416 protein-coding genes, 2 tRNA genes, 1 other RNA gene and 7 pseudogenes (1 of these 426 only partly in view) are annotated in these 461,373 nt (G+C 60.0%); 192 read left to right on the top strand and 234 right to left on the bottom strand.

Annotated elements, in window-relative coordinates; translation table 11 throughout:
- Positions 1 to 355 precede the first annotated feature (355 nt).
- The 4 genes from CAF90_RS11855 to CAF90_RS11870 all read left to right on the top strand — a co-directional run bounded on the left by CAF90_RS11855 (position 356) and on the right by CAF90_RS11870 (position 3,234).
- Complete coding sequence (locus CAF90_RS11855; protein ID WP_085607011.1) at positions 356 to 886, top strand: Bro-N domain-containing protein; 531 nt, start codon at positions 356 to 358, stop codon at positions 884 to 886.
- A gap of 114 nt (positions 887 to 1,000) precedes the next feature.
- The gene (locus CAF90_RS11860) at positions 1,001 to 1,714 is read left to right on the top strand and encodes an HNH endonuclease signature motif containing protein (protein ID WP_085606476.1); all 714 of its coding nucleotides are present in this window, start codon (positions 1,001 to 1,003) and stop codon (positions 1,712 to 1,714) included.
- Positions 1,715 to 1,866: 152 nt separating this feature from the next.
- The gene (locus CAF90_RS11865; RefSeq protein WP_085607013.1) at positions 1,867 to 2,190 is read left to right on the top strand and encodes a hypothetical protein; all 324 of its coding nucleotides are present in this window, start codon (positions 1,867 to 1,869) and stop codon (positions 2,188 to 2,190) included.
- A 57-nt stretch (positions 2,191 to 2,247) separates the two neighbouring features.
- Positions 2,248 to 3,234: a hypothetical protein gene (locus CAF90_RS11870; RefSeq protein WP_085606478.1), complete on the top strand. Its 987-nt coding sequence runs from the start codon at positions 2,248 to 2,250 to the stop codon at positions 3,232 to 3,234.
- Between the two features lie 3 nt (positions 3,235 to 3,237).
- Here CAF90_RS11870 and CAF90_RS11875 read toward each other — a convergent pair whose 3' ends face one another.
- The gene (locus CAF90_RS11875) at positions 3,238 to 4,434 is read right to left on the bottom strand and encodes a hypothetical protein (RefSeq protein WP_085606480.1); all 1,197 of its coding nucleotides are present in this window, start codon (positions 4,432 to 4,434) and stop codon (positions 3,238 to 3,240) included.
- A gap of 63 nt (positions 4,435 to 4,497) precedes the next feature.
- Complete coding sequence (locus tag CAF90_RS11880) at positions 4,498 to 5,313, bottom strand: sulfite exporter TauE/SafE family protein (RefSeq protein ID WP_085606482.1); 816 nt, start codon at positions 5,311 to 5,313, stop codon at positions 4,498 to 4,500.
- A 112-nt stretch (positions 5,314 to 5,425) separates the two neighbouring features.
- On the opposite strand from CAF90_RS11880, the gene CAF90_RS11885 reads away from it, so the two are divergent.
- From CAF90_RS11885 to CAF90_RS11895, 3 genes are all read left to right on the top strand, one after another.
- Positions 5,426 to 6,193, top strand: coding sequence for a helix-turn-helix transcriptional regulator (locus CAF90_RS11885; RefSeq protein WP_085606484.1), 768 nt, complete (start codon positions 5,426 to 5,428; stop codon positions 6,191 to 6,193).
- 93 nt (positions 6,194 to 6,286) lie between these two features.
- On the top strand, positions 6,287 to 6,604 hold the full coding sequence (locus CAF90_RS11890) for a hypothetical protein (RefSeq protein ID WP_085606486.1): 318 nt from the start codon (positions 6,287 to 6,289) through the stop codon (positions 6,602 to 6,604).
- Between the two features lie 43 nt (positions 6,605 to 6,647).
- A complete protein-coding gene (locus tag CAF90_RS11895; RefSeq protein ID WP_085606488.1) occupies positions 6,648 to 6,968 on the top strand; it encodes a helix-turn-helix domain-containing protein in 321 nt (106 codons plus the stop codon).
- Between the two features lie 49 nt (positions 6,969 to 7,017).
- Here CAF90_RS11895 and CAF90_RS11900 read toward each other — a convergent pair whose 3' ends face one another.
- Together CAF90_RS11900 and CAF90_RS11905 are read right to left on the bottom strand one after the other, a co-directional pair.
- Positions 7,018 to 8,535 carry an amidase family protein gene (locus tag CAF90_RS11900; protein ID WP_085606490.1) on the bottom strand — a complete coding sequence of 506 codons (1,518 nt, stop codon included), beginning with the start codon at positions 8,533 to 8,535 and terminating at the stop codon, positions 7,018 to 7,020.
- A 112-nt stretch (positions 8,536 to 8,647) separates the two neighbouring features.
- Positions 8,648 to 9,721 (bottom strand): MBL fold metallo-hydrolase, encoded by a 1,074-nt coding sequence (locus tag CAF90_RS11905; protein WP_085606492.1) that lies wholly within the window; start codon positions 9,719 to 9,721, stop codon positions 8,648 to 8,650.
- Between the two features lie 214 nt (positions 9,722 to 9,935).
- On the opposite strand from CAF90_RS11905, the gene CAF90_RS11910 reads away from it, so the two are divergent.
- The 4 genes and pseudogenes from CAF90_RS11910 to CAF90_RS29855 all read left to right on the top strand — a co-directional run.
- The gene (locus tag CAF90_RS11910) at positions 9,936 to 10,544 is read left to right on the top strand and encodes a TetR/AcrR family transcriptional regulator (RefSeq protein WP_085606493.1); all 609 of its coding nucleotides are present in this window, start codon (positions 9,936 to 9,938) and stop codon (positions 10,542 to 10,544) included.
- A 146-nt stretch (positions 10,545 to 10,690) separates the two neighbouring features.
- On the top strand, positions 10,691 to 11,743 hold the full coding sequence (locus CAF90_RS11915) for a diguanylate cyclase (RefSeq protein ID WP_085607015.1): 1,053 nt from the start codon (positions 10,691 to 10,693) through the stop codon (positions 11,741 to 11,743).
- Between the two features lie 265 nt (positions 11,744 to 12,008).
- A pseudogene (locus CAF90_RS29850) lies at positions 12,009 to 12,692 on the top strand (PAS domain-containing protein); the annotation flags it as partial.
- Between the two features lie 108 nt (positions 12,693 to 12,800).
- Positions 12,801 to 13,238, top strand: a pseudogene (locus CAF90_RS29855) (methyl-accepting chemotaxis protein); the annotation flags it as partial.
- Positions 13,239 to 13,244: 6 nt separating this feature from the next.
- Here CAF90_RS29855 and CAF90_RS11925 read toward each other — a convergent pair.
- Positions 13,245 to 14,186, bottom strand: a complete 942-nt coding sequence (locus CAF90_RS11925; RefSeq protein WP_085606495.1) for a LysR family transcriptional regulator — start codon at positions 14,184 to 14,186, stop codon at positions 13,245 to 13,247.
- A 15-nt stretch (positions 14,187 to 14,201) separates the two neighbouring features.
- Between CAF90_RS11925 and CAF90_RS11930 the strand changes: the two genes are divergently transcribed.
- Together CAF90_RS11930 and CAF90_RS11935 are read left to right on the top strand one after the other, a co-directional pair.
- A complete protein-coding gene (locus CAF90_RS11930; protein WP_085606497.1) occupies positions 14,202 to 14,909 on the top strand; it encodes a CTP synthase in 708 nt (235 codons plus the stop codon).
- Entirely contained in the window at positions 14,906 to 15,220 is a 315-nt protein-coding gene (locus CAF90_RS11935; protein WP_085606499.1) for an antibiotic biosynthesis monooxygenase, read from the top strand. Before CAF90_RS11930 ends, CAF90_RS11935 begins: the two co-directional genes overlap by 4 nt.
- A 147-nt stretch (positions 15,221 to 15,367) precedes the next feature.
- Here CAF90_RS11935 and CAF90_RS11940 read toward each other — a convergent pair whose 3' ends face one another.
- The gene (locus tag CAF90_RS11940) at positions 15,368 to 15,694 is read right to left on the bottom strand and encodes a DUF2025 family protein (RefSeq protein WP_085606501.1); all 327 of its coding nucleotides are present in this window, start codon (positions 15,692 to 15,694) and stop codon (positions 15,368 to 15,370) included.
- Positions 15,695 to 15,911: 217 nt separating this feature from the next.
- On the opposite strand from CAF90_RS11940, the gene CAF90_RS11945 reads away from it, so the two are divergent.
- A complete protein-coding gene (locus CAF90_RS11945; RefSeq protein ID WP_085606503.1) occupies positions 15,912 to 17,039 on the top strand; it encodes a glycerophosphodiester phosphodiesterase in 1,128 nt (375 codons plus the stop codon).
- Positions 17,039 to 17,722 carry a helix-turn-helix domain-containing protein gene (locus CAF90_RS11950; RefSeq protein WP_085606505.1) on the top strand — a complete coding sequence of 228 codons (684 nt, stop codon included), beginning with the start codon at positions 17,039 to 17,041 and terminating at the stop codon, positions 17,720 to 17,722. Before CAF90_RS11945 ends, CAF90_RS11950 begins: the two co-directional genes overlap by 1 nt.
- 1 nt (position 17,723) lies before the next feature.
- On the opposite strand, the gene CAF90_RS11955 is transcribed toward CAF90_RS11950, so the two are convergent.
- Positions 17,724 to 18,602, bottom strand: a complete 879-nt coding sequence (locus CAF90_RS11955; RefSeq protein ID WP_085606507.1) for a sterol desaturase family protein — start codon at positions 18,600 to 18,602, stop codon at positions 17,724 to 17,726.
- Between the two features lie 152 nt (positions 18,603 to 18,754).
- Here CAF90_RS11955 and CAF90_RS11960 point away from each other — a divergent pair, with 152 nt between their 5' ends.
- Positions 18,755 to 19,060: a PepSY domain-containing protein gene (locus tag CAF90_RS11960; RefSeq protein ID WP_011335562.1), complete on the top strand. Its 306-nt coding sequence runs from the start codon at positions 18,755 to 18,757 to the stop codon at positions 19,058 to 19,060.
- A gap of 60 nt (positions 19,061 to 19,120) precedes the next feature.
- On the opposite strand, the gene CAF90_RS11965 is transcribed toward CAF90_RS11960, so the two are convergent.
- Positions 19,121 to 19,564 carry a hypothetical protein gene (locus CAF90_RS11965; protein WP_085606509.1) on the bottom strand — a complete coding sequence of 148 codons (444 nt, stop codon included), beginning with the start codon at positions 19,562 to 19,564 and terminating at the stop codon, positions 19,121 to 19,123.
- A 222-nt stretch (positions 19,565 to 19,786) separates the two neighbouring features.
- Between CAF90_RS11965 and CAF90_RS11970 the strand changes: the two genes are divergently transcribed.
- Complete coding sequence (locus CAF90_RS11970) at positions 19,787 to 20,809, top strand: transporter (protein WP_085606510.1); 1,023 nt, start codon at positions 19,787 to 19,789, stop codon at positions 20,807 to 20,809.
- Between the two features lie 249 nt (positions 20,810 to 21,058).
- A complete protein-coding gene (locus CAF90_RS11975; protein WP_007951093.1) occupies positions 21,059 to 22,672 on the top strand; it encodes an inorganic phosphate transporter in 1,614 nt (537 codons plus the stop codon).
- Positions 22,673 to 22,725: 53 nt separating this feature from the next.
- Here CAF90_RS11975 and CAF90_RS11980 read toward each other — a convergent pair whose 3' ends face one another.
- Positions 22,726 to 23,622, bottom strand: coding sequence for a LysR family transcriptional regulator (locus CAF90_RS11980; RefSeq protein WP_085606512.1), 897 nt, complete (start codon positions 23,620 to 23,622; stop codon positions 22,726 to 22,728).
- A gap of 120 nt (positions 23,623 to 23,742) precedes the next feature.
- Between CAF90_RS11980 and CAF90_RS11985 the strand changes: the two genes are divergently transcribed.
- Positions 23,743 to 24,498, top strand: coding sequence for an SDR family NAD(P)-dependent oxidoreductase (locus CAF90_RS11985; RefSeq protein WP_085606514.1), 756 nt, complete (start codon positions 23,743 to 23,745; stop codon positions 24,496 to 24,498).
- 60 nt (positions 24,499 to 24,558) lie between these two features.
- Here the strand turns inward: CAF90_RS11985 and CAF90_RS11990 are convergent, their stop codons facing one another.
- A complete protein-coding gene (locus CAF90_RS11990) occupies positions 24,559 to 24,996 on the bottom strand; it encodes a multidrug/biocide efflux PACE transporter (RefSeq protein WP_085606516.1) in 438 nt (145 codons plus the stop codon).
- An 88-nt stretch (positions 24,997 to 25,084) separates the two neighbouring features.
- On the opposite strand from CAF90_RS11990, the gene CAF90_RS11995 reads away from it, so the two are divergent.
- Positions 25,085 to 25,939 carry a LysR family transcriptional regulator gene (locus CAF90_RS11995; protein WP_085606517.1) on the top strand — a complete coding sequence of 285 codons (855 nt, stop codon included), beginning with the start codon at positions 25,085 to 25,087 and terminating at the stop codon, positions 25,937 to 25,939.
- Between the two features lies 1 nt (position 25,940).
- On the opposite strand, the gene CAF90_RS12000 is transcribed toward CAF90_RS11995, so the two are convergent.
- Positions 25,941 to 26,777: a LysR family transcriptional regulator gene (locus CAF90_RS12000; RefSeq protein WP_085606519.1), complete on the bottom strand. Its 837-nt coding sequence runs from the start codon at positions 26,775 to 26,777 to the stop codon at positions 25,941 to 25,943.
- A gap of 111 nt (positions 26,778 to 26,888) precedes the next feature.
- Here CAF90_RS12000 and CAF90_RS12005 point away from each other — a divergent pair, with 111 nt between their 5' ends.
- Positions 26,889 to 27,614 carry an SDR family oxidoreductase gene (locus tag CAF90_RS12005; protein ID WP_085606521.1) on the top strand — a complete coding sequence of 242 codons (726 nt, stop codon included), beginning with the start codon at positions 26,889 to 26,891 and terminating at the stop codon, positions 27,612 to 27,614.
- Positions 27,615 to 27,736: 122 nt separating this feature from the next.
- Here the strand turns inward: CAF90_RS12005 and CAF90_RS12010 are convergent, their stop codons facing one another.
- The 3 genes from CAF90_RS12010 to CAF90_RS12020 are packed head-to-tail and all read right to left on the bottom strand — an operon-like array spanning position 27,737 to position 29,769.
- Positions 27,737 to 28,966 (bottom strand): RNA polymerase sigma factor, encoded by a 1,230-nt coding sequence (locus CAF90_RS12010; protein ID WP_085606523.1) that lies wholly within the window; start codon positions 28,964 to 28,966, stop codon positions 27,737 to 27,739.
- Entirely contained in the window at positions 28,959 to 29,303 is a 345-nt protein-coding gene (locus CAF90_RS12015) for a YciI family protein (protein WP_007951101.1), read from the bottom strand. The genes CAF90_RS12010 and CAF90_RS12015 overlap by 8 nt, the downstream gene beginning before the upstream one ends.
- 40 nt (positions 29,304 to 29,343) lie before the next feature.
- A complete protein-coding gene (locus CAF90_RS12020) occupies positions 29,344 to 29,769 on the bottom strand; it encodes a nuclear transport factor 2 family protein (protein ID WP_085606525.1) in 426 nt (141 codons plus the stop codon).
- A gap of 142 nt (positions 29,770 to 29,911) precedes the next feature.
- On the opposite strand from CAF90_RS12020, the gene CAF90_RS12025 reads away from it, so the two are divergent.
- Positions 29,912 to 30,397, top strand: a complete 486-nt coding sequence (locus tag CAF90_RS12025) for an N-acetyltransferase (protein WP_085606527.1) — start codon at positions 29,912 to 29,914, stop codon at positions 30,395 to 30,397.
- Positions 30,398 to 30,414: 17 nt separating this feature from the next.
- The gene (locus CAF90_RS12030; protein WP_085606529.1) at positions 30,415 to 31,020 is read left to right on the top strand and encodes a pyridoxamine 5'-phosphate oxidase family protein; all 606 of its coding nucleotides are present in this window, start codon (positions 30,415 to 30,417) and stop codon (positions 31,018 to 31,020) included.
- Between the two features lie 153 nt (positions 31,021 to 31,173).
- Here the strand turns inward: CAF90_RS12030 and CAF90_RS12035 are convergent, their stop codons facing one another.
- The 3 genes from CAF90_RS12035 to CAF90_RS12045 form a co-directional block, all read right to left on the bottom strand.
- Complete coding sequence (locus tag CAF90_RS12035) at positions 31,174 to 31,662, bottom strand: GNAT family N-acetyltransferase (RefSeq protein WP_085606531.1); 489 nt, start codon at positions 31,660 to 31,662, stop codon at positions 31,174 to 31,176.
- Positions 31,663 to 31,979: 317 nt separating this feature from the next.
- On the bottom strand, positions 31,980 to 32,474 hold the full coding sequence (locus tag CAF90_RS12040) for a GyrI-like domain-containing protein (RefSeq protein WP_085606533.1): 495 nt from the start codon (positions 32,472 to 32,474) through the stop codon (positions 31,980 to 31,982).
- Positions 32,475 to 32,542: 68 nt separating this feature from the next.
- On the bottom strand, positions 32,543 to 33,205 hold the full coding sequence (locus CAF90_RS12045; RefSeq protein WP_039766147.1) for a LysE family translocator: 663 nt from the start codon (positions 33,203 to 33,205) through the stop codon (positions 32,543 to 32,545).
- A gap of 139 nt (positions 33,206 to 33,344) precedes the next feature.
- On the opposite strand from CAF90_RS12045, the gene alaC reads away from it, so the two are divergent.
- The gene (gene alaC / locus CAF90_RS12050) at positions 33,345 to 34,556 is read left to right on the top strand and encodes an alanine transaminase (RefSeq protein WP_085606535.1); all 1,212 of its coding nucleotides are present in this window, start codon (positions 33,345 to 33,347) and stop codon (positions 34,554 to 34,556) included.
- Between the two features lie 163 nt (positions 34,557 to 34,719).
- On the opposite strand, the gene CAF90_RS12055 is transcribed toward alaC, so the two are convergent.
- Both CAF90_RS12055 and CAF90_RS12060 read right to left on the bottom strand, forming a co-directional pair.
- Positions 34,720 to 36,072 (bottom strand): GntP family permease, encoded by a 1,353-nt coding sequence (locus tag CAF90_RS12055; RefSeq protein WP_007951120.1) that lies wholly within the window; start codon positions 36,070 to 36,072, stop codon positions 34,720 to 34,722.
- Positions 36,073 to 36,154: 82 nt separating this feature from the next.
- Entirely contained in the window at positions 36,155 to 36,688 is a 534-nt protein-coding gene (locus CAF90_RS12060) for a gluconokinase (protein ID WP_007951121.1), read from the bottom strand.
- Between the two features lie 216 nt (positions 36,689 to 36,904).
- On the opposite strand from CAF90_RS12060, the gene CAF90_RS12065 reads away from it, so the two are divergent.
- Positions 36,905 to 37,936 carry a LacI family DNA-binding transcriptional regulator gene (locus CAF90_RS12065; RefSeq protein WP_007951123.1) on the top strand — a complete coding sequence of 344 codons (1,032 nt, stop codon included), beginning with the start codon at positions 36,905 to 36,907 and terminating at the stop codon, positions 37,934 to 37,936.
- A 142-nt stretch (positions 37,937 to 38,078) separates the two neighbouring features.
- On the opposite strand, the gene CAF90_RS12070 is transcribed toward CAF90_RS12065, so the two are convergent.
- Positions 38,079 to 38,951: a LysR family transcriptional regulator gene (locus tag CAF90_RS12070; protein WP_085606537.1), complete on the bottom strand. Its 873-nt coding sequence runs from the start codon at positions 38,949 to 38,951 to the stop codon at positions 38,079 to 38,081.
- 121 nt (positions 38,952 to 39,072) lie between these two features.
- Here CAF90_RS12070 and CAF90_RS12075 point away from each other — a divergent pair, with 121 nt between their 5' ends.
- The 3 genes from CAF90_RS12075 to CAF90_RS12085 all read left to right on the top strand — a co-directional run bounded on the left by CAF90_RS12075 (position 39,073) and on the right by CAF90_RS12085 (position 41,778).
- Positions 39,073 to 39,513 carry a PACE efflux transporter gene (locus CAF90_RS12075; protein WP_064598890.1) on the top strand — a complete coding sequence of 147 codons (441 nt, stop codon included), beginning with the start codon at positions 39,073 to 39,075 and terminating at the stop codon, positions 39,511 to 39,513.
- Positions 39,514 to 39,638: 125 nt separating this feature from the next.
- Positions 39,639 to 41,060 carry an MFS transporter gene (locus tag CAF90_RS12080; RefSeq protein WP_085606539.1) on the top strand — a complete coding sequence of 474 codons (1,422 nt, stop codon included), beginning with the start codon at positions 39,639 to 39,641 and terminating at the stop codon, positions 41,058 to 41,060.
- Between the two features lie 151 nt (positions 41,061 to 41,211).
- The gene (locus CAF90_RS12085) at positions 41,212 to 41,778 is read left to right on the top strand and encodes a hypothetical protein (protein WP_085606541.1); all 567 of its coding nucleotides are present in this window, start codon (positions 41,212 to 41,214) and stop codon (positions 41,776 to 41,778) included.
- 72 nt (positions 41,779 to 41,850) lie between these two features.
- On the opposite strand, the gene CAF90_RS29860 is transcribed toward CAF90_RS12085, so the two are convergent.
- From CAF90_RS29860 to CAF90_RS12110, 6 genes and pseudogenes are all read right to left on the bottom strand, one after another.
- On the bottom strand, positions 41,851 to 42,390 hold the full coding sequence (locus CAF90_RS29860; protein ID WP_371915930.1) for a methyl-accepting chemotaxis protein: 540 nt from the start codon (positions 42,388 to 42,390) through the stop codon (positions 41,851 to 41,853).
- Positions 42,391 to 42,399: 9 nt separating this feature from the next.
- A pseudogene (locus CAF90_RS29865) lies at positions 42,400 to 43,170 on the bottom strand (PAS domain-containing protein); the annotation flags it as partial.
- A 585-nt stretch (positions 43,171 to 43,755) separates the two neighbouring features.
- Entirely contained in the window at positions 43,756 to 44,769 is a 1,014-nt protein-coding gene (locus tag CAF90_RS12095) for an ABC transporter substrate-binding protein (protein ID WP_085606545.1), read from the bottom strand.
- Complete coding sequence (locus tag CAF90_RS12100; RefSeq protein ID WP_085606547.1) at positions 44,766 to 45,311, bottom strand: sigma-70 family RNA polymerase sigma factor; 546 nt, start codon at positions 45,309 to 45,311, stop codon at positions 44,766 to 44,768. The genes CAF90_RS12095 and CAF90_RS12100 overlap by 4 nt, the downstream gene beginning before the upstream one ends.
- A 127-nt stretch (positions 45,312 to 45,438) precedes the next feature.
- Positions 45,439 to 46,230 (bottom strand): phosphate/phosphite/phosphonate ABC transporter substrate-binding protein, encoded by a 792-nt coding sequence (locus CAF90_RS12105; RefSeq protein ID WP_085606549.1) that lies wholly within the window; start codon positions 46,228 to 46,230, stop codon positions 45,439 to 45,441.
- 7 nt (positions 46,231 to 46,237) lie between these two features.
- Complete coding sequence (locus CAF90_RS12110) at positions 46,238 to 47,179, bottom strand: fatty acid desaturase (RefSeq protein ID WP_085606552.1); 942 nt, start codon at positions 47,177 to 47,179, stop codon at positions 46,238 to 46,240.
- A gap of 324 nt (positions 47,180 to 47,503) precedes the next feature.
- Between CAF90_RS12110 and CAF90_RS12115 the strand changes: the two genes are divergently transcribed.
- The gene (locus CAF90_RS12115) at positions 47,504 to 47,914 is read left to right on the top strand and encodes a GNAT family N-acetyltransferase (RefSeq protein WP_085606554.1); all 411 of its coding nucleotides are present in this window, start codon (positions 47,504 to 47,506) and stop codon (positions 47,912 to 47,914) included.
- 120 nt (positions 47,915 to 48,034) lie between these two features.
- Here CAF90_RS12115 and def read toward each other — a convergent pair whose 3' ends face one another.
- The 3 genes from def to CAF90_RS12130 all read right to left on the bottom strand — a co-directional run bounded on the left by def (position 48,035) and on the right by CAF90_RS12130 (position 49,896).
- Positions 48,035 to 48,574 carry a peptide deformylase gene (gene def, locus CAF90_RS12120; protein WP_007951144.1) on the bottom strand — a complete coding sequence of 180 codons (540 nt, stop codon included), beginning with the start codon at positions 48,572 to 48,574 and terminating at the stop codon, positions 48,035 to 48,037.
- A gap of 2 nt (positions 48,575 to 48,576) precedes the next feature.
- The gene (locus tag CAF90_RS12125; protein WP_085606556.1) at positions 48,577 to 49,527 is read right to left on the bottom strand and encodes a YihY/virulence factor BrkB family protein; all 951 of its coding nucleotides are present in this window, start codon (positions 49,525 to 49,527) and stop codon (positions 48,577 to 48,579) included.
- A 177-nt stretch (positions 49,528 to 49,704) separates the two neighbouring features.
- Positions 49,705 to 49,896 (bottom strand): CsbD family protein, encoded by a 192-nt coding sequence (locus CAF90_RS12130; RefSeq protein ID WP_007951148.1) that lies wholly within the window; start codon positions 49,894 to 49,896, stop codon positions 49,705 to 49,707.
- 198 nt (positions 49,897 to 50,094) lie between these two features.
- Between CAF90_RS12130 and CAF90_RS12135 the strand changes: the two genes are divergently transcribed.
- The gene (locus tag CAF90_RS12135; RefSeq protein WP_007951149.1) at positions 50,095 to 50,472 is read left to right on the top strand and encodes a hypothetical protein; all 378 of its coding nucleotides are present in this window, start codon (positions 50,095 to 50,097) and stop codon (positions 50,470 to 50,472) included.
- A gap of 168 nt (positions 50,473 to 50,640) precedes the next feature.
- On the opposite strand, the gene fadD1 is transcribed toward CAF90_RS12135, so the two are convergent.
- Both fadD1 and fadD2 read right to left on the bottom strand, forming a co-directional pair.
- Positions 50,641 to 52,338: a long-chain-fatty-acid--CoA ligase FadD1 gene (gene fadD1, locus CAF90_RS12140; protein ID WP_085606558.1), complete on the bottom strand. Its 1,698-nt coding sequence runs from the start codon at positions 52,336 to 52,338 to the stop codon at positions 50,641 to 50,643.
- A 346-nt stretch (positions 52,339 to 52,684) separates the two neighbouring features.
- On the bottom strand, positions 52,685 to 54,373 hold the full coding sequence (gene fadD2, locus CAF90_RS12145) for a long-chain-fatty-acid--CoA ligase FadD2 (protein WP_007951151.1): 1,689 nt from the start codon (positions 54,371 to 54,373) through the stop codon (positions 52,685 to 52,687).
- Positions 54,374 to 54,620: 247 nt separating this feature from the next.
- On the opposite strand from fadD2, the gene CAF90_RS12150 reads away from it, so the two are divergent.
- Both CAF90_RS12150 and CAF90_RS12155 read left to right on the top strand, forming a co-directional pair.
- Positions 54,621 to 55,565, top strand: a complete 945-nt coding sequence (locus tag CAF90_RS12150; RefSeq protein ID WP_085606561.1) for an alpha/beta hydrolase — start codon at positions 54,621 to 54,623, stop codon at positions 55,563 to 55,565.
- A gap of 42 nt (positions 55,566 to 55,607) precedes the next feature.
- Complete coding sequence (locus CAF90_RS12155; RefSeq protein ID WP_003227420.1) at positions 55,608 to 56,078, top strand: MaoC family dehydratase; 471 nt, start codon at positions 55,608 to 55,610, stop codon at positions 56,076 to 56,078.
- A gap of 70 nt (positions 56,079 to 56,148) precedes the next feature.
- Here CAF90_RS12155 and CAF90_RS12160 read toward each other — a convergent pair whose 3' ends face one another.
- Positions 56,149 to 56,616 carry a PA2169 family four-helix-bundle protein gene (locus CAF90_RS12160; protein ID WP_007951153.1) on the bottom strand — a complete coding sequence of 156 codons (468 nt, stop codon included), beginning with the start codon at positions 56,614 to 56,616 and terminating at the stop codon, positions 56,149 to 56,151.
- Between the two features lie 205 nt (positions 56,617 to 56,821).
- On the opposite strand from CAF90_RS12160, the gene CAF90_RS12165 reads away from it, so the two are divergent.
- Entirely contained in the window at positions 56,822 to 57,058 is a 237-nt protein-coding gene (locus tag CAF90_RS12165) for a DUF3820 family protein (RefSeq protein ID WP_003213031.1), read from the top strand.
- 30 nt (positions 57,059 to 57,088) lie between these two features.
- Positions 57,089 to 58,270: an aminotransferase class V-fold PLP-dependent enzyme gene (locus CAF90_RS12170; protein WP_085606563.1), complete on the top strand. Its 1,182-nt coding sequence runs from the start codon at positions 57,089 to 57,091 to the stop codon at positions 58,268 to 58,270.
- Here CAF90_RS12170 and CAF90_RS12175 read toward each other — a convergent pair.
- From CAF90_RS12175 to zwf, 4 genes are all read right to left on the bottom strand, one after another.
- Positions 58,267 to 58,983: an intradiol ring-cleavage dioxygenase gene (locus tag CAF90_RS12175; protein ID WP_085606566.1), complete on the bottom strand. Its 717-nt coding sequence runs from the start codon at positions 58,981 to 58,983 to the stop codon at positions 58,267 to 58,269. The two genes, CAF90_RS12170 and CAF90_RS12175, sit on opposite strands and share 4 nt — an antisense overlap.
- A 169-nt stretch (positions 58,984 to 59,152) precedes the next feature.
- Complete coding sequence (locus CAF90_RS12180; RefSeq protein WP_064383724.1) at positions 59,153 to 59,818, bottom strand: bifunctional 4-hydroxy-2-oxoglutarate aldolase/2-dehydro-3-deoxy-phosphogluconate aldolase; 666 nt, start codon at positions 59,816 to 59,818, stop codon at positions 59,153 to 59,155.
- A gap of 17 nt (positions 59,819 to 59,835) precedes the next feature.
- Entirely contained in the window at positions 59,836 to 60,549 is a 714-nt protein-coding gene (gene pgl / locus CAF90_RS12185; RefSeq protein ID WP_085606568.1) for a 6-phosphogluconolactonase, read from the bottom strand.
- Positions 60,536 to 62,002, bottom strand: coding sequence for a glucose-6-phosphate dehydrogenase (gene zwf, locus CAF90_RS12190; protein ID WP_011335604.1), 1,467 nt, complete (start codon positions 62,000 to 62,002; stop codon positions 60,536 to 60,538). Before zwf ends, pgl begins: the two co-directional genes overlap by 14 nt.
- Before the next feature lie 226 nt (positions 62,003 to 62,228).
- Here zwf and CAF90_RS12195 point away from each other — a divergent pair, with 226 nt between their 5' ends.
- Positions 62,229 to 63,089 carry a MurR/RpiR family transcriptional regulator gene (locus CAF90_RS12195; RefSeq protein WP_169842436.1) on the top strand — a complete coding sequence of 287 codons (861 nt, stop codon included), beginning with the start codon at positions 62,229 to 62,231 and terminating at the stop codon, positions 63,087 to 63,089.
- A gap of 137 nt (positions 63,090 to 63,226) precedes the next feature.
- On the opposite strand, the gene CAF90_RS12200 is transcribed toward CAF90_RS12195, so the two are convergent.
- The 11 genes from CAF90_RS12200 to edd form a co-directional block, all read right to left on the bottom strand.
- Positions 63,227 to 64,081: a D-hexose-6-phosphate mutarotase gene (locus CAF90_RS12200; RefSeq protein ID WP_007951160.1), complete on the bottom strand. Its 855-nt coding sequence runs from the start codon at positions 64,079 to 64,081 to the stop codon at positions 63,227 to 63,229.
- Between the two features lie 116 nt (positions 64,082 to 64,197).
- Positions 64,198 to 65,544 carry a carbohydrate porin gene (locus CAF90_RS12205; RefSeq protein WP_085606570.1) on the bottom strand — a complete coding sequence of 449 codons (1,347 nt, stop codon included), beginning with the start codon at positions 65,542 to 65,544 and terminating at the stop codon, positions 64,198 to 64,200.
- Positions 65,545 to 65,676: 132 nt separating this feature from the next.
- Entirely contained in the window at positions 65,677 to 66,837 is a 1,161-nt protein-coding gene (locus tag CAF90_RS12210; protein ID WP_085606573.1) for an ABC transporter ATP-binding protein, read from the bottom strand.
- Positions 66,838 to 66,839: 2 nt separating this feature from the next.
- Positions 66,840 to 67,685 carry a carbohydrate ABC transporter permease gene (locus CAF90_RS12215; RefSeq protein ID WP_007951164.1) on the bottom strand — a complete coding sequence of 282 codons (846 nt, stop codon included), beginning with the start codon at positions 67,683 to 67,685 and terminating at the stop codon, positions 66,840 to 66,842.
- Positions 67,678 to 68,586 carry a carbohydrate ABC transporter permease gene (locus CAF90_RS12220; RefSeq protein WP_007951166.1) on the bottom strand — a complete coding sequence of 303 codons (909 nt, stop codon included), beginning with the start codon at positions 68,584 to 68,586 and terminating at the stop codon, positions 67,678 to 67,680. Before CAF90_RS12220 ends, CAF90_RS12215 begins: the two co-directional genes overlap by 8 nt.
- 93 nt (positions 68,587 to 68,679) lie before the next feature.
- A complete protein-coding gene (locus CAF90_RS12225; protein WP_007951167.1) occupies positions 68,680 to 69,981 on the bottom strand; it encodes an ABC transporter substrate-binding protein in 1,302 nt (433 codons plus the stop codon).
- A 118-nt stretch (positions 69,982 to 70,099) separates the two neighbouring features.
- Positions 70,100 to 71,359 (bottom strand): AGE family epimerase/isomerase, encoded by a 1,260-nt coding sequence (locus CAF90_RS12230; protein WP_085606575.1) that lies wholly within the window; start codon positions 71,357 to 71,359, stop codon positions 70,100 to 70,102.
- Positions 71,360 to 71,463: 104 nt separating this feature from the next.
- The gene (locus tag CAF90_RS12235; RefSeq protein ID WP_170929387.1) at positions 71,464 to 72,891 is read right to left on the bottom strand and encodes an ATP-binding protein; all 1,428 of its coding nucleotides are present in this window, start codon (positions 72,889 to 72,891) and stop codon (positions 71,464 to 71,466) included.
- Between the two features lie 31 nt (positions 72,892 to 72,922).
- The gene (locus tag CAF90_RS12240; RefSeq protein ID WP_007951171.1) at positions 72,923 to 73,654 is read right to left on the bottom strand and encodes a response regulator; all 732 of its coding nucleotides are present in this window, start codon (positions 73,652 to 73,654) and stop codon (positions 72,923 to 72,925) included.
- 79 nt (positions 73,655 to 73,733) lie between these two features.
- The gene (locus CAF90_RS12245; RefSeq protein WP_085606579.1) at positions 73,734 to 74,690 is read right to left on the bottom strand and encodes a glucokinase; all 957 of its coding nucleotides are present in this window, start codon (positions 74,688 to 74,690) and stop codon (positions 73,734 to 73,736) included.
- On the bottom strand, positions 74,687 to 76,513 hold the full coding sequence (edd, locus tag CAF90_RS12250) for a phosphogluconate dehydratase (protein WP_085606582.1): 1,827 nt from the start codon (positions 76,511 to 76,513) through the stop codon (positions 74,687 to 74,689). Before edd ends, CAF90_RS12245 begins: the two co-directional genes overlap by 4 nt.
- A 220-nt stretch (positions 76,514 to 76,733) precedes the next feature.
- Between edd and gap the strand changes: the two genes are divergently transcribed.
- From gap to CAF90_RS12290, 9 genes and pseudogenes are all read left to right on the top strand, one after another.
- Entirely contained in the window at positions 76,734 to 77,735 is a 1,002-nt protein-coding gene (gene gap / locus CAF90_RS12255; protein ID WP_007951174.1) for a type I glyceraldehyde-3-phosphate dehydrogenase, read from the top strand.
- A gap of 119 nt (positions 77,736 to 77,854) precedes the next feature.
- Complete coding sequence (locus CAF90_RS12260; RefSeq protein ID WP_007951175.1) at positions 77,855 to 78,373, top strand: RNA polymerase sigma factor; 519 nt, start codon at positions 77,855 to 77,857, stop codon at positions 78,371 to 78,373.
- Between the two features lie 123 nt (positions 78,374 to 78,496).
- Positions 78,497 to 79,462: a FecR domain-containing protein gene (locus tag CAF90_RS12265; protein ID WP_085606584.1), complete on the top strand. Its 966-nt coding sequence runs from the start codon at positions 78,497 to 78,499 to the stop codon at positions 79,460 to 79,462.
- Positions 79,463 to 79,584: 122 nt separating this feature from the next.
- The gene (locus CAF90_RS12270) at positions 79,585 to 82,170 is read left to right on the top strand and encodes a TonB-dependent receptor (RefSeq protein WP_085606586.1); all 2,586 of its coding nucleotides are present in this window, start codon (positions 79,585 to 79,587) and stop codon (positions 82,168 to 82,170) included.
- A 111-nt stretch (positions 82,171 to 82,281) separates the two neighbouring features.
- Positions 82,282 to 82,878: a biliverdin-producing heme oxygenase gene (locus CAF90_RS12275; protein WP_007951178.1), complete on the top strand. Its 597-nt coding sequence runs from the start codon at positions 82,282 to 82,284 to the stop codon at positions 82,876 to 82,878.
- 162 nt (positions 82,879 to 83,040) lie between these two features.
- Positions 83,041 to 83,436, top strand: a complete 396-nt coding sequence (locus CAF90_RS12280) for a YbaN family protein (RefSeq protein WP_085606588.1) — start codon at positions 83,041 to 83,043, stop codon at positions 83,434 to 83,436.
- Between the two features lie 453 nt (positions 83,437 to 83,889).
- Positions 83,890 to 84,897: pseudogene (locus CAF90_RS29870) on the top strand (HAMP domain-containing protein); the annotation flags it as partial.
- A gap of 102 nt (positions 84,898 to 84,999) precedes the next feature.
- A complete protein-coding gene (locus CAF90_RS29875) occupies positions 85,000 to 85,755 on the top strand; it encodes a methyl-accepting chemotaxis protein (RefSeq protein WP_371320921.1) in 756 nt (251 codons plus the stop codon).
- 197 nt (positions 85,756 to 85,952) lie between these two features.
- Positions 85,953 to 87,302 (top strand): CoA transferase, encoded by a 1,350-nt coding sequence (locus tag CAF90_RS12290; RefSeq protein ID WP_085606590.1) that lies wholly within the window; start codon positions 85,953 to 85,955, stop codon positions 87,300 to 87,302.
- 13 nt (positions 87,303 to 87,315) lie between these two features.
- On the opposite strand, the gene CAF90_RS12295 is transcribed toward CAF90_RS12290, so the two are convergent.
- Together CAF90_RS12295 and arcD (CAF90_RS12300) are read right to left on the bottom strand one after the other, a co-directional pair.
- Entirely contained in the window at positions 87,316 to 88,167 is an 852-nt protein-coding gene (locus CAF90_RS12295; protein WP_085606591.1) for a DNA-3-methyladenine glycosylase, read from the bottom strand.
- Positions 88,164 to 89,591: an arginine-ornithine antiporter gene (gene arcD / locus CAF90_RS12300; protein ID WP_085606593.1), complete on the bottom strand. Its 1,428-nt coding sequence runs from the start codon at positions 89,589 to 89,591 to the stop codon at positions 88,164 to 88,166. Before arcD (CAF90_RS12300) ends, CAF90_RS12295 begins: the two co-directional genes overlap by 4 nt.
- Before the next feature lie 450 nt (positions 89,592 to 90,041).
- On the opposite strand from arcD (CAF90_RS12300), the gene arcD (CAF90_RS12305) reads away from it, so the two are divergent.
- From arcD (CAF90_RS12305) to CAF90_RS12360, 12 genes are all read left to right on the top strand, one after another.
- A complete protein-coding gene (arcD, locus tag CAF90_RS12305) occupies positions 90,042 to 91,469 on the top strand; it encodes an arginine-ornithine antiporter (RefSeq protein ID WP_085606595.1) in 1,428 nt (475 codons plus the stop codon).
- Between the two features lie 34 nt (positions 91,470 to 91,503).
- Entirely contained in the window at positions 91,504 to 92,760 is a 1,257-nt protein-coding gene (arcA, locus tag CAF90_RS12310; protein WP_085606597.1) for an arginine deiminase, read from the top strand.
- Between the two features lie 69 nt (positions 92,761 to 92,829).
- The gene (locus CAF90_RS12315; protein WP_085606598.1) at positions 92,830 to 93,840 is read left to right on the top strand and encodes an ornithine carbamoyltransferase; all 1,011 of its coding nucleotides are present in this window, start codon (positions 92,830 to 92,832) and stop codon (positions 93,838 to 93,840) included.
- A 142-nt stretch (positions 93,841 to 93,982) separates the two neighbouring features.
- Positions 93,983 to 94,912, top strand: coding sequence for a carbamate kinase (gene arcC, locus CAF90_RS12320; protein ID WP_007951187.1), 930 nt, complete (start codon positions 93,983 to 93,985; stop codon positions 94,910 to 94,912).
- A 62-nt stretch (positions 94,913 to 94,974) separates the two neighbouring features.
- On the top strand, positions 94,975 to 95,337 hold the full coding sequence (locus tag CAF90_RS12325) for a DUF5064 family protein (protein ID WP_085606600.1): 363 nt from the start codon (positions 94,975 to 94,977) through the stop codon (positions 95,335 to 95,337).
- 198 nt (positions 95,338 to 95,535) lie between these two features.
- A complete protein-coding gene (locus CAF90_RS12330) occupies positions 95,536 to 97,044 on the top strand; it encodes a sigma-54-dependent transcriptional regulator (RefSeq protein WP_085606603.1) in 1,509 nt (502 codons plus the stop codon).
- 433 nt (positions 97,045 to 97,477) lie between these two features.
- Positions 97,478 to 97,861 (top strand): glycine cleavage system protein GcvH, encoded by a 384-nt coding sequence (gene gcvH, locus CAF90_RS12335; RefSeq protein WP_007951190.1) that lies wholly within the window; start codon positions 97,478 to 97,480, stop codon positions 97,859 to 97,861.
- Positions 97,862 to 97,871: 10 nt separating this feature from the next.
- Entirely contained in the window at positions 97,872 to 100,724 is a 2,853-nt protein-coding gene (gene gcvP, locus CAF90_RS12340; RefSeq protein WP_085606605.1) for an aminomethyl-transferring glycine dehydrogenase, read from the top strand.
- Between the two features lie 191 nt (positions 100,725 to 100,915).
- Positions 100,916 to 102,292, top strand: a complete 1,377-nt coding sequence (locus CAF90_RS12345; RefSeq protein ID WP_085606607.1) for an L-serine ammonia-lyase — start codon at positions 100,916 to 100,918, stop codon at positions 102,290 to 102,292.
- Between the two features lie 92 nt (positions 102,293 to 102,384).
- Positions 102,385 to 103,509 (top strand): glycine cleavage system aminomethyltransferase GcvT, encoded by a 1,125-nt coding sequence (gene gcvT, locus CAF90_RS12350; RefSeq protein WP_085606610.1) that lies wholly within the window; start codon positions 102,385 to 102,387, stop codon positions 103,507 to 103,509.
- A gap of 404 nt (positions 103,510 to 103,913) precedes the next feature.
- Positions 103,914 to 104,126: a cold-shock protein gene (locus CAF90_RS12355; RefSeq protein ID WP_007951194.1), complete on the top strand. Its 213-nt coding sequence runs from the start codon at positions 103,914 to 103,916 to the stop codon at positions 104,124 to 104,126.
- A 96-nt stretch (positions 104,127 to 104,222) separates the two neighbouring features.
- A complete protein-coding gene (locus CAF90_RS12360) occupies positions 104,223 to 104,711 on the top strand; it encodes an RDD family protein (RefSeq protein ID WP_085606612.1) in 489 nt (162 codons plus the stop codon).
- Between the two features lie 58 nt (positions 104,712 to 104,769).
- Here the strand turns inward: CAF90_RS12360 and nadA are convergent, their stop codons facing one another.
- The 19 genes from nadA to CAF90_RS12455 all read right to left on the bottom strand — a co-directional run bounded on the left by nadA (position 104,770) and on the right by CAF90_RS12455 (position 119,839).
- Positions 104,770 to 105,828: a quinolinate synthase NadA gene (nadA, locus tag CAF90_RS12365; RefSeq protein WP_039766022.1), complete on the bottom strand. Its 1,059-nt coding sequence runs from the start codon at positions 105,826 to 105,828 to the stop codon at positions 104,770 to 104,772.
- Positions 105,829 to 106,099: 271 nt separating this feature from the next.
- Positions 106,100 to 106,175, bottom strand: a tRNA-Lys gene (locus CAF90_RS12370).
- 63 nt (positions 106,176 to 106,238) lie between these two features.
- The gene (gene queC / locus CAF90_RS12375) at positions 106,239 to 106,931 is read right to left on the bottom strand and encodes a 7-cyano-7-deazaguanine synthase QueC (RefSeq protein WP_007951197.1); all 693 of its coding nucleotides are present in this window, start codon (positions 106,929 to 106,931) and stop codon (positions 106,239 to 106,241) included.
- Between the two features lies 1 nt (position 106,932).
- Positions 106,933 to 107,580 (bottom strand): 7-carboxy-7-deazaguanine synthase QueE, encoded by a 648-nt coding sequence (queE, locus tag CAF90_RS12380; protein ID WP_007951198.1) that lies wholly within the window; start codon positions 107,578 to 107,580, stop codon positions 106,933 to 106,935.
- A 164-nt stretch (positions 107,581 to 107,744) separates the two neighbouring features.
- A complete protein-coding gene (gene ybgF / locus CAF90_RS12385; RefSeq protein WP_007951199.1) occupies positions 107,745 to 108,584 on the bottom strand; it encodes a tol-pal system protein YbgF in 840 nt (279 codons plus the stop codon).
- A gap of 6 nt (positions 108,585 to 108,590) precedes the next feature.
- Positions 108,591 to 109,088, bottom strand: coding sequence for a peptidoglycan-associated lipoprotein Pal (gene pal, locus CAF90_RS12390; RefSeq protein WP_003178634.1), 498 nt, complete (start codon positions 109,086 to 109,088; stop codon positions 108,591 to 108,593).
- Positions 109,089 to 109,140: 52 nt separating this feature from the next.
- Entirely contained in the window at positions 109,141 to 110,421 is a 1,281-nt protein-coding gene (tolB, locus tag CAF90_RS12395) for a Tol-Pal system beta propeller repeat protein TolB (protein WP_162831782.1), read from the bottom strand.
- 17 nt (positions 110,422 to 110,438) lie between these two features.
- Positions 110,439 to 111,518 (bottom strand): cell envelope integrity protein TolA, encoded by a 1,080-nt coding sequence (gene tolA / locus CAF90_RS12400; RefSeq protein ID WP_085606614.1) that lies wholly within the window; start codon positions 111,516 to 111,518, stop codon positions 110,439 to 110,441.
- On the bottom strand, positions 111,518 to 111,970 hold the full coding sequence (tolR, locus tag CAF90_RS12405; protein WP_162130475.1) for a protein TolR: 453 nt from the start codon (positions 111,968 to 111,970) through the stop codon (positions 111,518 to 111,520). The genes tolA and tolR overlap by 1 nt, the downstream gene beginning before the upstream one ends.
- 23 nt (positions 111,971 to 111,993) lie before the next feature.
- Positions 111,994 to 112,689: a protein TolQ gene (tolQ, locus tag CAF90_RS12410; protein WP_007912733.1), complete on the bottom strand. Its 696-nt coding sequence runs from the start codon at positions 112,687 to 112,689 to the stop codon at positions 111,994 to 111,996.
- Entirely contained in the window at positions 112,679 to 113,146 is a 468-nt protein-coding gene (gene ybgC, locus CAF90_RS12415) for a tol-pal system-associated acyl-CoA thioesterase (protein ID WP_007951203.1), read from the bottom strand. Before ybgC ends, tolQ begins: the two co-directional genes overlap by 11 nt.
- Before the next feature lie 127 nt (positions 113,147 to 113,273).
- Positions 113,274 to 114,335, bottom strand: a complete 1,062-nt coding sequence (gene ruvB / locus CAF90_RS12420) for a Holliday junction branch migration DNA helicase RuvB (protein WP_085606616.1) — start codon at positions 114,333 to 114,335, stop codon at positions 113,274 to 113,276.
- Positions 114,336 to 114,944 carry a Holliday junction branch migration protein RuvA gene (gene ruvA / locus CAF90_RS12425; RefSeq protein ID WP_007951205.1) on the bottom strand — a complete coding sequence of 203 codons (609 nt, stop codon included), beginning with the start codon at positions 114,942 to 114,944 and terminating at the stop codon, positions 114,336 to 114,338.
- A gap of 114 nt (positions 114,945 to 115,058) precedes the next feature.
- Positions 115,059 to 115,586 carry a crossover junction endodeoxyribonuclease RuvC gene (ruvC, locus tag CAF90_RS12430; protein ID WP_007951206.1) on the bottom strand — a complete coding sequence of 176 codons (528 nt, stop codon included), beginning with the start codon at positions 115,584 to 115,586 and terminating at the stop codon, positions 115,059 to 115,061.
- A gap of 101 nt (positions 115,587 to 115,687) precedes the next feature.
- Positions 115,688 to 116,434 (bottom strand): YebC/PmpR family DNA-binding transcriptional regulator, encoded by a 747-nt coding sequence (locus CAF90_RS12435; protein ID WP_003227527.1) that lies wholly within the window; start codon positions 116,432 to 116,434, stop codon positions 115,688 to 115,690.
- Between the two features lie 124 nt (positions 116,435 to 116,558).
- Positions 116,559 to 118,334 carry an aspartate--tRNA ligase gene (gene aspS / locus CAF90_RS12440; RefSeq protein ID WP_007951209.1) on the bottom strand — a complete coding sequence of 592 codons (1,776 nt, stop codon included), beginning with the start codon at positions 118,332 to 118,334 and terminating at the stop codon, positions 116,559 to 116,561.
- A gap of 108 nt (positions 118,335 to 118,442) precedes the next feature.
- Entirely contained in the window at positions 118,443 to 118,664 is a 222-nt protein-coding gene (locus CAF90_RS12445; RefSeq protein ID WP_007951210.1) for an FmdB family zinc ribbon protein, read from the bottom strand.
- Positions 118,665 to 118,777: 113 nt separating this feature from the next.
- Positions 118,778 to 119,125 carry a ribbon-helix-helix domain-containing protein gene (locus CAF90_RS12450; protein WP_007951211.1) on the bottom strand — a complete coding sequence of 116 codons (348 nt, stop codon included), beginning with the start codon at positions 119,123 to 119,125 and terminating at the stop codon, positions 118,778 to 118,780.
- A gap of 243 nt (positions 119,126 to 119,368) precedes the next feature.
- Positions 119,369 to 119,839, bottom strand: coding sequence for a Dps family protein (locus tag CAF90_RS12455; RefSeq protein ID WP_007951212.1), 471 nt, complete (start codon positions 119,837 to 119,839; stop codon positions 119,369 to 119,371).
- Between the two features lie 309 nt (positions 119,840 to 120,148).
- On the opposite strand from CAF90_RS12455, the gene CAF90_RS29810 reads away from it, so the two are divergent.
- Positions 120,149 to 120,751: a cold-shock protein gene (locus CAF90_RS29810; protein ID WP_007951213.1), complete on the top strand. Its 603-nt coding sequence runs from the start codon at positions 120,149 to 120,151 to the stop codon at positions 120,749 to 120,751.
- A 94-nt stretch (positions 120,752 to 120,845) separates the two neighbouring features.
- Here CAF90_RS29810 and CAF90_RS12465 read toward each other — a convergent pair whose 3' ends face one another.
- The 3 genes from CAF90_RS12465 to CAF90_RS29220 all read right to left on the bottom strand — a co-directional run bounded on the left by CAF90_RS12465 (position 120,846) and on the right by CAF90_RS29220 (position 122,304).
- Positions 120,846 to 121,052 carry a SlyX family protein gene (locus CAF90_RS12465; protein ID WP_007951214.1) on the bottom strand — a complete coding sequence of 69 codons (207 nt, stop codon included), beginning with the start codon at positions 121,050 to 121,052 and terminating at the stop codon, positions 120,846 to 120,848.
- 2 nt (positions 121,053 to 121,054) lie between these two features.
- Positions 121,055 to 121,480: an HIT domain-containing protein gene (locus tag CAF90_RS12470; RefSeq protein ID WP_085606618.1), complete on the bottom strand. Its 426-nt coding sequence runs from the start codon at positions 121,478 to 121,480 to the stop codon at positions 121,055 to 121,057.
- 470 nt (positions 121,481 to 121,950) lie between these two features.
- The gene (locus CAF90_RS29220) at positions 121,951 to 122,304 is read right to left on the bottom strand and encodes a hypothetical protein (RefSeq protein WP_139834488.1); all 354 of its coding nucleotides are present in this window, start codon (positions 122,302 to 122,304) and stop codon (positions 121,951 to 121,953) included.
- Positions 122,305 to 122,379: 75 nt separating this feature from the next.
- On the opposite strand from CAF90_RS29220, the gene CAF90_RS12475 reads away from it, so the two are divergent.
- Positions 122,380 to 123,726 (top strand): OprD family porin, encoded by a 1,347-nt coding sequence (locus tag CAF90_RS12475; RefSeq protein WP_085606620.1) that lies wholly within the window; start codon positions 122,380 to 122,382, stop codon positions 123,724 to 123,726.
- A 124-nt stretch (positions 123,727 to 123,850) separates the two neighbouring features.
- Here the strand turns inward: CAF90_RS12475 and CAF90_RS12480 are convergent, their stop codons facing one another.
- Positions 123,851 to 124,690 carry a mechanosensitive ion channel family protein gene (locus CAF90_RS12480; RefSeq protein WP_064599011.1) on the bottom strand — a complete coding sequence of 280 codons (840 nt, stop codon included), beginning with the start codon at positions 124,688 to 124,690 and terminating at the stop codon, positions 123,851 to 123,853.
- 138 nt (positions 124,691 to 124,828) lie between these two features.
- Entirely contained in the window at positions 124,829 to 125,314 is a 486-nt protein-coding gene (locus tag CAF90_RS12485) for a YajQ family cyclic di-GMP-binding protein (RefSeq protein ID WP_007951218.1), read from the bottom strand.
- Positions 125,315 to 125,454: 140 nt separating this feature from the next.
- Between CAF90_RS12485 and CAF90_RS12490 the strand changes: the two genes are divergently transcribed.
- Genes CAF90_RS12490 through CAF90_RS12500 form a run of 3 tightly spaced genes read left to right on the top strand, consistent with a single transcriptional unit; the run spans position 125,455 to position 129,042 of the window.
- A complete protein-coding gene (locus CAF90_RS12490; protein WP_085606622.1) occupies positions 125,455 to 126,372 on the top strand; it encodes a putative 2-dehydropantoate 2-reductase in 918 nt (305 codons plus the stop codon).
- A 45-nt stretch (positions 126,373 to 126,417) separates the two neighbouring features.
- Positions 126,418 to 128,454, top strand: coding sequence for a HAMP domain-containing sensor histidine kinase (locus CAF90_RS12495; RefSeq protein ID WP_085606624.1), 2,037 nt, complete (start codon positions 126,418 to 126,420; stop codon positions 128,452 to 128,454).
- Positions 128,455 to 128,457: 3 nt separating this feature from the next.
- The gene (locus tag CAF90_RS12500; RefSeq protein ID WP_085606626.1) at positions 128,458 to 129,042 is read left to right on the top strand and encodes a cob(I)yrinic acid a,c-diamide adenosyltransferase; all 585 of its coding nucleotides are present in this window, start codon (positions 128,458 to 128,460) and stop codon (positions 129,040 to 129,042) included.
- A 137-nt stretch (positions 129,043 to 129,179) separates the two neighbouring features.
- Here CAF90_RS12500 and CAF90_RS12505 read toward each other — a convergent pair whose 3' ends face one another.
- The 4 genes from CAF90_RS12505 to secA form a co-directional block, all read right to left on the bottom strand.
- The gene (locus CAF90_RS12505) at positions 129,180 to 130,124 is read right to left on the bottom strand and encodes a Nudix family hydrolase (RefSeq protein WP_085606627.1); all 945 of its coding nucleotides are present in this window, start codon (positions 130,122 to 130,124) and stop codon (positions 129,180 to 129,182) included.
- Entirely contained in the window at positions 130,121 to 130,753 is a 633-nt protein-coding gene (locus tag CAF90_RS12510; RefSeq protein WP_085606629.1) for a glutathione S-transferase family protein, read from the bottom strand. The genes CAF90_RS12505 and CAF90_RS12510 overlap by 4 nt, the downstream gene beginning before the upstream one ends.
- Before the next feature lie 62 nt (positions 130,754 to 130,815).
- Positions 130,816 to 132,033 (bottom strand): bifunctional glutamate N-acetyltransferase/amino-acid acetyltransferase ArgJ, encoded by a 1,218-nt coding sequence (gene argJ, locus CAF90_RS12515; protein WP_085606632.1) that lies wholly within the window; start codon positions 132,031 to 132,033, stop codon positions 130,816 to 130,818.
- 122 nt (positions 132,034 to 132,155) lie between these two features.
- On the bottom strand, positions 132,156 to 134,894 hold the full coding sequence (secA, locus tag CAF90_RS12520) for a preprotein translocase subunit SecA (protein WP_085606634.1): 2,739 nt from the start codon (positions 134,892 to 134,894) through the stop codon (positions 132,156 to 132,158).
- A 307-nt stretch (positions 134,895 to 135,201) separates the two neighbouring features.
- Between secA and CAF90_RS12525 the strand changes: the two genes are divergently transcribed.
- On the top strand, positions 135,202 to 135,657 hold the full coding sequence (locus tag CAF90_RS12525; protein ID WP_007951226.1) for a DUF721 domain-containing protein: 456 nt from the start codon (positions 135,202 to 135,204) through the stop codon (positions 135,655 to 135,657).
- Positions 135,658 to 135,667: 10 nt separating this feature from the next.
- Here CAF90_RS12525 and CAF90_RS12530 read toward each other — a convergent pair whose 3' ends face one another.
- Complete coding sequence (locus CAF90_RS12530) at positions 135,668 to 137,155, bottom strand: helicase HerA-like domain-containing protein (RefSeq protein WP_085607021.1); 1,488 nt, start codon at positions 137,153 to 137,155, stop codon at positions 135,668 to 135,670.
- A gap of 188 nt (positions 137,156 to 137,343) precedes the next feature.
- On the opposite strand from CAF90_RS12530, the pseudogene CAF90_RS29880 reads away from it, so the two are divergent.
- The 5 genes and pseudogenes from CAF90_RS29880 to CAF90_RS12550 form a co-directional block, all read left to right on the top strand.
- Positions 137,344 to 138,375 (top strand): annotated as a pseudogene (locus CAF90_RS29880) (cache domain-containing protein); the annotation flags it as partial.
- A gap of 93 nt (positions 138,376 to 138,468) precedes the next feature.
- Positions 138,469 to 139,233: a methyl-accepting chemotaxis protein gene (locus CAF90_RS29885; protein ID WP_371915861.1), complete on the top strand. Its 765-nt coding sequence runs from the start codon at positions 138,469 to 138,471 to the stop codon at positions 139,231 to 139,233.
- A 159-nt stretch (positions 139,234 to 139,392) separates the two neighbouring features.
- Positions 139,393 to 140,505, top strand: coding sequence for a glycosyltransferase family 1 protein (locus tag CAF90_RS12540; protein WP_085606638.1), 1,113 nt, complete (start codon positions 139,393 to 139,395; stop codon positions 140,503 to 140,505).
- Entirely contained in the window at positions 140,498 to 141,274 is a 777-nt protein-coding gene (locus CAF90_RS12545) for a DUF2334 domain-containing protein (protein ID WP_085606640.1), read from the top strand. Before CAF90_RS12540 ends, CAF90_RS12545 begins: the two co-directional genes overlap by 8 nt.
- Positions 141,271 to 142,269: a lysylphosphatidylglycerol synthase transmembrane domain-containing protein gene (locus tag CAF90_RS12550; RefSeq protein WP_085606642.1), complete on the top strand. Its 999-nt coding sequence runs from the start codon at positions 141,271 to 141,273 to the stop codon at positions 142,267 to 142,269. Before CAF90_RS12545 ends, CAF90_RS12550 begins: the two co-directional genes overlap by 4 nt.
- On the opposite strand, the gene CAF90_RS29560 is transcribed toward CAF90_RS12550, so the two are convergent.
- Complete coding sequence (locus CAF90_RS29560) at positions 142,253 to 142,429, bottom strand: hypothetical protein (protein ID WP_007951232.1); 177 nt, start codon at positions 142,427 to 142,429, stop codon at positions 142,253 to 142,255. The genes CAF90_RS12550 and CAF90_RS29560 overlap by 17 nt on opposite strands.
- A gap of 133 nt (positions 142,430 to 142,562) precedes the next feature.
- Positions 142,563 to 143,411, bottom strand: coding sequence for a formyltetrahydrofolate deformylase (gene purU / locus CAF90_RS12555; protein WP_007951233.1), 849 nt, complete (start codon positions 143,409 to 143,411; stop codon positions 142,563 to 142,565).
- A gap of 339 nt (positions 143,412 to 143,750) precedes the next feature.
- On the opposite strand from purU, the gene mvaT reads away from it, so the two are divergent.
- Positions 143,751 to 144,128 (top strand): histone-like nucleoid-structuring protein MvaT, encoded by a 378-nt coding sequence (gene mvaT / locus CAF90_RS12560; protein WP_007951234.1) that lies wholly within the window; start codon positions 143,751 to 143,753, stop codon positions 144,126 to 144,128.
- Between the two features lie 101 nt (positions 144,129 to 144,229).
- Here mvaT and sbcB read toward each other — a convergent pair whose 3' ends face one another.
- Positions 144,230 to 145,660 carry an exodeoxyribonuclease I gene (gene sbcB, locus CAF90_RS12565; protein ID WP_074688370.1) on the bottom strand — a complete coding sequence of 477 codons (1,431 nt, stop codon included), beginning with the start codon at positions 145,658 to 145,660 and terminating at the stop codon, positions 144,230 to 144,232.
- 180 nt (positions 145,661 to 145,840) lie between these two features.
- Between sbcB and CAF90_RS12570 the strand changes: the two genes are divergently transcribed.
- The 6 genes from CAF90_RS12570 to CAF90_RS12595 are packed head-to-tail and all read left to right on the top strand — an operon-like array spanning position 145,841 to position 152,560.
- The gene (locus CAF90_RS12570; protein ID WP_085606644.1) at positions 145,841 to 146,566 is read left to right on the top strand and encodes an RDD family protein; all 726 of its coding nucleotides are present in this window, start codon (positions 145,841 to 145,843) and stop codon (positions 146,564 to 146,566) included.
- Positions 146,563 to 147,540: a stage II sporulation protein M gene (locus CAF90_RS12575; protein WP_085607023.1), complete on the top strand. Its 978-nt coding sequence runs from the start codon at positions 146,563 to 146,565 to the stop codon at positions 147,538 to 147,540. Before CAF90_RS12570 ends, CAF90_RS12575 begins: the two co-directional genes overlap by 4 nt.
- Positions 147,527 to 149,071 carry a DUF4129 domain-containing protein gene (locus CAF90_RS12580; RefSeq protein ID WP_085606646.1) on the top strand — a complete coding sequence of 515 codons (1,545 nt, stop codon included), beginning with the start codon at positions 147,527 to 147,529 and terminating at the stop codon, positions 149,069 to 149,071. The genes CAF90_RS12575 and CAF90_RS12580 overlap by 14 nt, the downstream gene beginning before the upstream one ends.
- A complete protein-coding gene (locus CAF90_RS12585; RefSeq protein WP_085606648.1) occupies positions 149,068 to 150,234 on the top strand; it encodes a DUF4350 domain-containing protein in 1,167 nt (388 codons plus the stop codon). Before CAF90_RS12580 ends, CAF90_RS12585 begins: the two co-directional genes overlap by 4 nt.
- Positions 150,231 to 151,232: a MoxR family ATPase gene (locus CAF90_RS12590; RefSeq protein WP_085606649.1), complete on the top strand. Its 1,002-nt coding sequence runs from the start codon at positions 150,231 to 150,233 to the stop codon at positions 151,230 to 151,232. Before CAF90_RS12585 ends, CAF90_RS12590 begins: the two co-directional genes overlap by 4 nt.
- On the top strand, positions 151,229 to 152,560 hold the full coding sequence (locus CAF90_RS12595) for a DUF58 domain-containing protein (protein WP_085606651.1): 1,332 nt from the start codon (positions 151,229 to 151,231) through the stop codon (positions 152,558 to 152,560). Before CAF90_RS12590 ends, CAF90_RS12595 begins: the two co-directional genes overlap by 4 nt.
- Here the strand turns inward: CAF90_RS12595 and CAF90_RS29565 are convergent.
- From CAF90_RS29565 to CAF90_RS12620, 5 genes are all read right to left on the bottom strand, one after another.
- Positions 152,557 to 153,267: a hypothetical protein gene (locus CAF90_RS29565; RefSeq protein ID WP_170929380.1), complete on the bottom strand. Its 711-nt coding sequence runs from the start codon at positions 153,265 to 153,267 to the stop codon at positions 152,557 to 152,559. The two genes, CAF90_RS12595 and CAF90_RS29565, sit on opposite strands and share 4 nt — an antisense overlap.
- Before the next feature lie 3 nt (positions 153,268 to 153,270).
- Positions 153,271 to 156,057 carry a hypothetical protein gene (locus CAF90_RS12605; protein ID WP_085606653.1) on the bottom strand — a complete coding sequence of 929 codons (2,787 nt, stop codon included), beginning with the start codon at positions 156,055 to 156,057 and terminating at the stop codon, positions 153,271 to 153,273.
- Positions 156,054 to 160,541 carry a neuraminidase-like domain-containing protein gene (locus tag CAF90_RS12610; RefSeq protein WP_085606655.1) on the bottom strand — a complete coding sequence of 1,496 codons (4,488 nt, stop codon included), beginning with the start codon at positions 160,539 to 160,541 and terminating at the stop codon, positions 156,054 to 156,056. Before CAF90_RS12610 ends, CAF90_RS12605 begins: the two co-directional genes overlap by 4 nt.
- 62 nt (positions 160,542 to 160,603) lie before the next feature.
- A complete protein-coding gene (locus CAF90_RS12615; protein ID WP_085606657.1) occupies positions 160,604 to 165,277 on the bottom strand; it encodes an Ig-like domain-containing protein in 4,674 nt (1,557 codons plus the stop codon).
- 208 nt (positions 165,278 to 165,485) lie between these two features.
- Positions 165,486 to 169,541: a hypothetical protein gene (locus CAF90_RS12620; RefSeq protein WP_139834490.1), complete on the bottom strand. Its 4,056-nt coding sequence runs from the start codon at positions 169,539 to 169,541 to the stop codon at positions 165,486 to 165,488.
- Positions 169,542 to 170,014: 473 nt separating this feature from the next.
- On the opposite strand from CAF90_RS12620, the gene CAF90_RS12625 reads away from it, so the two are divergent.
- Complete coding sequence (locus tag CAF90_RS12625; protein ID WP_085606661.1) at positions 170,015 to 170,416, top strand: DUF6124 family protein; 402 nt, start codon at positions 170,015 to 170,017, stop codon at positions 170,414 to 170,416.
- Positions 170,417 to 170,530: 114 nt separating this feature from the next.
- Here the strand turns inward: CAF90_RS12625 and CAF90_RS12630 are convergent, their stop codons facing one another.
- Both CAF90_RS12630 and CAF90_RS12635 read right to left on the bottom strand, forming a co-directional pair.
- The gene (locus CAF90_RS12630; RefSeq protein WP_085606663.1) at positions 170,531 to 170,890 is read right to left on the bottom strand and encodes a PilZ domain-containing protein; all 360 of its coding nucleotides are present in this window, start codon (positions 170,888 to 170,890) and stop codon (positions 170,531 to 170,533) included.
- Positions 170,891 to 171,108: 218 nt separating this feature from the next.
- Positions 171,109 to 171,495 (bottom strand): tol-pal system YbgF family protein, encoded by a 387-nt coding sequence (locus CAF90_RS12635; protein WP_011335675.1) that lies wholly within the window; start codon positions 171,493 to 171,495, stop codon positions 171,109 to 171,111.
- A 172-nt stretch (positions 171,496 to 171,667) separates the two neighbouring features.
- Between CAF90_RS12635 and pyk the strand changes: the two genes are divergently transcribed.
- Positions 171,668 to 173,119 (top strand): pyruvate kinase, encoded by a 1,452-nt coding sequence (pyk, locus tag CAF90_RS12640; RefSeq protein ID WP_007951250.1) that lies wholly within the window; start codon positions 171,668 to 171,670, stop codon positions 173,117 to 173,119.
- Positions 173,120 to 173,357: 238 nt separating this feature from the next.
- Here the strand turns inward: pyk and CAF90_RS12645 are convergent, their stop codons facing one another.
- From CAF90_RS12645 to CAF90_RS12655, 3 genes are read right to left on the bottom strand one after another with little or no spacing between them, the layout of a single operon-like run.
- Complete coding sequence (locus CAF90_RS12645) at positions 173,358 to 174,107, bottom strand: enoyl-CoA hydratase-related protein (protein WP_085606665.1); 750 nt, start codon at positions 174,105 to 174,107, stop codon at positions 173,358 to 173,360.
- 29 nt (positions 174,108 to 174,136) lie between these two features.
- Positions 174,137 to 175,072, bottom strand: coding sequence for an iron-sulfur-binding ferredoxin reductase (locus CAF90_RS12650; protein WP_085606667.1), 936 nt, complete (start codon positions 175,070 to 175,072; stop codon positions 174,137 to 174,139).
- On the bottom strand, positions 175,065 to 176,171 hold the full coding sequence (locus CAF90_RS12655; protein WP_085606669.1) for a diguanylate cyclase: 1,107 nt from the start codon (positions 176,169 to 176,171) through the stop codon (positions 175,065 to 175,067). The genes CAF90_RS12650 and CAF90_RS12655 overlap by 8 nt, the downstream gene beginning before the upstream one ends.
- Before the next feature lie 311 nt (positions 176,172 to 176,482).
- On the opposite strand from CAF90_RS12655, the gene CAF90_RS12660 reads away from it, so the two are divergent.
- From CAF90_RS12660 to CAF90_RS12680, 5 genes are all read left to right on the top strand, one after another.
- The gene (locus tag CAF90_RS12660) at positions 176,483 to 178,006 is read left to right on the top strand and encodes a fumarate hydratase (protein ID WP_007960181.1); all 1,524 of its coding nucleotides are present in this window, start codon (positions 176,483 to 176,485) and stop codon (positions 178,004 to 178,006) included.
- Positions 178,007 to 178,169: 163 nt separating this feature from the next.
- Positions 178,170 to 182,624 (top strand): SpvB/TcaC N-terminal domain-containing protein, encoded by a 4,455-nt coding sequence (locus tag CAF90_RS12665; protein WP_085606671.1) that lies wholly within the window; start codon positions 178,170 to 178,172, stop codon positions 182,622 to 182,624.
- A gap of 211 nt (positions 182,625 to 182,835) precedes the next feature.
- A complete protein-coding gene (locus CAF90_RS12670; RefSeq protein ID WP_085606673.1) occupies positions 182,836 to 184,596 on the top strand; it encodes an ATP-binding protein in 1,761 nt (586 codons plus the stop codon).
- Positions 184,596 to 185,924: a sigma-54 dependent transcriptional regulator gene (locus CAF90_RS12675; protein ID WP_085606675.1), complete on the top strand. Its 1,329-nt coding sequence runs from the start codon at positions 184,596 to 184,598 to the stop codon at positions 185,922 to 185,924. Before CAF90_RS12670 ends, CAF90_RS12675 begins: the two co-directional genes overlap by 1 nt.
- Before the next feature lie 302 nt (positions 185,925 to 186,226).
- On the top strand, positions 186,227 to 187,546 hold the full coding sequence (locus CAF90_RS12680) for an MFS transporter (protein WP_007960177.1): 1,320 nt from the start codon (positions 186,227 to 186,229) through the stop codon (positions 187,544 to 187,546).
- 129 nt (positions 187,547 to 187,675) lie between these two features.
- On the opposite strand, the gene CAF90_RS12685 is transcribed toward CAF90_RS12680, so the two are convergent.
- On the bottom strand, positions 187,676 to 188,434 hold the full coding sequence (locus CAF90_RS12685) for a hypothetical protein (RefSeq protein ID WP_085606676.1): 759 nt from the start codon (positions 188,432 to 188,434) through the stop codon (positions 187,676 to 187,678).
- A gap of 348 nt (positions 188,435 to 188,782) precedes the next feature.
- Between CAF90_RS12685 and CAF90_RS12690 the strand changes: the two genes are divergently transcribed.
- Positions 188,783 to 189,100 (top strand): hypothetical protein, encoded by a 318-nt coding sequence (locus CAF90_RS12690; protein WP_085606678.1) that lies wholly within the window; start codon positions 188,783 to 188,785, stop codon positions 189,098 to 189,100.
- Between the two features lie 275 nt (positions 189,101 to 189,375).
- Positions 189,376 to 190,005: a flavin reductase family protein gene (locus CAF90_RS12695; RefSeq protein ID WP_085606680.1), complete on the top strand. Its 630-nt coding sequence runs from the start codon at positions 189,376 to 189,378 to the stop codon at positions 190,003 to 190,005.
- A 4-nt stretch (positions 190,006 to 190,009) separates the two neighbouring features.
- Here the strand turns inward: CAF90_RS12695 and CAF90_RS12700 are convergent, their stop codons facing one another.
- Entirely contained in the window at positions 190,010 to 190,252 is a 243-nt protein-coding gene (locus CAF90_RS12700; protein WP_007960172.1) for a hypothetical protein, read from the bottom strand.
- 43 nt (positions 190,253 to 190,295) lie between these two features.
- Complete coding sequence (locus CAF90_RS12705) at positions 190,296 to 190,649, bottom strand: putative quinol monooxygenase (protein WP_007960171.1); 354 nt, start codon at positions 190,647 to 190,649, stop codon at positions 190,296 to 190,298.
- A gap of 335 nt (positions 190,650 to 190,984) precedes the next feature.
- On the opposite strand from CAF90_RS12705, the gene CAF90_RS12710 reads away from it, so the two are divergent.
- Positions 190,985 to 191,914, top strand: a complete 930-nt coding sequence (locus tag CAF90_RS12710; RefSeq protein ID WP_085606682.1) for an AraC family transcriptional regulator — start codon at positions 190,985 to 190,987, stop codon at positions 191,912 to 191,914.
- Here CAF90_RS12710 and CAF90_RS12715 read toward each other — a convergent pair whose 3' ends face one another.
- The 6 genes from CAF90_RS12715 to CAF90_RS12740 all read right to left on the bottom strand — a co-directional run bounded on the left by CAF90_RS12715 (position 191,915) and on the right by CAF90_RS12740 (position 199,331).
- The gene (locus CAF90_RS12715) at positions 191,915 to 192,970 is read right to left on the bottom strand and encodes an ABC transporter ATP-binding protein (RefSeq protein WP_007960168.1); all 1,056 of its coding nucleotides are present in this window, start codon (positions 192,968 to 192,970) and stop codon (positions 191,915 to 191,917) included.
- A gap of 17 nt (positions 192,971 to 192,987) precedes the next feature.
- Positions 192,988 to 193,836 carry an ABC transporter permease gene (locus CAF90_RS12720; protein WP_085606684.1) on the bottom strand — a complete coding sequence of 283 codons (849 nt, stop codon included), beginning with the start codon at positions 193,834 to 193,836 and terminating at the stop codon, positions 192,988 to 192,990.
- Positions 193,833 to 194,741, bottom strand: a complete 909-nt coding sequence (locus tag CAF90_RS12725; protein WP_085606686.1) for an ABC transporter permease — start codon at positions 194,739 to 194,741, stop codon at positions 193,833 to 193,835. The genes CAF90_RS12720 and CAF90_RS12725 overlap by 4 nt, the downstream gene beginning before the upstream one ends.
- A 183-nt stretch (positions 194,742 to 194,924) precedes the next feature.
- On the bottom strand, positions 194,925 to 196,028 hold the full coding sequence (locus tag CAF90_RS12730; protein WP_085606688.1) for an ABC transporter substrate-binding protein: 1,104 nt from the start codon (positions 196,026 to 196,028) through the stop codon (positions 194,925 to 194,927).
- Positions 196,029 to 196,245: 217 nt separating this feature from the next.
- Positions 196,246 to 197,697, bottom strand: a complete 1,452-nt coding sequence (locus tag CAF90_RS12735) for an aldehyde dehydrogenase family protein (RefSeq protein ID WP_085606690.1) — start codon at positions 197,695 to 197,697, stop codon at positions 196,246 to 196,248.
- The gene (locus tag CAF90_RS12740) at positions 197,694 to 199,331 is read right to left on the bottom strand and encodes a 5-guanidino-2-oxopentanoate decarboxylase (RefSeq protein ID WP_085606692.1); all 1,638 of its coding nucleotides are present in this window, start codon (positions 199,329 to 199,331) and stop codon (positions 197,694 to 197,696) included. Before CAF90_RS12740 ends, CAF90_RS12735 begins: the two co-directional genes overlap by 4 nt.
- 138 nt (positions 199,332 to 199,469) lie before the next feature.
- Here CAF90_RS12740 and CAF90_RS12745 point away from each other — a divergent pair, with 138 nt between their 5' ends.
- Positions 199,470 to 200,348 carry a LysR substrate-binding domain-containing protein gene (locus tag CAF90_RS12745; RefSeq protein WP_074688417.1) on the top strand — a complete coding sequence of 293 codons (879 nt, stop codon included), beginning with the start codon at positions 199,470 to 199,472 and terminating at the stop codon, positions 200,346 to 200,348.
- 175 nt (positions 200,349 to 200,523) lie between these two features.
- On the opposite strand, the gene CAF90_RS12750 is transcribed toward CAF90_RS12745, so the two are convergent.
- A complete protein-coding gene (locus tag CAF90_RS12750) occupies positions 200,524 to 201,138 on the bottom strand; it encodes an NAD(P)-dependent oxidoreductase (RefSeq protein WP_085606694.1) in 615 nt (204 codons plus the stop codon).
- Between the two features lie 46 nt (positions 201,139 to 201,184).
- Positions 201,185 to 202,063, bottom strand: coding sequence for an MBL fold metallo-hydrolase (locus tag CAF90_RS12755; RefSeq protein WP_085606696.1), 879 nt, complete (start codon positions 202,061 to 202,063; stop codon positions 201,185 to 201,187).
- A gap of 115 nt (positions 202,064 to 202,178) precedes the next feature.
- Between CAF90_RS12755 and CAF90_RS12760 the strand changes: the two genes are divergently transcribed.
- Positions 202,179 to 203,084: a LysR family transcriptional regulator gene (locus CAF90_RS12760; RefSeq protein WP_205350829.1), complete on the top strand. Its 906-nt coding sequence runs from the start codon at positions 202,179 to 202,181 to the stop codon at positions 203,082 to 203,084.
- Positions 203,085 to 203,170: 86 nt separating this feature from the next.
- Positions 203,171 to 203,347, top strand: coding sequence for a hypothetical protein (locus CAF90_RS29570; protein WP_007953274.1), 177 nt, complete (start codon positions 203,171 to 203,173; stop codon positions 203,345 to 203,347).
- An 8-nt stretch (positions 203,348 to 203,355) separates the two neighbouring features.
- Here CAF90_RS29570 and CAF90_RS12770 read toward each other — a convergent pair whose 3' ends face one another.
- Complete coding sequence (locus CAF90_RS12770; protein ID WP_085606700.1) at positions 203,356 to 204,252, bottom strand: helix-turn-helix domain-containing protein; 897 nt, start codon at positions 204,250 to 204,252, stop codon at positions 203,356 to 203,358.
- A 187-nt stretch (positions 204,253 to 204,439) separates the two neighbouring features.
- Between CAF90_RS12770 and pobA the strand changes: the two genes are divergently transcribed.
- The gene (gene pobA, locus CAF90_RS12775; RefSeq protein ID WP_371915860.1) at positions 204,440 to 205,624 is read left to right on the top strand and encodes a 4-hydroxybenzoate 3-monooxygenase; all 1,185 of its coding nucleotides are present in this window, start codon (positions 204,440 to 204,442) and stop codon (positions 205,622 to 205,624) included.
- Between the two features lie 79 nt (positions 205,625 to 205,703).
- Positions 205,704 to 207,221: an MDR family MFS transporter gene (locus CAF90_RS12780; protein WP_085606704.1), complete on the top strand. Its 1,518-nt coding sequence runs from the start codon at positions 205,704 to 205,706 to the stop codon at positions 207,219 to 207,221.
- A 41-nt stretch (positions 207,222 to 207,262) separates the two neighbouring features.
- Here the strand turns inward: CAF90_RS12780 and CAF90_RS12785 are convergent, their stop codons facing one another.
- From CAF90_RS12785 to CAF90_RS12800, 4 genes are all read right to left on the bottom strand, one after another.
- Positions 207,263 to 208,111: a cache domain-containing protein gene (locus tag CAF90_RS12785; RefSeq protein ID WP_085606706.1), complete on the bottom strand. Its 849-nt coding sequence runs from the start codon at positions 208,109 to 208,111 to the stop codon at positions 207,263 to 207,265.
- Between the two features lie 124 nt (positions 208,112 to 208,235).
- Positions 208,236 to 209,111: an ATPase gene (locus CAF90_RS12790; RefSeq protein ID WP_085606708.1), complete on the bottom strand. Its 876-nt coding sequence runs from the start codon at positions 209,109 to 209,111 to the stop codon at positions 208,236 to 208,238.
- 116 nt (positions 209,112 to 209,227) lie between these two features.
- Positions 209,228 to 210,220, bottom strand: coding sequence for an NAD(P)-dependent oxidoreductase (locus CAF90_RS12795; protein WP_085606710.1), 993 nt, complete (start codon positions 210,218 to 210,220; stop codon positions 209,228 to 209,230).
- Positions 210,221 to 210,274: 54 nt separating this feature from the next.
- Positions 210,275 to 211,168 (bottom strand): LysR family transcriptional regulator ArgP, encoded by an 894-nt coding sequence (locus tag CAF90_RS12800; RefSeq protein ID WP_085606712.1) that lies wholly within the window; start codon positions 211,166 to 211,168, stop codon positions 210,275 to 210,277.
- Positions 211,169 to 211,264: 96 nt separating this feature from the next.
- Between CAF90_RS12800 and CAF90_RS12805 the strand changes: the two genes are divergently transcribed.
- The 10 genes from CAF90_RS12805 (at position 211,265) to CAF90_RS12850 (ending at position 225,126) form a co-directional block, all read left to right on the top strand.
- Positions 211,265 to 211,666 carry an ACT domain-containing protein gene (locus tag CAF90_RS12805; protein ID WP_007953258.1) on the top strand — a complete coding sequence of 134 codons (402 nt, stop codon included), beginning with the start codon at positions 211,265 to 211,267 and terminating at the stop codon, positions 211,664 to 211,666.
- Positions 211,667 to 211,671: 5 nt separating this feature from the next.
- A complete protein-coding gene (locus CAF90_RS12810; RefSeq protein WP_085606714.1) occupies positions 211,672 to 212,274 on the top strand; it encodes a LysE/ArgO family amino acid transporter in 603 nt (200 codons plus the stop codon).
- Between the two features lie 176 nt (positions 212,275 to 212,450).
- Complete coding sequence (locus CAF90_RS12815) at positions 212,451 to 213,047, top strand: superoxide dismutase (protein WP_003227660.1); 597 nt, start codon at positions 212,451 to 212,453, stop codon at positions 213,045 to 213,047.
- A gap of 356 nt (positions 213,048 to 213,403) precedes the next feature.
- Positions 213,404 to 215,455: a bifunctional diguanylate cyclase/phosphodiesterase gene (locus tag CAF90_RS12820; protein ID WP_007953246.1), complete on the top strand. Its 2,052-nt coding sequence runs from the start codon at positions 213,404 to 213,406 to the stop codon at positions 215,453 to 215,455.
- A gap of 196 nt (positions 215,456 to 215,651) precedes the next feature.
- A complete protein-coding gene (locus CAF90_RS12825) occupies positions 215,652 to 216,998 on the top strand; it encodes an imelysin family protein (RefSeq protein ID WP_085606716.1) in 1,347 nt (448 codons plus the stop codon).
- A 155-nt stretch (positions 216,999 to 217,153) separates the two neighbouring features.
- Positions 217,154 to 218,581, top strand: coding sequence for a di-heme oxidoredictase family protein (locus tag CAF90_RS12830; protein ID WP_085606718.1), 1,428 nt, complete (start codon positions 217,154 to 217,156; stop codon positions 218,579 to 218,581).
- 26 nt (positions 218,582 to 218,607) lie between these two features.
- Positions 218,608 to 219,672 carry an imelysin family protein gene (locus tag CAF90_RS12835; protein WP_007953243.1) on the top strand — a complete coding sequence of 355 codons (1,065 nt, stop codon included), beginning with the start codon at positions 218,608 to 218,610 and terminating at the stop codon, positions 219,670 to 219,672.
- 14 nt (positions 219,673 to 219,686) lie between these two features.
- A complete protein-coding gene (locus tag CAF90_RS12840) occupies positions 219,687 to 220,787 on the top strand; it encodes a DUF1513 domain-containing protein (protein ID WP_085606720.1) in 1,101 nt (366 codons plus the stop codon).
- A 147-nt stretch (positions 220,788 to 220,934) separates the two neighbouring features.
- Positions 220,935 to 222,083 carry an efflux RND transporter periplasmic adaptor subunit gene (locus tag CAF90_RS12845; RefSeq protein ID WP_085606722.1) on the top strand — a complete coding sequence of 383 codons (1,149 nt, stop codon included), beginning with the start codon at positions 220,935 to 220,937 and terminating at the stop codon, positions 222,081 to 222,083.
- Between the two features lie 13 nt (positions 222,084 to 222,096).
- Complete coding sequence (locus tag CAF90_RS12850; protein WP_085606724.1) at positions 222,097 to 225,126, top strand: multidrug efflux RND transporter permease subunit; 3,030 nt, start codon at positions 222,097 to 222,099, stop codon at positions 225,124 to 225,126.
- Between the two features lie 84 nt (positions 225,127 to 225,210).
- On the opposite strand, the gene CAF90_RS12855 is transcribed toward CAF90_RS12850, so the two are convergent.
- The 5 genes from CAF90_RS12855 to colR all read right to left on the bottom strand — a co-directional run bounded on the left by CAF90_RS12855 (position 225,211) and on the right by colR (position 228,937).
- Positions 225,211 to 225,438 (bottom strand): hypothetical protein, encoded by a 228-nt coding sequence (locus CAF90_RS12855; RefSeq protein ID WP_011335717.1) that lies wholly within the window; start codon positions 225,436 to 225,438, stop codon positions 225,211 to 225,213.
- A 2-nt stretch (positions 225,439 to 225,440) separates the two neighbouring features.
- Positions 225,441 to 226,154 carry a lipopolysaccharide kinase InaA family protein gene (locus CAF90_RS12860; RefSeq protein WP_085606726.1) on the bottom strand — a complete coding sequence of 238 codons (714 nt, stop codon included), beginning with the start codon at positions 226,152 to 226,154 and terminating at the stop codon, positions 225,441 to 225,443.
- Between the two features lie 4 nt (positions 226,155 to 226,158).
- On the bottom strand, positions 226,159 to 226,827 hold the full coding sequence (locus CAF90_RS12865; RefSeq protein ID WP_007953228.1) for a class I SAM-dependent methyltransferase: 669 nt from the start codon (positions 226,825 to 226,827) through the stop codon (positions 226,159 to 226,161).
- Positions 226,828 to 226,989: 162 nt separating this feature from the next.
- Positions 226,990 to 228,264, bottom strand: coding sequence for a HAMP domain-containing sensor histidine kinase (locus CAF90_RS12870; RefSeq protein ID WP_085606728.1), 1,275 nt, complete (start codon positions 228,262 to 228,264; stop codon positions 226,990 to 226,992).
- Positions 228,254 to 228,937 carry a two-component system response regulator ColR gene (gene colR / locus CAF90_RS12875; protein ID WP_007953224.1) on the bottom strand — a complete coding sequence of 228 codons (684 nt, stop codon included), beginning with the start codon at positions 228,935 to 228,937 and terminating at the stop codon, positions 228,254 to 228,256. The genes CAF90_RS12870 and colR overlap by 11 nt, the downstream gene beginning before the upstream one ends.
- A 203-nt stretch (positions 228,938 to 229,140) precedes the next feature.
- Here colR and CAF90_RS12880 point away from each other — a divergent pair, with 203 nt between their 5' ends.
- Complete coding sequence (locus tag CAF90_RS12880) at positions 229,141 to 231,090, top strand: LTA synthase family protein (RefSeq protein ID WP_085606730.1); 1,950 nt, start codon at positions 229,141 to 229,143, stop codon at positions 231,088 to 231,090.
- Positions 231,091 to 231,141: 51 nt separating this feature from the next.
- Positions 231,142 to 231,885, top strand: a complete 744-nt coding sequence (locus CAF90_RS12885; RefSeq protein ID WP_085606732.1) for a phosphatase PAP2 family protein — start codon at positions 231,142 to 231,144, stop codon at positions 231,883 to 231,885.
- A gap of 74 nt (positions 231,886 to 231,959) precedes the next feature.
- Here CAF90_RS12885 and groL read toward each other — a convergent pair whose 3' ends face one another.
- The 4 genes from groL to CAF90_RS12905 all read right to left on the bottom strand — a co-directional run bounded on the left by groL (position 231,960) and on the right by CAF90_RS12905 (position 235,482).
- On the bottom strand, positions 231,960 to 233,606 hold the full coding sequence (groL, locus tag CAF90_RS12890; RefSeq protein ID WP_007953220.1) for a chaperonin GroEL: 1,647 nt from the start codon (positions 233,604 to 233,606) through the stop codon (positions 231,960 to 231,962).
- 49 nt (positions 233,607 to 233,655) lie between these two features.
- Positions 233,656 to 233,949: a co-chaperone GroES gene (locus CAF90_RS12895; protein WP_085606734.1), complete on the bottom strand. Its 294-nt coding sequence runs from the start codon at positions 233,947 to 233,949 to the stop codon at positions 233,656 to 233,658.
- Positions 233,950 to 234,208: 259 nt separating this feature from the next.
- Positions 234,209 to 234,685 (bottom strand): FxsA family protein, encoded by a 477-nt coding sequence (locus CAF90_RS12900; RefSeq protein WP_007953217.1) that lies wholly within the window; start codon positions 234,683 to 234,685, stop codon positions 234,209 to 234,211.
- Between the two features lie 65 nt (positions 234,686 to 234,750).
- On the bottom strand, positions 234,751 to 235,482 hold the full coding sequence (locus tag CAF90_RS12905) for a HugZ family protein (RefSeq protein WP_007953216.1): 732 nt from the start codon (positions 235,480 to 235,482) through the stop codon (positions 234,751 to 234,753).
- Positions 235,483 to 235,642: 160 nt separating this feature from the next.
- Between CAF90_RS12905 and CAF90_RS12910 the strand changes: the two genes are divergently transcribed.
- On the top strand, positions 235,643 to 236,401 hold the full coding sequence (locus tag CAF90_RS12910; protein ID WP_011335726.1) for an SDR family oxidoreductase: 759 nt from the start codon (positions 235,643 to 235,645) through the stop codon (positions 236,399 to 236,401).
- A 68-nt stretch (positions 236,402 to 236,469) separates the two neighbouring features.
- On the opposite strand, the gene apbC is transcribed toward CAF90_RS12910, so the two are convergent.
- A complete protein-coding gene (gene apbC, locus CAF90_RS12915) occupies positions 236,470 to 237,564 on the bottom strand; it encodes an iron-sulfur cluster carrier protein ApbC (protein ID WP_085606736.1) in 1,095 nt (364 codons plus the stop codon).
- A 155-nt stretch (positions 237,565 to 237,719) separates the two neighbouring features.
- On the opposite strand from apbC, the gene metG reads away from it, so the two are divergent.
- From metG to CAF90_RS12955, 8 genes are all read left to right on the top strand, one after another.
- The gene (gene metG, locus CAF90_RS12920; RefSeq protein ID WP_085606738.1) at positions 237,720 to 239,771 is read left to right on the top strand and encodes a methionine--tRNA ligase; all 2,052 of its coding nucleotides are present in this window, start codon (positions 237,720 to 237,722) and stop codon (positions 239,769 to 239,771) included.
- A gap of 131 nt (positions 239,772 to 239,902) precedes the next feature.
- Positions 239,903 to 240,472: an electron transport complex protein RnfA gene (locus CAF90_RS12925; protein ID WP_085606740.1), complete on the top strand. Its 570-nt coding sequence runs from the start codon at positions 239,903 to 239,905 to the stop codon at positions 240,470 to 240,472.
- A complete protein-coding gene (gene rsxB / locus CAF90_RS12930) occupies positions 240,469 to 241,683 on the top strand; it encodes an electron transport complex subunit RsxB (protein ID WP_085606742.1) in 1,215 nt (404 codons plus the stop codon). Before CAF90_RS12925 ends, rsxB begins: the two co-directional genes overlap by 4 nt.
- Positions 241,670 to 242,653 carry an RnfABCDGE type electron transport complex subunit D gene (locus tag CAF90_RS12935; RefSeq protein WP_085606744.1) on the top strand — a complete coding sequence of 328 codons (984 nt, stop codon included), beginning with the start codon at positions 241,670 to 241,672 and terminating at the stop codon, positions 242,651 to 242,653. The genes rsxB and CAF90_RS12935 overlap by 14 nt, the downstream gene beginning before the upstream one ends.
- Positions 242,650 to 243,255: an RnfABCDGE type electron transport complex subunit G gene (locus tag CAF90_RS12940; RefSeq protein ID WP_085606746.1), complete on the top strand. Its 606-nt coding sequence runs from the start codon at positions 242,650 to 242,652 to the stop codon at positions 243,253 to 243,255. The genes CAF90_RS12935 and CAF90_RS12940 overlap by 4 nt, the downstream gene beginning before the upstream one ends.
- A complete protein-coding gene (locus CAF90_RS12945; protein WP_085606748.1) occupies positions 243,252 to 243,833 on the top strand; it encodes an Rnf-Nqr domain containing protein in 582 nt (193 codons plus the stop codon). The genes CAF90_RS12940 and CAF90_RS12945 overlap by 4 nt, the downstream gene beginning before the upstream one ends.
- Entirely contained in the window at positions 243,830 to 244,468 is a 639-nt protein-coding gene (nth, locus tag CAF90_RS12950; protein ID WP_007953205.1) for an endonuclease III, read from the top strand. The genes CAF90_RS12945 and nth overlap by 4 nt, the downstream gene beginning before the upstream one ends.
- Before the next feature lie 107 nt (positions 244,469 to 244,575).
- Positions 244,576 to 244,755, top strand: coding sequence for a PA3496 family putative envelope integrity protein (locus tag CAF90_RS12955; RefSeq protein ID WP_007953204.1), 180 nt, complete (start codon positions 244,576 to 244,578; stop codon positions 244,753 to 244,755).
- Positions 244,756 to 244,843: 88 nt separating this feature from the next.
- Here CAF90_RS12955 and CAF90_RS12960 read toward each other — a convergent pair whose 3' ends face one another.
- Positions 244,844 to 245,470 (bottom strand): response regulator transcription factor, encoded by a 627-nt coding sequence (locus CAF90_RS12960; protein ID WP_007953203.1) that lies wholly within the window; start codon positions 245,468 to 245,470, stop codon positions 244,844 to 244,846.
- Positions 245,471 to 245,874: 404 nt separating this feature from the next.
- On the opposite strand from CAF90_RS12960, the gene CAF90_RS12965 reads away from it, so the two are divergent.
- Entirely contained in the window at positions 245,875 to 246,459 is a 585-nt protein-coding gene (locus CAF90_RS12965; RefSeq protein WP_085606750.1) for a hypothetical protein, read from the top strand.
- 161 nt (positions 246,460 to 246,620) lie between these two features.
- Here CAF90_RS12965 and CAF90_RS12970 read toward each other — a convergent pair whose 3' ends face one another.
- Together CAF90_RS12970 and CAF90_RS12975 are read right to left on the bottom strand one after the other, a co-directional pair.
- A complete protein-coding gene (locus CAF90_RS12970) occupies positions 246,621 to 247,838 on the bottom strand; it encodes an argininosuccinate synthase (RefSeq protein WP_007953201.1) in 1,218 nt (405 codons plus the stop codon).
- Between the two features lie 129 nt (positions 247,839 to 247,967).
- A complete protein-coding gene (locus tag CAF90_RS12975; RefSeq protein ID WP_085606752.1) occupies positions 247,968 to 248,876 on the bottom strand; it encodes an OmpA family protein in 909 nt (302 codons plus the stop codon).
- 160 nt (positions 248,877 to 249,036) lie between these two features.
- Here CAF90_RS12975 and pyrC point away from each other — a divergent pair, with 160 nt between their 5' ends.
- On the top strand, positions 249,037 to 250,083 hold the full coding sequence (gene pyrC / locus CAF90_RS12980; RefSeq protein WP_039765844.1) for a dihydroorotase: 1,047 nt from the start codon (positions 249,037 to 249,039) through the stop codon (positions 250,081 to 250,083).
- A complete protein-coding gene (rnt, locus tag CAF90_RS12985; RefSeq protein WP_007953196.1) occupies positions 250,080 to 250,754 on the top strand; it encodes a ribonuclease T in 675 nt (224 codons plus the stop codon). Before pyrC ends, rnt begins: the two co-directional genes overlap by 4 nt.
- Before the next feature lie 74 nt (positions 250,755 to 250,828).
- Here the strand turns inward: rnt and CAF90_RS12990 are convergent, their stop codons facing one another.
- A complete protein-coding gene (locus CAF90_RS12990; protein ID WP_007953195.1) occupies positions 250,829 to 251,431 on the bottom strand; it encodes a peroxiredoxin in 603 nt (200 codons plus the stop codon).
- 291 nt (positions 251,432 to 251,722) lie between these two features.
- On the opposite strand from CAF90_RS12990, the gene CAF90_RS12995 reads away from it, so the two are divergent.
- Together CAF90_RS12995 and bfr are read left to right on the top strand one after the other, a co-directional pair.
- On the top strand, positions 251,723 to 251,941 hold the full coding sequence (locus CAF90_RS12995) for a bacterioferritin-associated ferredoxin (protein WP_007953193.1): 219 nt from the start codon (positions 251,723 to 251,725) through the stop codon (positions 251,939 to 251,941).
- Positions 251,942 to 252,140: 199 nt separating this feature from the next.
- Entirely contained in the window at positions 252,141 to 252,617 is a 477-nt protein-coding gene (bfr, locus tag CAF90_RS13000; protein WP_085606754.1) for a bacterioferritin, read from the top strand.
- Between the two features lie 106 nt (positions 252,618 to 252,723).
- On the opposite strand, the gene grxD is transcribed toward bfr, so the two are convergent.
- The 3 genes from grxD to CAF90_RS13015 form a co-directional block, all read right to left on the bottom strand.
- Entirely contained in the window at positions 252,724 to 253,065 is a 342-nt protein-coding gene (grxD, locus tag CAF90_RS13005; protein ID WP_003227729.1) for a Grx4 family monothiol glutaredoxin, read from the bottom strand.
- Positions 253,066 to 253,162: 97 nt separating this feature from the next.
- Positions 253,163 to 255,268: a molybdopterin oxidoreductase family protein gene (locus CAF90_RS13010; protein ID WP_085606756.1), complete on the bottom strand. Its 2,106-nt coding sequence runs from the start codon at positions 255,266 to 255,268 to the stop codon at positions 253,163 to 253,165.
- Positions 255,269 to 255,397: 129 nt separating this feature from the next.
- Complete coding sequence (locus CAF90_RS13015) at positions 255,398 to 255,688, bottom strand: hypothetical protein (protein ID WP_007953190.1); 291 nt, start codon at positions 255,686 to 255,688, stop codon at positions 255,398 to 255,400.
- Positions 255,689 to 256,094: 406 nt separating this feature from the next.
- Between CAF90_RS13015 and argF the strand changes: the two genes are divergently transcribed.
- Positions 256,095 to 257,015 carry an ornithine carbamoyltransferase gene (gene argF, locus CAF90_RS13020; RefSeq protein ID WP_045121707.1) on the top strand — a complete coding sequence of 307 codons (921 nt, stop codon included), beginning with the start codon at positions 256,095 to 256,097 and terminating at the stop codon, positions 257,013 to 257,015.
- A complete protein-coding gene (locus tag CAF90_RS13025) occupies positions 257,012 to 258,121 on the top strand; it encodes an ABC transporter ATP-binding protein (RefSeq protein WP_085606758.1) in 1,110 nt (369 codons plus the stop codon). Before argF ends, CAF90_RS13025 begins: the two co-directional genes overlap by 4 nt.
- 49 nt (positions 258,122 to 258,170) lie before the next feature.
- Here CAF90_RS13025 and CAF90_RS13030 read toward each other — a convergent pair whose 3' ends face one another.
- Together CAF90_RS13030 and ybaK are read right to left on the bottom strand one after the other, a co-directional pair.
- Positions 258,171 to 258,953 (bottom strand): PhzF family phenazine biosynthesis protein, encoded by a 783-nt coding sequence (locus tag CAF90_RS13030; RefSeq protein ID WP_085606760.1) that lies wholly within the window; start codon positions 258,951 to 258,953, stop codon positions 258,171 to 258,173.
- Between the two features lie 89 nt (positions 258,954 to 259,042).
- On the bottom strand, positions 259,043 to 259,513 hold the full coding sequence (ybaK, locus tag CAF90_RS13035; protein WP_085606762.1) for a Cys-tRNA(Pro) deacylase: 471 nt from the start codon (positions 259,511 to 259,513) through the stop codon (positions 259,043 to 259,045).
- A 360-nt stretch (positions 259,514 to 259,873) separates the two neighbouring features.
- Between ybaK and CAF90_RS13040 the strand changes: the two genes are divergently transcribed.
- From CAF90_RS13040 to CAF90_RS13090, 11 genes are all read left to right on the top strand, one after another.
- Positions 259,874 to 260,725, top strand: a complete 852-nt coding sequence (locus tag CAF90_RS13040; protein WP_085606764.1) for an MIP/aquaporin family protein — start codon at positions 259,874 to 259,876, stop codon at positions 260,723 to 260,725.
- Positions 260,726 to 260,802: 77 nt separating this feature from the next.
- The gene (gene glpK, locus CAF90_RS13045) at positions 260,803 to 262,305 is read left to right on the top strand and encodes a glycerol kinase GlpK (RefSeq protein ID WP_039765827.1); all 1,503 of its coding nucleotides are present in this window, start codon (positions 260,803 to 260,805) and stop codon (positions 262,303 to 262,305) included.
- Positions 262,306 to 262,545: 240 nt separating this feature from the next.
- On the top strand, positions 262,546 to 263,301 hold the full coding sequence (locus CAF90_RS13050; RefSeq protein ID WP_007953179.1) for a DeoR/GlpR family transcriptional regulator: 756 nt from the start codon (positions 262,546 to 262,548) through the stop codon (positions 263,299 to 263,301).
- A 198-nt stretch (positions 263,302 to 263,499) separates the two neighbouring features.
- A complete protein-coding gene (glpD, locus tag CAF90_RS13055; RefSeq protein ID WP_085606766.1) occupies positions 263,500 to 265,038 on the top strand; it encodes a glycerol-3-phosphate dehydrogenase in 1,539 nt (512 codons plus the stop codon).
- A gap of 339 nt (positions 265,039 to 265,377) precedes the next feature.
- Positions 265,378 to 266,292, top strand: coding sequence for a glutamate/aspartate ABC transporter substrate-binding protein (locus tag CAF90_RS13060; protein ID WP_011335750.1), 915 nt, complete (start codon positions 265,378 to 265,380; stop codon positions 266,290 to 266,292).
- 194 nt (positions 266,293 to 266,486) lie between these two features.
- The gene (locus CAF90_RS13065; RefSeq protein ID WP_007953174.1) at positions 266,487 to 267,233 is read left to right on the top strand and encodes an amino acid ABC transporter permease; all 747 of its coding nucleotides are present in this window, start codon (positions 266,487 to 266,489) and stop codon (positions 267,231 to 267,233) included.
- Entirely contained in the window at positions 267,233 to 267,904 is a 672-nt protein-coding gene (locus CAF90_RS13070; protein ID WP_007953172.1) for an amino acid ABC transporter permease, read from the top strand. Before CAF90_RS13065 ends, CAF90_RS13070 begins: the two co-directional genes overlap by 1 nt.
- Entirely contained in the window at positions 267,901 to 268,635 is a 735-nt protein-coding gene (locus tag CAF90_RS13075) for an amino acid ABC transporter ATP-binding protein (protein WP_007953170.1), read from the top strand. Before CAF90_RS13070 ends, CAF90_RS13075 begins: the two co-directional genes overlap by 4 nt.
- 64 nt (positions 268,636 to 268,699) lie before the next feature.
- Positions 268,700 to 270,613, top strand: coding sequence for a sensor histidine kinase (locus CAF90_RS13080; protein ID WP_085606768.1), 1,914 nt, complete (start codon positions 268,700 to 268,702; stop codon positions 270,611 to 270,613).
- Positions 270,610 to 271,938 carry a sigma-54 dependent transcriptional regulator gene (locus CAF90_RS13085; protein ID WP_085606770.1) on the top strand — a complete coding sequence of 443 codons (1,329 nt, stop codon included), beginning with the start codon at positions 270,610 to 270,612 and terminating at the stop codon, positions 271,936 to 271,938. The genes CAF90_RS13080 and CAF90_RS13085 overlap by 4 nt, the downstream gene beginning before the upstream one ends.
- 20 nt (positions 271,939 to 271,958) lie before the next feature.
- Positions 271,959 to 272,288 (top strand): GlpM family protein, encoded by a 330-nt coding sequence (locus tag CAF90_RS13090; protein WP_162831789.1) that lies wholly within the window; start codon positions 271,959 to 271,961, stop codon positions 272,286 to 272,288.
- A 1-nt stretch (position 272,289) separates the two neighbouring features.
- Here the strand turns inward: CAF90_RS13090 and CAF90_RS13095 are convergent, their stop codons facing one another.
- On the bottom strand, positions 272,290 to 273,324 hold the full coding sequence (locus tag CAF90_RS13095; RefSeq protein WP_085606772.1) for an alpha/beta fold hydrolase: 1,035 nt from the start codon (positions 273,322 to 273,324) through the stop codon (positions 272,290 to 272,292).
- A gap of 246 nt (positions 273,325 to 273,570) precedes the next feature.
- Between CAF90_RS13095 and CAF90_RS13100 the strand changes: the two genes are divergently transcribed.
- Positions 273,571 to 274,071: a hypothetical protein gene (locus tag CAF90_RS13100; RefSeq protein WP_085606774.1), complete on the top strand. Its 501-nt coding sequence runs from the start codon at positions 273,571 to 273,573 to the stop codon at positions 274,069 to 274,071.
- 64 nt (positions 274,072 to 274,135) lie between these two features.
- Here the strand turns inward: CAF90_RS13100 and metE are convergent, their stop codons facing one another.
- Positions 274,136 to 276,448 carry a 5-methyltetrahydropteroyltriglutamate--homocysteine S-methyltransferase gene (gene metE / locus CAF90_RS13105; protein WP_085606776.1) on the bottom strand — a complete coding sequence of 771 codons (2,313 nt, stop codon included), beginning with the start codon at positions 276,446 to 276,448 and terminating at the stop codon, positions 274,136 to 274,138.
- Positions 276,449 to 276,559: 111 nt separating this feature from the next.
- On the opposite strand from metE, the gene metR reads away from it, so the two are divergent.
- Positions 276,560 to 277,477 carry a transcriptional regulator MetR gene (gene metR / locus CAF90_RS13110; protein ID WP_007953158.1) on the top strand — a complete coding sequence of 306 codons (918 nt, stop codon included), beginning with the start codon at positions 276,560 to 276,562 and terminating at the stop codon, positions 277,475 to 277,477.
- On the opposite strand, the gene CAF90_RS13115 is transcribed toward metR, so the two are convergent.
- From CAF90_RS13115 to CAF90_RS13140, 5 genes are all read right to left on the bottom strand, one after another.
- Entirely contained in the window at positions 277,461 to 277,991 is a 531-nt protein-coding gene (locus tag CAF90_RS13115; RefSeq protein WP_085606778.1) for a GNAT family N-acetyltransferase, read from the bottom strand. The genes metR and CAF90_RS13115 overlap by 17 nt on opposite strands.
- Position 277,992: 1 nt before the next feature.
- Positions 277,993 to 278,631 carry a LysE family translocator gene (locus tag CAF90_RS13120; RefSeq protein WP_007953155.1) on the bottom strand — a complete coding sequence of 213 codons (639 nt, stop codon included), beginning with the start codon at positions 278,629 to 278,631 and terminating at the stop codon, positions 277,993 to 277,995.
- 23 nt (positions 278,632 to 278,654) lie between these two features.
- Positions 278,655 to 279,080 carry an NUDIX domain-containing protein gene (locus tag CAF90_RS13125; RefSeq protein WP_085606780.1) on the bottom strand — a complete coding sequence of 142 codons (426 nt, stop codon included), beginning with the start codon at positions 279,078 to 279,080 and terminating at the stop codon, positions 278,655 to 278,657.
- A 76-nt stretch (positions 279,081 to 279,156) separates the two neighbouring features.
- The gene (locus CAF90_RS13130) at positions 279,157 to 280,482 is read right to left on the bottom strand and encodes an APC family permease (protein ID WP_085606782.1); all 1,326 of its coding nucleotides are present in this window, start codon (positions 280,480 to 280,482) and stop codon (positions 279,157 to 279,159) included.
- A 204-nt stretch (positions 280,483 to 280,686) separates the two neighbouring features.
- Positions 280,687 to 281,502, bottom strand: coding sequence for a carbon-nitrogen hydrolase family protein (locus tag CAF90_RS13140; protein WP_085606784.1), 816 nt, complete (start codon positions 281,500 to 281,502; stop codon positions 280,687 to 280,689).
- 125 nt (positions 281,503 to 281,627) lie between these two features.
- On the opposite strand from CAF90_RS13140, the gene CAF90_RS13145 reads away from it, so the two are divergent.
- Positions 281,628 to 282,428, top strand: coding sequence for a LuxR C-terminal-related transcriptional regulator (locus CAF90_RS13145; protein WP_011335770.1), 801 nt, complete (start codon positions 281,628 to 281,630; stop codon positions 282,426 to 282,428).
- A 36-nt stretch (positions 282,429 to 282,464) separates the two neighbouring features.
- On the top strand, positions 282,465 to 284,084 hold the full coding sequence (locus CAF90_RS13150) for an FMN-binding glutamate synthase family protein (protein ID WP_085606786.1): 1,620 nt from the start codon (positions 282,465 to 282,467) through the stop codon (positions 284,082 to 284,084).
- Between the two features lie 11 nt (positions 284,085 to 284,095).
- Here the strand turns inward: CAF90_RS13150 and CAF90_RS13155 are convergent, their stop codons facing one another.
- Positions 284,096 to 285,601, bottom strand: a complete 1,506-nt coding sequence (locus CAF90_RS13155) for a glucosyltransferase domain-containing protein (protein WP_085606788.1) — start codon at positions 285,599 to 285,601, stop codon at positions 284,096 to 284,098.
- 170 nt (positions 285,602 to 285,771) lie between these two features.
- The gene (locus CAF90_RS13160; protein ID WP_085606790.1) at positions 285,772 to 287,193 is read right to left on the bottom strand and encodes an amino acid permease; all 1,422 of its coding nucleotides are present in this window, start codon (positions 287,191 to 287,193) and stop codon (positions 285,772 to 285,774) included.
- Positions 287,194 to 287,691: 498 nt separating this feature from the next.
- Here CAF90_RS13160 and CAF90_RS13165 point away from each other — a divergent pair, with 498 nt between their 5' ends.
- Positions 287,692 to 290,817 (top strand): transglycosylase domain-containing protein, encoded by a 3,126-nt coding sequence (locus CAF90_RS13165; protein WP_085606792.1) that lies wholly within the window; start codon positions 287,692 to 287,694, stop codon positions 290,815 to 290,817.
- Between the two features lie 226 nt (positions 290,818 to 291,043).
- The gene (locus tag CAF90_RS13170; RefSeq protein ID WP_371915858.1) at positions 291,044 to 296,020 is read left to right on the top strand and encodes an NEL-type E3 ubiquitin ligase domain-containing protein; all 4,977 of its coding nucleotides are present in this window, start codon (positions 291,044 to 291,046) and stop codon (positions 296,018 to 296,020) included.
- Positions 296,021 to 296,082: 62 nt separating this feature from the next.
- On the opposite strand, the gene CAF90_RS13175 is transcribed toward CAF90_RS13170, so the two are convergent.
- The 7 genes from CAF90_RS13175 to CAF90_RS13205 all read right to left on the bottom strand — a co-directional run bounded on the left by CAF90_RS13175 (position 296,083) and on the right by CAF90_RS13205 (position 303,588).
- On the bottom strand, positions 296,083 to 297,333 hold the full coding sequence (locus CAF90_RS13175; protein ID WP_085606796.1) for a hypothetical protein: 1,251 nt from the start codon (positions 297,331 to 297,333) through the stop codon (positions 296,083 to 296,085).
- 51 nt (positions 297,334 to 297,384) lie between these two features.
- Positions 297,385 to 297,888 carry a CS1 type fimbrial major subunit gene (locus tag CAF90_RS13180; RefSeq protein WP_085606798.1) on the bottom strand — a complete coding sequence of 168 codons (504 nt, stop codon included), beginning with the start codon at positions 297,886 to 297,888 and terminating at the stop codon, positions 297,385 to 297,387.
- Positions 297,889 to 297,920: 32 nt separating this feature from the next.
- The gene (locus CAF90_RS13185) at positions 297,921 to 298,421 is read right to left on the bottom strand and encodes a CS1 type fimbrial major subunit (RefSeq protein WP_085606800.1); all 501 of its coding nucleotides are present in this window, start codon (positions 298,419 to 298,421) and stop codon (positions 297,921 to 297,923) included.
- A gap of 32 nt (positions 298,422 to 298,453) precedes the next feature.
- Positions 298,454 to 299,197 (bottom strand): pilus assembly protein, encoded by a 744-nt coding sequence (locus tag CAF90_RS13190; protein WP_085606802.1) that lies wholly within the window; start codon positions 299,195 to 299,197, stop codon positions 298,454 to 298,456.
- 44 nt (positions 299,198 to 299,241) lie between these two features.
- Positions 299,242 to 300,459: a hypothetical protein gene (locus tag CAF90_RS13195; RefSeq protein ID WP_309475625.1), complete on the bottom strand. Its 1,218-nt coding sequence runs from the start codon at positions 300,457 to 300,459 to the stop codon at positions 299,242 to 299,244.
- A 2-nt stretch (positions 300,460 to 300,461) separates the two neighbouring features.
- Positions 300,462 to 302,984 (bottom strand): CS1-pili formation C-terminal domain-containing protein, encoded by a 2,523-nt coding sequence (locus CAF90_RS13200; RefSeq protein ID WP_085606806.1) that lies wholly within the window; start codon positions 302,982 to 302,984, stop codon positions 300,462 to 300,464.
- A 109-nt stretch (positions 302,985 to 303,093) separates the two neighbouring features.
- On the bottom strand, positions 303,094 to 303,588 hold the full coding sequence (locus CAF90_RS13205; RefSeq protein WP_085606808.1) for a CS1 type fimbrial major subunit: 495 nt from the start codon (positions 303,586 to 303,588) through the stop codon (positions 303,094 to 303,096).
- A gap of 492 nt (positions 303,589 to 304,080) precedes the next feature.
- Between CAF90_RS13205 and CAF90_RS13210 the strand changes: the two genes are divergently transcribed.
- Together CAF90_RS13210 and CAF90_RS13215 are read left to right on the top strand one after the other, a co-directional pair.
- On the top strand, positions 304,081 to 304,656 hold the full coding sequence (locus tag CAF90_RS13210) for a PadR family transcriptional regulator (protein WP_011335784.1): 576 nt from the start codon (positions 304,081 to 304,083) through the stop codon (positions 304,654 to 304,656).
- Positions 304,653 to 305,437 (top strand): annotated as a pseudogene (locus tag CAF90_RS13215) (siderophore-interacting protein). Before CAF90_RS13210 ends, CAF90_RS13215 begins: the two are co-directional and overlap by 4 nt.
- Before the next feature lie 17 nt (positions 305,438 to 305,454).
- Here the strand turns inward: CAF90_RS13215 and CAF90_RS13220 are convergent.
- The gene (locus CAF90_RS13220; RefSeq protein ID WP_085606810.1) at positions 305,455 to 306,093 is read right to left on the bottom strand and encodes a Pr6Pr family membrane protein; all 639 of its coding nucleotides are present in this window, start codon (positions 306,091 to 306,093) and stop codon (positions 305,455 to 305,457) included.
- A 1-nt stretch (position 306,094) separates the two neighbouring features.
- Positions 306,095 to 306,325 carry a VF530 family DNA-binding protein gene (locus tag CAF90_RS13225; RefSeq protein WP_007956650.1) on the bottom strand — a complete coding sequence of 77 codons (231 nt, stop codon included), beginning with the start codon at positions 306,323 to 306,325 and terminating at the stop codon, positions 306,095 to 306,097.
- A 300-nt stretch (positions 306,326 to 306,625) separates the two neighbouring features.
- Here CAF90_RS13225 and CAF90_RS13230 point away from each other — a divergent pair, with 300 nt between their 5' ends.
- From CAF90_RS13230 to cmoB, 9 genes are all read left to right on the top strand, one after another.
- Entirely contained in the window at positions 306,626 to 307,987 is a 1,362-nt protein-coding gene (locus tag CAF90_RS13230) for a carbohydrate porin (RefSeq protein ID WP_085606812.1), read from the top strand.
- 136 nt (positions 307,988 to 308,123) lie between these two features.
- Positions 308,124 to 310,535, top strand: a complete 2,412-nt coding sequence (locus CAF90_RS13235) for a glucose/quinate/shikimate family membrane-bound PQQ-dependent dehydrogenase (protein WP_085606814.1) — start codon at positions 308,124 to 308,126, stop codon at positions 310,533 to 310,535.
- A gap of 417 nt (positions 310,536 to 310,952) precedes the next feature.
- Complete coding sequence (locus CAF90_RS13240) at positions 310,953 to 311,327, top strand: DUF6124 family protein (RefSeq protein ID WP_085607027.1); 375 nt, start codon at positions 310,953 to 310,955, stop codon at positions 311,325 to 311,327.
- An 887-nt stretch (positions 311,328 to 312,214) separates the two neighbouring features.
- Positions 312,215 to 314,638, top strand: a complete 2,424-nt coding sequence (lon, locus tag CAF90_RS13245; RefSeq protein WP_085606816.1) for an endopeptidase La — start codon at positions 312,215 to 312,217, stop codon at positions 314,636 to 314,638.
- A 220-nt stretch (positions 314,639 to 314,858) separates the two neighbouring features.
- A complete protein-coding gene (locus CAF90_RS13250; protein WP_085606818.1) occupies positions 314,859 to 315,251 on the top strand; it encodes a protease inhibitor I42 family protein in 393 nt (130 codons plus the stop codon).
- 2 nt (positions 315,252 to 315,253) lie between these two features.
- On the top strand, positions 315,254 to 315,901 hold the full coding sequence (locus CAF90_RS13255; protein WP_170929379.1) for a lysoplasmalogenase: 648 nt from the start codon (positions 315,254 to 315,256) through the stop codon (positions 315,899 to 315,901).
- Between the two features lie 131 nt (positions 315,902 to 316,032).
- Positions 316,033 to 316,440 carry a hypothetical protein gene (locus CAF90_RS13260; RefSeq protein ID WP_085606822.1) on the top strand — a complete coding sequence of 136 codons (408 nt, stop codon included), beginning with the start codon at positions 316,033 to 316,035 and terminating at the stop codon, positions 316,438 to 316,440.
- Between the two features lie 127 nt (positions 316,441 to 316,567).
- On the top strand, positions 316,568 to 317,275 hold the full coding sequence (cmoA, locus tag CAF90_RS13265; protein ID WP_219737186.1) for a carboxy-S-adenosyl-L-methionine synthase CmoA: 708 nt from the start codon (positions 316,568 to 316,570) through the stop codon (positions 317,273 to 317,275).
- Positions 317,272 to 318,228: a tRNA 5-methoxyuridine(34)/uridine 5-oxyacetic acid(34) synthase CmoB gene (gene cmoB / locus CAF90_RS13270; protein WP_085606824.1), complete on the top strand. Its 957-nt coding sequence runs from the start codon at positions 317,272 to 317,274 to the stop codon at positions 318,226 to 318,228. Before cmoA ends, cmoB begins: the two co-directional genes overlap by 4 nt.
- 122 nt (positions 318,229 to 318,350) lie before the next feature.
- Here the strand turns inward: cmoB and tadA are convergent, their stop codons facing one another.
- The 6 genes from tadA to CAF90_RS13300 all read right to left on the bottom strand — a co-directional run bounded on the left by tadA (position 318,351) and on the right by CAF90_RS13300 (position 325,180).
- Positions 318,351 to 318,848, bottom strand: a complete 498-nt coding sequence (tadA, locus tag CAF90_RS13275; protein WP_085606826.1) for a tRNA adenosine(34) deaminase TadA — start codon at positions 318,846 to 318,848, stop codon at positions 318,351 to 318,353.
- Positions 318,848 to 320,224, bottom strand: a complete 1,377-nt coding sequence (locus tag CAF90_RS13280) for a multicopper oxidase family protein (RefSeq protein ID WP_085606828.1) — start codon at positions 320,222 to 320,224, stop codon at positions 318,848 to 318,850. The genes tadA and CAF90_RS13280 overlap by 1 nt, the downstream gene beginning before the upstream one ends.
- A gap of 213 nt (positions 320,225 to 320,437) precedes the next feature.
- A complete protein-coding gene (gene guaA, locus CAF90_RS13285) occupies positions 320,438 to 322,015 on the bottom strand; it encodes a glutamine-hydrolyzing GMP synthase (protein ID WP_085606830.1) in 1,578 nt (525 codons plus the stop codon).
- 100 nt (positions 322,016 to 322,115) lie between these two features.
- Positions 322,116 to 323,585, bottom strand: a complete 1,470-nt coding sequence (guaB, locus tag CAF90_RS13290; protein WP_011335798.1) for an IMP dehydrogenase — start codon at positions 323,583 to 323,585, stop codon at positions 322,116 to 322,118.
- 115 nt (positions 323,586 to 323,700) lie between these two features.
- On the bottom strand, positions 323,701 to 324,249 hold the full coding sequence (locus tag CAF90_RS13295) for a sugar ABC transporter ATPase (protein WP_085606832.1): 549 nt from the start codon (positions 324,247 to 324,249) through the stop codon (positions 323,701 to 323,703).
- A gap of 163 nt (positions 324,250 to 324,412) precedes the next feature.
- Positions 324,413 to 325,180 carry a sulfite exporter TauE/SafE family protein gene (locus tag CAF90_RS13300; RefSeq protein WP_074691031.1) on the bottom strand — a complete coding sequence of 256 codons (768 nt, stop codon included), beginning with the start codon at positions 325,178 to 325,180 and terminating at the stop codon, positions 324,413 to 324,415.
- A 100-nt stretch (positions 325,181 to 325,280) separates the two neighbouring features.
- On the opposite strand from CAF90_RS13300, the gene CAF90_RS13305 reads away from it, so the two are divergent.
- From CAF90_RS13305 to leuA, 4 genes are all read left to right on the top strand, one after another.
- Positions 325,281 to 326,168: a LysR family transcriptional regulator gene (locus CAF90_RS13305; protein ID WP_085606834.1), complete on the top strand. Its 888-nt coding sequence runs from the start codon at positions 325,281 to 325,283 to the stop codon at positions 326,166 to 326,168.
- 10 nt (positions 326,169 to 326,178) lie between these two features.
- A complete protein-coding gene (xseA, locus tag CAF90_RS13310) occupies positions 326,179 to 327,558 on the top strand; it encodes an exodeoxyribonuclease VII large subunit (protein ID WP_007956669.1) in 1,380 nt (459 codons plus the stop codon).
- A 3-nt stretch (positions 327,559 to 327,561) separates the two neighbouring features.
- On the top strand, positions 327,562 to 328,383 hold the full coding sequence (locus tag CAF90_RS13315) for a peptidoglycan DD-metalloendopeptidase family protein (RefSeq protein ID WP_039765736.1): 822 nt from the start codon (positions 327,562 to 327,564) through the stop codon (positions 328,381 to 328,383).
- Positions 328,384 to 328,750: 367 nt separating this feature from the next.
- Complete coding sequence (leuA, locus tag CAF90_RS13325) at positions 328,751 to 330,430, top strand: 2-isopropylmalate synthase (protein ID WP_007956672.1); 1,680 nt, start codon at positions 328,751 to 328,753, stop codon at positions 330,428 to 330,430.
- Positions 330,431 to 330,608: 178 nt separating this feature from the next.
- Here leuA and CAF90_RS13330 read toward each other — a convergent pair whose 3' ends face one another.
- The 21 genes from CAF90_RS13330 to trmJ all read right to left on the bottom strand — a co-directional run bounded on the left by CAF90_RS13330 (position 330,609) and on the right by trmJ (position 349,357).
- Complete coding sequence (locus CAF90_RS13330) at positions 330,609 to 331,403, bottom strand: amidohydrolase (protein ID WP_085606836.1); 795 nt, start codon at positions 331,401 to 331,403, stop codon at positions 330,609 to 330,611.
- Positions 331,391 to 332,539: a pyridoxal phosphate-dependent aminotransferase gene (locus CAF90_RS13335; protein ID WP_074691028.1), complete on the bottom strand. Its 1,149-nt coding sequence runs from the start codon at positions 332,537 to 332,539 to the stop codon at positions 331,391 to 331,393. Before CAF90_RS13335 ends, CAF90_RS13330 begins: the two co-directional genes overlap by 13 nt.
- Before the next feature lie 119 nt (positions 332,540 to 332,658).
- Complete coding sequence (gene der / locus CAF90_RS13340; protein ID WP_007956675.1) at positions 332,659 to 334,131, bottom strand: ribosome biogenesis GTPase Der; 1,473 nt, start codon at positions 334,129 to 334,131, stop codon at positions 332,659 to 332,661.
- A 136-nt stretch (positions 334,132 to 334,267) separates the two neighbouring features.
- Positions 334,268 to 335,419 carry an outer membrane protein assembly factor BamB gene (gene bamB, locus CAF90_RS13345; protein WP_039765728.1) on the bottom strand — a complete coding sequence of 384 codons (1,152 nt, stop codon included), beginning with the start codon at positions 335,417 to 335,419 and terminating at the stop codon, positions 334,268 to 334,270.
- On the bottom strand, positions 335,412 to 336,053 hold the full coding sequence (locus CAF90_RS13350) for a tetratricopeptide repeat protein (protein ID WP_007956678.1): 642 nt from the start codon (positions 336,051 to 336,053) through the stop codon (positions 335,412 to 335,414). The genes bamB and CAF90_RS13350 overlap by 8 nt, the downstream gene beginning before the upstream one ends.
- Positions 336,054 to 336,094: 41 nt before the next feature.
- Positions 336,095 to 337,384 (bottom strand): histidine--tRNA ligase, encoded by a 1,290-nt coding sequence (gene hisS, locus CAF90_RS13355; protein ID WP_085606838.1) that lies wholly within the window; start codon positions 337,382 to 337,384, stop codon positions 336,095 to 336,097.
- A 22-nt stretch (positions 337,385 to 337,406) separates the two neighbouring features.
- A complete protein-coding gene (gene ispG / locus CAF90_RS13360; protein WP_007956680.1) occupies positions 337,407 to 338,516 on the bottom strand; it encodes a flavodoxin-dependent (E)-4-hydroxy-3-methylbut-2-enyl-diphosphate synthase in 1,110 nt (369 codons plus the stop codon).
- Positions 338,517 to 338,519: 3 nt separating this feature from the next.
- Positions 338,520 to 339,578: a RodZ domain-containing protein gene (locus CAF90_RS13365; RefSeq protein ID WP_085606840.1), complete on the bottom strand. Its 1,059-nt coding sequence runs from the start codon at positions 339,576 to 339,578 to the stop codon at positions 338,520 to 338,522.
- Positions 339,578 to 340,336 (bottom strand): type IV pilus biogenesis/stability protein PilW, encoded by a 759-nt coding sequence (gene pilW, locus CAF90_RS13370; RefSeq protein ID WP_007956682.1) that lies wholly within the window; start codon positions 340,334 to 340,336, stop codon positions 339,578 to 339,580. The genes CAF90_RS13365 and pilW overlap by 1 nt, the downstream gene beginning before the upstream one ends.
- Before the next feature lie 12 nt (positions 340,337 to 340,348).
- Positions 340,349 to 341,497: a 23S rRNA (adenine(2503)-C(2))-methyltransferase RlmN gene (gene rlmN / locus CAF90_RS13375; RefSeq protein WP_007956683.1), complete on the bottom strand. Its 1,149-nt coding sequence runs from the start codon at positions 341,495 to 341,497 to the stop codon at positions 340,349 to 340,351.
- 28 nt (positions 341,498 to 341,525) lie between these two features.
- Entirely contained in the window at positions 341,526 to 341,951 is a 426-nt protein-coding gene (gene ndk, locus CAF90_RS13380; RefSeq protein ID WP_007916882.1) for a nucleoside-diphosphate kinase, read from the bottom strand.
- An 88-nt stretch (positions 341,952 to 342,039) separates the two neighbouring features.
- The gene (gene iscX, locus CAF90_RS13385; RefSeq protein WP_027619659.1) at positions 342,040 to 342,240 is read right to left on the bottom strand and encodes a Fe-S cluster assembly protein IscX; all 201 of its coding nucleotides are present in this window, start codon (positions 342,238 to 342,240) and stop codon (positions 342,040 to 342,042) included.
- Between the two features lie 14 nt (positions 342,241 to 342,254).
- Positions 342,255 to 342,596, bottom strand: coding sequence for an ISC system 2Fe-2S type ferredoxin (gene fdx, locus CAF90_RS13390; RefSeq protein ID WP_007956685.1), 342 nt, complete (start codon positions 342,594 to 342,596; stop codon positions 342,255 to 342,257).
- Positions 342,596 to 344,461 (bottom strand): Fe-S protein assembly chaperone HscA, encoded by a 1,866-nt coding sequence (gene hscA / locus CAF90_RS13395; RefSeq protein ID WP_085606842.1) that lies wholly within the window; start codon positions 344,459 to 344,461, stop codon positions 342,596 to 342,598. Before hscA ends, fdx begins: the two co-directional genes overlap by 1 nt.
- 51 nt (positions 344,462 to 344,512) lie before the next feature.
- Positions 344,513 to 345,034, bottom strand: coding sequence for a co-chaperone HscB (gene hscB, locus CAF90_RS13400; protein ID WP_007956687.1), 522 nt, complete (start codon positions 345,032 to 345,034; stop codon positions 344,513 to 344,515).
- An 8-nt stretch (positions 345,035 to 345,042) separates the two neighbouring features.
- The gene (iscA, locus tag CAF90_RS13405; protein ID WP_003227904.1) at positions 345,043 to 345,366 is read right to left on the bottom strand and encodes an iron-sulfur cluster assembly protein IscA; all 324 of its coding nucleotides are present in this window, start codon (positions 345,364 to 345,366) and stop codon (positions 345,043 to 345,045) included.
- 28 nt (positions 345,367 to 345,394) lie between these two features.
- The gene (iscU, locus tag CAF90_RS13410) at positions 345,395 to 345,781 is read right to left on the bottom strand and encodes a Fe-S cluster assembly scaffold IscU (RefSeq protein ID WP_003227907.1); all 387 of its coding nucleotides are present in this window, start codon (positions 345,779 to 345,781) and stop codon (positions 345,395 to 345,397) included.
- Positions 345,782 to 345,882: 101 nt separating this feature from the next.
- A complete protein-coding gene (locus CAF90_RS13415) occupies positions 345,883 to 347,097 on the bottom strand; it encodes an IscS subfamily cysteine desulfurase (protein WP_007956689.1) in 1,215 nt (404 codons plus the stop codon).
- A 50-nt stretch (positions 347,098 to 347,147) separates the two neighbouring features.
- Complete coding sequence (iscR, locus tag CAF90_RS13420; protein ID WP_007956690.1) at positions 347,148 to 347,639, bottom strand: Fe-S cluster assembly transcriptional regulator IscR; 492 nt, start codon at positions 347,637 to 347,639, stop codon at positions 347,148 to 347,150.
- 168 nt (positions 347,640 to 347,807) lie between these two features.
- Complete coding sequence (cysE, locus tag CAF90_RS13425; protein WP_007956691.1) at positions 347,808 to 348,584, bottom strand: serine O-acetyltransferase; 777 nt, start codon at positions 348,582 to 348,584, stop codon at positions 347,808 to 347,810.
- Between the two features lie 2 nt (positions 348,585 to 348,586).
- The gene (gene trmJ / locus CAF90_RS13430; protein WP_007956692.1) at positions 348,587 to 349,357 is read right to left on the bottom strand and encodes a tRNA (cytosine(32)/uridine(32)-2'-O)-methyltransferase TrmJ; all 771 of its coding nucleotides are present in this window, start codon (positions 349,355 to 349,357) and stop codon (positions 348,587 to 348,589) included.
- Between the two features lie 145 nt (positions 349,358 to 349,502).
- Here trmJ and suhB point away from each other — a divergent pair, with 145 nt between their 5' ends.
- Positions 349,503 to 350,321 carry an inositol-phosphate phosphatase gene (gene suhB / locus CAF90_RS13435; protein WP_007941397.1) on the top strand — a complete coding sequence of 273 codons (819 nt, stop codon included), beginning with the start codon at positions 349,503 to 349,505 and terminating at the stop codon, positions 350,319 to 350,321.
- A gap of 96 nt (positions 350,322 to 350,417) precedes the next feature.
- Here suhB and CAF90_RS13440 read toward each other — a convergent pair whose 3' ends face one another.
- From CAF90_RS13440 to queA, 6 genes are all read right to left on the bottom strand, one after another.
- Positions 350,418 to 350,966 (bottom strand): glycine zipper 2TM domain-containing protein, encoded by a 549-nt coding sequence (locus tag CAF90_RS13440; protein WP_007956693.1) that lies wholly within the window; start codon positions 350,964 to 350,966, stop codon positions 350,418 to 350,420.
- Positions 350,967 to 351,086: 120 nt separating this feature from the next.
- Positions 351,087 to 352,001, bottom strand: coding sequence for a protein translocase subunit SecF (secF, locus tag CAF90_RS13445; RefSeq protein ID WP_085606844.1), 915 nt, complete (start codon positions 351,999 to 352,001; stop codon positions 351,087 to 351,089).
- A 9-nt stretch (positions 352,002 to 352,010) separates the two neighbouring features.
- The gene (gene secD, locus CAF90_RS13450; RefSeq protein ID WP_007956695.1) at positions 352,011 to 353,879 is read right to left on the bottom strand and encodes a protein translocase subunit SecD; all 1,869 of its coding nucleotides are present in this window, start codon (positions 353,877 to 353,879) and stop codon (positions 352,011 to 352,013) included.
- A 64-nt stretch (positions 353,880 to 353,943) separates the two neighbouring features.
- Entirely contained in the window at positions 353,944 to 354,279 is a 336-nt protein-coding gene (gene yajC / locus CAF90_RS13455; protein ID WP_007956696.1) for a preprotein translocase subunit YajC, read from the bottom strand.
- Between the two features lie 43 nt (positions 354,280 to 354,322).
- Positions 354,323 to 355,438 (bottom strand): tRNA guanosine(34) transglycosylase Tgt, encoded by a 1,116-nt coding sequence (gene tgt / locus CAF90_RS13460; protein ID WP_170929384.1) that lies wholly within the window; start codon positions 355,436 to 355,438, stop codon positions 354,323 to 354,325.
- A 14-nt stretch (positions 355,439 to 355,452) separates the two neighbouring features.
- On the bottom strand, positions 355,453 to 356,502 hold the full coding sequence (gene queA / locus CAF90_RS13465) for a tRNA preQ1(34) S-adenosylmethionine ribosyltransferase-isomerase QueA (protein ID WP_007956699.1): 1,050 nt from the start codon (positions 356,500 to 356,502) through the stop codon (positions 355,453 to 355,455).
- Between the two features lie 108 nt (positions 356,503 to 356,610).
- Here queA and CAF90_RS13470 point away from each other — a divergent pair.
- From CAF90_RS13470 to CAF90_RS13525, 11 genes are all read left to right on the top strand, one after another.
- Positions 356,611 to 356,695, top strand: a tRNA-Leu gene (locus CAF90_RS13470).
- A 164-nt stretch (positions 356,696 to 356,859) separates the two neighbouring features.
- Positions 356,860 to 358,101: a tyrosine-type recombinase/integrase gene (locus tag CAF90_RS13475; RefSeq protein WP_085606848.1), complete on the top strand. Its 1,242-nt coding sequence runs from the start codon at positions 356,860 to 356,862 to the stop codon at positions 358,099 to 358,101.
- 279 nt (positions 358,102 to 358,380) lie between these two features.
- Complete coding sequence (locus CAF90_RS29735; RefSeq protein WP_234206557.1) at positions 358,381 to 359,220, top strand: hypothetical protein; 840 nt, start codon at positions 358,381 to 358,383, stop codon at positions 359,218 to 359,220.
- Positions 359,221 to 359,320: 100 nt separating this feature from the next.
- The gene (locus CAF90_RS13485) at positions 359,321 to 359,602 is read left to right on the top strand and encodes an AlpA family transcriptional regulator (RefSeq protein WP_085606850.1); all 282 of its coding nucleotides are present in this window, start codon (positions 359,321 to 359,323) and stop codon (positions 359,600 to 359,602) included.
- Positions 359,599 to 359,904 (top strand): hypothetical protein, encoded by a 306-nt coding sequence (locus tag CAF90_RS13490; protein ID WP_085606852.1) that lies wholly within the window; start codon positions 359,599 to 359,601, stop codon positions 359,902 to 359,904. Before CAF90_RS13485 ends, CAF90_RS13490 begins: the two co-directional genes overlap by 4 nt.
- 528 nt (positions 359,905 to 360,432) lie before the next feature.
- The gene (locus CAF90_RS13495) at positions 360,433 to 360,717 is read left to right on the top strand and encodes a hypothetical protein (RefSeq protein ID WP_085606853.1); all 285 of its coding nucleotides are present in this window, start codon (positions 360,433 to 360,435) and stop codon (positions 360,715 to 360,717) included.
- Positions 360,714 to 360,986, top strand: coding sequence for a DUF3077 domain-containing protein (locus CAF90_RS13500; RefSeq protein ID WP_085606855.1), 273 nt, complete (start codon positions 360,714 to 360,716; stop codon positions 360,984 to 360,986). The genes CAF90_RS13495 and CAF90_RS13500 overlap by 4 nt, the downstream gene beginning before the upstream one ends.
- Positions 360,983 to 363,901 (top strand): DUF927 domain-containing protein, encoded by a 2,919-nt coding sequence (locus CAF90_RS13505; RefSeq protein WP_085606858.1) that lies wholly within the window; start codon positions 360,983 to 360,985, stop codon positions 363,899 to 363,901. The genes CAF90_RS13500 and CAF90_RS13505 overlap by 4 nt, the downstream gene beginning before the upstream one ends.
- A gap of 226 nt (positions 363,902 to 364,127) precedes the next feature.
- A complete protein-coding gene (locus tag CAF90_RS13510) occupies positions 364,128 to 364,970 on the top strand; it encodes a chromosome segregation protein SMC (protein WP_085607031.1) in 843 nt (280 codons plus the stop codon).
- Positions 364,971 to 365,283: 313 nt separating this feature from the next.
- Positions 365,284 to 365,649, top strand: a complete 366-nt coding sequence (locus tag CAF90_RS13520; RefSeq protein ID WP_085606863.1) for a histone-like nucleoid-structuring protein, MvaT/MvaU family — start codon at positions 365,284 to 365,286, stop codon at positions 365,647 to 365,649.
- 645 nt (positions 365,650 to 366,294) lie between these two features.
- Positions 366,295 to 367,425, top strand: a complete 1,131-nt coding sequence (locus CAF90_RS13525) for a hypothetical protein (RefSeq protein WP_085606865.1) — start codon at positions 366,295 to 366,297, stop codon at positions 367,423 to 367,425.
- Positions 367,426 to 367,685: 260 nt separating this feature from the next.
- Here CAF90_RS13525 and CAF90_RS13530 read toward each other — a convergent pair whose 3' ends face one another.
- The 3 genes from CAF90_RS13530 to CAF90_RS13540 form a co-directional block, all read right to left on the bottom strand.
- Positions 367,686 to 368,300 carry a hypothetical protein gene (locus CAF90_RS13530; RefSeq protein WP_085606867.1) on the bottom strand — a complete coding sequence of 205 codons (615 nt, stop codon included), beginning with the start codon at positions 368,298 to 368,300 and terminating at the stop codon, positions 367,686 to 367,688.
- A 309-nt stretch (positions 368,301 to 368,609) separates the two neighbouring features.
- The gene (locus CAF90_RS13535; protein WP_085606869.1) at positions 368,610 to 369,551 is read right to left on the bottom strand and encodes a DUF4435 domain-containing protein; all 942 of its coding nucleotides are present in this window, start codon (positions 369,549 to 369,551) and stop codon (positions 368,610 to 368,612) included.
- Between the two features lies 1 nt (position 369,552).
- Entirely contained in the window at positions 369,553 to 370,854 is a 1,302-nt protein-coding gene (locus tag CAF90_RS13540; RefSeq protein WP_085606871.1) for an AAA family ATPase, read from the bottom strand.
- Between the two features lie 268 nt (positions 370,855 to 371,122).
- Between CAF90_RS13540 and CAF90_RS13545 the strand changes: the two genes are divergently transcribed.
- On the top strand, positions 371,123 to 371,404 hold the full coding sequence (locus tag CAF90_RS13545; protein ID WP_085607033.1) for a hypothetical protein: 282 nt from the start codon (positions 371,123 to 371,125) through the stop codon (positions 371,402 to 371,404).
- Positions 371,405 to 371,675: 271 nt separating this feature from the next.
- Here the strand turns inward: CAF90_RS13545 and CAF90_RS13550 are convergent, their stop codons facing one another.
- Entirely contained in the window at positions 371,676 to 371,894 is a 219-nt protein-coding gene (locus tag CAF90_RS13550; RefSeq protein ID WP_085606873.1) for a hypothetical protein, read from the bottom strand.
- 1,324 nt (positions 371,895 to 373,218) lie between these two features.
- Positions 373,219 to 374,433, bottom strand: coding sequence for a hypothetical protein (locus CAF90_RS29230; protein WP_139834491.1), 1,215 nt, complete (start codon positions 374,431 to 374,433; stop codon positions 373,219 to 373,221).
- A 337-nt stretch (positions 374,434 to 374,770) separates the two neighbouring features.
- On the opposite strand from CAF90_RS29230, the gene CAF90_RS13560 reads away from it, so the two are divergent.
- Positions 374,771 to 375,100: a hypothetical protein gene (locus tag CAF90_RS13560; RefSeq protein ID WP_007956700.1), complete on the top strand. Its 330-nt coding sequence runs from the start codon at positions 374,771 to 374,773 to the stop codon at positions 375,098 to 375,100.
- Between the two features lie 110 nt (positions 375,101 to 375,210).
- Positions 375,211 to 375,576, top strand: a complete 366-nt coding sequence (locus CAF90_RS13565) for a hypothetical protein (RefSeq protein WP_085606877.1) — start codon at positions 375,211 to 375,213, stop codon at positions 375,574 to 375,576.
- A 24-nt stretch (positions 375,577 to 375,600) separates the two neighbouring features.
- On the opposite strand, the gene CAF90_RS13570 is transcribed toward CAF90_RS13565, so the two are convergent.
- Positions 375,601 to 376,347: a hypothetical protein gene (locus CAF90_RS13570; protein WP_085606879.1), complete on the bottom strand. Its 747-nt coding sequence runs from the start codon at positions 376,345 to 376,347 to the stop codon at positions 375,601 to 375,603.
- A 119-nt stretch (positions 376,348 to 376,466) separates the two neighbouring features.
- On the opposite strand from CAF90_RS13570, the gene CAF90_RS13575 reads away from it, so the two are divergent.
- From CAF90_RS13575 to CAF90_RS13585, 3 genes are all read left to right on the top strand, one after another.
- Positions 376,467 to 376,820 carry a hypothetical protein gene (locus CAF90_RS13575; protein WP_085606881.1) on the top strand — a complete coding sequence of 118 codons (354 nt, stop codon included), beginning with the start codon at positions 376,467 to 376,469 and terminating at the stop codon, positions 376,818 to 376,820.
- Positions 376,821 to 376,940: 120 nt separating this feature from the next.
- On the top strand, positions 376,941 to 377,687 hold the full coding sequence (locus CAF90_RS13580; protein WP_085606883.1) for a hypothetical protein: 747 nt from the start codon (positions 376,941 to 376,943) through the stop codon (positions 377,685 to 377,687).
- A 71-nt stretch (positions 377,688 to 377,758) separates the two neighbouring features.
- Positions 377,759 to 379,678: an alkaline phosphatase D family protein gene (locus CAF90_RS13585; protein WP_085606885.1), complete on the top strand. Its 1,920-nt coding sequence runs from the start codon at positions 377,759 to 377,761 to the stop codon at positions 379,676 to 379,678.
- A 52-nt stretch (positions 379,679 to 379,730) separates the two neighbouring features.
- Here CAF90_RS13585 and CAF90_RS13590 read toward each other — a convergent pair whose 3' ends face one another.
- Positions 379,731 to 380,903 (bottom strand): aspartate aminotransferase family protein, encoded by a 1,173-nt coding sequence (locus CAF90_RS13590; protein WP_085606887.1) that lies wholly within the window; start codon positions 380,901 to 380,903, stop codon positions 379,731 to 379,733.
- A gap of 100 nt (positions 380,904 to 381,003) precedes the next feature.
- On the opposite strand from CAF90_RS13590, the gene CAF90_RS13595 reads away from it, so the two are divergent.
- From CAF90_RS13595 to CAF90_RS13610, 4 genes are all read left to right on the top strand, one after another.
- On the top strand, positions 381,004 to 381,909 hold the full coding sequence (locus tag CAF90_RS13595) for a LysR family transcriptional regulator (protein WP_007956710.1): 906 nt from the start codon (positions 381,004 to 381,006) through the stop codon (positions 381,907 to 381,909).
- 45 nt (positions 381,910 to 381,954) lie between these two features.
- Positions 381,955 to 382,359 (top strand): GNAT family N-acetyltransferase, encoded by a 405-nt coding sequence (locus tag CAF90_RS13600; protein WP_085606889.1) that lies wholly within the window; start codon positions 381,955 to 381,957, stop codon positions 382,357 to 382,359.
- A gap of 64 nt (positions 382,360 to 382,423) precedes the next feature.
- Positions 382,424 to 382,948: a DUF6622 family protein gene (locus CAF90_RS13605; protein ID WP_085606891.1), complete on the top strand. Its 525-nt coding sequence runs from the start codon at positions 382,424 to 382,426 to the stop codon at positions 382,946 to 382,948.
- Between the two features lie 172 nt (positions 382,949 to 383,120).
- The gene (locus CAF90_RS13610; protein WP_085606893.1) at positions 383,121 to 383,825 is read left to right on the top strand and encodes a hypothetical protein; all 705 of its coding nucleotides are present in this window, start codon (positions 383,121 to 383,123) and stop codon (positions 383,823 to 383,825) included.
- Between the two features lie 69 nt (positions 383,826 to 383,894).
- On the opposite strand, the gene CAF90_RS13615 is transcribed toward CAF90_RS13610, so the two are convergent.
- The 11 genes from CAF90_RS13615 to hmpA form a co-directional block, all read right to left on the bottom strand.
- Positions 383,895 to 384,386 carry a RidA family protein gene (locus CAF90_RS13615; protein WP_011335841.1) on the bottom strand — a complete coding sequence of 164 codons (492 nt, stop codon included), beginning with the start codon at positions 384,384 to 384,386 and terminating at the stop codon, positions 383,895 to 383,897.
- A gap of 198 nt (positions 384,387 to 384,584) precedes the next feature.
- On the bottom strand, positions 384,585 to 384,899 hold the full coding sequence (locus tag CAF90_RS13620) for a DNA-binding transcriptional regulator (protein WP_007956715.1): 315 nt from the start codon (positions 384,897 to 384,899) through the stop codon (positions 384,585 to 384,587).
- Complete coding sequence (locus tag CAF90_RS13625) at positions 384,896 to 385,240, bottom strand: toxin (protein WP_065261338.1); 345 nt, start codon at positions 385,238 to 385,240, stop codon at positions 384,896 to 384,898. The genes CAF90_RS13620 and CAF90_RS13625 overlap by 4 nt, the downstream gene beginning before the upstream one ends.
- 125 nt (positions 385,241 to 385,365) lie before the next feature.
- On the bottom strand, positions 385,366 to 386,253 hold the full coding sequence (gene cyoE, locus CAF90_RS13630) for a heme o synthase (protein WP_007956716.1): 888 nt from the start codon (positions 386,251 to 386,253) through the stop codon (positions 385,366 to 385,368).
- A 10-nt stretch (positions 386,254 to 386,263) separates the two neighbouring features.
- A complete protein-coding gene (cyoD, locus tag CAF90_RS13635) occupies positions 386,264 to 386,599 on the bottom strand; it encodes a cytochrome o ubiquinol oxidase subunit IV (protein WP_007956718.1) in 336 nt (111 codons plus the stop codon).
- Positions 386,599 to 387,225, bottom strand: a complete 627-nt coding sequence (locus tag CAF90_RS13640; protein WP_007956720.1) for a cytochrome o ubiquinol oxidase subunit III — start codon at positions 387,223 to 387,225, stop codon at positions 386,599 to 386,601. The genes cyoD and CAF90_RS13640 overlap by 1 nt, the downstream gene beginning before the upstream one ends.
- Before the next feature lie 3 nt (positions 387,226 to 387,228).
- Positions 387,229 to 389,259: a cytochrome o ubiquinol oxidase subunit I gene (gene cyoB, locus CAF90_RS13645; RefSeq protein WP_007956721.1), complete on the bottom strand. Its 2,031-nt coding sequence runs from the start codon at positions 389,257 to 389,259 to the stop codon at positions 387,229 to 387,231.
- Between the two features lie 3 nt (positions 389,260 to 389,262).
- Entirely contained in the window at positions 389,263 to 390,204 is a 942-nt protein-coding gene (gene cyoA / locus CAF90_RS13650) for a ubiquinol oxidase subunit II (protein ID WP_085606895.1), read from the bottom strand.
- 824 nt (positions 390,205 to 391,028) lie between these two features.
- A complete protein-coding gene (locus CAF90_RS13660; RefSeq protein ID WP_085606897.1) occupies positions 391,029 to 391,538 on the bottom strand; it encodes a disulfide bond formation protein B in 510 nt (169 codons plus the stop codon).
- Between the two features lie 25 nt (positions 391,539 to 391,563).
- On the bottom strand, positions 391,564 to 392,124 hold the full coding sequence (locus CAF90_RS13665) for an ester cyclase (protein WP_011335845.1): 561 nt from the start codon (positions 392,122 to 392,124) through the stop codon (positions 391,564 to 391,566).
- Positions 392,125 to 392,343: 219 nt separating this feature from the next.
- Positions 392,344 to 393,525, bottom strand: coding sequence for an NO-inducible flavohemoprotein (gene hmpA, locus CAF90_RS13670; protein ID WP_085606899.1), 1,182 nt, complete (start codon positions 393,523 to 393,525; stop codon positions 392,344 to 392,346).
- Between the two features lie 163 nt (positions 393,526 to 393,688).
- Here hmpA and norR point away from each other — a divergent pair, with 163 nt between their 5' ends.
- The 5 genes from norR to CAF90_RS13695 all read left to right on the top strand — a co-directional run bounded on the left by norR (position 393,689) and on the right by CAF90_RS13695 (position 397,972).
- Positions 393,689 to 395,242: a nitric oxide reductase transcriptional regulator NorR gene (gene norR / locus CAF90_RS13675; RefSeq protein WP_085606901.1), complete on the top strand. Its 1,554-nt coding sequence runs from the start codon at positions 393,689 to 393,691 to the stop codon at positions 395,240 to 395,242.
- 124 nt (positions 395,243 to 395,366) lie between these two features.
- The gene (locus CAF90_RS13680) at positions 395,367 to 396,269 is read left to right on the top strand and encodes a chemotaxis protein CheV (RefSeq protein WP_007956731.1); all 903 of its coding nucleotides are present in this window, start codon (positions 395,367 to 395,369) and stop codon (positions 396,267 to 396,269) included.
- Between the two features lie 27 nt (positions 396,270 to 396,296).
- Positions 396,297 to 396,755 (top strand): GNAT family N-acetyltransferase, encoded by a 459-nt coding sequence (locus tag CAF90_RS13685; protein ID WP_085606903.1) that lies wholly within the window; start codon positions 396,297 to 396,299, stop codon positions 396,753 to 396,755.
- 62 nt (positions 396,756 to 396,817) lie between these two features.
- Positions 396,818 to 397,135: a hypothetical protein gene (locus CAF90_RS13690; protein ID WP_039765638.1), complete on the top strand. Its 318-nt coding sequence runs from the start codon at positions 396,818 to 396,820 to the stop codon at positions 397,133 to 397,135.
- Between the two features lie 87 nt (positions 397,136 to 397,222).
- The gene (locus CAF90_RS13695) at positions 397,223 to 397,972 is read left to right on the top strand and encodes a YkgJ family cysteine cluster protein (RefSeq protein ID WP_085606905.1); all 750 of its coding nucleotides are present in this window, start codon (positions 397,223 to 397,225) and stop codon (positions 397,970 to 397,972) included.
- Here the strand turns inward: CAF90_RS13695 and CAF90_RS13700 are convergent.
- The 3 genes and pseudogenes from CAF90_RS13700 to CAF90_RS13705 form a co-directional block, all read right to left on the bottom strand.
- A complete protein-coding gene (locus tag CAF90_RS13700; protein ID WP_371915859.1) occupies positions 397,969 to 399,033 on the bottom strand; it encodes a methyl-accepting chemotaxis protein in 1,065 nt (354 codons plus the stop codon). The genes CAF90_RS13695 and CAF90_RS13700 overlap by 4 nt on opposite strands.
- 243 nt (positions 399,034 to 399,276) lie before the next feature.
- Positions 399,277 to 399,558 (bottom strand): annotated as a pseudogene (locus CAF90_RS29890) (PAS domain-containing protein); the annotation flags it as partial.
- 147 nt (positions 399,559 to 399,705) lie between these two features.
- On the bottom strand, positions 399,706 to 399,933 hold the full coding sequence (locus CAF90_RS13705) for a hypothetical protein (RefSeq protein ID WP_039765632.1): 228 nt from the start codon (positions 399,931 to 399,933) through the stop codon (positions 399,706 to 399,708).
- Positions 399,934 to 400,714: 781 nt separating this feature from the next.
- On the opposite strand from CAF90_RS13705, the gene CAF90_RS13710 reads away from it, so the two are divergent.
- The 8 genes from CAF90_RS13710 (at position 400,715) to CAF90_RS13745 (ending at position 411,177) form a co-directional block, all read left to right on the top strand.
- Positions 400,715 to 401,875 (top strand): efflux RND transporter periplasmic adaptor subunit, encoded by a 1,161-nt coding sequence (locus CAF90_RS13710; protein ID WP_085606909.1) that lies wholly within the window; start codon positions 400,715 to 400,717, stop codon positions 401,873 to 401,875.
- The gene (locus CAF90_RS13715; protein WP_085606911.1) at positions 401,872 to 404,973 is read left to right on the top strand and encodes a multidrug efflux RND transporter permease subunit; all 3,102 of its coding nucleotides are present in this window, start codon (positions 401,872 to 401,874) and stop codon (positions 404,971 to 404,973) included. Before CAF90_RS13710 ends, CAF90_RS13715 begins: the two co-directional genes overlap by 4 nt.
- Before the next feature lie 8 nt (positions 404,974 to 404,981).
- Complete coding sequence (locus CAF90_RS13720) at positions 404,982 to 405,659, top strand: heavy metal response regulator transcription factor (RefSeq protein WP_053123617.1); 678 nt, start codon at positions 404,982 to 404,984, stop codon at positions 405,657 to 405,659.
- A complete protein-coding gene (locus CAF90_RS13725; protein WP_007956745.1) occupies positions 405,649 to 407,013 on the top strand; it encodes a heavy metal sensor histidine kinase in 1,365 nt (454 codons plus the stop codon). Before CAF90_RS13720 ends, CAF90_RS13725 begins: the two co-directional genes overlap by 11 nt.
- A 158-nt stretch (positions 407,014 to 407,171) precedes the next feature.
- Positions 407,172 to 407,642: a hypothetical protein gene (locus CAF90_RS13730; RefSeq protein WP_085606913.1), complete on the top strand. Its 471-nt coding sequence runs from the start codon at positions 407,172 to 407,174 to the stop codon at positions 407,640 to 407,642.
- A gap of 185 nt (positions 407,643 to 407,827) precedes the next feature.
- Positions 407,828 to 408,049, top strand: coding sequence for a hypothetical protein (locus CAF90_RS13735; RefSeq protein ID WP_085607035.1), 222 nt, complete (start codon positions 407,828 to 407,830; stop codon positions 408,047 to 408,049).
- A 197-nt stretch (positions 408,050 to 408,246) separates the two neighbouring features.
- Entirely contained in the window at positions 408,247 to 409,563 is a 1,317-nt protein-coding gene (locus CAF90_RS13740) for an OprD family porin (RefSeq protein ID WP_085606915.1), read from the top strand.
- Positions 409,564 to 409,671: 108 nt separating this feature from the next.
- Positions 409,672 to 411,177, top strand: a complete 1,506-nt coding sequence (locus CAF90_RS13745; protein WP_085606917.1) for a sensor domain-containing diguanylate cyclase — start codon at positions 409,672 to 409,674, stop codon at positions 411,175 to 411,177.
- 61 nt (positions 411,178 to 411,238) lie between these two features.
- Here the strand turns inward: CAF90_RS13745 and lpxC are convergent, their stop codons facing one another.
- The 18 genes from lpxC to rsmI all read right to left on the bottom strand — a co-directional run bounded on the left by lpxC (position 411,239) and on the right by rsmI (position 430,792).
- Positions 411,239 to 412,150, bottom strand: a complete 912-nt coding sequence (gene lpxC, locus CAF90_RS13750; protein ID WP_007956752.1) for a UDP-3-O-acyl-N-acetylglucosamine deacetylase — start codon at positions 412,148 to 412,150, stop codon at positions 411,239 to 411,241.
- Positions 412,151 to 412,262: 112 nt separating this feature from the next.
- Entirely contained in the window at positions 412,263 to 413,459 is a 1,197-nt protein-coding gene (gene ftsZ / locus CAF90_RS13755; RefSeq protein WP_085606919.1) for a cell division protein FtsZ, read from the bottom strand.
- 67 nt (positions 413,460 to 413,526) lie between these two features.
- Positions 413,527 to 414,786 (bottom strand): cell division protein FtsA, encoded by a 1,260-nt coding sequence (gene ftsA / locus CAF90_RS13760; RefSeq protein ID WP_007956755.1) that lies wholly within the window; start codon positions 414,784 to 414,786, stop codon positions 413,527 to 413,529.
- A gap of 15 nt (positions 414,787 to 414,801) precedes the next feature.
- Positions 414,802 to 415,668: a cell division protein FtsQ/DivIB gene (locus tag CAF90_RS13765; RefSeq protein WP_007956757.1), complete on the bottom strand. Its 867-nt coding sequence runs from the start codon at positions 415,666 to 415,668 to the stop codon at positions 414,802 to 414,804.
- Between the two features lie 4 nt (positions 415,669 to 415,672).
- Positions 415,673 to 416,647 carry a D-alanine--D-alanine ligase gene (locus CAF90_RS13770; RefSeq protein ID WP_007956758.1) on the bottom strand — a complete coding sequence of 325 codons (975 nt, stop codon included), beginning with the start codon at positions 416,645 to 416,647 and terminating at the stop codon, positions 415,673 to 415,675.
- On the bottom strand, positions 416,644 to 418,104 hold the full coding sequence (gene murC / locus CAF90_RS13775) for a UDP-N-acetylmuramate--L-alanine ligase (protein ID WP_085606920.1): 1,461 nt from the start codon (positions 418,102 to 418,104) through the stop codon (positions 416,644 to 416,646). The genes CAF90_RS13770 and murC overlap by 4 nt, the downstream gene beginning before the upstream one ends.
- Positions 418,097 to 419,167 (bottom strand): undecaprenyldiphospho-muramoylpentapeptide beta-N-acetylglucosaminyltransferase, encoded by a 1,071-nt coding sequence (gene murG / locus CAF90_RS13780; protein ID WP_011335863.1) that lies wholly within the window; start codon positions 419,165 to 419,167, stop codon positions 418,097 to 418,099. The genes murC and murG overlap by 8 nt, the downstream gene beginning before the upstream one ends.
- Positions 419,157 to 420,374, bottom strand: coding sequence for a putative lipid II flippase FtsW (ftsW, locus tag CAF90_RS13785; RefSeq protein ID WP_007956765.1), 1,218 nt, complete (start codon positions 420,372 to 420,374; stop codon positions 419,157 to 419,159). Before ftsW ends, murG begins: the two co-directional genes overlap by 11 nt.
- Positions 420,371 to 421,717, bottom strand: a complete 1,347-nt coding sequence (murD, locus tag CAF90_RS13790) for a UDP-N-acetylmuramoyl-L-alanine--D-glutamate ligase (RefSeq protein WP_039766248.1) — start codon at positions 421,715 to 421,717, stop codon at positions 420,371 to 420,373. Before murD ends, ftsW begins: the two co-directional genes overlap by 4 nt.
- Before the next feature lie 5 nt (positions 421,718 to 421,722).
- Positions 421,723 to 422,805 carry a phospho-N-acetylmuramoyl-pentapeptide-transferase gene (mraY, locus tag CAF90_RS13795; RefSeq protein ID WP_007956769.1) on the bottom strand — a complete coding sequence of 361 codons (1,083 nt, stop codon included), beginning with the start codon at positions 422,803 to 422,805 and terminating at the stop codon, positions 421,723 to 421,725.
- Entirely contained in the window at positions 422,805 to 424,172 is a 1,368-nt protein-coding gene (gene murF / locus CAF90_RS13800; RefSeq protein WP_007956771.1) for a UDP-N-acetylmuramoyl-tripeptide--D-alanyl-D-alanine ligase, read from the bottom strand. Before murF ends, mraY begins: the two co-directional genes overlap by 1 nt.
- Entirely contained in the window at positions 424,165 to 425,628 is a 1,464-nt protein-coding gene (locus CAF90_RS13805) for a UDP-N-acetylmuramoyl-L-alanyl-D-glutamate--2,6-diaminopimelate ligase (protein WP_085606922.1), read from the bottom strand. The genes murF and CAF90_RS13805 overlap by 8 nt, the downstream gene beginning before the upstream one ends.
- Positions 425,628 to 427,367 carry a penicillin-binding protein 2 gene (locus tag CAF90_RS13810; RefSeq protein ID WP_170929382.1) on the bottom strand — a complete coding sequence of 580 codons (1,740 nt, stop codon included), beginning with the start codon at positions 427,365 to 427,367 and terminating at the stop codon, positions 425,628 to 425,630. The genes CAF90_RS13805 and CAF90_RS13810 overlap by 1 nt, the downstream gene beginning before the upstream one ends.
- Positions 427,367 to 427,660 carry a cell division protein FtsL gene (gene ftsL / locus CAF90_RS13815; RefSeq protein WP_007956777.1) on the bottom strand — a complete coding sequence of 98 codons (294 nt, stop codon included), beginning with the start codon at positions 427,658 to 427,660 and terminating at the stop codon, positions 427,367 to 427,369. Before ftsL ends, CAF90_RS13810 begins: the two co-directional genes overlap by 1 nt.
- Positions 427,657 to 428,604, bottom strand: a complete 948-nt coding sequence (rsmH, locus tag CAF90_RS13820; protein ID WP_039766256.1) for a 16S rRNA (cytosine(1402)-N(4))-methyltransferase RsmH — start codon at positions 428,602 to 428,604, stop codon at positions 427,657 to 427,659. Before rsmH ends, ftsL begins: the two co-directional genes overlap by 4 nt.
- Positions 428,601 to 429,056 (bottom strand): division/cell wall cluster transcriptional repressor MraZ, encoded by a 456-nt coding sequence (gene mraZ, locus CAF90_RS13825; protein ID WP_007917012.1) that lies wholly within the window; start codon positions 429,054 to 429,056, stop codon positions 428,601 to 428,603. Before mraZ ends, rsmH begins: the two co-directional genes overlap by 4 nt.
- A 403-nt stretch (positions 429,057 to 429,459) precedes the next feature.
- Positions 429,460 to 429,813: RNase P RNA component class A (gene rnpB, locus CAF90_RS13830), an RNA gene on the bottom strand.
- A 73-nt stretch (positions 429,814 to 429,886) separates the two neighbouring features.
- On the bottom strand, positions 429,887 to 430,792 hold the full coding sequence (gene rsmI / locus CAF90_RS13835) for a 16S rRNA (cytidine(1402)-2'-O)-methyltransferase (RefSeq protein WP_074690999.1): 906 nt from the start codon (positions 430,790 to 430,792) through the stop codon (positions 429,887 to 429,889).
- Between the two features lie 177 nt (positions 430,793 to 430,969).
- Between rsmI and CAF90_RS13840 the strand changes: the two genes are divergently transcribed.
- The 4 genes from CAF90_RS13840 to CAF90_RS13855 all read left to right on the top strand — a co-directional run bounded on the left by CAF90_RS13840 (position 430,970) and on the right by CAF90_RS13855 (position 434,414).
- The gene (locus tag CAF90_RS13840; RefSeq protein ID WP_064599306.1) at positions 430,970 to 432,781 is read left to right on the top strand and encodes a penicillin-binding protein activator; all 1,812 of its coding nucleotides are present in this window, start codon (positions 430,970 to 430,972) and stop codon (positions 432,779 to 432,781) included.
- Entirely contained in the window at positions 432,781 to 433,143 is a 363-nt protein-coding gene (locus CAF90_RS13845) for a YraN family protein (RefSeq protein WP_007956783.1), read from the top strand. Before CAF90_RS13840 ends, CAF90_RS13845 begins: the two co-directional genes overlap by 1 nt.
- 102 nt (positions 433,144 to 433,245) lie before the next feature.
- Positions 433,246 to 433,839 (top strand): phosphoheptose isomerase, encoded by a 594-nt coding sequence (locus CAF90_RS13850; RefSeq protein WP_007928463.1) that lies wholly within the window; start codon positions 433,246 to 433,248, stop codon positions 433,837 to 433,839.
- Positions 433,836 to 434,414, top strand: a complete 579-nt coding sequence (locus tag CAF90_RS13855) for a BON domain-containing protein (protein ID WP_085606924.1) — start codon at positions 433,836 to 433,838, stop codon at positions 434,412 to 434,414. Before CAF90_RS13850 ends, CAF90_RS13855 begins: the two co-directional genes overlap by 4 nt.
- A 51-nt stretch (positions 434,415 to 434,465) precedes the next feature.
- On the opposite strand, the gene CAF90_RS13860 is transcribed toward CAF90_RS13855, so the two are convergent.
- The 7 genes from CAF90_RS13860 to rplM all read right to left on the bottom strand — a co-directional run bounded on the left by CAF90_RS13860 (position 434,466) and on the right by rplM (position 439,352).
- Complete coding sequence (locus CAF90_RS13860; RefSeq protein WP_007956787.1) at positions 434,466 to 434,879, bottom strand: ClpXP protease specificity-enhancing factor; 414 nt, start codon at positions 434,877 to 434,879, stop codon at positions 434,466 to 434,468.
- Between the two features lie 16 nt (positions 434,880 to 434,895).
- On the bottom strand, positions 434,896 to 435,513 hold the full coding sequence (locus CAF90_RS13865) for a glutathione S-transferase N-terminal domain-containing protein (RefSeq protein WP_085606926.1): 618 nt from the start codon (positions 435,511 to 435,513) through the stop codon (positions 434,896 to 434,898).
- Between the two features lie 148 nt (positions 435,514 to 435,661).
- Entirely contained in the window at positions 435,662 to 436,444 is a 783-nt protein-coding gene (locus CAF90_RS13870) for a cytochrome c1 (RefSeq protein WP_007956790.1), read from the bottom strand.
- On the bottom strand, positions 436,444 to 437,655 hold the full coding sequence (locus CAF90_RS13875; RefSeq protein ID WP_007956792.1) for a cytochrome bc complex cytochrome b subunit: 1,212 nt from the start codon (positions 437,653 to 437,655) through the stop codon (positions 436,444 to 436,446). The genes CAF90_RS13870 and CAF90_RS13875 overlap by 1 nt, the downstream gene beginning before the upstream one ends.
- Positions 437,655 to 438,248: a ubiquinol-cytochrome c reductase iron-sulfur subunit gene (gene petA, locus CAF90_RS13880; RefSeq protein ID WP_007917031.1), complete on the bottom strand. Its 594-nt coding sequence runs from the start codon at positions 438,246 to 438,248 to the stop codon at positions 437,655 to 437,657. The genes CAF90_RS13875 and petA overlap by 1 nt, the downstream gene beginning before the upstream one ends.
- A gap of 268 nt (positions 438,249 to 438,516) precedes the next feature.
- Complete coding sequence (gene rpsI / locus CAF90_RS13885; protein WP_007956794.1) at positions 438,517 to 438,909, bottom strand: 30S ribosomal protein S9; 393 nt, start codon at positions 438,907 to 438,909, stop codon at positions 438,517 to 438,519.
- Positions 438,910 to 438,923: 14 nt separating this feature from the next.
- Positions 438,924 to 439,352 carry a 50S ribosomal protein L13 gene (gene rplM / locus CAF90_RS13890; protein ID WP_003228062.1) on the bottom strand — a complete coding sequence of 143 codons (429 nt, stop codon included), beginning with the start codon at positions 439,350 to 439,352 and terminating at the stop codon, positions 438,924 to 438,926.
- Positions 439,353 to 439,596: 244 nt separating this feature from the next.
- Between rplM and CAF90_RS13895 the strand changes: the two genes are divergently transcribed.
- Entirely contained in the window at positions 439,597 to 440,637 is a 1,041-nt protein-coding gene (locus CAF90_RS13895; protein WP_085606928.1) for an NADP(H)-dependent aldo-keto reductase, read from the top strand.
- Positions 440,638 to 440,759: 122 nt separating this feature from the next.
- On the opposite strand, the gene CAF90_RS13900 is transcribed toward CAF90_RS13895, so the two are convergent.
- A complete protein-coding gene (locus tag CAF90_RS13900) occupies positions 440,760 to 441,896 on the bottom strand; it encodes an acyl-CoA dehydrogenase family protein (protein ID WP_085606930.1) in 1,137 nt (378 codons plus the stop codon).
- 246 nt (positions 441,897 to 442,142) lie between these two features.
- On the opposite strand from CAF90_RS13900, the gene CAF90_RS13905 reads away from it, so the two are divergent.
- On the top strand, positions 442,143 to 443,039 hold the full coding sequence (locus CAF90_RS13905) for a GlxA family transcriptional regulator (protein ID WP_170929381.1): 897 nt from the start codon (positions 442,143 to 442,145) through the stop codon (positions 443,037 to 443,039).
- Between the two features lie 62 nt (positions 443,040 to 443,101).
- On the opposite strand, the gene zapE is transcribed toward CAF90_RS13905, so the two are convergent.
- From zapE to CAF90_RS13920, 3 genes are all read right to left on the bottom strand, one after another.
- Complete coding sequence (zapE, locus tag CAF90_RS13910; RefSeq protein WP_085606932.1) at positions 443,102 to 444,196, bottom strand: cell division protein ZapE; 1,095 nt, start codon at positions 444,194 to 444,196, stop codon at positions 443,102 to 443,104.
- Between the two features lie 90 nt (positions 444,197 to 444,286).
- Positions 444,287 to 445,642, bottom strand: coding sequence for a tryptophan--tRNA ligase (locus CAF90_RS13915; RefSeq protein ID WP_085606934.1), 1,356 nt, complete (start codon positions 445,640 to 445,642; stop codon positions 444,287 to 444,289).
- 24 nt (positions 445,643 to 445,666) lie between these two features.
- Positions 445,667 to 446,296, bottom strand: coding sequence for an alpha/beta hydrolase (locus CAF90_RS13920; protein WP_085607037.1), 630 nt, complete (start codon positions 446,294 to 446,296; stop codon positions 445,667 to 445,669).
- A 144-nt stretch (positions 446,297 to 446,440) separates the two neighbouring features.
- Between CAF90_RS13920 and CAF90_RS13925 the strand changes: the two genes are divergently transcribed.
- Positions 446,441 to 446,875 (top strand): YhcB family protein, encoded by a 435-nt coding sequence (locus CAF90_RS13925; protein WP_007956803.1) that lies wholly within the window; start codon positions 446,441 to 446,443, stop codon positions 446,873 to 446,875.
- A gap of 67 nt (positions 446,876 to 446,942) precedes the next feature.
- Here CAF90_RS13925 and CAF90_RS13930 read toward each other — a convergent pair whose 3' ends face one another.
- Both CAF90_RS13930 and CAF90_RS13935 read right to left on the bottom strand, forming a co-directional pair.
- On the bottom strand, positions 446,943 to 447,674 hold the full coding sequence (locus CAF90_RS13930) for an OmpA family lipoprotein (protein ID WP_007956806.1): 732 nt from the start codon (positions 447,672 to 447,674) through the stop codon (positions 446,943 to 446,945).
- Positions 447,675 to 447,788: 114 nt separating this feature from the next.
- Entirely contained in the window at positions 447,789 to 448,430 is a 642-nt protein-coding gene (locus CAF90_RS13935) for an MBL fold metallo-hydrolase (RefSeq protein WP_085606936.1), read from the bottom strand.
- Between the two features lie 314 nt (positions 448,431 to 448,744).
- On the opposite strand from CAF90_RS13935, the gene CAF90_RS13940 reads away from it, so the two are divergent.
- Complete coding sequence (locus CAF90_RS13940) at positions 448,745 to 452,443, top strand: M10 family metallopeptidase C-terminal domain-containing protein (protein WP_256578888.1); 3,699 nt, start codon at positions 448,745 to 448,747, stop codon at positions 452,441 to 452,443.
- 107 nt (positions 452,444 to 452,550) lie between these two features.
- On the opposite strand, the gene CAF90_RS13945 is transcribed toward CAF90_RS13940, so the two are convergent.
- The 5 genes from CAF90_RS13945 to CAF90_RS13965 all read right to left on the bottom strand — a co-directional run.
- A complete protein-coding gene (locus tag CAF90_RS13945) occupies positions 452,551 to 455,286 on the bottom strand; it encodes a LuxR C-terminal-related transcriptional regulator (protein WP_085606940.1) in 2,736 nt (911 codons plus the stop codon).
- A 187-nt stretch (positions 455,287 to 455,473) separates the two neighbouring features.
- Positions 455,474 to 456,838 carry a DUF1329 domain-containing protein gene (locus CAF90_RS13950; protein ID WP_085606942.1) on the bottom strand — a complete coding sequence of 455 codons (1,365 nt, stop codon included), beginning with the start codon at positions 456,836 to 456,838 and terminating at the stop codon, positions 455,474 to 455,476.
- A gap of 28 nt (positions 456,839 to 456,866) precedes the next feature.
- Entirely contained in the window at positions 456,867 to 458,756 is a 1,890-nt protein-coding gene (locus tag CAF90_RS13955; RefSeq protein WP_085606945.1) for a DUF1302 domain-containing protein, read from the bottom strand.
- Between the two features lie 336 nt (positions 458,757 to 459,092).
- Positions 459,093 to 460,775, bottom strand: a complete 1,683-nt coding sequence (locus CAF90_RS13960; protein WP_085606947.1) for a fatty acid--CoA ligase — start codon at positions 460,773 to 460,775, stop codon at positions 459,093 to 459,095.
- 147 nt (positions 460,776 to 460,922) lie between these two features.
- Positions 460,923 to 461,373, bottom strand: partial view of an MFS transporter gene (locus tag CAF90_RS13965; protein WP_085607039.1) — the end only. 734 nt of this gene lie beyond the right edge of the window; only the last 451 of its 1,185 coding nucleotides appear in the window; the start codon falls outside the window, past its right edge; the stop codon is at positions 460,923 to 460,925.

Raw genomic sequence — 461,373 nt, forward strand, 5'->3', positions numbered from 1 at the left:
ACCAGGAGCGCCCGCACCTGTCCTTAAAATACAAAACGCCCGATGCGGTGCATCGGGCGTTAGGGTGAAACAGGTGTAAACCTATTTCAGGACTAGACACGGCTGTTTGTACTTTTCCGTCCCTACATTACAGCGCTCAATCTCCTACAGCACTTACAGCCGCTTCGCATTGAAGCCAACTGCAAGCACCTCTAAGATCAATTGCAGGTGCCTAAGAAACACCCAACGTAGAAAGCTTGATCAGTCACACAGACGCATATGCCGTCAGTGGAGCTGCCTCGCTCGTTGGGATTTCTTAAGCCCACTCTACGTTGGGGTCAGGCCCTCCAAAAATCTAAACGTAGAGGTAATGGATATGCCCGATCCTTTTTCTGTAACTGTCTTCTCGCGTCACAACCTCGCTCTACATGCCCTTCTGCTCGAAAACCAAACGTGGTTCTGCGCCCGCGATGTCGGCCGCTTGATGGGGTTCCATCTGTGCGAACGCATGGTCAACAAGCTAGATAAGGATCAACGTCGCGTTTTGTGGATTGAGTATTTTCGGCAACCCGAAAAGCAGCTGATGCTCAGTGAGTCCGGTGTGTATGCGCTGCTGGTGTATCACTACGTCCCGGGGAACCGGTTGTTGCGGGAGTGGTTGACTCTGCAGGTGGTGCCGGCCTTGCGTGATGCAGAACACTCGGGACATTCAGATCGGCCGATGTTGAGTTTGTTGGATTGGCCGGAGATGTCGTTGAGCCTGCTGCATTGGCAGGATGAAGGCTGGATTCGGCTGCGGGATATGCCTTATCTGCTGAACGATCAGACGCAACGACGGACACCGGAGAAGCCTTGGTGGAGAAAGGTTGCGCAGGTGTTTCAGTCTTCGAGGCATTCCATGGGCTAGTGATGGTGGCTGTAGGACTTCGCGAGATCCGTCGTTATTTTCTGTAGGAATTTTCGTAGACATCTGTGATGGCCACTCAGTATCGTCCGAGGGTTTTCAACCCTCGGCGATTGTATGGACACGGAAAAAAGTAATAGCGATTGGAGTGACGTAGAGATTCAGGCTGCGGTCGATGCCTACCTCAAAATGCTGGCACGCGAGCAGAGCGGCCAGAAATTCGTCAAGACTGAGGAAAATCGCATTCTGCGTGAAGGCCCACTAGCCGGTCGGACGAAGGGCTCTGTCGAATTTCGGATGCAGAACATTTCTACCGTATTGGTAGAGCTGGGTCGAAAGCGTATTGAAGGCTACAAACCTGCCAAGAATGTTGGTGCGAATGTAGCGCGTAGCATCCGTAAGGCACTTGATGCTTCCACCGTTCTGACGCTTGAAGACTCTGATCCAACTGCGGACGAGGCATTGCTGGAACAACGCGCGGCTAAATTTCAGCGAAAGCAATTTGATTACGTCCCCAAAGGGATTAAGACACCTCTCCAAACGACGTCTACCAGAAAGGTTTACTTTCGTGATCCCGAATTAAGGGGCTGGGTTCGTCAGGAAGCCAATGGGAAGTGCGAAGGTTGTGGCGAAGAATCGCCATTTAAGAAGGATGGGGAACCGTTTCTGGAAGTGCATCACGTTAAGCATATGTCGCAAGAAGGATCGGACCAGCCTTCGAATGTCGTGGCGCTGTGTCCCAACTGTCACCAACGTTGCCACCATTCGGATGACAGAGAGGCTTTCACTGCTTGGCTGTATGACAACGTTGGAAGACTAGAAAAGGAATAATTGCGGCTTGCTTCACTAACCGCATTTGCTGGTTTTGGAGCGGCATCGCAGCCCAGCGGGAGCATGCTCCCTCGCCACAATTTTTGTGTGCTGCTGAACAAGGATTACCGTGACCGAGAGCCCCCTCGACCACACATATGGACGAACATCACATGCAGAAACCATCCACGGAATCGACCACCCCGGGTCAATCCCGACTCCTGACCGCCTCATTTCTAATCGCCTTTTTCGGCCTTCTGCTTATGGCCTTACGCATCGTTCAAAAGAACGAAATCATGGCTGTCGGAGCAGTCTGGTTCGCAAATGCGATAACCATGGTGCTGCATGTTATTTATTGGAAGCGTTATGGCCTGTCCGTTGGCTTCAAAATCGCGGTTGTGATTCAAATCGTCATTACGATTCTGCCCTTCCTGTTTGGCAATCTCGGTTTTATAGCTGTTCTCCTGATGCTGGGTGGCGAGATCCATTACTGGTAACCAACCCCACCACCCGCTATTAATACCCCTCCCCCACTCAAGGACCCGAGCCCCACCATGAAATTCGACCTCGCCTACTGCCTCAGCCTCGACGACAAACTGTCGATCTATGACGTTCGCGATCTCAATTTCGATGAGACGGTGGCGTTCGATTCTGCGAAGGAACACTTCCAGTGCCCCAACGATGCCTGTCGTTCGGCGTTCAATGCTTCCAACGAGTTGGGTACGTTCAACGCCAAGAACGTGAATTACGTGCGCACGCCGCACTTCAAGAATCTGCCCGGTACGCAGCATGTGGCGGGTTGTCCGTATGTGAGTTTGAAGACGTCGGCGTCGGGGGTTGAGGCGGCGGATGGGGAAGCGGATGACGGGCGGGAGGAACATTTCCCGTCGGAGTTGTTGCTGACGCGTCGTGAGTATGTGCGCAAGCCTGCTGCGCCAGCGGGGGCGGCGGATGTGTTGCGGGATGATCCGGTGCGGGTGGCGACTACCCCCTCAAAAGAATCGCCGAGTCGTGAGACGGCGCCGGACAAGACCAGTGTCTTTGCTCATCCCGTGGAGTGTTTTGTGTCGAACTTCGCGGACAAGGATTTGCTCAAGCGCATGCCGTTGAAGATTGGCGAGCATACGGCGTCGTACAGTTCGTTCTTCAAGAAGATCGAGTATTTGATGGACAACAAGGGGCTGATTTACTGGGGCCGGATCAAGAAGATCGAGGACTTCCACAGCGCCAGTTTCCGGATCGATTTCGAGGATAAGGTCTGGTTCAAGAAGCCGGATGACAGCAAGAAGAAGCCTTATCCGGTCAGTGTTTATCTCAACAAGAAGCTGATCGACAACTACCGCAAGCGCAAGGCGTTTCTGGAAGAGATCAAGCACGCCATTGATAGCGACAAAGAGCTGTTCTGTTTCTTTTATGGTGTGACGCCGGAGTTGAAGCAGGTGCCGGGCAAGAAGAACCCCGAAAAGCCTTTCGAGGTCTTCAATGCCAATATCGAGAACCTGGATCACTTCATCATTCGTGAAGCACCGGGGCTGGCGTGAAGGTTAGCCCTGGGGCAGTTGTAGTTTGACGGCGCCGGGGTGTTGTTTGATGAGCGAGTACGGCAGGACTGACCAGTCCGGCGCATCGCAGGCGCGGGCGACGCGAGCGAAGTAGGCGCCCAGGTACAGACCTTTCGGGGTGAAGTGCCAGGACGGATAACCCCAGATGCTTTCATCGGTGTAGTCGCAACTGTCCTCATCGCCCTCCGGCGGTTTCTTCATTTCCTCGGGGTACAGCGCGGTGAGTTGTTTGATCAGCCACGGCACCAGCACTTCGCGCTGATAAGTCGAGCGCGCTGCACTTTCTTTTTCGTTCAGCGGCTGATCGCCCAGGCTGTCGCGCTCGGCGTGCAGCAAAGGTTTGCCCTCACCTACCCACAACACATCTTCCAGCGACAACGGATGGCCGGTGTTCACGTCGATGTTGAGCGGCGAATCGCCGAAGTCCGGATGTGCGCCGCCGCAGTAATAACTGGTCGAGATGTTCAGGCTGACTACAGCCGGCGAGATCAATTGCGGTTCTGCCTGCTGCATGAACTCGACGTTCTCCCCGCCCTGCAACTGGCAGCCGTGATAGCTGATGACTTCGCTCCACAAGCGCCCGAGCAACTGTTGGTTGACCCGTTGCAGGTCATCTTTCGGCAGGCCGGACTCCACGGTAAACAACGCAATCTTCGACTCGGGCTCCGTCCACCATTGCAGGGTGTAGCCCATGAAATCTTCTTTCTTCGTGGCTTTGAGTTTGAGCCCCTGTAGCCGCAGATATTCGTACGGTTCGCTGGCGGGCAGCGTGGCGATGAAGGGCAACGTGGTGGAGGTCGGCGCTGCGAGTTTGGCCTCGGAGAGTTGTACCGCAAGTTTTTTTCCCTGAGGGCTTTGCCATTCACCCTGCCAGCCGTCGGCGGTTTCCTCCAGCTTGAGGGTCGGCAGCGGCTTGTCATCGCCGTAGCGATTGTTGCCCTCGACCAACGTCAGCGTGCTGTCCTGCAACGCGCCACTGAGGGGCAGATCACGGTGATACTTCTCGTAGAAGTAACGACCGGTCACTTCGTCCTGCTGCTGGGTATTGAGCTCAACCACAATCGGCGTCTTGCCCAGCGTGCCGGTAAACACACGTCTTCCGTCATCAGCCTGAGCGGTGGAAAGCAGTGAAAACAGCACGGCGGTGTATGGCGCCAGGCGCAACAGTCCCTTGAGCATGGATCGATCCCTGAGTGAATAAGGCTGCGGAGTATGCAGAGGATGCGCGCAGGAATCGAGGTGCTACTTCAGTGTCATGCCCAGCATCACGACGATGAGTAGCGCGATATACACCCACGCATGCACCCGATCCGGTATCCGTCCGATCCATGGCGTGGCCAGTCGAATCCCCAGCATCGAGCCCAGCGTCAGCACCGCAAACGCCAGCAGATCCACATATCCGACAAACCATGGCCCGAGGTCTGTCTCGCTAAACCCCGCAATCAACATGTACGTCAGCGTTCCCGCCAGTGCCACCGGCACGCTCAACGGATTGGCCATCGACGTCGCCTGCGACATGCTCAACCCGCAACGCCGCAATAACGGCACGGTCATGACGCTTCCTCCTACACCGAGAAAGGTCGCGATGGCGCCAATGCCTACACCGCCGCCAGACGTTTCCAGTGTTCCCAATCGCCGTGGGATGGCGCCTTCGGACTGCGTAAGAAATCCGCGTCGCAACAGGCAATCGACAATCGTCACGCCGAGGTAGGCGATGAAGGCATAACGAATGACTTCGCCGCTGACCCACACCGCTGCGATTGCACCGACGACCGCGCCCAATCCGATGAACCCGCCCAAGGGCCACAGGTAATCACGGATGAGGTTGCCGGCGCGGCGATGTTTACCGGTGGCGACCAGTGCGTTGACGATCATCACGCAGGTCGAGGTGGCGACGGCGATGTGCATGGCGGACTGGCTGATCGGGTCGTCGGCGCCGTGGTTCGCGGTGAGCATGCGGTACAGCAGAGGCACGACGACGAAGCCGCCGCCGAAGCCGAAGAGCACGGCGGTGACGCCGGTCAGGCAGCCGAAGAGTGTCAGCAGGAGGTAGAACATGGCGCGTCGTCCGTTGTTTGGGAGCGGTCGACGATAGAGCGGCGGCGCTTGGCCTGCTTCAGCAAGTCAGCCAATAATGTTTGCGTTTACGCCAACTGCTGGGTGCCGCTCGATGCGCAATGTTTCGATCAATCTGCTGGATGACACGCCGCGCCCGGTGGTGGCGATCGGTACGGATTATTCCCACGGCTATCTGTTGCCACGTCATACGCATCGGCGGGCGCAATTGTTGTACGGCGCGACCGGGGTGATGCGGGTCAGTACGCATGACGGTAACTGGGTGGTGCCGCCGCAGCGGGCGGTGTGGATTCCGCCGGGGGTAGCGCATGAGGTGTTGATGTTGGGGGTCAGCACTCGCAGTTTGTATATCGAGCCGGAGGCCGTGGATCTGGGTGAGCGTTGTCAGGTGATCAGTGTGTCGCCGCTAGTGCGGCACTTGTTGATGGAAGCCGTGGAGCTACCGCTGACCTATGACCTGGCCGGGCGTGACGGCGTGCTGATCGACTTGTTGCTGCATGAATTGGTGCGCAGTGCTCCATTGCCGTTGCATATCCCGCTGCCGCCTGACGGAAGACTGCTCGAACTGTGTCAGACCTTTCTGCATCAGCCGAATGCCCACCAATCACCCCAGCATTGGGCCGATCGGCTGCACGTAAGCTTACGCACCTTCAACAGACTGTTTCGTCAGCAGACCGGCCTGAGTTTCAGTCAATGGCGCCAGCGCGCCTGCGTGGTATTGGCGCTGGCACGTCTGGCGGCGGGTGAAGCGGTGACGCGAATTGCCCTGGATTTCGGCTATGACAGCCCGGCGGCGTTCTCGACGATGTTCCGCCGGATCCTCGGTCAGGCACCGTCCGTCTGGTTGGAGGCGGCGAACTAGGGCAAATCAAAAAATGCGTTTGATCCCGGCCGAAAACAACTGTACAAAAACACAGTACATTTTCCATCAGCACTCTCGAGCCCGGAGCACACCATGGCCTCTTCAGCGATGAACCTCATCCTCGAACGTATCGCCCTTTTCCAGTTCACCCCGACCCATTGCGCCCAGGCCCGAGGGATGTTGGGCTGGAGCGTTGAACAGTTGTCGCGAGAGGCCAGGGTTTCAGTAGGCGACATTCAGCGATTCGAAGCGCAGCAGGACGTGGCGGATGAGGTGCGGCTGGCGTTGACCTATCGGTTTGAGGCGCAGGGGTTGGTGTTCTTTCCGGGGTTTGCGCCGGGGCGTGGGGGGAATGTCAGAGGTGCGATGCCCACGTCGGTTGATCACGAAACTTATGCAATGGCTGATTAAAAAGACCCGTTGAGGTCGGCCCACACGCGGAAGGAACTCGAAATTGATTGGAATCGAAGAAAGCAGCGGGAACATCTACGAGGATCTAGAGATACCAAACGCCAATGAGATGAGGATCAAGTCACAGCTTTCCGCAAAGATCGGTGAAATCATCAAAGCGCGTCATCTCACTCAATCTCAAGCTTCTGAAATTTTGGGGCTGTCACAACCCAAGCTGTCCGAAATGCTGAGAGGAAAATTCCGCGGAATCAGTGAAGCCAAGATGATGGAATGCCTTTCCCACCTCGGCCGAGATGTGCAGATTGTGGTCAAACCGGCCCCCCGCTCTCGCAAAGAGGGCCGAATTGAGGTGGTGTTCGCTTGATACGGCAGTGCTTCAAATATTCGAAGACAACACAGTGCCAGCAAGGAGTTTAATCCTTGAACCCCGGATGACGCAGTTCCATCGAAGCCTGTTCGTAGCTGTACGCCATGGCAAACAACTGTGGCTCGCTCCACTGCTGGCCGTAAAAGAACACGGAGGTCGGCGTGTCGTCATCGCTCATGCCCGAGGGCAAGGTGATTGCCGGGTAGCCTGCGGTGGCGGCGGAGAACTGGGAAAAGCCGTCCGATTCGGCGAACAGGGCATCCAGATTGTGCTCACGCACCTGCTCATCGATAGCGTCTTTGAAGTTCTGGCTGATGGTGGTAATCAGTGCGGTCGCCTCCTGATGGGAAAGCGCCGATGCGTTGATGGCCTCCAGCGTCTGCTGGCCGTGTTGCTCCTCACCGGGGTTGGCCTGGTTGAAGTCGATCAGCGTCTGTAATGAATTGATCGGCAGTCCCTGGCGGCTGGCGAGATATTCGGGCAGTTCGTGCTTCATGCCACCCATCAGGCCGTTAACGTAGTTATCGATGTCCGGCAGACGCACAGTCAGCGGGACCAGCGTAGCGCCCTGCTCTTCCAGGGTGGCCATGGCGGCAAGCATCTCCAGACTCGGCTTCAGTACCGTATCGTGGGACCCGGTGTACGCAATCGGATAACCGATCCGTTTGCCTTTCAAGGCTTCACTGGAAAGCAGTGCGGTGTAGTCAACGCCAGTTGGGGCATCGGCAGTCGCGCTGTCCGAGGTGTCAATGCCTTGCATGACATTGAACAGCAGCGCGGCATCCCGCACGGTGCGGGTCAGCGTGCCCGGCGTGTCTTGCAAGCGGGTGATCGGCACGATGCCGGAACGACTGAATAATCCCAGCGTCGGTTTGACGCCAACCACACCGGTGGCCGACGCCGGGCAACTGATCGAACCATTGGTTTCAGTCCCCAACGCCAGCGGAGTGAAACCGGCGGCGACCGCTGCCGCCGGGCCGGAACTGGAACCACAGGTGCTTTCACTCAGCACATGAGGATTTTTCCCCTGGCCGCCGCGCCCGCTCCACCCCAAGGGCACGGCCATATCACGCATCCCTGACCACTCGCTCATGTTGGCCTTGCCCAAAAGAATGGCGCCGGCATCGCGCAGTTGTTTAACCGTAAATGCATCTTGAGCTGCCGGTTGCCCGACCATGGCCAACGAGCCGGCACTGGTTTGCATGCTGTCGGCAGTATCGAAGTTGTCCTTCAACAGAACAGGAATGCCATGCAGCGGACCACGGAGTTTGCCTTGCGCACGCTCTTCATCCATCGCGGTCGCGATGTCGAGAGCCTGAGGGTTCATTTCGATGATGGCGTTGAGTGTCGGGCCTTGCTTGTCCAGATCCGCAATGCGCGTGATCAGATGTTGAACCAGTGCGACCGAGGTCAGTTCGTTGCTGACCATCATTGCACTCAGCTCGCTGGCGCTGGCGTATTCAAGTGTTGCACTGGAGGGCGCCGCGAAAGCGGCGCTGCTGGTCAGCGAAAGCAGGATGGCCTGCGCCAGCGTGTTCGCGCTGCGTTTAAAGCGAATTTTCATTTTCTAGTCCTTGTTTAAGCCAATCACGAGTGAGTCATTTCACTCGCGACCAAGCCTACCGAAGCCGCAGGAAACGGCTGTCAGCAACAAGAACCAGTGCTGGTAGGAAAACTCACCCAGCCTTGTAGCCGCTACAAGCAACGCGCCCTTTTTCTGACATCTCCTGTTCCATTTCCAACCACCACGCGTCCCCACGTTGCGGTTCCATCAGGTTGAATGCCTCGCCCATTTTCGGCGTGGTGATCGACACGCTGCGCTCCCAGGCCAAAGCAAGAATGCGGTCGAAGGGCTCATGCCAGGCGTGCATTGCCAGGTCGAACGTGCCGTTGTGGATCGGGAACAGCCAGCGGCCCTTGAGGTCGATGTGGGCCTGCAGCGTTTCTTCCGGTTGCATGTGCACGTAAGGCCATTCGACGTTGTAGGCACCGGTCTCCATCAGGGTCAGATCGAACGGGCCGTACTGTTCGCCGATGCGTTTAAAACCGTCGAAGTAACCACTGTCACCGCTGAAGAAAATCCGCGTGTCGCCGTCGATGATCACCCACGAAGCCCACAGGGTCTGGTTGCCATCGAACAGGCCACGTCCGGAGAAGTGCTGCGACGGGGTGGCGATGAAACGGATGCCGGCGACTTCTGTGCCCTGCCACCAGTCGAACTGGCGAATCTTGTCGGCATCGATGCCCCACTTGATAAGGGTGTCGCCGACGCCCAGCGGGGTCAGGAACACGTTGACCTTGTCCGCCAGTTTCAGCACCGCTTCATAGTCGAGGTGGTCGTAGTGGTTGTGCGACAGGATCACCGCTTCGATCGGCGGCAATTCATCGATGCTGATCGGCGGCTGATGGAAGCGTTTCGGCCCGGCCCATTGCACCGGCGACGCACGCTCGGCGAACACCGGGTCGGTGATCCAGAACTTGTCCTGCAGTTTGAGCAGCAAGGTCGAGTGACCGAGGCGATAGACGCTGTGGTTGGGCGCCGCGATCAGATCCGCGCGGGTCAGTGGCTGCACCGGAATGGCCGCCGCCGGCCGGGTATTGCGCGGTTTATGGAAGATCATGTTCCACATGATCCGCAGCATCTTGCGCACACCTTCGCGCTGCACCGGCGCGTGGTTGCGGAATACGCCTTCGGCCTGACGCGAAGGTTCAGGGGTTTGACTGCCCGCAGAAGCAATGGATTTGGCCATGATTGAATGACTCCGGAAACACCGCGCAATTCACGGTTTTCCACGGTGGGACGATAAATGGCCAAGGCACGCACGCATCAGCCGGACATCTGGTTTTAGGGTGCACCGATTAACGCAACATTACACTGATCGGTGTAGTTTCTAGGTTGCATCAAACCTGATGACAAGTAAACTGCCGAGTGTAATTTCACCCTTTTCCTGCCGAATCGAATTTATGACAGCTCCCCAGCGCCTCACCGACCGTAAACGCGAAGCCATCATCCAGGCCGCGATCACCGAATTCCGTACTAACGGTTTCGAGGTCACCAGCATGGACAAGATTGCGGCCACGGCCGGGGTATCCAAGCGCACGGTGTACAACCACTTTCCGAGCAAGGAAGAGCTGTTCGCCGAAATTCTCAACCAGTTGTGGGCACGGATCAGCACCGAGCAAGCCGTGTCGTATCAGCCTGATCAGCCCTTGCGCGATCAATTGCGAACGATGCTGCTGGCCAAACTGCAGATGATGGCGGACGACAACTTCATGAATCTGGCGCGCGTCGCCATCGCGGCCGCGATCCACTCGCCGGAGCGTGCGCAGAACATGGTGGCGCGCATGGGCGAACGTGAGGAAAGCGTGACCGTGTGGATTCGCGCAGCCCAGGCGGACGGTCGGCTGAAACCGGTCGATCCGGAGTTCGCCGCGCATCAGGTGCAGGGATTGCTGAAGACCTTTGCCTTCTGGCCGCAGATCTCCATGGGCCAGCCCTCCCTCGACAGCACAGCGCAAAATGCCGTGGTCGACTCTGCTCTGGACATGTTCCTGGCCTGCTATCAGCTCTAGACAAGGCCTGCGCCACGGTAAATGGCTCACAAGGACACTGAATTTTCCCGCTGGAATAAATGACAATGTCTGTCATTGGCCGATGAACGGTCTGTCTGAAGTATTACACTGCAAAGTGTTTCAGAATGAATCTGGCGCAGAACATCATGGAAAACCAACGCGGCAAAGGCTTGTCATTCGCCAGGCGCATTTATTTGCCACGGGCCATCGGATTAGGCATCGGTTTTTTCAGTGTCGGTGCCGCGCTGTATCCGTTGAACATGCCGGGCTGGCTCTGGGCGTTGTTGCTGTTCAACGGTTTTCTCTGGCCGCACGTGGCCTATCAATGCTCGACCCGCTCGGCTTTTCCCTATCGCGCCGAACGCCGCAACCTGCTCTATGACTCGGTGTGCGGTGGTTTCTGGACCGCGTGTTTCCAGTTCAATCCGCTGACCACCGTGACCATCCTGTCGATGATGACCATGAACAACGTGGCCGCCGGCGGCCAGCGTCTGTTCCTGCTCGGCGCCCTCGCCCAGGTGATCGGCGTGCTGCTGGGCTGGTCAGTGTTCGGCGTCCATTTCACCCTGACGGCCACGCAGACTCAGGTCTGGGCCTGCCTGCCGATGCTGACGCTTTATCCGCTGGCGCTGGGCATGGTCTGTTACCGGTTGGCGATCAAACTCGCCGAGCACAAACGCAGCTTGAGCGCCCTGAGCCGCACCGACAGCCTGACCGGCCTGCTCAACCACGGCGCCTGGAAAGACCTGCTACACCTCAAGTTCCAGCAATGTCGGCAGCACAATTCCCAAGCCATTCTGGCGCTGATCGACATCGATCATTTCAAGTCGATCAACGACAGTTACGGACACATCGTCGGCGATGCGGTGCTGCGGCAATTGAGCCGCGAGCTGAAATTCGTGCTCGATGAAAGCGAGCTGGCCGGGCGGTATGGCGGCGACGAATTCTGCGTGATCCTGCCCAACCTGCCGCTGAACAAAGCCGAAGCGCTGATGGAGCGACTGCGTCAGGGAATGGATCGTTACCGCCATTGCGACGTCCCCGAGCTGCGCGTCAGCCTGAGCATCGGCCTCGCCCGTTATCAAGCTTCTTACGCCGACGCCCTTGAGTGGTTCGACGATTCCGACAAGGCGCTATACGCGGCCAAGCACACGGGACGTAACACAATCAGCGTAGCGTTGAGTCGATCCAACGCTTGAAAAAACTTGTACAAAATTGAGAAAAATCGATTTCTTGTACAAGTTTATAAAGTTTTGTATAAGTGAATTCGCCAGCCGGGATGCTGGCACACTGCTTCCAGCCATTGATATATCTGGCTGGCTGACGCGGAAACAGGGAACCCACCTCCAGCCCTATTTCCAGAGTGCCATGAGCATGATTTTCAACCGTCACAAGACTGCCCTCGTCGATCTCCAAGACACCATCAACCAACAAGCCGGCCTGCTGGAGGCGATCAACCGCTCCATGGCAGTGATCGAATTCGACGTCGACGGTGTGGTTCTGCGCGCCAACGACAACTTCCTGAAAACCATGGGTTACACCCGCGAACAGGTGATCGGCCAGGCCCATCGCCACTTCTGCTCGCCAGAGTTTGCCCGTGGCAATCAGTACACCGAGTTGTGGTCGCGATTGAAAAGTGGCCAGTTCCAGTCTGGCACCTTTGAACGCATCGACAGCCAGGGCCGTCCGATCTGGCTCGAGGCCAGCTATAACCCGATCAAGGATGACTCGGGTCGCGTGGTCAAAGTGGTCAAGTACGCCATGGATGTCACCGCCAAAGTGCAGCAGGAAAGCGAAGCCAATGCGAAATTGCAGGCGATCGACCGCGCCATGGCGGTGATCGAATTCGATCTCGACGGCAATATCCTCACCGCCAATCAGAATTTTCTGACGCGCATGGGCTACACCCTTGCCGAACTCAAAGGCAAACATCACCGTTTGTTCTGCCCCGCGCAACTGGTCAACAGCAGCGCCTATCAGGATTTCTGGCGCCGGTTGAATCAGGGCGAACTGTTTCAGGGCCAGTTCGAACGCATCGACAAACGCGGTCAGACCGTGTGGCTCGAAGCCAACTACAACCCTGTCTATGACGCCGCTGGCCGATTGTGCAAAGTGGTGAAGTTCGCCTCGGACGTCACCGCCCGCGTCGAGCAGCACGAGCAGGATGCACGCAGCGCCAGCGCCGCCTATCACATCTCCGTCGCCACCCGAAAAGTCGCCGAGCAAGGTACGCAAGTGATCCAGCAAGCGGCCAGTGAAATGCGCGACATCGCCGACGACATTGCCGAATCCTCGACCTTGATCGCGCAACTGGGCGAGCGCTCCGAACAGATCACCGCCATCGTCAACACTATTCGCGCGATTGCCGATCAGACCAACCTGCTGGCCCTGAATGCCGCCATCGAAGCCGCCCGTGCCGGCGAGCAGGGTCGTGGCTTTGCCGTGGTGGCGGATGAAGTGCGGCAGCTGGCGGCGCGCACCAGCGGCTCGACAGCGGAAATTTCCAACATGATCGGCCTGATCCAGAGCGAAACTCGTCAGGCGATCAAGAGCATGGAGGGCACCCAAGGTCGCGCGGCGCAAGGTGTCGAACTGGCGAATCAGGCCGGCACAGTGATTCTGCAGATTCGTGACGGCGCCAGCGAAGCCGTGGAGGCCGTGAGCATGTTCGCCAATGACCGGGCGCCGGGTTAAACACGATCACGGCAAACGCAGCGCCCGCCCCAGTTCATCGAACAGCGTGACCACCGAGCGCAACGCGCGGCAGTCCGGGCGGGTCAGCAGCCACAGCGCGGTGTCGTAACCGTGCAAGGGTTCGCTCAGGGCTTGCAGCCCTTCATTGATGAGAAAGTCCGGCAACGCCGCCACGCCAAGCCCCGCGCGGACCAGTTCGGTCACGGACAGCATGCTGTTGCAGCGATAGCTCGGTGTCACACCCGGCAACTGCTGACGACGCCAGGCGACGGTCGGGTGATCGGGCAGAAAGTCGTCCGGGGCGATCCACGTCAGCGCTGCCAGATCGGCCGCTTCAACATTTTGTAGATAACGCTGACTGGCGCAGACCCGGTAGGAAATCTTCGCCAGCTCCCGTCCGACCAGATGCTCCGGCGGTGTACGCGTCAGGCGCAGGGCGATGTCGGCATCGCGGCGGCTGAGGTTGGCGAAATCATTGGAAGTGCTCAGCTCGATGGTCAGCGCCGGATAGTTCGGCATGAACTGCGCCAGCGCCGGTAGCAGCAGACCTTGCAACACCGAATCGGTACAGGTCAGGCGCACCGTGCCGCTGACTACTTCGCCGCCCTGCTCCACACCAATACGCGCAGCTTCGAGTGCCTGCTCGGCACGTTCGGCCTGCTCGGCCAGGGTCTGCGCGAGGCTGGTGGGCAGATAACCGGCGCGGCTTTTTTCGAACAGTTGCTGGCCGAGTGATGCTTCCAGTCGGCGCACGGCGCGAAACACCGTCGATACATCGACCTTCAACAGCTGCGCGGCCCGGGCCAGAGAGCCTCCGCGCACTAAAGCGAGGATCAGGGCCAGATCCGGGAAATCAAGTTGGTATTGCGTGGCTGCATTGATCACTTGGGCAAACGCCAATTTAGAGTGCGTGAACGCCAATCTATAGTGAGCGTCATCCCTCAACAAGCACAGCGAGTACTCATGGAATCCAGAGCCCTGCGCATCGCCCTGATCGGTGATTTCGATCCGCAAGTCACTGCCCACCAGGCCATCCCGATAGCCCTAGGACTGGCGGCGGAACACCTTCGCCGTCCGGTCGAATTCGAATGGTTGGCCACCGACCGAATCCTGCCCGAGACGCCGCTGGAACATTTCGACGGCTTCTGGTGTGTCCCGGCCAGCCCCTACAAAAGCGAAGTCGGTGCCCTGCGGGCCATCCGCTTTGCCCGCGAGCAGCAGCGCCCTTTCCTCGGCACCTGCGGCGGTTTTCAGCATGCCGTGCTGGAGTTTTCCCGCAACGTGCTGGGCTGGGCCGATGCCGAGCATGGCGAAACCTCACCTGACTCCAGCCGTGCGGTGCTCACACCGCTGACCTGCTCGCTGGTGGAAGCCGTGGACAGCATCCATCTGGTGCCCGGTTCGTTGATCGCCATGGCGTACGAAACGTCGGAGATTCACGAAGGCTATCGCTGCCGCTACGGTGTGAATCCGCAGTTCGAACGGGAGTTGCTGACCCATGAACTACACGCCGTGGGGCACGATTCGGCAGGCGATCTGCGCGCCATCGAACTGAAAAACCATGTGTTCTTTGTCGCCACACTGTTCCAGCCGGAACGTGCAGCGCTCAAAGGGCAATTGCCACCACTGGTGCGGGCGTTTGTTGAAGCCTGCTCGGAGCAATGTCGATGAAACCGAACACTGAGTGTTTCGCCGTGATCTTCACTTCGACCCGCACCGAAGGTGACAACGGCTATGCCGAGGCTTCCGAGCACATGATGCAGTTGGTTGCCGAGCAACCGGGGTTTCTCGGTATCGATTCGATCCGTGGGGCAGACGGAGTGGGGATTACGGTTTCGTACTGGGAGAGTGAGGCGGCGATTCTGGCCTGGCGCGAGCATCCGGAGCACCGGGTGATTCAGGCGCGCGGGCGGGCTGAATGGTATTCGGCGTTTCAGACGCGAGTGTGTCGGGTGGAGCGGGAGTATCGGTTCGGCCAGTGAGTATTGAGGTGTACTCACTGGCCCTTTCGCGGGCAAGCCCGCTCCCACAGGGTACTGCGCTGTTCTCAAGATCACGCGGTACCTGTGGGAGCGGGCTTGCCCCGGGCGGCGTTCCGACGAAGAGGCCGCAACAGTCGCAACAGAACCTCAGCCCTTCACCAGACTGCGCACCGCCTCAATCTCCGGCACTTCGCGTTTACTCATGTAAACGCGCAACGGCTCGGTGATGTTGATCCGGTCATCGATGTTCTGATTCAGCAATAACTGGATCAGCTCACGCTTGAGAGTCATGGTCTGTTCGGTGGCCGGTGCCCAGACGAATTCGCTGCACGGAATGATGCCGTCATCGGCCACGTCCATGCCGAACGAGTCCTCACTGAAGCGCACGATGTACTGGCCGGTCTTGCGGTTGAGGCCGACAAAGCCTTTGAGGTCGTCGGCAGCCTGGCAGATGAGTTGCGATGTGATACGCATGGTAAACCTCACGAAAAGGATCGATGGTCTACACGCAGGGCAATGAGTGGCGCGCCCTCTGCCGGTGCGGTTGCCGTGGCCAAGCGTACTGCAAACAAACGCACAAAAGTGCGGAAATTTTCGCTTTCAGTACGTTTATGTCGGTCTTGCGATAGCACGTTTTCGTTTGAGTTGCTAAAAGGGACATCTTCGAAAATACCTGCGAAAGGACCTCGACATGCCCGCCACGTTTACCAAAAGCGCTCTGCTGCTGAGCCTGATGCTCGGCCTCGGCCAGGCCCACGCTGCCGCCCAGCCAAGCCCTGTTGCGCTCGCTGCCTCCGAGGGCATTCCGCACCCGGCGGTGATCGCCCACCGTGGCGCGTCCTTCGATGCCCCGGAATCCACCGCCGCGTCCTACAAACTGGCGCGCGACCTGGGCGCCGATTACCTGGAAATGGACTTGCAGCGCAGCAAGGACGGCGTGCTGTTCGCCCTGCACGACGACAACCTGCAGCGCACCACCGACGTCGCCACCAAGTTCCCGGAGCGCAAGGACAGCCCGGCCAATGCCTTCACCATGGCCGAACTGAAAACCCTCGACGCCGGCAGCTGGTACAACGCCAAGTACCCGGATCGCGCGCGTCCGTCCTACGTCGGTCTGAAGATTCTGACCCTCGACGAAATCATCGACATCGCCCAGGCCAATCCGAAGCACAAGCCGGGTCTGTACATCGAAACCAAGGAGCCGAAGCTGTTCCCGGGGATCGAGCATGACCTGAAGGAAAAACTCCAGGCCCGCGGCTGGCTGATCCCGGCCGGCGCAAAACCGGCTAAAAACGTCGCCAGCGTCGGCGAGAGCAACGGCAAGGTGATCCTGCAGACCTTCGAGAAGAGCAGCCTTGAAATGCTGCAAAAGGAAATGCCGCAGGTGCCGAAGATCCTGTTGCTGTGGGTCGGCGAAGGCAGCATCGAGCCGAAATCCAAAGTGACCTTTGCCGAATCCGGCGAGAAGGACAAGAACGCGTTCTACGGCAAGCAGGAGCCGAAATCCGAAGCCGAGTTCAAGCAATGGATCGACTACGCCAAGGCCCAGGGCGCAATCGGCACCGGCCCTTCGGCGAAGCTGACCCACGGCGGCGATCAGAGCTATTCGGATCTGGTGCAGCCATGGATGAACAAGTACACCCACGACAAGGGTCTGCTGGTGCACGTCTACACCGTGGATGAGCCGGTGGACTTCGAAAAAGTCATGGCCTCTGGTGTCGACGGCATCTTCACCAACCGCGCCAGCGAGCTGCTGAAATTCTACAAACGCCCTGCCGCCGCCAGTGTGGATCAGGTGTTGAAGAACAACGGCTTCTGATGCAACCGGACACCCCTTGGACAGGCCGCCTCTGGCTGGGGCACGACCATGGCCTGATCCACGGGATGTCGGGGCGCACTGCGCCCCACTCCCACTATGCCCACCAACTGATTCTTGCCCCTGACCGCCCGGTGACTGTGCTGGTCGAGGACAACCCCGTCACCACTTCCCGCCTGCTGATTGCCTCGCAGACCCGGCATGCGATTGTCGAAGCGCCGGATCCTGTGTTCACCGTTTACGCCGAACCGTTGCGGTTTGATGCCGATACATTGCGCGATGCGCTGTTCGACATCGAGTGGTCGCTGCCGGCGCTGGATCTCGCCATTGGCCAATGCCCGCGTCGCCCACTGAATGACCCGCGAATCGAACGGGCCCTCGCCACCGTCGACGCCTTACTGTCGAGCAAAGTCCCCGCCAGCGCCGTGGCCGATTCCGCCCATGTGTCGCTGAGCCAGTTGCAGCGGTTGTTCGTCAGTCAGGTCGGTTTGCCGGTACGGAGACTGGTCTTGTGGCGGCGGTTGCGGCTGGCGATGGCGGCGATTCTGGCGGGCAGCCCGGTGACCGATGCTGCTCACGCTGCCGGATTTGCCGATTCGGCGCACTTCTCCCGCAGCCTGAAAAAACTCTTCGGCGTGACGGCGCGTCAGGCGTTGCAGCACATCGAATTGCGCTTGCTGGATTGACTCAACGTCGCAAGCCCTCCGGCACTTTCGGTTCGTTGCCCAACGCTGCCGGCTCGAACGGATCGAGCAACTGCGCCACGTAGTCACGGGGAAAATCCGGACGACTGCCGATGCCCAGATCGCCCTCGCCGATCCGGTAATCCTTAGTGCAAAACCCAGTGCCCAACAGCCAGTCCCACAGGGTAAAGAACAGCCCGAAATTGACGTCACCGGCGCGCCCGTACTTCATGTGATGAAATCGGTGCAGAGGCGCCCAGGCGAAAATCCAGCGCAACGGGCCAATACGCATGTCGACGTTCGAATGCTGCAACAACAGCTGGATCGCAATGGCAAATGCCAGCAACACCGCCACCTCGGACGGAATGCCCAACACCAGCAACGGCAACAACCCCGCCGTCGCCTCCAGCAGTTGATGCAGCGGATGCTTCATCAAACCGTTGAACCCGTAGAGCCGCTCGACGCTGTGATGAATCGCGTGCAGCCGCCACATCCACGGCACGCGATGGCTGGCGTAATGCATCAGGCTCACGCCCGCATCGGCAATGAAAATCGCCAGCGCCACTTGCAGCCACAACGGCCAGTTCGACGGCCACGCACCGTCAATCGCCAGCAGCGCCACCAGCCCCGGCAATGCCAACAGGCCGAGGGCATTCAGCGCTTCGTTGACCAGCGCGTGCAGCATGTCGCGACGACGATCACCGATGGGACGGTTCCAGTTCACTTCATAAGGCAACAGCCATTCGCCCGCGAACGAGACCGCCAGCGCTAAAACAAAAAGCGCCAATAGCCACAGCAGCGAATACCCCGCCAACCCTATTGCACCGCTAATAAATCCAACCCAGAACAACGGCGCGTACAGCCACGAAAAGATGCGTTTCATGTCCACCTCCATTTATCGAAGGCTGAGCATGAAAGTTTGCGCAGAACCGCAATTGAACAAACGACGCAAACCGGTCGGGTGTTTTTAAGGGTGAGTTAAGTTGCGGCGATTAACCTGAACTCACTTAAACGAATCACCCAAAGGAATAACCGATGAAAACCCTGACTGCCCTGTTTACCGCTGCCGCCCTGACCCTCACCGCTGGCCTGGCCCAGGCTGACGTTCGCGTTGACCAGATCCCGCAACTGGTCAAGGAAGGCAAGATCAAGTCGCTGGAGTCGATGAACGAACAAGCGCTGAAACTGCATCCGGGTGCGACCATTACTGACACGGATCTGGATAACCACTTCAATGGTTATGAGTACGAAGTTGAGTTGCGTACTGCGGATGGCAAGGAGTTTGATGTGGACTTCGATGCGACCACCGGCAAGGTGCTGAGCGACAAGCAAGACACTTGATTGGCTGATAAAACAAAGCCGCACGACTTTTGGGTTGTGCGGATTTTTTGTGTCTGCAATTTATGCGGAGGTACTGACCAGCGAGCCAGACGTACTCGAATCCGAATCCTGCAAAGCCGCCAACAACGCCGCCGTCGCCGTCTGCAACGAAGCCGAGGTCGTAGCAATCTGCGACTGCGCAGCCGCAACATCCGCCGCCTTGGCATCCTGGCTTTCCTGCTTCGCCTGAGCCGCTTGCAGCGCCTTTTGCTCTTCCTGCAACTGCTTCTGCAACTCGGCAATCTGCTTGCGCAGTTCTTTCACGGTATCCGACTCATCGCTGCTGGAACTGCTGTCCCCCGCCGGCGCCGCCCCGCCGCCCGCCGCGACTTTGCTGGTGTCGGCTTTCACACCGGTGCTGGCCGCCGCGGTGGTCGAGGTGTCGTCACCGGTGTCGGCAATCGAGGTTTTGCTGGTGGGCGTGGTAACGGTCTGATTGATCGAAACAGACGTGATGCTGACCATGGGAAATCTCCAATGCCGGTTATAGATAACCGGGCATCGGCGGCGGTCTGCACGAATTGAGATCGACTGTGTACCGACTCGGTACCCGAACCGGTACACAGTCACTGGCCGGTCGGATTTCACGTCACCCTGCCGTCACACAACCGTCATGTGACATTGCGATGCTGCGGCTCAGGTGAATCTGCAAATCCCGCGACAGACGCCTCCTCGCAGCGAGCCTTCATGAACCACAGCCTCGATATCAGTCATCGTGATCCTGACCTGTTCGGCCTGCTTTACGGCTTTCGTTTTCGCCCCGGCGAACGTGGGCGCGAGGTGGATTCGGCGACCGCCCTGCGCTGCCTGCAGGACGACAGCGAGGGCGATGAATTTCTCTGGCTGCACCTGAACCTGGCCCACGCCGCGTGCGAGCGCTGGATGAAAAGCCATCTGCAATTGCCCGAAGAGTTTTTCGAAGCGCTGCACGAAGGTTCGCGCTCGACCCGCATCGAGCATGTCGATTCGGCGTTGCTGGCGGTGGTCAACGATGTGGTGTTCAACCTCAGCAGCATGGTGTCGTCGGACGTGTCGACGCTGTGGGTCTGTGTGCGCAGCAAACTGATCGTCAGTGCGCGTCTGCAACCGCTGCACTCGGTGGACAAGTTGCGTTCGTCGGTGAAGTCCGGCGAGTGCTTTCGTTCGCCGCTCGAACTGCTGGTGCACTTGCTGCGCGATCAGGGCGAAGTGCTGACCCAGATCGTGCGCAAGACCAGCATGAGCGTCGATCAGGTCGAGGACGAATTGCTCTCCTCGCGACTGTCGACCAACCGCGCCGAACTCGGTGCCAACCGACGAGTGCTGGTGCGCCTGCAACGGCTGCTGGCGCTGGAACCGGGATCGCTGCTGCGCCTGCTCAACCGGCCGCCGCCGTGGTTGCAGAAGGAAGACGTGAAGGAGTTGCGCAAATCCACCGAGGAGTTCGCGCTGATCATCAACGACCTCACGGCCCTCGGCGAGCGGATCAAGCTGCTGCAGGAAGAGATCGCCGCCAACCTCAACGAACAGAGCAACCGCACGCTGTTCACCCTGACCGTGGTCACGGTGCTGGCACTGCCGATTAACATCATTGCCGGTTTCTTCGGCATGAACGTCGGCGGCGTGCCGCTGGCCACCGATCCGGAAGGGTTCTGGATTCTGGTGGCGCTGGTGGCGACGTTCACCGTGATTGCCGGGCGCTGGGCGTTTCGCAAGCGGCGGGATTACTGACCTTTATTCAGCGCCGCTACAGTCGCACGCTCGTTCCCACGCTCTGCGTGGGAATGCCGCCCGGGACGCTCCGCGTCCCTGTGACGCAGAGCGTCACCTTATGCATTCCCACGCGGAGCGTGGGAACGATCACCGCCTTCAGATCAGCGGTGAAGCTAAAAACCCAAACACTGATCTGTCGCAGCCTCTCTGTAATATTTAGCAACGATCATGGGCGACACTCCTTCCCCCGCTCAGGATTGTCCTCCCATGGCTACTCCCTCCCTGACCGCCAGCCCGGCCCCCGCTGCCAGTGGCAGGCCGGCCCTCGACAAGAAAACCGGCCCGTTCACCTACGTGGTGTTTTTCGCGGTGCTGGCGATGGGGCTGCTGTTCACCGCCTACAGCCTGATGCACGACATGCACGAACTCGGCACGGTGGTCACCACCTGGACACCGTTCCTGCTGCTCGGCGTGGCGCTGTTGATTGCGCTGGGCTTCGAGTTCGTCAACGGTTTCCACGACACCGCCAACGCCGTCGCCACGGTGATCTACACCCATTCGCTGCCGCCACATTTCGCGGTGGTCTGGTCGGGTTTCTTCAACTTCCTCGGCGTGCTGCTGTCGAGCGGCGCGGTGGCGTTCGGCATCATCGCCCTGCTGCCGGTGGAGCTGATTCTGCAAGTCGGTTCGTCCGCCGGTTTCGCGATGATCTTCGCCCTGTTGATCGCGGCGATCCTGTGGAACCTCGGCACCTGGTGGCTGGGCCTGCCGGCCTCGTCGTCGCACACGCTGATCGGTTCGATCATCGGCGTCGGCGTGGCCAACGCGCTGATGCATGGCCGCGACGGCACCAGCGGTGTGGACTGGGCCCAGGCGACCAAGATCGGTTATGCGCTGCTGCTGTCGCCGCTGGTGGGTTTCGGTTGTGCGGCGCTGTTGCTGCTGGCGCTGCGTGCGTTCGTGAAGAACCGCTCGCTGTACAAAGCACCGGAAGGCAACACCCCGCCGCCGTGGTGGATTCGCGGTTTGCTGATTTTGACCTGTACCGGCGTGTCCTTCGCTCACGGTTCCAACGACGGCCAGAAAGGCATGGGCCTGATCATGCTGATTCTGGTCGGCACCCTGCCGATGGCTTATGCGCTGAACCGCACCATGCCGGAAGAACAGTCGCTGCAATTCGCCGCCGTCGCCCAAGTGACCCAGCAAGCACTTGTGAAAAGTGCGCCACTGCCGGCTCCGGCCGATCCGCGCGCAGTGCTCTCCGACTACGTGCGCAGCAAGGAAGCCACGCCGCAGCTGATCCCGGCCCTCGCCTCTCTGACCGGACACATCGGTGAAGAAGTCAAAGGCTACGGCTCGCTGGCGAAAGTCCCGGCCGAGGCCATGGGCAACGTGCGCAACGACATGTACCTGGCCAGCGAAACCATTCGCCTGATGGACAAGAACAAGGTCGGCACCTTCGACGCCGACACCAGCGGCAAGCTGCAACTGTTCAAGCAACAGATCGACAACGCCACCCGGTTCATTCCGCTGTGGGTGAAGATCGCGGTGGCGATTGCCTTGGGGCTGGGCACCATGGTTGGCTGGAAGCGGATCGTGGTCACGGTCGGCGAGAAAATCGGCAAGACCCACCTGACCTACGCCCAAGGCGCTTCGGCTGAAACCGTGGCGATGCTGACCATCGGCGCCGCCGACATGTTCGGCCTGCCGGTGTCGACCACTCATGTGCTGTCCTCGGGCGTGGCCGGGACCATGGTCGCCAACGGTGGCGGTTTGCAGATGAAGACCATCCGCAATCTGCTGATGGCGTGGGTGCTGACGTTGCCGGCGGCGATTCTGCTGTCGGGCAGTCTGTATTGGCTGTTTACCCAGATCTTCTGATCCAGCCGAATCCCTGTGAGAGCCTTTACTCCCACAGGGATTTGCGGCAGAAATCAGAGCGTCGAACGAATCAAATCCCCCAGCCAGTCCATGAACACCCGCACCCGCAACGGCAGATGACGCTGCCTCGCGTACAACAGTGAAATGCCCATCGCCGGCGCGGTGTATTGCGGCAGCACCGTCACCACCTCGCCGGTATCCAGATAGGTGTTCATGCCGGTTCGCGGCACCTGGATCAGACCGAATCCCCCAAGGCACGCCGACTCGTACGCATCGGTGCTGTTGACCGTCACGCTCCCGGCCATCGGTACGCGGTGCACTTGCCCGTCCTGCTCGTAGACAAACCCTTCCGAACGCGAACCCAGCACACCGACGTAGTGCACCAGCCGATGCTGCGCCAGATCGTCCAAGGTCTGCGGCACGCCGTAGCGTTCGAGATACGCGGGGCTGGCGCAGTTGATCATGCTGAAGTCCCCCAGGTGCCGCGCCACCACCGATTGATCGGGCTGCGCGCCGATGCGCACCACGCAATCGAAGCCTTCGGCGAGCAGGTCGACCCGGCGATCGGTGCTGCTGATTTCCAGCTCCAGGTTCGGATGGCGGGCCGTGAATTCCGGCAGCTTCGGCATGATCAGCCGCCGCGACAGAATGTTCGGCATATCGACCCGGATCCGCCCGGTCAGCGACGCTTCGTCCTGGCGAAACAGGTTCTCGATTTCGTCCATGTGCGACAGCAGATCCTTGCTTCGCTCGTATAGCGCAAGGCCGTCCTGAGTCGCCTGGACCTTGCGCGTGGTGCGTTGCAGCAGGCGCGTGCCGAGCAGGCTCTCCAGCGCTTGCACCTGTTCGGACACCGTCGAGCGCGGCAGCCCGAGACTCTCCCCCGCCATCGTGAAACTCGACAATTCGCTGACCCGGACAAAGGTGTGCAGCAGTTCCAGTTTGTTCATGGGCCACCCATTGATTGTTCGGACAATCCGACCAGTGATTCCGGTTTCAGTCTGTTTATCACCTCATAGCGGATAAATAAACTGAGCTCCATCAACCGTCACTGCCTTCGAGGAAGACCCATGAACCGCAAAATCGCATTGATCACCGGTGCCAGCCGTGGCCTCGGCAAGAACGCCGCCCTGCACCTCGCCGCGCAAGGCGTGGACATCATCGGCACCTACAACAGCCGCGCCGATGAAGCCCAGGCGCTGGTGCAGGAACTGGAAACCCTCGGCGCCAAAGCCGTGATGCTGCAACTGGATGTCGGGCGCAGCGAAGGTTTTGCCGATTTCGCCGTGCGGGTCGGGCAAGCGCTGCAACAGCTGGAGCGTCCGCGCTTCGATTTCCTGATCAACAACGCCGGCATTGGCGTGCATGCGTCCTTCGCCGACACCACGCCTGAGCAGTTCGATCTGCTGATGAACGTGCAGTTGAAAGGGCCGTTCTTTCTGACTCAGCAATTGCTGCCGCTGATCAACGATGGCGGGCGGATCATCAACATCTCCAGCGGTCTGGCCCGCTTCACCCTGCCGGGTTATGCCGCTTACGCGGCGATGAAAGGCGCGATGGAAGTGCTGACCCGTTATCAGGCCAAGGAGCTGGGTGCGCGGCAGATTGCCGTGAATATCCTGGCACCGGGCGCCATCGAAACCGACTTCGGCGGCGGCGCGGTGCGCGACAATTCGGCGCTGAATGCAATGGTCGCCAGCAACACCGCGCTGGGCCGGGCCGGGCAGCCGGATGACATTGGCGGTGCGCTGGCGCTGCTCCTGTCGCCGGGGGCGCAGTGGATCAACGGTCAGCGGATTGAAGCGTCGGGCGGGATGTTTCTCTAAACCCTGCAAGAGTCCCGGACAAAAAAAATCGCCGCCCTCACAGGCGGCGATTTTTTGTTTTCAGCTCTGGCAGACGCTGCGCATCACCAGCCGCTCGCGCACCACGTCATAACCCCAGTGGTAGACGTAAGTGTACGGCAGGAAGAACAGCAGCACGCCGATGTCGAGCAGGAACGCCTGCCACAGGCTGACCGACAGCCACCAGGCAATCAGCGGCACGCCCATCACGATCAACCCGCCCTCGAACAGCAGCGCGTGCGCCACCCGCACCCAGGCGTTGTGGGCGATGTTCCAGCGTTTGAGCAGGCGGTCGAAGAAGCCGTTGAACACCACGTTCCAGCCCAGGGCCAGCATCGCGATGGCGATAGTGACGGCGCCCATTTCGACCAGCGGTTTACCCATGATCCACGCCAGTAACGGGGTACAGATCAGGATCGCCAGCAGTTCGAAACCGATGGCCTGGAAGATACGTTCAGTGATGGATTTGTTGGCAGTCATGGCCGAAGTCCTCTGTGAAGATGGTTGCCATGATCCAGCACCGAACCGATACTTCATAATCAATAACCATCGATCAAGGCGATAGTTCATGGCTTCTCAGGAAGTGTTGCTCGCGTTTGTCCAGGCAGCGACTCAAGGCTCTTTTTCAGCGGCGGCGCGCAAACTCGGGCGCAGTCAGTCGACGGTGAGTGCGGCGGTGGCCAGTCTTGAGATTGATCTGGATTTGATCCTGTTCGACCGCAGCAGCCGCAAACCGACGCTGACTCCGGCGGGGCACGTGATGCTGCAACGGGCCGAGGCGATTCTGTCCGCCACCAGCCGTCTGGAAATGACCGCCCGGCAGTTGGCTCAGGGCGTCGAGCCGAAACTCACGGTGGCGATTTCCGACACTTATCAGTCCGACCGTTTCGAAGCGGCACTGGTGGGCTTCGAGCAGCGTTATCCGGATCTGGAGCTGGAATGCCTGATCGCCGAATGCGATGACCTGGTCGAACTGGTGCAGCGCGGTCGGGCGCATCTGGCGTTCGCCGAGATGCAGGACAACTACCCGCCGGACCTGGCGACCGCGACCGTCGCCGAGCGCACTGAAATCGCCTTGTTTGTCGGTCGCAACCATCCGTTGGCGACTCAGGAATCCATCGATCAAACAATCCTTGAACAACATCGCGAGCTGCGCCTGGCCACCATCGTCAATCCCTATGACAGTCGCGGCAAAGGTCGGGTGTGGTCGGCGCCGAGTTATCTGATGTTGCTGGAGATGGCCGAGAAAGGTTTCGGCTGGGCGCCGCTGCCGCGCTGGCTGGTGGAGCGTTTCGGCAATGACTTGCTGGTGGAACTGAAGGTGCGCGGCTGGCCGAAACCGGTGTTCGTCGATGCGCTGTGGTCGCGGCTGTACCCGCCGGGGCCGGCGGGGAGCTGGTTGCTGAGCAAGATGCTGGAATAGCTCATGCCGCCTCGATGGCTGCCGGGCGATTCACCTGAAAATATTCGTGCAACCCGCGCATCGTCGGCAGTTCCAGCGCCTGCGCCGCGTAACACAATCCCACCCGCCGGGTCGGCGCCGGCAGGTGCAGCGCGCGCACGACGATGCGCTCATGCCCGCTCACCAACGACTGCGGCAACATCGCCACACCGACACCCGCCGCCACCATATGCAACGCCTGTTGCAGTGAACCGGCATGCCCCGCCACCGCTTCCGGTGAGCGCCCGTACAGCGCCATCAACCGCTGATGCGAAGGATGTTGCGGGCAGGTGATCCAGTCCTCGATCGGCGCCCAGCCGGCCTGCGCGTTGGCCATCGGGTGATCGAGGGGCAGCGCCATCACATAGGACTCTTCCCACAGCGGCAGGAACAGTTCGTCCTCGCAGCACATTTCCTCGACCGCCAATCGCCCATCGCCGTGACAGCCTTCCTCGAGGGTCAGCAGCAGATTGGGCAACGCCTGATGGGCCATGCGCACAAAGGCTTCGATGTGGCTGGCGGCGATATCGCCCTCGATGCCGAGGGTCAGTGGCGCGCGATTTTCGCGGCCGCGAAACATCCGACTCAGCGCCTCGGACTCGGCCACCATCCGCCGTGCCTGCGGGTACAGAAGACGCGCTTCGTCGCTGACTTCCACACCACGGGGCTGACGCACGAACAACGTCGCGCCGAGCTCTTCTTCCAACTGTTTGATGGTCACCGACAACGTGGGCTGACTGATGAACAGCCGTTGCGCGGCAGCGGTGATATTGCGTTCCTCGAACACGGCGAGGAAAGCTTTGAGATGGCGGATATCCATAGGAGATTCCGATAACAGACAGAGGAATAAGGCATTTTTCAGCCTCCAGCGGGCTAAATATACTGCGTCACGAATCTGGTTATTTGTTTTTCTTATCTCAGGAGTTCAACCATGAGCAAGCCATTGATCATCATCACCGGCACCAGCTCGGGCATCGGCGAAGCGACCGCCCGCCGCTTGAGCGCTGCTGGCCACCCGCTGCTGTTGCTGGCCCGGCGCATCGAACGCCTTGAAGCACTGGCCCTGCCGAACACTCTCAGCCGCCGCGTCGACATCACCGACCGCGCCGCGTTGCTGGCCGCTGTGGCCGAGGCGGAAGCGCAGTTCGGCCCGGCCGATGCGCTGATCAACAACGCCGGGGTGATGCTGCTGGGCGAGATGAGCAAACAGGACCCGGCGCAGTGGGACCAGATGCTCGATGTCAACGTGAAGGGTCTGCTCAACGGCGTGCACGCGGTGGTCGCCGGGATGATCGAGCGCAAGCACGGCACGATCATCAACGTCAGCTCGGTGGCCGGGCGCAAGACCTTCCCGAACCATGTGGCGTATGTCGGCACCAAGTTTGCGGTGCATGGGTTGTCGGAGAATCTGCGTGAAGAGTTGTCGCCGCATAACGTGCGGGTGACCACGATTGCGCCGGGGGCGGTGGAGACCGAGTTGCTGAGCCACACCACGGATGAGGCGATCAAGACCGGGTATCAGGCCTGGAAACAGGATATGGGTGGGACGGTGTTGAGTGCCGAGGATGTGGCGACGGCGATTGCTTATGCGTATGGGCAGCCGCAGGGGGTTTGTATTCGGGAGATTGTGATGGCTGCTACGCGCCAGCAGGCCTGATCCATTGTTACAGACCTTAACGGCCTCTTCGCGGGCAAGCCCGCTCCCACATTTGATCGCATTCCAATTGTGGGAGCGGGCTTGCCCGCGAAGAGGCCAATATTGCCAACGATCCTTTCGGATCAGTCCAATGCCCTAAGCCGCCCTTCAATAAACCGTCGCTCCGGCTCCTGCCGCGTCAACTCCAGCGCCCGCGAATAAGCCGCCCTAGCATCCTCCACCCGCCCCAACTGCCGACAAAATTCCGCCCGCGCCGAATGCGCCAAGTGGTAATCCTGCAAATCCCCGCGCCCCAGAATCCCTTCAACCAGGGTCAACCCCGCCAACGCCCCATCACGTTTGGCCACCGCCACCGCCCGGTTCAACTCGATCACCGGCGACGGCACCGCCCGCAGCAACACGTCATACAGCCCGACGATCTGCGCCCAGTCCGTCTCCCCTGCCGTGGGCGCCTCGGCGTGCACCGCCGCAATCGCCGCTTGCAGGCAGTAAGGCCCGAAGCGTCCCGTGGTCAGCGCTTTTTCCACCAGATCGCAGCCTTCGGCAATCAGCTCGGCATTCCACAATCCGCGATCCTGATCATCCAGCAGAATCAATTCCCCATCAGACGTCGACCGCGCCGAGCGCCGCGATTCATGCAACAACATCAACGCCAGCAAGCCCATGACTTCCGGATCCGGCAACAACTCCAGCAACAATCGCCCGAGACGAATCGCCTCGCGGGTCAAGTCTTCGCGGGTCACCTGAGCGCCGCCAGATGCTGAATAGCCTTCGTTGAACACCAGATAGATCACCCGCAACACGCTGTCGAGGCGCTCGGGCAATTCGCTCAGGCTCGGGACTTGATAAGGGATTTTCGCGTCGCGGATCTTCGCCTTGGCGCGCACGATGCGCTGGGCAATCGCCGCCGGGGCCGAGAGGAATGCCCGGGCGATTTCCTCGGTGGTGAGATCGCAGACTTCACGCAACGTCAGCGGCACTTGCGCGTCCGCCGCCAGTGCCGGGTGGCAGCAGGTGAAGATCAGGCGCAGGCGATCGTCTTCCACGTCTTCGGCGTCCCATTCGGACTGTTCCAGTTCTTCCAGTTGCGCCAGCAATAACGGCTGCGAGGCCTTGAACCGCGCGCGGCGACGCAACACGTCGATCGCCTTGAAGCGCCCGGTGGACACCAGCCAGGTCCGCGGATTGTCCGGCACGCCGTCGCGCTGCCAGCGCTCGACCGCGACGAAGAACGCCTCGTGCAAGGCTTCTTCGGCGAGGTCGAAATCGCCGAGCAGGCGAATCAGGGTCGCGAGGATCCGCCGCGAGTCTTCGCGATAGACCTGCTCGACCCGCGTCCTGACCTCAGACATTCAACTGGCGCACGGGACGCACTTCGACGCTGCCGACCCGGGCCGCCGGAATGTTGCCGGCGACCTGGATCGCTTCGTTGAGGTCCCGCGCGTCGATCAGGTAGAAACCGGCCAGCTGTTCCTTGGTCTCGGCGAACGGGCCGTCGGTGATCGACAGCTTGCCGTTGCGCATGCGCACCGTGGTGGCGGTCTGCACCGACTCCAGCGCTTCGGCGGCGACCATCCGGCCGCTGCCCTGGATCGACTCGGCGTAGGCCCAGCACTCGGCATCTTCCGGGCTGTCGGGCGACGAATGCAGCAGGCGCTCATCGCTGTAGACCAGGCATAAATACTTCATGGCGTTCTCCTGAATCGGACGGATCAACTATGGCTGAAGATCAGGGTTTCACATCGAACAGGGTCGCGCCGCTCATCGGGTCGAACGGTGCCGACCAGTGTTCGTGGGCGATCTTCCACGCCCCGCCGACCTGCCGGTAGCAGGCGGTGACGCGCATCCAGCAACTCTGGGTTTCGCCCTTTTCATTGGTACCGCCGCAGTTGGCGACCCAGTGGGCGAAAGCGATGTTGTCGGCGGTCTCGATGGCGATTTCGTGGAATTCGAAGATGTGCGGGCCAGGGCACATTTCCATGCAATCCACCCAGTGCGCGCGGTAGGCCGGTTTGCCCTTGAATTGCAGGGCCTTGATCGCATCGAAGGAAACGATGTCGTCGGCATACAGGGCCATGACTTTTTCCACGTCCTTGGTCATCACCGCCTCGCGGTAGGTGTCGATCAGGCTTTGAATCTGCGCTTGCGTACTCATGGGGTTTCTCCCTGGTTTTTGTTGTAAAGACACCCTTAGTCGTTCGGCGATTTACCGGATCGACAGTTGAAACAAAAAAATTCCGGAGAAGACAAAATCGCTAGAATCCGAAGCTCATCTTTGTAGGAAAAAGGAAATTCCCGTGTCAGCCCGACTTGTGCCTTACGAAAGCCTGAACGCCACCCAACGCCAACAGGTCGAGGCCATTGAAATCCACGCCGAGCAGATCAAGTTCTCCGGCGACATCCACGGCGCCCTGCACACGCTGCTGTCGAAACCCGGCCCCGGCGTGAAAGGTTTTGCGCTGCTGGCCGAAGACGTGCCGGTGGCCTTCCTGCTGCTCAAGCGCCCGCCGGTGTTGCCGGAATGGGCCGATGAACACAGCGCCACCCTGCATGCGTTGCAGGTCGATCACCGCGCCCAGGGCAAGGGTTACGGCAGGGCCTGCCTGCTGGCGTTGCCGGACGTTGCGCGCCAGGCCTGGCCGGAAATCAAAGGGCTGGAACTGTCGGTGGACGCCGACAACGACGCCGCGATTGCGCTGTACGCCAAGTACGGCTTCGTCGACAGCGGCGAAGCATACAAGGGCCGCATCGGCTACGAGCGGCGCATGGGGCTGTTCTTCTAATCGTCGAGGGAGCAACGATGATCGATTCAATCGAGGCGCTGGAAGCCATTTACGGATTTCCCCACGAACGGGCGGTGCGCAAGCAGATCGGCTTTCTCAACGAGGACTATCAGGCGATGGTCCGGGTCTCGCCGCTGGTGATTGTCAGCTCGGTGGGTGCCGACGGCATCGACGGTTCACCGCGCGGCGACGCGCCGGGGTTTGTGCGGATCATTGACGAACGCACCCTGGCCCTGCCGGATCGGCCGGGCAACAACCGCATCGATACCTTGCGCAACGTGCTGCACGATCCGCGGGTGTCGCTGCTGTTCATCATTCCGGGGATTGGCGAGACGTTGCGGGTCAACGGCACGGCAACCATCAGCGCTGATCCCGACTTGCTGGAAAGCTTTGCGGTCAACGGCAAACCGGCGCGCACGGTGCTGCTGGTGACGGTGGAGGCGGCGTTCTTTCATTGCTCGAAAGCGTTTGTGCGTTCGGATGCGTGGAACCCTGAAACCCACTTGCCGCGCTCGGCGCTGCCGACGGCGGGCGCGTTTCACAAGCGTCTGAACGAAGGTCAGTTCGATGCCGAGGCCTATGATCGCGAGGCCCCTGCGCGAGTGCGTGACACCCTTTACTGACACCGCCCACCGATCGTTCCCACGCTCTGCGTGGGAATGCAGACTTTGACGCTCTGCGTCACGACGGTGCCAGGCGTTGCATCAGTGGTGCGGCAGGAACGCAGAGCGTCCCGGGCTGCATTCCCACGCGGAGCGTGGGAACGATCAACGCGGTTACAGCGTCAGGATCATCTCGTGCCACGCCATGCCGCCGTGGTCGGACTCCGAGGGTTTGATGTAGGCGAAGCCAAACCCGGCATACAGCGGAATATGTTTTTCCTTGCACATCAAATGAATCGTCGCCTTGTCCATCCCGCGCATGCGTTCGATGAATTCGGCCATCAAGCGTTTCGCCAGGCCCTGCCCCTGATAATCCGGGTGCACCACTACCGACATGATCACCACGTTCGGCCCGGCAGGGTCGTGGCCGATCAGTTCCTTGAACGCCTCGTCGGACATCTGCACGTCAAACGCCGCACCGGAGTTGATGAACCCGGCCACCTGCCCGTCCACCTCGGCGACGATGAAACCGTCCGGCCAGGTGGCAATGCGCGTGGCGATCTTTTCGCGGGTCGCGGCCTCGTCGCCCTCATAGGCGAGGGTTTCGATGGCGTAGCAGCGATCCAGGTCGGCGGCGGTAACGTGGCGGATGAAGGTGTTCATGGCAGCTCGAAATCAGTGGAAACAAGGCCGCCAAGGATAAAGGAATAAGGTGTTCATATCGATCCGCACGGGCGGCGTAAAGCCTGCGTATAAGCGCTTTTCTTCGGATTCGGGACGGTCTATTTCTGACGCCTGTCTCTGATCACCCGAGGGGGGAACCGTTTATGAGCAGCGTTGAGATCGGTTTGTTGATGGTGTTGGGCATCAGCTTCTTCGGCTTCATTACCCTGGGCATCGACCTGTTGCGGGCACGACGAATCAAGGGCAAGTAAAGTTCGACCGGCAGCGCGAAGCAGGTTCGCGCTGCCGGTTGCCAATCAGGTTTTCTTTTCGACCGGGACGCAGATTTCCAGCTTGCCGGTATTGAGCTTCGGGTTGAAATCCGCGCTGTAGCGTTCCAGCTCCGGGGCGTTGAGCCCTTTGTAGTCGGACGCCGGCAGCCAGGTGTTGTAGATGTAATCGATGGTCTGCGGCAATTGATCCAGCGAACCCTTGTGTTCGAACACCGCGTACTGGCGCGGCAGGACTTCGATCCACGGATACTTTTCCTGCGGGAAGTCATCCAGCTTGCGGATTTCGACCCCGGCCATGTAATCGAAACCGCCGTTGCCGTCGAAATTGCTGCAAACGCCGTAGGTCACTTCGCCCTTCTGCCCCGGAATATTTCCGATGTGCGGGATCAGTTTTTCCCACAGCGCAGGGATGTCCTGAACGGTCTCTTTAGTGAAGCGATCGCGAAAACCTGCAATCAGCAGGAAGTGTCCATGTTCGAAGCGAGGTTCAGCCACTTCGACGCGTTTTTGCTCATCCATGACTCGACTCCTTGAACGAAAAAAGTGGGTTCGGCTGGGAGTATAGAAGCCAAACCCGATTCGCACATTTACAGCGTATGCAGGGCCTCGGCGGCGCCCGAACCGACGAACTCGTTATAACCGGATACGATCACGTATACCGCGAAATAGCAGAAGATCGCTGCAGATGCCATGTAGGAATAGCGCAGCAGTTTGTCGCCCAGCAACTTGCCGCCATGGCTCGCGGCGAAGCACAGCCCCGCCGACCACAACAGCCCGGCGCACAGGAAGCCACCGAGGAACAGCGCCGAGCTCAAAGGACCGCCGCCACCGGAACGGGCGATCAACGTGCCGCCCACTGCCGCGAACCAGAGAATGGCGCTCGGCGACGACATGGCGAGAAAAATCCCACGGAAGAATTCCTTGCGATGGGAGTTCTGACCGACCTCGGCGGTCGCCGCCAATTGCGCCTCGTGGTGAATCGCCGAATAGATCATCTTCGCCGCGAAGTAGATCAACAGCGCCGAACCACCAATCCACAGCACCCAGCGCACGGTTTCGTATTGCAGCAGAACGGTCATCCCGGCCAGCGCCAGCACCGCGTAAATCAGGTCGCCAACGCAGGTGCCGAGGCCCAGCGCGAAGCCCTGAAAATAGCCGCGCTGCATGGCCAGGGTGATCATCGCGATGTTGGCCACGCCGATGTCCAGGCACAGCGAAAGGCTCAGCAAGAAGCCGCTGGTGAATTCCATTAACCGTTTTCCTTGGGAAAAAATTGTTGTCGTGCACGCTGGACAGTCTGCCATCGCTGCCCTTATCTTCCGCCACAGGTCACCGCAGTGACCAGCGTCGCTCGGACGGTTCCGGGCGCTTACGTTATCCGAGGCAACAATGGCTGAACAAGGTTCGCCGCGCCGCTTTGCGCGCATAGATCGACTCCCCCCTTACGTTTTCAACATCACTGCCGAGCTGAAGATGGCCGCCCGACGTCGTGGCGAAGACATCATCGACTTGAGCATGGGCAACCCCGACGGCGCCACGCCGCCGCACATCGTTGAAAAACTGGTGCAGGTTGCACAACGCGAAGACACCCACGGTTACTCCACGTCCAAAGGCATTCCGCGCCTGCGCCGGGCGATTTCCAACTGGTACAAGGAACGCTACGAGGTCGAGATCGACCCGGAAAGCGAAGCCATCGTCACCATCGGTTCCAAGGAAGGCCTGGCGCACCTGATGCTGGCGACCCTGGATCAGGGCGACACCGTGCTGGTGCCGAACCCGAGCTACCCGATTCACATCTACGGTGCCGTGATTGCCGGCGCCCAGGTGCGGTCGGTGCCGCTGGTGCCGGGCGTGGACTTCTTCGCCGAGCTGGAACGGGCGATTCGCGGCTCGATCCCGAAACCGAAGATGATGATCCTCGGCTTCCCGTCCAACCCGACCGCGCAGTGCGTGGAGCTGGATTTCTTCGAGCGGGTGATCGCCCTCGCCAAACAGTACGACGTACTGGTGGTGCACGATCTGGCCTACGCCGACATCGTCTACGACGGCTGGAAAGCCCCGTCGATCATGCAGGTGCCGGGCGCCAAGGACATTGCGGTGGAGTTTTTCACCCTGTCCAAGAGCTATAACATGGCGGGCTGGCGGATCGGTTTCATGGTCGGCAATCCGGAACTGGTCAGCGCTTTGGCGCGGATCAAGAGCTACCACGACTACGGCACGTTCACCCCGCTGCAGGTGGCCGCGATTGCTGCGCTGGAAGGTGATCAGCAATGCGTGCGCGACATCGCCGAGCAATATCGCCAACGCCGCAACGTGCTGGTCAAAGGGCTGCATGAACTGGGCTGGATGGTCGAAAATCCGAAAGCCTCGATGTACGTCTGGGCGAAGATTCCCGAAGCCTATGCGCATCTGGGTTCGCTGGAATTCGCCAAGAAACTGCTGGCGGAGGCCAAGGTCTGCGTCTCGCCGGGTGTCGGCTTTGGTGAATACGGCGACGATCATGTGCGCTTCGCGCTGATCGAGAACCAGGACCGGATTCGTCAGGCAGTACGCGGGATTCGCGGGATGTTCCGGGCGGATGGCCTCGTGACCAAATCCTGAGGTGATGATCGTTCCCACGCTCTGCGTGGGAATGCCTCAATGGACGCTCCGCGTCCGCTTTGGGACGCAGAGCGTCCCGGGCTGCATTCTCACGCGGAGCGTGGGAACGATCTAGGCACAAAAAAACCGCATCGCTGCGGTTTTTTTGTGTCTTGCGTTCGGGTTAAACGAACAGCGACAACAACAGAATAAAGCCCAGACCCACCACCGACAGGATGGTTTCCATCGCTGTCCAGGTCTTGAAGGTCTCGGCCACGGTCATGTTGAAGTACTGCTTCACCAGCCAGAAACCGGCGTCGTTGACGTGGGACAGGATCAGGGAACCGGCACCGGTGGCCAGCACCAGCAGCTCACGATTCACGCCCGGGATCATCCCGACCACCGGCACCACAATGCCCGCGCCCGTGATGGTCGCCACGGTGGCCGAACCGGTCGCGATACGGATCACCGCCGCCACCAGCCACGCCAGCAGGATCGGCGAGATTTGCGCGCTGACCGCCATGTGGCCGATCACGTCGCCCACGCCGCTGGTTACCAGCATCTGCTTGAAGCCACCGCCGGCACCGATGATCAGGATGATTGCGGCAGTCGGCGCCAGGCTCGCGTCGAGCCATTTGAGCATCTGCTGAGAACCGATGCCCTGCTTGTAGCCGAAGGTGTACAGCGACAGCAGCAATGCCAGCAGCAGCGCCGAGATCGGGTGACCGATCATGTCCATCCATGTGCGGAAGAAATGACCGTCCGGCAGCGCCACGTCAGCGAAGGTTTTCAGTAGCATCAGGAACACCGGCAGCAGCACGGTGACCAGAGTGATGCCGAAGCTTGGCAGCTCCTGCGAGTCCGACTCACGGGCCAGTTGATCCACCAGCTCCTGATTCGGCGTACCGGGAATGTGCTTGGCGATGAACGTACCGAAGATCGGGCCGGCGATGATGGCGGTCGGCAGCGCGACGATCAGACCGTAGAGGATGGTCTTGCCGATGTCGGCACCGAACACGCCGATGGCCAGCAGTGGGCCCGGGTGCGGCGGCACCAGGCCGTGCACGGCGGACAGGCCGGCGAGCAGCGGGATACCGATCTTGATGATCGACACACCGGTGCGGCGAGCGACGATGAACACCAGCGGAATCAGCAGCACGAAGCCGATTTCGAAGAACAGCGGAATGCCCACCAGGAACGCGGCGAACATCATCGCCCACTGAACCTTGTCCTTGCCGAAGGCGCGGATCAGGGTCTGGGCGATCTGATCGGCACCGCCGGATTCGGCCATCATCTTGCCGAGCATCGTACCCAGCGCGAGGATGATGCCGACGAAACCGAGCACGCCACCGAAACCGTCCTGGAACGCCTTGATGATGGTGCCGATCGGCATGCCGGACGTCAGGCCGAGGAACGCGGCGGCGATGGTCAGGGCAATGAAGGGATGAATCTTGAATTTGGTGATCAGGACGATGAGTCCGATCACCGTGACCACTGCATCGAGCAGCAGATAGGCGTCATGGGACATGCCAAACATTGGGGGTGTCTCCTGGTTTGTTGTTGTTATTAAAGCGGGTTAATCAGAAGTCGAAAGGACAGCGCTATCTTCGCAATCACACTCATACCGCCTGTTTCAGGCCATGGGCCTGCCACCAGACGTGAGCTTGCGATGCGAGTTCTTCCACGCTGTGGATCGAAGCATTCAGGGCCAGGGTCAACGGCTCGCCCTTGGGCGATTCGAGGGTGGCGAACTGGCTTTCGATCAAGGTCGCCGGCATGAAATGGCCCGGACGGTGGGACACGCGTTCGGCGGCAACTTCCGGCGTTAGTTCGAGAAACACGAAGCCCAGGCCCGGCAAGGCGCTGCGCAGACGTTCACGATAAATGTGCTTGAGGGCCGAGCAGGTCAGCACCGGGCGTTCGCCCAGGGCATCGACGCGACGAAGTTCGTCGCACAGGCTGTCGAGCCAGCCGGCACGGTCTTCGTCGTTCAGGGGGATCCCCGCGCTCATCTTTTCGATGTTCGCGGCCGGATGGAAAGTATCGCCTTCAATGGCAGTGGCGCCGCTCAATTGGCACAGGGCCTCGCTGACGCACGTCTTGCCGCAACCGGCAACGCCCATGATGACCAGGGCGGTGATGGGATGATTCATGTAACACCTCAGCGCGCAGACAGCGCTACCTTTGCTAGCTATGACTCTAGTGCACAGGCAGAAGTTGCCGACGCCTTCTTGTCGTTTTTTTGGGTTGCAGCAGGTTTGTTCCCGACGCCAAAAAGCGAGGATCAGGCAGGACCTCGCTCACGCATTTGCAGCTGCATAAGGACAGCGCTACCTTAGTGCCTTGATTTTTGTTTGGCAAGCCGCCCGATGACCACCCCTAAAAACGATAAAAACACCCGCACCACCGGCCGTCCCACCCTTAATGAAGTCGCCCGTCTGGCCGGCGTCAGCCCGATTACCGCCTCCCGCGCCCTGCGTGGGGTCAGCACGGTTGCCACTGAATTGGTGGAAAAAGTCCAGAAAGCCGCGCTGGAACTCAACTATGTGGTCAACCCCGCCGCCCGCGCCCTGGCCTCGGCCCAGAGCCATTCAGTGGTGGTTCTGGTGCCTTCGCTGTCCAACCTTTTGTTCATCGACACCCTGGAAGCCATTCATCGGGTGCTCACGCCCAAAGGCTTCGAAGTGCTGATCGGCAACTTCCACTATTCCCGCGATGAAGAAGAAAACCTGCTGCGCAACTACATGGCCTATCAGCCACGCGGTTTGCTGCTGACCGGTTTCGACCGTACTGAAAGTTCGCGGCGGATGATCGAGGCCAGCAACATTCCCTGCGTGTACATGATGGAGCTGGACAGCGCCGCCGGGGTGAACTGCGTCGGCTTCTCGCAGCTCAGCGCCGGCGAAACGGCTGCCGAGCACTTGCTGTCCCGTGGCCGCAAGCGTCTGGCGTACATCGGCGCGCAGCTCGATCAGCGCACCCTGCTGCGCGGTGAAGGCTTTCGCAAAGCGTTGCAGAAGGCCGGCCGTTACGACCCGGATCTGGAAGTGTTGACCCCGCGTTCATCGTCCGTGGGCCTGGGCGGCGAGTTGTTCCTGCAATTGCTGGCGGCGCATCCGGATGTCGATGCGATCTTCTTCGGCAATGACGACCTGGCCCAGGGCGCCCTGCTCGAAGCGCTGCGCAACGGGATCAAGATCCCCGAGCAAGTGGCGATCCTCGGCTTCAACGACCTGCCGATGTCGGAACACATGGTGCCGCGCCTGAGCAGCATCAACACGCCCCGCGAAGCGATCGGCAAACGTGCGGCGGAGCAGATGCTGACGCTGATGGCCGGCAACAGCGTGGCGCGTCCGGTCGAGGACATGGGCTTCGAACTGAAGATTCGCGAGAGCACCTGACCCCTGAGCCCCCTGTTTGATCGTTCCCACGCTCTGCGTGGGAATGCCTCAACGGACGCTCCGCGTTCGGCTCTGGAAGGGACGCGGAGCGTCCCGGGCTGCATTCCCACGCGGAGCGTGGGAACGATCAACCGCCTAATGATCACTTCCCAAGCAACTCCACTAGCGCAAGCGCCCCCTTCTGCAGCGGCTGGCTCTTGAGCCACACTGCGTGCACCGGCAGCACCAGGCCGTTTTCGATATTGCGGAAGTTCAGGCGTTTCAGCCGTCCGCTATCGAGCCACGGCTGCACCACCGACAGCGGAAAATTGCCCCAGCCCAATCCCGCCTCGACCATTTCCAGCGCTGTTTCCAGGTTATCGGTGCGCCAGTGGGACTCGGCCACCAGCGGCCGGGTTTCGCTGATCGGCAAGTCGCGACTGCCGACCACGATCTGCCGCACATGCACCAGATCCTCGAGAAACAAATCCTGCCCCTGCAACAACGGGCTGTCCGCCGCCAGCGTGGCGATCATCCTTTCGCTGCCGACGAACTGAAAACGCTCCAGCACATTCACGCTCAACCCGGCGAACGCCAGGCACACGCTGATCCGACCACTGTGGAGCATCGCCAGCACATCATCCTGCGGCGCAGTCAGCACTTCGATGTCGAGCAGCGGATGGCGCTCGCTGAGGTCCTTGATCGCCGTCAGCAACCGTCGGCGATCGATATCCGCCGCTACACCAATCGACAACTTGCTCTCCAGCCCCAGCGACAACTGCACCGCATGCACCTGCAATTGCTTGAGCTGATCGGCGATCAACCGCGCATGGGGCACCAGCGACAATGCCATCGCCGTGGGTTGGGGTTCGCGATGGCTGCGATCAAACAGCGAGTAACCGAGATCGGCCTCGAGATTGCCGATGGCCATGCTCACCGCCGACGGGACTTTGCCCAATGCCCTGGCCGCGGCAGAAAACGAGCCGCGTTCGATCACCGCGAGAAACAGCTCGATGCTTTCGCTGTTGAAATTCACTTCTCACACCTATCAATAAAACTGAAAGCTACTGACTTTTTCTGTCACCTCTATTGAAGCTATCTTTCGTCGCCTTCGCCAGCCCCACTGGCCAAAAGTCGCAAGAAAGAGGCAATTCCCCATGCAAGGCGTCAAACGCAAACTGGTCTATGTGTCGCTCTATGAAGTGATCGGCATGACCTTCTCGGCCCTCGGCCTGGCCCTGTTGTCCGGCACTTCGCCCGGCAGCACCGGCCCGCTGGCGGTGATCATCACCACCATCGCCGTGACCTGGAACTTCATTTACACCTCGCTGTTCGAGCGCTGGGAAAGCCGCCAGGTGTCGCGAACCCGCACGGTGAAACGGCGTATCGCCCACGCCGTCGGGTTCCAGCTGACGCTGATCGTGTTCCTGATTCCACTGATCGCGTGGTGGATGAACATCAGTCTGGTGCAGGCCTTTTTGCTGGATCTGGCGCTGATCGTGTTCATCCCTTGCTACACCTTCGCGTTCAACTGGCTGTTCGATAAGGTGTTCGGCCTTCCGGCCTCGGCATTGCCGGATCCGCAGCCCGCGACATAAATCGTTAATTGGTAAGCGGATATTGCAAGAAATCGGCGGTTTTCCCGCGCCAACCGCCGATATAAACAATCCTTGATTTCCGATAGCAGGCTAAGCTTTTCCATCAATAAAAAATGGATCAGCCCATGACTGCACACGCCCCCGCCGCGCAACGCGACGGCATCGACCCGATACGCGCCGCCGAGATTTCCGCCCGCATCGACCGCCTCCCGGCAGTCGCCACGATCTGGCGGCTGGTGGCGCTGCTGTCGATCGGTGGTTTCTTCGAACTGTACGACCTGTTCCAGACCGCCTACATCAGCCCCGGCCTGATCCGCGACGGCATTTTCGCCACCGGCAATCAGGGCGTTTTCGGTTTCTCCGATCAGGCCGCGTTCGCCTCGGCAACGTTCCTCGGTTTGTTTCTCGGCGCCAGCCTGCTGAGCCCGATGGCGGATCGGTTCGGGCGGCGAGCGATCTTCACCTTCGCGCTGGTCTGGTACACCGTGGCCACGGTGCTGATGGGCGTGCAGAGTTCGGCGCTGGGGATCATCTGCATGCGTTTTCTGGTGGGCATCGGCCTCGGCATCGAGCTGGTGACCATCGACGCCTACCTCTCGGAACTGGTGCCCAAACGCATGCGCAGTTCGGCGTTTGCCTTCGCGTTTTTCGTGCAGTTCCTGTCGGTGCCGGCGGTGGCGCTGATGTCCTGGTGGCTGGTGCCGCAGGCGCCGTTCGGGGTGTCCGGCTGGCGTTGGGTGGTGTTGGCGAGCGCGGTGTTTGCGCTGTTCATCTGGTGGCTGCGCAAACGTCTGCCGGAGTCGCCGCGCTGGCTGGCCCAGCATGGCCGTTTCGATGAGGCAAACCGGATTCTCGATAACATCGAGGCGCGCTGCGAAAAAGATCACCGCCAGCCACTGGACGCACCGGAAGCGGTAGCCGTCGACGTCGAAGGCAAGGGCCGTTTCGCCGATATCTGGCAACCGCCGTACCGCCGCCGCGCGTTGATGCTGATTGTCTTCCACATCTTCCAGGCCATCGGATTCTTCGGCTTCGGTAACTGGTTGCCGGCGTTGCTCTCCGGTCAAGGCGTCAGCGTCACTCACAGCCTGATGTACGCGTTCATCATCACCCTCGCCTACCCGCTCGGGCCGTTGCTGTTCGTCAAATTCGCCAACCGCTTCGAGAACAAGTGGCAGATCGTCGGCTCGGCCCTCGGCGCCATGACTTTCGGCACCTTGTTCGCGTTGCAGACCAGCGCCTTCGGCCTGATTTTCTGCGGTGTGATGATCACCTTCTGCAACGCCTGGCTGAGCTTCAGTTATCACTCCTATCAGAGCGAACTGTTCCCCACCAACATCCGCGCCCGGGCGGTGGGGTTCTGCTATTCGTTCAGTCGTTTGTCGACGGTGTTCAGCAGCCTGTTGATCGGTCTGTTCCTTGATCACTTCGGCACACCGGGCGTGTTGGCGTTCATCGTCGCCAGCATGCTGATCGTGATGCTGACCATCGGCTACTTCGGCCCCCGCACCCGAAACCTGGCGCTGGAAAACATTGCCCATCGCTGACGGACAACGGTCATCCCCTGCCGCCCACCGGCAAGGGATGACCGCTTTGGCCGTTCACTTAAAAACAAACCATTGAAATAAAAGGACTTATTCGATAGGCACGGTAATTGCTGCCCAGGGCTGACAGTCATTACCTACAGGTTCATTCATCATGTTGGTCAGTGCAAAACAACAGCAAATCATCCACCTGCCCAAGCAGCTGAATGACGATGCAACCGCCACGGCCGCGGCCGGTCTGCAAGGCGGACTGCACGGCGCAATGCTGCAGACCCTGCAAAACCAGGCCCAGGCGCAAACCGCCGAAGCCACCGCCAAAGTGCAGGAATCGGCCACCCAACTGGCGACCCAGCAAGTCAGCGAAGCCACGCGCATCAGTGACAACGTCGACGAAGCGTTCGCCAAGACCCGCGTCGCCCTGCAAACCTCCGACACTTCGTCGACCAAATCCACAGGCTCATCGGCCCTGGACGAGTTCAAGGACTACATGAGCAAAACGCCGGAACAGCGTTTGCGCGACAGTATCCTCAAGGAAATGGGCCTGACTGAAGACGACATCAAAGCCATGCCGCCGGCTCAACAACTGGCCATCGGCAAAGAGATCGCCGAGCGCCTGCAGGACAAGATGAAGCTGGCCGAAGCCGAGAAGCAGAACAAGCAAGACGCCAACTCGACGAAGATCAGCGACGAGTCGGCAGACAAGTTCCTCGCTTCGCTCTGATTCGCCTCGATCTGAAAAGTGGCGCAATAAAAAAGGATCCCCACGGGGATCCTTTTTTCAGCCGTGAAATTGTCAATTCAACTGCAACGTCTCGTTGAACTGACTGATCGCATCCACCACATGCCGCGAGCCCTGCTGAATCTCCCGGATCGCATCCCCCGCCTCGTTCGCCAGTTCCACCCCGAGCCCGGTGCGGCTCAGGCTCGACTGCATGCTCGACACCGCACTCAACGACAACTCGTGGTTCCTGCGCACCACATCGACGATCTCAAGGGTTGCCTGACTGGTCCGCGCCGCGAGGCTGCGCACCTCGTCCGCCACCACCGCAAAACCGCGCCCGTGCTCACCCGCCCGCGCCGCTTCGATCGCCGCGTTGAGCGCCAGCAGGTTGGTCTGGTCGGCAATTCCGCGAATGGTCTGGACGATGGTGCCGATGATGTCCGACTGCTTGCTGACCGCATCGATACTCAGCGCCGCTTCGTTGAGGTCGCGGGAAATGTCCTGAATGATCTGCACCGTTTGCTGCACGACCTGTGAGCCTTTTTGCGCGCAGGCGTCGTTTTGTACCGAAGTGCTGTGGGCCGATTCCGCAGCGGTCTGCAAGGTGGTCATCTGGTGGGTGATGTCGCTGGCGAACTTCACCACTTTGTACAACCGACCCTTGGCGTCGAACAGCGGGTTGTAAGAGGCTTCGAGGTAAACGGTCTGCCCGGACTTGTTCTTGCGCTCGAAACGGTGCGAGTGATATTCGCCGCGATTGAGCGAGGCCCAGAACGCCTTGTATTGCGCGGATTCGGCTTCGACCCGGTGACAGAACAGACTGTGGTGATGGCCGACGATTTCGTTGAGCGAGTACTGCATGGTCTTGAGGAAGTTGTCGTTGGCCGTGATCACATTGCCTTCCGGGGTGAACTCGATCACTGCCATCGACCGGCCGATCGCCGCCAGCATGCTTTCTTCTTCCTTTTCCTTGTTCACTCGCGCGGTGATGTCCGCCGCCACTTTGATCACACTGCGGACCTGTTTGTCCGCGCCATACACCGGCATGTAGCTGGCTTCGAGCCAGATCTCCCGACCGCTTTTGTTCAAGCGCAGGAAAGTACCGCTGATGGGTTCGCCCCGGGCCAGGTCACGCCACAACTTGGCGTATTCCTCGCTGCGATAAAACTCCTCTTCACAAAAGACCCGGTGATGTTTGCCACGCACTTCTTCGGCGCTGTAGCCCATGGTCTTGCAGAAGTTGTCATTGGCATCCAGAACGATGCCCTCGGGGGTGAATTCGATCATTGCCATCGAACGGCTGATCGCCGCCAACTTGGCGTTGGCTTCGGTCAGGGCACAACTGAAGCGTTCGATTTCCTGCAGGTCAGCCTTGTGATGTAGGTTGAACATGTCTCTATCACCTTCCGCGCGGTTCTTTGATTTGATGAAAGTTCAGGTCTTTCAGAATCCACCACTACGTTCCACAGAACAGGCACACGCATTCCTCCACAGGAGGAAGTTGTCAGGTGATAAACGATGATTAATCAAAGAGTCCATGCAGCGACGCTCTAATCAAGACATCCTTCTCTTGATAGCCCGCGGGCGGGCCATTCCTAACATGCAGAAGAACTTCCATTTAAAAACAGCTCCTTGTCGGTCAAGTGTCGGTGCCTTGGATTGCGCACTCTGGCAGCTATGAGATCGGTAACCGCTAGCGGTCGGAGCCCATTGGATGGCGTTCGACATAGTTAGTTATGAATGAGCATAGACAGCGCAAAGCCTTGCGCAAGGCCACTAGTCGGCCAGTAATGCGGGAGTTCGGACAGGAAGCGGACGAGAAACGGTTCAGCGAATTTGTTTTGTTTGATCTACCGCTTTCGCGAGCAAGCTCGCTCCTACAGAGTCCTGCGCATGTTAAGACAAGCGCAACACCTGTGGGAGCGAGCTTGCTCGCGAAGACGGAGTAACAGCCGCTACAGAAATATCGGAAACGAACTACAGACTCCCACTCACCTTGTTCGCCACATCAACCGGCACCCAAGGCTTCCACACTTGTGGCTGATCGCGCAGGAACGCTTCGGCGACCTGGCGTGGTTGCTGGCGCTTCTCGCTCATCCCGGCCAGGGTCTGGTTCAGCAGATCGATCGGCAAATCGACTTTCTCAAAGAACGTCACCAGCTCCGGGTACTGCGCCTTGAACGGCGCCGACACGCCAATCGCCAGGCTCGCCGGCATCGAGCGGGTGCCTTTCGGGTTGGGGTTGTTGGCATCGGCCAGGGTTTTCCAGGCTTCGGCATCGAACGGCGGCTCCTCCAGTTTCACCAGTTTGAAGCGACCGAGCAGCGGCGTCGGCGACCAGTAGTAGAACAGCACCGGTTTGCCGCGCTTGATCGACGACGCCACCTCGGCATCCAGCGCCGCGCCGGAGCCGGTGCGGAAGTTGACGAAGCTGTCGTTCAGCGCATAGGCCTTGAGCTTCTGGCTGTTGACGATTTCCGAAGTCCAGCCGGTCGGGCTGTTGAGGAACCGCCCGCGGCTCGGGTCTTCCGGGTCCTTGAACACATCCTTGTAGCGCGGCAGGTCGGCCACCGATTTCAGCTCCGGCGCCAGCGCTTTGATGCCGCGCTCGGGGTCGCCCTTGATCACGTATTCCGGCACCCACCAGCCTTCGGTCGCGCCCTTCACCGTGTCGCCGAGGCCGAACACTTTGCCCTCGGCGGCAGCCTTGACCCACGCCGGACTGCGCCCGGCCCACTCTTCGCCGATCACCTGAATATCGTTTTTCGCCAGCGCTGCTTCCAGGCTGACGGTGCTACCCGGCAGCGTATCGGTCGGGTAACCGTAGCCTTTTTCGACGATCAGACGCAGCACTTCGGTGATGAAACTGCCGCTTTCCCAGGTGATGTCGCCGAAGTGGATCGGCGCGGCTTTTTCCGCTGCCACAACGTGGCCGGCAGTCAGGGTCAGGGCCAGCAGCGAACTGCCGAGCAGGGTTTTGATCGATCTCATGCGGACCTCTTGTTCTGGGAGGAAATCAGGGTTTGGTTGGCGCTATGGCGGTTGCACAGGGCCTGGGAACGGGTCATGTACATGCTCACCGAACGCTGGGAGATGCCCAGTTCGGCAGCGATTTGCGGGTAGGTCAGGCCGTCGAGGCGCGCCAGCAGAAAGGTCGAGCGCACCTTGCCCGGCAGGCGCTGGAGTGTCCGGTCCAAATGCTTGAGGCTCTGCGACAGGTCAGCGAGTTCTTCGGGAGACGGCGCGTGATCGAGGTCGCCTTGTTGCAGTTGATTCAGATGCCGACGCTCCAGATCGCCCCGCCGCCAGCGCTCATACAGCAAGCGTTGGGCAATGGTGGTGAGCAAGGCGCGAGGTTCGCGGATGGCGGTCAGGCCCGGCGCTTCGAGCAGTTGCGCGAAGGTTTCGGCGGCGATGTCTTCGGCGGCGGCCGCATCATTCGATTGCCGACGCAGACGTGTGCACAACCACTGGTAGTGGTCGCGAAACAACGTCTTCACATGATTGCGATGGGATGAGTCGGCGCCGGACATGGGGGCTCCTTGGTAAAGGGTCGCTGAATGTCCGGTCGTCCGGTGGCGCGATCCTAGCAAGGTGCCTTATGCGTTAAAAATACTTAAAAAGAATTTTTATATTCCATTAGTGAATTACTAGAAACCACTAACGTAAGCGGCCATAACCCAGCTCTTCGGCCTCACGCTGATAATCCAGCAGGACGAGGTAATCGCTTTCGCTGACGGGCAGGACCTCGGGCAAACCGAGGATGCGGGCCACGTCCGGCAAGTCTTGAAGGCTGCGGTTCATGGCCCGGCGCAGGTGTTCAATCTGCTCGTCCGTCGTGCCGGCTGCGGTGATAAAGGGCAAGGTCGGGCTGAACGCACTGCGCGCCACAACCCGCAACCCGCTGACCTCTACGGCGGCGTACTGCGCCAGGTACGCAAAGGTCACGCTGTCGACGGCCGCCAGATCGGCGCGGTCTTCGCGCAACCAGCGCAGGCTCTCGCGGTGACCGCCACTGATGCCGACCGAAGCGAAAAACTGACCGTCCCGGTGCAATGGGGCCAGACGCTGACGAAACAGGTTCATGCCGCTGTTGGAATCTTCGCTGTTGATCACCCCGTGGCTGTCGAAGAACTCCGCCAGACTGCGGCGCGGATCATCGGCGCGGGCAAGGATCAGGCTGCAATGGTTACCGGCGCTGGCGTCGGGCAATTCGTAGCGCGGACGGCCGACAATCCTCACCTGCCCACGCAGCGCGGTCATCAACGGATAGCCGCAGGTCTGGGTCAGCAGCAACTCAGGCGAACGCCAGAGTTCGAGCAGCGACAGGCCGTCGGCATCGAGCCGCGAACGGCCGAGGTGTTCGAGGATCCGCGCCAGCCACTGCTCGTTCGCCGCGCGGATCGGCTCGGGGGCGATGTACATCAACAGCTCTGCGTAACCTGACGTCACGGTGGCCTCAAATAAACGGATGCTGCGGGCTGTCGATCGGCTTGATGCCGTGCTGGCGCCACAATTGCCCATAACCTTGCACCAGAAATCCGCCGCTGCGCGCCACCCATTGCTCCCGGCGCATGCGGTAGGCCTCGGGCAAGTCGTACCACGAAAGCTTCGGCAAATCGTGATGCACCAGATGGAAATTCAGGTTCAGGAACAACCAGCGCCACGGCCATCCGGCCTCGTTGAGCACCGTGCGCTGCTCCGGTTGCGTGTGCGGCCGGTGTTCATAGTAGGAGCGAACCATCGCAATCGACAGCGCCGGCACGCTGATCGAAAACAGGTAATGCCAGACCGGCAACACGCTGTAGCGGGCGATGAAAAACAGCATCAGCACGGTCAGGGCGCCGTGGGTCAGCCACATCAGCCAGGCTTGGCGCTCGCCGTTTTTCAGACGTTGCAATTCTTCACCGGCCAGCGCCAGCAACGCCAGCGGCGCGCCAAGAATGAATCGGCCCAATACGGTTTTGTTCAGCCAGTGCAGGCTGCGTTCGAACAGCGAACTGCCCTGCCAGCGTTCGGCACTCAGGTAACGGCTTTCGGGATCGATACCGGGAATCGTCAGGTCTTCGTCGCGATGGTGCTGCAAATGGCTGTCGCGATAGAGCGTGTACGGATACCACACCGCGAATGGCGCGTAGCCGAGGATTTTGTTGACGAAGGTCCAGCGCGTCGGATGACCGTGGAGCAATTCGTGCTGCACCGACAGCCACAGCACCAGCAACGGAATCAGCAGCAGCGTGCTCCACCAGACGCCGAGCCGTTCGCTGCCCAGCACAATCGCGAACCAGCCGCCGTAGACGCCGATCAGCAGCAGCCAGGTCGGCCACTCGGTGCGGGCGGTGAAGCGCTGGCGCAGGGTTTCGATTTGCTGACGATGCTGATCGTCAAAGTAATGGGCCATGGCGTTGCTCGGAAAAGGAGTCCATTCCTTCTGTGCAACGACAACGGAAATTCTTGCAGATTATTTTTTAGGAGGTAGCGGGAGCCCGATTCCGAGCTCCCGAACGGCGTGATCAATGGCCAAAAATATCGACTTTCTTCGCCCTTTTCTCGTGGCGCTTCTCGATGGCGGTCTTGGCCGGTTTCTTCTTCGCGGCTTTCTTCGAATCCATACCTTTGGACATGATGCGTACTCCACTCAGAGGGGATGTGAGATCAGGTATACACCTATCCCGGCGGGCACGTTGTTTTATAATCCGCAGCTTTTGCACCGGCAGTCCGATTCATGACCGACATCCGTTTCAGCCAGCTCGACGACCTGTCCTGGCCCTTGATGAACAAGTTCTACCGCCAGCATCAATCGTCAATGAAAGCGGTGCGCGAGGCGCAATTGTGGGTGGCGCGGCGGGAGGAAATCGTGGCGGCGCTGTGTCTGCGGCCGGTGTTTGGCGGGCATTGGCTGACCGGGCTGTTTGTTGATCCGGCGTGCCGAGAGCAAGGCATCGCTGCGCAGTTGATTGCCGAAGCGGTGCAGAGCGTCGAGGCGCCGGTGTGGCTGTTCTGCCACCCGGACCTGCGCGGTTTCTACGAGCGGCGCGGCTTCACCTTCGACCCCGCCCTGCCCCAGGCGATGGCCGAGCGCTTGAGCCGTTATGCGCGGAGCAAACCGATGATTGCCATGGAGCTGGCACCGTAAAGATCAAATGTGGGAGCGGGCTTGCTCGCGAAGGCGTTGTGTCAGTCGCTGCATCGGTTGATTGACTCGACGCCTTCGCGAGCAAGCCCGCTCCCACAAAGATTGGCGATGTTCGGAAGATCAGTCGTCAGCGTTGGGATCGAGGTCCGGAAACATCACCTCAGTGAAACCGAACTTGCTGAAATCGGTAATGCGCGACGGGTACAGGCGCCCGATCAGGTGATCGCATTCATGCTGCACCACCCGCGCATGGAAGCCCGAAGCCACACGCACAATCGGCTCGCCCTTCGGATCGACGCCTTCGTAACGAATCTGCTGGTAACGATCCACCGCGCCCCGCAGGCCCGGCACTGACAGGCAGCCTTCAAAACCCTCTTCCATCAACGGGCTGAGCGGCGTGATCAGCGGATTGATCAGGATCGTCTGCGGCACCGCTTCGGCGTCCGGGTAGCGTTCGCTGTGCTCGAAACCAAAGATCACCAGTTGCAGATCAACGCCGATCTGCGGCGCGGCCAGGCCGACCCCGCCGACGCTTTCCATGGTCTGGAACATGTCGTCGATCAGTTGCCACAGTTCCGGACTGTCGAGCATTTCGGCGGGCACTGGCGGGGCGATGCGCAGCAGGCGCTCGTCGCCCATCTTCAGGATTTCACGGATCATGATCAGGCTTCGTCAGTGTTCGGCTTGAGCGAGTGATCGCGCCCAAGGCCGGAAACGTGTTGTTTGGGATGTTCATCGAGTTCGCCGGGGACTTTCTCGCCCGGATCCTTGCCCTCGCTGGACATGTGTTCGATCACCGCATTCATCTCTGCGCCGAGCAACAACACGGCGGCGGAAATGTAGAAATACAGCAACAGCACGATGATCGCACCGATGCTGCCATACATGGCGTTGTAGTTGGCGAAGGTCTTGACGTAGAACGCGAAACCCAATGACGCGATGATCCACACCACCACCGCCAGCACCGAACCAGGCGTGATGAAGCGGAATTCCTGTTTGACGTCGGGCATCACGTAGTAGATCAACGCCACGGCCACCATCATCAGGATCACGATCACCGGCCAGCGGGCGATGGTCCACAAGGTGACGATGACTTCTTCCAGCCCGACCTGCGCGGCGATCCAGCCCATCACCTGCGGGCCGAGCACCATCAGCGCCGCGGCCACCAGCAACATGCCAGCGATGCCGACGGTGTAGATGATCGACAGCGGGAAGCGCTTCCACAGGGGCCGGCCCTCGACCACGTCGTAGGCGGCGTTCATCGCGCTCATCATCAGGCGCACACCGGCGGACGCGGTGTACAGGGCGATGACGATACCCACCGAAAGCAGGCCGCCCTTGGACTGCTGCAGTTGATCGATCACCGGGTTGACCTGTTCCAGCGCCTGGGGCGGCAGGACCAGTTCCGATTGCAGGCGCAGCCAGGAGAAGAAGTCCGGCAGGTGCAGGAAACCGATCAGGGCAATCAGAAACAGAATGAACGGGAACAGCGAGAACAGCATCTGGTAGGCCAGTGCCGAGGCATAGGTCGACATCTCGTCGTCGACGAATTCAGTGACCGTGCGCACCATCACCCGGTGCAGGGGCAGACCTTTCATGTCCGGAAAAATCATTCGCGTCTCCTTTCGCCGCAAAACAGGTTGAAGTCGTGGCGACTCAGGGGCCGTTTTTCTCTCATCAAAGTAGCTTACTTGGCGACTTTGAAACACTGTGATCCGTGACCGCATATGAACGGGACACGAAAACGGCCATCCTTGGATGGCCGCTTCGTTGTTTCGTTCAAGGCTCGATCAAGCCTTGTCGACGCCTTTCTTGATCGCGTCCTTGGCTTTGCCCACCGCTTGCTGGGCCTCGCCTTTCTTCTCTTGCAGTTTGCCTTCGGCTTGCAGCTTCTGGTTGTCGGTGGCTTTGCCGACACCTTGCTTGACGTTGCCGACCGCTTCGTTGGCCATGCCTTTTACTTTATCGCCTGTGCTACTCATGGTGTTTCTCCTTGGTGCATTGAAGGGGAAAAGTCAGTACGTAACGATTGACTGGCCCGGTTTGCGCCAAGTTTCATTTATTTTCAGGGCTTCATTTCGTCGCGGCGTGCAGGTTGGGCTTTATGTTTGCGAGCGTTCCCCCGAGAATGCCCACCATAAGGGCGCCACGCGCCACAGAACCGATCCCGCAGGAATGTTATGAAACTCGATAAAAAGCAGGCCATCGCCCGTCGCAACCAGGAACTGGGCGGTGCCGTGCTCGGCACCAACAATTGCCACTTCGCCGAACTGAACCGCAACCGCAACATCTGGTGGTTCGACTTGCCGGTGTCACGCCTGGCGATCGGTCAGTACGAGTGGATTCACCTGTTGATGCACACCCCGGCCACCGACGAACTGCTGCACCTGAAAGTGCCGACCGTGTTCCTGCGCGAAAAACTCGAAGGCCTGGTGATCCGTAACGAAGGCAAGCGCAAGGCTGCCCTGAGCCTGGAACTGAGCGCCGACAAGGACTCGTACCTGCAGGACATGCGCCCGGCGGGCACCAATGTGAACTTCGCGCCGTTCCGCCAATAAGACACTCACGCTGATCGTTCCCACGCTCTGCGTGGGAATGCCGCCCCGGACGCTCCGCGTCCAGCACGGCAGGGACGCAGAGCGTCCCGGGATGCGTTACCACGCAGAGCGTGGGAACGATCAAGCGGTAAACCAACAAAAAGCCCCGCATCTGCGGGGCTTTTTGTTTTATGCGGCGCTCTTCGCCTTGATCTTCTTCAGCTCTTCGTCGCGCAGTTCGCGGCGCAGGATCTTGCCGACGTTGGTGGTCGGCAGCGCATCGCGGAACTCCACCGAACGCGGCACCTTGTAGCCGGTGACGTTGGCGCGCATGTGCTCCATCACCTGTTCCTTGGTCAGGGTGACGCCCGGTTTGGCGACGATGAAGATCTTGATCGCCTCGCCGGATTTCTCGTCCGGAATGCCGATGGCCGCGCACTGCAACACGCCCGGCAGGGCCGCCAGCACGTCTTCCAGTTCGTTCGGGTAGACGTTGAAACCGGAGACCAGGATCATGTCTTTCTTGCGATCGACGATGCGCATGTAGCCGTCCGGCTGGATCAGCGCGATGTCACCGGTCTTCAGCCAGCCTTCGCTGTCGAGCATTTCATCGGTGGCTTCCTGACGCTGCCAGTAGCCCTTCATCACTTGCGGGCCCTTGACGCACAGCTCGCCGATTTCGCCCAGCGGCTGCTCGACACCGGCGTCGTCGATGACTTTGCACAGGGTCGACGGTACCGGAATGCCGATGGTGCCGATCTGGATGTTCTGGATCGGGTTGACCGTGGCCACCGGACTGGTTTCGGTCATGCCGTAACCTTCGCAGATCGGGCAACCGGTGACCGCTTTCCAGCGCTCGGCTGCTGCCAGTTGCAGGGCCATGCCGCCGGACAGGGTGACTTTCAGCGCCGAGAAATCCAGCTTGCGGAAACCTTCGTTGTTGCACAGGGCCACGAACAGCGTGTTGAGGCCGACGAAGCCGCTGAACTTCCACTTCGACAGTTCCTTGACCATCGCCGGCAGGTCGCGCGGGTTGCTGATCAGGATGTTGTGGTTGCCGATCAGCATCATCGCCATGCAATGAAAGGTGAACGCATAGATGTGGTACAGCGGCAGCGGGGTGATCAGGATCTCGCAACCTTCATTGAGGTTGGAACCCATCAGCGCCTTGCACTGCAGCATGTTGGCAACGAGGTTGCGATGGGTGAGCATCGCGCCCTTGGCTACGCCGGTGGTGCCGCCGGTGTATTGCAGCACCGCAACATCGCCGCTGTCCGGGTTGGCTTCGGCGACCGGCTGACCCTGGCCCTTGCTCAGCACGTCGTTGAACTTGACGGCTTTTGGCAGGTGATAGGCCGGAACCATTTTTTTCACGTACTTGATGACGCTGTTGATCAGCAGGCGCTTGATCGGCGGCAGCAGGTCGGCGACTTCGGTGACGATGACGTGTTTGACGCCGGTTTTCGGCACCACGGCTTCGGCCAGGTGCGCCATGTTCGCCAGGCACACCAGCGCCTTGGCACCGGAGTCGTTGAATTGGTGTTCCATTTCCCGCGCGGTGTACAGCGGGTTGGTGTTGACCACGATCAGCCCGGCGCGAATGGCACCGAAGACGGCGACCGGGTACTGCAACACGTTGGGCAGTTGCACGGCGATTCGATCACCGGGCTGCAAATCGGTATGCTGTTGCAGATAAGCGGCAAACGCACCGGACAATTCGTACAGTTCACCGTAAGTGATGGTCTTGCCCAGGTTGCTGAACGCCGGTTTGTCGGCGAAGCGTTGGCAGGATTGCTTCAACACTGCCTGAATATTCGGGTACTCGTCTGGATTGATGTCGGCAGCAATTCCAGCGGGGTACTTATCCTTCCAAAAGTCTTCGATCATGGAAGCCCACTCCTCAGCAACGCGAATTCAGCACCGCATTTGATGCGATTATTATTGGTGTTTGTTTATTGGTGAGTCTGGCTTTTTACAAGGCCGAGAAGTCACAAAGCGCGCCGAGAGTAGCAGCTTTGCCAAGGGTCGACTAGAGCCAAAAGCGGCCCCTACAGTCATTTTCATGACTCAAGAACTACTGGCAGTCATTTTAGAGCAAAAATCCTATAACACCTTGAAAGTCCCGGTTTTCAGGGTCTGTAAACAAAAAATCGCGAGCAGGCTCGCTCCCACAGAATCATCGATGACCCTGTGGGAGCGAGCCTGCTCGCGATTGTGCGAAGCGCAGTTCCTTTTAGGCGATATCGCGCAACTCTCTGCGCAGGATTTTCCCGACAGGCGTCATCGGCAACGACTCACGCAGCACGATGTGTTTCGGCACCTTGTACGCCGTGAAATTCTCTTTGCAGTAAGCCTTCAGCTCTTCCAAGCTCACGCCGGTTTCCCGCGCCACCACAAACAGCTTCACCGCTTCCCCGGAACGCTCGTCCGGCACACCGATCACCGCGCAGTTGGCGACTTTCGGGTGAGCCATCACCACGTCTTCGATCTCGTTCGGATACACGTTGAAACCCGAGACGATGATCATGTCCTTCTTGCGGTCGACGATGCGCACGAACCCGTCCGGGTCGATCACCGCGATGTCGCCGGACTTGAACCAGCCCTCGGCATCCAGCACTTCGGCGGTGGCCTCGGGTTTCTGCCAGTAGCCTTTCATGATCTGCGGGCCCTTGATGCACAGCTCGCCGCGCTCGCCCAGAGGTTGCTCGACGCCGTCGTCATTGATGACTTTCAAGCGGGTGCCCGGCACCGGCAGGCCGACCGTGCCGATCCGCGACAGCTCGCCGTACGGGTTGGTGCAGGCCACCGGCGAGGTTTCGGTCAGACCGTAACCTTCGGTAATCCGGCAACCGGTGATCTGCTCCCAACGCTCGGCGGTGGCCTTGACCAGCGCGGTGCCGCCGGAGTTGGTGAGCTTGAGCGTGGAGAAATCCAGGGTCTTGAAGTCCGGATGATCCATCAACGCGACAAACAGCGTGTTGAGCCCCAGCAGCGCCGAGAACTTCCAGTTCTTCAGCTCCTTGATGAAGCCGCCGATGTCACGCGGGTTGGTGATCAATACGTTGTGGTTGCCCGACACCATCATGCACATGCAATTCGCGGTGAAGGCATAGATGTGGTACAGCGGCAGCGGCGCGATCATCACCTCCTGCCCTTCGCGCAACAACGGCTGGCCGTCGCTGCCGAACTGACCGAGACAGGCGCGCACCTGCTGCATGTTCGCCACCAGATTGCCGTGGGTCAGCATCGCGCCCTTGGCCAGGCCGGTGGTGCCGCCGGTGTATTGCAGGACGGCGATGTCGTCCAGGCCGACCTTCAACGGCTTGATGCCCAGGCCCCGGCCCATGCGCAGCGCACTCTTGAAGGAAATCGCCTGGGGCAGCGAATACGCCGGCACCATTTTCTTCACTTTGCTGACCACGGTGTTGACCAGCCAGCCTTTGGCGGTGGGCATCAGATCGCCCATCTTCGCTTCGATCAGGTACTGGATGTCGGTGTCCGGCAGCACTTCCTGAACCTTCTGGCCGAACATGTTCAGGTACACCAGCGCCCGGGCGCCGGAGTCCTTGAACTGGTGACGCATCTCCCGCGCGGTGTACAGCGGGTTGGTGTTGACCACGATCAACCCGGCACGCAGGGCGCCGAACACGGCAATCGGATAATGCAGGACATTGGGCATCTGCACCGCGATGCGATCCCCCGGCACCAGATCGGTGTGGGCTTGCAGATAACCGGCGAACGCGGCGCTCTGGCGCTCCAGCTCGGCGTAGGTCAGGGTCACGCCCATGTTGCTGAACGCCGGGCGATCAGCGAATTTCTTGCAGGAACGCTCGAACACCTCGATCACCGACTTGAATTCACCCGCGTCGATGTCCAGGGGTACGCCCGCCGGGCGTTTGTCATTCCAGAAATCAGGTTGCATTGTTCTTGTCCTCTTTACCTGAGCCGATCCGGGGCCGCTTCGCTGTCATTTCTTTCTGTCCCTGAAAAAGCCGAGAGCAAAAAGCGGGGCTTCACGGACACTAGCAGCTATGGTCAATCAGGCAAATATGGGCAAGGTCGTCATTGATCGTGTGAATCTTCCTGCCGTGGCGTGAGCTGATCGGACGCGCTATACAATGCAACCTCTGCAAGACGCTTCAGCAAAACAGGCCGCAAAAGGAATCGCCATGATCCACGACACCTTCTGGCTGGACGCGAGTGACCGCAGCCGCCTCTTCGTCAACCTGTGGCTGCCGAACGCGCCGCTGAAGGCGGTGATTCTGCTGGCCCACGGCATGGCAGAACACAGCGCCCGCTACGCACGGCTGGCAGAGGCGTTCTGCGCCGAAGGCTACGGTGTGTACGCGCTTGATCAGCGCGGCCATGGCAAAACTGCCGATCATGGGACGCTCGGGCATTTCGCCGATGATGATGGCTGGTGCAAGGTGGTTGGAGATATCGCGAGCCTCAACCAGTTCCTCGGCCAGCGTCATCCGGAGGTGCCGATCGTGCTGCTCGGGCACAGCATGGGCAGCTACATTGCCCAGGCTTATTTACTGCATCACAGCGCCAGCCTGCACGGCGCTATTCTCAGTGGCTCGAATTTCCAGCCGGTTGCGCTGTATCGCGCGGCCCGGCAGATCGCCCGGTTTGAAAAGCTGCGCCAGGGCGCCAAGGGTCGCAGCGCACTGATCGAGTGGCTGTCGTTCGGCTCGTTCAACAATAAATTCAAACCGGCGCGCACCGCGTTTGACTGGCTGAGTCGCGACCCGGCCGAGGTCGACAAGTACGCCACCGACCCGCTGTGTGGCTTTCGCTGCACCAATCAACTGTGGATCGACCTGCTCGGCGGGTTGCAGCAAATCAGCAAAGCGTCCAATCTCGCCCAGATCGATCCGGGCCTGCCGCTGCTGGTGATCGGCGGCGAATGTGATCCGGTGAGCGAAGGCAAGCGTCTGACTGATCTGGCCAACGCCTTGCGCGCGGCCGGCAGCCAGAACCTGCAACTGAAGATCTACCCGCAGGCGCGGCACGAATTGTTCAACGAGAGCAACCGCGACGAAGTGACCGCCGATGTGCTGGTCTGGATCGACCAGGCCCTGAGCCATCGCCGGCCGCACCGCAGCGAATAATTTTTTGTGGATTCATTTCATCCGTCACAGGAATTCAGACCCATGACCCAGGTTACCAACATCCCTTACGAAGCCCTCGAAGTGGGCCAGACCGCGAGCTACAGCAAGACCGTCGAAGAACGCGACATTCAGCTGTTCGCCGCGATGTCCGGTGACCACAACCCGGTGCACCTGGACGCCGAGTTCGCCGCCGCCAGCATGTTCAAGGAACGCATCGCCCACGGCATGTTCAGCGGTGCGCTGATCAGTGCCGCAGTGGCTTGCGAGCTGCCTGGGCCGGGCACCATTTATATCGGCCAGCAGATGAGCTTCCAGAAGCCGGTGAAGATCGGCGACACCTTGACCGTGCGCCTGGAAATCCTCGAGAAACTGCCGAAATTCCGCGTGCGTATTGCCACTCGCGTATTCAATCAGCGCGATGAGCTGGTGGTGGACGGCGAGGCCGAAATCCTCGCTCCACGTAAGCAACAGACCGTTACCCTGCCGACGTTGCCGGCCATCAGCATCGGCTGATCGTCCTCGGTTAAATCCGGACACAAAAAAACGCCAGACCAGCTGGCGTTTTTTTGTGGGCTTCGAACGCTTACGAGCGTGCGCGAGCCTGGTTACGCAGCGCTTTCACCTGATCGTGATTGCGTTGCACGCCGTGGTACTGGCGCTCGACCAGATCACGGATGCCGACCAGGTTGTGCTTGTTGATCTTCTCGATCGCTTCACGATAAGCCTTCAGGGCGTGATCTTCACCGCGCTCGGCTTCGTTGAGCACCGCTTCTTCGTCCTTGCCGGTGAACATCGCTTTGACGTCGACCCAGCGACGGTGCAGATCACCGCTGACACTGGTCGAGGTTTCCGGATCGCCACCCATCGAACGCACGGCAGCTTGCAGCTCGGCCGCAGCGGTTGCGCAATCGGCGGAGCGTTTCACGAACAGGGTTTTCAGCTCTGGATGCTTGATGTCTTCAGCGCAGGTCTTGAACCCTTCCTGACCGTCCTTGCTGGTTTCGATCAGGTCGTTGAGGACGGAGATGGCTTCTTTATTCATGTCAGTCATTTTTCAATTCCTTGCGTGGGTGAAAGATGCAAGGAGTGTTGCAGTGGTCGTGCCAGCTTCCCTTAAAGAATTTAATTTTTAATTTTCAATAACTTACAAATAAAACGAAAAACTGTATGCCTGTTATTTGCATGATCTGTCATTTGGCCTGCATGCAGAATGCCTGTATTTTCCGAAGTGTTTTCAAAGCCAGACGATTCCAACGATGAACCCTGAAAAGCTCGAACTACTGATCACCCGCGAAATGCCCTTCGGCAAGTACAAGGGCCGGATCATTGCCGACCTGCCGGGCCCCTACCTGAACTGGTTTGCCCGGGAAGGATTTCCCCATGGCGAACTGGGCGGCCTGTTGGCCCTGATGCAGGAAATCGATCACAACGGCCTGTCGGAACTGCTCGAACCGTTGCGCGCCAAACATGGCAAACCTGCCCCGCGCCACTGAGGCGTCACCCTGATCCGAGTCGAGTCGACCATGCCCGATAACACCCGCCGCGCCCGAGACGAAGCCTTCTGGCAAACCTTCGCCGACCGTTACGACCGCCACCCCGGCCCCGTGAATCTGGAGAACGGTTACTTCGGTCGCATGTCGCGCACCGTGGTCGAGGAGTACCAGCGCAACATCGAGCTGATCAACAACAGCAACTCGATTTACGTGCGCCAGCGTTTCGAACAGCACGACAGCCTCGACATCCGCGCGCAACTGACCGAGCTGATCGGCGTCCGCGCACAAAGCGTGGCCTTCACTCATAACGCCACTGCCGGCCTGCAATCGCTGATCCGCAACTACAACCGCTTGCAGCCGGGCGATCAGGTGCTGATCTGCGATCTGGAGTACGACACGGTCAAGGGCGCCATGCGCTGGCTGGCAAAGCATCGCGGCGTCGAGGTGATCGAGATCGAGCACGCCCACCCCGCCACCTTCGACAGCCTGCTGGCCACTTACCGCGAAGCCTTCATCCGCTATCCGAAGCTCAAGCTGATGGCCCTGACCCACGTCACCCATCGCACAGGTCTGGTGATGCCGGTGCAGGCCATTGCCGCGCTGGCCAAGGAACACGGCGTCGATATCATCCTTGATGGCGCCCATGCCCTTGGCCAGATCGAGTTCGACCTGGAAGCGCTCGGCATCGCCTTCGCCGGGTACAACCTGCACAAGTGGATCGGCTCGCCGCTGACCCTCGGCTTTATCTACATCGCTCCACAGCGCCTGGCCGACATCGATCCGGACATGGGCGAGATGCATTTTTCGGCTGGCGACATCCGTTCGCGCACGCCTTACAGCACGCCGAACATTCCGGCGTTGATGACCCTGCCGTTGGTGTTAGAGGAACACCGCTCACTGGGTGGCGCTGCCGCCAAAGGCGCGCGGGTGAATTATCTGCGCAACCTGTGGGTGAGCGCCGTGCGCAATCTGCCGGGCATCGAAGTCACGACCCCGGACGATCCGCGCCTGTATTGCGGCATCACCTCCCTGCGCTTTACCCGTCATGCCGACCAGCAGGCGATGGTCGAACGCCTGCTCAACGACTACAACCTGTTCACCGTGGTGCGCAACGGCGCGGCTTGTGGGCCGTGCATCCGTATCACGCCGTCGCTGACCACCACGGCGACGGAGATTCAGCAGCTGATTCTGGCGCTGAACGAACTGCGTTAAACCGTGTACTTGTCGAAGTCCTCGGGCTTGATCTGCGACGACACCGCAAAGGTGTCGATGCCGATCGTGAGGTGGCCGAAGTAACCGTCCTCGTGTGAATCGCGGCCGATCGGCCACACCGTCAGGGTCGACTCTTCGCCGCCCATGTTGGCGTAGTAGGCATCGTCGGCGTTGCACACCGGCAGCGAACTGCGCCCGCGATAGGCCTTGGCATTGAGCACGCCGCGAGAAACAACCTCCGGAAAATACAGCTGCCCGACCCAGGCCACATTGCGCTCCTCCAGGTACTCGTTGCCGGCGACGATGCGCACCGCCACGTGAACATGCAGAGCACGCCCGGCATAGAAACCCGGGTAGATCGTGGTGAAGCGCACCCTGCCCTTGTGGTCGCTGAACTGGCCGCCGCGCAGGTAGGTGTCGTCGTCGGTTCGCGGGATCGAGCCGATGTCCTCGACGTCGACTTCCACGTCCGGATTGATCCGGCTCCAGCCGGAATACGCGCCACGTGCGTTGCAGTGCCAGATATCCACCAGCGCACCGCTGACCGGCTCGGCGGTCATGGCATCGACGATGGTCAGGCGCAGCAGCAGCGGCAGGCCTTCGGCACCTTCGCTGATATTGCGCCGCAGCAGTTTGGGATTGCGAAAATAAGGCCCGGCGACTTGCTCGGGGGCCAGTTGATAAACCGATGGAGCTGAAGGCTGGTTATCCATGACGCGTTCTCTCTTCCATAAGATGAACGCAGGTTAACGCCACGCGCGCAGCCAGGTGCGGTAACTATGTATCTCAAGATAACGAAATTTTTCGGACAAAAAAAAAACGGTGCACCGACCAAGCGCACCGTAAAGCCGTAGAACACACAACGAAGTGTAAGGTTGAAGATCAGTCCAGCAGCGCCAACGCCTCGGCGGTGCATTCCTGAATGCGGGCCCAGTCGCCGTTCTTGATCCACTCAGGATCGAGCATCCAGCTACCGCCCACGCACATGACGTTTTTCAGCGCCATGTAGCTCTTGATGTTGGCAGGACCCACGCCGCCAGTCGGGCAGAATTTCACTTCGCCGAACGGGCCGCCAAGGGCCTTGATTGCCGCCACGCCACCGCTGACTTCAGCCGGGAACAGCTTGAAGCGGCGATAACCCAGGCCATAGCCCTCCATGATGCCGGAGGCATTGCTGATACCCGGCAGCAGCGGGATCGGGCTTTCGACGCTGGCTTCCAGCAGGTCGCGGGTGATGCCCGGAGTGACGATGAATTGCGAACCGGCGGCTTCGGCCGCGGCCAGCATGTTGCGGTCGAGTACGGTGCCGGCACCGGTCACCAGTTCCGGGCGCTGTTCGCGCAGGATCTGGATCGCCTTGAGGCCGAACTGCGAACGCAGGGTCACTTCCAGCGCGGTCAGACCACCGGCGGCCAGGGCGTCGGCCAGCGGCAGCACGTCCTGTTCGCGGGCGATGGTGATCACCGGCAGGATCCGCGCCTTGGCGCAGAGGCTGTCGATCAGGGCAACTTTGTCCGCCATGGAAACGGTCGGGGATGGGGTTTTCATAGCGGCTGTTCCTTGGCTCATGGGCACCAGTAAATCTCTAACGTAGGTTGCAGAAACGCGCGAACCGGCATGGCGGCGACGTCGTTGGATGCCAGTGCGGCATTCAGGGTGGTCAGTTTCGACTGACCGGAAATCGACAGAATCTTGTGCCGGGCCGAGGCCAGCAGTGCGCGGCTCATGGTCAGGCGCTGACGCGGCACGCTTGGCGCGAGCATCGGCCAGCAGCGACGGGTGCCGTCGGCTTGCAGGGCTTCGGCCAGGTTCGGGCTGTCCGGGAACAGCGACGCGGTGTGACCGTCATCGCCCATGCCCAGCACCAGCACGTCGATGGGCGGCAACTCGGCGAGCAAACGATCGGCCTGCTCCGCAGCCTGCTCGACGTTGGCCGCCGCGCTGTAAAGGCTGAGGAACTGCGCCTTGGCCGCCGGGCCCTTGAGCAGATATTGCTTGAGCAGACCGGCGTTGCTGTCGGCGTGTTCGACCGGTACCCAGCGCTCGTCGGCCAGGGTCACGACGACCTTCGACCAGTCCAGTTCCTGCTTGGCCAGGTGCTGGAAAAACGCCACCGGGCTACGACCGCCGGACACCACCAGCACCGCATTGCCACGTGCCGCCAGCGCTTCGCTCAATTGCTTGGCGACATTCAGCGCCAGGCCTTCGGCGAGCAGCACCGGGCTCTTGAATTCGCGGGCATTCACGCCCTCGGGCAGTTTCACATCAGATATCGCCATACCACGACCTCCCGTCCCGCGTGATCAATGCAATGGAGCTCATCGGCCCCCACGACCCGGCCGCATACGGCTTGGGCGCGTCACCGGATTTTTTCCACCCGGCGATCAGCTGGTCACACCATTTCCACGCGGCTTCGATTTCATCTTTACGGACAAACAGGTTCTGATTGCCGTTCATCACTTCCAGCAACAACCGCTCGTAGGCATCGGGGATCCGAGCGCTGCGCCAGGTGTCGGAAAAATTCAGTTGCAGCGGGCCGCTGCGCAGTTGCATGCCCTTGTCCAGGCCTTGCTCCTTGGTCATCACGCGCAAGGAAATGCCTTCGTCCGGTTGCAGGCGGATGATCAGTTTGTTGCTGATCTGCAGGCGCTGCTCGGGGGCGAAGATGTAGTGAGACGGTTCCTTGAAGTGGATGACGATCTGCGACAGTTTCTGCGGCATGCGCTTGCCGGTACGCAGGTAGAACGGCACGCCGGCCCAGCGCCAGTTGCGGATGTCGGCACGCAGGGCAACGAAGGTTTCGGTGTCGCTCTGGGCGTTGGAATTCGGCTCTTCGAGGTAGCCTGGCACGGACTTGCCTTCGCTGTGCCCGGCGATGTACTGGCCGCGCACCACTTGCGTGGTCAGGCCTTCCGGGCTGATCGGCGCCAGGGCCTTGAGCACCTTGACCTTCTCGTCGCGGATGCTGTCAGCAGACAGGTCGGCCGGCGGGTCCATGGCGATCAGGCAGAGCAGTTGCAGCAGGTGGTTCTGGATCATGTCCCGCAGCTGACCGGCCTTGTCGAAGTAACCCCAGCGGCCTTCGATACCGACTTTCTCGGCCACGGTGATTTCCACGTGGGAGATGTAGTTCTGGTTCCACTGGGTTTCGAACAGGCTGTTGGCGAAACGCAGGGCGATCAGGTTCTGAACGGTTTCTTTGCCCAGGTAGTGGTCGATGCGGTAGGTGCGGTTCTCCGGGAAGAACTGCGCCACGGCGTCGTTGACCTTGCGCGAGGATTCGAGATCCGAGCCGATCGGCTTTTCCAGCACCACGCGGGTGTTTTCCGCCAGACCGACGTTCGCCAGGTTCTCGCAGATCGCGCCGTACACCGCCGCCGGGGTGGCGAAGTAGGCAATCATGCGTTGCGTGCTGCCGGCCAGTTCGGCCAGCGCCACATAATCTTCAGCCTTGAGGAAGTCGACGTGCAGGTAGGTCAGACGCGCCAGAAAGCGCTCGGCCACGGCCTCGTCCAGTTCCTTGCCCACGTAACGACGCAGCTCGGCGGCGATGAACGCCAGGTGCTGCTGCTCGGTGCCCGCCTCACGGGCCAGTGCGATAATGCGCGTGTCCTCGTGCAGCAGGCCGGCGCCATCAAGGTGATAAAGGGCAGGAAACAGCTTGCGCAGGGCCAGATCGCCCAAGGCGCCGAACAAGGCGAAGGTGCACGGTTCAACCGTAATCGAAGGCATGATGTTTGTTCTTTTATCAAGTTAAGCTACAAATACCTTTTTTCAAGGCATCACTCAAGGGAAAATGTAGTAATAACCACAACATTTTCGCAAAATACAGATTCCGAGTGGTGGTCGATCGGAGCCATCAGTAGGATAGGCCACCGTCACGGGCCACATCAAAGGCCCAATTTGCATAGCCGCGCGCTTATCGGCGCCGGTGAATCTAGGAATTCTTATGGACCGCGTGCGAAATTTACTGGAACAGATCCAGAGTCGCCTTGAAGAGCTGAACAAGGCCGAACGCAAAGTCGCCGAAGTGATCCTGCTCAACCCACAGCAGGCCACCCGCTTCAGCATCGCCGCCCTCGCCCAGGCGGCGTCGGTCAGTGAACCGACGGTCAACCGTTTCTGCCGTTCATTCGGCGTCAGCGGCTACCCCGAACTCAAGCTGCAACTGGCCCAGAGCCTGGCCAGCGGCGCGGCGTATGTCAGCCGCGCAGTGGAAGCTGACGACAATCCCGAGGCTTACACGCAGAAGATTTTCGGCAGTGCGATCGCATCCTTGGACAGCGCTTGCCAGGCGCTGGACCCGAACCTGATCAGCCGCGCCGTCGACCTGTTGATCCAGGCCCGGCAAATCCACTTCTTCGGCTTGGGTGCTTCGGCTCCGGTGGCTTTGGATGCGCAGCACAAGTTCTTCCGTTTCAACCTCGCGGTCACCGCCCACGCCGATGTGCTGATGCAACGGATGATTGCTTCGGTGGCGCACACCGGCGAGCTGTTCGTGATCATTTCCTACACGGGCCGCACCCGCGAACTGGTGGAAGTGGCGCGCATCGCCCGCGAGAACGGCGCTTCGGTGCTGGGCCTGACGGCAGAGAATTCGCCGCTGGCCAAGGCCAGTACGCTGAGCCTGAATATTCCGCTGCCGGAAGACACCGACATCTATATGCCGATGACTTCGCGGATCATTCAGTTGACCGTGCTGGATGTACTGGCGACGGGGATGACATTGCGTCGCGGAGTGGATTTCCAGCCGCATTTGCGCAAGATCAAAGAGAGCTTGAATGCTAGCCGGTATCCGGTGGGTGACGAGTTCAACTGATCCGAATTTTGGGCTGTATTGTCCGGCCTCTTCGCGAGCAAGCCCGCTCCCACATTCGACTGTATTTCTCCAGATGGAATACAGTCACCTGTGGGAGCGGGCTTGCTCGCGAAGGCGTCAGCCAACTCACCGCAAATCTAGGCCGCAGCCCACGCCTGCAAACTCAAATGCGCCTTCTCCCCCGGCGCCAGATGCAGGCTGTCAGTCCCGCCCGCCGCCGCTTCAACACAGACAAATTCCGAAATCTCATCCCAGCTCACGCCCAGTAACGGCCGCGCACCCGGATGCCACACCACGGTGTCCGCGCTGTCACCGGTATCGATGCACAACTCGCGCTGCCAGGCGTGATCCTTGAGCTGCAATTCGCCGTCGTGCTGGAACACGCGCTGACAGCCACCATCGACCCGCAACTCGCCTTCCTGCTGGCAAATCTCACGGTTCAACTGGTCGTAACCCTGCGCCCCTTCGAGCCCAGACAGCGCTATCTCACTCACGTCGCCAATACGCCAGTAAGCGTGCAAAGCCTGGCTCAACTGGCACGGCATGTCGTCCTGATGCTCGGTGCTCAGGCGCAATTCCATGCGTTCACCGAGGTGCGCGTGCAGGTCCACCTGCCAGTCGCACAACTGCAATTGCCAATGCAGGCGCACGCCGTCATCGCCGGTGCTGCTGTCGAGCAGTTTCCAGTCCAGCAGGCGCGCCCAGCCATGGGACGGCCACGCGTTTTCGCTCGGGTGACGGCCATACCACGGCCAGCACACCGGCACGCCGCCGCGAATCGCGCCGACATGCGGCCATTTCGCCGCGCACCACAACCACGGTTTCTGCCCCCGCGGCTGAAAGTGCAGCAATTGCGCCCCCTGACGACTGAACACCGCCTGGCACAGCGGATGATCGATCACCAGCACATCGCGCATCTGATAGCGCTCCCAGGCGAACACCGGTCGTTCGCGCAGGGATTTGAAGAAGCGTTGCAGCGGATGCTCATGCATGGGCCACGGTTCCAGATTCAACTTTCATGGGCTGCGACACCCCTTTCCAAAAAAAAGCGGACAGCCTGGGCTGTCCGCAAATATGCGCACATAGAGAGGAGCTTATCGCAGACGCGTTAGAACGTAGACTGAATTTTCAGGCCAGCGACCAAAGCGTTATCCACTTCATCCACACCGCCCGGATGAGTGATGTATTGCAGGTTCGGGCGTACGGTCAGCCAGTTGGTCACGTGGAAGCCGTAGTTGATCTCGTAGTTGTATTCGGTTTCACGAATCGGCGAGAACACCGGATTGTCATAGTCCGAAACACCGTTGGCGACGTTGAGCAGCTCGGCGTTTTTCTTCACGTCATTGTTGACGTGAATACGTGCCGCACCGATACCGACGTCATCTTTCGGACGTGCGTCGAACGGGCCTTTGTACACAAACATCACGGACTGGTAGTTGTCGATGAAGTTGGTGTCCTTGTCGTGGAACGTGGCGTTGGCGGCAATGTTCAGACCACGGCTCTTGTCACCGTTGTGGCTGGTGAGTTGCTGCTGCGCAACGAACCAGTAACCGTGCTTGCTGCTGTGGGTGCGGTAGGCGTCACCGGTGGTTGCCGCGTCAAAACCGTTGACGTCTTCGCGAACGTCGTCGGCATCGGCCGTGCTTTTGTAGTAACCGACACGGTATTCGCCCGGCAGGCCGTTCGGGTTAGGCAACCAGACCAGCTCCACTGGCAACACGGTGCCTTTGGTACCGCTGCCGCTCAGCTTGAAGCCGTTGCCGTGTTCCAGTTGCGACGGGTTCTGGTTGTACGCACCGATCTGCGCGTAGAGCTCGTCGTTGATGTTGTACTTGACGCGAATGGCCGCCTGGCTGACCGGCCAGTTGTACCAGATGTTGGTCGCCCAGTTACCCACTTGCGAACCGCAGAACGCCAGGTTCTGGAACTCGCACGGGAAGGTGTTGAAGTCTTCGCCTTCGCCGAAGTAACCGGCCTTGATGTCGAGCTTGTTGTCGAAGAACTGGTGTTTGATCCACAACTGGGTCAGACGCACCATGTGGCCACGACCGTAGACTTCCTGCGAGGAGCTCAGGGTGCCGGCACGCGGATCGCCAACACGGTCGTTGGAAATGTTGTAGCCGTTACGGTTGGTGAACTGGATCTTGGCCTGAGTGTTGTCCCAGCCCCACAGTTTTTGCAGATCCAGCGCCACGCCCAGACCGAACTGGTCGGCGTAACGCGCAGTCTTGTCGTCGTTGAAACCGCCGTGAAGGTTGCCGCCCACTTCACCGACGTAGTCCATCTTGATGTCGATACCCTGCTCGATCAGCTTGGTACGTTCGCCACCCCAGTCCCCGGTCATCCACTCCGAATCGGAGCTGAACGCGTCAGCCGCGTGGACGCTACCGGCCAGCATCATTGCCGCAATCGCCGACAACTGACCGATACGCTGAGCGTTGTTGTTCTTCTTCATCCCTACATCCTCGTTTTATTGTTATTAACTGTTCTTCTTATCTAACGCGGTTTACATCTGATGCGGCGCGCGACAGGCCACGCACCGCGTGCTCCCTGCGGAAACGGGCGAGCCCGCTCCCGCATTTGTAGATCAGCGACCCTTGAACTGGGCCACGTTGGCGCTGTGCGACTCGGTTTTCGGCAGGCCTGCAACCCCCAGGCGCTCACCGGACTTGGCGTCGAACAGCAGCACTTTCGACGGATCGAATTGCAGGGTCAGGGTTTCGCCCACCTGCGGCGCCACGTCCGGTGCCAGACGGCAGCAGACCTTGGTGTCGTTGAGATTGACGAACACCAGGGTGTCCGGACCGGTCGGCTCGGTGACCTGCACTTCCGCCTTGATGCTCGGCAGGCCGTTGCCCTCGCCGTAGGCCAGCGCGATCTGCTCCGGGCGCAGGCCGAGGATCACTTCGCGGTCTTCGAGACCGGCGTCCTGCATCGCCATCGGCAATTCGCAACGGGCCTGGCCGCTGTCGAGCAGCGCCACCAGACGACCGTCCTTGCGTTGCAGGCGCAGCGGGATGAAGTTCATCGGCGGCGAACCGATGAAGCTCGCGACGAACAGGTTGGCCGGGTCGTTGTAGATCTCTTTCGGCGTACCGAACTGCTGGATGATCCCGTCCTTCATCACCGCCACTTTGTCGCCCAGGGTCATCGCTTCGATCTGGTCGTGGGTCACGTAGACCGTGGTGGTTTTCAGGCGCTGGTGCATCAGTTTCATTTCGGTGCGCATCTCGACACGCAGTTTGGCGTCGAGGTTGGACAGCGGTTCGTCGAACAGATAAATCTTCGGCCGACGCGCCAGGGCACGGCCCATCGCCACGCGCTGTTGCTGGCCGCCAGAGAGCTGGCCCGGCTTGCGATTGAGCAGGTGCTCGATCTGCAGCAGCTTGGCCACGCGGGCGACTTCTTCGTCGATCGCCGACTGGCTCATCTTGCGGATTTTCAGACCGAACTCGATGTTCTCGCGCACGCTCATGGTCGGGTACAGCGCGTAGGACTGGAACACCATGGCGATGTCGCGATCTTTCGGGCTCATGCCGCTGACGTCCTGGTCACCGATCATGATCGCGCCGCCAGTGATGGTTTCCAGACCGGCGATGCAGTTCATCAGGGTCGACTTGCCGCAGCCCGAGGGCCCGACGAGGATCAGGAACTCACCGTCCTTGATCGACAGTTCGATGTTCTTCAGGGTGTCCGGCAGGCCGGTACCGTAGGTCTTGTTTACATTGCGAAGTTCGAGCGTAGCCATGATTACCCCTTGACTGCGCCGGCCGTCAGCCCGCGCACGAAATACTTGCCTGCGACCACATAGACCAGCAGGGTCGGCAGCCCGGCGATCATCGCCGCCGCCATATCCACGTTGTATTCCTTGGCCCCGGTGCTCGTGTTGACCAGGTTGTTCAGCGCCACCGTGATCGGTTGCGAATCACCGCTGGAGAACACCACGCCGAACAGGAAGTCGTTCCAGATCTGGGTGAACTGCCAGATCAGGCAGACCATGATGATCGGGGTCGACATCGGCAGGATGATCTGGCGGAAGATCGTGAAGAACCCCGCGCCATCGAGACGTGCCGCCTTGATCAGCGCATCCGGAATGCTCACGTAGTAGTTACGGAAGAACAGCGTGGTGAACGCCAAGCCGTAGACCACATGGATGAACACAAGGCCCGTGGTAGTGCTCGCCAGCCCCATCTTGCCGAGGGTGAACGACGCCGGCAGCAACACGGTCTGGAACGGCAGGAAGCAGCCGAACAACAGCAGACCGAAGAACAACTGCGAACCGCGGAAGCGCCAGAACGACAGCACATAACCGTTCAACGCACCGATGGCGGTGGAGATGATCACGGCCGGAACGGTGATCTTGATCGAATTCCAGAAGTAGCCGTCAACGGTGGCCCAGGCTTTCACCCAGCCGATGCCGCTGACCACGGTCGGCCAGCTCAGCAGGTTGCCGGTGGAGATGTCTTCCGGGGTCTTGAAGCTGGTCAGCAGCATGACCACCAGCGGTACCAGGTACAGCAGGACCGCAAGGATCAGCACCGCGTAGATCGCGATGCGACTCAGGCTGATGGCCGGTTTGGAGGCGAGACTAGTCATGACGCTTGGTCCTCAGCTCGGAGTACAGGTAAGGCACGATGATCGCGAGGATCGCACCGAGCATCAGGATTGCACTGGCCGAGCCCATGCCCATCTGTCCACGGCTGAAGGTGAACGAGTACATGAACATCGCCGGCAAATCGGAGGAATAACCCGGGCCGCCGGCCGTCATGGCCGCCACCAGGTCGAAGCTCTTGATCGCGATGTGCGCCAGGATCATCACCGCACTGAAGAACACCGGACGCAGGCTTGGCAGCACCACTTTCCAGTAGATGCGCGGCATGCTCGCGCCGTCGATCTGGGCGGCACGGATGATCGACTGATCAACGCCACGCAAACCGGCGAGGAACATCGCCATGATGAAGCCCGAGGCTTGCCAGACCGCCGCGATCACCAGGCAATACACCACGCGATCCGGGTCGATCAGCCAGTCGAGACGGAAGCCTTCCCAGCCCCAGTCCCGCAGCAATTTGTCCAGGCCCATGCCCGGGTTGAGCAGCCATTTCCACGCCGTACCGGTCACGATCATCGAGAGCGCCATCGGGTACAGGTAAATGGTGCGGATAAAGCCTTCTCGACGGATTTTCTGGTCGAGGAAAATCGCCAGTGTCACGCCGATTACGAGGGTGATGCCGATGAACATGCCGCCGAACACGGCCAGGTTCTTGCTCGCCACCCACCAGCGATCGTTGTCGAACAGGCGCTCGTATTGCGCCAGGCCTGCCCACTTGTAGTTCGGCAGGAAGGTCGACGTGGTGAACGACAGGACAAACGTCCAGAGGATATAGCCATAGAAGCCCACCAGAACGATGAACATGCTCGGCGCCAGCACCAGTTTCGGTAGCCAGCGCTGCAATGCGTCGAACGGCGAGGCCTTGCTGAACACAGCAACAGAACTCATGGGAAGATCCAGTAAAGAAGATGAAGGACCGCTGCAAACTGCAGGCTTCAGGCCGATGCGCGACCTGAAGCTTGCAGCTGCTCTACGCTGGTGTTACTTGGCAGCCTTGATGGCAGTGCCGAGTTTCTTGGCAGCGTCGGCCGGGTCGGCTTTCGGGTCGTTGATGTAGTTGGTCACGACATCAAAGAACGCGCCCTGCACTGCCAGCGTGGTCGCCATGTTGTGCGCCATGCTCGGTTGCAGGCCGCCGTTCTTGGCGTCTGCCAGGAAGTCCTTGGCAGCGGTCTGGGCGCAGGAGTCGAAACCGTACTTGCCCATGTCGGCGAGCATGTCGTTACGCACCGGGATCGAGCCCTTGTTGATGCTGAAGACTTTCTGGAAGTTTTCACCCAGCACGACTTTGGCGATGTCCTGCTGACCGGCCGCGGTGCCCGCGTCCTTCTGCTTGAACACGGCCAGCGAGTCGATGTTGTAGGTGAACGCCTTGTCGGTGCCCGGGAACGCTACGCACTCGTAGTCCTTGCCGGCGACTTTCTTGGCGGCGGTCCATTCGGACTTGGCCCAGTCACCCATGATCTGCATGCCGGCCTTGCCGTTGATGACCTTGGCCGCTTCCAGGTTCCAGTCCTGGCCTTTGCCGTCCTGGTCCATGTAGGTCGCGACTTTCTTCAGCTCGGTCAGGGCCTTGACCATTTCCGGGCCGGTCAGGGCAGCGTTGTCCAGGTCGACCAGGGCTTTCTTGTAACCATCAACGCCCATCACCGACAGCACGACCGCTTCGAACACGGTGCTGTCCTGCCATGGCTGACCGCCGTGAGCCAGCGGGATGAAGCCCGCAGCTTTCAGCTTGTCGCCGGCGGCGTAGAATTCTTCGAGGGTGGTCGGGGCTTTTTCGATACCGGCTTTCTTGAAGACTTCCGGGTTGATCCACAGCCAGTTCACGCGGTGAATGTTCACCGGTACGGCCACGTAATCACCTTCGAACTTCACGGTGTCGGAGACTTTCTTGTCGAGCAGGCTGTCCCACTTCTCGGACTTGGAAACGTCTTTCAGGACGTCGGTGTCGAGCAGACCGGTCGACGCCCATTCCTGGATGTCCGGGCCTTTGATCTGGGCAACGCCCGGAGGGTTGCCGGCTACCGCGCGGCTTTTCAGCACGGTCATGGCAGTCGCACCGCCACCGCCGGCGACAGCGCCGTCTTTCCAGGTGAAACCGTCTTTCTCGACTTGTGCCTTGAGCACATCGACGGCAGCTTTTTCGCCACCGGACGTCCACCAATGCACGACTTCCACCGAACCTTTGGATTCGGCAGCGGAAACACTCAGGGGCAGCACAGCGAGCGGGAACAGGGAGGCGACAGAAATGACAGTAGCGAGGCGAGAAATCGCATTCATCTGAGATGTACCTTTCTTGTTGTTATGCATGCAAGTCTGGTGCTTGCGCTGCACACGAGTTTAAACAGAGCGTTTCCCCTCGCAGGTAACGAAGGGACGCGCGAATGTCACCACATGGTTACACAGGAACGCTTCGGGACAGGTGTGCCAGAGCACTGGCCATGCTCGGCGCCAGCGGCAGACGCGGAATCAGAACGGCCTGCCAGGCGTGGTACAGATCCGGTTTGCCCGCCCAGATATCGGCACTCGGGCGGTTTTGGGGATCGAGTTCGTGGTGCCAGCTGCCGTCGCAGCGATCCATGAAATACGTTTCGCAAAATTCCCAGAACAGGCGATACCAGCTTTCGTACTGCGCATCGCCGGTGCGTTTGAGCAAGGCACTGGCGGCAGCGCTGGCCTCGGCGTGGGTCCAGTGCAGGCGATGGCGTACCACCGCTTTGTTGTTCCAGTCGAGGGTGTAGACGATGCCCGGCGCACCGTCGACATCCCAGCCATGGCGGCAGTTGTTCTCGAACAGCTTTTGCGCGTCGGTGGCAAGCCAGCCGGGCGTGAGCATGCCGGCCTGAACCCGCGCGGCTTCGAGGTGCAGCAACAGCCGCGCCCACTCGAAACCATGGCCCGGCGTGGTGCCGTAGGGACGGAAACCATCGGCGGGATTGTCATGGTTGTACTCGCGCAGCGGTTGCCAGTCGCGGTCGAAATGCTCGATCACCAAGTAATCGTTGGCAGCGGCATGACCGTGAATCACCCGCTCGACGATGCGTTGCGCGCGGACCAGCCAGCGCGGGTCTTCGGTGACATCGGCCAGCGCAAGGAAGGCTTCGGTGGCGTGCATGTTGCTGTTGGCGCCGCGATAGGCTTCTTCTTCGCGCCAGTCGCGATTGAAGAATTCGCGCATGGCGCCCTCTTCTTCGCTCCAGAAATAGGTGTCGATGATGTCGATGGCGTCATCCAGCAATGCCTGCGCACCGGGGCGTTGCGCAACCACCGCAGAACTCGCTGCCAGGGCGACGAAAGCATGCAGATAAGCGTTCTTGCCGGTGTTGCCGTCACGGTGTTCGGCGACAGCGAACCAGCCACCGTGCAGCGCATCGCGCAACGGGCCGCGCAGGGCCGCAATGCCGTGATCGACCAGCTCGGCGAATCCCGGCAGACCCTGAATGTGGGCCATGGCGAAGCTGTGGGTCATGCGCGCGGTGTTCATGGTTTCGGCTTGCGCGCCGGCCTGAAGCTGGCCGCGCTCATCGAGATTGCCGAAGCCTTCGGGCAACCGTGAAGCCTTGGCAAATGCCAGCAGGCGCAGGCCTTCATCGGCGAGCCATTGCTGGTGGGCAGGGGCGTTCAGCCAACTGCTGAAGCCCGGATTGAAGTGATCCATGGGTGGCCTTTTTTGTTGTTATGACTGCGGGCAGTCTAAACAACGGGCCGGGAGGGGCTTGTAACGAAGGGGGCGGGTTTTGTCACTGACCGGTGACATTCAGATCAATCCGCCGAACGCGGCAATTGCAGAGTTACGCGCAGCCCACCCTCACGCAAATTCTGCAACGTCACCTCCCCTCCATGGCTATGGGCAATGTTGCGGGCGATCCCCAAACCGAGACCGTAACCCTGCTGCTGCCCCGCCAACCGAAAATGCGGCTCGAACACCTGCTCCAACCGCTGCTCCGGCACGCCCGGCCCTTCATCGTCGACATGCAGCACAAACGCGCTGTCATCGTCATCGATGTGCAAATGCGCGTTCTGCCCATACTTCAACGCATTGTCGATCAGGTTGCCGATGCAGCGCTTGAGCGCCAACGGCTTGCCCGGATAAGCCGCCAGCGCCCGCCCCTGCTGGGTCACGCGACCATTGCCGTTAGGCGCCAGATACGGTTCCACCAGGCAGTCAAGCACATGGTTCAGATCCACCGGCTCGATGTTTTCGTGGATGTCGGTGTCCTTCACGCATTGCAGCGCGCCTTTGACCAGCAACTCCAACTCGTCCAGATCACGGCCGAACTTGGTCTGCAATTTTTCGTCTTCCAGCAGTTCGACCCGCAAACGCAGACGGGTGATCGGTGTACGCAGGTCGTGGGAAATCGCGCTGAACAACTGACTACGCTCGGTCAGGTAACGGCTGATGCGTTCGCGCATGGTGTTGAACGCGCGCCCCACTTCCACCACTTCACTGCCGCCGCCCTCGGCCACCGGCTCGACGTCGGCGCCCAGCGACAAGTCCCGCGCGGCCCGCGCCAGACGCTTGAGCGGCCGGCTCTGCCAGTGCACCAGCAGGCCGATGAACAACAGCAGAAAACCGCTGGTGAAGACGATGAACCACACCTGCTGAGTCGGCAGGCCCTGTTCTTCAAGACTGGTGTAGGGCTCGGGCAGCAGCGAGGCGATGTACAACCATTCACCCGGTGCCAACTGAATCTGGGTCACCAGCACCGGCGGATTCACCGGTTCCAGGGTCAAGGCGTAATGCGCCCACGAACGCGGCAACTCATCGAGTTTCAACCCGGCGTTGAAGATCCGCAGGTCATCGGGGCTGACGAAGGTCACCAGGATGTCGGTGTCCTGGCCCAGCGACTGACGCAGCACTTCATCCACCGCTTTCAACACCGCAGCCTTGCGCGGCGTCACCGGCAGCACTTCCATGCCCAGCGGTTTGTCATTGAGCGTCACCACAAAACGCGTGCCGCCCATGCTGCGCAATTGGTCGAGCACCAGCGGCCGATAGGCCACCGGCAACGAGCGGAAGTAACTGACGCTGGCGGTCATCGAATGGGCGAGGCTGCGGGCGCTGGTGACCAGGCCTTCGAGCTGGGTCGCGCGCAATTGGGACACCCAGATCACGCTGGACAGCGTCTGGGCGAACAACACCGCGAGCAGCGTTAGCAGCAACATCCGCCCGAGCAGCGAACGCGGCATCGGCACTTTGCGCGCGGTGGTGCGCAGGAACTCAGTGACCATTGCCGGCAACCACATTGGCTGCCAGCTGGTAGCCGCTGCCACGCACGGTGCGGATCAGGCGCGGAGGCTTTTCGGTGTCGCGCAGACGCTGGCGCAAACGGCTGACGGCCATGTCGACGATGCGGTCGAGGGGCATCAGGTCGCGGCCACGGGTGGCGTTGCCGATGGTGTCGCGGTCGAGGATTTGCTGGGGGTGATCGAGGAACAGTTTCAACAGGGCGAAGTCGGCGCCGGACAGAATCACTTCCTCGCCGTCGGTGTGGAACAGCCGATGGCTGACCATGTCCAGTCGCCACTCATCGAACGCCAGCACTTCACTGCCGCCGCGTTCCTGACCGAATTGGGCGCGACGCAGCAAGGCCTTGATCCGGGCTTGCAGTTCGCGGGGGCTGAAAGGTTTGCCGAGGTAATCGTCGGCGCCGAGTTCCAGGCCGATGACCCGGTCGGCTTCGTCGGAACTGGCGGTGAGCATGATGATCGGCACCTGGGCCTGACGCGGATGCTGACGCACCCAGCGGCACAGGCTGAAGCCGTCTTCATCGGGCAGCATCACATCGAGGATCACCAGATCGCTCGGCGCTTCGTTCAGCGCCTGACGAAAACCGGCGCCATCCGCCGTGGCCCGTACCTGAAAACCCGCGCGGGTCAGGTAGGTTTCCAGCAACTCGCGTATCTCCTGGTCGTCATCGACCAACAAAATCGACTTGTTGACTGAGCTCACTTCGAAGGCATCCTTGTTGTTGGAATTGGGCGGATTATGCCTGATGTGTCGAGGGTTCCCACGCTCGGCGTGGGAATGATCATTTACCGGATTGTTCGAGCGCGACTCCTGCACCGACGAGCCCCGAGTAAGGCGCCGTCACCAGCCACACAGGAATCCCCTTGAAGTAATCGCTCATGCAGCCCTTGTCGGCGAAGCTGCGGGCGAAACCGCTTTCGAGGAAGAAATCGGCGAAACGCGGAATCACGCCGCCCACGATGTACACCCCGCCACGGCCGCCAGTGGTCAGCACATTGTTGCCGGCCACGCGACCGAGCCAGCAGCAGAACTGCTCCAGCACTTCCAGGGCGATCGGGTCGCCTGCAAGTCCCGCCGCCGTGATTGCTTCCGGCGTATCGAGTTTCGGTTCATGACCATCCACCGCGCAGATCGCCCGGTAGACCCGCGGCAAGCCGCCGCCGCTCAACGCGGTTTCCGCGCTGACATGGCCGATTTCGTTGTGGATGTGTTGCCAGAGCTGGGTTTCACGCGGACTGCTCAGCGGCAGATCGACGTGGCCGCCCTCGCCCGGCAACGCGGCAAACCGCCCTTCACCCAGATCAAGCAAGGTACCGACGCCCAGACCAGTGCCCGGGCCGATCACCACTGCCGGGCGCAATGGCTCCGGCGTGCCTTCGCAGACCACGCGGAATTCGCCGGGCTGCAAACGGGTCATGCCCAGCGCCATCGCCGAGAAGTCGTTGACCAGCAACAACTGCTCGACCTGCAAGGTCTGGCAGAACGCCTTGCGGCTCAGGCGCCAGTGGTTGTTGGTGAACTTGAATTCATCACCGCTCACCGGCCCCGCCACCGACAGGCACACCGAACCGATGGCGCCCGGCGCCAGACCGAGCCCGCTCAGGTAGAGGCTGATCGCCTCTTCCGGGCTGGCATGGTCGGCCGTGGCCAGCACCTGAACCGATTCGAGCTGCTGATCTTTCCACAACGCAAACCGCGCGTTGGTGCCTCCGATGTCACCGACCAAAGCCAGTTTCAATTAAGCGTCTCCAGGGCAGAAGTGAAGGCGCTGGCGCCCTGCTCCGCCGAGCTGAAGGCCAAACGCATGAAGCCAAACAGTTCGCGACCGCTGCCGATGTTGTTGCCCAACAGGCCTTTGGCAGGTTCGCGCGCTGCGAATTCGGCGGCGTCCACCTTGAGTTCCAAGGTGCCTTTGACGCCATCGACGCGGATGATATCGCCCTCTTGCACGCGCGCCAAAGCGCCGCCTACATAAGCCTCGGGGCTGACGTGAATCGCCGCCGGGATTTTCCCGGATGCGCCGGACATCCGCCCGTCCGTCACCAGTGCAACCTTGAAGCCGCGATCCTGCAGCACGCCGAGGAACGGCGTCATCTTGTGCAGTTCCGGCATGCCGTTGGAACGCGGGCCCTGGAAGCGCATCACCGCGACAAAATCCTTCTCCAGCAGACCGGCCTTGAAAGCGTCGGCCAGATCCTGCTGATCCTGGAACACCATCGCCGGTGCTTCGACGATCTGGTTTTCCAGCGCCACGGCGGACACCTTCATCACGCCGCGACCGAGGTTGCCTTCCATCACGCGCAAGCCGCCCTCTGCCGAGAACGCACGGGCCACCGGGCGCAGGATGTTTTCGTCGAGGCTGTCGGTCGGGCCTTCGCGCCACACCAGCTTGCCATTATCGAGGAACGGCTCCTTGGTGTACTGGCTCAGGCCGTGGCCGAGCACGGTGTTGACGTCTTCGTGCAGCAGGCCGGCTTCCAGCAGTTCGCGGATCAGGAACGACATGCCGCCCGCCGCCTGGAAGTGGTTGATGTCAGCCTTGCCGTTCGGATAGACGTGGCTCAGGGTCGGCACGACTTCGGAGAGGTCGGCCATGTCCTGCCAGGTCAGTTGAATGCCCGCCGCCATGGCGATGGCCGGCATGTGCAGAGTGTGGTTGGTCGAGCCGCCGGTGGCGTGCAGCGCGACGATCGAGTTGACCAGCGCCTTCTCGTCGACGATTTCGCCGATCGGCATGAAGTTGCCGTTCTGTTTGGTCAGGCGCGTGACCTGGTGCGCGGCTTCGCGGGTCAGGGCGTCACGCAGCGGCGTGTTCGGGTTGACGAACGACGCGCCCGGCAAGTGCAGGCCCATGACTTCCATCAGCAACTGGTTGGTGTTGGCGGTGCCGTAGAACGTGCAGGTGCCCGGGCTGTGGTAGGACTTCATCTCCGATTCCAGCAGCTCTTCGCGGGTCGCCTTGCCTTCGGCGTACTTCTGCCGCACGTCGGCTTTTTCCTTGTTGGAAATCCCCGAGACCATCGGCCCGCCCGGGACAAAGATCGTCGGCAGGTGACCGAAACGCAGGGAGCCCATCATCAGGCCCGGCACGATCTTGTCGCAGATGCCGAGCATCAGCGCGCCGTCGAACATGTTGTGCGACAGCGCCACCGCCGTAGACATCGCGATCACTTCGCGGCTCGGCAGGCTCAGCTCCATGCCCGGCTCGCCCTGGGTCACGCCATCGCACATCGCAGGCGTGCCGCCGGCGAACTGGCCGACCGAGCCGATTTCGCGCAGGGCGTTCTTGATCTGTTCCGGGAAAACTTCGTACGGCTGGTGCGCCGAGAGCATGTCGTTATATGACGAAACAATCGCGATGTTCGCCGAGTTCATCATCCGCAGGCTGTGCTTGTCTTCGCTGCCACACCCGGCCACGCCGTGGGCGAAGTTGGCGCATTGCAGTTTGCCGCGCATCGGCCCGTCAGTTGCAGCGCCGCGAATCAGCGCAAGGTAAGCCTGACGCGTGGCGCGGCTGCGGGCGATAAGCCGTTCGGTGACCTCAAGAACGCGGGGATGCATGTGTAGAACTCCAGGCTAACGGATGTGGCGACCTGATTGTCTATGCTGATCAAAAGCCCGTTCGCGTGGGATGACGAACGGTTTTCTTGATCATTCGGACCAGTTGATTCAGGTCACTCGTTGTAGATAAAACAAAATATTGCCACTAAAAAGGCTTGTTTTCTATTTTTATGCGAATAATCTTGTAATTCCAACAACAAAACGACGGCGGCGCTGTTCAATGACTCTTCGAATCGCAATCAATGGTTTTGGCCGCATCGGCCGTAATGTCCTGCGCGCACTGTATACCCAAGGCTATCGTCAGGATTTGCAGATCGTCGCCATCAACGATCTGGGCGACAGCGCGATCAATGCACATCTGCTCAAGTACGACACCGTTCATGGCACATTCGACGCCGAAGTTGCTCACGACAACGAGAGCCTGACCGTCAACGGCGACCGCATTTCGGTCAGCGCCATCCGCAACCCGGCCGACCTGCCATGGGCCGCGGAAAAGATTGATGTGGTATTCGAATGCACCGGTCTGTTCACCGACCGTGCCAAAGCCGCCGCGCATATTACCGCCGGCGCACGCAAAGTGATTATCTCAGCCCCGGCCAAAGGCGCCGATGCCACCGTCGTTTACGGTGTGAACCACGACATCCTGCGCCAGTCGCACCAGATCATTTCCAACGCGTCGTGCACCACCAACTGCCTGGCCCCGGTGGCCCAGGTGCTGCACCGCGAACTGGGTATCGAAAGCGGTCTGATGACCACCATCCACGCCTACACCAACGACCAGAACCTGACCGACGTTTACCACACCGACCCGTACCGCGCCCGCTCCGCCACCCAGAACATGATCCCGAGCAAGACCGGCGCCGCCGAAGCCGTGGGCCTGGTGTTGCCGGAACTGGCGGGCAAGCTGACCGGCATGGCCGTGCGCGTACCGGTGATCAATGTGTCGCTGGTTGACCTGACCGTGCAACTGAAGCGCGAAGCCTCGGCCGATGAAGTCAATGCACTGATGAAAGCCGCGAGCCAGCATTCGAAGATCCTCGGCTACAACACCCTGCCGCTGGTATCGAGCGACTTCAACCACAACCCGCTGTCGTCGATCTTCGACGCCAACCACACCAAATCCAGCGGCAAACTGCTGAAAGTGCTGGCCTGGTACGACAACGAGTGGGGCTTCTCCAACCGCATGCTCGATAACTGCCTGGCGCTGTGCAACGCGGAATAAAACCGCTGCCGCCGTTTTGAGAGCGGGCAAAAGCTTTACCAACCTTTGACAAATCAACACTTGACCACTCGGGCGGATGATAAGCATTATCATTCGCTCGAAATGGATCAGGTCTTCCCGTGAGTCAATCACACTTCAACCACGTCTTCCTCGCCCAGCGCACTTCGCTGCTGCGGACCCTGGAACGGATGGTCAACAACCACAGCACCGCCGAAGACCTGTTGCAGGAAACCTACCTGCGCGTCACCCGGGCGCTGAGCGAACGGGCCATCGATCACCTTGAACCCTTTGTCTTCCAGACCGCGCGTAACCTGGCGCTGGACCATTTGCGTGCGCGCAAGATTCATTCGCGCACCATGGTCGACGACGTGCCGCAGGACGTGGTGCACAGCGTCGCCGCCCCCGCCAGCAGTGCCGAAGACGCCGCCCACGCCGAACAATTGCTGGAGCGCCTGAACGTGAGCCTCGGTGAACTCAGCCCCCGCCAACAGCAAATCTTCATCCTCAGCCGCCTGCACGGGCACAGCTATCAGGAAATCGCCGAAGAACTGAGCGTGTCCCTCAGCACGGTGCAGAAAGAACTCAAACTGATCATGACCATCTGCATCGGTGTCGCCGAACGCTTGAACGGCGACTGATCTGCAAGCCTTGTCGGTTTTCGACAGGATCGACTGCACTGATCATCGGGCTTTGTTACCCTTGCCCGACTTTTACGCTTCACTAAAAAAACAGCCGTGCACAGACACTGCCGAGGAAACACCGTGACGGACATCCACCGCTCCCCTTCGCCTTCATCGGCGCAGGACGCCGCAAGCGCAATGGACCAGGCTCTGGACTGGCTCATCGTGCTCGGCAGTCCGGACGAGGAGCAGACCCGGCAATTCCATGCCTGGCTGGCGGCCGATCCGTTGAATGCCGAGGCGTTCGCCAAGGCCCAGGCGATCTGGGACGGCCCGCAGATCGCCCAGTGCGCACAGAACCTCGCAGCCAAACCGAAGAAAGTCACCGTCCTCACTCGTCTGCGTCCGCACTGGAAACCGCTGGCCACCGCCGCGGTGCTGCTGCTTGGCCTGTTCAGTTTCAGCAACCTGCCGATGCGTTTACAGGCCGATCACCTGACCGTGGTCGGCGAGCGTCAGCGCCTGCAGCTTGAGGACGGCTCGAAAGTCCTGCTCAACACCAATTCCGCGTTCTCCAGCACCATCAACGATCAGCAGCGAGTCGCACGGCTGTATCAGGGCGAAGCGTTTTTCGAGATCCCGGCCAGCCGCAGCCAGCCGCTGGAAATCGATGCCGGCCCGGTGAAAGCCAGCGTGCGCGACACCGCATTCGCCGTGCGTTATCTGGACGGCGTGGCGCAGGTGCGGGTGCAGCGTGGCGATGTCGATCTGCGGGCGACCCGTGACGATGCCCGTGTGCGTCTGTCTGCCGGGGAAAGCATCCGCATCGGCCCGAACGGTTTCGACCGCCCGGCCAAGGTCGACGCCGCCACCGATCTGGCTTGGGTGCAGGGTCGGCTGATCTTCGAAAACTGCCCGCTGAATCAGGTGCTGGCCGAACTGCGCCGTTACTATCCGGGTTTCATCATCAACACCAACGAACAGTTGGCCGACGTCGCCGTCACTGGCAATTACCGTCTCGACCAGCCGCTGGACGTGGTGCGTTCGCTCGCTCATATCACCTCGGCCAAGCTTCAGGAATTCCCGGCGCTGGTGATCTTGAACTAAATGAGAACTATTTTTACTCGATAGCCAAAGCTCGTTCGTCTCGTTATAGCCAATGCAATTGATTCGCATCTCGCGAGATCAATCAGCACCTATAAAGATTCGTGCGACACGGAGCGCTATCGATGTCCTCTCGCCTTACCCGCCAGACTTCTTCCCCTTCCCGCGTGCTGTCGCTGCTGACCGCCGCCATCCTGATGGCCGGCACCGCGCCGCTGATGGCCGCCACCGAACAGCCGACGCGCAACATGGGCGATTACTCGTTCGCCATTGCCCAGCAGCCGCTGGTGTCGGCGCTCAACGCGTTCACCGCTGTCACCGGGTGGCAGGTCGGATTGCCGGCGCAATTGGGTCAGGACGTTTCGTCGCCGGGCGTGCGCGGTTCGCTGCCACCGGAGAAAGCCCTGGAGCGCCTGTTGGTGGGGACCAACCTGAGCTTCCGCAAACTGAGCAACAACAACGTCGTGCTGGAAAAACGCGCCAGCAGCGGCGCGCTTAACCTCGATCAGGTGACCATCAGCGCCACCCGTCAGGAACAGTCGATCAACAGCGTGCCGGCCACCGTCACCGTACAGACCCGTCAGGATCTGGACCGCAACAACGTCAACACCATCAAGGATCTGGTGCGCTACGAGCCGGGCGTGTCCGTCGGCGGCGCCGGCCAGCGTGGCGGGATCAGCGGCTACAACATTCGCGGCATCGACGGCGACCGGATTCTGACTCAGGTCGACGGCGTCGAAGTGCCGGACGGTTTCTTCAATGGCCCGTACGCCAAGACCCAGCGCAACTACGTTGACCCGGAAATCGTCAAACGCGTCGAAATCCTTCGTGGCCCGGCCTCGGTGCTGTACGGCAGCAACGCCATCGGCGGCGCTGTCAGCTACTACACCCTCGACCCGGACGACATCATCAAGCCCGGCAAAGACGTCGGCGCTCGCCTGAAAACCGGCTACAGCTCCGCCGACGAGAGCTGGCTGAAGTCCGCCACCGTCGCCGGTCGCGCCGACCAGTTCGATGGCTTGCTGCACTACAGCCAGCGCGACGGTCATGAAACCGACTCCTACGGCAGCAACAACGGCACCGGTCTTGAGCGCACCGCCGCCAACCCGGAAGACGTGAAAGCCACCAACGTGCTGGCCAAGATCGGCTGGAACTACAACGAAGGTTCGCGCCTGGGCCTGACCTACGAAAAGTACAAGGATGATCGCGACACCGATCAGAAAAGCGCCTACGGCGGCCCGTACTTCAACGGTGCTCCGACGATCCCGGACAGCGTGCTGCCCGGCGGCATGTACCAGTGGCGCACCGGCAACGACACCATCACCCGCGAGCGTTTTGGCCTGGAGCACAGCTTCGAGTTGAACAGCCTGCTGGCGGACAACGTGAAGTGGAGCCTCAACCACCAGACTGCCAAGACCGACCAGAGCACCGACGAGTTCTACTACCCGATCACCCGTAAAGTGCTGCGCACCCGCGACACGATCTACGAAGAGAAACAGTGGGTCTTCGACGCGCAACTGGACAAGGCTTTCAGCATCGGCGCCACCGATCACGTGCTGACTTACGGCACCACCATCAAGCAGCAGAAAGTCACCGGCTCGCGCAGCGGCGACGGCAAGTGTCTGGCAATCGGTCGCGGCTGCACCGCCATCGGCGCCACCAGCGCGGCTGACGTGCTGAAAAAATCCAGCGACTTCCCGGACCCGACCATCAACACCTACAGCCTGTTCGCCCAGGATCAGATCAGCTGGAACAACTGGACCTTCCTGCCGGGCCTGCGCTACGACTACACCCAGCTCAAGCCGCACATCACCCAGGAATTCCTCAACACCGTGGCCGCTGACGGCAACGGCACGGTCAGCGACGAGAACAAGACCTGGCATAAAGTCTCGCCGAAATTCGGCCTGACCTACGCCCTGACCGAAAACTACACCTGGTACGGCCAATACGCCGAAGGCTTCCGCACCCCGACCGCGAAAGCGCTGTACGGCCGCTTCGAGAACAGCACCACCGGCTACAACGTGGCGCCGAACCCGGACCTGGAACCGGAAAAGAGCAAAAGCTATGAAACCGGTCTGCGCGGCAACTTCGAGCAAGGCTCGTTCGACGTGGCGGTGTTCTATAACAAGTACCGCGACTTCATCAACGAAGACGCCGTCACCCCGGGCTACAGCGAGCTGACGTTCCAGTCCAGCAACATCAAGCACGCCACCATCAAGGGTGCTGAAGTCAAAGGTCGCCTGAACCTGGATTCCTTCGGCGCGCCGCAAGGCCTGTACACCCAGGGTTCGATCTCCTACGCCTACGGACGCAACAACGACAACGGCGAGCCGTTGAACAGCGTCAACCCGCTGACCGGCGTATTCGGCCTCGGTTACGACCAGGACAACTACGGCGGCCTGCTGAGCTGGACCGTGGTCAAGAAAAAGGATCGCGTCGACGACAGCAACTTCAAGTCGCCGGACGGTGTGAGCAGCCAATTCAAATCGCCGGGCTTCGGCATTCTCGATCTGGCCGGTTATTACAAGGTCACCGACGACGTCACCGTCAGCGGCGGCATCTACAACCTGACCGACAAGAAATACTGGCTGTGGGATGACGTGCGCGGTTACGACAGCGTCGGCGAAGCGTCGGTGACACAACCGGCCAACCTCGATCGCCTGACCCAGCCGGGTCGCAACTTCGCGATCAACCTGGTCTGGGATATCTGATCCGGATGACCTCACGGCGCGCATGCATTGCCGCGTCGTGAGGTTTTTTTACTGTCCGGCGCTTGCCCGTACGTCTCGTTATCAAGCGCCTCTTCTTTTCAAGGACATCTCATGAGCACCCCGGAAAAAGCCCTGCGTTCGCAACGCCTGAACCAGATCACCCACGAGCCGCACAGCAAGCTCGATGCCCTGGTCAAGGCCCATGCGCCGTTCGAGACCCGCGCCAATTTCGCCCGTTTCGTGGTCGCGCAGTACCTGTTCCAGTCGGAACTGGTGTCGCTGTACAACGATGCCGAACTGACCGCGATCGTCCCTGACCTGCCGGCCCGCTGCCGCGCCGAAGCGGCCAGGGCCGACCTCGCCGACCTCGACACCGAAGTGCCTGCGCCAGTCGCCGGCGCGGTGAAGAACCCGAGCAAGGCCCGCGCCCTCGGCTGGATCTTCGTCTCTGAAGGTTCCAAGCTCGGTGCTGCGTTCCTGATCAAACGCGCCGTAGCGCTGGAGCTGAGCGAAACCTTTGGCGCCCGTCATCTGGGCGAGCCTGAAGGTGGTCGCGCCGAAGGCTGGAAGAGCTTCGTGCGTACCCTCGATTCGCTGCAATTCAGCGCTGAAGAGGAAGCCGAAGTGGAGCAAGGCGCGATCGATGCGTTTAACCGCTTCACGGTGCTGCTGGAACAGGCTTACTCGACTGAAGCCGAACCGGCCTGAAGCCACGCGACTCCCCAATGTGGGAGCGGGCTTGCTCGCGAATGGGATCTGTCATTCAACATTGAAGGTGACTGATACACCGCTTTCGCGAGCAAGCCCGCTCCCACATGGGAACAGCGCAAGTCTGTAGAATCCCCGTTTCGCCTCACGCACTTCGAGCCCATGCCCCAACCCGCCTCCTCCCGACTCGCCCGCCTGCTGTTCGGTCTGCTCGCCTATGTCAGCCTCGGCATCGGTCTGATCGCCATCGTCGTGCCCGGCCTGCCGACCACCGAGTTCATCCTGCTCGCCGCCTGGGCCGCGACCCGCAGTTCGCCGCGCCTGAGTGCCTGGCTGGAAAACCATCGGCTGTTCGGCCCGATCCTGAGCAACTGGCGCAACGGCAAGATCATCGCCCGCAAGGCCAAGGTCAGCGCCACGGTCAGCATGCTGCTGTGTGCCACGCTGATGCTGGTGATGCTCGATCACGGCTGGCCGATTTATCTGGCGATCGCGGGGATGACGATGGGCAACCTGTGGATCTGGTCACGACCGGAAGCGTTGCCGAAGATTTCCTGATTTTTCCCTTGTTTTCAGGGCTTTTACCCGCGCAAACGTTTAGCCATGACCGTTCGTCGGCATGCCGCTCATGCGCCCTCGCCCCGCGCCGATGAGCATTGAATGGCGCTGAATGGATTTGGCGAATCGGGCACCTCCCTGCCCCGCAGCCAACAGTTCATTCATTCGCGAGAACGTCCCATGTTCGACTCTCTGTCCATCCGCCTGAAAATCGTCCTGCTGTCCGGCCTGTGCCTGCTCGGCGTAGTCGCGCTGATCGTCGGCATCAACATCTACCAGACCAACCAGAACGACGAACTGGTCAGCCAGTCGAGCAGCAAGATGCTCACCGCCAGCGTGCAGGATCTGCTGCAGGCCAAGGCGGCCGAGCAGGCGGTGCAAGTGCAGAAAACCTTCGGCGAAAGCCTGTTGGTGATCACCGCACTGGCCGACCAGATCAAGGACATGCGCGCCATGGCCGCCAAGCGTTCGCTGGACGCCGGCGCCCTGCGTGAAGAGTTGAACCTGAGCCTGAAGACCGCGTTCGAGCGCAACAGTAAAGTGCTCGGCATCTGGCTGGCCTTCGAACCCAACGGGCTGGACGGCAAGGACAGCGAGTTCGTCAACGACGCCGCCCGCCAGTCCAACGAAGCCGGGCGCTTCGCCACCTACTGGAGCCGCGCCGCCGGTTCTGCGCTGAACACGATCATGGTCGAAGAAGACATGACCAAGACCACCCTCAGCCTCAGCGGCACACCTTACAACAGCTGGTACACCTGCCCTCGCGACAACAAGCGCACCTGCCTGCTCGATCCTTACGCCGACACCGTAGGCGGCAAGGAAATGCTCATGACCACCATTTCCGTGCCGCTGCTGGTGGACGGCAAGGCCATCGGCGTGGTCGGCATCGACATCGCTCTCGATGCGCTGCAAGCGGCGGCCGTGGGTTCCCAGCGCGACCTGTTCAACGGTGCCGGGCACATGCTGATTGTCTCCGGCAGCGGCGTGTTGGGTGCCTACAGCACCGACGCGACCAAGGTCGGCAAAGGCATCGCCGAAACCCTCGGCGCCGAAGGCAAGGACATCCTGCAACTGCTGAGCGCCGGCACGCCGAAGATTCTCGAACAGGGCGACCTGATCCGCGCCGTGTACCCGGTCGATCCGATCGGCAATTCCCGAGCCTGGGGCGTGGTCATCGACCTGCCGAAACAAGTGCTGCTGGCCGACTCGGTCAAGCTGCAAGCCGTACTCGACGACGCGCAGGAAACCGGCACGATTACCACCCTCGCCGTTGCAGTGATCGCCGGTCTGATCGGCCTGGTGCTGATCTGGCTCACCGCCTCCGGTGTGACCCGTCCGATCAACAGCGTTGCCGAGATGCTGAAGAACATCGCCAGCGGTGAAGGCGACCTCACCCAGCGTCTGAACTACACCAAGAAAGATGAACTGGGCGAACTGGTGAACTGGTTCAACCGTTTCCTCGACAAGCTGCAACCGACCATCGCCCAGATCAAACAAAGCATCACCGAGGCCCGTGGCACCGCCGATCAGTCGTCGGAAATCGCCCGCCAGACCAGCGAAGGCATGCAGGTGCAGTTCCGCGAGATCGATCAGGTGGCGACTGCGTCCAACGAAATGAGCGCCACTGCCCACGACGTCGCCAACAGCGCCTCGAATGCGGCCAACGCGGCGAAAGGCGCCGACCAGTCGGCCAAGGACGGGATGTCGATCATCGAACGCAGCACCCGTGACATCAATCAGCTGGCGGACGAAGTCAGCAAAGCGGTGACCGAGGTTGAAGAGCTGGCGGTCAACAGCGAGCAGATCGGCTCGGTGCTGGAAGTGATCCGCAGCATCGCCGAACAGACCAATCTGCTGGCGCTGAACGCCGCGATCGAAGCGGCCCGTGCCGGTGAAAGCGGTCGTGGTTTTGCGGTGGTGGCCGACGAAGTCCGTAACCTCGCCAAGCGTACTCAGGATTCGGTGGAAGAAATCCGCGTGGTCATCGAACGCATCCAGACCGGCACCCGTGGCGTGGTCGCGACCATGCACTCGAGCCAGACCCAGGCCCATAACAACGCCGGGCAGATCCGCCAGGCCGTGGACGCCCTCGGCAAGATCAGCGACGCGGTCACCGTGATCAGCGACATGAACCTGCAAATCGCCAGCGCCGCCGAACAGCAAAGCGCCGTCGCCGAAGAGGTCAACCGCAACGTCTCGGCGATCCGCACCGTCACCGAAACTCTGACCGAACAGGCCACCGAATCGGCGGCGATCAGCAGCCAGCTCAACGCCCTCGCCAGCCAGCAGATGAAATTGATGGATCAGTTCCGCGTCTAGAACATCACTTTCATCCCTTGTGGGAGCTTGCCTGCAAGCGATGGCGGTGGATCAGTCGAGACATCTATCGGCAGACACTCCGCTATCGCTTGCAGGCAAGCTCCCACAGGGATTTGTGTTGACTAGGGAGATTAGGTTTTTCATCTAACTCCATATTCTTTTGCACTATGATCAGGCCCTCTTCCGGAGGGCCTTCGATGACTGATCTGCTCACGTCCATTCAAGCCGCACTCGGCTTGTCCACCATGCCGATTCCGTTCACTGCCGAGGGCGCCCTGCCTTCGGCGTTTGCCGTCACCGACCTTGCCTGCGCGAGCATTGCCGCTGCCGGGCAAGCCGTCGCCGAACTCCTTCAGCAGCAAACCGGCGACTTGCCCAGCGTAGAAGTCGACCGCCGCCTCGCCTCGTTCTGGTTCGCCACCTCGCTGCGACCGATCGGCTGGGAAGTGCCGCCGCTGTGGGATCCGGTGGCCGGCGACTACGCGACCAAAGACGGCTGGATCCGCCTGCACACCAACGCCCCGCATCACCGCGCCGCTGCTGAACGCGTGCTCGGCGCCTGTGCCGACCGCGCGGCGATGGCGGCGAAAGTCGCGCAATGGGCCAGTGCCGATCTGGAGCAAGCGGTAGTCGAGGCCAAGGGTTGTGCGGCTGAAATGCGCAGTTGGGAACAGTGGCAGAAACATCCGCAAGGGCTGGCGGTGAATGCCGAACCCTTGGTGCATTTCAGTGACGGGAAAGAAGAAAGTCATCAATCATGGCAAGGCTCGTTGGCGCGGCCATTGGCCGGGCTCAAGGTGCTCGACCTGACCCGCGTACTGGCCGGCCCGACCGCCAGCCGTTTTCTTGCAGGGTTGGGCGCCAACGTGCTGCGCATCGACCCGCCGACCTGGAACGAACCCGGCGTGGTGCCGGAGGTGACCCTCGGCAAACGTTGTGCGCGACTGGATCTGCACGAGCCGGCAGATCGCGCAGTGTTCGAAAGTCTGCTCAAGGATGCCGACATTCTGCTGCACGGCTATCGCGCCGACGCCCTTGAACATCTCGGCTTCGGCGTCGAACGCCGCCGACAACTGGCGCCGGGGCTGATCGATGTCTGCCTCAACGCCTACGGCTGGAGCGGCCCGTGGCAGAACCGTCGGGGCTTCGACAGTCTGGTGCAGATGAGCAGCGGGATTGCCGAGGCCGGGCAGCGCTGGAAGCAGGCGGACAAACCGACACCGCTGCCGGTGCAGGCGCTGGATCACGCGACGGGGTATCTGATGGCGGCGAGTGTGATCCGGTTGCTGGCTGAACGGTTGCGCAGTGGTCGAAGTGGATCGGCACGGTTGTCGCTGGCGCGGACGGCGAAGTTGTTGGTTGAGCGTGGGGCTGGGACGGATGAAACGTTGCGTCCGGAAAATCCACAGGATCAAAGCTCGCTGGTGGAGCAGACACCTTGGGGGCCGGCGCATCGGCTACAAGCGCCGCTTCGCATCGCAGGAACGCCGTTGCAGTGGGCATTGCCGGCGACCGAGTTGGGCTCACATCCAGCACAATGGTTTTGAAGGCGTGCGGATATCAATCCGCACGACTCAAAGACGCCCACAACACCTGCGCCGCATACCCCCGAAACGGCCGCCAGGCCTCTGCCCGAACAGACAATTCCCGCGCCGTCATCCGCTCCCCTTCCAGCACCTCCAACGCCCGCAGCAATCCCACGTCGCCAGTCGGAAACCCGTCCATATCCCGCAACTGCCGCAGAGCGATGTACTGCGCCGTCCAGTCACCAATCCCGTGCAGCGCCAGCAAGCGCGCCGTCCCGGAGGCAAACAGCAGCGGATCGTCCAGCGACGCCTGCGCCACCCCGGACAAGGTGCGCCCGCGACTTTTCGGCATCCCCAGCGCCGCCAGATCAGCGACCGCCAAAACCGACGCCTGAGGAAAGACATGAGTCAGCCCCGGCACTGAAGAACGCAAAGGCTCGCCATACTGCGCCACCAGTTTCCCCGCCAGCCGAATCGCTCCGACCACAGTGATCTGCTGTCCCAGCACCGCCCGAAACGCCAACTCCAAACCATCCCACGCTCCCGGCACCCGCAACCCCGGGCGCTCGGCGATCAGCCGCGCAAGCAGCGGATCTGCTGCCAGATGCCGCTGCATGGTCGGCAGATCCGCATCCAGATCAAACATCCGTCGCAAGCGCGCAACAATCTCGGAAACCGCCGACGGATCCGGGAAATCCAGTTCCACCTCCAGCGCATCACCGTCACCGGGCCAGACCGAAACCGTGCCGTGAAGCCCGTTCAACCCGATGCTGCGCGAATACACGCCATCGACCACCGTCTCCATCCCCGTCACCGCCCGCGCTGCAAGAAATCCGAGCATTGCCGGCCAGCCAAAGGATCCCTGATAGTCGAGCCGTAACCTCACAGAGACAACACGCCGCTGTACAACCCGTAGGCCGCGAGCCCGGCCCCGGCGATGACGCAGGTGAAAATCCCCTTCTCGAGCGTAGTGAACAGCGGCTCGCCCTGCTCATGCTTGGCCTTGGCGAACAGGATCACCCCCGGCGCATACAGCAGCGCCGACAGCAGCAGGTATTTCACCCCGCCGGCATACAACAGCCACACCGCGTAACACAGCGCGATACCGCCGATCAGCAGATCCTTGGTGCGTTCGGCGGAGGCATGTTCATAGGTTTCGCCCCGCCCGCTCAACAGCACCGCATAGGCTGCCGACCACAGATACGGCACCAGTATCATCGACGAGGCGAGGTAAATCAGACTGGTATAAGTGCCAGCGGAAAACAGCGTGATCAGCAGGAAAATCTGGATCATCACGTTGGTCAGCCACAACGCGTTGACCGGCACATGGTTGGCGTTTTCCTTTTTCAGGAACGCCGGCATCGTATTGTCCTTGGCGGTGGCGAACAGGATCTCCGCGCACAACAGCGCCCACGACAGCAACGCACCGAGCAACGAAATGGCCAGTCCCACACTGATCAACAACGCGCCCCATGGCCCGACAATGTGTTCCAGCACGGCGGCCAATGACGGGTTCTGCAAGGTCGCCAGTTCCGGCTGACTCATGATCCCCAGCGACAACACGTTGACCAGCACCAGCAGCGCCAGCACACCGATAAAACCGATCACCGTGGCCCGTCCGACATCCGTGCGTTTCTCCGCCCGCGCCGAGTAAACGCTGGCGCCTTCGATACCGATGAACACGAACACGGTCACCAGCATCATGTTGCGCACCTGATCCATCACGCCGCCGAAATTCGGGTTGCTGCGGCCCCAGATGTCGCGGGTAAACACGTCCGCCTTGAACGCCACGGCGGCAATGACCACGAACATGATCAACGGAATGATCTTGGCCACGGTGGTCAACTGATTGATCAGCGCGGCTTCCTTGATCCCGCGCATCACCAGAAAGTGCACCGCCCACAGCAGCACCGAGGCGCAGCCGATGGCAATCGGCGTGTTGCCCTGACCGAACACCGGAAAGAAGTAGCCGAGGGTGCTGAACAGCAACACGAAATACCCGACGTTGCCCAGCCAGGCGCTGATCCAGTAACCCCACGCCGAAGAAAAGCCCATGTAATCGCCAAACCCGGCCTTGGCGTAGGCATACACGCCGGAGTCCAGTTCCGGTTTGCGGTTGGCCAGGGTCTGGAACACGAAGGCCAGAGTGAGCATGCCGATCGCCGTGATGCCCCAGCCGATCAGGATGGCCCCGGCATCGGCCCGGGCTGCCATGTTCTGCGGCAGGGAAAAAATCCCCCCGCCAATCATCGAACCCACCACCAGGGCGATCAGTGCGCCAAGGCGCAGCTTTTGCGTCGGTTGCGACATTCCAGCGTCTCCAAGTTCCAGAGCGGCGAATGCCGCGAAACCGTTATGCAACCGGCTTTTAACTAAATGGATAAAGCGTAATGACGTTTATTGAATAACGCCAACTTGCGCCCTTTATATATAGCCATTGGCGCTAACGCCCTAGCACGCTCAGACAGTTTTGTGCGCGAATCCTAATAAATCAATTCTGTACTGAAAACAGCGGTGAAAAATTTGCCAAAACCTGAAAAGGAACTAGCGTGATAATTCGAAAGTAATAGGATCCATTCTTAACCACTTTTTACAAAACGCCTCTAGGACGGGCCTTCCAGACAATAGCTTTATGCCTCCAGACGTTTCATAAGTCATTCATTAACAATGGAATGTGACTATGCACTGATCTAAGTCAGCTGTTTGAAAAGCCAACAGAACTACGCTGTGAACTCTTCTCTCCTGCAATGGAGTCATGCAATGTCTGAAGCTCCCGGAAAACTACGACTAGGTGCACTGGTTGCATTGGTAGTCGGTTCAATGATCGGTGGCGGGATATTCTCTTTGCCACAAAACATGGCCGCCAGTGCCGACGTCGGCGCGGTACTGATTGGCTGGGCCATCACCGCTGTCGGCATGCTCACCCTCGCTTTCGTCTTCCAGACCCTCGCCAATCGCAAGCCTGACCTGGACGGCGGTGTCTACGCCTACGCCAAGGCCGGATTCGGCGATTACATGGGCTTCTCGTCCGCTTGGGGTTACTGGATCAGTGCCTGGCTGGGCAACGTCGGTTACTTCGTTCTGCTGTTCAGCACCTTGGGTTACTTCTTCCCGGTTTTCGGGGAAGGCAACACCGTTGCAGCCGTGATCGGCGCCTCTGTCCTGCTGTGGGGCGTGCACTTCCTGGTGCTGCGCGGGATCAAGGAAGCGGCGTTCATCAACCTCGTGACCACCGTCGCCAAGGTCGTGCCGCTGCTGCTGTTCGTGTTGATCGCGGTCTTCGCCTTCAAACTGGACATCTTCACCGCCGACATCTGGGGCGTGAAAAACCCGGACCTGGGCAGTGTGATGAACCAGGTGCGCAACATGATGCTGGTCACCGTGTGGGTGTTCATCGGCATCGAAGGCGCGAGCATCTTCTCGGCCCGGGCGGAAAAACGTTCGGACGTCGGCAAGGCGACCGTGATCGGGTTCATCACCGTGCTGCTGTTCCTGGTGCTGGTGAACGTGCTGTCGCTGGGCATCATGACTCAGCCGGAACTGGCCAAACTGCAGAACCCGTCGATGGCCGCCGTGCTTGAGCACGTGGTCGGTCACTGGGGCGCGGTGCTGATCAGCGTCGGTCTGATCATCTCGCTGCTGGGGGCGTTGCTGTCGTGGGTGCTGCTGTGTGCGGAGATCATGTTCGCCGCCGCCAAGGACCACACCATGCCGGAGTTCCTGCGCAAGGAGAACGCCAACCACGTGCCGGTCAACGCCCTGTGGCTGACCAACGCGATGGTGCAGCTGTTCCTGATCATCACCCTGTTCTCGGCCAGCACTTACCTGTCGCTGATCTACCTCGCCACTTCGATGATTCTGGTGCCGTACCTGTGGTCGGCGGCCTACGCCCTGCTCCTGGCGGTGCGCGGCGAAAGCTACGAAGGCTTCGCGGCCGAACGGCGCAAGGACCTGATCATCGGCGCCATCGCCCTGATCTACGCGGTCTGGCTGCTCTACGCCGGCGGCGTGAAGTACCTGCTGCTGTCGGCCCTGCTCTATGCCCCCGGCGCGATCCTGTTCGCCAAGGCCAAGCTCGAACTCAAACAACCGGTTTTCACCAACGTCGAGAAGCTGATTTTCGCCGCAGTGGTCGTGGGCGCCCTGGTGGCAGCCTACGGACTGTATGACGGCTTCCTGACTCTGTAATTGCCCAACGTTTTCTCTCTGGAGGATCACTGAAATGACCACGGAAAAAGCTAAGTACGGCGTCCATTCCGAAGCCGGCAAACTGCGCAAAGTCATGGTTTGCTCCCCAGGTCTGGCCCATCAGCGGCTGACCCCGAACAACTGCGATGAACTGCTGTTCGATGACGTGCTGTGGGTCGCTCAAGCCAAGCGCGACCACTTCGACTTCGTGACCAAGATGCGTGAGCGCGGGATCGACGTGCTGGAAATGCACAACCTGCTGACCGACATCGTCGCCATCCCCGAAGCGCTGGACTGGATCCTCGAGCGCAAGGTCACCGCCGATTCGGTGGGCCTGGGCCTGATCAACGAAGTCAAATCCTGGCTGAAAAGCCTGGAGCCGCGACACATCGCCGAGTTCCTGATCGGCGGCGTGTCCGCCGATGACCTGCCGGACAGCTTCGGTGGCAAGACCATCCAGATGTTCCGCGACTTCCTCGGCCACTCCAGCTTCATTCTGCCGCCGCTGCCGAACACCCAGTTCACCCGCGACACCACCTGCTGGATCTACGGTGGCGTGACGCTGAACCCGATGTACTGGCCGGCGCGCCGTCAGGAAACCCTGCTGGCCACCGCCATCTACAAATTCCATCCGCAATTCACCAACGCCGAGTTCGAGATCTGGTACGGCGACCCGGACAAGGATCACGGCAGCTCCACTCTGGAAGGCGGCGACGTGATGCCAATCGGCAACGGAGTGGTCCTGATCGGTATGGGCGAGCGCTCGTCGCGTCAGGCCATCGGCCAACTGGCGCTGAACCTGTTCAAGAACAAGGCCGTGGAAAAAGTCATCGTCGCCGGCCTGCCGAAGTCCCGCGCGGCGATGCACCTGGACACCGTGTTCAGCTTCTGCGACCGCGACCTCGTCACGATCTTCCCGGAAGTGGTCAACCAGATCGTCGCCTTCACCCTGCGCCCTGACGAAAGCAAACAGGGCGGCATCGACATCCGTCGCGAAGAAGGCACGTTCCTCGACGTCGTGGCCAAAGCCCTCAACCTGCCGAAACTGCGGGTCGTCGAAACCGGCGGCAACAGCTTCGCCGCCGAACGCGAGCAATGGGATGACGGCAACAACGTGGTGGCCGTGGAGCCGGGCGTGGTCATCGGCTACGACCGCAACACCTACACCAACACCCTGCTGCGCAAGGCCGGGGTCGAGGTCATCACCATCAGCGCCGGCGAACTGGGCCGTGGCCGTGGCGGCGGCCACTGCATGACCTGCCCGATCGTGCGCGACCCAATCGACTACTAAACGACCATCTCCCCGGCCGCACTGACCCTGTCGCGGCCGGGCCGATTACCGAATCCAAGGAGAATCATCATGGCGTTCAACATTCACAACCGTAACCTGCTCAGCCTGGAACACCACACCCCACGTGAGCTGCGTTACCTGCTCGACCTGTCCCGCGACCTCAAGCGCGCCAAATACACCGGCACCGAGCAGCAACACCTGAAGGGCAACAACATCGCCCTGATCTTCGAAAAAACCTCGACCCGCACCCGCTGCGCGTTCGAAGTCGCCGCTTATGACCAAGGCGCCAACGTCACCTACATCGACCCGAACTCTTCGCAGATCGGCCACAAGGAAAGCATGAAAGACACAGCCCGCGTGCTGGGTCGCATGTACGACGCCATCGAGTACCGTGGCTTCAAGCAGGAAATCGTCGAAGAGCTGGCCAAGTTCGCCGGCGTGCCGGTGTTCAACGGCCTGACCGATGAATATCACCCGACCCAGATGATCGCCGACGTGCTGACCATGCGTGAGCACGCCGACAAGCCGATCCATGAGATCAGCTACGCCTACCTGGGCGACGCGCGCAACAACATGGGCAACTCGCTGCTGCTGGTCGGCGCCAAACTCGGCATGGACGTGCGCATCTGCGCGCCGAAAGCCCTGTGGCCCCACAATGATCTGGTGGATCGCTGCAAGAAATATGCAGAGGAAAGCGGCGCCCGCATCACCCTGACCGAAGACCCGAAAGCTGCGGTCAAAGGCGTGGACTTCATCCACACCGACGTCTGGGTATCGATGGGCGAGCCGGTGGAAGCCTGGGCCGAGCGTATCCAGCAACTGCTGCCGTATCAGGTCAACGCCGAGCTGATGAAAGCCACCGGCAACCCGCGCACCAAGTTCATGCACTGCCTGCCGGCGTTTCACAACAGCGATACCAAGGTCGGCAAACAGATCGCCGAACAGTATCCGCACCTGAAAAACGGCATCGAAGTGACCGACGACGTGTTCGAGTCGCCTGCCTGCATCGCCTTCGAGCAAGCGGAAAACCGCATGCACACCATCAAGGCGATTCTGGTGTCGACTTTGGCTGATCTGTAACCCGACTTTGGCACTGATCGTTCCCACGCTCTGCGTGGGAATGCCGCCACGGACGCTCCGCGTCCGCTGTGACGCAGAGCGTCACGGGATGCATTCCCACGCGGAGCGTGGGAACGATCAACACGAAAAAAGGACATGCACCATGCGTATCGTCGTAGCTCTGGGCGGTAACGCCCTGCTCCGCCGTGGTGAGCCGATGACCGCTGACAACCAGCGCGCCAACATCCGCATCGCCACCGAGCAAATCGCCAAGATCCATCCCGGCAATCAACTGGTCATCGCCCACGGCAATGGCCCGCAAGTCGGCCTGCTGTCGTTGCAGGCAGCGGCCTACACCTCCGTCACCCCTTACCCGCTGGACGTGCTCGGTGCCGAAACCGAAGGCATGATCGGCTACATCATCGAACAGGAACTGGGCAACCTGCTGGACTTCGAAGTCCCGTTCGCCACCCTGCTCACCCAGGTCGAAGTCGACGCCAACGACCCGGCCTTCAAGAACCCGACCAAACCGATCGGCCCGGTCTACGAGAAAGCCGAAGCGGAAAAACTCGCCGCCGAAAAAGGCTGGGCCATCGCCCCGGACGGCGACAAGTTCCGCCGCGTGGTCGCCAGTCCACGGCCGAAACGCATCTTCGAAATCCGCCCGATCAAGTGGCTACTGGACAAGGGCAGCATCGTGATCTGCGCCGGCGGTGGCGGCATCCCGACCATGTATGGCGCTCACGGCAAGCTGCAAGGCATCGAAGCGGTGATCGACAAGGACCTGTGCTCGGCGCTGCTGGCCGAACAGCTGGAGGCGGACTTGCTGGTGATCGCCACCGACGTCAACGCGGCGTACATCGACTTCAAGAAACCCACCGAGAAAGCCATCGCCCAGGCCCACCCGGACGAACTCGAACGCCTGGGCTTCGCCGCCGGTTCCATGGGGCCGAAGGTGCAGGCAGCCTGTGAATTTGCGCGCCATACTGGCAAGGTCGCGGTGATCGGTTCGCTCTCGGACATCGAAGCCATCGTCCAGGGCACCGCGGGTACGCGGGTCAGCACGGCAGCGCCGGGCATCACCTACCGATAAAAAGAAACTCCGGGGGCAGACCTCAGGTCTGCCCTTCTCCCATGCCTTGAAAGGAGAAAACCATGGCCCAGTTCGAACCCGGTCATTTGCATATCGAGCGGCATGCGTTGACCCAAGATGACGTCAACTACAACATCCGCCTCGAATACGAAGTGTCGCAGGATCCGCAAAAAGGCAAAGGGATACAGTTCCGGCTGGTTGGAAGCATTCAGGGCAAAGAGGTCAACGAGCCCTTCTTCCTGCCGAAGGAAGAGGCCTACAACTTCGCTCGCAACGTGACGCAGATCGCCGAAAAATACGGCATTCCCAAGAGCCACAGCCAGATTGGCTCGGTGCACAAGCATTACGATTTGATGTTTGAAGACATCCGCATGAAGTTGAATATGAAATCCGGGGATCCGGTCAATCCCGAGCATTTCGAGTAACCCTTTTCTAATTATCGTTCCCACGCTCTGCGTGGGAACGCCGCCATGGACGCTCCGCGTCCACTGTGACGCAGAGCGTCACGGGATGCATTCCCACGCAGGAGCGTGGGAACGATCAGCGCAGGACGCAGATTTCACCATTTCCCCGCCCCAAGGCATACTTGCCCCCCTCCGCACTCCAGAACCCAGAACCGCCCCATGCGTATCCACGTCAGCTTCATCGACCGCGTCGGCATCACCCAGGAAGTCCTGGCCCTGCTCGGTGGGCGCAATCTCAATCTGGATGCGGTGGAAATGGTTCCGCCGAACGTCTACATCGACGCCCCGACCCTCAGCCCGCAAGTGCTCGAAGAACTCAAAGATGCGTTGTTCCGGGTACGTGGCGTAGAGGCCGTAGTAGTGGTCGACATCCTCCCCGGTCAACGTCGGCACTTGCAGCTCGACGCGTTGCTCGCGGCGATGACCGACCCGGTGCTGGCGCTGGACAGCGCCGGCAAGGTGCTGCTGGCCAACCCGGCGCTGATTGCCTTGTACGGTCGCGAGCCGGCGGGTGAAAGCGTTTCGGAACTGTTCAACGATCCGGGCCTGCTCGAAACCCTGCTCGAACAAGGCTTCCGCCTGCCGCTGCGAGAAATCACCGTCAACGGCCAGACCCTGTTGCTCGACGCCACACCGATCACCGACGCCGGCGCCCTGCTGACCCTGTATCAACCCAACCGCATCGGCGAACAACTCTCGGCGCTGCATCACGATCACGCCGAAGGTTTCGATGCGCTGCTCGGTGAATCGCCGCCAATCCGCACACTCAAGGCCCGCGCGCAGCGGGTGGCGGCCCTCGATGCGCCGCTGCTGATCCAGGGCGAAACCGGCACCGGCAAGGAACTGGTGGCCCGCGCCTGCCACGCCATCAGCGCCCGGCACAGTGCGCCATTCCTCGCACTGAACTGCGCGGCCCTGCCGGAGAACCTCGCCGAGAGCGAACTGTTCGGCTACGCCCCCGGCGCCTTCACCGGCGCACAACGCGGCGGCAAACCGGGGCTGATGGAACTGGCCAACCAGGGCACGGTGTTCCTCGACGAGATCGGCGAGATGTCGCCGTACTTGCAGGCCAAGCTACTGCGCTTTCTCAACGACGGCAGCTTCCGTCGGGTCGGCGGTGATCGTGAGGTAAAGGTCAACGTGCGCATCCTCAGCGCCACCCACCGCGACCTGGAGAAAATGGTCAGCGAAGGCCTGTTCCGCGAAGACCTGTTCTACCGCCTCAACGTGCTCAACGTCGAAGTGCCGCCACTGCGCGAACGCGGTCAGGACATTCTGTTGCTGGCGCGCTATTTCATGCAGCAGGCCTGCGCGCAGATCCAGCGCCCGGTCTGCCGCCTCGCCCCGGGCACTTACCCGGCGCTGCTCGGCAACCGCTGGCCGGGCAACGTGCGGCAATTGCAGAACGTGATCTTCCGCGCCGCCGCGATCTGCGAAAGCAGCCTGGTAGACATCGGCGACCTCGACATCGCCGGCACCTCGGTGGCGCGCCAGACCGACACTGACGTCGACAGCCTCGAAGAAGCCGTGGAAGCGTTCGAGAAATCCTTGCTGGAAAAGCTCTACGTCAGCTACCCCTCGACCCGCCAACTGGCCAGCCGCCTGCAAACCTCGCACACCGCGATTGCCCATCGGCTGCGCAAGTACGGCATCCCCAACAAGCCCTGAACCGTACTCGGTCAAAAATGTGGGAGCGGGCTTGCTCGCGAATGCGGTGTGTCAGTCACCATAAATGCTGGCTGACCCGATACCTTCGCGAGCAAGCCCGCTCCCACAGGGTATGTGGCGGATTCGAAATCCGTTCAAAAGCGACCTCCTTCTGTACTGAAAGCGCTACAGCGGAACGATATCGATACACCCTCCTCCGATCACCGCTGTGCAAGGCTTTGATCCGGTTCAGCTTTTTTCTTCGCCCCGCGCTGTAGCGATTTCGCTACAGCTAACCTGATCGCGCTCGCCAACAAATCAATCAAACCATTGATTTATAACGATATTTTTACGTTGGCCGCGTTCTTGCTAAGTAACCGCTCATAAAATCAGGGCATTGCCGCCCGAGTATTCCACCGCGTCCACCAGACGAGTCTGGCCCCTAGGAGATTCCATGAGCGAGTTGCGTTTTACTGAAGATCACGAATGGCTGCGCGCCGAAGCCGATGGTTCTGTCACCGTTGGCATCACCGCTTTCGCGCAGAACGCCCTGGGCGACGTGGTGTTCGTGCAACTGCCTGAATTGCAGGCTTACGAGAAAGGCGCTGAAGCCGCCACCGTGGAATCGGTAAAAGCCGCCAGCGGCGTTTACATGCCACTGGACGGTGAAGTCCTGGCAACCAACCCGGCCCTGGAAGACAGCCCTGAGCTGGTGAACGAAGACCCGCTGGGCGAAGGCTGGTTCTTCCGCTTCAAGCCGGCCGACGCTTCCGCCGTCGCCAAGCTGCTGGATCAGGACGCCTACGACCGCCTGATCAAAGCCCAAGCCGAAGCCTGAGGAATCTGAAATGACCCAAGTAAATCTCGGCACCGCCAACGAATTCATCGCCCGTCACATCGGCCCGCGCGCCGGTGACGAGCAAGCCATGCTCAACAGCCTCGGTTTCGACTCGCTCGAAGCCCTGAGCGCCAGCGTCATCCCGGAAAGCATCAAGGGCACCAGCGTGCTCGGCCTCGACGACGGCCTGAGCGAAGCCGATGCCCTGGCGATGATCAAAGGCATCGCCGGCAAGAACCAGCTGTTCAAGACCTACATCGGCCAGGGCTACTACAACTGCCACACGCCGTCGCCGATCCTTCGTAACCTGCTGGAAAACCCGGCCTGGTACACCGCTTACACCCCGTACCAGCCAGAAATTTCCCAAGGCCGTCTCGAAGCGCTGCTGAACTTCCAGACCCTGATCAGCGACCTCACCGGTCTGCCGATCGCCAACGCATCCCTGCTAGACGAAGCCACCGCCGCTGCCGAAGCCATGACCTTCTGCAAACGCCTGAGCAAGAACAAGGGCAGCCACCAGTTCTTCGCCTCGATCCACAGCCACCCGCAAACCCTCGACGTACTGCGCACCCGTGCCGAGCCACTGGGCATCGACGTGGTCGTGGGCGATGAGCGCGAGCTGACCGACGTGACGCCGTTCTTCGGCGCGCTGCTGCAATACCCGGCCAGCAACGGTGATGTGTTCGACTACCGCGAACTGACCGAACGCTTCCACGCGGCCAACGCACTGGTGGCCGTGGCCGCTGACCTGCTGGCCCTGACTCTGCTGACCCCGCCGGGCGAGTTCGGCGCCGACGTGGCCATCGGCAGCGCCCAACGTTTCGGCGTGCCGCTGGGCTTCGGTGGCCCGCACGCGGCTTACTTCTCCACCAAAGATGCGTTCAAGCGCGACATGCCGGGCCGTCTGGTCGGTGTTTCGGTTGACCGCTTCGGCAAACCGGCCCTGCGTCTGGCGATGCAGACCCGCGAGCAACACATCCGCCGCGAGAAAGCCACGTCGAACATCTGCACCGCACAAGTGCTGCTGGCCAACATTGCCAGCATGTACGCCGTGTACCACGGCCCTAAAGGCCTGACCCAGATCGCCAACCGCGTGCATCACCTGACCGCGATCCTGGCCAAGGGCCTGAGCGCACTGGGCGTGACCGTCGAGCAAGCCAGCTTCTTTGACACCCTGACCCTGGCCACCGGCGCGCAAACTACTGCGCTGCACGACAAGGCTCGCGCTCAACAGATCAACCTGCGTGTGATCGACGCTCAGCGCCTGGGCCTGTCGGTCGACGAAACCACCACCCAGGCCGACATCGAAACCCTGTGGGGCCTGTTCGCCGACGGCAAGGCCCTGCCGGAGTTCGCTGCTCTCGCCGCTTCGGCTGCAAGCACTATCCCAGCCGCGCTGGTTCGTCAGTCGCCGATCCTCAGCCACCCGGTGTTCAACCGTTATCACTCGGAAACCGAGCTGATGCGCTACCTGCGCAAACTGGCGGACAAGGACCTGGCACTGGATCGCACCATGATCCCGCTGGGCTCGTGCACCATGAAACTCAACGCCGCCAGCGAAATGATCCCGGTGACCTGGGCTGAATTCGGTGCGCTGCACCCGTTCGCCCCGGCCGAGCAAAGCGCCGGTTACCAGCAACTGACCGACGAACTGGAAGCGATGCTCTGCGCCGCCACCGGTTACGACTCGATCTCGCTGCAACCGAACGCCGGTTCCCAGGGTGAGTACGCAGGTCTGCTGGCGATTCGCGCCTATCACCAGAGCCGTGGCGAAGACCGTCGCGACATCTGCCTGATCCCGTCGTCCGCCCACGGCACCAACCCGGCGACCGCCAACATGGCCGGCATGCGCGTGGTCGTGACCGCGTGCGACGCCCGTGGCAACGTGGACATCGAAGACCTGCGCGCCAAGGCCATCGAGCACCGCGAACACCTCGCGGCGCTGATGATCACTTACCCGTCGACCCACGGCGTGTTCGAAGAAGGCATCCGCGAAATCTGCGGCATCATTCATGACAACGGCGGCCAGGTGTACATCGACGGCGCCAACATGAACGCGATGGTCGGCCTCTGCGCACCGGGCAAGTTCGGCGGCGACGTGTCGCACCTGAACCTGCACAAGACCTTCTGCATCCCTCACGGCGGTGGCGGCCCGGGCGTCGGCCCGATCGGCGTCAAGTCGCACCTGACCCCGTTCCTGCCGGGCCACGGCCACATGGAACGCAAGGAAGGCGCGGTCTGCGCAGCACCGTTCGGCAGCGCGAGCATTCTGCCGATCACCTGGATGTACATTCGCATGATGGGTGGCGCAGGTCTGAAGCGCGCTTCGCAATTGGCGATCCTCAACGCCAACTACATTTCCCGTCGCCTGGAAGAGCACTACCCAGTGCTGTACACCGGCAGCAACGGTCTGGTGGCGCACGAGTGCATTCTGGATCTGCGTCCGTTGAAAGACAGCAGCGGCATCAGCGTCGATGACGTCGCCAAGCGTCTGATCGACTTCGGCTTCCACGCCCCGACCATGTCGTTCCCGGTGGCCGGCACGCTGATGATCGAGCCGACCGAAAGCGAATCCAAGGAAGAACTGGACCGCTTCTGCGACGCCATGATCCGCATCCGCGAAGAAATCCGCGCGGTGGAAAACGGCACCCTGGACAAGGACGACAACCCGCTGAAGAACGCTCCGCACACTGCGGCAGAGCTGGTCGGCGAGTGGACTCACCCGTACAGCCGCGAACAAGCGGTGTACCCGGTGGCGTCGTTGATCGAAGGCAAGTACTGGCCGCCGGTCGGTCGCGTCGACAACGTGTTCGGCGACCGCAACCTGGTCTGCGCCTGCCCGTCGATCGAAAGCTACGCTTAAACGAATGAGGGGGCGGCCACCACGCCCCCAACTTCAAGAACACCACAAAACCCTGTGGGAGCGAGCTTGCTCGCGAAAGCGGCAGATCAGCCGACTGGCACTCCGTTTTCGCGAGCAAGCTCACTCCCACAAGGAAATGCATCAAGCCTGAAATCCCGCCAATTCCTATAACAAGAAACCGGAGAACAACCATGTCGTTAAGCGTGTTCGACCTGTTCAAGATTGGCATCGGCCCCTCCAGCTCCCACACCGTCGGCCCGATGCGCGCAGCTGCGCGCTTCGTCGAAGGCCTGCGTCGGGAAAACCTGTTGTCGGCCACCACCAGCGTCAGGGTCGAGTTGTATGGATCCCTCGGCGCCACCGGCAAGGGCCACGGCAGCGACAAGGCCGTGCTGCTGGGTCTGGAAGGTGAACACCCGGACACCGTGGATACCGAAACCGTCGCCGCCCGCCTCTCGGAGATTCGTGGCAACGGGCGTTTGAACCTGCTCGGTGAGCACAGCATTGCGTTCAACGAGAAAGAACACCTGGCAATGATCCGCAAGCCGTTGGCCTATCACCCCAACGGCATGATCTTCCGTGCCTTCGATGCGGCGGGATTGCAGATCCGCAGCCGCGAGTACTACTCGGTCGGCGGCGGTTTTGTGGTCGACGAAGACGCGGCCGGCGCCGACCGCATCGTCGAGGACGCCACCCCGCTGACCTTCCCCTTCAAAAGCGCCAAGGACCTGCTCGGTCACTGCGCCACCTATGGTCTGTCGATCAGCCAAGTGATGTTGACCAACGAAAGCGCCTGGCGCCCGGAAGCAGAGACCCGCGCCGGTCTGCTGAAAATCTGGCAAGTGATGCAGGACTGCGTGGCTGCCGGCTGTCGCAACGAAGGCATTCTGCCGGGTGGCCTCAAGGTCAAGCGGCGGGCGGCGGCGTTGCACCGGCAACTGTGCAAGAACCCGGAATCGTCGCTGCGCGATCCGCTGTCGGTGCTGGACTGGGTCAACCTCTACGCCCTGGCCGTCAACGAAGAAAACGCCAACGGCGGGCGCGTGGTCACGGCACCGACCAACGGCGCAGCGGGGATCATTCCAGCGGTGCTGCATTACTACATGCGCTTCATTCCCGGCGCGAACGATGACGGCGTGGTGCGCTTCCTGCTCACCGCCGCGGCCATCGGCATTCTGTACAAGGAAAACGCCTCGATCTCCGGCGCCGAAGTCGGCTGTCAGGGCGAGGTCGGCGTGGCCTGTTCAATGGCGGCCGGTGCGTTGTGCGAAGTCCTCGGCGGCAGCGTGCAACAAGTCGAAAACGCCGCTGAAATCGGCATGGAACACAACCTCGGCCTGACCTGCGACCCGATTGGCGGGCTGGTACAGGTGCCGTGCATCGAACGCAACGCCATGGGCTCGGTCAAGGCAATCAACGCCGTGCGCATGGCCATGCGCGGAGACGGGCAGCACTTCGTCTCCCTCGACAAGGTCATCCGCACCATGCGCCAGACCGGCGCCGACATGAAAAGCAAATACAAGGAGACCGCCCGTGGCGGTCTGGCGGTCAACATTATCGAGTGTTGATCGCGCCATAAACTCGCTCTCCCTTTGGAGAGAACACAAAACTGGCCCCCTCTCCCTCCGGGAGAGGGTTGGTGTGAATCAAGGAGTCACGCATGTCCACCGAACAACTGTCGAAAACCCCGCTGCACGCTCTGCACATCGAACTCGGCGCCCGCATGGTGCCGTTCGCCGGCTACGACATGCCGGTGCAATACCCGCTGGGCGTGATGAAAGAACACCAGCACACCCGTGAGCAGGCCGGGCTGTTCGATGTCTCGCACATGGGCCAGATTCGCCTGACCGGCGCCAATGCCGCCAAAGCCCTGGAAACCCTGGTGCCGGTGGACATCATCGACCTGCCGGTCGGCATGCAGCGCTACGCGATGTTCACCAACGAAACCGGCGGCATCCTCGATGACCTTATGGTCGCCAACCTGGGCAACGACGAGTTGTTCCTGGTGGTCAACGCCGCGTGCAAGGACCAGGACCTGGCCCATCTGCAAAAACACATCGGCGACCAGTGCAAGATCGAGCCGTTGTTCGAAGAACGCGCCCTGCTCGCCCTGCAAGGCCCGGCCGCCGTGACCGTGCTGGCACGCCTGGCGCCGGAAGTGGCGAAAATGACTTTCATGCAATTCACCCGCGTGAAGCTGCTGGGCGTCGACTGCTTTGTCAGCCGTTCGGGCTACACCGGTGAAGACGGTTTCGAAATCTCGGTTCCGGCAGCCGACGCAGAAAAACTCGCCCGCGCCCTGCTCGCCGAACCGGAAGTGGCCGCCATCGGCCTCGGCGCCCGTGACTCGCTGCGTCTGGAGGCGGGCCTGTGCCTGTACGGCCACGACATGAACACCGAGACCACCCCGATCGAAGCCAGCCTGCTGTGGGCAATCTCCAAGCCTCGGCGTGCCGACGGTGCGCGCGCCGGTGGTTTCCCGGGTGCGGAACAAGTCTTCGCTCAACAGCAGAACGGCGTTCAGCGCAAACGCGTCGGCCTGCTGCCACAAGAGCGTACGCCGGTCCGTGAAGGTGCAGAAATCGTCAACGAAGCGGGCGAGATCATCGGCAGCGTGTGCAGCGGCGGTTTCGGCCCGACCCTGGGCGGCCCGTTGGCCATGGGTTACCTAGACAGCGCCTACGTCGCACTCGACACGCCAGTTTGGGCGATTGTTCGTGGGAAAAAGGTGCCATTGCTTGTAAGCAAAATGCCATTTGTTCCACAACGCTACTATCGCGGTTGATTGACTGTTTCTATAAGTAACGCGATTGCGTTATGCGTGCACTAATGTGTAACGCAATCGCCATAAAACAGTGCACTCTCTTTACATTCGATTCGAATATGAACTTGGCTTATAACGTTCGAAAACAATTGAACAAGCCAATCGAATAAGCCGGACTAGTGGACCGACTAAGTGCCAGCAAGCGCAGGAAAACCGGGGCCTTCACAGGGCTTGTTTTTCCTCCCGTAGTTGGCGTAGAGTTTGTCCACTGTGTTTGCATGGGTCAGCTTGGAATCGTGACCTGGGCAGTAGCCTACAAGTTAGCTACATCCCGTTCGACGTCTTCTTACTCTCCTGCAACCAGCCCCAGTACTCTTTCATGAGGAAGAGACTGTCATCAATTTATGCGTCAAAGGAAATAAGAAATGTCCACACGTCAGAGCGGTACCGTCAAGTGGTTTAACGACGAGAAAGGTTTTGGTTTTATCACTCCAGAAAGCGGTCCGGATCTGTTCGTGCATTTCCGCGCCATTCAGGGCAACGGCTTCAAGAGCCTGAAAGAAGGCCAGAAAGTGACCTTCGTTGCAGTGCAAGGCCAGAAAGGCATGCAAGCTGACGAAGTCATCGCAGAAGCCTGATTTCTGTTACGAAAAAGCCCCTGATATTGATATCAGGGGCTTTTTTGTGGGCGCAAATCCGTAAAATGGCGCTTCACTTTCCGTCCAGAGGCTGCCATGTCGAAACACCTGCTCACTCCCCAGGGCGATTTCCCCGCCGTCGGCCTGGGCCGTCGTCTGGCAGCGATGTTCTATGACTTTCTGCTGTGCACTGCCCTGCTGATCGTGACCGGTGGCGTCTACAAGATGATTCAGGCCGCGATCATCGGTGAGGAGCGTCTGCGGGTTCTGACCGACGCCGGGCAACTGGATGGCGATCCGCTGTACTCCACTGTGCTGCTGCTGGTGCTGTTCGGCTTCTTCGCCAAGTTCTGGACCCACGCCGGGCAGACCCTGGGCATGCAGGTCTGGGGCATTCGTGTGCAGAACGCCGATGGCACTGCGATCAGTCTGTGGCAGGCGTTGCTCCGGTTCATGGTGTCGATTGCGTCGTGGCTGTGCCTGGGCCTGGGATTCTTCTGGTCGCTGTTCGACAAACAGAAACGCGCCTGGCATGACATCTACTCCGACACACAGCTCGTGCGAATCCCGAAGAAAACCAAATAATCCTCCAGATGCAAAAACGCCCCGATCCAATCGGGGCGTTTTTGTTTGCGGCTCAAGGTCAGGCGTTGCCGGCCAGCTTCATCCGCGCGGCCTGAGTGAAATCGAGCATGCGCTTGAGCGGGCGGATCGCCTGAGGAATGAGAGCCGGGTCGACGAAGATCTCGTTCGAGCCCTCCTTCAGGCACTTGAGCGTGCGTTCAAGGGTGTTCATGGCCATCCACGGGCAATGTGCACAGCTGCGGCACGCCGCGCCGTTACCGGCGGTTGGCGCCTCGATGAAGACCTTGTCCGGGCACAGCTGCTGCATCTTGTAGAAGATGCCGCGATCGGTGGCGACGATCAGGGTCTTGTTCGGCAGCGATTGCGCGGCGGCAATCAGCTGACTGGTGGAACCGACGGCGTCCGCCAGTTCGATCACCGAGGTCGGCGACTCCGGATGCACCAGAATGGCAGCGTCCGGGTACAGCGCTTTCATGTCTTCCAGCTGCTTGGACTTGAACTCTTCGTGAACGATGCAGGCACCGTCCCAGAGCAACATGTCGGCGCCGGTCTGACGCTGGATGTAGGTGCCCAGGTGCTTGTCCGGGCCCCAGATAATGGTTTCGCCGTTGTCCATCAGGCTCTCGACGATTTCCAGTGCGCAGCTGGAGGTCACTACCCAGTCGGCCCGGGCTTTGACCGCCGCCGAGGTGTTGGCATACACCACCACGGTGCGTTCCGGATGCTGATCGCAGAACGCCGAGAACTCGTCCACCGGGCAACCCAGATCGAGCGAGCAGGTCGCTTCCAGGGTCGGCATCAGCACGCGCTTTTCAGGGTTGAGAATCTTCGCGGTCTCGCCCATGAATTTCACGCCAGCGACCACCACGGTCTTGGCCGGATGGGCGTTGCCGAAGCGGGCCATTTCCAGAGAATCGGAAACACAACCGCCGGTTTCTTCGGCGAGGGCCTGGATGATCGGATCGCAATAAAAGTGGGCAACCAGCACCGCGTCCTGAGCCTTGAGCTCGGCGGCGATGGCGGAACGGTAATAAGCCTCTTCCTCGGCTGTCAGCGGCTTGGGCTGCTTGGCATCGAGGTGGGCTTGTACCAGAAGGCGTTCGGAAATCTGCGTCATGTTCGCAAGACCTGCAGGCGCATTCGCGCGAAAGTCGAGTATACACCCGGCTCCGGACCGCTTGAGGGTACCGCCGGGAGAGTGAGTATTATCAGGCACGGACAGCATTGAAGCTGCGCAAGGCTACAGAATATCCCGTTGATACAAAAGATGATTCTGACCTGCGTCACGGCAGGAAGAAACGAAGGGAGGGATGCCCGAATCGCAGGCAAAAAAAAACCCGGAAATCCTCACTTTCGTGGGCCTTCCGGATTTTCTAAACCGCCAAATATGGTGGGTCGTGTGGGATTCGAACCTACGACCAATTGGTTAAAAGCCAACTGCTCTACCAACTGAGCTAACGACCCGCTGTGTGGTGGCGCGTATAATACTGATTTTTAAGGACTATTCAACACCTAATTTGAAAATAATCAAAAATAAGGTGTCGGGTCGCTGATTCCGGCCGCCGCGAAGCCTTCTGCACGCAGTCGGCAGCTGTCGCATTTGCCGCAAGCACGGCCATCATCGTCCGCCTGATAGCAGGAAACGGTCAGCCCGTAATCAACGCCGAGCTTCACGCCCGCCTGGACGATCTGCGCCTTGCTCAGGTTCTGCAGCGGTGCCTGGATGCGGAAACCATTGCCTTCCACACCAGCCTTGGTCGCCAGATTGGCCATGCGCTCGAACGACTCGATGAACTCGGGACGGCAATCCGGGTAACCGGAGTAATCCACTGCGTTGACGCCGATAAAGATGTCACGGGCGCCGAGCACTTCAGCCCAACCCAGGGCCAGCGACAGGAAAACCGTGTTGCGCGCCGGCACGTAAGTGACCGGAATACCTTCGCCCAACTCTTCCGGGATGTCGATGCTGGTGTCGGTCAGGGCCGAACCGCCCATGCCGTTCAGGTTCAGGCCGATCACCTTGTGTTCGACCACGCCCAGGTCGCGGGCAACGCGAGCAGCGGCATGCAGTTCGGCGTGGGAACGCTGACCGTAATCGAAACTCATGGTGTAGCAGGCGTAGCCTTCAGCGCGGGCCATGGCCACGACAGTTGCCGAGTCCAGGCCACCCGACAGCAGGATTACCGCACGTTTCTGGCTAGTGTTCAGTTGTTCAGTCATCTCAGCGCCCCGGCTCATCATTCCATAGATATTTATGCAGCTGCAGTTGCAGGCGCACTGGCAGGTTATCCGCCACCACCCAGTCCGCCAGATCCCGAGCGTTCAGGTCGTGGTGACTTGGGGAAAACAGCACTTCACCTGCACGTCGCTCCAAACCGTACTGGATCAGCTTCGATACCGCCCAGTCATAGTCCTCCCGCGAGCAGATGACAAACTTCACCTGATCGTTGGGCGTCAGCAGTTCGATGTTCTCGTAACGGTTGCGATGGGCTTCTTTGGAGTCTGGCGTTTTCAGGTCGACAACCCGACTTACCCGCGGATCGACCGCCGAGATGTCGAGGGCGCCGCTGGTTTCCAGCGAGACTTCGTAGCCGGCATCGCACAACTGTTTGAGCAAAGGGATGGCATTGGGCTGTGCCAGCGGCTCACCGCCAGTGACGCAGACGTAGCGTGGGCGAAAGCCGGCCACTTGCTCGAGGATGTCGTCGAGGGTGCGGATCGTGCCACCGCTGAACGCGTAGGCGCTGTCGCAGTATTGGCAACGCAATGGGCAACCGGTCAGGCGCACAAAAACAGTGGGCAGCCCGGCAGTCCGCGTTTCCCCCTGCAACGAGTAGAAAACTTCGGTGATTCTCAATGTGTCTTGCATAGTCGCCACGGGCGTAACAGCTAAACAGGCTGTCCGCCTCCGTCAGGCACTTCAGGCAACCCCGCCAACGCGTAGATCACCAGAAGCGTGTTTCATAAAAGGGCGTGAATTCTAACGAAAAAACCCGCGACAAGCGCGGGTTTCTTCCAAACGGGTCAAAGCTGTTACATGCGTTGCAGATCGCGCTGGGCCAACTGCGCGGCGGACGTGCCCGGATACTGGGCCACCACCTGCTGCAGAATGCCTTTGACCTTGTCGGTATGACCGAGGCGGCGCTCTACGTCAGCCAGCTTGTACAGCGAATCCGGCACTTTGGCGTGCTTGGGATACAGCTGCGAAACCTTGGCGAAAGCCTGACCTGCACCTTGCAGATCGCCTTTTGCCAGGTTCACTTCACCCAGCCAGTACTGGGCGTTGCCCGCATATTGGCTGTTCGGGTATTTACGCAGGAAAGCGGCAAATGCCTGGCTGGCCTTGTCGAAATCCTTGGCCTTGATCAGGTCGAAAGCTGCGTCGTAATACAGCTTTTCCTTGGCCGGATCAGCCGGTTCGCCACCCGCAGCAGGTGCCTGGGCGGCAGCAGCAGCCCCGGCTCCAGCGGCGGCACCGGCAGCAGCACTTGCATCGCCACCGGCAGAAGAATTCTCGGGAGTCGCGGCAGGTGCAACGCCGGATCCTATGCGCCGATCAAGATCCTGGTATCGCTCCAGGGACTCTTGCTTCATGCGCGAAACTTGGTTCTGCAGTTCTTCGATCACGCCTTGCTGGCGCGATATCTGATCCTGCATTTGTTGCAGTTGGTTGAACAGCATGCCGTTTGCCGAGGCAGGGGCCGAAGCCGCTCCCCCGGCATAGGCGCCGTTCGTACCGTAACCTGCAGGCGGATAACTGCTCCCGCTATTGTTATAACCGGAGTTGTCATCGACCACAGGAACCGCAGCCCACGCCGCAAGCGGCGCGAGGCTGAGAGCCAGAACAGTTACAGCACGACGGCACGTTCGCATATCGAATTACTTACGCAGTTCGACGCGACGGTTTTGAGCCCAGGACTGCTCGTCGTTGCCGGTAGCAACTGGACGCTCTTCGCCGTAGGAAACCAGTTCCAGCTGAGCTGGGGAAACACCTTGCAGTACCAGGTAGCGCTGAACGGCTTTCGCACGACGCTCGCCCAGTGCCATGTTGTACTCACGAGTACCACGTTCGTCGGTGTTGCCTTCCAGAACAACGCGAGCGCCATTTGCTTTCAGGTCTTTGGCGTGAACGTCCAGAGCGCGCATGGCTTCTGGCTTCAGGTCCGAGCTGTCGTATTCGAAGTAGAAGGTGGTGATTGCGCGCAGAGCAGCTTCTTCGCTCAGGGAACCGTCAACTGCACCAGTGTTTGCGCCGTAACCAGCGTTTGGATCAACAGCGCCTTCACCGGCGTTGTCGCCGCCTTTGGACGAGCAACCTACAGCTACAGCCATGGCCAGAGCCAGCGCAGCAAATTTACCAAACTTCAGCATTTCCATCGTGAAACTCCTAATGAACCCCAGTGTGTTAAGTAAAACGTAAAGCGCCGCGTCAGTTCAGGTAAGGGGACCAGGACGGTTCTCTGACTTCGCCTTGAGCGGTAGGAAGCGGGAGCCTCACGCGTCCATTAATGGACACGAGCATCAAGACTCCCCGGCCCTGCTGGCGGGTGGCGTAGATTACCATGGTGCCGTTGGGCGCAACAGTAGGCGACTCGTCCAGAGTGCTATCAGTGAGGATTTTTACACTTCCGCGCTGCAAATCCTGGGCCGCCACTTTGAAATTGGTGAAACCGTCCTGACGATGGATCATCACCAGGGTCTTTTCATCCGCCGAAAGCTTCGGGTTGGCGTTGTAGTTGCCCACGAAAGTCACACGCTCGGCACCGCCGCCACCAGCGCTGGTCTTGTAGATCTGCGGCTTGCCGCCACGGTCGGAGGTGAAGTAGATGGTCGAACCATCCTTGCCCCAGTACGGTTCAGTGTTGATGCCAGGACCTGCGGTCACGCGGGTGATCTGACGCGAACCGAGGTTCATCACGTAGATGTCCGGGTTACCGTCTTTCGACAGCACGAACGCCAGGCGATTGCCGTCCGGCGACCAGGCTGGCGCGCCGTTCAGGCCTTCGAAGTTGGTGATCTGCTCGCGGCGACCGGTGTCGATGTTCTGCATGAAGATGCGCGGACGCTTCTGTTCGAACGACACGTAGGCGATACGCTTGCCGTCCGGTGCAAAACGCGGCGACAGGATCGGCTCGCGCGATTGCAGCAGGGTCACGGCGCGGGCGCCGTCATAGTCCGAGCGCTGCAGGGTGTAACGGGTGTTCTTCTCGGAGAAACGCTCGGCTGTGACGTACAGCAGGCGAGTCGAGAATGCACCTTTAATACCGGTCAGTTTTTCGAACGACTGATCGGAGATGAAGTGCGCCATGTCACGCAGCTGTTCGGTGGTACCGGACACACTGCCGTCAGCCACTTTCTGCTCGGTGGCGACGTTGAACAGAGCCCACTGCACCTGCAGACGGCCACCGGCCGGCGCGATGCTGCCGACCATCATGTATTGCGCGCCCACCGCCTTCCAGTCACGGAAGATGATTTCGCTCGGCTGGCTTGGCTGGCTGATCATGTTTTGCTTTGGAATCGGCGAGTAATAGCCCGAGTTGCGCAAATCGTTACCAATGATTTCAGCCATGTCATCCGGCAGGACGGCACCGCCCTGGAAACCGAACGGTACGACGGCGATCGGAGTTGCCCGATCGCTGCCGCTGGTGACCAGAATGTTCTTTTCATCCGCCATCGCGATCCCTGCCATGCAGCAGATCACGACCAGCATTCCTCGAAGAAGGTTTCTCACAAGGCTAGATCCTCAGGTGTGAATGTCATCTTGAATGAACGATACGGAGCGAAATCGCTCGGCTTCATTCCCTGCATTTCCGTCAAACGTCCAATATTCTTGACCGCTGCCACTGCCGACGCATCGAACGGACCGTCGCCACTGGACTTGGCCACGCTGACCGAAGTCACCGTACCGTCCGGCAACATGCCGATCTGCAGCACAACCGTCATGCCTTTGCGTGCCGAAGGTGGACGTGCCCAGCCTTCCGCTGCCCGCGCACGAATCAGGTCATCGAAACTGCCCGCGACTTCATCGCCCTGCTCATCAGCCAAGGCCTGCTGGCGCTGCGGCGTGTCGGAAAGCAAATCTGCCAGGGCCTGAGCCTTTTTGTCTTCGGCGGATTTACGTGCCGCTTCCTGCGCTTTCTTCTTCGCAGCATCGGCAGCAGCTTTCTTCTTCGCGTCTTCGGCGACTTTCTTCTTCGCCTCTTCAGCTTCAGCTTTCTTCTTGGCGTCTTCGGCGGCTTTCTTCTTCGCGTCTTCGACGATCTTCTTCTTGGCTTCTTCAGCGGCCGCTTTCTTGGCCTCTTCTTCAGCAGCCTTCTTGGCTTCTTCTTCGGCTTTCTTCTTGGCTATATCAGCCAATTGTTTCTCTTCTGCCTTCTTGGCTTCGGCGGTTTTCTTCGCGTCTTCGGCTTTCTTGGCTTCATCAGCCTTCTTCGCCTCGTCCGCTTTCTTCGCCTCATCGGCCTTCTTGGCTTCCTCGGCCTTTTGAGCCGCTTCTTCTTTCTTTTGTTCCGCAGCCTTCACCGCTTCCTGCTCGACCTTTTTCTGCTCCATCTGCTCGACTTCGGTCTGGCGCGCGGCGGATTTCTTCGCCTCACCCGCAATCTTCTGATTGGTCTGGGTGGTTGCCTGACTTTTCGATTTCAGCTGGTACAGGGTCGCCTGGACAATCGGCTTGGCCGGCGGCAGCTCCGGGGTCAGGGCGAAACTGACGAACAGCATGCCGAACACCAGCACGTGCAAGCCAATCGCCCAGACACTAGGCCAGAAGTAGCTTTCCGAGGCGGACGGCTCTCGCTGTTGCTGCATCAGGGCGCCTCGGTGATCAAGCCAACGTTACCGACCCCGGCTTTCTGCAACCCGCCCATGGCGCCCATGACGGAGCCATAATCGACGGACTTGTCGCCACGGATGAAGACCTGGGTACGCTTGCCGCCTTCAGTGCCGGCGCGAATGATCTTGGTCACCGCGTCGGTCATCTGTGGCAGGGTCATGGCCCGGTCCTGCTGCTTCTCGGTGTCGACTTCGCTGCCAAGGTTCCAGTAGTAGGTCTTGTCCGACTTGATCGAAATGGTCAGCACCTGGGTGTTGTTGTCCTGCGGCAAGGCTTCGCTGGAAACCTTGGGCAGATCCACTTTCACGCCCTGATTGAGCATCGGCGCAGTCACCATGAAGATGACCAGCAGCACCAGCATCACGTCGATGTAAGGCACTACGTTCATCTCGGCGACCGGCTTGCGCTTGTGTCGGGCTCGAGTGATTAAAGCCATCGGGAAATACCTGCTTATTCTTCGCTGGTGTGCACTTTGCGGTGCAGGATCGCCTGGAATTCATCGGCGAAGGTGTAGTAGCGGCTCAGCAAGGTTTCGCTGCGGGCAGAGAAACGGTTGTAAGCGATAACGGCCGGGATCGCGGCAAACAGACCGATCGCGGTGGCGATCAGGGCTTCGGCGATGCCGGGAGCCACGGTAGCCAGAGTGGCCTGCTGGGCGCTGGCCAGACCGCGGAACGAGTTCATGATCCCCCAGACGGTACCGAACAGACCGATGTACGGGCTGACGGAACCTACGGTGGCGAGGAACGGCAGGCTCTGCTCGAGCTTTTCTTCTTCGCGGGAGATGGCGACACGCATGGCACGGGCCACACCTTCCATCACCGCTTCAGGATCGACGCCTGGCTGCTGACGCAGACGGGAGAACTCCTTGAAGCCGGCACGGAAGATCTGCTCGACGCCCGAATCCGGATCCGGGTTGCTGCCGGCCTGACGATAGAGTTTGGACAGGTCGATACCCGACCAGAAGCGCTCCTCGAAGCTCTCCAGGGCACGTCGACCGGCGCGCAGCAGGTTGCTGCGCTGAAAGATCATGATCCATGAGGTCACCGATGCGGCCACCAGGGTCAACATTACCAACTGCACCACGATGCTGGCATTGCTGACCAGGCTCCACATGGAGGAATGGTCGACGACGTTAGCTTCCACGCTTTATCTCCTGCTTTGAGTGTGTACCCGTGCCGACCGCGTCGGCAAAGGCCGCACGCAGGTCTTCGGGAAGGGCCCGGGGTTTCAAACTGTTAGTGCGCACACAGGCCACCAGAAACTGCCCTTCGCAGAGCAGCACATTATCCGTTGCCCGCCTGACCTGCTGTCGAAAGCGCAGGCTGGCACGGTTCAATTCGATTACATCAGCGCTTACCAGAAGCTCGTCGTCCAGTCGCGCCGGCGCGTGATAACGCGCTTCGCTGGAATGCACGACGAACAACAGGTCCTCCCCTGCCAGCGCCGACTGGGCAAAGCCCAGCTCCCGGAGCCGCTCGGTTCGAGCCCGTTCCATAAACTTGAGGTAATTAACGTAATACACGATGCCGCCCGCATCGGTGTCCTCGTAATAAACGCGACAACGATGTGCGAATGGCTCAAGCCCGTTTTGCGCGCGCATACTCTAGTGCTTACTCCTCGGGTTGCCAATCCGGCCAGGCAACTGTTTTTCATTGTTCGAAGGCTTTACCGCAAAAGTACCGTCCTGAGACAGTACAAACGCTGAATAAATCGACAATAAATGTGTATTAATCGTCCACGGCATCGAGAAACTCGTCTACCACGGGCATCTCGCCCATTCGTGTCGGAATGTTTAAACCAAAATGCAGGTACGCGTGACGGGTAACCACCCTGCCCCGCGGCGTCCTCATGATGTAACCCTGCTGAATCAGGTATGGCTCCAGCACGTCTTCAATGGTGTGGCGCTCTTCGCTGATCGCCGCCGCCAGGCTGTCGATGCCCACCGGACCGCCGTCGAATTTCTCGATCATGGTCAACAGCAGACGCCGGTCCTGATGATCGAAGCCATGTTCATCGACATCCAGCAGGTTCAGCGCCAGATCCGCGACAGACTTGGTAATGTGGCCCTTGGCCCGGACTTCGGCGAAATCCCGCACCCGACGCAACAAGCGGTTGGCGATCCGCGGTGTGCCACGTGCACGACGTGCAATCTCGAACGCCCCTTCCGGATCCAGCGGCAGACCGAGGATGCTCGCCGAACGGCTGACAATCGTCGCCAGGTCGGCGGTGCTGTAGAACTCGAGACGCTGGACGATACCGAAACGGTCGCGCAACGGGTTGGTCAACATGCCCGCCCGCGTGGTCGCACCGACCAGAGTGAACGGCGGCAGATCGAGCTTGATCGAACGCGCCGCCGGCCCCTCACCGATCATGATGTCGAGCTGGAAGTCTTCCATCGCCGGGTACAGCACTTCTTCGACGATCGGCGACAGGCGATGAATTTCATCGATGAAAAGCACGTCGTGCGGCTCAAGATTGGTCAACAGTGCCGCCAGATCCCCCGGACGCTCCAGCACCGGGCCGGAAGTGCTCTTGATCGACACGCCCATTTCCTGGGCGATGATGTTCGCCAGCGTGGTTTTACCCAGCCCCGGCGGACCGAAGATCAGGGTGTGGTCGAGGGATTCGCTACGGCCACGGGCGGCCTGGATAAACAGTTCCATCTGCTCGCGAACGGTCGGCTGGCCGATGTATTCGGCCAGGCTGACGGGACGTATCGCCCGATCCTGGACTTCTTCGCGCTCACGCGGGCTGTGCGTGGCGGCGATCAGACGATCAGCTTCAATCACTTAAATCATTCCCTTCAGGGCGCGTCGAATCATGTCTTCGCTGCTCAGGCCTTTCTCTTTGATCGCGGAAATCGCCTTGCTCGCTTCCTGTGGCTTGTAGCCCAGGGAAATCAGCGCACTGACCGCATCGTTCTCGGCGGTGTTGACCGGCGCCGGGCCGTCCGGCTGGTTCGGCACCAGTGCGAACATGGCCGGCGAGGTTTCCCAGGCCTTGAAGCGATCCTTGAGCTCGACCAGCAGACGCTCGGCGGTTTTCTTGCCCACGCCCGGCACCTTGGTCAGCGCCGAGGTGTCCTGGGACTGCACGCAGCGGATCAGTTCGTCGACTTCCAGACTCGACATCAAGGCCAGGGCCAGTTTCGGCCCCACACCATTGAGACGGATCAACTCGCGAAAAAAGTCTCGCTCACGCTTGCCGGCAAAACCATAGAGTAACTGCGCGTCTTCACGTACGACCAAATGGGTGTGCAGGGTCAGCGGTTCACCGACCGACGGCAGACGATAAAGGGTGGTCATGGGCACTTCCAGCTCATACCCGAGGCCGTTTACATCCAGAATCAGGTGCGGCGGCTGTTTTTCAGCCAGAGTGCCGCGCAAGCGTCCAATCACGTTTCAGATCCTTGAGCGTTGGCCAGCCGTGGGCTGGCGACCGACAGAACATGGATTTACCGCCGACGACCCAGGCGCGCAATCCACATTCCGTGAAATTGACTGCTGATGCTATCAGAGACGCAGGCGCCCGCCACGACTGCGTGCCGTTCCCAAGCCATGCGGTAACAGACTGGAGCGGGTGTGGGCGTGACAAATGGCAATCGCCAGGGCATCCGAAGCGTCGATTTGCGGTTTGCTGGTCAGCTTGAGCATGTGCATGACCATCATCTGCACCTGCTCTTTATTGGCAGCGCCAGTTCCCACCACAGCCTGCTTGACCTGGGTGGCCGTGTACTCGGCGATCTCCAAGCTTTCTTCGGCGCCGGCAACGATAGCGGCCCCACGGGCCTGCCCGAGCTTGAGCGCCGAGTCGGCGTTTTTTGCCATGAACACCTTTTCGATGCCCATGGTGACCGGGCCGTAGGTCTGGATGATTTCCCGCACGCCGCGATAGACGATCTGCAACCGCTCATGCAGCTCACCGGCACCGGTGCGGATACAACCCGAGGCGACATAGATGCAACCGCCGCGTCCGGTATCGCGAACAATGCCGTAACCGGTAATGCGCGAACCGGGGTCGATACCAAGAATTAAAGTCATAAGCCTGCTGGTTCGAAAAAACACAAAAACAAATGTGGGAGATCCCGTGCTTGAGGGTAAGCCTCAAACACGGAATCTCCCACATTGAATCGTAGTCGCTCTCAACCGAGCTGAGCGGCCACGTCTTCCGGAATGTCCGCGTTGGAGTAGACGTTCTGCACGTCGTCCAGGTCTTCCAGCATGTCGATCAGCTTGAGCACCTTCTCCGCGCCCTCCAGATCCAGTTCGGCGCTGGTGGTCGGCTGCATGACGATTTCCGCGTCATCACCCTTGAAACCAGCGGCTTCCAGGGCATTGCGTACCGCGTAGAAACTGGTGAACGAGGTGAACACGTCGATCGAGCCGTCTTCGTGGCTGACCACGTCGTCGGCATCGGCTTCCAGCGCCGCTTCCGTCAGTGCATCTTCGTCGACGCCCGGGGCAAAGCTGATCTGGCCCTTGCGTTCGAATAGATAGGCTACCGAACCGTCGGTACCGAGGTTGCCGCCACACTTGCTGAACGCGTGGCGCACGGCCGCTGCGGTACGGTTGCGGTTGTCGGTCATGCACTCGACCATCACCGCCACGCCGCCCGGGCCGTAACCTTCGTAGGTCAGTTCTTCAACGTTGTCGGCTTCGGTCGCACCGGCGCCACGAGCCACGGCACGGTCGATGATGTCGCGGCTCATGTTGGCGCCCAGCGCCTTGTCCAGCGCCAGACGCAGACGCGGGTTGGAACCCGGATCACCGCCGCCCTGACGGGCCGCAACGGTCAGTTCGCGGATCCACTTGGTGAAGATCTTGCCTCTCTTGGCATCCTGGCGTTCTTTGCGGTGCTTGATGTTCGCCCACTTGGAATGACCTGCCATAACTCGCTCCGAATTCTCTTGAACAATGCCCGCCATGCATTTGCATCGGCGAGCAAAAAAATCTTGTTTTCAATCACTGCAGAAAGAAAAAAGGCGCATCCGAAGATGCGCCTTCAGGCCCGTCTTACTCGGCCTTTGGCGTTTCGCGCAAACGAATGTGCAATTCGCGCAATGCCTTCGCATCCACCACACCCGGCGCCTGCGTCATCACGTCGGCAGCACTCTGGGTTTTCGGGAAGGCGATCACTTCACGGATCGACTGGGCGCCGGTCATCAGCATCACCAGACGGTCCAGACCGAAGGCCAGACCACCGTGCGGCGGCGCGCCGTATTTCAGGGCGTCGAGCAGGAAGCCGAACTTCTCTTCCTGTTCCGCTTCGTTGATGCCCAGCAGACGGAAGACCGCCTGTTGCATCTCTTTGCGGTGGATACGGATCGAACCGCCACCCAGCTCGGTGCCGTTCAGCACCATGTCGTAGGCACGGGACAGAGCGCCAGCCGGGTTGGCTTCCAGCTCTTCCGGCGAGCACTTCGGTGCGGTGAACGGGTGGTGCAGAGCCGAGAAACTGCCGTCGTCGTTCTCTTCGAACATCGGGAAGTCGACAACCCACATCGGCGCCCATTCGCAGGTTAGCAGCTTCAGGTCGTGACCGAGCTTGATACGCAGCGCGCCCAGGGCTTCGCTGACGATCTTGGCCTTGTCGGCGCCGAAGAACACGATGTCACCGTCGACTGCGCCAACGCGATCGAGGATCACGTTCAGGTTGGCTTCCGGGATGTTTTTCACGATCGGCGATTGCAGACCGTCAACACCGGCAGCGCGCTCGTTGACCTTGATGTACGCCAGGCCCTTGGCACCGTAGATGCCGACGAACTTGGTGTAGTCGTCGATCTGCTTGCGCGGCATGCTCGCCCCGCCTGGAACGCGCAGTGCGGCGATACGGCATTTCGGATCGTTGGCAGGGCCGCTGAAGACTTTGAAATCCACTTCTTTCAGCTGATCGGCCACGTCGACCAGTTCCAGCGGGTTACGCAGGTCTGGCTTGTCGGAACCGTAACGGCGCATGGCTTCTTCGAAAGTCATGTGCGGGAATTCGCCGAATTCCAGATCCAGCACTTCCTTGAACAGGTTGCGGATCATGCCTTCGGTCAGGCCCATGATGTCTTTTTCGTCGAGGAAGCTGGTCTCGATGTCGATCTGAGTGAACTCAGGCTGACGGTCGGCACGCAGGTCTTCGTCGCGGAAGCACTTGGCGATCTGGTAGTAGCGGTCGAAGCCGGCGACCATCAGCAATTGCTTGAACAGCTGTGGCGATTGCGGCAGCGCGAAGAACGAACCGGCGTGGGTACGGCTCGGCACGAGGTAGTCGCGCGCGCCTTCCGGAGTGGCACGGGTCAGGATCGGCGTCTCGACGTCGAGGAAGCCGTTCTCGTCCAGGTAGCGACGGATGCTGGTGGTCATGCGCGAACGCAGACGCAGCTTCTCGGCCATTTCCGGACGACGCAGGTCCAGGAAGCGATAACGCAGACGGGTTTCTTCGCCGACGTCGGAGAACTCGTTCAGCGGGAACGGCGGGGTTTCCGACTCGTTCAGCACTTCCAGTTCGTAGCCCAGCACTTCGATCATGCCCGACGCCATGTTGGCGTTGGTGGCACCGGCCGGACGCAGACGCACCTTGCCGGTGATCTTCACGACGTATTCGCTGCGCACGCGATCGGCGGCGGCGAAGCTCTCGGCGCGATCCGGATCGAACACTACCTGGGCCAGACCGTCACGATCACGGATATCGAGGAAAATCACCCCGCCGTGGTCGCGACGACGGTGAACCCATCCGCAAAGGGTAATTTCCTGGCCTTCCAGGCTTTCGTTCAGTTGGCCGCAATAATGGCTGCGCATCATGGTAGTGGTTCGCTTCTCGTAATTCGAAATTCGGTGGAGATCCCGCTGCACTCAAGCAATGTGCAACGTGTGGAAACTCGCGCGTGTCGTTCGACCTGGGTTTGAACCCTAGTCAGATTTGTCGCCACCGGCCAGATTCTTCTTCGCGCCGGTCTTGAAATCGGTTTCGTACCAGCCGCTGCCGCTGAGGCGAAAGCCCGGCATCGACAGCTGCTTCTTGAGTTCCGGCGCCTGGCAGGCAGGGCAATCGACCAGTGGTGCGTCGCTGATCTTTTGAATGGCTTCCAACTGATGACCACAGGAAGCACATTGGTAATCGTACATCGGCATGGGGTTGTCTCGGCAATCAGATTGCCAGCACACGCAGGGCTGTGCGGCGAAAGAGCGGGATTATATCCATTAAATGCGGCCTGTGCAGCCGGAAGACTGCACAGGCCGTCTTGTCAGTGACAACCCGCGTCGTGCATCCCCGGAGAATCCCGCAGGCCATGCACCACACACACCACCCGCACCAGACCGCTGAAGTTTTTCACCCCGCCATGGCGCAGGTGAACTTCACGATCGACACGGGACAACAACGTGCCGACCGAACAGCAATTGTCCTCGGCCATCCGGCCCAGGATGTTCCAGTAAACCTGCTCCAGCCGCATGCAGGTCGCGAACCCGTTCAAGCGTACCGATCGGGACAGCGGCCGAGTCAACGCCATGTCGAACCCGCCGAGAAACGGCTCCCCGAATCTGTCCTGCTGCAAACCGACAGCAATGTCGCCTCGCCTGTCTCCACCTTCCATATCGCTGACACTCCTTTGCCATTTCTGCGCCTGTGATCAAGGCGAGTTCCTGTGACCTCATTAAAAGCGCAGGTGCAAAGGCAGATCCAGATGACTTTTTGACCATCCACGTAGGATAAGCCAACGCGATACGGAGGATCATGGAGCGGCGGGTCGTCTTCCTTGTTTCCTACCGTCGCGAATGATTTTTCCGGGCAAAAAAGAGAAAAGCGCACGAACGAAGGATCCGTGCGCTTTCCGTCATCAGGCCTCGAGCAGTGCGCGAAGCATCCACGCGGTTTTCTCGTGAACCTGCATGCGCTGGGTCAGAAGGTCGGCTGTCGGTTCGTCACTGACCTTGTCCAGCAGAGGGAAAATCCCCCGCGCCGTGCGCGTGACCGCTTCCTGCCCCTCGACCAATTGTTTGATCATGTCCTCGGCACTCGGCACGCCCTCCTCTTCCTTAATAGAAGACAGGCGCGCATAGGTCGCGTACGCGCCCGGCGCCGGAAAGCCCAGCGCCCGGATCCGTTCGGCGATCGAATCCACCGCCAGGGCCAGTTCGTTGTATTGCTCCTCGAACATCAGATGCAGGGTCCGGAACATCGGCCCGGTGACGTTCCAGTGGAAGTTGTGAGTCTTCAGATACAGCACGTAGGTGTCCGACAGCAGGCGCGAGAGCCCTTCGACGATGGATTTGCGGTCTTCTTCACTGATACCGATATCGATTGCCATGCTTACCCCCTAACGGCGATTGAATTCATCCAGCAGGTGTCGGTTCACTGTAGCAAGGCCTCCCTCGCATCGCAGCCCCCGTATCGACCCGATAGAAGCGACAAATCGCCCCACACGCTGCCGCTGGCCGGCGTGATTTGAGTAGCCGCAGGCTTTGCTGTTAAATAGGCAGTGTGTCGCTACGCCCCGTTTTCCGGGCCTGCGCATAGGCTGATGCCGGGCACGTGTCCAACGCCTCTTTATTGTTCCGAAGCGAACCGTGCGCCTTCAGCTCTTCCTTGTGAGCCGTCATAACGTGAGTCAATAAAAATGTTGAAAATCGTCCACCTGCTAATGGGCGCAGCAGCCTTGCTGCTGTCCTTCATACCCAGCCTGAAGTCCGAAGCGGTACCTTACCTGCAACAACCCGATGCACTTTACCTGGCCTTTTTCGGCCTGCTGAACCTGATCCTTGCGCCAGTTATCCCTTACTGGAACAAAGGTCCGCGCCAGCATCTGCAAAACCTGGTCAGCGCTTTGCTGGTCCTGACCGTTGTCCTGCAAACCCTGACCCTGATCGCGCCGATGCCTGTCATCGCCGGCCAGCCAGCCGTGCTGTTCAGCCTGGTGATCGCACTGGTCGCCGTGGTTCTGCACCTGGCCGTCAGCTTCTACAAATCCTCACCGGCCGCCGCCGCGCAAAGCTACGACATGAGCAACCGCGATACCGGCACCGTCAAGTGGTTCAACACCTCCAAGGGCTTCGGCTTTATCTCCCGGGATTCCGGCGATGATATTTTCGTGCACTTTCGCGCCATCCGTGGCGAAGGCCACCGCGTTCTGGTCGAAGGCCAGCGTGTGGAGTTCTCGGTGATGAACCGTGACAAGGGCCTGCAGGCCGAAGACGTGATCGCCGCCCTGCCGCGTCGCTGATCCACGTATCCCGCAATAAAAAAACCGCGAACAGCCAGGCTGTTCGCGGTTTTTTAATGAATGCGTTTTTCACGGGAGCGTGCCCGCGCACTTCTCAATAGTGTGGCGGCGGTGCGTCTTCTTCGAAAGAACCGAACTGCCCCACCATCTCTTCCTGGCGCTTGAGTACGGCTGCCATCTGCAATTGCAGACGCTCGACCACTCGCTGCTGCTCTACCAGCACATCGTTCAATGCCTGGATGGTGTCATCCTGAAATGCCAGACGACTTTCCAGCTCGGTAACGCGTTGCTCGAGGCTCATGATCAGCCCTCCAGAAAGGTGAATTCTTCGTCCAGCACCAGACGCAGGCGCTCGCGAATCGCGGCCACTTGCTCGGCACTGTAAGGCTTGGCGGGATGCTTGCCCCAGACCGGTGCCGGCCAGGCGGCGTCGTCCCGTTTACGCACGATCACATGCATATGCATCTGGCTGACCACATTACCCAGGGTCGCCACATTCATCTTGTCGGCGTCGAAGGAGTCCTTGAGCACCTCGGCCAGGGCCGTGGTTTCCTCCCACAAGGCCTGCTGGTCGGCGACATCCAACTGAAACAACTCGCTGATATCGTCGCGGCGTGGCACCAGGATGAACCACGGGTAGTTGGCGTCGTTGGACAACAGCAATCGGCAAAGCGGGAAATCGCCGATGGTCAGCGTGTCCTGTTGAAGTCGTGGATCTAAAGCAAACACTGCGCGCACTCCCGGCGAAATGACCTGTTTTCAGCTTAGCGCCCCGCTGTGAATGCGCTGCGCCAAGCGACTGGACGGCAGCATACCTGCGATTGGAGTGAGCTTCACGGCGAACAGCGTTGCAGCAAGAATGCCTCAACGCTCCGGGATGTGACATTTATGCCTCGCGTGCACCAGGACGGAACCGGGAATGCGAATAAACCGAGCAAAATGACCCGCTCATACCTCAGCGTTTACGTTCATCCAGCGACCCAACTGTATGAATTCAGTACAGCCTTTGAATTTTTTTGCACCAAAACCGCACAGTGCGTCTACGCTCAGTGCGTCGGGCATCCGCCGAATACTCACCGACGGGGTGAACCGGTAACGTTTTTGGTTGTCGCGCTGCGACTTTCAGGGAGCAACACCATGCGAAGGACGGCGTCAAGCCTGTTTGAAAGGCCCTCGAAGCCCCCGGTTTTATGAGGTTTTTACAGCGTCAGACGAGCACCTTGAAAAAAACCGGAACAATTCAGCGGTTTGTGCACGCTTGTTGCATTCATACCCATATGGACTATAAGCGCACCACAAGAAGTGGATGCCTTGAGCCCCATAAAAATAGTGGCAGGGTTGCCCGATGGAGATTCAAGCGTTTTGCCAAGGGACTCTTTTTTACCGATGCTCAAGCCCTGTAAAACAGCGCTGAAGTTGTCAGTCCCATTGCATTTGGACTGTAAATTTGCGACATCTACCAAGCCGATTGCGACACGCTCGTAAAGAAGCTGAAAGGTTGGATGCGCAAGTATCGCCAACATTGTCGGCGTGATATAAGTTTGCGCCGACACAAAAAGAAAGAGCCGCCCAGATAATAAAACAGGTGGGACGGCAGTACTCTTCTAAAACCAAAGGAGCAAATCACGATGCGCGTGATGAAGTGGAGCATGATCGCACTGGCAGTTGCAGCAGCTGCCAGTACTCAGATGGCTACGGCCGCACCGTTCGTAAGTGACCAGGCTGAAGCCAAAGGCTTTGTTGAAGACGCGAAAGCTGATTTGCTGATTCGCAACTATTACTTCAACCGTGACAACAAAGACGGTGCCCGTGACGTAAAAGACTGGACCCAGGGTATCTGGGGCAACTTCAGCTCCGGTTACACCCAAGGTACTGTTGGCGTCGGCGTTGATGCATTCGGCTACCTGGCCATCAAACTGGACGGCGGCGCCGGCACCAGCGGCTCCGGCAACATGAGCCGCAGCAACGAATTCAATGCAAACGGTTCCCGCGACCCTGACGACAGCCAAGGCAAAGCCGGCGCTGCCATCAAGTTCCGCGTTTCGAAAACCGAGCTGAAAATTGGTGACATGCAGCCTAGCACCGCTCCGGTATTCGCTGTCGGCGGCTCCCGTATCCTTCCGCAAACTGCCAGCGGTTTCCAACTGCAGAGCAGCGAGATCAAAGACCTTGACCTCGAAGCCGGTCACTTCTACTCGGCAACCAGCCAGGACCGCAACTCCCGTGAAGGCGGTCTGTACGCGACCTACGCCGGCGTTGAAGCCAACACCATCGACTACTTCGGTGGCAAGTACGGCATCACCGAAAACCTGAGCGCATCGCTCTACGGCGCCAAACTGGAAGACATCTGGAACCAGTACTACGCCAACGTGAACCTCACCACTCCGTTCGGTGGTGACACCTCGCTGAACACCGACTTCAACATCTATCGCACCACCGACACGGGTAGCGCGAAAGCCGGTGACATCAGCAACACCGCGTTCTCCCTGGCCACCGCTCTCTCGTTCCTGAAAGCGCACACCATCACCCTGGCGTTCCAGAAGGTCAACGGCGACACTCCGTTCGACTACATCGGCGTGGGCAAGAACAACCGTGGCGGCGACTCGATCTTCCTCGCCAACTCCATCCAGTACTCTGACTTCAACGCCCCGGGCGAGAAGTCTGCCCAGATCCGTTACGACATCAAAATGGCCGAGTACGGCGTTCCAGGTCTGAGCTTCATGACCCGCTACGTTAAAGGCTGGGACATCGACGGCACCCACACTCCAGCAGGCAGCGCCTACGCTGGTCTGTATGGTGAAGATGGCAAACACAACGAAACCAACTTCGAAGCCAAATACGTAGTTCAGTCTGGCCCGGCCAAAGACCTGTCCTTCCGTATTCGCCAAGCCTGGCACTTCGCTAACGCCGACGAAGGTGAAGGCGATACCAAAGAGTTCCGTCTGATCGTCGACTACCCGCTGTCGCTTTTGTAATCGCACCGAGTTAGTTGCGGTAACAAAACAAAAAAGGCCCATCTTCGGATGGGCCTTTTTTATTGCCTGTCACTTGTAATAAATGCCTGACCGATAAGTCAGGCAATTAATTAGCAACCTATCATTACACTGCCGATTCCTGAACCACACGAATCACTCGTTGCGGAAAAGGAATATCAATGCCAGCAGTCTTTAAACGATCACGGGATTGTTCGTTAAACATGAACATGACATCCCAGTAATCCGCAGTTTTAACCCACACGCGCAGAGAAACAGTGATCGAACTGTCACCCAGTGTCGAAATAACGGCCTGAGGTGCCGGATCCTGCAACACGCGCTCATCCTTGGCCAGATCCAGCAGCACCTGACGGGCCTTTTGCAGATCGGCTTCGTAATCCACACCTACGTCGAACACAACCTTGCGGGTTGGCTGACGGTTGGTGTTGGTGATGATGCCGTTCGACAGGTTGCCGTTCGGGACGATGATGGTCTTGTTGTCACCGGTGCGCAGCACGGTGTGGAAGATCTGGATGCTGTCGACAGTACCTGCCACACCCTGGGCTTCGATCCAGTCACCGATACGGAACGGACGGAACAGCAGAATCAGCACGCCGCCGGCGAAGTTCGCCAGACTGCCCTGCAACGCCAGACCGATAGCCAGGCCGGCCGCACCGATCGCCGCAACGAACGAGGTGGTCTCGACGCCGATCATCGACGCCACGCTGACAATCAGCAGCACCTTGAGAATGATGTTGGCCAGACTGCTGATGAAACCTTGCAGTGCCAGGTCGGCATTGCGCAGGGCCAGCAGGCCGCCGAGCTTTTGCGTGACCTTGTTGATCAGCCACCAGCCGATGGCCAGGGTAATCACCGCCAGCAACACACGGCTGCCGTATTCCATGATCATCGGAATCCACGCCTGGGATGCCTTGACCAGGTTGTCCACCTCAGCATTCAAATCCATCTTTTATCTCCTGATTGCCGGCTTCCCGGGCTGTAAAAAACCAGCGGCAGAAAGACCGGGCCTTAAAGGGCTCAATCGTTTCTGCCGTTGCTTGGGCCTCGGACGCTTTAAACGCCGAGAGGTTCCCGACCGAAAAGCTTAGTCGCGGAAGTTGTTGAACTGCAGTGGCATGCCGAATTCCTTGGCACGCAGGGCCGCGATGGCCTCCTGCAGGTCGTCACGCTTCTTGCCGGTCACACGCACCTGCTCGCCCTGGATGGCGGCCTGCACCTTGAGCTTGGCTTCCTTGATGTGGCCGACGATTTTCTTCGCCAGCTCCTTGTCGATGCCTTCCTTGAGGACGGCGTCCTGTTTCATCAGTTTGCCCGAAGCGAAGGAGTCTTTGACTTCAAGGCACTGCACGTCGATCTTGCGCTTGACCAGGGCCAGCTTGAGGATCTCGATCATCGCTTCCAGCTGGAAATCGGCTTCAGCGGTCAGGTGGACGGTCAGGTCCTTTTCCTTGAATTCAAAGCTGCCCTTGCCTTTCAGGTCATAACGACGATCGAGTTCCTTCACGGCGTTCTCGACCGCGTTGGTGAGTTCGTGTTTGTCCAGTTCGGATACCACGTCGAACGACGGCATGTAATCTCTCCAATAAAAAGGCGCGCTCGTACGGGACGCGGCGCGCTTGGCTTGCGGTTAAAATCGGGCTCATTATAACGGGTCTTTTCCCACCGACACGGCGAGCCTTGCATGCCTGTACCTTACCGAGTGAAAAACTGATGTCCACCCCCTGGCACGTCCTCGGCGCCGGAAGTCTCGGCACGCTCTGGGCCACGCGTCTGACCCGGGCCGGATTGCCGGTCCGGCTGATCCTGCGCGACATCGACCGCCTGCACGACTATGCAACGGCGGGCGGCCTGACCCTCGTCGAACAAAGCGTGGCCACTAGTTACGCAATCCCCGGTGAAACCCCGGACAGTCCCGGCCCCATCCGTCGCCTGCTGGTGGCCTGCAAGGCCTACGACGCCGAAGCGGCCGTGGCCGGGCTTGCTCATCGCCTGGCACCGGACGCCGAACTGATTCTTTTGCAGAATGGCCTCGGCAGCCAGGAAGCGGTCGCCGCACAAGTCCCGCAGGCCCGCTGCATCAGCGCCTCCAGCACCGAGGGCGCGTTTCGCGACGGCGACTGGCGCGTGGTATTCGCCGGCCATGGCTACACCTGGCTGGGCGACGCCGGCCATCCCGTGGCGCCATTCTGGCTGGACGATCTTGAGGCAGCGAAAATCCCCCATGAATGGAGCGCCGACATCCTCACCCGCCTGTGGCGCAAGCTGGCGCTCAACTGTGCGATCAATCCGCTGACGGTGCTGCACGATTGCCGCAACGGCGGCTTGCAGCAACATCACTGCGAAGTTGCCACCCTGTGCGGCGAACTGACCGAACTGCTCGAACGCTGCGGGCAACCGGCTGCGGCAGACAACCTGCAACAGGAGGTCGAACGGGTGATCCAGGCCACGGCGGCGAACTTCTCGTCCATGTATCAGGACGTGGCCAATAAACGCCGCACCGAGATCAGCTATCTGCTCGGCCATGCCTGCAAGGTCGCAGAGCGTCATCAGTTGAACCTGCCGCATCTGAAGCAATTGCAGCAGCGCCTGACCGCTCATCTGCACAGTCTCGGATTGCCCGTCGACTGAGCAGCGGCTACGCTGGCCACTTGTTCCTTTGCTGCGATAAACCTGATGCCATTGCGCCAGCGTCTCGAAAACCTGCCGGTCGGCCAGAAACTGCTGGCCGCTCTGCTGGTGCTGTTGACCACTGTGTTGCTGGTCGCCAACCTGACCTTTATCAGCGCCGCCTATTACATTTCCCAGGAAAGCATGGCGCCCCAGGCGTTGCAGACCATCGGCCGGCTGGTGTCCAACCCGAGTCTGGTGGCCGAAGCCTTGCAGTCGCCGCAAAGCGCCGAACGCCTGCTCAAGGAGCTCGACAGCTATTCCCCGCTGCGTGCCGCCGCTTTATATGACGGCAAAGGCGAACGTCTGGCGCAGTTGCAGCACGGCGACAAACTCAAACTGCCGGAACGCTACCGGCACATCGAAGCCTGGCAACTGACCGAGTTTCGCAGCAATCAACTCATCACCCTGCCCCGCCCCGGTACTGCGCCGGGCCACCTGCTGTTGGTGGCCAGCAGCGAGCTGCCAGTCGCGTTCTACACCGGCACACTCACGGCCAGTCTGGGGATCCTGATTTTCAGTGTGCTGCTGTGGCTGGTCATCGCCCGGCAGATCAAGCGCCTGATCACCCGTCCCATCCATCAGCTGGAAGAACTGTCCCGCCAGGTGACCCGCGAGGAAAACTACGCCCTGCGCGCCTCTCGGGGCAACCATGACGAAATCGGCAGTCTGGCCGAGGCATTCAACACCATGCTTTCGCGCATCGAGGCCCGGGAGCAGCAGCTCAAGCGCGCCCGCGATGATTCCCAGGCGGCTTACGATCAGGCCCAGGGTCTGGCCGAAGAAACCCGCCACACCAATCGCAAGCTGGAACTGGAAGTCCAGGTGCGCAGCAAGATCGAGAAGAAACTCACCGGGTTCCAGAACTACCTCAACAGCATCATCGACTCCATGCCCTCGGCGCTGATCGCCCTCGACGAGCAGCTCTACGTCACGCAGTGGAATCAGGAGGCCAGCGCCCTTTCCGGTACACGACTGGACGAAGCGCTGAACCAGCCGATCTTCCTCGCCTTCGAGCCGCTCAAGCCGTTCCTGCCGCAACTCAAGCAGACCGTCGAGCAACACACAGTGGCGAAAATCGAGCGGGTGACGTGGTTCAAGGACGACGAGCCCAAGCACTACGCCCTCACCTTCTACCCGTTGATGGGCGGCGCCGGACGCGGCGTGGTGATCCGGATCGACGACATCACCCAGCGCCTGTCGCTGGAAGAAATGATGGTGCAGTCGGAGAAAATGCTTTCCGTGGGTGGCCTTGCCGCCGGCATGGCTCACGAGATCAACAACCCGCTGGGGGCGATCCTGCACAACGTGCAGAACATTCGCCGACGTCTGTCGCCAGACCTGCCGAAGAACCTCGAGCAGGCCGAGCAACTGGGCATCGAACTCGATACCGTGAACCGTTACCTTCAAGGCCGGGAAGTCCCGCAACTGCTCGACGGCATCCAGCAGGCCGGCGCCCGGGCAGCAAAAATCGTCACCCACATGCTCAGCTTCAGCCGCCGCAGCAACCGCCAGATGGCGCCGTGCGACCTGCCGGCCCTGATCGATCAAGCCGTGGAAATCGCCGGCAACGACTTCGACCTGGCCATCGGCTTCGACTTCAAGGGCCAGGCGATCATTCGCCAGTTCGACCCGGCGCTGGGCCGGGTGCCCGGCACCGCCAATGAACTCGAACAGGTGCTGCTCAACCTGCTGAAAAACGCCGCGCAGGCGATCCACCAGCGCGAAGATGACAGCGAGCCGGGACGGATCACTCTGCGCACCCGGCTCAATCCGCCCTGGGCCGAGATTCAGGTCGAGGACAACGGCATCGGCATGAGCGAGAACGTGCGCAAGCGCACCTTCGAGCCGTTCTTCACCACCAAGGAGATCGGCCAGGGTACGGGCCTCGGGCTGTCGGTGTCGTACTTCATCATCACCAACAACCACAAAGGGCAGATGGAAGTGCAGTCGGCGCCGGGGCAAGGCACCTGCTTCACCCTGCGCCTGCCACTGGCGCAACCGGCACCCATCGCCGCCGAAACCAATCAACTACCGAGGTAAACCATGGGCTTTCGCTTGTCGAAGATCTACACCCGCACCGGCGACAAAGGCGAAACCGGACTCGGCGACGGCCGCCGGGTGCCCAAGGATCACCCGCGCATCGAGGCCATTGGCGAGGTCGATACGCTGAACAGTCAGGTCGGCGTACTGCTGGCCGGATTGATCGCCGAACGCGAAACCTGCCCCGGGCTCAATGAATTGATCGACGTGTTAGCGCCTTGCCAACATCGGTTGTTCAACCTTGGCGGTGAGCTGGCGATGCCGGAATATCAGGCACTCAACACAGCAGAAATCGAACGGCTGGAAGCGGCCATTGATGTGTGGAACGAGGAATTGGGGCCGCTGGAGAATTTCATTCTGCCGGGCGGTTCGATGCTGATTGCCCAAGCGCATGTCTGCCGCAGCCTGGCGCGCAGTGCCGAACGTCGTTGCCAGCATTTGAATGCGATCGAACCGTTGGCCGGGGTTGGCCTGGCGTATATCAATCGCTTGTCGGATCTGTTTTTTGTGGCGGCCAGGCTGATCGCCCGGCGTCAGGGTATTGCCGAGATTCTGTGGCAACCGGCGGCGAAACCTTCAGATCAGTAGCGACTGTCAGGACGCCTTCGTCGGAACGCCGCCCGGAGCAAGCCCGCTCCCACAGTTGATCGAGTTCTTCCTGTTGGAATGCACTCAACTGAGGGAGCGGGCTTGCTCGCGAAGGGGACGTCAGCCTCAATACAAAATCAGACCTCAGGCCAGAACGCCCGAATCCCCGCCACACCCTGAGCCCCGGCATCCCACGCTTTTTCGCGCTCCGCCGGGCCGACTCCGCCCAACAGAAACACCGGTTTGCTGAAGCCTTCGATCAGCGTCGAAGCCTGCTCCCAGCCCAACGGCTGTGCATCCGGGTGAGTCAGGGTCGGCTGCACCGGCGACAGGGTGACGAAATCCACGCCCATCTGCTCGGCCAGCGCCAGTTCTTCAGCGTTATGGCAGGACGCCGCCAGCCAGCGCTCTGCCGGCAGCGGACGCCCGGCTGCCGCGTACTTGCGCAGCTGCGCCGAGGTGATGTGCCAACCAGCGGCCGGGAAATCGCCCAGCCACTCGAACGGACCCTTGATCATCAACTGTGCCTTGCCGGCGCAGAGGCCGACCGCATCTACCGCCAGATCGCGGTACTTCGGGTCATAGCCATTGGGCGCACGCAACTGAATCAGTTTGATACCGCCGGCAATCGCCTTCTGGATGCCGCGCAGCAAAGCCGGGGTTTCCAGGTCTTCCGGGGTGATCAGGTATTCAGCGGGCAGACGCGCTGCCGCGACGATCGGCTGGTTGGCCGCCGGGAATTCGTAATCCGTCAGCTCCTTGGCCGAAACCCACGCCAATGGCTGGCCTTCGGCACCGTGGGGTTCGCCGGTGAAGCTCGAGACTTCCCAGACATCCAGCAACACCTGCTTGTCCGGGTAATCATGGCGCACCTTGATCAGCGGCCGGGCGGCACCGACGACGATGCCCAATTCTTCGTGCAGCTCGCGAGACAGCGCGGTTTGCACCGACTCATCGCCTTCGACCTTGCCACCGGGAAATTCCCAGAGGCCGCCCTGATGCTGGGTATCGGCACGGCGGGCGATCAGAATCTTGCCGCTGTCGTCACGAATGACGGCGGCGGCGACGTGTACACGTTTCACGACTGCAACTCCTCCAGTCCTGCCTTTTGCCAGGCCTTGAAGGCCGGCCATTGGTAGACGGTTTCAACATAGGCTTCATCATCGGCCGGCAACTTCACGTGATAGGTGCGCAAGCGCACGGCAATCGGTGCGAAGAACGCATCGGCCAGCGACACCCGACCAAACAGGTAAGGCCCAGGCTCGGTCGCGACGGCGCGGCATTCGGCCCACAGCGCGAGCATGCGCTCGACATCGAGCTTCACTTCCGGCGGCACCGGGTTGAGCGGCGCGTCGTGGCTCAGGTTGAACGGCATGTGGTTGCGCATGGCGAAGAAGCCGCTGTGCATCTGTGCGCAGGCGGATCGGGCCTGGGCGCGGGCGGCGATATCGGTCGGCCAGAGTTGTTCGGAAGGAAACTGTTCGGCCAGGTATTCGGCAATCGCCAGAGAATCGGCGACGGTGCCACGGGCGGTTTTCAGCAGCGGCACCTTGGCGGTCGGCGAGTGCGCCAGCAGCCGCTCACGGGTGTCGGGTTTGCCGAGTTTGACCAGTTCTTCGGTGTAGGGCGCGCCGGTCAGTTCAAGCGCCAGCGCCGCGCGCAGGGACCAGGAGGAAAGCAGTTTGTCGCCGATGATCAGGTGAAGGCTCATGTTCGGGTCCTTTCATGGGACAGAAGAAAAGGAGGTCCGCAGACCTCCCTCTTCGGCAGGGATCAGGTGCGGTATTCGGCGTTGATCTTCACGTACTCGTGGGACAGGTCGGTGGTCCAGATGGTTTCGCTGCAATCGCCGCGACCCAGTTCGATACGGATGGTGATTTCTTCCTGCTGCATCACTGCCGAGCCCTGGGCTTCGGTGTAGGTCGCGGCGCGGGCGCCACGGCTTGCGATGCACACGTCGCCGAGGAACACGTCGATCTTGCTCACGTCCAGATCCGGCACGCCGGCACGGCCGACGGCGGCGAGGATGCGGCCCCAGTTCGGGTCGGACGCAAACAGTGCAGTCTTGATCAGCGGCGAGTGGGCCACGGTGTAGCCGACGTCCAGGCATTCCTGGTGATTGCCGCCGCCGTTGACTTCAACGGTCACGAACTTGGTCGCGCCTTCGCCGTCACGCACGATGGCCTGAGCCACGTCCATGCACACTTCGAATACGGCCTGTTTCAGCTTGGCGAACAGCTCGCCTTCGGCACGGGTGATTTCCGGCAGCGCAGCCTTGCCGGTGGCGATCAGCATGCAGCAGTCGTTGGTCGAGGTGTCGCCGTCGATGGTGATGCGGTTGAACGACTTGTTGGCGCCGTCCAGCATCAGGTTGTGCAACACATCGCGGGAGACTTTGGCGTCGGTGGCGATGTAACCGAGCATGGTCGCCATGTTCGGACGGATCATGCCCGCGCCCTTGCTGATGCCGGTGACGGTGATGGTCACGCCGTCATGCTGGAACTGGCGGCTGGCGCCTTTTGGCAGGGTGTCGGTGGTCATGATGCCGGTGGCGGCAGCTTCCCAGTTGTTTTCCGACAGATCGTCCAGTGCGGCCTGCAAGGCGCCTTCGATTTTCTCAACCGGCAGCGGCTCGCCGATCACGCCGGTGGAGTACGGCAGGATCTGGCTGGCATCCACGCCGGTCAGCTCAGCCAGTTTGGCGGTGGTGCGCTCGGCGGCAGCCAGGCCCGGTTCGCCGGTGCCGGCGTTGGCATTGCCGGTGTTGGTCAACAGGTAGCGTACCGGGTTCTGCACGCGCTTCTTGGCCAGGATCACCGGCGCTGCACAGAAAGCGTTCAACGTGAACACGCCCGCCACGGTGGAACCTTCGGCGCAACGCATCACGACGACATCCTTGCGCCCCGGGCGCTTGATGCCGGCCGAAGCGATACCGAGTTCAAAACCGGCAACCGGGTGCAACGTTGGCAAAGGACCAAGACCAACAGCCATGAATGCGCTCCTTACTCAATGATGTCAGCACCGCCAAGCGTAGTGACGGTGGTGTAAATGGCAAAACGCCGCGACGGCTGGTGCCGGTCGCGGCGCGGGTATTTCAGCGATTGAAACGGGTTTTACTGGATCTGCCCGTGGCAATGCTTGAATTTCTTGCCCGAACCGCAGTAGCACAGTTCGTTGCGGCCCAGCTTCTGCTCGTTGCGAACCGGGGCGGTGGCGAGGGCCACATCGACCTCTTCACCGACCAGTTCCGGTTGCGCTTCCAGGCCAGGAGCCTCGGCGTGTTCGAACTGCATGCGGGCGCCCAGTGCTTCGGCTTCCTGACGCAGGCGTTGCTCTTCCTCGGCCGGATCTTCGCGGCGAACCTGAACGTGCGACAGCACGCGGATCGAGTCGCGCTTGATCGAATCCAGCAGCTCGGAGAACAGCGTGAAGGACTCGCGCTTGTATTCCTGCTTCGGGTTCTTCTGCGCATAACCACGCAGGTGGATGCCGTGACGCAGGTGATCCATGGTCGACAGGTGGTCTTTCCACAGGTCGTCCAGAACGCGCAGCACGATCTGCTTCTCAAAGGAACGCAGAGCTTCGGCGCCCGCCTGGTCTTCTTTTTCGTTGTACGCGGCGATCAGCTCGTTCATCAGCTTCTCGCGCAGGGTTTCTTCGTACAGGTGATCGTCTTCGTCGAGCCATTGCTGGATCGGCAGTTTCACGCCGAAGTCGCTGGCGATCGACGCTTCCAGACCGGCTACGTCCCACTGCTCTGGCAGCGATTGCGGCGGAATGTGCGCGCTGACGGTGGCGTTCAGGACGTCCTGACGGAAATCAGCGATGGTCTCGCCGATGTTGTCCGCAGCCAGCAACGTGTTACGCATGTGATAGATCACTTTACGCTGTTCGTTGTTGACGTCGTCGAACTCGAGCAGTTGCTTGCGGATGTCGAAGTTGCGGCCTTCAACCTTGCGCTGTGCCTTCTCGATGGCGTTGGTCACCATGCGGTGCTCGATCGCTTCACCGGACTGCATGCCCAGGGCTTTCATGAAGTTCTTCACCCGGTCAGAGGCGAAAATGCGCATCAGGCTGTCTTCCAGCGACAGGTAGAAGCGGCTGGAACCGGCGTCACCCTGACGGCCGGCACGGCCACGCAGCTGGTTGTCGATACGGCGGGATTCGTGACGCTCGGAGGCGATCACCTGCAGACCGCCGGACTCCAGCACTTGCTGGTGACGCTTCTGCCAGTCGGCCTTGATCTGGGCGATCTGCTCAGGGGTCGGGTTTTCCAGCGACGCGACTTCAACTTCCCAGTTGCCGCCCAACAGGATGTCGGTACCACGACCGGCCATATTGGTAGCAATGGTCAGTGCGCCCGGACGACCGGCCTGCGCGATGATTTCAGCTTCTTTTTCGTGGAACTTGGCGTTCAGGACCTTGTGTTCGATGCCTTCCTTCTCAAGCAATGCGGACATGTGCTCGGAGGTTTCGATGGTCGCAGTACCCACCAGCACCGGACGGCCGGCAGCCATGCTTTCCTTGATGTCGTTGACGATCGCCGCGTATTTCTCTTCGGCGGTCAGGAACACCAGGTCGTTGTAATCCTTACGGGCCAACGGCTTGTTGGTCGGGATCACGATGACCGGCAGGCCATAGATCTGATGGAATTCGAACGCTTCGGTGTCGGCCGTACCGGTCATGCCGGACAGTTTTTCGTACAGACGGAAGTAGTTCTGGAACGTGGTCGATGCCAGGGTCTGGCTCTCGGCCTGGATGTTCAGGTTTTCCTTGGCTTCGATGGCCTGGTGCAGGCCTTCGGACAGACGACGGCCCGGCATGGTACGACCGGTGTGTTCGTCGACCAGTACGACCTGACCGTCCTGCACGATGTATTCGACGTTGCGGTGGAACAGTTTGTGCGCACGCAGACCGGCGTAGACGTGAGTCAGCAGGCTCAGGTTGTGCGCCGAGTACAGGCTCTCGCCCTCGGCCAGCAGACCGATGCTGGTCAGCTGGTCTTCGATGAACTGGTGACCGGCTTCGTTGAGTTCGACCTGACGGGTCTTCTCGTCAACGGTGTAATGGCCTTCCTGGGTGACTTCGCCTTCGACTTCTTCGACGTGCAGCTTGAGTTTCGGGATCAGCTTGTTGATCTCGATGTACAGCTTGGAGCTGTCCTCGGCCTGACCGGAAATGATCAGCGGAGTACGCGCTTCGTCGATGAGGATGGAGTCGACTTCGTCGATCACGGCAAAGTTGAGTTCGCGCTGGAATTTCTCTTCCATGCTGAACGCCATGTTGTCGCGCAGGTAGTCGAACCCGAATTCGTTGTTGGTGCCGTAGGTGATGTCGGCGGCGTAGGCGGCGCGCTTCTCTTCCGGCGGCTGGAACGGCGTCACGATGCCGACGGTCAGGCCGAGGAATTCATACAGCGGGCGCATCCAGTTGGCGTCACGGCGGGCCAGGTAGTCGTTCACGGTCACAACGTGCACGCCCTTGCCGGACAGCGCGTTGAGGTAAACACCCAGGGTACCCACCAGCGTCTTGCCTTCACCGGTACGCATTTCGGCGATCCGGCCTTCATGCAGGGTCATGCCGCCGATAAGTTGGACGTCGAAGTGGCGCATGCCCATGACGCGCTTGCCGGCTTCGCGGGCGACCGCAAAGGCTTCGGGCAACAGCTTGTCGAGGGTCTCCCCCTTGGCAATGCGGTCCTTGAACTCTGCGGTCTTGGCGCGCAGTTGATCGTCCGAGAGGGCGACCATCTTCTCTTCGAAGGCATTGACGAGCTGCACCGTCTTGAGCATGCGTTTGACTTCACGCTCGTTCTTGCTTCCAAAAAGTTTCTTTAACAAAGGCGCAAACATATCGGCAGGATCTTCCACACTAAAGGGATGGAGGGCGGCCCCGTGAGTCGCCCGTGCAGCCCTCATGGCCGCATGCGAACGAGCATTCTACCCGGAAACGGTGGTGAGGAAAGTGGGGATATTCCACGATGCTGGCACTGCGCTTTGACGGGGCTCACTTAAAATAGGGGCGTTTTGCTCAACTTCAAGCCGTACAGCAAAGAAGTTAGTCGTTGATTTAATGGGCAAAGCAGGGACAAAAGCAATGGGCGAGTGAAATGGGTGCCATCTGCTACCATGGCGCCTCTGTCACTTCAGGTCCTAGATCATGGCATTTCGCCCTCTCACAGCCAGAGCGCCCGCCGTTCTGCTACGCGAAGCCAGGCCGTTGAAAGCCATCCTCGGTCATGCGCAACGCCTGGCCCATCTGCAACGTCTGCTCGAAAGCCAACTGCAACCCGCCGCCCGTGAACATTGCCACGTGGCCAAGTGGCGCGAAGGCGAACTGTTGCTGATTGTCACCGACGGCCATTGGGCCACGCGCCTGCGCTATCAGCAGAAACGTCTGCAACGGCAACTGCAGATGTTCGACGAGTTCGCCAATCTGACGCGGATCAAGTTCGCCGTGCGGCCACCGACCATCCAGCGCGAGGCGAGCGGGCCGACGATCGACCTGTCGACGGATGCGGCGGCGACCATCCAGGCCACCGCCGACGGGATCAGCGATCCGAATCTGCGAGCGGCACTGGAGCGACTGGCCGCCCACGCCAAACCCAAAACCTGAGCCTTGTTGATCAGCGGCGTTTGCTGCCGCCGAGCAATGACCCCATCAGACCGCGCACCAACTGTTTACCCAGCGAATTCGCCGCCTGACGCATCGCCGACTTGAGCGCCTGCCCCGCCGCCGTGCCGAGGAATTCTCCGGCCTTGTCCGCCAGACTCGGCTCTTCAGCGGCCGGTTTGCCCGGCGCCGCTTCCGCCTCCGGCGCCAGCCCCTTGCGACCCATCAGGATTTCATAGGCCGACTCGCGGTCGATCGGCTTGTCATAACGGCCCTTGAACGGCGAACCGGCAATCAGCATCGTGCGCTCGGTCTCGGTCAACGGCCCGATCCGCGATTGCGGCGGCGCCACCAGCACTCGCTGAACCATTTCCGGCGTGCCCTTCTCCTGCAAGGTGCCAACCAGGGCTTCGCCAATCCCGAGCTCGGTGAGCACCGACAACGTGTCAAATGCCGGATTCGGCCGAAAGCCGTCCGCCACCGCCCGCAGGGACTTCTGTTCCTTGGCGGTAAACGCGCGCAGGCCGTGTTGTATCCGCAGTCCCAGTTGCGCCAGCACATCGTCCGGCAGATCGCCCGGCGACTGGGTGACGAAATACACGCCCACGCCTTTGGAACGGATCAGCCGCACCACTTGCTCCAAGCGCTCTTGCAGAGCCTTGGGCGTATCGCCGAACAACAAATGTGCCTCATCGAAAAACAGCGCCAACAACGGTTTGTCGGCATCGCCGCGCTCCGGCAGTTGCTCGAACAGCTCGGCCAGCAGCCACAGCAGGAAAGTCGCGTAGACCTTCGGCGCCTCATGCACCAGACGACTGGCATCGAGCAAATGGATGCGCCCGCGACCGTCAGCGGTCGGCTGCAGAATGTCTTCCAGTTGCAGCGCCGGTTCACCGAACAACGCTTCGGCGCCCTGCTGCTCCAGCGTCGCCAGACGCCGCAACAGTGCCTGGCTGGAACCGGTGGTGAACAGCGCGGCGTCTTCGCCCAGCAGCTGCGGATTGTCCTTGAGGTGATTGAGCAGCGCTTTCAGGTCTTTGAGATCCAGCAGCAACAGGCCTTCGCGATCCGCCACCTTGAACGCCGCGTACAACGCCGATTGCTGGCTGTCGGTCAGTTCCAGCAAGGCGCCAATCAGCAGCGGACCCATTTCACTCAACGTCGTGCGCAACGGATGACCGGACTGACCGTGAATGTCCCACAAGGTCACGGGATACGCCTGAGGCGTGTGCTTGAGCCACGGCATGCCGGCGATGCGCTCGGCGATCTTGCCCTGAGGGTTGCCGGCAGCACCGAGGCCGCACAGGTCGCCCTTGACGTCGGCGGCGAACACCGCGACCCCGGCGTCGCTGAACGCCTCGGCCAGACGCTGCAAAGTAACGGTCTTGCCGGTACCGGTTGCGCCGGCGACCAGTCCGTGACGGTTGGCCAGGCGCATGGCCTGGGCGATCGGTTGCCCGGCGAGGTCGGCGCCGATTGTGAGTTGCGAAGATTCAGGCATTTGGTCACCCAATGGTTAATCTTTGATCGAGCATGGCCGATAGCTAAAGGTGACAGATGCGACTGACATCCGCATCGGAGATTTCCCTAAGGAGAAGCGGAAATACCTGCTTGTACCCATCAAGCCCACCTGGCGAGTATCTATAGAAGCACGCCCTGAATAATAAGACCTTAGCGGAACCCCAAGCCATGAACAAAAATCTGCGTTTCAGCCATAAAATCCTGCTTGCCGCCGCCCTCATCGTCATTGCCGCCTTCGCCTCGTTCACGCTGTACAACGACTGGTTGCAGCGCAATGCGATCCGCGAGGACCTGGACAATTACCTCAACGAGATGGGCGAGGTCACAGCCGACAACATCCAGACCTGGCTCAGCGGGCGCATCCTGCTGATCGAGAACGCTGCCCAGAACATCGCGATCAACCCCGATCCTGCCGCCGTTGCCAGTCTGCTGGAACAGAAAGCCCTGACGTCGACCTTCATGGCGTCCTACCTCGGCGATGCCACCGGGCACTTCACCATCCGCCCGGATGCGAAGATGCCGGACGGTTTCGATCCGCGCGTTCGCCCTTGGTATAAAGGTGCCGAAAGCAGCAGCACCTCGACCCTGACCGAACCGTACATCGACGCGGCCACCGGCCAGACCATCATTTCCATCGCCACCGCCGCGAAAAAGGCCGGCCAGAGCGTGGGTGTGGTGGGCGGCGACCTGAGCCTGCAAACCCTGATCAACACCCTCAGCGCCCGGGACTTCTCCGGCATGGGCTACGCGTTCCTGGTCAGCGCCGACGGCAAGATCCTGGTGCACCCGGACAAGGCCCTGGTGATGAAGTCACTGAAGGAAGCCTATCCGCAGGACACCCCGCGCATCAGCAGCGACTTCAGTGAAGTCACCGTCGACGGCAAGACCCGCATCGTCAACTTCACCCCGATCAAGGGCCTGCCGTCGGTGAACTGGTACATCGGTCTGTCGGTGGACAAAGACAAAGCCTTCTCGATGCTCAGCGAATTCCGCGCTTCGGCCGTGATCGCGACCGTGATTGCCGTGGCGATCATCATTGCCCTGCTCGGCATGCTGATCCGTATCCTGATCCAGCCGCTGCACGTGATGACCCGCGCCATGGAAGACATCGCCGACGGCGAAGGCGACCTGACCAAGCGCCTGACCATCCAGAACCAGGACGAATTCGGCGTACTCGGCACCGCGTTCAACCGTTTTGTCGAACGTATCCACGGCTCGATCCGCGAAGTGTCGTCGGCCACCGGCCAGGTCAACGAAGTCGCCCTGCGCGTGGTCGCGGCCTCGAACTCGTCGATGTACAACTCCGACCAGCAAGCCTCGCGCACCAACAGCGTGGCCGCCGCGATCAACCAGCTCGGCGCCGCCGCCCAGGAAATCGCCCGTAACGCCGCCCAGGCCTCGTCCCAGGCCAGCGACGCCCGTGGCCTGGCCGAAGACGGTCAGCAAGTGGTGGATCGCAGCATCAAGGCGATGAACCAGCTGTCGAGCATGCTCAGCGCATCGAGCAGCAATATCGAATCGCTGAACAGCAAGACCGTGAACATCGGCCAGATCCTGGAAGTGATCACCAGCATTTCCCAGCAGACCAACCTGCTGGCGCTCAACGCGGCCATCGAGGCAGCACGTGCCGGTGAAGCCGGGCGCGGTTTTGCGGTGGTGGCGGACGAAGTGCGCAACCTCGCCCACCGCACCCAGGAATCGGCACAACAGGTGCAGACCATGATCGAGGAGCTGCAAGTCGGCGCCCGCGAATCCGTCAGCACCATGAGCGACAGCCAGCGCCACAGCCAGGACAGCGTGGACATCGCCAACCTCGCCGGCGAGCGCCTGAACAGCGTGACCCAGCGCATTGGTGAAATCGACGGGATGAACCAGTCGGTGGCCACCGCGACCGAGGAACAGACGGCTGTGGTCGAGTCGATCAACGTGGATATCACCGAGATCAATACGCTGAACCAGGAAGGTGTCGAGAACTTGCAGGCGACGTTGCGGGCTTGCTCGGATCTGGAGCAGCAGGCTTCGCGCTTGAAGCAACTGGTTGGCAGCTTCCGCATTTAAAGCCGCTCTGCCGGTCGTTTTCGTCGGTGCGCTACCCTCCGACGAAGACGACCGACAATCCCTCCGAAACCGGCCTTGCACCCCACCGCGAAACCCCGACCGAACATCTATTCTTGATAAAGGTCAACCAAGGGAGATCAACGCGGAGGGACGTTCACCGTGCATATCGCCGACATCACCATGTTCTACGCCCCGGCCAGCGGTGGCGTGCGCACCTATCTGGATGCCAAGCACCGTCGGCTGGGGGTCAAGCCCGGCATCCGCCACAGCCTGCTGATTCCCGGCGCGGATTTCGGCGAACGTGATGGCGTCTATACGGTTCCCGCCCCCGCCCTGCCCTTCGGCAAGGGCTATCGTTTTCCCCTGCGCCTGGCCCCTTGGCGAAACGTCCTGCAGGAGCTGCAACCCGATCTGATCGAAGTCGGCGACCCGTACCTCACCGCCTGGGCCGCGCTCGATGCGCGTCGGCAGCTGGATGTGCCGGTGATCGGCTTCTATCACTCCGACCTGCCGCTACTAGTGGGCAACCGCATGGGCCACTGGGTCACGCCGAATATCGATGCGTATGTGCGCAAGTTGTACGGCAATTTCGACCGGGTGCTGGCGCCCAGCCTGGTCATGGCCGACAAGCTCAGCGGACTGGGCGTGCGCAATGTCTTCGTGCAACCGCTGGGCGTTGATCTGCACACCTTCCATCCGGATGCCCGCGATGCCGGACTGCGCAGCGAGCTGGGGATTGCCGAGGACACGCGCCTGCTGATCTTCGCCGGTCGCGGTTCCAAGGAGAAAAACCTGCCAGTGCTGCTCGATTGCATGAAACGCCTGGGCCCGCGCTATCACCTGTTGCTGGTCGGCTCGTCGATGCCGGCGTCCGTCCCGGACAACGTCAGCGTGATCGACCGGTTCTGCCCGGCCGCGCAGGTCGCGCGGCTGATGGCCAGTGCCGACGCGCTGATCCACGCCGGCGATCAGGAAACCTTCGGTCTGGTGATTCTGGAGGCCATGGCCTGCTGCATTCCGGTAGTGGCGGTGGCGGCCGGGGCGTTCGAGGAAATCGTCAGCGAATCCTGCGGCCTGCTCTGCGCGCCGAACAATGCGCAAGCCATGGCCAATGCCGTGCGCGAACTGTTCAGTCGCGGGACTGGCGTACTCGGTCAACAGGCACGCCAACATGTCGAACGGCATTACGCCTGGGACACGGTGGTCGACAGCCTGCTGGGGCATTATCACGCCGTACTTGGCGATTCGGTTCCGCGGGTGGCCAATGGCTGAATCTCACGAGCGTCCGACGCTAATGCTGGTGCTGCATGACGTGGCGCCTTCCACGTGGGCCGATTATCGAGCGTTCGTCGAAGCCGTTGACCGATTGGGCAACGTCCCGATGACGTGGCTGGTGGTCCCGGATTTCCATCGACACGATGCACTTGAAGGCCATCCAGCGTTTTGTCGAATGCTCGACGAGCGCGTCGCTCGCGGCGATGAACTGGCCCTGCACGGTCATTTTCATGAAGACACCGAACCCGGCCCGCGCACGGCGCGCGACTGGTTCATGCGCCGGGTCTACACCCATGAAGGCGAGTTCTATCAACTTTCCCGTGAAGCCGCCCTCGCCCGCCTGCGCCCAGGCATCGATTTGTTTCGGCGCCACGACTGGCCGCTGCACGGTTTCGTCGCCCCCGCCTGGTTGATGAGCGCCGGCACGCGCCAGGCACTGCGCGAATTGCCGCTGCGCTACACCAGCGATCGGCAGCATTTTTATCACTTGCCGGATTTCACTGCGGTCGAGGCTCCGGGACTGGTGTGGAGCGCACGCAGCGCCTGGCGTCGCGGCATGTCAAAGGTCATCAGCGAACAGCGTGAGCAGCGCTGGCGTCAGGCGCCGGTGATTCGTCTAGGCTTGCACCCGGTGGACATGCGCCACCGGTTTTCCCGGGATTACTGGTGGCGCACCCTTGAACGACTGTTGGCGGACGGACGCGTGCCCATGACCAAAATCGACTGGCTGACGCGCCAGCAAACTCAAGCCGAGCGTGCCGCTTGAGCCGCGGCATTCTATTGATGATCGGCCTGCTGGTGGCCGTGGCGGTGCCCGTCCTGCTCGGGGGCGGCGAAACCTGGGAGCGCCTGCAGGCCTTTCCGCTGCGCTGGCTGTTGATCATGTTCGCCATGGTTCTGCTGTGCTGGGGCATCAACACCTTGCGTCTGCGGCTGCTGCTCGGCGATCAGCGTGACCGGGTCACGCCCGTCAAAAGCCTCGGGGTGGTGATGGCCGCCGAATTTGCCTGGTGCGCCACGCCCGGCGGCAGCGGTGGGCCGTTGACGATCATGGCGCTGCTGGCCCGCAGCGGCGTGCGCCCGGCCCGGGGCAGCGCCGTGTTTGCGATGGATCAGTTGAGCGATCTGCTGTTTTTTCTCTGCGCCCTGATCGGAATTCTGATCTACGCGTTGTTCCAGCATCTCAGCGACCGTATGGAATGGTTGCTGATCGTCAGTGCCCTGTCGTTGACCGGTGGCCTGTTCAGTTGCGTGCTGGTCGCGCGCTATCACCGTCGCTTGATTCGCCTGAGCGGGCGCCTGCTGGCCGGGATGAACGTCGAACCCCGCACTCGACGGCGCTGGGCGCGGCAGTTGCTGCACTTTCTGGCCGCTTTCACCGATGCGCTGAAATTGCCGTGGCAGACATTGATCAAGGTGTTCGTTCTGACCTGCGTGCACTGGTCGCTGCGATACAGTGTGCTGTATCTGGCGTTGCGCGGGCTGGGGGCGGATGTGCAGTGGGCCTGGACGTTTCTGATCCAGATGCTTTCGCTGGGTGCGGGGCAATTCAGCCTGTTGCCGGGAGGTGCCGGTGCAGCGGAATTGACCTCGGCGGCGCTGCTGGCGCCGATGGTCGGCAAATCGACCGCGGCGGCGGCGATCCTGATCTGGCGGGTGGTGACGTTTTACTTCTATCTGCTGGTCGGTGGTCCGGTGTTTCTATTGATGCTGGGCCGGCCGTTGCTGAAAAAGCTGCTGAGCGTCAGACAGGCTTCTTGAGGTCATCCTCTTCGTCCTTGAGTTGTTCCCACAGTTCGGCAGCGCCGGGAAACTCCGTGCCGTCCTCCGGGCTCAGGTCATCCGGGTCATAGCGGCTCAAGCAGCCCTCGCCGAGGGTGGCGGGTGCCTTGGAAGTGGCTTTGTCCAGTGGATCGCTCATCGATATGTCCTCAAGGTCCGTGGATCGTTCCCACGCTCTGCGTGGGAACGCAGCCCGGGACGCTCTGCGTCCCAAAGCAGACGCGGAGCGTCTGAAGAGGCGTTCCCACGCAGAGCGTGGGAACGATCGTGAATCAGAACACCACGGTCTTGTTACCGTGCACCAGCACGCGGTCTTCCAGGTGATAACGCAGACCACGGGCCAGCACCATCTTCTCGACGTCACGGCCGAAACGCACCATGTCTTCGATGCTGTCGCTGTGGCTGACGCGTACTACGTCCTGCTCGATGATCGGGCCGGCATCCAGCTCTTCGGTCACGTAGTGGCAGGTCGCACCGATCAGCTTCACGCCGCGCATCGAAGCCTGGTGGTACGGCTTGGCACCGACGAACGACGGCAGGAAGCTGTGGTGAATGTTGATGACTTTGTGCGCATATTCGCGGCACATGTCCGGCGGCAGGATCTGCATGTAGCGCGCCAGCACCACCACTTCGGCGTCGTGGTGCTTGACCAGACGCGACACTTCATCGAAGGCCGGTTGCTTGTCCTGCGGATTGACCGGCACGTGGTAATAAGGAATGCCGTGCCACTCGACCATGCTGCGCAGGTCGTCGTGGTTGGAGATCACGCAGGAAATCTCGCAATCGAGTTCATCACTGTGCCAGCGGTGCAGCAGGTCAGCCAGGCAGTGGGATTCGCGGCTGGCCATCAGCACCACGCGTTTTTTCTGCTCGGTGTCGGTGATGCGCCAGTCCATCGAGAACTCTTCGGCGATCGGTGCAAACTTCTCGCGCAACACCTCGATACCAAAAGGCAGGGAATCGGCACGGATTTCGTGACGCATGAAGAACCAGCCGACCTGGTTATCCGAGTGGTGGCTCGCTTCGGTGATCCAGCCATTGTGGGCCGCCAGAAAGTTACTGACTTTGGCAACGATGCCAACGCGGTCCGGGCAAGAAATCACCAGCCGAAAAGTGCGCATGAGGGGGAAACTCCAGAACTTCGCAAAGGCGGCCATTCTAGCGACTGCGCGGGAAAACTGCAGTATTGATGACCCTCGGAGCCTCACGGCAGCCCGTCGCAGCTTTTTTGACGCTGGCAAACGCCAGAATGATGGCGCAGTAATAGCCATGCATGAACAGGCTTGTGTGAATATCTGTGAAGACTCCATCACATTATTTAACTGAACATCCAATTCACGGCTTTTCAACGTAACTAATTCAAATAAAAACCCCGGTTAAATGTTTACTTGATGAAACAGCCTGACTATTATTGCCGCACTGTCCCCTGCCATCGCGCACTCCCACATAAGGTAGTAATCATGTCCTTGATCAACGAATATCGTGCCACCGAAGAAGCTATCAAAGAGCTGCAAGCCCGTTTGAAGAACCTGTCGCAAGACGACAAACTGCAAGCCGAGCTGGAATTCGAAGGCAAACTGCGCACACTGATGGGCGAATATTCCAAATCCCTGCGCGACATCATCGCGCTGCTGGATCCAGAGTCCAAAACCAAAGCACCACGTGGCGGCGCAGCCAAAACTACCGGCACCAAGCGTGCTCGCAAAGTTAAACAATACAAAAACCCGCACAACGGCGAAGTCATCGAAACCAAAGGTGGCAACCACAAAACTCTGAAAGAGTGGAAAGCCAAGTGGGGCGGTGACGTGGTTGAAGGCTGGGCTACCCTGCTGGGCTAAGCCGCAACCCTTGTCGCAGAGCGCTTCTGTGACATAAAAAAACGCCAGCGAATGCTGGCGTTTTTTTATGCCCGGCATTCAAGCGCCGGACATGTTCGATTTCAAAGATCCAAACGTTTGCGTAATGCCTGGACATAGTTCTGCCATTCAACCAACACCTCGGCCTGCATCGGCGCAGCACTAAGCAGCCATTGCTCCATGGCCTCGGCAAAAGATTGCAAGGTATTAGGGGCGCCCCACTCCGGCGCGGACAAGCGTTGCCGGCAAAAGATTTTCCAGCGTTCTTGCTCTTCGAAATTCAACGTATCGGGAAAGTTACGTGCTCGATATCGAAACAACAATTCAGGCAAACGTTCATCATCGAACGGCCATTGCTCTCGCGCCAATTGAGCAGGATCGGTCGCCCTCACTTGCTCACATAAACGACGATCGCGATCACCGATAAATCCGTCGTACAACTGTTGTTCGGGATCTTCACTCGAGGCGAAATCTTCGCTGGCATAAATCGCCGAGACTTTATCTTTCCAAACTTGTTGTGCGTCACTTAGTCGCAATGCACGCGCCTGATACAACGCCATGTCCAGACCCAGACGCTGCTGATCTTCAGCTCTCAGCACCGCCAACGGCGCCACCACCGGGCACTTGTTGATGTGAATAAGCTTGAGCGGTACCGGCAACTCGCCTTCGGCCAGATCGTCGCGCCGGGTATACAGGCGCTGACGCAATGTTTCGGCATCGAGGTCGAGCAGCCCCTGCGGATCCAGGTGCAGATCACACACAATCAGCGCGTTCTTGTTGCGCGGATGCCAGGCCAGCGGCAGCACCACGCCGACATAACTGCGCGCAGCGGAGAAACGGCCGGAAATGTGCACCATCGGCTGCAACAGGCGAATTTGATCCATGACCTTCTGTTTACTGCGCAACTGGAACAGCCAGTCATACAGCTTCGGCTGCTTCTCGCGGATCAACCGGGCCAGAGCAATGGTGGCGCGCACGTCCGACAGGGCTTCGTGCGCATTGCCGTGATCGATGTTGTTGGCGGCGGTCAAGCGCTCGAGCTTGAGCGTCACCTTGCCCTCGTCATCGGTCGGCCAAACCAGCCCGTCCGGGCGCAACGCATAGGCGGCGCGCACTACATCGATCAGATCCCAGCGACTGTTGCCGCCCTGCCATTCACGGGCATAGGGATCGAAAAAGTTGCGGTACAGGCTGTAGCGGGTCATCTCGTCGTCGAAGCGCAGGGTGTTGTACCCCGCACCGCAAGTGCCGGGTGCCGCGAGCTGGGCGTGAACACGGGTCATGAAATCAGCTTCGCTCAAGCCCTGTTCGGCGAGACGACTCGGGGTGATGCCGGTGATCGCGCACGCCGCCGGGTGCGGCAGGATGTCTTCGCTGGGCTGGCAGTAGAGATTGACCGGCGCGTCGATTTCGTTGAGTTCGTGGTCGGTGCGGATCCCGGCCACCTGCAACGGGCGGTCGCATCGGGGATTGATGCCGGTGGTTTCGTAGTCGTACCAGAAAATGGAAGTCACGGGCGGTTCCTGAACTGAAGATCGGCAAAGTCTAGGCGTTCGACTGCGGTCGCGGCCAGCGCCGCATCATTCAGTCACCTTTGGTTGAAGGATGTGTATGACATAGTTATGTCGTTTCCCCCCGAGAGACTGCTAGCATCGGACGCACTTGCATCCCGATCCGGCAACATCAGGTAGCCCATGCTCGAGACCACAGCACCGCCAAGGAAAGCACCGCTGGCCCCGCCACTGGATACGCGGCACCAGGTCGAAACGCCGGAAGGCATCGACCTGCCGCTGCGTCCCGCCGGCCTGACGGTGCGTGCCGTGGCGTTCACCATCGATCTGGGGTTGCGCGGGCTGATCCTGGGCCTGCTGCTCATGGTGCTGGCGTTGCTTGGCAAGCTCGGTATCGGCCTCGGTTCATTGCTGCTGTTCGTGGTGAGCTGGTGGTACATGGTGTTGTTCGAAGTGCTGCGTCAGGGCCGCTCGCCGGGCAAGCAATGGATGGGCCTGCGGGTGGTGCACGACGATGGCACGCCGGTCGGCTGGTCAGCCTCCCTGTTGCGCAATTTGCTGCGTTTTGTCGACCTGATGCCGTTCGGCTATTTCCTCGGTGCGATCAGTTGCCTGCAACACCCGACCTTCAAACGCCTCGGCGACATCGCTGCCGGCACGCTGGTGATCTACAGCGAACGCCCGCTCAAGCGCCCGCAGTTGCCCGATGCCGAACCCCGCCGCTCACCGATCCCGCTGACCCTGACTGAACAACGCGCCCTGCTCGCCTTCGCCGAACGCCAAGGTGAACTGTCGACAGCGCGGGTCAACGAACTCGCTGCACTGCTGGCCCAGCCGCTGCACATCAGCGCGCCGAAAGCCGTCGGTGAACTCAACGGCATCGCTCGCGGCCTGTTGGGTCCGACATGAAGCAAAGCCTTTTCGAAACCCGCCACAAGGCCGAATGGGAGCGTTTCACCCTCGCCCTCGAACGACTTGAACGAGGCAAGGACACTTCGCAGGTCGCGGAATTTCCCAAGGCCTATCGCCGACTCTGCCAGCATCTGGCGCTGGCGCAGGAACGTGGATACAGCAGTTTTCTGGTCGACTCCTTGCAACAGCAAGTGCTGCGCGGGCATCAACAGCTTTACCGGCATCGCAGCCAGCTCGGCGCTAACGTGCTGGGTTTCATCCTCGCCGGTTTTCCACGGCTGGTGCGCGCCGAATGGCGCTTCGTGCTGGCCGCCGCCCTGTTGTTCTTCGGCAGCCTGGCCGGTTTCGGTTTGCTGGTTTTCCTGTTTCCGGAGCTGGTCTACAACCTGATACCCGCCGATCAGGTGCGCGAGATGCAAAGCATGTACGACCCCGCCGCCGGCCATCTCGGGCGTTCGGCCGAGCGCGCGGCGAGCGAAGACTGGGTGATGTTCGGCTACTACATCATGCACAACATCGGCATCGCCTTTCAGACCTTCGCCAGCGGTTTGCTGCTGGGGGTGGGCAGTGCGTTTTTCCTGTTCTACAACGGGCTGATCATCGGCGCGGTGGCCGGACACCTCAGTGAAATCGGCTTTGGCCAGACCTTCTGGTCGTTCGTGATCGGGCACGGTGCGTTCGAACTCAGCGCCATCGCCCTGGCCGGCGCGGCAGGACTGAAACTGGGTTGGGCATTGATCGCGCCGGGACGCCTGACACGAATCGAGGCCCTGCAGATCGCGGCGCGCCAGAGCATCCTGTTGATCTGCGGCGTGATGCTGTTTCTGTTGATCGCCGCGTTTATCGAAGCCTACTGGTCGTCGCGCACCGGGGTTACGCCGCAGACCAAATACCTGGTCGGCGCCGGGCTCTGGCTCTGCGTGGCGCTCTATCTGCTGTTCGCCGGAAGGACCCGCCATGCGCCTGAGTGACGCAACCGTGGCGATCCGTCCGCGCACCACCTGGGAAGCCATGGATCTGGGCGTGCTCATGAGCCAGCAACATCGGCGCCTGCTGATGACCAGTTGGGCCATCGTCACCCTGCCGCTGTTCGCGGTGCTCAGCCTGTTATTGTGGGATTCACCGTCGCTCGCCGTGTTCATCTTCTGGTGGCTGAAACCGGCCTACGAACGCCTGCCGCTGTACATCCTGTCCAAGGCGCTGTTCGGCGAAACACCCATCTTGAAACAGGCCTTGCGCCAATGGCCGCGCCTGCTCAAGCCGCAACTCATCGCCAGCCTGACCTGGCGCCGCCTCAGCCTCAGTCGCAGCTTCCTGCTGCCCGTGTTGCAACTCGAAGGCCTCGACGGCACCGCCCGCCAGCAGCGTTTGCAGGTGTTGTTGCAACGCAATGCCGGCGCCGCGCAGTGGCTGACGATCATCGGCGTGCATCTCGAAACGGCGCTGTGGATCGGCCTGATGGTGTTGTTCTACCTGCTTCTGCCGCAACAGGTCGAAACCGATTGGGACTGGCAAAGCCTGATCTTCGCGGCCGACTACGAATGGCGCTGGCTGGAGCATCTGACCAATGCGTTCTATGCGCTGATCCTGGTGATCTGGGAACCGGTGTATGTCGCCTGCGGGTTCAGTCTGTACCTGAACCGCCGCACCGTCCTCGAAGCCTGGGACATCGAACTGGTGTTCCGCCGCTTGCGTCAGCGTTTGAACAGCAGCGCAATCGGCTTGCTGCTGGTGGTGTGTCTGCTGTTGCCGGGCGTGCCATCAGTCTGGGCTGCCGACCCCGCCACTGCTTCGGATGCACCGCGTCTCTTGAACCAGCCGCTGACCAGCGAGGCGTCCCGCAACAGCATCAAGGCCTTGCTCGAACAACCGCCGTTCAAGAACAAGGAAACCGTCACCCGTTATCGCTTCGGCGAAGATCCTGCTGCTGCCGAAAAACCCAAGGAAGGCGGGGTACCGCGATGGTTGAAAACCCTGCTCGACTGGCTGGACGGCCGACACCTCGACGGTCTGGCCAAGGCGATTGAAGTCGTGCTGTGGGGCGCGGTGATCGCCGGGCTCGGCTGGCTGGTCTGGCGTTATCGGGATTTTCTGCAAACGTTCGTCGGCCGCCGTCCGCGCTTGCCCGAAACGAACAAAAGGCCCTTGCCGCAACAAGCCTTCGGTCTGGATCTGCAAAAGGAAAGCCTGCCCGATGACATAGCCAGCCATGCGGAACAGCTCTGGCAAACCGAGCCGCGCGCGGCATTGGGTCTGCTGTACCGGGCACTGCTCAGTCATCTATTGCACGACTTCAACCTGACCCTGAAACCCGCCGACACCGAAAACGAAGTGCTGGCCCGGATCGAACAGTTGCAGCGACCGGACCTGCTCACTTATAGCCGTCAGCTCACCGGTCACTGGCAGAACATGGCCTATGGGCACCGAGTACCGGCGGCGCATCTGCAACAGGAATTGTGTGACGGCTGGCGCACCCTGTTTGGCCAAGGAGTCGCCCGTTGAGCCGGCGCACGCTCTGGCTTTTGGGCGGCGCGCTGATCGTCGCCCTGCTCGGTGCGCTGGGCATTTATCTGTACCTCAAGGCCACGCCTTACCAGGCCGAGGTCGATCACGGCCCGTCCCCCGCCGCGCAAGCCAATCCTTATCTGGCAGCGGAGATGTTTCTGCGTGAACGCGGGATCGACGTCAGTCATGCGGAAAGCCTCGCCGTGTTGCCCGATATCGATCCGCGCCAGCACACGCTGCTGATGTTTAACGACCGCTCGAAAATGACCCCGCGTCAGGTCGATCAGGTGCTGAACTGGGCCCGGGCCGGTGGAAGGCTGGTGTTCGTCGCCGAATCGATCTGGGATGAAAAGACCGGCCAGAGCAACGACCTGCTGCTCGACCGCGTGCAACTGCACCAATCCTTCACCAAGGATCTCAAGGGCGCGCCACCGGATGCCGCCGAAGATCCCTGGCCCAATCTGACCAAGCTCTATCTGGAAGACGAAGACGCGCCCGCCTATGCCGGATTCGACACCGCGTTCCACCTCGACGACCCGAAAAACCTCGCCCAAGCCTGGGCCAACAGCGCAAAAGCCACGCACATGATGCAACTGGCGTTCGGGCTCGGCACGATCACCGTGGTCACCGATGCCGATCTGTGGAAAACCCCGGCCATTGCGCAACACGACAATGCCTGGCTGCTCTGGTACCTCAGCGCCGACACCGCCGTGACGCTGCTGTACAACACCGAACACGACGGTCTGCTGACCCTGCTCTGGCGCTATTTCCCACAAGCCATCATTGCCCTGCTCGCGCTGATCGGCCTGTGGCTGTGGCATGTCGGCGTACGTCACGGGCCGGTGCAGGCGCCGGCTCCGAGTGGTCGTCGACAGTTGATGGAACACCTGCGCGCCAGTGCCGATTTCATCCTGCGTCACAACGGCCAACAGACCTTGCTGCAAGCGTTGCAGCAGGACGTCCTGCGCCGCGCCCGTCACCGTCATCCCGGTTTCGACCAACTGAACGTCGCCGAACAATGGCTGGTGCTGTCACGCCTGACCCGCCAACCGACCCGTGCCATCAGCCAGGCCCTGAGCCCGGCACCGAAGCGGCGTCTGTCCAGCGCCGAACTCTGCCGTCAGGTCGCCCACCTGCAAGCCTTGAGGAACACGCTATGACCGAACACATCGAATCCGGCTCGCCCAGCCACGCGGCCCAGCAACGCCAGCGCGCGAGCCAGTTGGCGCAAGCGGTGCGCGGTGAATTGCAGAAGGCGCTGATCGGCCAGAACACGGTGATCGACGACGTGCTGACCGCGCTGATCGCCGGCGGTCACGTGCTGCTCGAAGGCGTTCCGGGCCTTGGCAAGACCCTGCTGGTACGCGCCCTGGCGAAATGCTTCGGCGGCGAGTTCGCGCGTATTCAGTTCACCCCGGACCTGATGCCCAGCGACGTCACCGGCCACGCGGTCTACGACCTGCAGACCGAGCAGTTCAAACTGCGCAAAGGCCCGTTGTTCACCAACCTGCTGCTGGCCGACGAGATCAACCGCGCCCCGGCCAAGACGCAAGCCGCCCTGCTCGAAGCGATGCAGGAACGTCAGGTCACCCTCGAAGGGCGGGCGCTGCCGATTGCTCAACCGTTCATGGTGCTCGCCACCCAGAACCCGATCGAACAGGAAGGCACTTACCCGCTGCCGGAGGCCGAACTCGACCGCTTCATGCTCAAGGTGCGCATGGATTACCCCGACGCCGATCAGGAGCTGGACATGGTGCGGCAGGTCAGCCGCTCGACCCGCGCCGACATGCTCGATGTGCAACCGCTGCGCACCGTGCTGCAGGCCAAGGACGTGCAAGCCCTGCAGCGCATCGCCAGCGATCTGCCGCTGGATGATCAGGTGCTCGATTACGCCGTGCGCCTCGCCCGCAGCACCCGCACCTGGCCGGGGCTGACCCTCGGCGCCGGGCCACGCGCCTCCATTGCACTGGTGCGTTGCGCCCGCGCCCGGGCCCTGTTGCGCGGCGGTGAATTCGTGATCCCGGACGACATCAAGGGCTGCGCACTGGCGGTGTTGCGCCATCGCGTACGCCTTGCACCGGAGCTGGACATCGAAGGGCTGCAAGTCGATCAAGTCCTTCAGCAACTGCTCGACCAAGTACCGGCGCCGCGCCTGTGAACCCCTCGCGCCTGCTGTTGATCTGGCTGGCGATCCTGCTGGCCATCGGCATTGTGCTGGGCGCGTTGCAGGCGCTGGACGTCGAGGTGCCATCGAGCCTGCTGTCGATCAACTGGGGATTGTTGCTGGCGCTGTTTGCGCTGAGCCTGCTGGACGCGCTGCGCCTCAAGCGCCTGCCCTCGCCCCGCGTGCAACGACAGATGCCCGGCAGCCTGGCCCTCGGTCGCTGGAGCGAAATCCGGCTGGAAATCGAACACGACTTCGACCCACCACTGGCCATTCAAATTTTCGACCACGTACCCGACGGCCTCAGCCACGAAAACCTGCCGCTTTCCACCGAGCTGCAACCCGGCCAGCGCAGCCTGATCGGCTATCGCCTGCGCCCGCTCAAACGCGGCCACTTCACCTTCGAAACCTGCGAACTCAACCTGCCGAGCCCCTTCGGCCTGTGGTCCGGCAAACGCCTGCTGAACATCACCGACCACACCCGCGTCTACCCCGACTTCGCCCGCCTCTACGGCGGCCAGTTGCTGGCGGTCGACAACTGGCTCAGCCAGCTCGGCGTACGCCAGCGCCAACGCCGTGGCCAAGGGATGGAATTCCATCAACTGCGCGAATTTCGCGAAGGCGACAGCCTGCGCCAGATCGACTGGAAAGCCACCGCCCGCCATCGCACACCGATTGCCCGGGAGTACGAAGACGAACGGGATCAACAAATCATCTTCATGCTTGATTGCGGCCGGCAGATGCGCAGTCAGGACGGCGAGCTGTCACATTTCGATCATGCGTTGAATGCGTGTCTGCTGTTGAGTTATGTGGCGTTGCGGCAGGGAGATGCGGTGGGGTTGATGACCTTCGCCAGCGATCAGCCGCGGTTTATTGCACCGGTCAAAGGGGCGGGACAGCTCAAGGTGTTGCTCAACGGTGTTTATGATCTGGATAGCACACGACGTTCGGCGGATTATCCGGCGGCGGTGAATCAGTTGCTGACAAGGCAAAAGCGGCGGGCGCTGGTGGTGTTGGTGACTAATGTGCGGGATGAGGACGATGAAGAACTGCTGAGTGCCGTGCAGCGCTTGAGTCAGCAACATCGGGTTTTGGTCGCAAGCTTGCGGGAAACCGTGCTGGACGACCTGCGCCATCATCCGGTGCAAACACTGGATGAAACGCTGACTTACTGCGCGACCGTGGATTATCTCAACACCAGCGCGCAACACCATGAGCGGTTGAGTGCACAGGGTATCGCGGTGGTAGAGGCCGGTCCGGAGGAATTGGGTACCGGGCTGGTAACACGGTATTTGAGCTGGAAGAAGACCGGTACTTTTTAGGTTACGTCGGCGACGTCATCAGGCACAGTTGCCCCCAGAGAGACTGGATTTTCCGGTGACAGTTTGAGTATGCGTTCTGCCCCGAGTACCAGGTTGTAAGCCCCTCCTCCCGCATTGGTAGTGAACTGCCAAACCAGCCCGGTCATCGTCAAGGTTCTCCAAACACCCAGTGCCGGCTGCACACCTGTAATTCCCAGTTGAGTGGCCGATGAGAACCCGGTCAGGCCCAGAGTAAAGGCGCGGCCAAGCAACGCACTGTCTGGATTGGTAACCCTCAGCGTGATGCTATGAGTTCCCGCATTACGGGGAAACCTGGTTTCTTCCCCCCATGAAGTGCCGACAGGCTCTGCATTCAAATGGAAGATGGCATCACTCCAGACACCGGCAGCCAGCGTCTTGAAGCGAAAGGTGTGGGAGGCTGCTTTCGTCGGATCGGTTTCCAGCGTAGCGGTCACCGCGATATCCCCAACCTGTGTCGCCGTATAGCGTAAAAGCGCCCACCCGCTCTGGTCCGTCTTCACCCGGAACTCCTCCGGCTGCGTCGAGATGTTGAAGATCACCTCTTGATCGGATGCGGCCACGCGAGTACCGGAGTCAATCACCCTCACGGCCAGCGAAACCGTTTCTCCGGTCACAGGATCAAACATGGCCTCACGCACTTCGGCAATCTCAACCGCGTTGGATGCTGCTTGGGTTTGTCGAGACATGATTCATTCCTCTTCGGGTGGGATCGTCGATAGCGGCAGAACCGTTACTTCAAAGAGATAGGACGTGGGCGTTTGATCATAAGGACTGGGGGGCGTGGCTGTGACTTGAAACTTCCCCGGTTCTGTGGCCCTGAAGAGACAGCGGGCCCAACCCGATCCGTCAGTAGTGAAAGGCCTCGAACCCGTTGAGTCTTCAAACATCACCGCAAGCCCTGACACTGCGTCACGGGTGTAAAACGACTTGGCCTGGATCTCCAGAGAGACTGTCTCCCCCACCTGCGGATCAAATGCCGGCCCACGCGTGGTAGCCACTATTCGGTGGTGGCCCACCGAGACAGGCTGTTTGGGATAATCGAAATCGGCCTCAGGCAGGCTGAGCACAATGCCTTGGCCATCGCCCTCAGTGCTGAGTGTGGCATCGACATTCCACAGCACGCCGGCGCTCTCGATTTTCTGATCAGTTTCGGGCGTCAATTGCATGTTGAGTTTGTCGCCCTCCATCAACTTCGCTCCCATCATCAGCCCGGTTACAAGGCTGTCACCGGCAGGCGTGAAAACGCATTCGTGACTGGCGCCAATACAGGCGTACAACGTTTCGCCCGCGGCCAACTCATGGCCGTCCACAGTGAATGTTCCGAGGTCCTGGAGAATGGGTGGCAGCAATATTCCCTGCTGCACATACGAGCCCAATGCTGCATGGCGAACGATCAACTGGAAGCGTGAACTGCTCGGATAGGTGGAGCTGACCTGGTAACCAAGGCCCTCAGTGGTCACCTTACGGGGAGTAGCCGGATCAGGATGGACATCAAACTGCAACTCTGGATCGGACTCACTGATCAGTTCCACAGTGACAAACTCGTCAATCAGACGGTCTTCAACCGACATGATCTTGAGCTCCACAGGTGGCGTATCACGAAAACAGATGTGCCCGGTGCTTCCCTCCAGTCGGCCATCCAGCGTCACGGAGGCCAACTGCGCCCAACGATCTTCACCATATATATAAATTGAGAACTGCTCGGTGGGATCGATTGAATCGTAGCCACTGTCAACTCTCACCGTGACTACAAGCTCGCCCTCTGCTTCAGGCTTCAATGCAAATTGAGCCTGACCGCCAACGTCTGTCAGTACCTCCTGTTCCGTTCCATCATCGATACGCCAGTAAGTTTTTACTCCCGTAACGCCCCCTACACCGGGCACCTTCGATTCAATATCGACGGACAGTATCAGGTCGGGACCGCCCACGGCCGGGAACTTAGATGACTGATACGGGTTGTGGATGGATAACCAATTGTGAGCCAGGTCCACGGTTTGAAGGGGAGAGGGCTCCAGTAATCTCGAACATCTTAGATTCCACCCGATCTTGCTGCTTGTGAGGTTTGCACAGTCAGCGCTCCAGGCTCCTTTAGAATCGGTGACAGGCTGCCCGATCTCGAAATCAGGCTTGAGGGTCAGGCCCATTTCCCCCGGCGTGACATCCCCTATCCAATTCAGCTTCAATTCGGAGTCGTTCAGGACATTGGCATCCGTGAACATCATTTCTATCTCGTGGCTGGCGCCGCGATTGATAAAAGCCGTTCGGCTTCCCCAGACCCACGCATCGAGTTCATCCAGTCGTAGTGTGGTGCTCGTCCAGGGATCCTCCTGAAAGGCAAAGGAAACGAGCCGGAAATGAGCGTCTTCCGGTTTGTAGTAGCTTTCGACCTCTGCCTTGATTACAAAAGCGCCTTTCAGGGTCGGCTTGTAGATCAAGACCGCTTCGCCCTTTTCATCCGAATCCTGCGTTGACAATACCTCTCCCGTACTTTCAAGCGTAAAAATGACCTTACGCTTGGCCAAGGCCATACGGGTGAAGTGAGAGACCACTTTCACCCTCAACTCCACACCTTGACCGAGGGCAATAACCGGGTAGTGCTCAGGCGGCATCTCTGCAATGACATCCAGATGAAAATGACCGGAGATCACAGGTAGAAGATACTGGTCTGCGGTGTAGACGGTCTGGATGGCAAGGAGGTTCGAAATCTGGACGTCCTCCATGATTGATCGACAGGTGATTTGCCAATCCTTATCAAGCGGATAGGATTGCTTCCAGTCAGGACTCGCGCTGAGAACGTTCTCGGCATCGTCCAGATTCCATAATTCTGCCCGCGTTTTATGCCAGGCATTTTCGAGATGAACCTGGAAGGCAAGTCTATGTGTCGCACCAATGCACAGACGCACTTGACGCTGTGTCTGAACTTCCCCGTCAACCGTCACGGAGTCCAACTGCAAGGGTTCCAGACACAGCAACAACTTAGCGGATGTAAAACACACAATGCCCGGGTGGACTGGCAAGGGATTTGGCGGGCTGATGACAGAAATCTTGACAGTCGTTTCCTCCTCGTCCAGCAGGAGCGTTACTTTGAGTGGAGTCAGCTCCAGATCCAACAGGTCCGGGCTAGGGCCCTGTGCGTGCTCTTTCTGGAGTGACGGAACAAGGTCCACATCGTATTCACCTCCACGACCCGGGTTGATCCTCAGTGTCCCTGGGCTTTCTACCGAGAACGCCTGGTACATGAAATCCAACGTGTAATCTGCCTTGCCGGGACGGGGGCGCGGATACTCAGCCAGGCTTACCGTCTGCCAGCCAGCTCCCGTATCAACAGCCCCCATGAAGCCAATCGACTTCTCCTCCCACCTCGCTGTCTGGTGGGTGACCCGGCGCCCGTCATTTACCTCCCATCCCTCCAGATCCTCAGGGAAGAACCCGTTGTATAAAAAGCTTTCATCGGCGCGGCTATCTTTATCACTCATGAAGGCATCCTCCTGGCGCGACCCGATGCGCTTGATCTACCGGTCGCTGGAGAGCCGGAGAGCAAAACCTCAACTTCGCGGGCAAAATCCGGGCCGCCATCCCGGGCCTGATAAGTGATCGTCACGATGATGTCAGTCAAAGAGCGCAAAAGGCTGGCCTGACCAGGCTGAGCAGCTCTGGGAAACGTCAGCTGCCAGCTTGAATGGCAACCCGTGCCCTCATACGGCAGGTAACGATCATCGCCTCCCCGTTCGGCAATACCGTTCTCGTCCAAGCCTCTGGACAACACTATCTGCTGATGCGGGCGCAGGTTCTCCACCAGTGACCCGGAATCCGTAGAGGCAACACCTTCAAACAAGCTTTTGACAGCGGCAATATTCGGCTCTACGACAATAGAACTGCCTAATTGCACCAGCGTGGCGCGAATATTCTGGTACGGCCCGAGCAAGCCGGGGCAAGTGCATCTCAACTCCAGGATCTGACGGCAGTAGTGCGAGGGATAATCTTGAGCGAAGAGCTCCTCGTTAAGCTTGAAACGCAATTCCCCTGAAGTCTTGAAGTCATTCCATTCCTCTTCAATGACAAGTTCCTTCAGAGAGATCGTCTTTTCCAGTTGCAACCGACGCTCGTCACGCTTGAGCCGCGCTGCCGCCATCTGCAACAGATTCATCTTCAAAGAAGCACCCGCGTTGAATCCGTGTCGGGCGTCATACCAGACATCATGGCGGATAAACTGCATCGTGAAGTCGCCCATTTCATACTGCAGACAGCGCTGAGCGATGACGCAGTGACTGACCACCAAGTCGTATAGTTGAAACAGCAATGACTTCAATTGCCCTACGACCCAGTTACTTAATTCCTGGTTTGTGCTACGCCGCTTGTAGAACGCGAACATCTCCATGGATTGTGTGTTGACCACTTCTGTAAGTTGCAGAGTTGCCCGGGCGGCAATGATCGCCTGTTCCTGAGCCTGATACTGCTCGCGCAGCACCCGCGCCTCGGCTTTGGCCTGCTCGAGCATAAAGATCCACTCCTCCTCACGCCGTTGATGACCCGCATTGATGCTGGACTCCTCGGCTTCGCTTCTCCAGAACTGTGCGATCAATTGAAGCAACTCGGCACCCGCGTAGGGCACGGCCGCAGGACGCATGCCACCGGCTGCCATCCCATAAATGTTGGGTATTAAATCCAGCCCGGCCCCGATGGTCTGAAGTACGCCGGCACTCACTGAGACATCACGCGCGTCTCGGTTCTTTTCCAGAACCCTGTTCTCGGCCTCGGACACCCCCTTTTTGATCAATGCCTCAAAGCGCTGCACCTGGGCCTGGACCAGACTTTCGCTTTGACGCAGCGATTCCGCGATTAACTCTTGCTGGGCAATTGTCGCTACCTGGATCGAGCGGTTGTAGTCGGCCAACTCGATGACATGACGGTATTGCAGCTCCTCCTGCTCGCCCCGGTCCCGCAACTCCATCCACGACCTGAGCAGTTCCTCTTGCTGGATCATAAAATCCGCAAGCTGCATCGCCAGGTTGAAAGCGGTCTGCCATTTGTAAGGCACCACCTTCAGTTGCCCGCCGGGATCGCGAGACGAGCCCAGCGTACCGTTGCCTTGTGCAATCAGTAGCTCCCGCGCATCCATTGGTAGTGCGAACAATCGAATCGACAAGGGCTGACCGTCGATCGAACGATTCTCTCGCAAGTTCTTCAGCCGAGAGTTCAGCAGTGTCCACAATCGGTTGGGCCGATCGTTGATGCCGTCCTTGAATACACTGGTACCCAATAGTCCCAGGCGCGGTTGCCCCTGCATTGAAAGAGGCACATCCCCCAGTCCGACCTCAAGTCGGGCCTCAAATGTCTTGAGGGACTCGCGGCCCTGGATCTTCGTCACCAATTGGCTCAGTTTCACCGGGGTCCAGATACTGGCCGTCTGAGGGACCGGTTCTTCACCGATCAGCATCTGCGCCTTGCTGTACAGAAGGCTGGCGCGGACCATGCTGTCGTAATCCAGCTGACGGTATAAATCATCACCTTCGGCGATCAGGTTTTCCACGTAATGAAGGAAGATGGCAATCATGTGGTGAATCGGTGCGCAATAACCGATTGCATCCGGATCCGTCGGAGCCGGGTTCTCATACGAACAATTGACAGCGTCGATTTTCAGCGGGCGGCAGAGCCAGTACGCGTCCCGGGGAATCACATCGCGGTTCCTGGGGTCTGGCGGAATTTCGGGTGACAACGGGTCGAATATAAACTCGAACCATTGTCGCGCTTCGCCATAAGAACCGGCTTCCGAAAAGCGCCTGGCGACCAAATGTACGCAATGATAGAACAGCTCCCAGAAGTACCGACCATTGCAGCCGTCAAAGGGGCCGTTCGGTTCGAGCGTATCATCGGGGAGTTTTTTTTCTTGGATATGCTGTGTTGTCCAGTGGAGCAGAGCCTCGACCGACACTGCCGCCAGACTGGTCAGTACTGCGCCGAACTCTGAGTTGAGTCGAGCATATTTGAGCTTCTGTTCGGCATTGTTGAAACTCAGGAACTGCGAACCTTTACTACTGACCTTGTCGATGAAGGGGGTCTGGTACTGGGAGGGACGCTTGTTCAATTTCAAAAAGAACCGCTTTTTTCCCTGAACTGCGCCGAACGTAAAAGGGATCTCCGCATCAATGGGAAAATAATTGACGCTGTTCGAACTCGTATCTCGTTTAAAAACCAGCCAGGGCGTTGAATAGTCGCCGCGCAAATCGGCGATCGAATGCCAGTTCGGAGGGTCGTCCGCGAGTCGTGCATCCATGCCGAACTCGAATTGCGCAGGCACGTAGAGAATCCTGGGCACCAGCAGGTTTTTGTCGTTCGATACCGTTACACCCAGGACATCGACGGTAAATCCGGCACCGCCCCGAATTTGTTCCGGGGTGGCTTCGAGCAGATAAGACAGTGCTGCAGTTGAGAGGTCGACCTCGGCTTTGGCCACCCAGATTCCGTCTCCTACCGTTGCTTCCTCGAAGTCATTGATGGCAAAGGAATGGACATCTTGCTTACCCGCACCTTCAGGCAGTTGTACGAGATGGATATCCGTCGGTTGGCGTCCTGTCGTCAGGGTGATGCTGACCTGCTGCCCGCCGACACCGACAATCTCGACGTCGGTATACGTTGTGCCATGGATTGCCCTCCAGCCGATCGACAACTGCTGCAGTTCGCGTCCACGTTCCTGCACCGCATCGCAGCGTCCGCGTACTCTGAGCACTTCGTAAAATTTTCCGTCCGTCCATTGCTCGCGTGTGTAGACGGCGTCCAGATACAGGCTCTCACTGACAGGCCCTGCCACTATGTCTTGGGTGCGGACGGTGATTGGCGAATAATCCGCTGGCACCACCTTCTGTTGCAGACTGGCTGGATTGTTGAAACGTCCGAAGACCATTTGCAGCTGGGTGTCGATATCCCCCGGCACCTTGTTCATTCGCGCATCGCGGGTTTCATGGATTTCTATTTCATGCAGCGGTGCCTTCCCGCCCAGGTCTTGGCGGTTGGTGTAACACACGCTCAACAAATCATCACGAGGATCGCCATCGCCTTGAGAAAAAGCGATCAGCCGTCCGTTGGAGACATCGTGTTCGCACTCTTGACGCCACAAGGTCAAAGGGGCTGACCATTGATCGTTAAGAGAACTGAAGGCCAGTTGAATCTGCAATTTCCAGGGTGACTGCACCACACCATTGGTATCGACCTGACGCTCGACCCACTCGCACCAGACCAGAACCGGCCGCCCGAGCCAGATCACGCATCGTATATCCACCACCTTGCCCGAGGTGACAATGTCGCATTTGCGCCACTCACTCCAGTTATGAGGGCCGATCGTTATGCTGTTCACGTCAACGTGAACCTTGACACTGCGCAGGTGGTAAGCGAACGGCGGCGTCTGCTCCTGTCCGATCAGGTAGTAATCTGCCTGGCGGGTATTTTTCCCATCGATGTAGCCGGCGAGCACGTCCAGGTCACTTATCTCCTGGAGGCCCCTGGTGTAACCCATCAGAGCGGTTTTGACCGATGCGTTGCTCAGCCGCCTCTGTTGCAGATTGCCTTCGAACGTGCGGAACAGCGCGGTTTTGTTCAGACGTAATGTCGGATCGATGTAGTTTGACGCATGAGTCATGAGTTCCTGGTTGGCCGACCACCTGCTGTAACGGCTCAAGTACTGATCCCAATACAGCCGGTCATCCGGCTCGAAATAAACGTTTGTGAAACCCGGTTCGGTTCCCCCGAATACCGAATGAACAAATTGCTGCAAAGTCCGCACAGTGGAGGAAACCTTCGTGGCTTCCAATTGCGCCTTGTCCTGAAGATCGGCCAACAGATACCCACTTAGCTCTTCGAGAGTGCGAATCCGGCTCTCACCGGTCCACAGCCTTTTGCCCAGCACCGCAGCGGCCATTGCCTTCACGAAACCTTCATTGAGCTCGTCCAGTTGGGGCGTAGACATTCTTGTTCTCCCTGTTGCAAGGTGTTGACTTGACAACGAGTGGCCATGGGCAATCGGTCAATTCATGATTTCGATGGAGAGCCCCGCACCACTGACCGTTTACGCAACGTCCCTTCAAGCACCAGGACCTGCTCCAGGAGGTCGGCGTACACACCGATCTGAAAGTCGCCGTTGCGTACGTTGCCGATGTGGATGTCCACACTGTGAGCGGATTCAGTGAAATCAAAACGCCTGGCCATCGGCGGGTCGAAAACCATGGCCAGCGCCTGCGTGGAGTACGTGGAGCTCCATCCAAGGGCGCCCTGGGTGCCGACGATCTGAGAGGGGTCTGTCGCTGCGATTTCAAGGCGGTAATGCCCATCCCTGTACAGTTCAAGGGTGTCGCGCCCCGGGATGATCGAGATCGAGGTCTCCGAACCATCGTCTGCGATGATGATCAGCGTGACTGTCCAGCCGAAGGCTTTAATGGCCGTCAAATTGAAGACTCTGGCTGGCTCGAGCGGATGCTGTTCCAGCATCGCGGTCACCTTGAACTCGCCTGCCTGCTTCGCCGAGAACGGATATTTCGAGCGACCTGGCTCATCTGTCTTGAGGATGACGTCCACAGGTGGATCCGAATCGACGGTCCACCTCACGGGATAATGTTCAAGCGCTGGAGCGCTCGGGTCGTCGCTCTCTTTCACAACAATCCACACCGGCGTTGCCGTTGCGCCCACCACTGGAAAGGGTATGTTTTGCAAAAAGTCCCGGATCACGGCACCACTGGCGACCCAGACCGTGAGTTCAACGGCGGCATCACTACCCAATTGCGCAAAAATCGTCAAAGGACCGGCTTCGAGGCTGGCCAGAGAAAACAGGCAGACGCCGTTAATATCGCTGTCCACCCCGGTTTTACTGGCATCACTGCTCGTCCACCACTCTACCCGCCGATGCGCCACGGGTTCGTCATCCAGCCCCACCACCTTGCAACGCACCTCCAGCGGTTGACCTGCCATGGCCACATCGCTGACAAACGGGTTACCGGAAATCCGCGGTTTGTCCGCGAACTTGAGCAGACCTGTGAAGGTAAAGCTGTGGGATTCATCCACATTACCCACAGTAATCCTGGCATCGCCGGGAGACAGGCTGGAAATCCAGACCTTACTCACGCCATCCTTATCGGTGACGGTCTGACGCGGCCGAATCTGCCCGACAGTCGTTCTCCACAGCACCGGATAATGGGCGACAGGATTGCCGTACCTGTCCATTACAGTGGTAAACACCTCTTGTTCCCACAAATTGCCCGCCAGCACGGGATCCCGGGGGATCTCGGAACTCTGCAAGGGTCTGGCCTGTGCGCTCTCCAGATCAGGACCGATCCGTACCGATGGGCCAAACTGTGGGTCATGAAACGGCAGGCTGTAGCGTAAATGCGCCGTTCCCACCCTTGCCCCGGCCTGCAATCGCGCCCATGCACGCCCCTGACGGTCTGTTGTGACCGTAGGCGTGAGTACAACCCCAAGATCGGTTTCGATATAAAGCGTCACTCCTGCTAGAGGAATGCCGAAAAAATCAAGCAGCGTGATCAGAAACTCCGCGACCTCCAGATCCAGTCCCACAATCAGGCTCGTGTTATCCACCACGCAATGGGTGTTGTAACTCTGGCCGACCTCAGCCGAGTCCGGCGAGGTTTTCGAATCATTGAATCGGCTCAGGCTTTCCAGTGCCTTTTGAGCACCCTGCTGATATTGCGAATTGCCATCGAGCAGATTCAGTTTGCCAAGAGTGACCGCCGTCTCGGCGTCCATACCTTTTGACGCCAGCTCCAGCGTGCGCATCAGAACGCCAAGCTCTTCGAGCGTACGTAGCAAGGGTAGCGCCGGTTCTTCACTCGCTTCGGCCACGGCATTGATATGCTCGACAACTTTGAGCACTTGACCGATGCCACAGCCGAAGAAACGGGCCAGTTTGTCGGCCGCGGCATCGCGAAACAGACGCTGCGCATCAGGACTCAAGTCATTGGGTAAATCATTTGCCTGGCCCAGGTAGTCGTATATTTTTTCTTCCGGTTGCCGAGCGCGCTCCACCAGTCGACCGAAAAGTGCCAGGCAGTAAATAGTATTGATCGATATGTCGAAGCGATCCTCAAGGCTGAACTGCAGAAAATTTTCGCCAGTGAGGAGCCTCGCAAGCAGTGACGGGCTCAATTTGAGCTTGTCGGCAATTCGTGCACGGCGCTCCACTTCCGCGAACGTTTTCAGAAACAGATCAGGCTCCTCCAGAGCCTTCATTTTGCGCCGCTGACGCTGCACCGGCGTGACCAGCGCCTCCTTCAAAAACTCGTACGAATGCCCTTGGGCCCACATCAACACCTGAGCCGTGAGCAATTCGCCAAGCTTCAGGAAAACCGACAGGCTCACCTCGACCAGCACCCGTTGCTCGTCCCGGCAGCGCAGCACGACCATGAGCAGAAGCGCATGCAAAGCCGCCCTGTCCCGTACGACGTCCGGAGGGGGGGACTCAGAGGGGTAGACATGTTTTGCAATCGCTATGAACGCCTCATTGGCACGTGCCAGAAACTGCTCTTCAGTCTCGTCATACCGCCCGACAACCGCGCCTTTATCGTCCACCAGCGAACCGAGCAATTGCAGCCAGTCGATCGGTTGATCATTGCTCGTACGCGCAGGTGCGCCAGCTTCCAGCAGCGTGGCTGACTTCACTAATATCGGCTGCACCTGACTGCTCAGCTGCAACAGGAATTGCTCCTGACTTTCGGTCCAGACGGTTGGAACGTAGACCGGATTGACGTATTGCACTAACCAAGGCACCGGCACATTGAAATCGTTGGTCCACTCCACACAGGTCATCACTGCATGAATGGTGCTCAATGCATCTGCGGCATCTGTCGTCCCATAAGCAGAGACCAGCGGCCTGCCAGCCAATTGCGGCGCCAGGCCAAGGGTTTGAAGCAGTGCGGTGAGTTCGATAGGCGTCAAGCCGAACATGCGGGCCAACCGCACCAGCCGCCAGAAACTCGATAGCGTCTCAAGATTGCACTTGAGGTGCGTCCTGAGCCCAAACGCTTCGGCGATCACAGTTGCCAGATAGCGATAGGTCTCGGGGTTGATGCCCAACCCTTTGCAAATCTGCTGAACTGTTTGCTGGTCGGCCGACGTGATGGGGATGATCGCGAACTCACGATCAGTGATCTTCAAGGGGTCATCAAACGGTTCTGAATGGTTGTAGCCCTGATCAAAAAACGCCGGAACTCCATTCTGACCATGGGGCGACAACACATCCAGGATCCCCGCGAAGTCTTCCGCGGTGCAGTCGTATTTAGCACTCAGCTCGACGAAAAGCCCCACAGCGCTCAGCGTACTGGAGCGAATCCACAAGGCCGCGTCCGCCCCGCCCCGGCGCTCTGCGTTCATCACCGCGATGAGTATTCGGTCCACCAGGTAGCTCGGCAAACCCAATAGCCGATCCAGGCGGCTTTTGCGTTGCATACGGTCTGTACGGTGCTCCAGGGCGGAGTCTTCCCCAATATTCGTCAACAGATGCCTGGGTTCGATGTCGCCATATTCGATTCCGATCGCCGGTTCTGTCCCGCCATGAATGAACCGTGCGCCCGCTACCTCTCCTGTCAAAGGTTCATCGGGGTCACCCAGCGCCGGAGCGTTGGGTGAAAGTTTGGGTGTATATCGCCCCATCGCCAGAAAACAGTCGACCTGATCCTGGGTAAAGCCCATTGCAAGCCTGAAAATCCAGAGTCTGCGCAGAGATGCATTGGCAATCACAAGACTGCCAAAGTTTTCCAGATAGAAGTCCCCGGCAGACTTTTGTGGATCCGCATCGATTCGGCCCGTACTTGGGTCTACCCTTTGCAGCGATTTGCCGGCCGGCTCGGTCCCCCGCCCAAAGTAAGGGGATTCGAGCAACAACGCTGAGAGCGCCGGACCGCTGCCAATACTCTGCTGGAGGGCTGCGTCGTCACGTGGCCCGCGCCCACCGGCATTCTTGAAATAGGGATACTTGGGATCGAGCCTGCGAATGACTTCCCCCAGCGAGCCATTTTCAACGACCTGCCGCACAACGTGTCGGATACTGAGCCGGTCATGCTCGTAGGGCATTTCCTGGGGGAACCGAATGGAGCGAAGGTAGTCCTTGGCCGTTGAAAAGCTCTCGCCTTCTTTCGACAGAATCAATGCTTCAAGTATCGTGCTATTGATCTCGACCCGGGACTTCACCTGATTGATAGCCGCCTCATCAATCAGCAGGTCGTCCACATCGCTGCGACGCAATGTCAGCGGAATGGCACCCGGCCCCGCTTTCGGCTCGATCAGCTCACGTATCCACTGGCGCAAGGCCACTAAATAGGCTGTCGTGGACGCGCTGTGTTCCGGGCTACCCAGAGCAGCAGCGCCATCAACATCGGGAGAAAAAATCTGCTGATAGGTCGGCAGCGGCCCGGCCATTCCTTTATCGCTGGGTCTCGGCACTCCACGCAGGTGTTGCTGGCGGTACAGCCTGGCGATATTAAGTGCCAGCGCCCTGCCGCGGCTCAACAGGGCTTCGGCCTCCTCAGGTTTCAAGCCAAGTGTGCGCAATTCACCCACGCTGAGTTTTGTCAGATCGAACACGCTGGCGGACTTCATGAGGTGTCTTTCCAGCGCCTTGGGCACGTAGATCCGCTTTTTACTCTGCCCCAGCACAGCCCTGAGCAGTTGATGAACAGGGCTTTTGTCTGATGCTTTCATTCAGCGCTTCCTCTTGAGGGGAAACAAACGCCGGGACCTGACGGCGCTTGTTGCGTTCAAGTTGATTAAGCACTGAATGGAAAACGGCTGGTACTGTCAGATCTGACAGGTTGCTCGACCGTCGATCGGAATTCAGAAGTTTTCTGTGAAGTGAGGGGCGTGAAAAGGCCCTCTGAACGAGGGCCTGACGCGGGCGTGTCTCTTTAGCTCAGCCGAAATCCGCCACAATAAGTTTGACCTCGTTCATCCACCCGGATAGAACAGGCCCTTTCTCGGCCTTGCCCCTGAGCGTCAACTCACCAAGCGGCAAACCATACAAAACAATCACGCATTGCCCTGTCTCATCGACCTGACCGGTACCGAGCTTGTTGGTGCCATCACCCGGAAAGAGCGACACCAGAGTACCTGGCATGGCAGTCAGTTTGATCACTGCATTGCGAGAAACGTAACTCCCATCAGTAAGATCGACTACAACAGGCGGAGACAGGGCAGTGCCGACCTTGAACCGGGTGATAATGCCGGACCAAGTCGAATCTTTCCCGTCCATGTGCTGGCGGGCGGCAATCTCGTGAGGCACTGGCTTCACCTCCAACTCCACAGCGCAGCGGACTGACCAGTAGCCTCGTGCATCGACTCTCGTCTCAGCCAGGACTTCCGCTGTCGCATGCCGATACACCTTCAATAAAGCCCCGGCGAAGCCGTCTCCTTCAAACAATGGTTTTGTTTCGAGCACCTGCTCGGGATCGTTCAAAGGGAGATCTATGATCGGCTTCGCAAAACCCGCCGGCACCTGAATGACATTACAGTTGCGTGCCGGCTGCCTGTATCCTGAGTCGTTACCATCACGCTGCTGCTTGACCGAATAGGACAGGTCTCCCGGGGCGATTGAAACTGTTGACTGCCCCTCCCAATGTCCATCGCGGTCGACACGCGCGGTCATCAGTACCGGGCCATCTGTCTGGGAGACAGTGATCAGCGCTCCCGGCAATCCCCCCCCCCCGGAAAACATCGGCTTGAGCCCCACCGTCTGCCCTGGCGCTGGAAGCTCTGCAACGGGCCAGTCAATCTCTTTGATGCGCTGCACTGTAAACGCATCACTCATGCGCCATTCAGAATTCACGCGATCCAGCGTCTGGCTTACCTGCACGCGTGTCAATCCATCAGGAAGATCCCTGTTGCCCAACACCCGCCAGTACCCATCCTCATCAGCCTGGGTCGACGGTGTCAGACGGACCTCTGTGTCGTACCAGGCCGCCACGGCGATAAACGCATGAGGAGCAGCCCTGCCAGCGTAAACTGCCTGTGGACCTACCCAGTCACCTGCCCGCGGTTCAGTAAGGTCGATGGGGGCACTGAGCAGCGTCAGGGTAATCGGGACGGATTGTTGGGAGTTCGGTTCCGTACCGACTCGGGCAACGGCGGCGATTTTGTCCGTGGCAAGCATGGAATGTTCGAGCAGTGCCGACCAGGTGTTGTCCGCACTGACAAGAACGGGCTCGAAATTGTGGGGACGACCCACCCGCTGGACAATCACGAGATCTCCGGCAAATCCAACTCCGGAAGTCCTGAGCTTTTTCCCGACATTCTGGGTATTCAACGGCGTATCCAACAGCGGCGCATTCGGCACCACCGTGACAGATATCTCAGTCGGATCGCTGCGATAGCCATCCTGAAGAACCCTGACCTCCAGCGTTTTGGAACCCGCCGCCAACTCGACCGGAGTAGTCCATTTCCCGTCAACCACCGGAACGCCGGTAATGAATGGTGATGATCCTTTGATCGACAGCTCGACGGAACCGTACGTTGCAGAGGTGCTACCGGAAAAAGTGGACTTTCGCGCGGGCTGGCCGTTCGGCCCTGGTACGGTAAATCCGGCCCTTGGCACAGCGACCATGACGGTTTTGTTCTCAGTCGGGCCGGACACGTTACTGCTGGCCTGTGTCTCTTTTTGGCGGCAATAGAAGGTAAGTGGTCCCGGAGCGTGTTTGCCAATACCGATCTTCCAGGTTTTATCCTCGTTCACCGGGCCACTGCCCAATGTCACGTGGGTAGCCGAAAGAATCTCGACCCAGCAGCCTGGCCAACCCTTGCCCTCGATGACCGCCTCGATTGATACCTCGCCAGTCGTTGTCGGTTCAGGGACCGGCGGTTGAACCGTGAAGGTAAGGTTACTGGCCGCAGATGTCTGCCCCCCCATCGCCGAGGTTGCACTTATGATGTAGGTCTTTGGCGGCAGGGGATCGGTGACGGTATAACTGAACGAACCGATCGTGCCGGCCGTCCCGGTCGCTTTGAGTGGCACCGGCGGACGAGGCGGAATTGTCAGCAAAACATCCGAATTCGTCCAGGCAAGACCGGTAATCGTTGGTGTCTGGTTAGTCTGCGCACCTGGATCAGGCGCTGTATAGGTGGGAGAGGATGACGGAATGGTCACCTCTGGAACAGCGACCTCCGCAGACCAGACACCGTTTACCCATTGTTTGACGGTGAGGGTTCCATAAGTGCCCGGGTCAAGATCGACAGAAGTTGTGCGCCAAGTAAGATCAGATTGCGCCTCACCGTTGGGAAACTTGGGGCGAAAATCCTGACCGTCCTTGTGGATGATGGCCAATCCCTTACTCGTACCCCACGTATTGCCCCTGCCCGTAATTGTAAGTTTATTGCCGTTGCGCGTGACACTCACAGACGTGGGTCGAGGAGTGGGAACGGCAACCGGTATATCAGCGATCCAACCTGAGCTGTAGATACGCCCTGTTCCTCCATCGGACACGCTTTGCCGACCGCCATACATGTAATTCCCCGGCAACACCGTGGCCGGAAGATCCTTCGTATAGATACCTGTACTAGGAATGTCCACATCGATGGAATTGACTCCGTCACCCGACACATGAATATGCATCCTGCCTGTCGCGTAACCCGTGCCATGAAATTCGATGCCTTCGCCTTTGGGTCTGGACTGAAGCACAGGCTTGGCAGGCCGGATCTTGTAAAGAACGGAACCGCCACGACCGGATTGCTTGCCGCTGAGGAATTGCTCCGTTGCCACCCTTCGCAACCCGGGCTGGAGCGTTGCTACAGCGCTCCATGTGGCCGATGCGCCGGCAGGGGCGGTCCCGACCAACGTTTGCGTTGTATCGATGAAAACCCGCACTTCGGCGTTGGCTAATCTGTTGTTGCCGGAGACGGTGAAGGTTTGTTCTTGTTCGGTATTGTTGTCGGGGGTGGTAATGCCCGTATGACCCAACATCCTGAAGGTCACAGGCTGGGTATAACCGTGAGCCTGGTTGGGATATATATGTTGAGTTTCCAACGTGTGCGTGCCAGAAGGCAGCACTTTTGTCATTTTCGTTTCCCAGTCCCCCGAACTATTTACAGTGATTGGAACGGCCCATGCCTCATAATGATTCGAGCTGTTGACTGGAGTCATTAGGGTTGAAGGATCGCCTTTACCACGGAAAACATGCCCATTGATAACAATTTCATTTGAGGTGGGGGACGATGTTATAGCTCGACGATACGTGACATCCCCGGTTTTTAGAGAGAGTCTATTGGCATACTGCTGCTGCGCCGCAAAGGTCACAACGTTGCCTTGGAAGCCGGATACCGGTGTCACTTCCCAGCGCCCGCCGGTTCCCACAAGTCCGGTTCCTACGTAACTTGCTACCGAATAGAGTTGTACCGTGGCTCCGGAAACACCGCCGCCTCCGGTGACCTTCATGACAGGAGTGGTAATGTTTTTGATTGGGTCGATGGTTGGAGTTGGAGGGAGGTAGTACACATCGATGTGGTTATGCATCTCCACGTCGCTCACACCAGCTCTGTCGTATTTATACCCAAAAGTGATTCTCGCCATATTACTGGTAGCGGTGATTGTTTGTGAGCGAACCAGAGCATTTTCATTGCCGTTCTGGTTAGCGTTGCCAATAAGCTCCTGCTCCCATTTGTTTGCCGTGCCCGCTTCTACAAGAATACGTACGTCCCCCCCCGTCTGGTTATTATTCAAGGCCTGATACCACACCGTGCTACAAGTAAAAGTAGTGCCGGGGCCATTCCATGAATAACTGACTTTTAACTTTGCCCAATAGTTACCATTACTCGCTGATATAACTGCTTCTGCGAATAAATCGTTGTTGACTGGCTCTGAGGCAGAACTTTCGGTATGAAATTCAACTTCATCAGTAATTGATTCAATGCCGCCGGCAGTTCCTGGGGTCTCCGATGATTCGCCACTCGGGTCCAATTCCGTTCCATCGTTTGTATCCATGATTGACTCCGTCCTCATTGAGGGGCTGCCGGCAGAGGTTTGTAGATTCATTGAATGCCAATGCCATGCGGTCCAGCACCTGACAGATCTGACAGTCTCGACAAACGGTAACCTTTCCCACAGCCCGCTCCGGCAGCGTCCTGCAAGTCGTAACAACGGGCTACGACGCCTTGTGCCATTGCCTACAAATCACTCAGAATCCGCCGGCTTGTGCGCCTTGGCGTTGCCCCGTAACTTGATCCCCGTCGCTGCAATCAGCGGCCGGGTTTAGTCGCTCGGGCAGGTATTACGAAAGGTGTATAAGCGTCATCAAGTCGGGTACTTCCTATCCCCGCACTCGATGGTGGCTGTACGCAGGGCGCCCTCGGGCGCGCCGGTTTTTCGTAATTCCTCCCGGTCGACTAACCTGCGTTCAGCCGCCACCCCTCGTTTAGTCGCGAGGTGGTGGCAGGCCCACTAGAGGATTTACGTTTATGTTCAAAGCAACTCCAAATCCGCCACTCGATACCGATCCAGCGGACCCGACCGATCAACCCGATCCGGTCTCCCCCTACGCTTCCGTCGATTCAAAGAAACTCCACGACGCCGCTCACCGGGCCCTGGATTTCTACCTCAATCCCCCAAAGGACAAACCGCGCAACTCCGTGGATCGCGGCATGCAGATGTTCAAGGTCGATCCCGAGATCAACCCGGAAGCCATCGCCATCCAGACCTACGAAACCTTTTCCTCGGTCAGCATCCTGCTGCTCGACCTGGCCGACAGCCTGGACGACAAGCCGCGGCATCTGGCGATGGCGATCTATCAGTTGAGTGAGTTGGGGTTGTTGCTGGTGGAGAAGACGCTGGATAACGAGCGGGCGATCGCTATTGCCTAGCCGTTGAATAGAGGGTGTCAGTGCTGACGCCTTCGCGGGCAAGCCCGCTCCCACAGGGATCAGTGGTGTCCTTGTGGTAGCGGACTTGCCCGCGATGTTTCTGGCGGATATGAATCAGGCCGAGGCCGGCAACGGCTGAAAACTGAAGTACTGCTTCAACGCCTCGACCAGTTGCCCATACTCGGGCGGCGTGCGGTACAGGCTGAAGCCGGCGTCGTAGTGTTTGGGGGTCGCGTCTTCGTGACACCACAGGCAGCACGCGGTGAGGTCGATGACCTGCTGACTGCCCTCACCCAATGGGATTTTCAGGCGCAGGTTGAATTCGGCACCGATCATCATCGGCAACTGGCTGATGAGCATCAAACCGTCTTCGGACACGTTGCCCAGAAAGCCGATGGGTTTGTCGGTGACGCTGTTGAATACTCGCAGAAAATACGGCAGCTGATGCCGTTCGATTCGACGGTCGGTAAACATACGCAGTTCGCCATGCAAGGCTCCATCACAGAGCCGCACTCTCGCTTCGGAACGGACCTGTGCGTCAGGTTCGCTCTCCCCGCTCCCGGTGTGGCGCTTGCCACGTGCATCTCATGCCAGTCGCAGGTGTTGCGCCGGTACTGAATTCGATCTGCACCGGTGTCATTCGACTATAGCTCACCCTATACAAGCAGCCAGCTTTTGTATGACAACTACCATCAGAAGCGGGTTGGACGTACCACGGCGGCAGCGCTGCGAGTCGGGTAGTGACCCAGGCTCTGCAGGGTTTCCAGACGCGCGCGGGCGCGGTAGGCGTATTCGCTGTTGGGGTACGAGGCGATGATGAACTGATAGGTCTGCGCCGCATCGACGAACATTTTCTGCCGTTCGAGGCACTGGCCGCGCATCATCGACACTTCCGGCCACACGTAAGGGCGGGCACGGCTGGCGCGTTCGACCTTGGACAGTTCGAGCATCACCTGCTCGCAGTTGCCCCTGTCGTAGGCACTGTAGGCGTTGTTCAAATGATGGTTCATCGACCAACGGGTGCAGCCCGAAGCGGCGAGGACGCTGAGGGCAAGGGCGGCAATGGGCACGAATCGCATGGGGTATTCTCCTGTCTTGTGATCATTATCGACCTCTGGCGAGAAATCTTCAGAGCCCTTTGTTCCGATTGTCGCGTTCAATAAAGAAAACAATAAGTAGTGCAAACGAACAATGACTACACCCAAAGAGCGTAGTAGCCTCTGCGAGCGCTTGAACCTGAGGAGTCTTTGCATGTCCGTCCGTCGTACCAAAATCGTCGCTACCCTTGGCCCGGCCAGTAACTCGCCGGAAGTTCTCGAACAGCTGATTCTGGCTGGCCTGGACGTCGCCCGTCTGAACTTCTCCCACGGCACCCCCGACGAGCACAAGGCTCGCGCGAAGCTGGTGCGTGACCTCGCTGCCAAGCACGGCCGCTTCGTCGCCCTGCTGGGTGACCTGCAAGGCCCGAAAATCCGTATCGCCAAATTCGCCAACAAGCGCATCGAGCTGAAGATCGGTGACCAGTTCACCTTCTCCACCAGCCATCCGCTGACCGAAGGCAACCAGCAAGTGGTCGGCATCGACTACCCGGACCTGGTCAAGGACTGCGGCGTGGGCGACGAGCTGCTGCTCGACGACGGCCGCGTGGTCATGCGCGTTGAAACCGCCACCGCGACCGAGCTGAACTGCGTGGTGACCATCGGCGGCCCGCTGTCCGACCACAAAGGCATCAACCGTCGCGGTGGCGGCCTGACCGCTCCGGCCCTGACTGAAAAAGACAAGGCCGACATCAAGCTCGCCGCTGAAATGGAAGTCGACTACCTCGCCGTGTCCTTCCCGCGTGACGCCGCCGACATGAACTACGCCCGTCAACTGCGCGACGAAGCCGGCGGCACCGCCTGGCTGGTGGCGAAGATCGAACGCGCCGAAGCCGTGGCCGACGACGAAACCCTCGACGGTCTGATCAAGGCTTCCGACGCGGTGATGGTTGCCCGTGGTGACCTGGGTGTGGAAATCGGCGACGCTGAGCTGGTGGGCATCCAGAAGAAAATCATTCTGCACGCACGCCGCCACAACAAGGCTGTGATCGTGGCAACCCAGATGATGGAGTCGATGATCCAGAACCCGATGCCGACCCGCGCCGAAGTGTCCGACGTGGCCAACGCCGTGCTCGACTACACCGACGCCGTGATGCTGTCTGCCGAATCCGCTGCCGGCGCTTATCCGCTGGAAGCCGTGCAGGCGATGGCGCGCATCTGCGTCGGCGCTGAAAAGCACCCGACCAGCAAGACTTCCAGCCACCGCATCGGCAAGGAATTCGAGCGCTGCGACGAAAGCATCGCACTGGCGACCATGTACACCGCCAACCACTTCCCGGGCGTCAAGGCGATCATCGCGCTGACCGAAAGCGGCTACACCCCGCTGATCATGTCGCGTATCCGTTCGTCGGTGCCGATCTACTGCTTCACCCCGCACCGCGAAGCCCAGGCTCGCGCTGCGATGTTCCGTGGCGTGTACACCGTACCGTTCGACCCGGCTTCGCTGGCCCCGAACGAAGTCAGCCAGAAAGCCATCGACGAGCTGGTCAAGCGCGGCGTGGTGGAGAAAGGCGACTGGGTCATCCTGACCAAGGGCGACAGCTACCACACCACCGGCGGCACCAACGGCATGAAGATCCTGCACGTGGGCGACCCGCAGGTCTGAGTGACCGGTTGCTGAAAACGAAAAGCCCCGCCATGTGAATGGCGGGGCTTTTTCATTTCAGACTGATCGTTACTAGTTTGATCGTTCCCACGCTCCGCGTGGGAATGCAGCCCGGGACGCTCCGCGTCCCATGCCGAAGCGGACGCAGAGCGTCCATTGAGGCATTCCCACGCAGAGCGTGGGAACGATCGGTGCACGGAGTGCGGCGGCGGTCGGCGGTCGGCGGTCGGCGGATATCTCAATGGCGTTTGATGAACCCCGTCAACGCCGCCAACGCCTCCGGCGACCTCAGCCGCTGGGTGAACAGCGCGCCCTCCTCTTCGATCACCTTGCGAATCAACTCGCGATCCGGCGCCCGCATCAATTGCTTGCTGATGCGCACCGCTTCAGCCGGCAGCTCGTCAAACCGTAGCGCCATCTCCCGCGCCTTGGCCAACGCGGCTTCGCCACTGCTTAAGGACTCGGTCGCGATCCCCCAAGCCGCCGCCTGCTCACCTGTAAAACCTTCACCCAGCAATAACAACTCGGACGCTTTGGCCTGCCCCAACAAACGCGGCAGGATCAGGCTGGAACCGAATTCCGGGCACAACCCGAGATTGACGAACGGCATGCGCAACCGCGCATCCCGCGCCACGTACACCAGATCACAATGCAACAACAGCGTCGTACCGATCCCCACCGCCGCCCCGGCCACCGCGGCGATCACCGGTTTGCGGCATTCGAGCAGTTCGAGCATGAAGTGAAACACCGGGCTGTCGAGGTCGCTCGGCGGTTGCTGGATGAAGTCGGCGATGTCGTTGCCGGCGGTGAAACACTCGGCGCTGCCGGTGATCAGCACGGCGTTGATTTCGGGGTCGCGGTCGGCCTGTTTCAGCGCGTCGGCCAACTGGCTGTACATGGCGCGGGTCAGGGCGTTTTTCTTGTCCGGGCGATTGAGGCGCAGGGTCAGCAAACCGCGTTCGCGGTGCAGCAGGATGGCTTCGGGCATGGCAGGTCTCGCGTCTGAGAATTCAGCGCTCAACCACGGCTCAGGAAGACATCGGCCAGCAGTTGATTGCGCGGCAGTCCGGCCAGGAACAGACGCTTGGCAAACGCGTCGACGCTGGCAGTCGAACCGCAGACTAAAGCCAGGGTTTGTCGGGAGACAAGGCGCAGTTGCGCCAAAGCGCCCGGCAACTCGGCCGCCGTCCACCCTTCAACGCTGAGGTTTTCCCGCTGCGCGGCCAATGCCTCAAGGGGTTTGGCCAGGTAATGCCCGTCGGCATCATGGGCCAGATGAATGACGCGAATGGCGCCCCGATGATCGTGACGCAAGGCTTCGCGCAACACACCGAACAACGGGCCGAGCCCGGTGCCGGCGGCCAGCAGCCACAGCGGCCGGTCGTGCCAGTCCGGGTCGTAATGCAGCGCGCCGCCGCGCAGTTCGCCGAGGCGGATCGGGTCGCCAATCTGCAAGCGTCGTGCAGCATCGCTGAATTCGCCGGGCTGGCGGCAATCGAGGTGGAATTCAAGAAAGCGGTCTTCTTCCGGCAGGCTCGCCAGCGAATACGGCCGCGCAATGTGGCCGGCCCACAGCACCAGATGCTGACCGGCGCTGTAGCGCAACGGCCGCTGAGGTGTCAGGCGCAGTCGCAACACGCTGTCGCCGAGCCAGTCCAGCGCTTCGACCGTGGCCGGGCGACCGTCGGTGACGGGATCGAAGGTGTGCACCTGCAAGTCCTCGATCACCTGGCACTGACAGGCCAGCCGCCAACCCTGATCACGCTGCTCGGCGCTCAGGGCATCGGGGCGACTGTCGGCGGGCAAACCCTGCACGCATTGCACCAGACACGCATGGCAACTGCCGGCGCGGCAGCTATAAGGTACCGCCACACCGTTCTGAGTGAGGGCATCGAGCAGGTTGCTGCCCGCTGCCACCGACCACTGTCGTTCACCGACCCGCAGTTCAGGCATCGACGTTCTCCCACGCGGCTGCGCAACGGTTGCGCCCGTCGCGCTTGGCCCGGTACAGCGCCTGATCGGCGCGCTGCAAGGCATCGTCCAGATCATCGCCCAGTTCCAGCAGGGTCATGCCGGCGGACAGGCTCAGGTTTTTCACATTCAGGCCCACCAGTTCAACGTCAGTGAAGGCGATGCGCAGCCGTTCGCAACAGGCGGTCAGGCGCTCGGCGTTGCAATCGGGCAGCAGCACCACGAATTCTTCACCACCATAACGCGCCAACACGTCGCCGTCGCGCAGACAGGCCCCGGCCACCCCGGCGAAGGCTTGCAGCACCTGATCGCCGGCGGCATGGCCGTGAATATCGTTGATGCGCTTGAAGTGGTCGAGGTCGATCAGCGCCAAGCCATGCACCACGTCGGCCTCCATCGCATTCAGCTCGCGGGTGGCCAGGCGCAGGAAATGCCGGCGGTTGAACAGCCCGGTCAGTTCATCGGTGGCCACCAGGTCTTCGAGCTGGCGCATCATCCCGCGCAGGGTGTCCTGATGCGCCTGCAAGGCAAACCGGCGCTGACGCATGCGTTGCCGCGAGGTCTGGACGAAGCGCGCGTAAATCACCAGCCACGCCAGCACGATCAACAGGATGCAGGCCTGCAACGCGGACAGCGCCGGATCGTGCAGCCGCAAGTGGTAACCGTCCCACAGTGTGATAGCGCAGAAGCTGAAGAACACCAGCATGGCGCAGCGCACAAACGCCCGCTGTGACAGATGGAACAGGCCGAACAGCAGCACCAGCACATAGAAAACCAGAAACTCGCCCCGCGCCTCTTCCAGATGCGCGATCAGCCACGTCTGCCAGCCGAGGCCCAGCAGCACTTGAACTTCGGTCAGGCTCGGGTCGGAGAAGCGCAGGTTGCAGCCGGAAAAGAACACAGCGAACAGGGCCGCCTGACTGATCACCACCAGCGCGCTGCCGATGGCAACGCCCGCCAGCGAGTCGTTGTAGTGTCCGGTGAAATACGCCAGCCACAGCAGCAGCAAGGCCAATCCATAGGTGGCTGCAGCGAGGGCGAAGCGTTTGAGCAAAAGACGTTGAATGGCGTTATGGGTCAATCGTTGACTCACCGTGCGATAAGAGGCTGACCGAGTGTCCTACTCTACAGACCGGCTGCCACTTTAGTGGCGCAGGCGATAAATGACCATTGATTTTCGGGCCGGGTATTTGGCGTCAAAAACCTGCAGCCATGCGACCAACGAATGACTCCCGGCAGATGTGCCCGCCACCGAGGCGCGGTATACTGCCGCGCCTTTTTAGCGTCGCGCCAGCAGCCCCGGCGTGCCTTGAAAGGTGTCTGCGACCGACCGATGCACCCAAGCCGCAGGCACCTTATTGAATGTTCCCGTCTTTTAGAGGAGCGCGACTCATGACCGTGATCAAGCAAGACGACCTGATTCAGAGCGTTGCCGACGCCCTGCAGTTCATTTCCTACTACCACCCCGTGGACTTCATCCAGGCGATGCACGAAGCCTACCTGCGCGAAGAATCGCCAGCGGCCCGTGACTCGATGGCGCAGATCCTGATCAACTCGCGCATGTGCGCCACCGGCCACCGGCCGATCTGCCAGGACACCGGCATCGTGACCGTGTTCGTGCGTGTGGGCATGGACGTGCGTTGGGATGGCGCGACCATGAGCCTGGACGACATGATCAACGAAGGCGTGCGCCGCGCCTACAACCTGCCGGAAAACGTCCTGCGTGCTTCCATCCTGGCCGACCCGGCCGGTGCGCGTAAGAACACCAAGGACAACACCCCGGCGGTCATCCACTACTCCATCGTCCCGGGTAACACCGTGGAAGTGGACGTGGCGGCCAAGGGCGGCGGCTCCGAGAACAAGTCGAAAATGGCCATGCTCAACCCGTCCGACTCGATCGTCGACTGGGTGCTGAAGACCGTTCCGACCATGGGCGCCGGCTGGTGCCCACCGGGCATGCTGGGCATCGGCATCGGCGGTACCGCCGAGAAAGCCGCTGTGATGGCAAAAGAAGTGTTGATGGAGTCCATCGACATTCACGAGCTCAAGGCCCGTGGCCCGCAGAACCGCATCGAAGAAATGCGTCTGGAGCTGTTCGAGAAGGTCAACCAGCTGGGCATCGGCGCCCAAGGCCTCGGTGGCCTGACCACCGTGCTCGACGTGAAGATCATGGATTACCCGACTCACGCAGCCTCCCTGCCGGTGTGCATGATCCCGAACTGCGCCGCCACCCGTCACGCGCACTTCGTGCTCGACGGTTCCGGCCCGGCTTCGCTGGAGGCGCCACCGCTGGACGCCTACCCGGAAATCGTCTGGGAAGCCGGCCCGTCGGCCCGTCGCGTCAACCTCGACACCCTGACCCCGGAAGACGTGCAGAGCTGGAAGCCGGGCGAAACCGTCCTGCTCAACGGCAAGATGCTCACCGGTCGCGACGCTGCGCACAAGCGCATGGTCGAGATGCTGAACAAGGGCGAAACCCTGCCGGTGGATCTGAAAGGTCGCTTCATCTACTACGTCGGCCCGGTCGATCCGGTGGGTGACGAAGTGGTTGGCCCGGCTGGCCCGACCACCGCCACGCGGATGGACAAGTTCACCCGTCAGATCCTTGAGCAGACTGGCCTGTTGGGCATGATCGGCAAGTCCGAGCGCGGCCCGACCGCCATCGACGCGATCAAGGACAACAAGGCTGTGTACCTGATGGCCGTCGGCGGGGCCGCCTACCTGGTGGCGCAAGCGATCAAGAAGTCCAAGGTTCTGGCGTTTGCCGAGCTGGGCATGGAAGCGATCTACGAGTTCGAGGTCAAGGACATGCCGGTCACCGTAGCGGTGGACAGCAAAGGTGAATCGGTACACATCACTGGTCCTGCGATCTGGCAACAGAAGATCAGCGAAAGCCTGGCGGTTGAAGTGCAGTAAGCGCTTCGTCTGTTAGTAAAAAGGCCGGGCGGTCAGCAATGACCGCCCGGCCTTTTTTTCGTCTGCCATAAAATGCCGGCGCGGGCACCTGTCAGATCTGACAGGTGTCGAAAAAATAATGCTCTGTTAGCGTGCAATCTCGGCATTCACTGGTTGCGTTGCCATGGTTCCTGATGCAGACGCGCTCGTCACCCCGCCCTCCATTGCCAAAACTGCGTCCATTGCCACCAATGGACGCAGTTGGGGGGAGATCGGTGCGACCGGGCAACGGTCTTACTCACTGACGTTGCCGATCATCGCTGCGCGCTCGCTCAATCCTGACCTGCAACTGGTCTATGACGGCAACGCGGGCAACGGCAAGTGCGGCCTCGGCTGGGATTTACCGCTGCCGGTCATCTCCCGCAAGACCAGCAAGGGCGTACCGAAATACGCACCCGACGACGTCATGCAGGCTGACGGCACCGACCTGCGACCCGAGCTGACGACCCGCGGCAAGATCAAGGTAACCCGACGCACTCGGGGTAAAGGCAAGAGCGCCCGAAAGTTTTCGGTGGTGCGTTACATCCCTCGCCTGGAAAGCACGTTCGACCGCTACGAACTCTGGACACCTGCAGACGGCGCCCCCTACTGGATCGTTTCCCGCGCGGACGGCTCACAACATTGCTATGGCAATAACCAGGGATCGTGCATCTACGACCCGGCAGAGCCGAGCCATATCGCCGCATGGCTGCTGGTGGAAACCAGGAGCGCGGTGGGGGAAAACATTTTTTACGAGTACAAGGCCGATGACAAGGTCGCCGACGATCGCTTTGCCTATCAGGCCCAGCGCTATCTGCGGCAGGTCTGTTATTGCAACAAGACCGCCAGCACTGATCTGTATTGCCTTGATCATTCGCAGCCAGAAATGCTGGACTGGCTGTTCCGTCTGATAGTCGACTACGGGGAGCGCGTCACCCGGCGCGAGGCTGTTCCCCCCTATTCAGTCCCGAACGAGAACAAATGGCTGCTGCGCAGCGATCCGTTTCGCAATCATCGCTTCGGTTTCGAGATTGGCACCCGGCGCCTGTGCCAGCAGTTTCTGTTGTTCAACCACATCGGCCCCGACCCGGTACTGGTCGAACGTCTGTTGCTGGAGCACGAACCCACGCCGCGTCAATACAACCACCTCAAAGCCGCGCATTACATGAGTTACGACGCAGAGGGGCACGTCAAACAATTACCGCCGCTTGAGTACTGCTATGAGCCGCTCAAGCTCAACCCCTTTCCCCAGGCGTTTCTGGCACTCGACCATATGCCGGGCCTCAACGACGGCAAGCCCTATCATTGCGTCGACCTTTACGGAGAAGGCCTGCCTGGTTTTCTCTGCCAGCACGACAACGCCTGGTATTACCGTGAGCCTCTGCGCGGCACACCCGGCACTGACGAAATCATCTACGGCCCGTGGACCTTGCTGCCGCTGATCCCCAATGCCGACAGCAACAAACCGGTGGTGCAAATCCTCATGGACCTCACCGGCGACGGACGCCTGGACTGGATCGTCGCGCAGCCCGACGGCAGCGGGTATTACACGCTCAATCCGGATGGCACCTGGTCGCTGTTCAAATCGTTCAAGCAGTTTCCCGTGGAGTTCTTCCATTATTTGGCCCAATTGGGTGACTTGAGCGGTGACGGTCTCAACTCCCTGGCGCTGATCGGACCGAAAAGCGTACGGGTGTACGCGAATTTGAGGGAAACAGGCTTTGCTCCCGGCAAGGATGTACCCCATACCCCGGACCGATTGCCGCTGTTCAGTGGAGCCGGTAACGAATTGGTGTCTTTCAGCGATATGGGCGCCAGCGGTATGGAACTGTGCCGGATCCGCCATGATGAAATCCGCTGCTGGATCAGCCTCGGGCATGGCCGGTTTGGCGAGGGTTTCAAGATGAGCGACTTGCCGTTCAAATATGGCGAGTTCGATCCCGACCGAGTGCGCATCGCCGACGTAGACAATTCCGGTGCTCCGGCTCTCATTTACCTGTATTCGGACTTCTTCGAAATCTGGTTGAACCACGGTGGCAACTCCCTGGCATCGGAACCCGTCCGAATTCCATGGCCCAGAGGCGTGCGCTACGACAACCTCTGCCAGGTGACCTTTGCTGATCTCAGGGGCATTGGCTGCGCCAGCCTGCTGCTGACCGTTCCGCACATGTCACCTCGACACTATGTGTATAACCTGGTCGACGCGCGGCCATACCTGCTCACTGGATGCAACAACAACATGGGTTACAACGCGTCGTTGCAATATCGCAGCAGTGCGCAATTCTGGCTGGATGAAAAACGCCAGGAATTGGTGGCACGCAGGAAGCCGGTGTGCCATTTGCCGTTTCCGCAGATGGTGCTCCATTGGCTGCGTCAGGAAGATGAAATCACCGGCAATTACCTGATGCAGTTCCATGAGTATTTCGAGGGTTATTACGACGGTCGCGAACGCGAATTCCGCGGCTTCGGCCGGGTCTGTCAGATCGACAGCGAACTGGAACCGGGCAAGGCCGAAAGTGGCCATACAGCCCCCATGCGCACCACTCAATGGATTCATACCGGCGAAAGTGTCGATCCGGTTTTGAAAGGTATCAGCGAACTCGACGATGAAATCACGCCCTTTGGGCCCACCGTCACTTCAACGCTCGACGCCAGACGCGGTAGAGAACGAATTCGCAAACGGCGCAAGAGCGACGATCCCGAAGTCGCCTACGCCCTGGCCGGTCGTCTGCTTCGCATTGAAGCCTGTCAGGCGGACGACCCCGCTCCCGCTCACCTGATTTACCTGAGAGAATTCCGTTATCTGGTTCGGGTCGTCGACGAAACCCCGTCCAGCCTGCTGGTGCTGGAACTGGAAAACCGCAGCCAGCAATACGAACGTTTCATGGATGACCCCCGCTGTCAGCACGCGGTCGGTCTGGCATGGGACATGTTCGGTCATCCGACTCACCGCTTCGCGGTCGCCTGCGCACGCCGCCGCACTAAAACCGAAGAACCGCCTTTCGCTCAAAAGGATCAACAGCTCGCCTGGCTGGACAGTCACGATGAGCAACAGCGGTACTTCTATCTGACGGAAACCCTTGCCGAGCCGATTCATCTGATCACTGAAGACCACTGGCTGCTCGGTTTGCCCTGGCGCCAGCGCAGCAATGCGCTGATGCTGCCCAAGGGAGCGCTGCCGGACGGGCTGCAATCGGCGGACATCAATTTCGAAAACTTCGAAAAGTATGAGGGCTGCGCAGAGTGGACATCGGAACGCGAACTGATTTCGCTCTCGCAGCAGAATTATCTGGAGATGGACGGCAAGATCGAGTACCCACCGCGCCAGGGACCGACCGAGCGGGCTGTGTTCGACAAAAAGGCATTGGCGGCTTACGTCGACGTCCCGATTGTCATTCGGGACGAGCTGACAAAAATCGGCTACAAGCCCATGAACCTGTTTTTGCCGCCAGACACGGATGAAGATCTTCTGAAAAACCTCTGGTCGGCACAGAGCGGCTTCTTCACCTACTCCGACCCCAGCGGTTTCTACCACGTCACCGATGTTCAGCAGACCGCCAGCCATGGCACAACCCACATCACCAGGGACGCAAACCATCTGCTGACCACTGCCATCACCCTGCCGGACGGCTGCGTCACGGCAATGACCTACGACATGCACACCTTGCAGGTGCAGCGTGTCACGGATCACAACGACAACATTCACGAAGTGCGGTACGAAGCGGGCGGTCGACCGATTGCCTTCAGCTTTCATGGTAACGAGGAAGGCGTGCGTGCCGGTTTCGAAGATCTGTCCGTTTATCCACCTCAGTCTGATCTGAGCGTCGAGTTTGCCCTCGCCAACCCGAAAACCGTGCTGGCATCCGCTGCCGGCGTGGTGCGCACCAATCTGTTCAGCTGGATGCCATTGCTACCGGTCAAAACGGCGCGGCTCAAAAGAAAGCAATGGATCGCCAACGGCCTGATCCTGCCCGACGGCCACATACGCGCATCGGCCCTGCGCTGGCTGAACCAGCAAAAGAAACGCACTGCCAGCGAACAAACCCTGCTCAAGATCATCCAGACCGCCCTCAGGCAGCCGGTAAACAGCGTCGACCTGATTGCCGACCGCTACCACACCGACCCGCAGCAACAGATTCAGATAACCGTCCGTTACGTCGACGGTTTTGGCCGCGAGCTGCAAAGCAAACAGCTCGTGCCGCCGGGCGATGCCCTTGTCGCGACGCCCGAGGACGGCCTCGAGACCGGCGCCGACTGCAAGCCGATCGAAATGCCCGCCGCGCGTCGCTGGCGGGTCATGGGACGTGTCGAATACAACCATAAGGGCGAGACTATCCGGGTCTATCGCTCGTATTTTCTCAATACCCATCGCTGCATCAATGACCGCGCCATGCGTGAACACGGCCATCACGATCAAATGTTCTACGACGCCCAGGGCCGACTGATCAAAACGATCAATGCGCTGGGCCATACGGCCTTGGAGCACTTGCATCCATGGTTCACGCTCAGCTACGACTACAACGACACACAAGAGCCATCACCCGCCAGGCCCGCGAAAAAACCGACACCTGCAAAACCTGCAAAACGGGTCAAGTCATGAACGCCAGCGTGCACCATCTCACACCGAAGATGTCGTCAATCATCGGGGGCGAATCACTGACATGCTGCGCGGTCTGGCAAACACGCTTCGAGACCACCGGGCCAGCCAGAAGGCAGCCGCGTGAACACACGGATTTTATAGTGTGATAGCACTGCCAGCACCCGGCGACATGCTATGGTGCCCGCCCGTCCTGCCATCCGTTTGCCCCAGCATGCTGCCGACTTCCCGTACCCTGCGTCTGTCGTTGTATACCCTGCTGATCATCGCCGGTGCCGCCCTTGCTGCAACGCTTGCGATCCGCCACGCCGAGCGCCAGGCGCTGGAAGAAGACGCAGCCCGGGCCAATCAACAGCTGGCGCTGTACGCCAACTCGCTGCATACCCTGATCGACCGCTATCGCGCCCTGCCCGCCGTGCTGGCGCTGGACCCGCAATTGCGTGCGGCGCTGGCCGGCCCGGTCGACGCCGAACAGCAAGCGGCGCTCAACCTGAAACTGGAAAAGATCAACGGCGCGGCGCAATCATCGACGCTGGAACTGCTCGACCACACCGGCCTCGCGGTGGCAGCCAGCAACTGGCGTCTGCCCAGCAGTTACGTCGGCCACAACTATGGCTTTCGCCCCTATTTCAGTCAGACCCGCACTCAAGGCACCGGGCGTTTCTACGCGGTCGGCGTGACCAGCGGGATTCCCGGTTACTTCCTGTCCAGCGCGGTGCTCGGCGACAACGGCGAGTTTCTCGGGGCGATGGTGGTCAAGCTCGAATTCCCCGAGCTCGAACGCGAATGGAGCCAAGGCAATGACACCCTGCTGGTCAGCGATGCGCGCGGGATCATCTTCATCGCCAACCAGCCCGGCTGGCGCTATCGCCTGCTGCACCCGCTGAGCCCGGCCGATTACCGCGAGATCAAGGCCACCCGCCAATACGACAAACAGTCGCTGGTGCCGCTGACGCATCTGGCGCTGCGCAGCTTCGACGACAACAGTGATCTGCGCCGCGTCGAAGGCCCGCAAGGCACGGCGGATTACCTGTGGGAATCGCTGCCGCTGAGCGCCGAAGGCTGGACGCTGCATCTGCTGCGACATCCGCAGGTGTCCTTCGAGGATCAGCGCAATGCCGGCCTCGCTGCTGCCGGGGTATGGCTGGCGCTGGTGTTCCTGCTGCTGTTCCTCAATCAGCGCTGGCGCCTGGCAAAGATGCGCCAGCGCAGCCGCGAAGAGCTTGAGCAACTGGTCGAAGAGCGCACCCGTGATTTGCGCACCGCCCAGGACGGTCTGGTGCAGTCGGCAAAACTGGCGGCACTGGGGCAGATGTCCGCCGCGCTGGCCCACGAAATCAACCAGCCACTGACCGCCCAGCGCATGCAGCTTGCAACTCTGAGGCTGCTGCTCGATCACGGCCGGGTCGATGACGCCTACAAGGCGCTCAAACCGGTGGATGACATGCTCACGCGCATGGCCGCCCTCACCGGCCACCTGAAAACCTTCGCCCGCAAGAGCCCCAGCGGCTTGCGCGAACGGCTGGATCTGGCGACGGTGGTCGATCAGGCCCTGCAATTGCTTGATGCGCGTCTGCGCGATGAACAGGTCAGTCTGGTGCTGCACCTGACCCGTCCGGCGTGGGTGCGCGGCGATGCGATCCGCCTGGAGCAGGTGTTGATCAATCTGCTGCGCAATGCCCTCGATGCGATGCAGGGCAAACCGTGCAAACGTCTGGAAATCCGCCTGGAAGCCGACGAGCAACTGTGGCGCCTGAGTGTCATCGACAACGGCGGCGGCATCGCCGAAGAACATCTGGGTCAGGTGTTCGATCCGTTCTTCACCACCAAACCGGTGGGTGACGGGTTGGGTCTGGGGCTGGCAGTATCGTTCGCCATCGTCCATGAATCCGGCGGACGCCTGTGCGCCGAGAATGGCGACAACGGCGCGGTGTTCAGCCTGACCTTGCCGATCGATCTGGAGGCGCACATCTGATGCTCAACTCGGTGATGGTGGTCGATGACGAAAGCAGCATTCGCAGTGCCGTCGAGCAATGGTTGAGCCTGTCCGGGTTCGAGGTGCAGCTGTTCAGCCGCGCCGAGGAATGCCTGGCGGCGCTGCCCGCGCATTTTGCCGGAGTGATTGTCAGCGACGTGCGCATGCCCGGCCTCAGCGGTCTTGAACTGCTGGCCGAAGTGCAGCGCCGGGATGCCGACCTGCCGGTGATTCTGCTGACCGGCCACGGCGATGTGCCGATGGCGGTCGAAGCGATGCGCGACGGTGCCTACGACTTTCTGGAAAAACCGTTCAGCCCCGAGACCCTGCTCGGCAGCCTGCGCCGGGCGCTGGACAAGCGTCGGCTGGTGCTGGAAAACCGCGCCCTGCACGAGCAGGCCGATAACCGCGCCAGACTGGATGCGACGTTGCTCGGAGTGTCCCGTGGCTTGCAGACCTTGCGCCGGCAGGTGCTGGACCTCGCAGCATTGCCGGTCAACGTGCTGATCCGTGGCGAGACCGGCAGCGGCAAGGAACTGGTCGCCCGTTGCCTGCACGATTTCGGCCCGCGCGCCGACAAGCCGTTCGTGGCGCTGAACTGCGCGGCGATCCCCGAGCAGTTGTTCGAAGCCGAGTTGTTCGGTCATGAGAGCGGCGCGTTCACCGGGGCTTCGGGCAAGCGCATCGGCAAGCTGGAATACGCCGATGGCGGCACGCTGTTTCTCGATGAAATCGAAAGCATGCCCCTGGCCCAGCAGGTGAAACTGCTGCGGGTATTGCAGGAGCAGAAGCTGGAGCGGCTGGGGTCGAACCAGAGCATTCGGGTGGACTTGCGGATCGTCGCGGCGACCAAACCCGATTTGCTGGATGAAGCGCGGGCCGGGCGTTTTCGTGAAGACCTGGCGTATCGCCTGAACGTCGCCGAATTGCGCCTGCCGCCGCTGCGTGATCGTCGCGAAGACATTCCGCTGTTGTTCGAATCCTTCGCCCAGAGCGCCGCCCAGCGTTTGGGCCGGACGTTCCCGCCGCTCAGTGGCGCGCAATTGAGCCATCTGCTGAGTCATGACTGGCCGGGCAATGTGCGGGAGTTGGCGAACGTTGCCGAGCGGCAGGTGCTGGGGCTGGATGAACCGGTGCAGGGCATCGACCCGGGGCAGTCGCTGGCGGCGCAGCAGGAAGCGTTTGAAGCGCAGTGTTTGCGGGCTGCTTTGACCCGGCACAAGGGGGATGTGAAAGCCGTGCTTGAGGAGCTGCAACTGCCGCGTCGCACGTTCAATGAAAAGATGCAGCGGCATGGGTTGACCCGAGAGATGTTCGTACCCGATTGATCGTTTGATGATTGATCGTTCCCACGCTCCGCGTGGGAATGCCTCAGTGGACGCTCTGCGTCCGCTTTGGGATGCAGAGCGTCCCGGGCTGCATTCCCACGCAGAGCGTGGGAACGATCAGATCAACGATCAGATAGGCGGAAATCCGCTCATCGCCAACTTCCTATCGGCAAAATCCCGCTCAACCCATCTCCCCAGCCCCTCTAAACCGGCCCTCCCCCAGTTGGCACAGCTCCTGCTATGGCCCTCGCAGGCTGCGTTTCAACGCGCTCCACAAAAACAATTAAACGAAGGATCCTTCAATGGATAACTCCAACGCCCTGCCTCTTGGGTCGGCTGCCGTGCCGGCCAAAGAACGAACCACCGCCAGTCGCATCAAGTCGATCTTCAGCGGTTCCGTCGGCAACATGGTCGAGTGGTACGACTGGTACGTCTATGCCGCCTTCTCGCTGTACTTCGCCAAAGCCTTCTTTCCCAAAGGCGACACCACCGCCCAACTGCTCAACACCGCCGCGATCTTCGCCGTGGGCTTCCTGATGCGCCCGATCGGTGGCTGGCTGATGGGCCTGTACGCCGACAAGGTCGGACGCAAAAAAGCCCTGATGGCCTCGGTTTACCTGATGTGCTTCGGCTCGCTGATCATCGCCCTGAGCCCGGGTTATGAAACCATCGGTGTCGGCGCGCCGATCCTGCTGGTGTTCGCCCGCCTGCTGCAAGGCCTGTCGGTCGGTGGCGAATACGGCACTTCGGCGACCTACCTGTCGGAGATGGCGACCAAGGAGCGTCGCGGCTTCTTCTCCAGCTTCCAGTACGTGACTTTGATTTCCGGCCAGCTCATCGCGCTGGGCGTGCTGATCGTGCTGCAACAGTTCCTGACCACCGAAGAGCTGTACGCGTGGGGCTGGCGTATTCCGTTCGCCATCGGCGCACTGTGCGCAATCGTGGCGCTGTACCTGCGTCGCGGCATGGAAGAAACCGAGTCGTTCACCAAGAAAGAGAAGTCCAAGGAAAGCGCCATGCGCACCTTGCTTCGTCATCCGAAGGAACTGCTGACCGTGGTCGGCCTGACCATGGGCGGTACGCTCGCGTTCTACACCTACACCACCTACATGCAGAAATACCTGGTGAACACCGTCGGCATGAGCATCTCCGACTCCACCACCATTTCCGCCGCCACGCTGTTCCTGTTCATGTGCCTGCAACCGATCATCGGCGGCCTGTCCGATAAAATCGGTCGTCGCCCGATCCTGATCGCCTTCGGCGTGCTCGGTACGATCTTCACCGTGCCGATCCTGATGACCCTGCACACCATCCAGACCTGGTGGGGCGCGTTCTTCCTGATCATGGCGGCGCTGATCATCGTCAGCGGCTACACCTCGATCAACGCGGTGGTGAAGGCCGAACTGTTCCCGACCGAAATCCGCGCCCTGGGCGTCGGCCTGCCGTACGCACTGACCGTGTCGATCTTCGGCGGCACCGCCGAATACATCGCGCTGTGGTTCAAGAGCATCGGCATGGAAACCGGTTACTACTGGTACGTGACCGCGTGCATCGCGGTGTCTCTGTTGGTGTACATCACCATGAAAGACACCCAGAAACACTCGCGTATCGTCACTGACTGATCGGGTTTATTCAGCCACTGCAATGGTGGCTGTTCTGGCCCCATCGCGAGCAAGCTCGCTCCCACATTGGATCGGCGTAAAACTGACCCTGTGGGAGCGAGCTTGCTCGCGATTGAAGTCACCTCGGTATCAGGACAATTCGGCAACCCCCTGTTTGCTGCCATAACGCTTCTGCGCATACGACGCCCCGACGATCATCACCAGCAGAATCCCCGCCAGTACCGCCGACGAACCGACGGTGCCGAAATCCAGCCCGCCTTTCTCATGGGACTTGGTCATCAAGTCGCCCAAGGTCGCGCCAAACGGTCGGGTCAGCACGAACGCCACCCAGAACAGCGCCACCGACGAAATCTTCGTGAAGTACTTGAGCAGCACGACCACACCAATCGCCGAGCCGATCAACAGCGCGCCACCGGCAAAGCCCAGGCCGGAGTCGTCCGCCAGGTAATCGCCGAGTGCGGTGCCCAGGGTGTTGGAGAACAGAATCGCCATCCAGTAGAACATCTCGCCGCGAAAGCTCTGCACCTTGGTGACGTTGAGCGAGTCGCCGCTCAGGCGCCAAGCCGCGAAGATCGCCAGCAGGATCGCGATCAGGATCATGGAACCGGTGGCGTAACCCAGTTCCAGCGTGCGGTCCATGAAGTCGGACATGGTGGTGCCGGCGGTGCTGGTCGACAGGATCACGATCCAGTACAGCAACGGCTTGTAAGTCTTGGACATCAGTTGTGCGATCAGCGTCAGGACGAACACGCTGATCAGGATCAGCGAGCTGATGGCGTAGCCGACGTTAAGGGTCATCGACAACAAATCCCCCGCGGTTTCCCCCAGGGTCGTCGCGCAGATTTTCATGACCCAGAAGGCCAGGGTGATTTGAGGCAGTTTGTTCATCGCGGGCAACGCTCCAGTGTGTGACGGCCGGTTTTTGGCTTTATGGCCGTGGGCAGACTGGCGTTGCGCGGGTGAAAAACCGGTCGGGAATCCATGAAAAATCTGTCACACACGCAAAAAACGGCGATTAATCACCGGTTAATGCCCCTGCCGCATCCTGCACCTACCTGATCGATTAACTGCGCGACGCTCGCTCCGACGACGAAAGCGAATTGAATGCGTCGCCCTTAATATCAATTTAATCGATTGTTTTTAGCATTATTTTGCGCTTTTTAATCAACTTAGTTGGCGTAGCATGAACCCCATGCGAAACACATCGCCAACGAATTTCGAATCTGGAGAACGACCATGAAAACCAAACTGATCCTCGCCCTGACCCTGTCCGTACTGGCCGCCAACACTTTCGCCGCCGACGGTTCGGACAAAACCAAATCCGCCGACTTCATTTCCGGCGCCAGCGCTGCCATCGAAACCAGCCACACCGGCGCCTACGCTGCCGACGGCTTCGACAAGACCAACGTCGGCAAAGCCGTTGCTGCTGATGGTTTCGATAAAACCGGCACTGCCAACGCCATCGCCGCCGACGGTTTCGACAAAACCGGTACTGCCAACGCGATCGCCGCCGACGGCTTTGATAAAACCGGTACCGCCGCTGCCATCAGCTGATTACCAGAATGCAGACACCAAAGCCCGGCCATTGCCGGGCTTGTTCATTTCTGAAAACAAAAATCTCACGACCTCCACAAAACCCTGTGGGAGCGGGCTTGCGGCGTTCCGACGAAGAGGCCGGCACAGCCAATAATTTCATCGACTGAACCGACGCCTTCGTCGGAACGACGCCCGGGGCAAGCCCGCTCCCACAGGGTTCCGCATTTGGCTGGAAATAATGGGAATGCCCCAGCAATATGAGCCCTTTCCGAAAGCCTTCAGGAACACCCTCCATGCCCGATGACATCCATTTCTACGAACCGGCCAACGGCCACGGTCTGCCCCACGATCCGTTCAACGCCATCGTCGGCCCGCGTCCCATCGGCTGGATTTCTTCGCAGGATGCCGAAGGCCGGCTGAACCTGGCGCCCTACAGCTTTTTCAACGCGTTCAACTACATTCCGCCGATCATCGGGTTCTCCAGCGTTGGTCGCAAAGACAGCCTGAACAACATCGAGCAGACCGGCGAATTCGTCTGGAACCTCGCCACCCGCCCGCTGGCCGAGCAGATGAACCAGAGCTGCGCGATGGTCGGGCCGCAGGTCAATGAGTTCGAACTGGCGGGGCTGACGCCGGTGGCGTCGAAGGTGATTGCCGTGCCACGCGTGGCCGAAAGCCCGGTGTCCTTCGAGTGCAAGGTCACGCAGATCATTCAGTTGCAGCGCGCTGACGGCGAGACGGTGCCGAGCTGGCTGGTGCTCGGCGAAGTGGTCGCCGTGCACATTGCCAAATGGCTGTTGAAGGACGGGATCTACGACACCGCCGCCGCCGAACCGATTCTGCGGGGCGGCGGGCCGGCGGACTATTTCCAGCTGGGGCCGGAGGCGTTGTTCAAGATGTGGCGCCCGGGGGCGACGAAGTAAGCGCTTACCAGATCAGCTCGGCGTCGTCGGTGACGCCCTTGAGCTTGTCCAGTTCGTTGATCGCGGCTTCATCGGCCGCGATGGCGCCGGGGAAAACCTGATCGTTCAGCAGCTTGTGAAAGCGCGGTGCGCCGCCGTCGACCAGGGCCTTGACGGCGATTGCCGCGTGATAACCCTTGTTGCCGCCCAACTCGACGGGGACGACAGCGGAAACCGCTTCGAAGTGTTCGAACTCTTTACGTGCCATATCGCAGGTCCTGGCTCAGTCGGATAAGCCCGACATTAAACATTCAACCGGCGAGTTTGTGTATCGGCGCAGTGCATTGCCCTACGGCCTGGGCGGCCGAGACTTCCTTGAAGGTGTGGAAATCCAGGCTGTTGACCACCAGCTCCTGCACCAGCTCGGCAAAGATTTCCATCGACGGGCTGCTGAAATACGCGGTCATCGATTGCTGGTTGTTCCAGAAACCGGAGACCAGCCACAACTCCGGATCACACTGCGAATGCTGCAAGGCGAAGCTCAGGCAACCGGGGGCGGCACGGGACGGTTCGATCAGGGCGCTCAGGCGCATGCCGAGTTCCGCCGAACGCCCGGCGCGCGCTCGAACGAAGGCCATATGACTGACGGGAATCTGCTTGGACATGTTCAACCCTCCCAGGGAGTCGCGTGGCAGCCGGGAACGGGCTGCGACAGGATCCAAGGTTAAGGGCCGGGCGCTGCTCGCCGTTTGTCGATTCCTGCCGTCGCGTTGCACAATCCTGCGAGACTGTCGTGCAGACCTGTAACAAGTCGTGAATTGCTGTCACCGTCCTGTCACACCGGTTTCGAGCAAGTTTTACAGGGCTCGCCCTTTCATGTCTGGGCAGGCACGCAACGCCATGCAGGATCAGGCAAGCATTTCGCAGGATGTGTCTACCGCTTGCGCTTGCACAAACTTATGCTCTGCTCCCATTCCATCCCTTGCCGAGGAGGCTGTGCATGACGTCATTCGATCGTTTTCAGGCGCCGCCCGATGCCGACATGGAAAAGCAGCGCGCGGAACTGGCGGCCATCATTCGCCGCAACACGTCCGAAGATGGCAGTTATGCCACTGCCGTCGGCTCGCTGGTCATGTCGCGCCACACCCAGTCCCATGACTTCGCCCCGGTGCTTGCACAACCGGCGCTGTGCATCATGGCCCAGGGTCGCAAAGAGGTGCGGCTGGCGGATGAGTTCTTCAATTACGACCCGCTGAATTACCTGGTGGTATCGGTCTCGATGCCGTTGAGCGGTCGGGTGGTGAATGTCTCGCCTGAAGAGCCGATCCTCGCCGTGCGCCTTGATATCGATCCGGCGGAAATCACCGCGCTGATCGCCGATGCCGGCCCGATGGGCGTGCCCACCCGTCCGACCGGGCGTGGTCTGTATGTGGAGAAAATCGACAGCGCGATGCTTGATGCGGTGCTGCGTCTGGCCCGCCTGCTCGACGCGCCGAAAGACATCGCCATGCTCGCGCCGCTAATCCGCCGGGAAATTCTCTATCGCCTGCTGCGCAGTCCGCAGGGCCATCGGCTTTACGAAATCGCCATCGCCAACAGCCAGAGCCACCGCATCAGCCAGGCGATCAAATGGCTCAACGGCAACTTCGAACAGCCGCTGCGCATCGATGATCTGGCGAAGGAAGTGAACCTCAGCGTCTCGACCTTGCATCACCGTTTCAAGGCGATGACGGCGATGAGTCCGTTGCAGTATCAGAAGCAACTGCGCCTGCAAGAGGCGCGGCGTTTGATGTTGGCTGAGGGGCTGGAAGCGTCGGCGGCGGGGTATCGGGTGGGGTATGAAAGCCCGTCGCAGTTCAGCCGCGAGTACAGCCGGTTGTTTGGCGCGCCGCCGTTGCGGGATCTGGCGCGCCTGCGATTGAGTGTCTGATCAGGCGCCGAGCACCCGACACGCCTCACTCGGCAACGTCACCGACACCGGATGCCCGATCCCCAGACCGAAGCCCTGACACGGCGTGCTCAGCGCCGTGAAGGTCACCCCGGAACACTCCACCGTAGTCTCGATCGTCGCGCCGATATCCCGCACAAACGTCACCTTGCCCAGCAGACGATTGCCCGCCGTGGCCTGGGGTGCCGACAGTTGCAGGTCTTCGGGGCGGATCAGCATCTTCACTTTCTGCCCGACCACGATGCTGCTGCAGATCGGCACTTGCAGCGCATCGCCACCCGGCAGCACGACCTTGCCATCGCCCAGCGCGGTGGCCGGGAAAATATTCCCCGAGCCGATAAAATCCGCGACGAATTCGTTGGCCGGGTGCCGATAGATTTCAATCGGCGTCCCCACCTGCTGTACCCGATGCTCACCGAGCACCACCACGATATCGGCCATGGTCATGGCCTCGCGCTGATCGTGGGTGACCATGATGGTGGTGATGTTCAGGCGTTGTTGCAGCTGGCGGATTTCCACCTGCATCGATTCACGCAATTTGGCGTCCAGCGCCGACAGCGGTTCGTCGAGCAGAAGAATTTTCGGGTGCGAAGCAATCGCCCGGGCAATCGCCACTCGCTGACGCTGGCCGCCGGAGAGTTTGGCCACCGGGCGATCAATCATCGGTTGCAGCTGGATCAGCTCCAGCAACTCCACCACCCGCGCCTGTTGATCAGCCTTGCTCACACCGCGCAGTTTCAGCGGATAGGCGATGTTCTCGCCCACGGTCATGTGCGGGAACAGCGCCAGCGACTGAAACACCATGCCGAAGTTGCGCAGGTGCGCCGGGGTGTGGCCGATGTCCTCGCCGTCCAGGCGGATCTCGCCGCCGGTGAGGGTTTCCAGCCCGGCGATCATTCGCAGCAACGTGGTCTTGCCGCAGCCCGACGGGCCGAGGAAGCACACCAGTTTGCCCTCGGGCAAATGCAGGTTGACGTCTTTCACCGCGCAGGCCGAGCCGTAGTGTTTCTCGACGTTTTCCAGAATCAGACCAGACATAAAATCACCTCAAGAAATCAAAAGGAAACGCCGCCTTCACCTACCAGCTTCTCCAACGCCCAGATCAGGACGAAGTCGATCAGCACGATCAGCACGGCAAACGAGAACACGGTAGGGTCGAGCGATGACACGGTGCGGCTGTACATCCAGATCGGCACGGTCATGACGTCGATGGTGTAGAGGAAATAGGTCACGGTGAATTCGTTGAACGAGACGATGAACGCCAGCAGCATCCCCGCCAGAATCCCCGATTTCATCAGCGGTACCACCACATCGACGATGGCGCGCAATGGCGAGGCGCCGAGCATCTGCGCGGCTTCCTCGACTTCGCTGCCGATGGAAAGCATGGCCGCCGTGCAGTTCTTCACCACGAACGGCAGCGCCAGAATCACGTGGGCGATCACCAGCCGCGAGGTGGTCATGTGGAACGGCAGGCTGTCGAACACCAGCAGCAAGGCCAGCCCCAGCACTACCATCGGGAACACCAGCGGCAGCGACATCAATTGCAGCGCCACGCCCTTGCCACGGAACTCGCAACGGGTCAGCGCGTAAGCCGCCGGCACCGCGATCAGCGTGGCGAAAATCATCGTCAGGCATGACACCAGCAAACTGGTGCCCATTGCCTGGCCGAGGCTCAGCACATCGCTGGCATCGGGCGAAACGAAGGTGTGCCACGCCGCTTGGTACCACTGCAGGCTGTAGCTGCTCGGCGGGAAGTCGAGGTTCGACGCGCCGCTGAACGACATCACGATCATCGTCAGGATCGGCAACACGGCCAGGAACAAAATGATCCCGGACAGGATGCCGGCGAACTTGCCGGTATCGCCCGGCAACAGCGACTGACGCTTCTTGATCAGGGCACTCATTGCGAAGCCTCCAGCAGACGGCGACGGCGGCCGGTGATGTATTCGGACAAGGTCATGATGGCGAGCGTGGTGACAATCAGCACCACGCCAGCGGCGGACGCGGCGGGCCAGTTCATCAGCGGGGCGATCTGGTCATGCACCATCACCGCGAGCATCGGCACGCGCCGACCGCCGAGCAGCAACGGCACCACGAAGCTGCTGGCGTTGTAGGCAAACACCAGGGTCGCGCCGGTGATGATCCCCGGCAGACTCATCGGCAACACCACTTGGCGGAACACTTGAAAACGACTGGCGCCGAGGGTGGCGGCAGCTTCTTCGTAGCTGCGGGCGACACCGCGCATGGCGCTGGCAATCGGCAGCACAGCCAGCGGAAACGCGGTCTGCACCAGCCCCATCAACACGCCGTTCTGGTTGTACAGCAACATGATCGGCCGCTTGATCAGACCGAGGCCCATCAGGGTCTGGTTGAGCATGCCGCCGGGGCCGAGGATCACCAGCCAGCCATAGCTTTGCAGCAACAGGTTGACCAGCAGCGGCAACAGCACCGCCGCCAGAAAAATCCGCCGCACGAACGGCGAGGTCAGGCGCGACATGGTGTACGCCACCGGGATCGCCAGCACCACGGCGATCACCGCGCTGATCAGCGCCAGACGCAAGGTCAGCAGCAACGATTTGAGGTAGTAGGGTTCGAGCAACTGCGCGTAACTGGCCAGGCTGAAACCGGACCACTCCGCACCCTTGGTGCCGACGCTCATGCGCAGCACCAGCAGGCTGGCGGCAATCAGCACGCCGAGAAACAGCATCGACGGCGTGAGAAAAAACCACGCCCGCGCCGTCGGCGAAACACCGCGCGCCGGGCGCGCGTCACCCGCGCCGACCGGTTGGGTCAGGGATTGATGTTCCATAGCAATGATCTCGTCAATGGAGAACGAATCTCCCAAACACCACTCGCCCTGTGGGAGCGGCGGTTCGACGCTTCGACTTGCTCGCGAAAGCGGCGGGTCAGTCAACCCATGAAGCGACTGACAGATTGCATTCGCGAGCAAGCCCGCTCCCACAAGGTTTCTGTGGTGTCTGGAAGTACGGCGTCAGGAAGAAAAGATTTCCGTGTAGCGACGAATCCACTGGTCATGCACGGTCGCCAGGAAGGCGTTGTCGTGCATGATCGCCTTCTCCGCAATCTGCTCCGGCGTGAGGATGAACGGGCTCTTGCGCGCTTCGGCGGAGATGATCGCCTTGGCGTTGACCGGGCCGTTGAAGATGTCTTCGGCCATCTTGCCCTGCACCAGCGGGTCGAGGGAGTGATCGATGAAGGCGTAGGCCAGGTCGGTGTCGCCCGGACGGTTCTTCGGCATTACCGAGAGCATCAGGTCGGTGTAGAAACCTTCCTTCATGCCGAACGTGGCGCCGAGGCCATAGTTCGGATCGCGGATCTGCTTGGGGAAAAACGCCGGGGCGTAGAGGCCGCCCATGTCCAGGGAACCGGTGCGGAACAGCTCGGCGATCTGGTTGGGGTTTTCACCCAGAGTCACCACGCGGTCTTTCAGCTCGGCGAGTTTTTTGAAGCCCGGCTCGATGTTGTGCTCGTCACCACCGGCCAGTTTGGCGGCGATGATGATCAGGTCCATGGCCTCGGTCCAGTTCGGCGGCGGCAGGAAAATGCTCGGTGCCAGATCGGCGTCCCACAGTGCGGCGTAACTGTCCGGCGCTTCCTTCTGGGTGCGGGTGCTGTAGACCAGACTGTTGCACCACAGCAGGTAGCCGATGCCGTGACCGTTGGCCCCGGTGCGGTATTTTTCCGGGACGTCGACCAGATTGGGAATGCGGTTGAGATCGGGTTTTTCCAGCAGTCCGGCAGCGGCCAGTCCTTCGGCGCCGACGCCAGCCAGGGTGATGATGTCGTACTGCGGACGGTCACCGCCGGCCTTGAGTTTGGCGACCATTTCCGAGGTGCTGCCGGTGCGGTCGGCAATCACTTTGGCGCCGGTCTTGGCTTCGAAGGTTGCAGCGATGTTGCGCAGTGCAGCGAGGCCCGTGTCATCGGACCAGGTCAACAGGCGCAGGGTCTTGCCGGCAAAGCGGGTGTCGCTGGCACTGGCCCGGATGAAGGGCATGCTCATGGCCGCCGCAGCCACCGAGGCCACGCCGACGGTTTTGATGAATTGACGCCTGTTCAGATCGTGCTCGCCCATTTAGGACTCCCATTATTCTTGTAAGTATGAGACTGATCGCAACCCTTGCATCTGCCTGACCGGAATTGCTCAAGCGCCCGGTTTCAAAGGGCTTGAGCGTGGTCTGCGGGTTCATCCTGAGGTCGTGCAAAACACCTGACTATCGATAAAAACTCATTGGAGCCATGACGCCGGCGCATGCCTCGTTGCGAGGCATGCGCTGACCTTTTTCGGGCATTCAGAGCGCGCGGATCACGTGCTTGATTTCCTGAAATGCCGCCAGGCCCCACGGCCCCAACTCGCGGCCGATGCTGCTCTGTTTGTAGCCGCCCCATGCGGTCTGCGGGAAGATCACCTGCGGCGCGTTGAGCCACACCAGGCCCGCCTGCAAGGCGTTGGCGACCCGATCCGCGGTCTCGGCATTGCGCGTGACGACGCTGGCGACCAGACCGAACTGACTGTCGTTGGCCAGGGCAACCGCCTCCGCTTCCGTAGCAAAACTGCGCACGCAGATCACCGGGCCGAAGATCTCTTCACACCACAGCGCACTGTCGAGAGGCACTTCGGTGAAGATTGTCGGCTGCAAGAAATATCCGCGCGGCAGATCGGCGGGACGATTGCCGCCACAAATCAGCTTGGCACCGGCACTGAGTCCACGGTCTATGTGACCGAGCACGCGTTGGTACTGCGCCTGATTGACCAGCGCACCCATCTCGACTTCAGGATCGAACGGATCGGCCACACGGATTTTTTCCGCGCGGGCCTTCAGACGAATCAGGAACTCATCAGCCAGTTCATCGGCAACCAGCACCCGGCTGGTGGCCGAGCACATCTGCCCGGCGTTGAAGAAACCGCCACCGCAGGCCAGTTCCACCGCCAGATCAAGGTCGGCGTCTTCCAGAATCAGCAGCGAGGACTTGCCGCCCAGTTCCAGGCTCACGCCCTTCACGGTTTCAGCGGCGCGCTGCATCACTTGCACACCGACGGCGTTGCTGCCGGTGAAGGAAACCTTGGCGATGCGCGGATCCGCCGACAGCGGCGCACCGACTGCCAGGCCGGTGCCGCACACCAGGTTGAACACGCCTTTGGGCAGACCGGACTCGGCGATGATGGTCGCCAGTTCCAGCTCCGGCAGCGGCGTGACTTCAGACGGCTTTAGCACCACGCAGCAACCGGCGGCCAGGGCCGGGGCGAGTTTCCACGCGGTGGTGACCATCGGGAAATTCCAAGGCACGATCAGCCCGACCACACCGCACGGCTCGCGGCGCAGACGTGCGCTGAAGTCATCACTGGGCAGCGGCACATTTCTGTCCTGTTTCGCATCGAGGCCTTCGGCGAGTTCGGCGTAATACTCGAACGTGGCGATCACGTCATCGACATCGATGCCCGCTTCGAACTGCGGTTTGCCGTTGTTGCTCGACTGTAACTTCATCAGATGTTCACGGCCGTTGCGCACCCCATTGGCGATGTTGCGCAGGATCGTTGCGCGCTCGGCACCGGTGGTTTTCGACCAGCCTTTGAAGGCTTCGGTCGCCGCCGCTACCGCCTGGTTGACGGCGCTTTCGTCACCGCCATTGACCGTGGTCAGCAGCGCTTCGGTGGCCGGGTTGATCACGCGCAGGTGTTCGCGGCCGGCGGACCATTGGCCGTTGATGTACAGGCCGTCGAGTGTGGTCGGGAAATTGATCATTGGGCCACCGCCTTCATCCATTGGGTCTGGTCGATTTCAATCAGGGTCGGGCCCTGACGATCGGTGGCGGCGCGCAGTGCACCGCGCAGGTGTTCGGCCGAGCTGATCGCTTCAGCCGCGCAACCCAAGGCCTTGGCCACACCGATGAAGTCCGGGGTATAGATGTCGACGCCCACCGGCTCGATGGCGCGGTTGACCATGTATTTCTTGATCTCTTCGTAACCCTGGTTATTCCACAGCAGGATGATCACCGGCGTCCGCGCTTCTACGGCGCTGGCCAGTTCCGGCAGCGTAAATTGCAGACCGCCGTCGCCGATCAGGCACACCACCGGCGGACGTGCGCCGTGTTCGAGGTTGCCGCCGAGCCACGCGCCAATCGCTGCCGGCAAGGCGTAACCGAGGGTGCCGTAACCGGTGGACGAGTTGAACCAGCGGCGCGGACGCTCCGGGTTGAACGTCAGGTTGCCGGTGTACACCGGTTGCGTGGAGTCACCGACGAACACCGCGTTCGGCAATTCGTGCAGCACGGTTTCGAGGAAACGGGTCTGGGCCAGCGTCGGGGCATCCCAGGTCGCGGCCAGGTCTTCACGCAGACGGGCGGCGCGTACCTGACCCCAATCGTTGCGGCGCTCGGCCAGCGGCTTGTGCGACAGCGCACTGAGCAGCGCTTGTGCGGCGTTGCGCGAGTCGGCCACCAGCGCCACGTGAGGCGGATAGTTGCGCACGGTCTGATCCGGATCGATATCGACACGCAGCAACTTGCCGGGAATTTCGAAACCGCCGGCGAAGGTGACGTCGTAGTCGGTTTCTGCCAGCTCGGTGCCGATCGCCAGGATCACGTCGGCATCGGCTACCAGAACGCGAGTCGCTACCAGGCTCTGGGTCGAACCGATCAACAGCGGATGGCTGGACGGCAACATGCCTTTGGCGTTGATGGTCAGGGCCACCGGTGCGTCGAGCAGTTCAGCCAGTTCAGTGAGTTCGGCAGCTGCGTCGATGGCACCACCACCGGCGAGGATCAGCGGACGCTGGGCGCCGGCCAGCAGTTCAGTCATGCGGCTCACGGCGGCTGGCGCAGCACCGGCACGGTCGATGTTGACCGGCACGCTGGTCAGCAGTTCGTCGGCCTCTTCGACCAGTACGTCCAGCGGAATTTCGATGTGCACCGGACGCGGACGTCCGGCCTGGAACAGCGCGAAAGCACGGGCCAATACGCCCGGGAATTCGGACGCCGACATCAGCGTGTGGGAGAACGCCGCCACGCCGCCGACCAGTGCGCTCTGGTTCGGCAGTTCATGCAGCTTGCCGCGACCGCCGCCCAGTTGACTGCGCGACTGCACGCTGGAGATCACCAGCATCGGGATCGAATCGGCGTACGCCTGGCCCATGGCGGTGGTGATGTTGGTCATGCCCGGACCGGTAATGATGAAGCACACACCCGGTTTGCCGCTGGTGCGGGCGTAGCCGTCGGCCATGAAGCCGGCGCCCTGTTCATGGCGCGGGGTGACGTGGTTGATGCTCGAACGGGCCAGCCCGCGATACAGCTCCACGGTATGCACCCCGGGAATGCCGAACACCTGCTCGACCCCATAATCTTCGAGTAACTTGACCAGTACTTCGCCACACGTCGCCATGTCTTTGCCCTTCTTGTTCGTTGAGGCACCGGGCTTAAAGGAACCGGTGATTGGCCTCATTGAAACGGGCGACCCGTAGCCGCAACAATCGATAAAAGCTCATACTAGCCATGTCCTCACGTCATACCTTGGATCCACATGAAACGACTGCCTCCCCTGCCCGCCCTGCATACGTTTCTGATTACCGCGCAGTGCTGCAACTTCACCCGGGCCGCCGAGCAGTTGCACATCACTCAGGGTGCGGTGAGCCGGCAGATCGCCGGGCTGGAGGAACATCTGGGTTATGAGCTGTTCATTCGCCTGGCCCGGGGCCTGGAGCTGACGGCCGAAGGTCGCGAATGGCTGCCACGGGTGCAGCAGGTGTTCAGCCTGATCGGCGACTCGGTGGAGCAGATCGGCGCCAAGCGCGAGACCCTGCAACTCAAGGCGCCGAGCTGCGTGATGCGCTGGTTGTTGCCACGCCTGCTGCAATGGCAGCGCGAGCGCCCGGACGTGCCGGTGAAACTCACGGCGTCGCTGCAACACGGGGTGGATTTTCATCGTGAACAGTTCGACGCGGCGGTGATCTACGGCACCGCGCCCCACGATTCGCCTGCGACCTTGCATCTGTTCGATGAACAACTGACGCCGGTCTGCTCGCCGACACTGCTCAACGGTGGGCCGGCCCTGCACACACCGGCAGACTTGCAACAGCATCTGCTGCTGCACCCGACTCACACGGATGACGACTGGACACTGTGGCTTGAAGCCGCCGAACTGCACTTGAGCAATATCGCCAGCGGTCAGCATTTCGAGACGCTGGATCAGGCGATGTCGATGGCGTCCCACGGGACGGGGGTGGCGATCGGCGACTGGTCACTGATCGGCGACGACTTGAACGCCGGACGACTGGTGATGCCGTTCGATCTGAAGGTGAAGACGGGATTGGGCTATTACATCGTGGCGCCGGCGTCGGAGCCGTCGGCGAAATTGCAGGAGTTGATGGGGTGGTTGGTGGAGCAGGCTCATACGCGTTGAGCCCGGCCTCACCTGATGATCGTTCCCACGCTCCCCTTCTTTGATCGTTCCCACGCTCCGCGTGGGAATGCAGCTCGGGACGCTCCGCGTCCCATGCCGAAGCGGACGCGGAGCGTCCAATGAGGCGTTCCCACGCGGACGGTTCGACGCCTCGACGTGGGAACGATCAATACGGTCAGTAACCGACCGTAAACCGCTGACGCGAATGCTTCGGCGTTTCCACTTCGTCGATCAGCGCAATCGCGTAATCGGCAAAGGTAATCGAGCTCTGACCATCAGCACTCACCAGCAAGTCATCCTTGCCGACACGGAACTTGCCGGTGCGCTCGCCTTCGACAAACAGCGCCGAAGGCGACAGGAACGTCCAGTCCAGTTCCTTCTCCTGACGCAGCGCATCAAGGAACGCCGCACCAGCACTGGCCTCAGCCTTGTACTCGGCCGGGAAACCGGCGCTGTCGATCACGCGAGTGCCGTCCGGCAGCAACAGCGAACCGGCACCACCGACCACAAGCAGACGTTTCACCCCGGCCTGTTTCACCGGGCCGATCAGCGCGCTGGCCGGTACCGTGGCGAAATGCGCGGCGCTGATCACCACATCGTGACCGGCGACGGCGTCCTGCAACGCGGCGGCGTCCAGCACGTCGACATTCTTGCTGACCACACCGGCGTGGGCGCCGATCTTCGAGGTATCCCGAGCGATGGCGGTGACGCTATGGCCGCGACGCAGGGCTTCTTCCAGCAGTTGGCTGCCGGCACGGCCGGTGGCACCAATGATTGCGATCTTGCTCATGACATTCTCCAGTTGGCTTGAGAGTGCTGCGTTTTTCAGAATCGGGTTACCACTGCATTTCGCCCTTGGCGACTTTGGCGCTCAGCTCCAGCGAGCTTTCTTCGCCCAGTGTCGGGTAGCGTTTTTTCATCGCGGCGATCAGCGCGGCAGAGTCCTTGGCCTTGGCGGTTTCGGCATCGAACGCCTTGATGTAGTCGGCGGTGAATTTCACGGCCGCCAGCGAACGGGCGCTGTCACCCAGGTAGTGACCCGGCACCACGGTTTTCGGTTTCAGGGTTTCGATCGAGTGCAGGGTTTCCAGCCAGTCGGCGTGGGATTGCGCGGTCTGGGTGTCGGCCATCCACACGTGGATGTTCTCGGCGACAACCACACCGCCGACCACGGCTTTCAACGAAGGAATCCACACGAAGCTGCGATCCGGTTGTTTGCCTTCCAGGCCGACCACCTGCAGTTTCTGCCCTTCGAGCATCAGGCTGTCGCCCTTGAGCACGCCCGGCACGATGGTTTTGGCCGGCACGTCGGCGCCCATTTTCGGGCCCCAGAAGGCGAGTTTACCGTCGACGGTTTGTTTGATGTGATCAACGGTCGGTTGCGAGGCCAGCACCTTGGCATCCGGGAAGGCTTTGGTCAGGGTGTCGAGACCGAAGTAGTAATCCGGGTCACCGTGGCTGATGTAGATAGTGGTCAGTTGCTTGCCGCTGGCGCGGATCTTTTCCACCACTTGCTCGGCCTGGGATTTGCCGAACTGCGCGTCCACCAGAATCGCGTCCTTCTCGCCGCTGACCAGCACCGAAGTCACCGGGAAGATCGCATTGCTGCCCGGGTTGTAAACGTCGAGGGTCAGATTCGCGGCCGCTGCATGGGCAGCAAAACCGAGGGTGGCGGTGGCCAGTAAAACGCGCTTGAGGGTGGTGAAGCCGATCATGGGTTGCTCCGCTGTTCGAATGCCGTGCTTGGCGATGGGGACAGAGCTTAGTTGCCAGACTCGTTACAAAAAATGCGATGCTTGAACATAGTTTGTTTCTGAAAGCGGGCAAATCATGGATCGTCTCCAAGCAATGCGGGTGTTTGTCACGGTGGTGGATCTGGGCAGCCAATCGGCGGCGGCCGATCACCTGGACCTGTCGCGGCCGGTGGTGTCGCGCTATCTGGCGGAACTGGAAGACTGGGTCGGCGCGCGCCTGATGCACCGCACCACGCGCAAGTTGAGCCTGACCGCCGCCGGCAACGAAATCCTGCCGCGCTGCCGGCAGATGCTGGAGCTGTCCGGCGACATGCAGGCCGCCGTCAGCGAACCTGCCGATGCACCACGGGGTTTACTGCGGATCAGCGTCAGCACCTCGTTCGGCCAGGCGCAACTGGCCGATGCCATGGCGGCGTTCGTCAAAGCGTATCCGGGGGTGAACATCGATCTGCAAATGCTCGATCGCACCGTGAACCTGGTGGACGAGCGCATCGACCTGGCGATCCGCACCAGCAACGACCTCGATCCGAATCTGATCGCCCGGCGCCTGACGGTCTGCCGTTCGGTGGTCTGCGCCGCACCCGCCTATCTGCAGGAACATCCGCAGCCGCAGCGCGTAGAAGATCTGAGCCGGCACAACTGCCTGACCCATTCCTATTTCGGCAAGAGCCTGTGGCATTTCGAGGAGGATGGCGAACCGGTCTCGGTGCCGGTGCAGGGCAACATCAGCGCCAACGAGGCCAGCACCCTGCTGCGCGCGACCCTGGCCGGCGCCGGGGTGGCGATGCTACCGACCTATCAGGCCGGGGTGCATGTACACAGCGGCGAACTGGTTCGCCTGCTGCCCCACGCCGAGCCTCGGCAGATGAACATCTACGCCGTCTATGCCTCGCGCAAGCACATGCCGGCGGCGCTGCGCTGCATGCTGGATTTTCTGGTGCAGCGTTTTCCCGAAAACCCGCAGTGGGATATTGGGCTGTAATCCTGTTCGCAGAGCCGCTGGCAACTCCACGGCGCTGACCTATGCTGAAAGTAGTACCCAAGGGTATTCGTTCAGAGGTCAACGCCATGAACACCAGAACAAGAAGATACCTCGCGATTTTCATCACCTGCGCGGCCACGCTGGCGCTGTACGGCACCGCGGCATGGCGCGTGGAGCAGTTGCGGCAACTGCCCCGTGAGTACGCGAGCTGCAACTTCGAGCGCTGCATCCCTCACAACGCCACCCTCAACGCCCTGCGCTGATACAAGGCTCAGGCGTCGTCGTTCTGCTCGGCCTTCAAGCGGTCGCGGAACGCCTTTGGCGAGATCCCCACCCGACGCCGGAACAGGCGCGTGAAGTTGGTCGGATCGGAAAACCCCAACACCTCGGACATCTCGTAAATGGTCATGCTGGTGTACGTCAGCAGACGCTTGGCTTCCAGCAACTGACGCTCGTGCATGATCTGCAACGCCGGCTGCCCCGCCAGTTCACGGCAGGTGCCGTTGAGGTGCGAGACGGAAATCCCCAGGCGATGGGCCAGGTCTTCGACCTTGACGTGCTGGCGGTAGGTTTCCTCCACCAGTTGAATGAACCCGTTGAGGTATTCGCGCTGACGCTGCGGGCGTTGCGTGGCGTTGTGGCGGTGGATCGCCTGACGGCTGACCCAGACCATGATCACGCTGACCAGCGAATGCATGAGCATTTCCCGCGCCGGTTGATGGCCGTTGTACTCGGCCTGCAACGCAGCAAACAGACTGTTGAGGTACTCCGCGTCCTTGCCCGCCGGGTAGCTATCGGCCTGGGCCAGGGCCTGCACCGCGCTGCCCAGTTGCGCCTGCAAATGGTTGATCAAAGGTGTGGCGAGGGTGACGACGAATCCTTCGACGTCCTCGGAAAAACGGAATCCATGCACCGATAACGGCGGCAGGATCTGGATCGCGGCTTCATTCAGTTGCGTGCGTTGGCCTTCGATTTCAAGCTCTGCCTGACCTTTGAATACGAAGAGCAACTGGCACAAATCGGCGTGGCGGTGGGGTTTGATTTCCCATTGGTGTTCGCGGCTGCGTTTGGAAATGGTTTCACAGTGCAGCAAGTCAGGGGTCGGCCAGTCCAGGCTTTCACCGTAGAGCTTGAACACCGGAATCGAAGGCAGGTCAGGCTTGTTCATCACTTCAATCCAGGCCTCGAGGTTTGCGGGCGATAATCGCACCGATTGGCAGAATGTACAGGTATCGGCTCAGTTTTCACCTTCAATTGACAGACCCGCAAGGGAAAAATGCAAGCACTCGAATCCTGAAAATCATTCACCGGCCGTTGTCGCGTGAAGCTTGCGAGTCATAAAAACAATGAAAACGCTGAAAACCCAAGTCGCCATCATCGGCGCCGGTCCGTCCGGATTATTGCTCGGCCAACTGTTGCACAACGCCGGCATCGACACCCTGATTCTGGAGCGCCAGACACCTGACTATGTGCTCGGCCGAATCCGCGCCGGCGTGCTTGAACAAGGCATGGTAGAGCTGTTGCGCGAGGCTGGCGTAGGTCAGCGGATGGATGCCGAAGGGCTGGTGCACGGTGGTTTCGAACTGGCCCTCGACGGGCGCCGGATCCACATCGATCTGCAAGCCCTGACCGGTGGAAAAACCGTGATGGTCTACGGCCAGACCGAGGTCACCCGCGACCTGATGGCCGCTCGTCGGGAGACCGGCGGACAGACAATCTATGAAGCCAGCCATGTCGTTCCCTGTGGCATGAAAAGCGACGAAGCCTATGTCACCTTCGAAAAAGACGGCGAAATCTGGCGCGTCGATTGCGACTACATCGCCGGTTGCGACGGTTTCCACGGCGTGGCCCGACAGTCGATTCCCGAGGACTGCCTGAAAGTCTTCGAACGGGTTTATCCGTTTGGCTGGCTGGGGATTCTCGCCGACACGCCACCGATTCACAATGAACTGGTCTACGCCCGCCACGAGCGCGGCTTCGCGCTGTGCAGCATGCGGTCGGCGACTCGCACCCGTTATTACCTGCAAGTGCCGGCCGAAGAAAACGTCGATGACTGGTCGGATCAGCGTTTCTGGGATGAACTGCGCAATCGTCTGCCGGAGGAACTGGCGCAGAAACTGGTGACCGGTCCGTCGATTGAAAAGAGCATCGCGCCGCTGCGCAGTTTTGTGGTCGAGCCAATGCAGTACGGGCGGATGTTTCTGGTCGGGGATGCGGCGCACATCGTTCCGCCGACCGGTGCCAAAGGTCTGAATCTGGCGGCCAGCGATGTCAGCACGCTGTTCAGGATTCTGCTGAAGGTTTACCGCGAAGGTCGCACTGACTTGCTGGAGAAATACTCGGAGATCTGCCTGCGCCGGGTGTGGAAAGCCGAGCGGTTTTCCTGGTGGATGACCTCGATGCTGCACCGCTTCGACGAGCATGATGATTTCAGCCAGCGGATCTGCGCTTCGGAACTGGACTACTTTGTCAGCTCAGAGGCGGGGCAAAAAACCATTGCAGAAAATTACGTCGGGCTTCCTTATGAGGCTATCGAATAGCCTGCTACCGACTTACACTGGCGAGCATCCCCGCTCGCCTGGCGATCTGCGGGACACTCACTGCCCGCAGGTTTTGCCCGTGACCAATCTCAACCATCCCGAAACGCCCAAACCGGCCATTCGCAGCGTGCTGGTCGCGCTGATGATGGCGATCTTTCTCGGTGCGCTGGACCAGACCATCGTCGCCGTTTCCATGCCGGCCATCTCCGCCCAGTTCAAGGACGTCAGCCTGCTGGCCTGGGTGATTTCCGGCTACATGGTGGCGATGACCGTGGCGGTGCCGATCTACGGCAAGCTCGGTGACCTGTACGGGCGGCGCAAACTGATGCTGTTCGGCATGGGCCTGTTCACCCTCGCCTCGCTGTTCTGCGGCATGGCCCAGAGCATGGAGCAACTGGTGCTGGCGCGGATTTTCCAGGGCATCGGCGCCGGCGGGATGATTTCGGTGAGCCAGGCGATCATCGGCGACATCGTGCCGCCTCGCGAACGCGGGCGTTATCAGGGTTATTTCAGCAGCATGTACGCGGTGGCCAGCGTCGCCGGCCCGGTGCTCGGCGGTTACATGACCGAGTACCTGTCGTGGCGCTGGGTGTTTCTGATCAACCTGCCGTTGGGCCTCGGCGCTTACTGGGTGGCGCGACGCAACCTGATCGGCCTGCCGATTCCCCAGCGCAAACCAATCATCGACTACCTCGGCACGCTGCTGATGATCATCGGCCTGACCGCGCTGTTGCTGGCGATCACTCAGGTCGGCCAGGGGCATGCGTGGCGAAGCAGCGAAGTGCTCGGTCTGTTCGCTTGCGCGGTGGCGGTTTTGGCGGTGTTCGTCTGGCATGAGCGGCGCGCCCGGGAGCCGTTGCTGCCGATGCACCTGTTCACCAACCGCAGCGCCCTGCTGTGCTGGTGCACGATTTTCTTTTGCAGCTTCCAGGCGATTTCCCTGATTGTGCTGATGCCGCTGCGCTTTCAGAGCGTGACCGGCGCCGGGGCCGACAGCGCTTCATTGCACCTGCTGCCGCTGGCGATGGGTTTGCCGATCGGCGCGTATTTCGCCGGACGTCGCACCTCGATTACCGGGCGCTACAAACCGCAGATTCTGACCGGCGCGCTGCTGATGCCGATCTCGATCCTCGGCATGGCCTTCAGCCCGCCCGATGCGACTCTGGTCAGCAGCCTGTTCATGTTGCTCAGCGGGATCGCCGGTGGCATGCAGTTCCCGACCTCTCTGGTCGGTACGCAGAATTCGGTGGAGCAAAAGGACATCGGCGTCGCCACCAGCACCACCAACCTGTTCCGCTCCCTGGGCGGCGCGGTGGGCGTGGCATTGATGTCGGCGCTGTTGCTGGCATTGTTGCAGGATTCCAGTTTCGCCCACCTGGCCGGCAGCTCGCTGATGAGCGAAGGGCATTCCGGTAACGTGCTGCTCGATGGCCTGAACGCGGCGCCCGGCGATGCGAAGAATGCCTTGCGTGCCGAACTGCTGGTGACGTTCCGGCATTTGCTGATGGTCAGCGCGGCGGTGTCGCTGCTCGGGCTGGCGGCGGCGATTGCGATGCCGAACCGGTTGCTGCGGGGCCGTGAACACGGCGCCCGCTGATTGCTGAAAGCTCCCACGCGCGGCGTGGGAGCTTTCAGCAATCAAGCACTGTAATAACCGACCGCCACCAGCATGTTCCCGACCTTCTTCAGGTAGGCATGCTTGTCCTCGACCTTGCCGGTCACCGGGTTTTTCCAGCGGTACTCGTACTCGCCCTCATCCTGTTTGCCGATCAGCGCCAGAATCGGTTCGCCCACCGGTTTGCCTTCCGGGTCATCGACCTTGGCGAAATCGGTGTTGATCAACCGCAGGTTGGTGCCGTGGGCGACGTAGCGCCGGTTGTCGAGATTGACCACGAACACATACAGGTCGTCCTGCAGGTAACCACCCTTGAGCGAGTTGATTGCGGACAGCGTGCCCTTCTCGTCCTTGGTCAAATCGGTGGCCGCTTTGTCGAGCAACGCTTTCGCCTGTTCTGCCGACGCACGCGGCAGGTAATAACCCACCGCCAGAATCCGCTGACCGATGCGTTGATAGTAAACGTGCTTGCGCTCGACCTTGCCGTCGGACCAGTTCTGCCAGCGGTATTCGGCCTGCTGGATGCCGTTGCCTTCCGGCACTTTCAAGGCGTCCTTGAAGGACTTCTGCAAGTCCGGCCCGAGGACTTCGCTGACGTCGCGACCGATCAATGCCGACGACGGCCCACCGCTGGCGAGCATCACGCCCTTGGTGTCGACCACGAACACGTAACGGTCCTTGTCGACGAATTCGCCCTGTCGGCTGAACGCCGCGAACGCCTTGTCGCCGTTGTCGTGGTAATAGGCCAGAGCCTTTTCCAGCAAGGCGATGGCGGCCTTGCTGTCGTCTTTTTCCGTGGTGGCCGCGTTGGCCTGACCGAAACTCAACAGCAGCACCGCGCCGAGCCAGGCCAGCTTGTGCACAAACCCCATGACGCATCCCTCGTTCTTGTTGGTGTTTCAAGAGCGTAGACGGCCTGAAGGCATGTATGGATATTCAGAAAGCTTCTGAATGTTGCTGTGGCGAGGGCGTTCATTCCCTCGCCACACAAGAGGCTTACGGACGGGCGTTGAGTTGCTGCTGCAGGTTCTGGATCTGCGCTTGCAGGGTGTTGATGTTGCGGGTCATCTGCCCACGGAAGGCATCGAACTCGGCAGTGTTGGTGCCGCCCTGCGCAGCGGCCGGACGGTTGTCCTGCTCGCTTTTGAGGATGACGATTTCCTGCTCCAGACGATCGATTGCAGGGTTCGACCCACTTTGTTTCTTCAGGGCCGTGATGTCGGCACCGAGGCTCTTGAACTGCGCATCGAAACCCTTCACCTGTGCATCGAAGCTCTTGAGCTGGGCGTCAAGCTTGCTGGTGTCGGCCGGGGTGCTTTTCAGCGTGGCCAGTTCGGCGCTCAGGGCTTTGACCTGGGCTTGCAACTGGGTGTTGGCGTTCTGTTGTTCGGTGGTCTGGGCGGTCATCTGCGCCAGGCGCTTGTCCAGATCCGTCGCCTGCCCGGCCACGCCCTGCTGCTGTTTGCTCTGATCCTGAAGCGCGCTTTGCAGCTGTTTGATCTGCAGCTTCAGGGCTTCGCTGTCGGTGGTGACGTTGGTCTGGCTGGCCACGACCTTGCCGGAAATGTCCTGCAAGCGCCCCGCTGCTTCCTCACTGATGCGCGCGAAACTTTCCTGGGTCGCCACCAGTTGCTGCTCCATCAGCGAAATCTGCTGGAAGCTCCACCAGGCCAGACCGATGAAGGCGAAGAACAATGCGCCGACCAGTGCCCACAACGGCCCGGTGCTGGCGGCTTTGACCTTGACCACCGGCGGCGTGCGCGAATGCAAGGTGGTGCGGGCGGTGGCCGGAAAATCGTCGTCATCGAGGGTATCGGCGCGCAGGCTCGGTACATCGTCGAAATCGTCGTGGGCATCGTTACGCATGGACATTGAGGCAACCTTTGTGAAACGCGGTGATGGCAGATTGGGGCGAAGTATAAACCCCGCGGCCGCTGGGGTTGACCCTCAAGCCGTGGCGCGGTTCAGTGCCGGCCGGCAGATTCGTATCAACGAATGTCCTGGGCCTTCCACCAGCCACAGAACTCATCGAGGGCCGTCCACAGACTGACTTTCGGATCGTAGTCCAGATAATGCCGGGCGCGACTGATGTCGAGGGTGAAATTTTTGTTCATCACCTGCATGCCCAGGCGCGACAGGGTCGGCTCGGGACGCCCGGGCCAGAGCTTGCACACACCTTCGTTAAGCGCCGCCACGCTGTAGGCCAGTCCGTAGGAACGGTACTTGGTGACCTGTGGGACTTCCATCTTGCGCATCACGTAATTGACCACATCCCACAGCGGCACCGGGGCGCCGTTGCTGATGTTGTAGGCCTTGCCCAGCGCGGAAGTATCGGCCAGCAGACTGCTGAGCAACGCTTCATTGAGGTTGTGCACGCTGGTGAAATCGACCTTGTTCAGACCGTTGCCGATGATTGCCAGACGGCCCTTGCGCTGCATGTTCAGCAAGCGCGGAAAGATGCTCATGTCGCCGGCGCCGGTGACGAAACGCGGGCGCAGGGCGAGGGTTTCGAGACCGAATTCCTGGGCGCCGAAGACCTTTTGCTCGGCCAGGTATTTGGTCGCGGCGTAGTGATGCTTGAAGCGCTTGGGCACTTGCTCTTCGGTCAGGCCGAGATGGTCGCGACCGTCAAAGTAGATCGAGGGCGACGACAGATGCACCAGCCGCCGAACCCGTTGCTTGAGGCAGGCCTCGACCACGTTTTCGGTGACTTGCACGTTGCCCTGATGGAAGTCCTGATACCGGCCCCACAAGCCGACCGCGCCGGCGCAATGCACCACGGCTTCGACATCGCTGCACAGCGCACGCACCAGATCCGGATCGCTCAAATCGCCTTGAACGAACTCGGCGCCGCGACGCACCAGATGCTCGACACCCTCGGCCCGGCGACCGTTGACCCGCACGTCCAGGCCTTGCTCCAGGGCGAAACGCGCAAAGCGTCCGCCAATGAAGCCGCTTGCGCCGGTGACCAGAATTTTCATGTAGAGCTCCGCTGTCTTTCGTTTTGCCTGATTCGTGAGTCTTGACGCTGCCCGTCAGTCCAACGGCACCAGCCATTGCGCCGACGAGCGCACCAATTGTTCGGTCAACAGCCCGAGCAACTGACCGCCATTGCGCCAATGATGCCAGTACAAGGGCACGTCGATCGGTTTATCTGGCAACAGTTCGCGCAGTACGCCGCGCTCCAGTTGCTCGCGCACCTGCAATTCCGGCACCAGTCCCCAGCCGAGCCCGGCTTCGGTCAGGCGGATGAAACCTTCGGACGACGGGCACAGGTGATGCTCGAAACCGCCATCGACGCCAAGAGAGGCGAGGTAACGATGCTGCAGAAAATCGTCCGGGCCAAACACCAGCGCCGGGGTGCGCGGCAATTGTTCGGCCCGCACGCCATCGGGAAAATGCCGCTCAATGAACGCCGGACTGGCCAGCGCCCGATAGCGCATCGCTCCGAGCAGCACGCTGCGCGCGCCTGCCACCGGACGCTCACTGGCGCACAGGCAACCGGCCACTTCACCGGCGCGCATGCGCTTGAGGCCGACGGTCTGGTCTTCGACGATCAGATCGAGCAACAGATGTTGTTCGGCGCAGAAGTCGCCCACCGCCTCGGCCCACCAGGTGGCGAGGCTGTCGGCATTCAGGGCGATACGCAGGCGCTCCGGCAAGCCCTCTTCGTCCAGCGCCGGCACCAGCGTCTGCAAATCCCGTTCAAGCAGGCGCACCTGCTGCACATGGTTGAGCAGGCGCCGGCCAATCTCGGTCGGCGACGGCGGCGTGCCACGCACCAAAACCGGCTGGCCGACTCGCGCCTCCAGCAATTTGATCCGCTGGGAAATCGCCGATTGCGAAAGGCCCAGCACCTGCGCCGCCCGTTCAAATCCGGCTTGCTCGACCACTGCGGCCAGAGCAGAAAGCAATTTGTAGTCGAACATCAGTTTTCCTAATGAGCGATCAGCACTATTGGTTTTTCTTATACAGCGTCAACCGGGAGAATAGCCAGCAAGCACTCTTTATCAAGGACCACCACCATGGCTGGCGAAACCTCATTGACCACCCTGCTGCGCAGCATGAGCCCGCAGCTCAATGCCGGCGAATACGTGTTCTGCACCTTGCGCGACGGCCAGTTGCCGAGCGGTCTAGAGGTCGTAGGCAGCTTCCGTGAACAGGAAGGCCTGACGGTGATTCTCGAACGTTCCCACGCCGAGCGCGCCGGTTTCAGCTTCGACTACGTCGCAGCCTGGATCACGTTGAACGTGCATTCGGCGCTGGAAGCCGTCGGCCTGACTGCCGCATTTGCCACCGCACTGGGCAAGGCCGGCATCAGCTGCAACGTGATTGCCGGCTACTACCACGACCATTTGTTCGTCGGTCAGGCCGACGCCGAACGCGCCATGCAAGTGCTGCGCGATCTCGCAGCCAACGCGGAGTAACCGTCATGTGGCAAAGCTATACCAACGGTTTGCTGGTGGCGTTCGGGCTGATCATGGCGATCGGCACCCAGAATGCTTTTGTACTGGCCCAGAGCCTGCGGCGTGAACATCACCTGCCGGTCGCGGCGCTGTGCGTCGCCTGCGATGCGTTGCTGGTGGCGGCAGGTGTTTTCGGTCTGGCCACGGTGCTGGCGCAAAACCCGACCTTGCTGGCGGTCGCCCGCTGGGGCGGCGCAATCTTCCTGATCTGGTACGGCAGCCAAGCGCTGCGCAGGGCGTTTTCGAAACAGAGCCTGCAACAGGGTGAAAACCAGACCGTGCGTTCTCTGCGCGCGGTGATGCTCAGCGCACTGGCGGTGACGTTGCTCAACCCGCACGTCTATCTCGACACCGTTCTGCTGATCGGTTCTCTCGGTGCGCAACAGTCGGTGCCCGGCGCTTATGTTGTGGGCGCGGCGAGTGCTTCGCTGCTGTGGTTCTTCACCCTGGCGTTCGGCGCGGCATGGCTCGCACCGTGGCTGGCACGGCCGAGTACGTGGCGGATTCTTGATCTGTTGGTGGCAGTGATGATGTTCACGGTGGCAGGGCAATTGATATTGGCTTCATGATTTATTCCAAACAGCTCTGGAACCTCTATCCCACACAGTTGTTGCGTGGTTAAGCCGCACCCCCGGTGCTATGATCCGAACCCTGCGCCGCAAAGAGTAAAAACTCGCCGGTGCATTTCTGGCCGCCCGTGATCGGCCTTGCGCTCACCGCAACAGACCTGATTAGGAGAATCATCATGGCTTTCGAATTGCCGCCGCTGCCTTACGCACACGATGCCCTGCAGCCGCACATTTCCAAGGAAACCCTGGAATTCCACCACGACAAGCACCACAACACCTACGTCGTGAACCTGAACAACCTGGTGCCAGGCACCGAGTTCGAAGGCAAGACCCTGGAAGAAATCGTCAAGACTTCCTCGGGCGGCATCTTCAACAACGCCGCTCAGGTCTGGAACCACACCTTCTACTGGAACTGCCTGGCGCCAAACGCCGGCGGTCAACCAACCGGCGCACTGGCTGAAGCCATCAACGCGGCTTTCGGTTCGTTCGACAAGTTCAAGGAAGAGTTCAGCAAAACCTCGATCGGCACCTTCGGTTCCGGCTGGGGCTGGCTGGTGAAAAAGGCTGACGGTTCCCTGGCTCTGGCCAGCACCATCGGCGCCGGCAACCCGCTGACCAGCGGCGACACCCCGCTGCTGACCTGCGACGTGTGGGAACACGCCTACTACATCGACTACCGTAACCTGCGTCCTAAGTACGTCGAGGCGTTCTGGAACCTGGTCAACTGGAAGTTCGTGGCCGAGCAGTTCGAAGGCAAGACCTTCACCGCTTAAGCTGCACGCCAGACAAAAAACCCGGCTATTGCCGGGTTTTTTTCTGCCCGCAGAAATCATCGAGGGTGCGTCCCATCACAAACAGGGCCTTTTCCCACACGCAAAGCAGCCCTTCTCGCCTTGCTCCCAAGCCACGGCGAACTACCATCAAAAGAGGAAAAATTGTCCGACGCCCCTCAAGTTGGAGGCCAAAACTACCGACACAGTACAAATAGGGCAAATACTCCAGACAGCAGCATTTCGGCCAAGGCCACGGACAAATTTTCCGCGGCTCGATTGTCCCTTTGACTGCCAACACGGGATTGCCAATACTCATGGCAACTTGACGCTACCCGCACGGAACAAGGAATAACCCTTTGAAGCTGGAACTCAAGAACAGCTTGTCGGTGAAGTTGCTCCGGGTCGTGCTCCTGTCGGCATTGATCGTCGGCGTGGTCTTGAGCTGCGCGCAGATCGTTTTCGATGCCTATAAAACACGCCAGGCCGTCGCCGGCGATGCCGAACGCATCCTCGACATGTTCCGCGATCCCTCTACCCAGGCGGTCTACAGCCTGGACCGGGAGATGGGCATGCAGGTGATCGAAGGCCTGTTCCAGGACGACGCCGTGCGCCAGGCCTCCATCGGCCATCCCAACGAAGCGATGCTCGCGCAAAAGTCGCGTGAGCTGCAGCATTCCAACAGCCGCTGGCTGACCGACCTGATTCTTGGCCAGGAACGCACCTTCACCACCCAACTGGTGGGACGCGGCCCCTACAGCGAATATTACGGCGACCTGAGCATCACCCTCGACACCGCCACCTACGGGCAGGGGTTCATCGTCAGCTCGGTGATCATCTTCATTTCCGGCGTGTTACGCGCTTTAGCCATGGGCCTGGTGCTGTACCTGGTCTATCACTGGTTGCTGACCAAACCGCTGTCGCGGATCATCGAACACCTCACCGAGATCAACCCGGACCGCCCCAGCGAACACAAGATTCCACAGCTCAAGGGCCACGAGAAAAACGAACTGGGTATCTGGATCAACACCGCCAACCAGTTGCTCGAATCCATCGAACGCAACACCCACCTGCGCCACGAAGCGGAAAACAGCCTGCTGCGCATGGCCCAGTACGATTTCCTCACCGGCCTGCCAAACCGCCAGCAACTTCAGCAGCAACTGGACAAGATTTTGGTGGATGCCGGCAAGCTGCAGCGTCGGGTTGCGGTGTTGTGTGTCGGACTGGATGACTTCAAAGGCATCAACGAACAATTCAGCTACCAGACCGGCGACCAGTTGTTGCTGGCGCTGGCTGACCGCCTACGCGCCCACAGCGGTCGCCTCGGCGCACTCGCCCGTCTCGGCGGTGACCAGTTCGCGCTGGTGCAGGCCGATATCGAACAGCCTTACGAAGCGGCGGAACTCGCGCAAAGCATTCTCGATGACCTGGAAGCGCCGTTCGCCCTCGACCATCAGGAAATCCGCCTGCGCGCGACCATCGGCATCACCCTGTTCCCGGAGGATGGCGACAGCACCGAGAAGCTGTTGCAGAAAGCCGAGCAGACCATGACCCTGGCCAAGACCCGCTCGCGCAACCGCTACCAGTTCTATATCGCCAGCGTCGACAGCGAGATGCGCCGCCGTCGCGAACTGGAAAAAGACCTGCGCGACGCCTTGCTGCGCGATCAGTTCTACCTCGTCTATCAGCCGCAGATCAGCTACCGCGATCATCGCGTGGTCGGCGTCGAAGCCCTGATCCGCTGGCAGCATCCGGAACACGGGCTGGTGCCGCCGGACCTGTTCATCCCGCTGGCCGAGCAGAACGGCACCATCATCGCCATCGGCGAGTGGGTGCTGGATCAGGCCTGCAAGCAACTGCGCGACTGGCACGATCAGGGCTTCGTCGACCTGCGCATGGCGGTCAACCTGTCCACCGTGCAACTGCACCACGCCGAGCTGCCACGGGTGGTCAACAATCTGTTGCAGATGTACCGCCTGCCACCCCGGAGCCTGGAGCTGGAAGTCACCGAAACCGGCCTGATGGAAGACATCAGCACCGCCGCCCAGCACCTGCTGAGCCTGCGCCGCTCCGGCGCACTGATCGCCATCGACGACTTCGGCACCGGCTACTCCTCACTGAGTTATCTCAAGAGTCTGCCGCTGGACAAGATCAAGATCGACAAGAGCTTCGTCCAGGACCTGCTGGATGACGACGATGACGCGACCATCGTTCGCGCCATCATTCAACTGGGCAAGAGCCTGGGCATGCAGGTGATCGCCGAGGGCGTGGAAACCGCCGAACAGGAAACCTACATCATCTCCGAAGGCTGCCACGAAGGTCAGGGTTACCACTACAGCAAACCGCTGCCGGCGCGCGAGCTGAGCGTTTATCTCAAGCAGGCCCAGCGCAGCAACGCGGCCATCCTCTGAAATCTCCCTGCGAAGCCCGGCAAAACCCTTGATCCGCCGGGCGTGGTCTACCCTGTTGATCCAGCGCAACCCCCACGCAAATAGGAAATATTTCCAGCTACAACCCTTTACACATAATGCGAAAGATTTGCATTATGTCGCAGCTTTTGCGCACCCCCGCGCCTGTCCACTCAATTACCGAAGCAGGATGTTCGCCATGATTCGTATGCCTCTGGCTACCGCCAGTCTGCTGGCCATCGCTATTTCCCTCGCCGGTTGCGGCGAAGGTAAAGACAAAGAAAAGGCCGCCGCTCCTGCGCCGACTCCGGCTGCGAGCACCGCTGCACCGGCTGCGCCTGCTGCTGCCGGTAAAGTCGACGAGGCCGCCGGCAAAGCCGTTGTCTCGCACTACGCCGACATGGTCTTCGCCGTTTACAGCGATGCCGAATCCACCGCGAAAACCCTGCAAACCGCCATCGACGCGTTCCTCGCCAAGCCGAACGCCGACACCCTGAAAGCCGCCAAGGCTGCCTGGGTTGCCGCCCGCGTTCCTTATCTGCAGAGCGAAGTATTCCGCTTCGGCAACACCATCATCGACGACTGGGAAGGTCAGGTGAACGCCTGGCCTCTGGACGAAGGCCTGATCGACTACGTCGACAAGTCCTACGAACACGCACTGGGCAACCCGGGCGCCACCGCCAATATCATCGCCAACACCGAAGTACAGGTCGGCGAAGACAAGGTCGACGTCAAAGACATCACTGCGGAAAAACTCGCCAGCCTGAACGAGCTGGGCGGCTCCGAAGCCAACGTTGCCACCGGCTACCACGCCATCGAATTCCTGCTCTGGGGCCAGGACCTGAACGGCACCGGCCCTGGCGCCGGCAACCGTCCTGCGTCGGACTACCTGGAGGGCGCCGGCGCCACCGGCGGTCACAACGATCGTCGTCGTGCCTACCTGAAAGCCGTGACCCAACTGCTGGTCAGCGACCTGGAAGAAATGGTCGGCAACTGGAAGCCGAACGTGGCCGACAACTACCGCGCCACCCTGGAAGCCGAACCGGCTGAAAGCGGCCTGCGCAAAATGCTGTTCGGCATGGGCAGCCTGTCCCTGGGCGAGCTGGCCGGCGAGCGCATGAAAGTGTCCCTGGAAGCGAACTCCCCGGAAGACGAACAGGATTGCTTCAGCGACAACACCCACAACTCGCACTTCTACGATGCCAAGGGCATTCGTAACGTTTACCTGGGCGAGTACACCCGCGTCGACGGCACCAAAATGACCGGCGCCAGCCTGTCGTCGCTGGTGGCCAAGGTTGACCCGGCTGCCGACACCGCGCTGAAAGCCGATCTGGCCGCCACCGAAGCCAAGATCCAGGTCATGGTCGATCACGCCAACAAGGGTGAGCACTACGACCAGTTGATCGCGGCCGGCAACACCGCCGGCAACCAGATCGTCCGCGACGCCATCGCTTCGCTGGTCAAGCAGACCGGTTCGATCGAAGCTGCTGCCGGCAAACTGGGCATCAGCGACCTGAACCCGGACAACGCCGATCACGAGTTCTGATCACAGCGTCCGCGTTAAAAAAGGCGACCTTCGGGTCGCCTTTTTCGTTCTGGCTGACCTGACGTGCATCAAGCAAACGATAATTCCTCTTATTCAAACCCCCTCGCCCTGTTAGACTTTGCGCCTTTAAATTCGCCCCTCTTGCAGGAAGTCTGATGCCCTCGCTGCCTCTTCGCTTGTCCGCACTGTTTCTGGCCTTGGGCCTGAGTGCCTGCGATGACGCCCCGCGTTTCACCAAGGCCGAGCCGGGTGAGGCCCGTTCCGGCGGTGCGGCGACCGTGCGCAAGAGCGATCAGAACGCGTTTTCCCTGCCGTCGGCCAACCTGCCGCCCTCGCGCCGCGTGGACTTCAGCGTCGGCAACAGTTTCTTTCGCAGCCCGTGGGTGATCGCGCCGTCGACCACCACGGCCCGCGATGGCCTCGGCCCGCTGTTCAACACCAACGCCTGCCAGAACTGCCACATCAAGGACGGTCGCGGTCATCCGCCGACGCCGGATGCGGCCAACGCGGTGTCAATGCTGGTGCGTCTGTCGATTCCCGATGCGCCGGCCTATGCCAAGGTCATCGAACAGGTGGGCGTGGTGCCCGAGCCGGTCTACGGCGGCCAGTTCCAGGACATGGCCGTCCCCGGCGTCGCGCCGGAAGGCAAGGTGCGGGTCGATTACACGCCGGTGCCGGTCCGCTTCAAGGACGGCACCGAGGTCGAGCTGCGTAAACCGGTCTTGCAGATCACCCAGCTCGGCTACGGCCCGATGCACCCGGATACACGTTTCTCGGCCCGCGTTGCGCCGCCGATGATCGGCCTGGGCCTGCTCGAAGCGATCCCGGAAGAAGCGATCCTCGCCAACGCCGCCGCGCAGGCCAAAGAGAACAACGGCATCAACGGCCGGCCAAACCGGGTCTGGGACGATGAGCAGCAAAAGACCGTCATGGGCCGATTTGGCTGGAAAGCCGGCCAACCGAACCTCAATCAACAAAATGTTCACGCGTTTTCTGGTGATATGGGCCTCACCACCAGCCTGAGACCGTTTGATGACTGCACCGACGCGCAAACCGCCTGCAAACAGGCGCCGAACGGCAATGGCCCGGACGGCGAACCTGAAGTCAGCGACAACATCCTGCGCCTGGTGCTGTTCTACAGCCGCAACCTCGCCGTTCCCGCCCGCCGTGGCGTCAACGATGAGCAGGTGCTGGCCGGCAAGAATCTGTTTTTCCAGGCTGGCTGCCAGTCCTGCCACACGCCGAAATACACCACCGCCGCCAACGCGGCCGAACCTGAACTGGCCAATCAAGTGATTCGCCCGTACAGCGATCTGCTGCTGCATGACATGGGCGAAGGTCTGGCGGACAACCGCACCGAATTCCAGGCCTCCGGCCGCGACTGGCGCACCCCGCCGCTGTGGGGCATCGGCCTGACGCAGGCGGTCAGCGGCCACACCCAGTTTCTGCATGACGGCCGCGCCCGCAACCTGCTCGAAGCCGTGCTCTGGCACGGCGGCGAAGCGAAGGCGGCGCAGCAACAGGTTTTGTCTTTCAACGCCGAGCAGCGTGCCGCGCTGCTGGCGTTCTTGAACTCACTTTAAACACTTAAAAGAATCGGGAGCCCGACATGTTCCGTCCCAAGCTGTTGTTCACCAGCCTTGCCGCACTGGCCCTCGGCGCGTGCTCGCCGCAGGATCCGCAAGCCGTCACCTCGGCGGCCATCGCCAAATCGGTGATCCTGCCGACCTACACCCGCTGGGTCGAAGCCGACAAGCAACTGGCCGTCAGCGCCCTCGCCTACTGCCAGGGCAAAGAGTCGCTGGACACCGCCCGCGCCGACTTCCTGCACGCACAGAAAGCCTGGGCCGAGCTGCAACCGCTGCTGATCGGCCCGCTGGCCGAGGGCAACCGTTCGTGGCAGGTGCAGTTCTGGCCGGACAAGAAAAACCTGGTCGGCCGTCAGGTCGAGCAACTGGTCACCGCGCAGCCGCAGATCGACGCCGCCGCACTGGCCAAGTCCAGCGTTGTGGTTCAAGGCCTGTCCGCTTACGAGTACATCCTGTTCGACGCCAAGCCTGACGTCGCCAACGACGCGCAGAAAGCCAAGTACTGCCCACTGCTGGTGGCCATCGGCGAGCGTCAGAAACAACTGGCCGAAGAGATTCTCAGCAGCTGGAACAACACCGACGGCATGCTCGCGCAGATGAGCAAGTTCCCGAACCAGCGCTACGCCGACTCCCACGAAGCGATCGCTGATCTGCTGCGGGTACAGGTCACTGCCCTCGACACCCTGAAGAAAAAACTCGGCACACCGATGGGCCGTCAGAGCAAGGGCGTGCCTCAGCCGTTCCAGGCTGATGCATGGCGCAGCCAGTCGTCCATGGAGTCGCTGGAAGCCAGCCTCGCAGCGGCCAAAACCGTCTGGGAAGGCGTCGACAACAAAGGCCTGCGCGGCCTGCTGCCGGCTGAGCAAAAGCCGCTGGCGGACAAGATCGATGCAGCCTACGCGGCGTCGCTCAAACTGTTCGGCAGCACTCAGCGCTCGCTGACTGAAATGCTCAACGATGACGCCGGTCGCCAGCAGCTCAACGACATCTACGACAGCCTCAACGTCGTCCACCGCCTGCACGAAGGCGAGCTGGCCAAGGCGCTGGGCATCCAACTGGGCTTCAACGCCAACGACGGTGACTGATGAGGGCACGTGCCATGCTGCGACGCCAGGCTCTGACTTTAGGTAGTTTGCTGCTGGGAGCAGTGACACTGGGCGGCTGGACGCTGTTCAAACGCAAGGACCAAAGCCCGCTGCTGCTGTCGGCGCGGGACGACACCGACGGCAAGCATTACGCCGTCGGTTATCGGCTGGACGGCACTCAGGTGTTTGCCACCGAAGTCGGCCAGCGCTGCCACGACATCATCAATCACCCGACGCTGCCGATCGCGCTGTTCGTCGCCCGCCGGCCGGGCACCGAGAGCTACCTGATCGACCTGCGCAACGGTGCATTGCTGCAAACCGTGACGTCGCAGCCGAACCGGCATTTCTACGGCCACGCGGTGATCCATCACAGTGGCGACTACCTGTACGCCACCGAAAACGACACCACCGATCCGGGCCGTGGCCTGCTCGGGGTGTACAAATTCGAAGGCGAACGGCTGGTGCACAGCGGCGAGATTTCCACCCACGGTCTCGGCCCGCATCAGGTGTCGTGGATGCCCGACGGTGAAACTCTGGTGGTGGCCAACGGCGGCATCCGCACCGAGGCCGAAAGCCGGGTCGACATGAACCTCGATGCCATGGAGCCGAGCCTGGTGCTGATGCAACGCGACGGCACCCTGCTGAGCAAGGAAACCCTCGCCCAGCAGATGAACAGCGTGCGCCACCTCGGGATCGCCAGCGACGGCACCATCGTCGCCGGCCAGCAATTCATGGGGCCTTCCCACGAGCGCTCGGAGCTGCTGGCGATCAAACGGCCCGGCCAGCCATTCGTGGCGTTCCCGGTGCCGGACCATCAGTTGCAGTCGATGGGTCATTACACCGCCAGCGTCGCCGTGCACAGCGACCTGCGTCTGGTGGCACTGACCGCACCGCGCGGCAACCGCTTCTTCATCTGGGATCTGGACAGCGGCGAAGTGCGCCTCGACGCGCCATTACCCGACTGCGCCGGCGTCGGTGCGGTGAAGGACGGTTTTGTCGTGACCTCCGGTCAGGGACGCTGCCGCTACTACGATTGCCGTCAGGACGACCTGCTGGCCAAACCACTGGATTTGCCCGCAGGGCTCTGGGACAACCATCTTCATCTGATGGCCTGAAATTCGCCGCCGACCGTTCGGTCGGCGGCCCCGCTTTTCTCCACCTTCTTCCCTTACACCCGGTAAAAACTGGCAGTTGGAATCCCTGCCGGACTCGGGGTAATGTGCCCGCCTGTCTCGCCTGATTTTCTCCAAGGAACTGGAAATATGCTGCGTCGCCGCATGCTGATCATGTTGGGTGTTGTACTGCTGATCGTTCTGCTTCTCGCCGGTTACAAGGCCTTCTCGATCTATACGATGATCCAGGGCTTTTCCAAGCCGAAGCCGCCGATCAGCGTCGCCGTGGCCACGGCCGTCGAGCGCCCGTGGCAGATGCGTCTGCCCACCGTCGGCACGCTGAAGGCGCTGCAAGGCGTCGACCTGAGTCTGGAGAACGCCGGCACCGTCACCGAGCTGAAATTCGAATCGGGGCAGAAGGTCAAGGCCGGCCAACCCTTGCTGCAACTGGACAGCGCCGTCGAAGCCGCCTTCCTCGAAACCGCCAAGGCCGATCTCGGCCTCGCACAGCTGGATTACGGTCGCGGCAGCCAGCTCGTCGGCAGCAGCGCCATCTCCAAAGGCGAGTTCGACCGGCTCTCGGCGCAGCTGCAAAAGAACAAGGCCACGGTCAATCAACTCAATGCGGCGCTGGCGAAAAAACGCATCGTCGCGCCCTTCAGCGGCACCATCGGCATCCGCCTCGTGGACATCGGCGACTACCTCGCCAGCGGCACCAAGATCGCCACCCTGCAGGATCTGAGCAGCCTCTACGCCGACTTCTACGTGCCCGAACAGTCGGTGCCGAAACTGGCCATCGGGCAGCCGGTACAGATTACGGTCGCGGCGTATCCCGGCCAGCACTTCACCGGCGCCATCACCGCGATCAACCCGATCGTCGAAAGCACCACCCGCAACATTCTGGTGCGCGCCACGCTGGCCAACCCCGACGGCAAGTTGCTGCCGGGCATGTTCACCAGCATCGAGGTGCTGCTGCCGGATCCGCAGAAACACATCGTGGTCCCGGAAAGCGCGATCACCTACACCCTCTACGGCAACTCGACGTACGTGGTCACCCAGAAGAAAGCCGAAGACGGCTCCGTCGAAAAGGACGACAAGGGCCAGCCTGTGCTGATCGCCGAGCGTCGGTTCGTCGAGACCGGCGAACGCCGCGATGGCCAGGTGATGATCAACAAGGGCGTGCAGAGCGGCGAACAGGTGGTGACGGCCGGCCAGATCAAACTGGACAACGGCGCCCACATTGCCATCAGCGACGACAAGACCCTCGGCGAGCAGAACAGTCCGCCCCGCGCCGACTGATCAAGGAAACCCCATGGCTTTTACCGATCCGTTCATCCGCCGCCCGGTGCTCGCCACCGTGGTCAGTCTGCTGATTGTGCTGCTGGGCTTCCAGGCCTGGAGCAAGCTGCCGCTGCGCCAGTATCCGCAAATGGAAAACGCCCTGATCACGGTGACCACCGCGTACCCCGGGGCCAACGCCGAAACCATTCAGGGCTACATCACCCAGCCGATGCAACAGAGCCTGGCCAGCGCCGAGGGCATCGACTACATGACCTCGGTCAGTCGCCAGAACTTCTCGGTGATTTCGATATACGCGCGCATCGGCTCCAACAGCGACCGTTTGTTCACCGAACTGCTGGCCAAGGCCAACGAGGTGAAGAACAAGCTGCCTCAGGACGCCGAAGATCCGGTGCTGAGCAAGGAAGCCGCCGACGCCTCGGCGCTGATGTACATCAGCTTCTTCAGCAAGGAGCTGAACAACCCGCAGATCACCGACTACCTGTCGCGGGTGATCCAGCCGAAACTGGCGACCCTGCCGGGCATGGCCGAGGCGGAGATTCTCGGCAACCAGGTGTTCGCCATGCGCCTGTGGATCGACCCGGTGAAACTCGCCGGCTTCGGACTCAGCGCCAGCGACGTGACCAACGCGGTGCGCCAGTACAACTTCCTCTCCGCCGCCGGCGAAGTGAAAGGCGAGTACGTGGTCACCAGCATCAACGCCAACACCGAACTGAAGTCCGCCGAAGCCTTCGGCAAGATCCCGCTCAAGGTCAGCGGTGACAGCCGGGTACTGCTCAGCGATGTGGCACGGGTCGAGATGGGTGCGGAAAACTACAACTCGATCAGTTCGTTCGGCGGCACGCCCTCGGTGTATATCGGGATCAAGGCCACGCCCGGCGCCAACCCGCTGGAAGTGATCAAGGAAGTGCGCAAGATCATGCCGGAGCTGGAAGCCCAGCTGCCGCCCAACCTCAAGAGCGAGATCGCCTACGACGCCACGCTGTTCATCCAGGCCTCCATCGACGAAGTGGTGAAAACCCTGTTCGAAGCGGTGCTGATCGTGATCGTGGTGGTGTTCCTGTTCCTCGGTGCGCTGCGTTCAGTGGTCATTCCGGTGGTGACGATTCCGCTGTCGATGATCGGCGTGATGTTCTTCATGCAGATGATGGGCTACTCGATCAACCTGCTGACCCTGCTGGCGATGGTGCTGGCCATCGGGCTGGTGGTCGACGACGCGATTGTGGTGGTGGAAAACATCCACCGGCACATCGAGGAAGGCAAGACACCAATGGACGCCGCGCTCGAAGGCGCCCGGGAAATCGCCATGCCGGTGGTGTCGATGACCATCACCCTGGCGGCAGTGTACGCACCGATCGGATTTCTCACCGGGCTGACGGGGGCACTGTTCAAGGAGTTTGCGTTGACCCTGGCCGGGGCGGTGGTGATCTCCGGCGTCGTCGCCCTGACCCTGTCGCCGATGATGTGCGCCGTGTTGTTGCGTCATGACGAAAACCCCAGCGGCCTGGCCCATCGCCTAGACCGGATTTTCGACAGCCTCAAGCGCCGCTATCAGAGCATGCTGCACGGCACGCTCAATACCCGGCCGGTGGTGCTGGTGTTTGCGGTGATCGTGCTGTGCCTGATTCCGGTGCTGCTCAAGTTCACCAAGTCGGAACTGGCGCCGGACGAAGACCAGGGCATCATTTTCATGATGGCCAACGCCCCGCAGCCGACCAACCTCGATTACCTGAACACCTACACCGACGAGTTCATCAAGATCTTCAAGGAGTTCCCGGAGTACTACTCTTCGTTCCAGATCAACGGCTATAACGGCGTGCAAAGCGGCATCGGCGGTTTCCTGCTCAAGCCGTGGAACGAGCGCAGCCGCACGCAAATGGAAATCCTCCCCGAGGTACAGGGCAGACTCGAGGGCATTCCGGGCCTGCAGATCTTCGGCTTCAACCTGCCGTCCCTGCCAGGCACCGGTGAAGGCCTGCCGTTCGAGTTCGTGATCAACACCGCCAACGACTACGAGCTGTTGCTGCAAGTGGCCGACCGGATCAAGAAGCGCGCCATGGAGTCGGGCAAGTTCGCCTTCGTCGACCTCGACCTGGCTTTCGACAAACCCGAAGTGGTGGTCGACATCGACCGCGCCAAGGCTGCGCAGATGGGCGTGTCGATGCAGGATCTGGGCGGCACCCTCGCCACCTTGTTGGGTGAAGCCGAGATCAACCGGTTCACCATCGAAGGCCGCAGCTACAAGGTCATCGCCCAGGTCGAACGGGCCTACCGCGACAACCCGGACTGGCTGAACAATTACTACGTGAAAAACACCCAGGGCGAACTGCTGCCGCTGTCGACCCTGATCACCGTGACCGACCGCGCACGACCGCGACAGCTCAACCAGTTCCAGCAACTCAACGCGGCCAAGCTGTCCGGGTTCCCGCTGGTGAGCATGGGCGAAGCTATCGACAGTGTGTTGCAGATCGCTCGGGAGGAGGCCCCGGCCGGGTTTGCCTTCGATTACGGCGGCGCCTCCCGGCAGTTCGTCCAGGAAGGCAGCGCGCTGTGGGTGACCTTTGCGTTAGCGCTGGCGATCATTTTCCTGGTGCTGGCGGCGCAGTTCGAGAGCTTCCGCGATCCACTGGTGATTCTGGTGACCGTGCCGTTGTCGATCTGCGGAGCGCTGATTCCGCTGTTCCTCGGCTGGTCGAGCATGAACATCTACACCCAGGTCGGGCTGGTGACATTGATCGGGTTGATCAGCAAGCACGGGATTCTGATCGTCGAGTTCGCCAACCAGTTACGCAAGGAGAAGGGCCTGACACCCCGTGAGGCGGTGGAGGAAGCGGCAGCGATTCGCCTGCGCCCGGTGTTGATGACCACCGCGGCGATGGTCTTCGGCATGGTGCCGCTGATCGTGGCTACCGGCGCCGGGGCGGTCAGCCGTTTCGACATCGGGACGGTGATTGCCACGGGGATGTCGATCGGGACATTGTTTACGCTGTTTGTCCTGCCGTGCGTTTACACCGTGCTGGCGAAACCCGATCCCAAGGCATGACGCAGTAAAAAAAGCCATGACGCAATAAAAAAGGCCTCGCATCAGCGAGGCCTTTGGCTCTTGTAGAAAGAGATTTCAATCGATTCAACTCTGCGGCCTCATCCCTTGAGAAAGTCCGAACATGAACAGCAAAAGATCATGATCGGGTTGTGTGGCCACGGCGGCTTTCGCCACCCGTGGCATCGGGCAATGCGGGTCGCTCGCCGAGGCGCCGATCACCTGCATGCGTGGCTGTTCCCAGGCCGCCACCGCCAATGATGCAACTGCCAAGGCTCCTACCAGAAACAAACCTCGAGCAATTTCTAGTTTCATCGCTATAAACCTTTGATAGCGCTGCCAAACGCCGTCTCATAAAAGTAGACGAGTTTTTTCCAGTCTGTCGCGCTGAACGACGAGTGGCGGCGCAATTGCTTCATGTCATGGGCGGCCGCGCGATGAGCGGTCAGACGCTGACGGCATTTTTCCAGATCGATCAGGGCGACTTCGACCTTGGCCGATTCACCTTCGCCCGTCACCCGCACAAACACGTGCTTGATGTAGATGCAGCTGTGCTGCCAACGGCCCTTGTGCATGCGCGCCAGGTTTTCGGCGAGGTCCTTGAGCACGCGCTCATAGACAGCTTCGCCATACTGCTCGCGGCCGCCGCCGGCTTCCCAATGCTCAAGCTCCTGAAAGCCATCGAGCGATTTGGTCACCAACAGTGCACGCCACTTGAATTCTGGATCTGGCTGGGCACCGCAGAACACAATTTCGGGCACCCGGACACCGAGACGTGAAACCCCGGTCAATGCATCCAGCTCGCGCAATACGGTCGGACGTCCGAACGGATGCCGCCAGCTGCGATAGATATGTCCGGTCTGGCGTTTGGCATACAGCAGCTGGCCATCGCGCCCCTTGACTCGTTGCACACCACTTTCGCCACCACGGCGCACATTGGGTTCCTCGACCCATTCACCACGCTGGTTCCAGTAGTAGTCGAAGCGATCCTCGGGAGCGACTTCCGCTTCTGCTGCAAATTGCACTGCCATCCTCTTACCTCTTGCGTAATACGTAAACTCGCCACATGGCATAGAGCGGAATAAAGTCCAGTTGTTCCTGGATCCGGAATCCTGCCTCTTCGAATTCCTTTTCAACTGTTGCGGCCGGTAACACAAACCGGTTCTGGTAACCCTCCTGGCCACGCTTTTGCTCGGCGCGTTTGCGTTTCCAGGCCTTGAAATTGCCGTCCACCCACAGCGAAATGATCACGCTGTCCCGGGTGACACGCTCGAACTCACGCAGAATCGCCCGGCGGTGCTCGGCTTCGCCGATGTGATGCAGCAGTCGCATGCAGAAAATGCTGTCGACGGCGTTATCAGGCAAGGCAATGTCGAACGCAGACGTGTGCAAGGGTTGTACCCGTTTCACCACATCTGCCGGTTGCGCCTGCATGGCGGTCTTGATCATCGACTCGGAGTTGTCCGCTCCGATGATCACCCGATTGGGCTTTTCCGCCAGCAATGGCCAGAAACGTCCTGCGCCGCATGGCAGGTCGAGCACCAGTCCCGGCTCACCAACGAGGGTCAACGCCTTGCGGGCCAACTGCTGATCCCGCCAGTTGGACAAACGACGCCCCAGACCGTCCTGGTGTTTACGCAGGTATTTCTGCGCATGGTTGTCGTCGTACTTTTCGGAAAAATCGAGTTTGATCGGGCCGGCCATCACCAGGACTCCTGAATTACTGATGACGCCACCTTAAGCAGCGGTGTGTCAGCGTCAGGTCATCCCTTTGTGAAAAAAACGTCATGTAAATCGGCAAACTATTTCAAGGTTATACAGGAATTAGACAGGTTGGCGGGAGTACCCTCATCAACCGGCTGATCTTCAGCGCTTGCCCAGATCGACCTCGAAACGGCAGCCATTGGGCTCCATCGTGCTCAGCGTGACGCTCCAGCCTTCGTTTTCACAAATGCGCTGAACCAGCGACAAGCCCAATCCAAGCCCCTCGCCACGCTTTTCGTTGCCGCGCACAAACGGCTGGAACATGGCTTCGCGTTTTTCCTCGGGAATGCCCACGCCCGAATCCTCAACCACAAAACCGTTCTCATTGAGCGTCAGGCGAATAAACCCCTGCTCCGTGTAGTGCAAGGCGTTACGCAGCAGATTGCCCATCACGGCATTGAGCAGCGTCGCGTTGTAACGGGTGTCGGGCGGGTTGCCAGGTTCGAAAGTCAGCTGCAAACCCTTGGATTCGATAGGCGCGCGCCACAGGCAGAGCAAGCTGTCGGCCACTTGCGCGAGGGTGTGCCGGGGCGCGGCGCCAGCGTCTTCGCGCTGGGCACGGGCGAGCATCAGGAAGGTCTGCACCAGCTCGCGCATCTCCTCACTGGCTCGCGCAATGCGCTGAACCTGGGCCTTGCCGCGCTGATCGATACCCGGATTTTCCAGCAACAGTTCACAAGAGCTGGCCAATACCATCAGCGGCGTGCGCAATTCGTGGCTGACGTCGCTGGTAAACAGCCGCTCCCGCGTCAGCGCCTGACGCAGGCGCCCGAGCGTAGCGTCGAACGCCACCGCCAGTTCGCCCACCTCGTCTGCCGCGTAGTCCGGCGCCAGCGGAGGTGCCAGCCCGAGCAACTGGTCGCGATGGCGCACCTGGCGGGCAAGACGCACCACCGGAGCCATCACCTTGCGCGCCAGCACCCAACCGAGGAACACCGCCAGCGCCAGACTGAGCACAAAGCCCACCAGCACCACGGCGAACAGTACGCGCTCGCGCTCTTCGAAATCGCTTTGATCCTGCAGCAGCACATAACGACGACCGTCGACTACCTCGACCATCGCGTGGTACGACAGCTGCTCGCGAAAGACTTCATGGAAACCCGAATCCAGGTGCCGCAGGTCCTTGGGCAGCTCGAAGTCGCCCGGCCCGCCGCTGAAGTAGAACAACTGATCCGGCTCCGGCCGGTGGCTCCAGTCCGAGACATTGTCCATCAGCAGCAGGCGTTGCAGGTCGCCACCCAGCCCGGCGGAAATCAGTTTTTCCTCGACCAGGTGCACGGTCGCGACGATGCCCATCGCAAACGCCCCGGCCACCAGCGCACTCATCAGCGCAAAGGCGATGATGATCCGCTGGGCAAGGCTTTGCTTAAACTCCATCGCGGCCCTCGGCCAGGCGGTAACCCACGCCGTGCACGGTGTGCAGCAGTGGCTTGGCGAATGGTTTGTCGATCACCTGGCGCAATTGGTGGACGTGGCTGCGCAGGCTGTCGCTGTCCGGGCAGTCATCGCCCCACAGCGCTTCTTCGAGAATTTCCCGGCGCAAAACATGCGGGCTTTTTTGCATCAGCACCGCCAGCAGTTTGAGGCCGACCGGGTTGAGCTTGAGCAATTTGCCTTCGCGGGTCACTTCGAGGGTATCGAGGTCGTAGCTCAGATCGCCGACCTGCAGGGCACGGCGACCGCCGCCCTGGGTGCGGCGCATCACCGCTTCGACCCGGGCTGCCAGTTCCGACAGTGCGAACGGTTTGACCAGATAATCGTCGGCCCCGGACTTGAAGCCCTGCAGGCGGTCGTCGAGCTGGTCGCGGGCGGTGAGCATGATCACCGGCGTGTCGCGACGGGCGTCTTCGCGCAGGCGCTTGCACAGAGTGTAGCCGTCGATGCCCGGCAGCATGATGTCGAGCACGATCAGGTCGTAATGCTCGGTGGCGGCCAGATGCAGGCCCGACAGACCGTCCTGGGCGCAGTCGACGGTATAGCCTTTGAGCCCCAGGTAATCGGCCAGATTGGCCAGGATATCGCGGTTGTCTTCGACCAACAGAATTCGCATGGGCACCTCCTCCGTACACGGTAGCGGCCGTCTTGGCCCGCGCAGCTTACGACCATCGCCGACTCAGGGCTAGGGCGACAAGCCCCACAAATCGAGTCTTTCAACCAAATTCATTCCTTAACAAGTTTTTCACTATCGGTTCACAACCTGACTACAGTGACAACGCGAGACTCTCGCGCCATTAGATATAAGGAATGTAGACAATGGACTTCTTCAAGACGGCGCCAATGCGCTTTCTGCTGCTGGTCACCGGCGCTTGGCTGGTGGTGTTTCTCCTGACCCGAACCGTGCTGTTGCTGACTCATCTGGATGAGGCCGGCGGCGTGGCATTTTCCATGTTCGGCATCGGCTTGCTGTATGACCTGGGCTTTCTCGCCTATGCCGCGCTGCCGATGGGCCTGTATCTGCTGCTGTGTCCGCCGGCCCTGTGGCGCCGACGCGGTCATCGCTGGTTCCTTCAGGGACTGCTGACGGTCAGTCTGTTCGCCATGCTGTTCACCTCCGTGGCCGAATGGCTGTTCTGGGACGAGTTCGGCGTGCGCTTCAACTTCATCGCCGTCGACTATCTGGTGTATTCCGATGAAGTCCTGAACAACGTGCTGGAGTCCTACCCGATCGGCGCGTTGCTGAGCATTCTTGCGCTGCTCGCCGTGGCGCTGAGTTTCGCGTTGCGCAAACCTTTCAACGCGGCGCTGGACGCCCCGCTGCCACCACTGCGTGGTCGCCTGCTCAATGCCCTGGGTCTGTTGGTGGTCGCGGGGCTGAGCCTGCAACTGCTCAGCCAGGATGCACCGCGCGCCCAGGGCGGCAATGCCTATCAGAATGAACTGGCGAGCAATGGCCCGTATCAGTTCTTCGCCGCGTTCCGTAACAATGAACTGGACTATGGCCAGTTCTACAGCAGTCTGTCGCCGGAAAAAGTCGCCGGCCAGATTCGTGCTGAATTGAGCGAACCCATCGCGCGCTTCATCGGCCAGGATCCACAGGATATCCGCCGGATGATCGACAATCCGGGCACCGTGCGTAAACCGAACATCGTACTGGTCACCATCGAAAGCCTCAGTGCCAAGTACCTGGGCAGCAATGGCGATGAGCGCAACCTGACACCGAATCTGGATGCCTTGCGCAAGCAGAGTCTGTACTTCAACAACTTCTACGCCACCGGCACCCGCACCGATCGGGGCCTGGAAGCCATCACGCTGGCCATTCCGCCGACGCCGGGCCGTTCGATCGTCAAGCGCATCGGCCGCGAAAGCGGCTTCGCCAGCCTCGGCCAGCAACTCAGCGCCGTCGGCTACGACAGCGTGTTCGTCTACGGCGGACGCGGTTATTTCGACAACATGAACGCGTTCTTCAGCGGCAACGGCTACCGCGTCGTCGATCAGAGCAGCGTCGATGAATCGGAAATTCACTTCAAGAATGCCTGGGGCATGGCCGACGAGGATCTGTACAAGCAGACCCTGAAACTGGCCGATGCCGATTACGCCAAACAGCAGCCTTTCCTGTTGCAACTGATGACCACGTCCAACCACCGCCCTTATACCTATCCGGACAACCGGATCGACATCAAGTCCGGCAACGGTCGCGATGGCGCGGTGAAATACACCGACTACGCCATCGGCCAGTTCCTGGAGCAGGCGCGGCAGAAACCGTGGTTCGACAACACGATCTTCATCTTCGTCGCCGACCACACCGCCGGCAGCGCGGGCAAGGAAGACTTGCCGATCAGCAACTACCAGATCCCGCTGTTCATCTATGCGCCGAAGCTGATCGAACCACGGGAAAACGCGCAACTGGCCAGCCAGATCGATCTCGCGCCAACCCTGCTGGGGTTGCTGAACTTGGATTATCAATCGACGTTTTTCGGTCGCAACCTGCTGCAGGACAACCCGCTGCCACCGCGGGTCGTGGTCGGCAACTATCAACACCTGGGACTGTTCGACGGCAAGGATCTGGCGATCCTCAGCCCGCGCCAGGGCCTGCGCCGGCATGACGATGCGCTGACCGAAAGCCGCGAGTCCAGGGCCGGCAGCGACGACCCGCTGATCAGCCGCGCCATCACCTATTACCAAACCGCCAGTTATGGCTTCAAGCAACAGCTGCTTGGCTGGAAGGCGCCCAAGGAGGGTGCCGAGCAAATCAGCGAACGTTAATCGAAGCGCCCCGGGCTGATGCCCCGGGGCGTTTCCCGCTCTGGATATGTCATGCCATCAAACGTTGTACGCCCTGCCCCTCGCCCGCTGAATTTCTGGTTGTGCCTGGGGATTCCCGCCGTGGCGGCCGTCATTCTGGTTTTGTTGGAGCTGACCGATCTGGACATGGATCTGGCCCGGCTTTTCTATGACCCGGCTGCCGGTGACTTCATTGGCCGCCACAGTTACTTCCTGGAAAACATCCTCCACGACCGCGCCAAACAAGTGGTGATCGCCTTTTCGGTGTTTGCCATCCTCGGGTTCATCGGCGCGTTTTTCATCGAGCGGCTCAAACCGTTCAAGCGTGAGCTGGGCTGTCTGGTGTTGTCGCTGGGTCTGGCCACCTCGTTTGTCACGCCGGTGAAAGCCGTGACGGCGGTGCAATGCCCATGGAGCCTCGAACAGTTTGGCGGCCACGAAACCTACAGCAAACTGCTGGATCATCGCCCGCCGACCGACAAGCCCGGTCGTTGCTGGCCGGGTGGTCATGCGGCCACCGGTTTTACCTTGTTTGCGTTGTTCTTCGTGCTGCGTGATCGTCGCCCACGGTTGGCCCGTCAGGCGTTCATCTTTGCCTTCGCGCTGGGTTCGGTGTTTTCGATCAGCCGGATGATGCAGGGCGCACACTTCTTTTCCCACAACGTGTGGACGGCGATCTTCTGCTGGCTGATCTGTCTGGGGTCGTATTACTGGATTCTGTATCGCCCGGCAGTCAAGGCTGAAACAGACACGCAGGCCCATCCGGTCAACGCCTGAACCCTGAAACGCGGGCAATAAAAAACCCCGTCTGCTCACGCAGACGGGGTTTTTCGTTACAGGGTAAGGCTGGCTTACATCATGCCGCCCATGCCACCCATGCCGCCCATGTCTGGCATACCGCCGCCAGCTGCACCTTCTTTCTTCGGTGCGTCAGCAACAGCAGCTTCGGTGGTCAGGATCAGACCGCCGATGGAGGCTGCAGCTTGCAGAGCCGAACGGGTGACCTTGGTTGGGTCCAGGATGCCCATTTCGATCATGTCGCCGTATTCGCCGGTAGCAGCGTTGTAGCCGAAGCTGCCTTCGCCGTTCTTGACCTTGTCGACAACCACGCTTGGCTCGTCGCCGGAGTTGGCAACGATCTGGCGCAGCGGCGCTTCAACAGCGCGACGCAGTACAGCGATACCGACGTTCTGGTCAGCGTTGTCGCCTTTCAGTTCGGTCAGGGCTTCCAGAGCGCGGATCAGCGCAACGCCACCGCCAGGTACCACGCCTTCTTCAACGGCTGCGCGGGTTGCGTGCAGGGCGTCTTCAACGCGGGCTTTCTTCTCTTTCATTTCAACTTCGGAACCGGCGCCAACCTTGATCACTGCAACGCCGCCGGACAGCTTGGCCAGACGCTCTTGCAGTTTTTCACGGTCGTAGTCCGAGGAAGTCTCGGCAACCTGGGCACGGATCTGAGCGATACGGGCTTCGATGTCGCCTTGAACGCCAGCACCGTCAACGATGATGGTGTTTTCCTTGGACAGGGTCACGCGCTTGGCGCTACCCAGATGTTCCAGGGTGGTGCTTTCCAGGCTCAGGCCGATCTCTTCGGAGATAACGGTACCGCCGGTCAGAACGGCGATGTCCTGCAGCATGGCCTTGCGACGGTCGCCGAAGCCTGGAGCCTTGACGGCTGCGACTTTAACGATGCCACGCATGTTGTTCACGACCAGAGTCGCCAGGGCTTCGCCTTCAACGTCTTCGGCAACGATCAGCAGTGGACGGCCGGCTTTGGCAACGGCTTCCAGTACTGGCAGCATTTCGCGGATGTTCGAGATCTTTTTGTCGACCAGCAGGATCAGCGCGCCTTCCAGCTCGGCAACCATGGTGTCCGGCTTGTTGACGAAGTACGGGGACAGGTAGCCACGGTCGAACTGCATGCCTTCTACAACCGACAGTTCGTTTTCCAGGCCCGAGCCTTCTTCAACGGTGATCACGCCTTCTTTACCGACTTTTTCCATGGCTTCGGCAATGATGTCGCCGATGGAGTTGTCGGAGTTGGCGGAGATGGTGCCCACCTGAGCGATAGCCTTGGTGTCAGCGCATGGCTTGGACAGGGCTTTCAGTTCTTTGACGATCGCGATGGTCGCTTTGTCGATACCGCGCTTCAGGTCCATCGGGTTCATGCCGGCAGCGACGGCTTTCAGGCCTTCGTTGACGATCGACTGAGCCAGAACGGTAGCGGTGGTAGTACCGTCACCAGCGTCATCGTTGGCACGGGAGGCAACGTCTTTGACCAGCTGCGCGCCCATGTTTTCGAAACGGTCTTCGAGTTCGATTTCTTTGGCGACGGAAACGCCGTCCTTGGTGATGGTCGGAGCGCCGAAGCTCTTCTCGAGGATCACGTTACGGCCTTTCGGGCCCAGGGTCGCTTTTACCGCGTCAGCCAGGACGTTTACGCCAACCAGCATTTTCTTGCGGGCGGAATCGCCGAATTTAACTTCTTTAGCAGCCATGATCGATATTCCTTAAATACTTTGTAGTAGCGGGAAAATGAGCGGGTAATCAGCCTTCGATAACAGCGAGGATTTCGTTCTCGCTCATTACCAGCAGGTCTTCGCCGTCGACTTTCACAGTGTTGCTGCCGGAGTAAGGACCGAACACAACCTTGTCGCCTTCCTTCACGGACAGTGCGCGCACTTCGCCGTTTTCCAGAACTTTGCCCGGGCCTACAGCGAGAATCACACCGTGGTTGGCTTTTTCAGCAGCCGAACCTGGCAGGACGATACCGCCAGCGGTTTTCTTTTCTTCTTCGCTGCGACGGATAACGACGCGGTCATGCAGAGGACGAAGCTTCATTGTCGATCTCTCCTAATTGTGGTTTTCATCGGCCGGTGTAGTCCCGGCGGGTTTAACGAATCCGGCCTGCGCCGGTTGCGGCTCGTCGAGCGAACCGCGGAAGTCTGTCCGACTCAAAATGTCGGAAACCTTTCGGTGACCGATACATAAGGGCGCATAAGCTTATTACAAGGGCGGGGCTAAAAAATTTTCACGCAGGCTGCATGAATTCGCCCCACAAACGAACACGGCACCCGAAGGTGCCGTGTCGATGCTGACGTTACTTGGTGTCGCGGTGTTCGAATTCGCCTTCGATCACATCACCTTCGCGACCCAGCGGCTGGCGCGGTGCAGGACCGCCGCGAGGTTGCAGGTCATCGGCGAACGCTCGCTGGCGCATGGCCTGTTCTTCGGCGCGCTGACGCATCTTGTTGGCGACCAGTCGACGACTGAACGGCAACAGCAGCACCAGACCGACCACATCGCTGATGAAGCCCGGCAGGATCAACAGGCCACCGGCCAGGGCCAGCATCAGGCCTTCGAGCATGGTTTGCGCAGGCAGTTCGCCGCGGTTCAGGCTTTCACGGGCACGCAGTGCGGTGGCCAGCCCGGCGACGCGCAGCACGAATACGCCGAACATCGAGCCGAGAATGATCAGCAGCAGGGCCGGGAAAAATCCGATCGAACCTGCCACTTTGACGAATACGAACAGCTCCAACACCGGGAACAGCAGAAAGAGCAACAAAAAAGGGCGCATCAAAGTTTCCTCAACGCAAGAAATGCCTTGCAGTAAGCCTTAGATGACGTCGCCCTTTCGTGAATTCAAGCGTCGGCTACCGCATTTTTTGGCCAGACCTCGGCGTGAGCCAGAGAAACCAAGGCCTCGCGCACTTGTATCGGCGTATGACAAGGCGCTTGAAACGGCAGCCAGTACAGCGCTTGGCCGATGCGCAAGTGCATGCCTTCGGTGTCGATCCCGGCCAGTTGCGCCGGCACGGTTTTCGGCAGACCGGCGAGGTCGACGTAATGCGCGATGGCCTTGGCGTGGTCGCTGTTCATGTGCTCGACCATGCTGATTTCGGCCTTGCCGGCGAACGGGTTGGCCAGGGTCAGGTGATCGACCCAGTGGATCGCGCCAAAACCGCCGATGTAACGATGGCGCACGGGTTTGAGCACCCAGAAATCGAAATCGTGAGCCTTGTGGTAATTCTGCGAATCGGGGAAATAACGGTAGTAACGCTCGGCGGCGGCTTCGATGGCGGCAGCGTCTTCGAGTTTTTCCGCCTCGGCCAGATAGGTCAGGCGACCAACGGCTTGCACATCGTCGGCCTCGCGCTCACCCACCAGCAGCGAGCATTTCGGATCTTTCTGCAGGTTATGGGTGTGCTGGGCGATGCGGCTGATCAGGATCAGCGGCTGGCCCTGCTCGTCCAGGCAGTAGGGAACCACGGAGCCGAACGGAAAACCGGGCATCGATTTGGAGTGGGTCGACAGCACGCCACGGTATTCCTTGAGAAGCAATTCTCGGGCATTCTTAGCCGCTTCAACGCTCAATTTATGACTCCTTAAATAGAATCCGTCGAAAAAACGGACGGGCGCATGGGATTTGTCCCACACGCCATCGGGCAGTTCTCATGTGCAACAGGCCCCTGGCCGGTGCAGATCGAGAGGCTACCTATAAGGACCACTCTGACCTGCTCTCGGGGGCATGCGAATGCAACTCAACGACAAAGTAATCATTATCACTGGCGGTTGCCAAGGCTTGGGCCGCTCGATGGCCGAGTATTTCGCAGGCAAGGGCGCGAAGCTGGCGCTGGTCGACCTGAACCAGGAAAAACTCGATGATGCCGTCGCGGCCTGCAAGGCCAAGGGTGTCGAGGCACGCAGCTATCTGTGCAACGTCGCCAATGAAGAGCAGGTGACGCACATGGTTGCCCAGGTCGCCGAAGATTTCGGCGCGATCCACGGCCTGATCAACAACGCCGGGATCCTGCGCGACGGCCTGCTGCTCAAGGTCAAGGACGGCGAGATGACCAAGATGAGCCTGGCCCAATGGCAGGCGGTGATCGACGTCAACCTGACCGGCGTGTTTCTGTGCACCCGTGAAGTGGCGGCAAAAATGGTCGAGCTGAAGAACAGCGGCGCGATCATCAACATCTCGTCGATCTCCCGCGCGGGCAACGTCGGCCAGACCAACTACTCCGCCGCCAAGGCCGGTGTGGCGGCAGCGACCGTGACCTGGGCCAAGGAACTGGCACGCTATGGCATTCGCGTGGCCGGCATCGCGCCGGGCTTCATCGAAACCGAGATGACCCTGGGCATGAAACCCGAAGCGCTGGAGAAAATGACCTCAGGCATTCCGCTCAAGCGCATGGGCAAGCCGGAAGAGATCGCCCACTCGGCGGCCTACATCTTCGAGAACGACTACTACACCGGCCGGATTCTGGAGATGGATGGCGGGTTGCGCATCTGACATCTGTCGCGCAATGAAAAACGCCCCGGTGCAAAGGCACCGGGGCGTTTTTGTTTAAACGGCAGGCATCAATCGTCGCTGATGGTGATGTTCGGCATCGCCGGCGAGGCCGCTTCCTGCAACACGATCCGCGCGCCGACGTGACGGGCCAGTTCCTGATAGACCATGGCGATCTGGCTGTCCGGCTCGGAAATCACCGTCGGCTTGCCGCCGTCGGCCTGCTCGCGGATCAGCATCGACAGCGGCAACGAGGCCAGCAACTCGACGCCGAACTGGGTCGCCAGCTTCTCGCCACCGCCCTCACCGAACAGATGCTCGGCGTGTCCGCAGTTCGAGCAGATGTGCACGGCCATGTTTTCCACCACGCCCAGCACCGGAATGTTGACCTTGCGGAACATCTCCACGCCTTTGCGCGCGTCGAGCAGCGCCAGATCCTGCGGTGTGGTGACGATCACGGCGCCAGCCACCGGGACTTTCTGCGCCAGGGTCAGCTGGATGTCGCCGGTGCCTGGCGGCATGTCGATCACCAGATAATCCAGGTCGCCCCAAGTGGTTTGCGTCACCAGTTGCAGCAGCGCGCCGGACACCATCGGCCCGCGCCAGACCATCGGCGTGTTGTCGTCGGTCAGGAACGCCATCGACATTACTTCCACGCCGTGGGCCTGCAGCGGCACGAACCATTTCTGATCTTTGACCTGCGGACGGGTGCCCTCGGGAATGCCAAACATGATGCCTTGGCTCGGGCCATAGATATCGGCATCGAGAATCCCGACCTTCGCGCCTTCGCGAGCCAATGCCAGCGCCAGGTTGGCGGCGGTGGTGGATTTGCCCACACCGCCCTTGCCTGAGGCCACCGCGACCACGTTCTTGACGTTGGCCAGCCCCGGAATCTGCGCCTGGGCCTTGTGCGCGGCGATCACGCTATTGACCTCGACCTTGGCAGTCACCACGCCGTCGAGGTTTTCGATGGCCAGTTGCAGCAATTGCGCCCAGCCGCTCTTGAACAGACCGGCGGCATAGCCGATTTCCAGCTGCACGCTGACGCGATCGCCGGTGATTTCGATGTTGCGCACGCAACCGGCGCTGACCGGATCCTGGTTCAGGTAAGGGTCGGTGTATTGGCTGAGGACGGCTTCCACCGCTGCGCGAGTGACGGCACTCATGGGCAACTCCGATAACAAGACTGGGAAAAGATGGCGGGTATCCTACCCCTTCTGTCCTCCGGACGGCATGTCCGGCAACGATTTGCAGAGGTGAAATATCTTTCCCGGCGCTTTATAGTGGCCGACCTCCGTTTCATCAAGTAGCGAAGCCCCACATGTCCGAACCACGCAAGATTCTCGTCACCAGCGCCCTGCCCTACGCCAACGGTTCGATCCACCTTGGCCATATGCTGGAATACATCCAGACCGATATGTGGGTGCGCTTCCAGAAGCATCGTGGCAATCAGTGCATTTACGTCTGCGCCGACGACGCCCATGGTTCGGCGATCATGCTGCGCGCGGAAAAGGAAGGCATCACCCCGGAACAACTGATCGCCAACGTCCAGGCTGAACACAGCGCCGACTTTGCCGAGTTCCTGGTGGACTTCGACAACTTCCACTCCACTCACGCCGAAGAAAACCGTGAACTGTCGAGCCAGATCTACCTGAAGCTGCGTGACGCCGGGCACATCGCCCAACGTTCGATCACCCAGTATTTCGACCCGGAAAAGAAAATGTTCCTGGCCGACCGCTTCATCAAGGGCACCTGCCCGAAGTGCGGCACTGAAGACCAGTACGGCGACAACTGCGAAAAATGCGGTGCGACCTACGCACCGACCGACCTGAAGGATCCGAAGTCGGCAATCTCCGGCGCCACCCCGGTGCTCAAGGATTCCCAGCATTTCTTCTTCAAGCTGCCGGACTTCCAGGAAATGCTGCAGGCCTGGACCCGCAGCGGCACCCTGCAGGATGCCGTGGCCAACAAGATCGCCGAATGGCTGGACGCCGGCCTGCAACAGTGGGACATCTCCCGCGATGCGCCGTACTTCGGCTTCGAGATCCCGGGCGAGCCAGGCAAATATTTCTACGTGTGGCTGGACGCGCCGATCGGCTACATGGCCAGCTTCAAGAACCTCTGCAACCGCACGCCGGAGCTGGACTTCGACGCGTTCTGGGGCAAGGACTCCACCGCCGAGCTGTACCACTTTATCGGCAAGGACATCGTCAACTTCCACGCCCTGTTCTGGCCGGCGATGCTCGAAGGCGCGGGTTTCCGCAAGCCGACCGGGATCAACGTGCACGGCTACCTGACCGTCAACGGTCAGAAGATGTCCAAGTCCCGCGGCACCTTCATCAAGGCCCGTACCTACCTGGATCACCTGTCGCCGGAATACCTGCGCTACTACTACGCGGCCAAACTGGGCCGTGGCGTGGACGACCTCGACCTGAACCTCGAAGACTTCGTGCAGAAGGTCAACTCCGACCTGGTCGGCAAAGTGGTCAACATCGCCAGCCGTTGCGCCGGTTTCATCCAGAAGGGCAACGCCGGTCTGCTGGTGGACACCAACGCCGCGCCGGAACTGACTGAAGCGTTCCTGGCCGCTGCGCCGAGCATCGCCGACGCCTATGAGGCCCGCGACTTCGCCCGCGCCATGCGCGAAACCATGGCTTTGGCCGACCGCGCCAACGCCTGGATCGCCGACAAGGCGCCATGGTCGCTGAACAAGCAGGAAGGCAAGCAGGATGAAGTCCAGGCGGTCTGCGCCACGGCGATCAACCTGTTCCGCCAGCTGGTGATCTTCCTCAAGCCGGTGCTGCCGCTGCTGGCCGCCGATGCCGAGGCGTTCCTCAACGTCGCCCCGCTGACCTGGAACGACCACACCACCCTACTGGCCAACCACCAGCTGAACGAATTCAAACCGTTGATGACCCGCATCGACCCGGTAAAAGTGCAAGCCATGACCGACGCCTCGAAAGAAGACCTGACCGCCAGCCAGACCGACACCGGCGCCGCCGCACCTGCCGGCAATGGTGAACTGGCCAAGGATCCGCTGTCGCCGGAAATCGACTTCGACACCTTTGCCGCCGTCGACCTGCGTGTGGCGCTGATCGTCAAGGCCGAACACGTCGAAGGCGCGGACAAGCTGCTGCGTCTGACCCTCGACATCGGTGACGAGCAACGCAACGTGTTCTCGGGGATCAAGAGCGCCTACCCGGATCCGTCCAAGCTCGACGGTCGCCTGACCATGATGATCGCCAACCTCAAGCCACGGAAAATGAAGTTCGGCATCTCCGAAGGCATGGTGATGGCGGCCGGCCCTGGCGGTGAAGAAATCTACCTGCTGAGCCCGGATAGCGGCGCCAAGCCGGGTCAGCGCATCAAGTAAGGTTCTGCCCTGACAGATCCCACAGGCGTGCTCCGTGCGCCTGTGGGATTTTTCATATCTGGCCCGCCCTCCACGGCTGCCGGATAATGCCTAACCTTAAGTGACACACGCCCGTTCCTGCCGGCAGAACCATGACCGAACTCGTGCTTACGCTCTTCAGTGCTGCGCTGATCAACAACTTCGTGTTGCACTGGCCGCTGGGCGTCGATCCGCTGCTGGGCAGTGAGCGTCGACAAGTGCATGCGCTGGGGCTGGCGACGTTGTGTCTGATGCTGCTTGTCGGTGTGGCGGGTTACGTGCTCTGGCATTGGCTGCTGGTGCCGTTGCAACTGGAATTCCTGCGCCTGTTTGTGTTTCTGCCGTTGTGCGTCTTGCTGATCACGCCGTTGCTGAAGCTGTTGGCACATTGGCGACCCGCGCTGCCATTCGATGGTTTGTGGCCGCTGTTGCTGGGCAATGCCGGAGTGCTGGGGCTGACGCTGATCAACGCGCAAGCGGACAAAGGCCTGTTTCATGCGATTGCGCTGAGCCTTGGCGCCGGTCTGGGTTTCTGGCTGGTGTTGAGCCTGTTCAGCGATTTGCGTGAGCGCACGGCCGACAACGATATTCCCCTGCCCTTTCGTGGCCTGCCGATCCTGTTGATCGGCGCCGGACTGATGGCCGTGGCTTTTCTCGGATTCAGTGGACTGATCAAAACATGAGTCTGATTCAACGCATCGATGCCCTGCTGCCGCAGACCCAATGCGGCAAGTGCGGCCATCCCGGATGCAAACCCTACGCTGAAGGCATCGCTGACGGCGAGCCGATCAACAAGTGCCCGCCGGGCGGTGACGAAACCATCGCGGCGCTGGCCGAACTGTTGAAAATCCCGGTGCTGGAGCTGGACATCAGTCGTGGTTCGGCGCCGCCGCAAGTGGCCTACATCCGCGAAGCCGAATGCATCGGCTGCACCAAATGCATTCAGGCCTGCCCGATCGACGCCATCGTCGGCGCGGCAAAACTGATGCACACGGTCATCATCGACGAATGCACCGGTTGCGATCTGTGCGTGGCACCCTGCCCGGTCGACTGCATCGAGATGCATCCGCTGCCTTTGGGCACGCTGCCGGTAGTGGGTGGCCTGGCCACCAGCCTTGAAGAACAGCAGGCCCGCGCGGCCAAACGCGATCACGCCCGTCAGCGCTTCGAACGGCGCAATGCTCGCCTGCAACGCGAAGAACAGCAGAAGCAGGCCGAACGCGAAGCCCGGACGCAGCGCGCGGCACAGGTCGAAGTCGCCACCACCACGCTGGATCCGGTGCAGGCGGCGCTGGAACGGGTCCGTGCACAAAAAGCCGCGACCGCCGATGCCGCGCTAAAAAAAGCCAAGATCGACGTGGCCATGAGCCGGGCGCAATTGAACAAGTCGCTCAAGGCGTTCGGTCATCCGCCGACATTCGATCAGCAATCGCAGTTGATCGTCCTGCAACAACAGTTCGAAGCGGCCGAACAGGCACTGGCGAAACTGGAAAGCAGCGCGGCACCCGCGCCAGTCATAGCCGCCCCGGCGAAGGACGCCGAACTGAAACGGGCGAAAATCCAGTTGGCGATGCGCCGCGCCGAGCTGAAAAAGGCGCAAACCGCAGAGGCCCCGCCAGCCGAGATTACCGCGCTGGAGCAAGCGCTGCGTGACGCCGAACAGGCGCTGCACAGCGCCGAAGCAGCCAGCGATCAACCGGCGCCGGAGCTTGTGCGTGTCGAGAAACGTCCGATCGACGACCAACTGCGTCAGCTGAAAACCGAACTGGCCTACGCTCGCGCCGATCTGAACAAACTGCAACGGCGCGACGGCACGCCCGCCGATATCCTCGAAAAGGCCCGCGCCCGCCTGCAAGAAGCAGAGCGGCAGGTACAAGCCCATGTCATCCATTGAAACCAGAGACGAGCGCCTGCAACAGGCAATGAAGCTGGTTTTGCTGGCGACATTGCCGGGATTACTGGCGTTGTTCTGGTTTTATGGTTGGGGCGTGCTGATCAACCTGGTCCTGTCCGTTGTCACGGCCTTGGGCGTTGAAGCCGCCGTGACTCATCTGCGTCGGCAACCGCTGCAGTCCACCTTGAGCGATGGCAGCGCGGTGGTCAGCGCCACGCTGCTGGCGATTGCCCTGCCGCCTTATTGCCCGTGGTGGCTGACGGTCACGGCGATCGCCTCGGGCCTGCTGCTGGGCAAACATTTGTACGGTGGTGTGGGCCGAAACCCTTTCAATCCGGCCATGCTCGGCTTCGCGCTGGCCATGGTGATGTTCCCGCAACCGATGACCCATTGGCCGGCCCATGGCCTGGATCTGACGGCAGCTTTTGGCCAGGTGTTCAATCTGGGCGCGCAACCCGACGCCTGGGTTCAGGCCACTGCACTGGACAGTCTGCGTATCAATAAAAGCCTGACCATGGACGAACTGTTTGCCGGCAATCCGGCATTCAGTCGCTTTGGCGGGCACGGCGTTGAATGGGTGAACCTGGCGTTCCTCGCCGGTGGGTTGTTTCTGTTGCAGCGTCGGGTGTTTGGCTGGCATGCGCCGGTCGGCATGCTTGCCAGCCTGTTCGTGATCAGCCTGTTGTGCTGGAACGGTTCGGGGTCGGACTCCCACGGCTCGCCACTGTTTCACCTGCTGAGTGGCGCGACGATGCTGGGGGCGTTCTTCATCGTCACTGAACCGGTATCGGGGGCAAAAAGTCCGCTCGCCCGCCTGCTGTTCGGCGTGGGCGTGGGGTTGCTGACTTACGTGATTCGTACCTGGGGCGGTTACCCCGACGGCGTGGCGTTTGCGGTGCTGTTGATGAATCTGTGCGTGCCGGCGCTGGAGCGCTTCGCGGTGGCCCGTCAGACGCAGGTGACGCAATGAACCGCACGAGCAGCCTGATCACACTGGCGTTGATTACTGCGTTGGGCATCGGCGTGACGTGGCTGGTGCAACGAAGCAACGCACCTCAGATCGCCGCCGAAAAGCGTCTGCTTGAAAGTCGCAAGCTGCTGGATGTACTGCCGCTCGACGCTTACGACAATCTGCCGCTTGAACAACCTCTGACGCTGACCGACATCAACCTGAGCCACAGTCTGTTGCTGGGCGGTTATCGGGCGAGCAAAAGCGGCCAACCTGTAGCGGTGCTGTTGCGCAGCCAGACCCAAGGTTATGCCGGGAATATCGAGTTGCTGATTGCCATCGACGCCAACGGCCGATTGCTCGGTGTCAAAACCCTCGAGCAAAACGAAACACCTTCGCTGGGTGGACATATCGGCGACTGGCCAAATAGCTGGCTTCAGACCTTTAGCGGAAAATCGAGCAACCAACCGACGGACGCGGGATGGGCCCTGAAGAAGGATCAGGGGCAATTCGACCAGATCGCTGGCGCAACCATTACGTCTCGCGCGGCCATCAACGCCATCCACGATGCTCTGCGTTACTTCGATGAACACCGGACGACCCTGCTCGGGAGCGCGCCATGAATACGTCAGCAACACTATCGAACTCGATGATGCTGGTGCTGTTGATTGGTGCCACCGACTCCGTGGCGGGTGCGCTGGCGACTCTGTTGATGTTTGCGGCTGTCGTGGGCGTTTACGGTTTTTGCATGACACCGCTGCGCTCGCGCCTGAGCAGCGAGAGCCTGTTGCCGGTCAGCCTGATGCTGGCCGCTACCCTGGCGGGCTGCGCCGATATTGTTCTGCAGCGCGGTGCGATGCAGTGGCATCAACTGATCAGTCTTTATGCCGGGCTGATCGGCTTGCAGTGCATCGTGCTGGAGCACAATGGATTTTTTCGCCAGCCTGTCCGTAATCGACTGAAACTGTACGCGCGGTTTGCCGTACTGATGATTGTGCTCGCGCTGTTGCGTGAGCTGATCGGTCAGGGCAGCATCGGCCATCATTTGTCGGCACGCTGGCAAGGTTTGATTCTGTTCAGCGAAGGCCTGCATTTCGCGACGCTGGCGCCCGGCGCCTTCCTATTGCTTGGACTGTTACTGGCCGCCCGTCAGGCCTGGACTCGCCCTGCCGCCCTACCCGAGGAAACGCATCACCCATGAATGCCGCAAAACGTCTGGAGATCTTCCGCAGGCTTCACGAGGACAACCCCGAGCCCAAGACCGAACTGGCCTATTCCTCGCCTTTCGAACTGTTGATTGCGGTGATTCTGTCCGCGCAATCCACGGACGTCGGAGTGAACAAGGCGACGGCGAAGCTATTCCCGGTGGCGAACACGCCAGCGGCCATTCACGCCTTGGGCGTCGAAGGGTTGTCCGAGTACATCAAGACCATCGGCCTCTATAACAGCAAGGCCAAAAACGTGATCGAGACCTGCCGCCTGCTGGTCGAATTGCACAACGGTGAAGTCCCGCAGACGCGCGAAGAACTGGAAGCCTTGCCCGGCGTTGGCCGCAAGACCGCCAACGTCGTTCTCAACACCGCGTTCCGCCAATTGACCATGGCCGTGGACACCCACATCTTCCGGGTCAGCAACCGCACCGGCATTGCACCGGGTAAAAATGTGGTCGAGGTGGAAAAGAAGCTGATGAAGTTTGTGCCAAAAGAATACCTGCTCGACTCGCACCACTGGCTCATTCTTCACGGACGCTACGTGTGCCTGGCACGCAAACCCCGTTGTGGCAGCTGTCGGATCGAAGATCTGTGCGACTACAAGCACAAAACTTCTGACGATTGAGCGGCTATTGGTTTTATTGATTTATCGATTGAAAAAATCTTTTTTACCATCTGCTGGAATATCGATATAAGGAGCGCCAAAGGCAGTCTTAGCCTGGAGTTGACCTTATGAGCACCAGCAAAGAGCAATTGGAAGCGGATGACGACTTTATCGCCACGGAGGCCGATGATGCCGAACCTGTGGTTGAAGTCGCCAAGACCAACTTGAGCAAGCGCCGAACCATCGACAACCTGCTTGAGGAGCGCCGACTGCAGAAGCAATTGGCCGATTACGATTTTGATCTCTGACATTTGAAAGCCTCCCGAAACGGAGGCTTTTCTCTTTCTGTCACACGCTGATTTCGATCCGCCCATGATCCGTCAGCCACTACAAACCTCAAACCAGGCCGTTTCGCTGCGCCAGTTCGATCAGATCCACCAGCGAGCGCGCGTTGAGCTTCAATAACAACCGGGTCTTGTAAGTGCTCACGGTCTTGTTGCTGAGAAACATCCCGTCGGCAATTTCCTTGTTGGTCTTGCCGCGCGCCAATTGCTGCAACACCATCATTTCACGCCCGGACAGACGATCAACCATGTCTGCTTCGCTGGCGTTACCAAGACTGGTCCGCACGGTGTGCAACGCCTGGTTCGGGAAGTAGCTGTATCCGGACAGTACCGCCTTGATTGCACTCAGCAACTCCGTCAGATCCTGTTGCTTGCAAACATATCCCGCCGCCCCCGATTGCATGCAGCGCATGGAAAAATGTCCCGGTGACTGGGATGTCAGCACGAGCACTTTCAACGGCATCGCACTTGTCGTAAGACGCGCAATGACTTCCAGTCCATCCAGTTTCGGTATGCCGATATCCAGAATGACGATATCCGGCATCTGGTCACGAGCCAGTTGTAACGCATCCACGCCATTATCGGTTTCTGCAATGACTTCGTAGCCATGACGTTCCATCAGCATACGTACCGCAAGACGAATGACGGGGTGATCATCCACGATCAGCACTTTATTCATGGGCAAGTCCAGTTTCGCTGTTCGAATTTTTAGAACCGGCACAATAACGTAGTCATTTCACCCATGGCATGGATAAGTTCCTCTAGACCAGCACCGAGAGACGCCTCCTACAGGCAATAAAGATTATTCCTACAGAAAAGACTCACTCACAGAAAATCATGAATTCACATCAGGAAGTTCGGCGTCTGCCACGCCCTCCTTCAGAGCCTTCACGACAGACTAAAAAAACTCCGAAACAAAGATCAACGACCAGACATTAAAAACAACTGAAACAACTTACATATATCGCACTTCCGAAATTTAATATAAACACCAGACACCGACAGCCCTGTTTACCCGACAACTTAAACACGACCAATCAATCCAACCCAGACGACGAGAAAGACCATTCATGAGTAAAGACCATGCTAAAAATCAACAGGAAGATCCCCAACCCCATCACCGTTATTGCCATCTTCGCCTTTATATCGGAGACTTCCGCTGCGGTCTCCCTGCCCTTCCTCGACAATGATGAGCGGGAGATCTATATCTGGTTTCTGATCAGCTTTCCGTTCTATCTCTTGTTTTTGTTCTTCATCACACTAAACTTCAATTACCGCTCTCTCTATGCGCCTTCCGACTTCGACAATGACAAAAACTTTCTCAAGGCTTTCGAAGAGGAAAACATACCTGCCACCGAGGTAATCCCTGCGTCATCGAATATCGAACCGAACACTATAAAATTGCCAAAACCGGTAAACCGGATGTATATCATCGACATTCGAAAGACACATACCGAACCGGAAATAGAGGAGCTATTGGAAAAAGTCCTACATCCAAACAAGCATTCGCCGAGATTATTCCTGTTCTTAACCGATTCAGTGTCAGATATTTTACTCAAAGAACACATCGACACCTTGAGCAAACAAGACAAACATGGCCAAAGAGCAACGTTCTGTATTATTTACGACACTCATTCGTTGAACACATGCGTATTGGGAAAGATTTGAAAGAGAATAAAATGCGGAACAAGAGCCCCATGCAATGCACGATGCGCAGTTGAAGGAGACAGGAGCGTTGACCGATAACGATCAATCCAAAGGAGGGAAAATCAAAAAAAACGGCCTTGTCACTACGACAAGGCCGTTTTTTCACATCAGGCCCGAAGGACTCAGAACAGCTTGCGGCCCTTGTTGGCAGCAATGCGCATGCGCAGCGCGTTGAGCTTGATGAAGCCTGCCGCGTCGGCCTGGTTGTAGGCGCCGCCGTCTTCTTCGAAGGTCGCGATGTTGGCGTCGAACAGCGAATCGTCGGACTTGCGGCCGGTCACGATCACGTTGCCCTTGTACAGCTTCAGGCGCACGACGCCGTTCACGTTGACCTGGGAGGCGTCGATCATCTGTTGCAGCATCAGACGCTCAGGACTCCACCAGTAACCGGTGTAGATCAGGCTGGCGTACTTCGGCATCAGCTCGTCTTTGAGGTGAGCGACTTCGCGGTCCAGGGTGATCGATTCGATGGCGCGGTGAGCGCGCAGCATGATGGTGCCACCCGGGGTTTCGTAGCAGCCACGGGACTTCATGCCGACGTAACGGTTCTCGACGATGTCCAGACGGCCGATGCCGTGCTCGCCACCGATCTTGTTCAGCGTCGCCAGCACGGTGGCCGGGGTCATTTCAACGCCGTCCAGCGCGACGATGTCGCCGTTGCGGTAGGTCAGCTCCAGGTACTGCGGGGTGTCGGGAGCCTTCTCCGGGGAGACGGTCCAGCGCCACATGTCTTCTTCGTGCTCGGTCCAGGTGTCTTCCAGCACGCCGCCTTCATAGGAGATGTGCAGCAGGTTGGCGTCCATCGAGTACGGGGATTTCTTCTTGCCATGACGCTCGATCGGGATCGCGTGCTTCTCGGCGTAGTCCATCAATTTTTCGCGGGACAGCAGGTCCCACTCGCGCCAAGGGGCGATCACTTTCACGCCTGGCTTGAGTGCGTAGGCACCCAGTTCGAAACGCACCTGGTCGTTGCCCTTGCCGGTCGCGCCGTGGGAAATGGCGTCGGCGCCGGTTTCGTTGGCGATTTCGATCAGACGCTTGGCGATCAGCGGACGTGCGATGGAAGTACCCAGCAGGTACTCGCCTTCGTAAACGGTGTTGGCGCGGAACATCGGGAACACGAAGTCACGCACGAATTCTTCGCGCAGGTCGTCGATGTAGATTTCTTTGACGCCCATGGCCTGCGCCTTGGCGCGAGCCGGCTCGACTTCTTCGCCCTGACCCAGGTCAGCGGTGAAGGTCACGACTTCACAGTTATAAGTATCCTGCAGCCACTTGAGGATCACCGAAGTGTCCAGGCCGCCGGAATACGCCAGAACGACCTTGTTTACGTCCGCCATGCCATCACTCCACGGGGTTCTACGGAAAGCCGAGGAGTCTACCGCTCAAACGCGATAATTTACAGAGGCGCGACAGCTTAAGACGACAAAGCGACAGAATCTGTCGAGAGGGCGACGATGACCGGCAGGTCAGGAAGTCGCCGCAGTGTTGGCAGGCGCGCTGGCCTGAGGTGCCGGAGCAGTTGTCGGTGCCACCCGCGCCAGGTGCACGTTGACCCGACGGTTCTTGGCCCGATTGGCGGCATTGGTGTTCGGCACCAACGGATAACGTTCGCCATGGAAGCGCACGGTGATCTGCGATTCCTGGATGCCGTTGGCCTTGAAGAAGTCGACCACCGCCAGTGCGCGGCGACGCGACAGTTCGCGATTGGTCAGGCGATTGCCGCTGTTGTCGGAGTGGCCGTCGAGCTCGATGTGATTGACCGTCGGATCGGCCTTCATGTACTCGAGCATCACTTGCAGCTTGGCCTTGGCGGCGGCGTCCAGTTCGATGCCCTCGCCGGGGAAGCCGATCTGCGATTGTTTGACCTGATCGAAATTCTGCGGGAGCAGTTTCGCCACGCAGGTCTGATAGTCGTTGAACGCCTTGCTGAACTTGACCGGCAACAGGCGCACTTCCGACACCCGACCATCGCCCGATGCCCGGCGTACCACCGGGCTGCGACCGTCCATCAGCCCGCTGATCAGTTGCCCGGCCTGGGACTGAGAACTGTTGAACAGCACGTTGCCGCTACCCAGTCGAACCGTGCCCAGATTGATGTCGCCACGTCCCGGCTGCCACGGCGCAGCCGCCGCCAGCAAGGTCGCCGACCCGCCGCCGAGCATGGCGTTGTAGGCGTTCAGGCGAAAGGTCGCCTGCTCGCCGGCCTTGCGCACGAATTGCCCCGAGCCGAAGTCGGTGATCGGCTGCGTCAGGCGGCACTCGAACTTGTCGCCCTCGACCGTCCACTCAATGTTCTCCAGACGGGTCTGGTAGGTCAGTGCCATCGCTGGAAGGCTGGCAAACACACTGAGCAAGGCTAAATATCGCTGGCGCACGGGAGGCTCCATTGGCTTCTACAACAAAAAAGACCGAGACATACATCTTTACGGCATACCTATGGGATATCGGACGCTCGTCGCAAAACTTGATAGCGAGTGCCTGCAAGAGTCTTTTCCGGTAGCATTCGCCTCAGTTTGACCCGCCTGGAATCCCCTCATGTCCGACCGCCTGACCCTGCTGCGTCCCGACGACTGGCACATTCATCTTCGCGATGGTGCCGTGTTGACCAATACCGTTGCGGATGTCGCGCGCACCTTTGGTCGCGCCATCATCATGCCCAACCTGGTACCTCCGGTGCGCAACGCCGCTGAAGCCGACGGCTATCGCCAGCGGATTCTCGCTGCCCGCCCGGCCGGCAGTCGTTTCGAGCCGCTGATGGTGCTGTACCTCACCGACCGCACCCAGCCCGAAGAAATCCGTGAGGCCAAGGCCAGCGGTTTCGTGCACGCCGCCAAGCTGTACCCGGCCGGCGCCACCACCAACTCCGATTCCGGGGTCACCAGCATCGACAAGATTTTCCCGGCGCTGGAAGCCATGGCCGAAGTCGGCATGCCGCTGTTGATCCACGGTGAAGTCACCCGTGGCGACGTCGACGTGTTCGACCGCGAAAAAATCTTCATCGACGAGCACATGCGCCGCGTGGTCGAGCGTTTCCCGACGCTGAAAGTGGTGTTCGAACACATCACCACCGGCGATGCCGTGCAGTTCGTCAACGAGGCTTCGGCCAACGTCGGCGCGACCATCACCGCGCATCACCTGCTCTACAACCGCAACCACATGCTGGTGGGCGGGATTCGGCCGCACTTCTACTGCCTGCCGATCCTCAAGCGCAATACGCACCAGGAAGCCCTGCTCGACGCCGCCACCAGTGGCAGCGCGAAGTTCTTCCTCGGTACCGACTCGGCGCCGCACGCCCAGCACGCCAAGGAAGCCGCCTGCGGCTGTGCCGGCTGCTACACCGCGTACGCCGCCATCGAGTTGTATGCCGAAGCCTTTGAACAGCGCAATGCGCTGGACAAGCTCGAAGCCTTCGCCAGCCTCAATGGCCCGCGTTTCTACGGCCTGCCGGCGAACACCGATCGCATCACCCTGGTTCGTGACGAATGGACCGCCCCGACCAGCCTGCCTTTCGGCGAGCTGACCGTTATCCCGCTGCGCGCCGGTGAAAAACTGCGCTGGCGCCTGCTGGAGGAACACGCGTGAGTGAAGACCATTTCGACGACGAACTGGACGGTCAAGGTGGCGGCGGTTCGCGCCATCCAATGGCAGCACGCTTTCGCGGCTACCTGCCGGTTGTCGTCGACGTAGAAACCGGTGGCTTCAACTCGGCCACCGACGCTCTGCTGGAGATTGCCGCGACCACCATCGCCATGGATGAAAAGGGTTTTGTCTACCCGGATCACACTTACTTCTTCCGCGTCGAGCCGTTCGAAGGCGCCAACGTTGAAGCGGCGGCACTGGAGTTCACCGGGATCAAGCTCGATCACCCGTTGCGCATGGCCGTCAGCGAAGAGACGGCCCTGACCGACATCTTCCGTGGCGTGCGCAAGGCCTTGAAGGCCAACGGCTGCAAGCGGGCGATCCTGGTCGGCCACAACAGCAGCTTCGACCTGGGCTTCCTCAATGCTGCCGTCGCGCGGCTGGACATGAAGCGCAATCCGTTCCACCCGTTCTCCAGCTTCGACACCGCGACCCTCGCCGGTCTGGCGTACGGCCAGACCGTATTGGCCAAGGCCTGTCAGGCAGCCGACATTGATTTCGACGGCCGTGAAGCGCATTCGGCGCGTTACGACACCGAGAAGACGGCCGAGCTGTTCTGCGGCATCGTCAACCGCTGGAAACAGATGGGCGGCTGGGAAGACTTCGACGACTGATCCTCGTCGGGTTTCTTCCGAGCATGAAAAAACCGGCCACATGGGCCGGTTTTTTTGTACCTCGACGTTGCGCCTTACAGGGCAGCAGCGTTCTCGGTCAGGTAAGCCGCGACGCCTTCTGGCGAAGCGTTCATGCCTTTGTCGCCTTTTTTCCAGTTGGCAGGGCAGACTTCGCCGTGCTCTTCGTGGAATTGCAGAGCGTCGACCAGACGGATCAGCTCTTCCATGTTACGGCCCAGCGGCAGGTCGTTGACGATCTGCGAGCGGACAACGCCTTTGTCGTCGATCAGGAACGCGCCACGGAAAGCCACGCCGCCTTCGGACTCAACGTCGTAGGCCTTGGCGATGTCGTGCTTCATGTCGGCAGCCATGGTGTATTTCACCTGACCGATGCCGCCATTGTTGACCGGGGTGTTGCGCCAGGCGTTGTGGGTGAAGTGCGAGTCGATCGACACGGCGATCACTTCTACGTTGCGTGCCTTGAAGTCGGCCATGCGGTTGTCCAGAGCGATCAGCTCGGACGGGCAGACGAAGGTGAAGTCCAGCGGGTAGAAGAACACCAGGCCGTATTTGCCTTTGATGGCCGAGGACAGGGTGAAGCTGTCAACGATCTCGCCATTGCCGAGTACGGCCGGGACGGTGAAGTCAGGGGCTTGTTTGCCTACGAGTACGCTCATTGATATCTCCTGGTGTAGAAACTTGAAGTTCAGGGTTCGGGCCAGCCTGCCACCCTCAGGCGACAGCCCTGTGACACGAACCCCCTTCGCAAGGGCCGACCATCATACACTGCGTTTTTCGACTGTCCTTAAAGGTTTTTCGCGAAATCCCGGCTGGCATCCGGCCATGTACCACCGTTCGTCAGTCACAGCCGTTGGCGATGAAAACCACTGGGAAAGCACTTTGACAATCATTCTCGTTAACATTAAGATCCATCGCAATTGAGTCACAACCAGCGACGGTTCTCACTTATGTATGTTTGCCTCTGCACTGGCGTCACCGACGGACAGATCCGCGAAGCGATCTATGAAGGTTGCTGCAGCTATAAAGAAGTCCGTCAGGCCACCGGCGTAGCCAGCCAATGCGGCAAATGTGCGTGCCTGGCGAAGGAAGTGGTTCGCGAAACCCTGACCAAGCTGCAAACCGCCCAGGCTGCGATCCCCTACCCGGCAGAATTTACCGCCGCGTAATTATCCCGAATTCGAAGAACCGGACTTATGTCCGGTTTTTTTATGCCTGAAAATCAACTGCTTAGCGTCTAGACGCGGAACACAAACATTCTTATTCCGATTAATTTTCATTTATTATTCAATAACTTAGGTTTGACACTTATAAATACCAAGCTCAAACTCTGCCTTATATACCGCTACTTAGGGCAGGACTCCCATCATGAAAGGCGACGTAACAGTCATCCAGCATCTCAACAAGATCCTTGCCAATGAGCTGGTCGCGATCAATCAGTACTTCCTGCATGCGCGCATGTATGAAGATTGGGGCCTGAACAAGCTCGGCAAGCACGAGTACAAAGAATCCATCGACGAGATGAAGCACGCGGACAAGCTGATCAAGCGCATCCTGTTCCTCGAGGGCCTGCCGAACGTACAGGACCTGGGCAAGCTGCACATCGGCGAGCACACCAAGGAAATGCTGGAGTGCGACCTGCGTATCGAGAAGACCGGCCACGCCGATCTGAAGGCCGCCATCGCCCACTGCGAATCCGTCGGTGACTTCGGCAGCCGCGAACTGCTCGAAGACATTCTGGAATCCGAAGAAGAACATATCGACTGGCTGGAAACCCAACTGGGCCTGATCGATAAAGTCGGTCTTGAGAACTATCTGCAATCGCAGATGGGCGAAGACGAGTAATTAGCCAGCGCTAAACTCGAGACACTAAAAAGCCCCGCCCTCTTTCGAGAGGCGGGGCTTTTTATTGCCCGGACTTCAGACTCGCCGAAATCCGTGCAGAAGCCAATCAGGCTTCGGACTTGGCCGCAGCAGCCTTGGCGGATGCTTCCTTGACCAGAGTCTGCAGCTCACCGTTGGCGAACATTTCAGCCATGATGTCGCTGCCGCCGACCAGTTCACCGCCGACCCACAGTTGCGGGAAAGTCGGCCAGTTGGCGTACTTCGGCAGGTTGGCGCGGATTTCCGGGTTCTGCAGGATGTCGACGTAGGCGAACTTCTCGCCACAGCCCATCACGGCCTGCGCAGCTTTCGCGGAGAAGCCACACTGCGGGGCATTCGGCGAGCCTTTCATGTAAAGCAGAATGGTGTTGTTGGCAATCTGCTCTTTAATCGTTTCGATGATATCCATGGAGCACCTCGGCTGAACTTTCCGACTCATGGGTCGGCACGGTGGCGCATTGTAACGGAATCCCGAGCGCCCTGCTCGGTCTCCCCGACAGACTTGCTCACGCCGCCGCCACCGTCACCGGCACGCCATTGAGCGCCGCGTTGCCTGACAACTCGTCGAGCTGGCATTCATCGGTCAGGTCATTGGCGCTGGAACCCGGCTGACCGCTGGCAATCGCCATCTGCACGCCCGGTCGGGCATGGCCCCATCCATGCGGCAGGCTGACCACGCCCTTCATCATGTCCGCACTGCCCAGCACCTCTACCTCGATCTGCCCGACCCGCGAACTCACCCGCACAAGCTGACCATCACTGAGCCCGCGACTGGCGAGATCGTCCGGGTTCATCAACAGCTGATGACGCGGCTTGCCCTTCACCAGTCGATGGTAATTGTGCATCCACGAATTGTTGCTGCGCACATGACGGCGGCCGATCATCAACAGCTCATCGGCGGCGGGCGCCTGCAACGCGGCGAAGCGCGCAAGGTCGGCCAGGATTTCCGGCGGCGCTGCCTGAACTCGTTGATTGGCGCTCTTCAATCGAGATGTCAGGTTGGGTTTGAGCGCTCCCAGATCAACACCGTGCGGATGATCGAACAGCGTCGCAAGCGACAATTTTTGCTCGGATGCATCGCCATACAAGCCCATGCGCAACCCCATGTCGATCATCTTCGCCGGCGGCATCGTCGGTTTCAGCTCCTTGCCGGTCTTCGCGGCAAAGGCCTTGGCCAGGCCGACGAAGATTTCCCAGTCGTGCAGCGCCCCTTCGGGTTTGGCGAGGATCGCCCGGTTGAACCGGGTGACGTTGCGCACCGCGAACAGGTTGAAGGTGGTGTCGTAGTGATCGTTTTCCAGCGCCGAGGTCGACGGCAGGATCAGGTCGGCATAGCGCGTGGTTTCGTTGATGTACAGATCGACGCTGACCATGAACTCCAGCCCGTCCAGCGCCTGCTCCAGTTGCCGGCCGTTGGGCGTGGACAGGACCGGATTGCCGGCCACGGTAATCAGCGCGCGAATCTGCCCCTCGCCTTCGGTGAGCATTTCTTCAGCCAGGGCCGAGACCGGTAATTCGCCGCCGTATTCCGGACGCCCGGACACGCGGCTCTGCCATTTATTGAAGTGCCCGCCCGAAGTCGAGGCCACAAGATCCACCGCCGGCTCGGTGCACAAGGCACCGCCGACGCGGTCCAGGTTGCCGGTCACCAGATTGATCAACTGCACAACCCAATGGCACAGCGTGCCGAAGGCCTGAGTGGAAACGCCCATCCGGCCGTAGCAAACGGCGCTTGGCGCGGCGGCGAAGTCCCGGGCCAGTTGGCGGATCTGTGCGGCAGGAACCGCGCACAACGGGCTCATGGCCTCGGCGGTGAACCCCGCCACCGCCGCGCGCACGTCGTCCAGACCGTCCACCGGCAAATGACTGTCAGACGTCAGCCCTTCGCTGAACAGCGTGTTGAGCACACCAAACAACAACGCCGCATCGCCGCCGGGGCGCACGAACAAATGCTGGTCGGCCATCGCCGCCGTCTCGCTGCGCCGCGGATCGACCACCACCACTTTGCCGCCCCGGGCCTGGATCGCCTTCAGACGCTTCTCCACATCCGGCACAGTCATGATGCTGCCGTTGGACGCCAGCGGATTACCGCCCAGGATCAACATGAAGTCGGTGTGATCGATGTCCGGAATCGGCAGCAGCAGGCCGTGGCCGTACATCAGGTAGCTGGTCAGGTGATGGGGCAGTTGATCGACCGACGTCGCCGAATAGCGGTTGCGGGTTTTCAACAGGCCAAGGAAGTAATTGCTGTGGGTCATCAGCCCGTAGTTATGCACGCTGGGGTTGCCCTGATACACGGCGACCGCGTTCTGCCCATGACGCTCCTGAATCGCCGAGAGTTTTTCGGCGACCAGTTCGAACGCTTCTTCCCACTCGATGGGCAGCCATTCGCTGCCGACCCGGCGCATCGGCTGGCGCAGGCGATCCGGATCATTCTGGATGTCTTGCAGCGCCACGGCCTTGGGGCAGATGTGGCCACGACTGAACGTGTCCAGGGCATCGCCCTTGATCGAGGTGATCTGCACCTGGCCGTCGGTTTCGGTGGTTTCGATGGTCAAGCCGCAGATGGCTTCACACAGGTGGCAGGCACGGTGATGGAGAGTCTTGGTCATGGCCAGTCTCTGTCTTGTTCTGGGCAGGCAATCACGCCTGCGGGAACAAAACTATGGCCCGCGACCCGGTGCAGCGCCAGCGACGTTCGTCTTGTGAATCGGCGGCCATCAGGCCCGCCGATAGACGCGTCAGTTCGCCGGAAGCTGGGGCGGTGCGGCCAGCTGGATTTCCTGGATGGTCTCGATCTGCTCGTGGGCGACGTGGACGCCGGTGAGTTCGCCGATCAGTCGCCAATGCTCGTCGAGTCCGGCGCTGATGGTCGCCATGCGGTCGATCATCTGCCGGCTGGCGGCCTTGACCACGTCGTCATCGCTGCGCAGCAGTTCGAAGGACATCGAGGTCATCGAGGCGGTGAGGTGGGTCAATGAGCGTGCCGTGTGGCCCAGCAGTTCCATTAACAGTTTTTCTTTCGATTCCATGCGGAGGCTTCCTGCGTCGCTCGTGATTTATTTATAACCCAGCACTTTGCTTTAGCAAATGTTTCAACCTGCGCATCCGACCAAGCGAACCGGTGGCTCATCGGTCGCAAACCGACCAGAGCCGTGCCATCCCCGCCGCGCCTGATTGCCAAGGCCGGTGGGGCCAGTGTACAAATGCCTCGTTGCCCCCTCGAAAACTGACCGGAAATCACAGTGTTCGCACTGTTATCACCCCGGCGCATTTCTGCAAAAACCGTAGCCTATTGGAAAAACGCGACATTTAGTGTCAATATCGCGCCTTCCCCTATTTCGTCGCCCCCGTGCGGCTTACGCCGCAGGTCTCGCCCGTTGTTCCGATAAACAAGGCTTTGAGCATCTGCGGTTTGTAGCAAAAAGGTAGTCAATGATGAGCGCAAGGCACTTTCTCTCCCTGATGGATTGCACGCCCGAAGAGCTGGTCAGCGTGATCCGTCGAGGCGTTGAGCTCAAGGACCTGCGTAACCGCGGCGTACTGTTCGAGCCTCTGAAAAACCGCGTCCTGGGGATGATCTTCGAGAAATCCTCGACCCGTACCCGGATCTCCTTCGAGGCCGGCATGATCCAGCTCGGCGGCCAGGCAATCTTCCTGTCGCCGCGCGACACCCAACTGGGCCGCGGCGAGCCGATCGGCGACTGCGCCATCGTCATGTCGAGCATGCTCGACGCAGTGATGATCCGTACCTTTGCCCACAGCACCCTGACCGAATTCGCCGCCAACTCCCGCGTGCCGGTGATCAACGGCCTGTCCGATGACCTGCACCCGTGTCAGTTGCTGGCCGACATGCAGACCTTCCTCGAACACCGCGGCTCGATCCAGGGCAAGACCGTGGCCTGGATCGGCGACGGCAACAACATGTGCAACAGCTATATAGAAGCGGCGATCCAGTTCGACTTCCAGTTGCGCGTGGCCTGCCCCGAAGGCTACGAACCAAACCCTGAGTTCGTGGCCAAGGCCGGTGACCGCGTGACCATCGTCCGTGACCCGAAAGACGCCGTGCGTGGCGCGCACCTGGTCAGCACCGATGTCTGGACCTCCATGGGCCAGGAAGAGGAGACCGCCAAGCGCCTCAAGCTGTTCGCGCCGTACCAGGTCACCCGTGCCCTGCTCGACCTCGCGGCCGAGGACGTGTTATTCCTGCACTGTCTGCCCGCCCACCGCGGCGAAGAAATCAGCCTCGACCTGCTTGATGACCCGCGCTCCGTCGCCTGGGATCAGGCAGAAAACCGTCTCCACGCACAGAAGGCCCTGCTCGAGTTCCTCGTTGAACCGGCATATCACCACGCATGAGCCATGAATTACTGCTGAACCTGCGCAACCTCGCTTGCGGCTATCAAGATCAACGTGTGGTGCAGAACCTCAACCTGCACCTCAACGCCGGCGACATCGGTTGCCTGCTCGGCTCCTCGGGCTGCGGCAAGACCACAACCCTGCGTGCGATTGCCGGTTTCGAACCGGTGCACGAAGGGGAAATTTCTCTCGGCGGTGAAGTGATCTCCAGCGCCGGCTTCACCCTCGCCCCGGAAAAACGCCGGATCGGCATGGTGTTCCAGGACTACGCGCTGTTCCCGCACCTGAGTGTCGCGGACAACATCGCCTTCGGCATCCGCAAGCACCCGAACAAGGAGCGCGTCACCGAAGAGCTGCTGGAGCTGGTCAACCTGAAGAACCTCGGCAAGCGCTTCCCACACGAGTTGTCCGGTGGCCAGCAACAACGTGTCGCCCTCGCCCGCGCCCTGGCGCCGGAGCCGCAACTGCTGCTGCTCGACGAGCCGTTCTCCAACCTCGATGGCGAGTTGCGCCGCAAGCTCAGCCACGAAGTGCGCGACATCCTCAAGGCCCGTGGCACCAGCGCGATTCTGGTGACTCACGACCAGGAAGAAGCCTTCGCCGTCAGCGATCACGTCGGCGTGTTCAAGGAAGGCCGGCTGGAGCAGTGGGATACGCCCTACAACCTCTATCACGAACCGGCGACACCGTTTGTGGCGAGTTTCATCGGCCAGGGTTACTTCATTCGCGGCCAGCTCGGCAGCCCGGAATCGGTGCACACCGAACTCGGTGAACTGCGCGGCAATCGCGCCTACACCTGGCCGATCGGTGGCGCGGTGGATGTGCTGCTGCGTCCGGACGACATCGTTTATGCGCCGGACAGTGGGTTGAAAGCGCGGATCGTCGGCAAGACCTTCCTCGGCGCCTCGACCCTGTATCGCCTGCAACTGCCGACCGGCGCACAGCTGGAATCGATCTTCCCGAGCCATGCCGACCATCAAGTGGGTGCGGATGTCGGGATTCGTGTGGCGGCGGAACATCTGGTGCTGTTCCAGGCCTCCGGCAGCACCGCAGCGCAGATTCCGGCGGTGGAAAACGGCGTTCGCCGCTACAGCACCGCGCACTGATCTCTGCACAAACAATGAGGGAGCCTGATGGCTCCCTTGTTTTTTGGCTTCAGCCCAGCATCAATGTGCCGCTGGCCACCAGCGTCGCATTCCCGCCGATCTTCACCCGCTCGCCTTCCAGCCGACAAAACAGCTCGCCGCCCCGCGCCGAACGCTGGCACGCAGTGAGGCTGGATTTGCCCATACGTTTCGACCAGTACGGAATCAGGCTGCAATGGGTCGAGCCGGTCACCGGATCTTCATTGATGCCGATGGCTGGAGCGAAGTAACGCGAGACGAAATCATGCTGATTGCCCCGAGCCGTGACGATGGCGCCGAGCCAAGGCAGTTTGGCCAAGGCAACCATGTCCGGCGTGCAATCGAGCACAGCTTGCTCGGACTCCAGCACCACGAACAGCTCGTTGGAACTCAGGACATCCACTGCCTGAACATTCAACGCCCGCTCGATCTCCAAGGTGACGCCTTTCTCCACCGCTTCGATGGCCGGGAAATCCAGCCACAACCTGCCACCTTCGCGGCTGACGCTCAACGGCCCGGACTTGCAGGTGAAGTCCAGACGCTCGGCCGTTTCCTTATAGATCTCGAACAGCACATAGGCGCTGGCCAGGGTCGCGTGACCACACAGCGGCACCTCGGTGGTCGGCGTGAACCAGCGGATGTGCCACGCCTGCCCTTCGCGCACCAGAAACGCGGTTTCCGCCAGATTGTGCTCGGCGGCAATCTTTTGCATCAGCTCATCCGCGAGCCACGCGTCGAGCCGATAGACCATTGCCGGATTGCCACTGAACGGCCGATCACTGAACGCGTCGACCTGATGAAACTCGAGCTGCATAACCTTCTCCCTGTGTCAGTCGAACGAGCATGCAGCGCCGGCCGGATCAGCGCCAGTGACAGTGTCGGCCAATTTTCTTCATACAGACGTCAAGGGCGACCGATGTCGGCAAATTTCGCCTGGGTGTGCTCTGCCAAGACCGCCGGCGCCAGCTCCACTTCCAGCCCGCGCCGACCGGCGCTGACATAAATGGTCGCAAAAGGTTGGGCCGAGTTATCGATGAAGGTACGCAGGCGTTTTTTCTGCCCCAGCGGGCTGATGCCGCCCAGCAGGTAACCGGTGGAACGTTGCGCGGCAGCCGGGTCGGCCATCTCGACTTTTTTCACACCGGCGGCGTGGGCAAGCCCCTTGAGGTCGAGACTTCCGACGACCGGCACCACCGCTACCAGCAACTCACCCTTCTCACTCGCCGCCAGCAGCGTCTTGAACACCTGCGCCGGATCGAGCCTCAGTTTTTCCGCGGCCTCCAGACCATACGACGCGGCCTTCGGGTCATGTTCGTAACTGTGCACGCGATGTTCGGCACGAACTTTTTTCAACAAGTCCAAGGCAGGGGTCATGGCAGCTCCGAGTTCGGCAGGGGCAAAAAAACCTGCGGCGGATTTTAGGCCATCGCGGTGCAAAAGGCTCTACCACGCGCCACGTTTCCCGGGGTTTGCAGGCCGATAACATTCGTGCAGAACGGGTGACCCGCAGGATCATTCACGTGACTGATAGTTTATTTGTGACTGACGGTTCACTTTCGACCTTTGACAGGTTTGTTTCTTGTCTATATTTTTTCGAATCTGAATAATGTAAGAATTATCGTCATCGCAGCACCCAGCAGTAAACCGGGAACAGGATGGGGATCCTGCCTCGGCGAAAATCGCGCCTTGCCCTGTCGGCAACGCGCCAGACAACAACAAAAACCGAGGTTTTCAATGACAACTGCGTTACAGCAACCTTCGCTCTCGAGCCAGTGCCTGGCCGAGTTTCTGGGTACTGCACTCCTGATCTTTTTCGGTACGGGTTGCGTCGCCGCGCTCAAGGTCGCGGGCGCCAGCTTCGGCCTGTGGGAAATCAGCATCATCTGGGGCGTCGGCGTGAGCATGGCGATCTACCTCACCGCCGGCATTTCCGGCGCGCACCTCAACCCTGCCGTCAGTATTGCCCTGAGCATTTTCGCCGACTTCGAAAAGCGCAAACTGCCGTTCTACATTCTGGCTCAGGTCGCCGGCGCCTTCTGCGGCGCGCTGTTGGTTTACACGCTGTACAGCAACCTGTTCTTCGATTTCGAACAAACTCACCATATGGTTCGTGGCACTGAAGCCAGCCTCGAACTGGCATCGGTGTTCTCCACCTTCCCGAACCCTGCGCTGTCGACTGCCCAGGCGTTCCTGGTCGAGGTGATCATCACCGCGATCCTGATGGGCGTGATCATGTCCCTGACCGACGACAACAACGGCCTGCCGAAAGGCCCGCTGGCGCCGCTGCTGATCGGTCTGCTGATTGCCGTTATCGGCAGTTCGATGGGCCCGCTGACCGGTTTCGCGATGAACCCGGCCCGGGACTTCGGTCCGAAACTGATGACTTTCTTCGCCGGCTGGGGTGAAATTTCCTTCACCGGCGCACGTGAAATCCCGTACTTCCTGATTCCGATTTTTGCACCGATTGTCGGTGCCTGCCTCGGCGCTGCCGGGTATCGCGGGCTGATTGCCCGTCACCTGACCGGCGCCACACCTGCTACAAAGGATGCAGAACCGGCCATTGACGGCAAACCAAGAACTTCTTGAAACAGTCGGCGCGGGCTCCTGCCCTTTAGAGCCCGCGCCACGGCCCACTCTCCCTTATTTCGTCCAAGGCAATCGACATGACCGACATTCAGAATAAGAACTACATCATTGCCCTCGATCAGGGTACGACCAGCTCCCGCGCGATCATTTTCGACCGCGACGCGAACGTGGTCTGCACCGCACAACGCGAATTCGCCCAGCATTACCCGCAAGCCGGTTGGGTCGAACACGACCCGATGGAAATCTTCGCCACCCAGAGCGCGGTGATGGTCGAAGCGCTGGCCCAGGCCGGTCTGCACCACGATCAGGTCGCCGCCATCGGCATCACCAACCAGCGTGAAACCACCGTGGTCTGGGACAAGACTACCGGCCGCCCGGTGTACAACGCGATCGTCTGGCAATGCCGCCGCAGCACCGAGATCTGCCAGCAGCTCAAGCGCGACGGTCATGAAGACTACATCCGCGACACCACAGGCCTGGTCACCGACCCGTACTTCTCCGGCACCAAGCTGAAGTGGATCCTCGACAACGTCGAAGGCAGCCGTGAACGCGCGCGCAACGGCGAACTGCTGTTCGGCACTGTCGACAGCTGGCTGATCTGGAAATTCACCGGTGGCAAGGTGCACGTCACCGACTACACCAACGCCTCGCGCACCATGCTCTTCAACATCCACACGCTTGAGTGGGACGCGAAGATGCTGGAGATCCTCGACATCCCGCGCGAGATGCTGCCGGAAGTCAAAGCCTCTTCGGAAATCTACGGCCGCACCAAAAGCGGCATCGCCATCGGCGGTATCGCCGGTGACCAGCAAGCTGCACTGTTCGGCCAGATGTGCGTCGAGCCGGGCCAGGCGAAAAACACTTACGGCACCGGCTGTTTCCTGCTGATGAACACCGGCGACAAAGCGGTGAAATCCCAACACGGCATGCTCACCACCATCGCTTGCGGCCCACGCGGCGAAGTGGCTTACGCCCTGGAAGGCGCAGTGTTCAACGGCGGTTCGACCGTGCAGTGGCTGCGCGATGAACTGAAGATCGTCAACGATGCCCATGACACCGAATACTTCGCCAATAAAGTGAAGGACAGCAACGGCGTCTATCTGGTGCCAGCCTTCACCGGTCTCGGCGCGCCTTATTGGGACCCGTATGCCCGTGGCGCCCTGTTCGGCCTGACCCGTGGCGTGCGTGTGGATCACATCATCCGCGCGGCACTGGAGTCGATCGCCTACCAGACCCGCGACGTCCTCGACGCCATGCAACAGGACTCCGGTGAACGCCTCAAGGCCCTGCGTGTGGACGGCGGCGCAGTGGCGAACAACTTCCTCATGCAGTTCCAGGCCGACATCCTCGGCACCCAGGTCGAGCGTCCGAAAATGCGCGAAACCACGGCGCTCGGTGCAGCGTATCTGGCCGGCCTGGCGTGCGGTTTCTGGGGCAGCCTGGAAGAACTGCGCGGCAAGGCCGTGATCGAGCGCGAGTTCGAACCGAGCCTCGACGAAGCAGCAAAAGAGAAGCTCTATAAAGGCTGGAAAAAAGCCGTCAGCCGCACCCGCGACTGGGAACGCGAAGACGCTGAATAAGCCAAGCTGAGTACTCGTAACCTGTTGGTCCAAACAGCGTGAAAGCGTAGCGAGCGAAGGCAAGACAAGGCAAAAACAGGCGAGGACGCGGAGTTTACGGGTTTGTAAATGAGCAGTCCGAGCCTGTTTTTAACGCAGGATTGCCGAGCGCAGTAGCTTTCACGTTGTTTGGAAACTGGTAGGGAGCGGATTCCTGCGTCATCATGGGCAAATTTTGCACGGCAGCCCAAAGGAAGCCCCATGAATCTGCCTCCCCGTCAGCAGCAAATCCTCGAGCTGGTCCGCGAACGCGGCTATGTGAGCATCGAGGAAATGGCCACGCTGTTCGTTGTTACCCCGCAAACCATCCGCCGCGATATCAATCAACTGGCGGAAGCCAATCTGCTGCGTCGCTACCACGGCGGCGCCGCTTATGATTCCAGCGTCGAAAACACCGCCTACGCGATGCGCGCCGATCAGATGCGCGATGAAAAGCAACGCATCGGTGAAGCCATAGCCGCGCAGATTCCCGATCACGCCTCGCTATTCATCAACATCGGCACAACGACCGAATCGATTGCCCGCGCCCTGCTCAATCACAGCCACCTGAAGATCATCACCAACAACCTGCACGTCGCTTCGATGCTCAGTGCCAAGGATGATTTCGATGTGCTGCTGACCGGCGGCAACGTGCGTCGCGACGGCGGCGTGGTGGGTCAGGCGAGCGTGGACTTCATCAACCAGTTCAAGGTCGACTTTGCACTGGTGGGCATCAGCGGCATTGACGAAGACGGCAGCCTGCTCGACTTCGATTACCAGGAAGTACGCGTATCTCAGGCGATCATCGCCAATGCCCGGCAGGTGATCCTGGCGGCGGACTCCAGCAAGTTCGGGCGTAACGCGATGATCCGCCTCGGCCCGATCAGCCTGATCGATTGCCTGGTGACCGACCAGCAACCGGTGCCGGCCCTGGCGCAACTGCTGAGCCAGCACAAGATTCGCCTGGAAGTCGTTTAACCCTCCTCCTGCATAAGGCGCCCGCACCGGCGCCTTATGCGCATCTGATGTTCGAATATTTTCCTTTCTTGGCCCTTCGATGAGTTTTTTCAATCGAAGTCGACTGGCTGCGCGCGTCTTTATGGGCTACCATTTTCGCAAATGAACATTCATGTTCGATTTCCAAGACAGAAAATCAAAAGAGCCCGAGGCCAGCCGATGTCCACATCTACCTTGCGTACGCCCCCTATCTCCGAGATCTACGACATCGCCGTCATCGGCGGCGGGATCAATGGCGTGGGGATCGCAGCGGATGCCGCCGGTCGCGGTCTTTCGGTGTTCCTTTGCGAAAAGGACGATCTGGCCAGCCACACCTCCTCGGCCAGCAGCAAGCTGATCCACGGTGGCCTGCGCTACCTCGAACATTACGAATTCCGTCTGGTGCGCGAAGCCCTGGCCGAGCGCGAAGTGCTGCTGGCCAAGGCCCCGCACATCGTCAAGCCGATGCGCTTCGTGCTCCCGCACCGCCCGCACCTGCGTCCGGCGTGGATGATCCGCGCGGGCCTGTTCCTTTATGACCACCTCGGCAAGCGCGAAAAACTGGCGGGCTCGAAAAGCCTGAAGTTCGGCGCCGACAGCGCACTCAAAAGCGAAATCAGCAAAGGCTTCGAATACTCCGATTGCTGGGTCGACGACGCCCGCCTCGTGGTTCTGAACGCCATGGCCGCCCGTGAAAAAAGCGCGCACATTCACACCCAGACCCGTTGCGTCAGCGCCCGCCGCGCCAAGGGCCTGTGGCACCTGAACCTGGAACGCGCCGACGGCAGCCTGTTTTCGATCACCGCCAAAGCGCTGGTGAACGCCGCCGGCCCGTGGGTCGCCAAGTTCATCCGTGACGACCTGAAGATGGAATCGCCGTACGGCATCCGACTGATCCAGGGCAGCCACATCATCGTGCCGAAGCAGTACGAAGGCGATCACGCGCACATCCTGCAAAACGAGGATCAGCGCATCGTTTTCACCATTCCGTACCTGAACAACCTGACCCTGATCGGCACCACCGACCGCGAGTACACCGGCGATCCGGCCAAAGTGGCGATCACCGACGGCGAAACCGATTACCTGCTGAAAGTGGTCAACGCCCACTTCAAGAAGCAGATCAGCCGTGACGACATCCTGCACACCTACTCGGGCGTACGCCCGCTGTGCAACGACGAGTCCGACAACCCTTCGGCCGTGACCCGCGACTACACCCTGGCGCTGTCCGGCAGCACCGAAGAAGCCCCGCTGCTGTCGGTGTTCGGCGGCAAGCTGACCACCTATCGCAAGCTCGCCGAGTCAGCGATGGCGCAGCTGATGCCGTACTTCACCCAGATGCGCCCGAGCTGGACGGCCACTGCCACCCTGCCCGGCGGCGAGGACATGACCACGCCACAGGCCCTGAGCGCGCTGATCCGCGACAAGTTTGACTTCGTGCCGACCGAAATTGCACGCCGCTGGGCCACCACCTACGGCAGCCGCACCTGGCGCATGCTCGAAGGCGTCGACACCCTGGCCGACATGGGCGAACACATCGGTGGCGGGCTCTACACCCGTGAAGTCGATTACCTGTGCACTGAAGAGTGGGCCACCACCGCGCATGACATCCTGTGGCGTCGCAGCAAACTGGGCCTGTTCACCACGTCGAACGAGCAAGAGCGACTGGCGGCATACCTGAACAAGGTCGAGCAGAACCGCAGCAAGATCGAAGCGGCCTGATCCGTTCGTCGCCGAATAAAAAGCCCCTGAATCGAAAGATTCAGGGGCTTTTTGCATTCAGGCTGAAACAAGGCGCAATGAGGACGTTCGGTTTTCCGAACGCGACCTGACGGTCAATTCGGTTAACCGGATCAGATTCACGGAAAAACACCATCACAAAACTTTAATAACGTTATAAATCAATGAATTAACCTGTACTGACTGGTCTGGCACGACTCATGCTCTACACTCCTTCGACGAATGCCTGTTGCGCCAACACAACAGGAGCCGTCAGGCATTCGAAGTACAAAGGGCCCGCTCAACCGGCTCCATAAAAAAAACAATGTCGAGGAAAATTTGATGCGCATCGTTCCCCATATCCTGGGCGCAGCCATTGCTGCCGCTCTGATCAGCACACCAGTTTTCGCTGCCGAACTCACCGGCACCCTTAAGAAGATCAAAGAGTCCGGCGTCATCACCCTGGGCCACCGTGACGCTTCCATTCCTTTCTCCTACATCGCTGACGCTTCCGGCAAGCCGGTCGGCTACTCCCACGATATCCAGCTGGCCATCGTCGAAGCGATCAAGAAAGACCTGGACCTGCCAAACCTGCAGGTCAAATACAACCTCGTGACTTCGCAAACCCGTATCCCGCTGGTGCAGAACGGCACCGTGGACGTCGAGTGCGGCTCCACCACCAACAACGTCGAGCGTCAGCAACAGGTCGACTTCTCCGTCGGCATCTTCGAAATCGGTACCCGTCTGCTGTCCAAGGCTGACTCCAAGTACAAGGATTTCGACGATCTGAAAGGCAAGAACGTCGTGACCACCGCCGGCACCACTTCCGAGCGCATCCTCAAGGCGATGAACGCCGACAAGCAGATGGGCATGAACGTGATCTCCGCCAAGGACCACGGTGAATCCTTCCAGATGCTGGAATCGGGTCGTGCCGTTGCGTTCATGATGGACGACGCCCTGCTGGCCGGCGAAGCCGCCAAAGCCAAGAAAGCCTCTGACTGGGCCGTGACCGGCACTCCGCAGTCGTACGAAATCTATGGCTGCATGATGCGCAAAGGCGACGAGCCGTTCAAAAAGGCTGTCGACGACGCCATCAAGGCGACCTACGCCTCGGGTGAGATCAACAAGATCTACGAAAAATGGTTCATGCAGCCGATTCCGCCAAAAGGCCTGAACCTGAACTTCCCGATGAGCGACGAGCTCAAGGCCCTGATCGCCAATCCGACCGACAAAGCGGCTGACGACAAGAAATCCTGATTTCTGACTAACCTTATCCCCTGAGGAGGCGCCTGCCTTTTCAGGGGATGGTCACTCCCTGCTGGCATTTTCTGGAAACACTCGAACCGGTGGCTGTCGAGCCGATCGCGTGTGCCTGATTTTCACAATCAGGGTGGGAACGGAGCTTCCCCAGGCGGGCACTTGTACATCGATCGAATCGAGGGGAGACCCTAATGAATTACAACTGGGACTGGGGCGTGTTCTTCAAGTCCACCGGCGTGGGCAGCGAGACGTATCTCGACTGGTTCATTTCCGGTCTGGGCTGGACCATCGCCATCGCCATCGTGGCCTGGATCATCGCCCTGCTGCTCGGCTCGCTGCTGGGCATCATGCGCACCGTGCCAAACCGCATCGTGTCGGGCATCGCGACCTGCTACGTCGAACTGTTCCGTAACGTGCCGCTGCTGGTTCAGCTGTTCATCTGGTACTTCCTGGTGCCCGATCTGCTGCCGCCGGATCTGCAGGAGTGGTACAAGCAGGACCTGAACCCGACCACCTCGGCTTACCTGAGCGTCGTCGTGTGCCTGGGCCTGTTCACCGCCGCCCGTGTCTGCGAACAGGTTCGCACCGGTATCCAGGCGCTGCCACGCGGCCAGGAATCCGCCGCTCGCGCCATGGGTTTCAAGCTGCCGCAGATCTACTGGAACGTGCTGCTGCCCCAGGCCTACCGGATCATCATTCCGCCGCTCACCTCGGAATTCCTGAACGTGTTCAAGAACTCCTCCGTGGCGTCCCTGATCGGTCTGATGGAACTGCTGGCGCAAACCAAACAGACCGCCGAATTCTCGGCCAACCTGTTTGAAGCCTTCACCCTGGCGACCCTGATCTATTTCACCCTCAACATGAGCCTGATGCTGCTGATGCGCATGGTCGAGAAGAAAGTCGCCGTGCCCGGCCTGATCTCCGTGGGGGGTAAATAATGGAATTCGATTTCAGTGGCATCGTTCCGGCCATTCCCGGCCTGTGGAACGGCATGCTGATGACCCTCAAGCTGATGGCGCTGGGCGTGGTCGGCGGGATCATCCTCGGCACCATCCTCGCGCTGATGCGCCTGTCCCACAGCAAACTGCTGTCGAGCATCGCCGGCGCGTACGTCAACTATTTCCGTTCGATCCCGCTGCTGCTGGTGATCACCTGGTTCTACCTGGCAGTGCCGTTCGTGCTGCGCTGGATCACCGGCGAAGACACCCCGATCGGCGCGTTCACCTCGTGCATCGTGGCGTTCATGATGTTCGAAGCGGCGTACTTCTGCGAAATCGTCCGGGCCGGCGTGCAGTCGATCCCCAAAGGCCAGATGGGCGCGGCGCAGGCACTGGGCATGACCTACGGCCAGATGATGCGCCTGATCATCCTGCCCCAGGCGTTCCGCAAGATGACCCCGCTGCTGCTGCAGCAGAGCATCATCCTGTTCCAGGACACCTCGCTGGTCTACACCGTGGGTCTGGTGGACTTCCTCAACGCCTCGCGCGCCAGTGGCGACATCATTGGCCGCTCGAATGAGTTCCTGATCTTCGCAGGTCTCGTGTACTTCACCATCAGCTTTGCCGCCTCGGTGCTGGTCAAGCGTCTGCAAAAAAGGTTCGCCGTATGATCTCTATCAAGAACATCAACAAGTGGTATGGGGACTTCCAGGTGCTGACCGATTGCAGCACCGAGGTCAAAAAGGGTGAAGTGATCGTGGTCTGCGGTCCGTCCGGTTCGGGCAAGTCGACCCTGATCAAGTGCGTCAACGCGCTGGAGCCGTTCCAGAAAGGCGACATCGTGGTCGACGGCACGTCGATTGCCGATCCGAAGACCAACCTGCCGAAACTGCGCTCGCGCGTCGGCATGGTGTTCCAGCATTTCGAACTGTTCCCGCACCTGACCATCACCGAAAACCTGACCATCGCGCAGATCAAGGTGCTGGGCCGCAGCAAGGAAGAGGCGACCAAGAAGGGCCTGCAACTGCTCGAGCGCGTCGGCCTGTCGGCTCACGCCCACAAGCACCCCGGCCAACTGTCCGGTGGTCAGCAACAGCGTGTGGCGATCGCCCGTGCGCTGGCGATGGACCCGATCGTCATGCTGTTCGACGAACCGACCTCGGCGCTGGACCCGGAAATGGTCAACGAAGTGCTCGACGTGATGGTGCAACTGGCCCACGAAGGCATGACCATGATGTGCGTGACCCACGAAATGGGCTTCGCCCGTAAAGTGGCCGACCGTGTGATCTTCATGGACGCCGGCAAGATCATCGAAGACTGCAAGAAAGAAGAGTTCTTTGGCGACATCAGCCAACGCTCCGAACGCGCGCAGCATTTCCTCGAGAAAATCCTGCAGCACTAAAAACGGCTGCATTCCCCGACATCCTCTGTCGGGGAATGCAGGTGGTTGACCCAAGGCATCTGTGATGAAATGCGACCCCACTCTCTATCGCGCCACGCCGCCATCACTTGCCGTGAAACCCCGTCTGATCCGCCACCTGTTCCTGCCGCCGCTGGTCATCGCCCTGATGATCGGACTGGGTTACATCGGCTTCTGGACCAGCGAACATTTCGGCATCCGCAGCCTCGGCGAAAACGGCCAGCGCCAGCTGGAACTGCACGCCCGCGCGGTCGAAAGCGAGATCAGCAAATACACCTACCTGCCCAGCCTGCTGGAACTCGAATCGAGCGTTTCGCAGTTGCTGGACGACCCTACTCCGGAACACCGGCAAACGGTCAACGATTACCTTGAAGGCCTGAACCGACGCAGTCGCAGTCGGGCCATCTACGTCATGGACACCACCGGCCGCGTCATGGCCACCAGCAACTGGCGCGACGTCGACAGCTACCTCGGTGAAGACCTGTCGTTCCGCGCCTACTTCCAGAATGCCATTCGCGGCCAGCCCGGACGTTTCTACGGGATCGGCAGCACCAACGGCGAACCCGGTTATTACCTGGCCCACGGCCTCGAAGAACACGGCAAGATCATCGGCGTCGCGGTGGTCAAGGTGCGCCTGGAAGCCATGGAAGAACGCTGGCAACGGGCACGTCTCGAAGCCTTCGTCAGCGATGAAAACGGCATCATCATTCTCTCCAGTGATCCGGCCCGGCGCCTGAAATCAGTGATACCGCTGAGCGACGAGACCAAGGAAAAACTCGCCCGCAGCCTGCAGTACTACTGGTTCCCGTTGAACGAGCTGCAACCGCTGGCCCGGGAAACCCTGTCCGAAGGCGTGGAAAAACTCACTTTCCCGGCCAACAGCGAAGTGCCGAGCCAACAGGATGGCGATGAGGAAAACATCAGCTATCTGGCGCAAACCCGACCGCTGAGCGATACCCCGTGGAATTTCACCCTGCTCACGCCGTTGCAGGATCTGCGGCGCGAAGCGATCAATCAGGGGATTCTGGTGGCCGTGGCGTTTGCCTTGGTCGCATTCCTGCTGATCGCCTGGAACGAACGGCGCAAGGTCATCGCCACCCGCCTCGCCGCCCGCGAAGCCCTGCAGGAAGCCAACAACCAGCTGGAGCGTCGGATTACCGAACGCACCGCCGACCTGCGCGCCAGCAACGACCGGCTCAAGAGCCAGATCCGCGAACGGCGTCAGGCCGAAGAGACCTTGCGCCGCGCCCAGGACGAACTGGTGCAGGCCGGCAAACTCGCGGCCATCGGCCAGATGTCCACCAGCATCGCCCACGAATTGAACCAGCCGCTGGCGGCGATGCGCACACTGTCGGGCAACACCATCCGCTTCCTTGAACGCGGCCAGCTCGATGTCGCCAGCACCAACCTCAAGACCATCAACGACCTGATCGACCGCATGGGCCGGATCACCGCCAGCCTGCGCTCCTTCGCCCGGCGCGGTGACGACAAGGGTCGCGCCAGCCTTGGCAAAGCGGTGGATGCCGCGCTGCAAGTGCTCGGCGCCCGCGTCGAAAGTGCCTCCCTGCAACTGCATCGCCAGTTCGACGACGTGCAGGTGCAGATCGACCAGACGCGCCTGGAACAGATTCTGGTCAACCTGATCGGCAACGCCCTCGACGCCATGCAGGTGCAACCGCTGCCGGAGCTGTGGCTGGAGGGCGAAGAATTCAACGGCAAATATCGCCTGCGGGTGCGCGACAACGGGCACGGCATCGACGCCGAAGCGCGCAAGCACCTGTTCGAACCGTTCTTCACCACCAAACCCGGCGAACAGGGCCTGGGCCTCGGCCTGACCCTGTCGGCCAGCCTCGCCGCCGCCACCGGCGGGCATCTGGGTGTCGAACACCCGGCCAGCGGTGGTACCACCTTCGTCCTCAGTTTACCGTTGGTAAGCCCTATTCCTGCCGAGCCAATATGAACAACGACCTTAGTGTGCTGATCGTCGAAGACGATCCCCATGTGCTGCTCGGTTGCCAGCAGGCGCTGACCCTGGAAGACATCCCGTGCATCGGCGTGGGCAGTGCCGAAGAGGCGCTGGAGCAGGTCGGCGACAACTTCGCCGGGATCGTCATCAGCGACATTCGCCTGCCGGGCATCGACGGTCTGGAACTGCTGACCCGGCTCAAGCAACGCGACCGCAGCCTGCCGGTGGTGCTGATCACCGGCCACGGCGACATCTCCATGGCGGTCGGCGCGATGCAGAAAGGCGCCTATGACTTCATGGAAAAACCGTTCTCCCCTGAGCGTTTGGTCGATGTGGCCCGCCGCGCGCTGGAGCAACGCAGCCTGAATCGCGAAGTCTCGTCCCTGCGCCGGCAACTGGCCGAACGCGATTCCCTTGAAGGACGGATCATCGGTCGTTCGCCGGCCATGCAGAACCTGCGCGAGCTGATCGCCAACGTCGCCGACACCTCAGCCAACGTGCTGATCGAAGGCGAAACCGGCACCGGCAAAGAACTGGTCGCCCGTTGCCTGCATGATTTCAGCCGCCGCCACACCAAACAATTTGTCGCGCTGAACTGCGGCGGGCTGCCGGAAAACCTGTTTGAAAGCGAAATCTTCGGCCACGAAGCCAACGCCTTCACCGGCGCCGGCAAACGGCGGATCGGCAAGATCGAACACGCCGACGGCGGCACGCTGTTCCTCGACGAAGTGGAAAGCATGCCGCTGCCGTTGCAGATCAAACTGCTGCGGGTGTTGCAGGAACGCACCCTCGAACGCCTCGGCTCGAACCAGAGCGTGGCGGTGGATTGCCGGGTGATCGCGGCCACCAAATCCGACCTCGACGAATCAAGCAAGGCCGGGGAATTTCGCAGCGACTTGTACTACCGCCTCAACGTGGTAACGCTGGAACTGCCGCCCCTGCGCGAGCGCCGCGAAGACATCCTGCAACTGTTCGAACACTTCACCCAGCAATCGGCCCTGCGTTTCGACCGGGCGCTGCCGGAGCTGGACAACCAGACCCTGTCGAGCCTGATGAGCCACGACTGGCCGGGCAACGTACGGGAACTGCGCAACGTCGCCGAGCGTTTTGCCCTCGGTTTGCCGGCGTTCAAGAAAACCGGCGCGGGTAGCGCGGGCCAGGGTCTGGCATTCGCCGAAGCAGTGGAAGCGTTCGAGCGCAACCTGCTCAGCGACGCCCTGCAACGCAGCGGCGGCAACCTGACCCAGGCCAGCCTGGAACTGGGCATGGCCAAGACCACGCTGTTCGACAAAGTGAAGAAATACGGCCTGAGCCATTAAGCGAGAACGACGTGGATCTGATTTTCAAGGCAATGCTCGGTGCGGCCGTGGTGGTGATCCTCGCCATGCTGGCCAAGACCAAAAACTACTACATCGCCGGGCTGGTGCCGCTGTTCCCGACCTTCGCCCTGATCGCCCACTACATCGTCGGCAAGGGCCGTTCGATCGACGACCTGAAGACCACCATCGTCTTCGGCATGTGGTCGATCATTCCGTACTTCGTCTATCTGGCGACCTTGTACGTGATGGTCGACCGCATGCGTCTCGAAGCTTCACTGGCGGTCGCGGCAGTGGCGTGGCTGATGGCGGCGACGGTGCTGGTGTCGGTGTGGGTTCGGCTTCACGCCTGAATCAGAGCAGGTTGTGTTCCGCCACCGGTTCGATCTGCGCCCAGTGCGACGTGTCTTCGCGATGCTCGCGCAAATACGGCAACACTGCCGCCAGCAACGGCTCCTTGAATGCTTCCTGAAAGCGGTGTGCCAGCCCCGGAATCAGCCGCAGCTGACTGCCGCGAATGTGCGCCGCCAGGTGCACGCCGTGCATCACCGGCAATAACGGATCGGCCGTGCCATGCACCACCAGCGTCGGGACGCGCAGTTGATTGAGCAACGCCACCCGGCTCGGTTCGGCGAGGATCGCCATGATCTGGCGCTTCACGCCTTCGGGATTGAACGCCCGGTCATAGGACAGCGCCGCTTGATGCAGCAATGCCTGCCGATCATCGCTGACTGAAGGGCTGCCCAACGCTGCAAGCAGATCAGCCTGTTGCTCCAGCGCGATCTGGCGATTGGGAGCGCCACGCCGTGACAACAATTGCACCAACGCCGCACTCGGCGCCGGCAGGCCTTCGGCGCCGGAGCTGGTCATGATCAGCGTCAGGCTCTCGACCCGTTGCGGCGCCATCGCCGCCATGTGCTGGGCGATCATCCCGCCCATGCTCGCGCCGAGCACGTGGAATTGCTCGACGTGCAACGCGTCCATCAGGCCCAGCGCATCGTCGGCCATGTCGGTCAGGCTGTAAGGCGCCGCCACCGGCAGGCCGAGTTTGTAGCGCAGCACCTCAAAGGTCAGGTTGGCTTCCACCGGCGTCTGGCGCCAGGTCGACAGACCGACATCGCGGTTGTCATAACGGATCACCCGAAAACCCTGCTGACACAGCGCAACCACCACTTCGTCCGGCCAGTGGATCAACTGCCCGCCCAGGCCCATCACCAGCAACAGCGCCGGATCCGACGCACGGCCGATGCTCTGGTACGCCAGGCTCACCTGCTCCAGATCGACCCGCTCGGTCGGTACATTGACGTCGCAACGCGACGCCGCATAAGACGCCGGAACGAAAAAAACCGCGGCCAACAGCGCCGCGATTGCAAAAAATCCCTTGAACATGAAAAACACCGAAACGCAGAACCCCAGTAGAGCGCGAGTCTGATGAAGTTTGTTCAAGCGCGCTGCCACAGTTCGATGACAGTTTGATGAAGAGTGCCGAGCGGTCGAATCGGCGAAAGTACAGCAGTTGCTTGCGCCACCTGCCATTTGTCGGGACTGTCAGATCTGACAGTCGTTAAAAAGCTGCCTTCAGCACAGCATGCATTGACGGCCGACAGGCGGCCATCAATGCATCAGGGAGGCAATATGAGCACTAACCTCGTGCCAAACGGCGATTTCGAATCAGGTAAATTTGCGCCATGGATCGCACAGACTCTTCAGGGCAAAGCCAACGTAGTCAATCACAACTTCAGTTTCCAGGCGCAACTGCAGCCTGGAGTGGATAACGGCATCTTGCTCTATACCCAGTTCAATGCTCCCTCCGGGTCATTTGTCCTGAGTTTCACTGCGTCCGCTCCCACCGCTCAGTACTTCCTGCCTCCATTTGATTACGTTACGCACGCGTTTTTTGTTTTCATCATCTCGGGCTTCGACAATGGCGGCGAAATAGTCCAGACGGATTTTGGTCTGGCGCCACTGCAACCCACGGAGAAAGTCTTTAACTACAGCGGCAACATGCCGGCCAGCACTGCAAGGGTCGAAGTTCGATTCTCGGGCCCCTCCGATCCTTACAAGAACAAGGGTTCGCTTTACATCGACAATGTGAATTACGCACCGGGGCAGACTCTCCCCCAACGCTGGAGTTGAACGAAAAAAACCGCTGAATGCAGAGCCTCAGCGGTTTTTTCGGTGTATGCCGGTTTTCGACGTATTACGCCAACTGACTGCGCAACTGCCGCGCCGCCGCCACCATGTTCACCAGCGCCGCCTCGGTCTCCGGCCAGGCGCGGGTCTTCAGGCCGCAATCGGGGTTGACCCACAGGCGCTGCGCGGGGATGCGCTTGACCGCTTTGCTCATCAACTTGACCATCTCGGCGGTGTCCGGCACGCGCGGCGAGTGGATGTCGTAGACGCCCGGGCCGATGTCGTTCGGGTAGTCGAACGCTTCGAAGGCTTCGAGCAATTCCATGTCCGAGCGCGAGGTTTCGATGGTGATGACGTCGGCGTCCATGTCGGCGATCGCCTTGATCACGTCATTGAATTCGCTGTAGCACATGTGGGTGTGGATCTGGGTTTCATCTTTCACGCCCGAGGCTGTCAGGCGGAACGCTTCCACCGCCCAGTCGAGGTATTCCTGCCATTGTTCACGGCGCAATGGCAGGCCTTCGCGGAACGCCGCCTCGTCGATCTGCACGATCTTGATTCCGGCGTTTTCCAGATCCACCACTTCGTCACGCAGGGCCAGCGCCAGTTGTTGCGCCTGGACTTTGCGCGACACGTCTTCACGGGGGAACGACCACATCAGCATGGTCACAGGGCCAGTCAGCATGCCTTTCATGACCTTGTCGGTCAGGCTCTGAGCGTAGGTGATCCAGTCCACGGTCATGGCGTTCGGACGGGACAGATCGCCATAAATCACCGCCGGTTTCACGCAGCGGGAGCCGTAGCTCTGCACCCAGCCGAAACGGGTAAACAGATAACCGTCGAGCTGTTCGGCGAAGTACTCGACCATGTCGTTGCGCTCGGCTTCACCGTGCACCAGCACATCGAGGCCCAGACGTTCCTGGACTTGCACCGCGTGGCGGATTTCGCTGCGCATGGCGTCGTGGTAATCGTTGGCCGACAGTTTGCCCTGCTTGAACGCCTGACGGGCCAGACGAATCGAGCCGGTCTGCGGGAACGAACCGATGGTGGTGGTCGGGAACGTCGGCAATTTCAGACGCGCCTGCTGTGCGGCGATGCGTTTGGCGAACGGCGAATGGCGCTGGCTGTCGCTGGCGTTGATCGCCTCGATCCGCGCCTGCACGGCGGCCTTGTGAATGCGCGGCGAGCGGGCGCGGCTCTCTTGAATGGCGCGGCTTTCGGCCAGTGCGCTTTGCACTTTTGGCGCTTGCGGATCGTTCAGCGCATCACGCAAAACCGAGATTTCGCTGCACTTCTGCACGGCGAATGCCAGCCAGCTTTTCAGTTCCGGATCGAGCTTGTCTTCACGCTCGACATCCACCGGACTGTGCAGCAACGAGCAGGAACTGCTGACCCACAGGTTATTGCCAAAACGCTCCTGCGCCGGTTGCAGTTGTGCCAGCGCCTGCTCCAGTTCGCAGCGCCAGACGTTACGACCGTTGACCAGACCGACCGAAAGAATCTTGTAGGTCGGCAGGCGATCAAGCACCTGACCGAGCTGATCGGGCGCACGCACCGCATCGATGTGCAGGCCTTGCACCGGCAGGCCGACGGCCAGGCCGAGGTTGTCTTGCAGACCGCTGAAATAGGTCGCGACCAGTTTCTTCAGCGGCGAGTACTGAAGGATGTGATAGGCGCGTTCGAAGGCACTTTTCCAGGCTTGCGGCAGGTCGAGGGTGAGGATCGGCTCATCGATCTGCACCCACTCCACGCCTTGTTCGGCGAGGCGACCAAGGATTTCGTTGTACACCGGCAGCAGGCGCTCAAGCAGGTCGAGCTTGTCGAAGTCGTTGCCTTTCGCCTTGCCCAGCCACAGGTAAGTCAGCGGGCCGATGATCACTGGTTTGACGTGGTGACCGAGAGCCTTGGCTTCTTCGACTTCATCGAACAGCTGTTCCCAGCTCAGCTTGAATTGCTGGTCTGCGCTGAATTCCGGGACCAGGTAGTGGTAGTTGGTGTCGAACCACTTGGTCAGCTCTTGTGCGTACTGAGTCTTGCCGTGCTCGCCGCCGCAGCAGGACGACGTGGCGCCACGGGCCATGGCAAACAGGGTGTCGAGGGTCGGCAGGCCGCGCTCGTCACGCACACCGTCGAAGCGCTCGGGGATCACACCGAAGGTCAGCGAGTGGGTCAGCACCTGGTCGTACCAGGCGAAGTCGCCGACCGGCAGCAGATCGATGCCGGCGTCCTTCTGTAGTTGCCAGTGCTTGGCGCGCAGTTCGCGGCCGACCTGATTCAGAGCGGCCTGATCGAGATCGCCTTTCCAACAGGCTTCGAGGGCTTTTTTCAGTTCGCGGTCGGCGCCGATGCGCGGGAAACCCAGGGTGTGTGCCACGGCCATGTCGAGTGTTCTCCATTGCGTAAAAGATGGCGCCATTGTCGACAGCCAGGGCAACATGAGACAAACTCAACCTTTTCGTGTTGATCATAAATTTTCCTCATGGAGCCTGCGGTGCTTGAAATCCGTCACCTGAAAACCCTGCATGCCCTGCGCGAAGCCGACAGCCTGGTCGACGCAGCCGACCGCCTGCACCTGACCCAGTCGGCGCTGTCCCACCAGTTCAAGGAACTGGAAGAGCGCATGGGCATGCCGTTGTTCGTGCGCAAGACCAAACCGGTGCGCTTCACCAGCGCCGGCCTGCGCCTGCTGCAACTGGCCGACGCGACCCTGCCGCTGCTGCGCGCCGCCGAGCGTGATATCGGGCGTCTGGCCGGTGGCACCGCCGGGCGTCTGCACATGGCCATCGAATGCCACAGCTGCTTCCAGTGGCTGATGCCGACCATCGACCAATTCCGCGATGCGTGGCCGGAAGTCGAACTCGACCTCGCTTCGGGTTTCTCGTTTGCCCCGCTGCCGGCGCTGGCCCGGGGTGATCTGGATCTGGTGGTGACGTCCGACCCGCTGGAAATCGCCGGCATCACCTACGTGCCGCTGTTCACCTACGAAGCCATGCTCGCGGTCGCCAATCAGCACGCGCTGGCAAGCAAACCGTACATCGTTCCCGAAGACCTGCTGACCGAAACCCTGATCACCTACCCGGTCGAACGCGATCGGCTGGACATCTTCACCCGCTTCCTCGAACCGGCCGACATTGAACCGGCGCAGGTTCGCACCTCAGAGCTGACGGTGATGATGATGCAACTGGTGGCCAGCGGCCGTGGCGTGTGCGGCATGCCGCACTGGGCGCTGCATGAATACAGCTCGCGCGGTTACGTGAAGGGCAAGCGGCTGGGTGAGAAAGGTCTGTTTGCGACGCTGTACGCGGCAATCCGCGCCGACATGCTGGACGCGCCGTACATGCGCGACTTCCTGCTGACGGCCAAGGACACTTCGTTCTCGACGCTGGATGGGGTCAGCGCGGTTCGTTGAGGCTGGCGGTTGGCACGAAAGGCGGGCACCACATATGGATCTTGTCGAAATAGTCCTCGCCGACCCGCACCGCCATCGGCTCCAGGCCGAACTGAATGAAGCCGCAGCGCTGGTACAGATGAAACGCCGCGTCATTGCCGGCGGTGACGGTCAGTTGAATGACTTTCAGCGCCGGATGCTGCTGCGCTTCCCCCAGCACCGCCTCCATCAATTTCAGCCCCAGCCCGCGCTGGCGAAACTCCGCCGACACATACATACCGAATACCGTTGCCTTGTGCCGGGCCTTTTCCCGAGGCTCGAACGCCAGGCCGACGATCCCCGCCAGCCGGCCGTCTTCGAACGCGCCGAACACCGCGTCGAGCTTGCTGGTCAGGCGTGATTCCCACCAGCTCAGCGGCATCACTGCGCGCTCGCGTACGCTGGAGGTGAACGCCTGCGGATGTCGGTCATAGGCTTCCAGCATCAATTCGCGATAGGCCAGCGCATGACTGGCGTCCAGCCGTTCGATCCACATGTCAGGCGGCCTTGCGCTGTTCAAGCATCAGCCGCACGGCCAGGCCGCCCAGCACAAACCCCATGAAATAACGCTGCGCCGCCAGCCAGGTCGGGTTGTTGACGAACCACGACGCGATGCCAGCGGCGAACAGCGCGATCAACAGGTTGACGCAGAAGCTGACGCTGATCTGGGTCAGGCCCAGGATGATGCTCTGGGTGAACACCGAGCCGTGCTCTGGCGAAATGAACTGCGGAAATACCGAGAGGTAAAACACAGCGATTTTCGGGTTCAGCGCGCTGGTGAGAAAACCCATGGTGACCAGTTTGCGCGAAGAATCCGCCGGCAATTGTTGCGCCTCGAACGGCGAACGGGCGCCGGGTTTCACCGCCTGCCAGGCCAGCCAGAGCAGGTACAGCGCACCGGCCCACTTCAACACTTCATAGGCCATCGGCACCGCGAGAAACACCGCGGTCAAACCGGCGGCCGCCGCGAACAGGTGCACGAAGAACCCCGCCACCACGCCGAGCAGCGAGGTCACCCCGGCGCGGCGTCCCTGGCAGATCGACCGCGAGATCAGGTAGATCATGTTCGGCCCCGGCGTCAGCACCATCAGCAGTGCGGCGGCGGCAAAAATCAGCAGGTCTGGAAGCGGGATCATGACGAAGTCCTTTGCACGAATGATCAGGCGATCGCGGTCAGCGAGGCTCGATAAAACGGCAGGATCAGGTCGCGTGTCAATGGGGCGAGAACCACATCGCCGTCGGTAGCCGGGTCGATCCAGATCACCTCCTCGATCTCGGCAGCCGGGGATACTTCGGTGTCGATGGTCAGCTGAAAGATCTCGGCCTGCACGACGAATCCCGGCTCGTTGGCGGCGGGTGCCGAGAACTGGCCGAGAAAGCTCGCCTGCTCAGGATCAATCACCAGCCCCAGCTCTTCTTCCAGCTCACGGGCCAATGCATGCACCGGCAGTTCATGAGGTTCGATCTTGCCGCCCGGTTGCATGAACGCCGTAGTGCCGCGCTTGCGCACCAGCAGGGTCTGGCCTTCGGGGTTGAGCAACAGCGCGGCGGCGATGCGGATCGTGGAGTTATTTGCGGTCGACATGAACGGAAAGCCTTTGACTCAAAAAACGGCAAGCATCACACGCCTGCCGTTCATGAGCAAAGACTCGGCCGGAAGATCAGGTCGCTTCCTGGAAATCCATCTCCGGCGGCTGCCGGCGGAAACCACCTGTGAGCACCGCCAGGTACACCACGCCAATCGCCAGCCAGCTCAGGCCCAGATACACCGCCAGGTGATCGAGGCTGACCATCAGCCACAAGTCCGCTGCCAGGCCGATGAACGGAAAGATCAGGAACAGGATCAACTCGCGCAGGCCCTTTTTCTCGCCGCCGATCCAGTAGTGAAAAATCACCGACAAGTTGACCAGGCTGAACGCCAGGAATGCGCCGAAGTTGATGAACGAGGTCGAGGTGGTCACGTCGAGTTTCAGCGCCAGCAAAGCCACCACTGCACACAGCAGAATGCTGTTGACCGGCGTGCCGAAGCGCGCGTGCAAGGTGCCGAAAAACGACTTGGGCAGCACTCCGTCACGGCCCATCGCAAACAACAGCCGCGAACCGCTGGCCTGCGCCGACAGGCCCGAGGCGAACTGACCGACGATCAGGCCGATCAGGAAGATCGACACGAACAGGTCGCCGCCGATGTTGCGCGCAATTTCGTAGGCCGCCGAGTCGACGCTGTCGAACTGGAACGAGGGATGGGCGATCTGTACGAAGTACGAGACACCGACAAAAATCAGCCCGCCGATCAGGGTGATCAACATGATTGCCCGAGGGATGGTGCGACGTGGATCGCGGGTTTCTTCGGTGAGCGTGCTGACCGCGTCGAAGCCGAGGAACGAATAGCAGGCAATGGCGGCGCCGCTCATGATCAGCGGCATCTGCATGTCGCCGTTGAAGAACGGCTTGATCGACCACAACGGCGTGCTGGCATCGCCGCCAACGTAATGCACGCACAGCGCGACGAAGGCGATCAGCACCAGGAACTGCACCAGCATCAGCAAGGCGTTGATGCCGTTGGCCAGTTTCAGACCGATGATGTTGATCGCGCTGGTGATGCCGATGAACGCCAGTACCCAGATCCACTGGGGGATCGACGGGAAGGCCGAAGCGAGATACGCGGCGCCGATCAGCCAGATCGCCATCGGCAGAAACAGATAATCGAGCAGCACCGCCCAACCGGCGATGAAGCCAAGTTTCGGGCTGATGGCCTTGCGCACGTAGCTGTAGGCCGAGCCGGCTACCGGGAACGCGGCGGCCATGCGCCCGTAGCTCATGGCGGTGAAAAACATCGCCACCAATGCCGCCAGATACGCGGCGGGCACCATGCCGGCGGTGGACTGGGCGAGGATGCCGAACGTGCCGAGAACAATGATCGGCGTCATGTAGGCGATGCCGAACAGCACCACCGACCCTAGCGAAAGGGTGCGTTGCAAACGAGCCATGGGCGACTTACTCCGGATTTTATTGGATTTATGGCAGAGGCCGAGTTCGGCGAATGTTTCGGGTGTTGCTGATCGTTCCCACGTCGAGGCGTCGAACCGTCCGCGTGGGAATGCCTCAATGGACGCTCTGCGTCCGCTCTTGGGACGCAGAGCGTCCCGGGCTGCATTCCCACGCAGAGCGTGGGAACGATCGGGTACAACGGGTCAAGGGATCAGCAGCTCACGTACTCCCGAGGCGTGTTCAACCACCTCCCCCGGCAACCTCAACCGCTGATCATCCAGATACCGATAATCCTTGCGCGCCAGTTCCAGCTGACCGAAATCCAGCTCGACGCTGAACCGTCCTTCCTCACGCCCGGCCTCGAACAGCACCGTGCCCAGCGGATCCACCAGCGCACTGCCGCCGGCGAACATCAACCCGTCATCCCCGGCTTCCACGCGGTTGACCATCAGCGCAAACGCCTGGTTTTCCTGGGCCCGGGCCATGATCGCGGTGCGATGAGTCGGCCCGTACGGGTCCATGTTGCCGTTGGTCACGATCAGCAATTCGGCGCCCAGTTGCGCCAGGGCCCGGGCCGATTCCGGGAACTCGATGTCGTAGCAGATCAGCAGACCGACCCGCACACCGTTCCACAGGCAGGTGGCGTAACGGTCGCCCGCCTCGAACACACCGCGATCCGAAGCCCAGAGGTGGGTCTTGCGGTATTTCAGGGCGATGCCTTCGGGGGTGATCAGCAGCGTGGTGTTGTAGAAGCGGCCGTTGTCGTTCTCGGCCATGCCGATCACCACGGCGAGGTTGCGTTCGCGGGCGGCAGCCTGCACCGCGCTGACGGTCGGGCCGTCCAGCGGTTCGGCGATCTGCGCCACGGTGTCAGCGGTCGGGAAGCCCATCAGGTGGGTCTCGGGGAACACGATCAATTGCGTGTCGGCCGGGCACGCGGCAATTGCCGCCAGGGCGCGTTCGAGGTTGTAAGCCGTGCCATTGTCACGGCCCGCCAGCTGGGCGAGTTCGACTTTCATGGGGAGTCCTTGTTATGAGCGCCGGGCGCCGAAAGATTGCCCGGCGGCTGTCTGTGGGCCAGTATGCTTCGCATTCGACCGGCCAGGGAATTACGCGGCCGGGGTAACCCGATAGGGGTAGAGGCATGACTCTTTCGTTTGACGACATCACCTGGCACCGCGCCGTCGGGCAGTTGATCGACGCCCTCGACAAGCCGAATTTCTGGGCGCAACTGGTGCGCCTGCTCGACCAGTACGTGCCGTTCGATAGCTGGGTGGCGTTGCTGTTCAGCGCCGACCGCCACCCGCAGGTGTTCGCCGAATGCCCCGGCGCCGACGGCAGTCCCGATCAGCTGTTTCAGGATTATCTGCGCGGTCTGTACCTGCTCGACCCGTTCTACATCGCCTGCCGCGAGCAGTCGCGCACCGGTTTGTATCGCCTGTCGGAGGTCGCGCCGGAGCACTTCGAACTGACCGAGTATTACCAGCGATACTTTCGTCTGAATGTGGTGGCCGACGAAATCCAGTTCAATTGCCAGCTCGAAGGCGACCGCACGCTGTGCCTGTCGCTGGGCAGCCAGCAGCGCTTCACCGGCGAGCAGATTGCCCTGCTGTCGCTGATCCAGCCGTGGGTGCTCGGGCTGTTGCGCCAGCGCCTGCCCTATGAAATCAACGAAACCGTGGCCCTGGCCCCGGCGCCTGCGCAACCGGACTGGCGGGTGCAGCTCGAAGCATCGGTGCAGCAACTCAAGGGCGCGCAACTGACCGCCCGGGAACTGGACGTCGGGCGCCTGATGCTCAGCGGTTGCTCCAGTAAAGAAATCGCCCGTAAGCTGGAAATCTCTGTTGAAACCGTGAAAGTCCATAAGAAACACATGTACAGCAAGCTGGGGATCAAATCCCAGTCAGAGCTGTTTTCGATCTTTCTGCAGGCGCAGAACGCCTGACTGCCGCAAAAAAACCGTCCGAACCAAGGAAACCGTATGAGCCTGTCACTCCTGAGCCGCTACGCCTTCTTTGCCGTCTGCGTGATTTTCACCCTCGCCAGCCTGCCCTTTCTCGAACACGACTGGCTGTGGCCGATCACCGCCGTTACCGGCGTATTGAGCCTGATCGGCCTGTTCGACCTGATGCAGAGCCCGCACGCGGTGCGTCGCAATTATCCGATCCTGGGCAACATCCGTTATCTGGTGGAGGGCATCCGCCCGGAAATCCGCCAGTACCTGCTGGAATCCGACAGCGACGCCCTGCCCTTCTCCCGCGCTCAGCGTTCGCTGGTGTACTCGCGGGCCAAGAACGAAACCGCCGACAAGCCGTTCGGCACCCTGATCGACGTCTATCAATCCGGCTTCGAATTCATCGGCCACTCGATGCGCCCGGCGCCGCTAAGCGACCCGAACAGTTTTCGTGTCACCGTCGGTGGCCCGCAGTGCACCCAGCCGTATTCGGCGTCGGTGTTCAACATCTCGGCCATGAGTTTTGGCTCGCTCAGCGCCAACGCGATCCGCGCACTCAACCAGGGCGCCAAACTCGGCAACTTCGCCCACGACACCGGCGAAGGCAGCATCAGCCCCTATCACCGCGAACACGGCGGCGACCTGACCTGGGAACTGGGCAGCGGCTATTTCGGCTGCCGCACCAGCGACGGCCGTTTCGACCCGGAACGCTTCGCCGCCCAGGCGCAGACCCCGCAAGTGCGGATGATCGAAATCAAGATGAGCCAGGGCGCCAAACCCGGCCACGGCGGGATTCTGCCCAAGCACAAGGTCACCCAGGAAATCGCCGATACCCGCGGCATCCTGATGGGCGAAGACTGCATCTCGCCGTCGCGCCACAGCGCGTTCTCCACGCCGATCGAGATGATGCATTTCATCCAGCAACTGCGTGAACTGTCCGGCGGCAAACCGGTGGGCTTCAAGTTCTGCCTCGGCCATCCGTGGGAGTTCATGGGCATCGCCAAGGCCATGCTGGAAACCGGCATCCTGCCGGACTTCATCGTGGTCGACGGCAAGGAAGGCGGCACCGGCGCCGCGCCGGTGGAGTTCACCGACCACATCGGCGTGCCGATGCGCGAAGGTCTGCTGTTCGTGCACAACACCCTGGTCGGCCTGAATCTGCGGGACAAGATCAAGCTCGGCGCCAGCGGCAAGATCGTCAGCGCTTTCGACATCGCCAGCGTGCTGGCCATCGGCGCCGACTGGGCCAACTCGGCGCGCGGCTTCATGTTCGCCATCGGCTGCATCCAGTCGCAAAGCTGCCACACCAACAAATGCCCGACCGGCGTCGCCACCCAGGACACCCTGCGCCAGCGCGCGCTGGTGGTGCCGGACAAGGCCCAGCGGGTCTACAACTTCCACCGCAATACGCTCAAGGCCCTGGCGGAAATGCTCGCCGCCGCCGGCCTCGATCATCCGTCGCAACTGTCGGCCAAGCATCTGGTGCGGCGCATGTCGGCGACCGAGATCAAACTGTTCTCGCAGTTGCACGTGTTCCTGAAGCCAGGGGAATTGCTCACCGGGGAAGTGAACGGCGAGTTCTATTCGCGGATGTGGCAGATGGCGAGGGCGGACAGTTTCGAGCCGCAGGAAATCGCGGCGGCCTAGACTCTGAACGGTCACCATTGCAGCAAGCGACCGTGGGGCGGCTCCTTCATCACGATGAAGCCGTAGTCGCCAATTAGGTAGAGGCGGTAATAGAGGCTGTCCACCAAGGGTGGATAGCCCATCAGACCGACATGGGTCGCGTTGCGCCGTTCGCGCTCGGCGACCACGTTGGTGATGCCGGCCGAGGGCAGATTTTCGGCGAGCATGAAGTAATCGATGTTGAGTAGATATTGCAGCACCGGCAACTGCTTGAACGTACCCACCGCCCCCGCCAGCCAGCGGTCGGAGTACGTCACCGAGATATAAATCCGTTTGGCTTCGCGCAGTTCGCGATGAGATGAAATGTCGTGGCTCAGGCTGTAGAGCGCATTGCTGGCGAAGGTTTTTTCCATCGTCAGCACCCGGCCATAAGCGAAGGACAACGACAGCGTGGCCAGAAGCGGAATCGCCAACACCAAAGGCAACCGTTGATGCAGCGGCATCAACCCCAACCAGGCCAGATAGAACAGCAACATCAGCAGTACGCCGAACCCCATCAGGGTGCGCGCGCCTTCGTTGAAATCGCGAAACAGCAGCGTCATGCCCGGCACCAGTAGCACAATCAGCGGCAATGCCAGCAGGCAGATGAAGCTCAGGAGCAAGCCCTTGGCGCGGGACATTTTGCGCTCGCGAATCTGCCGCCCCAATTGCAGGGCGCCGAACACGGCGCACAGCACCAAAACAATAAAAACCATCGTGTAGCCGCCGTGAAACAGCAGCGCAATCTTCTCCATCACCCGACCGATATTGATGCCGATCTGCAGCAACGGATCAGCGCTAGCATTCAGCAATTGCGTGCGCCCGTGGTCAGTGAACGGATAGGCCGTGACGCTGTAAATCAACACCGCCAGCAGCAGTTGCGCCAGCCGCCAGCCTGACTGGCACCAGAGCGCTGACCACGGCATTCGCCCGTGAACATTCCTGAGCAATTCAAGGCAACACAGCCCGAGAAACACATTGAGGCTGATCTGATACAGCCCGATCGCCAGCGCCAGCAACACCGACGGCACCAGCCATCGCTGAATGCGTGAAGCGCTGCAAAACGTGATCGCGTAAATCGCCGCGACCAGACTCAGCGCCATGCCGGCCCCGTCGTATTGATAGGACAGGTTCTGCAGCAGGAACGGGTTGTACCAGAGCGGCAACACCACCAGACAACAGGCCAGCGTCGGTTCGGGAAAATAGTGGAAGGTCAGCCGGGTCAACGCGAACGACATGGCTATCGTGGCGAGCAACAGCGGCAATGGAAAAATGTTCGGCGCAGCGCCGGTGAAGGTCAGCGCCTGATACAGCCAGTCCATGAACAACCGCCCCTGCCCGGCCCAGGCGTTGCCGGCGGCCAGCGTGCGCCAGTTGTCATCGATGTAGGGGAAGTCGGCGAGGATCAGCGGCAGGATGTACAGCAGCGTGGCGAGCAGGAAGAACAGCACGACCTGACGGCGGCCGAGTTCTCGTACGAGAAAATCGCGGATCCTCATACCTGAGCCTCTGATCACGGCTGCGCTGGAAACAACGTAGCTAAACCTTCGAACATGACTCTGGATCAGAAGTCGTTTTTTGCGGCGCTTTCAGACCAGCGGCATCAACCTCGCACCCACGAAAAAGCCCCGGACTTTCGACCGGGGCTTCAGGTTTCAGCGACAACGAATTACGAAGCCGAACGCACCGCGCCCTGGGACGCATCGCTTGGTTGCAGCTTGAACACGTAGAACAACACGGTCAGCAGCACCAGGAACGCCGGGCCTACATAAAGGGCCACGCGAGTGTCCGGGAAGTACGCCATCAGGCCGACCACCAGCACCAGGAACGCCAGCGCCAGATACGAGCTGATCGGGAACAGCCACATCTTGTATTTCAGGCCGGCCCGTTCGCTGGCGCTCAGGCCTTTACGGAATTTGAGCTGGGCCAGCAGGATCATCACCCAGGTCCAGATCGCGCCGAAGGTGGCAATCGAGGTCACCCAAACGAAGACTTTTTCCGGCACCAGATAGTTGAGCAGCACGCCCAGCAGCAGCGCGAAGATCGACAGCAGCAATGCGCGACGCGGTACGCCGTTGCTCGACGTGCGAGCGAAACCGGCCGGCGCCTGGCCGTTCTGCGCCAGGCTGTAAAGCATGCGCCCGGTGCTGAAGATGCCACCGTTGCACGACGACAGCGCCGCAGTGATCACCACGAAGTTGATGATGCCGGCGGCGGTCTTGATGCCCAGACGTTCAAAGGTCATCACGAACGGGCTGCCCTGAGTGCCGATTTCATTCCACGGGTAGATCGACAGGATCACGAACAGCGCGCCGACGTAAAACAGCAGGATCCGCCAGAACACCGAGCCGATCGCATTCGGGATGGTCTTCTGCGGGTTCTTCGCTTCACCGGCGGTCAGGCCGATCATTTCCACGCCGAGGTAGGCGAACATCACCATTTGCAGGGACATGAGCACGCCCGTCACACCGTTGGGCATGAAGCCGCCGTGGGCCCACAGGTTGGAAATCCCCAGTGCCACACCGTCGTTGCCGAAACCGAAGGCGATGATGCCGATGCCGCCGAGCACCATGGCGATGATGGTGACGATCTTGATCAGGGCGAACCAGAACTCGAATTCACCGAACGCCTTCACCGCGATCAGGTTGATCGAGCCCATGCTGACCAGCGCCGCCAGCGCCCAGATCCAGCGCGGGACATCGGGGAACCAGATGCCCATGTACACCGCCACCGCCGTGATTTCGGCGACGCAGGTCACCAGCCACAGGAACCAGTAGTTCCAGCCGGTCAGAAAGCCCGCCAGCGGGCCGAGGTAATCCTGTGCGTAACGGCTGAAGGAGCCGGCGACCGGGTTGTGTACGGCCATCTCGCCGAGGGCGCGCATGATCACCAGGATCGCCAGTCCGCCGATGATGTACGAGAGCATGATCGCCGGGCCGGCCATTTCGATGGCCTTGGCCGAACCGAGAAACAGACCGACACCGATGCAGGCGCCGAGCGCCATCAGGCGAATATGCCGTTCACCGAGTTCGCGTTTGAGCGGGCCGCCTTGAGCGGTTTCGCCATGGGGCGGGTGATTGCCGACTGGCATGGGGGACTTCCTCGTCTTGTTATTGGATGTGACCACCGAGTGTTCAAGCGTCGGCCGATAAGCCTGCGCCTGGGTAAAACCGGCCCTGCTTCGTGGGCAGGACCGTCGCGCAGAAGCAACCTGCGGGATCAGCGGGGCATGCAGTATAAAAAGCTTGCGACAGGTTTTTTCACTCTATAAGGCATCTGATTCAGACGTAAACCTCGCCAAATACAAGGTTTACGAGACAAAACATCCTGCATTTCGAGGATTATTCACCGCGCAAATGGGCGCCGAGTATTGCACAGCAATGGTGCAACGTCATGCCGCGACCAAAGTCGCAGCGGCCTGAAGACCTCTCTGTTCCGGCCTTTTCAGGCTTTCGATCACTTGCAGGAAGGCAGCAGCCAGATTTGCAGATTTGTTCAGGGTCCCGCCTTCACAATTTTTTCACCCGCGCCAACCACCGACTAAGCTTCAGTCAAGTCCGATCAATCTGCGTGAATGGATCAATCGACTATGGGCGCTTTGTGGCAAACCGATTCGAGTGAAAAAGTGGTTCCGACTGAACGTGTGGATGAAGCGCCTGTACCTGAAAAACCCCGTCGTAACCGGCATGGGTGGAAGGCTTTCTGGCTCCTGTTGGTGATCATTGCGATTGTCGTGGGCCTGGCTGCGATGAAGGAAATGCGCACCTCGCGTTTTCAGTCCCGGGAGGTCAGCCAGTACGCCGCCAAGCTCAAGTACGAGTTGCAACCGGGACCCAGCGAAGCGATCCGCTATCCGGGCAACGGGCCATTCGATCTGCGTCTGGGTTACAGCTCGCTGGACGAGTTCCTGCCGCGGCTGATCAAGCGCAACTACGTGATCACCGAGCAGACGCGCTTCTCCCCGGCGCTGCTCAACTACACCGACAAGGGCCTGTTCGTGCCCTACTCGGAAAAGATCCAGGCCGGGCTGTCGATCACCGATTGCCGCGCCGCGCCGCTGTATCAGTACAACTATCCGCAGCAGCTGTACGCGAGTTTCGATTCGATCCCGCCGGTGGTGGTCAACAGCCTGCTGTTCATCGAAAACCGTTTTCTGCTCGACCCAAAGCAACCCATGGCCAACCCTGCGGTGGACTGGCCCCGCTTCGGCATGGCCGCGTGGTCGCAGGTCGCCAAGTTGCTGCACTTGCCGGGGCAGTCAGCCGGCGGCAGTACCCTGGCCACCCAGCTTGAGAAATACCGCCACTCGCCCGACGGGCTGACGGTGTCCGGCGCGGAGAAGATCCGCCAGATGATTTCCGCCAGCGTGCGCGCCTATCAGGGTGGCCCGGACACCTTGCCGGCGCGGCAGAACATCATTCGTGACTACCTCAACAGCGTGCCGCTGTCGGCCGTGCCGGGTCATGGCGAAGTGCACGGCATGGCCGAGGGTTTGCGGGTCTGGTATGGCGCCGACTTCAACGAGGCCAACCGCAAACTCGCGAGTACCGCCACCGATCCGAAGACCATGGCGGACAAGGGCTTGGCCCTGCGCGAAATGCTCTCGTTGATGATCGCCCAGCGTCGTCCTTCGCATTACCTGACCAAGGGTCGCGAAGAGCTGGTCGAACTGACCAACAGCCACTTGCGCCTGCTCAAGCAGAACGGCGTGATCGATGCCGCCCTGGCCGATGCCGCGCTGGCCAGCACCATCAGCTATCGCGACTGGCAGACCCAGCCGACCATCCAGCCGATCGAAACCAACAAGGGCATCAGCGTCGCCCGCAGCCGGTTGGCGTCGATGCTCAACCGTCCGCTGTACGACCTCGACCGCCTCGACCTGTCTGCTACCAGCACCTTGCAAGGCGAGTTGCAAACCCAGGCCACCGCCTACCTGAAAAAACTGGCCGACCCGGCCTACGCGACCGAAGTCGGCCTGATGGGCGAACGCCTTCTGACGCCCACCAGCACCACTCAGGTGCGCTACAGCTTCACCTTGTTCGAGCTGACCCCGGACGGTTCGCGCGTGCGGGTGCAGACCGACAGCACCGACCAGCCGTTCGACATCAACGAAGGCAGCAAACTGGAACTGGGCTCCACGGCGAAGATGCGGGTGCTGACCACCTACCTGCAAATCATCGCGGAGCTGCATGACAAGTACGGCGCCATGACTGTGCCGGAACTGAAGAAAGTCGACGTGCCGGATCAGGATCGCCTGAGCCAGTGGGTGATCGATTACCTGATCCAGAACAAGGATCACGACCTGTCGAAAATGCTCTCCGCCGCCCTCGACCGCAAATACTCGGCCAGCCCTGGCGAGGCGTTCTTCACCGGCGGCGGCCTGCACACGTTTCATAACTTCCGCAAGGAAGACAACGGCCGCCTGCCAACACTGCGCGATGCCCTGCGCGAGTCGATCAACCTGCCGTTCATTCGCCTGATGCGCGATCTGGTGCGCTACACCACCTACTCAGGTCCCAACAACAGCGCCGAATTGCTCAAGGACGACCGCGACCCGCGACGTCAGGAATACCTCGCCTCGTTCGCCGACCGCGAAGGCACTTCGTTCCTGCTCAAGTTCTGGAAGAAGTACCGGAACAAGGACACCCAGGCCCGGCTCGACACCTTCCTCGACAGCATGCGCCCGACCCCGATCCGTATGGCCGCCGTGCACCGTTACCTGCTGCCCAACGCCAGCCAGGAAGACTTCAACACCTTTGTGCGCTCACACCTCAAGGGCGTCAAAATCACCGAAAAACTCACCGACGAACGCCTGGAGCGGCTCTACCTGGCCTACGGCCCCGGCACCTACGACCTGCCGGATCAGGGTTTCATCGCCAAGGTTCACCCGCTGGACCTGTGGATGATCGGCTACCTGCTCAACCACCCCGACGCGACCTTCAAGGACATCGTCAAGGCCAGCCAGTTCGAGCGTCAGGAAGTCTACAGCTGGCTGTTCAAGAGCAAGCACAAGGGCGCCCGCGACAGCCGCATTCGCACGATGCTGGAGATCGAGGCATTCCTGGAGATCCATCAGCGCTGGCAGAAAGTCGGCTATCCGTTCGATCACCTGGTGCCCTCGCTGGCCACCGCCATCGGCAGTTCCGGCGACCGCCCCGCCGCGCTGGCCGAGTTGATCGGCACCATCCTCAACGACGGTGTGCGCATGCCGACCCTGCGTATCGACAGCCTGCACTTCGCCGCCGGCACGCCTTACGAAACCAAACTGGTCAATGACCCTCACGTCGGCAAACGGGTGATGCCGTCCGAAGTCGCCACGGCGATGCGCGAAGCACTGTCGCAAGTGGTGGACTCGGGGACGGCGAAACGTGTTTCCGGCAGTTTCAAACTGAACGATGGAACACCGCTGACCATGGGCGGCAAGACCGGTACCGGCGACAACCGGATCGAGGCGATCGGCTCCGGCGGACGGATTCTCAGCTCGAAGTCGATCAACCGCACGGCGACTTTCGTGTTCTACATCGGCGACCACCATTTCGGCACGCTCACCGCGTTCGTGCCGGGGCGCTCGGCGGAGAACTTCAAGTTCACTTCCGCCCTGCCGGTACAGGTGCTCAAAGGCATGGCGCCGATTCTGATGCCGTACCTGCAACCGGGCAGTGATTCGCAGTGTCTGGCGCCGCAAGTGGCGACGGTGGCATCCGCAGCGGACTGAATTGATCCGAGGTAGTAGTTATGTGTTTTATGCATTCCAATATTCAATAAATCAGGTATTAACCCGACACTTCGGCAGCAGGCTTTTAAACTAATTAATCCGCTCATTGAACGTTAGGCTGAGAATTCTTTACTTATTCAAGGCCTGCACCATGACTGCAACATCCATATATAAAGGGCAACATTACGACTTAATTAAATCGCGCATCGATCCGGTGTTCAGCGCTATGCAGTTACATCGGGCCCAGGCGCTGAGCAACACGCCTCTGCAGCTTGAATCATGGATGATCGAGACTTCGGCCAACGAGCTGGAACGAATGTCCGCCGATAACCGAAAGGCGTGGGGCGCACAGAACCGTATCGATCGCCTGCTCGGACGACTTCAGGATGTGTACGCATTCGCCGAACCCTTGCTCAAGGCAAAGCTGCTCGAACAGTTCCAGATCGATATCGACGTCAAGAACACCTACCTGAGACTGTATGCCTCGGCTCAAACGCCCTGGTATGTCCACAACTTCAGCAAAGGCTCCAAGGCCAGAACCGTTTCGATGCTTGATGCGGCATTGCATAACTTCGCACGCGACGAGCGCTATCAACACTATTCGACCTTCATTATCAAAACCGATGTCGCACGCGACTTGTTCGACCCCTCGCCGATCAACCAGAAAATAAGCGTGAGCCAGTTTCAAGCGTTGTGCCGGGAGCTGGACATTGGCGCGCTCTACAAGCGCCATCTCGAGAGCATTCTGCTGGACAAGGAACCGGTGGCCGAAACGTACCTGCGCACCCGGGTCGAGCAAAGCCTGCAAGCGACGCTCAAGGCTGCCGCGCAAATGGCCCGGCTCAAAAAAGACATTGGTCACAGTGCCCATGGGCTGATCCGCGAAGTGCTGCTTGGCCGTCAGAATCTGCTGCTGGACGGCCAGGCGATGCGGGTCTGCGACCTGGGCATGATGGACCTGACGTTCACCGGCATCCTGATCATTCGGCCGGATCCGGAACAGCCGCAACACTCGCAAAAAATGATTGCCTATGTCCCCCATGACCCGGAGCACCCGCTCAAGGAATACGCCTCGACCCTGGACTTCATGCAAGAGCTGACCCGCCAGCTGCGGACCAACCAGACATCACCTTCCTCCGGACTCAGCTACCGGCAATTCTTCAGTCAGTTTGTCGATCATGAACAGCGCGGGCATTTTTTCGCCGGGCTCGAACAACGCCTGAGCTACGTGAAATGGTATCCGCGGGAACGGGGAGATTCGCGTCCCTCCTGGCGGGAAACACCGGTGGAGAAACCGCAACTGCAATTCAGCGCACCGCCGATCAGCTCGCCGCTGTGGACGTACCTTTTTCAGCAACGACTCAACAAGATCCTCAATGACGCCCGCCAGATTGCGGTGCCGACCGCCGACGCCGACGACAATGCGCGCTGGGCGTGGTGGGAAAACGTTCTGAAGATTGCCGGCGACATTTTCAACGCCGCGTTGTTCGTCGTGATGCCGTTCGTGCCGTATGTCGGTGTTGTGATGCTGGTCTACACGGCTTTTCAGCTGACCAATGAAGTCGTCGAAGGCGCAGTGGAGCTTGGTTATAAACACTGGACCGAGGCTGCGCAGCATGTCGTCGGTGTCGTCAACGATGTGGTGCAACTGGCGGCATTTGTCGTCGGTGGCCTGGCCGCGCAAAAAATCCTCAAACTGTCGCCACGGGTCGAAAGCATGAAACCGGTGACGGGACACGACGGAAAAATCCGCTTGTGGCACACCGACCTCACGCCCTACGCACAAACAGACATTGCCCCACCGCCCGCATCGAAACCGTCCGCATCCGGGCTGTATCGCCACGCGGACAAAGTGCTGCTGCCCCTCGACGGTCGGTACTACGCGGTGAAATATGACCGCAGCAACGGTCGCCATCGTGTCCAGCATCCGACCCGCCCACAAGCTTACTCGCCACAATTGCGCCACAACGGACAGGGTGCGTGGGTGCACGAGGGGGAAACACCGCAGGACTGGCAGGGCTCGATCCTGATGCGCCGGTTGGGCCCCGGCGTTGACGGCTACAACGATAGCGAACTGGAACACCTGCGCAGCATCAGCGGCACCGCGCCAGAATCACTGCGCCGGATGTACGTGGAAAACACGCCACCCCCGGCGCTCCTGTCCGATACCCTGACGCGTTTCCGGATCTGGGACGAAACCCGCAACGTCGGCCAGTTGATTCGTTCCGGACAACCGCTGGCCCCGACTGCCTACTGGTTCAGCCGGATGGTGCCGGACATGCCCGGCTGGCCTGCCGACAAGGCGCTGAAAGTATTTGAAACCGCTGATTCGAGCGACAACTTTCACCTGTACGGCAATCCACAAGCGACAGCCGAACAGACGATGAGCATCGGCATGCCTGACCTGCTGGCAGGCGAGCTGCCGGAGCGGCTGGTGGACTTTCTCGACGATGCAGACATGCAGTCCCTGCTCGGCCATCAATACCCCAAAAGCCAGCGGGCACAGGTGTTGCGCAACCAGCTGGGGGATATCGTGGAAACCCGTACGCCCGACATTTTCGATTACCAGTATCGGGCCGCAGATCATAGTGGCGATGCCCAGGTGCAACTGCTGCAACAGCAATTTCCACCATTGCCTTCACGGGTCGCCGAGGCGCTGCTGAAGAAAGCGACGCCGGCCGAACAGACCATCATCCGCGAAGAACAGCGCATCCCCCTGCGCCTGAAAGATCAGGCCCGGGAAAGCGCCTTTGAAATCAGTGCGGCGCGTGCCATTGAAGGTTTGTATGAACCGGCATTGCGACTGCCCGATACCGAGCGCTTGATTCTCAACGTCCTGAGACAACGCACCGATACCTTCGCCGATCTGCGCATTGAAGTACGCGAGCACTTCTATGACGGCGCGCTTCGCTGCAGTGTGGGCGACGAGCAGGCCAGTATCGTGCGCGTGCTGGTCCGGGATCAGCGTGGCCGCTATGAAGTGCGCGATGAGCGCAACGACAGTCTGCATCCTGCCGCAGACTTGTATGAAGCCATCCTGCTGGCCATGCCCGCCGATAAGCGTACCGCGCTGGGTTACCGCGCCGGCCAGGGACAATTGTTCAGACAATGGGTGCTGGTCATGACCGAGCGCCCCGCCGAGCGCAGGACGCTGCTTGCGCGTCCACCGATTCGCGCGCAGGTTCCGTTGCAAACCGAACTGCTGCTGCGCGGGCCGGGGCAATCGAAAAAAGCGTTGAGCGTGGAAGAGAAAGTCCAGAACCTCTACCCGCATTTCGACCAGGCCGAGGCGTTGGCTTTCAGTCGATCCCTGCAAGCGAACGGTGCCCCTCACTCACAGATCAAGATGCTTGAGCAGGAGATTCAACAGCTCAAGCAGACCCTGGAAACCTGGCGTCAGCGCTACCTGGCTGATTGGGATCCTGAAAACCCGGACAGCAACGTGCCACGTGCCTATTGGGACTACCAGCAAAAGGGCGGGCAGTTTCTCGCCGAACGCTTGCTGGCCTGTTTCGAACGCAAGTCCGAGGTGTTCGGCGAGCGCAGTCTCAGCGTGCAGGAAGGCTATCGACTGGACCTGTCCAGCGAGTGGTTGCCCAAGGACATCGAGCGTTGGTGGCGGCAGTTGCCGGAAGAGCTGAAGCCCTGGATCGATCAGGTCACAACCCTGAACCTGGACGGATCGGTATTTTCTCAATCGCCGAACGGCCTGTTGAAAGACCTTCCCCACCTGCGCCATTTCAGCGCCCGCAACTGCGGGCTGACAGTTCTGCCGGAGCCTGTCGGCAAGATGCATTTGCTGGAAACCCTGCGCCTGAACGACAACCAGATCCGCCTGACGCCGACCACTGTCGAGCAACTGCGCAACATGACGCGCATGGAAACTCTCAGGCTCGATCACAACCCGTTGAGCCTTGCGCCGAATGTCGAACGCATGCCACGGCTCAAGGTGTTGAGCCTGATCGGCACCGGCCTCGAGAGCTGGCCACCGGGATTGTTCGAAAAATCCCGGCCACGCGGCTTCTTTCTTGATCTGGGCGCGAATGCGCTCAAGCGCATCCCGGATGTGCCGCCGGGCTCCGACAACGCGCGGCTGATCGCCCGTACCCGGGTCTACGCCAACAGGCTCTCGGACCCGGTTCGGGTCAAGTACGAACATTACCGGACTTCGGTGGGGATCCATCCACGCCTGACGTATAACAGGGCGGCGGAAGATCTGCTCGAGCGCTGGCCCGCATTCGTCGACACCTCGCTGCGCAACGAAACGGCCGGGCTCGGCACCTATCGCCCCGAGGCCTGGCACGACCTTGCCGGGGAGCCAAACGCCGACGGTTTCTTCTCGGTGATCGAAGACTTGACCCATTCGGCCGATTACATCGCTGGCGGCAAAGCCAATGATCAACTGACCGACCGGGTCTGGCGGATGATCGGTGCGATGGACATCGACACGCCGCTGCGCGAGGAGCTGTTTTTGATGTCGACCGATCCTGAAGGTTGCGAGGATGCCGGCGCGCAACTGTTCAACAACATGGGGGTCAAGGTGCTGGCTTCCGAAGCCTACTCGTACTCGACCAACCAGGCCGAGCTTGAGCGCAAGCTGGTGACACTGGCCAAAGGATCGGCGCGTCTCGGTCAGGTCACTGAAATCGCCCGGGCCGATATCAGGAACCGCACGGGCAATCCCGATGAAGTCGAAGTGCATCTGGCCTACGAAACAGGCATGGCGGCCAGACTGGAGCTGCCCTGGCAATCCGAAGGCATGAGGTATCGCCTGGTCGCCGGTGTCGATGATCAGACCATTGCCAAGGCTATCGAGTCTTTGCTCAAGGCAGAAGAAGGCGATGGCCTGGTCAATCAGATGATCGAGCTACCGTTCTGGGAAAGCTATTTGCGCAAGAACTGGCCAGGAGAAATGGAAACCAACAAACAGCTGCACATGGAAAAGCTCGACGTGCTGGAAGCGCTGAAATCCGCGCAACGGGACTGGGCTCAATCAACCGACTCGTTACCTGCCGAGCGCGCATTGCGCAGGCGCACCCTCAGCGACCTGGCAAAGCGCTTGCCGATTGCCGAACAGGAGGTTTTCACCGGAATGGAAATGAGCACCGAAACCTATGACCGCCTGCTTCGTGACATCGGTTATCAGGAGAAGGAACTGCGCCGCCAGCTCACCCGGGAGGCCATGAGCAGGGCCGGAATCTGAATATCGCCCGCATGACGATCACGCCCTGAAGCCTCGCTGCAAAAGTCTTCAGGGCCCAAGCGCTAAACCTCCGAATCCCAGATCACCGTGACGTTGCCGACATAGCGTTTGCCTTTTCCCGGCTGGAGCATCTGTTCGACATACACGCCCGGAATCTCGAAGTGCAGCGTCGCGGGTGCTCGCTGCATGAAACTGGAAGGTTGAAACGCCACGCCATCAGGATTGTTGCTCAAGGGGCGGCGCTTCACCGGTTGGCCTGCGATATCGGAAATGCTGTCGGGCAGGCTCACACTCAGAAAAACCTGCGCGTCGGTGGCGCCGCTGAGCGTATCGCGCAATGCGCAGGCCCCGACGGCGGCGTGCTCGCATTCGAAGTGCATCTTGAAACGCGAGGACGCGGAAATATTGAAAGTCTGATCGCGAAACAGCCGGGTCGGTTTGCTGCCCTGCTGCAACCAGGCCTGCCAGCCGCCTTGCGGCACCAGCGCAACCTTGTTGCCGCCGGGCGGGATGTCGACCTTGAGCACATGCTGCACGTCGAGAAGAACCCTGAACGTCAGGCTGGAGGTGTCAGGCAACAGGTTGTTGCCCGTGTCGATGTCCTGACCGGAACCCACGCCATAGGTCAGTTCACCCGCATAGATTCCCGCCGACATGCCCAGCGGGTTGGGTGTACGCAGCTCATAGGCCACGTCCAGATAGTCGTAGGACATCCACGGAATGACGAATGCAGACTGTTTGCTGCACAGATTTTCGGCGGGGGTAAACCAGAAAAAACGAAAGAAGTTCGGACCATAAGAGGACATTGCACCGGGTTCGCACGGCCTGGGCGGTACGTGCCATCCCGACCTTGCCCAAAGCGCGTTATGCGCTTCGTATTCTCCGGAAACGCCAGTCAGATTACTTGCCGTATCACTGAGCACATAACGTGTACCGAAGCCACCGATACGCATTTCCACGGTTTGCGTCTCACCGGTAACGATATTGCGCACCGTCAGGCTGCGCCATTGCGCCGGCATCTTGAATGTCGCACCGTCGCGCTCAGCGCTTTCTGGCCGTATTGCCTGTACCGACGAGAAACGCATTGGCAACGAAACCCCCATAAGGTCGTAGCGTCGACAATCATTCGGGTACTGGCCGCAGTAACCGCTCTGCGGCGTCTGGTTGATGAACCCATTGTTCTGCGGGTTGGCGGGATCGGGGACGTAGGTCGCGCGAAGTTCCTGAGTGATGGCAGCCGCCGACGTTGAAAGCAGGCCACCGCAGAAGCAAAACACGCTGTTCTTCAAGCACTTGCGCACAGCTGAAACCATTGGCTATTTCCTTGCCTGTCAGGTCGTTTGTCCTTGTTCGGCATGCGCTGTTCATCCTGCCGGCGCCGCCACGTTGAACACGATATTGACCGTGCCGTTGTACTCGCCCGGTTTGTAGCCACCGGCCTGCTCGCGAGGCACGATCTCCAGTTGCACACGACGGCCCGCCGTCGCCTCCTCTGCGGACACCACTTGCCGGGGCGTCGGATCCTGGGCCAGTTCCTTGCCGTTGAAGCTGACGCGCAACACGATGTTGTCACGCGAATCGCCGCCGGCGGTCAGGTAAGGGAAATTCTCGAGACGCGCTTCAATGGCACTGCCGTCGGTTTTCACATCAAAGCTCTTGCGCAGACCGAGCAACGTCGAGGTGTGGATATCCCACGGCAGGGTCTGCTCACGATGGATCCAGTCGGCTTCGCTGGGGAGCACGTAAAAGCCCAGTGTCGGAATGTCCACCGAGACTTCGAAGGTGTGCTTTTCCTGGGCGGCAAACACCGCCGGATGGATCGATGTCGGGACGCTCAGACAGAGTACGATGGCGACTCGCTTGATCATGGCTGGGATCTCTGCGTGGGTGATGGTGACAATCAACTTCCCGGTGCCTTTGCGTTGAACAACAGCATGACCGTGCCGTCGTAATCCCCTGGCTTGAAACCGCCGAGCGGCTTGATCGGATCGATTTCCAGCAGCACACGCTTCCCGACGGCCGCTTCGGCCTGCGACAGGACTTCGCGCGGACGAACGTCTGCGCTCAGCACCACGCCGTTGAATTTCACATGCAGCAGGATCTCTTCGCCCAGCCTGCCATTGGAGAGGCGTCCGGTGCTCTCCAGCCGCGCTTCGATTGCACTGCTGTCATGGCGCACGTCAAACGATTTACGCAAGCCGCGCAGGGTCGAGGTGTTGTAATCCCAGAGCAGGCGCTGCGGGCGGTGAATCCAGTCCGACTCTGCGGGGATGACGTAGAACGCCCGACTGGGAATGGTCAGGAACACTTCGAAGTTGAGCTCTTCGCGAACCGCCCAAGCGGGGATACTCATCAGGGCGGTGAAAGCCATCAGTGCCGCAGCGGCGCATTGCTTGTTCATGATCGATACCTGGCGCGTCGTGGATAGAGGCCTTAGCGGCGCGCGACCCTGAGGTCTTTCCTGTTGTCGCCTTCCACCAGTTTGAAGCGGTATTCGCGGCCGGCTTCTTTTTCAAAGGCGAAGCTTTTGCCAGCCATCACGTGGTGTTTGGTGGTCGCGCCGCAATCGGCTTCATTGCTCACCGAACAGCTTTTGAATTCGTCGACCACCATCACCGTGTTGCCGTTGTTGCGGATCTCGTAGCGTTCGGGCGTGTCGCTGATCACCGTGTCGAAACGCGCATCTTTGGGGCGCACGAAAAACACGATGCCAAATCCGGTCATCACGTTGACCCCGGCCGACAACGACTTTTTGTAGTCTTCGCGCTCCTCTTGGGAGACCACGAATTCGTCTTCCTTTTCCGGCACGACCGGCACGAAACGCACGCGGAAGTAGCGTTCGCGATCCCGCTCGCCCATGTACAGCAAGCGCGTGCCCTGCATGCCCTGCGCCGGCACGATCAGGCGCGCGGGGCTGGCCATGATGCCGTTGCGCGAAGCGCCGTCGGCCGCATTGACCACGGGAATCTCCTGCGGTTTGCCGTCGGCGTCATAGACGATTTCCAGCACATTGATCTTGACGAAAGCGGTGCTGTCACCGCTGTTGAAAACACGCTTCAGGTACGTACTTTTGTCGCCGTCGAGATAGTCGTACACGGTGCCGACATTGATCTGCGGCCCGGCATGGGCAGTCAGGCAACACAGGCCGGACAGCATCAGCAAAAACATTCGAGTCATGGAATTCAACCTCGTGAAAATGAAAATTGGCCAGCCCCGGAGGTTCATACTTCCGAGTCGAAAATGATGGTGACGTTGCCCCACAGCGTTCCGTTCATGCCGGGTTTGAGCAGCGATTCGATCCACCGCCGAGGGATCTGGAAACGCAAGGTGCCGGGTTTTCGATCAACGTAACGAGTAGGCTCGAACGGCCCCAGCCAGGTGTTGTGCGACAACGTGCCGGACCAGCCATCGCTGTTGCCGGGGCCTGTGATACCTCGGGGCAGGGTCAGCTTGACCTCGAACTTGGAAAAGCCCACTTCGTTGTTGCCGATGCCGCACTCAGTGCCGCCCAGCGAGTTGCAGATCATCATCACCTTGAAGGGTGACGAGGCCGACAGGTAAAACTGCTGGTCGCGATAGATCTCGGTCGGCATGCGCCCCGTGTCGATCCAGCGTTGCCATCCGCCAACCGGTTCCATCGTCACCTTGTCGCCGCCGGGTGGCAGATCGACTTTCAGGGCGTGATGAACGTCGAGCACGAAGTCCAGGGTCAGGCTGGAATCATCCGCACGAAAAAAGGGCCCCATGTTGAAGTCCGCGCCACCCGCTCCGACGCTATAGGTCAATGCGCCGGTGTACGTACCGGTCGGCATGGTCAACGGATCGGGAGTGCGCAACTCGTAGGCGATATCGAGATACTCGAAATCCATATGCCCGACATCCATCGCGGCAGTCTTGATACAGCTGCCTTGCACGGGCGTCTTCCAGAAAAACTGATAAGTCGTCGGTGAAGGAAGACCCCATCCGCTATAGAGGCAGGGGGGCGCGGCGTAGACCCAGGAACTGCCCTCCCAGAGTTTGCGATGCGCCTCCCCCACATCAGACTCGCCTGTCAACTCGGTGACGGGCTTGCTCAAGCGAAAGCGCGAGCCGATTCCGCTGATTCGGACCTCCACCGCACGCGTCTGCTGGGTCTGCTGATTGGTTACGTTCAGGACTTGCCAGGCGGCGGGCACTTTCACCCAGACACCATTGGCCGAAAACAGCGGGGTAAACGTACTGAAGCGAATCGGCACCCGGATGCTGAACATGCCGTTGCTGGCGCACTCACTCGGGAAATCCGCGCAATAACCACTGTTTGGCGTCTTGTTGACGAACACATTCTTGTTCGGCTGCGAGGAGTCGGGTTGGAACAATGCCCTGATTTCCTGATTCGCCGCCTCGACCGAAGGCAGGCTCAGTGCCGCGATCAAGGCCATGAATACGGTTAGCTTTTTCACGCTCAACCCGCCTTCTGATCGGTAGAGGTCGCATCGGCCAGGGTGTCCGGTGTGCAACGCAGATCCCCGATCATCAACACATTGTTTTCGCTGCGGTGCTGATCCGCCTCGAGGCGGAACTGGCACAGCAGGCGGTTATCCTGGCGCACCTCGAGGGTCGGCGATCCGGCGTTCATTTCCATCGAGAAGAAGCCGTCGACCTCGGTCACCCCGCGACTGGCGTGGTTGATCACGTGATGCCCCTTGAGCGGCTGGCCCTGTTCGTTGACCAGCCGTCCGAGCACGGTCAGGGTTTTCATCACACGGATCTTGCGGTAGTCGACCCCGCCCTTGTTCAGGTGATAACGGGTGCGCGCCGGTTCGATGGTCGCCGCCGGCACGTTGTTGCCTTCGAAGTCGAAGCTCACCGAGCTGTTCTGATACGCCGTGATAGGAATGAAATTGCGCCCCGGTTTCAACGCTGCGCTGCCGCCGCTGAAGTCGTCGGCGCGCAAGGCAATGCCCTCGATGTCCGACTCGACGTCGACAATCATCCCGGCCCCGCGCATTTCGTATTCGCTGGTCATGAGCATCTGCTGGCCGCCGACCACCAGTGTGCTGTCGAGGTTGAGACCGCCGGTGAAATTGCCGTTGTAGGACGAGCGCTGGATGAAGCCGTCGCCATTGATCGTGTCGGTGCGAAAGTTGGCCAGGCCGGAAGCGCCGATGCCATAGGTGTCGGTCAACGCCGTCACTGAGACGTTCTGCAGGAGGTGCCCTTTGAGGTCCTTGCGCCAGCCGATCGAAGCGTTGTTGTCGCGCCCGCCGTCGCGGTCGGTGCGCGAACCGATGCTGCCGGTGATCTGCTCGCCGGGCGCGCCCAGAGCCATGTTCAGGCTCAAGTCGACCCCGCGATTACGCGCATCGCCACTGCTGTAGCTGCCCGGTCGATCGAACAGCGACAAGCGCCAATTGGCGTCATTGCCGAACAGTTCGCTGCGCCGGGTCCAGCCCAGATCCACGCCGACGCCTTCGACATTGCCTTCGCTGTGGGAGACCCGTGCGTTCAACGAATTACGGCTGTTGAGCCGGTGATTGAGCGCCAGCGATGAGTTGCTGGTTTCACCGATGAACACATTTCGCTGACGCACCCGGGTGCCGTCCGGCAGGGTTTCGTACTGGTCGGTGGTGTCGAGCCAGCTGCGGTTGTGGCTGATCACCAGACTGCCGGAACCGTAGTTGTACAGGCTCTGCAGATCGAGGCCGGTGCCGTGATCCTCGGTCTTGTAGACGTTGGCATACAGGCTGATGTGATTGGCCAGGGTCCAGTCGATGGATGTGCCGTATTGCAGCTTTTCGCGAATCTGCCGCGCCGACAGGCCGAGGATCACTCGCGGGTGCAGCAGGTAGTTGAGCGAGGCGCCCGCCGTAGGACTGCCGCTGGACTGTTGATCCCAGTTGCTCAGCAGTTTCTGTTCTTCGCCGGCAAACAGGTTGTAGCGCCAGCGCTCGTCGAGGTTGCGCCAGTTGCTGGGCTTGTACACAAGCTCCTGGGTACTGGACGTGATCTGGCCGTCTTCGATCAGCCGCACTTCCACCTCGTAAATCCCACCGGGCAGCGGTCGTGTGTCGAGGGTCTGCAAACCGGCGGGTATCGATTGAGTGTTGATCAGCAGACCGTCGCGCCAGATCTCCACCGAACCTTGGCGATTGGCGGTGACGTAAATCGGGTAGACGCTGGGCGCAGCGTTGTTGATCGCCAGGCTGTCGGAGCTGCCGTACATCACGCCGACCGCCGTGTCAGGGCTGGTGCCGAACGTGCGCGGCTGGCGGGTCAGCCCCTCGGAATTGGGGGTGAAATAGCCCAGGCGAAAGAAATTGCCTTGCAGTTCGCGCTGGGTGTAGAGCTCGTGGACCGCGTGATAGAGCTTGTCGTCCGGGCCGCCGAGGCGAGCCATTTGCATGTTGAAGGTCTGGCTCCAGTTGCCCAGGCTGCCGCTGGCTTCGAGGCCAAAACGTCCGCCCAGATCCTGACCCTGGCCACCATTGAGGTTGAGCTGGTTGCGCACCATCAGGCCGCTGCTGCCGTCTTCGGGTTGGTCATAGAAACGCTTGGTTTCCAGGTCACGCTCAGCGTTCTCGGTGAGAACCGAGAGCAACGAATTTTCCAGGTTGTAATGCACCGCCAGCACCTGATCGGGGCAGGAGCCGGTGCACGCGCCCAGCGGCACGCCAGGTTTGAGATAGGCCGCCCACTTCTCGCGTTCGGCGGGTGTGTAGCGGTTTTCACTGGTGTCGGTGAATTCCAGCAACGTGACGCGATCATCGCGGGACAACACCACCATCGCTTCCCCCAGCGGTTGCTGGTCGAGTTCGACCCGCACCGCCAGCGGCACATCGAAAAAGTGCTCTTCGAAATCTGCCGGCAAACCTTTGGCCTGCGCCAACAGACTGCGCGGAGTCGTGCCGGCGGGTTCGGAGGCGGCCGCTGCGCTGGCACAAAACAACAGCGCAAGCGCAGCCGCGACGGGTGTCATCGGGAACATGAACTCGTACTCTGATTTACAAAAGTTGAAGTCCGGCGGAATAGACACTGCTGTTTATCCCGCCGGGGAACGCGACTCTGGCAAGCTGCGTTGAGTGCAGATCAACCGATTACTTGCCACCACCGATCGGCGGCACGGCATCGAAAGTCATGGCGACAACACCGGTGTAATCACCCGGCTGGAAAGTGCTGCCTTTGGCACTGATCTTCAGCGGCGCGCGATAGTTGACGTCGGACTCGGACTCACCCACGACCATTTGCGGGGTCAGGGTCAGTTCCTTGTTGTTGAACAGCACTTGCAGATCGATCGCCTCGGCACCGGAAATCAGTTTCGGCACGCTTTCCAGGCTGGCATGCACAGAACCGTTGTTATTGCGCACATCGAAGAAGCCATTGACTTCACGCATCTTGCCGGTGCTTGGCTGGAAGCTCATGTCCTGGTCCTTGTTGACCAGGTCGGAGTCGGTCGGCACCACGTAGAAACCGTTGGTCGGTACGTGGGCGATCAGGCTGATGGAGTGACGGGCTTCACCGGCAGCGAAGGTCACGGACGAGCTCAGGGCCAGGGCAGCGAGAGAAGCGGTGATTGCGATTTTCTTGAACATCGGTCAGTACCTGTTTTCTTTTTAAGGAATCGGAACATTGAAGTTCATGTCACACCGGTCGATAAGTACCGAAACATGGAAGTTCAACGCCGGGGCATGATCGACGCTTGTCTCAAGAATGTAAGCAGGCAACTTCCCACGAGCTTGTAGTTCAACAACCTCGCGACACGAAAGAAAAAACATCAAAAAATCAAAATATATAAAAGTAGCTGTAAGACATTACCTACCTACAGTTATTCATGAAAAAAGTTACAGCAGCTTCGACAATACCGGTCAGCACTTTCTAATCTTTTTAGAATATAAGCTCAAGCATTAATAGAGTGATAGCTTTAACTTTCCGGTTATTCCTGTCTCGATCAACAAGCCATGGCGGTCCTCCGTCGGAGCGCCTTTCTCGCCGTCGACCACTCGTCAGCTCTGCGGCAAAAAGCGCTTGCCCAGTCGTAAAGATATATCTTAAGTTGTATCTAAACACGACGAGAGAAGACTGAAATGAGAGACCATCATTCCCCCCACCGCGACCACGGCGACAGCCGTGACGGCTTCGAAAAGCGCCACGGCCGCGAGCGCGGCGGTCGCGGCCCGCGGGTCTTTGCCCCCGGCGATCTGAAATTGCTGCTGCTGGCGCTGATCGCCGAACAGCCATGCCACGGCTACGACCTGATCCGCCAGATCGAAACCATGTTCGATGGCGCCTACAGCCCCAGTCCCGGCGTGATCTACCCGACCCTGACATTCCTCGAAGAGAGCGAAATGATCACCGGCGACGCCGAGGGCGGCAAAAAGCGCTACGCGGTGACCGATGCAGGTCGCCAATCCCTCAGCGAACAAGCGGTGGCGCTGGACGGCGTGCGCATGCGCATCGACGTCAGCAAGCGCTCACTGCGCGGCCACGACCGGCCGCCGGAAATCCATGAGGCGGTGCACAACCTGCGTCATGCCCTGCAGATGCACCACGGGCGCTGGAGCCCGGAAGAAATCCTGCGGGTGCGCGACCTGCTCAATGACACTGCCAAAGCCATCGTCGACGGCCCCGCCGTTCAATCTGCCCCGGAGAAAGCCGAATGACTGAAGTACAGACCCAAGGCATCCATCGTGTGATGCACGAAATCAAACGTCGCCGCCTGGAAGTGTTGCGCGTCGTCGACCTGACCCCGCGCATGCGCCGCATCACCCTCGGCGGGCCGGAACTGGCCGGGTTCATCAGCCTCGGTACCGACGATCACGTCAAACTGCTGTTCCCGCAGAGCGCCGAACAGGCCGCCGCGCTGGAAACCCTGGTGCTCGGCGGCGGCAAGAGCGATGTACCAATGCCCGAAATGCGCGACTACACCCCGCGCCGTTACGACCTCGACAAGCTAGAGCTGGACATCGACTTCGTCCTGCACGGCGACGGCCCTGCCTCGACCTGGGCCGAACAGGCCAAGCCCGGACAATTCCTGCACATCGGCGGCCCGCGTGGCTCGATGATCGTGCCGGACATCTTCGACAGCTACCTGCTGATCGGCGAGAAACCGCCCTGCCCGCCATCGCCCGACGCCTCGAAGGCCTGGCGGCCAATCGCAAGGCGCTGGTGGTGATCGAAGTGGAAAACGGCAAGGAACAGCAGACACTGGAGAGTGCCGCACAGGTCAATGTGATCTGGGTATTGCGCGAAGGCGGCAAGGACAATCTGCTGGCCACCGTCAAACAATTGCAGGTGCCCAAGGGCAATCTGTACGCGTGGGTGGCGACGGAAACGAAAGTCTCGCGGCAGATCCGCCGAGTGCTGCTCGATGAGCACGGGCTGGATGAACAGTTCGTCAAAGCCGTCGGGTACTGGCGTGCCGAGGGCTCCGAAGAAGAGTGAAGCGAGCGGCGGCGCTGCTAAAGGCGCCGCCCCTGCCAACGATCAATCCCGATCACCAGCGACGAAATCAGCACAAACCCCAGCAAAATCCCCCCGGCATTGATGAACACCTGTGGATAACCCAGCAGTGCCACGTCAATGAACGGATAGGCGTAAGCCCCCAGCAAATGCCCGCGCAGCAGCGCATAGGCGAAGTACACCAGCGGATAGATCAGCCACAGCGGCAGGTGCTTCAGACGCAAAGTGCCCTTCGGCACACTCAGCCACCAATAAGCCAGGAACAGCAGCGGCATCACGTCGTGGAGCAATTCGTCGGCTATAAACTGCCAGCCCTGCGGATGCCACAAATGCCGCAGAAGAATGCTGTATGCCAGGCCCACCACCGCAATGCTCACGGCAATCCCGCTACTGACCCAGGGTTGCAGAAACCAGCGCCGTGCAGCGGATTCGCGATCGGTCACCGCGCAGGTCAGCACCACCGCCACCAAAGTGTTGGTGATCACGGTGAAGTAGCTGAAGAAACTCACCAGCCCGCCCAGCAGACTGGCGCCGACGCTCAGGCGCGCGAAGAAAATCAGGTACAGCTGAATTCCCAGCCCGGCCCAGCCCAGCACCGCAGCCGAAGTGATCAGGCGTCGCCGCAGTACGGCGTTCATCTCAGAGTGGTCGCTTGGTGCGCATCAGTTTCACGTACAGACGTTCGACCTTCTCCCGCGCCCATGGCGTCTTGCGCAAAAAGGTCAGGCTCGACTTGATGGTCGGATCGCTCTTGAAGCAACGAATGTCGATGCGCTCGGCCAGGCCCGACCATTCGTAGTGGGTCACCAGTGCATTGAGGATCTGTTCGAGGGTCACGCCGTGCAGCGGATCGGGGTTGTGGTCGTTCATGCCGGGCCTTTGGGCGAAGTGAAAATGCAGAAGCCGCGCACCTTAGCCGAGGGCATGGGCGGGTGGAAGGCCTTGGGTTAAATGTAGGCCAACCGGAGAAGATCGCAGCCTGCGCCAACGCCCGCAATGCGCTGTATTGCCGCACTGTTACCGAATCCGAAAGGGTTCATGTCTGCAAAAGCACTTTGTGTTTTTGTAACAGGACATTATCCTGCCGCCCTTCTGCTGAATCGCTTCACTGCCTGCGTCAAATCGTAGCGGCCAGCTTATCCCCCAAAAAGATCAAGAAAGACCCTATTCATGCCCGATTTTCCGTTCTCCCGAGACAGCGCTATCTCAACCCTGCGCCTGATCGGCGGCTGCACCGCCCTTGGCCTCGCCACCTGCACCCAGGCCGCTCCGGCCTTCGACAGTGAATCACCGTGGATGCTCGGTGACTGGAACGGCACCCGCAGCGAACTCGCGGCAAAAGGTATCGACTTCAAGCTCGACTACACCGGCGAAATGGGCAGCAACCTGCACGGCGGCTACGACCACGACCGCACCGCGCGCTACAGCGACCAATGGGGCCTCGGCACTCATCTGGACCTGCAAAAACTGCTGGGCTGGAACGACGCTGAATTCCAGCTGACCGTAACCAAGCGCAGCGGCAACAACATCAGCAACGACCGCATCAACGACCCGCGCGTCGGTGGCTTCACGTCCGCTCAGGAAGTCTGGGGCCGTGGCCAGACCACCCGCCTGACGCAGCTGTGGTATCAGCAGAAATTCTTCGACCAGAAGCTCGACATCAAGGTGGGCCGCTTCGGCGAAGGCGAAGACTTCAACACCTTCCCGTGCGACTTCCAGAACCTGGCGTTTTGCGGCTCGCAGGTCGGCAACTGGGTCGGTGGCATCTGGTACAACTGGCCGGTCAGCCAATGGGCAATGCGCGTCAAATATCACCTGACGCCAGAGTTGTACGCGCAAATCGGCGCCTATGAGCAGAACCCGTCGAACCTCGATCGCGGCAACGGCTTCAAGCTCAGCGGCAGCGGCACCCAGGGCGCGATCCTGCCGATCGAACTGGTGTGGAAGCCGAAGCTCAACGGCCTGCCGGGCGAATACCGCGCCGGTTACTACTACAGCAACGCCAAGGCCACCGACGCCTATAAAGACAGCAACGGCCAGCCGGCTGCCCTGAGCGGCGAAGCCTATCGCAGCGCTTCGAGCAAACACGGCGTGTGGCTCGGCGTGCAGCAGCAGGTCACCAGCGTCGCCAGCGACAACTCCCGTGGTCTGAGCGTGTTCGCCAACGGCACGATGCACGACAAGAAGACCAACGCCATCGACAACTACGTCCAGGCCGGCGTGGTCTACAAAGGCCTGTTCGACGCCCGCGCCAAGGACGACATCGGCTTTGCCCTGGCCCGCGTCCACGTCAACCCGGCCTACCGCAAAAATGCCGAAGCGACCAACCAGGCCCGCGCCGTCTACGACTATGACGATCCGTCGTTCCTGCCGCCGCAGGACACCGAATACAGCGCCGAGCTTTATTACGGCGTGCACGTCACCAACTGGCTGACCGTGCGCCCGAACCTGCAATACATCCGCCATCCCGGCGGTGTGGACAAGGTCGACAACGCGCTGATCGGCGGGATCAAGATCCAGTCGTCGTTCTAACCCAATGCAGGCCGCTCAGGCCTGCAGATGAAATTCGATAGCAAGACAAGTTTTTATCTGAACCATGCCCGCGCCCGATCGTCATCTACAGTGACTACAGCGCGGGACTACTTGAAACGTCACGGAGAACCACACTATGAGCACTGAAGGTGCTTCGAGTCGAAGCCGTCTTCTGCCGAACCTGCTCGGCATTCTGCTTCTGCTGATGGGCCTGGCCATGCTGGCCGGGGGAATCAAGCTGAGTACGCTCGGCGGCTCGCTGTATTACCTGCTGGCCGGTATCGGCATCACGCTGACCGGCATTCTGATGCTGATGGGCCGTCGCGCAGCATTGGGCCTGTACGCCATCGTGCTGTTCGCCAGCACCGTCTGGGCGCTGTGGGAAGTCGGCCTGGACTGGTGGCAACTGGTGCCACGTCTGGCGCTGTGGTTTGTCCTCGGTTTCGTGATGCTGCTGCCGTGGTTCCGTCGCCCGCTGCTGCTCGCAGGCCCGGCGCCGATGGGCACCGGCGGCCTGACCGTGGCCGTGATTCTGGCCGGCGTCACCGCTCTGGCAAGCCTGTTCACCCACCCGGGCGAAACCTTCGGCGAACTGGGTCGCGACACCGCCGACACCACCAGCACCGCCCCGCAAATGCCGGACGGCGACTGGCAGGCCTATGGCCGCACCGAATTCGGTGACCGTTACTCGCCACTGAAGCAAATCACCCCGGCCAACGTCGGCAAGCTGCAAGAAGCCTGGCGCATCCAGACCGGCGACCTGCCGACTGCCGATGATCCGGTCGAGCTGACCAACGAAAACACCCCGCTGAAAGCCAACGGCATGCTCTACGCCTGCACCGCGCACAGCAAAGTGCTGGCGCTGGACCCGGACACCGGCAAGGAACTGTGGCGTTTCGACCCGCAGATCAAGAGCCCGGTCGGCTTCAAGGGCTTCGCCCACATGACTTGCCGTGGCGTGTCGTACTACGACGAAGCCGCTTACGCCAAGTCTGAAAACGCTGCGTCCGCCGTCATCTCCGAGGCCGGCAAAGCCGTCGCCCAGGCCTGCCCGCGTCGCCTGTACCTGCCGACCGCCGATGCACGCCTGATCGCACTGAACGCCGACACCGGCAAGATCTGCGAAGGCTTCGGCACCAACGGTGTGGTTGACCTGACCCAAGGCATCGGCCCGTTCACCGCGGGTGGCTACTACTCCACCTCGCCAGCCGCGATCACCCGTGATCTGGTGATCATGGGCGGTCACGTCACCGACAACGAGTCGACCAACGAACCGTCCGGCGTGATCCGCGCCTACGACGTACGCGACGGTCATCTGGTGTGGAACTGGGACAGCAACAACCCGGACGCCACCGAGCCTCTGGCCCCGGGCCAGACCTACAGCCGCAACTCGGCGAACATGTGGTCGCTGGCCAGCGTCGATGAAAAGCTCGGCATGGTTTACCTGCCACTGGGCAACCAGACTCCAGACCAATGGGGCGCTGATCGCACCCCGGGCGCCGAGAAATTCAGCGCCGGCGTAGTAGCCCTGGACCTGGGCACCGGCAAAGTGCGCTGGAACTACCAGTTCACCCACCACGACCTGTGGGACATGGACGTCGGCAGCCAGCCAACCCTGCTGGACATGAAAACCGCCGACGGCGTGAAACCTGCGCTGATCGCCCCGACCAAACAGGGCAGCCTGTACGTCCTCGACCGTCGTGACGGCACGCCGATCATCCCGATCCAGGAAATCCCGGTGCCGCAAGGTGCCGTGAAAGGCGACCACACCGCCCCGACCCAGGCCCGTTCGGACCTGAACCTGCTGGCCCCGGAACTGACCGAAAAAGCCATGTGGGGCGCCAGCCCGTTCGACCAGATGCTGTGCCGCATCCAGTTCAAGGAACTGCGCTACGAAGGCCAATACACGCCTCCGTCGGAACAGGGCAGCCTGATCTACCCGGGTAACGTCGGCGTGTTCAACTGGGGCGGCGTCTCGGTCGACCCGGTTCGCCAGATGCTGTTCACCAGCCCGAACTACATGGCTTTCGTCTCGAAAATGGTGCCACGCGAAAAAGTCGCCGCCGGCAGCAAACGCGAGAGCGAAACCGCCGGCGTGCAACCGAACACCGGCGCGCCATACGCGGTGATCATGCACCCGTTCATGTCGCCACTGGGCGTACCGTGCCAAGCCCCGGCCTGGGGCTACGTCGCCGGTATCGACCTGACCACCGGCAAAGTCGTCTGGAAACGCAAAAACGGCACCAGCCGCGACAGCTCGCCAATCCCGATCGGCTTCACCCTGGGCGTACCAAGCATGGGCGGCTCGATCGTCACTGCCGGCGGCGTCGGCTTCCTCAGCGGCACGCTGGACCAGTACCTGCGCGCCTACGACGTGAACACCGGTAAAGAACTGTGGAAATCGCGTCTGCCTGCCGGCGGCCAAGCGACCCCGATGACCTACACCGGCAAGGACGGCAAGCAATACGTCCTGCTCGTGGTGGGTGGTCACGGCTCGCTGGGCACCAAGATGGGTGACTATGTGATTGCGTACAAACTGCCGGAATAAGTTTTAGCGGCGGTAAAAAGAAAGGCGATGCCCTGTGAGGGGTGCCGCCTTTTTTTGTGGGCTGCGGTTTTTTAACGGGGTGTTTATGTCCTACAGACGGGGTGTTTGCAGGGGATGTTTCTGACATGTCGCGTCGGTTGTGGGTCGGAAATGGGGTGGATAGGCTTTGGGGGTCGCTGCAAATTCAGCGAACGGGCGTCGCGGCCCGAGCAGTTCATTCGATTTGATGCATAATCGCCGGCCCAAACTGAAACGCTCAGGTGTATTCGTTTGGTTTGATGGTGGCTGTGCGCGGGATACCTTCGGGTATGCCGAGGTTGCCGAATGGCTCGGTCCGCGACCCCGCGCACAGCTGCCTCCCTCTATCACGTCGCGGTGATCGAGCAGGTAGCTCCACTTCTCATTCGGAGTTACACCATGAAAAAACCAACACCCAATCCCCCCGAATCAAACGACACCTCGCCATACGAATCCCCTGATTCAAAGAAACTCCACGACGCCGCCGAACGCGCGCTCGACCACCATTTCAATCCCATCCCCAAAAAATGCCCCGGCCGCCGACCGAGCCAGATGTTCCAGATCTCCCCGGACATGGACGACGAAACCCTCCTGGCTCATGCGTGTGAGTCTTTGGCCACAGCCAGTGTCATGGCCAGTGATGTAGCGGCTTTTGTCGATACGCCGCAGCGGCACCGGATCCTGGGGATTCAGCAGGTGATCATGCTGGCGGAACTGGCGGTGAATCGAGTACTGGATAACGTCGAAGTACAACGTTACCCAACACACAGCTAAGCCGCCCTGACGAAATCGACTGCCAGCCACAAACCGCATTCGCTGGCAGCTCGATTGGGACGCAGAGCGTCCCGGGCTGCATTCCCACGCAGAGCGTGGGAACGATCAAAGCCACCCTGACGAAATCGACTGCCAGCCACAGACCGCATTCGCTGGCAGATCGACTGGGACGCAGAGCGTCCCGGGCTGCATTCCCACGCAGAGCGTGGGAACGATCAAAGCCACCCTGACGAAATCGACTGCCAGCCACAGACTGCATTCGCTGGCAGCTCGATTGGGACGCAGAGCGTCCCGGGCTGCATTCCCAAGCAGAGCGTGGGAACGATCAAGTTACAGCCATGCGCGGGAGGGTCTACGCCCTGCCAGGTTCCATTCCCCGGTCGACCAACCCGCGCATGGCTCCCCCAAAAAACAGGATGAGCGTTAGCTCGACAAAGCTCTTGATCTTGATCCACAGGTCCCGTCGGCAGGCTGAGTGGAGGGGTTCATTCGGGGGTAGGCGCGCAGCGCCGTTCGACGCAGTCGAACACATCGAGAGGAGGTGCAGCGAAGCAAACCGGAGGCGATGCCCCCGGATGAATCCCGGAGCGAAGGAACCCCGAGCCTCAGCGAGCGGGCCGAACGTTGGGACAAGCCTTTTTTTGCTTACTTTTTTGAGGCGTTTGTCAAAAAAGTGAGTCGCCGTAAGGGCGAAACCGCCAGCGGGCGCACTCGAAGAAACGGATATGTACTCGATAAATCCCCAGCATGGCCGGCCCAAAGGCCGCCAAGTCCAAAACCCAAACCCCTGTCAAAACCCTGAACACACAAGCAGAAACATCCCGCCCCATTGAAACCACCCAACCCCTGCCCCATCTAACAGCCATACCCAATTGCGCAGGTGCCCCATGAGCGACCAGCAAGAATTCCCCGAGAACCCCGACGACATCACCGAAACCGACGCCGAACACATCGAACACCACGTCCCCGGCAAAGGCCTCGCCCTGCCCGGCCAGAACCTGCCGGACAAGGTCTACATCATCCCGATCCACAACCGCCCGTTCTTCCCGGCCCAGGTCCTGCCGGTCATCGTCAACGAAGAACCCTGGGCCGAAACCCTCGAACTGGTCAGCAAATCCGAACACCACTCCCTGGCCCTGTTCTTCATGGACACACCCCAGGAAGACCCGCGCCACTTCGACACCAAGGCACTGCCGCAATACGGCACCCTGGTCAAGGTGCACCACGCCAGCCGCGAAAACGGCAAACTGCAATTCGTCGCCCAGGGCCTGAGCCGCGTCCGTATCAAGACCTGGCTCAAACACCATCGCCCGCCGTATCTCGTTGAAGTCGAATACCCGCACCAGCCCACCGAGCCGACCGACGAGGTCAAGGCCTACGGCATGGCGCTGATCAACGCGATCAAGGAACTGCTGCCGCTCAACCCGCTGTACAGCGAAGAACTGAAGAACTACCTCAACCGCTTCAGCCCCAACGATCCGTCGCCGCTGACCGACTTCGCCGCCGCCCTGACCTCCGCCACCGGCCCTGAATTGCAGGAAGTGCTCGACTGTGTCCCGATGCTCAAGCGCATGGAAAAAGTCCTGCCGATGCTGCGCAAGGAAGTCGAAGTCGCGCGCCTGCAAAAAGAAATCTCCGCCGAAGTGAACCGCAAGATCGGCGAGCATCAGCGCGAGTTCTTCCTCAAGGAACAGCTCAAGGTCATCCAGCAGGAACTCGGCCTGACCAAGGACGACCGCAGCGCCGATCTCGAACAGTTCGAGCAGCGCCTGGAAGGCAAGGTCCTGCCGACGCAGGTGCAGAAGCGCCTCGAAGAAGAAATGCACAAGCTGTCGATCCTCGAGACCGGATCGCCGGAGTACGCGGTCACCCGCAACTACCTCGACTGGGCGACCTCGGTGCCGTGGGGCGTGTACGGCGAGGACAAGCTCGACCTCAAGCACGCGCGCAAAATCCTCGACAAACACCACGCCGGCCTCGACGACATCAAGGACCGGATCCTCGAATTCCTCGCGGTCGGTGCCTATAAAGGCGAGATCAGCGGCTCCATCGTGCTGCTGGTCGGCCCGCCGGGCGTGGGTAAAACCAGCGTCGGCAAATCGATCGCCGAATCCCTCGGCCGGCCGTTCTACCGCTTCAGCCTCGGCGGCATGCGCGACGAAGCCGAGATCAAGGGCCACCGCCGCACCTACATCGGCGCGCAGCCGGGCAAACTCGTGCAGGCGTTGAAAGACGTCGAAGTGATGAACCCGGTGATCATGCTCGACGAGATCGACAAGATGGGCCAGAGCTACCAGGGCGACCCGGCCTCGGCGCTGCTGGAAACCCTCGACCCGGAACAGAACGTCGAATTCCTCGACCACTATCTGGACCTGCGGATGGACCTGTCGAAAGTCCTGTTCGTCTGCACCGCCAATACCCTGGATTCGATTCCCGGCCCGTTGCTGGACCGGATGGAAGTGATTCGCCTGTCCGGCTACATCACCGAAGAAAAAGTCGCCATCGCCAAACGCCACCTGTGGCCGAAACTGCTGGAAAAGGCCGGCGTGTCCAAGGGCAGCCTGAGCATCAGCGATACGGCGCTCAAAGCCTTGATCGACGGCTACGCCCGTGAAGCCGGCGTGCGCCAGCTGGAAAAACAGATGGGCAAACTGGTGCGCAAAGCGGTGATGAAGCTGATCGACGATCCGAAAGCGGTAATCAAGATCGGCCCGAAAGACCTCGAAGCGTCCCTCGGCCATCCGGTGTTCCGCAACGAGCAAGTGTTGTCTGGAACCGGTGTGATTACTGGTCTGGCGTGGACCAGCATGGGTGGCGCGACTCTGCCGATTGAAGCCACGCGGATTCACACGTTCAATCGCGGTTTCAAACTCACCGGGCAACTGGGCGATGTGATGAAGGAGTCGGCGGAGATCGCCTACAGCTACGTCAGTTCGCACCTGAAGTCGTTCGGTGGCGATCCGAAGTTCTTCGACGAAGCCTTCGTCCACCTGCACGTGCCGGAAGGCGCAACACCGAAGGACGGCCCGAGCGCCGGCGTGACCATGGCCAGCGCCTTGCTCTCCCTCGCTCGTAATCAGGCGCCGAAAAAGGGCGTTGCCATGACTGGCGAGCTGACGCTGACCGGGCATGTGCTGCCGATTGGCGGGGTGCGCGAGAAGGTGATTGCGGCGCGGCGGCAGAAGATTTACGAGTTGATTTTGCCGGAGGCGAATCGAGGGAATTTCGAAGAGCTGCCGGACTACTTGAAGGAAGGCATTACAGTGCATTTCGCCAAGAAGTTTGCGGATGTGGCGAAGGTGCTTTTCTAACGCTCCCCTGCTGATCGTTCCCACGCTCTGCGTGGGAATGCCGCCCGGGACGCTCTGCGTCCCTTCACAAGCGTGACGCGGAGCGTCACAGGATGCATTCCCACGCGGACGGTTCGACGCCTCGACGTGGGAACGATCACGCCAAGCCTGGCGTTGTCACACTTTGTCTCATCTTCAGTTATGCTCGCCGTTCGTCGCCAACGCCGGAGCCACTGAATCCATGTCCCCCCTTCGCCTGTTTGTCCCCCTGTCCCTCGCCCTGCTGGCCGCCTGCGCCACGCAACCGAAAACCAACGTGACCGTGGAAAAACAGAGCGAATGCCCGGTGCGGCTGAGCAACGGGCAAAACCTGATCGTCATGCTCCCGAGCAACCCCTCCACCGGCTACCGCTGGGCCATCCAGGATTCCGCCGGCGGCGTATTGCGCGCCCTCAGCCCCGAGGTCTACAGCAACCCGGAAGATGCCGGCGTGGTCGGCGCGGCCGGTCTCTCGACCTGGCGCTTCCAGGCTTTCGCCCCCGGCACCGGTCGCCTGCGCCTGACTTCGCAACAACCGTGGGCGCCGGAAGTGTTGCCGGTGGAAACCTTTGACTGCGCCATTTCGGTGAACTGACCGTGGGCTGGCTGATCCTCGCGCTGATGGGCGCCGTGACCTTTCTCTACGGCGTCAGCACCCATGCGGCGCTGCTTTGCCTGCTGGTCAAACCGCTGCCGGTGTTGGCGTTGCTGGGCTGGTTGCACGATGCGCCGCCCAGCGACTATCGGCGCTGGATCAGCCTCGGTCTGATTTTCTCGTTGATCGGCGATGTGCTGCTGGCGTGGCCGGGGGATTTGTTTGTCTTCGGTCTCGGCGCGTTTCTGGTCGCGCATCTGGCGTATCTCAAGGCCTATCTTAGCGATTGCCGGCGCCTGGCCCTGCTGCCGCTGATCCTGGCCCTTAGCGTGGGCGCCGTGCTGTTGGGCATATTGATCGGCAGCGGACTCGGCCCGTTGACCGTGCCGGTGATCGTCTACGGCACCGCCATCAGCGCCATGCTCTGGCGCGCACTGGCCCGACTCGGCAGCGGCGTACCGCAACGTTCGGCGCTGCTGGCGGCGGGCGGCGCGGTGGCGTTCGTGTTCTCCGACAGCGTGATCGGCATCAACCGGTTTGTCTCACCGTTCAATGCAGCGCCCTACATCATCATCCTCAGTTACTGGCTGGGGCAGTGGGGGATTGCGGCATCGGCATTTCACGTAGGAAAAATCGAAAAAACGCTATAACCGGCTCGAAACCGATTACCAAATCGAATCAACGACTGTCATTTCTGACAGTTAGATTGCTCCTCAGAAAAACATACAGTTGCTCGAAGCGGTAGACCATGGTGGTTTGCCGCACTATCGAGAGACTTAACATGACTACTGAAAAACCTACACCTGCCGGCACTTTTACACTTGAAACCAATAACAATCCGTCCTTCTCCTTTGACACTGTCACTGCGTTCAATGCCGCCGGCAAAATCAGCATTTCGGGTGAACGGGATGCCTGGGGCGAAGAAATTAAAAGGATGGAATGGGTGCTGGCAAACACTATTACCAGCGGCGCTTACAACGAGAGTTCGCCGGAAGTGAAAAGCGTGGACGTCGTCTCAGACTTGGTTGATTTGCGGTATCAAGTTAAAACGCTGAAATTGAACATCAATGCCGACCACAGCAGCCGCCATATTGTCGGGCTATACAAATTCGTCGCAGAGCAAATAGATTCCTCAGGACCGGATAAGGACCTATTGGGCAATGGACGATTCGAAATCAACTACATCTAAGCTCAGAGTGCGCGGTCTATCAGCAATACAAGCATCTGCGCGCCAGTTTGGCTAAAATGCCGGCCTTTTCATCGACACCGCCGGAACCGCCGTGAGCAAAGAACCCGATCGCATTTTCGCCCAGCCGATGGCCCAGGTGCCTGACTTCGCCTTCAACGAAGACGTGGTGCGGGTGTTCCCGGACATGATCAAGCGTTCGGTGCCGGGTTACCCGACCATCGTCGAGAACCTCGGCGTGCTCGCGGCGCAGTTCGCCCAGCCGAACAGCGTGCTCTACGACCTCGGCGCCTCCCTCGGTGCGGTGACCCAGGCCCTGCGCCGTCACGTGCGCACCGACGGTTGCCGGGTGATCGCGGTGGATAACTCTGCCGCCATGGTCGAGCGCTGCCGCGAGTACCTTAACGGTCAGGATTCGATGTTCCAGGAGTTGCTGCCGGTCGAGGTGATCGAAGGCGACATCCTCGCCCTCGATTTCAAACCGGCCTCGGTGGTGGCGCTGAACTTCACCCTGCAATTCATCGCACCGGAGCAGCGCACGGCGTTGCTGTCGCGCATTCGCCAATCGTTGCTGCCGGGCGGCGCGCTGATCCTATCGGAGAAGCTGCGCTTCAACGATGCCGAAGAACACGCGCTGCTCACTGATCTGCACGTCGCGTTCAAACGCGCCAACGGCTACAGCGAACTGGAAATCGCCCAGAAGCGCAGCGCCATCGAAAACGTCATGAAGCCCGACAGCCTCGAAGAACACCGCGAGCGCCTGCTGGCCGCCGGGTTCTCGAAAGTCGTGCCGTGGTTCCAGTGTCTTAACTTTGCCTCGTTGATTGCCTTGCCATGATTGATCTGTCCCCCCTCGCCCGCCGTCTGGCCGGCACGCCGCTGGCCGAATGGGCCAACACCCTGCAAGTGCAGCTCGACAAGAAAATGGAGAAAGGCCACGGCGATCTGGAGCGCTGGCAAAGTGCGCTGGACGCCCTGCCGAAGATCCAGCCCACCGAAGTCGACCTGCTCGACGGCCTGAAACTCGACACCGATTGCGACGACGAAACCCGCGCACAAATGCGTACTGCCCTGATGGGCCTGTCGCCGTGGCGCAAGGGGCCGTTCGATCTGTTCGGGGTGCACGTCGACACCGAATGGCGCTCGGACTGGAAGTGGTCGCGGGTCTCCCCGCATCTGGATCTGAAGGGCAAACGCATCCTCGATGTCGGTTGCGGCAACGGCTACTACATGTGGCGCATGCTCGGCGCCGGTGCCGACAGTGTGATCGGCGTCGATCCGAACTGGCTGTTCTTCTGCCAGTTCCAGGCAGTGCAGCGTTATCTGTCAGAGCCGAATGCCTGGCACCTGCCGTTCCCGTTCGAAGACTTGCCGCCGAATCTGGAAGGCTTCGACACGGTATTTTCCATGGGCGTGTTCTACCACCGTCGCTCGCCGATCGAGCATTTGCTGGCGCTGAAAGATTGCCTGGTGAAGGGTGGCGAGCTGGTGCTGGAGACGCTGGTGGTCGAAGGCGACAAACATCAGGTACTGGTGCCGGAAGACCGCTATGCGCAGATGCGTAATGTGTGGTTCCTGCCGTCGGTGCCGGCGCTGGAATTGTGGCTGCGTCGTGCGGGTTTCACGGATGTGAAGTGCGTGGATGTGAGCACCACCACCGTTGAAGAACAGCGCGGGACTGAATGGATGAAGTATCAGTCTTTGAGTGATTTCCTTGATCCGGAAGATCACGGCAAGACGATTGAAGGGCTGCCGGCGCCGATGCGCGCCGTAATCGTCGCGAAGAAGTAAATCTTCCGAACACTGAAAAACCTGTGGGAGCGAGCCTGCTCGCGATTGGATCTGACAGCCACCGAAGTATTGAATGTCAGACCGCTATCGCGAGCAGGCTCGCTCCCACATTGGTTTTGTGTTCAGTCTGCCGGTTTTGCGCGCCGCGCTCTGAAGAACTCGGTCAGCACGGCGCCACACTCCTCCGCCAACACCCCTCCTTCATACAAAACTCGATGGTTGAGAAAGCCCTGAGTGAAGAACTGCCCCTGACTCTGCACAATCCCGGCCTTCGGCTCCAGCGCGCCATACACCACACGCGCAATTCGTGAATGCACGATCAGCCCGGCGCACATGCTGCAAGGTTCCAGCGTCACGTAGAGCGTGCTGCCCGGCAGTCGATAGTTGCTCACAGCCTGAGCGGCGGCGCGGATCGCGACCATTTCCGCATGAGCACTCGGGTCACTGGCGCTGATCGGGCAATTGAAGCCACGACCGATGATTTCACCGTCCTGCACCAGCACCGCGCCCACCGGCACTTCGCCGAGGGCAGCGCCTTGTGCCGCGAGTTCCAGCGCCTCGCGCATGAAATCGCGATCACGGCTGCGGTCGATGATCGCCGCGGGGCGAATCTGGCGCATCACTTCACCTCGATGGCGGCCATCAGGCCGGTTTCCATATGGTCGATCACGTGGCAGTGGAACATCCACACCCCCGGGTTATCCGCCACCAGCGCCACTTGCGCGCGCTCGTTCTTGCCCAGCAGATAAGTGTCGGTGAAGTACGGCACGATCTTGTGCCGGTTCGACGCAATCACCTTGAAGCTCATGCCGTGCAGGTGGATCGGGTGCTGGTACTGGGTCATGTTCTTCAATTCGAAAATATAGCTCTGGCCCAGTTTCAGGCTGGCAATCGGCCGGTCGGCGCAGGTCTTGTCGGTAATGTCCCAGGCCTTGCCGTTGATCTGCCACAGGCTCGGCGGCTTGCCGTTGTCGACATTCACCGACACCGAACCGACCCATTCGAAATTGAAGTTGAGTTTCTCCGCATTGGCCAGGTCCGGCTCGGCCACCGGGTTGGCCGGCAATGCTTTCGGCCACTCGGTTGGCGCGTCATTGTTGGCCACCGAACGTAAAGTCCCGAGGCGAACCGGGCCGTTGCGCAGCGACAGCTCCTCACCGGCCGGTGGTGCCTTGATCGCCAGGCAGATGCGCATCCCCGGACCCAGCCAGTATTCCTTGCCCAGCGGGCGCGGCTCGACCGGGTTGCCGTCCAGCGCATAGATCTGCGCTTCGACGCCGGGAATATTGATGCGATAGGTCAAGGTGTTGTCGAGGTTGAGCAGACGCACCCGGGTGATCTGCCCCGCCGGCAACTCGATCACCGGCGAAGGCACGCCGTTGATGGTCGACAGCCGCCCCGCCGTACCGCCACGGGCCGCTTCGCGCGGAATGCTGAACTCGACGAAGTTGCCCTCGTCGTCGATGTGCCAGTTCTTCAGGCTCAAGGTCTTTTCGTACTTGAACCCGGTCGGCTCACGCTCTTCGACAATCAACGGCCCGACCAACCCGCGACCGAGTTCCTCACTGCTGCTGACGTGCGGGTGATACCAGTAGCTGCCGGCGTCCGGCACACGGAATTTGTAATCGAAGTATTCGCCCGGCAGCACCGGCAGCTGCGAAACGTACGGCACACCGTCCATCTCCAGCGGCAGGCGGATGCCGTGCCAGTGAATGGTCGTCGCCACCGGCAGATGGTTGATGAACCGCACCCGCAACCATTCGCCCTGACGCACGCGCAACTCGATACCCGGTGCCGACGGGCCAAACGCCCAGGCTTCGGTCTTGTGCCCCGGCACCAGCTCGACGTCCAGTGGTGCGGCGATCAGCTCATAGTCATGCCCCGCATCGGCATCGGCCATCTTGCCCAGCCAGTAACGCGACGCGCCCCCCGCTCCCACGCCAACGACAACAAGACCGGCCAGGCCACCGAGGATTTGGCGACGGGTAAAGGACATGAACTCAACTACCTCACGTATCTGCGCTGGGCCCGCAGACCCGTAAAGGGCGAATACGATACACCTGCAAATGAGAAAGAAACAGCAAAGCGGCCGTGACCACAGGCCGCAGGGGCATAAACCCGAGGAACGACATAAAAGCAAAAAGCCGTGTGAACTCACGTTCACACGGCTTTTTTATCCAGCATTCAAGCCATCACGGCTTGCGCGGGATCACTCCCACTCAATCGTCGCCGGCGGCTTGCTCGACACGTCGTAAGTAACGCGCGAGATGCCTTCGATTTCATTGATGATGCGGCCGCTGACAGTTTCCAGCAGTTCGTAAGGCAGGTGTGCCCAACGTGCGGTCATGAAGTCGATGGTTTCCACGGCACGCAGGGCCACGACCCAGGCGTAACGACGGCCGTCGCCGACCACGCCAACCGATTTCACTGGCTGGAACACTACGAAGGCCTGGCTGACCTTGTGGTACCAGTCGGCCTTGCGCAGTTCTTCGATGAAGATGTGGTCGGCGCGACGCAGCAGGTCGGCGTATTCCTTCTTCACTTCGCCGAGGATCCGCACGCCCAGGCCCGGGCCCGGGAACGGGTGACGGTAGACCATGTCGTACGGCAGGCCCAATTCCAGGCCCAGACGACGGACTTCGTCCTTGAACAGTTCGCGCAGTGGCTCGACCAGTTTCAGGTTCATCTCTTCCGGCAGGCCGCCCACGTTGTGGTGCGACTTGATCACGTGGGCCTTGCCGCTTTTCGCGCCAGCCGACTCGATCACGTCCGGGTAGATGGTGCCCTGAGCCAGGTACTTGATGTTGTCCAGCTTGCAGGATTCGGCATCGAACACGTCGATGAAGGTACGACCGATGATCTTGCGCTTCTTCTCTGGATCGGCTTCGCCGGCCAGGTTGTTCAGGAACTGGTCTTCAGCGTTGGCGCGGATCACCTTGACGCCCATGTTCTCGGCGAACATGGCCATAACCTGCTCGCCTTCGTGCAGACGCAGCAGGCCATTGTCAACGAAGACGCAGGTCAGCTGGTCGCCGATGGCCTTGTGCAGCAGCGCCGCAACCACCGAGGAATCCACACCGCCGGACAGACCCAGCAGCACGTTGTCGGTACCGACCTGTGCGCGGATGTTGGCGATGGCGTCTTCGGCGATCTTCGACGGAGTCCACAGGGCTTCACAGCCGCAGATGTCGAGAACGAAACGCGACAGGATGCGACCACCCTGCTTGGTGTGGGTCACTTCCGGGTGGAACTGCACGCCGTAGTAAGCGCGCTCGTCGTTGAAAATGCCGGCGATCGGGCAGCTCGGGGTGCTGGCCAGGATGTGGAAGTCTTCCGGCATTTTGGTGACCTTGTCACCGTGGCTCATCCACACGTCGAGGCCGAACAGGCCGTCGGCGTCGATGTGGTCTTCGATGCCGTCGAGCAGACGGCTCTTGCCGACCACGTCAACGCGGGCATAACCGAACTCACGCAGTTCGGAGCCTTCAACCTTGCCGCCCAGTTGCTCGGCCATGGTCTGCATGCCGTAGCAGATACCGAAGACCGGTACGCCCAGGTCGAACACCGCTTGCGGGCAGCGCGGGCTGTTGGCTTCGTGCACGGACTCGGGACCGCCGGCGAGGATCACGCCTTTTGGCGCAAATTCGCGGATCGCATCTTCGTCCATGTCGAACGGGTGCAGTTCGCAGTACACACCGATCTCGCGCACGCGGCGGGCGATCAGTTGGGTGTATTGCGAACCGAAGTCGAGGATCAGGATGCGGTGAGCGTGAATGTCGAGGGCCATGATTCAGTCTCGTCTAAGTAATTCAGAAACAGTCTTTGATTCAGAAACGACTCGGGGCTGAATAAAACAGCCCCGGTCATTTAACGTTTTGCTTGAAGCCTCAACCTACGCGGTAGTTTGGCGCTTCCTTGGTGATCTGCACGTCGTGAACGTGGGATTCGGCCATGCCGGCACCGGTGATCCGCACGAACTCAGGCTTGGTGCGCATTTCTTCGATGTTGGCGCTGCCGGTGTAACCCATCGAGGAACGCAGACCGCCCATCAACTGGTGAATGATCGCGCTCAGTGTGCCCTTGTAAGGAACACGGCCTTCGATGCCTTCCGGAACGAGTTTCTCGGCGCCTGCCGAGGAGTCCTGGAAGTAACGGTCGGAGGAACCTTGAGCCTGGGACATGGCGCCCAGCGAACCCATGCCGCGATAAGCCTTGTACGAACGGCCCTGGAACAGTTCGATCTCGCCCGGCGCTTCTTCGGTACCGGCGAACATCGAGCCCATCATCACGCAGGAAGCACCGGCCACGATGGCCTTGGACAGGTCACCGGAGAAACGGATGCCGCCGTCGGCGATCAACGGAACGCCGGTGCCTTCAAGGGCAGCGGCAACGTTGGCGATGGCACTGATTTGCGGAACGCCGACACCGGCGACGATACGGGTGGTGCAGATCGAGCCAGGGCCGATACCGACCTTGACGGCGTCGGCGCCAGCTTCGGCCAGAGCCTTGGCGGCTGCGCCGGTGGCGATGTTTCCGCCGATCACCTGCACTTCAGGGAAGTTCTCTTTGACCCAGCGAACGCGGTCGATCACGCCTTTGGAGTGACCGTGAGCGGTGTCGACCACCACCACGTCCACGCCGGCATTGACCAGGGCTGCAACGCGGTCACCGGTGTCTTTACCGGTACCGACCGCAGCGCCGACGCGCAGACGACCTTGGTCGTCCTTGCTGGCCAGCGGGTAGGCCTTGGCTTTTTCGATGTCTTTGACGGTCATCATGCCTTTGAGGGCAAACTTGTCGTCGACGATCAGGACTTTTTCCAGGCGGTGCTTGTGCAGCAGCTCGCGGACTTCGTTCTTGTCGGCGCCTTCGCGAACAGTGACCAGACGCTCTTTCGGCGTCATCACTTCACGAACGGTGGCGTCCAGACGGGTTTCGAAACGCACGTCACGGGAAGTGACGATGCCGACCAGGTCGCCATCGTGCAGAACCGGTACGCCGGAAATGTTGTGCATGCGGGTCAGTTCGAACAGATCACGAACCGTGGCGTCAGCCTCGATGGTGATTGGGTCCTTGACCACACCGGCTTCGAACTTCTTGACCTTGCGAACTTCGGCAGCTTGCTGCTCGATGGTCATGTTCTTGTGGATAATGCCGATGCCACCTTCCTGAGCCATGGCGATTGCCAGACGGGCTTCGGTGACGGTGTCCATGGCGGCAGAAACCAGAGGAATGTTCAGCTCGATGCCACGGGTAAGGCGGGTCTTCAGACTGACTTCGTTAGGAAGCACCTCGGAATAACCAGGCACTAAAAGAATGTCGTCGAAGGTCAGAGCTTCTTGGCTGATACGCAGCATCGCGGGGGCTCCCGAGCGGGAAAATGGAAGCGCGCCATTATACTCAGACACCCTACCGGGCTCAATGTAAAACTTGTCTTATATCAATGTTGCTGATGTACGGGAAAAACGCCCCTTACAACTCGACCTTGACCCAACTCACCGGCTGATCCAGCCAGTCGGCGAATTCGTCGATGAAACTCTGCTTGAAGCCCGCCTCCAGCCAGTTGTTGAAGATGAACCCGAGGTTGGAAAACCCGCATTCCTGCAAATACAGAAAACCGTTGATGTCGTCTTCATGCCCGCATTCCGGGCAAGTGAAGTTGTCGGTGCGGCCCGGCATCCAGTCTTCCAGGCTTTCGAACAGCGCTTCGCCGATCTCCTGGCGGCACTCGGCACAACCGGCTTCTTCGAGAAAACCTTTGGCCGGGGTGTAGATGCAGCGCTTGGTGATGACTTCCAGCCCATTGATCGGCTCACCGAACGGCAGCGCCTCGGGATGCAGCACCACCGCGCGGGCACCATCGGCGATGGCGTAGGCCATGCGATTGCCGGTACGTCCGCAGGTGCTCAGCTCTTCCTTGATGATGTTCTTGCGCACCAGCCAGCGCAGGATCGCCCGGGCCCGGGGCTCGTGCACCGGCAGGTTGGAGATTTTCGGGACGATGATGCTTTGGGAATTCATGGTGCAAGCCTGCTGCAAAAACCGAAGGTTACCCCTGTGGGAGCGAGCCTGCTCGCGATGGCGGTGAGTCAGTCACGTCAATACTGGCTGATACGGCACTATCGCGAGCAGGCTCGCTCCCACAGAAACTGCGGCCGGCAGCTTAATCCCTGACAAAATCCGGTCAAGTGCTTAAATAGCGGCCGATCAGCGCAATCCCGCTCGCCAGCACCAGCCAGGTCACCAGCCGCACGAAGGCCTCGCGGGACAGGCGCATGGTCAACCGCCGCCCGACCCACAAGCCCAGCGCCATCGCCGGCAACAGGCACAGCGCAAGCATCAACAAGGGTAGCTCGGCATACACCCCGGCGATGGCGAACAGGCTCAAACGCACCACCGTGCTGCAACTGATCAGGGCACTTTGCGTGGCCCGCGCCGCGTCTTTTGGCAGTCGGCTGTTGAGGTAGATCGCATAAAGAAAGCCGCCACTGCCGAACAATGCCCCGAACAGCCCGCCCACCGTGCCCATCGGCAACGCCCATCCGGCGGACAACTGCGCCGGCCGCGCCTTGATCCACAAGCTGTAGATCGCATAGGCACTGATGAACAACCCCATCAACAGCAGCAAAAGATCGGACTTGAGATTAAGCAGGAAAATCACCCCCAGCGTGCACCCGACCGCCATGCACGGCAGCAGCCGCAGCAATTCCGGTTTCGCCACGTCGCGCCGCGACGGCAGCAGATTGCCGAACGCCGCGACGAAATCCAGCAATACCAGCAACGGCACGATCTTCGACAGCGGCATGAACAGAATCAGAATCGGCCCGGCCACCAGCGCCGTACCGAAACCGGCAATCCCGAACACGATGTAGGCCAACGCGATGGCCAGTCCGATCACCACCCAGCCCTGCGCGCCCCACGACCATTCGCTCAACAACCCCGCCACACTCATTCGCTCGCTTCCTTTATAAGCCTGCGATGACTTTAGCCAGCGCCGAGGGTTGCGACTAATATCATCGAAACCGCCAAGCCATCTCGAAAAGGCATGCCTCGTGCTCTCAACCCGCCAATTGCGCTACTTCGTGGAAATCGCCGAGAGCGGCAGCTTCAGTGCCGCGGCCGAACGGCTGTTCATTGCCCAGTCGGCGCTGAGCCGGCAGATCAAGGACATGGAAACCCGCCTGCAAACGCCGCTGTTCGAACGCACCGCGCGCCAGCCCCGGCTCACCGCCGCTGGTGAAGCGTTTTTGCCCCGGGCGAGAAACCTGCTCAATGAACTGAACAAGGCCAGCACCCTGGCCACGGAAATCGGCCAGGGCCAGCGCGGTACTTTGCGCCTGTGCCACTCGAGTACCGTGCCGATCAGTGGCCGGTTGTTGTGCGACATGAGCACTTATCTGGAGCAGCAACCCGGGGTTTCGCTGGACATCGGCACGCTCTCCTCGGAGTCGCAACTTGAAGAACTGGCCGAGGGTCGGCTCGATATTGGCCTTCTGCGCCTACCGGTGCTGCGCCAGCGCGAGGGCGTTCAGATTGTGCCGCTCTATACCGAACACTTGCTGCTTGCTGTGCCGGCGGATCATCGACTGGCGTCGGCGGAGACGGTCGATCTGGCGCAATTGAAGGACGAAGCGTTCATCTCCATCCCGCATCCGCAGCGCGGCGGGCTGAGTTATTTGTGCGCCGACCTGTGCATGCGTCACGGTTTCTTCCCCCGGGCTGCACGGGTGATGTCGCGAAAGACCACGCAACTGCAGTTGATCCAGGCCGGATTCGGCATCGCTCTGCTGCCGGAGTCGATGCAGGACATTGCGCCGGCCGGTGTGAGATTTCTGCCGCTGACCGGCGATTGCCAGAGCACCGTCGCCCTCGCTTCTCGGCAAAATCCCACACCTCTGGTGCAACACTTCCTCCAGACATTCACCGGCGAATGCCTTTAAACTGCGCCCCATGATTAAAGATCCCTTTGCAAGACTCGGCCTCGACCGCGAAGTCCTGACCGTCAGCCAGCTCAACGGCCGCGCGCGGGTGTTGCTCGAAGACGTGTTCAGCAACATCTGGGTCGAAGGCGAAATCTCCAACCTCGCCCGCCCGGCGTCCGGCCACGTGTATTTCACGCTCAAGGACAGCGGCGCGCAGGTGCGTTGCGCACTGTTTCGCCAGAACGCCGCGCGGGTGCGTCAGGCGCTGAAGGATGGTCTGGCAGTCAAAGTGCGCGGCAAGGTCTCGCTGTTCGAAGGACGTGGCGACTATCAGCTGATCCTCGACACCGTGGAGCCAGCCGGTGACGGTGCCCTGCGCCTGGCCTTCGATGCCTTGAAGGAAAAGCTCAGCGCCGAAGGCCTGTTCAGTGCCGAGCGCAAGGTGCCGCTGCCGGCGCATCCGCAGCGCATCGGCATCATCAGTTCGCCGACCGGCGCGGTGATCCGCGACATTATCAGCGTGTTCCGCCGCCGCGCGCCGCAGGTACAGCTGACGCTGATCCCGACCGCCGTTCAGGGCCGCGAAGCCACCGCACAGATCGTCCGCGCCCTGAAACTGGCGGACGCCCGTGGCTTCGACGCGCTGATTCTGGCCCGTGGCGGCGGCTCGCTGGAAGACCTCTGGTGCTTCAACGAAGAGGCGGTGGCCCGGGCGGTGGATGCCTGCGTCACGCCAATCGTCAGCGCAGTCGGCCATGAAACCGATGTGTCGATCAGCGACTTCGTGGCGGACGTTCGCGCACCGACGCCGTCCGCCGCCGCTGAACTGCTTGCCCCGGACTCCAGCCACCTGATCCGTCAGGTCGAAAGCCTGCATCGTCGACTGGTAATGCGCATGCGTGATCGCCTGATGCGCGATCGATTGCGCCTTGAAGGCATGACCCGCCGGTTGCGCCATCCCGGCGAGCGTCTGCGCCAACAGGCACAGCGTCTGGATGATCTGGACATGCGCATGCGCCGCGCCTTCGAGCGCCAGCTCAACACCCGCCGCGAACGCCTGATTCGTCTGGAAACCCGCCTCGCCGGGCAACATCCGGGACGCCAGCTGGCCTTGTTGCGCCAGCGCCTCGACAGTCTCGCTGAACGCCTGCCACGCGCCATGAACGAAGGCCTGAAACGACGCCGTTTACAGTTGCAAAGCCAGATGCAGACCCTGCACGTGGTCAGCCCTCTGGCGACTCTCGGCCGTGGCTACAGCATTCTGCTGGATGAGCGCGGCAACGCGATTCGCAACGCCGCGCAGACTCACACCGGCCAGCGCCTCAAGGCCAGACTGGGCGAAGGCGAACTGCAAGTGCGCGTCGAGGACAATCACCTGACGCCCGTCACCCTTTCTTTACTGGACTGATCCATGCCGCGTTTTCTTGCTCCGCTGCTGTTGCTGTGCCTGACCTTCAACGCCCACGCCGACAGTTACATCACCCGCCTGCTGAACAAACCGGTGCCGGGCGGCGTGGCTGTCGTCGATCTTGGGACCGCTGCGCAAGCGCCGAAAGCCACGTATCAGGGCAAACCGGTGCTGGTGGTCAAGGAACAGAACAACTGGCTGGCGATTGTCGGCGTTCCGTTGACCGTCAAACCCGGCGTTCAGCAGATCAGCAGTGGCGGCCGTAACCTCAACTTCAATGTCGGCAACAAGAAATACCCGGAACAGCACATCACCCTGAAGAACACCCAGCAGGTCAATCCGAACCCGGCCAACCTCAAGCGCATCGAGGGCGAACTGGCCGAGCAGATCAAGGCCTACCGCAGTTTCAGCCCGAACACGCCGAGCAACCTGTTGCTGGACAAACCGGTCAACGGACCGCTGTCGAGCAAGTTCGGCGTGCGCCGTTTCTTCAACGGTGAAGAGCGCAATCCGCACGCAGGCCTCGACTTCGCAGTGCCGGCTGGCACGCCGATCAAGACCCCGGCAGCAGGCAAGGTAATTCTGATCGGCAACTACTTCTTCAATGGCAACACGGTGTTCGTCGATCACGGCCAGGGCTTCATCAGCATGTTCTGTCACATGTCGAAGATTGATGTGCAGAACGGCCAGCAACTGGCGCGCGGTGCGGTGGTGGGCAAGGTGGGCGCTACAGGTCGGGCGACCGGGCCGCACATGCACTGGAACGTCAGCCTGAACGATGCGCGGGTCGATCCGGCGATTTTTATTGGGGCTTTCCAGCCTTGATTTGCGGGTGAGGCGACTGGCCTCATCGCGAGCAGGCTCGCTCCCACAGGGATTGCGCACGACGAACGGACTGCGCAATCTCTGCAAACATTCACTTTGATTCAGAGAATAAAATCTCGGAAAAAACCGCTTTCCGGGTATTCCTCTCAATTTTTTTCGACTGCTTGCCATCCTCATCCCCCGCGGTTAGGGTTGAAGGCATGAAAACCTCTCACACCCTCATTCAGCTTCGCCAGCACCGCAGCCTGTGCCTCGTCAGCGCACGACTGCCGGGCTGAATCGCTGCGCCTCGTCCCACGCTTTTCCAAGAACGTTCGTTCCACCGGCAGGCCGCCTCTTTTCGGCCCAGACAATAAGGAATTTCCCGATGAGCATGCTCAAAGACCCGTCTTCGAAATACCGCGCGTTTCCTGTGATCAACCTGCCGGACCGCACCTGGCCGTCGAAAACCATCGATGCCGCGCCGATCTGGTGCAGCTCCGACCTGCGTGACGGCAACCAGTCGTTGATCGAGCCGATGGACGCGGTGAAAAAGCTGCGCTTCTGGAAAACCCTGGTGCAAGTGGGCGTGAAGGAAATCGAGGCGTCGTTCCCGGCCGCTTCGCAAACCGACTTCGACTTCGTGCGTACCCTGATCGAGGACGGCCACATCCCGGACGACACCACCATTCAGGTGCTGACCCAGGGCCGTGAAGACCTGATCGAGCGCACCTTCGAATCCCTGCGCGGGGCGAAGAAAGCCATCGTTCACCTGTACAACGCCACTTCCCCTTCTTTCCGCCGCATTGTGTTTAACCAGGACAAGGACGGGATCAAGGCCATCGCCGTCAACGCCGCCAAGCTGTTCGTCAAATACGCAGCCATGCAGCCGGACACCGAGTGGACTTTCGAGTACTCGCCGGAAACCTTCAGCGCCACCGAGCTGGAATTCGCCAAGGAAGTCTGTGACGCGGTGATCGAGGTCTGGAACCCGACGCCTGAGCACAAGATCATCCTCAACCTGCCGGCCACCGTCGAATGCGCGACCCCGAACGTCTACGCCGACCAGATCGAGTGGTTCCATCGCAACATCAACCGTCGTGACAGCGTGATCATCAGCCTGCACACCCACAACGACCGTGGCACCGGCGTGGCCGCCACCGAGCTGGGCCTGATGGCCGGCGCAGACCGCGTCGAAGGCTGCCTGTTCGGCAACGGCGAGCGTACCGGCAATGTCGACCTCGTGACCGTGGCACTGAACATGTACACCCAGGGCCTCGACCCGCAACTGGACTTCTCCGACATCGACGGCGTGCGCAAGGTCGTCGAAGAGTGCAACCAGATCCAGGTTCACCCACGTCACCCGTACGTCGGCGACCTGGTGCACACCGCGTTCTCCGGCTCCCACCAGGACGCAATCCGCAAGGGCTTCGCCCAGCAGAAATCCGACGCACTGTGGGAAGTACCGTACCTGCCGATCGACCCGGCCGACATCGGCCGCAGCTACGAGGCGGTGATCCGCGTCAACAGCCAGTCGGGCAAAGGCGGCATCGCCTACTTGCTTGAACAGGAATACGGCATCAGTCTGCCACGTCGCATGCAGATCGAATTCAGCCAGGTCGTGCAGCGTGAAACCGACCGCCTGGGCCTGGAGATGACTGCGCAGCAAATCCACGCGCTGCTGCACAGCGAGTATCTGCAAGCCAACACCCCGTACGCGCTGGTCAGCCATCGCCTGCAGGAAGAAAACGGCAACAGCGCCGTTGAAGTGGAAGTGGCGAGCAAGGGTCAGGGCGAAACCAACCTGCACTGGCGCGGCAAGGGCAACGGCGCGCTGGAAGCGCTGGTGGCCGGTCTGCCGATTCCGGTGGAGATCATGGACTACAACGAACACGCCATCGGCGCGGGCACCAACGCCAAAGCGGCGGCCTACATCGAACTGCGTGTGAACGGCGAACGTGCGGTGCATGGCGTGGGCATCGATGAAAACATCACCACTGCCAGCTTCAAGGCCCTGTTCAGCGCGCTGAACCGCTCGCTGAGCCAGCCGGAAGCGAAAGCGGCGTAACTGACCGCTGCAATGCAAAAGGCCCCGGGGTTTGCACCTCGGGGCCTTTTTACTTTCTATCTGATCGTTCCCACGCTCTGCGTGGGAATGCAGCTCGTGACGCTCTGCGTCACTGGGACGCGGAGCGTCCCTTGAGGCATTCCCACGCGGAGCGTGGGAACGATCTAGGTGACTTGGGCTATTGAGTGAACTCGAAGGTGTCCGCGTCAAGATTAGCCGGGAACCGCTCGCGGTAAGCGGCCAGCGAAGCCGCTTCCAGAACCACCTTGAACACCCCGTCAGCCTCCCCCGCCGCCAGCAGACTCTCGCCCTGGAAATCCAGCACCTGACTGTCGCCGGTATACGCGAAACCCTTGCCATCAGTGCCAACGCGGTTGACCGCCGCCACATAGCACAGGTTTTCGATCGCCCGGGCCGGCAGCAAGCGGTTCCAGTGCTGACGCCGCGCGCCCGGCCAGTTGGCCGTGTACAGCAGCAGATCGGTGTCCTGAGCGTCGCGGCTCCACACCGGGAAGCGCAAGTCGTAGCAGATCAGCGGGCGCACCCGCCAGCCTTTGAGCTCGAACTGCACCTGGCGCTCGCCGGGGGTGTAGTGGTTGTGCTCGCCGGCCATGCGGAACAGGTGACGCTTGTCGTAATGCAGCACTTCACCGTCCGGCCGCGCCCACAGCAAGCGATTGCGGTGGCTGCCGTCGGCGGCCTGGATGATCACGCTGCCCGTGACGACCGCGTTCAGTTTCGCCGCCTGGATCCGCAGCCATTTGCTGGTCGGGCCGTTTTCGGCTTCGGCCAGGGTTTCGGACTCCATGGAGAATCCGGTGGTGAACATTTCCGGCAGGATGATCAGATCCGCACCGCGCGCCTGCTCCAGCAAAGCGTCGAAATGCTCGAGATTGGCCTGACGATCATGCCAGGCCAGGCTGGTCTGGATCAGCGCAAGATTGAGATCGGGCAACGCACTCAGATCACGCATAGTTTGGCCGCCGCTTCCCGCAGCGTCTCCTCACGTTTGGCAAAGCACAGGCGCACCAGGCGCTGGCCTTCGGGTGGATTCTGGTAGAACACCGACACCGGAATACTCGCCACGCCATGCTCACGGGTCATCCACATCGCCATCTCGACATCGTTCAAGTCAGGGCGAATTTGCGAGTAATCGACCAGCTGGAAATAGGTGCCGGTGACACGGGTGAAGCTGAATCGCGACGGCGCCAGCAGATCACAGAACAGATCGCGCTTGGCCTGATAGAAGCCCGGCAGTTCTTCGACGTGTTCCGGATGCTCGGCCATGTAATCGGCCAAAGCGAACTGCAACGGCGTCACGCCGCAGAAACTGACGTATTGATGCACCTTGCGCAGCTCTGCCGTCAGGGCCGGCGGCGCCACGACGTAGCCGGTTTTCCAGCCAGTGACGTGATAGGTCTTGCCGAACGAGCTGACCACGAAGGCGCGCTGATACAGCTCTTCATGGGCTAGCACGCTGACGTGCGGCACGCCATCGAATACCAGGTGTTCGTAGACTTCGTCGCTGATCACGTAAATGTCGCGATCACGGATCAATGCCGCCAGTTGATCCAGCTCGGCGCGACTGATCAATGCGCCGCTCGGGTTGTGCGGAGTATTGAGGATGATCATCCGCGTGCGCGGGCTCAGGGCTGCGCTGAGCTTGTCGAAGTCGATGGAGAAATCTTTCAGCCCAAGTTGCACATGCACGCAGCGCCCGCCGGCCAGCTCTACTGCTGGCTCGTAGCTGTCGTAGGCCGGGTCGAACACGATGACTTCGTCGCCGCTGTGGATAACCGCCTGGATAGCGCAGAAGATTGCTTGGGTCGCGCCCGGTGTGACGGTCACTTCGGTATCGGCATCGACATTGGCGCCATAACTGCGGGCGATTTTCGCCGCGATCTGCTGACGCAGCGCCGGCAGGCCGGTCATGGGCGAATACTGGTTATGACCGCTGGCGATGTGTCGACCGACCGCGTCGCGCAGTGCCTGCGGGCCGTCGAAATCGGGAAAACCCTGGGAAAGGTTGATCGCTCCGGTCTGCGCCGCGAGCTGAGACATCTGCGTGAAAATAGTGATGCCGACATTCGGCAGCTTACTGGTGATCATCGGGTTTCCCTGCTCTGCCCCGGCTCTGACGACGGCGCGGGAGAGCCCGAGGATAGCCCATCCGGCGCCCATAAAAAAAGGGCGCCAAACGGCGCCCCTTCTCTCTGTTCGCAACGACCTTACTTCTTGTCGCGGCGCTTCTTGCTGGCCTTCTTGTTGTGCGACATCAAACGACGCTTCTTGTTGACCTGGCGGTCGGTCAGCGTGTTCTTGTTGCCTTCGTACGGGTTCTCGCCGCCCTTGAACTCGATACGGATCGGCGTACCGACCAGTTTGAGCACACGACGGTAAGTATTTTCCAGATAGCGCACGTACGACTTCGGCACTTTCTCGATCTGGTTGCCGTGGATCACGATGATCGGCGGGTTCGCACCACCCAGGTGAGCGTAACGCAGCTTGATCCGGCGGCTGTTGACCATCGGCGGCTGGTGCTCGCTGACCGCGTCTTCGAGAATCTGCGTCAGGCGGCTGGTCGGCCAGCGGGTGACCGCCGACTTGAACGAGTTCTGCACCGAGGCGTAAAGGTTGCCCACGCCAGTACCGTGCAGAGCCGAGATGAAGTGGATATCGGCGAAGTCAACGAAGAACAACCGACGCTGCAACTCGACCTTCACGAAGTCGCGCTCGCTCGGCGTCATGCCGTCCCACTTGTTGATCGCGATCACCAGTGCACGACCCGCCTCGAGGGCGAAGCCCAGCAGGTTGAGGTCGTGATCGACCACGCCTTCGCGGGCGTCCATCACGAAGATCACCACGTTGGCGTCTTTGATCGCCTGCAGGGTTTTGACCACGGAGAATTTTTCGACTTCTTCGTGGATCTTGCCGCGCTTGCGCACACCGGCGGTGTCGATCAGCGTGTACTTCTCGTCGTTACGCTCGAACGGGATGTAGATACTGTCGCGGGTGGTGCCGGGCTGGTCATAGACGATTACCCGGTCTTCACCGAGCATGCGGTTGACCAGGGTCGACTTGCCGACGTTCGGACGGCCGATGATGGCGATCTTGATCCCGTCTTTTTCGCTCGGGCCAGGAATGCGCTTGGCTTCCTCGCCTTCGGCGACCACTTCTTCCTCTTCACCTTCGGCCGGCTCGTCATCATCGCGCGGGAAGTCGCTCAGGGCGGCTTCCAGCAATTGCGTGATGCCGCGACCGTGGGCGCCGGCGATCGGAATCGCGTGGCCCATGCCCAGCGGGGCGAATTCGGCGCGGGCCATTTCCGGGTCGATGTTGTCGACCTTGTTGGCCACTACGTGGGAACGCTTGTTACGCTTGCGCAAGTGTTCGGCGATCATCTGGTCGGCGGCGGTGAAACCGGCCTTGGCATCTACCAGGAACAGAACGACATCCGCTTCTTCGATGGCCAGCAGCGACTGCTCGGCCATTTTTTCGTCCATACCATGCTCGTCACCGGAGATACCGCCGGTGTCGATCAGAATGTAGGAACGCCCTTGCCACTTGGCCTCACCGTACTGGCGATCACGGGTCAGACCGGACAAGTCGCCGACGATGGCGTCGCGAGTCCTGGTCAGGCGGTTGAACAAGGTGGATTTGCCGACGTTCGGTCGGCCCACCAGGGCGATTACGGGAACCATGCGGCTCTCCACTTCGTTATTTCAGAAAATACAAAAGCCGCTGCTAGGCAGCGGCTGGTGCTCGGGGCAACACCCGTGGGTGCTGCAAACCCTGCAGAAGCAAGGCCGCCTGGGGAGTTAACCCCAAGCATAGTTGTTACTTGATGGTCAGGGCTTCCAGTTTGCCGCTGTTGCCATACACATAAATCGTGTCGCCCACCACCAGCGGACGGGCACGCAGGCCGTCGCTGTCGATGCGCTCGCGGCCGACGAAACGACCGTCCACCTGACTCAGTAGGTGCAGGTAACCTTCCAGGTCACCGACTGCAACGTAGCTGGAGAACACTTCCGGCGCCGACAGTTGACGACGGGCCAGCGAGTCGTTGCTCCACAGTGCTGTGGTGGAACGCTCGTCGACGCCTTCAACGGTGCCCGACGACAGGCTTACGTAGACGTTGCCGAAACCCTGGGCAACACCGGCGTAGCTCGACGCGTCGCGCTGCCAGAGTTGACGGCCGCTTTCCAGATCCAGTGCCGCAACGCGACCCTGATAGCTGGCGACGTACAGGGTACCGCCGGACAACAGCAGACCGCCGTCGATGTCGACCACGCGCTCCAGTTCCGAACGACCTTGTGGAATCGCGATCCGCTGTTCCCAGACCGGCACGCCGTTGGAAATGTCGAGAGCGACCACTTTACCGGTCGACAGCCCAGCCACCGCGAGGCGGTTGGTGACGATCGGTGCGCTGGTGCCGCGCAGGGTCAGCACGGCCGGAGTGCTGTCATACACCCAGCGCTGATTGCCGGTGGACGCGTCCAGACCGATCAGACGATCGTCCTGGGTCTGTACCACCACCACGTCACCGTTGTTGGCCGGTGGCGCGAGGACTTCGCTGTTGACGCGCGAGCGCCACTTCTCTTCACCGTTGATGGCGTCGAGGGCAACGACTTCACCGCGCAGGGTGCCGACCATGACCAGACCGTAACCCACGCCAACGGCGCCGGACACAGGCAGTTCAAGGTCTTTCTTCCATTTCACGTCGCCGTTGCCGCGATCCAGGCCCATCACGATACCGGTCACGTCGGCTGCGTAGATGGTGTCACCGTCGATCGCCGGTACCAGCATGTTGTACGTTTCGCCCTGACCGTCACCGATCGAGCGGCTCCACTGCTTGTGCAGGACCACTTCTTCTTTGAAGTCGGTCAGCTCGGCCGGTGGCAGTTCTTTTTTGCTGTTGCTGCTGCAACCCGCGGCCAGAATGGCCAGAGCCAGCAATGCTGCATGCTTCCAACGGATCACGTCACGCATCCCCTTTGGCCAGGTCGTCCAGCTTGATTTGAAGGCCACCGACCGCCGCTTCATCCGACAGTGCCGCCTTGGCTTTTTGATACGCCGCGTTCGCTTCATCGGTACGGCCCAGCTGTACCAGCAGGTCGCCCTTGAGTTCTTCGCGAGTGGCCAGGAACGACTTGTCGGCATCGCCTTCGAGCAGTTTCAGGGCTTCATCGGCCTTGTTCTGCGCACCCAGTACCTGCGCCAGACGCTGACGGGCGATTTCGCCCAGCGCCGGGTTGGCCGGTTTGGCAACGATGGCCTTCAGTTCGGTCGCCGCGTCGTCCAGCTTGCCGCTGTCGACCGCTACCTTGGCCACGAACAGGCTGCCGTACTGCGCGTAGGCAGAACCGCCGAATTCGCTGTTGAGCTTGCCGGCCAGATCCGCAACGCGCGCGGCGTCAGGCTTGCCATCCGGGGTCAGCGTGGTTTCCAGCAATTGCTGATAGAGCACCGAGGCGCCTTGCGACTGGTTGCTCTGATACTTGTGAAAAGCCTGCCAGCCGAACACGATGACCAGCGCCAACAGGCCGCCGGTGACCAGAGGTTTGCCGTTGCGTGTCCACCAGTCCTTCAAATCCGCCAACTGTTCGTCTTCGGTACTCGACACCCCAATACTCCTTAATCGCTAAATCGGCTGTTTAGACAGCTTCAACCCTGCACGACGCAGGTGGCCAGGTGTGCAGCGAGCGCATCCCAGGCAATGCTTTGTTGTTCGCCCTGGCCACGCAGGGGTTTGAAACCTACCACTTGCTGGGCCATTTCGTCGTCACCGAGGATCAGTGCGTACAGCGCACCGCTCTTGTCGGCTTTCTTGAACTGGCTCTTGAAGCTGCCGGCGCCGGCATTGACTTGCAGGCGCAGGTTGGGCAGTTGGTCGCGTACACGCTCGGCCAGGGCCAGACCGGCCAGCTCTGCTTCTTCGCCGAAGGCGCAGAGATAGACGTCGACCTGCCGGGAGATTTCTTCCGGGATCTGCTCCAGAGTTTCCAGCAGCAGCACCAGACGCTCGATGCCCATGGCGAAACCGACGCCCGGGGTCGGCTTGCCACCCATCTGCTCGACCAGACCGTCATAGCGCCCACCCGCGCAGACGGTGCCCTGGGCGCCGAGCTTGTCGGTGACCCATTCGAATACGGTTTTGCTGTAGTAATCCAGACCACGCACCAGTTTCGGGTTGAGCACGTAAGGAATGCCGACGGCGTCCAGACGGGCCTTCAGGCCTTCGAAGTGGGCACGGGATTCGTCATCCAGGTAGTCGGCCATTTTCGGCGCATCGACCAGCACGGCCTGGGTGTCGGCATTTTTGGTGTCGAGCACGCGCAGCGGGTTGGTTTTCAGGCGACGCTGGCTGTCTTCGTCCAGTTTGTCGTGGTGCGCCGAGAGGTACTCGACCAGCGCTTCACGATAACGGCCGCGGGACTCGCTGGTGCCGAGGCTGTTGAGCTCAAGCTTGACCGCATCGCGGATGCCCAGCTCGCCCCACAGGCGCCAGGTCAGCACGATCAGTTCGGCGTCGATGTCCGGACCGTCGAGGTTGAACACCTCCAGACCGATCTGGTGGAACTGGCGATAACGGCCTTTCTGCGGACGCTCGTGACGGAACATCGGGCCGATGTACCAGAGTTTCTGCACCTGGCCACCGCCGGTGATGCCGTGCTCGAGCACTGCACGCACGCACGCGGCCGTGCCTTCCGGACGCAGGGTCAGGGAGTCGCCGTTGCGGTCTTCGAAGGTGTACATCTCTTTTTCGACGATGTCGGTCACTTCACCGATCGAGCGCTTGAACAGCTCGGTAAACTCGACGATCGGCATGCGGATCTGCTTGTAACCGTAGTTATCCAGCAGACGCGAAACGGTGCCTTCGAAATAACGCCAAACCGGCGTCTGTTCCGGCAGGATGTCGTTCATGCCACGAATGGCTTGCAGAGACTTGCTCACAGAAATTCCTTAATTCGTTCGATCAGCCGCGCGCGATAACCGCTGCGTCAGCTTCGACCTTCTCGGCCGCTTTCTCGCGGATCAGCTTTTCCAGCTCGTCCACCAGATTGTCATTCGTCAGTTTCTGCGACGGCTTGCCGTCGATGTAAATCAGGTTTGGCGTGCCGCCGGTCAAGCCGATATGGGCTTCCTTGGCTTCGCCGGGGCCGTTGACCACGCAACCGATCACCGCAACATCCAGCGGCACCAGCAGGTCTTCAAGGCGCCCTTCCAGCTCGTTCATGGTCTTGACCACATCGAAGTTCTGCCGCGAGCAGCTCGGGCAGGCGATGAAGTTGATGCCACGGGAACGCAGATGCAAAGACTTGAGAATGTCGTAACCGACCTTCACTTCCTCGACCGGGTCAGCCGCCAGCGAGATGCGGATAGTATCGCCAATCCCCTCGGCGAGCAGCATACCTAGGCCCACGGCGGATTTCACTGTACCGGAGCGCAATCCACCGGCTTCGGTGATGCCCAGGTGCAGCGGCTGGACGATTTCCTTGGCCAGCAGACGGTAGGCTTCAACGGCCATGAACACGTCGGAAGCCTTCACGCTGACCTTGAAGTCCTGGAAATTCAGGCGTTCGAGGTGTTCGACGTGACGCAGGGCGGACTCGACCAGCGCGGCCGGGGTCGGCTCGCCGTATTTCTTTTGCAAGTCTTTTTCCAGGGAACCGGCGTTGACGCCGATGCGGATCGGGATCCCGCGGTCACGGGCGGCATCGACCACCGCACGCACGCGGTCTTCGCGACCGATGTTGCCCGGGTTGATGCGCAGGCAGTCCACACCCAGTTCGGCCACGCGCAAAGCGATCTTGTAGTCGAAATGGATGTCGGCAACCAACGGCACCTTGACCAGTTGCTTGATCTTGCCGAACGCCTCGGCGGCGTCCATGTCCGGTACCGACACGCGGACGATGTCGACGCCGGCGGCTTCCAGACGGTTGATCTGTGCGACGGTGGCAGCGACGTCATTGGTGTCGCTGTTGGTCATGCTCTGCACAGCGATAGGGGCATCGCCGCCCACGGGCACGTTACCGACCCAGATCTTGCGCGATTCGCGACGTTTGATTGGAGATTCGCCGTGCATGACTTATTGACCCAACTTCAGGCGAGCGGTCTCGCCACTGGTGAACGGAGCGACATCGACCGGCTGGCCGTTGTAGCTGACCTGCGCGCCACGGGCAACGCCCAGACGCACGGCAAACGGAGGCTTGCCGACGACAGACAGGCTGTCGCCCTTACGCTTGAGGCCGCTGTACAGCACTTTGCCGCTGCCATCGGTCACTTGAGTCCAGCAATCGGCGATGAACTGCACCTGAACCTGGCCCTGACCTGCAGCCGGAGTAACTGGCGCTGTTGGCGCGGCTGCAGCGACGGCCGGGGCTGCCGGGGCAGTGACGGTCGGAGCAGGCGTGGCCGGAGCGGCAGGCGCTGGAGTTGCTGGAGCAGCCACCACTGGCGCTGGCGTATGAGCCGGTGCAGCCGGAGTAGCGGCTGGCGCAGCAGGTGCTGGAGCAACCGGTGCGGTCGCAGGCGCTGCGGCCTCGGTCTCGGCGCCGGTCGATTCAGCCGTGGTTTCCGATTGAGGCAGCGCCAGAGCGGTCGAGCCCTCGGCTTCGCCTTCCGCGACGGCCTGGTCTTCCGGCTCGTCCAGCGGATGAATCTGGGTGGTGCCGTCGGCGCCTTCGACTTCGACGTGCTCCGGTGCCAGGCCGATCAGGTCCTTGGTGCGCAGCGACGTCTGATCCTGCCACCAGACGAAACCGCCGCCGATGACCGCGATCAGCAGCAACAGGCTGACGATACGCAAAATGGTGTGGGAAACCCGTACCGGCTCTTCGATGCGGCCCAGTGCGTGGACGTTGCTGCCCTGGGAGTCGGTGCCGGTGGACTGGTCGAATTGCTGGACCAGAACGGTCTGATCCATACCGAGCAATTTGGCATAGGCGCGAATGTAGCCGCGAGCGAAGGTATGCCCGGGCAACTTGTCGAATGCGCCGGCTTCAAGATTGCTCAGGGAAGTCACGGTGAGGTTGAGCTTGAGGGCCACTTCGGCCAGCGACCAGCCATTGCTTTCGCGGGCCTGGCGCAGGGTCTCACCGGGGTTAACGCGATTCGCTGCTACAACTTCGGGATGCGCCGCTTTCATCATTGCTCCGACAGGTATTGCTGATATTCCGGCGTACCGGGATAGAGTCGTTTTAATTGCAGGCCCGCACTGGCGGCCTTGTCGCGATCTTCAAATACTTTTGCCAACCGAACGGCGAGCAACAGACTACGTGCATTTTGCTCGGAGAGTTGGCTGAAACGGTCGTAATAGTCACGCGCGGGCACATAATGCCTGTCTTCGAATGACAACTCAGCCATTTCCAGCAATGCGCGCGGCTGCTGACGGTTCAAACGCAGCGCTTTTTCCAGCTGCTGCTGCGCCAGATCACGCTGCCCGAGCTTCGCCGCCGTCATGCCGAGGTTCTCGAACACCCGCGAACGCTCAGGATACAGGGTATCGGCGGCCGCCTGTTCAAAACGCTCGTAGGCTTCCTTGTAACGCTGTTCTTCGTAGAGAAAACTGCCGTAGTTGTTGAGGATGCGCGCATCGGCGGGACGGGAGGACAAGGCTTTGCGGAAGTGTTCGTCAGCAAGCGCAGGTTCCATTTCGGCCTGGAATACCAGCCCCAGCGCGGCATTGGCGTCGGGATCCGAACCGTCCAGTTCCAGCGCCTTCTTCAGTGGAACCTTGGCCCGCTCGGTCATGCCCTGCTGCAAGTATCCCAGCCCCAGCTGCACGTAGGCAGCCCGCGCTTCGTCACGGCCCTTGCTGGTCTTCATCGGGTTGTAATCGCCCGACAGGACACAACCAGCACACAGGCTGGCCAACAGCAACAGCAGCGCAAAGCGCAGGGACATAGAGATCCTCTCTTAGTTAGTGTTCGCGGCGTTCTGTGCCAGATCGCTGTCGGCGCTCAACTCACGCACGGCGATGTAACGTTCGCTGCGACGGGTGCGATCCAGCACCTGCCCTACCAATTGACCACAAGCCGCGTCGATGTCTTCACCACGGGTGGTGCGCACGGTGACGTTGAAACCGGCCTGGTGAAGCTGATCCTGGAACCGGCGGATGGCGTTGTTGCTCGGCCGCTCGTACCCGGAATGCGGGAACGGGTTGAACGGAATCAGGTTGATCTTGCACGGAATGTTCTTCAGCAACTCGATCATTTCCACAGCGTGCTCAAGCTTGTCGTTGACGTCCTTGAGCAAGGTGTACTCGATGGTCAGCACGCGCTTCTCGCCCAGTTCGGACATGTAGCGCTGACACGACTCGAGCAGCATCTTAAGCGGATATTTCTTGTTGATCGGCACCAATTGGTTACGCAATGCGTCATTCGGTGCGTGCAGGGACAACGCCAGGGATACGTCGATGTGCTTGGCCAGCTCATCGATCATCGGCACCACACCCGACGTGGACAGGGTCACGCGGCGCTTGGAGATCCCGTAGCCCAGGTCATCCATCATCAGATGCATGGCGGCAACGACGTTGTCGAAGTTCAGCAGCGGTTCGCCCATGCCCATCATCACCACGTTGGTGATGGCGCGGTCGATGGTAGCCGGAACACTGCCGAAGGATTTGTTGGCAATCCACACTTGGCCGATGACTTCGGCGGCGGTGAGGTTGCTATTGAAGCCTTGCTTGCCGGTGGAGCAGAAACTGCAGTCCAGGGCACAGCCTGCCTGGGACGAAACGCACAGAGTGCCGCGTTTGCCCTGGGGAATGTAAACGGTCTCGACGCAGCTGCCGGACGCCACGCGCACCACCCATTTGCGGGTGCCGTCGCTGGAAATGTCCTCGCTGACCACTTCGGGACCACGGACCTCAGCAACAGCCTTGAGCTTTTCGCGCAAGGCCTTGCTGACGTTCGTCATGGCGTCGAAATCATCGACGCCAAAGTGGTGAATCCATTTCATTACCTGACCGGCACGGAAACGCTTCTCCCCGATTGAGTCGAAGAATTTTTCCATTTCCGGCTGGGTCAGACCCAGCAGGTTGGTTTTAACAGTCGATGTAGTCATGGATTCACCTTCACTCTTAAGCCAATGCTTAGCGAGTGGTTACTTCAGTAGCTGCGAAGAAGTACGAGATTTCACGAGCAGCAGCGGCTTCGGAGTCCGAACCGTGTACAGCGTTGGCGTCGATGGAATCAGCGAAGTCAGCACGGATGGTGCCGGCAGCAGCTTCTTTAGGGTTGGTAGCGCCCATCAGCTCACGGTTCAGAGCAATAGCGTTTTCGCCTTCCAGAACCTGAACAACAACAGGACCGGAGATCATGAAGGCAACCAGGTCGCCGAAGAAGCCACGAGCGCTGTGCTCAGCGTAGAAGCCTTCGGCTTCGGCTTTGGACAGTTGCTTCAGTTTCGAAGCTACAACGCGCAGGCCGGCTTTTTCGAAACGGGTGGTGATCTCGCCGATCACGTTTTTAGCAACGGCGTCAGGCTTGATGATGGAGAAAGTACGTTGAACAGCCATGGTGTAACTCCAGAAACGGTAATTTGCGAAAAATTAAACCCGCGAATTATACGCGGGTTCTTGGGTATTGCCTAACCTGCGAGGACGATCAGTCTACTTCTTCGATCCAGAGGGCCTGAACCGCTTCCAACACCTTCTCGCCAACACGGCCAGAGGTGTTATCAAAGTCGGGAAGTTCCATGATCCATCGCTGCAAGTCGACGAAATTGACAGAAAGCGGATCGACATCCGGCTTGGCTTCGGCCAGCTCTTCTGCAATACGTTGAACATCATTCCAACCGTAGCTCATGACAGTCTTACCAGTCAGTGCGGCGCTTCGGCCGCATGGTTAAGCGAATATTTCGGAATTTCGACGGTGATGTCTTCTTCACCGACGATCGCCTGACAAGCCAGGCGCGACTGGGCTTCCAGCCCCCAGGCACGATCAAGGAAATCTTCCTCCAACTCGTCGGCTTCTTCCAGCGAGTCAAAACCCTCACGAATGATGCAGTGACAAGTGGTGCAGGCGCAGACGCCGCCGCAGGCGCTTTCCATCTCGATGTGGTGTTCGTGAGCCAGTTCGAGGATCGACGTGCCAGGCGCAGCGTCAACGACCATGCCTTCAGGGCAGAACTTCTCGTGGGGCAGAAAAATGACCTGCGGCATCAGATATCCTCGATTTCATTCAGATTGCGCCCCGACAGAGCGGCTTTCACCGTCTGATCCATACGACGGGCTGCAAAAGCATCGGTCACTTGCGACAGACGCTTGGTCTGCTGCTCGATGGCGTAACCATCGGTGCCTTTCATCAGTTCGGTCAGTTCCTGCACCTGCAGATCGATGACCATGCGCTCTTCGGCGTCGAGCAAACGCTCGCCATCCGCCTCGAGAGCGCCCTGCACCGCTTCGATCAGGCGCTGCGCATCGACTTGCTGCTCGCGAAGAACACGGGCGACCTTGTCGTCATTGGCGTGCTGGAACGAATCTTTCAGCATCTTGGCGATTTCGCCATCGGTCAGGCCATAGGACGGCTTGACCTGGATGCTCGCTTCAACGCCCGAACCCAGTTCACGGGCAGAGACGCTGAGCAAGCCGTCGGCATCGACCTGGAAGGTCACGCGAATTTTCGCCGCACCGGCCACCATTGCCGGGATGCCGCGCAATTCGAAGCGAGCCAGAGAGCGGCAATCGCTGATCAGCTCACGCTCGCCCTGCAACACGTGGATCGCCATGGCCGACTGGCCGTCTTTATAAGTGGTGAAGTCTTGAGCGCGAGCGACGGGGATGGTGGTGTTGCGCGGAATCACCTTCTCCATCAGGCCGCCCATGGTTTCCAGCCCCAGGGACAGCGGGATCACGTCGAGCAGCAGCAGTTCGCCGCCATCGCGCTTGTTGCCGGCCAGCGTATCGGCCTGGATCGCGGCACCAATGGCCACGACTTGATCCGGGTCGATTTCGGTCAGCGGCTGACGGCCGAAGGCTTCGGCGACGGCTTCGCGAACACGTGGAACGCGGGTCGAACCACCAACCATGACCACGGCGTGCACGTCTTCCAGCTCAACGCCGGAATCGCGGACGGCGCGGCGGCAGGCTTTCAGGCTGCGGGCGACCATTGGCTCGATCAGCGCATCGAAGGCTTCGCGGGTCAGCTGTGCTTTCCAGTCGCCGTAGGCAACTTCAACACTGTCTGCATCTGTAAGGGCTTCTTTGGCTGCGCAGGCGGTTTGCAGCAGGCTGCGCTGTGCGCCCGGATCGAGGTCGGCGGACAAACCGGCGCTCTCGATAATCCAGCCGGCAATCGCGTGATCGAAGTCATCGCCGCCCAGCGCGCTGTCGCCGCCAGTGGCCAGCACTTCGAAGACACCGCCAGTGAGGCGCAGAATCGAAATATCGAAGGTGCCGCCACCCAAATCATAAATCGCGACCAGGCCTTCGGCATGTTGATCCAGACCGTATGCCACCGCTGCGGCGGTCGGCTCGTTGAGCAGACGCAACACGTTCAGACCGGCGAGTTTCGCCGCGTCCTTGGTAGCCTGGCGCTGAGCATCGTCGAAATACGCCGGAACGGTGATCACCGCGCCCACCAGCTCACCGCCAAGAGTGGCTTCAGCGCGCTGACGCAATACTTTCAGGATATCGGCGGAGACTTCGACCGGGCTTTTCGGGCCCTGCACGGTGTCGATGAACGGCATGTGCGATTCGCCGCCGACAAAGCGGTACGGCAACTGATCGCCCAATTGCTTGACGTCGGACAGACCACGACCCATCAGGCGCTTGACCGACAGCACGGTGTTCAAGGGATCGGAGGACGCAGCCAGTTTGGCTGACTCGCCGACTTCGACGCGATCGGCGTGATAACGCACGGCGGAAGGCAGGATGACCCGCCCTTCGGCGTCGGCCAGCGGCTCGGAAAGACCACTGCGCAACGCAGCGACCAGCGAATTGGTAGTGCCCAAGTCGATCCCCACAGCCAGACGACGCTGGTGCGGTTGAGGACTTTGGCCGGGTTCGGCGATCTGCAGTAGGGCCATCGTGATCAGGACTTATCTGTATATCAGGCGTGCGACCGGAGCGGCACTGGGTTAATCGTCGAGGCGCTCTTCTAACTGGCGCACTTCGTAGGTGAGCTTGTCGAGGAACTGCATGCGCCGCATCAGGCGTTCGGCCTGTTCGCGCTGCGCTGCATCATCCCAACAGGCTGCGAAGCTTTCGTTGAGCTCTTCCTGGGCGGTTTTCAGGCGACGCTTGAAGGCCGCGACACCGTCCAGATCGGCACTGTCCTGCAGATCTTCGAGCTCTTCGCGCCATTGCATCTGCTGCAAAAGAAACTCGGGATCGTGGACGGTGACTTCCATCGGCACTTCATGCCCGCTGATGGTCAGCAGGTAACGTGCACGCTGGGCCGGACTCTTGAGCGTCTGGTAGGCATCGTTGAGCCGCGCAGACTGTTCGAGCGCCGACCGCTGCTCGCGCTCGGAAGCATCGGCAAAGCGGTCAGGATGAACGCCGCGCGCCAGCTCGCGATAGCGCGTGGCCAACTGCTCGAGATCCAGACGAAAGCCCGGTTGCAGCTCGAATAAAGCGAAATGACAAGGAATACCCACGACAAGCCTCAGATGTTGAAGCTTTCGCCGCAGCCACATTCACCGCGTACGTTGGGGTTGTTGAACTTGAAGCCTTCGTTCAACCCTTCCTTGACGAAATCGAGCTCGGTGCCGTCGAGGTAGGCCAGGCTCTTCGGGTCGATGATCACTTTCTCGCCGTGACTCTCGAACACCTGATCTTCTGCAACCACCTCGTCGACAAACTCCAGCACGTAGGCAAGGCCGGAACAGCCCGTGGTGCGAACACCCAGACGAATCCCTTCACCCTTGCCGCGCCCGTCGAGGGAGCGTCGCACGTGTCGAGCAGCCGCTTCTGTCATGCTGATAGCCATCGTTGACTCCTTACTCGTCGCCCAATGCTTAGATCAAGCCTTTCTTCTGCTTGTAATCGCGAACGGCGGCCTTGATGGCGTCTTCAGCGAGAACCGAGCAGTGGATTTTCACCGGCGGCAGGGCCAGTTCTTCGGCCAGCTGAGTGTTCTTGATGGTTTCAGCTTCGTCCAGGGTCTTGCCCTTCATCCACTCGGTAGCGAGGGAGCTGGAGGCGATAGCCGAACCGCAGCCGTAAGTCTTGAACTTGGCGTCTTCGATAACGCCCTGATCGTTGACCTTGATTTGCAGACGCATCACGTCGCCGCACGCCGGAGCGCCGACCATGCCGGTGCCGACATCAGGATCTTCCGCGTTCATCTTGCCGACGTTGCGCGGGTTTTCGTAGTGGTCGATGACCTTTTCGCTGTAAGCCATGATTCTCAATCCTCACTCATCAGGGCCGCTCTTGAGACCCTGCAACTGCGCTGCGTAAACCGCCGCGTCGCTACAGGATCTGTATCCGGCGGCTTCTATATTTAGTGTGCCGCCCACTCGATCTTCGAGATATCGACGCCGTCTTTGTACATGTCCCACAGCGGCGACAGAGCGCGCAGCTTGGTAACGGCCTCGCAGACTTTCTGCGCGGCGTAGTCGATTTCTTCTTCGGTGGTGAAACGGCCGAAGGTGAAACGGATCGAGCTGTGTGCCAGTTCGTCGTTGCGGCCCAGGGCGCGCAGTACGTACGAAGGCTCAAGCGACGCCGAGGTGCAGGCCGAACCGGACGAAACCGCCAGATCCTTGAGCGCCATGATCAGCGACTCGCCTTCAACGTAGTTGAAGCTCAGGTTCAGGTTGTGCGGAACGCGGGCGGTCAGGCTGCCGTTGACGTACAGCTCTTCCAGGTGCTCGACCTGCTTGTAGAAACGGTCGCTCAACGCCTTGATGCGGACGTTTTCGGCAGCCATGTCTTCCTTGGCCACACGGAACGCTTCGCCCATGCCGACGATCTGGTGAGTCGCCAGGGTGCCGGAACGCATGCCGCGCTCGTGACCGCCGCCGTGCATGGTCGCTTCGATGCGCACACGCGGCTTGCGGCTGACGTACAGCGCGCCGATGCCTTTAGGGCCGTAGGTCTTGTGAGCGGAGAACGACATCATGTCGACTTTCAGTTTCTGCAGGTCGATTTCGACCTTGCCGGTGGACTGAGCGGCGTCGACGTGGAACAGGATGCCCTTCGAACGAAGCAGCTCGCCGATGGCGGCGATGTCGTTGACGGTACCGATTTCGTTGTTCACGTGCATTACCGACACCAGGATGGTGTCTTCGCGCAGCGCGGCTTCGATCATGGCCGGGGTGATCAGGCCATCTTCGGTCGGATCGAGGTAGGTGACTTCGAAACCTTCACGCTCCAGCTGGCGCATGGTGTCGAGGACAGCCTTGTGTTCGATCTTGGAGGTGATCAGGTGCTTGCCCTTGGAGGCGTAGAAATGTGCCGCACCCTTGATTGCCAGGTTGTCGGACTCGGTGGCACCGGAGGTCCAAACGATTTCACGCGGGTCGGCGTTGACCAGATCGGCCACCTGACGACGGGCGTTTTCGACGGACTCTTCGGCTTTCCAGCCGAACACGTGGGAACGGGACGCCGGGTTACCGAAGTTTCCGTCGACCAGCAGGCATTCACTCATTTTTTGCGCAACGCGCGGATCGACCGGGGTGGTCGCAGAGTAATCAAGGTAAATCGGCAATTTCATGGACTATCTCCTAAATCAGGCTGGCTGGCGTGCCGCTAGCTCTCTGGCTGTCATTCGACGGCGGACGCTTCAATCTTGTCCAGGCGCGGCGCCTTGCCATTGCAACGACGCTGATCCTGACGCTGGGCCACTTCCTGCACCTCACGGCGAGTTACGAGGTCGGCCAAGCTGATACCGCTGAGAAATTCGTGAATCTGCAGGCTCAGGTCGCACCACAGGTGATGGGTCAGACAGGTGTCACCGGAGTGGCAGTCGCCCTGGCCCTGGCATTTTGTTGCATCGACCGATTCGTTCACCGCATCGATCACCTGAGCCACCTGGATGCCCTGCATGTCGCGGGACAACTGGTAGCCACCGCCCGGACCGCGAACACTGGAAACCAGGTTACTGCGGCGCAGCTTGGCGAAAAGCTGTTCGAGATAGGACAGGGAGATGCCTTGGCGCTCGGAGATATCGGCCAGGGACACCGGCCCGTGTTGCGCGTGCAACGCCAGGTCAAGCATGGCGGTCACGGCGTATCGGCCTTTTGTAGTCAGTCGCATGGACAATTACCACGGAGTTCGGAATGGGCGGGAGTATGCAATTCCCGAGCATTTAAGTCAACTATAAGACCTAGTGCTTTAGTCGGGTTTACCCGCAAAAGAGCGCGCGAATGATAGCAGGGTCTGCGGCCTAATGGCACACCGGTCGGCAGCAGCCCTGCAAGTGCGTCAGTGGAGCTTGGATTCGTCCTTGCCCTTGACGCAGGCAAAGTCTTCTTCACGCAGCTCGGGCAGGTCTTTCGCACAGTAATTACTGCCCAGATCCTTCAGCGCGCCGCACATCCCCTCCAGACGTCCGTCCACCGCTTGCAGGTGATCGAGCAACTGGCCAATGGCGCGCGCCACCGGATCGGGCATGTCTTCGCTGACGCCATAGGCATCGAAGCCGATCTTCTCGGCCATCGCCTTGCGCTTGGCGTCCGCCTCATCATCGGACTTGACGATGATACGCCCCGGAATCCCCACCACAGTGGCGCCCGGAGGCACTTCCTTGGTGACCACGGCATTGGACCCGACCTTGGCGCCAGCACCCACAGTGAACGGACCGAGCACCTTCGCACCCGCCCCCACCACAACCCCATCGCCGAGAGTCGGGTGACGCTTGCCCTTGTTCCAGCTGGTACCACCCAGGGTCACGCCCTGATAGATCGTCACGTCGTCGCCGATTTCAGCGGTTTCGCCGATCACGATGCCCATGCCATGGTCGATGAAGAAGCGTCGACCGACCTTGGCACCCGGATGGATCTCGATCCCGGTGAGCCAGCGACCGAAGTTCGACACCAGCCGTGCCAGCCATTTCAGATCGTTGCGCCAGAGCATGCCGGCCAGTCGATGAATCCAGATTGCATGCATGCCGGGGTAGCAGGTCAGGACTTCAAAAGCGTTACGCGCCGCCGGGTCTCGGTGGAATACGCTCTGGATATCTTCACGCAAACGCTCGAACATCATTAATCCTTCCGCTTAAGGAGCTCGCCACGGGCCGCTTTCTGGGTTTCCGTGAGGATGCCACGCAAAATATTCATTTCCGCCCGGCTGACCGAGCTGCGTCCGTACAACCGGCGCAGGCGCGCCATCAAGTGCCGCGGCTTTTCCGGATCGAGGAATTCGATGGCCACCAGAGTCTGCTCCAGGTGCTCATAGAACCGCTCCAGCTCATCCATGGTCGCAAGCTCTGCGCTTTTCACGGAGGCCACTTCTTCCTTCTCGATCTTGGTCGGCTGGCCTTGTGCAGCCAGCCACGCCATGCGCACTTCATAACTCAACACCTGCACCGCCGCCCCGAGGTTCAGCGAGCTGAACTCAGGATCGGAGGGGATGTGCACGTGATAGTGACATCGCTGCAGCTCGTCGTTGGTCAGGCCGGAATCTTCACGACCGAACACCAGCGCAATTTCCGCGCCCTGCCCGGCCTCCTCGACCACTTTGGTCCCGCACTCGCGCGGATCCAGCAATGGCCAGGGAATGCGCCGATCACGAGCACTGGTGCCGAGCACCAGATTGCAACCGACCAAGGCGTCTTCCAAGGTGGCGACGACTTGCGCGTTTTCAAGGATGTCACCGGCACCGGAAGCACGGGCATCGGCTTCGTGATGCGGAAAGACTCGCGGATCAACCAGTACCAGGCGCGACAGGCCCATGTTTTTCATGGCGCGCGCGGTCCCGCCGATGTTTCCCGGATGGCTGGTGTTGACCAGGACGACACGAATATTTTGCAGCACGGCGGGCGCTCTCGGACTCGGCAAAGGGGTGCAAATCTTACAGAACAGCCTACCGTTAAGCTATGAAAGCGAACAGCGACCTTCACCTGAAGAAAAGTTCTGATAGAATGCGCGGCTTTCTTTAACAACCTTAGGTGACACATCCATGCAGCCCATGCTGAATATCGCGCTGCGCGCCGCCCGCAGCGCCAGTGAACTGATCTTCCGCTCCATCGAGCGCCTGGATACCATCAAGGTCGACGAAAAAGACGCCAAGGATTACGTATCCGAGGTCGATCGCGCCGCCGAACAGAAAATCATCGACGCCCTGCGCAAGGCTTACCCGAATCACTCGATCATGGGTGAAGAGACCGGTCTGCACGCCGGCACCGGCATCGAAGGCGAAGAATACCTGTGGATCATCGATCCGCTGGACGGCACCACCAACTTCCTGCGCGGCATTCCTCACTTCGCTGTCAGCATTGCCTGCAAATACCGTGGTCGCCTGGAACACGCCGTTGTTCTGGATCCGGTTCGCCAGGAAGAATTCACCGCCAGCCGTGGTCGCGGCGCTCAACTGAACGGTCGTCGCCTGCGTGTCAGCGGTCGTACCAGCCTGGACGGCGCTCTGCTCGGTACAGGTTTCCCGTTCCGTGACGACCAGATGGACAACCTCGACAACTACCTGGGCATGTTCCGCGCCCTGGTTGGCCAGACTGCCGGCATCCGCCGCGCCGGTTCGGCAAGCCTGGACCTGGCTTACGTGGCCGCGGGCCGTTTCGACGCATTCTGGGAGTCGGGTCTGTCCGAGTGGGACATGGCCGCTGGCGCCCTGCTGATTCAGGAAGCAGGCGGCCTGGTGAGCGACTTCACCGGCGGTCACGACTTCCTTGAAAAAGGACACGTTGTTGCCGGCAACACCAAATGCTTCAAGGCAGTTCTGACGGCAATCCAGCCGCACCTGCCGGCCTCGCTGAAGCGCTAAGCGTTTCGCGAAACCAAAAAAACACCCTTCGGGGTGTTTTTTTATGGGCATGAAAAAGCACCCCGAAGGGTGCTTTTTTTATAAACAGTCAACCAATCACTGGCCCGGCTCGTTCTGCGACAGGATCAGCTTGCCTTCCTTGTCGACCGGAATCTGGTTGCCCGGATCACGATCCATCCGCACCTTGCCTTCCTTGCCGTCCAACGAATACCGGACGTCATAGCCCACGACCTTGTCGCTGATGTCATTCACGGTATTACAGCGAGTCTGAGTCGTGGTGTAGGTATCACGCTCCTGCATACCCTCCTGAACCTTGTTACCGGCGTAACCACCACCGACCGCACCGGCCACCGTGGCAATCTTCTTGCCGGTGCCGCCGCCGATCTGGTTACCCAGCAGACCACCTGCCAGCGCACCGACCACGGTGCCGGCGATCTGGTGTTGATCTTTCACCGGCGCCTGCCGGGTCACCGTCACATCCTTGCACACTTCACGTGGAGTCTTGATCTGTGTTTTGACCGGTTCTACGGCCAGCACTTGCGCATACTCAGGGCCGCTTTTAACCAGGCTGTAGGTGGCAACAGCACCCCCGGCAGTCACACCGACAGCACCCAATACCGCACCAACCAGCAACGACTTGTTCACATGAACCTCCTGACCATCACATGCGGGACGCGCCCGCGCTTCTCCCAGCCTTGGAGCAAAAAAAAAGACGCGAGTTCAACTCGCGTCTTTTTTGACTGACAACCGGGAAAACGATGGCCGTTATGGACGGTCGTCGACTTCCTTCTCGGCGTTGACCGGGGGAATCAGGTCTTCGGTCGACAGGTTCAGCCAGATCAGCACCACGTTGGCGATGTAGATCGACGAGTAGGTACCCGCCAGAACACCCACCAGCAGCGCCAGGGAGAAGCCGTACAGGTTGTCACCGCCGAAGAACAGCAGTGCCGCGATCGCCAGCAAGGTCGAAACCGAGGTCGCGATGGTCCGCAGCAGGGTCTGCGTGGTCGAGATGTTGATGTTCTCGATCAGCGTGGCCTTGCGCAGTACGCGGAAGTTCTCACGCACCCGGTCGAACACGACGATGGTGTCGTTGAGCGAGTAACCGATGATCGCCAGTACCGCCGCCAGCACCGTCAGGTCGAAGGTGATCTGGAAGAACGACAGGATACCCACGGTCACGATCACGTCGTGGATCAGCGACACGATGGCGCCGACCGCAAACTTCCACTGAAAGCGGAAAGCCAGGTAGATCAGGATGCCGCCGAGCGCCAGCAGCATGCCCATGCCGCCCTGGTCGCGCAGTTCTTCACCGACCTGCGGGCCGACGAACTCGACGCGCTTGACGGTCGCCGGGTTGTCGCCGCCGACCTTCTGCAGCGCTTCCGCCACCTGATGGCCCAGCTGCGGGTCTTCACCCGGCATGCGCACCAGCAGATCGGTGGTCGCGCCGAAATTCTGCACCACGGCTTCGTGATAACCGGAAGAAACCAGCTGCTCGCGCACTTTGGTGACATCGGCCGGACGCTCGTAGGTCAGCTCGATGAGCGTACCGCCGGTGAAGTCCAGACCCCAGTTCATGCCCTTGTGGAACACACTGAAGATTGCCAGCAAGGTCAGAAATACAGTGACGCCGAACGCAAAGTTGCGGACGCCCATGAAGTTGATTGTACGTAACATGGCAGCCCCTTAAATCCACAACTTCTTGAAGTCACGACCGCCGAAGATCAGGTTGACCATCGCGCGGGTGACCATGATGGCCGTGAACATCGAAGTCAGAACCCCGAGGGACATGGTTACTGCGAAGCCCTTCACCGGGCCGGTGCCCATGGCGAACAGGATGCCGCCGACCAGCAAGGTGGTCAGGTTGGCGTCGAGAATCGCAGTGAATGCCCGACCGAAGCCTTCGTTGATTGCACGCTGCACGGTCATGCCGGCGGCGATCTCTTCACGAATCCGCGAGAAGATCAGTACGTTGGCGTCGACCGCCATACCCATGGTCAACACGATACCGGCGATACCCGGCAGGGTCAGCGTGGCGCCCAGCAGCGACATCAGCGCCAGCAGCAGCACCATGTTCACCGCCAGTGCAACGGTGGCGATCAGACCGAAGAAACGGTAGATGGCGATGATGAACAGCGAGACGAACAGCATGCCCCACAGCGACGCATCGATACCCTTGGTGATGTTGTCCGCACCCAGGCTCGGGCCGATGGTGCGCTCTTCAGCGAAGTACATCGGCGCAGCCAGACCACCGGCACGCAGCAGCAGCGCCAGTTCGGACGACTCGCCCTGGCCGTTCAGGCCGGTGATACGGAACTGAGCACCCAGCGGCGACTGAATGGTCGCCAGGCTGATGATCTTCTTCTCTTCCTTGAAGGTCTGCACCGCGACGTCTTTCTCGACGCCATCGACCACTTGCTTGGTGTAAGTGGTGACAGGACGCTGCTCGATGAAGATCACCGCCATGCTGCGACCGACGTTGCTGCGGGTTGCGCGGCTCATCAGCTCGCCACCGTGGCCATCCAGACGGATGTTCACTTCAGGCGTGCCGTGCTCGCCGAAACCGGCCTTGGCGTCAGTCACCTGGTCACCGGTGATGATCAGACCACGTTCGATCTGGGCAGGAGGACGTTTGCCTTCACGGAACTCGAAGGTCTCGGAAGTGGCTTTCGAAGCGCCCGGCTCTGCAGCCAGACGGAACTCGAGGTTGGCCGTCTTGCCGAGGATACGCTTGGCTTCGGCAGTGTCCTGCACGCCCGGCAGCTCAACCACGATACGGTTGGCGCCCTGACGCTGGACGATCGGTTCGGCAACACCCAGCTCGTTGACGCGGTTACGTACCGTGGTCAAGTTCTGCTTGATGGAGTATTCACGGATTTCCGCCAGCTTGGCCGGGGTCATCGCCAGACGCAGCACCGGTTGACCGTTGAGGTCGGCCGGAACAATGTCGAAATCGTTGAAATTCTTGCGGATCAGCGCACGGGCCTGTTCGCGGGAATCAGCATCGCTGAAGCCCAGCTGAATGGCGCCATTGAGTTGCGGCAGGCTGCGATAACGCAGTTTCTCTTTGCGCAACAGGCTCTTGACGTCGCCTTCGTAGACTTTCAGGCGGGCGTCGAGGGCTTTGTCCATGTCCACTTCCAGCAGGAAGTGCACACCACCGGACAAGTCCAGACCCAGCTTCATCGGGTGCGCGGCCACGCTGCGCAGCCATTGCGGGGTGGTTTGTGCCAGGTTCAGCGCGACGACGTAGTCATCACCCAATGCCTTGCGGACAACGTCCTTGGCCGGCAGCTGGTCTTCAGCCTTGGTCAGACGGATCAGACCGCCCTTGCCGTTCGCAGCCAGGCTCGAAGCCTTGACGTTGATCCCGGATTCCTTGAGCGCGGTGCTCACGCGATCCAGATCGGCCTGATTGACCTGCAGGGCCGTGCTGGCGCCGCTGATCTGAATGGCCGGGTCATCGGGGTATAGATTCGGAGCGGAATAAATCAGACCGATCGCCAGCACCGCCAGGATCAGAATGTATTTCCACAGAGGATATTTGTTCAGCATCACGCCGCCCGTTATGAACGCGGGGCGCCTTGCGCGCCCCGTCGATTGAGTAGAAGTTGGAACCTTAGATCGCTTTCAGCGTGCCTTTTGGCAGCGTGGCGGCGATGGCGCCCTTCTGGAACTTCATTTCCACGGTGTCGGAAACTTCCAGAACCACGAAGTCATCGGCCACTTTGGTGATCTTGCCGGCGATGCCGCCGGTGGTGACCACTTCGTCGCCCTTCTGCAGGCTGCTCAGCAGGTTCTTCTGCTCTTTGGCGCGCTTGGCCTGTGGACGCCAGATCATCAGGTAGAAGATGACCAGGAAGCCGACCAGGAAAATCCACTCGAAGCCGCCGCCCATAGGCGCTGCAGCCGGTGCAGCCGCGTCAGCCATGGCATTAGAGATAAAAAAGCTCATTTAGCACTCCAGTTGCAAATGTTGAATCTTGGGGTCAGAAAACTCAGTCCAAAGGCGGAACGGGAAGCCCGCGTTTGGCGTAGAAGGCATCGACAAAGGCGGCCAATGTACCCTGTTGAATAGCCTCGCGCAAACCAGCCATCAGCACCTGATAATGGCGCAAATTGTGGATGGTATTGAGCATGCTGCCGAGCATTTCGCCGCACTTGTCCAGATGATGCAGATAAGCGCGGGAGAAGTTCTGGCAGGTATAGCAATCGCAGGTCGGATCCAGAGGCGAATCATCATGGCGATGGAACGCGTTACGGATCTTCAGCACGCCTGTATCAATGAACAGATGCCCGTTGCGGGCATTACGGGTTGGCATCACGCAATCGAACATGTCCACACCGCGGCGCACACCCTCAACCAGATCTTCCGGTTTGCCAACGCCCATAAGGTAACGAGGTTTGTCAGCCGGCATCATGCCCGGCAGGTAGTCCAGCACCTTGATCATTTCATGCTTGGGCTCGCCCACCGACAGACCACCGATGGCCAGGCCGTCGAAGCCGATCTTGCCCAGACCTTCCAGCGAGCGCATGCGCAAGTCCTGGTGCATGCCACCCTGAACGATGCCGAACAGCGCTGCCGTGTTGTCGCCATGGGCATTCTTCGAACGCTGGGCCCAGCGCAGCGACAGCTCCATGGACACACGGGCCACGTCTTCGTCAGCCGGGTACGGGGTGCATTCGTCGAAGATCATCACGATGTCCGAGCCCAGATCGCGCTGGACCTGCATCGACTCTTCCGGGCCCATGAACACTTTCGAGCCGTCGACCGGGGAGGCGAAGGTCACGCCCTCCTCCTTGATCTTGCGCATGGCGCCGAGGCTGAACACCTGGAAACCGCCGGAGTCGGTCAGGATCGGGCCTTTCCACTGCATGAAATCGTGCAGGTCGCCGTGCTCCTTGATCACTTCAGTACCCGGGCGCAGCCACAGGTGGAAGGTGTTGCCCAGAATGATCTCCGCGCCGGTGGCGACGATGTCACGCGGCAACATGCCCTTGACCGTGCCGTAAGTGCCCACCGGCATGAAGGCCGGGGTCTCGACGGTGCCACGAGGGAAGGTCAGACGACCACGACGAGCCTTGCCATCGGTGGCAAGCAACTCGAAAGACATACGACAGGTGCGACTCATACGGATTCCTCTGGGCCGCGGGGAGCGGGATTACGGGTGATGAACATCGCATCACCGTAGCTGAAAAAGCGGTATCCGTTATCGACCGCGGCTTTGTAGGCAGCCATGGTTTCCGGATAACCGGCGAATGCCGAGACCAGCATCAACAGCGTGGATTCGGGCAAATGGAAATTGGTGACCAGGGCATCGACCACATGGAACGGCCGGCCAGGGAAGATAAAGATGTCGGTGTCGCCGCTGAACGGCTTGAGCACGCCATCGCGGGCGGCGCTTTCCAGCGAACGCACGCTGGTGGTGCCGACAGCGATGACTCGACCGCCGCGCTCACGGCAAGCGGCGACTGCATCGACCACGTCCTGACCGACTTCCAGCCATTCGCTGTGCATGTGGTGATCTTCGATCTTCTCCACGCGCACCGGCTGGAAGGTGCCAGCGCCGACGTGCAGCGTGACGAATGCCGTCTCGACACCCTTGGCGGCGATCGCTTCCATCAGCGTCTGATCGAAATGCAGCCCGGCAGTCGGCGCTGCCACCGCGCCGAGTTTCTCGGCATACACGGTCTGATAGCGCTCGCGATCCGAACCTTCGTCCGGGCGGTCTATATAAGGAGGCAACGGCATGTGCCCGACGCGATCGAGCAGCGGCAGCACTTCTTCGGCAAACCCCAGCTCGAACAGCGCATCGTGACGCGCCAGCATCTCGGCTTCGCCGCCGCCGTCGATCAGGATCTTCGAACCCGGCTTCGGCGACTTGCTGGAACGCACATGGGCCAGCACGCGATGGGTATCGAGCACGCGTTCGATGAGGATTTCCAGCTTGCCGCCGGACTCCTTCTGCCCGAACAGGCGCGCCGGAATCACCCGGGTATTGTTGAACACCATCAGATCGCCCGGGCGCAAATGCTCCAGCAGATCAGTGAATTGACGGTGTGCCAGGGCGCCGCTGACCCCATCCAGGGTCAACAGGCGACTACCGCGACGCTCGGCCAAAGGATGGCGGGCAATCAGCGAATCAGGAAGCTCGAAGGTAAAGTCAGCAACGCGCATGATGGGGTTCGTCTAGCAGGGCCGGAAAGTCTAGCGGAAATATCAAAAATTGACCATGAAACGTGATTGACCAACGGTAGGCACCTCTCTATACTTCGCCGCCATTGAGCCCTGATGGCGGAATTGGTAGACGCGGCGGATTCAAAATCCGTTTTCGAAAGGAGTGGGAGTTCGAGTCTCCCTCGGGGCACCACATAGCAGTTTCTGAGAGTCTCTATTAGCCTCTCAGACCCAGAGAAACCGGCCACTTGGCCGGTTTTTTTGTGCCTGTCTGTTTATCCCTATCTCCCCTTATCCGTTGTATCCCTGTATCCCTGCTTGTATCCTGAGAAAAATACCGAACTTTGGGATACAAGGATGAAGCGCGCAGACATCAAGCGCCGCCCTCTCGCTGATACGACACTTGCGGGATTGGAGTCGGAATTAAAGGAATACCGAGAGCTGGACGGAAACGGCCTCTACTTCAGGGTAAAACCTGATGGTGGTAAATCCTGGCAGCTCCGCTACAAACGTCCGGCGGGCAATTGGGCTTGGATGGGGCTGGGGGGTTACCCAGAAGTAAGCGGTGCGTTGGCACGGGATAAAGCTGCTGAACTGCGCAAGGTCGTGAGCAGCGGGGCCGATCCTCTCGAACAAAAACGCTCTGCCAAAGCGGCAATTGATGCTGCCAAGACTCGTACCTTCCGAGCGGCTGCTGAAGCTTGGCTCAAGGCCAAGGAAGAAAAGGGACTCGCTCCTTCCACCCTTAACAAAATCCGCACTTATCTCGACAAAGACATACTCCCGGCGCTGGGAGATAAACCCTTGGACGAAATCACTCGTACTGACTGTGCGGAGCTCCAAGCATCACTTGAAGCCCGAGACGCACACAACGTCGCGGAAAAGTGCCGCACGTGGATCAATCAGATATTCGGACGAGCCATCGGCTTAGGCCTCACGGAAAACGATCCTGGCAGTCGCCTCCGAGATATTGCAGCTCAAGCCCCAAAGACTCAGCAGCATCCTCACTTGCTGGAGCCAGAGTTGGCAGAGTTCCTCCAAGCACTCAAAAACACCCCGAGCAGGCTGACGGCCCGAACTGCTGCATGGCTCTGCATCTGGACCGCATCCAGACCGGGCATGGTTCGATTAGCTGAATGGAAAGAGTTTGACCTGGATAAAGCGATATGGACGACGCCTGCCGCCAAGATGAAGATGCGCCGAGACTTTGTGTGTCCACTCCCTAAGCAAGCGCTTTCCGCTCTCAAAGAACTTCATTGCCTCACAGGTCGTAGTCGCTGGCTGTTCCCTGGGGTGGGCGCTAAGAACCCAACGATTAGCGAAAACACCATCAACAAGGTCTTCGCGACAGTTGGTTACAAGGGGCGATTGGTTGGTCATGGTACTCGTCACACCGCCAGTACTCTGCTCAGGGAACACGGCTGGCCGAAAGAGCACGTCGAAGCGCAGCTTGCTCACAAAGAAGAGGGAATATCGGGGGTCTACAACAAGGCTCAATACCTTGAGCATCGAGTGAAGATGATGCAGTGGTATGCAGATCACCTTGATGCGTTAGCAAGCGAAAAGGTAATCAAGGGACAATTTGGAAAAGCGGTATGAATGCACTTATTCATACCACCTTCAAAATCCGTGTTACAGGTGTAACTCGTGTAACGATGCCGGTCAAACGCCCGGATTCATTGACTTTCAATCCCGTTACACTCTTGCACGACCTTCCGTACATGCGATGTAACGCACGCCGTTCGTGTAACACCAGAATAAGCCCCTCGCGTGCTGCGGGCCAAATTTCTCCAGACTGGGCCAGAGCGCAAATATCGCTGGAAACGCATCCAACTCGCAGGGCGAGGGATATAGCGTTACACGTAGAGAACCATGGGCATGATTGAAACTCATCCAATTTTGCACACGGCGCTAACCGCCGGCCTGCTTCAATATCTCTCCGGTCAACCGCTCTATGAGCTCTGCAATGAACAGATCACTGATTTATGCGAGCTAATCAATCAATGCTGCGTACGCATCCAGAACGGCGACATAAGCAGCGATATGAGCAGCATGTGCATACAGACAACGATGCATGAAGAGGCCATTTTTCAGTACGCCTCAACCGACAAAAAAAATCGTCTTGCACATTGGGTTCGCCAATACAGCAGCTGCCCTTCAGCTTCGGAGCGCGATGCATATGCAGCCTATGTCATGGCCTGCGCAGTAAAAGCGCTAAGCGCATTAGCTGACTGGATGCGCTCTACGGAAGACGAGGCATGGTCACATGTTGCTGAACCTCCCACGGATTGTCCGTGGGATATTTATTGTCTCGTCGTAGAGGGACAGGTCGATCCCATTGAACGCATTCAGGCACTAGAACAATACGTGCTGTTTCTGGAGCCCATAACAACCCTACCCTGCTTGATCAGTGACGAACTGACCCCTACTGCTTACAGAGCAATCAAGAACGCTATACGCACTAAGGGCGGCATCATCAGCGGAATGGAGCGTAACGAAGAAATCAGCGCACGGGATACAGCAATCATTAGGCAAGGTCGCCACTACGTGACGAGCGGAATGCCACGAAGAAACGTAACCACGGCGGTACATGCTTGGCTGGAACGGGAGGTTTCCAAACCGCCCAAGCAGCGCGCGGAGTGGCTGACGCTGGAAACCGAAAAAGCGCTGACCCGCAAAAGCGTAGAGGCCATACTCAAGCGCAACTTTGTGCTGTGAACAAAGGTTCACCGAAATTTCAATTGGAAGTGAACTGCTTCCCGCAGACGATTTTCTAGACCATTGCTCTCGTTGTCCAAATCAATCGAGAGCAATACCTATGAACACCTCTGTTACCGATTTTCCCCGCAAGACTCCCGTCAACACCACCTCACTTTTTGATGCCACTTCAACTTTGATCCGCATGCGGGAGGTGGAAGGCATTGTGGGGATGAAGCGTTCGACCATCTACAAACTGATGCAGCGCACCGACTGCGGCTTTCCGCAGCCCGTCAAGCTGAGCAACAGCAACGCACGCGGCGCCCCTGTCGCCTGGGTCCTTTCCGAAGTTCAAGCATGGGCGCGCAGCCGCATCGAGGCACGCGATCAGGTGGCAGCATGAGCCACAAGACTGCAAACAACGCTTTGATGCATCCCTTTTCCGTGTTGCGTCGGATCGGTTTCTCGACTCGCGTCATGCAGCGCCTTGAACGCTACCGCAGCCAGCAGGACAAGCAAGGGCGCGTTGTCAGCGTGCTCAGCTGGGCCGACGGCACCTGGTGCGCCCTCTCCCTTCACTGCGAAAAGACCGGGGCCGTGGTCGTCGACGAGGGCCAGCAGGTCGACGCCTACGAAGATGCCCGCTCCATGCTCAGCGGCGGATTCCTGCCCCTTCTCTCCCTGCGCTGGGAAGCCCATGCCTGAAACAAAAACGCCTCCGGGGGCGATCCGGAGGCGTCGAGGTCAATCTACATGCCCGAACAATTTATGCCGCACCTGAAAAATCCGCAAGCCATCAGCGCAGTTGCACTTTCGAAAAACGGACGTTACTCTCTGGCCGTCGCTGCAAATTCAGCGACCGGGTTTGGCGACCCGAGTTACTTGGCGCACAGGCGCCCCATCCGACAGCAGGCGCTTTTTTTGTGCCCGCCGTTTCGTGTTATGGCAGCTGTGCGTGGGAGACCTTCGGGTCTGCCGGGTTCCAAGTTCCCGGTTCGCCAACCTGCGCACAGCTGCCACCCTAAATCGTTTGGCGACGATCAGTGGCAGCTCCATCTTCAAACTTGGAGTGTCACCTATGCCTGCCCTCAATCCGTCCAAAATTCGCGCCGCTGCACACCGTGCAATGGCTCTCGCCGCTTTACACGCCAACTCCAGCCTCGCTACACGCCTCTCCCGCTACAACGCTCACATGGCCAAAGCCCGCGCACTCGAAACCGCAGGCGGTGCCCAATGAACAACGCCCTGAGTTTCGCCCTGCCCGAAGATCTGCTCTGCGTGAATCCAACCGCCGAAGCCGGCGTACCTATCGATGCCATCACCTGCGCCATTGACCGTGCTGACTCGGTGCTGACGCTGCTGGAGGATCACTTCGAAAACGAATCCTCGCGCCTTGCTAATCACGTCATCGCCGCCGTCCTCTGGGACGTGCGCGGCACCCTCGGCCTGATCAAAACGCTGGCCATGCACGGTGACAACACTTCGGCCCCTGCGGTGCCAAAAGGCGGTGCGCTATGACCACCTCCACCACGCTGGGTCACGCCACCTTTTCCCGCGTCAATGCCTCTGACCTCAAGCTGTTTCGCGTCAACGCCGGCGTGCCAGTCGAGGACGCACTAGAAATGGCGTCGTTGCTTCAGCATCACGCGAATCAACTCAATTTCGACGCTGCTATGAGTGACAACGGCGAGCGTTTCAGTTGGCCCGCCCTATACCTGGGCGAGATGGCCAAAGCATTGATCGACGACATCAACGACGCGCTGTTTCTGCCGAGGGCTGACACATGAGCCAGCGCCCGAACAGCACTGCGAAACGTCCAAGCTTCGCCGACGTGAAAGCCGCCGCGCTGACAGACATTGATCGTGTCTTGTCGCATTGGCTGCCCAACGGCAAGCGCGTCGACGGCGGCAAGGAATACACGGCCCCGAATCCGACCCGAAGCGACAAGCGCGCCGGATCGCTCAAGGTCAATTTGAGCAAGGGCACCTGGGCGGATTTTGCTACCGGCGACAAAGGCGGCGACCTGATCGATCTGGTGCACTATCTCGACGGCGGCACCGACGTTGAAGCCTGTCACAAACTGGCCGACAGGCTGAACGTTGCGCCCGGCGTCGCCAAGACGAAAGCAGCACCGAGCAATCCCAAGGCAGCAACATGGAACGCCATCCAGCCGATCCCTACCGAGGCCATGAACAAGTGCCCGGCCAAGCACCGTGATCACGGTGTGCCGTCCAAGGTGTGGATCTACCGTGACGCGCAGGGCCAGCCCCTCATGGCGTTGTATCGCTTCGACCTTGGTCCGGATGAAGACGGCAAGCTGAAGAAGGTCTTTGCGCCCCTGACGTGGTGTCAGCGTGCCGATAGCCAAACCAAACAATGGCGCTGGCAGGGTCTGCCGGATCCGCGTCCGCTGCTGCGCCTTGATGAACTGGCCCAGCGCGCTGACTCACCGGTGGTTCTGTGCGAAGGCGAGAAAGCTGCGGATGCCGCCGCCGAGTTGCTGTCGGACTACGTGGCCACCTGCTGGCCGAACGGCTCCAACTCCTGGCACAAAGCCGACCTGACGCCGCTCAAGGGACGCGACGTTCTGTTGTGGCCGGACAACGACGACAGCGGTAAAACCTGCATGGCCACCGTTGCCGAAAAGCTGCGCGAAATCGGCGCCGCCTCGGTCCGAGCCATCACGCTGGAGGTGTTCAAACGCAAGCCGACGCTGAAGAACGACCGCGCCGCCTTCGCCAAAGGTGGTCAATGGGATGACGGCGACGATGCCGCCGATGCGCTCGCCAAAGGCTGGACCGCCGGCCACTTCGCCGAACTGGAAAGCAGCGGCGAACTGTTCGGTGTGATCGAAGAAAAACCGGTAATTGCCCAGGTGGAACCCAAGCCGGAATCAGAGCTAGAACCGAAACCCAAAGCAGCAGCCAAGCGCCCGGCAAAATCGAAAAACGACCTGATGCCCGGTGGCTTTCGCCTGACGCCCGAGGGTGTGTTTTACGCAGGCGACGACGGTGAAGCACGCCCGGTATGTTCGCCACTGGCAATCCTTGCGCGTACCCGCGACGAGAAGGGCCACAACTGGGGCTTGCTGGTCGAATTCGACGACCCCGACGGCACCAAGAAACGCTGGAACATCCCAGCGCGCACCATGACCGGCGACTTTGGCAAGGACGTGCTCGGCCCATTGGTGGACATGGGGTTGCGTCTGGCCGGCAGTCGTTCGGGGCGCAACGCACGCAACGATTTGCAGAGCTACCTGGGCGGCTTCGACAGTGCGCAACGTGCGCGTCTGGTCACTCGTTTGGGTTGGCATGACAACGCCTTTCTGTTGCCCGAGCAGCAGGTCGGCATGCACGCGGAACACCTGCACTTCTATGAGGCCGGCGCGCAGCTTCCGCCGATCAGCGAGGCGGGTACGTTGGAACAATGGCAACAGCAGATCGGCGCGCTGTGCATCGGCAACCATCGCTTGGCGTTTGTCGTCGGCGTGGCCTTCGCCGGTCCCTTGCTGCACATGCTTGGCCACGAATCGGGCGGCTTTCACCTGTACGGCGATAGCTCCGGCGGCAAGACCACGCACCTGCAAGTTGCCGCCTCAATCTACGGCGGGCCGCGTCTGGTGCGCTCGTGGCGCTCGACCGACAACGCTCTGGAGTCGATCGCTGCCGCGCATTCCGACGGGCTTCTGGTGCTCGATGAAATCGGCATGTGTGATGCCCGGATCATCGGCGAGACGGTCTACATGCTCGGCAACGGCACCGGCAAAGCCCGCGCCAATGATCGAGGTCAAGCAGGCCGACAGGTGCAGGAATGGCGCCTGCTGTTTCTCTCCACCGGTGAGAAGACTTTGGCCCAGCACATGGCCGAAGCCAACAAGGAGCTGAAAGCAGGTATGGAGGTGCGGATGCTCGCCGTCCCGTCCGATGCCAGCAAAGGCCTTGGCATGTTCGACACGCTCAACGGTTTCGAGGATGCCGCCGCTCTGTCCGACGCACTCAAAGCGCGGGTGGCGAACTACTACGGCACCCCGCTCACCGCGTTCTTGACCGCATTGTGCGAACCCGGCAAGCGCCACGGCTGGGCGGCAATCCTGCGCCGCACGCTGGAAGGCTTTATAGCCAAAGCGCTCCCCGCCTCTGCCAGTGGACAGGCACACCGTGCTGCGGCGCGCTTCGGTCTCGCGGCGGCCGCTGGCGAGCTGGCCACCGCGATGGGCATTACCGGTTGGCCGGACGGCACGGCCACCACGGCCGCTCGGGTGTGCTTGAACGCATGGCTGAACGAGCGTGGCGGCGCCGGAAACTTCGAAGGCGATGCGATTTTGGCGCGGCTGCGCCAGGTCATCGAGCGCTTCGGCGAAAGCCGTTTCACCCGCTGGGAATCGGCGGCAGCGAAGATCGACGAACACGGCCCACGCACCATCGACCGCCTCGGCTTTCGCAAGACGCTGGAACACGGCATGGGCGACACCATGCACACCACCAACACCTATTACGTGCTGACCGAGGCGTGGCGTTCGGAGATCTTCCGCGGCATGAACTTAACGGCAGTGAACAAGGAGCTCCTGCAGCGCGGTGTGCTGGAACCGAGCAGCGACGGCAAAGCATCGAGTCTGGTTCGTTTGCCCGGCCTCGGCCAACAACGCTGCTACATCGTGAAAGCGATTCCGGGAACGGATGACAGCGAGGCACGGGCTGCCTAAGGGCAACCCCGCTGATCGAGGTAGCGCCGGCTGATTCCCGGCCTCGCCAGCCGCTCATTTATCCCAAACTATTTTTGAAGGAACAAGACAGATGAACGAATTCCAAACTTCCACCGAACAACACGAAATGCTGGCCAGCGATCCAGATGGCCATGAAACAGGGCTCTCATTGCCCGTAGCAGCCACCGGCGAAGTAATCGGCGTATGTGAAAAGAAGCGAGTGTTGATGGGCGAAATCGAAGAGTGGACCAGCCACCGCGATAGCCTCCTCAGGGAGGCAGCGGAGCACTACGTGCAAATAGCGCCATTGGAAGCGCTCTTGGAAAACGAGGACGAACTCGATGCAGATCGACTGTATGAAATTCGAAAACAGTACAACACCCTCAAAATTCCTTACGACTCCTGCAAGACACGCGCTAGCTACGCAGACGCTCGAATTCGACGACGCGAGCAGCTGGTCAATCATGAAACCCTGATGGCGGGTTACGTCGAATCGATGACGAACTGGAAAGCCGACGAACAAGAGCTCAACGAGAAACGCGACAGCCTCAGCACCCGCTTGGCGCAGATCCAGCAGCAGGCAGAAGAGGACTTGACCAAGGCCCGGCAAGCCGAAACCGATGCCGCTACAGCCTATGCACAAGCCGTGGCCTGGGGCGACACCGAGGGCGAGAAAACCGCCAATGCCGACGCCCAGAAGGCTGCGAAGAATTTGGCGACTGCGAGCGAGCACCATCGTCGGCAACTTCTGATCATTGCCGCGCTGGAGCAGGAACTCGTCATCGTGGATCAACACATCGACGAGGCGCGGAAAGAGCACAAAACCATCGAACGAAGGGCGTTGCTCCTGGCGCAGACGGTTCTCGAGGAACAGTGGAACGAGAAAGCACAAGAGTTGCTGGCGATGGGCGGCAAGCTCTGGTCTGCCATCAGTCTTGTTGGTGGCGATCAAGTTACTCTTAGAAAACTGGTAATTCCTGAGGAGGGGGAAAACTTCAACAGCTGGACCAGTACAGATCTGTGGGAGCGCGCCTCCAAATACTCAACCCAAGACGTTCTCTCGTTGTAATGCGCTGAGCCACCGAAACAGCCTACGCAGGTAGGCTGCTTAACCTCCACAGGCTACAAAATGATCATTCAATTTGACCTTAGAAACACCCCCAACTGGAAAGACCTACTGAATGCACGAATAGTCTCCTTAAAGGAAATGCTGGAATTCGTGGACAAACCTCGCATAAAAACGAAAGTCGAGATTCTCACCGTGAAATTGATAAAAGCCGAGATCATCAGCATCCGAGAGTATCTTAAACTGTCAGAATAGCGCTGAACTTGTGAGCCGCACGAACATTCAAACTGTCATCAAACAAATGTAGGAATCAAACATGTCCAAACTTGCCGAATACCGCCAGCTCGAAAAGCACCTCGCCGAACAGCTTCAGGCTTTGGAAGCGCTGAAGAGCGATGGCGCGCTGAAAAAAGAGATCGAGTTCGAAACCAAGCTGCGCGAGTTGCTCAACCAATACGGCTTCAGCCTCAAGCACATCATCAACCTGCTGGATCCGCAAAGCACGAAGCGCGCTTCAACACCAGCGGCGGCACCTGGCAAGCGTAAGCCTCGCGCTCTGAAGGTCTACAAGAACCCGCACACCGGCGAAGTGGTCGAAACCAAAGGCGGCAATCACAAGACGCTGAAGGAGTGGAAAACCAAGCACGGTGCCGACGAAGTTGAAAGCTGGGTGAAGAAATAACGCAGCTTGAATAAAAGGCCTCTCAGAGGCCTTTTCTTTTGTTGATCACATCCTTCGCGCCTGAGAACTCAACATCTAAGAATCGCTACCATCAGCAAAAGGAGTCAACGTTGTGGACACAATGAGCAGACGTGAAATTGGCGACCTGTTGTCTCGGCGCCTCTCGCAATGCGCTTCACCTGCTCGATACATGCCGACCATAGTCTGTCTGTCGAGGTGATCGGCCCCGACCAGCGACAATTCACCGTCGCGAATATTGATCGCTCCAGCGCAGCTCTACCCATCTTGGCTAATGCTAGGTGCCTTGGCTTACTCCCTCGACTGCTTTCCTGTAGTTCGCTGCAGCCTTCTCGATCATCACTCTGCGCTCTTAACGGGTGATGAAGCCTTCCGCGAAGTATTACTCTGCCCTCCCAACCGCTAGAAACGAGCTGCTCCTGGCTGCTCTCGACGATTTTTTCTCGACGACCGCGTCTGCCCACTAGCCGCCGCTCACGGACGTCTGCTTTCGGCCAGAAGCGGACGTTCCCACGTGACCACTAGCAGCCAAATGCGGTCATTGGTTTACTCCAACTAAATTAATTCATCGGGATGCTATGGTGTGTACACCTAAATTTGTTTTTACTATGGCCAAGGACGTGCGGGATGTTCGTATACCTCGATGAGACTGAATTCGGAGAAGGCGCATTTAGTGGATATGCCAGCCTAATAACTGAGGAACGCATCCGCCAGGAGGTTATCGATGATGCATTAGAAAATCTTCGAATCGATACCGACCGTTTCCTGCCTCCTCAAAAAACTATGGATGATAGAACTCTTGAAAGAGGATACTTTCACGCCGCCGATGACAGCAAAAATGCTCATTCCCATCTTTGCAACGCTATAAACAAGTACGTTACCGGAAACTTTAAATCACATATTTTTCATGCAAGAAAAAACAGTTTTTCTGGCATTGAAGAAATTTACGATCTTGCATCAAAGCTTGCTGTAGTGGGTTTATTTTCAAAAGCGCGAGAACTCACATTCATTTTTGAGGGTAGGCATGGAATAAGTGTGCAGACACTATTAGAGGAGTGGTGGCCAGACCTGTGGAAAGGATTGAGCCAAAACTGCTTTTCAGCTCCATTTATCGTCAAATATTACCCAAATGTAAAATTCGAAATTTCCGACAAAAGCAATCCTGGATCACAAGTTGTAGACTTTATGCTTTGGTCATCGCAGCGAGCAGCCTATGCGAACGACCCCAAATGGTTCGAACGGTTAAATGGATGGGCCAAGAGCAGCACAACCACCATCGACGGCGGCTGGGACGGCCATAGTATTACTAGGCTCATTCCAGAAAATTTGAATCTGAAGCGATACGACATAGAAGATTGCCTAAGAGGGACTCCACTTTTGGGTCTAGATAATGATCTCTATACAATTTTAATAAACGTACAAAAAGTAATTAACAATATTCACTCACTCCCCAACAAAATCTATATTGATCACTTCTATTCGGATGTAGATTTTATTGTTAGGAATCGGCAAGCAAAGCAGGGGGTTGACTTTGTCATAAGAATGGCTGATTGCTTTATAAAATTATTTGACAACATTGCATTGATTTCATGTGAAACCCCTCCCAACGAAAAGACTTTTTGGCTTATGGCACGCAAGTGCATGGCCTTGACACTGCGCGATGAGTTAGAAGCCAAAATTCACGCAATTAGACTTTTCGATGTTCGAAGCGATTTGATTGAAAATCATCCCGCACTACTGGAGGAAGGTCTTTCCTAGGGGTATGAATGTCTGCTATGGGTACGATTCTGTTGAAAAAGGTCGGCAATTGTTTGCACCTCAGAAAAGTACGCGTCCGATCGAAACCTTTACTTTTAGACTCCGACTTCACCTAGCAGCGTGCAAAACAGGCATATTCACCAGTCAATGATCTGGCAGTTTGGGCAGACCGATTTTTTCGAAAGAATCGGCACGATAGGAGCCCGTCAGGCCAGGCTCCTATCGGCCAAAAGCAGGCGCTCGCTAAGAGGACAGGCTTTCTACTTCACAACCACGTATTGATCTGCGCCAATGGAGTACTGGTATGGAACGCCACCTGTGATAAAAAGATCGTCCTTAGAGGGGGATATACCGTTGAGGGCAAGAAAGTGGATTAGGTAAATACCTGAATTTTCGATTTTCTGTACAAATGTTATCTCATAGCTCTCGCCTGCTCCAACGTTCACGAATTGTAGTGGTGCACGGTTGAGAGTTCCCGCATAGCGTCCAGAAAGGAGGCTGATCGGCTTCTTGTAGATCGGTTTCCCCTCTGCGAAGGCAACGGGTACCAGAGTCAAGGCGTCATCATCCAAGGTAACTTTGCTTTCCTTGTTGCCAAGGTTGGAAAGAATCACTTTAACCTGAAGCAAGTTTTGCCCATCCATGAGTGGCTGAACCGATGATTCGACTTTTGCCTGGATATGCGGTTTTTGCGTGGTCCTCTGATCCAACTCCTTCAGTGTATATTCTGTGACTTCCTTTTCCTTTTTCACATACACAGTAGAGTAATAACCCCACACAGCGACAACGATCGCAGCTATGATCGTCGTCGCATGGGCGAGGATCTGAGATCCGAGATGGATTTTTTCGATTTTGCTGAGCGAACTCTCTGGCATTCTTAGCTCCTTGTTAAACAGGCGGGGCATTATTACTTGAGGGGGCAAGCCAAGACTCTCAGCCTAGTATGGATGCTCCCTTGAGCGCGACCATTATTAGTGTAATTGCCGAATCGAAATCATCCCCCCTTCGATACTCAGGAATTTCACCTCGGCATACTCTATTACTGCCCCCCGCCGGCTAGCCAAACCTAAAGTGAAAATTAAATGACTAGCTTGCCAGGTTAAAAAATTAAAGTCCGCCCGATCACGATTCAAACACTCAACCAAAGTTTCCGGCGAGTCCGAGAGCGGTTAAAAACTTGAAGTTTAGCTGTTCGCTTTTGCTGTGAACTCCGACAATTTAGCTTTAATATATTCAAGAGACTTCACTTCGGTGTTATGCCACGCTTGACTTCGGAGAATGTCAGAACTGGTAAAAGCAGGCGTATGATATAGACATTTTTTTGTGTCGAAATTTCCATTTGCGCAGAATTGACATTGAGTGATCTTAGATTCCCTACATTGGCCAGGAAGCTTTTTAATTGCATCGTATAAACGATCCCCATATATCTCAAAAATCCATTTGCCTTTGCAAATCTTAAGCAAAGTGTCCATGGAGTTTTGAAGGCTTAATCTATTAGCAAATTGATCTAGTTCATCCTTCTTTTTTAGCGCCTCGGTGTGCAGGCCTGCATTAGTTATAGATTTTATTGACTTTTTGTAACCGAATGCAGATTTGTATTCAGATTCGCAAGCGTTTCTGAGAGCTTCAAGCGAGACGTAATATAGAAATTCCAATTCGGGAACTATTGATCTGTGGACGCTATCGATAAGGCTTTCATCAATCAGCTTGCTAGTGGCGCGCGTGGCTAGAGGGATTAAGTAGGCGGTCGAGCAATTATTGACGTAATGACTTTCAATTGAATAATACTCAAGGGTAAATATAGCTGGATCGACAGCCATTTCACCTCTGTAAAACCTTACGTCACGATCTATAATTCCAAGAACATATCGTTCAACCGGTATATTATCTGCGACCTCGCGAATATCTTTGATGTTAGCTATGACACCTTCGCAACCCTCCCTCGTTTTACAAAGGCTTTCAGAGGCGTATACGTCACAGTCAGCACCCACAGAGCTGGCGAGACGCTCGTAAATGGGAACGTCATCAATTCCTTCCACAACCAATACTGGTCTCTTTGAAATTATCGCTAGATTCAAAAGCTCAGTGGCGTCGAACAGCATTCCGTTGGCAGAATCTTGGTTCATCTCAGAGCTCCGTTGGTTTTAGTTCGACTAAGCTAGATGGTCGTTTATGAGCCAAAATAGGACTATGTGAAGCCACAATAATTTGGGTATCAGGAGCTAGATCTTGAAGTAACGGGATTAGTTGTCGCTGCCAATTAGCATTGAGAGATATTTCAGGCTCGTCGATAATTAAAAAGTCTCGCTCCCTTGCGTCAATAACTACTAGAGCCAAGAAGGTGAACAAATGCCTTTCCCCACTTGAGAGGCTGTCGATGTTTAAGCTGACACCTCTCACAATTAGCTGGACGCCTTGTTTGGTTATCTCAATTTTTTTGTTGCTCAGGAACGAATTGAAAGTGTCTACAAACTGATTGATTGCATTGAGCAACTGCTTTTCAATTTTTAACTCCTTAGTCATATTCCACAAAAGCTGCCCGAGAATAGGGTTGTTTGTGAGTGTTCCGTCTTGAATTCGTAGATCGGTAAGAACTCCGATGATTTTGTTCTTTGACTCATTTTCTGGTCCGTCATTTAGCGCCTCAATAATACGCTCCTTTCCTTCAGCTATCTGAGTTGCTAGATCTTGGGGGAGGGGCAGATGCTGAGGTGTTTTATTTTCGGAGTCGATCGCCACAGCAAGAGTATCAAAAAGTGCATTTTGAATCTGCGATGACGCATAATCTCGCGCTTCTCGATACCGCTCAGTCAATAACGTTTCTATATTGCTCATATTGACACTTTGCAAAAATGCATGATCCCTATGCAGTAGGAGATCATTATTTTTACTTCGCAAAATCGAACGGGTGCGCGTGCGAAGAGTTCCTGTTCGATTTAGGAAAGCAGCCAAATTTTCTGATAAAACTTGAGATGCAGCACGTTCAAGTTTTACCTCGCTACTGCCAACCAGGAAACGAAATATATCGCTCCCCTCTACTTGAGCGGGCTGAATTGTTGTACCTCGATCAACCCCCATCGACAGCGATCTAGTCCTAGAAAGCCCGCTCGCGTCAAACTCTTTCCAATTAAAAGTTGAAGTCGCACTAATGCCTCCACCGGCCTCATCATCCTCCTCTTGTATGATTTTCACTTTGTGACCGATATCCATTTCATCTATCAAGGATATTTCAACGCACTTAACTTTCTCTTTAATTAGTGTGCTTTCGTCCTTGGAAAGCACCGCATGTATGAGCTTTAAAAAGGTAGTTTTGCCACTACCATTATCCCCATAAATAATTGAAGTTTGACTGTTCGAAAAGCGGACGGATGCCTCTAGTATTCGAGACTGAAAACCAATGAAACGAATGTGCTCTAACCTGAATTTCATTTTAACTCCATTTAATATTCTGTAATTCACTGAACAGTGGCAGAATGCCTGCTAACCATATTAGGTAATGCTTTGAACGCCTTCAAGCCTAACTCGTAGCGTAAGGAGCAATGGGTGTTGCTTTTTTTTGAAAAGGTAAAATTTCCACTTTGTCATTGACAGCAGCCCTCATTTGTAGTATATGCTTTCGCGACCTATATGATTGATGAACCTCTCATGATTCAAGGAGTCAGTTTTAATAGGATGGTTTATTCATGCGAGTGTGCTCATGGCCAACAATTTATTCATTTCCTACGATCTAAGATCACCAGGTCAAAGTTATTCCAGAGTCATAGAAGCCATTAAAAGTCTAGGCCCTTGGGCAAAAGTTCAAGAGTCAGTTTGGTATGTAAATGCTGCACTGACAGCAGAGTTCGCTGCAAAACATGTCCGTGCCGAGATGGATGAAAACGATCGTCTCATTGTGGTGGATGCAAGCAATAATGACGCTTATTGGTTCAATTTAACCGAGTCTGTCGCTAAGCACATGCAAAACAACTGGAATCATTAAATCGTTTTCTTTTATTCGCATGAGTTGGTGGCCGTTGAGCAAGCTGCCCGGAGCGCATAGTCGTTAAGGCCTCGCTCAAGCGATTAATATTCAGCTACACAAGCTTCATGTGTATTAGCCCTAGTTATTATATGTATTGTTGCATCTGCTCTTGCGTTTTTTAACTGCCCACTTTTGGCCCTAAACTCCACAACTCGATCGTCAGCTTCTGGCCGAAAGCTGCCGCTCACGGGATGCCGCTTTTGGCCGATTGCTGCCTGCAAAGACGATATTAGGATTGCCGTATCCGCATAATCGCATCTGTGATCGCTTTTGCATTTGTGTCTAAGGTCTCCATAGCCATCACAGCGTTATCTGCAACGACTGCTGCGCCACTGGCTGCAAGCCAAACGGCAACCTCCTCGATTGCCGCCGCCAGTGCATGCTGGTTGTGCAGGAGCAATGTCAGGGCGTCAGCAGTGGCGATATTAGAAGATGAGTTATTTGGCATGCGATCCATCCTGGAAATTAGGGTTTCGCGAAGCCTAGCTCATACGGCCGCAGCAGAGAGGCTTAGATACCGCATGCTTAAAAATTGCTACAACGCGAAGATGATTTGAGACTTTAGCCAATCGGTTGGGACGGGAGGCGGGCTACTGCATCCATCCATCAACGGAGCCAGCCAGCGTCTGCTTTCGGCCAGAAGCGGTCAGTTGTCAGCACCGTGAACTGCCTCAGCTAGCTGGTCATCGAAGTATTCCGTGTCATCACGGGGCTCTGAATTCAATCGCCGCTTGGCCTCGGCCAACATTTGAGGAAATGCGATTCGCTGGTTCAGAAAAGTAGCGACCATGAGATCTGACAGCTCTTTAAGAGGCGTGTCCCAGGAATCTCGACAATGCTGTAGTAACGTTGTCGGAGCCTCTCCTTTCCAAGGGCCAATGATGTTGGCTACTGTCGTCGGTTGGACCATTGGCATCAATTCGTACTGGTTGGAAAAACGGGATTCTACCGACAGATCGCACGTAGTGCGAAGGGCCGCTCTGGGTCGAAAACGGACATTTACGAATGGCTGCTTCTGGCCGAAAGCAGCCCGTTACGACTGCTGACTGATCGCTGGCAAAGCGGCCAAACTGATGATTACAGCCCGTTAATCGCATCAATTGGGCGGACTGGGAGTGGGGAATTACCTGGTCTCCTGCGCATGGACATGACCTCCTCCGTCCCTCTTTCGAGCATCGGAGCGTTACACCAGATGGCAGAGTTACACGCCTAAATGTTTGTGTACGCAGCCGATGTAACATCATAAATAATCAATAAATACAGTTACTTAACAACCATCGTTACACCAGTTACACGAGTTACACCGCATTTTTGAGGGGTACATGCCCCCACACCCCGTAAGCATCAATCCCACCAGCGAACGTCAGGTGTATCTCCCGCAGTGTGCCGGGGCCCCTGAGGTTTTCTTCGAGACACGGGGTCGGAAACCCGCGGGACTTTGGTAGCGGGAGAACTCCCAGCTTAGTGAACAGGTGAACTCGGTGAACTGCCTGTTCACCTGTGCATTTGCCCTACGAATTGACCGCTCAGAGATTACCGTTACCGTTCCGGTAACGATGCCCCTTTTTCTTCAAGATCCTTTCAATTTCAACGTTTGAATTTCAGTAAGCTGGAGCACCTTCCGCTACCAAAGTCCCGCGGGTTTCCGACCCCGTACAGATGAAATGTTTTCAGGGTCCCCGGTAGCTCACGCAGAGCAGATCGGTGAAAGTGCCGCATGAATCTCTACTTGCTAATCGAGCAAGCGGACTAGACACTTATTCAAGATTTTCTCACGCCCCCTTACTCGTACCCAGCCAGGAAGTGACCTCCGTTAGCTCAGCATGGACCTTCAAAACCTCGTCGATTTCTTTACTCACTAGTACACCGTCCGGGTGAAAATAACTTTGTCGCCTCCAATCAAATAGAAAATCAGGCTTGAATCTAACGTCAACACCAGCCTTCTTTTTAATATGAACACCCGCAGATTTGCGAAAATCCGTATAGAATTTTTGCAACCCTTTAACCTTAACATCTAGCTCTCTTCCATCTACCAAGTCGGTTTCCGTATAGAATCCAAAAACACTTGGCTTCGAGCCAATCATCGATACATGCGGATGGGAAGTCAGGTACTGGATTTTCCCCGGATACCCTTCATATCCAAAATCAAAATCCATGACATCCGGCACAGCACGTCTGAACTCTTCCCTATATTTATCATCTATAACACCCTCAAAGTGACCTTCCACATAAATTGCCGCAGGAAGACTTTCGAGGCGTTCATCCAATCGTATATCCGAATCAATTGGATTCCGACAATCAATACAAAAAGAAACTCGAATCGAGCTAGGCCTATGAAATGCTTGATAAAAAGACGATCGGGTATCGCAGGCACCTCTCGTTAGCATTATGGAAATATCGTCTGGAACCAACGAAACAATCCCGGTCAATGTAACCTTTGCCTCTGAGCAGTTTTCAAGCATTACCTCAGGCACTAAGACAGGAATAGGCCTATTACTGTCAGTAATAACCAAATTGTCTGATGTCGCTCCTTTCTCAAGTGCTGTTTGATCAAGAATAAAACTTTTCAGACTTTCCGGGTATAAATATGCAATACAAAACACTCCGACATCACTTTTTATAGGCGGCAATGTCTGCACTGGAAACTGAAAGGTTCGAAACTTAGCCGTCAGCGTCTTGTTATTTACAATTAGTTTTGATTTAAGATCGTAAGACTGACCAACAATTTCCGACTTAGCACTTGCCGGAATGGTTGGCAAATAAGACAGAGGACGATAAGTCGGCGCATAACGACTTAACACACCTTTTACGGTGACAGTAGAGCCGATTTTCAAATTGGCATTAAAAAAATCATCCGACAGCTTTTCCACTCTATACGGCGTGACAATCCTATTGCGAGCTTTTGTAAGCCCTATTCCACCGAGTCTTTTGAAGGGCAAAAATGCTTCTATCGCGTCTTTAAGACTTGTAAACAGTTCCATTGCCATACCTGCCACGCACCATCTCGGGTTGGGATTTCTTATATCATAATGCCACTGGGCTCTATTTTAGGTAACTAATGCAGCCCAATTTTTCATACGCTTGCTTTATAGCGGAAAAAGTCCTCATACGGTCTCCAATGCCTGAAAAGCAAAGGGCAGATAAATCTGTATCCCTCCTTGTATCCCTAAAGTAGAAAACCCCCTGAAACGCATATAAACTCTGCCCCAAGCGAGTCCCCCTCGGGCACCAAAATTAAGAAAGGTCTTGCTTAGCAAGGCCTTTTTTTTCGTCTGTCGGAAAGTGCCGCTGGCCCTCCGACGAGATCTCACACAGGTTCACCCCATGGAAACGTCACTGGAAACCGTCGCCCTGTTCTCCCTGAAACTCGCGTACGAGGAAGAAGGCCTGAGCCCGATCCTGCGCGATGACATGGTCATGGGCGACTACCAGAAAGACGTATTCGAACTGCTGGTGCGCCGGGGTGATGTCGAGACGATCCAGTTCAAGATGAACGAATGCCTGGCGCTGGCGATGGATGCGTTGGGTGGCGTCGAGAAACCGTTGGGGCGGGAACTGCACAAGTTGTCGACGGACTTCAGTCAGGCGCAGTCGCTGGAGCAGCTGGATCAGCCGCTCCTCGCGCTCAAGGGTTATTTGAAGGACATTCTTTAAGCTGCACAGATGAAGAAAGTGGCGCGCAGCTTCTATTTTGATATCTTGCCGTCCACTCGCTAGAGGCCGGTCAACCGCCTCATTTATCGCGCACTCGGGAATAAACCAAAATGGATGCTGTGTTGTGCTTGCTGGTGATGGCTGGAACCTGGCTGTGGGTGGTGAAGCAACGAGGTGAGTGGAACCTGTTGCTGGCCAACCTTGCCGGCGCCGGAAGTGGCGTGGTTACCGGCATTGTGTTCACGCTGATTTACGACGCAGTCATTGGTACGTCGATGGCGACACCCAACCTGCATCGCAGTCTGGTGGTGTTCATCACCAGCGCGGGCGTTCTGGCGGGGGTATGGCTGTGGATTGCCAATCGCCGTCAACCCGAACACCCGATTGCACGCCAGTTGCTCGGCGCGGTGTGTGGCCTGGCCGCGGGCATGGCGACCCTGCTGTTTCTGGCGGTGAATTATTTCCCCCAGACGTGACTGGACGGCGTGACTGTTTTGCGGTCAGCGCCGAGCCTTCAACACCCGAATCTCAGTAGGAAACCCATCCGCCCCCACCAGTTTCTTCCAGCCCACATACTGAAACTCGCCCCGCGAGTCGATGTAATCACCCTTCTCAACCGACCTGCCACCGACAATCGCCACGCGCTTTTCCTCACCACACCCGCCATCCGACGGCCGAACGGTGTAGATCACATACGGCTTCACATATTGCGTGGCACGAAAGTATTGGCCGCAGACTTCATCGACGGTAATCAACATGGTTTTCAGGCGTGCTTCGCCGTCCATGTCTTCGTGGAGTTTGAGGAAGGAGATTTCGCCGACATCGCTGTAGCCGAGTGAACGGGCACGTTGGTATTCGGGGGAGTTCTGGTGGGCGATCCGGCCTTGCTCGGCAGCCTGGTTCATTCTGTCGGCGAACTCGGCTTTGCCACGGGCAATCATCGCATCGGCCTCGGCCGCCACGTTTTCGCATTGAGCGAATTCCCCGGAGGCGAGGTACTGGGGAGGCAGGTTTGGGCGGTGCTCATTCATGCTCCCCTGGCTGTTCTCCAGATCGCCCGTCACCTCAAAGGCGCCGGGCACGCGACCGCTTTGGACGTCGGCCATTTTTTCCTGCATTCGCTGACAATTGGCGAGGTAATACTTCCAGCTGTTTTCCGGGTGCTCTTTCCAGGCGGCGAATGCCGGGGTCAGCGTGGTAGCAAGGACGAACGCACAAAACAGACGGCAGGTTTTGAGAGCAGGCATGAGTAGTCCATTACGGAGATGAAGTCAGTGGCGCGACGCTACTATTTTGCTATCTTGCCGTCCACTGTCGAGCAAGCTGCCAAGGGCCTGATCAACACCGATTCCGAAGGAAGAATGCGATGGAAATAGCCGTTATGTTTTTTGCCTGGGCGGCCATGTGGGTATGGGTCGTCAGGCAACGTGGTGCCTGGAATCTGATCCTCGCCAATGTGCTCGGTGCCGCCAGCGGCATGATGGTAGGCGTGGTGGTCTCGGAGTTTTACATTCGCCTGTTCGGGGCGGACCGGCCGCCCATACCCGGGCTAATGGGCACAGTGCTGCAGATGCTGACAACCGCTGCGGCGCTGGTGGGTGTATGGATGCTGGTATCCCATCGATCGCAGGTCGAACATCCTGTTGCGCGTCAGCTACTGGCAGGCCTTTGCGGCACCGTGGCCGGCCTGACAACATTCATGTTTTTTGCACTCAAATAATTTTGCCGGCGTTGAATGCGATGGTTGCTGTAGCAGCGGATGTCTATTTTGCTATCTTGCCGCCCATCTCAGCACTGCGAGCGCTGAATTCAGGTTTTGCAGGTTTAAGGAAAGGATCGAATGGAGTTTTTGCGTTTTCTGGCATTTGTCGCGGCCTGGGGTTTCATGTGGCGCTGGGTGGTGAAAAACCGCGGCAGCTGGAATCTGTTTTACGCCAACCTGGTCGGTGTCGCGGGCGGTTTCATTGTTTCGATGGTGGTGCTGGCGATCACTTTTTCATTGTTCCCGTCGGCGCATCGCTACGAAGCCGCGCAGACTGAAAACGTCGTGGCACAGCAGCAAGCCGAACCGACCTCGTTGCTGCCGGAAGCCGAGGCAGTTGCAAGTCCTGCTGCGCTGAAAGATGCGCCGGTGTTTGCCGCTATCGAGCCGGACAACAAGCCCTCTCCAGCGGATTCCGCGTTGCTGCCGAACTACGCCAGTCGCGCGCCGAAGACGATGTCGGTGCAAACCGTGATCGACCAGAGTGACGATGAGGGGCGCAAGGCCCTGACGGCGCTGAGCAAAAAATTGCGCGCCGATGCGCAGGGCGACAAGTCGATGCTCGCGTATGTCATGTGCAGCCCGTTCGTGACCAGCACCTTGCGCTTCCCTGCGTCTGCCCGGTTTGCCGACAGCAAAATCCTGACGCCGCAACGCTTCAAGGATCAGGTCTACACCTTCAGCAACACCGTCACCGCGCGGAACATGAATGGCGACGACGTGACGTACCGCTTCGACTGCTCCGTACAGGAACAGCCAAGAGTCGATGCGACGCCTGCCGAATGGCGCCTGTTGGCGCTGAAGCTGGAAAAAGCGGGCTCTTAAGCCTGGTTTAAGGGTTCGAGGCGCCGGCTGCGCTATCATCGCCGGCCTGTGCGCCTTGAGCTTTACCCCCGATGCCTCCGATACCTGATGACCTGAGCCCGTTGCCTGCTGTTCTGGCCGGGCCACTGCTGCGCCGACTGAAACCGACGCGCTTAGTGTTTTGGCTGGTCGGCAGCCGCGAACTGTCGTTGACCTTGCGCCTGCAAGGGGTAGGAGACATTCCACTGGATGCCGGGAAATGCACGGTCATTCCGGTGGGCACCCGGGCGTTTGTTCACCTGATCGACGTTCCGCTGGAAACCGCCCTGCCCTGTGACACCCGCATCGACTACGACCTGTTGATCGATGGCCAGCAGCCCATCGCCGACTGGGCGCCGCACCTGCTCTACGACAACGCCACCAGCCCGAACTTCGTCCTGCGTTCTCGCATCGACCAGTTGCTGCACGGTTCCTGCCGCAAGCCCCATCACCCGGCCGCCGACGGCCTGCTCTGCGTTGACCGGTTGCTGGCCGCCGAAACCGATCCGCAGCAACGTCCCGCCCTGTTGATGATGAGCGGCGATCAGGTTTACGCCGACGACGTTGCCGGCCCGATGTTGCGGGCAATTCATGCCCTGATCGAGCGCCTCGGCCTGTTCGGTGAGCACCTCGAAGGCGCGGTGGTCAGCGATAGCGCGAAACTCTATGAACACCCGGCCAGCTACTACCATCGTGCGGATTTGCTGCCGGCACTCGAGAGCAACGAGACACTGCGCGAGCGCTTCTTCGGCGGTGCGCGCAAGCCGATTTTCACCAGCAGCAGCGCCGACAATCACCTCGTGACGTTTGCCGAAGTCATGGCGATGTATTTGCTGGTGTGGTCGCCAACGCCCTGGGCGCTGGTCAACCCGCAGCCGCCGGCACTGACGCCGGAACGCCTCAAGCGCTATGCCCTCGAACAGACCCGCATCGACGGTTTCAAGGCCGGCCTCGGCCAGGTGGCCCGGGCATTGGCGCACCTGCCGAGCCTGATGATCTTCGATGACCACGACATCACCGATGACTGGAACCTGTCCGCGCAATGGGAGGAAACGGCCTACGGCCACCCGTTCTCCAAACGCATCATCGGCAACGCGCTGATCGCCTACATGTTGTGTCAGGGCTGGGGCAACAATCCGGATGCATTCAGCGCTGTACTGGAGAAAACCCGAGGCCTGAGCGCCAGCGGAGACGACCGCTATCTCGACGCTCCCGTGCAGGACGGATTGATTGAGGAATTGCTGCGCTTTCAGCAGTGGCATTTCGTATTGCCGACCAGCCCGGCGCTAGTGGTGCTCGACACTCGCACCCGACGCTGGCGCAGCGAAATGGCGCTCAAGCAACCGTCGGGTTTGCTGGACTGGGAAGCCTTGAGCGAACTGCAGCAGGAACTGCTCGACCATCCTTCGGCGATCATCGTTTCGCCGGCACCGATCTTCGGTGTAAAGCTGATCGAAACCGTGCAGCGAGTATTCAGCTGGTGCGGTTATCCACTGCTGGTGGACGCGGAAAACTGGATGGCCCATCGCGGCGCGGCCCAGGTGATCCTGAACATTTTCCGACACTCGCGTACACCGGGCAGTTACGTGGTGCTGTCAGGCGACGTGCATTATTCCTTCGTCTACGAAGTCCTGATCCGACACCGCAAGGCCGGCCCGCGCATCTGGCAAATCACCAGCAGCGGTATCAAGAACGAGTTCCCGCCTACCCTGCTGGAATGGTTCGACCGCCTCAACCGCTGGCTCTACTCACCACGCTCCCCCCTCAACTGGCTGACCAAACGCCGCCGCATGCGCATCGTCCCATACGTGCCGGAACACGCCGAAGCGGGTGAGCGGCTGTGGAATTCGGCGGGGATTGGTCAGGTGTTTTTCAACCAACAGGGGCAGCCGAACGACATCATCCAGCACAACGCGAACGGCGCACCGAAGACCCGGATGCTGGCGCCGGATTTGTCGGACTATCCTGATTAAATAAAAATGGCTGCCGATAAAACGGCAGCCATTTCAGACGCAACCGGGACAATCAGCTTTCGCCCAGCGCCCGAGCCACCCCTCTGACAATCATCCCCACCTCCCGCTCATCAATCGTCAGCGGCGGCAGCAGCCGGATCGTCTTGCCGCGAGTGACGTTGATCAGCAGTCCATGATCCCGCGCGGCAATCAGTGTCAGGTCGCGAATCGGCTGTTTGAGTTCGATGCCGATCATCAGCCCTTGTCCACGAATCGCCAGCACATTCGGATTGTCCGCCAGCTCTGCACGCAAGCGGGTCAGCAGGCACTCGCCTTGGACCCTGGCATTTTCCAGCAGGCCCTGTTCCTCGATGATCTCGAGCACGGTGCAACCTACCCGACACGCCAGTGGATTGCCGCCGAAGGTGCTGCCGTGGCTGCCGGGGGTGAACAGATCCGCCGCCCGGCCCCGTGCCAGGCAGGCGCCGATCGGCACGCCGTTGCCCAGGCCTTTGGCGAGGGTCATGACGTCGGGAACGATGCCTTCGTGCTGAAACGCAAACCAGCGGCCGGTACGGCCGATGCCGGTCTGGATTTCGTCGAGCATCAGCAGCCAGGCGTGACGGTTGCACAATTCACGCAGGGCCTTGAGGTAGCCAGGCGGCGCCAGTTGCACGCCGCTTTCACCCTGGATCGGCTCCACCAGAATCGCCACGATCCGCTGACCATGTTTGCGCTGCACTTGCTCCAGCGCCTGAAGATCGCCGAACGGCACTTTGATGAAATCCCCGGGCAAGTCATTGAAACCCAGGCGCACCGCCGGGCCATCGCTGGCGGACAAGGTGCCGAGGGTACGGCCATGAAACGCGTTGGCCATCACCACCACCAGCGGCTGTTCGATGCCTTTGCGCCAGCCGTACAGACGCGCCAGTTTCAGCGCGGTTTCGTTAGCCTCGGCACCGGAGTTGTTGAAGAACGCCCGCTCCATCCCCGCCAGCCGCGTCAGCTTCTGCGCCAGCGATTGTTGCCAGTCGATGCTGTAGAGATTGGAGGTGTGCAGCAACAATCCCGCCTGCTCGCTGATCGCCGAAACGATGCGCGGGTGCGAATGGCCGACATTGGTCACCGCCACGCCCGCCACCGCGTCCAGATATTCGCGGCCCGCCTGATCCCAGAGTCGGGTGCCCAGGCCTTTGATGAAGCTCAAGTCCAGGGGTTGATAGGTGTTCATCAGGGCGGCGGTCATGTCGGCAAACTCCAGCGAGGTGAGGTGCTGGCAGTATGGTTATCCACCTGAACTGGATAAACTCGGCAAAACTTCAATCATTTAAAAGCCAGGCTTGATAATGGATCTGTTCCAGTCGATGAGCGTGTACGTCAAGGTGGTGGAGTCCGGCAGCATGACGGCGGCCGCGCTGCAGTGCGAAATGTCCACGACCATGGTGGGCAATCACCTGCGGGCGCTGGAGCAACGGCTCGGCGTGCAATTGCTGCAACGCACCACCCGCCGCCAGCGACTGACCGAGTTCGGCAGCGTTTACTACCAGCGCTGTCTGGAAGTGCTCGGTCTGGTCGCCGACTCCGAACGCCTCGCCGAGCAGACGCTGGATGAACCGCGCGGCATTCTGCGGGTTACTGCGCCGCTGACCTTTGGCGTTGAACGCCTGGCCCCGGCGCTCAGTGAATTTTCCCTGCAATGTCCGCAGGTCAAACTCGACGTGATCCTGACCAACCGCCGTCCGGATCTGCTGGAAAGCGGTCTCGACGTGGCCTTCCGACTGGGCCACTTCGACCAGTCCAACCTGATCGCCCGCCCGCTGATCGACTACACCCTGACCGTCTGCGCCTCCCCGGAATACGTGGCCCGACGCGGCATGCCGCTCACGCCTGAGGAACTGCGCCAGCACGACTGCCTGTCCTTCGCCTACCCCGCCGGCGATGACTGGCAATCGGTGGAAAAACAGTGGCGCCTCAGCGGTCCGGACGGAGAAATCATGGTCGACGTCAAAGGCCCGATGCTGATCAACAGCTCCGCCGGCCTGCATCAAGCCGCGCGCACCGGCATGGGCATCGTGATGCTGCCGGACGCACTGGTGGAACAGGATCTGCGCGACGGCCGACTGGTGGTGGTGATGCCGGACTATCAGCCGCCGAACCGCCCGATGCATCTGCTTTACGCGCCGGATCGCTATCGGTTGCCTAAACTGCGTCGCTTCGTCGAGTTTGCCATGCAGATGTGGGGCAGACCGTAGGCAACGCGACTACTGTTGGAAATACACCAGGGACGGAATCAACGAATGAACAAAGGCATTTCAATACGCGACCTTATGCCCACGGAAGTGGAGGCAGCAAGGCAGTTTCTGGAGGCGCACGGCTGGGGCCATCGCACCGGAACCGCCGAACATTTCGCACAGCTTGTTCAGAACTCTCAGCGCACGGCCGTTGCATTGAGCGGCCAGCAGATTATCGGTTTCGCCCGTGGCATCACCGATGGCTTGTCCAACGGCTACCTGTCGATGGTCGTGGTCGACGGGCAACACCGGCGCGCGGGCATCGGGCGGGCGCTGGTCGAACATGTGATGGGCGATAACAGCGACATTACCTGGGTTCTGCGTGCCGGGCGCGAAGGTGCGGAAGCGTTTTTTGCCAGCCTGGGGTTTGAAACGTCGGTGATCGCGATGGAGCGTTTGCGGCTGAAATAGCCGACGGTTACTGTGACCCCGGCTATGCTCCACCCTCCTCCTTTTCCAGCATGGATGCTGCGCAATGCTCACGATTCTGCAAAACACTCCGATACGGGTTTACCTGATTTTTCTGCTGCTGGTTTATTTCGGCATCAAGGCGTTCTCTCCCCGCCGCGAAAGCCGTGCCTCGATGCTGATAACGCCCCCGGCGTTTTTGGCGTGGTCGCTGTATTCCCTGAATTTGACGATCAACCCGGCGCTGTTTTTGAGCACATGGTTCGCCGCGCTGTTGCTGGGCGGTCTCTCGGCCTGGCTGGTGTTCTCCCGGCGGGGCGTGATGCTCGACGACTCCGCGACAGGGCTAATCATGCCGGGCACGGTAAAAATCCTGATCATGTACCTGATGTTCTTTTCCTCGAACTACTACTTCGGTTACCAGAATGACGTGAATCCGGAGCTTTCCGCGTCGCCGGACATGCTGCTGCTCAAGGCCGGCATTTCGGGGTTCATGTGCGGCCTGATCAGCACTCGTTCGCTGAAGCTCTACTGGACGCTGCGTGGCCTGACGTCCCGGCGGCTACCGGAGAACGCTGTCGCCAATGAATGAGCCAAGGCACGCGCGGTGTCTGGTTGCCCCTCACAAATCATCCGGATAAATAATCGGCACCGCCGGCCCCTTGCTCCGTGACAACGCCGTCGCGCTCCCCTAAATTAGTCGGCCTGAAAAAGCCCCAGCGCTTTCTCGTCTCACCTCAAGTTAAAAAAGTAGTGAAATTTCAATGTCCGATTTCAACACCGCTGAATCCGTAGTCACTCTGTCGTCCAAAGCGGAATACGAAAACTCCATCAATCTTTCACAACACATCCCACAGGCGAAGATCATCAGCGAGATGGTGCTGGACGCGTTCCAGTCGAGCCGCGAGAGCGATCAGATCCGCGAACTGCGCGCCGCGATCCGTCAGGCCCACGACCGCTTCGATGACGACCAGGCTTACGAGCTGATGGGCGAACTCAAGCGCCTGAAGGACGCCGAAGCCGCCGACATCGCCGCCCTCGAAGACCTCAGCAGCAAGTTTCCGATCAGCCGCATCCTGTCCAGCTTCAAGGACGATCCGGCGTTCCAGGAAATCGTCTACGGCCTGGCCCTCAAGGTTCTGAACCAGACCCATCAAGCGATCAGCAGCCCGAGCGGCGGCAAGAGCAAGGCCGCACGCGCCAAGAAAGACGTCGAAGTGTTCAGCATCAGCAAGGACGGCCTCAGCGTGACCCTGCCAATGCGCACACCGCGTTCGCGCCTGAGCGTGGATCGCGAGGCGCTGGAATTCCTCGGTTTCACCTTCGTCGGTGAAGGCGAAGAGGCGGAAATCGAAGGCGAAACCTTCGTCGACAACGCCGGCACCGAGCACGCGATCAACCGCAAAAACATCATCACCGCGCTGCAACAGCAGACCGCGTTCGATGGCTACAGCATCGCCGCCCAGTAATACCGGCGCTGACGAAAAAGCCCCGCTCTGAAATTCAGGCGGGGCTTTTTGTTGTCCGCAGATTGGCGGTTATGCCGATGGGTGCACGGCGGCAATCATGTCGACTTCGATGGCTGCGTTTTTCGGCAACTGATAGACGCCGACGGTGGTGCGGGTATGGCGCCCGACATCGCCCAACACATAACTGAATACGTCCGATGCACCGTTGGCGACTTCGCTGAGGTCGACGAAATCCGGCGTGGACTTCACGTACACCGTGACCCGCAACAACGACCGGACCTTGTCCAGCGAACCGACTGCATCGACGATAAAGGCCAGACACCGCATCGCGCTGATACTCGCCGCGGCCTGCGCATCCTTGAGCGTCAACTCCTGCCCCACCCGCCCCGGATACTGAATCTTGCCCTCGGTGCGCGGCACCATGCCGCTGATGTAGATCTCATCGCGATGACGGATCAACGGCGCGTAATTGCCACCCACCGTGTTCTCGCCATTGATGTCGTAGTTCAGCTCTTTTGCCAGGGCAATGAATCGCTCGTCGCAGGTCATCCTCTCAGTCATTTCGCCCAGCCTCTTGATCGATGCATGAAAACCGCAGATTACGACAGTCGAGCGCCGAACAGTGCATGGCGCCATAACTGACAGGGTTGGATCCAAATCTAGGTCTTTTGCCAGTACATCGCAACCCATGGCTGCTACAACGAAAAAGCCCCGCACGACATAAACCGTGCGGGGCTTTATCTAAACTTGGAAATGACTTTAAACAGCGCTCAATCGCTCGACCATGTCAGGGAATTTTTCCACCAAACGGATCAGCAAGGCAGCCTGAGCGTTGGGCTTTGATTTCTCCTGCTCCCAGTTTCTAAGGGTGCTTGGACTTGTTCTGATTCGCCTGGCAAAAACCGCCTGTGACATGTGCAGTTTTTCCCGTAGCGCTACGATTTCCTGAGCACCGACTTCCGGGGCGGGTTTGTCCTCGAGTGTCGTATTACGTAGCGTGATTTTTCCTTCGCGTTGAGCCGCCATCTCATCAACGCCCTGCATCAATTCTGCAAACAGGTCGCGTTTTTTCATGGGGTACCTCGTGTTTTCAACTCTTTCTCTATAGCTCCCTTGAGCGCCTTCTCTTGCTCGGCGGTCAAATTCTCAAGCTCATCTTTGTCATAAATCGCAAACATCCAGAACTGGCCATCATTCATAAGCCAATAATAGATAACTCGCAAGCCGCCTCGCCTGCCCTTGCCACGACGAACATCAACCCAACGCAATTTTCGGAAGCCGCCTGTTCGTGGCATGACGTCGCCCGCATGCGGATTGCTTTGCATGTAGGTCTGCAGCTCACGATATTCGTCGTCCGTGAGGTAATGACCCAGGTTTGCGGTGAATAGTGTGGTTTCAAAGAATACTGTTCTCATCCAAAAACTATAAGCAAATTGCCTATAGCTGAACAATAAACACCTTTCGCAGCGAATAAACAATCCTCAACAAAAAACCCCGCTCATCTCTCGATGAACGGGGTTTCTCGTACAACGTTCGAACCTTACGGCGCGTACGTCAGCAGCAGCTCGGTCGGCACCTTGAAGTCCAGGGACATCATGACGCTCAGCGCGGTGATGGTGAAGATCGAGAACACGAACAGCTTGCGTGCCCAGACCGTGTCATCCACCGCCTTGTAGCCGGTCCAGGCCATGTACAGCCAGTACATGCCCATGGCCGCGGCGACGGCGAGGTAGCTCATGCCGGCGTAACCGCTGAAGGTCAGCATCAAGGTCGCCACGAGGAAGGCCAGGATGTAGATCAGGATGTGCTTCTTGGCCACCTGGATTCCGCGCTTCACTGGCAACACCGGAATCGATGCGGCCAGGTAATCGTTGAAGCGGAAGATCGCGATGGCGTAGGAATGCGGCATCTGCCACAGGCTGAACATCACCAGCAGGGTCAGCGCGGCCATGTCGAAGCTGTTGGTCACGGCCACGTAACCGATCACCGGCGGCATGGCGCCCGACAGACTGCCCACCAGCGTGCCGTGAACCGACTTGCGCTTGAGGTACAGGCTGTAGAAGCCGACGTAGATGATGAAGCCGATCACGGCGAACAGGGCAGCCAACGGGTTGGCCACCTTGTACAGCAACGCAACGCCGGCGACACCCAGGACGGTCGCATAGACCAGGGCCAGTTTCAGGGAGATCAAGCCCTGGACCAGCACCCGGTTCTTGGTGCGTTCCATCTTCAGGTCGATGTCGCGGTCGATGCAGTTGTTGAACACGCAACCGGAGGCCACAACCAGGGAAGTGCCGATCATGGCTGCCAGAAACACGGCCAGATCGACATGCCCTTTCGAGGCCAGGAAGAACCCGCCTGCCACAGAAAGCACGTTACCGAAAATGATCCCCGGTTTGGTGATTTGGATAAAGTGCTTGAGCGACATCGGGTCTACCTCACTTCGCCATCATGTAGGTGTGGATGCTGAACATGATCCACAGCGACAGACCGACCAGCAGCACGATCACGATGGCCGTAAAGACGAACGCAATCACGTTGTTACGTTGAGCGATGGAACGGTCCAGGTGCAGGAAGTAATACAGGTGAACGATCACCTGGATCACGGCGAACAGCAGGACGATCGCCAGCGTCGTCGACTTCGGCAGGGTCGGGAACATCACCAGGCCGAACGGGATGACGGTCAGGATTACCGACAGGATGAAGCCAATGGCGTACGACTTTACGCTGCCGTGGCCAGCATCATGGCTGTCATGGGAGTGTGCATTAGCCATTACAGGGTCCCCATCAGGTAAACAACGGTGAATACGCAGATCCACACCACGTCCAGGAAGTGCCAGAACAGGCTCAGGCAGCTCAGACGGGTCTTGTTGGTCGCCGTCAGGCCGTGCTTGTTGACCTGGTACATCATGATGCCCATCCAGATCAGACCGGCGGACACGTGCAGACCGTGGGTACCGACCAGCGTGAAGAACGCCGACAGGAAGCCCGAACGGCTAGGACCGAAGCCCTCGGAGATCAGCAGGTGGAACTCGTTGATCTCCATGGCGATGAAGCCTGCGCCGAGCAGGAAGGTCATGAACAACCAGCCCAGAACCTGCTGCTTCTTACCTTTGTACAACGCCAGCATGGCGAAGCCGTAGGTGATCGAACTGAACAACAGCAGAGCGGTTTCGCCCAGCACGTATGGCAGTTCGAAGATGTCGTGGCCCGACGGGCCACCGGCGACGTTGTTTACCAGTACCGCGTACACCGCGAAGATCGACGCAAACAGAATGCAGTCGGTCATCAGGTAGAGCCAGAAACCGTATACGGTCATCTCGCCCGAGTCGTGGTGATGGTCATCGTGCCCATGGTCATGACCATGGGCGTGTCCAGCATTGGTCACTAAGTTCGACATTGTTTAAGCCTGTTCCAACTTGGTTTCAACACGGGTTGCGGAAGCAGGGATCTTCCCGGCCGCTACCAGACGCTTGTGCTGCTCGGCTTCGATGCGCTCGATTGTTTCAACCGGCACCATGTAGCCCTGATCGTCACGTGCTGCGTGGATCACGAAGTAGATGACAGTGCCGGCCAGGCTGGCGATCGCCAACCACCAGATGTGCCAGATCATCGCGAAACCGAACACGGTCAGCAGTGCGCCCATCACCACGCCAGTGGCGGTGTTGTTCGGCATGTGGATCGGTTCGTACTTGGCTGGAGCCTTGTACGCGGTACCGTTTTCCTTGGCCTCGGTGAACGGATCGATGCAGTCTGCTTTTGGCAGTACAGCGAAGTTGTAGAACGGAGGTGGCGACGAGGTCGACCATTCCAGGGTATGGGCATTCCACGGGTCACCGTGTTCGCACATGTTTTCTGGCTTGTTGCGGTCACGCACCGACACGTACAGCTGGATCAGCTGGCAGGCGATACCCACAGCGATCATCACCGCACCAAACATGGCAACGTACAGGTACGGTACCCACTCAGGGTTGGTGGTGGCGTTCAGACGACGGGTCATGCCCATGAAGCCCAGAGCGTAGAGCGGCATGAACGCGACGAAGAAGCCAGAGATCCAGAACCAGAACGCTGCTTTACCCCAGCCTTCGTGCAGCTTGAAGCCGAACGCTTTCGGGAAGTAGAAGCCGAAGCCTGCGATGTAGCCGAATACCGCGCCGCCGATGATCACGTTGTGGAAGTGAGCGATCACGAACAGGCTGTTGTGCAGAACGAAGTCAGCACCCGGGATGGCCAGCAGTACGCCGGTCATGCCGCCGATGGCGAAGGTCACCATGAAGCCCAGGGTCCACAGAACCTGGCTGGTGAAGCGCAGACGGCCCTGGTAGATGGTGAACAGCCAGTTGAACAGTTTCACACCCGTCGGGATGGAAATCAGCATCGTCGCCAGACCGAAGAAGGCGTTGACGCTGGCACCCGAACCCATGGTGAAGAAATGGTGCAGCCAAACCATGAAGCCCAGTACCGAGATCGCGCCCGAGGCGTAGATCATCGAGTGGTGGCCGAACAGTTTCTTGCCGGTGAAGGCCGAGATGACTTCCGAGAAAATGCCGAACGCCGGCAGGATCAGGATGTAAACCTCAGGGTGGCCCCATGCCCAGAACAGGTTGACGTACATCATTGGATTGCCACCAAGTTCATTGGTGAAAATGTGGAAATCCATGTAACGGTCAAGGGTCAGCAGTGCCAGGGTAGCGGTCAGGATCGGGAACGAAGCCACGATCAGAACGTTTGCCCAGGTGCAGGTCCAGGTGAAGATCGGCATGTCCATCAGTTTCATGCCAGGGGTACGCATTTTCAGCACGGTCGCGAGGAAGTTAACCCCCGTTAACGTTGTACCCAGACCCGATAGCTGTAGCGCCCAGATGTAGTAGTCCATCCCCACGCCAGGGCTGTATTGCAGACCCGACAGCGGTGGATAGGCAACCCAGCCGGTCTTGGCGAATTCGCCGACGCCCAGGGACAGGTTGATCAGCACGACGCCGGACACCAGCAGCCAGAAGCTCAGAGAGTTCAGGAACGGGAACGCAACGTCACGCGCGCCGATCTGCAGCGGCACTGCAAGGTTCATCAGGCCGGTGAAGAATGGCATCGCCATGAAGATGATCATGATCACACCGTGAGCGGTGAAGATCTGGTCATAGTGTTCAGGTGGCAGGTAGCCAGGCGAACCCTCGGTGGCCATGGCCAGCTGGGTACGCATCATGATGGCGTCGGCAAAACCGCGCAGCAGCATGACCATGGCGACGATGATGTACATCACGCCGATTTTCTTGTGGTCGACCGACGTCAGCCACTCGGTCCACAGGTAAGTCCACTTCTTGAAGTAGGTGATTGCAGCGAACAACGCCAGACCACCGAGCGCGATCATCGAGATGGTGACCATCACGATCGGCTCGTGGAAAGGGATCGCTTCCCAACTTAATTTACCAAACATCGTTTACTCCTCTGCCCCGGCAGCTGAATGCGAATTCGAGTCCATATCCGTTGCCGCCACTTCTTTCTCTTTCTTCTCGTGCTTCAGCGGCTTGCCCGGTTTCATGCCTTCGTACTTGTCGACGATGGTCTGGAACAGGTTCGGCGTGACCGAGGAGTAGAGCTCGACTGGATTGTTCTGGCTTGGCTTGGCAAGGGCTGCGTATTCAGCTGGTTCAAGCTGTTTAGGTGCCTTTTTGACTTCACTTACCCAGGCGTCGAAATCTTCCTGAGAAGTTGCGATCGCTTTGAATTTCATACCGGTGAAACCAGCGCCGCTGTAGTTGGCGGAGATACCGTCCATTTCAGCGTTGCGGTCAGCGATCAGGTGCAGCTTGGTGGTCATGCCCGCCATCGCGTAGATCTGGCCGCCCAGGCCCGGGATGAAGAACGAGTTCATCACCGCGTCCGAAGTGATCCGGAAGTTAACTGGCGTGTGCGCCGGGAACACGATCTTGTTGACCGTGGCGATGCCTTGTTCCGGGTAGATGAACAGCCACTTCCAGTCCAGCGCGACCACTTCGATGGTCACAGGCTTGACGTCGGATTCGATCGGACGATACGGATCCAGCGAGTGGGTCGACTTGTAGGTGATGTAACCCAGGGCAATGATGATCAGGACCGGAATGGTCCAGACTGCCACTTCGATCTTGGTCGAGTGCGACCATTTCGGGGTGTAGACGGCGTTCTTGTTGGAGGCGCGGTACTTCCAGGCGAACAGGAAGGTCATGACGATGACCGGCACAACGACCAACAGCATCAGCAGCGTGGCGGTGATGATCAGGTTGCGCTGTTCCAGGCCGACCTGGCCCGTTGGATTGAGCAAGGTCATGTTGCAGCCTCCCAGCAACAACGTGCCGAGCAGCGGCACTAGGCCTAGTAATCTGGGGTACCTGTTTTTACTCATCTCACGACCTCTAAAGCAGCTTGCGCAATGCAGTTGGGTTTTGATCGCCAACACTTCACCCTGCCAAGGGTTGGCATTTTCTTTGGATTGAATAAGGGCCGCCCGTCGCGCGTCAGACGCTCGACAAAACCTGGGACAGCGGTCAGTTCTTATTCGAATTCGTGGTCAAAGGCCTTGTTACAGACCAATTCCATTTGGTGCGGAAAGTTGGAAGGCACCGACACCTGGGTGTCTCGCAAGCCTCTCGGCTGCTCGACACCCGACTTCCTGCTCGCCTCCTTAATAAAGGCTGAACAGTGCCGGGAATTCAGTGCGGGCGATTGTAGATAGGTAGCGCCCTATACACCATGTCTTATCCCGAAATAATTTTTATCGCTCTGAGCAACAATCCATCACCGTTTTTGCAAAAGTTCCGCATGTTATCGAAATCGATTCTCAACAAAAACACCAAAAAATGTAGGTCTATCGGCCTCAGTTCAGACAGCTCCGAGGGCTTTTTCCCACGGCGCGATCCGCGCAAAGCCCGATATGCCAAGGCTTTTGGCCATCTGCCCGAGTCTGTTAAAACTGCCTGATCCGGCACACGCGTGCAAAAACCGAAAAACGCTGAAACAGACCAATCCTTTTTTGTAACAGCACTCCAATCCGGGCCTGTGAAACGAGCTGCGACACGGCCTGTGTGACAACATGTCGCACACCTGTCGCACCCTTCCTTGCCGTTCGTCACGGTGTTTTCACACAGACCCTGAAATGCAAAACGCCTCGATCTGCGTCACCGCAAATCGAGGCGTTTGTTTTATCGGCGCACGCGCCGAAAAGTTGATTCAGCGCAACGCTTTTCGGTTACGCGAGGTCAGCAGCGGCACCAGGATCACCACCAGCACGAAGGCCACCAGTGCCCATTGTGCCAGCGACAGGCCGAGGATCGGCGGGTACGGCGTCGAGCAGAAACCGTCGACCTGGAAGCCCAGCGGGAAGATCTTCGCCAGCGGCAGGTCATCGACGATCGGCTGCAACACATCGATGCCGCAGCTCACCGCCGGATAGAACTGGGTGTACACGTGATGCCCGGCGACAGCGGCCCCGGCGATGGCACAAATCACCACCAGAACCTCGAACACCGTGATGCTGCGTCGGGTGCGCATGGCCGCGCCGATGAACGCGAACAGCGCGATCAGCAGCAACGCATAACGCTGCAGGATGCACAGCGGGCACGGCGCCTCGCCCAGCACGATCTGCATGTACAGCGCGCCGCCGATCAGCGCCAGGCAGATGATGCCCAGCAACACCAGATAGCGCCGCTCACGTCCCAATCGAATCGTTTCCTCGCTCATCGCGTTTCCCTTTCATGTCCATGGTTCAGCTGGCCGGCGGCTGCGCTTGCAGTTGCGCCATCAGGCTGATGTTGTCTTCGATATGCCAATTGGCCGCGATGCGACCGTTGTCGATCTGATAGATATCGGTTGCCCGGAAGTCTACACGCTGGCCCTGCCCTTTGAGAGCCTTGAACGTGCCGGTGAAATGCCCGCGAAAGTGCAGATGCACCACCACGCGATCCCCGGCGACGATCATTTGCTCGATCTCGCAACTCAAATCCGGCACCGCCGTACGAAAGAACTTCGACGCCAGCAACGGCCCTGTCGGCCCTTGCACCCGGCCTTCCGGCGGGGTCTTGTCGACGAACTGCGGCGACAGGGCGGCGGTGGCCAACGCCTCTTCGCCCGTGTTCCAGAAACTGCCGTAACGCCGCGCCGCCAGTTCCATCGCATCACGCTGGGCCTTGGGCAGGCTCTGATCGACGATCAGGGTCTGGGGTTCGATCAAGGCGGATTCGGCGAACGCGAACGGACTGGACAACAAGGCAACCGACAGGCCCAAAGTGGCCAGGCTGAAACGACGGGAAGAGGCGAAGTGCGACATGGGGGCGATCCTGATCATGTAAACGAACGAGCGCCTATCATCAGCATCGGGGAATAAACGATAAACCGGTTAAGAAACGATTAACCTTTAAACAGAATTTAAGAATCAGGGCCGCGCCGGCCCCTTTCGCGAGCAAGCTCGCTCCCACATTGGATCTGTGTCGCACACAAATCCTGTGGGAGCGAGCTTGCTCGCGATTGAAGGCGACTCGGTTCCGGATTATTCCAGAGCAGCAGCCGGCCCGAAGAACTCATACCGGCTCTGCTTCTCCGGCACACCCAGTGCCTTCAGGTGACGCTTGATCGCTCCCATGAAACCTTTCGGCCCAAGGAAGTAGGCGTCCACATCACGCTCCGCCGGCAGCCACTCGCCCAGTTGTTCCTCGCTCAACAACCCGACCTTGTCCGCCGCCGGGCTCACGCCGTCATCTTCGGCGTAGCAATAGAAGCGTTTGAGTTGCGGATGACGCGCGGCCAGACCATCGATCCAGTCACGGAACGCATGCACGCTGCCGTTGCGCGCACTGTGGATGAAGTACACCGGACGCTCGGTTTCCAGCGCCGCTTCCAGCATCGCCAGCGTCGGAGTGATGCCGACGCCGCCGCTGATCAGCACCAACGGTTTGTCGCTGGCAGTCAGGGTGAATTCGCCCGATGGCGGGAACAGCTGAATGCTGGCGCCGACGTGCAGTTGATCGTGCAGGTAATTGGAGGCTCGGCCGCCCGGTTCGCGCTTGACGCTGATGCGGTACTGGCCTTTGTTGGCCAGAGCCGACAGCGAGTAGTTGCGGCGGATTTCTTCGCCGTCGAGGATCAACTTCATGCCGATGTACTGGCCTGGTTTGGCTGCGAGAATCGGGCCCTTGTCTGCTGGCTCGAAGTAGAACGAAATGATTTCCGCGCTCTCCTCGACCTTGTCCGCGACGATGAATTCCCGCGCCCCGCGCCAGCCACCGACGGCTTGCTCTTTCTGGTCATAGATGGCGGTTTCGGCGCCGATCAGGATATCGGCCAGTTGACCGTAGGCTGCGCCCCAGGCGCTCATCACTTCTGGCGTGGCGATTTCTTCGCCGAGCACTTCGGAAATGGCACGCAGCAGGCAGGTGCCGACGATCGGGTAGTGTTCCGGCAGGATCTGCAACGCCACGTGCTTGTTGATGATCTTCGCCACCAGATCGCCCAACTGGTCGAGTTGATCGATGTGACGGGCGTACATCAATACGCCGTTTGCCAGGGCGCGGGGCTGGTCACCGCTGGCCTGGTGGGCCTGGTTGAACAGCGGGCGGACTTCCGGGTACTCGGAAAGCATCATGCGGTAGAAATGGGTGATCAGCGCTTCACCGCCGCTTTCCAGCAGAGGCACAGTGGATTTGACGATGGCACGATCCTGGACGCTAAGCATAAGGGTGACTCCTGAGCTTTCTCTAAAAGTGCCTTATCCATTCCAGTATTCGTGCCAACTATTTTTTCTATATAAATCAATAGCTTGAAAATTATGTAGTCAGATCGACACAAGCACCTCTATAGTCGCTTCGACTACAACGCGTCTCTTTGACTACAAGCCCATGTCCGCCAAATCATTGCTCACCGCCCTGCTCCCACTGGTCTCTGACCTGTCCCGCGAACTGCCCGAAGGCGAACGCTACCGACGCCTGCTCGAAGCCATGCGCGCCCTGCTGCCCTGCGATGCCGCCGCACTGCTGCGCCTCGACGGTGAGTGGCTGGTGCCGCTGGCGGTGGATGGCTTGAGCACCGACACTCTTGGTCGACGCTTCAAGGTCAGCGAACACCCGCGTTTCGAAGTGCTGCTGGCCGGCGAAGGGCCGACCCGTTTTGCCGCCGACAGCGATCTGCCCGATCCATATGACGGACTGGTCGACGGCCTCGACGATCATCTTGAAGTTCACGACTGCCTCGGCTGTCCGTTGTTCGTCGATGAAAAGCTTTGGGGTCTGATTACCCTCGACGCACTCGATCCGGAGCGTTTCGAGCCGATCGAACTCGACGCCTTGCAAGCCTTCGCCAGCCTCGCTTCGGCCACGGTGAACGCCGCCGAACGCATCGAGCGCCTGGCCATCCGCGCCGAGGATGAACACCAGCGAGCTGAGGTTTATCGCCAGGCCAGCGGACAGCAGAACCGAGAAATGATCGGCCAGAGCAAGGCCCACAAACGGCTGGTGGAAGAAATCAATCTGGTGGGCGGCAGCGACCTGACCGTGCTGATCACCGGGGAAACCGGGGTCGGCAAGGAACTGGTGGCCCAGGCCATTCACGCTGCCTCCAAGCGCGCCGACAAACCGATCATCAGCCTCAACTGCGCGGCCCTGCCGGACACCCTGGTGGAAAGCGAACTGTTCGGCCACGTGCGCGGCGCCTTCACCGGCGCCACCAGCGACCGACGCGGCAAGTTCGAACTGGCCAACGGCGGCACGCTGTTTCTCGATGAAGTCGGCGAGTTGTCGCTGACCGTCCAGGCCAAGCTGTTGCGGGTTTTGCAGAGCGGCCAGTTGCAGCGTCTGGGTTCGGACAAGGAACATCAGGTCGACGTGCGCCTGATCGCCGCGACCAACCGCGACCTGGCCGAAGAAGTGCGCAGCGGCCGCTACCGCGCCGACTTTTACCATCGCCTCAGCGTGTACCCGTTGCGGGTGCCGGCGCTGCGTGACCGGGGGCGCGATGTGTTGTTGCTCAGCGGTTACTTCCTGGAACAGAACCGCTCGCGCATGGGCCTCAACAGCCTGCGCCTGAACAGCGACGCCCAGGAAGCACTGCTGGCCTACACCTGGCCGGGCAACGTGCGGGAACTGGAACACTTGATCGGACGCAGCGCACTGAAAGCGCTGGGCAACTGCAAGGTGCGGCCGAAGATTCTCAGCCTCAGTGCGCTGGATCTCGATCTGCCGCGCGAGGTTGTGGATAACTCGTCGGTGCCGTCCGAAGCGACTGCCGCCCTGCCATTGATCAGCGGTGACCTGCGCACCGCCACCGAGCAGTATCAGCGGCATTTGATCAGCGCGGCGCTTGAGCGCAATCAGGACAACTGGGCCAGTGCCGCCCGTGAACTGGGGCTGGACCGGGCGAATCTGGCGCGGATGGCCAAGCGGTTGGGGATGAAATAAAAGTCCCGCCGTCGGATTGGCGCCGGAATCCCTAAAGCCTGCCGGTTACAAGTCGATAACCCGGCATCAATACCTGCTGGCGATCCGTGCGATCGCCGCTCACCTTTTTCCACAGAAGGTTTTTATGTCTTCCAACAAAGCCCGCGCAGATTCACTTTCGCTTCTGCTGTTTACCTTGCGCAGCGGCAAGCTGATGGCGATCAACCTGCTGAAGGTCAGTGAAATCATCCCCTGCCCGCCGCTGACCAAACTGCCGGAGTCGCACCCGCACGTCAAAGGCATCGCCACTTTGCGCGGTGCTTCGCTGTCGGTGATCGACTTGAGCCGCGCCATCGGCGAGCGTCCGCTGGAAGATCCGAACGGCGGCTGCCTGATCGTCACCGACGTCAGCCGTTCGAAACAGGGCCTGCACGTGCAGGCGGTGAGCAAGATCGTGCATTGCCTGACCACCGACATCAAACCGCCGCCGTTCGGTTCCGGCGGTTCGCGCGCCTACATCACCGGCGTGACCTCGGTGGACGGCACGCTGGTGCAGGTGCTGGACATCGAAAAAGTCATCCACGGCATCGCCCCGGCGCAGATCGAAATGGCCCCGACCGAGCTGAGCATGGAAGACGCCGAAGTGCTGGGCAACGCACGGATTCTGGTGGTCGACGACAGTCAGGTGGCGCTGCAGCAATCGGTGCACACCCTGCGCAACCTCGGCCTGCAATGCCACACCGCCCGCAGCGCCAAGGAAGCCATTGACTGCCTGCTGGACCTGCAAGGCACGGCGCAGCAGATCAACCTGATCGTCTCCGACATCGAAATGTCCGAGATGGACGGCTACGCCTTCACCCGCACCCTGCGCGAGACGCCGGACTTCGCCCACCTCTACGTGCTGCTGCACACCTCGCTGGACAGCGCGATGAACAGCGAAAAGGCCCGCCTCGCCGGCGCCAACGGCGTGCTGACCAAGTTCTCCTCGCCAGAGCTGACCCATTGCCTGATCGAAGCGGCCAAATTCGTCGCGGCCCAGGGCCACTGAGTCTTGAGCGAGACGTTTTGCTTCCTGATGCGGCGCGACCTGAGCCAGGACGTGCCGGCCATCGAATGGCCGAACGGCATCGAACTCACCACCTACAGCGCCGAACGCGCGTCCGACGTGCATGAACTGATGCAAATCGGTTACCGCGAAGGCGGTGGTCGGGTGCCGGCGCTGGACGTCTGGCAACAGCAGTTTGAAAACGATCCGGAATACGATCCGGCACTGTGTTTCATCGCCAGCGATGCCGACGGCGTCATCGGCGTGGCGCAATGCTGGACCAGTTCCTACATCAAGAACCTGGTGGTGCATCCTCGCGCCCAAGGACGTGGATTGGGTCGGGCTTTGCTGCTTCATGCATTCAAGGCGTTTCAGGATCGACGCGAAGGATTTGTCGACCTGAAGGTGCTGGAGAGCAATCAGCGAGCGCAGCGCTTGTACGAAATGTCTGGAATGTATGTGGTTCGCCGGGAACTGGTGCCGGACTGACAAACTTAAATCCTGCGGCATACTCCAAACTTGGCGATCAAACCTCCAAGGATGCCCGAACCATGAAACGCCTCGCCCTCTCCGTGCTTTGCCTCATTGCCCCGTTGGCCCACGCCTCCAGCCCCGATGCCTGGGCGGCCTACGACAAAGCCGTGCTCGCCAGCTGCACCAAGGCCAGCGGCCTGAAAAACGCCAAACCGGTCGGCAACGCCGCGCAATTCGATGACCGCGTCGGCTACACCGCGCTGTTGCTGCAAGGCCAATACCCGCAAAAACACATGAAGGGCCAGCAAGGCACCGAGCTGTGCCTGTACAACAAAAAGTCGAAAACCGCGTTCGTCACCGAATGGGACTCGATCCGCCCGACCGCCAAACCCTGAGCGAATGGCGCACAACTTGCTTCACTCCGGGCCTGTACGGCGGCTTTATGTCGCCGATTCATACCCTGATTGAAGATTGCCCGCTCAATGAATACCACCTTTTCCTGCGTAGGTTGCGGCAAATGCTGCACCGATCACCATGTGCCCCTGACCCTGGCCGAAGCCCGCATGTGGGCGGCTGACGGCGGTCAGGTGATCGTGCTGGTGGAGGCGTTTCTTGCCAACGGCCTGGGCCTGCCGCAACAGCAGCGCGAACATGCGCAGCGGCGTTCGGCGGTGGTGCGCAGCGGAATGTCCGACGCCCATGTGGCAATCACTTTCGCTGCCTACAACGTCGGCCCCTGCCGGAATCTTGACGAAGACAAGCTGTGCCGCATCTACGAACGCCGGCCGCTGGTGTGCCGCATCTATCCCGCCGAAATCAATCCGCACATCCCGCTCAACCCCGCCGCCAAGGACTGCCCGCCGGAGTCGTGGGAGCAAGGGCCGGACCTGATCGTCGGCGGTGAACTGGTGGATCAGGAACTGGTGACGCTGATCCAGCGCTCGCGTCAAGCGGATCGCGATGACATCCGGATCAAGGATGCGATCTGCGGCTTGCTCGGCATCCGCACCACCGCGCTCAAGGGCGACGGATTCACCGCGTACCTGCCGGACATGGGCGCGTTTGCCTCGGTGATCGATCAGGTCACGGCGCAGCCATTGAGCGAAGCTTCCAGCGAATGGCTGTTTCATGTCTCCGGCGACGACATCGCCGGACAAGTGCGGGCGGCCGGGGCACAAGTGGTGTCCGAGCCGCCGCAGACCTACGCATTCATCTCACTGCGGGCGGCCTAAGCGCCCTGCCGCCGCCCCCAGAACTCCCGCGCCAGCGAACGTAAATCCCCCGCCAGCCCCGCCACATCCTGTGAGTTGAGCTGGCTCTGCCGCCCCTCATCCACCGTCAATTCACAGGCCGTGCGAATACTGACGATGTTACGATTGATGTCCTCGCTCACCGCGCTCTGTTCTTCAACCGCTGCGGCAATCTGCAGACTCATCTCGGTAATCTGCTCGACCCGTCCGCTGATCCCGTCCAGTGCCCGAGCCGCGCGCTGCGCCTGCTCGACGCTGTTATCCACATGCTCGCTGCTCTGCTGCATCACCAGCACCGCATCCCGCGCGCCGTTTTGCAGGGTGCTGATCATCCGTTGAATCTCATTGGTCGACTGCTGGGTGCGCTGAGCCAGACCCCGCACCTCATCGGCCACCACCGCAAACCCACGCCCCGCATCCCCGGCCCGCGCCGCTTCGATCGCAGCGTTGAGCGCCAGCAGATTGGTCTGCTCGGCGATGCTGCGAATCACCTCCAGCACCCCGGAAATCTCGCTGCTATGACCTTCGAGCTGATGAATCACCTCGGTCGCCCGCCCCAACTCCTCGGCCAGCCGCAACACCGCGCTGCGGCTCTCGCCCACCAGCAGATGACCTTCACGGGTTTCCGTCCCCGCCATATCCGCCGCCACCGACGCCTGCTGCGCATGGCTGGCGACCTCGGCCACACTGGCCGCCATCTGATGAATCGCCGCCGCCACCTGATCGGTTTCCGCCTGCTGCGCCAGCGTGCTGGTGTGACTGCTGTGCAAATGATCCACCAACTGCGCCGCATGCCCGGCCAGCCGTTGCGACGCATCACCAATCCGCCCCACCACCGCGCCGACCTGCGCTTCGAGCATCTGCAACGCAAACTCGATCTGCCCGAACTGATCCCGCCGCCCGGTATAAATGCCCTGACTCAACGGGTTGTCGGCAATCACACGCGCACGCTCGGTCAGACGTTCCAGCGGACGCAATAACCAACCCACGCCCAGCGCACACGCACCACTGCCGGCCACCAGCACAGCAGCTTCGATACCCATGGACTCCGGCCGCAGCCAGGCTTCAATCCCTAGCACCACCGCCAGCACCGAACTGGTCAACGCCATGATCTTCGCCCGCAAACTCAGGCTCGGCAGCCGCTGCCACCGCGCCACCCGCCCCTCGCGCAACTGCGCATACGCCCGCTCCGCCGCCGCAATCTGCCGCGCATCCGGCCGCGTGCGCACCGACTGATATTCCACCGCCGCACCGTTCTGCGTGACCGGCGTGACATAGGCACTGACCCAGTAGTGATCGCCGTTCTTGCAACGATTCTTCACCAGCCCCATCCACGACCGCCCGCGCTTGAGCGTCTGCCACATATGGGCAAACGCCTGCGCGGGCATGTCCGGATGGCGCAGCAAATTGTGCGGCGCACCCAGCAGCTCGTCGCGGCTGTAACCGCTGATCTTGATGAAATCGTCGTTGGCGTAGGTGATCGCGCTGGTCAGATCGGTGGTCGAGAGAATGTTCGCATCCGGCGCAACATCGACATTGCGCCCGGTCACCGGGAGATTGATCTTCATGGAAAGCGCGCTCGTTTTATTGGAAAGAGTCGGCAGGGCTGCTGACTCTAAGCGCACTAACTGGTTAAACGTTGATCTGGCTCAGGAACTGAGCAATTAGCCATCACTGTGACCGAAAATCACAGCGACGGCCGAGGCGGGAATGAATCAGCGCTTGCCCATCGAACGGCGAGTGCCCGACGGCGCCACACCCGGAATCTTGGCGTGACGATCACCGTCCTTGCCCTTGAACTGCGGCTGCTTCGCCGCTTTGGCAGCCGCCAGCTCACCTGGCTTGAACGGAAACTTGAACGCAGGAATGGTCGGCTTGGATTCGCCGGCCTCGGCCAGCTCTGCCGGGACATCGCTCACAGCGTTGTCGATTGGGGAAGTCATGAAAGCTCCGCAAAGCAAAAAGTCCGGCCCGGTGGACGAGCCGCGAAAGCGCGCAGTATACCTGCGTGCGTGGAGTTTAAAGAGTCCCCAAAAGGATACGACCAGGGCCTTTTTGGGATAGGTCGACTAACGGACCACCTCTCCCGATCAACCCAAAAGCACTACAGCAACAAACGGTACACCCAACACATTTCCAAACATCCGAAAATGGAACGCGGAGCGTCCCGGGCTGCATTCCCACGCGGAGCGTGGGAACGATCAAGCAGTAAGCAGTCGCTTTCCGCTTTCCGCTTTCCGCTTTCCGCTTTCCGCTTTCCGCTTTCCGCTTTCCGCTTTCCGCTTCTCGCTTCTCGCTTCCCACCACTCAACACAATGAGCGTTAGCTCGAGTACCGCTCTTGACGTGCCGGCCCCATCGGAAGGCTGAGTGGAGGGATTTATCCGGGGGTGGGAGCGCAGCGACCGTGCGGCGCAGCCGCATGCATCGAGAGGAGGTGCAGCGAAGCAAACCGTAGGCGATGCCCCCGGATGAATCCCGCAACGAAGGAACGCCGAGCCACAGCGAGGCGCCGAACGCAGGGGCCCAGACCTTTGGTTACTTTGGGGCGTTTGCCAAAGTGACCCGCCGTAAGGGCGGAACCATAAGCGGCCGTTACCGCAGCAACGGATATACACCCAAGAAAACTGACAGCCGCGACAGCTAGCCGTCACCCTCCTGACCCCCAAACAAGTTTATAAAGACAAAACCTGCCCAAACCCCGTCCCCCTGGCGCCCCACAAGCATGCAAACCCAGAAGAAAAAAGCCCTGCTCGCTATCCTGCTGATCGCCGTCGCAGCCGGGGCCCTGTGGTTCACCCTGAAACCCGCCCCGGCCAAACTCGCCGCCCCCACCGCCATCCCGGTGCGAGTCGTCGCCGTCAGCGAAAAAGACGTCCCCCGCTACACCAGCGGCATCGGCTCGGTCCTCTCGCTGCACAGCGTCGTGGTGCGCCCACAGATCGACGGCATCCTCACCAAACTCCTGGTCAAGGAAGGTCAGCTGGTAAAACAGGGCGACCTGCTCGCCACCATCGACGACCGCTCGATCCGCGCCAGCCTCGACCAGGCCCGGGCGCAACTGGGCGAAAGCCAGGCACAACTGCAAGTGGCGCTGGTCAACCTCAAGCGCTACAAACTGCTCAGCGTCGACGACGGCGTCTCCAAGCAGACCTACGACCAGCAACAGGCACTGGTCAACCAGCTCAAGGCCACCGCCCAAGGCAATCAGGCTTCGATTGACGCAGCACAGGTACAACTTTCCTACACCCAGATTCGCTCCCCGGTCACCGGTCGCGTCGGGATTCGCACGGTCGACGAAGGCAACTTCCTGCGCATGACCGACACCCAGGGTCTGTTCACCGTGACCCAGATCGACCCGATCGCCGTCGAGTTTTCCCTGCCCCAGCAAATGCTGCCGACCCTGCAAGGCCTGATCAGCGACCCGCAGCGCGCACAGGTCAAGGCCTACATCGGCGCCGACACCGACGGCGAAACCGGCAACCTGCTCGGCGAAGGTCACCTGACCCTGATCGACAACCAGATCAACGCCAACACCGGCACCATCCGCGCCAAGGCCGAATTCGACAACCCGAACCAGAAGCTCTGGCCCGGCCTGCTGGTGACGGTAAAGATTCAGACGGCGCTGGATAAAGATGCGCTGGTGGTCCCGCCTACCGTCGTACAGCGAGGTCTGGATCAACACTTCGTGTACCGGGTCAACGGCGACAAGGTTGAAGCCGTGCAGGTGCAGATGGTTTATCAGGGCAGCGGCCAGGACATCATCAAGGGCGTGAAGCCCGGCGACGTACTGGTCAGTGATGGCCAGTCGCGGCTCAAGCCCGGTTCGACCGTGCAGGTCATGAGCGAACCGCCGCAGGTGGTGCAAGCGGAGCCCAAGCCATGAAGCAGCACAAAGGCGTTTCGACCTGGTGCATCGATCACCCGGTGGCGACGATTCTGCTGACCATCGCGCTGGTACTGGTCGGGGTGATTGCCTTCCCGCGCCTGCCGATTGCCCCACTGCCGGAAGCGGAATTTCCTACGATCCAGGTCTCCGCGCAGTTGCCCGGTGCCAGCCCGGACACCATGGCTTCGTCCGTGGCCACGCCGCTGGAGGTGCAATTCAGCGCCATCCCCGGCATGACCCAGATGACCTCCAGCAGTGCGCTGGGCTCCAGCCTGCTGACCCTGCAATTCACCCTCGACAAGAGCATCGACACCGCCGCCCAGGAAGTGCAGGCCGCGATCAACACCGCCGCCGGCAAACTGCCGAAAGACATGCCGACCCTGCCGACCTGGAAGAAGGTCAACCCGGCCGACAGCCCGGTGCTTATCCTCAGCGTCAGCTCCACGCAAATGCCCGGCACCGAACTCAGCGATCTGGTGGAAACCCTCCTTGCCCGTCAGATCAGTCAGATCGACGGCGTGGGCCAGATCAACATCACCGGTCAGCAACGTCCGGCAATCCGCGTTCAAGCTTCGGCGGACAAACTGGCGGCCATCGGTCTGACCCTCGCCGATATTCGTGTGGCGATCCAGCAGACCAGCCTCAACCTCGCCAAAGGTGCGCTGTATGGCGACTCGAGCATTTCCACGCTGTCGACCAACGACCAGTTGTTTCATCCCGAGGAATACAGCCAGCTCATCGTTTCCTACAAGGACGGCGCCCCGGTTCACCTCAAGGATGTGGCGAAAGTCGTCAACGGTTCGGAAGATGCCTACGTGCAGGCGTGGGCCGGTGATCGGCCGGGCGTGAACCTGGTGATCTCCCGCCAGCCCGGCGCCAACATCGTCGAAACCGTGGATCGGATTCAGGCCGCCCTGCCTGGCCTCGAAGCCATGCTGCCGGCGTCGGTGCAGGTCAAAACCCTGATCGACCGCACCCAGACCATCCGCGCCTCGCTGCATGAAGTGGAAATCACCCTGCTGATCGCGATCCTGCTGGTGGTGGCGGTGATGGCGCTGTTCCTGCGCCAGCTGTCGGCGACGATGATTGTCTCGGCGGTGCTCGGCGTGTCGCTGACTGCCAGTTTCGCGCTGATGTATTTACTCGGCTTCAGTCTGAACAACCTGACGCTGGTGGCCATCGTCGTGGCGGTAGGTTTCGTGGTCGACGATGCGATCGTGGTGGTGGAAAACATTCACCGCCATCTGGAGGCCGGCGACAGCATGCGCGACGCCGCGATCAAGGGCGCCGGCGAGATCGGTTTCACCGTGGTGTCGATCAGTTTCTCGCTGGTGGCGGCGTTCATTCCGCTGCTGTTCATGGGCGGCGTAGTCGGGCGTTTGTTCAAGGAATTCGCCCTGACGGCCACCTCGACCATCATGATTTCCGTGGTGGTATCCCTGACACTGGCGCCGACGCTGGCAGCGCTGTTCATGCGCAAACCGGTGCATCACGCCCATGACAAACCGGGCTTCAGCGAACGGCTGCTCGGCTGGTACGAAAAAGGCCTGCGCCGCGCTCTCGCCCACCAGAAACTGATGATCGGCGTGTTCGGTATTTCCGTCGCGCTGGCGATTGGCGGCTACGTGTTTATCCCCAAGGGTTTCTTCCCGGTACAGGACACCGGTTTCGTCCTCGGCACCACCGAAGCCGCCGCCGATATCTCCTACAGCGACATGGTGAAAAAACACCTGGCAATGGCCGAAATCGTCGCCGCCGACCCGGCTGTCCAGGCGTTTTCCCATTCGGTCGGAGTATCCGGCAGCAACCAGACCATCGCCAACGGCCGCTTCTGGATCGCCCTAAAAAAACGCGGTGACCGCGATGTTTCGGCCAGCCAGTTCATCGACCGCATTCGTCCGCAACTGATGAAAGTCCCCGGCATCGTGCTTTACCTGCGCGCCGGCCAGGACATCAACCTCAGCTCCGGCCCGAGCCGTGCGCAGTATCAATACGTGCTCAAGAGCAACGACGGGCCGACCCTCGCCACCTGGACCCAGAAACTCACCGAAAAGCTGCGCAGCATCCCGGCGTTCCGTGATATCTCCAACGACCTGCAACTGGGCGGCAGCATCACTCACATCAGCATCGACCGCAGCGCCGCCGCGCGTTTCGGCCTGACGGCGAGTGATGTCGACGAGGCGCTGTACGACGCCTTCGGCCAGCGCCAGATCAACGAGTTCCAGACCCAGGTCAACCAGTACAACGTGATCCTGGAGCTGGACACCAAACAGCGCGGCAAGGCCGAAAGCCTCAACTACTTCTACCTGCGCTCACCGCTGAGCGGAGAAATGGTGCCGCTGTCGGCGCTGGCCCGATTCGACGCGCCGACCATCGGCCCGCTGTCCATCGCCCACGACGGCATGTTCCCGGCCGCCAACCTGTCGTTCAACCTGGCGCCCGGCGTGGCGCTGGGCGACGCGGTGATTCTGTTGAATCAGGCCAAGGCCGAGATCGGCATGCCGACCGCGATCAGCGGCAACTTCCAGGGCGCGGCCCAAGCGTTCCAGAGCTCGCTGAAAAGTCAGCCGTGGCTGATTCTCGCTGCGCTGGTGGCGGTGTACATCATCCTTGGCGTGCTCTACGAGAGTTTCGTCCATCCGCTGACCATCATCTCGACCTTGCCGGCGGCGGGTCTCGGCGCGGTGATCATGCTGTGGATCTGCGGCCAGGACTTTTCGATCATGGCGCTGATCGGGCTGGTGCTGCTGATCGGTATCGTGAAGAAGAACGGCATCCTGATGATCGACTTCGCGCTTGAAGCGCAGCGCCATCGCGGGCTGTCGCCGCAGGATGCGATTTTCGAAGCGTGTATCACGCGGTTCCGGCCGATCATCATGACCACCCTCGCCGCCCTGCTCGGCGCCCTGCCGCTGATGCTCGGCTACGGCACCGGCGCCGAACTGCGCCAGCCATTGGGGATCGCGGTGGTGGGCGGGCTGCTGGTCAGCCAGATGCTGACGCTGTTCACCACGCCGGTCATATACTTGTGGCTTGAGCGGCTGTTCCACAAGCCCAAACCTGCGCCCATCGCGGCGCTGGCAACGACAGACTGAGGCGGGTCATGCGCGTTCTGATTATCGAAGACGAAGAGAAAACCGCGGACTACCTGCACCGCGGCCTGACGGAACAGGGTTACACCGTGGATCTGGCCCGCGACGGCATCGAGGGCCTGCATCTGGCGCTGGAAAGCGACTACGCGGTGATCGTCCTCGACGTGATGTTGCCGGGCCTCGATGGCTTCGGTGTGCTGCGCGCGTTGCGTGCGCGCAAGCAGACACCGGTAATCATGCTCACCGCCCGCGAGCGGGTCGAAGACCGGATCCGAGGCCTGCGCGATGGCGCCGACGATTACCTCGGCAAACCGTTTTCCTTCCTCGAACTGGTGGCGCGCCTGCAAGCGCTGACCCGGCGCAGTGGCGGCCATGAACCGGTACAAGTGAGCATCGCCGACCTGTGGATCGATCTGATCAGCCGCAAAGCCACCCGCGCCGGCACCCGGCTGGATCTGACCGCGAAGGAGTTTTCGCTGCTCAGCGTTTTGGCCCGACGTCAGGGCGAAATCCTCTCGAAAACCGCGATTGCCGAGATGGTCTGGGACATCAATTTCGACAGCGACGCCAACGTGGTCGAAGTCGCGATCAAGCGCCTGCGAGCCAAGCTCGACGGGCCGTTCGACGAAAAACTGCTGCACACCATCCGTGGCATGGGTTATGTGCTGGAGAGCCGTGGTGTCCAGTAACTCCATCGCCCTGCGCTTGAGCGGGATGTTCACGCTGGTGGCGCTGCTGGTGTTCCTGTTGATTGGCGGCGCGCTCTATCAACAGGTGGACAAAGGCCTCGGCCTGTTGCCGGAAGCGGAGCTCGATGCGCGTTACAGCGTTCTGGAATCGGCGCTCAACCGCTATGGCACCCCCGAGCATTGGGTGAAGATCAACGCCAAGCTCAAGCTGCTCGGCGAAGAAGACAAGCGCATCCGTTTCTGGGTGGTCAGCGGCAATCCGGGGTACGAATTTGGCGAGCCGGATGCCTTGATCCGCGCGTTTGCCCAAGGCCCGCTGGGCATGCGCGATCTGCAACTGCCCGACCATCCCTACCCGCTGAAAGTGTTGCTGACCGAACTGCCGGCCAAGGATCAACGCCCCCCGCTGCGCTTCATGATCGGCATCGACACCGAGACCTTTCACCAGACCCAGCATCAGTTGCTGATCGCGCTGGTGAGTCTGGCGGTGATCGGCGTGCTGCTGGCATCGGCCTTGGGTTACTGGGTGGCGCGGATTGGCCTCAAGCCGTTGATCAAACTGTCCCACGAAGCCCAGCGTCTGGCGCCGCCGTTGCGTGCCGGGCGACTGCGTCTGTCGCCGTTGCCGCCGGAACTGGAGCAGTTCGTCGACTCGTTCAACTCGACGCTGGAGCGGGTTGAACAAGCGTACTCACGGCTGGAATCCTTCAACGCCGACGTCGCCCATGAGCTGCGCTCGCCGTTGACCAACCTGATCGGCCAGACCCAGGTCGCCCTCACTCGCGGACGCTCTGCCGAGCATTATTTCGAAGTGCTGCAATCCAACCTCGAAGAACTGGAACGCCTGCGTTCGATCATCAACGACATGCTGTTCCTGGCCAGCGCCGATCAGGGCAGCAAGGCCACCAAACTGACCTCGACCTCGCTGGCCGATGAGGTGGCGACCACCCTCGAATACCTCGACTTCATCCTCGAAGACGCGCAGGTCCAGGTGCGGGTAAGCGGCGATGCGCAGGTGCAGATCGAAATCGCCCATCTGCGCCGGGCTTTGATCAATCTGCTGAGCAACGCGGTGCAGCACACGGCGCCGGGACAGGTGATCGAAGTGCAGATCGCGGTCGAGGACCATCAGGTCAGCATCGGCGTGGCCAACCCCGGTTCGCCGATTGCCAGTGAGCATTTGCCGCGCTTGTTCGAGCGCTTCTACCGGGTGGATGCTTCACGCAGCAACAGCGGCAACAATCACGGATTGGGGCTGGCGATCGTCAAGGCGATTGCGCTGATGCATGGGGGGGATGTGTTTGTGCGCAGTGATCGCGGGATGAACACTTTCGGGATCCATTTGCCGGTCTGATGCCACTGACCCGGCGTTACCACCGGTCAGTTTAAAGCCCAAAAGTGGTCCCACCTGTAATTTCTGACAGTAGACGGTGCTCCGCTCACCTCATCAAATGAACAGACGAATACCACGCCGGTATTTGCCGCGTTTCATTGAATGACCTGGAGGTCAGGATGAGCAGCAATGCTACAGACAACTCAAACGTGAGCTCGATAGGCTTTCTAAGAACAACGGAAGACTACGATGGAAAAATTGATACGGCCGACGTCACCTATCGACAGTCCCCTACAGGTAACAAAGGTATTACCCTTGATGCCAAGTTAGAGCTCAAAAATCCTGACCCAAGTGACGGTCGTGCTTATTTTATCGGTATGCAAATTGATTTCCCCCCGACGTTAACGACAGGTACTCATTCACTCACTGAAACGTGGCCGGACATCATCCGGGTCGGACGCTTCACTCAACTGGACAGTCAACGAACATCTATTCCCGCTGACAGCGGATCGCTCACCTTGAAACTGTTCGATGCGAACCTAGGCCATGCTCAAGGATCGTTAGAGGCCCATATCCCAATGGGTGGAGCCTCACGCAAGTTCACTGCAGAATTCGACATCCGAGATGAGACAGAGAAGTCAATTTATTGAGCTTCGATAGGCGCCACGACTAGTCGTTGAGTTCGTGGCGTTCTCTGCAGCTATTCCTTGTTTTTCGTCCTGACTGTTACCAATCAAACAAAAGTCCTTTCATGAATTGGCTCTGTTTCCCCATGGCCAGGATCCTTATCTTTGCCCGCACCAAACAGCACTTGCCAAGCAAGAAGGTTTTCAAGATGTCCAACAGTATGGGTATTGCCAGCGCTTTCGTTTTGTCCTCATTGATCCTGTCGCCAATGGCGATGGCTGAAGAATCCCAGACGTTCGTAGCGCAAAACGCCGCTCGCGCTCACGCATTCGAACAGCATCAGGCAGAAGTGATGGCCAAGGCTCAAGACGCCACGCAAGCCCCTCAGGCCGCCACTTCCCAGACTCAGGCTTCAGAGAAAGACAGCTGAGTCGCGCACCGCGCAACGTTTCCCTCGACGCGGTTGTTTGGCTCTTCCCGTTCAACCGTCGTCCTTGCAGGCCGCTGATTTTCAGCGGCCTTTTTTCGTTGTGGTCTGTAAGCTGTCCGGTTCGTCTTTAACAATTAGAAACATCCCGCACCTCAAGACATTGAAGTGTCAGTTGACCCCAAGGAGCTTTACCGCACGTGCGTTACCCAGTTCGCTTCACCCCGCTGTTCATTGCAATTGCCGCAACGATTGCCCCCGCCGCCCACGCTGCCGAAGCCGAGCAACAAGGTTTCGTCGAAGGCGCGAGTCTCAACCTCAACGCCCGCAACTACTACATGAACCGTAACCGTCTGCAGCAGACGGATGACAACATCGAGTGGGGCCAGGGTTTCCTCGGCAAATTCGAGTCGGGCTACACCGAAGGCATGGTCGGTTTCGGCATCGATGCCCACGCCATGCTCGGTCTCAAACTTGATGGCGGTGGCGGCACCGACAACTCCAGCATCTTGCCGGTCAGCGACGGCAGCGGCAAAGCGCCGGGCTCGTTCTCCACGGCGGGCGGCACCTTGAAGATGCGTGCGTTCGATACCGAGCTGAAGGCCGGCGACCTGTTCCTCGCCAACCCGGTGATCGCCGGTGGCGAGACGCGCATGCTGCCGCAGACCTTTCGCGGCATCAGCCTGACCAATCACAGCTTCGATGGCTGGATGATCGAAGGCGGCCAGGCCAGCTTCACCAAGCCCTACAACCAGAGCGGCCACAAACGCATCGGCACCTCTTACGGCAGCCTCACCGACGGCGACAAGAGCCAGCACCTGAACTGGGCCGGCGTGGCCTTTAGCGGCGTCGAAGGCCTGACCAGCAGCCTCTATGCCTCCGAACTGAAGGACATCTGGAACCAGTACTACTACGACCTCGACTACACCTGGGCGCTGAACGATCGGGTGACCCTCAACCCGGGCCTGCACTTCTATCACACGCAGGACACCGGCGACGCGCTGCTGGGCAACATCGACAACAACACCTACAGCCTGCATTTCACTGTCGGCATCGGCAGCCACAGCGTCACCGCCGCGTATCAGCGGGTCAACGGCAACACGCCGTTCGATTACATCAGCCAGGGTGACAGCGTTTACCTCGACAACTCGCAGCAATACTCGGACTTCAACGGCCCGAACGAGCGCTCGTGGAAACTCAAGTACGCCTACGACTTCGCCGGCGTCGGCCTGCCGGGCCTGACTTCGTCGCTGTCCTACTCGCGCGGCACACTGGACCTGACCAAGGCCGATCCGGACAGCAAAGGCTACGCCTCTTGGTACAGCGCCGAAGGCCGCAACGCCAAGCACTGGGAGCGCGACATTGACCTCAAATACGTGGTGCAGAGCGGTCAGGCCAAAGACCTCGCGGTACGCCTGCAATGGGCAACCAATCGTGGCGGCAACGGTTACGGCGCGCTGGATACGGACACAGATGAATACCGTGTGATCATCGACTACCCGATCAACGTCTTCTAAGATCGGCGCTACAGTAAAAGGCCAGCCTGATGCGCTGGCCTTTTTCTTGCCTGTGGCAGCGAAGCGGGTACAACTACGCTTACAAGAATCCCTTACCGAAACCGAACCATGATCGCGAGCCGCACCCCTACCGTTTCCGGCACGACCGGACGCTCCGAGCTGCTGCTGATCCTCGGCAGCCTGCTGAGCGTGATCGCGATTGTGTGCATCGTCACGTTCCTGCTGATCCGCGAACACGCCAACGCGCAGGAATCGGCCACCCGGGGCGCCACCACCATCGCCCAGTTGATCGACGCCGACGTGCTGCGCACCGTCGAGCTGTACGACCTGACGCTGCAAGGGCTGATCGCCGCCGCCCAGCGTGACGACCTGAAAGACGTGTCGCCACAGATCCGTCATCTGGCGCTGTTCGACCGCTCCACCACGGCGCGCTTCAAGGGCGACATCCTGTTGCTCGACAAGTATGGCGACGTGATTGCCGACTCCTCGCGGGTCGATCCGCTGCCGGGCAATTTCGCCGACCGCGACTACTTTCTCGCCCACGCCTTCAAGCGCGACACCGGCATGTTCATCAGCCGTCCGTTCAAACCCCGCTGCGATTGCGATGACGCGAACCAGTGGCGAATCAGTTTCAGTCGGCGCATCTCTTCGGACACCGGTGAGTTTCTGGGCGTGGCCGTGGCGTCGATGAAACTGGATTACTTCGATCAACTGTTCAACAGCCTCGACATCGGCATCGACAGCACCCTCAACATCATCAACAACGACGGCATCCTGCTGGCACAGAAGCCTTATCTGCAAAGCGATTCGATCGGCAAGAGCTTTGCCGCCCGGCCCAATGTGGTGCGGATCCTGCGCGACAGCAACGGCAATGGCAGTTTCAACAGCACTTCGAGCATGGATTATCAGCAACGTCTGTACACCTATTCGCGGGTCGGCAATCTCCCACTGACGGTGATCGTTGCCCTGTCCAGCGAAGAAGTGTTCGGCGCGTGGCGACGCACGGCGATCCTGATCAGCGGCGCCACCGGCGTGCTGTGTGCCGGCCTGCTATGGCTGACCTGGCTGTTGGCCCGGGAGCTGCGCCTGCGCCAGCGGGCCGAACGCGAACTGGCGCAGCTCGCGGCGACCGATGCCCTCACCGGGGTCGCCAACCGGCGGATGCTCGATCAGTCGCTGCGCCACGAATGGTTCCGCGCCCAGCGCTCGGGCAAGCCGCTGTCATTGCTGATGATCGATGCCGACCACTTCAAGGCCTTCAACGACCGGCACGGACACCAGGCCGGGGATCAGGCGTTGCGTGAACTCGCGAAGGTAATCACCTCCAATGTGCGGCGCCCGGCGGATCTGGTGGCCCGTTATGGCGGTGAGGAGTTTTCGGTGATCCTCGCTGAAACCGACAGCGTCGGGGCGCAGCAGATCGCCGAGCACATTCGCGCAGCGGTGGAACAACTGCCAAGCGTCAATGAAGACCAGTCACCGATGACCGTGAGCATCGGCATCAGCACCTGGACGACGACGAGCGAGATCAGCCTGGAGCAACTGTTGTTTGCGGCGGACAAGGCGTTGTATCAGGCCAAGGAAGGTGGGCGAAACCGGGTCGTCGTGGCCTGACAACAGGCATAAAAAAAGGCCACCCAAAGGTGGCCTTCAAAAAACTAGAGAGGTTTTTTACTTACACCGCCGCAACCGGGCGCATGTAAGAGATTGGTGCAGTGCTGGCGTCTTCGAACGTCACGACTTCCCAGGCATCTTTCTGCTCAATCAACTTGCGCAGCAGCTGGTTGTTCAGTGCGTGGCCGGACTTGAAGCCCTTGAACTCACCAATCAGGCTGTTGCCCAGCAGGTACAGGTCGCCAATCGCATCGAGGATCTTGTGCTTCACGAATTCGTCTTCATAGCGAAGGCCGTCTTCGTTCAGTACGCCATCGGCATCGACCACGATCGCGTTTTCCACGCTGCCGCCGAGTGCGAGGTTGTGCTTGCGCAGGTACTCGATGTCACTCATGAAACCGAAAGTACGGGCGCGGCTGACTTCTTTTACGAACGAAGTGCTGGAAAAATCCACGCTTGCACTTTGGGTGCGGTCCCGGAAAACCGGGTGATCGAAATCGATCTCGAAGCTCACCTTGAACCCTTCGAAAGGGACGAAAGTGGCGCGCTTGTCGCCGTCTTCCACTGTCACTTCACGCAGGATGCGGATGAATTTCTTGGCGGCGTCCTGTTCTTCCAGGCCAGCCGATTGAATCAGGAATACGAAAGGTCCTGCGCTGCCATCCATGATCGGGACTTCAGACGCGGAGAGCTCGACGTAGGCGTTATCGATGCCCAGGCCAGCCATGGCCGAGAGCAAGTGCTCCACCGTGTCTACCTTCACGTCACCGTTGACCAGCGTCGTCGACATGGTTGTCTCGCCGACGTTGGCCGCACGAGCCGGTATCTCGACAACCGGATCGAGATCGGCACGACGAAAGACGATCCCGGTGTCGACAGGTGCAGGCTTGAGGGTCAGGTAAACCTTCTCCCCGGAGTGCAGACCTACACCGGTGGCACGGATAATATTTTTCAGTGTGCGTTGTTTAATCATGGCATGGGCCGCTTCAGCGCAAATTGCGAACTGGTATCAACAAAGGCTGGCGATGATAGCAGACCGAGCCTTTGCTGAACACCAATCACCTGAATACCCCTGATACATTTCATCAATCGGCCTGACGACGCAGGAAAGCCGGGATGTCCAGGTAGTCCAGGTCATCTTGCGGATTCATCTTCGCGGCAGTCGCAGCACCGGCCTGAGCCTGGTTGCGCATGACGGTCGGACGGTCCAGGTCACGGTAGTTCACCGCTGGCTGTTCCTGACGAGCGGGTGCCGGTTGCTGCACTTGAGCAGCCGCCATCGAGGTGTGAACGGTGTTGTCGATGACCTTCACAGGCTTCTCGATTTTCGCGCCCAGACCGGTGGCAACCACGGTCACGTGCAGTTCGTCGCGCATGTCCGGATCGATAACGGTACCGACCTTGACCATCGCGTGCTCGGAAGCGAAGGCTTCGATGATCGAACCCACGTCGGAGTACTCACCCAGGGACAGGTCAGGACCGGCAGTGATGTTCACCAGGATGCCGCGTGCGCCTTGCAGGTTCACGTCTTCCAGCAGCGGGTTGCGAATGGCCGCTTCGGTCGCTTCACGTGCACGGTTCGGACCGCTGGCGCAGCCAGTGCCCATCATCGCCATGCCCATTTCGCTCATCACGGTGCGTACGTCGGCGAAGTCGACGTTGATCATGCCCGGACGCTTGATGATGTCGGAGATACCGCGAACGGCACCGGCCAGTACATCGTCAGCCTTGGCGAAAGCCGACAGCAGGCTTGCGTCCTTGCCGAGGATGGTCAGCAGTTTTTCGTTCGGAATGGTGATCAGCGAGTCGACGCTTTCCGAGAGCATGCGGATGCCTTCGTCGGCGATCTGCATACGCTTGCGGCCTTCGAACGGGAACGGACGGGTCACGACCGCAACGGTCAGGATGCCCATTTCCTTGGCCACTTCGGCGATGATCGGCGCAGCACCGGTACCGGTACCACCGCCCATGCCGGTGGTGATGAACACCATGTTGGTGCCCTGCAGGACTTCGGCAATGCGCTCACGGTCTTCGAGAGCGGCCTGACGACCTACTTCAGGGTTGGCGCCGGCGCCCAGGCCTTTGGTCACGCCGGTGCCCAGTTGCAGAATGGTGCGCGCGCCGATGTTTTTCAGCGCTTGAGCATCGGTGTTGGCGCAGATGAATTCCACGCCTTCGATGTTGCTCTTGACCATGTGGTTGACAGCGTTGCCGCCGCCACCGCCAACACCGATAACTTTGATTACCGGGCTTGCGGGGATGTTGTCTACGAGTTCGAACATTTTCCCTCTCCTTACATTCTCTAGTTTTTTCGCCTACTGCTGTTTGTTGCGGTGCTGCGGTAAAGCGTTAGAAGTTGCCTTGAACCCACTTCTTCAAACGGTCCAGCAACGGCGCCTGCGGCTCATCGTTGCTGTAGCTGTCGCGGCTGCCGATGCCCGAGAACGAGATCCCGTCGGACTGCTTCTGCAGGCCGTACATCAACAAGCCAACGCCAGTGGAATAAATCGGGTTGCGTACCACGTCATCCAGACCTTTCACGCCATGCGGCACGCCCAGGCGGACCGGCATGTGGAAGATCTCTTCGGCAAGTTCAGTGGCGCCTTCCATCTTCGAAGTACCACCGGTCAGCACGATGCCGGCCGGGATCAGGTCTTCGTAGCCGCTGCGACGCAGCTCGGCCTGGATCAGGGTGAACAGTTCGTCGTAACGCGGCTCGACCACTTCGGCCAGGGCCTGACGGGACAGTTCGCGCGGCGGACGGTCGCCGACGCTCGGCACCTTGATGGTCTCGCCGGCACCGGCCAGTTTGGCCAGGGCGCAGGCGTAACGGATCTTGATCTCTTCGGCGTACTGGGTCGGGGTGCGCAACGCCATGGCGATGTCGTTGGTCACCTGGTCACCGGCAATCGGGATCACGGCCGTGTGGCGGATCGCGCCTTCGGTGAAGATCGCGATGTCGGTGGTGCCGCCGCCGATGTCGACCAGGCACACGCCCAGCTCTTTTTCGTCGTCGGTCAGTACCGAGTAGGCCGAGGCCAGTTGCTCGAGAATGATGTCGTCGATTTCCAGACCGCAGCGGCGCACGCATTTTTCAATGTTCTGTGCGGCGTTGACGGCGCAGGTGACCACGTGAACCTTGGCTTCCAGACGCACGCCGGACATGCCCAGCGGCTCGCGCACGCCTTCCTGGTTATCGATCACGTAATCCTGCGGCAGGGTGTGCAGCACACGCTGGTCGGCCGGGATCGCCACAGCCTGAGCGGCGTCGAGTACGCGCTCCAGGTCCGCCGAGCTGACTTCGCGATCACGGATCGCGACGATGCCGTGGGAGTTCAGGCTGCGGATGTGATTGCCCGCCACGCCGACGAACGCCGAGTGAATGCGGCAGCCCGCCATCAGTTGGGCTTCCTCAATCGCGCGCTGGATCGACTGCACGGTGGACTCGATGTTGACCACCACGCCTTTTTTCAGGCCGCGGGACGGATGAGTGCCGATCCCGACGATTTCCAGCGAGCCGTCGTCCGCAACCTCGCCGACCAGCGCCACCACCTTGGAGGTGCCGATATCGAGACCGACGATCATTTTGCCGCTTTGCACGTTTGCCATGGGTCCTGCCTCTTCTTAATTCTTTGCGACAGCGGGTTGGGCTGTCGTCGGCGCTACTGGTTCCCGCCAGCCAACAGCAAGGCCGTTGGCGTAGCGCAGATCGATGCGCGCAATGTTCGTAATCTGTTCTTTGAGCGTCTTGTCATAGATGGCAATGAAGCGGCGCATCTTTTCCACCAGGTTGCCGCGTCCCAGCAGCAGCTCGATCCCGGGGCCGGAACTGCCGGCACCGGTGGTCAGGAACCAGCTGCCGCGTTCACGCAGCTCGAGCCGTGCAATCGAGAAGCCCAATGGCCGGAGCATCTGGCTCAGCACCTGGTATTGCTGCATCACTTGCTGCTGGGCCCGCTGCGGACCGAACAGCTGCGGCAGGTGTTCGTAGTTCGCCAGTTCCTTGGGCGTGAACGCCTGGCCCTGGTTGTTGAGCAACGACTCGTCGCCCCAGCGGGCCACCGGCAGTTGCTCTTCGAGGCGGATCACCACCTGGTCCGGCCACACCCGACGTACTTCGGCGTGGGCGATCCACGGCATCTGTTCCAGCTCGGTGCGCATGCTCGCCAGATCGATGGTGAAGAAGCTCGACGCCACGTACGGGGCGATCCGCTGCTGCACCGCTTGCTGGCTGATGTAACTCAGGTCGCCCTGCACCGCGATCTTGGTGATCGGCCGGTCGGCATACGGCAGCAACCGCTGTGCGCCTTCGTAAGTGCCGAACCCCAGGGCCACCAGCAGCACCGGCCAGAACAGACCTTTCAAAAAGCCGAAGTTGGCTTTTGGCAGGCGCGCGGACATCGGCTCTTTGGCCACCATTCGGCTGGCACCCCGCGGCACCGGCTTGCGGCCGGGTGCGGGTGGCTGATGTCTGAGCTGTGCGCCTTGCATGGTCTTAACCTCGCGCCTCTTTCTTGCCGTCGGCATCGACACTGGCGGCCAGAATGGCCAGGACCAGTTGCTGGAAATCCAGACCGGCCGCTTTCGCCGCCATCGGTACCAGGCTGTGATCGGTCATGCCGGGAGCGGTGTTGACTTCCAGGAACCAGAACTTGCCATCGGCGTCCTGCATCACGTCCGCCCTGCCCCAACCGGCAATACCCAGCGCCTCGCAGGCTTGCGCCGTGAGGTCCATGAGTTCTTTTTCCTTGGCGGCATCGAGCCCGCACGGAATCCGATACTGGGTATCGTTGGCGATGTACTTGGCGTCGTAGTCGTAGAACGTGTGTGGCGTACCCAGGGCGATAGGAGGCAACACCTGGTCACGCAGGGTGGCGATGGTGAACTCCGGACCGTGGATCCATTGCTCGACCAACACTTGCGAATCGTAGGTACTGGCCGCTTTCCATGCGTCGATCAACTCGGACGCAGAACTCACTTTGGCCATCCCGATACTTGAACCTTCATGCGCCGGTTTGACGATCAAAGGGAAGCCCAGTTCCGTCGCTGCGGAAATACAATCGGCCTCGCTGCGCAGCACGGCGTGACGCGGCGTCGGAATCCCGAGCGTGTGCCAGACCTGTTTGGTGCGCAGTTTGTCCATCGCCAGTGCCGAAGCCAGGATGCCGCTGCCGGTGTACGGAATGCCGGCCACTTCGAGCAGGCCCTGCATGCTGCCGTCTTCACCGCCACGACCGTGGAGGATGATGAACGCACGGTCGATCTTTTCGCTCAGCAGGCGCTGCAGGATATCGGCGCCGACGTCGATGCCGAACGCGTCCACACCCGCGCTTTGCAGCGCAGTGAGCACGGCGTTGCCGGACTTCAGCGAGACTTCACGCTCGGCACTCAGGCCACCGAACAGCACGGCCACACGGCCGAAATCCTTCGGGGCGATGGTGGAAAACAGATTGGCGTAGGCAGCAGTCATTTCAACTTCCCCTCGACCGATGCCGCCACGGCACCGGCGAACAACTCGCTTTTCAACAGTTTCGGTGCAAGACCGCCGATATCACCGGCGCCCTGGCACAGCAGAATGTCGCCGGCACGCAGCAGCGGCTTGACCACCGGCGCCAGGTCGACGCCGCGCTCGATGTAGATCGGGTCGAGCTGACCGCGCTGGCGAATGCTGTTGCACAGCTTGCGGCTGTCGGCACCCGGGATCGGCTCTTCGCCGGCCGGATAGACTTCCATCAGCAACAGCACGTTGGCGTCGGCCAGTACATTGACGAAATCGTCGTACAGGTCGCGGGTACGGCTGTAGCGGTGCGGCTGGTAGACCATCACCAGACGGCGCTCTGGCCAGCCACCGCGCACGGCCTTGATCACGGCTGCGACTTCGGTCGGGTGGTGACCGTAGTCGTCGACCAGCATCACGCTGCCGCCGTCCACCGGCAATTCGCCGTAGACCTGGAAGCGTCGGCCGACACCCTGGAACCCGGACAGGCCCTGGACGATGGCTTCATCGCTGACGCCTTCGTCGGTGGCGATGCAGATGGTGGCCAGCGCGTTGAGCACGTTGTGGTTGCCCGGCATGTTCACGGACACATCCAGCGGCTCACGCTCGGGACGCAGCACGGTGAAGAAGGTCTGCATGCCCTGCTGGCGCACATTGATCGCGCGCACGTCGGCTTCTTCGCTGAAGCCATAGGTGACGACCGGGCGTTTGACCTGCGGCAGGATTTCACGCACCACCGGGTCGTCCAGGCACACCACCGCCAGACCGTAGAACGGCAGGTTGTGCAGAAACTCGACGAAGGTTTTCTTCAGTTTGTTGAAGTCGCCATCGTAGGTCGCCATGTGGTCGGCGTCGATGTTGGTGACCACGGCCACCAGCGGTTGCAGGTGCAGGAAGCTTGCGTCGCTTTCATCGGCTTCGGCGATCAGGTAACGGCTGGTGCCGAGCTGGGCATTGGTGCCCGCGGCGTTCAGACGGCCACCGATGACGAAGGTCGGATCCAGGCCACCGGCCGCGAACACCGAAGCGATCAGGCTGGTAGTGGTGGTTTTGCCGTGGGTACCGGCGACGGCGATGCCGTGGCGGTAGCGCATCAGTTCGGCGAGCATTTCGGCACGCGGTACCACCGGGATGCGGCGTTCCAGCGCGGTCGCCACTTCCGGGTTGGAAGTATTGACGGCGCTCGACACCACCAGCACATCGGCGGCAGCGGCGTTCTCGGCACGGTGGCCGATGAAGATCTGCGCACCGAAGGATTCCAGGCGCTCGGTCACCGGCGAAGCTTTCAGGTCCGAACCGGACACTTCATAGCCCAGGTTCAGCAGCACTTCGGCAATACCGCACATGCCCACGCCGCCGATCCCGACGAAGTGGATGCGACGGATGCGGCGCATTTCCGGTTGCGGCATGGCTTTCTGATTCTCAACCATGGGCCACCTCCAGACAGGTATCGACCACGCTACGGGTGGCTTCGGGTTTCGCCAGACGGCGGGCCGCTTGGGCCATTTGTTCGAGTCGTTGCGGTTGCATCAAGACCTCTGTCAGGCGCGCGGCAAGGTCCGCGGCGCCAGTCGTTCTTTGCGGCATCAGGAAGGCAGCGCCTTCGCGGGCCAAATAATCGGCGTTGCGGGTCTGGTGATCGTCGATCGCGTGGGGCAAGGGCACCAGCATCGAGGGCAGACCGGCGGCGGCCAGTTCGCTGATGGTCAATGCGCCAGCGCGGCACACCACCAGGTCAGCCCAGCCATAGGCCTGGGCCATGTCTTTGATGAACGGCTGCACCTGCGCATCCACGCCGGCGGCGCGGTAGCGCTCTGCAGTCACTTCATCGTGGTTTCTGCCAGCCTGATGGAACACTTCCGGACGCAAGTCGGCAGCGACTTGTGCCAGGGCTTCAGGCAGCAACTTGTTCAACGGCTCTGCGCCCAGGCTTCCGCCCAGGATCAGCAAACGCGCCTTGCGTCCGGCCAGGGCCGGGCGCGGTGTTTCGAGGAACAGCTCGCTGCGCACCGGGTTACCGGTGGTACGGCGGCTGTCCGACAGGGTAAAGGTGTCGGGGAAGGCTTCACACACCCGGGCGGCGAACGGCACCAGCAACCGATTGGCGGTGCCGGCCACGGCGTTCTGCTCATGAACGATCACCGGCACGCCGGCCAGTTTGGCAGCAAGACCACCGGGGCCGGTCACATAGCCGCCGAATCCGACCACGCACACCGGACGCAAGCGGCGAATGATCGCCCGCGCCTGCCACACCGATTTCAGCAGCATGAACGGCGCCTTGAGCAACGACAGCTTGCCCTTGCCGCGCAGGCCGGTGGCGTTGATGCGGTGCAATTCAAGACCCGCCGCCGGCACCAGATCGTTTTCGATCCCGCGCGGCGTGCCGAGCCAGTGCACGGTGTAGCCGCGCGCCTGGAATTCGCGGGCACAGGCCAGCGCCGGGAACACGTGGCCACCGGTGCCGCCGGCCATGATCAATACGTTAGCGCCCATGGTTCGGCTCCTCGGCGAAGTCGCTCTCATGGAATTCCATCTCTTCACTGCCCAGGTGGGTCCGGCTCTCCCACTCGATCCTCAGCAACAAGCCAAGGCAGGCGCAGCAGATCACCAGGGAACTGCCGCCATAACTGAGGAACGGCAAGGTCAGGCCCTTGGTCGGCAGCAGGCCGACGTTCACGCCGATGTTGATCAGGAACTGGCCGATCCACAGGAACGACAGACCGTAGGCAACATAAGCGGCAAAAAACTGTTTGGCTTTCTCGGCCCACAGACCGATGTACATGCCGCGAATACACACGAACACGAACAGTGCCACGGTGCACAGCGAACCCACGGCACCGAGCTCTTCGGCCAGGACCGAGAACACGAAGTCGGTGTGCGCTTCCGGCAGGTAGAACTGCTTCTGCACGCTGTTGCCCAGGCCAACGCCCAGCCATTCACCGCGACCGAATGCGATCAAGGCTTGGGACAACTGATAACCGGCGCCGAACTGGTCGGCCCACGGGTCGGCGAAGTTGGTCAGACGCGCCATCCGGTACGGCTGCATCTGAATCAGCAACACCACCGCACCGACGGCCAGCACCACCATCAGCGAGAACCGAAACAGCCCGACCCCGCCGAGGAACAGCATCGCCGCCGCAGCTCCCATCATCACGACGGTGGCACCGAAGTCCGGCTCCATCAGCAACAGGCCCGCCATCGGCAGCAGCACGATGAAAGGCTTGAAGAAACCCATCCAGCTCTCGCGCACTTCTTTCTGACGACGCACCAGGTAACCGGCCAGGTAGATCACCACGAACACCTTGGCGATCTCGGACGGCTGAACGTTGAAGAAGCTGAAACCGATCCAGCGCATCGAGCCGTTCACCTCACGGCCGATCCCCGGGATGATCACCATCACCAGCAGACCGAACGCACCGATCAGCATCAGCCAGCCCAGTCGCTGCCAGGTGGCGATCGGGATCATCATGGTGACGACGCACGCGCCCAGGCCCAGCACCACGTAGATCAGGTGACGGGTCATGTAATAAAGAGCACTGCCCGACTGCGCCGCGCCGACTTCTGTCGAGGCCGAAGCAATCATGATCAGGCCCAGGCCGAGCAACGCCAGGCAACCGGCGAGCATCGGGAAGTCGAGGTCGATCCCGCGTCCGGTGATCAGCGGCGACGGGTATGGCTTGATGATGTTTCTCAAGCTCATGCCAGATCCTCCACGGCGCGGACGAACTGGTGACCACGGTCTTCGTAGTTCTTGAACATGTCGAAACTGGCGCAGGCCGGCGACAGCAGCACCACGTCACCCGGTTGGGCGGCGGCACGGCATTGGGCGACCGCGTCGACCAGAGTGGTCGCACGAATCAGCGGAACGGCATCGCCGATCGCTTCGCCGATCTTGTCGGAGTCGCGCCCCATCAGGATCACGGCGCGGCAATGGGCCGCCACCGGATCGCGCAGGTCCTTGAAGTCGGCGCCCTTGCCGTCGCCACCGGCGATCAGCACGACCTTGCCGTCGATGTCCGCACCCAGGCCTTCGATGGCCGCCAGTGCGGCGCCCACGTTGGTGGCCTTGGAATCGTTGTAGTAACCGACGCCGTCCAGATCACGCACCCACTGGCAACGGTGCTCGAGGCCGGCGAAGGTGCGCAGCGCCGCCAGCATGGCGTCGAACGGCAGCCCGACCGCGTGGCCGAGTGCCAGCGCCGCCAGGGCATTGGACTGGTTGTGGGCGCCGCGAATCTTCAATTCGCGCACCGGCATCAGGTTCTGGAATTCGAAGGCCAGGTACTTCTCGCCATTCTCTTCGCGCAGACCGAACGCCTTGAAATCGGGTTTGGTGAGGCCGAAGGTCCAGCACGGCTGGCCCTCGCCCATCAGCGGCCGGGTCAAGGCGTCCTGACGGTTGACCACGAACTGCTTGGCACCACGGAAGATCCGGTGCTTGGCCAGGTGATAGGCCGGCAGACCGCTGTAGCGGTCCATGTGGTCTTCGCTAATGTTGAGCACGGTCGCCACTTCGGCGTTGAGCTGGTCAGTGGTTTCCAGCTGGAAGCTCGACAGCTCCATCACGTACAGCTCGACGTCGTCGCTGAGCAGATCCAGCGCCGGCGTACCGAGGTTGCCGCCCACGGCCACGCGTTTGCCGGCCGCAGCCGCCATCTCGCCGACCAGGGTGGTGACGGTGCTTTTTGCGTTGGAACCGCTGATGGCCACGATCGGCGCCTTCGCGTTACGCGCGAACAGCTCGATGTCGCCGGACAGCTTCACGCCACGGGCCGCGGCGGCTTGCAGGGCCGGGGTCGCCAGCGCCAGGCCGGGGCTCACGTAGAGCTCGTCGGCACGGCACAGGAATTCGACGTCCAGCTCGCCACAACGCACTTCCACGTGCGGATAGTCACGCTGGAGCGTGGCCAGTTCCGGTGGATTTTCCCGCGTGTCGGCCACAGCAAACGCCACGCCCCGGTTCGCCAGGAAGCGAACCAGGGACATGCCGCTCTTGCCGAGGCCGACAACGATGCGGAAGTGGTCAGAAGCGATCAGAGACACTCGTTCTACCTCAGCTTCAGGGTGGCAAGGCCAATCAGCACGAGAATCACGGTGATGATCCAGAAACGGACGATCACGCGCGGCTCGGGCCAGCCCTTGAGTTCAAAGTGGTGGTGAATCGGCGCCATGCGGAACACACGGCGACCGGTCAGCTTAAAGGACGCAACCTGAATGACGACTGACAGGGTTTCCATCACGAACACGCCGCCCATGATGAACAGGACGATTTCCTGACGGACGATCACTGCGATGGTGCCCAGGGCCGCGCCCAGCGCCAGTGCGCCGACGTCGCCCATGAAAACTTGCGCCGGGTAGGTGTTGAACCACAGGAAGCCCAGGCCGGCACCGATCAGCGCGCCGCAGAACACGATCAGCTCGCCTGCACCCGGTACGTACGGGATCAACAGGTACTCAGCGAATTTCACGTTACCCGACAGGTAGCAGAAAATGCCCAGGCCACCACCAACCATCACTGTCGGCATGATCGCCAGACCGTCGAGGCCGTCGGTGAGGTTGACCGCGTTGCTCGAACCGACGATCACAAAGTACGTCAGCACGATGAAGCCTGCGCCCAGCGGAATGCTGTAGTCCTTGAGCATCGGCAGGATCAGGGTGGTTTCCACCGGAGTGCTGGCAGTCATATAAAGGAAGATCGCCGCACCGAGGCCGAACACCGACTGCCAGAAATATTTCCAGCGGCTCGGCAGGCCACGGGAGTTCTTCTCGATCACCTTGCGGTAGTCGTCGACCCAGCCGATGGCGCCGAACAGCAGGGTCACCAGCAACACGACCCACACGTAGCGGTTGCTCAGGTCAGCCCACAGCAGGGTGCTGACGCCGATCGAAGACAGAATCAGCGCGCCGCCCATGGTCGGCGTACCGGATTTGGACAGGTGCGATTGCGGGCCATCGTTACGAACGGACTGACCGATCTGACGGTTCTGCAGGGTGCGGATCATCCACGGGCCGTAGCACAGCGACAAGACCAGCGCGGTCAGCACACCGAGAATCCCGCGCAGGGTCAGGTACTGGAAGACCGCGAAGCCTTTGTAGAACTGTTGCAGATACTCCGCTAGCAGCAGCAGCATTAATGTTTCTCCAGACTGGACCCGCACAGGGCCGCAACGATGTTTTCCATCGCTGCGCTGCGCGAACCCTTGATCAAAATGGTGGTGTTTGTGTCCTGCTCGGCGCCGAGGGCCTGGATCAGTTCGGCCTGTGTGCCGAAGTGATGCGCCTCGTTACCGAATGCGTTCACGGCGTGGACCATGTTCGGCCCGACGGCGTAAAGCGCGGAAACCTTGCCCCGGGCGTATTCGCCCACGTCGCGGTGCCCCTGCTCCGCCCAGTCGCCCAACTCGCCGATATCCCCGAGCACCAGGACGGTGCGACCGGAAAAGCCGGCGAGTATATCAACGGCCGCGCACATCGAGGTGGGGTTCGCGTTGTAAGTGTCATCGATCACGCGCATGCCGTTTTTCGCCAGTTGCGCGACGGTGCGACCCTTGACCGGTTGTACCGCGCCAAGCCCGGTGGCAATGCCGAACAGCGACACGCCCAAAGCGTGAGCGGCAGCGGCGGCAGCCATGGCGTTGGCAACGTTATGGGTGCCGAGCAGGTTCAGTTGAACCCGTTCCACACCTTCAGGACTGTGCAGGTTGAACGCCGGGCAGCCACGGGCATCGGTGGCCAGGTCGCTGGCGTAAAAATCCGCCTGAGTGTTGCTCAGGGCAAACGTCAGCACCTTGCGCGCGCCGGCGCGGGTTTTCCAGATGCCAAACGCCTTGTCATCGAGGTTCAGCACGGCGACGCCGTCGGCCGCCAGCCCTTCGATGATTTCGCCCTTGGCTTCGACGATTTTCTCCGGCCCGCCGAACTCGCCGACATGGGCGGTCCCGGCGTTGTTGAGGATCGCCACGTGCGGCTTGGTCAGCCCTACGGTGTAAGCGATTTCACCCAGACGCGAGGCGCCCAGTTCGATCACTGCCGCGCTGTGTTCCGGGGCGAGTTCGAGCAGGGTCAGCGGTACGCCGAGGTCGTTGTTCAGGTTGCCACGGGTCGCGTGCACCGAACCGCGCGTGCGCAGGATGCTCGCGAGCATTTCCTTGACCGTGGTCTTGCCGCTGGAACCGGTAACGGCCGCGACCGGTTTGGTGAATGCGGCACGGTTCAACGCACCCAACTGGCCGAGGGCCTGGCGGGTGTCCTTGACCAGCAATTGCGGCAGCGTGCTGTCGGCGACTTCGCGCTCGACCAATGCCGCAACGGCACCTTTGGCGGCGACTTCATTCAGATAGTCATGACCGTCGAAACGCGGGCCGGTCAGGGCAATAAACAGTTGGCCAGCCTTGATCGCGCGGCTGTCGATGCTCACGCCGTCAAAACTGGCGTCGGCGCTGATCAGACGGGCGTCGAGCGCGTTGGTCAGTTCGCTGAGTTTCAGGGCCTTAAGCATGGGCCACCTCCCACGCGGTCAGGGCGTGATCAGCCTCGACCAGATCGGAAAACGCATGGCGCTCGCCGTTGATTTCCTGATAGTCCTCGTGACCTTTGCCGGCAAGAACAATCACGTCATCCGCCGAAGCGCCGGCAATCAGTTGCGCGATGGCCTGGCCACGGCCAGCCACGAACGTTACGTTATCCACAGCCGTGAAACCGGCGCGGATGTCATCGAAAATTACCGCCGGGTCTTCGGTGCGCGGATTGTCGTCGGTGACCAGCACGCGGTCGGCCAGACGCTCGACCACTTCAGCCATCAGCGGACGCTTGCCGCGATCGCGATCACCGCCGCAGCCGAACAGGCACAGCAGTTGACCTTTGACGTGCGGGCGCAACGCGGTCAGGACTTTTTCCAGCGCGTCCGGGGTGTGGGCGTAATCGACCACCACCAGCGGCTGGGTGCCGCCGCCGAGACGCTGCATGCGTCCGGCCGGGCCTTCGAGTTTCGGCAACACCTTGAGGATTTCGTCGAGCGCGTAGTCGAGACCGAGCAAGGCGCCGACGGCGGCCAGTACGTTGCTCAGGTTGAAACGACCGAGCAGCGTGCTGCGCAGATGGTGCTCGCCCTGCGGCGTCACCAGCGTGGCGCGCACGCCATGGTCGTCGAACTGCGCTTCACGCACATAGAGATAGGCGCTGCTGTCGAGCAGGCTGTATGTGATCAGCCGCGACTCACGTTTTTCAGCGGCCAGTTGCCGGCCGAAATCGTCGTCGAGGTTGACCACGCGGCACTTCAGGTCATTCCAGGCGAACAGCCGGGCCTTGGCCTCAGCGTACGCTTCCATGGTGCCGTGGTAATCCAGGTGATCGCGGGACAGGTTGGTCATCACCGCCACATCGAATGCCAGCGCGGTAACCCGGCCCTGATCCAGACCGTGGGACGAGACTTCCATGGCCACGGCTTTCGCGCCGGCCTTTTTCAGGTCGCCCAGGGTCGCTTGCATGGCGATCGGATTCGGCGTGGTGTGCAGGCCGCTTTGCAGCGCGCCATGGAAACCGGAGCCCAGGGTGCCGACGATGCCGCAATGCTGGCCGAGCAGGTCCAGCGCCTGCGCTACCAGTTGGTTCACGCTGGTCTTGCCGTTGGTGCCGGTCACGCCGATCAGATTCAGGTGATGACTCGGCTCACCGTAAAAACGCCCGGCGATGTCCGACAGCTGCGCCGCCAGGCCCTTGACCGGAATCAGCGGCACTTCGGTGATCGGCAGCACGGTGGCGCCTTCCACTTCATAAGCTACGGCAGCAGCACCGCGCTGCAAGGCGTCGGCGATGTGCGCACGCCCGTCGAACTTGCCGCCCGGCACCGCGAGGAACAGGTCACCCGCGCGTACGTTGCGACTGTCGAGCGCCAGTTCACGGATCAACAGATCGTGGCCGGCGTGAGGGAAAATCTTGTTCAGACTCAGAGACATCAGCCGCGCCCTCCATTGGCTTTCAGCGGAACGGCCGGGGTGGCGTTGGCCTGTTGTGTGGTCGGCAGGTTGTCCGGGGTGACGTTCATCAGGCGCAGAGTGCCCGACATCACGCGACTGAACACCGGCGCCGAGACCAGACCACCGAAGTAACCGGCCTTGGTCGGTTCATCGATCACCACGACGATTGCATAACGTGGATCGCTCATCGGGCCGAAGCCGGCGAACAGCGAGCGATAAGAGTTTTCGGCGTAGCCCTTGGTGCCGACCGATGTTTTACGCGCGGTACCGGACTTGCCGCCCACGTGATACGCCGGCACCTGCGCACGGAACACGCCGCGCGGGGCTTCGATCACTTGTTGCAGCATGCCTTGCATGGTTTTGGCGACGGCTTCCGGCAGCACCTGGGTGGTCTGCGGCGCCTTGTCGGTTTTGATCAGAGTCAACGGTGCGAGACGACCGTTGTTGGCCAGCGCCGAGAACGCATGCACCAGCTGGATCGCAGTCACCGAAATACCGTAGCCGTACGACAGCGTTGCGGTCTCGGCCTTGCGCCACTCGCGGTAGTTCGGCAGGTTGCCGACACGTTCGCCCGGGAAGCCGAGGCCGGTGTCCTGGCCGAGGCCGACTTTCTGTGCGAGGCGGAAAATGGTTTCTCCGCCGATATCGAACGCGACCTTACTCATGCCGACGTTACTGGAATTGATCAGAATGCCGGTCAGGTCGAGTACCGGACCTTCGGTCTTCGATACGTCCTTGATCGTGTATTTGCCGATCTGCAGGGAGCCCGGATACACCTCGACGGTGTCACTCGGTTTCCAGCGGCCGGTTTCGATCGCGGCGCTCATCGAGATCGCCTTCATGGTCGAACCGGGTTCGAACACGTCGATCATCGCGCGGTTACGCATCATCGCCGGCTGCAGGTTGCGACGGTTGTTCGGGTTGTAGGTCGGCTGGTTGACCATCGCGAGAATCTCGCCGGTCTTCACGTCCATGATCACCAGACTGCCGGCCTTGGCGCCGTTCTCGATGATCGCGTTGCGCAGTTCACGGTTGGCCAGGTATTGCAGGCGCAGGTCAATCGACAACGCCAAGGGCTTGCCGGCCTTGGCGTTTTTGGTGACCTGGACATCCTTGATCAGCCGTCCGCGCCGATCCTTGATGACTTGCCGCTTGCCGGGCACGCCGGCCAGCCATTCATCGTAGGCCAGTTCGACGCCTTCACGACCGTGGTCATCGATGTCGGTGAAGCCGACCATGTGCGCCGTCACTTCACCGGCCGGATAGAACCGGCGGAATTCTTCGATGCCGTAGACACCTGGCACTTTCAGGTCGAGCACGGCCTGGCCCTGCTCGGGGGTCAACCCGCGCACCAGATAAATGAATTCTTTGTTGGCCTGGGCTTCGAGACGTTCGGCCAGGGCTTTCGGATCCTGCCCCAGCGCGGCAGCCAGTGCCGGCCACTTCTCTTTGGCGGTCTGCATTTCCTTGGCGTTCGCCCACAACGTGGTCACCGGGGTACTCACGGCCAAAGGCTCGCCGTTACGGTCGGTGATCAGACCACGGTGAGCCGGAATCGGAATGTGCCGAAGACTGCGCGCGTCGCCCTGACCTTTGAGGAAGTCACGGTCAACCACTTGCAGGTCAATGATGCGCCAGCAGATGGCTGCGACCATCACGCCGAGCAGTGCCACCATCAGACGGAAACGCCACGGGAAGAGAGCCCCCTCGAGTTTCATCATGGCGCCACCATCTTCACGTCAGCCGCGCCGGGGATGTGCATCTTCAGTTGTTCGGTGGCCAGCACTTCGATCCGGCTGTGGGCGGTCCAGGTGCTTTGCTCCAGAATCAGGCGCCCCCACTCGGCCTGCGCCTTGTCGCGCACGCTCAGTTCGTTGTAAAGGGTGTTGAGCAACTGCCGGTTCCAGTGGGCGCTGTAAGACACGCCGATGGCCGACACAAGCACGCCAATGAACAGCAGCAGCATGAAAAAGCTGCCGCCGGGCAGTGGCTTGGCGAAAAGCTTGCTCACCGCAGCTTCTCCGCGACGCGCATGACGGCGCTACGGGAACGTGGGTTGGCTTTGAGTTCGGCGTCGGAGGCCGTCTGCGCTTTGCCATGGACTTTGATTTTCGGTTCGAACGCAACGTGGCGAACCGGCAGGTTGCGCGGCAGGTTGTCGGCTTCGCCTTTCACCAGCTTGCGCATGAACAGTTTGACGATACGGTCTTCCAGCGAGTGGAAGCTGATCACGACCAGACGGCCGCCCACTTCCAGGCATTCGAGCGCGGCTTCAAGGCCCGCTTCCAGATCGCCCAGTTCGTTATTGACGTGAATGCGCAGGCCCTGAAAAGCGCGGGTTGCCGGGTTCTTGCCCTTTTCCCACGCCGGGTTGGCGACTTTCAGGACTTCGGCCAGATCGGCGGTGCGCTCGAACGGCGTGATGTCACGACGCTCGGCCACGGCACGGGCCATGCGACCGGAGAAGCGTTCTTCGCCGTATTCCTTGAAGACACGGGCGATTTCTTCCACCGGCGCGGTGTTGACGAACTCGGCGGCGCTGATGCCACGGGACGGATCCATACGCATGTCCAGCGGGCCGTCGTTGAGGAAACTGAAGCCGCGCTCGGCATCATCGAGCTGCGGCGAAGAGACGCCCAGATCCAGCAGAATGCCGCTGACCTTGCCGGCCAGACCCTGTTCGGCAACGACCGAGCCAAGCTCGGCAAAGCTGCGCTGCACAACGACAAAGCGGCCGTCTTCGGCCGCTAGCGTTTGCCCGGTGGCAATCGCTTGAGGATCCTTGTCGAATCCGATGAGCCGACCATCCGGCCCGAGCTTGCTCAGGATCAACCGGCTGTGCCCGCCGCGCCCGAACGTGCCGTCCAGATAGCAGCCATCAGGACGTACGGCGAGAGCCTCGACGGCTTCGTCAAGCAGTACGGTGATGTGGTTAAAGCCGCTATCAATAGTCACAGGATCAGATCACGCAGTTCGTCAGGCATGGCGCCCGGTTGTTGTATGGCAGCCAGGTCAGCGGCAGAAACCGCGTTCCAGGCATCTTCGTCCCACAGTTGGAACTTGTTCAGTTGGCCTACCAGCATCGCGCGCTTGTCGAGCTTCGCGTATTCGCGCAGGCGCGGCGGCACCAGAAAACGACCACTGCCGTCGAGCTCGAGGTCAACGGCATTACCAATCAATAAACGCTGCAGACGACGGTTCTCTTCGCGAAGCGAAGGAAGCGCGCGCAACTTGGTTTCAATAATTTCCCACTCATCGAGCGGGTAGACACACAAACATGGATCAACGGCATCAATGGTCACGATCAATTGGCCGGAACTGCGCGAATCGAGCTCGTCACGGTACCGGCTCGGCATGGCGAGACGGCCCTTTGCGTCGAGACTGATAGCGTTAGCTCCGCGAAACACGTCTGCGTTTCTCCAATTTTTATCGTTTTGAGCTCAAAAAACCCACTTCATGCCACTTTCCGCCACTTGCGCACACTATAGGAATGCGCCCACCACACCGTCAAGGCGCGGATTAAAGGAAAACCCTTACAGAACGGAGATTTAGGAGCATAAAAGGAGGAGCAACGAGAATCTGGCGGATGCTTTTATCCAATAACTTGAAGCAGCACTGAAAGCTGCGCTCGAAAGTTAAAGTAATTTGTTAAGAGTAAGATTTTTTCGGTATTACAAAAGCGCTTCTGCTGTTGATTGAAGCAAGGTGGGAAATGGCTATTACTGCGTCTGCCGCTACCGAATTTCCAGCGCAGGCCTGCTGATAATAAACAGCCCTGTCGCCTTTAATTCAAGCAGGGAAAAGAAAAAGGTGGAGAGTCGATCTGTAAGCCGGGTTCTGTCTTGAACAGTCATTCGTCTACGATGGCCATCACTGGACATCTTTAGCAACCTACCCGGTCCCAGCGCGGGCCACGCCTTGGGACCCTATTTGGTCTTGCTCCAAGTGGGGTTTACCTAGCCACGAACTGTTGCCAGACGTGCGGTGCGCTCTTACCGCACCTTTTCACCCTTACCGGCGCCGAAGCGCTTAGGCGGTTATTTTCTGTGGCACTTTCCGTAGGCTCACGCCTCCCAGGCATTACCTGGCACTTCGCCCTATGGAGCCCGGACTTTCCTCCCCCCCCTAATTTTCATAGAGGGCAGCGACTGTCCGATCGACTCTCCGCCGCGCAGGTTAACGGCAGAGCGGCCGAAGAACAAGCGCTAATAGCCCGCAAACCGGTCTGCGCGACGGGTTACGCGTCTTTTTGCTGATCCAGTGCTACCTGATACAGCACGTTTTTGCGCTCACCGGTGATTTGCGCTGCCAGAGCCGCCGCGCGCTTGAGCGGCATCTCTTCGAGCAACAGATTGAGGATGCGCATCGCCTCGCTGCTGACGGCGTCTTCGGATTCCGGCGCGGTCCAGCCTGCCACCACCACGACGCATTCGCCACGCTGCTGATTACTGTCCGCCTCGACGAATGCCCGCAACTCGCTCAACGGCAATCCCTTGAGCGTTTCGAAGGTCTTGGTGATTTCACGAGCGAGCAATGCAGGACGATCAGCACCGAACACCGCCTCCATATCCTGCAGGCATTCCAGAATACGGTGCGGCGCCTCGTAGAAAATCAGCGTGCGCGGTTCTTCCTTGATAGCCTCCAGACGCGCCTTGCGCCCCACGGCCTTGGCCGGCAAAAAGCCTTCGAAGATAAAGCGGTCGGACGGCAGACCGGCAGCCGATAACGCTGCGATCAATGCGCACGCACCCGGCACCGGCACCACATTGATCCCGGCGGCACGGGCCTGACGCACCAGGTGATAACCCGGGTCAGAAATCAGCGGCGTACCGGCATCGGAAATCAGTGCGACGTTGTCGCCCGCCAGCAGACGGGTAATGAAGCGACTGCCTTCATCGCGCTCGTTGTGTTCATGACAGGCTGCCAGCGGCGTGGAGATGCCGAAGTGCTGCATCAGGCGCTGGGAATGGCGTGTGTCTTCGGCGGCGATCAGCGCCACCTCGCGCAGGATCTTCAACGCCCGGGCGCTGATGTCATCCAGGTTGCCGATGGGCGTCGCCACCACATAAAGCGAGCCCGCAGCGGAATTCAAAGGACCTGGAGCAGTCAAAGCGCACACCTCATGATCGGTAAAAGCCGCCATTGTAGCGCGTCGTGCGCCGGACGATGCGTCCGGGTCGGACACGGTTTGTCGCACCATTGTGAGGCTGCGCACTCTTTGTATCAGCTAAATTGACGGTTTCATGCCAGTAACATCGCGCCCCGGCCAGTGCTTGGGTACAATTCGACGCTAATTTGATCGAGTATCAGGAACACTTACATGATCGCTTGCCTGCGGCTGTTCACTGCCCTCTGCCTCGCTGCCTTGTTGGCGGCTTGCGCCAGCTCCCCTTCCTCCAGCCTTGGCGAACTTCCACGGACCCCGGATGCCACCATCGAGCAACTGCTCGAACAGGCTGCCCAGGCCAAATCGCCGGACAAGGCTGCGCTGTTGCGCCTGAGTGCGGCAGACATGGCGTACCGCCAGGGCAATGCCGGACAGTCCGCGCAAATCCTGCAGCAAGTGCCGATGGAACAACTCCAGCCCGGCCAGCAGGCATTTGCCAGCACGCTGTCTGCAGAACTGGCCATGACCCGCAACCAGCCGAAAGCCGCGCTGACTGCCCTGAGCCACCCAAGCCTGCAACGCCTGAGCGAAATGTCGGTACCGCTGCAAGTTCGCGCCGGCACCGTTCACGCCCGCGCCCTTGAAGCCGACGGCCAGACCCTGGCCGCCGCCCGCGAGCGCATCTTCATCGCGCCGATGCTGGAAGGCGAAGCCGCCAGCAAGAACCACGAAGCGATCTGGACCCTGATTGCATCGCTGCCGGCCGATCAACTGCAAGCGAATACCACCGATGACCTCGGCGGCTGGATGAGCCTGGCCCTGGCGGTGAAAACCGCCGGCACTCTGGAACAGCAGCAAGCCGCCATCGACAACTGGCGCAACCAGCATCCAAAGCACCCAGCCGCGATCAACCTGCCGCTGCCCCTGACCAAACTCAAGGAACTGGCCAGCCAGCCTCTGAGCAAGATCGCCCTGCTGTTGCCACAGGACGGCCAACTGGCCTCGGTCGGCAAGGCCCTGCGTGACGGCTTCATGGCCGCGCACTATCAGGCTCAGCAAGCCGGCCAGAAACCACCGGCCATCGAGTTCTATGACAGCTCGAAACTGACCAACCTCGACGAGTTCTACCGCAAGGCCCAGGCCGATGGCGTGCAACTGGTCGTCGGCCCGCTGGAGAAGCCGCTGGTCAAACAGCTGAGCACTCGCCCGCAACTGCCGATCACCACCCTCGCCCTGAACTACAGCGAAGGCGATCAAGGCCCGGCGCAGCTGTTCCAGTTCGGTCTGGCCGCTGAAGACGAAGCCCGCGAAGTCTCCCGCCGCGCCCGTGCCGACGGCCTGCATCGCGCCGCCATCATGGTGCCGAAAGGCGAATGGGGCGACCGCGTCCTGCGCGCCTTCAGCCAGGACTGGCAAGCCAACGGCGGCAGCATTGTCGCCACCGAGCGCGTCGACCAGCCGGTGCAACTGGCCCAGCAGATCGCCGACATGTTCCAGCTGCGTCAGAGCGAAGCTCGCGCCAAGAGCCTGCAGAATGCTGCCGGCACCAACGTTGCCGCCCAGCCTTCGCGTCGCCAGGACATCGAGTTCATCTTCCTCGCCGCCACCCCGCAGCAGGCGCAGCAGATCAAGCCGACACTGAACTTCCAGTACGCCGGTGATGTGCCGGTTTACGCGACCTCCCACGTATTCAGCGCCAGCGGCGACGTGAACCAGTACAACGACATGAACGGCGTGCGCTTCTGCGAAACGCCATGGCTGCTGGAAACCAGCGATCCGCTGCGCCAGCAGGTCACCGCGCAATGGCCACAAGCCGCTGGTAGCCTCGGCCGCCTGTACGCGATGGGCGTCGATGCCTACCGCCTCGCGCCACGCCTGGATCAGCTCAAGGCACTGCCGGACAGCCGCATCGAAGGTCAGTCGGGCAGCCTGGGCATGACCCAGTCCCAACGCGTCGTCCGTCAGTTGCCATGGGCGCAATTCGTCAGCGGTCAGATCCAGCGCCTGCCGGACACTCCACGCTGATGCCCGACAGGTCACACCTGCAAAGCGGCAAGGATGCCGAGCGCCAGGCGCTCGAGCATCTACAACACCAGGGTCTGCGCCTGCTGGCGCAGAACTGGTTATGTAAACGCGGTGAGCTTGATCTGGTCATGCTTGATGGCGATACAGTAGTATTCGTCGAAGTCCGTTACCGAAAGAACACTCAATGGGGTGGCGCACTCGACAGCATCGATGGGCGCAAACGGCAGAAACTGATTTTCGCCGCACAGTATTTTCTTCAGCGCGAGTCGCGTTGGGCCAATTCCCCCTGCCGCTTCGACGTGGTGGCCATCGACAGCCACCAGGGTCAGCTGAACTGGTTGCAGAATGCGTTCGACAGTTGACCGCCTGCTCCGACCCGGACACTTTCACTCAACACTTTTGCTCTTTGCTTTGCGGGCTGCACATTCACGTGCCGGACAGCCGCGCTAATTAAGGTCACACAGATGGACATGCAATCCCGAATTCGCCAGCTTTTCCAGGCCAGCATCGACACCAAGCAACAGGCGATGGACGTACTTGCACCGCACATCGAGCAAGCCAGCCAGGTGATGGTCAACGCCCTGCTCAACGAGGGCAAAATGCTCTCGTGCGGTAACGGCGGCTCGGCCGGTGATGCCCAGCACTTTTCCTCGGAACTGCTCAACCGTTTCGAGCGTGAGCGCCCTAGCCTGCCAGCGATCGCGCTGACCACCGACAGCTCGACCATCACCTCGATCGCCAACGACTACAGCTACAACGAAGTGTTCTCCAAGCAGATCCGCGCACTCGGCCAGCCGGGTGACGTATTGCTGGCGATTTCGACCAGCGGCAACTCGGCGAACATTATTCAGGCGATCCAGGCCGCACATGATCGCGAAATGATTGTCGTAGCATTGACCGGACGCGACGGCGGCGGCATGGCTTCGCTACTGCTGCCCGAAGACGTCGAGATTCGCGTACCGGCCAACGTCACCGCACGTATTCAGGAAGTCCACTTGCTGGCGATCCATTGCCTTTGCGATCTGATCGACAGCCAACTGTTCGGGAGTGAAGAATGACCCCTAATCGCCTTGGCCTTCTGGCCTTGACCCTGTGCCTCGGCATCAGCGGCTGCACCTCGGTGGTGAATGCCAGCCGTGAAGCGCCGATCGAAGACGACCGTGGCACCCGCACTTTCGGCAGCAAGATCGATGACTCGCTGATCGAAACCAAAGTCGGCGTCAACGTGGCCAAGGCCGACCCGGCCCTGGACAACGACTCGCACATCGTCGTCACCAGCTTCAACGGTGTCGTGTTGCTGGCCGGCCAGACCCCGCGCGCAGACCTCAAGGAGAAGGCCGAACAGGCCGCCGCCAACGTCCAGCGCGTGAAGAAGGTTCACAACGAACTGCAAGTGATCGCACCTTCAGGCTTCATTGCCCGTCAGAACGACTCCTGGCTGACCACCAAGATCAAGACCCAGATGCTCGCCGACGCCAGCATTCCGGGCTCGCGCATCAAGGTCGTGACCGAGAACGGTATCGTCTATCTGCTGGGTCTGCTGACCAAACAGGAGGCCGCCCAGGCGACCAACCTGGTTCAGGGCGTTTCCGGCGTACAGAAGATTGTGAAGCTGTTCGAATACATCGACTGACCCGCAAAACGCAGGCACAAAAAAGGCGATCCAACCGGATCGCCTTTTTTATTACTTCACCACTTTCAGGCTTGGCCGGCCGCTTGGGCGCGGCGGCTCGCTGTCCGGTGGCGGAACATCGTCATCCTGCTCGATCTCGTCTTCGTCATCCATCGGCGACTCCAGATCGAACACCATGCCTTGACCGTTCTCCCGGGCATAGATCCCCAGAATTGCAGCAATCGGCACATACAGACTGTGCGGGACGCCACCGAAGCGACCTTCGAAGGTCACAACGTCGTTGTCCATGTGCAAGTGCCGCACGGCACTTGGCGAAATGTTCAGGACAATCTGCCCGTCACTGGCAAACCCTTGTGGCACCTGCACCGCCGGGTACTCGGAATTGACCAGCATGTGCGGGGTGCAATCGTTATCCACAATCCACTCGTAGAGCGCGCGGACCAGATAAGGTCGACTGGAGTTCATAGCGGCTCCTTAAGCCTTAGCGCATGTCGCGTTCGACACCAGACAGACTCGTCTGGAAAGCCTCACGCGCAAACTGACGCTCCATATAATCAAGCAGCGGCTTGGCCGGCCGCGGCAGTTCTATACCCAGAATCGGCAAACGCCAGAGTATTGGCAATAGGCAGCAATCCACCAGACTTTGTTCCTCACTGAGGAAAAACGGCTTGTCGGCAAACAGCGGCGACACGCCCGTCAGGCTTTCGCGCAATTCCTTGCGCGCCACGGCACGGGCCGCTTCCTTGGTGCGCGAATCCAGAATCAGATCCACCAGACCACACCAGTCGCGCTGAATGCGGTGAATCAGCAGACGGCTGTTGGCACGCGCCACCGGGTACACAGGCATCAATGGCGGATGCGGGTAACGCTCATCCAGGTATTCCATCACCACGGTCGACTCCCACAACGCCAGGTCACGATCGACCAGCGTGGGCAGACTGCCGTAAGGGTTCACTTCAATCAGTTTAGGCGGCTGACGACCAGCCTCCACAAAAATGATCTCGGCGCTGACACCCTTCTCTGCAAGCACGATGCGCACTCGGTGGGAATAGTGGTCGGCGGGGTCGGAGTAACAGGCCAACCGATTGGTCACGCCCATGGCGATCCTCCTCGCTTGTTGAAATAGTCGGAGCCGGAAAAACGCGCGCGCCCAGAGGGCGCCTCCCGCAACGGCTGGCGAACCAGGCGTTGCGTTTTCAGAGGCGCCCTTGGGCGCGCGCGATTAACAGCAATTGCTTGAAGCGTTATCAGTGCACGTCTTTCCAGTATTCACGCTTGAGCAGGTAGGCGAACACAAAGAAGAACGCCAGGTACAGCAAGACGTAAGTACCGATGCGCTGATGTTGCAGCTTAACCGGGTTAGCCGAGTAAGCCAGGAAGGTTACCAGATTCTTGACCTTCTCATCGAACTGCTCTTCGTTGAGGGTTCCGGTTTTCGGCACGATGGTCAACTGATCGCACGCTTCATGAGTCAGAGGCGTACCGGTCAGCGGGTCATATTGCTTCTTGCCGTCTTCGACGATCTGTACCTGTTTGCAACCCACGACCTGACGACCTTGCAGGCCGACCAGCACGTTAGGCATGCCGACGTTCGGGAAGACCTTGTTGTTCACGCCCCATGGACGTGCAGGATCTTCGTAGAACGACTTGAGGTAACCGTAAAGCCAGTCGGTGCCGCGAACACGAGCCACCAGCGTCAGGTCCGGCGGCGCGGCGCCGAACCAGGTCTTGGCGTCGGCCGGCTGCATGCCGATGTTCATGTGATCGCCGATCTTGGCGCCGGTGAACACCAGTTTTTCCAGCATCAGTTCGTGCGGAACGCCGAGGTCATCGGCCACACGCTCGTAACGCTGAAACTTAGCACTGTGGCAACCCATGCAATAGTTGGCGAAAGTACGCGCACCATCCTGCAAGGCAGCCTTGTCGGAAACGTCGATGTCGACCTTTTCCAGTTCCGGACCACCGTGTTCGGCCGCGAAAGACAGCACTGGCAGAGCAGCAAAAATCAGAGCAAAAAATAACTTTTTCATCAGCCAGTCACCCTTTCCGGAACCGGTTTGGTCTTCTCGAGCCTGGTGTAGAACGGCATCAGAATGAAGTAGGCGAAGTACAGGAAGGTGCAGACCTGCGACAGCAGCGTACGGCCTGGCGTCGGGGCCAGAACGCCCAGAATGCCGAGGATCACGAACGAAATGCAGAACACCACCAGCCAGATCTTGCTCATCCAGCCTTTGTAGCGCATCGACTTGACCGGGCTGCGGTCGAGCCACGGCAGGACGAACAGCACCGCAATCGCTGCACCCATGGCGATAACGCCCATGAGCTTGTCAGGGACCGCACGCAGGATTGCGTAGAACGGTGTGAAGTACCAGACCGGTGCAATGTGCTCAGGCGTCTTGAACGGGTTGGCTTGCTCGAAGTTAGGCTTTTCGAGGAAGTAACCGCCCATTTCCGGGAAGAAGAACACAATGAAGCAGAAGATGAACAGGAACACCACGACGCCGACGATATCTTTCACGGTGTAGTACGGGTGGAAGGCAATGCCGTCCAGCGGGATACCGTTTTCGTCTTTGTGCTTCTTGATGTCCACGCCGTCCGGGTTGTTCGAACCGACTTCGTGCAGCGCCAGGATGTGCAGCACCACCAGACCGAGAATCACGATCGGCAGCGCAACCACGTGCAGGGCGAAGAAGCGGTTCAGGGTGATCCCGGAAATCAGGTAGTCACCACGGATCCACTGGGTCAGGTCGTTGCCGATGACCGGGATCGCGCCGAACAGCGAGATGATCACCTGAGCACCCCAGTAGGACATCTGGCCCCACGGCAGCAGGTAACCCATGAAGGCTTCGGCCATCAGCGCCAGGTAGATCAGCATGCCGAAGACCCACACCAGCTCACGCGGTTTCTGGTACGAACCGTAGAGAAGGCCACGGAACATGTGCAGATAGACCACGATGAAGAACGCCGAAGCGCCGGTGGAGTGCAGCAGACGCAGGATCGAACCGTACTCGACATCGCGCATGATGTATTCGACGGAAGCGAACGCTTCTTCCGCCGACGGGGTGTAGCTCATGGTCAGCCAGACACCGGTGACGATCTGGTTGACCAGAACGAGCAGCGCCAGCGAGCCGAAGAAGTAGAAGAAGTTGAAGTTTTTTGGAGCGTAATACTTGCTGAGATGGTCTTCCCACATCTTGGTGGCGGGGAAGCGTGCATCAACCCAATCCATGAACTTGCTCATCACGCTTTCTCCGTATCGACGCCAATGACAATCAGGTCATCGGTCTCATAGGAATGCGGGGGTACTGGCAGGTTCAAAGGCGCAGGTTGCGACTTGTAGACGCGGCCAGCCAGATCGTAGTGGGAACCGTGGCAAGGGCAGAAATAGCCGCCTACCCAGTCTTTGCCCAGATCCGCGGGTGCCACTTCGGGACGGAAAGTCGGTGAGCAACCCAGGTGAGTGCAGATCCCGATCAACAGGAGGATTTCCGGCTTGATCGAACGCACTTCAGGGTCGACATAAGTGGGTTGCGTGGAGTTTTTGGAGGTCGGATCGGAGAGCTGGCCCTCGATCTTCTTGAGATTCCCCAGGATTTCCTCGGTACGGCGGACAATGAACACCGGCTGGCCGCGCCATTCAGCAATCATCTGCTGCCCTGGCTCGATTTTGCTGACATTCACTTTCACCGGTGCTCCGGCAGCCTTCGCCTTGGCACTGGGAAACCATGACCCCACGAACGGGACCGCAGCCCCCACCGCTCCTGCAGCACCCACCACGGATGTGGCTGCTACCAAGAAGCGACGCCGGCCTGCATTCACGCCGTCATTGCTCATTCAGTCCTCTCCCATCAGCTTTGTGGCCTGTTAAATCAGGCGTCTACTAAATTGAAACTATGTACTTATAAAAATTTTGCCGAATGGTAATGAAAACCCCCAATTCTGACAAGGTAATTACCCGGAGGGCTGGCCCTCAAGCCTTGTAGTATAGGGGGTCTACGAATGTGGCAAGTTGTCACAGCGCAATTATTCAAGAAATCGCACGCATAAAAAAACGCCCGGTTCCGTGAGGAATCGGGCGTTCTTTTTGAACGTGGAAGCGAAATTAACGCTTCGAGTACTGCGGACGCTTACGCGCTTTACGCAGACCAACTTTCTTACGTTCAACTTCACGGGCGTCGCGAGTAACGAAGCCAGCTTTGCGCAGAGCGCTACGCAGGGTTTCGTCGTAGTCCATCAGAGCGCGAGTGATGCCGTGGCGGATTGCGCCAGCTTGACCACTTACACCACCACCGATGACGGTGACGTAGATGTCGAACTTCTCGACAGTCTCAGTCAGTTCCAGCGGCTGACGAACTACCATGCGGGCAGTTTCGCGACCGAAGAACGTGTCCAGGGAGCGGTTGTTGATGGAGATGTTACCAGTACCCGGACGCAGGAAAACGCGTGCGGTTGCGGTCTTGCGACGGCCAGTGCCGTAATTTTGAGTCGCCGACATAATGAACTATTCCGTTAAATCTTCAGTTCTTGGGGCTGCTGAGCAGTATGAGGGTGTGCAGCGCCCGCATAGACTTTCAGCTTACGGTACATGTCGCGACCCAGTGGGTTTTTAGGCAGCATGCCTTTAACCGCGGTCTCGATCACGCGCTCAGGGGCCTTGGCGATCAGCTTTTCAAAGTTGATCGACTTGATGCCGCCCGGGAAACCGGAGTGGGAGTAGTACATTTTGTCAGTGGTTTTAGCACCGGTAACACGGATCTGCTCAGCGTTGATTACGACGATGTAGTCGCCGGTGTCAACGTGAGGAGTGTACTCAGGCTTGTGCTTGCCACGCAGACGGCTCGCGATTTCGGTGGCCAGACGACCCAGGGTCTGACCAGCAGCGTCGACGACAAACCAGTCGCGCTTTACTGTTTCCGGTTTAGCAGTAAAAGTTTTCATTCTTTATAGCCTCAGGGGCCGCCTGTAAATAAGACGGCGGATCTTACTGAATAGTGCGTACTTTGACAAGTCAAAGGCAGCCGGATACAGACGCTTTCGGGGGCTCGGGTCGGCGCGTCCGTTCAACGGCAAGATTCTTCGGCGGCGGCGCATCACTTCCACTGCAGAAAGAGGTCGGCAATTATGCAGATTGCGAAAAAAATTTCAACCTGCTTTTATGCTTGTTTTGCCCAAGGAGCACCCGATGGACTATCGCCAGCTAGGCCGTACCGACCTGAACGTGAGTGCAATCTGCCTCGGCACCATGACCTGGGGCGAGCAAAACACTGAAGCTGAAGCCTTCGCCCAGATCGAGCGGGCAAAAGAGGCCGGGATCAATTTCCTCGACACCGCCGAGATGTACCCGGTGCCGCCGAAAGCCGAAACCTACGCCACCACCGAGCGCTACATCGGCAATTACTTCAAGAGCCGTGGCGACCGCGCCGACTGGATCCTCGCCAGCAAGATCGCCGGCCCCGGCAACACCATCGACTACATCCGCGACAAGAACCTGCGCCACAACCGCCAGCACATCACCGAAGCCGTGGACGCCAGCCTCAAGCGCCTACAGACCGACTACATCGATCTGTATCAATTGCACTGGCCGGAGCGCAGCACCAACTTTTTCGGACAGCTGGGCTACAAGCACCAGACCGAAGCCAACCTGACGCCGCTCGAAGACACCCTTGAAGCGCTCGATGAGCAAGTGAAGGCCGGCAAGATCCGTCACATCGGCCTGTCCAACGAGACCCCGTGGGGCACCATGCGTTTTCTCGCCCTGGCCGAAGCCCGTGGCTGGCCGCGCGCCGTGTCAATCCAGAACCCGTACAACCTGCTCAACCGCAGCTTCGAGATCGGCCTGGCGGAAATCGCCATCCGTGAACAATGCGGTCTGCTCGCCTATTCGCCGCTCGCGTTCGGTTTCCTGTCGGGCAAGTACGAAGGTGGGGCGCGTCCGCCAAAAGGCCGCCTGAGCCTCTACAGCCGCTTCAGCCGCTATTTCAACCCGCAATCGGAAGCGGCGTGCAGCCGTTACGTGGCGCTGGCTCGTGAACACGGTCTGGATCCGGCGCAAATGGCTCTGGCCTTTGTGAACCAGCAACCGTTCGTCACCAGCAACATCATCGGGGCAACGACGCTGGAGCAACTGGACAGCAACATCGCCAGCTACGAGCTGAAACTGTCGAGGGAAGTGCTGGAAGGGATCGAAGCGATTCACAAGGATCATCCGAACCCTGCGCCGTAATCCAGGACGATGATCGTTCCCACGCTCTGCGTGGGAACGCATACCGCGACGCTCCCAAAGCGGACGCAGAGCGTCCATGGCGGCATTCCCACGCAGAGCGTGGGAACGATCACACTTTCGGATCAAAGCGACCGCGCAATGATCTCCTTCATGATTTCATTGGTGCCGGCATAGATCCGCTGCACCCGCGCATCCGCCCAGGCCCGGGCCACCGGGTATTCCCACATGAAACCGTAGCCGCCATGCAGCTGCACGCACTCGTCGAGCACCTTGCATTGCAGGTCGGTGCCCCAGTACTTGGCCATCGCCGCCGTCGGCACGTCCAGTTTGCCTTGCAGGTGCAGCTCCAGGCAGCGGTCGACGAACACCCGGCCGATCTGAATCTCGGTGGCCATTTCCGCCAGCTTGAAGCGGGTATTCTGGAAGTCGGCAATCGACTTGCCGAACGCCTTGCGGTCGCGGGTGTAATCCAGCGTCCATTGCAGCGCCGCCTCGGCTGAAGCCAGCCCGCCAATCGCCACGGTCAGACGCTCCTGCGGCAGTTCCTGCATCAGATAGGCAAACCCCGCCCCGGCCTGACCCAACAGGTTTTCCTTCGGCACGCGCACGTCCTGAAAGAACAATTCCGACGTGTCCTGAGCCTTCATTCCGACCTTCTCCAGGCGCTTGCCCTTGTCGAAGCCCGGCGTGTTCGCCTCCACCAGAAACAGGCTGGTGCCCTTGGCGCCAGCCTTGGGATCGGTCTTGGCGACGACGATCACCAGATCCGCCAGAAAGCCATTGGTGATAAAGGTTTTCGAACCGTTGATCACATATTCGTCGCCATCCAGCAGCGCCGTGGTCTTGACCCCTTGCAGGTCGGAACCGGCGCCCGGCTCGGTCATGGCGATCGCGGTGACCATCTCGCCGGAGACCAGCTTCGGCAGGTATTTCTGCTTCAGCGCCTCGCTGCCGTAATGCAGGATGTACGGCGCGACGATGTCCGAATGCAGTGAAAAACCGATACCGGTCAGCCCCAGCCGCCCTACTTCCTCGATGACCACCGCGCTGTAAAGAAAGTCCGCCCCCAACCCGCCGTATTCCTCCGGCAGGTGCGAGCAGAGCATCCCCGCCTCCCCCGCCTTGTTCCACAGTTTGCGGTCGATGTAGCCTTGTTTTTCCCATTGCCCATGGAACGGCACGGCCTCTTTTTCGAGGAATGTTCGTACGCTGTCGCGGAACAATTCGTGCTCGGAGCTGAACAAGGTTCTGGGAATCATGCGTCACCTTTTCTTTATTGTTGGAGGGATCAGACCTTCAGAGACTAAGCCGCGCTTCCGATACAGGACACTGGACACATCCGACAAAAAATAAGACGATCCAGCCGTCTGGTGACCACTTTCCCTTATAAAAACAAAAGTTGAATTATGTCCAAGCAAGTCTCCACGCCCTTGCGGCGCGTCAGCATCCTGGCGATCGACCGGGTTTTCGCTTCCACCCTCATGCAAGCCAAGGATTTCTTCCATCTGGCCAGCCTGCGTTACGGCAAACAACTGGGCCACGGCCTGACTCCGGCGTTCGAAACACGCCTGGTCAGCCCCGACGGTAAACCGGTTAACAGCTTCAGTGACGTGGTCATGCCGGTGGACGGCGGCCTGGAAAATGCCGATGTCATTATCCTCCCGGCGTTCTGGGACGATTTCGATACGCTGTGCCAACGTTATCCACAGATCCTGCCGTGGCTGCGCGAACAGCATGCCCGGGGCGCCGTGCTCTGCGGCGAGGCTACCGGGGTGTTCTGGCTGGCCGAGGCCGGTTTGCTCAACGGCAAGGAAGCGACCACCTACTGGCGCTTCTTCAACGCTTTCGCCGAGCGCTTCCCGCAGGTCTACCTCAATCAGGACAAGCACCTGACCGACGCCGACAACCTGTATTGCGCCGGCGGCACCACCTCAGCCTGCGATCTCTACATTTATCTGATCGAGCGCTTCTGCGGCGCCAATGTGGCCCAGGCGGTAGCTCGCGACATTCTCTATGAAGTGCAGCGCAGCTACGCACCGGGCCGCATCGGTTTCGGCGGCCAGAAACTGCATCAGGATGTGATCATCCTGCAGATCCAGCACTGGCTCGAAGAGCATTTCGCCGACAAGTTCCGCTTCGAAGACGTGGCCCGCGAACACGGCATGAGCATCCGCAACTTCATGCGCCGCTTCCAGACCGCCACCGGTGACAAGCCGCTGCACTATCTGCAACGGCTGCGCATCGAGACCGCCAAGGGCTTGCTCTCCGGTAGTCGCAAGAGCATCAAGACCATCAGCTACGAAGTCGGCTACGACGATGCGAGCTTCTTCGCACGGCTGTTCCGCCAGCACACCGAACTGTCGCCGAACCAGTACCGGCAGCAGTTCCAGCAAGCTGCCTGACGATTCGACCAGACACAAAAAAGGGCCTGCATCTGCAGGCCCTTTTTGTTTGCCGAATCCGCTTAAGGCTTGTGTGCCCGGGACAGGAACTCGTGGGATTGCATCTCCAGCAGACGGCTGAGGGTACGCTGGAACTCGAACGTCAGGCGTCCGCCGGTGTACAGGTCTTTCAACTCGACTTCGGCAGAAATGATCAGTTTGACGTTACGGTCGTAGAACTCGTCGACCATGTTGATGAAGCGGCGGGCGATGTCGTCGGTGGTGACGCTCATCTGCTCCACGCCACTGAGCAGCACGGCGTGGAAGATCTTGCCCAGTTCGATGTAGTCGTTCTGGCTGCGCGGGCCGTCGCACAGCTCGCGGAAGTCGAACCAGGCCACGTCATCGCAAGTACGCAGAGCGCGGATTTCGCGGTTTTCGATGATCAGCACATCGTTTTCCACGGCGGCCGTGCACTCCGGCGTCAGCGCGCGGAAGCTTTTGCGCAGGCTTTCGTGAGCGGCTTCGTCGAGCGGGAAGTGGAACAGTTCCGCTTGTTCGAGGTGACGCAGACGGTAGTCGACGCCGCTGTCGACGTTGACGATCTCGGTGTTCTGCTTGATCAGCGCGATGGCTGGCAGGAAGCGCGCGCGTTGCAGGCCGTCCTTGTACAGGCCGTCCGGCACGATGTTCGAAGTGGCGACCAGGGTCACGCCGTTCTTGAACAGCTCTTCCATCAGCGTGCCGAGGATCATGGCGTCGGTGATGTCGGAGACGAAGAATTCATCGAAGCAGATGACCCGTGATTCCGTCGCGAAGCGCTTGGCGATGATGGTCAGCGGGTTTTTCTCGCCGCCGAGGGTTTTCATCTCTTCGTGCACACGCTTCATGAAGCGGTGGAAGTGAGTGCGGGTCTTTTCCTTGAATGGCAGTGCTTCGAAGAAGGTGTCCACCAGGTAAGTCTTGCCGCGACCCACGCCGCCCCAGAAATACAGACCCTTGACCGGCGTCTGATCCTTTTTGCCAAACAGCTTGCCCAGCAAACCCGGCTTGTTCTGCTCGGCCGCGATCAGATCGTCGTACAGGCGTTGCAGATGACGAACGGCAGTTTCCTGCGCCGCATCATGGAAGAAGTCCGGGCGTTTCAGATCAGCTTGATATCGTTCTAGGGGCGTCATAATTCGTTAGCAAGGCAACAAAAACGGGCCGTCACTGTAGCGATGGCCCGTGGGAATGGCAATCGGCCCTTGGTCGGGCCGGCCCGTTGATTATTCCTGAACCGGTGTCAGAGCGATCCGCAGGGCCTCGACGGCCGCATCCCGCGCAGCCACGTCGGCGAACGCCGGGCTGTCGCCGACGCACTCGCCTTCCAGCCAGACGCTGAAGCTCAGGTCTTCGCTGCGTACATCCAGCGCCTGACCCGATTGCAGCTGCTTGGTCACCTGACCGGCGGTTTTACCGTCGGCGAAGTTACGCGACAGCAGCAATTGCTCGCCGTCGGCCGCCAGCAGACGGAAACGGAAGCTGCCGTCGTCTTCACGGAAGCTGACGAAACGTGCGGCTTTCGCGGCTTTCTTCTTGGTGGTCGCGGCCACCTGAACCTGATTGATGAAAGAACGCAGACCAACCGCTTCGCGCAGCTCGTTGAGGAACGGCGTCGCCACCGCACGGGCCTTCTTGGCGCCGTGTTGCAGGATGTCTTCCAGATCTGCCGGGCGTTCGATCAACTGGTGATAACGCTCGCGGGACTCGCCCAGTTCGTTATCCAGCAATTGGAACAGACGGTTCTTCGCCTCGCCCCAACCCAGACCACCCAGCAGTTCGCTGCGGAATTCGTCGGCCTGCGCCGGTGTGGAGAAAGCCTGGAACAGAGTGAACAGGTGCGAGTTGTCCGGATCTTTCGCTTCGCCCGGCGCGCGGGAGTCGGTAACGATGCGCGAAATCGCGTCCTTCATTTCCTTGGCGCTGGAGAACAGCGGGATGGTGTTGTCGTAGCTCTTGGACATCTTGCGACCGTCCAGGCCCGGCAACGTGGCCACGCTTTCCTCGATCAGCGCTTCGGGCATGGTGAAGAACTCCTTGCCCTGGCCGAACAGGTGGTTGAAGCGCTGGCCGATATCACGGGCCATTTCCACGTGCTGGATCTGGTCGCGACCGACCGGCACCTTGTGCGCGTTGAACATCAGAATGTCCGCCGCCATCAGCACCGGATAGCTGTACAAGCCCATGGTGATGCCGGCATCCGGGTCTTCGCCGGTCTCGACGTTCTTGTCCACCGAAGCCTTGTAGGCGTGGGCGCGGTTGAGCAGGCCCTTGGCGGCGACGCAGGTCAGCAACCAGGTCAGCTCGGGGATTTCCGGAATGTCGGACTGACGGTAGAAGGTCACGCGATCCACATCCAGGCCACCGGCCAGCCAGGTCGCGGCGATTTCCAGACGCGAGCGCTGGATGCGCAGCGGGTCATCGCACTTGATCAGGGCGTGATAGTCGGCCAGGAAGTAGAACGAGTCGGCATTGCTGTCGCGGCTGGCGAGAATCGCCGGGCGGATGGCGCCGGCGTAGTTGCCCAGGTGCGGGGTGCCGGTGGTGGTGATGCCGGTGAGGATGCGGGTACGGTTCGTCATGGGTAATCGCTTGTCAGACTGCAATCAATTCGAGAGACGCGGCAGGATCAGATCCTTGAGATCGGTCAGCTTGCCATGAAAAAAGTGTCCGCATTCTGCCACTTTCAGCAGCTCATGGGGGCGCTGGAGTTTGTCAGACCAGTCGTAGACCAGCTGCGGATCGATCACTTCGTCGGTTTCCGGCTGGATCACGGTCAGCTCGCCCTGCTGCGGCAGTTGATCCTGATCACCCAGACGCATCACCGCCGGCGCAACCATGAACAGGTGCTTGAGCGTGATGCCTTGGGCTTCGAGACGGCCGCCGAGACTTGCTGCAACAAATCCGCCGAAGGAGAAACCGAACAGGGTCAGCGGCAGATCCGGGTGTTTTTCCAGCAGCCATGCGGCAGCGGCCTGGGCGTCGTCGACTTCACCGGTGCCCATGTCATGGGAACCCTCGCTGGCACCGACGCCGCGATAGTTGAAGCGCAAGGTGATCAGGCCCGCGTCACGCGCGGTGCGCTGCAGGGTCGAGACGACCTTGTTGAGCATGGTGCCGCCCTGCACCGGGTTCGGGTGGCAGATCAGCGCGATGCCGCGTGGCTGCTCATTGTCCAGATACAAAGACTCAAGTTGACCCACCGGGCCATCAATCACTACAGGGGTTTCACGCATCAGCAAGGAAGGAACTCCGTGACCTCGAATCGGGTCGACTCGTCTAGCAAATTGTCTGTGCCAGTCTATTGCGAGTGAATCGCGGTATACAGCGCAGGTTCGAGCCGTTAACGTAAAGCAAAGCCGTTTATAGAGGAAGGACTCGTGGAACACTCGCTCTTAGTTTGGTTGTTACCGACTCTTGCCCTGGTTGTGGGTGTCGCCATTGGTTTCCTGATCGCTCGCGTTGCGCCGAACGCCGCGCCCAGCCGCACGCAGCGTCAACTGGATGATATTCAGGAACGTTTCGACAGTTATCAGAACGAAGTGGTGACCCACTTCAACAGCACCGCCAATCTGGTCAAGAAACTGACCCAGAGTTATCAGGAAGTGCAGGACCACCTCGCCGAGGGCGCCAACCGCCTGGCCCTGGACGAGCAGACCCGTCAACGCTTGCTCGCCTCGCTGCACGCCGACGCGGCACAGGCTCCACGGGAACGCCTGACGCCACCACGGGATCAGGAACCGCCGCGTGACTACGCGCCGAAGACCCCGAACTCGCCGGGCATGCTCGACGAGCATTACGGCCTGAAGAAGTAATCAGCCTTCGCGCCAACAAAAAGCCCCCAGACAATCACTTGTCCGGGGGCTTTTTTGTACCTGACGGTTACGGGTACTGCTGAACCGTACCCGGCTGTTGCTGGCCACCGTACTGCTGGCCAGGGATGGCCTTGAGGTTAACCTCGACGCGGCGGTTCTGCGCGCGGCCATTGACGTCGCCATTGCTGGCAATCGGATTATCCGGACCGGCACCGCGAGCACTCAGGTTGGCACCGCTGACGCCTTGCGAAGTCAGGTAGGTCGCCACGCTCTGCGCACGACGCTGGGACAGGTCCATGTTGTGCTGACGGCTGCCGGTGCTGTCGGTGTAACCGACGATTTCGATCTGGTTCTGGTTGAACTCTTTGAGCGAGTTGGCCAGGTTGTTCAGCGGCTGATAGAAGCTGGAAGCGATGTTCGCCGAATCGGTGGCGAAGGTGATGTTGCCCGGCATGATCAGCTTGATCTGATCGCCCTGACGCTGCACTTCAACCCCGGTGTTGGCCATGCTGGCGCGCAGTTTTTTCTCCTGCTGGTCGGCGTAGTAGCCGTAACCGGCGGCCGAGGCACCGACGACGGCTGCGCCGATCAGCGCACCCTTGCCGCGGTTGTTGTGGTCGATGGCGGCACCGGCCAGCGCGCCGGCCAGCGCACCGAGCCCACCGTACTTGGCGGTTTTGCTCATGCCCTGGGAGCCACCGTCGGCCTGACCCTGATTGTCATACGGGTTGGGCGAGGCGCAGCCGGACAAGACGGCCACGGCAGTAGCGACAATAATCAAACGACGCGTGGTGAACATGGAGTGCTCCTACATTTTGCATTCTGTGGTGCAGCGGCCATTGGCAACTGGCCCGTGCGGGCGTTGGATCATGACAATGCACAAAAATTCCGCTGGGCACCCGTGACAAAATGTTTAGGCACGCACAAACGGGTTCTTGCGCATTTCATCCCCCAGACGCGTATCCGGACCATGCCCGGCCACAACAGTCGCGTCTTCATCCAGGGTGTACAGCCGCTGCTTGATCGATCGCACGATGGTCGCCTGATCGCCGCCCCACAAATCCGTGCGCCCTACTCCGCGACGAAACAGCGTGTCGCCGGCAATCAACAGCTTAGCCTCGGAAAACCAGAAGCTCATGGAACCTGGCGTATGCCCCGGTGTGTGCAAGGCCACGCCGCAGCCGCAGGCCAGCTCTTCATCGTCGCTCAACCAGCGATCCGGTGACGGCACCGGCGTATATGGCACGCCGAACATCTGGCATTGCATCTCGAGGTTGTCCCACAGGAACTGATCTTCTTTATGCAAGTGCAGGGTGGCGCCGGTCTTCTCTTTCATCTGACCAGAGGCGAGGAAGTGATCGAGGTGCGCGTGGGTGTGGATGATGCTGACAACCTTCAGGCCCAGGGCGTCGAGCCTGGCCATGATGAGATCAGGATTGCCGCCCGGGTCGACGACGATGGCTTTTTTGGTGATCGAATCGCCGATGATCGTGCAATTGCACTGCAAGGGGCCGACGGGGAAGGTTTCTCGAATGAACGGGCTTGGCAAGGTCATGAGTTTCCTGGACGAACGGCTGGGGTTTTGCCTAAGGATTCTACTTCACTCGCCGACACAGATCGCCAGGTCAGAGAATTGACGCCACTAATCAGAAAATAGTGGCTCAATGATGTCAAATGTACAATTTCTCATGCAAAATCATATTTTTGTAGCGGTCGCGTTCAGGAAGGACCGCAGATATCAACCAGGAACGTCCCATGCCAAGCCCTCTCCGCTATTCGTTTACCACTTTTACAAGTATGACCGGTAACAAGTCTGTCGACGCCTTGCTGGCGGATGATCATTGGACCGGCCGCTGGGACGAGAGAGGAATGCCGGTCAAACTCACCTACAGTTTCATCGACACCGGTTCGTTTTTCGCCCGTGACTACAGTCCGTCGAATGAGTATTTGAACGGTTTCACGCTGTCCAACACACAACAATCGGCTGTCATCAGCGCGTTGAGTGGCTGGAGCGCTGTCGCCAACGTGCAATTCTCCCTGGTGCCTGAATCGGCTGCCAATGTCGGAGATCTGCGCTTCGGTGGTTACATGGGCATGGATAGCAAATACGCCGCATGGGCGTACTTCCCCGACGAAACACCTGCTGGTGGCGATGTCTGGATCGGCCCATCCACCGACGATCCAAACCCGGTAAAAGGCTCGTTCGACTACCTGACGTTCGTGCATGAAATCGGCCACGCGCTGGGCCTCAAGCACCCATTCGACACCACGCCGGACAACAAGCTGCTGCTGGATCCGTCACTGGACGACGTACGCTTCACCGTCATGAGTTACAACGACTCTTACTCCTATCAACCCACGACTCCGATGCTGCTGGATATTCTCGCCATCCAGAGTCTGTATGGCGCCAATACTCAGTGGCAGGCAGGCAATAACGTCTACTCCTGGGCGCCGACAAAGTCCGTATTCGAAACTATCTGGGATGGTGGCGGCTCCGACACGATCGATGCCAGTAATCAGCTTTCAGGCGTCAGCATCAACCTCAATCCAGGCCAGTTCAGCACTATCGGCAAAGCATTCCTGGCTCCAGATGGCAGCTTGTTCAATTCAGGCCTGGCCATCGCTTACGGCACCAATATCGAAAACGCCTTCGGCTCGAATTTCAATGACACCTTGATCGGTAACGCTCTGGATAATTCGCTGGTGGGTCTGGAAGGTGCAGATACCATGGATGGTGGCGCCGGTAACGATACGTACTTTGTCGACAACGTTGGCGACGTGGTCATCGAACGCGGCACATCGCCTACGGAAATCGATAGCGTCATGAGCACAATCGATTACACCCTGGGCGCCAACGTCGAGAACCTGACCTTGCTTGGCACCGATAACTTGAACGGTACCGGTAACTCGCTCAACAACCGTATCAACGGTAATGCCGGCAACAACATCCTTGATGGCGGCATCGGTGCCGACTTCATGGCTGGCGGCACAGGCAATGACACCTACATTGTCGACAACGTAAACGACATCGTCAGTGAAACCAGCACCCTGATCGGCGAGATCGACACGGTTAACTCGTCGGTCAACTACGCACTGGGTGCCAATCTCGAAAACCTCACTCTGACCGGTACCCGAGACACTTATGCCATCGGTAATGCGCTGAACAACGTACTCATCGGTAACGACGGAAACAACACTCTTAATGGTGGCGCCGGCAGCGACACTATGAGCGGCGGCAAAGGGAACGACACCTACGCCGTCGACAGCGTCGGCGATATTATCATTGAGGCTGCAAACGAGGGTTACGACACGGTAGTGAGTTATATCGACTACACCCTCGGCGCCAACATCGAAGAAGGCCAGTTGATCGGCAACGCCATCAGCCTGGCCGGCAATGAACTGGACAACGTGTTGATCGGCAATGCCCTGGCCAACAACCTGTTCGGCGGCGCTGGCAATGATGTGATCAACGGTGGTGCAGGAGGCGACCGCATGGTCGGCGGCCTGGGTGACGACACCTACATCGTCGACAATACCGGCGACATCATCGTTGAAGCCGCGAACGAGGGCCGTGACACAGTACAGGCCAGCGTCAACTACACCTTGAGCGCCAATATCGAAGAAGGCCAGTTGATCGGCAACGCCGCCAGCCTGACCGGCAACGATCTGGACAACATGCTCATCGGCAACGCCCAGGACAACACCCTGAACGGAATGGCAGGCGCCGACACCATGGACGGCGGCGCGGGGAACGACAGCTACTTCGTCGACAATGTCGGCGATGTCGTCATCGAGCGCGATGCCTCGCCAACCCAGATCGACGCCGTCAACTCGGTGATCGATTACACCCTGGGCGCCAATGTCGAGTGGCTCAACCTGCTGGGCAGCGACAACCTCAACGGCACCGGCAACGCATTGAACAACCGCATCACCGGCAACAGCGGAAACAACATCCTCGACGGCGGCCTGGGTGCCGACTTCATGGCTGGCGGTACCGGCAATGACACCTACATCGTCGACAACGTCAATGACGTCATCAGTGAAACCAGTACCCTGGCGAACGAGATCGATACCGTTCTGTCCTCGATCAACTGGCGACTGGGCGCCAACCTGGAAAACCTGACACTGACCGGCACCAGCGACACCTATGCAATCGGCAATGCCTTGAACAACGTTCTGATCGGCAACGACGGCAACAATGAAATCAACGGGGGTGCCGGCGTCGACACGATGAGTGGTGGCAAGGGTAACGACACCTACGCCGTCGACAATGCGGGCGATATCGTCATCGAAGCGGCGAACGAAGGTTACGATACGGTGCTCAGCTTCGTTAACTACACCTTGAGCGCCAACATCGAAGAAGGCCAGTTGATCGGCAACGCAGCCAGTCTGACCGGCAACAGTCTGGACAACGTGCTCATCGGTAACGCCCAGGACAACACCCTGAACGGAATGGCAGGCGCCGACACCATGGACGGCGGCGCGGGCAACGACAGCTACTTCGTCGACAATGTCGGCGATGTCGTCATCGAGCGCGATGCCTCGCCAACCCAGATCGATGCCGTCAACTCGGTGATCGATTACACCCTGGGCGCCAATGTCGAGTGGCTCAACCTGCTGGGCAGCGACAACCTCAACGGCACCGGCAACGCATTGAACAACCGCATCACCGGCAACAGCGGAAACAACATCCTCGACGGCGGCCTGGGTGCCGACTTCATGGCTGGCGGTACCGGCAATGACACCTACATCGTCGACAACGTCAATGACGTCATCAGTGAAACCAGTACCCTGGCGAACGAAATTGACACGGTCAAATCATCGATCAGCTGGAAACTGGGTGCCAACCTGGAAAACCTGACGCTGACCGGCACCGCGAATACCTATGCAGTCGGTAACGCCTTGAACAACGTTCTGACTGGCAACGACGGTAACAACGAGCTCAATGGCGGCGCGGGTATCGATACAATGATTGGTGGCAAGGGCGACGACTCTTACGCCCTCGATCAAGCAGCCGAACTGACGTTGATTCAGGAAAATGCAGCTGAAGGAAATGACACCCTGATCCTGCTATATCCTTCGACCGCGCAGACAAATGTCGTCGATCTCGGCATAAGCAATCTGCAGAACGTCGAAAATGTCACCCTCTCGGGGGCTGGGACATTCACCCTGCTCGGTAACAGCTTGAACAACACATTAATCGGTAACGACCAGGCCAACATTCTTGACGGTGGCGCCGGTGCCGACACCCTGACCGGTGGGGGCGGAGCGGATACATTTGTATTCAATGCCGTGAATGAAATGGGCTTGGGCGCAAATCGTGACGTCATTACCGACTTCAATCGTTTGCAGGGTGACAAGATTGACCTGACTCACTTCGATGCCAATTTGCTGAGTGCCGGCTTCAATGGCTTCACTTTCATTGGCGCGGACAACTTCACCGGTGCAGGTCAAGTTCGCTTCGTCGATCATGTCCTGTCAGGTAATGTCAGCGGCAACGCCGGTGCGGATTTTGAAATCCAGCTGGTAGGGGTAAACAGTTTCAGCGCGAATGACCTGGTGGCCTGATGCATTCTGTGCCGGCCAGTAACATAAGCCGAACGTAAAAAACACAACGCCCCGACTTGTTCGGGGCGTTGTGTTTTCTGATGTACATCGAAGGGAAATACAAAAAACTAGCCTATCAAACCCAACTCCTTGGCCCGGGCGACGGCTTGAGTCCGCCGTTCCACCCCGAGCTTGCTGTTGATATGACTGGCATGGGTTTTCACGGTATGCAGAGAGATGAACAGTTGCTCGCTGATTTCCTGATTCGAGCAGCCTTGGGCGATCAGACGCAGAACCGCCAGTTCGCGGCTGCTCAACTGTTCAGTGACCGGAGAATCCTGCGCCGTGCGCAAAACTGGCCGCGGGAAATGCTCCAGCAGTTGCTGACCGACAAGGCCCGGCGCATTCAGCGACAATTGCCCGCGCAACCAATCGGCGTGGTCTTTGACCAGAATGTCGAATGGCTGCAACACCCCGCCATTGGCAGCTTCCAATGCCTGGGCCAGGGATTTGCGGGCCTCGGGTTCGCGACCGTTTACCAACAGCAGCGCCACTTTCTGCGTCAACGCCATCACACTCAATAACTGGCGCCCGGTCTGCTGGCCGTTTTCCAGCAACACGTTCAAGCGCCCTTCGGCGAGCATTGGCTGCCCCTGAATGACATCCAGCAGCGCCTGCTGCAATTCGACATGCAACGGCAGCTGCGGATGAAACTCCGGCGGAGCCGCCGCGCGTTCACCGGTGTAGGTCTGGCCCAGTCGTGCCAGCCAGGCTTCGGCCAGATCGATACGCCCCTGAGCCAGCCACAGCTCACATTTGACCAGGGTGATCATCGCCAGGTAGTAGATCGGCGGGACGTCCCAGATGTGCATCAGGCGTTCGGCTTCGGCCAGTTCGGCGAAGGCCTTGGCGAAATCGTCGCTGCTGCCGTCGAGTCGTGCAATCACACAGTGGCCGATCAACACACTGATGTCACGGCAGGCCCGCGCTTCCGTCAGGCCTGCCTGCAATCGCGCCCTTGCCGCCTGCGGCTGCAATCGCATGGCCAGCAGAAACCCCTCATACAGCGTCAGGCGCGCACGCACGGCGTACAAACGCTGTGCGGACAATCCGCGCAAGCGCTCCAGCCCCTGGCGCACTTCATCGAGCGCACGCAGGATTTCGCCGCGCGCCTGCAGGACCCGCGCACGATCGTAATGCGCCAGTGCCTCGAACAAGGGATTGCCGACCCGCTGCGCCAGCTCAAGCGACTCGCGGTTCAGACCTCGTGCGCGCCACAGATCACCGTCGGCGATCGCCAGGTTGGACAAGGTCGACAGGCACATCAGGCGCTGGCCGTAGCGCTTGGCCGGCAGGCTTTCCAGTGCCTCGCTGCAATACTCGATGGTCTGCTCGCGATGGCCTCGCCCACGGGCGATGATCCCCTTCAGCGCCAGCCATTGGGCCAACATGGATTTCTGTGCGGTGGCCGAAGGCGCCGGCAGAAACCGGCTCAAATGGCTGGCCAGTTCTTCGGCCGCGTCGAGCTGACAGGCCAGCCCCAATGCCCAGCTGTACAACACGATCAGGCGCGGGGTGCTGATCAGCAGGCTGTCGGGCAAGTCCATCTTCCAGCGCAGCAGCATGCCGACGTTCTGCTCGGCCAGCAGTTGCTCCTCGGAGAGGTTCTGTACCAGGTTTGCCGCCACGTCCAGATGCCCAGCCCGCAAAGCCTGTTCCACCGCTTCATCCAGCAACCCCTGCGCATTGAACCAGCGGCAGGCGCGCAGATGCAGCGTCGCGGCCGGCACCAGTGCCCGGGTGATAGGCCGGCTGCGCAACAGGTCGGAAAACAGGTGATGATAACGATACCAGTGCCCGTGCTCGTCCAGCGGCACCAGGAACACCTGATGCGCCAGCAGGAAACGCAGGATTTCCGCGCTGTCATGGGCTTCGCGCACCGCGTCGCACAGTTCGCTGCAAAAGCGCTCCTGCGGTGCGGTGTCATAAAGAAACGCCTGAACCTCGGCAGGCAGGCAATCGATGACTTCTTCCAGCAGGTATTCGCGGATCAGCCCTTCCCCGCCGTTCAACGCTTGCGGCAGGGCCGATTCGGTACCGGCTTCAGCAATCGCCAGCAGCCAGAAACGCAGCCCGGCCACCCAGCCTTCGCTGCGCTGGATCAGGTTTTCCAGCGCTTCACCACGCAGGGAACTGCTGTGACGATCGAGCAGTGCCAGGGCTTCATCGTGGGTCAGGCGCAGATCCTGTTCGTTCAGTTCCAGCAACTGGCGCGACAGCCGCAGACGGGCCAGATGCCAGTCCGGCCTCTGCCGACTGGTGACCATGACCACCAGGCCATCCGGTAAATGATTGAGGAAAAATTGCAGGCAACGGTCGAGCACCGGCCCCTGGGCAAGATGGTAATCATCCAGTACCAACAGCAGCGGAGCCGTCGGTTGCAGATGCAGCGCCAGTTCATCCAGCAGGCCGTCGAGCCATTCTTCGAAGGCAAAGGGCTGGTGGCGCTGACGCATTTTCAGCAGCCCCAATGCCCGGCTGCCCAATTGCGGAAAGTAATCCTGCAAACCTTCGAGAAGACGTTCGAGAAACCGCCCCGGATCGTTGTCCCGCGGGCTCAGCCCCAGCCACAGGCTTTGCCAGTGTGCCGGCAGACTCTGGCAGAACTCCACCGCCAGCGAACTCTTGCCGAACCCGGCCGGGGCGCTGACCAGCAACAGGCGCCCTCCGAGCCCGGCACTCAAGCGCTCGCACAAACGGGGTCGCAGCACGTAGCCGTCGGGCAGCGGCGGACGGAAAAAACGTCCGTCCAGTGCCGCGACGGCAACGCTTGCAGGGCCCGGAAGTGGGGACAGATCAGTCATGGCCGGCTCTTGTTTGTATGGCTGTTGGCGGCGTAGCAGATGCCCGCAGACTAGCCTTAAACGGAGCGGTTATGAAGGTCGTTGCTACAAATGGCTACAAAAAGGCTACGGAAAAAGCGACAGGCAAAAAAACGCCCCGAACCTGTCGGGGCGTTTTCACGAGGATGCGGCCTCGGTTTACAGGAGCTTAGCGAATACCGTCCTGACGCAGGGCGGCCGGCGAGAAGTCGCTGATGGTGGCAGTGAAGCCAAAGTCATAAGCCCGGCTTTCTTCGTTCTTCATGCCCAGTGCCAGATAACGGCCGGACTGCAGATCGTAGAGCGTTTCCAAGGTGTACCAAGGCACCTGCACGTTGTAGTAATCCTGGGCGTGAGCTTCCGCCACGCGCCACAGTTGGTTGCGACCGTCGTAGTGATCGATCACGGCCGCTTGCCAGGTGTCTTCGTCGATGAAGAAGTCACGCTTGGCGTAGATGTGACGCTGACCTTCCTTCAGGGTCGCGGTCACGTGCCAGACGCGGCGCAGTTCATAACGCGCCAGATCCTGGTTGATATGCCCGGCCTTGATGATGTCGGCGTACTTGAGCTTCGGATCGTCGAGCTTGTAGCTGTCGGAAGCGATGTACATCTCTTGTTTGCCGACCAGTTTCCAGTCGTAGCGATCTGGAGCACCGTTGAACATGTCCAGGTTGTCGGAAGTACGCAGCCCGTCCGCCGCGGTACCCGGGCCGTCATACGACACTTGCGGTGCGCGACGTACACGACGCTGACCGGCGTTGTAGACCCACGCCGAACGCGGTTCCTTCACCTGATCGAGGGTCTCGTGCACCAGCAGCACGCCACCGGCCAGACGTGCCGGCGCGGTCACTTTCTGCTTGAAGTAGAACAGGATGTTGCCCGGGTTCGCCGGATCGTAATCCTTCATCCGGTCACGGAACACGAACTGATCCTGGAAGTACACCAGGCTGAACGAGCCATTCGGTTGCGGCGTGGCCTGGGTCACCAGACGGGTCACGCTGCCGCCGCGATAGCGGGTGATGTGGTTCCAGATGACTTCCACACCGGTTTTCGGAATCGGGAACGGCACGGCAGTATCGAAGTTTTCCAGGCCGTTGCCGCCTTGCACCAGATTCGTGGTGGTGGCGTTTTTCTTGATGGCGGCAAATACCGAGTCCGGCACGGTGGCACCGCGATGGGACGGGTAGACCGGCATCTTGAAGGTATCAGGGTAGCGCTGAAACATCGCGTACTGACCCGGCGCAAGCTTGGCCTTGTACTGATCGACGTTCTGTTTGGTGATGGTGAACAGCGGTTTTTCACTGGCGTACGGGTCGGACAGGAAGCCTTTGCTGTCGACGGTGCCGGCATTTTTCGGCATCGGTTTCCAGGCCGGGATCGAGCCGTCGGCGTTGCCGGCCATTTCTGCGCCCATCGGGGTCAGGCTCTTGCCCAGCTTGTCCGCTTCGGCGGCAGGCACCGCCGCCATGACACCGGTCGCCAGCAGCGACAGGCCCAGAACACCGGCGTGGAACAGACTTTTTGTTATTTTCATAAATTCGTTCGTCCTGAAAATGCAGTGCTTAGAAGTTCACGCCGAAGCTGAGCGCCACGAAGTCGCGGTCATCCACGGTGGTGTACTTGCCGTCGAAGAAGTTGGTGTAGGCCAGACTCGCGGTGTAGGTGTTCTGGTACTCGGCATCGACGCCCAGGCTCACGGCCTTGCGACCTTCCTCGAAGTTGCCGCCAGGGCCTGGCGAGTAACCGCTAACGTCGTGGGACCAAGCCACGTTCGGCTTGAGGTTCACGCCGGCGAACACGTCGTTGTATTCCCAGATGGCGCGACCGCGATAACCCCACGAAGTAGCCGTGGTGAAGCCTCCATTGGTGCAGTTGCGGCTACGATTGTTCTGTGGCGAGCCAGGGCCTGCACCGTTGATGGTGCCGGCGTTGAGGATGTTGGCACAGGTATTGGTAGTGCCAGTGGCCGGCAACTCGCCTGGTCCGTAGACCGGGTCACGGCCGTAACGGACGTCGGAAGTGCTTTCCAGGCCGCCGACATGGGTCACGCCCACTTCACCCACCAGGGTCAGACGGCTGGCGCCCATGACCTGATCGAAGAAGTGCGTAAGCGTGGTCTGGAACTGGGTGATTTCCTTGCGGCGATAACCGTGCAGGTCCTGGCCCGGAACACCTGTCAGCAGCGAAGCATTAGTCAGCGCGCCGCCCAGTGGACGCACACCGGCGAACAGGATGTCAGTGGAGTTCAACTGCACCGGAGCGTTCGGCCGGTAGCTGATTTCACCGCTCCACGCCGTACCGGTAGGCAGGGTGGTGGAGAAGCTCAGGCCATACAGGCGGATGTCTTCAGGGTACTCGACGAAATACTTCGAGTTACCCGCCACCAGCAGCGGCCCCAGCGCGGCGAACGGACCTGGCAAGGCCGCTGCAGTGTTGTAGACCGACTGCGGTGCGCCGGTAGCACTGAAGATCGGTGCACGGCTGTGGTAGTTCATGAAGTACGCGCCGAACTCGGTGTCGAGCGGTTCGAACATGTACTTGAGGGACGCGCCCCACTGGCCGCTGTCGCGTGCATCGCGATCACCGCCGCGCTGGACCAGAACGCCTTCTTCATTGACGTTGACGCCGTTGGCAGCCAATGGCCCCAGGGCAATGGCCGGGATCTGCGAGCGTTTGTTCAGCACGCGCAGGTTGTCGGTGCAACCGTCGGCAATGATGTCCGGCTGGGAGAAGAAAGTGCCGCAGTTGTCGACGACGGTCTGGTCCCACTCGAGCTGATAGAAGGCTTCGGCGGACAGGTTCTCGGTCAGGCTCTGGGACACGTAGAACATGTTGACCGGGATCAGGCCTTCCTTGATCTCGGCGCCCGGACGACGGAACGCGGACACGTCGATCGGGTTGATCGAGTTGATGCCGCCGCCGATGAAGGTACTTTCACCCCAGCTCACCACCTGTTTGCCCAGACGCACGGAGCCTGGCTGATCGGCGATCGAGTAGTTGTGGTAGACGAAGGCGTCGAGGATCTGACCGCCGGCGGACTTGGCGCCTTCCTTGCGGTTGTTGTCGCTGATGTCCTTGAACTCGCGGCTCTCGTCCTTCAGTTCGAAGTCGTACCAGTACTTGCCACGGACGAACACGCCGGTGTCGCCGTATTTCAGTTCGAGGTCATGGATGCCCTTGAAGATCTTCGAGAAGGTTTCGCCACTCTTGAAGTTGGCGTGGCCGTCGTCGGATGTCTGGGACAGACCGTGGCCGCCGTTGTTGACGCCGATGAGGTTCTTGTTCGGGCTCTGGGTGGACCAGCTGGCACCGATCGACAGGGAGGAGTCGAACTGGCCTTCGATTTCACCGACGTTGAAACTGACGCCGAATGCGGGCCCGGCGAGCGAAGAAGCAAGACTGACGGCCAGAGGCAGCTTTGCCCGGCGCCAGAACTGGTTTACTGAGGTCATCGACGCTACTCCATGTGCATTATTGTTATGGCAGTGAGTACTTTTAAAAACGCCTGAAGGACCGGGCGCCAGAGGCTTCCCGAAATCGCTTCAATGTTGCATCGCCCCGTTTGTGCGTGTGCCCCGTTCTTAAAAATCCTTGAGCGGACTATAGCCAGCAGGTGGTACTGCTTGATCCCTCTAAAGTGTGATTTGCAGCTGCCGGCCACTCTGGAACAGTCCTTTCGCCAGTCCGACGCATGTCGGCACGGCAAGGATGGCTGAAAATTCGGATTTCACAAGCCAAGCGCTTGCTTGGTGGGTCTGGCGCGCCGTTTTCGGCGCGCCAGGGGACGCTCAGAGCGTCGAGAGGAAGGTGCTGTTGTTGGCCTGCCATTCGGTGATGTCGAGGCGGATGCGCTTCTTGTCGAGCTTGCCGACACTGGTCTTGGGAATTTCAGTAACAAGCGCGATCTGGCTCGGAATCGCCCACTTGCTCAAGTGCCCCAGTTCAACGAACGGCTTGAGGTGTTCCTTGAGCTCACGGGCCCCGATTGCATGCCCTTCGCGGACCACCAGCAAGGCAAACGGGCGCTCGCCCCACTGCGGATCGGCGATGCCCACCACTGCTACTTCACGTACCGCGACGTGACGGCTGATCAGGTCTTCGAGGTCCAGCGAGGAGATCCACTCGCCGCCGGTCTTGATCACGTCCTTGATCCGGTCGCGGATGTCGATCACGCCCATGCTGTCCAGCGTGGCGACGTCGCCGGTGTGCAGCCAGCCGCCGGCCCACAGCTCGGCGCCCTTCTGCGGCTCGTTGAAATAACCCTCGGTCAGCCACGGTGCGCGCAACACCAGTTCGCCCTGGGTTTCACCGTCGGCCGGGAGGAAATTGCCCTCGGTATCGACGATGGCCGCTTCGACCAGTGGCCCGGGCACGCCGGCCTTGATCCGGTAGGTGGTGCGTTCGTCTTCGGTGCCTGCCATCAATTCATCGTTCAGATGCGCGCACGAGACCAGTGGCCCGGTTTCCGACATGCCATAGGCGGCCGTCAGTTGAATGCCCTTGCTCTTGGCCGTTTCGTACAGCGTGCGATTGAGCGCACTGCCGCCGATGACGATTTTCCAGCCGCCGAAATCGGTGCCCTGCGCGCCCTTGGCGTTGAGCACCATTTGCAGGATGGTTGGCACGCAATGGGAGAACGTGACCTTCTCCTTGCGCCACAGCTCGACCAGGAATTCCGGGTCGTAACGCCCCGGATAAACCTGCTTGAGCCCAAGCATGGTCGCCACATACGGCAGGCCCCACGCATGCACATGGAACATCGGGGTGATCGGCATGTACACGTCGTTGGTGCCCAGCAGCCGCACGCTGTCGATGGCGCCCATGATGGTCGACACGCCCATGGTGTGCAGCACCAGTTGCCGATGGGTGAAATACACGCCTTTCGGGTTGCCGGTGGTGCCCGTGGTGTAGAACGTGGTGGCAACCGAGTTTTCGTCGAAATCCTGGAAGTCGTACTGCGGACTCGCGGCCGCCAGCAGTTGCTCGTACTCGCCGACCAGGTTCGGCAGATCGGCGGTTTTTTCCGGCAGATCGGTCAGCAGCAGGGTTTTCTCCACCGTGGTCAGGTGCGGCGCGATGGCCTGGTACAGCCCGACAAACTCGCTGTTGACCAGCACAAAGCGGTCCTCGGCGTGGTTCATGGTGTAGAGGATCTGCTCCGGCGACAGGCGCACGTTGATCGTGTGAATCACCGCGCCGATCATCGGAATCGCAAACATGCACTCCAGGTAGCGATGGCTGTCCCAGTCCATCACCGCCACGGTGTCACCGGCCTTGACGCCGGCCGCCGTCAGCACGTTGGCCAGCCGCGCGACCCGTTCGATCAGCGTCGGGTAGCTGTAGCGCAGCTGGTCACGATAGATGATCTCGCGGGTTTTCTCGTAACGGGCGCCCGACATCAGCAGCCGCTTGATCAGCAGTGGATACTGGTACGCCCCTTCGGCGGGCGGAATAACGCGAGTCTGCAACATAAGAATCCCTTTTCTGACTGCACGGTGTTGGCTTTGGAGTTTCGTACTCTAGAACCCTTATACGTCAGCCAAATCAGCCAAAGGAATGATTTGCAGAGCCGTACAAATGCTAGCTTTGAGCCAGCATTTGCCGGTATTCGTCACCGCTCAGGCCGTTTGCCCTACGGCCGCTTCAGAAGGCGTGCGTGGGAAAACCACTGCTGCGAGGAAAGTCAAAGCGCCAAAACCCGCCAGAATCAGGTAAAGCCCCACAAAACCGTAGCGCGGTTCGACATAAGAAATCAGCGGAATCGCCGTCGCACTGGCACCGAACGATAAACAGTAACGCAAGGCAAACACACGCGACTGCCATTGCGGCGCGACGAAGTTGGCGACCATCGAATCGTTCACCGTCACCTGGCCGAACACCACGAACATGAACGCGGCACCAACAGCGATCACCGCCCAGCCATCGACATACGCCAACGCAAACAGCAACGGCGCCTGACACAACGTCAGGGCGATAAACGGCCACTTCAGGCTGACACGGTGCAACACCCGGCCGATGCTCAACTGGGCAATCGCACCGAAGGCATAGGCCAGGCTGACCACCACACCG

Origin of the sequence: Pseudomonas sp. B37(2017), from assembly GCF_002112885.1 — a bacterium.
Lineage (GTDB): Bacteria > Pseudomonadota > Gammaproteobacteria > Pseudomonadales > Pseudomonadaceae > Aquipseudomonas > Aquipseudomonas paraglycinae.

Bases quoted from the DNA above. Each gene is read 5' to 3' on its own strand.
- CAF90_RS11855 (WP_085607011.1), top strand. From the start codon at position 356: ATGCCCGATCCTTTTTCTGTAACTGTCTTCTCGCGTCACAACCTCGCT.
- CAF90_RS11860 (WP_085606476.1), top strand. From the start codon at position 1,001: ATGGACACGGAAAAAAGTAATAGCGATTGGAGTGACGTAGAGATTCAG.
- CAF90_RS11865 (WP_085607013.1), top strand. From the start codon at position 1,867: ATGCAGAAACCATCCACGGAATCGACCACCCCGGGTCAATCCCGACTC.
- CAF90_RS11870 (WP_085606478.1), top strand. From the start codon at position 2,248: ATGAAATTCGACCTCGCCTACTGCCTCAGCCTCGACGACAAACTGTCG.
- CAF90_RS11875 (WP_085606480.1), bottom strand. From the start codon at position 4,434: ATGCTCAAGGGACTGTTGCGCCTGGCGCCATACACCGCCGTGCTGTTT.
- CAF90_RS11880 (WP_085606482.1), bottom strand. From the start codon at position 5,313: ATGTTCTACCTCCTGCTGACACTCTTCGGCTGCCTGACCGGCGTCACC.
- CAF90_RS11885 (WP_085606484.1), top strand. From the start codon at position 5,426: ATGCGCAATGTTTCGATCAATCTGCTGGATGACACGCCGCGCCCGGTG.
- CAF90_RS11890 (WP_085606486.1), top strand. From the start codon at position 6,287: ATGGCCTCTTCAGCGATGAACCTCATCCTCGAACGTATCGCCCTTTTC.
- CAF90_RS11900 (WP_085606490.1), bottom strand. From the start codon at position 8,535: ATGAAAATTCGCTTTAAACGCAGCGCGAACACGCTGGCGCAGGCCATC.
- CAF90_RS11905 (WP_085606492.1), bottom strand. From the start codon at position 9,721: ATGGCCAAATCCATTGCTTCTGCGGGCAGTCAAACCCCTGAACCTTCG.
- CAF90_RS11910 (WP_085606493.1), top strand. From the start codon at position 9,936: ATGACAGCTCCCCAGCGCCTCACCGACCGTAAACGCGAAGCCATCATC.
- CAF90_RS11915 (WP_085607015.1), top strand. From the start codon at position 10,691: ATGGAAAACCAACGCGGCAAAGGCTTGTCATTCGCCAGGCGCATTTAT.
- CAF90_RS11930 (WP_085606497.1), top strand. From the start codon at position 14,202: ATGGAATCCAGAGCCCTGCGCATCGCCCTGATCGGTGATTTCGATCCG.
- CAF90_RS11935 (WP_085606499.1), top strand. From the start codon at position 14,906: ATGAAACCGAACACTGAGTGTTTCGCCGTGATCTTCACTTCGACCCGC.
- CAF90_RS11940 (WP_085606501.1), bottom strand. From the start codon at position 15,694: ATGCGTATCACATCGCAACTCATCTGCCAGGCTGCCGACGACCTCAAA.
- CAF90_RS11945 (WP_085606503.1), top strand. From the start codon at position 15,912: ATGCCCGCCACGTTTACCAAAAGCGCTCTGCTGCTGAGCCTGATGCTC.
- CAF90_RS11950 (WP_085606505.1), top strand. From the start codon at position 17,039: ATGCAACCGGACACCCCTTGGACAGGCCGCCTCTGGCTGGGGCACGAC.
- CAF90_RS11955 (WP_085606507.1), bottom strand. From the start codon at position 18,602: ATGAAACGCATCTTTTCGTGGCTGTACGCGCCGTTGTTCTGGGTTGGA.
- CAF90_RS11960 (WP_011335562.1), top strand. From the start codon at position 18,755: ATGAAAACCCTGACTGCCCTGTTTACCGCTGCCGCCCTGACCCTCACC.
- CAF90_RS11965 (WP_085606509.1), bottom strand. From the start codon at position 19,564: ATGGTCAGCATCACGTCTGTTTCGATCAATCAGACCGTTACCACGCCC.
- CAF90_RS11970 (WP_085606510.1), top strand. From the start codon at position 19,787: ATGAACCACAGCCTCGATATCAGTCATCGTGATCCTGACCTGTTCGGC.
- CAF90_RS11975 (WP_007951093.1), top strand. From the start codon at position 21,059: ATGGCTACTCCCTCCCTGACCGCCAGCCCGGCCCCCGCTGCCAGTGGC.
- CAF90_RS11980 (WP_085606512.1), bottom strand. From the start codon at position 23,622: ATGAACAAACTGGAACTGCTGCACACCTTTGTCCGGGTCAGCGAATTG.
- CAF90_RS11985 (WP_085606514.1), top strand. From the start codon at position 23,743: ATGAACCGCAAAATCGCATTGATCACCGGTGCCAGCCGTGGCCTCGGC.
- CAF90_RS11990 (WP_085606516.1), bottom strand. From the start codon at position 24,996: ATGACTGCCAACAAATCCATCACTGAACGTATCTTCCAGGCCATCGGT.
- CAF90_RS11995 (WP_085606517.1), top strand. From the start codon at position 25,085: ATGGCTTCTCAGGAAGTGTTGCTCGCGTTTGTCCAGGCAGCGACTCAA.
- CAF90_RS12000 (WP_085606519.1), bottom strand. From the start codon at position 26,777: ATGGATATCCGCCATCTCAAAGCTTTCCTCGCCGTGTTCGAGGAACGC.
- CAF90_RS12005 (WP_085606521.1), top strand. From the start codon at position 26,889: ATGAGCAAGCCATTGATCATCATCACCGGCACCAGCTCGGGCATCGGC.
- CAF90_RS12010 (WP_085606523.1), bottom strand. From the start codon at position 28,966: ATGTCTGAGGTCAGGACGCGGGTCGAGCAGGTCTATCGCGAAGACTCG.
- CAF90_RS12015 (WP_007951101.1), bottom strand. From the start codon at position 29,303: ATGAAGTATTTATGCCTGGTCTACAGCGATGAGCGCCTGCTGCATTCG.
- CAF90_RS12020 (WP_085606525.1), bottom strand. From the start codon at position 29,769: ATGAGTACGCAAGCGCAGATTCAAAGCCTGATCGACACCTACCGCGAG.
- CAF90_RS12030 (WP_085606529.1), top strand. From the start codon at position 30,415: ATGATCGATTCAATCGAGGCGCTGGAAGCCATTTACGGATTTCCCCAC.
- CAF90_RS12035 (WP_085606531.1), bottom strand. From the start codon at position 31,662: ATGAACACCTTCATCCGCCACGTTACCGCCGCCGACCTGGATCGCTGC.
- CAF90_RS12040 (WP_085606533.1), bottom strand. From the start codon at position 32,474: ATGGATGAGCAAAAACGCGTCGAAGTGGCTGAACCTCGCTTCGAACAT.
- CAF90_RS12045 (WP_039766147.1), bottom strand. From the start codon at position 33,205: ATGGAATTCACCAGCGGCTTCTTGCTGAGCCTTTCGCTGTGCCTGGAC.
- alaC (WP_085606535.1), top strand. From the start codon at position 33,345: ATGGCTGAACAAGGTTCGCCGCGCCGCTTTGCGCGCATAGATCGACTC.
- CAF90_RS12055 (WP_007951120.1), bottom strand. From the start codon at position 36,072: ATGTTTGGCATGTCCCATGACGCCTATCTGCTGCTCGATGCAGTGGTC.
- CAF90_RS12060 (WP_007951121.1), bottom strand. From the start codon at position 36,688: ATGAATCATCCCATCACCGCCCTGGTCATCATGGGCGTTGCCGGTTGC.
- CAF90_RS12065 (WP_007951123.1), top strand. From the start codon at position 36,905: ATGACCACCCCTAAAAACGATAAAAACACCCGCACCACCGGCCGTCCC.
- CAF90_RS12075 (WP_064598890.1), top strand. From the start codon at position 39,073: ATGCAAGGCGTCAAACGCAAACTGGTCTATGTGTCGCTCTATGAAGTG.
- CAF90_RS12080 (WP_085606539.1), top strand. From the start codon at position 39,639: ATGACTGCACACGCCCCCGCCGCGCAACGCGACGGCATCGACCCGATA.
- CAF90_RS12085 (WP_085606541.1), top strand. From the start codon at position 41,212: ATGTTGGTCAGTGCAAAACAACAGCAAATCATCCACCTGCCCAAGCAG.
- CAF90_RS29860 (WP_371915930.1), bottom strand. From the start codon at position 42,390: ATGACCACCTTGCAGACCGCTGCGGAATCGGCCCACAGCACTTCGGTA.
- CAF90_RS12095 (WP_085606545.1), bottom strand. From the start codon at position 44,769: ATGAGATCGATCAAAACCCTGCTCGGCAGTTCGCTGCTGGCCCTGACC.
- CAF90_RS12100 (WP_085606547.1), bottom strand. From the start codon at position 45,311: ATGTCCGGCGCCGACTCATCCCATCGCAATCATGTGAAGACGTTGTTT.
- CAF90_RS12110 (WP_085606552.1), bottom strand. From the start codon at position 47,179: ATGGCCCATTACTTTGACGATCAGCATCGTCAGCAAATCGAAACCCTG.
- CAF90_RS12115 (WP_085606554.1), top strand. From the start codon at position 47,504: ATGACCGACATCCGTTTCAGCCAGCTCGACGACCTGTCCTGGCCCTTG.
- def (WP_007951144.1), bottom strand. From the start codon at position 48,574: ATGATCCGTGAAATCCTGAAGATGGGCGACGAGCGCCTGCTGCGCATC.
- CAF90_RS12125 (WP_085606556.1), bottom strand. From the start codon at position 49,527: ATGATTTTTCCGGACATGAAAGGTCTGCCCCTGCACCGGGTGATGGTG.
- CAF90_RS12130 (WP_007951148.1), bottom strand. From the start codon at position 49,896: ATGAGTAGCACAGGCGATAAAGTAAAAGGCATGGCCAACGAAGCGGTC.
- CAF90_RS12135 (WP_007951149.1), top strand. From the start codon at position 50,095: ATGAAACTCGATAAAAAGCAGGCCATCGCCCGTCGCAACCAGGAACTG.
- fadD1 (WP_085606558.1), bottom strand. From the start codon at position 52,338: ATGATCGAAGACTTTTGGAAGGATAAGTACCCCGCTGGAATTGCTGCC.
- fadD2 (WP_007951151.1), bottom strand. From the start codon at position 54,373: ATGCAACCTGATTTCTGGAATGACAAACGCCCGGCGGGCGTACCCCTG.
- CAF90_RS12150 (WP_085606561.1), top strand. From the start codon at position 54,621: ATGATCCACGACACCTTCTGGCTGGACGCGAGTGACCGCAGCCGCCTC.
- CAF90_RS12155 (WP_003227420.1), top strand. From the start codon at position 55,608: ATGACCCAGGTTACCAACATCCCTTACGAAGCCCTCGAAGTGGGCCAG.
- CAF90_RS12160 (WP_007951153.1), bottom strand. From the start codon at position 56,616: ATGACTGACATGAATAAAGAAGCCATCTCCGTCCTCAACGACCTGATC.
- CAF90_RS12165 (WP_003213031.1), top strand. From the start codon at position 56,822: ATGAACCCTGAAAAGCTCGAACTACTGATCACCCGCGAAATGCCCTTC.
- CAF90_RS12170 (WP_085606563.1), top strand. From the start codon at position 57,089: ATGCCCGATAACACCCGCCGCGCCCGAGACGAAGCCTTCTGGCAAACC.
- CAF90_RS12175 (WP_085606566.1), bottom strand. From the start codon at position 58,983: ATGGATAACCAGCCTTCAGCTCCATCGGTTTATCAACTGGCCCCCGAG.
- CAF90_RS12180 (WP_064383724.1), bottom strand. From the start codon at position 59,818: ATGAAAACCCCATCCCCGACCGTTTCCATGGCGGACAAAGTTGCCCTG.
- pgl (WP_085606568.1), bottom strand. From the start codon at position 60,549: ATGGCGATATCTGATGTGAAACTGCCCGAGGGCGTGAATGCCCGCGAA.
- zwf (WP_011335604.1), bottom strand. From the start codon at position 62,002: ATGCCTTCGATTACGGTTGAACCGTGCACCTTCGCCTTGTTCGGCGCC.
- CAF90_RS12200 (WP_007951160.1), bottom strand. From the start codon at position 64,081: ATGCATGAGCATCCGCTGCAACGCTTCTTCAAATCCCTGCGCGAACGA.
- CAF90_RS12205 (WP_085606570.1), bottom strand. From the start codon at position 65,544: ATGAAGAAGAACAACAACGCTCAGCGTATCGGTCAGTTGTCGGCGATT.
- CAF90_RS12210 (WP_085606573.1), bottom strand. From the start codon at position 66,837: ATGGCTACGCTCGAACTTCGCAATGTAAACAAGACCTACGGTACCGGC.
- CAF90_RS12215 (WP_007951164.1), bottom strand. From the start codon at position 67,685: ATGACTAGTCTCGCCTCCAAACCGGCCATCAGCCTGAGTCGCATCGCG.
- CAF90_RS12220 (WP_007951166.1), bottom strand. From the start codon at position 68,586: ATGAGTTCTGTTGCTGTGTTCAGCAAGGCCTCGCCGTTCGACGCATTG.
- CAF90_RS12225 (WP_007951167.1), bottom strand. From the start codon at position 69,981: ATGAATGCGATTTCTCGCCTCGCTACTGTCATTTCTGTCGCCTCCCTG.
- CAF90_RS12230 (WP_085606575.1), bottom strand. From the start codon at position 71,359: ATGGATCACTTCAATCCGGGCTTCAGCAGTTGGCTGAACGCCCCTGCC.
- CAF90_RS12235 (WP_170929387.1), bottom strand. From the start codon at position 72,891: ATGCCGCGTTCGCTGCTCGGGCGGATGTTGCTGCTAACGCTGCTCGCG.
- edd (WP_085606582.1), bottom strand. From the start codon at position 76,513: ATGCATCCCCGCGTTCTTGAGGTCACCGAACGGCTTATCGCCCGCAGC.
- gap (WP_007951174.1), top strand. From the start codon at position 76,734: ATGACTCTTCGAATCGCAATCAATGGTTTTGGCCGCATCGGCCGTAAT.
- CAF90_RS12270 (WP_085606586.1), top strand. From the start codon at position 79,585: ATGTCCTCTCGCCTTACCCGCCAGACTTCTTCCCCTTCCCGCGTGCTG.
- CAF90_RS12275 (WP_007951178.1), top strand. From the start codon at position 82,282: ATGAGCACCCCGGAAAAAGCCCTGCGTTCGCAACGCCTGAACCAGATC.
- CAF90_RS12280 (WP_085606588.1), top strand. From the start codon at position 83,041: ATGCCCCAACCCGCCTCCTCCCGACTCGCCCGCCTGCTGTTCGGTCTG.
- CAF90_RS29875 (WP_371320921.1), top strand. From the start codon at position 85,000: ATGCAGGTGCAGTTCCGCGAGATCGATCAGGTGGCGACTGCGTCCAAC.
- CAF90_RS12290 (WP_085606590.1), top strand. From the start codon at position 85,953: ATGACTGATCTGCTCACGTCCATTCAAGCCGCACTCGGCTTGTCCACC.
- arcD (WP_085606593.1), bottom strand. From the start codon at position 89,591: ATGTCGCAACCGACGCAAAAGCTGCGCCTTGGCGCACTGATCGCCCTG.
- arcD (WP_085606595.1), top strand. From the start codon at position 90,042: ATGTCTGAAGCTCCCGGAAAACTACGACTAGGTGCACTGGTTGCATTG.
- arcA (WP_085606597.1), top strand. From the start codon at position 91,504: ATGACCACGGAAAAAGCTAAGTACGGCGTCCATTCCGAAGCCGGCAAA.
- CAF90_RS12315 (WP_085606598.1), top strand. From the start codon at position 92,830: ATGGCGTTCAACATTCACAACCGTAACCTGCTCAGCCTGGAACACCAC.
- arcC (WP_007951187.1), top strand. From the start codon at position 93,983: ATGCGTATCGTCGTAGCTCTGGGCGGTAACGCCCTGCTCCGCCGTGGT.
- CAF90_RS12325 (WP_085606600.1), top strand. From the start codon at position 94,975: ATGGCCCAGTTCGAACCCGGTCATTTGCATATCGAGCGGCATGCGTTG.
- CAF90_RS12330 (WP_085606603.1), top strand. From the start codon at position 95,536: ATGCGTATCCACGTCAGCTTCATCGACCGCGTCGGCATCACCCAGGAA.
- gcvH (WP_007951190.1), top strand. From the start codon at position 97,478: ATGAGCGAGTTGCGTTTTACTGAAGATCACGAATGGCTGCGCGCCGAA.
- gcvP (WP_085606605.1), top strand. From the start codon at position 97,872: ATGACCCAAGTAAATCTCGGCACCGCCAACGAATTCATCGCCCGTCAC.
- CAF90_RS12345 (WP_085606607.1), top strand. From the start codon at position 100,916: ATGTCGTTAAGCGTGTTCGACCTGTTCAAGATTGGCATCGGCCCCTCC.
- gcvT (WP_085606610.1), top strand. From the start codon at position 102,385: ATGTCCACCGAACAACTGTCGAAAACCCCGCTGCACGCTCTGCACATC.
- CAF90_RS12355 (WP_007951194.1), top strand. From the start codon at position 103,914: ATGTCCACACGTCAGAGCGGTACCGTCAAGTGGTTTAACGACGAGAAA.
- CAF90_RS12360 (WP_085606612.1), top strand. From the start codon at position 104,223: ATGTCGAAACACCTGCTCACTCCCCAGGGCGATTTCCCCGCCGTCGGC.
- nadA (WP_039766022.1), bottom strand. From the start codon at position 105,828: ATGACGCAGATTTCCGAACGCCTTCTGGTACAAGCCCACCTCGATGCC.
- queC (WP_007951197.1), bottom strand. From the start codon at position 106,931: ATGACTGAACAACTGAACACTAGCCAGAAACGTGCGGTAATCCTGCTG.
- queE (WP_007951198.1), bottom strand. From the start codon at position 107,580: ATGCAAGACACATTGAGAATCACCGAAGTTTTCTACTCGTTGCAGGGG.
- ybgF (WP_007951199.1), bottom strand. From the start codon at position 108,584: ATGCGAACGTGCCGTCGTGCTGTAACTGTTCTGGCTCTCAGCCTCGCG.
- pal (WP_003178634.1), bottom strand. From the start codon at position 109,088: ATGGAAATGCTGAAGTTTGGTAAATTTGCTGCGCTGGCTCTGGCCATG.
- tolB (WP_162831782.1), bottom strand. From the start codon at position 110,421: ATGCTGGTCGTGATCTGCTGCATGGCAGGGATCGCGATGGCGGATGAA.
- tolA (WP_085606614.1), bottom strand. From the start codon at position 111,518: ATGCAGCAACAGCGAGAGCCGTCCGCCTCGGAAAGCTACTTCTGGCCT.
- ybgC (WP_007951203.1), bottom strand. From the start codon at position 113,146: ATGCGCGCGCAAAACGGGCTTGAGCCATTCGCACATCGTTGTCGCGTT.
- ruvC (WP_007951206.1), bottom strand. From the start codon at position 115,586: ATGACTTTAATTCTTGGTATCGACCCCGGTTCGCGCATTACCGGTTAC.
- CAF90_RS12435 (WP_003227527.1), bottom strand. From the start codon at position 116,434: ATGGCAGGTCATTCCAAGTGGGCGAACATCAAGCACCGCAAAGAACGC.
- aspS (WP_007951209.1), bottom strand. From the start codon at position 118,334: ATGATGCGCAGCCATTATTGCGGCCAACTGAACGAAAGCCTGGAAGGC.
- CAF90_RS12445 (WP_007951210.1), bottom strand. From the start codon at position 118,664: ATGCCGATGTACGATTACCAATGTGCTTCCTGTGGTCATCAGTTGGAA.
- CAF90_RS12450 (WP_007951211.1), bottom strand. From the start codon at position 119,125: ATGGAAGGTGGAGACAGGCGAGGCGACATTGCTGTCGGTTTGCAGCAG.
- CAF90_RS12455 (WP_007951212.1), bottom strand. From the start codon at position 119,839: ATGGCAATCGATATCGGTATCAGTGAAGAAGACCGCAAATCCATCGTC.
- CAF90_RS29810 (WP_007951213.1), top strand. From the start codon at position 120,149: ATGTTGAAAATCGTCCACCTGCTAATGGGCGCAGCAGCCTTGCTGCTG.
- CAF90_RS12465 (WP_007951214.1), bottom strand. From the start codon at position 121,052: ATGAGCCTCGAGCAACGCGTTACCGAGCTGGAAAGTCGTCTGGCATTT.
- CAF90_RS12475 (WP_085606620.1), top strand. From the start codon at position 122,380: ATGCGCGTGATGAAGTGGAGCATGATCGCACTGGCAGTTGCAGCAGCT.
- CAF90_RS12480 (WP_064599011.1), bottom strand. From the start codon at position 124,690: ATGGATTTGAATGCTGAGGTGGACAACCTGGTCAAGGCATCCCAGGCG.
- CAF90_RS12485 (WP_007951218.1), bottom strand. From the start codon at position 125,314: ATGCCGTCGTTCGACGTGGTATCCGAACTGGACAAACACGAACTCACC.
- CAF90_RS12490 (WP_085606622.1), top strand. From the start codon at position 125,455: ATGTCCACCCCCTGGCACGTCCTCGGCGCCGGAAGTCTCGGCACGCTC.
- CAF90_RS12495 (WP_085606624.1), top strand. From the start codon at position 126,418: ATGCCATTGCGCCAGCGTCTCGAAAACCTGCCGGTCGGCCAGAAACTG.
- CAF90_RS12500 (WP_085606626.1), top strand. From the start codon at position 128,458: ATGGGCTTTCGCTTGTCGAAGATCTACACCCGCACCGGCGACAAAGGC.
- CAF90_RS12510 (WP_085606629.1), bottom strand. From the start codon at position 130,753: ATGAGCCTTCACCTGATCATCGGCGACAAACTGCTTTCCTCCTGGTCC.
- argJ (WP_085606632.1), bottom strand. From the start codon at position 132,033: ATGGCTGTTGGTCTTGGTCCTTTGCCAACGTTGCACCCGGTTGCCGGT.
- secA (WP_085606634.1), bottom strand. From the start codon at position 134,894: ATGTTTGCGCCTTTGTTAAAGAAACTTTTTGGAAGCAAGAACGAGCGT.
- CAF90_RS12525 (WP_007951226.1), top strand. From the start codon at position 135,202: ATGGCATTTCGCCCTCTCACAGCCAGAGCGCCCGCCGTTCTGCTACGC.
- CAF90_RS12530 (WP_085607021.1), bottom strand. From the start codon at position 137,155: ATGCCTGAATCTTCGCAACTCACAATCGGCGCCGACCTCGCCGGGCAA.
- CAF90_RS29885 (WP_371915861.1), top strand. From the start codon at position 138,469: ATGTACAACTCCGACCAGCAAGCCTCGCGCACCAACAGCGTGGCCGCC.
- CAF90_RS12545 (WP_085606640.1), top strand. From the start codon at position 140,498: ATGGCTGAATCTCACGAGCGTCCGACGCTAATGCTGGTGCTGCATGAC.
- CAF90_RS29560 (WP_007951232.1), bottom strand. From the start codon at position 142,429: ATGAGCGATCCACTGGACAAAGCCACTTCCAAGGCACCCGCCACCCTC.
- purU (WP_007951233.1), bottom strand. From the start codon at position 143,411: ATGCGCACTTTTCGGCTGGTGATTTCTTGCCCGGACCGCGTTGGCATC.
- mvaT (WP_007951234.1), top strand. From the start codon at position 143,751: ATGTCCTTGATCAACGAATATCGTGCCACCGAAGAAGCTATCAAAGAG.
- CAF90_RS12570 (WP_085606644.1), top strand. From the start codon at position 145,841: ATGCTCGAGACCACAGCACCGCCAAGGAAAGCACCGCTGGCCCCGCCA.
- CAF90_RS12575 (WP_085607023.1), top strand. From the start codon at position 146,563: ATGAAGCAAAGCCTTTTCGAAACCCGCCACAAGGCCGAATGGGAGCGT.
- CAF90_RS12580 (WP_085606646.1), top strand. From the start codon at position 147,527: ATGCGCCTGAGTGACGCAACCGTGGCGATCCGTCCGCGCACCACCTGG.
- CAF90_RS12590 (WP_085606649.1), top strand. From the start codon at position 150,231: ATGACCGAACACATCGAATCCGGCTCGCCCAGCCACGCGGCCCAGCAA.
- CAF90_RS29565 (WP_170929380.1), bottom strand. From the start codon at position 153,267: ATGTCTCGACAAACCCAAGCAGCATCCAACGCGGTTGAGATTGCCGAA.
- CAF90_RS12605 (WP_085606653.1), bottom strand. From the start codon at position 156,057: ATGAGTGATAAAGATAGCCGCGCCGATGAAAGCTTTTTATACAACGGG.
- CAF90_RS12610 (WP_085606655.1), bottom strand. From the start codon at position 160,541: ATGTCTACGCCCCAACTGGACGAGCTCAATGAAGGTTTCGTGAAGGCA.
- CAF90_RS12615 (WP_085606657.1), bottom strand. From the start codon at position 165,277: ATGAAAGCATCAGACAAAAGCCCTGTTCATCAACTGCTCAGGGCTGTG.
- CAF90_RS12620 (WP_139834490.1), bottom strand. From the start codon at position 169,541: ATGGATACAAACGATGGAACGGAATTGGACCCGAGTGGCGAATCATCG.
- CAF90_RS12625 (WP_085606661.1), top strand. From the start codon at position 170,015: ATGTTCAAAGCAACTCCAAATCCGCCACTCGATACCGATCCAGCGGAC.
- CAF90_RS12630 (WP_085606663.1), bottom strand. From the start codon at position 170,890: ATGTTTACCGACCGTCGAATCGAACGGCATCAGCTGCCGTATTTTCTG.
- CAF90_RS12635 (WP_011335675.1), bottom strand. From the start codon at position 171,495: ATGCGATTCGTGCCCATTGCCGCCCTTGCCCTCAGCGTCCTCGCCGCT.
- pyk (WP_007951250.1), top strand. From the start codon at position 171,668: ATGTCCGTCCGTCGTACCAAAATCGTCGCTACCCTTGGCCCGGCCAGT.
- CAF90_RS12645 (WP_085606665.1), bottom strand. From the start codon at position 174,107: ATGCCCGAAGCCATCCTGCTGCACCGCGAACGCGGTTTGCTGACCCTG.
- CAF90_RS12650 (WP_085606667.1), bottom strand. From the start codon at position 175,072: ATGCCTGAACTGCGGGTCGGTGAACGACAGTGGTCGGTGGCAGCGGGC.
- CAF90_RS12660 (WP_007960181.1), top strand. From the start codon at position 176,483: ATGACCGTGATCAAGCAAGACGACCTGATTCAGAGCGTTGCCGACGCC.
- CAF90_RS12665 (WP_085606671.1), top strand. From the start codon at position 178,170: ATGGTTCCTGATGCAGACGCGCTCGTCACCCCGCCCTCCATTGCCAAA.
- CAF90_RS12670 (WP_085606673.1), top strand. From the start codon at position 182,836: ATGCTGCCGACTTCCCGTACCCTGCGTCTGTCGTTGTATACCCTGCTG.
- CAF90_RS12675 (WP_085606675.1), top strand. From the start codon at position 184,596: ATGCTCAACTCGGTGATGGTGGTCGATGACGAAAGCAGCATTCGCAGT.
- CAF90_RS12680 (WP_007960177.1), top strand. From the start codon at position 186,227: ATGGATAACTCCAACGCCCTGCCTCTTGGGTCGGCTGCCGTGCCGGCC.
- CAF90_RS12685 (WP_085606676.1), bottom strand. From the start codon at position 188,434: ATGAACAAACTGCCTCAAATCACCCTGGCCTTCTGGGTCATGAAAATC.
- CAF90_RS12690 (WP_085606678.1), top strand. From the start codon at position 188,783: ATGAAAACCAAACTGATCCTCGCCCTGACCCTGTCCGTACTGGCCGCC.
- CAF90_RS12695 (WP_085606680.1), top strand. From the start codon at position 189,376: ATGCCCGATGACATCCATTTCTACGAACCGGCCAACGGCCACGGTCTG.
- CAF90_RS12700 (WP_007960172.1), bottom strand. From the start codon at position 190,252: ATGGCACGTAAAGAGTTCGAACACTTCGAAGCGGTTTCCGCTGTCGTC.
- CAF90_RS12705 (WP_007960171.1), bottom strand. From the start codon at position 190,649: ATGTCCAAGCAGATTCCCGTCAGTCATATGGCCTTCGTTCGAGCGCGC.
- CAF90_RS12710 (WP_085606682.1), top strand. From the start codon at position 190,985: ATGACGTCATTCGATCGTTTTCAGGCGCCGCCCGATGCCGACATGGAA.
- CAF90_RS12715 (WP_007960168.1), bottom strand. From the start codon at position 192,970: ATGTCTGGTCTGATTCTGGAAAACGTCGAGAAACACTACGGCTCGGCC.
- CAF90_RS12720 (WP_085606684.1), bottom strand. From the start codon at position 193,836: ATGAGTGCCCTGATCAAGAAGCGTCAGTCGCTGTTGCCGGGCGATACC.
- CAF90_RS12725 (WP_085606686.1), bottom strand. From the start codon at position 194,741: ATGGAACATCAATCCCTGACCCAACCGGTCGGCGCGGGTGACGCGCGC.
- CAF90_RS12730 (WP_085606688.1), bottom strand. From the start codon at position 196,028: ATGGGCGAGCACGATCTGAACAGGCGTCAATTCATCAAAACCGTCGGC.
- CAF90_RS12735 (WP_085606690.1), bottom strand. From the start codon at position 197,697: ATGATCAATTTCCCGACCACACTCGACGGCCTGTACATCAACGGCCAA.
- CAF90_RS12740 (WP_085606692.1), bottom strand. From the start codon at position 199,331: ATGGCGACGTGTGGCGAAGTACTGGTCAAGTTACTCGAAGATTATGGG.
- CAF90_RS12745 (WP_074688417.1), top strand. From the start codon at position 199,470: ATGAAACGACTGCCTCCCCTGCCCGCCCTGCATACGTTTCTGATTACC.
- CAF90_RS12750 (WP_085606694.1), bottom strand. From the start codon at position 201,138: ATGAGCAAGATCGCAATCATTGGTGCCACCGGCCGTGCCGGCAGCCAA.
- CAF90_RS12755 (WP_085606696.1), bottom strand. From the start codon at position 202,063: ATGATCGGCTTCACCACCCTCAAGCGCGTTTTACTGGCCACCGCCACC.
- CAF90_RS12760 (WP_205350829.1), top strand. From the start codon at position 202,179: ATGGATCGTCTCCAAGCAATGCGGGTGTTTGTCACGGTGGTGGATCTG.
- CAF90_RS29570 (WP_007953274.1), top strand. From the start codon at position 203,171: ATGAACACCAGAACAAGAAGATACCTCGCGATTTTCATCACCTGCGCG.
- CAF90_RS12770 (WP_085606700.1), bottom strand. From the start codon at position 204,252: ATGAACAAGCCTGACCTGCCTTCGATTCCGGTGTTCAAGCTCTACGGT.
- CAF90_RS12785 (WP_085606706.1), bottom strand. From the start codon at position 208,111: ATGGGGTTTGTGCACAAGCTGGCCTGGCTCGGCGCGGTGCTGCTGTTG.
- CAF90_RS12790 (WP_085606708.1), bottom strand. From the start codon at position 209,111: ATGTCCATGCGTAACGATGCCCACGACGATTTCGACGATGTACCGAGC.
- CAF90_RS12795 (WP_085606710.1), bottom strand. From the start codon at position 210,220: ATGAAAATTCTGGTCACCGGCGCAAGCGGCTTCATTGGCGGACGCTTT.
- CAF90_RS12800 (WP_085606712.1), bottom strand. From the start codon at position 211,168: ATGTTCGACTACAAATTGCTTTCTGCTCTGGCCGCAGTGGTCGAGCAA.
- CAF90_RS12805 (WP_007953258.1), top strand. From the start codon at position 211,265: ATGGCTGGCGAAACCTCATTGACCACCCTGCTGCGCAGCATGAGCCCG.
- CAF90_RS12810 (WP_085606714.1), top strand. From the start codon at position 211,672: ATGTGGCAAAGCTATACCAACGGTTTGCTGGTGGCGTTCGGGCTGATC.
- CAF90_RS12815 (WP_003227660.1), top strand. From the start codon at position 212,451: ATGGCTTTCGAATTGCCGCCGCTGCCTTACGCACACGATGCCCTGCAG.
- CAF90_RS12825 (WP_085606716.1), top strand. From the start codon at position 215,652: ATGATTCGTATGCCTCTGGCTACCGCCAGTCTGCTGGCCATCGCTATT.
- CAF90_RS12830 (WP_085606718.1), top strand. From the start codon at position 217,154: ATGCCCTCGCTGCCTCTTCGCTTGTCCGCACTGTTTCTGGCCTTGGGC.
- CAF90_RS12835 (WP_007953243.1), top strand. From the start codon at position 218,608: ATGTTCCGTCCCAAGCTGTTGTTCACCAGCCTTGCCGCACTGGCCCTC.
- CAF90_RS12840 (WP_085606720.1), top strand. From the start codon at position 219,687: ATGCTGCGACGCCAGGCTCTGACTTTAGGTAGTTTGCTGCTGGGAGCA.
- CAF90_RS12845 (WP_085606722.1), top strand. From the start codon at position 220,935: ATGCTGCGTCGCCGCATGCTGATCATGTTGGGTGTTGTACTGCTGATC.
- CAF90_RS12850 (WP_085606724.1), top strand. From the start codon at position 222,097: ATGGCTTTTACCGATCCGTTCATCCGCCGCCCGGTGCTCGCCACCGTG.
- CAF90_RS12855 (WP_011335717.1), bottom strand. From the start codon at position 225,438: ATGAAACTAGAAATTGCTCGAGGTTTGTTTCTGGTAGGAGCCTTGGCA.
- CAF90_RS12860 (WP_085606726.1), bottom strand. From the start codon at position 226,154: ATGGCAGTGCAATTTGCAGCAGAAGCGGAAGTCGCTCCCGAGGATCGC.
- CAF90_RS12865 (WP_007953228.1), bottom strand. From the start codon at position 226,827: ATGGCCGGCCCGATCAAACTCGATTTTTCCGAAAAGTACGACGACAAC.
- CAF90_RS12870 (WP_085606728.1), bottom strand. From the start codon at position 228,264: ATGGAGTTTAAGCAAAGCCTTGCCCAGCGGATCATCATCGCCTTTGCG.
- colR (WP_007953224.1), bottom strand. From the start codon at position 228,937: ATGCGAATTCTGTTGGTCGAAGACAACCGCGATATCCTGGCCAATCTG.
- CAF90_RS12880 (WP_085606730.1), top strand. From the start codon at position 229,141: ATGGACTTCTTCAAGACGGCGCCAATGCGCTTTCTGCTGCTGGTCACC.
- CAF90_RS12885 (WP_085606732.1), top strand. From the start codon at position 231,142: ATGCCATCAAACGTTGTACGCCCTGCCCCTCGCCCGCTGAATTTCTGG.
- groL (WP_007953220.1), bottom strand. From the start codon at position 233,606: ATGGCTGCTAAAGAAGTTAAATTCGGCGATTCCGCCCGCAAGAAAATG.
- CAF90_RS12895 (WP_085606734.1), bottom strand. From the start codon at position 233,949: ATGAAGCTTCGTCCTCTGCATGACCGCGTCGTTATCCGTCGCAGCGAA.
- CAF90_RS12900 (WP_007953217.1), bottom strand. From the start codon at position 234,685: ATGCGCCCTTTTTTGTTGCTCTTTCTGCTGTTCCCGGTGTTGGAGCTG.
- CAF90_RS12910 (WP_011335726.1), top strand. From the start codon at position 235,643: ATGCAACTCAACGACAAAGTAATCATTATCACTGGCGGTTGCCAAGGC.
- apbC (WP_085606736.1), bottom strand. From the start codon at position 237,564: ATGAGTGCCGTCACTCGCGCAGCGGTGGAAGCCGTCCTCAGCCAATAC.
- metG (WP_085606738.1), top strand. From the start codon at position 237,720: ATGTCCGAACCACGCAAGATTCTCGTCACCAGCGCCCTGCCCTACGCC.
- CAF90_RS12925 (WP_085606740.1), top strand. From the start codon at position 239,903: ATGACCGAACTCGTGCTTACGCTCTTCAGTGCTGCGCTGATCAACAAC.
- rsxB (WP_085606742.1), top strand. From the start codon at position 240,469: ATGAGTCTGATTCAACGCATCGATGCCCTGCTGCCGCAGACCCAATGC.
- CAF90_RS12935 (WP_085606744.1), top strand. From the start codon at position 241,670: ATGTCATCCATTGAAACCAGAGACGAGCGCCTGCAACAGGCAATGAAG.
- CAF90_RS12940 (WP_085606746.1), top strand. From the start codon at position 242,650: ATGAACCGCACGAGCAGCCTGATCACACTGGCGTTGATTACTGCGTTG.
- CAF90_RS12945 (WP_085606748.1), top strand. From the start codon at position 243,252: ATGAATACGTCAGCAACACTATCGAACTCGATGATGCTGGTGCTGTTG.
- nth (WP_007953205.1), top strand. From the start codon at position 243,830: ATGAATGCCGCAAAACGTCTGGAGATCTTCCGCAGGCTTCACGAGGAC.
- CAF90_RS12955 (WP_007953204.1), top strand. From the start codon at position 244,576: ATGAGCACCAGCAAAGAGCAATTGGAAGCGGATGACGACTTTATCGCC.
- CAF90_RS12960 (WP_007953203.1), bottom strand. From the start codon at position 245,470: ATGAATAAAGTGCTGATCGTGGATGATCACCCCGTCATTCGTCTTGCG.
- CAF90_RS12965 (WP_085606750.1), top strand. From the start codon at position 245,875: ATGCTAAAAATCAACAGGAAGATCCCCAACCCCATCACCGTTATTGCC.
- CAF90_RS12970 (WP_007953201.1), bottom strand. From the start codon at position 247,838: ATGGCGGACGTAAACAAGGTCGTTCTGGCGTATTCCGGCGGCCTGGAC.
- pyrC (WP_039765844.1), top strand. From the start codon at position 249,037: ATGTCCGACCGCCTGACCCTGCTGCGTCCCGACGACTGGCACATTCAT.
- CAF90_RS12990 (WP_007953195.1), bottom strand. From the start codon at position 251,431: ATGAGCGTACTCGTAGGCAAACAAGCCCCTGACTTCACCGTCCCGGCC.
- CAF90_RS12995 (WP_007953193.1), top strand. From the start codon at position 251,723: ATGTATGTTTGCCTCTGCACTGGCGTCACCGACGGACAGATCCGCGAA.
- bfr (WP_085606754.1), top strand. From the start codon at position 252,141: ATGAAAGGCGACGTAACAGTCATCCAGCATCTCAACAAGATCCTTGCC.
- grxD (WP_003227729.1), bottom strand. From the start codon at position 253,065: ATGGATATCATCGAAACGATTAAAGAGCAGATTGCCAACAACACCATT.
- CAF90_RS13010 (WP_085606756.1), bottom strand. From the start codon at position 255,268: ATGACCAAGACTCTCCATCACCGTGCCTGCCACCTGTGTGAAGCCATC.
- CAF90_RS13015 (WP_007953190.1), bottom strand. From the start codon at position 255,688: ATGGAATCGAAAGAAAAACTGTTAATGGAACTGCTGGGCCACACGGCA.
- argF (WP_045121707.1), top strand. From the start codon at position 256,095: ATGAGCGCAAGGCACTTTCTCTCCCTGATGGATTGCACGCCCGAAGAG.
- CAF90_RS13025 (WP_085606758.1), top strand. From the start codon at position 257,012: ATGAGCCATGAATTACTGCTGAACCTGCGCAACCTCGCTTGCGGCTAT.
- CAF90_RS13030 (WP_085606760.1), bottom strand. From the start codon at position 258,953: ATGCAGCTCGAGTTTCATCAGGTCGACGCGTTCAGTGATCGGCCGTTC.
- ybaK (WP_085606762.1), bottom strand. From the start codon at position 259,513: ATGACCCCTGCCTTGGACTTGTTGAAAAAAGTTCGTGCCGAACATCGC.
- CAF90_RS13040 (WP_085606764.1), top strand. From the start codon at position 259,874: ATGACAACTGCGTTACAGCAACCTTCGCTCTCGAGCCAGTGCCTGGCC.
- glpK (WP_039765827.1), top strand. From the start codon at position 260,803: ATGACCGACATTCAGAATAAGAACTACATCATTGCCCTCGATCAGGGT.
- CAF90_RS13050 (WP_007953179.1), top strand. From the start codon at position 262,546: ATGAATCTGCCTCCCCGTCAGCAGCAAATCCTCGAGCTGGTCCGCGAA.
- glpD (WP_085606766.1), top strand. From the start codon at position 263,500: ATGTCCACATCTACCTTGCGTACGCCCCCTATCTCCGAGATCTACGAC.
- CAF90_RS13060 (WP_011335750.1), top strand. From the start codon at position 265,378: ATGCGCATCGTTCCCCATATCCTGGGCGCAGCCATTGCTGCCGCTCTG.
- CAF90_RS13065 (WP_007953174.1), top strand. From the start codon at position 266,487: ATGAATTACAACTGGGACTGGGGCGTGTTCTTCAAGTCCACCGGCGTG.
- CAF90_RS13070 (WP_007953172.1), top strand. From the start codon at position 267,233: ATGGAATTCGATTTCAGTGGCATCGTTCCGGCCATTCCCGGCCTGTGG.
- CAF90_RS13075 (WP_007953170.1), top strand. From the start codon at position 267,901: ATGATCTCTATCAAGAACATCAACAAGTGGTATGGGGACTTCCAGGTG.
- CAF90_RS13080 (WP_085606768.1), top strand. From the start codon at position 268,700: ATGAAATGCGACCCCACTCTCTATCGCGCCACGCCGCCATCACTTGCC.
- CAF90_RS13085 (WP_085606770.1), top strand. From the start codon at position 270,610: ATGAACAACGACCTTAGTGTGCTGATCGTCGAAGACGATCCCCATGTG.
- CAF90_RS13095 (WP_085606772.1), bottom strand. From the start codon at position 273,324: ATGTTCAAGGGATTTTTTGCAATCGCGGCGCTGTTGGCCGCGGTTTTT.
- CAF90_RS13100 (WP_085606774.1), top strand. From the start codon at position 273,571: ATGAGCACTAACCTCGTGCCAAACGGCGATTTCGAATCAGGTAAATTT.
- metE (WP_085606776.1), bottom strand. From the start codon at position 276,448: ATGGCCGTGGCACACACCCTGGGTTTCCCGCGCATCGGCGCCGACCGC.
- CAF90_RS13115 (WP_085606778.1), bottom strand. From the start codon at position 277,991: ATGTGGATCGAACGGCTGGACGCCAGTCATGCGCTGGCCTATCGCGAA.
- CAF90_RS13120 (WP_007953155.1), bottom strand. From the start codon at position 278,631: ATGATCCCGCTTCCAGACCTGCTGATTTTTGCCGCCGCCGCACTGCTG.
- CAF90_RS13125 (WP_085606780.1), bottom strand. From the start codon at position 279,080: ATGTCGACCGCAAATAACTCCACGATCCGCATCGCCGCCGCGCTGTTG.
- CAF90_RS13130 (WP_085606782.1), bottom strand. From the start codon at position 280,482: ATGGCTCGTTTGCAACGCACCCTTTCGCTAGGGTCGGTGGTGCTGTTC.
- CAF90_RS13140 (WP_085606784.1), bottom strand. From the start codon at position 281,502: ATGAAAGTCGAACTCGCCCAGCTGGCGGGCCGTGACAATGGCACGGCT.
- CAF90_RS13145 (WP_011335770.1), top strand. From the start codon at position 281,628: ATGACTCTTTCGTTTGACGACATCACCTGGCACCGCGCCGTCGGGCAG.
- CAF90_RS13150 (WP_085606786.1), top strand. From the start codon at position 282,465: ATGAGCCTGTCACTCCTGAGCCGCTACGCCTTCTTTGCCGTCTGCGTG.
- CAF90_RS13155 (WP_085606788.1), bottom strand. From the start codon at position 285,601: ATGAGGATCCGCGATTTTCTCGTACGAGAACTCGGCCGCCGTCAGGTC.
- CAF90_RS13160 (WP_085606790.1), bottom strand. From the start codon at position 287,193: ATGCCAGTCGGCAATCACCCGCCCCATGGCGAAACCGCTCAAGGCGGC.
- CAF90_RS13165 (WP_085606792.1), top strand. From the start codon at position 287,692: ATGGGCGCTTTGTGGCAAACCGATTCGAGTGAAAAAGTGGTTCCGACT.
- CAF90_RS13170 (WP_371915858.1), top strand. From the start codon at position 291,044: ATGCAGTTACATCGGGCCCAGGCGCTGAGCAACACGCCTCTGCAGCTT.
- CAF90_RS13175 (WP_085606796.1), bottom strand. From the start codon at position 297,333: ATGGTTTCAGCTGTGCGCAAGTGCTTGAAGAACAGCGTGTTTTGCTTC.
- CAF90_RS13180 (WP_085606798.1), bottom strand. From the start codon at position 297,888: ATGATCAAGCGAGTCGCCATCGTACTCTGTCTGAGCGTCCCGACATCG.
- CAF90_RS13185 (WP_085606800.1), bottom strand. From the start codon at position 298,421: ATGAACAAGCAATGCGCCGCTGCGGCACTGATGGCTTTCACCGCCCTG.
- CAF90_RS13190 (WP_085606802.1), bottom strand. From the start codon at position 299,197: ATGACTCGAATGTTTTTGCTGATGCTGTCCGGCCTGTGTTGCCTGACT.
- CAF90_RS13200 (WP_085606806.1), bottom strand. From the start codon at position 302,984: ATGTTCCCGATGACACCCGTCGCGGCTGCGCTTGCGCTGTTGTTTTGT.
- CAF90_RS13205 (WP_085606808.1), bottom strand. From the start codon at position 303,588: ATGTTCAAGAAAATCGCAATCACCGCTTCTCTCGCTGCCCTGGCCCTG.
- CAF90_RS13210 (WP_011335784.1), top strand. From the start codon at position 304,081: ATGAGAGACCATCATTCCCCCCACCGCGACCACGGCGACAGCCGTGAC.
- CAF90_RS13220 (WP_085606810.1), bottom strand. From the start codon at position 306,093: ATGAACGCCGTACTGCGGCGACGCCTGATCACTTCGGCTGCGGTGCTG.
- CAF90_RS13225 (WP_007956650.1), bottom strand. From the start codon at position 306,325: ATGAACGACCACAACCCCGATCCGCTGCACGGCGTGACCCTCGAACAG.
- CAF90_RS13230 (WP_085606812.1), top strand. From the start codon at position 306,626: ATGCCCGATTTTCCGTTCTCCCGAGACAGCGCTATCTCAACCCTGCGC.
- CAF90_RS13235 (WP_085606814.1), top strand. From the start codon at position 308,124: ATGAGCACTGAAGGTGCTTCGAGTCGAAGCCGTCTTCTGCCGAACCTG.
- CAF90_RS13240 (WP_085607027.1), top strand. From the start codon at position 310,953: ATGAAAAAACCAACACCCAATCCCCCCGAATCAAACGACACCTCGCCA.
- lon (WP_085606816.1), top strand. From the start codon at position 312,215: ATGAGCGACCAGCAAGAATTCCCCGAGAACCCCGACGACATCACCGAA.
- CAF90_RS13250 (WP_085606818.1), top strand. From the start codon at position 314,859: ATGTCCCCCCTTCGCCTGTTTGTCCCCCTGTCCCTCGCCCTGCTGGCC.
- CAF90_RS13260 (WP_085606822.1), top strand. From the start codon at position 316,033: ATGACTACTGAAAAACCTACACCTGCCGGCACTTTTACACTTGAAACC.
- cmoA (WP_219737186.1), top strand. From the start codon at position 316,568: ATGGCCCAGGTGCCTGACTTCGCCTTCAACGAAGACGTGGTGCGGGTG.
- cmoB (WP_085606824.1), top strand. From the start codon at position 317,272: ATGATTGATCTGTCCCCCCTCGCCCGCCGTCTGGCCGGCACGCCGCTG.
- tadA (WP_085606826.1), bottom strand. From the start codon at position 318,848: ATGCGCCAGATTCGCCCCGCGGCGATCATCGACCGCAGCCGTGATCGC.
- CAF90_RS13280 (WP_085606828.1), bottom strand. From the start codon at position 320,224: ATGTCCTTTACCCGTCGCCAAATCCTCGGTGGCCTGGCCGGTCTTGTT.
- guaA (WP_085606830.1), bottom strand. From the start codon at position 322,015: ATGGCCCTCGACATTCACGCTCACCGCATCCTGATCCTCGACTTCGGT.
- guaB (WP_011335798.1), bottom strand. From the start codon at position 323,585: ATGCTGCGTATCAGCCAAGAAGCTCTGACCTTCGACGACATTCTTTTA.
- CAF90_RS13295 (WP_085606832.1), bottom strand. From the start codon at position 324,249: ATGAATTCCCAAAGCATCATCGTCCCGAAAATCTCCAACCTGCCGGTG.
- CAF90_RS13300 (WP_074691031.1), bottom strand. From the start codon at position 325,180: ATGAGTGTGGCGGGGTTGTTGAGCGAATGGTCGTGGGGCGCGCAGGGC.
- xseA (WP_007956669.1), top strand. From the start codon at position 326,179: ATGATTAAAGATCCCTTTGCAAGACTCGGCCTCGACCGCGAAGTCCTG.
- CAF90_RS13315 (WP_039765736.1), top strand. From the start codon at position 327,562: ATGCCGCGTTTTCTTGCTCCGCTGCTGTTGCTGTGCCTGACCTTCAAC.
- leuA (WP_007956672.1), top strand. From the start codon at position 328,751: ATGAGCATGCTCAAAGACCCGTCTTCGAAATACCGCGCGTTTCCTGTG.
- CAF90_RS13330 (WP_085606836.1), bottom strand. From the start codon at position 331,403: ATGCGTGATCTGAGTGCGTTGCCCGATCTCAATCTTGCGCTGATCCAG.
- CAF90_RS13335 (WP_074691028.1), bottom strand. From the start codon at position 332,539: ATGATCACCAGTAAGCTGCCGAATGTCGGCATCACTATTTTCACGCAG.
- der (WP_007956675.1), bottom strand. From the start codon at position 334,131: ATGGTTCCCGTAATCGCCCTGGTGGGCCGACCGAACGTCGGCAAATCC.
- bamB (WP_039765728.1), bottom strand. From the start codon at position 335,419: ATGCGTGACGTGATCCGTTGGAAGCATGCAGCATTGCTGGCTCTGGCC.
- ispG (WP_007956680.1), bottom strand. From the start codon at position 338,516: ATGCACGGCGAATCTCCAATCAAACGTCGCGAATCGCGCAAGATCTGG.
- CAF90_RS13365 (WP_085606840.1), bottom strand. From the start codon at position 339,578: ATGAAAGCGGCGCATCCCGAAGTTGTAGCAGCGAATCGCGTTAACCCC.
- pilW (WP_007956682.1), bottom strand. From the start codon at position 340,336: ATGTCCCTGCGCTTTGCGCTGCTGTTGCTGTTGGCCAGCCTGTGTGCT.
- rlmN (WP_007956683.1), bottom strand. From the start codon at position 341,497: ATGACTACATCGACTGTTAAAACCAACCTGCTGGGTCTGACCCAGCCG.
- ndk (WP_007916882.1), bottom strand. From the start codon at position 341,951: ATGGCTGTTCAACGTACTTTCTCCATCATCAAGCCTGACGCCGTTGCT.
- iscX (WP_027619659.1), bottom strand. From the start codon at position 342,240: ATGAGCTACGGTTGGAATGATGTTCAACGTATTGCAGAAGAGCTGGCC.
- fdx (WP_007956685.1), bottom strand. From the start codon at position 342,596: ATGCCGCAGGTCATTTTTCTGCCCCACGAGAAGTTCTGCCCTGAAGGC.
- hscA (WP_085606842.1), bottom strand. From the start codon at position 344,461: ATGGCCCTACTGCAGATCGCCGAACCCGGCCAAAGTCCTCAACCGCAC.
- iscA (WP_003227904.1), bottom strand. From the start codon at position 345,366: ATGGCTATCAGCATGACAGAAGCGGCTGCTCGACACGTGCGACGCTCC.
- iscU (WP_003227907.1), bottom strand. From the start codon at position 345,781: ATGGCTTACAGCGAAAAGGTCATCGACCACTACGAAAACCCGCGCAAC.
- CAF90_RS13415 (WP_007956689.1), bottom strand. From the start codon at position 347,097: ATGAAATTGCCGATTTACCTTGATTACTCTGCGACCACCCCGGTCGAT.
- iscR (WP_007956690.1), bottom strand. From the start codon at position 347,639: ATGCGACTGACTACAAAAGGCCGATACGCCGTGACCGCCATGCTTGAC.
- cysE (WP_007956691.1), bottom strand. From the start codon at position 348,584: ATGTTCGAGCGTTTGCGTGAAGATATCCAGAGCGTATTCCACCGAGAC.
- suhB (WP_007941397.1), top strand. From the start codon at position 349,503: ATGCAGCCCATGCTGAATATCGCGCTGCGCGCCGCCCGCAGCGCCAGT.
- secF (WP_085606844.1), bottom strand. From the start codon at position 352,001: ATGTTACGTACAATCAACTTCATGGGCGTCCGCAACTTTGCGTTCGGC.
- secD (WP_007956695.1), bottom strand. From the start codon at position 353,879: ATGCTGAACAAATATCCTCTGTGGAAATACATTCTGATCCTGGCGGTG.
- yajC (WP_007956696.1), bottom strand. From the start codon at position 354,279: ATGAGCTTTTTTATCTCTAATGCCATGGCTGACGCGGCTGCACCGGCT.
- tgt (WP_170929384.1), bottom strand. From the start codon at position 355,438: ATGTCTTTCGAGTTGCTTGCCACCGATGGCAAGGCTCGTCGTGGTCGT.
- queA (WP_007956699.1), bottom strand. From the start codon at position 356,502: ATGCGCGTTGCTGACTTTACCTTCGAGCTTCCTGATTCGCTGATTGCC.
- CAF90_RS13475 (WP_085606848.1), top strand. From the start codon at position 356,860: ATGAAGCGCGCAGACATCAAGCGCCGCCCTCTCGCTGATACGACACTT.
- CAF90_RS29735 (WP_234206557.1), top strand. From the start codon at position 358,381: ATGATTGAAACTCATCCAATTTTGCACACGGCGCTAACCGCCGGCCTG.
- CAF90_RS13485 (WP_085606850.1), top strand. From the start codon at position 359,321: ATGAACACCTCTGTTACCGATTTTCCCCGCAAGACTCCCGTCAACACC.
- CAF90_RS13490 (WP_085606852.1), top strand. From the start codon at position 359,599: ATGAGCCACAAGACTGCAAACAACGCTTTGATGCATCCCTTTTCCGTG.
- CAF90_RS13495 (WP_085606853.1), top strand. From the start codon at position 360,433: ATGAACAACGCCCTGAGTTTCGCCCTGCCCGAAGATCTGCTCTGCGTG.
- CAF90_RS13500 (WP_085606855.1), top strand. From the start codon at position 360,714: ATGACCACCTCCACCACGCTGGGTCACGCCACCTTTTCCCGCGTCAAT.
- CAF90_RS13505 (WP_085606858.1), top strand. From the start codon at position 360,983: ATGAGCCAGCGCCCGAACAGCACTGCGAAACGTCCAAGCTTCGCCGAC.
- CAF90_RS13510 (WP_085607031.1), top strand. From the start codon at position 364,128: ATGGGCGAAATCGAAGAGTGGACCAGCCACCGCGATAGCCTCCTCAGG.
- CAF90_RS13520 (WP_085606863.1), top strand. From the start codon at position 365,284: ATGTCCAAACTTGCCGAATACCGCCAGCTCGAAAAGCACCTCGCCGAA.
- CAF90_RS13525 (WP_085606865.1), top strand. From the start codon at position 366,295: ATGTTCGTATACCTCGATGAGACTGAATTCGGAGAAGGCGCATTTAGT.
- CAF90_RS13530 (WP_085606867.1), bottom strand. From the start codon at position 368,300: ATGCCAGAGAGTTCGCTCAGCAAAATCGAAAAAATCCATCTCGGATCT.
- CAF90_RS13535 (WP_085606869.1), bottom strand. From the start codon at position 369,551: ATGAACCAAGATTCTGCCAACGGAATGCTGTTCGACGCCACTGAGCTT.
- CAF90_RS13540 (WP_085606871.1), bottom strand. From the start codon at position 370,854: ATGAAATTCAGGTTAGAGCACATTCGTTTCATTGGTTTTCAGTCTCGA.
- CAF90_RS13545 (WP_085607033.1), top strand. From the start codon at position 371,123: ATGGCCAACAATTTATTCATTTCCTACGATCTAAGATCACCAGGTCAA.
- CAF90_RS13550 (WP_085606873.1), bottom strand. From the start codon at position 371,894: ATGCCAAATAACTCATCTTCTAATATCGCCACTGCTGACGCCCTGACA.
- CAF90_RS29230 (WP_139834491.1), bottom strand. From the start codon at position 374,433: ATGGCAATGGAACTGTTTACAAGTCTTAAAGACGCGATAGAAGCATTT.
- CAF90_RS13560 (WP_007956700.1), top strand. From the start codon at position 374,771: ATGGAAACGTCACTGGAAACCGTCGCCCTGTTCTCCCTGAAACTCGCG.
- CAF90_RS13565 (WP_085606877.1), top strand. From the start codon at position 375,211: ATGGATGCTGTGTTGTGCTTGCTGGTGATGGCTGGAACCTGGCTGTGG.
- CAF90_RS13570 (WP_085606879.1), bottom strand. From the start codon at position 376,347: ATGCCTGCTCTCAAAACCTGCCGTCTGTTTTGTGCGTTCGTCCTTGCT.
- CAF90_RS13575 (WP_085606881.1), top strand. From the start codon at position 376,467: ATGGAAATAGCCGTTATGTTTTTTGCCTGGGCGGCCATGTGGGTATGG.
- CAF90_RS13580 (WP_085606883.1), top strand. From the start codon at position 376,941: ATGGAGTTTTTGCGTTTTCTGGCATTTGTCGCGGCCTGGGGTTTCATG.
- CAF90_RS13585 (WP_085606885.1), top strand. From the start codon at position 377,759: ATGCCTCCGATACCTGATGACCTGAGCCCGTTGCCTGCTGTTCTGGCC.
- CAF90_RS13590 (WP_085606887.1), bottom strand. From the start codon at position 380,903: ATGACCGCCGCCCTGATGAACACCTATCAACCCCTGGACTTGAGCTTC.
- CAF90_RS13595 (WP_007956710.1), top strand. From the start codon at position 381,004: ATGGATCTGTTCCAGTCGATGAGCGTGTACGTCAAGGTGGTGGAGTCC.
- CAF90_RS13600 (WP_085606889.1), top strand. From the start codon at position 381,955: ATGAACAAAGGCATTTCAATACGCGACCTTATGCCCACGGAAGTGGAG.
- CAF90_RS13605 (WP_085606891.1), top strand. From the start codon at position 382,424: ATGCTCACGATTCTGCAAAACACTCCGATACGGGTTTACCTGATTTTT.
- CAF90_RS13610 (WP_085606893.1), top strand. From the start codon at position 383,121: ATGTCCGATTTCAACACCGCTGAATCCGTAGTCACTCTGTCGTCCAAA.
- CAF90_RS13615 (WP_011335841.1), bottom strand. From the start codon at position 384,386: ATGACTGAGAGGATGACCTGCGACGAGCGATTCATTGCCCTGGCAAAA.
- CAF90_RS13620 (WP_007956715.1), bottom strand. From the start codon at position 384,899: ATGAAAAAACGCGACCTGTTTGCAGAATTGATGCAGGGCGTTGATGAG.
- CAF90_RS13625 (WP_065261338.1), bottom strand. From the start codon at position 385,240: ATGAGAACAGTATTCTTTGAAACCACACTATTCACCGCAAACCTGGGT.
- cyoE (WP_007956716.1), bottom strand. From the start codon at position 386,253: ATGTCGCTCAAGCACTTTATCCAAATCACCAAACCGGGGATCATTTTC.
- cyoD (WP_007956718.1), bottom strand. From the start codon at position 386,599: ATGGCTAATGCACACTCCCATGACAGCCATGATGCTGGCCACGGCAGC.
- CAF90_RS13640 (WP_007956720.1), bottom strand. From the start codon at position 387,225: ATGTCGAACTTAGTGACCAATGCTGGACACGCCCATGGTCATGACCAT.
- cyoB (WP_007956721.1), bottom strand. From the start codon at position 389,259: ATGTTTGGTAAATTAAGTTGGGAAGCGATCCCTTTCCACGAGCCGATC.
- cyoA (WP_085606895.1), bottom strand. From the start codon at position 390,204: ATGAGTAAAAACAGGTACCCCAGATTACTAGGCCTAGTGCCGCTGCTC.
- CAF90_RS13660 (WP_085606897.1), bottom strand. From the start codon at position 391,538: ATGAGCGAGGAAACGATTCGATTGGGACGTGAGCGGCGCTATCTGGTG.
- CAF90_RS13665 (WP_011335845.1), bottom strand. From the start codon at position 392,124: ATGTCGCACTTCGCCTCTTCCCGTCGTTTCAGCCTGGCCACTTTGGGC.
- hmpA (WP_085606899.1), bottom strand. From the start codon at position 393,525: ATGCTTAGCGTCCAGGATCGTGCCATCGTCAAATCCACTGTGCCTCTG.
- norR (WP_085606901.1), top strand. From the start codon at position 393,689: ATGTCCGCCAAATCATTGCTCACCGCCCTGCTCCCACTGGTCTCTGAC.
- CAF90_RS13680 (WP_007956731.1), top strand. From the start codon at position 395,367: ATGTCTTCCAACAAAGCCCGCGCAGATTCACTTTCGCTTCTGCTGTTT.
- CAF90_RS13685 (WP_085606903.1), top strand. From the start codon at position 396,297: ATGCGGCGCGACCTGAGCCAGGACGTGCCGGCCATCGAATGGCCGAAC.
- CAF90_RS13690 (WP_039765638.1), top strand. From the start codon at position 396,818: ATGAAACGCCTCGCCCTCTCCGTGCTTTGCCTCATTGCCCCGTTGGCC.
- CAF90_RS13695 (WP_085606905.1), top strand. From the start codon at position 397,223: ATGAATACCACCTTTTCCTGCGTAGGTTGCGGCAAATGCTGCACCGAT.
- CAF90_RS13700 (WP_371915859.1), bottom strand. From the start codon at position 399,033: ATGGGTATCGAAGCTGCTGTGCTGGTGGCCGGCAGTGGTGCGTGTGCG.
- CAF90_RS13705 (WP_039765632.1), bottom strand. From the start codon at position 399,933: ATGACTTCCCCAATCGACAACGCTGTGAGCGATGTCCCGGCAGAGCTG.
- CAF90_RS13710 (WP_085606909.1), top strand. From the start codon at position 400,715: ATGCAAACCCAGAAGAAAAAAGCCCTGCTCGCTATCCTGCTGATCGCC.
- CAF90_RS13715 (WP_085606911.1), top strand. From the start codon at position 401,872: ATGAAGCAGCACAAAGGCGTTTCGACCTGGTGCATCGATCACCCGGTG.
- CAF90_RS13720 (WP_053123617.1), top strand. From the start codon at position 404,982: ATGCGCGTTCTGATTATCGAAGACGAAGAGAAAACCGCGGACTACCTG.
- CAF90_RS13730 (WP_085606913.1), top strand. From the start codon at position 407,172: ATGAGCAGCAATGCTACAGACAACTCAAACGTGAGCTCGATAGGCTTT.
- CAF90_RS13735 (WP_085607035.1), top strand. From the start codon at position 407,828: ATGTCCAACAGTATGGGTATTGCCAGCGCTTTCGTTTTGTCCTCATTG.
- CAF90_RS13745 (WP_085606917.1), top strand. From the start codon at position 409,672: ATGATCGCGAGCCGCACCCCTACCGTTTCCGGCACGACCGGACGCTCC.
- lpxC (WP_007956752.1), bottom strand. From the start codon at position 412,150: ATGATTAAACAACGCACACTGAAAAATATTATCCGTGCCACCGGTGTA.
- ftsZ (WP_085606919.1), bottom strand. From the start codon at position 413,459: ATGTTCGAACTCGTAGACAACATCCCCGCAAGCCCGGTAATCAAAGTT.
- ftsA (WP_007956755.1), bottom strand. From the start codon at position 414,786: ATGGCAAACGTGCAAAGCGGCAAAATGATCGTCGGTCTCGATATCGGC.
- CAF90_RS13765 (WP_007956757.1), bottom strand. From the start codon at position 415,668: ATGCAAGGCGCACAGCTCAGACATCAGCCACCCGCACCCGGCCGCAAG.
- CAF90_RS13770 (WP_007956758.1), bottom strand. From the start codon at position 416,647: ATGACTGCTGCCTACGCCAATCTGTTTTCCACCATCGCCCCGAAGGAT.
- murC (WP_085606920.1), bottom strand. From the start codon at position 418,104: ATGGTTGAGAATCAGAAAGCCATGCCGCAACCGGAAATGCGCCGCATC.
- murG (WP_011335863.1), bottom strand. From the start codon at position 419,167: ATGGGCGCTAACGTATTGATCATGGCCGGCGGCACCGGTGGCCACGTG.
- ftsW (WP_007956765.1), bottom strand. From the start codon at position 420,374: ATGAGCTTGAGAAACATCATCAAGCCATACCCGTCGCCGCTGATCACC.
- mraY (WP_007956769.1), bottom strand. From the start codon at position 422,805: ATGCTGCTGCTGCTAGCGGAGTATCTGCAACAGTTCTACAAAGGCTTC.
- murF (WP_007956771.1), bottom strand. From the start codon at position 424,172: ATGCTTAAGGCCCTGAAACTCAGCGAACTGACCAACGCGCTCGACGCC.
- CAF90_RS13805 (WP_085606922.1), bottom strand. From the start codon at position 425,628: ATGTCTCTGAGTCTGAACAAGATTTTCCCTCACGCCGGCCACGATCTG.
- CAF90_RS13810 (WP_170929382.1), bottom strand. From the start codon at position 427,367: ATGAAACTCGAGGGGGCTCTCTTCCCGTGGCGTTTCCGTCTGATGGTG.
- rsmI (WP_074690999.1), bottom strand. From the start codon at position 430,792: ATGGCGGCTTTTACCGATCATGAGGTGTGCGCTTTGACTGCTCCAGGT.
- CAF90_RS13840 (WP_064599306.1), top strand. From the start codon at position 430,970: ATGATCGCTTGCCTGCGGCTGTTCACTGCCCTCTGCCTCGCTGCCTTG.
- CAF90_RS13845 (WP_007956783.1), top strand. From the start codon at position 432,781: ATGCCCGACAGGTCACACCTGCAAAGCGGCAAGGATGCCGAGCGCCAG.
- CAF90_RS13850 (WP_007928463.1), top strand. From the start codon at position 433,246: ATGGACATGCAATCCCGAATTCGCCAGCTTTTCCAGGCCAGCATCGAC.
- CAF90_RS13855 (WP_085606924.1), top strand. From the start codon at position 433,836: ATGACCCCTAATCGCCTTGGCCTTCTGGCCTTGACCCTGTGCCTCGGC.
- CAF90_RS13860 (WP_007956787.1), bottom strand. From the start codon at position 434,879: ATGAACTCCAGTCGACCTTATCTGGTCCGCGCGCTCTACGAGTGGATT.
- CAF90_RS13865 (WP_085606926.1), bottom strand. From the start codon at position 435,513: ATGGGCGTGACCAATCGGTTGGCCTGTTACTCCGACCCCGCCGACCAC.
- CAF90_RS13870 (WP_007956790.1), bottom strand. From the start codon at position 436,444: ATGAAAAAGTTATTTTTTGCTCTGATTTTTGCTGCTCTGCCAGTGCTG.
- CAF90_RS13875 (WP_007956792.1), bottom strand. From the start codon at position 437,655: ATGAGCAAGTTCATGGATTGGGTTGATGCACGCTTCCCCGCCACCAAG.
- petA (WP_007917031.1), bottom strand. From the start codon at position 438,248: ATGAGCAATGACGGCGTGAATGCAGGCCGGCGTCGCTTCTTGGTAGCA.
- rpsI (WP_007956794.1), bottom strand. From the start codon at position 438,909: ATGTCGGCGACTCAAAATTACGGCACTGGCCGTCGCAAGACCGCAACC.
- rplM (WP_003228062.1), bottom strand. From the start codon at position 439,352: ATGAAAACTTTTACTGCTAAACCGGAAACAGTAAAGCGCGACTGGTTT.
- CAF90_RS13895 (WP_085606928.1), top strand. From the start codon at position 439,597: ATGGACTATCGCCAGCTAGGCCGTACCGACCTGAACGTGAGTGCAATC.
- CAF90_RS13900 (WP_085606930.1), bottom strand. From the start codon at position 441,896: ATGATTCCCAGAACCTTGTTCAGCTCCGAGCACGAATTGTTCCGCGAC.
- zapE (WP_085606932.1), bottom strand. From the start codon at position 444,196: ATGACGCCCCTAGAACGATATCAAGCTGATCTGAAACGCCCGGACTTC.
- CAF90_RS13915 (WP_085606934.1), bottom strand. From the start codon at position 445,642: ATGACGAACCGTACCCGCATCCTCACCGGCATCACCACCACCGGCACC.
- CAF90_RS13920 (WP_085607037.1), bottom strand. From the start codon at position 446,296: ATGCGTGAAACCCCTGTAGTGATTGATGGCCCGGTGGGTCAACTTGAG.
- CAF90_RS13930 (WP_007956806.1), bottom strand. From the start codon at position 447,674: ATGTTCACCACGCGTCGTTTGATTATTGTCGCTACTGCCGTGGCCGTC.
- CAF90_RS13935 (WP_085606936.1), bottom strand. From the start codon at position 448,430: ATGACCTTGCCAAGCCCGTTCATTCGAGAAACCTTCCCCGTCGGCCCC.
- CAF90_RS13940 (WP_256578888.1), top strand. From the start codon at position 448,745: ATGCCGGTCAAACTCACCTACAGTTTCATCGACACCGGTTCGTTTTTC.
- CAF90_RS13945 (WP_085606940.1), bottom strand. From the start codon at position 455,286: ATGACTGATCTGTCCCCACTTCCGGGCCCTGCAAGCGTTGCCGTCGCG.
- CAF90_RS13950 (WP_085606942.1), bottom strand. From the start codon at position 456,838: ATGAAAATAACAAAAAGTCTGTTCCACGCCGGTGTTCTGGGCCTGTCG.
- CAF90_RS13955 (WP_085606945.1), bottom strand. From the start codon at position 458,756: ATGACCTCAGTAAACCAGTTCTGGCGCCGGGCAAAGCTGCCTCTGGCC.
- CAF90_RS13960 (WP_085606947.1), bottom strand. From the start codon at position 460,775: ATGTTGCAGACTCGCGTTATTCCGCCCGCCGAAGGGGCGTACCAGTAT.